General features: G+C 62.3%; 437 protein-coding genes, 3 tRNA genes, 1 other RNA gene and 1 pseudogene (2 of these 442 cut by a window edge). 267 read left to right on the top strand and 175 right to left on the bottom strand.

What is annotated here, in order from left to right; genetic code table 11:
- On the bottom strand, positions 1-470 hold the start of the coding sequence (locus tag HF955_RS03280; RefSeq protein WP_291077843.1) for an indolepyruvate ferredoxin oxidoreductase family protein. Its footprint begins 2,992 nt before the window's first position; 470 of the gene's 3,462 nt are visible here — the first part of the coding sequence; it begins with the start codon at positions 468-470; the stop codon falls past the left edge of the window.
- Between the two features lie 127 nt (positions 471-597).
- Here HF955_RS03280 and HF955_RS03275 point away from each other — a divergent pair, with 127 nt between their 5' ends.
- On the top strand, positions 598-1,098 hold the full coding sequence (locus HF955_RS03275) for an Lrp/AsnC family transcriptional regulator (RefSeq protein WP_027839504.1): 501 nt from the start codon (positions 598-600) through the stop codon (positions 1,096-1,098).
- Between the two features lie 28 nt (positions 1,099-1,126).
- Positions 1,127-2,230 carry a serine hydrolase gene (locus HF955_RS03270; RefSeq protein ID WP_291077841.1) on the top strand — a complete coding sequence of 368 codons (1,104 nt, stop codon included), beginning with the start codon at positions 1,127-1,129 and terminating at the stop codon, positions 2,228-2,230.
- Here HF955_RS03270 and HF955_RS03265 read toward each other — a convergent pair.
- The 3 genes from HF955_RS03265 to HF955_RS03255 all read right to left on the bottom strand — a co-directional run bounded on the left by HF955_RS03265 (position 2,227) and on the right by HF955_RS03255 (position 5,147).
- Positions 2,227-3,297: a DUF2332 domain-containing protein gene (locus tag HF955_RS03265; RefSeq protein WP_291077840.1), complete on the bottom strand. Its 1,071-nt coding sequence runs from the start codon at positions 3,295-3,297 to the stop codon at positions 2,227-2,229. The genes HF955_RS03270 and HF955_RS03265 overlap by 4 nt on opposite strands.
- Before the next feature lie 9 nt (positions 3,298-3,306).
- Positions 3,307-4,488, bottom strand: coding sequence for a thiolase family protein (locus tag HF955_RS03260; protein WP_291077838.1), 1,182 nt, complete (start codon positions 4,486-4,488; stop codon positions 3,307-3,309).
- Between the two features lie 89 nt (positions 4,489-4,577).
- A complete protein-coding gene (locus tag HF955_RS03255) occupies positions 4,578-5,147 on the bottom strand; it encodes a fatty acid desaturase CarF family protein (protein ID WP_291077836.1) in 570 nt (189 codons plus the stop codon).
- Positions 5,148-5,300: 153 nt separating this feature from the next.
- Between HF955_RS03255 and HF955_RS03250 the strand changes: the two genes are divergently transcribed.
- Positions 5,301-5,855 (top strand): hypothetical protein, encoded by a 555-nt coding sequence (locus HF955_RS03250; protein ID WP_291077834.1) that lies wholly within the window; start codon positions 5,301-5,303, stop codon positions 5,853-5,855.
- Here the strand turns inward: HF955_RS03250 and HF955_RS03245 are convergent.
- The 7 genes from HF955_RS03245 to HF955_RS03215 form a co-directional block, all read right to left on the bottom strand.
- Positions 5,852-6,220: a DUF1801 domain-containing protein gene (locus HF955_RS03245; RefSeq protein WP_291077832.1), complete on the bottom strand. Its 369-nt coding sequence runs from the start codon at positions 6,218-6,220 to the stop codon at positions 5,852-5,854. The two genes, HF955_RS03250 and HF955_RS03245, sit on opposite strands and share 4 nt — an antisense overlap.
- A gap of 2 nt (positions 6,221-6,222) precedes the next feature.
- A complete protein-coding gene (locus tag HF955_RS03240) occupies positions 6,223-6,465 on the bottom strand; it encodes a dodecin family protein (protein WP_291077830.1) in 243 nt (80 codons plus the stop codon).
- A gap of 89 nt (positions 6,466-6,554) precedes the next feature.
- Entirely contained in the window at positions 6,555-6,887 is a 333-nt protein-coding gene (locus HF955_RS03235; RefSeq protein WP_027839496.1) for a hypothetical protein, read from the bottom strand.
- A 151-nt stretch (positions 6,888-7,038) separates the two neighbouring features.
- Positions 7,039-9,261, bottom strand: a complete 2,223-nt coding sequence (locus HF955_RS03230) for a M13 family metallopeptidase (RefSeq protein WP_291077828.1) — start codon at positions 9,259-9,261, stop codon at positions 7,039-7,041.
- 75 nt (positions 9,262-9,336) lie between these two features.
- A complete protein-coding gene (locus HF955_RS03225; RefSeq protein ID WP_027839494.1) occupies positions 9,337-12,558 on the bottom strand; it encodes an efflux RND transporter permease subunit in 3,222 nt (1,073 codons plus the stop codon).
- A complete protein-coding gene (locus HF955_RS03220; RefSeq protein ID WP_027839493.1) occupies positions 12,555-13,826 on the bottom strand; it encodes an efflux RND transporter periplasmic adaptor subunit in 1,272 nt (423 codons plus the stop codon). Before HF955_RS03220 ends, HF955_RS03225 begins: the two co-directional genes overlap by 4 nt.
- Before the next feature lie 17 nt (positions 13,827-13,843).
- Positions 13,844-15,298, bottom strand: coding sequence for an efflux transporter outer membrane subunit (locus HF955_RS03215; protein WP_291077823.1), 1,455 nt, complete (start codon positions 15,296-15,298; stop codon positions 13,844-13,846).
- Between the two features lie 209 nt (positions 15,299-15,507).
- Here HF955_RS03215 and HF955_RS03210 point away from each other — a divergent pair, with 209 nt between their 5' ends.
- Positions 15,508-16,893, top strand: coding sequence for an ATP-binding protein (locus HF955_RS03210; protein WP_291077821.1), 1,386 nt, complete (start codon positions 15,508-15,510; stop codon positions 16,891-16,893).
- A gap of 9 nt (positions 16,894-16,902) precedes the next feature.
- Here HF955_RS03210 and HF955_RS03205 read toward each other — a convergent pair whose 3' ends face one another.
- Complete coding sequence (locus HF955_RS03205; protein ID WP_291077819.1) at positions 16,903-17,208, bottom strand: hypothetical protein; 306 nt, start codon at positions 17,206-17,208, stop codon at positions 16,903-16,905.
- Positions 17,209-17,276: 68 nt separating this feature from the next.
- On the opposite strand from HF955_RS03205, the gene murI reads away from it, so the two are divergent.
- Positions 17,277-18,203 carry a glutamate racemase gene (murI, locus tag HF955_RS03200; RefSeq protein WP_291077817.1) on the top strand — a complete coding sequence of 309 codons (927 nt, stop codon included), beginning with the start codon at positions 17,277-17,279 and terminating at the stop codon, positions 18,201-18,203.
- Here the strand turns inward: murI and HF955_RS03195 are convergent.
- A complete protein-coding gene (locus tag HF955_RS03195) occupies positions 18,149-19,342 on the bottom strand; it encodes a type III PLP-dependent enzyme (RefSeq protein WP_291077815.1) in 1,194 nt (397 codons plus the stop codon). The two genes, murI and HF955_RS03195, sit on opposite strands and share 55 nt — an antisense overlap.
- Before the next feature lie 268 nt (positions 19,343-19,610).
- On the opposite strand from HF955_RS03195, the gene HF955_RS03190 reads away from it, so the two are divergent.
- On the top strand, positions 19,611-20,711 hold the full coding sequence (locus HF955_RS03190; RefSeq protein WP_291077813.1) for a substrate-binding domain-containing protein: 1,101 nt from the start codon (positions 19,611-19,613) through the stop codon (positions 20,709-20,711).
- Here HF955_RS03190 and HF955_RS03185 read toward each other — a convergent pair whose 3' ends face one another.
- Positions 20,712-21,818 (bottom strand): glycosyltransferase family 1 protein, encoded by a 1,107-nt coding sequence (locus HF955_RS03185; protein WP_027839489.1) that lies wholly within the window; start codon positions 21,816-21,818, stop codon positions 20,712-20,714.
- A gap of 227 nt (positions 21,819-22,045) precedes the next feature.
- Here HF955_RS03185 and putA point away from each other — a divergent pair, with 227 nt between their 5' ends.
- Both putA and HF955_RS03175 read left to right on the top strand, forming a co-directional pair.
- Positions 22,046-25,180, top strand: a complete 3,135-nt coding sequence (gene putA / locus HF955_RS03180; RefSeq protein ID WP_291077810.1) for a bifunctional proline dehydrogenase/L-glutamate gamma-semialdehyde dehydrogenase PutA — start codon at positions 22,046-22,048, stop codon at positions 25,178-25,180.
- 11 nt (positions 25,181-25,191) lie between these two features.
- Entirely contained in the window at positions 25,192-26,061 is an 870-nt protein-coding gene (locus tag HF955_RS03175) for a DUF3298 and DUF4163 domain-containing protein (RefSeq protein WP_291077808.1), read from the top strand.
- Between the two features lie 10 nt (positions 26,062-26,071).
- Here HF955_RS03175 and HF955_RS03170 read toward each other — a convergent pair whose 3' ends face one another.
- The 4 genes from HF955_RS03170 to HF955_RS03155 all read right to left on the bottom strand — a co-directional run bounded on the left by HF955_RS03170 (position 26,072) and on the right by HF955_RS03155 (position 29,316).
- Positions 26,072-27,835, bottom strand: coding sequence for a hypothetical protein (locus HF955_RS03170; RefSeq protein ID WP_291077807.1), 1,764 nt, complete (start codon positions 27,833-27,835; stop codon positions 26,072-26,074).
- A gap of 80 nt (positions 27,836-27,915) precedes the next feature.
- The gene (locus HF955_RS03165; protein WP_291077805.1) at positions 27,916-28,365 is read right to left on the bottom strand and encodes a DUF6265 family protein; all 450 of its coding nucleotides are present in this window, start codon (positions 28,363-28,365) and stop codon (positions 27,916-27,918) included.
- A gap of 31 nt (positions 28,366-28,396) precedes the next feature.
- Complete coding sequence (locus HF955_RS03160) at positions 28,397-28,837, bottom strand: PaaI family thioesterase (RefSeq protein ID WP_291077803.1); 441 nt, start codon at positions 28,835-28,837, stop codon at positions 28,397-28,399.
- Positions 28,837-29,316, bottom strand: a complete 480-nt coding sequence (locus HF955_RS03155) for a PaaI family thioesterase (protein ID WP_291077801.1) — start codon at positions 29,314-29,316, stop codon at positions 28,837-28,839. Before HF955_RS03155 ends, HF955_RS03160 begins: the two co-directional genes overlap by 1 nt.
- Positions 29,317-29,407: 91 nt before the next feature.
- Here HF955_RS03155 and HF955_RS03150 point away from each other — a divergent pair, with 91 nt between their 5' ends.
- From HF955_RS03150 to HF955_RS03115, 8 genes are all read left to right on the top strand, one after another.
- Complete coding sequence (locus HF955_RS03150; RefSeq protein ID WP_291077799.1) at positions 29,408-30,739, top strand: NAD(P)-binding domain-containing protein; 1,332 nt, start codon at positions 29,408-29,410, stop codon at positions 30,737-30,739.
- A 31-nt stretch (positions 30,740-30,770) separates the two neighbouring features.
- A complete protein-coding gene (locus HF955_RS03145; RefSeq protein WP_291077797.1) occupies positions 30,771-31,460 on the top strand; it encodes a M23 family metallopeptidase in 690 nt (229 codons plus the stop codon).
- Positions 31,461-31,476: 16 nt separating this feature from the next.
- A complete protein-coding gene (locus HF955_RS03140) occupies positions 31,477-32,073 on the top strand; it encodes a hypothetical protein (RefSeq protein WP_291077795.1) in 597 nt (198 codons plus the stop codon).
- Entirely contained in the window at positions 32,070-32,753 is a 684-nt protein-coding gene (locus HF955_RS03135) for a DUF6498-containing protein (protein ID WP_291077793.1), read from the top strand. Before HF955_RS03140 ends, HF955_RS03135 begins: the two co-directional genes overlap by 4 nt.
- 60 nt (positions 32,754-32,813) lie before the next feature.
- Complete coding sequence (locus HF955_RS03130) at positions 32,814-33,443, top strand: TetR/AcrR family transcriptional regulator (RefSeq protein ID WP_027839481.1); 630 nt, start codon at positions 32,814-32,816, stop codon at positions 33,441-33,443.
- 74 nt (positions 33,444-33,517) lie between these two features.
- Positions 33,518-34,552 (top strand): alpha/beta hydrolase, encoded by a 1,035-nt coding sequence (locus HF955_RS03125; protein ID WP_291077790.1) that lies wholly within the window; start codon positions 33,518-33,520, stop codon positions 34,550-34,552.
- Entirely contained in the window at positions 34,549-35,523 is a 975-nt protein-coding gene (locus HF955_RS03120; protein ID WP_291077789.1) for an NADPH:quinone oxidoreductase family protein, read from the top strand. Before HF955_RS03125 ends, HF955_RS03120 begins: the two co-directional genes overlap by 4 nt.
- A 26-nt stretch (positions 35,524-35,549) precedes the next feature.
- A complete protein-coding gene (locus tag HF955_RS03115) occupies positions 35,550-36,686 on the top strand; it encodes a zinc-binding dehydrogenase (protein ID WP_291077787.1) in 1,137 nt (378 codons plus the stop codon).
- 5 nt (positions 36,687-36,691) lie between these two features.
- Here HF955_RS03115 and HF955_RS03110 read toward each other — a convergent pair whose 3' ends face one another.
- Positions 36,692-37,429, bottom strand: coding sequence for a hypothetical protein (locus HF955_RS03110; protein WP_291077785.1), 738 nt, complete (start codon positions 37,427-37,429; stop codon positions 36,692-36,694).
- Positions 37,430-37,505: 76 nt separating this feature from the next.
- Positions 37,506-38,408 carry an SDR family oxidoreductase gene (locus tag HF955_RS03105; RefSeq protein WP_291077783.1) on the bottom strand — a complete coding sequence of 301 codons (903 nt, stop codon included), beginning with the start codon at positions 38,406-38,408 and terminating at the stop codon, positions 37,506-37,508.
- A 61-nt stretch (positions 38,409-38,469) separates the two neighbouring features.
- Here HF955_RS03105 and HF955_RS03100 point away from each other — a divergent pair, with 61 nt between their 5' ends.
- Positions 38,470-38,907 (top strand): DUF2147 domain-containing protein, encoded by a 438-nt coding sequence (locus HF955_RS03100; RefSeq protein WP_291077781.1) that lies wholly within the window; start codon positions 38,470-38,472, stop codon positions 38,905-38,907.
- On the opposite strand, the gene HF955_RS03095 is transcribed toward HF955_RS03100, so the two are convergent.
- From HF955_RS03095 to HF955_RS03080, 4 genes are all read right to left on the bottom strand, one after another.
- Complete coding sequence (locus HF955_RS03095; protein ID WP_291077780.1) at positions 38,885-39,256, bottom strand: hypothetical protein; 372 nt, start codon at positions 39,254-39,256, stop codon at positions 38,885-38,887. The genes HF955_RS03100 and HF955_RS03095 overlap by 23 nt on opposite strands.
- Before the next feature lie 18 nt (positions 39,257-39,274).
- The gene (locus HF955_RS03090) at positions 39,275-40,111 is read right to left on the bottom strand and encodes a mechanosensitive ion channel domain-containing protein (protein ID WP_291077778.1); all 837 of its coding nucleotides are present in this window, start codon (positions 40,109-40,111) and stop codon (positions 39,275-39,277) included.
- A 29-nt stretch (positions 40,112-40,140) separates the two neighbouring features.
- Entirely contained in the window at positions 40,141-41,283 is a 1,143-nt protein-coding gene (locus tag HF955_RS03085; protein ID WP_291077777.1) for a mechanosensitive ion channel family protein, read from the bottom strand.
- 62 nt (positions 41,284-41,345) lie between these two features.
- Positions 41,346-42,113, bottom strand: coding sequence for a hypothetical protein (locus tag HF955_RS03080; protein ID WP_291077775.1), 768 nt, complete (start codon positions 42,111-42,113; stop codon positions 41,346-41,348).
- Positions 42,114-42,415: 302 nt separating this feature from the next.
- Between HF955_RS03080 and HF955_RS18420 the strand changes: the two are divergent.
- A pseudogene (locus tag HF955_RS18420) lies at positions 42,416-42,703 on the top strand (HU family DNA-binding protein); the annotation flags it as partial.
- A gap of 128 nt (positions 42,704-42,831) precedes the next feature.
- On the opposite strand, the gene HF955_RS03070 reads toward HF955_RS18420, so the two are convergent.
- Positions 42,832-44,445, bottom strand: coding sequence for a cisplatin damage response ATP-dependent DNA ligase (locus HF955_RS03070; protein ID WP_367279772.1), 1,614 nt, complete (start codon positions 44,443-44,445; stop codon positions 42,832-42,834).
- 51 nt (positions 44,446-44,496) lie between these two features.
- On the opposite strand from HF955_RS03070, the gene HF955_RS03065 reads away from it, so the two are divergent.
- Positions 44,497-45,111 (top strand): glutathione S-transferase family protein, encoded by a 615-nt coding sequence (locus tag HF955_RS03065; protein WP_291077769.1) that lies wholly within the window; start codon positions 44,497-44,499, stop codon positions 45,109-45,111.
- A 1,118-nt stretch (positions 45,112-46,229) separates the two neighbouring features.
- Here HF955_RS03065 and HF955_RS03060 read toward each other — a convergent pair.
- Entirely contained in the window at positions 46,230-47,258 is a 1,029-nt protein-coding gene (locus tag HF955_RS03060; protein WP_291077768.1) for a ligase-associated DNA damage response exonuclease, read from the bottom strand.
- 110 nt (positions 47,259-47,368) lie between these two features.
- On the opposite strand from HF955_RS03060, the gene HF955_RS03055 reads away from it, so the two are divergent.
- Positions 47,369-49,513, top strand: coding sequence for a hypothetical protein (locus HF955_RS03055; RefSeq protein WP_291077766.1), 2,145 nt, complete (start codon positions 47,369-47,371; stop codon positions 49,511-49,513).
- A 195-nt stretch (positions 49,514-49,708) separates the two neighbouring features.
- Positions 49,709-51,262, top strand: coding sequence for a serine hydrolase (locus HF955_RS03050; RefSeq protein WP_291077765.1), 1,554 nt, complete (start codon positions 49,709-49,711; stop codon positions 51,260-51,262).
- Positions 51,263-51,265: 3 nt separating this feature from the next.
- Here the strand turns inward: HF955_RS03050 and HF955_RS03045 are convergent, their stop codons facing one another.
- The gene (locus tag HF955_RS03045; protein WP_291077763.1) at positions 51,266-51,952 is read right to left on the bottom strand and encodes a hypothetical protein; all 687 of its coding nucleotides are present in this window, start codon (positions 51,950-51,952) and stop codon (positions 51,266-51,268) included.
- Between the two features lie 109 nt (positions 51,953-52,061).
- Between HF955_RS03045 and HF955_RS03040 the strand changes: the two genes are divergently transcribed.
- The 5 genes from HF955_RS03040 (at position 52,062) to HF955_RS03020 (ending at position 58,737) form a co-directional block, all read left to right on the top strand.
- Positions 52,062-54,770: a ligase-associated DNA damage response DEXH box helicase gene (locus HF955_RS03040; RefSeq protein WP_291077761.1), complete on the top strand. Its 2,709-nt coding sequence runs from the start codon at positions 52,062-52,064 to the stop codon at positions 54,768-54,770.
- A 73-nt stretch (positions 54,771-54,843) separates the two neighbouring features.
- Complete coding sequence (gene pdeM, locus HF955_RS03035; protein ID WP_291077759.1) at positions 54,844-55,566, top strand: ligase-associated DNA damage response endonuclease PdeM; 723 nt, start codon at positions 54,844-54,846, stop codon at positions 55,564-55,566.
- A gap of 220 nt (positions 55,567-55,786) precedes the next feature.
- Positions 55,787-57,217 (top strand): DEAD/DEAH box helicase, encoded by a 1,431-nt coding sequence (locus tag HF955_RS03030; protein ID WP_291077757.1) that lies wholly within the window; start codon positions 55,787-55,789, stop codon positions 57,215-57,217.
- Positions 57,218-57,295: 78 nt separating this feature from the next.
- Complete coding sequence (locus HF955_RS03025) at positions 57,296-58,285, top strand: nitronate monooxygenase family protein (protein WP_291077755.1); 990 nt, start codon at positions 57,296-57,298, stop codon at positions 58,283-58,285.
- A gap of 26 nt (positions 58,286-58,311) precedes the next feature.
- Complete coding sequence (locus HF955_RS03020; protein ID WP_291077753.1) at positions 58,312-58,737, top strand: hypothetical protein; 426 nt, start codon at positions 58,312-58,314, stop codon at positions 58,735-58,737.
- A gap of 3 nt (positions 58,738-58,740) precedes the next feature.
- Here HF955_RS03020 and HF955_RS03015 read toward each other — a convergent pair whose 3' ends face one another.
- Positions 58,741-59,181, bottom strand: coding sequence for a thioredoxin family protein (locus HF955_RS03015; protein WP_291077752.1), 441 nt, complete (start codon positions 59,179-59,181; stop codon positions 58,741-58,743).
- Positions 59,182-59,251: 70 nt separating this feature from the next.
- Complete coding sequence (gene selD / locus HF955_RS03010) at positions 59,252-60,298, bottom strand: selenide, water dikinase SelD (RefSeq protein WP_291077750.1); 1,047 nt, start codon at positions 60,296-60,298, stop codon at positions 59,252-59,254.
- 76 nt (positions 60,299-60,374) lie between these two features.
- Here selD and mnmH point away from each other — a divergent pair, with 76 nt between their 5' ends.
- A complete protein-coding gene (mnmH, locus tag HF955_RS03005; RefSeq protein ID WP_291077748.1) occupies positions 60,375-61,427 on the top strand; it encodes a tRNA 2-selenouridine(34) synthase MnmH in 1,053 nt (350 codons plus the stop codon).
- On the opposite strand, the gene rnhA is transcribed toward mnmH, so the two are convergent.
- The 7 genes from rnhA to HF955_RS02970 form a co-directional block, all read right to left on the bottom strand.
- The gene (gene rnhA / locus HF955_RS03000; RefSeq protein WP_027837125.1) at positions 61,424-61,867 is read right to left on the bottom strand and encodes a ribonuclease HI; all 444 of its coding nucleotides are present in this window, start codon (positions 61,865-61,867) and stop codon (positions 61,424-61,426) included. The two genes, mnmH and rnhA, sit on opposite strands and share 4 nt — an antisense overlap.
- A 39-nt stretch (positions 61,868-61,906) precedes the next feature.
- Positions 61,907-62,473 carry a hypothetical protein gene (locus tag HF955_RS02995; protein ID WP_291077744.1) on the bottom strand — a complete coding sequence of 189 codons (567 nt, stop codon included), beginning with the start codon at positions 62,471-62,473 and terminating at the stop codon, positions 61,907-61,909.
- Positions 62,470-62,961: a hypothetical protein gene (locus tag HF955_RS02990; protein ID WP_291077743.1), complete on the bottom strand. Its 492-nt coding sequence runs from the start codon at positions 62,959-62,961 to the stop codon at positions 62,470-62,472. Before HF955_RS02990 ends, HF955_RS02995 begins: the two co-directional genes overlap by 4 nt.
- Positions 62,958-63,938: a homoserine kinase gene (locus HF955_RS02985; protein WP_291077742.1), complete on the bottom strand. Its 981-nt coding sequence runs from the start codon at positions 63,936-63,938 to the stop codon at positions 62,958-62,960. The genes HF955_RS02990 and HF955_RS02985 overlap by 4 nt, the downstream gene beginning before the upstream one ends.
- Positions 63,939-63,947: 9 nt before the next feature.
- Entirely contained in the window at positions 63,948-65,441 is a 1,494-nt protein-coding gene (locus tag HF955_RS02980; RefSeq protein ID WP_291077741.1) for an MFS transporter, read from the bottom strand.
- 28 nt (positions 65,442-65,469) lie between these two features.
- Entirely contained in the window at positions 65,470-66,987 is a 1,518-nt protein-coding gene (locus tag HF955_RS02975; RefSeq protein ID WP_291077740.1) for an MFS transporter, read from the bottom strand.
- Positions 66,988-67,128: 141 nt separating this feature from the next.
- Entirely contained in the window at positions 67,129-67,986 is an 858-nt protein-coding gene (locus tag HF955_RS02970; protein WP_291077738.1) for a hypothetical protein, read from the bottom strand.
- A gap of 76 nt (positions 67,987-68,062) precedes the next feature.
- On the opposite strand from HF955_RS02970, the gene HF955_RS02965 reads away from it, so the two are divergent.
- Positions 68,063-68,740, top strand: a complete 678-nt coding sequence (locus HF955_RS02965) for a Fe2+-dependent dioxygenase (protein ID WP_291077736.1) — start codon at positions 68,063-68,065, stop codon at positions 68,738-68,740.
- Here the strand turns inward: HF955_RS02965 and HF955_RS02960 are convergent.
- From HF955_RS02960 to HF955_RS02950, 3 genes are read right to left on the bottom strand one after another with little or no spacing between them, the layout of a single operon-like run.
- The gene (locus tag HF955_RS02960; protein WP_291077734.1) at positions 68,737-69,225 is read right to left on the bottom strand and encodes a DUF1772 domain-containing protein; all 489 of its coding nucleotides are present in this window, start codon (positions 69,223-69,225) and stop codon (positions 68,737-68,739) included. The two genes, HF955_RS02965 and HF955_RS02960, sit on opposite strands and share 4 nt — an antisense overlap.
- Complete coding sequence (locus HF955_RS02955; RefSeq protein ID WP_291077732.1) at positions 69,222-69,626, bottom strand: DUF4345 domain-containing protein; 405 nt, start codon at positions 69,624-69,626, stop codon at positions 69,222-69,224. The genes HF955_RS02960 and HF955_RS02955 overlap by 4 nt, the downstream gene beginning before the upstream one ends.
- Positions 69,623-70,480, bottom strand: a complete 858-nt coding sequence (locus tag HF955_RS02950) for an NAD(P)H-binding protein (protein WP_291077730.1) — start codon at positions 70,478-70,480, stop codon at positions 69,623-69,625. The genes HF955_RS02955 and HF955_RS02950 overlap by 4 nt, the downstream gene beginning before the upstream one ends.
- Before the next feature lie 102 nt (positions 70,481-70,582).
- On the opposite strand from HF955_RS02950, the gene HF955_RS02945 reads away from it, so the two are divergent.
- Complete coding sequence (locus HF955_RS02945; RefSeq protein ID WP_291077728.1) at positions 70,583-71,128, top strand: TetR/AcrR family transcriptional regulator; 546 nt, start codon at positions 70,583-70,585, stop codon at positions 71,126-71,128.
- On the opposite strand, the gene radC is transcribed toward HF955_RS02945, so the two are convergent.
- Positions 71,129-71,818 (bottom strand): DNA repair protein RadC, encoded by a 690-nt coding sequence (radC, locus tag HF955_RS02940; RefSeq protein ID WP_291077726.1) that lies wholly within the window; start codon positions 71,816-71,818, stop codon positions 71,129-71,131.
- A 128-nt stretch (positions 71,819-71,946) separates the two neighbouring features.
- On the opposite strand from radC, the gene HF955_RS02935 reads away from it, so the two are divergent.
- Entirely contained in the window at positions 71,947-72,594 is a 648-nt protein-coding gene (locus HF955_RS02935; RefSeq protein WP_291077725.1) for a cupin domain-containing protein, read from the top strand.
- Here the strand turns inward: HF955_RS02935 and map are convergent.
- Positions 72,591-73,412, bottom strand: coding sequence for a type I methionyl aminopeptidase (gene map / locus HF955_RS02930; RefSeq protein WP_291077723.1), 822 nt, complete (start codon positions 73,410-73,412; stop codon positions 72,591-72,593). The two genes, HF955_RS02935 and map, sit on opposite strands and share 4 nt — an antisense overlap.
- Before the next feature lie 100 nt (positions 73,413-73,512).
- On the bottom strand, positions 73,513-73,950 hold the full coding sequence (locus HF955_RS02925; RefSeq protein WP_291077721.1) for an OsmC family protein: 438 nt from the start codon (positions 73,948-73,950) through the stop codon (positions 73,513-73,515).
- A 103-nt stretch (positions 73,951-74,053) separates the two neighbouring features.
- Between HF955_RS02925 and HF955_RS02920 the strand changes: the two genes are divergently transcribed.
- The 4 genes from HF955_RS02920 to HF955_RS02905 all read left to right on the top strand — a co-directional run bounded on the left by HF955_RS02920 (position 74,054) and on the right by HF955_RS02905 (position 77,407).
- On the top strand, positions 74,054-74,827 hold the full coding sequence (locus HF955_RS02920; protein ID WP_291077719.1) for a molybdopterin-binding protein: 774 nt from the start codon (positions 74,054-74,056) through the stop codon (positions 74,825-74,827).
- Positions 74,824-75,309: a hypothetical protein gene (locus tag HF955_RS02915; RefSeq protein WP_291077717.1), complete on the top strand. Its 486-nt coding sequence runs from the start codon at positions 74,824-74,826 to the stop codon at positions 75,307-75,309. The genes HF955_RS02920 and HF955_RS02915 overlap by 4 nt, the downstream gene beginning before the upstream one ends.
- Before the next feature lie 98 nt (positions 75,310-75,407).
- The gene (locus tag HF955_RS02910) at positions 75,408-76,190 is read left to right on the top strand and encodes an enoyl-CoA hydratase (protein WP_291077715.1); all 783 of its coding nucleotides are present in this window, start codon (positions 75,408-75,410) and stop codon (positions 76,188-76,190) included.
- Between the two features lie 5 nt (positions 76,191-76,195).
- Positions 76,196-77,407, top strand: coding sequence for an acetyl-CoA C-acetyltransferase (locus HF955_RS02905; protein WP_291077713.1), 1,212 nt, complete (start codon positions 76,196-76,198; stop codon positions 77,405-77,407).
- Here the strand turns inward: HF955_RS02905 and HF955_RS02900 are convergent.
- Positions 77,404-77,859 (bottom strand): hypothetical protein, encoded by a 456-nt coding sequence (locus tag HF955_RS02900; RefSeq protein WP_291077712.1) that lies wholly within the window; start codon positions 77,857-77,859, stop codon positions 77,404-77,406. The genes HF955_RS02905 and HF955_RS02900 overlap by 4 nt on opposite strands.
- Positions 77,860-77,941: 82 nt before the next feature.
- On the opposite strand from HF955_RS02900, the gene HF955_RS02895 reads away from it, so the two are divergent.
- Together HF955_RS02895 and HF955_RS02890 are read left to right on the top strand one after the other, a co-directional pair.
- Positions 77,942-78,028, top strand: a tRNA-Leu gene (locus HF955_RS02895).
- A 285-nt stretch (positions 78,029-78,313) separates the two neighbouring features.
- Positions 78,314-78,850, top strand: a complete 537-nt coding sequence (locus HF955_RS02890) for a phospholipid-binding protein MlaC (RefSeq protein ID WP_291077710.1) — start codon at positions 78,314-78,316, stop codon at positions 78,848-78,850.
- 6 nt (positions 78,851-78,856) lie between these two features.
- Here the strand turns inward: HF955_RS02890 and HF955_RS02885 are convergent, their stop codons facing one another.
- From HF955_RS02885 to HF955_RS02875, 3 genes are all read right to left on the bottom strand, one after another.
- Positions 78,857-80,674 carry a cation:proton antiporter gene (locus HF955_RS02885; protein WP_291077708.1) on the bottom strand — a complete coding sequence of 606 codons (1,818 nt, stop codon included), beginning with the start codon at positions 80,672-80,674 and terminating at the stop codon, positions 78,857-78,859.
- 161 nt (positions 80,675-80,835) lie between these two features.
- Entirely contained in the window at positions 80,836-81,510 is a 675-nt protein-coding gene (locus tag HF955_RS02880) for a TorF family putative porin (protein WP_027837142.1), read from the bottom strand.
- A 172-nt stretch (positions 81,511-81,682) separates the two neighbouring features.
- Complete coding sequence (locus HF955_RS02875) at positions 81,683-82,498, bottom strand: SDR family oxidoreductase (RefSeq protein ID WP_291077705.1); 816 nt, start codon at positions 82,496-82,498, stop codon at positions 81,683-81,685.
- Positions 82,499-82,637: 139 nt separating this feature from the next.
- On the opposite strand from HF955_RS02875, the gene HF955_RS02870 reads away from it, so the two are divergent.
- Both HF955_RS02870 and HF955_RS02865 read left to right on the top strand, forming a co-directional pair.
- Entirely contained in the window at positions 82,638-83,579 is a 942-nt protein-coding gene (locus tag HF955_RS02870; protein WP_291077703.1) for a hypothetical protein, read from the top strand.
- Between the two features lie 16 nt (positions 83,580-83,595).
- Complete coding sequence (locus HF955_RS02865; RefSeq protein ID WP_027837145.1) at positions 83,596-84,048, top strand: ion channel; 453 nt, start codon at positions 83,596-83,598, stop codon at positions 84,046-84,048.
- Here the strand turns inward: HF955_RS02865 and HF955_RS02860 are convergent.
- Complete coding sequence (locus HF955_RS02860; protein ID WP_291077700.1) at positions 84,045-85,022, bottom strand: hypothetical protein; 978 nt, start codon at positions 85,020-85,022, stop codon at positions 84,045-84,047. The two genes, HF955_RS02865 and HF955_RS02860, sit on opposite strands and share 4 nt — an antisense overlap.
- Positions 85,023-85,164: 142 nt before the next feature.
- On the opposite strand from HF955_RS02860, the gene HF955_RS02855 reads away from it, so the two are divergent.
- From HF955_RS02855 to HF955_RS02840, 4 genes are all read left to right on the top strand, one after another.
- Complete coding sequence (locus HF955_RS02855) at positions 85,165-87,168, top strand: acetyl/propionyl/methylcrotonyl-CoA carboxylase subunit alpha (protein ID WP_027837146.1); 2,004 nt, start codon at positions 85,165-85,167, stop codon at positions 87,166-87,168.
- 167 nt (positions 87,169-87,335) lie between these two features.
- Positions 87,336-87,776: a DUF805 domain-containing protein gene (locus HF955_RS02850; protein ID WP_291077698.1), complete on the top strand. Its 441-nt coding sequence runs from the start codon at positions 87,336-87,338 to the stop codon at positions 87,774-87,776.
- Positions 87,777-87,930: 154 nt separating this feature from the next.
- Positions 87,931-88,461 (top strand): DUF805 domain-containing protein, encoded by a 531-nt coding sequence (locus HF955_RS02845; protein WP_291077696.1) that lies wholly within the window; start codon positions 87,931-87,933, stop codon positions 88,459-88,461.
- Positions 88,462-88,484: 23 nt separating this feature from the next.
- A complete protein-coding gene (locus HF955_RS02840) occupies positions 88,485-89,288 on the top strand; it encodes a hypothetical protein (RefSeq protein ID WP_291077695.1) in 804 nt (267 codons plus the stop codon).
- Here the strand turns inward: HF955_RS02840 and lipB are convergent.
- Positions 89,273-89,971 (bottom strand): lipoyl(octanoyl) transferase LipB, encoded by a 699-nt coding sequence (gene lipB, locus HF955_RS02835; RefSeq protein ID WP_367279771.1) that lies wholly within the window; start codon positions 89,969-89,971, stop codon positions 89,273-89,275. The genes HF955_RS02840 and lipB overlap by 16 nt on opposite strands.
- 85 nt (positions 89,972-90,056) lie before the next feature.
- Here lipB and HF955_RS02830 point away from each other — a divergent pair.
- From HF955_RS02830 to HF955_RS02815, 4 genes are all read left to right on the top strand, one after another.
- Positions 90,057-90,141 (top strand) — tRNA-Leu (locus tag HF955_RS02830).
- Positions 90,142-90,698: 557 nt separating this feature from the next.
- On the top strand, positions 90,699-92,081 hold the full coding sequence (gene mgtE / locus HF955_RS02825; RefSeq protein ID WP_291077691.1) for a magnesium transporter: 1,383 nt from the start codon (positions 90,699-90,701) through the stop codon (positions 92,079-92,081).
- A 107-nt stretch (positions 92,082-92,188) separates the two neighbouring features.
- The gene (locus HF955_RS02820) at positions 92,189-93,382 is read left to right on the top strand and encodes a lysozyme (protein WP_291077689.1); all 1,194 of its coding nucleotides are present in this window, start codon (positions 92,189-92,191) and stop codon (positions 93,380-93,382) included.
- Positions 93,383-93,418: 36 nt separating this feature from the next.
- Positions 93,419-94,591, top strand: a complete 1,173-nt coding sequence (locus HF955_RS02815) for an isovaleryl-CoA dehydrogenase (RefSeq protein WP_291077687.1) — start codon at positions 93,419-93,421, stop codon at positions 94,589-94,591.
- On the opposite strand, the gene HF955_RS02810 is transcribed toward HF955_RS02815, so the two are convergent.
- A complete protein-coding gene (locus HF955_RS02810) occupies positions 94,588-96,384 on the bottom strand; it encodes a patatin-like phospholipase family protein (RefSeq protein ID WP_291077686.1) in 1,797 nt (598 codons plus the stop codon). The two genes, HF955_RS02815 and HF955_RS02810, sit on opposite strands and share 4 nt — an antisense overlap.
- A 123-nt stretch (positions 96,385-96,507) precedes the next feature.
- On the opposite strand from HF955_RS02810, the gene HF955_RS02805 reads away from it, so the two are divergent.
- From HF955_RS02805 to HF955_RS02785, 5 genes are all read left to right on the top strand, one after another.
- Entirely contained in the window at positions 96,508-98,115 is a 1,608-nt protein-coding gene (locus HF955_RS02805) for a carboxyl transferase domain-containing protein (protein ID WP_291077685.1), read from the top strand.
- A gap of 69 nt (positions 98,116-98,184) precedes the next feature.
- Positions 98,185-98,772, top strand: a complete 588-nt coding sequence (locus HF955_RS02800; protein WP_291077683.1) for an NAD(P)H-dependent oxidoreductase — start codon at positions 98,185-98,187, stop codon at positions 98,770-98,772.
- Between the two features lie 120 nt (positions 98,773-98,892).
- Positions 98,893-99,201 carry an EF-hand domain-containing protein gene (locus HF955_RS02795; RefSeq protein ID WP_291077681.1) on the top strand — a complete coding sequence of 103 codons (309 nt, stop codon included), beginning with the start codon at positions 98,893-98,895 and terminating at the stop codon, positions 99,199-99,201.
- Positions 99,202-99,285: 84 nt separating this feature from the next.
- Positions 99,286-100,332, top strand: a complete 1,047-nt coding sequence (locus tag HF955_RS02790) for an acyltransferase (RefSeq protein WP_291077679.1) — start codon at positions 99,286-99,288, stop codon at positions 100,330-100,332.
- Positions 100,333-100,336: 4 nt separating this feature from the next.
- Positions 100,337-101,137 (top strand): enoyl-CoA hydratase-related protein, encoded by an 801-nt coding sequence (locus HF955_RS02785; protein ID WP_027837157.1) that lies wholly within the window; start codon positions 100,337-100,339, stop codon positions 101,135-101,137.
- A 16-nt stretch (positions 101,138-101,153) separates the two neighbouring features.
- Here the strand turns inward: HF955_RS02785 and HF955_RS02780 are convergent, their stop codons facing one another.
- A complete protein-coding gene (locus HF955_RS02780) occupies positions 101,154-101,474 on the bottom strand; it encodes a hypothetical protein (protein ID WP_291077677.1) in 321 nt (106 codons plus the stop codon).
- Between the two features lie 218 nt (positions 101,475-101,692).
- Between HF955_RS02780 and HF955_RS02775 the strand changes: the two genes are divergently transcribed.
- Both HF955_RS02775 and HF955_RS02770 read left to right on the top strand, forming a co-directional pair.
- Entirely contained in the window at positions 101,693-102,547 is an 855-nt protein-coding gene (locus HF955_RS02775) for a DUF817 domain-containing protein (RefSeq protein ID WP_367279770.1), read from the top strand.
- The gene (locus HF955_RS02770; RefSeq protein ID WP_291077674.1) at positions 102,489-104,393 is read left to right on the top strand and encodes a biotin carboxylase N-terminal domain-containing protein; all 1,905 of its coding nucleotides are present in this window, start codon (positions 102,489-102,491) and stop codon (positions 104,391-104,393) included. The genes HF955_RS02775 and HF955_RS02770 overlap by 59 nt, the downstream gene beginning before the upstream one ends.
- A 235-nt stretch (positions 104,394-104,628) precedes the next feature.
- Here the strand turns inward: HF955_RS02770 and HF955_RS02765 are convergent, their stop codons facing one another.
- Together HF955_RS02765 and gltX are read right to left on the bottom strand one after the other, a co-directional pair.
- A complete protein-coding gene (locus HF955_RS02765) occupies positions 104,629-104,958 on the bottom strand; it encodes a hypothetical protein (RefSeq protein ID WP_027837160.1) in 330 nt (109 codons plus the stop codon).
- 353 nt (positions 104,959-105,311) lie between these two features.
- Positions 105,312-106,655 (bottom strand): glutamate--tRNA ligase, encoded by a 1,344-nt coding sequence (gene gltX / locus HF955_RS02760; RefSeq protein WP_291077671.1) that lies wholly within the window; start codon positions 106,653-106,655, stop codon positions 105,312-105,314.
- A gap of 130 nt (positions 106,656-106,785) precedes the next feature.
- Here gltX and HF955_RS02755 point away from each other — a divergent pair, with 130 nt between their 5' ends.
- Positions 106,786-107,610, top strand: a complete 825-nt coding sequence (locus HF955_RS02755; protein ID WP_291077670.1) for a hypothetical protein — start codon at positions 106,786-106,788, stop codon at positions 107,608-107,610.
- On the opposite strand, the gene HF955_RS02750 is transcribed toward HF955_RS02755, so the two are convergent.
- Positions 107,577-108,839 carry an MFS transporter gene (locus HF955_RS02750; protein ID WP_291077668.1) on the bottom strand — a complete coding sequence of 421 codons (1,263 nt, stop codon included), beginning with the start codon at positions 108,837-108,839 and terminating at the stop codon, positions 107,577-107,579. The genes HF955_RS02755 and HF955_RS02750 overlap by 34 nt on opposite strands.
- Positions 108,832-110,481 (bottom strand): NAD+ synthase, encoded by a 1,650-nt coding sequence (locus HF955_RS02745; protein WP_291077666.1) that lies wholly within the window; start codon positions 110,479-110,481, stop codon positions 108,832-108,834. Before HF955_RS02745 ends, HF955_RS02750 begins: the two co-directional genes overlap by 8 nt.
- A 224-nt stretch (positions 110,482-110,705) precedes the next feature.
- On the opposite strand from HF955_RS02745, the gene HF955_RS02740 reads away from it, so the two are divergent.
- Both HF955_RS02740 and HF955_RS02735 read left to right on the top strand, forming a co-directional pair.
- A complete protein-coding gene (locus HF955_RS02740; RefSeq protein ID WP_291077664.1) occupies positions 110,706-111,182 on the top strand; it encodes a transposase in 477 nt (158 codons plus the stop codon).
- Between the two features lie 133 nt (positions 111,183-111,315).
- On the top strand, positions 111,316-111,957 hold the full coding sequence (locus tag HF955_RS02735) for a hypothetical protein (protein ID WP_291077662.1): 642 nt from the start codon (positions 111,316-111,318) through the stop codon (positions 111,955-111,957).
- A 107-nt stretch (positions 111,958-112,064) separates the two neighbouring features.
- Here HF955_RS02735 and HF955_RS02730 read toward each other — a convergent pair whose 3' ends face one another.
- Positions 112,065-113,660, bottom strand: a complete 1,596-nt coding sequence (locus HF955_RS02730) for a diguanylate cyclase (protein ID WP_291077660.1) — start codon at positions 113,658-113,660, stop codon at positions 112,065-112,067.
- A gap of 98 nt (positions 113,661-113,758) precedes the next feature.
- On the bottom strand, positions 113,759-115,720 hold the full coding sequence (gene parE / locus HF955_RS02725) for a DNA topoisomerase IV subunit B (protein WP_291077659.1): 1,962 nt from the start codon (positions 115,718-115,720) through the stop codon (positions 113,759-113,761).
- Positions 115,721-115,809: 89 nt separating this feature from the next.
- Here parE and HF955_RS02720 point away from each other — a divergent pair, with 89 nt between their 5' ends.
- From HF955_RS02720 to HF955_RS02710, 3 genes are all read left to right on the top strand, one after another.
- Positions 115,810-117,111 carry an NADH:flavin oxidoreductase/NADH oxidase family protein gene (locus tag HF955_RS02720; RefSeq protein WP_291077657.1) on the top strand — a complete coding sequence of 434 codons (1,302 nt, stop codon included), beginning with the start codon at positions 115,810-115,812 and terminating at the stop codon, positions 117,109-117,111.
- 171 nt (positions 117,112-117,282) lie between these two features.
- Positions 117,283-119,700: an endopeptidase La gene (gene lon, locus HF955_RS02715; RefSeq protein WP_291077655.1), complete on the top strand. Its 2,418-nt coding sequence runs from the start codon at positions 117,283-117,285 to the stop codon at positions 119,698-119,700.
- Between the two features lie 89 nt (positions 119,701-119,789).
- Positions 119,790-119,865 (top strand) — tRNA-Val (locus HF955_RS02710).
- A 20-nt stretch (positions 119,866-119,885) separates the two neighbouring features.
- On the opposite strand, the gene HF955_RS02705 is transcribed toward HF955_RS02710, so the two are convergent.
- Positions 119,886-121,283 (bottom strand): amidohydrolase family protein, encoded by a 1,398-nt coding sequence (locus tag HF955_RS02705; protein ID WP_291077653.1) that lies wholly within the window; start codon positions 121,281-121,283, stop codon positions 119,886-119,888.
- A gap of 485 nt (positions 121,284-121,768) precedes the next feature.
- Here HF955_RS02705 and HF955_RS02700 point away from each other — a divergent pair, with 485 nt between their 5' ends.
- From HF955_RS02700 to HF955_RS02685, 4 genes are all read left to right on the top strand, one after another.
- Positions 121,769-124,858 carry a TonB-dependent receptor gene (locus tag HF955_RS02700; RefSeq protein ID WP_291077652.1) on the top strand — a complete coding sequence of 1,030 codons (3,090 nt, stop codon included), beginning with the start codon at positions 121,769-121,771 and terminating at the stop codon, positions 124,856-124,858.
- A 165-nt stretch (positions 124,859-125,023) separates the two neighbouring features.
- The gene (locus HF955_RS02695) at positions 125,024-125,755 is read left to right on the top strand and encodes a SapC family protein (RefSeq protein ID WP_027837174.1); all 732 of its coding nucleotides are present in this window, start codon (positions 125,024-125,026) and stop codon (positions 125,753-125,755) included.
- 18 nt (positions 125,756-125,773) lie between these two features.
- On the top strand, positions 125,774-126,811 hold the full coding sequence (locus tag HF955_RS02690; protein ID WP_291077650.1) for a cupin-like domain-containing protein: 1,038 nt from the start codon (positions 125,774-125,776) through the stop codon (positions 126,809-126,811).
- Positions 126,812-126,838: 27 nt separating this feature from the next.
- Positions 126,839-128,332, top strand: coding sequence for a tryptophan halogenase family protein (locus HF955_RS02685; protein ID WP_291077648.1), 1,494 nt, complete (start codon positions 126,839-126,841; stop codon positions 128,330-128,332).
- Here the strand turns inward: HF955_RS02685 and HF955_RS02680 are convergent.
- On the bottom strand, positions 128,329-129,648 hold the full coding sequence (locus HF955_RS02680; RefSeq protein WP_291077646.1) for an FAD-dependent oxidoreductase: 1,320 nt from the start codon (positions 129,646-129,648) through the stop codon (positions 128,329-128,331). The two genes, HF955_RS02685 and HF955_RS02680, sit on opposite strands and share 4 nt — an antisense overlap.
- A 176-nt stretch (positions 129,649-129,824) precedes the next feature.
- On the opposite strand from HF955_RS02680, the gene HF955_RS02675 reads away from it, so the two are divergent.
- Complete coding sequence (locus HF955_RS02675; protein WP_291077644.1) at positions 129,825-131,540, top strand: HAMP domain-containing sensor histidine kinase; 1,716 nt, start codon at positions 129,825-129,827, stop codon at positions 131,538-131,540.
- Between the two features lie 139 nt (positions 131,541-131,679).
- Here the strand turns inward: HF955_RS02675 and HF955_RS02670 are convergent, their stop codons facing one another.
- A complete protein-coding gene (locus HF955_RS02670) occupies positions 131,680-132,708 on the bottom strand; it encodes a glycosyltransferase (protein WP_291077642.1) in 1,029 nt (342 codons plus the stop codon).
- 106 nt (positions 132,709-132,814) lie between these two features.
- Here HF955_RS02670 and HF955_RS02665 point away from each other — a divergent pair, with 106 nt between their 5' ends.
- The 7 genes from HF955_RS02665 (at position 132,815) to HF955_RS02635 (ending at position 141,940) form a co-directional block, all read left to right on the top strand.
- On the top strand, positions 132,815-134,587 hold the full coding sequence (locus HF955_RS02665) for a hypothetical protein (protein WP_291077640.1): 1,773 nt from the start codon (positions 132,815-132,817) through the stop codon (positions 134,585-134,587).
- Positions 134,588-134,842: 255 nt separating this feature from the next.
- Positions 134,843-135,883: a rod shape-determining protein gene (locus HF955_RS02660; protein ID WP_027837180.1), complete on the top strand. Its 1,041-nt coding sequence runs from the start codon at positions 134,843-134,845 to the stop codon at positions 135,881-135,883.
- Between the two features lie 42 nt (positions 135,884-135,925).
- Complete coding sequence (mreC, locus tag HF955_RS02655; RefSeq protein WP_291077638.1) at positions 135,926-136,795, top strand: rod shape-determining protein MreC; 870 nt, start codon at positions 135,926-135,928, stop codon at positions 136,793-136,795.
- A gap of 2 nt (positions 136,796-136,797) precedes the next feature.
- Positions 136,798-137,346, top strand: coding sequence for a hypothetical protein (locus HF955_RS02650; RefSeq protein ID WP_291077636.1), 549 nt, complete (start codon positions 136,798-136,800; stop codon positions 137,344-137,346).
- Positions 137,343-139,271, top strand: a complete 1,929-nt coding sequence (gene mrdA, locus HF955_RS02645; RefSeq protein ID WP_291077635.1) for a penicillin-binding protein 2 — start codon at positions 137,343-137,345, stop codon at positions 139,269-139,271. Before HF955_RS02650 ends, mrdA begins: the two co-directional genes overlap by 4 nt.
- Positions 139,268-140,476, top strand: a complete 1,209-nt coding sequence (rodA, locus tag HF955_RS02640) for a rod shape-determining protein RodA (protein ID WP_291077633.1) — start codon at positions 139,268-139,270, stop codon at positions 140,474-140,476. Before mrdA ends, rodA begins: the two co-directional genes overlap by 4 nt.
- 78 nt (positions 140,477-140,554) lie before the next feature.
- Positions 140,555-141,940 carry a sodium-dependent transporter gene (locus HF955_RS02635; protein ID WP_291077632.1) on the top strand — a complete coding sequence of 462 codons (1,386 nt, stop codon included), beginning with the start codon at positions 140,555-140,557 and terminating at the stop codon, positions 141,938-141,940.
- A gap of 299 nt (positions 141,941-142,239) precedes the next feature.
- On the opposite strand, the gene pip is transcribed toward HF955_RS02635, so the two are convergent.
- A complete protein-coding gene (gene pip / locus HF955_RS02630) occupies positions 142,240-143,229 on the bottom strand; it encodes a prolyl aminopeptidase (RefSeq protein ID WP_291077630.1) in 990 nt (329 codons plus the stop codon).
- Between the two features lie 113 nt (positions 143,230-143,342).
- Between pip and HF955_RS02625 the strand changes: the two genes are divergently transcribed.
- The gene (locus HF955_RS02625; RefSeq protein WP_291077628.1) at positions 143,343-143,960 is read left to right on the top strand and encodes a hypothetical protein; all 618 of its coding nucleotides are present in this window, start codon (positions 143,343-143,345) and stop codon (positions 143,958-143,960) included.
- Here the strand turns inward: HF955_RS02625 and HF955_RS02620 are convergent.
- The gene (locus HF955_RS02620) at positions 143,957-144,313 is read right to left on the bottom strand and encodes a DUF423 domain-containing protein (RefSeq protein ID WP_291077627.1); all 357 of its coding nucleotides are present in this window, start codon (positions 144,311-144,313) and stop codon (positions 143,957-143,959) included. The two genes, HF955_RS02625 and HF955_RS02620, sit on opposite strands and share 4 nt — an antisense overlap.
- Positions 144,310-144,738 carry a PaaI family thioesterase gene (locus tag HF955_RS02615; RefSeq protein WP_291077625.1) on the bottom strand — a complete coding sequence of 143 codons (429 nt, stop codon included), beginning with the start codon at positions 144,736-144,738 and terminating at the stop codon, positions 144,310-144,312. Before HF955_RS02615 ends, HF955_RS02620 begins: the two co-directional genes overlap by 4 nt.
- Before the next feature lie 107 nt (positions 144,739-144,845).
- On the opposite strand from HF955_RS02615, the gene HF955_RS02610 reads away from it, so the two are divergent.
- The gene (locus HF955_RS02610) at positions 144,846-145,958 is read left to right on the top strand and encodes a hypothetical protein (RefSeq protein WP_291077623.1); all 1,113 of its coding nucleotides are present in this window, start codon (positions 144,846-144,848) and stop codon (positions 145,956-145,958) included.
- Here HF955_RS02610 and dgcA read toward each other — a convergent pair.
- Positions 145,955-146,938, bottom strand: coding sequence for an N-acetyl-D-Glu racemase DgcA (dgcA, locus tag HF955_RS02605; protein WP_291077621.1), 984 nt, complete (start codon positions 146,936-146,938; stop codon positions 145,955-145,957). The genes HF955_RS02610 and dgcA overlap by 4 nt on opposite strands.
- 89 nt (positions 146,939-147,027) lie before the next feature.
- Between dgcA and HF955_RS02600 the strand changes: the two genes are divergently transcribed.
- From HF955_RS02600 to HF955_RS02585, 4 genes are read left to right on the top strand one after another with little or no spacing between them, the layout of a single operon-like run.
- Positions 147,028-148,152, top strand: coding sequence for an MlaE family lipid ABC transporter permease subunit (locus HF955_RS02600; RefSeq protein WP_291077619.1), 1,125 nt, complete (start codon positions 147,028-147,030; stop codon positions 148,150-148,152).
- A complete protein-coding gene (locus HF955_RS02595) occupies positions 148,149-148,913 on the top strand; it encodes an ABC transporter ATP-binding protein (protein ID WP_027837191.1) in 765 nt (254 codons plus the stop codon). The genes HF955_RS02600 and HF955_RS02595 overlap by 4 nt, the downstream gene beginning before the upstream one ends.
- 18 nt (positions 148,914-148,931) lie before the next feature.
- Positions 148,932-149,891 (top strand): MlaD family protein, encoded by a 960-nt coding sequence (locus tag HF955_RS02590; RefSeq protein WP_027837192.1) that lies wholly within the window; start codon positions 148,932-148,934, stop codon positions 149,889-149,891.
- Positions 149,892-150,488: an ABC-type transport auxiliary lipoprotein family protein gene (locus HF955_RS02585; protein ID WP_291077616.1), complete on the top strand. Its 597-nt coding sequence runs from the start codon at positions 149,892-149,894 to the stop codon at positions 150,486-150,488.
- A gap of 1 nt (position 150,489) precedes the next feature.
- On the opposite strand, the gene HF955_RS02580 is transcribed toward HF955_RS02585, so the two are convergent.
- Positions 150,490-151,695 (bottom strand): acyl-CoA dehydrogenase family protein, encoded by a 1,206-nt coding sequence (locus tag HF955_RS02580; RefSeq protein WP_291077614.1) that lies wholly within the window; start codon positions 151,693-151,695, stop codon positions 150,490-150,492.
- Positions 151,696-151,708: 13 nt separating this feature from the next.
- Positions 151,709-152,824 carry an acyl-CoA dehydrogenase family protein gene (locus HF955_RS02575; protein WP_291077613.1) on the bottom strand — a complete coding sequence of 372 codons (1,116 nt, stop codon included), beginning with the start codon at positions 152,822-152,824 and terminating at the stop codon, positions 151,709-151,711.
- Between the two features lie 221 nt (positions 152,825-153,045).
- Here HF955_RS02575 and HF955_RS02570 point away from each other — a divergent pair, with 221 nt between their 5' ends.
- Positions 153,046-153,639, top strand: a complete 594-nt coding sequence (locus HF955_RS02570; RefSeq protein WP_291077611.1) for a hypothetical protein — start codon at positions 153,046-153,048, stop codon at positions 153,637-153,639.
- Here HF955_RS02570 and HF955_RS02565 read toward each other — a convergent pair.
- Positions 153,616-154,008 (bottom strand): VanZ family protein, encoded by a 393-nt coding sequence (locus HF955_RS02565; protein ID WP_291077610.1) that lies wholly within the window; start codon positions 154,006-154,008, stop codon positions 153,616-153,618. The genes HF955_RS02570 and HF955_RS02565 overlap by 24 nt on opposite strands.
- Positions 154,009-154,105: 97 nt before the next feature.
- Here HF955_RS02565 and pepN point away from each other — a divergent pair, with 97 nt between their 5' ends.
- Together pepN and HF955_RS02555 are read left to right on the top strand one after the other, a co-directional pair.
- On the top strand, positions 154,106-156,682 hold the full coding sequence (gene pepN, locus HF955_RS02560; protein WP_291077608.1) for an aminopeptidase N: 2,577 nt from the start codon (positions 154,106-154,108) through the stop codon (positions 156,680-156,682).
- Positions 156,683-156,806: 124 nt separating this feature from the next.
- Positions 156,807-159,191: a PAS domain-containing sensor histidine kinase gene (locus tag HF955_RS02555; protein WP_291077606.1), complete on the top strand. Its 2,385-nt coding sequence runs from the start codon at positions 156,807-156,809 to the stop codon at positions 159,189-159,191.
- Here HF955_RS02555 and HF955_RS02550 read toward each other — a convergent pair.
- The 5 genes from HF955_RS02550 to HF955_RS02530 form a co-directional block, all read right to left on the bottom strand.
- Positions 159,188-159,790: a histidine phosphatase family protein gene (locus tag HF955_RS02550; RefSeq protein WP_291077604.1), complete on the bottom strand. Its 603-nt coding sequence runs from the start codon at positions 159,788-159,790 to the stop codon at positions 159,188-159,190. The genes HF955_RS02555 and HF955_RS02550 overlap by 4 nt on opposite strands.
- A gap of 7 nt (positions 159,791-159,797) precedes the next feature.
- Complete coding sequence (kdsB, locus tag HF955_RS02545; protein ID WP_291077603.1) at positions 159,798-160,607, bottom strand: 3-deoxy-manno-octulosonate cytidylyltransferase; 810 nt, start codon at positions 160,605-160,607, stop codon at positions 159,798-159,800.
- Between the two features lie 10 nt (positions 160,608-160,617).
- Positions 160,618-161,064 carry a hypothetical protein gene (locus tag HF955_RS02540; RefSeq protein ID WP_291077601.1) on the bottom strand — a complete coding sequence of 149 codons (447 nt, stop codon included), beginning with the start codon at positions 161,062-161,064 and terminating at the stop codon, positions 160,618-160,620.
- Positions 161,065-161,220: 156 nt separating this feature from the next.
- Positions 161,221-163,203 (bottom strand): M56 family metallopeptidase, encoded by a 1,983-nt coding sequence (locus HF955_RS02535; RefSeq protein ID WP_291077599.1) that lies wholly within the window; start codon positions 163,201-163,203, stop codon positions 161,221-161,223.
- Positions 163,200-163,562: a BlaI/MecI/CopY family transcriptional regulator gene (locus HF955_RS02530; protein ID WP_027837202.1), complete on the bottom strand. Its 363-nt coding sequence runs from the start codon at positions 163,560-163,562 to the stop codon at positions 163,200-163,202. The genes HF955_RS02535 and HF955_RS02530 overlap by 4 nt, the downstream gene beginning before the upstream one ends.
- A gap of 181 nt (positions 163,563-163,743) precedes the next feature.
- On the opposite strand from HF955_RS02530, the gene HF955_RS02525 reads away from it, so the two are divergent.
- The 3 genes from HF955_RS02525 to HF955_RS02515 all read left to right on the top strand — a co-directional run bounded on the left by HF955_RS02525 (position 163,744) and on the right by HF955_RS02515 (position 167,355).
- Positions 163,744-164,481, top strand: coding sequence for a DUF4197 domain-containing protein (locus tag HF955_RS02525; protein WP_291077597.1), 738 nt, complete (start codon positions 163,744-163,746; stop codon positions 164,479-164,481).
- Positions 164,481-165,461, top strand: coding sequence for an alpha/beta hydrolase (locus HF955_RS02520; RefSeq protein WP_291077595.1), 981 nt, complete (start codon positions 164,481-164,483; stop codon positions 165,459-165,461). Before HF955_RS02525 ends, HF955_RS02520 begins: the two co-directional genes overlap by 1 nt.
- A gap of 88 nt (positions 165,462-165,549) precedes the next feature.
- Positions 165,550-167,355, top strand: coding sequence for an SLC13 family permease (locus HF955_RS02515; RefSeq protein ID WP_291077593.1), 1,806 nt, complete (start codon positions 165,550-165,552; stop codon positions 167,353-167,355).
- A gap of 3 nt (positions 167,356-167,358) precedes the next feature.
- Here HF955_RS02515 and HF955_RS02510 read toward each other — a convergent pair whose 3' ends face one another.
- Complete coding sequence (locus tag HF955_RS02510; protein ID WP_291077591.1) at positions 167,359-167,826, bottom strand: MarR family winged helix-turn-helix transcriptional regulator; 468 nt, start codon at positions 167,824-167,826, stop codon at positions 167,359-167,361.
- Positions 167,827-167,917: 91 nt separating this feature from the next.
- Here HF955_RS02510 and hppD point away from each other — a divergent pair, with 91 nt between their 5' ends.
- The 5 genes from hppD (at position 167,918) to HF955_RS02485 (ending at position 172,302) form a co-directional block, all read left to right on the top strand.
- On the top strand, positions 167,918-169,015 hold the full coding sequence (gene hppD, locus HF955_RS02505) for a 4-hydroxyphenylpyruvate dioxygenase (RefSeq protein WP_291077589.1): 1,098 nt from the start codon (positions 167,918-167,920) through the stop codon (positions 169,013-169,015).
- Positions 169,015-169,566 (top strand): VOC family protein, encoded by a 552-nt coding sequence (locus tag HF955_RS02500; RefSeq protein WP_291077587.1) that lies wholly within the window; start codon positions 169,015-169,017, stop codon positions 169,564-169,566. The genes hppD and HF955_RS02500 overlap by 1 nt, the downstream gene beginning before the upstream one ends.
- A gap of 342 nt (positions 169,567-169,908) precedes the next feature.
- On the top strand, positions 169,909-170,919 hold the full coding sequence (locus HF955_RS02495) for a fumarylacetoacetate hydrolase family protein (protein WP_291077585.1): 1,011 nt from the start codon (positions 169,909-169,911) through the stop codon (positions 170,917-170,919).
- A gap of 46 nt (positions 170,920-170,965) precedes the next feature.
- Entirely contained in the window at positions 170,966-171,673 is a 708-nt protein-coding gene (locus tag HF955_RS02490) for a CoA transferase subunit A (RefSeq protein ID WP_291077583.1), read from the top strand.
- Positions 171,673-172,302 carry a 3-oxoacid CoA-transferase subunit B gene (locus tag HF955_RS02485; RefSeq protein WP_291077581.1) on the top strand — a complete coding sequence of 210 codons (630 nt, stop codon included), beginning with the start codon at positions 171,673-171,675 and terminating at the stop codon, positions 172,300-172,302. The genes HF955_RS02490 and HF955_RS02485 overlap by 1 nt, the downstream gene beginning before the upstream one ends.
- Positions 172,303-172,310: 8 nt before the next feature.
- Here HF955_RS02485 and HF955_RS02480 read toward each other — a convergent pair whose 3' ends face one another.
- Complete coding sequence (locus HF955_RS02480; protein WP_291077579.1) at positions 172,311-173,141, bottom strand: DUF1206 domain-containing protein; 831 nt, start codon at positions 173,139-173,141, stop codon at positions 172,311-172,313.
- Positions 173,142-173,267: 126 nt separating this feature from the next.
- On the opposite strand from HF955_RS02480, the gene HF955_RS02475 reads away from it, so the two are divergent.
- Positions 173,268-174,461, top strand: coding sequence for an amino acid aminotransferase (locus HF955_RS02475; RefSeq protein ID WP_291077577.1), 1,194 nt, complete (start codon positions 173,268-173,270; stop codon positions 174,459-174,461).
- On the opposite strand, the gene HF955_RS02470 is transcribed toward HF955_RS02475, so the two are convergent.
- Positions 174,458-175,381, bottom strand: coding sequence for a thioesterase family protein (locus tag HF955_RS02470; RefSeq protein WP_291077575.1), 924 nt, complete (start codon positions 175,379-175,381; stop codon positions 174,458-174,460). The genes HF955_RS02475 and HF955_RS02470 overlap by 4 nt on opposite strands.
- A complete protein-coding gene (locus HF955_RS02465) occupies positions 175,378-175,857 on the bottom strand; it encodes a transcriptional repressor (protein WP_291077573.1) in 480 nt (159 codons plus the stop codon). The genes HF955_RS02470 and HF955_RS02465 overlap by 4 nt, the downstream gene beginning before the upstream one ends.
- 129 nt (positions 175,858-175,986) lie before the next feature.
- On the opposite strand from HF955_RS02465, the gene HF955_RS02460 reads away from it, so the two are divergent.
- On the top strand, positions 175,987-176,376 hold the full coding sequence (locus HF955_RS02460; RefSeq protein WP_027837217.1) for a MarR family transcriptional regulator: 390 nt from the start codon (positions 175,987-175,989) through the stop codon (positions 176,374-176,376).
- A 24-nt stretch (positions 176,377-176,400) separates the two neighbouring features.
- Positions 176,401-177,249 (top strand): NlpC/P60 family protein, encoded by an 849-nt coding sequence (locus HF955_RS02455; protein ID WP_291077570.1) that lies wholly within the window; start codon positions 176,401-176,403, stop codon positions 177,247-177,249.
- Positions 177,250-177,259: 10 nt separating this feature from the next.
- Here HF955_RS02455 and HF955_RS02450 read toward each other — a convergent pair whose 3' ends face one another.
- Entirely contained in the window at positions 177,260-178,135 is an 876-nt protein-coding gene (locus tag HF955_RS02450) for a c-type cytochrome (protein WP_291077569.1), read from the bottom strand.
- A 159-nt stretch (positions 178,136-178,294) separates the two neighbouring features.
- Between HF955_RS02450 and HF955_RS02445 the strand changes: the two genes are divergently transcribed.
- The gene (locus tag HF955_RS02445) at positions 178,295-179,131 is read left to right on the top strand and encodes a prephenate dehydratase (RefSeq protein ID WP_291077567.1); all 837 of its coding nucleotides are present in this window, start codon (positions 178,295-178,297) and stop codon (positions 179,129-179,131) included.
- Here HF955_RS02445 and HF955_RS02440 read toward each other — a convergent pair.
- A complete protein-coding gene (locus HF955_RS02440) occupies positions 179,128-180,021 on the bottom strand; it encodes a LysR family transcriptional regulator (protein WP_291077565.1) in 894 nt (297 codons plus the stop codon). The two genes, HF955_RS02445 and HF955_RS02440, sit on opposite strands and share 4 nt — an antisense overlap.
- 184 nt (positions 180,022-180,205) lie before the next feature.
- Between HF955_RS02440 and HF955_RS02435 the strand changes: the two genes are divergently transcribed.
- Together HF955_RS02435 and HF955_RS02430 are read left to right on the top strand one after the other, a co-directional pair.
- Positions 180,206-180,736, top strand: coding sequence for a hypothetical protein (locus tag HF955_RS02435; RefSeq protein ID WP_291077563.1), 531 nt, complete (start codon positions 180,206-180,208; stop codon positions 180,734-180,736).
- A gap of 45 nt (positions 180,737-180,781) precedes the next feature.
- On the top strand, positions 180,782-181,222 hold the full coding sequence (locus HF955_RS02430) for a YHS domain-containing (seleno)protein (RefSeq protein WP_367279769.1): 441 nt from the start codon (positions 180,782-180,784) through the stop codon (positions 181,220-181,222).
- Positions 181,223-181,283: 61 nt separating this feature from the next.
- Here HF955_RS02430 and HF955_RS02425 read toward each other — a convergent pair whose 3' ends face one another.
- Both HF955_RS02425 and nudC read right to left on the bottom strand, forming a co-directional pair.
- On the bottom strand, positions 181,284-181,532 hold the full coding sequence (locus HF955_RS02425; protein ID WP_291077560.1) for a hypothetical protein: 249 nt from the start codon (positions 181,530-181,532) through the stop codon (positions 181,284-181,286).
- A gap of 107 nt (positions 181,533-181,639) precedes the next feature.
- Entirely contained in the window at positions 181,640-182,554 is a 915-nt protein-coding gene (nudC, locus tag HF955_RS02420) for an NAD(+) diphosphatase (RefSeq protein WP_291077558.1), read from the bottom strand.
- 162 nt (positions 182,555-182,716) lie between these two features.
- On the opposite strand from nudC, the gene typA reads away from it, so the two are divergent.
- Together typA and HF955_RS02410 are read left to right on the top strand one after the other, a co-directional pair.
- Entirely contained in the window at positions 182,717-184,549 is a 1,833-nt protein-coding gene (gene typA / locus HF955_RS02415; protein WP_291077556.1) for a translational GTPase TypA, read from the top strand.
- 78 nt (positions 184,550-184,627) lie between these two features.
- The gene (locus HF955_RS02410) at positions 184,628-184,813 is read left to right on the top strand and encodes a hypothetical protein (protein ID WP_291077554.1); all 186 of its coding nucleotides are present in this window, start codon (positions 184,628-184,630) and stop codon (positions 184,811-184,813) included.
- 10 nt (positions 184,814-184,823) lie between these two features.
- On the opposite strand, the gene HF955_RS02405 is transcribed toward HF955_RS02410, so the two are convergent.
- Together HF955_RS02405 and HF955_RS02400 are read right to left on the bottom strand one after the other, a co-directional pair.
- Positions 184,824-185,900 (bottom strand): acyltransferase, encoded by a 1,077-nt coding sequence (locus tag HF955_RS02405; RefSeq protein WP_291077552.1) that lies wholly within the window; start codon positions 185,898-185,900, stop codon positions 184,824-184,826.
- A 170-nt stretch (positions 185,901-186,070) separates the two neighbouring features.
- Positions 186,071-188,158, bottom strand: coding sequence for a S9 family peptidase (locus HF955_RS02400; RefSeq protein ID WP_291077550.1), 2,088 nt, complete (start codon positions 188,156-188,158; stop codon positions 186,071-186,073).
- A gap of 121 nt (positions 188,159-188,279) precedes the next feature.
- Here HF955_RS02400 and ffs point away from each other — a divergent pair.
- Positions 188,280-188,372, top strand: an RNA gene (gene ffs, locus HF955_RS02395) — signal recognition particle sRNA small type.
- A gap of 15 nt (positions 188,373-188,387) precedes the next feature.
- On the opposite strand, the gene HF955_RS02390 is transcribed toward ffs, so the two are convergent.
- On the bottom strand, positions 188,388-188,903 hold the full coding sequence (locus tag HF955_RS02390; RefSeq protein ID WP_291077548.1) for a hypothetical protein: 516 nt from the start codon (positions 188,901-188,903) through the stop codon (positions 188,388-188,390).
- A gap of 405 nt (positions 188,904-189,308) precedes the next feature.
- On the opposite strand from HF955_RS02390, the gene HF955_RS02385 reads away from it, so the two are divergent.
- The 4 genes from HF955_RS02385 (at position 189,309) to HF955_RS02370 (ending at position 195,512) form a co-directional block, all read left to right on the top strand.
- Positions 189,309-191,177 (top strand): ribonucleoside-diphosphate reductase subunit alpha, encoded by a 1,869-nt coding sequence (locus HF955_RS02385; RefSeq protein WP_291077547.1) that lies wholly within the window; start codon positions 189,309-189,311, stop codon positions 191,175-191,177.
- Positions 191,178-191,516: 339 nt separating this feature from the next.
- Positions 191,517-192,380 (top strand): lipid A-modifier LpxR family protein, encoded by an 864-nt coding sequence (locus HF955_RS02380; protein WP_291077545.1) that lies wholly within the window; start codon positions 191,517-191,519, stop codon positions 192,378-192,380.
- 46 nt (positions 192,381-192,426) lie between these two features.
- Positions 192,427-193,428, top strand: a complete 1,002-nt coding sequence (locus tag HF955_RS02375) for a lipid A deacylase LpxR family protein (protein WP_291077543.1) — start codon at positions 192,427-192,429, stop codon at positions 193,426-193,428.
- Between the two features lie 92 nt (positions 193,429-193,520).
- Positions 193,521-195,512, top strand: a complete 1,992-nt coding sequence (locus HF955_RS02370) for an alkyl sulfatase dimerization domain-containing protein (RefSeq protein ID WP_291077541.1) — start codon at positions 193,521-193,523, stop codon at positions 195,510-195,512.
- A gap of 8 nt (positions 195,513-195,520) precedes the next feature.
- Here the strand turns inward: HF955_RS02370 and HF955_RS02365 are convergent, their stop codons facing one another.
- Together HF955_RS02365 and HF955_RS02360 are read right to left on the bottom strand one after the other, a co-directional pair.
- Positions 195,521-196,321 carry a hypothetical protein gene (locus HF955_RS02365; protein WP_291077540.1) on the bottom strand — a complete coding sequence of 267 codons (801 nt, stop codon included), beginning with the start codon at positions 196,319-196,321 and terminating at the stop codon, positions 195,521-195,523.
- A 104-nt stretch (positions 196,322-196,425) separates the two neighbouring features.
- Entirely contained in the window at positions 196,426-197,280 is an 855-nt protein-coding gene (locus HF955_RS02360) for an alpha/beta hydrolase (RefSeq protein ID WP_291077538.1), read from the bottom strand.
- A gap of 238 nt (positions 197,281-197,518) precedes the next feature.
- On the opposite strand from HF955_RS02360, the gene HF955_RS02355 reads away from it, so the two are divergent.
- Positions 197,519-198,547 (top strand): ribonucleotide-diphosphate reductase subunit beta, encoded by a 1,029-nt coding sequence (locus HF955_RS02355; protein ID WP_291077536.1) that lies wholly within the window; start codon positions 197,519-197,521, stop codon positions 198,545-198,547.
- Positions 198,548-198,702: 155 nt separating this feature from the next.
- On the opposite strand, the gene HF955_RS02350 is transcribed toward HF955_RS02355, so the two are convergent.
- Positions 198,703-199,053, bottom strand: a complete 351-nt coding sequence (locus tag HF955_RS02350) for a UrcA family protein (protein ID WP_027837232.1) — start codon at positions 199,051-199,053, stop codon at positions 198,703-198,705.
- A gap of 321 nt (positions 199,054-199,374) precedes the next feature.
- Here HF955_RS02350 and HF955_RS02345 point away from each other — a divergent pair, with 321 nt between their 5' ends.
- Entirely contained in the window at positions 199,375-200,826 is a 1,452-nt protein-coding gene (locus HF955_RS02345; protein ID WP_291077533.1) for an AMP nucleosidase, read from the top strand.
- Between the two features lie 80 nt (positions 200,827-200,906).
- Here HF955_RS02345 and HF955_RS02340 read toward each other — a convergent pair whose 3' ends face one another.
- The 5 genes from HF955_RS02340 to HF955_RS02320 form a co-directional block, all read right to left on the bottom strand.
- Positions 200,907-201,467, bottom strand: coding sequence for a lipid-binding SYLF domain-containing protein (locus HF955_RS02340; protein ID WP_291077531.1), 561 nt, complete (start codon positions 201,465-201,467; stop codon positions 200,907-200,909).
- A gap of 348 nt (positions 201,468-201,815) precedes the next feature.
- Positions 201,816-202,295, bottom strand: coding sequence for a hypothetical protein (locus tag HF955_RS02335; protein WP_291077529.1), 480 nt, complete (start codon positions 202,293-202,295; stop codon positions 201,816-201,818).
- Between the two features lie 812 nt (positions 202,296-203,107).
- Positions 203,108-203,557: a hypothetical protein gene (locus HF955_RS02330; protein ID WP_291077527.1), complete on the bottom strand. Its 450-nt coding sequence runs from the start codon at positions 203,555-203,557 to the stop codon at positions 203,108-203,110.
- Positions 203,558-203,623: 66 nt separating this feature from the next.
- On the bottom strand, positions 203,624-204,109 hold the full coding sequence (locus tag HF955_RS02325) for a hypothetical protein (RefSeq protein ID WP_291077525.1): 486 nt from the start codon (positions 204,107-204,109) through the stop codon (positions 203,624-203,626).
- Positions 204,110-204,163: 54 nt separating this feature from the next.
- Complete coding sequence (locus HF955_RS02320; protein ID WP_291077524.1) at positions 204,164-204,661, bottom strand: hypothetical protein; 498 nt, start codon at positions 204,659-204,661, stop codon at positions 204,164-204,166.
- Positions 204,662-205,172: 511 nt separating this feature from the next.
- On the opposite strand from HF955_RS02320, the gene HF955_RS02315 reads away from it, so the two are divergent.
- The 4 genes from HF955_RS02315 (at position 205,173) to HF955_RS02300 (ending at position 208,954) form a co-directional block, all read left to right on the top strand.
- Positions 205,173-205,997, top strand: a complete 825-nt coding sequence (locus tag HF955_RS02315) for a mechanosensitive ion channel domain-containing protein (RefSeq protein WP_291077522.1) — start codon at positions 205,173-205,175, stop codon at positions 205,995-205,997.
- Between the two features lie 82 nt (positions 205,998-206,079).
- Positions 206,080-206,859 (top strand): tyrosine-protein phosphatase, encoded by a 780-nt coding sequence (locus HF955_RS02310; RefSeq protein ID WP_291077520.1) that lies wholly within the window; start codon positions 206,080-206,082, stop codon positions 206,857-206,859.
- A 72-nt stretch (positions 206,860-206,931) separates the two neighbouring features.
- The gene (locus tag HF955_RS02305; RefSeq protein ID WP_291077518.1) at positions 206,932-208,611 is read left to right on the top strand and encodes a DNA polymerase III subunit gamma/tau; all 1,680 of its coding nucleotides are present in this window, start codon (positions 206,932-206,934) and stop codon (positions 208,609-208,611) included.
- Between the two features lie 16 nt (positions 208,612-208,627).
- Complete coding sequence (locus HF955_RS02300) at positions 208,628-208,954, top strand: YbaB/EbfC family nucleoid-associated protein (RefSeq protein ID WP_291077516.1); 327 nt, start codon at positions 208,628-208,630, stop codon at positions 208,952-208,954.
- 6 nt (positions 208,955-208,960) lie between these two features.
- Here the strand turns inward: HF955_RS02300 and HF955_RS02295 are convergent, their stop codons facing one another.
- Together HF955_RS02295 and HF955_RS02290 are read right to left on the bottom strand one after the other, a co-directional pair.
- Positions 208,961-209,890, bottom strand: a complete 930-nt coding sequence (locus HF955_RS02295; RefSeq protein WP_291077514.1) for a glycosyltransferase family 2 protein — start codon at positions 209,888-209,890, stop codon at positions 208,961-208,963.
- 63 nt (positions 209,891-209,953) lie between these two features.
- A complete protein-coding gene (locus HF955_RS02290; RefSeq protein WP_291077513.1) occupies positions 209,954-210,463 on the bottom strand; it encodes a hypothetical protein in 510 nt (169 codons plus the stop codon).
- A 235-nt stretch (positions 210,464-210,698) separates the two neighbouring features.
- On the opposite strand from HF955_RS02290, the gene HF955_RS02285 reads away from it, so the two are divergent.
- The 7 genes from HF955_RS02285 (at position 210,699) to HF955_RS02255 (ending at position 216,545) form a co-directional block, all read left to right on the top strand.
- Entirely contained in the window at positions 210,699-212,042 is a 1,344-nt protein-coding gene (locus HF955_RS02285) for a DNA recombination protein RmuC (protein ID WP_291077511.1), read from the top strand.
- Between the two features lie 45 nt (positions 212,043-212,087).
- Positions 212,088-212,615, top strand: coding sequence for a peptide deformylase (gene def / locus HF955_RS02280; RefSeq protein ID WP_027837246.1), 528 nt, complete (start codon positions 212,088-212,090; stop codon positions 212,613-212,615).
- Between the two features lie 55 nt (positions 212,616-212,670).
- The gene (gene fmt, locus HF955_RS02275; protein ID WP_291077509.1) at positions 212,671-213,636 is read left to right on the top strand and encodes a methionyl-tRNA formyltransferase; all 966 of its coding nucleotides are present in this window, start codon (positions 212,671-212,673) and stop codon (positions 213,634-213,636) included.
- Positions 213,636-214,121, top strand: a complete 486-nt coding sequence (locus HF955_RS02270; RefSeq protein WP_291077507.1) for a GNAT family N-acetyltransferase — start codon at positions 213,636-213,638, stop codon at positions 214,119-214,121. Before fmt ends, HF955_RS02270 begins: the two co-directional genes overlap by 1 nt.
- Before the next feature lie 9 nt (positions 214,122-214,130).
- Positions 214,131-214,868, top strand: a complete 738-nt coding sequence (truA, locus tag HF955_RS02265; RefSeq protein ID WP_291077505.1) for a tRNA pseudouridine(38-40) synthase TruA — start codon at positions 214,131-214,133, stop codon at positions 214,866-214,868.
- A 79-nt stretch (positions 214,869-214,947) separates the two neighbouring features.
- Positions 214,948-216,183, top strand: a complete 1,236-nt coding sequence (locus tag HF955_RS02260) for an acyl-CoA dehydrogenase family protein (RefSeq protein ID WP_291077503.1) — start codon at positions 214,948-214,950, stop codon at positions 216,181-216,183.
- Positions 216,180-216,545 carry an EthD domain-containing protein gene (locus tag HF955_RS02255; RefSeq protein WP_291077501.1) on the top strand — a complete coding sequence of 122 codons (366 nt, stop codon included), beginning with the start codon at positions 216,180-216,182 and terminating at the stop codon, positions 216,543-216,545. The genes HF955_RS02260 and HF955_RS02255 overlap by 4 nt, the downstream gene beginning before the upstream one ends.
- Here the strand turns inward: HF955_RS02255 and HF955_RS02250 are convergent.
- The gene (locus tag HF955_RS02250; RefSeq protein ID WP_291077500.1) at positions 216,538-217,734 is read right to left on the bottom strand and encodes a methionine gamma-lyase; all 1,197 of its coding nucleotides are present in this window, start codon (positions 217,732-217,734) and stop codon (positions 216,538-216,540) included. The genes HF955_RS02255 and HF955_RS02250 overlap by 8 nt on opposite strands.
- 110 nt (positions 217,735-217,844) lie before the next feature.
- On the opposite strand from HF955_RS02250, the gene HF955_RS02245 reads away from it, so the two are divergent.
- Positions 217,845-218,324, top strand: a complete 480-nt coding sequence (locus HF955_RS02245; RefSeq protein WP_027837253.1) for an Lrp/AsnC family transcriptional regulator — start codon at positions 217,845-217,847, stop codon at positions 218,322-218,324.
- A 5-nt stretch (positions 218,325-218,329) separates the two neighbouring features.
- On the opposite strand, the gene HF955_RS02240 is transcribed toward HF955_RS02245, so the two are convergent.
- A complete protein-coding gene (locus HF955_RS02240; RefSeq protein ID WP_291077497.1) occupies positions 218,330-218,632 on the bottom strand; it encodes a hypothetical protein in 303 nt (100 codons plus the stop codon).
- A 299-nt stretch (positions 218,633-218,931) separates the two neighbouring features.
- Between HF955_RS02240 and HF955_RS02235 the strand changes: the two genes are divergently transcribed.
- From HF955_RS02235 to HF955_RS02175, 13 genes are all read left to right on the top strand, one after another.
- Positions 218,932-221,784 carry a [protein-PII] uridylyltransferase gene (locus tag HF955_RS02235; RefSeq protein ID WP_291077495.1) on the top strand — a complete coding sequence of 951 codons (2,853 nt, stop codon included), beginning with the start codon at positions 218,932-218,934 and terminating at the stop codon, positions 221,782-221,784.
- A 22-nt stretch (positions 221,785-221,806) separates the two neighbouring features.
- Positions 221,807-223,363 carry a murein biosynthesis integral membrane protein MurJ gene (murJ, locus tag HF955_RS02230; RefSeq protein ID WP_291077493.1) on the top strand — a complete coding sequence of 519 codons (1,557 nt, stop codon included), beginning with the start codon at positions 221,807-221,809 and terminating at the stop codon, positions 223,361-223,363.
- Between the two features lie 24 nt (positions 223,364-223,387).
- Complete coding sequence (trpS, locus tag HF955_RS02225) at positions 223,388-224,425, top strand: tryptophan--tRNA ligase (protein ID WP_291077492.1); 1,038 nt, start codon at positions 223,388-223,390, stop codon at positions 224,423-224,425.
- 89 nt (positions 224,426-224,514) lie between these two features.
- Positions 224,515-224,970 carry a copper chaperone PCu(A)C gene (locus HF955_RS02220; protein WP_291077490.1) on the top strand — a complete coding sequence of 152 codons (456 nt, stop codon included), beginning with the start codon at positions 224,515-224,517 and terminating at the stop codon, positions 224,968-224,970.
- A 233-nt stretch (positions 224,971-225,203) separates the two neighbouring features.
- Positions 225,204-226,205, top strand: coding sequence for a hypothetical protein (locus HF955_RS02215; RefSeq protein ID WP_291077488.1), 1,002 nt, complete (start codon positions 225,204-225,206; stop codon positions 226,203-226,205).
- Between the two features lie 82 nt (positions 226,206-226,287).
- The gene (locus HF955_RS02210; RefSeq protein ID WP_027837259.1) at positions 226,288-226,866 is read left to right on the top strand and encodes a NifU family protein; all 579 of its coding nucleotides are present in this window, start codon (positions 226,288-226,290) and stop codon (positions 226,864-226,866) included.
- Positions 226,867-226,968: 102 nt separating this feature from the next.
- On the top strand, positions 226,969-227,568 hold the full coding sequence (locus HF955_RS02205; protein WP_291077486.1) for a malonic semialdehyde reductase: 600 nt from the start codon (positions 226,969-226,971) through the stop codon (positions 227,566-227,568).
- Entirely contained in the window at positions 227,553-228,218 is a 666-nt protein-coding gene (gene tsaB / locus HF955_RS02200) for a tRNA (adenosine(37)-N6)-threonylcarbamoyltransferase complex dimerization subunit type 1 TsaB (protein ID WP_291077484.1), read from the top strand. The genes HF955_RS02205 and tsaB overlap by 16 nt, the downstream gene beginning before the upstream one ends.
- Positions 228,215-228,676, top strand: coding sequence for a GNAT family N-acetyltransferase (locus tag HF955_RS02195; protein WP_291077482.1), 462 nt, complete (start codon positions 228,215-228,217; stop codon positions 228,674-228,676). Before tsaB ends, HF955_RS02195 begins: the two co-directional genes overlap by 4 nt.
- A 71-nt stretch (positions 228,677-228,747) precedes the next feature.
- A complete protein-coding gene (locus HF955_RS02190; protein WP_291077481.1) occupies positions 228,748-229,635 on the top strand; it encodes a dienelactone hydrolase family protein in 888 nt (295 codons plus the stop codon).
- 85 nt (positions 229,636-229,720) lie between these two features.
- On the top strand, positions 229,721-230,140 hold the full coding sequence (locus HF955_RS02185) for a Fur family transcriptional regulator (RefSeq protein ID WP_291077479.1): 420 nt from the start codon (positions 229,721-229,723) through the stop codon (positions 230,138-230,140).
- A 145-nt stretch (positions 230,141-230,285) separates the two neighbouring features.
- Positions 230,286-231,011, top strand: coding sequence for a hypothetical protein (locus HF955_RS02180; protein WP_291077477.1), 726 nt, complete (start codon positions 230,286-230,288; stop codon positions 231,009-231,011).
- Between the two features lie 18 nt (positions 231,012-231,029).
- Positions 231,030-231,443, top strand: a complete 414-nt coding sequence (locus tag HF955_RS02175) for a DUF1489 domain-containing protein (RefSeq protein WP_291077475.1) — start codon at positions 231,030-231,032, stop codon at positions 231,441-231,443.
- Between the two features lies 1 nt (position 231,444).
- Here HF955_RS02175 and HF955_RS02170 read toward each other — a convergent pair whose 3' ends face one another.
- On the bottom strand, positions 231,445-232,383 hold the full coding sequence (locus HF955_RS02170; protein ID WP_291077473.1) for an alpha/beta hydrolase: 939 nt from the start codon (positions 232,381-232,383) through the stop codon (positions 231,445-231,447).
- A 49-nt stretch (positions 232,384-232,432) separates the two neighbouring features.
- Between HF955_RS02170 and HF955_RS02165 the strand changes: the two genes are divergently transcribed.
- On the top strand, positions 232,433-233,659 hold the full coding sequence (locus HF955_RS02165) for an aminotransferase class V-fold PLP-dependent enzyme (protein WP_291077471.1): 1,227 nt from the start codon (positions 232,433-232,435) through the stop codon (positions 233,657-233,659).
- Complete coding sequence (locus tag HF955_RS02160; RefSeq protein WP_291077469.1) at positions 233,659-234,480, top strand: sulfite exporter TauE/SafE family protein; 822 nt, start codon at positions 233,659-233,661, stop codon at positions 234,478-234,480. Before HF955_RS02165 ends, HF955_RS02160 begins: the two co-directional genes overlap by 1 nt.
- Here HF955_RS02160 and HF955_RS02155 read toward each other — a convergent pair.
- The 6 genes from HF955_RS02155 to HF955_RS02130 all read right to left on the bottom strand — a co-directional run bounded on the left by HF955_RS02155 (position 234,477) and on the right by HF955_RS02130 (position 240,632).
- Complete coding sequence (locus HF955_RS02155) at positions 234,477-235,448, bottom strand: HupE/UreJ family protein (RefSeq protein ID WP_291077467.1); 972 nt, start codon at positions 235,446-235,448, stop codon at positions 234,477-234,479. The two genes, HF955_RS02160 and HF955_RS02155, sit on opposite strands and share 4 nt — an antisense overlap.
- Positions 235,448-236,281 (bottom strand): peptidylprolyl isomerase, encoded by an 834-nt coding sequence (locus HF955_RS02150; protein WP_291077465.1) that lies wholly within the window; start codon positions 236,279-236,281, stop codon positions 235,448-235,450. The genes HF955_RS02155 and HF955_RS02150 overlap by 1 nt, the downstream gene beginning before the upstream one ends.
- 15 nt (positions 236,282-236,296) lie before the next feature.
- A complete protein-coding gene (locus HF955_RS02145) occupies positions 236,297-238,213 on the bottom strand; it encodes a DUF3604 domain-containing protein (RefSeq protein ID WP_291077463.1) in 1,917 nt (638 codons plus the stop codon).
- A gap of 90 nt (positions 238,214-238,303) precedes the next feature.
- Complete coding sequence (locus HF955_RS02140) at positions 238,304-238,672, bottom strand: hypothetical protein (RefSeq protein WP_291077461.1); 369 nt, start codon at positions 238,670-238,672, stop codon at positions 238,304-238,306.
- 12 nt (positions 238,673-238,684) lie between these two features.
- A complete protein-coding gene (locus HF955_RS02135) occupies positions 238,685-239,515 on the bottom strand; it encodes a universal stress protein (RefSeq protein WP_291077459.1) in 831 nt (276 codons plus the stop codon).
- Positions 239,516-239,591: 76 nt separating this feature from the next.
- On the bottom strand, positions 239,592-240,632 hold the full coding sequence (locus HF955_RS02130; RefSeq protein ID WP_291077458.1) for a Glu/Leu/Phe/Val dehydrogenase: 1,041 nt from the start codon (positions 240,630-240,632) through the stop codon (positions 239,592-239,594).
- A 262-nt stretch (positions 240,633-240,894) separates the two neighbouring features.
- Between HF955_RS02130 and HF955_RS02125 the strand changes: the two genes are divergently transcribed.
- Positions 240,895-242,349, top strand: coding sequence for a TrkH family potassium uptake protein (locus tag HF955_RS02125; protein WP_291077457.1), 1,455 nt, complete (start codon positions 240,895-240,897; stop codon positions 242,347-242,349).
- Positions 242,350-242,352: 3 nt separating this feature from the next.
- Here HF955_RS02125 and HF955_RS02120 read toward each other — a convergent pair whose 3' ends face one another.
- The 3 genes from HF955_RS02120 to HF955_RS02110 all read right to left on the bottom strand — a co-directional run bounded on the left by HF955_RS02120 (position 242,353) and on the right by HF955_RS02110 (position 246,833).
- Entirely contained in the window at positions 242,353-244,200 is a 1,848-nt protein-coding gene (locus tag HF955_RS02120) for a hypothetical protein (protein ID WP_291077455.1), read from the bottom strand.
- Between the two features lie 134 nt (positions 244,201-244,334).
- Positions 244,335-245,513, bottom strand: a complete 1,179-nt coding sequence (locus HF955_RS02115; RefSeq protein ID WP_291077454.1) for a TlpA disulfide reductase family protein — start codon at positions 245,511-245,513, stop codon at positions 244,335-244,337.
- Positions 245,514-245,624: 111 nt separating this feature from the next.
- Positions 245,625-246,833: an acetyl-CoA C-acyltransferase gene (locus HF955_RS02110; protein WP_291077452.1), complete on the bottom strand. Its 1,209-nt coding sequence runs from the start codon at positions 246,831-246,833 to the stop codon at positions 245,625-245,627.
- A gap of 193 nt (positions 246,834-247,026) precedes the next feature.
- Between HF955_RS02110 and lysM the strand changes: the two genes are divergently transcribed.
- The gene (gene lysM, locus HF955_RS02105) at positions 247,027-247,527 is read left to right on the top strand and encodes a peptidoglycan-binding protein LysM (protein WP_291077450.1); all 501 of its coding nucleotides are present in this window, start codon (positions 247,027-247,029) and stop codon (positions 247,525-247,527) included.
- On the opposite strand, the gene HF955_RS02100 is transcribed toward lysM, so the two are convergent.
- Complete coding sequence (locus HF955_RS02100; protein ID WP_291077449.1) at positions 247,524-248,054, bottom strand: HAD family hydrolase; 531 nt, start codon at positions 248,052-248,054, stop codon at positions 247,524-247,526. The two genes, lysM and HF955_RS02100, sit on opposite strands and share 4 nt — an antisense overlap.
- Positions 248,055-248,197: 143 nt before the next feature.
- On the opposite strand from HF955_RS02100, the gene HF955_RS02095 reads away from it, so the two are divergent.
- Positions 248,198-248,482 carry a hypothetical protein gene (locus tag HF955_RS02095; RefSeq protein WP_027837279.1) on the top strand — a complete coding sequence of 95 codons (285 nt, stop codon included), beginning with the start codon at positions 248,198-248,200 and terminating at the stop codon, positions 248,480-248,482.
- 53 nt (positions 248,483-248,535) lie between these two features.
- Here HF955_RS02095 and HF955_RS02090 read toward each other — a convergent pair whose 3' ends face one another.
- Positions 248,536-249,789 carry a TCR/Tet family MFS transporter gene (locus tag HF955_RS02090; RefSeq protein ID WP_291077446.1) on the bottom strand — a complete coding sequence of 418 codons (1,254 nt, stop codon included), beginning with the start codon at positions 249,787-249,789 and terminating at the stop codon, positions 248,536-248,538.
- Between the two features lie 114 nt (positions 249,790-249,903).
- Here HF955_RS02090 and HF955_RS02085 point away from each other — a divergent pair, with 114 nt between their 5' ends.
- The 3 genes from HF955_RS02085 to HF955_RS02075 are packed head-to-tail and all read left to right on the top strand — an operon-like array spanning position 249,904 to position 252,863.
- Positions 249,904-250,533 carry a GNAT family N-acetyltransferase gene (locus tag HF955_RS02085; RefSeq protein ID WP_291077444.1) on the top strand — a complete coding sequence of 210 codons (630 nt, stop codon included), beginning with the start codon at positions 249,904-249,906 and terminating at the stop codon, positions 250,531-250,533.
- A gap of 54 nt (positions 250,534-250,587) precedes the next feature.
- Positions 250,588-251,151 carry a LemA family protein gene (locus tag HF955_RS02080; RefSeq protein ID WP_027837282.1) on the top strand — a complete coding sequence of 188 codons (564 nt, stop codon included), beginning with the start codon at positions 250,588-250,590 and terminating at the stop codon, positions 251,149-251,151.
- Entirely contained in the window at positions 251,148-252,863 is a 1,716-nt protein-coding gene (locus tag HF955_RS02075) for a DUF2207 domain-containing protein (protein ID WP_291077442.1), read from the top strand. The genes HF955_RS02080 and HF955_RS02075 overlap by 4 nt, the downstream gene beginning before the upstream one ends.
- 7 nt (positions 252,864-252,870) lie before the next feature.
- Here HF955_RS02075 and HF955_RS02070 read toward each other — a convergent pair whose 3' ends face one another.
- The 3 genes from HF955_RS02070 to HF955_RS02060 are packed head-to-tail and all read right to left on the bottom strand — an operon-like array spanning position 252,871 to position 255,767.
- On the bottom strand, positions 252,871-253,641 hold the full coding sequence (locus tag HF955_RS02070) for a crotonase/enoyl-CoA hydratase family protein (RefSeq protein WP_291077440.1): 771 nt from the start codon (positions 253,639-253,641) through the stop codon (positions 252,871-252,873).
- A 21-nt stretch (positions 253,642-253,662) separates the two neighbouring features.
- A complete protein-coding gene (locus tag HF955_RS02065) occupies positions 253,663-254,574 on the bottom strand; it encodes an alpha/beta hydrolase (protein ID WP_291077438.1) in 912 nt (303 codons plus the stop codon).
- A gap of 11 nt (positions 254,575-254,585) precedes the next feature.
- Positions 254,586-255,767 carry a VWA domain-containing protein gene (locus HF955_RS02060; protein ID WP_027837286.1) on the bottom strand — a complete coding sequence of 394 codons (1,182 nt, stop codon included), beginning with the start codon at positions 255,765-255,767 and terminating at the stop codon, positions 254,586-254,588.
- A gap of 143 nt (positions 255,768-255,910) precedes the next feature.
- Between HF955_RS02060 and HF955_RS02055 the strand changes: the two genes are divergently transcribed.
- From HF955_RS02055 to HF955_RS02030, 6 genes are all read left to right on the top strand, one after another.
- Positions 255,911-256,225, top strand: coding sequence for a helix-turn-helix transcriptional regulator (locus tag HF955_RS02055; protein WP_291077436.1), 315 nt, complete (start codon positions 255,911-255,913; stop codon positions 256,223-256,225).
- The gene (locus HF955_RS02050) at positions 256,218-256,640 is read left to right on the top strand and encodes an SRPBCC domain-containing protein (RefSeq protein WP_291077434.1); all 423 of its coding nucleotides are present in this window, start codon (positions 256,218-256,220) and stop codon (positions 256,638-256,640) included. The genes HF955_RS02055 and HF955_RS02050 overlap by 8 nt, the downstream gene beginning before the upstream one ends.
- 47 nt (positions 256,641-256,687) lie before the next feature.
- Positions 256,688-257,440, top strand: a complete 753-nt coding sequence (locus HF955_RS02045; RefSeq protein WP_291077432.1) for a hypothetical protein — start codon at positions 256,688-256,690, stop codon at positions 257,438-257,440.
- 35 nt (positions 257,441-257,475) lie between these two features.
- Entirely contained in the window at positions 257,476-258,381 is a 906-nt protein-coding gene (locus tag HF955_RS02040) for a mechanosensitive ion channel family protein (RefSeq protein ID WP_291077430.1), read from the top strand.
- Between the two features lie 54 nt (positions 258,382-258,435).
- The gene (locus HF955_RS02035; RefSeq protein ID WP_291077428.1) at positions 258,436-259,194 is read left to right on the top strand and encodes a DUF2270 domain-containing protein; all 759 of its coding nucleotides are present in this window, start codon (positions 258,436-258,438) and stop codon (positions 259,192-259,194) included.
- 64 nt (positions 259,195-259,258) lie between these two features.
- Complete coding sequence (locus HF955_RS02030; RefSeq protein ID WP_291077427.1) at positions 259,259-259,759, top strand: nuclear transport factor 2 family protein; 501 nt, start codon at positions 259,259-259,261, stop codon at positions 259,757-259,759.
- Positions 259,760-259,764: 5 nt separating this feature from the next.
- On the opposite strand, the gene HF955_RS02025 is transcribed toward HF955_RS02030, so the two are convergent.
- On the bottom strand, positions 259,765-260,640 hold the full coding sequence (locus HF955_RS02025; protein ID WP_027837292.1) for a MoxR family ATPase: 876 nt from the start codon (positions 260,638-260,640) through the stop codon (positions 259,765-259,767).
- A gap of 394 nt (positions 260,641-261,034) precedes the next feature.
- Between HF955_RS02025 and HF955_RS02020 the strand changes: the two genes are divergently transcribed.
- Genes HF955_RS02020 through HF955_RS02010 form a run of 3 tightly spaced genes read left to right on the top strand, consistent with a single transcriptional unit; the run spans position 261,035 to position 262,383 of the window.
- The gene (locus tag HF955_RS02020) at positions 261,035-261,421 is read left to right on the top strand and encodes a flagellar biosynthesis repressor FlbT (protein WP_291077424.1); all 387 of its coding nucleotides are present in this window, start codon (positions 261,035-261,037) and stop codon (positions 261,419-261,421) included.
- Entirely contained in the window at positions 261,421-261,726 is a 306-nt protein-coding gene (locus HF955_RS02015) for a hypothetical protein (RefSeq protein WP_291077422.1), read from the top strand. Before HF955_RS02020 ends, HF955_RS02015 begins: the two co-directional genes overlap by 1 nt.
- A 9-nt stretch (positions 261,727-261,735) precedes the next feature.
- Positions 261,736-262,383: a MarC family protein gene (locus tag HF955_RS02010; protein WP_027837295.1), complete on the top strand. Its 648-nt coding sequence runs from the start codon at positions 261,736-261,738 to the stop codon at positions 262,381-262,383.
- Between the two features lie 11 nt (positions 262,384-262,394).
- Here the strand turns inward: HF955_RS02010 and HF955_RS02005 are convergent, their stop codons facing one another.
- Complete coding sequence (locus tag HF955_RS02005) at positions 262,395-263,684, bottom strand: hypothetical protein (RefSeq protein WP_291077419.1); 1,290 nt, start codon at positions 263,682-263,684, stop codon at positions 262,395-262,397.
- A gap of 282 nt (positions 263,685-263,966) precedes the next feature.
- Here HF955_RS02005 and dksA point away from each other — a divergent pair, with 282 nt between their 5' ends.
- Positions 263,967-264,383 (top strand): RNA polymerase-binding protein DksA, encoded by a 417-nt coding sequence (dksA, locus tag HF955_RS02000; protein WP_027837297.1) that lies wholly within the window; start codon positions 263,967-263,969, stop codon positions 264,381-264,383.
- A 339-nt stretch (positions 264,384-264,722) separates the two neighbouring features.
- Positions 264,723-265,784, top strand: coding sequence for a FliM/FliN family flagellar motor switch protein (locus HF955_RS01995; RefSeq protein WP_291077416.1), 1,062 nt, complete (start codon positions 264,723-264,725; stop codon positions 265,782-265,784).
- A 20-nt stretch (positions 265,785-265,804) separates the two neighbouring features.
- Here HF955_RS01995 and HF955_RS01990 read toward each other — a convergent pair whose 3' ends face one another.
- The 3 genes from HF955_RS01990 to HF955_RS01980 form a co-directional block, all read right to left on the bottom strand.
- Positions 265,805-266,791, bottom strand: a complete 987-nt coding sequence (locus HF955_RS01990; RefSeq protein WP_291077414.1) for a tellurium resistance protein TerC — start codon at positions 266,789-266,791, stop codon at positions 265,805-265,807.
- Positions 266,792-266,852: 61 nt separating this feature from the next.
- The gene (locus HF955_RS01985; RefSeq protein ID WP_291077412.1) at positions 266,853-267,500 is read right to left on the bottom strand and encodes a YceI family protein; all 648 of its coding nucleotides are present in this window, start codon (positions 267,498-267,500) and stop codon (positions 266,853-266,855) included.
- Positions 267,501-267,502: 2 nt separating this feature from the next.
- Entirely contained in the window at positions 267,503-269,395 is a 1,893-nt protein-coding gene (locus tag HF955_RS01980; RefSeq protein ID WP_291077411.1) for a DUF885 family protein, read from the bottom strand.
- A gap of 197 nt (positions 269,396-269,592) precedes the next feature.
- Between HF955_RS01980 and HF955_RS01975 the strand changes: the two genes are divergently transcribed.
- A complete protein-coding gene (locus HF955_RS01975) occupies positions 269,593-272,181 on the top strand; it encodes a response regulator (protein ID WP_291077409.1) in 2,589 nt (862 codons plus the stop codon).
- Here the strand turns inward: HF955_RS01975 and HF955_RS01970 are convergent, their stop codons facing one another.
- A complete protein-coding gene (locus tag HF955_RS01970; protein WP_291077407.1) occupies positions 272,182-272,910 on the bottom strand; it encodes an alpha/beta hydrolase in 729 nt (242 codons plus the stop codon). It abuts the gene before it with no gap.
- Positions 272,911-272,986: 76 nt separating this feature from the next.
- Here HF955_RS01970 and HF955_RS01965 point away from each other — a divergent pair, with 76 nt between their 5' ends.
- Positions 272,987-273,604 (top strand): helix-turn-helix transcriptional regulator, encoded by a 618-nt coding sequence (locus HF955_RS01965; RefSeq protein ID WP_291077406.1) that lies wholly within the window; start codon positions 272,987-272,989, stop codon positions 273,602-273,604.
- Between the two features lie 2 nt (positions 273,605-273,606).
- On the opposite strand, the gene HF955_RS01960 is transcribed toward HF955_RS01965, so the two are convergent.
- Positions 273,607-275,406 (bottom strand): L,D-transpeptidase family protein, encoded by a 1,800-nt coding sequence (locus HF955_RS01960; protein WP_291077405.1) that lies wholly within the window; start codon positions 275,404-275,406, stop codon positions 273,607-273,609.
- Positions 275,407-275,656: 250 nt separating this feature from the next.
- Here HF955_RS01960 and HF955_RS01955 point away from each other — a divergent pair, with 250 nt between their 5' ends.
- Positions 275,657-276,592 (top strand): D-Ala-D-Ala carboxypeptidase family metallohydrolase, encoded by a 936-nt coding sequence (locus HF955_RS01955; protein WP_291077403.1) that lies wholly within the window; start codon positions 275,657-275,659, stop codon positions 276,590-276,592.
- Between the two features lie 4 nt (positions 276,593-276,596).
- On the opposite strand, the gene HF955_RS01950 is transcribed toward HF955_RS01955, so the two are convergent.
- From HF955_RS01950 to HF955_RS01940, 3 genes are all read right to left on the bottom strand, one after another.
- Positions 276,597-277,133 (bottom strand): VOC family protein, encoded by a 537-nt coding sequence (locus tag HF955_RS01950; RefSeq protein WP_027837304.1) that lies wholly within the window; start codon positions 277,131-277,133, stop codon positions 276,597-276,599.
- A 2-nt stretch (positions 277,134-277,135) separates the two neighbouring features.
- Complete coding sequence (locus tag HF955_RS01945; RefSeq protein ID WP_291077401.1) at positions 277,136-277,777, bottom strand: carboxymuconolactone decarboxylase family protein; 642 nt, start codon at positions 277,775-277,777, stop codon at positions 277,136-277,138.
- 111 nt (positions 277,778-277,888) lie between these two features.
- Positions 277,889-278,512 carry a hypothetical protein gene (locus HF955_RS01940; RefSeq protein ID WP_291077399.1) on the bottom strand — a complete coding sequence of 208 codons (624 nt, stop codon included), beginning with the start codon at positions 278,510-278,512 and terminating at the stop codon, positions 277,889-277,891.
- 141 nt (positions 278,513-278,653) lie between these two features.
- On the opposite strand from HF955_RS01940, the gene HF955_RS01935 reads away from it, so the two are divergent.
- Complete coding sequence (locus HF955_RS01935) at positions 278,654-278,872, top strand: hypothetical protein (RefSeq protein ID WP_291077397.1); 219 nt, start codon at positions 278,654-278,656, stop codon at positions 278,870-278,872.
- A gap of 76 nt (positions 278,873-278,948) precedes the next feature.
- Positions 278,949-279,857 (top strand): LysR family transcriptional regulator, encoded by a 909-nt coding sequence (locus HF955_RS01930; protein ID WP_036260794.1) that lies wholly within the window; start codon positions 278,949-278,951, stop codon positions 279,855-279,857.
- Between the two features lie 355 nt (positions 279,858-280,212).
- Here the strand turns inward: HF955_RS01930 and HF955_RS01925 are convergent, their stop codons facing one another.
- Both HF955_RS01925 and HF955_RS01920 read right to left on the bottom strand, forming a co-directional pair.
- Positions 280,213-280,677 carry a Dps family protein gene (locus HF955_RS01925; protein ID WP_027837308.1) on the bottom strand — a complete coding sequence of 155 codons (465 nt, stop codon included), beginning with the start codon at positions 280,675-280,677 and terminating at the stop codon, positions 280,213-280,215.
- A gap of 105 nt (positions 280,678-280,782) precedes the next feature.
- A complete protein-coding gene (locus HF955_RS01920) occupies positions 280,783-281,994 on the bottom strand; it encodes a pyridoxal phosphate-dependent aminotransferase (RefSeq protein ID WP_291077394.1) in 1,212 nt (403 codons plus the stop codon).
- A 245-nt stretch (positions 281,995-282,239) separates the two neighbouring features.
- Here HF955_RS01920 and HF955_RS01915 point away from each other — a divergent pair, with 245 nt between their 5' ends.
- A complete protein-coding gene (locus HF955_RS01915) occupies positions 282,240-282,551 on the top strand; it encodes a hypothetical protein (RefSeq protein ID WP_291077392.1) in 312 nt (103 codons plus the stop codon).
- Positions 282,552-282,590: 39 nt separating this feature from the next.
- The gene (gene uvrC / locus HF955_RS01910) at positions 282,591-284,465 is read left to right on the top strand and encodes an excinuclease ABC subunit UvrC (protein WP_291077390.1); all 1,875 of its coding nucleotides are present in this window, start codon (positions 282,591-282,593) and stop codon (positions 284,463-284,465) included.
- On the opposite strand, the gene HF955_RS01905 is transcribed toward uvrC, so the two are convergent.
- A complete protein-coding gene (locus HF955_RS01905; RefSeq protein ID WP_291077388.1) occupies positions 284,462-285,073 on the bottom strand; it encodes a TetR/AcrR family transcriptional regulator in 612 nt (203 codons plus the stop codon). The genes uvrC and HF955_RS01905 overlap by 4 nt on opposite strands.
- Before the next feature lie 114 nt (positions 285,074-285,187).
- Between HF955_RS01905 and HF955_RS01900 the strand changes: the two genes are divergently transcribed.
- The gene (locus HF955_RS01900) at positions 285,188-286,510 is read left to right on the top strand and encodes an oxygenase MpaB family protein (protein WP_291077386.1); all 1,323 of its coding nucleotides are present in this window, start codon (positions 285,188-285,190) and stop codon (positions 286,508-286,510) included.
- Between the two features lie 63 nt (positions 286,511-286,573).
- Here HF955_RS01900 and HF955_RS01895 read toward each other — a convergent pair whose 3' ends face one another.
- Entirely contained in the window at positions 286,574-288,067 is a 1,494-nt protein-coding gene (locus HF955_RS01895; protein WP_291077384.1) for a M20 family peptidase, read from the bottom strand.
- Positions 288,068-288,186: 119 nt separating this feature from the next.
- Here HF955_RS01895 and HF955_RS01890 point away from each other — a divergent pair, with 119 nt between their 5' ends.
- A complete protein-coding gene (locus HF955_RS01890; protein WP_291077382.1) occupies positions 288,187-289,557 on the top strand; it encodes an MFS transporter in 1,371 nt (456 codons plus the stop codon).
- Here HF955_RS01890 and HF955_RS01885 read toward each other — a convergent pair.
- Both HF955_RS01885 and ubiG read right to left on the bottom strand, forming a co-directional pair.
- Positions 289,554-290,165, bottom strand: a complete 612-nt coding sequence (locus HF955_RS01885; protein ID WP_291077380.1) for a DUF924 family protein — start codon at positions 290,163-290,165, stop codon at positions 289,554-289,556. The two genes, HF955_RS01890 and HF955_RS01885, sit on opposite strands and share 4 nt — an antisense overlap.
- Positions 290,162-290,938 carry a bifunctional 2-polyprenyl-6-hydroxyphenol methylase/3-demethylubiquinol 3-O-methyltransferase UbiG gene (gene ubiG, locus HF955_RS01880; RefSeq protein WP_291077378.1) on the bottom strand — a complete coding sequence of 259 codons (777 nt, stop codon included), beginning with the start codon at positions 290,936-290,938 and terminating at the stop codon, positions 290,162-290,164. Before ubiG ends, HF955_RS01885 begins: the two co-directional genes overlap by 4 nt.
- Positions 290,939-291,031: 93 nt before the next feature.
- Here ubiG and HF955_RS01875 point away from each other — a divergent pair, with 93 nt between their 5' ends.
- From HF955_RS01875 to ispG, 4 genes are all read left to right on the top strand, one after another.
- Positions 291,032-292,279: an aspartate kinase gene (locus HF955_RS01875; protein WP_027837318.1), complete on the top strand. Its 1,248-nt coding sequence runs from the start codon at positions 291,032-291,034 to the stop codon at positions 292,277-292,279.
- Between the two features lie 26 nt (positions 292,280-292,305).
- Positions 292,306-294,570: a phosphoenolpyruvate--protein phosphotransferase gene (ptsP, locus tag HF955_RS01870; protein WP_291077376.1), complete on the top strand. Its 2,265-nt coding sequence runs from the start codon at positions 292,306-292,308 to the stop codon at positions 294,568-294,570.
- A gap of 93 nt (positions 294,571-294,663) precedes the next feature.
- Positions 294,664-295,602 (top strand): helix-turn-helix domain-containing protein, encoded by a 939-nt coding sequence (locus HF955_RS01865; protein ID WP_291077375.1) that lies wholly within the window; start codon positions 294,664-294,666, stop codon positions 295,600-295,602.
- Positions 295,603-295,667: 65 nt separating this feature from the next.
- Positions 295,668-296,804 carry a flavodoxin-dependent (E)-4-hydroxy-3-methylbut-2-enyl-diphosphate synthase gene (gene ispG, locus HF955_RS01860; RefSeq protein WP_291077374.1) on the top strand — a complete coding sequence of 379 codons (1,137 nt, stop codon included), beginning with the start codon at positions 295,668-295,670 and terminating at the stop codon, positions 296,802-296,804.
- A 9-nt stretch (positions 296,805-296,813) separates the two neighbouring features.
- On the opposite strand, the gene HF955_RS01855 is transcribed toward ispG, so the two are convergent.
- Complete coding sequence (locus tag HF955_RS01855) at positions 296,814-297,647, bottom strand: hypothetical protein (protein ID WP_291077372.1); 834 nt, start codon at positions 297,645-297,647, stop codon at positions 296,814-296,816.
- A 173-nt stretch (positions 297,648-297,820) separates the two neighbouring features.
- Between HF955_RS01855 and HF955_RS01850 the strand changes: the two genes are divergently transcribed.
- Entirely contained in the window at positions 297,821-298,252 is a 432-nt protein-coding gene (locus tag HF955_RS01850; RefSeq protein WP_291077370.1) for a hypothetical protein, read from the top strand.
- A 30-nt stretch (positions 298,253-298,282) separates the two neighbouring features.
- Positions 298,283-298,894, top strand: a complete 612-nt coding sequence (locus HF955_RS01845; RefSeq protein ID WP_291077368.1) for a trimeric intracellular cation channel family protein — start codon at positions 298,283-298,285, stop codon at positions 298,892-298,894.
- Here the strand turns inward: HF955_RS01845 and HF955_RS01840 are convergent.
- Positions 298,863-300,071 carry an acyltransferase family protein gene (locus tag HF955_RS01840; RefSeq protein WP_291077367.1) on the bottom strand — a complete coding sequence of 403 codons (1,209 nt, stop codon included), beginning with the start codon at positions 300,069-300,071 and terminating at the stop codon, positions 298,863-298,865. The genes HF955_RS01845 and HF955_RS01840 overlap by 32 nt on opposite strands.
- Before the next feature lie 183 nt (positions 300,072-300,254).
- Between HF955_RS01840 and HF955_RS01835 the strand changes: the two genes are divergently transcribed.
- From HF955_RS01835 to HF955_RS01800, 8 genes are all read left to right on the top strand, one after another.
- Positions 300,255-301,109: a LytTR family DNA-binding domain-containing protein gene (locus tag HF955_RS01835; protein ID WP_291077365.1), complete on the top strand. Its 855-nt coding sequence runs from the start codon at positions 300,255-300,257 to the stop codon at positions 301,107-301,109.
- Between the two features lie 72 nt (positions 301,110-301,181).
- Complete coding sequence (locus HF955_RS01830) at positions 301,182-302,486, top strand: hypothetical protein (RefSeq protein WP_291077363.1); 1,305 nt, start codon at positions 301,182-301,184, stop codon at positions 302,484-302,486.
- Between the two features lie 43 nt (positions 302,487-302,529).
- Positions 302,530-302,958 carry an MAPEG family protein gene (locus HF955_RS01825; protein WP_027837328.1) on the top strand — a complete coding sequence of 143 codons (429 nt, stop codon included), beginning with the start codon at positions 302,530-302,532 and terminating at the stop codon, positions 302,956-302,958.
- Between the two features lie 60 nt (positions 302,959-303,018).
- On the top strand, positions 303,019-304,092 hold the full coding sequence (gene prfA, locus HF955_RS01820) for a peptide chain release factor 1 (RefSeq protein WP_291077361.1): 1,074 nt from the start codon (positions 303,019-303,021) through the stop codon (positions 304,090-304,092).
- A 10-nt stretch (positions 304,093-304,102) separates the two neighbouring features.
- A complete protein-coding gene (gene prmC / locus HF955_RS01815; RefSeq protein ID WP_291077359.1) occupies positions 304,103-304,954 on the top strand; it encodes a peptide chain release factor N(5)-glutamine methyltransferase in 852 nt (283 codons plus the stop codon).
- 198 nt (positions 304,955-305,152) lie between these two features.
- Positions 305,153-305,812, top strand: coding sequence for a DUF4167 domain-containing protein (locus HF955_RS01810; protein WP_291077357.1), 660 nt, complete (start codon positions 305,153-305,155; stop codon positions 305,810-305,812).
- 199 nt (positions 305,813-306,011) lie between these two features.
- A complete protein-coding gene (gene clpB, locus HF955_RS01805; protein ID WP_291077355.1) occupies positions 306,012-308,633 on the top strand; it encodes an ATP-dependent chaperone ClpB in 2,622 nt (873 codons plus the stop codon).
- A gap of 54 nt (positions 308,634-308,687) precedes the next feature.
- Positions 308,688-310,655, top strand: coding sequence for an alpha/beta fold hydrolase (locus HF955_RS01800; protein WP_291077353.1), 1,968 nt, complete (start codon positions 308,688-308,690; stop codon positions 310,653-310,655).
- A gap of 24 nt (positions 310,656-310,679) precedes the next feature.
- Here HF955_RS01800 and HF955_RS01795 read toward each other — a convergent pair whose 3' ends face one another.
- The gene (locus HF955_RS01795; protein WP_027837332.1) at positions 310,680-312,059 is read right to left on the bottom strand and encodes a M23 family metallopeptidase; all 1,380 of its coding nucleotides are present in this window, start codon (positions 312,057-312,059) and stop codon (positions 310,680-310,682) included.
- Between the two features lie 179 nt (positions 312,060-312,238).
- On the opposite strand from HF955_RS01795, the gene HF955_RS01790 reads away from it, so the two are divergent.
- The 8 genes from HF955_RS01790 (at position 312,239) to mnmA (ending at position 319,870) form a co-directional block, all read left to right on the top strand.
- The gene (locus tag HF955_RS01790; protein WP_291077350.1) at positions 312,239-315,577 is read left to right on the top strand and encodes a YdbH domain-containing protein; all 3,339 of its coding nucleotides are present in this window, start codon (positions 312,239-312,241) and stop codon (positions 315,575-315,577) included.
- 75 nt (positions 315,578-315,652) lie between these two features.
- Positions 315,653-315,844, top strand: a complete 192-nt coding sequence (locus tag HF955_RS01785; RefSeq protein WP_027837334.1) for a YnbE family lipoprotein — start codon at positions 315,653-315,655, stop codon at positions 315,842-315,844.
- 26 nt (positions 315,845-315,870) lie between these two features.
- Entirely contained in the window at positions 315,871-316,218 is a 348-nt protein-coding gene (locus HF955_RS01780; RefSeq protein ID WP_253065484.1) for a YdbL family protein, read from the top strand.
- 35 nt (positions 316,219-316,253) lie between these two features.
- Positions 316,254-316,514, top strand: coding sequence for a hypothetical protein (locus HF955_RS01775; protein WP_027837336.1), 261 nt, complete (start codon positions 316,254-316,256; stop codon positions 316,512-316,514).
- An 82-nt stretch (positions 316,515-316,596) separates the two neighbouring features.
- On the top strand, positions 316,597-317,238 hold the full coding sequence (locus tag HF955_RS01770; RefSeq protein ID WP_291077347.1) for a histidine phosphotransferase family protein: 642 nt from the start codon (positions 316,597-316,599) through the stop codon (positions 317,236-317,238).
- Between the two features lie 88 nt (positions 317,239-317,326).
- Positions 317,327-317,692: a response regulator gene (locus HF955_RS01765; protein ID WP_291077346.1), complete on the top strand. Its 366-nt coding sequence runs from the start codon at positions 317,327-317,329 to the stop codon at positions 317,690-317,692.
- 46 nt (positions 317,693-317,738) lie between these two features.
- Entirely contained in the window at positions 317,739-318,602 is an 864-nt protein-coding gene (locus HF955_RS01760; protein ID WP_291077344.1) for a protein-glutamate O-methyltransferase CheR, read from the top strand.
- Positions 318,603-318,685: 83 nt separating this feature from the next.
- Entirely contained in the window at positions 318,686-319,870 is a 1,185-nt protein-coding gene (mnmA, locus tag HF955_RS01755) for a tRNA 2-thiouridine(34) synthase MnmA (protein ID WP_291077342.1), read from the top strand.
- On the opposite strand, the gene HF955_RS01750 is transcribed toward mnmA, so the two are convergent.
- The 7 genes from HF955_RS01750 to HF955_RS01720 form a co-directional block, all read right to left on the bottom strand.
- Positions 319,867-320,709 (bottom strand): DMT family transporter, encoded by an 843-nt coding sequence (locus HF955_RS01750; RefSeq protein WP_291077340.1) that lies wholly within the window; start codon positions 320,707-320,709, stop codon positions 319,867-319,869. The genes mnmA and HF955_RS01750 overlap by 4 nt on opposite strands.
- A gap of 25 nt (positions 320,710-320,734) precedes the next feature.
- Positions 320,735-321,814 carry a mitochondrial fission ELM1 family protein gene (locus HF955_RS01745; RefSeq protein ID WP_253065356.1) on the bottom strand — a complete coding sequence of 360 codons (1,080 nt, stop codon included), beginning with the start codon at positions 321,812-321,814 and terminating at the stop codon, positions 320,735-320,737.
- Positions 321,815-322,288: a transcription elongation factor GreA gene (greA, locus tag HF955_RS01740; RefSeq protein ID WP_027837342.1), complete on the bottom strand. Its 474-nt coding sequence runs from the start codon at positions 322,286-322,288 to the stop codon at positions 321,815-321,817.
- 68 nt (positions 322,289-322,356) lie between these two features.
- Positions 322,357-325,629, bottom strand: coding sequence for a carbamoyl-phosphate synthase large subunit (gene carB / locus HF955_RS01735; protein ID WP_291077338.1), 3,273 nt, complete (start codon positions 325,627-325,629; stop codon positions 322,357-322,359).
- A 179-nt stretch (positions 325,630-325,808) separates the two neighbouring features.
- The gene (locus HF955_RS01730) at positions 325,809-326,147 is read right to left on the bottom strand and encodes a glycine zipper domain-containing protein (protein ID WP_036260803.1); all 339 of its coding nucleotides are present in this window, start codon (positions 326,145-326,147) and stop codon (positions 325,809-325,811) included.
- Between the two features lie 116 nt (positions 326,148-326,263).
- Positions 326,264-326,890 (bottom strand): YceI family protein, encoded by a 627-nt coding sequence (locus tag HF955_RS01725; protein WP_291077335.1) that lies wholly within the window; start codon positions 326,888-326,890, stop codon positions 326,264-326,266.
- A gap of 44 nt (positions 326,891-326,934) precedes the next feature.
- Entirely contained in the window at positions 326,935-327,669 is a 735-nt protein-coding gene (locus HF955_RS01720) for an MBL fold metallo-hydrolase (RefSeq protein ID WP_291077333.1), read from the bottom strand.
- 109 nt (positions 327,670-327,778) lie between these two features.
- Here HF955_RS01720 and HF955_RS01715 point away from each other — a divergent pair, with 109 nt between their 5' ends.
- A complete protein-coding gene (locus HF955_RS01715; protein ID WP_027837346.1) occupies positions 327,779-328,759 on the top strand; it encodes a M48 family metallopeptidase in 981 nt (326 codons plus the stop codon).
- Here HF955_RS01715 and HF955_RS01710 read toward each other — a convergent pair.
- Positions 328,756-329,373, bottom strand: coding sequence for an ElyC/SanA/YdcF family protein (locus HF955_RS01710; RefSeq protein ID WP_291077331.1), 618 nt, complete (start codon positions 329,371-329,373; stop codon positions 328,756-328,758). The two genes, HF955_RS01715 and HF955_RS01710, sit on opposite strands and share 4 nt — an antisense overlap.
- Positions 329,374-329,441: 68 nt before the next feature.
- Positions 329,442-329,858, bottom strand: coding sequence for an NUDIX domain-containing protein (locus HF955_RS01705; RefSeq protein ID WP_291077329.1), 417 nt, complete (start codon positions 329,856-329,858; stop codon positions 329,442-329,444).
- A 109-nt stretch (positions 329,859-329,967) separates the two neighbouring features.
- On the opposite strand from HF955_RS01705, the gene HF955_RS01700 reads away from it, so the two are divergent.
- Positions 329,968-330,366, top strand: coding sequence for a VOC family protein (locus tag HF955_RS01700; protein WP_291077328.1), 399 nt, complete (start codon positions 329,968-329,970; stop codon positions 330,364-330,366).
- 4 nt (positions 330,367-330,370) lie between these two features.
- Here HF955_RS01700 and HF955_RS01695 read toward each other — a convergent pair whose 3' ends face one another.
- The 3 genes from HF955_RS01695 to HF955_RS01685 all read right to left on the bottom strand — a co-directional run bounded on the left by HF955_RS01695 (position 330,371) and on the right by HF955_RS01685 (position 331,872).
- Positions 330,371-330,982 carry an exopolysaccharide biosynthesis protein gene (locus HF955_RS01695; RefSeq protein WP_291077327.1) on the bottom strand — a complete coding sequence of 204 codons (612 nt, stop codon included), beginning with the start codon at positions 330,980-330,982 and terminating at the stop codon, positions 330,371-330,373.
- Between the two features lie 126 nt (positions 330,983-331,108).
- Positions 331,109-331,402: a hypothetical protein gene (locus HF955_RS01690; RefSeq protein WP_027837351.1), complete on the bottom strand. Its 294-nt coding sequence runs from the start codon at positions 331,400-331,402 to the stop codon at positions 331,109-331,111.
- A 119-nt stretch (positions 331,403-331,521) separates the two neighbouring features.
- On the bottom strand, positions 331,522-331,872 hold the full coding sequence (locus tag HF955_RS01685) for a UrcA family protein (protein WP_291077324.1): 351 nt from the start codon (positions 331,870-331,872) through the stop codon (positions 331,522-331,524).
- A 207-nt stretch (positions 331,873-332,079) separates the two neighbouring features.
- Between HF955_RS01685 and HF955_RS01680 the strand changes: the two genes are divergently transcribed.
- Positions 332,080-333,420 (top strand): acyl-CoA dehydrogenase family protein, encoded by a 1,341-nt coding sequence (locus HF955_RS01680; protein ID WP_027837353.1) that lies wholly within the window; start codon positions 332,080-332,082, stop codon positions 333,418-333,420.
- A gap of 7 nt (positions 333,421-333,427) precedes the next feature.
- Here HF955_RS01680 and HF955_RS01675 read toward each other — a convergent pair whose 3' ends face one another.
- Positions 333,428-334,351 (bottom strand): HNH endonuclease, encoded by a 924-nt coding sequence (locus HF955_RS01675; protein ID WP_291077322.1) that lies wholly within the window; start codon positions 334,349-334,351, stop codon positions 333,428-333,430.
- A 170-nt stretch (positions 334,352-334,521) separates the two neighbouring features.
- Here HF955_RS01675 and HF955_RS01670 point away from each other — a divergent pair, with 170 nt between their 5' ends.
- On the top strand, positions 334,522-336,177 hold the full coding sequence (locus tag HF955_RS01670) for a DUF4332 domain-containing protein (protein ID WP_291077321.1): 1,656 nt from the start codon (positions 334,522-334,524) through the stop codon (positions 336,175-336,177).
- 38 nt (positions 336,178-336,215) lie between these two features.
- Here the strand turns inward: HF955_RS01670 and HF955_RS01665 are convergent, their stop codons facing one another.
- From HF955_RS01665 to HF955_RS01655, 3 genes are all read right to left on the bottom strand, one after another.
- The gene (locus tag HF955_RS01665; RefSeq protein WP_291077319.1) at positions 336,216-337,580 is read right to left on the bottom strand and encodes a tryptophanase; all 1,365 of its coding nucleotides are present in this window, start codon (positions 337,578-337,580) and stop codon (positions 336,216-336,218) included.
- Between the two features lie 174 nt (positions 337,581-337,754).
- Entirely contained in the window at positions 337,755-338,261 is a 507-nt protein-coding gene (locus HF955_RS01660) for an HdeD family acid-resistance protein (RefSeq protein WP_291077317.1), read from the bottom strand.
- A 59-nt stretch (positions 338,262-338,320) separates the two neighbouring features.
- On the bottom strand, positions 338,321-339,301 hold the full coding sequence (locus HF955_RS01655) for a Gfo/Idh/MocA family oxidoreductase (protein WP_291077315.1): 981 nt from the start codon (positions 339,299-339,301) through the stop codon (positions 338,321-338,323).
- Positions 339,302-339,498: 197 nt separating this feature from the next.
- On the opposite strand from HF955_RS01655, the gene HF955_RS01650 reads away from it, so the two are divergent.
- Both HF955_RS01650 and HF955_RS01645 read left to right on the top strand, forming a co-directional pair.
- The gene (locus tag HF955_RS01650; RefSeq protein WP_291077314.1) at positions 339,499-339,921 is read left to right on the top strand and encodes a hypothetical protein; all 423 of its coding nucleotides are present in this window, start codon (positions 339,499-339,501) and stop codon (positions 339,919-339,921) included.
- Between the two features lie 276 nt (positions 339,922-340,197).
- Positions 340,198-340,479: a hypothetical protein gene (locus HF955_RS01645; RefSeq protein ID WP_291077312.1), complete on the top strand. Its 282-nt coding sequence runs from the start codon at positions 340,198-340,200 to the stop codon at positions 340,477-340,479.
- A gap of 4 nt (positions 340,480-340,483) precedes the next feature.
- Here HF955_RS01645 and HF955_RS01640 read toward each other — a convergent pair whose 3' ends face one another.
- Together HF955_RS01640 and HF955_RS01635 are read right to left on the bottom strand one after the other, a co-directional pair.
- Positions 340,484-341,350 (bottom strand): mechanosensitive ion channel family protein, encoded by an 867-nt coding sequence (locus HF955_RS01640; RefSeq protein ID WP_291077310.1) that lies wholly within the window; start codon positions 341,348-341,350, stop codon positions 340,484-340,486.
- Between the two features lie 286 nt (positions 341,351-341,636).
- Positions 341,637-342,137, bottom strand: a complete 501-nt coding sequence (locus HF955_RS01635) for a hypothetical protein (RefSeq protein ID WP_291077309.1) — start codon at positions 342,135-342,137, stop codon at positions 341,637-341,639.
- Positions 342,138-342,249: 112 nt separating this feature from the next.
- Here HF955_RS01635 and HF955_RS01630 point away from each other — a divergent pair, with 112 nt between their 5' ends.
- From HF955_RS01630 to HF955_RS01620, 3 genes are all read left to right on the top strand, one after another.
- On the top strand, positions 342,250-343,872 hold the full coding sequence (locus tag HF955_RS01630) for a peptide ABC transporter substrate-binding protein (protein ID WP_291077307.1): 1,623 nt from the start codon (positions 342,250-342,252) through the stop codon (positions 343,870-343,872).
- A gap of 27 nt (positions 343,873-343,899) precedes the next feature.
- Entirely contained in the window at positions 343,900-345,018 is a 1,119-nt protein-coding gene (locus HF955_RS01625; protein WP_291077305.1) for a DUF3667 domain-containing protein, read from the top strand.
- 339 nt (positions 345,019-345,357) lie between these two features.
- A complete protein-coding gene (locus tag HF955_RS01620) occupies positions 345,358-348,420 on the top strand; it encodes a TonB-dependent receptor (RefSeq protein WP_291077303.1) in 3,063 nt (1,020 codons plus the stop codon).
- Between the two features lie 158 nt (positions 348,421-348,578).
- Here HF955_RS01620 and HF955_RS01615 read toward each other — a convergent pair whose 3' ends face one another.
- Together HF955_RS01615 and HF955_RS01610 are read right to left on the bottom strand one after the other, a co-directional pair.
- Positions 348,579-349,472, bottom strand: a complete 894-nt coding sequence (locus tag HF955_RS01615) for a class I SAM-dependent methyltransferase (protein WP_291077301.1) — start codon at positions 349,470-349,472, stop codon at positions 348,579-348,581.
- On the bottom strand, positions 349,469-350,281 hold the full coding sequence (locus HF955_RS01610; RefSeq protein WP_291077299.1) for an RNA methyltransferase: 813 nt from the start codon (positions 350,279-350,281) through the stop codon (positions 349,469-349,471). The genes HF955_RS01615 and HF955_RS01610 overlap by 4 nt, the downstream gene beginning before the upstream one ends.
- A 110-nt stretch (positions 350,282-350,391) precedes the next feature.
- Between HF955_RS01610 and HF955_RS01605 the strand changes: the two genes are divergently transcribed.
- From HF955_RS01605 to rplA, 6 genes are all read left to right on the top strand, one after another.
- Positions 350,392-351,846, top strand: coding sequence for an OmpA family protein (locus tag HF955_RS01605; protein ID WP_291077297.1), 1,455 nt, complete (start codon positions 350,392-350,394; stop codon positions 351,844-351,846).
- Positions 351,847-353,595 (top strand): hypothetical protein, encoded by a 1,749-nt coding sequence (locus HF955_RS01600; protein ID WP_291077295.1) that lies wholly within the window; start codon positions 351,847-351,849, stop codon positions 353,593-353,595.
- A gap of 125 nt (positions 353,596-353,720) precedes the next feature.
- On the top strand, positions 353,721-354,572 hold the full coding sequence (locus HF955_RS01595; protein ID WP_291077294.1) for a M48 family metallopeptidase: 852 nt from the start codon (positions 353,721-353,723) through the stop codon (positions 354,570-354,572).
- Between the two features lie 114 nt (positions 354,573-354,686).
- On the top strand, positions 354,687-355,487 hold the full coding sequence (locus HF955_RS01590) for a class I SAM-dependent methyltransferase (RefSeq protein WP_291077293.1): 801 nt from the start codon (positions 354,687-354,689) through the stop codon (positions 355,485-355,487).
- A 176-nt stretch (positions 355,488-355,663) separates the two neighbouring features.
- Positions 355,664-356,110, top strand: coding sequence for a 50S ribosomal protein L11 (gene rplK, locus HF955_RS01585; protein ID WP_027837369.1), 447 nt, complete (start codon positions 355,664-355,666; stop codon positions 356,108-356,110).
- A 5-nt stretch (positions 356,111-356,115) separates the two neighbouring features.
- Entirely contained in the window at positions 356,116-356,817 is a 702-nt protein-coding gene (rplA, locus tag HF955_RS01580; protein ID WP_291077291.1) for a 50S ribosomal protein L1, read from the top strand.
- A gap of 476 nt (positions 356,818-357,293) precedes the next feature.
- Here rplA and HF955_RS01575 read toward each other — a convergent pair whose 3' ends face one another.
- The 3 genes from HF955_RS01575 to HF955_RS01565 form a co-directional block, all read right to left on the bottom strand.
- Complete coding sequence (locus HF955_RS01575; protein ID WP_291077289.1) at positions 357,294-359,381, bottom strand: TonB-dependent receptor; 2,088 nt, start codon at positions 359,379-359,381, stop codon at positions 357,294-357,296.
- Positions 359,382-359,448: 67 nt separating this feature from the next.
- Entirely contained in the window at positions 359,449-359,871 is a 423-nt protein-coding gene (locus tag HF955_RS01570) for a hypothetical protein (protein ID WP_291077287.1), read from the bottom strand.
- 136 nt (positions 359,872-360,007) lie between these two features.
- Positions 360,008-360,712 carry a hypothetical protein gene (locus HF955_RS01565; protein ID WP_291077285.1) on the bottom strand — a complete coding sequence of 235 codons (705 nt, stop codon included), beginning with the start codon at positions 360,710-360,712 and terminating at the stop codon, positions 360,008-360,010.
- Between the two features lie 225 nt (positions 360,713-360,937).
- Between HF955_RS01565 and HF955_RS01560 the strand changes: the two genes are divergently transcribed.
- The 10 genes from HF955_RS01560 to tuf all read left to right on the top strand — a co-directional run bounded on the left by HF955_RS01560 (position 360,938) and on the right by tuf (position 376,854).
- Positions 360,938-361,927, top strand: a complete 990-nt coding sequence (locus HF955_RS01560; RefSeq protein WP_291077283.1) for a hypothetical protein — start codon at positions 360,938-360,940, stop codon at positions 361,925-361,927.
- 399 nt (positions 361,928-362,326) lie between these two features.
- The gene (gene rplJ / locus HF955_RS01555; protein WP_291077281.1) at positions 362,327-362,842 is read left to right on the top strand and encodes a 50S ribosomal protein L10; all 516 of its coding nucleotides are present in this window, start codon (positions 362,327-362,329) and stop codon (positions 362,840-362,842) included.
- Positions 362,843-362,899: 57 nt separating this feature from the next.
- Positions 362,900-363,280, top strand: a complete 381-nt coding sequence (gene rplL / locus HF955_RS01550; RefSeq protein ID WP_035551239.1) for a 50S ribosomal protein L7/L12 — start codon at positions 362,900-362,902, stop codon at positions 363,278-363,280.
- A gap of 154 nt (positions 363,281-363,434) precedes the next feature.
- The gene (gene rpoB / locus HF955_RS01545; protein ID WP_291077278.1) at positions 363,435-367,571 is read left to right on the top strand and encodes a DNA-directed RNA polymerase subunit beta; all 4,137 of its coding nucleotides are present in this window, start codon (positions 363,435-363,437) and stop codon (positions 367,569-367,571) included.
- Between the two features lie 121 nt (positions 367,572-367,692).
- The gene (gene rpoC / locus HF955_RS01540; protein WP_291077276.1) at positions 367,693-371,913 is read left to right on the top strand and encodes a DNA-directed RNA polymerase subunit beta'; all 4,221 of its coding nucleotides are present in this window, start codon (positions 367,693-367,695) and stop codon (positions 371,911-371,913) included.
- 92 nt (positions 371,914-372,005) lie between these two features.
- A complete protein-coding gene (locus tag HF955_RS01535; protein WP_291077274.1) occupies positions 372,006-372,263 on the top strand; it encodes a hypothetical protein in 258 nt (85 codons plus the stop codon).
- A 257-nt stretch (positions 372,264-372,520) separates the two neighbouring features.
- Positions 372,521-372,892, top strand: coding sequence for a 30S ribosomal protein S12 (gene rpsL / locus HF955_RS01530; protein WP_027837380.1), 372 nt, complete (start codon positions 372,521-372,523; stop codon positions 372,890-372,892).
- A 12-nt stretch (positions 372,893-372,904) separates the two neighbouring features.
- Positions 372,905-373,375, top strand: a complete 471-nt coding sequence (rpsG, locus tag HF955_RS01525; RefSeq protein WP_027837381.1) for a 30S ribosomal protein S7 — start codon at positions 372,905-372,907, stop codon at positions 373,373-373,375.
- A 90-nt stretch (positions 373,376-373,465) separates the two neighbouring features.
- Positions 373,466-375,613 (top strand): elongation factor G, encoded by a 2,148-nt coding sequence (gene fusA, locus HF955_RS01520; protein ID WP_291077272.1) that lies wholly within the window; start codon positions 373,466-373,468, stop codon positions 375,611-375,613.
- Between the two features lie 50 nt (positions 375,614-375,663).
- Positions 375,664-376,854 (top strand): elongation factor Tu, encoded by a 1,191-nt coding sequence (gene tuf, locus HF955_RS01515; RefSeq protein ID WP_291076587.1) that lies wholly within the window; start codon positions 375,664-375,666, stop codon positions 376,852-376,854.
- Positions 376,855-376,950: 96 nt separating this feature from the next.
- Here the strand turns inward: tuf and HF955_RS01510 are convergent, their stop codons facing one another.
- Positions 376,951-378,546, bottom strand: coding sequence for a hypothetical protein (locus HF955_RS01510; RefSeq protein WP_291077270.1), 1,596 nt, complete (start codon positions 378,544-378,546; stop codon positions 376,951-376,953).
- 25 nt (positions 378,547-378,571) lie between these two features.
- Positions 378,572-379,780, bottom strand: a complete 1,209-nt coding sequence (locus tag HF955_RS01505) for a glycosyltransferase family 2 protein (RefSeq protein ID WP_291077268.1) — start codon at positions 379,778-379,780, stop codon at positions 378,572-378,574.
- 274 nt (positions 379,781-380,054) lie between these two features.
- Between HF955_RS01505 and HF955_RS01500 the strand changes: the two genes are divergently transcribed.
- The 38 genes from HF955_RS01500 (at position 380,055) to HF955_RS01315 (ending at position 405,872) form a co-directional block, all read left to right on the top strand.
- Positions 380,055-380,804, top strand: a complete 750-nt coding sequence (locus HF955_RS01500) for a sulfotransferase (RefSeq protein WP_291077266.1) — start codon at positions 380,055-380,057, stop codon at positions 380,802-380,804.
- 166 nt (positions 380,805-380,970) lie between these two features.
- Positions 380,971-382,728, top strand: a complete 1,758-nt coding sequence (locus HF955_RS01495) for an alpha/beta fold hydrolase (RefSeq protein WP_291077264.1) — start codon at positions 380,971-380,973, stop codon at positions 382,726-382,728.
- Positions 382,729-382,823: 95 nt separating this feature from the next.
- Entirely contained in the window at positions 382,824-383,390 is a 567-nt protein-coding gene (locus HF955_RS01490; protein ID WP_291077262.1) for a DUF2059 domain-containing protein, read from the top strand.
- A 217-nt stretch (positions 383,391-383,607) separates the two neighbouring features.
- Entirely contained in the window at positions 383,608-383,928 is a 321-nt protein-coding gene (gene rpsJ, locus HF955_RS01485; protein WP_027836784.1) for a 30S ribosomal protein S10, read from the top strand.
- On the top strand, positions 383,928-384,707 hold the full coding sequence (gene rplC / locus HF955_RS01480) for a 50S ribosomal protein L3 (protein WP_027836783.1): 780 nt from the start codon (positions 383,928-383,930) through the stop codon (positions 384,705-384,707). The genes rpsJ and rplC overlap by 1 nt, the downstream gene beginning before the upstream one ends.
- On the top strand, positions 384,707-385,348 hold the full coding sequence (rplD, locus tag HF955_RS01475; RefSeq protein WP_027836782.1) for a 50S ribosomal protein L4: 642 nt from the start codon (positions 384,707-384,709) through the stop codon (positions 385,346-385,348). The genes rplC and rplD overlap by 1 nt, the downstream gene beginning before the upstream one ends.
- A 2-nt stretch (positions 385,349-385,350) precedes the next feature.
- Positions 385,351-385,650 (top strand): 50S ribosomal protein L23, encoded by a 300-nt coding sequence (locus HF955_RS01470; protein WP_291077259.1) that lies wholly within the window; start codon positions 385,351-385,353, stop codon positions 385,648-385,650.
- An 18-nt stretch (positions 385,651-385,668) separates the two neighbouring features.
- Positions 385,669-386,499 (top strand): 50S ribosomal protein L2, encoded by an 831-nt coding sequence (rplB, locus tag HF955_RS01465; protein ID WP_291077258.1) that lies wholly within the window; start codon positions 385,669-385,671, stop codon positions 386,497-386,499.
- 15 nt (positions 386,500-386,514) lie between these two features.
- Positions 386,515-386,793: a 30S ribosomal protein S19 gene (rpsS, locus tag HF955_RS01460; RefSeq protein WP_027836779.1), complete on the top strand. Its 279-nt coding sequence runs from the start codon at positions 386,515-386,517 to the stop codon at positions 386,791-386,793.
- A gap of 3 nt (positions 386,794-386,796) precedes the next feature.
- Entirely contained in the window at positions 386,797-387,186 is a 390-nt protein-coding gene (gene rplV / locus HF955_RS01455) for a 50S ribosomal protein L22 (RefSeq protein WP_027836778.1), read from the top strand.
- Positions 387,186-387,923: a 30S ribosomal protein S3 gene (rpsC, locus tag HF955_RS01450; RefSeq protein WP_027836777.1), complete on the top strand. Its 738-nt coding sequence runs from the start codon at positions 387,186-387,188 to the stop codon at positions 387,921-387,923. The genes rplV and rpsC overlap by 1 nt, the downstream gene beginning before the upstream one ends.
- Before the next feature lie 3 nt (positions 387,924-387,926).
- Positions 387,927-388,343 (top strand): 50S ribosomal protein L16, encoded by a 417-nt coding sequence (gene rplP, locus HF955_RS01445; protein WP_027836776.1) that lies wholly within the window; start codon positions 387,927-387,929, stop codon positions 388,341-388,343.
- Between the two features lie 2 nt (positions 388,344-388,345).
- The gene (rpmC, locus tag HF955_RS01440; protein ID WP_027836775.1) at positions 388,346-388,546 is read left to right on the top strand and encodes a 50S ribosomal protein L29; all 201 of its coding nucleotides are present in this window, start codon (positions 388,346-388,348) and stop codon (positions 388,544-388,546) included.
- Positions 388,547-388,556: 10 nt separating this feature from the next.
- Positions 388,557-388,802, top strand: coding sequence for a 30S ribosomal protein S17 (rpsQ, locus tag HF955_RS01435; protein ID WP_027836774.1), 246 nt, complete (start codon positions 388,557-388,559; stop codon positions 388,800-388,802).
- On the top strand, positions 388,799-389,167 hold the full coding sequence (rplN, locus tag HF955_RS01430; RefSeq protein WP_027836773.1) for a 50S ribosomal protein L14: 369 nt from the start codon (positions 388,799-388,801) through the stop codon (positions 389,165-389,167). Before rpsQ ends, rplN begins: the two co-directional genes overlap by 4 nt.
- Position 389,168: 1 nt before the next feature.
- Positions 389,169-389,486 carry a 50S ribosomal protein L24 gene (gene rplX, locus HF955_RS01425; RefSeq protein ID WP_027836772.1) on the top strand — a complete coding sequence of 106 codons (318 nt, stop codon included), beginning with the start codon at positions 389,169-389,171 and terminating at the stop codon, positions 389,484-389,486.
- Entirely contained in the window at positions 389,479-390,033 is a 555-nt protein-coding gene (rplE, locus tag HF955_RS01420) for a 50S ribosomal protein L5 (RefSeq protein ID WP_291077254.1), read from the top strand. Before rplX ends, rplE begins: the two co-directional genes overlap by 8 nt.
- A 19-nt stretch (positions 390,034-390,052) precedes the next feature.
- The gene (gene rpsN / locus HF955_RS01415) at positions 390,053-390,358 is read left to right on the top strand and encodes a 30S ribosomal protein S14 (protein ID WP_027836770.1); all 306 of its coding nucleotides are present in this window, start codon (positions 390,053-390,055) and stop codon (positions 390,356-390,358) included.
- Positions 390,359-390,376: 18 nt separating this feature from the next.
- A complete protein-coding gene (gene rpsH, locus HF955_RS01410) occupies positions 390,377-390,772 on the top strand; it encodes a 30S ribosomal protein S8 (protein WP_027836769.1) in 396 nt (131 codons plus the stop codon).
- A 10-nt stretch (positions 390,773-390,782) separates the two neighbouring features.
- Positions 390,783-391,394, top strand: coding sequence for a 50S ribosomal protein L6 (rplF, locus tag HF955_RS01405; protein WP_291077251.1), 612 nt, complete (start codon positions 390,783-390,785; stop codon positions 391,392-391,394).
- A gap of 4 nt (positions 391,395-391,398) precedes the next feature.
- Positions 391,399-391,761 carry a 50S ribosomal protein L18 gene (gene rplR, locus HF955_RS01400; RefSeq protein WP_027836767.1) on the top strand — a complete coding sequence of 121 codons (363 nt, stop codon included), beginning with the start codon at positions 391,399-391,401 and terminating at the stop codon, positions 391,759-391,761.
- A gap of 11 nt (positions 391,762-391,772) precedes the next feature.
- Entirely contained in the window at positions 391,773-392,354 is a 582-nt protein-coding gene (gene rpsE, locus HF955_RS01395) for a 30S ribosomal protein S5 (RefSeq protein ID WP_027836766.1), read from the top strand.
- A 14-nt stretch (positions 392,355-392,368) separates the two neighbouring features.
- Entirely contained in the window at positions 392,369-392,554 is a 186-nt protein-coding gene (rpmD, locus tag HF955_RS01390; RefSeq protein WP_027836765.1) for a 50S ribosomal protein L30, read from the top strand.
- A gap of 41 nt (positions 392,555-392,595) precedes the next feature.
- Complete coding sequence (gene rplO, locus HF955_RS01385; protein WP_291077249.1) at positions 392,596-393,075, top strand: 50S ribosomal protein L15; 480 nt, start codon at positions 392,596-392,598, stop codon at positions 393,073-393,075.
- An 89-nt stretch (positions 393,076-393,164) separates the two neighbouring features.
- A complete protein-coding gene (secY, locus tag HF955_RS01380) occupies positions 393,165-394,523 on the top strand; it encodes a preprotein translocase subunit SecY (protein ID WP_367279747.1) in 1,359 nt (452 codons plus the stop codon).
- A complete protein-coding gene (locus HF955_RS01375; protein WP_027836762.1) occupies positions 394,520-395,089 on the top strand; it encodes an adenylate kinase in 570 nt (189 codons plus the stop codon). Before secY ends, HF955_RS01375 begins: the two co-directional genes overlap by 4 nt.
- A gap of 147 nt (positions 395,090-395,236) precedes the next feature.
- Positions 395,237-395,605, top strand: coding sequence for a 30S ribosomal protein S13 (gene rpsM / locus HF955_RS01370; RefSeq protein WP_027836761.1), 369 nt, complete (start codon positions 395,237-395,239; stop codon positions 395,603-395,605).
- A gap of 11 nt (positions 395,606-395,616) precedes the next feature.
- On the top strand, positions 395,617-396,006 hold the full coding sequence (gene rpsK / locus HF955_RS01365) for a 30S ribosomal protein S11 (RefSeq protein ID WP_027836760.1): 390 nt from the start codon (positions 395,617-395,619) through the stop codon (positions 396,004-396,006).
- Between the two features lie 62 nt (positions 396,007-396,068).
- The gene (locus HF955_RS01360) at positions 396,069-397,112 is read left to right on the top strand and encodes a DNA-directed RNA polymerase subunit alpha (RefSeq protein ID WP_027836759.1); all 1,044 of its coding nucleotides are present in this window, start codon (positions 396,069-396,071) and stop codon (positions 397,110-397,112) included.
- Positions 397,113-397,159: 47 nt separating this feature from the next.
- Positions 397,160-397,582 (top strand): 50S ribosomal protein L17, encoded by a 423-nt coding sequence (rplQ, locus tag HF955_RS01355; RefSeq protein WP_027836758.1) that lies wholly within the window; start codon positions 397,160-397,162, stop codon positions 397,580-397,582.
- 178 nt (positions 397,583-397,760) lie between these two features.
- The gene (locus HF955_RS01350) at positions 397,761-399,503 is read left to right on the top strand and encodes a PQQ-dependent sugar dehydrogenase (RefSeq protein ID WP_291077242.1); all 1,743 of its coding nucleotides are present in this window, start codon (positions 397,761-397,763) and stop codon (positions 399,501-399,503) included.
- Positions 399,504-399,691: 188 nt separating this feature from the next.
- Complete coding sequence (locus HF955_RS01345) at positions 399,692-400,909, top strand: class I SAM-dependent methyltransferase (protein ID WP_291077240.1); 1,218 nt, start codon at positions 399,692-399,694, stop codon at positions 400,907-400,909.
- Positions 400,909-401,262, top strand: a complete 354-nt coding sequence (locus HF955_RS01340) for a hypothetical protein (RefSeq protein ID WP_291077238.1) — start codon at positions 400,909-400,911, stop codon at positions 401,260-401,262. Before HF955_RS01345 ends, HF955_RS01340 begins: the two co-directional genes overlap by 1 nt.
- A gap of 91 nt (positions 401,263-401,353) precedes the next feature.
- Entirely contained in the window at positions 401,354-402,367 is a 1,014-nt protein-coding gene (locus tag HF955_RS01335; RefSeq protein ID WP_291077236.1) for a zinc-binding dehydrogenase, read from the top strand.
- A 330-nt stretch (positions 402,368-402,697) separates the two neighbouring features.
- Positions 402,698-403,585, top strand: coding sequence for a VOC family protein (locus HF955_RS01330; RefSeq protein ID WP_291077234.1), 888 nt, complete (start codon positions 402,698-402,700; stop codon positions 403,583-403,585).
- The gene (locus HF955_RS01325) at positions 403,578-404,453 is read left to right on the top strand and encodes an alpha/beta hydrolase (protein ID WP_291077233.1); all 876 of its coding nucleotides are present in this window, start codon (positions 403,578-403,580) and stop codon (positions 404,451-404,453) included. The genes HF955_RS01330 and HF955_RS01325 overlap by 8 nt, the downstream gene beginning before the upstream one ends.
- Complete coding sequence (locus HF955_RS01320) at positions 404,450-405,106, top strand: hypothetical protein (RefSeq protein ID WP_291077231.1); 657 nt, start codon at positions 404,450-404,452, stop codon at positions 405,104-405,106. The genes HF955_RS01325 and HF955_RS01320 overlap by 4 nt, the downstream gene beginning before the upstream one ends.
- 37 nt (positions 405,107-405,143) lie before the next feature.
- Positions 405,144-405,872: a hypothetical protein gene (locus HF955_RS01315; protein ID WP_291077229.1), complete on the top strand. Its 729-nt coding sequence runs from the start codon at positions 405,144-405,146 to the stop codon at positions 405,870-405,872.
- A 73-nt stretch (positions 405,873-405,945) separates the two neighbouring features.
- Here HF955_RS01315 and HF955_RS01310 read toward each other — a convergent pair whose 3' ends face one another.
- Positions 405,946-407,604: an alpha/beta fold hydrolase gene (locus HF955_RS01310; RefSeq protein ID WP_291077228.1), complete on the bottom strand. Its 1,659-nt coding sequence runs from the start codon at positions 407,602-407,604 to the stop codon at positions 405,946-405,948.
- Between the two features lie 491 nt (positions 407,605-408,095).
- Between HF955_RS01310 and HF955_RS01305 the strand changes: the two genes are divergently transcribed.
- The 3 genes from HF955_RS01305 (at position 408,096) to HF955_RS01295 (ending at position 411,354) form a co-directional block, all read left to right on the top strand.
- On the top strand, positions 408,096-409,307 hold the full coding sequence (locus HF955_RS01305; protein ID WP_291077227.1) for an RtcB family protein: 1,212 nt from the start codon (positions 408,096-408,098) through the stop codon (positions 409,305-409,307).
- A gap of 256 nt (positions 409,308-409,563) precedes the next feature.
- Positions 409,564-410,643: a hypothetical protein gene (locus HF955_RS01300; RefSeq protein ID WP_291077226.1), complete on the top strand. Its 1,080-nt coding sequence runs from the start codon at positions 409,564-409,566 to the stop codon at positions 410,641-410,643.
- Between the two features lie 114 nt (positions 410,644-410,757).
- On the top strand, positions 410,758-411,354 hold the full coding sequence (locus tag HF955_RS01295) for an HD domain-containing protein (RefSeq protein WP_291077225.1): 597 nt from the start codon (positions 410,758-410,760) through the stop codon (positions 411,352-411,354).
- 9 nt (positions 411,355-411,363) lie between these two features.
- On the opposite strand, the gene HF955_RS01290 is transcribed toward HF955_RS01295, so the two are convergent.
- Together HF955_RS01290 and HF955_RS01285 are read right to left on the bottom strand one after the other, a co-directional pair.
- Positions 411,364-411,774, bottom strand: coding sequence for a Kazal-type serine protease inhibitor family protein (locus HF955_RS01290; RefSeq protein WP_291077224.1), 411 nt, complete (start codon positions 411,772-411,774; stop codon positions 411,364-411,366).
- A 61-nt stretch (positions 411,775-411,835) separates the two neighbouring features.
- Positions 411,836-412,756, bottom strand: coding sequence for an SDR family NAD(P)-dependent oxidoreductase (locus HF955_RS01285; protein ID WP_291077223.1), 921 nt, complete (start codon positions 412,754-412,756; stop codon positions 411,836-411,838).
- Positions 412,757-412,909: 153 nt separating this feature from the next.
- On the opposite strand from HF955_RS01285, the gene HF955_RS01280 reads away from it, so the two are divergent.
- Positions 412,910-413,281 (top strand): VOC family protein, encoded by a 372-nt coding sequence (locus HF955_RS01280; RefSeq protein WP_027836745.1) that lies wholly within the window; start codon positions 412,910-412,912, stop codon positions 413,279-413,281.
- Between the two features lie 93 nt (positions 413,282-413,374).
- Here HF955_RS01280 and HF955_RS01275 read toward each other — a convergent pair whose 3' ends face one another.
- Positions 413,375-413,992, bottom strand: a complete 618-nt coding sequence (locus HF955_RS01275) for a hypothetical protein (protein WP_291077222.1) — start codon at positions 413,990-413,992, stop codon at positions 413,375-413,377.
- Positions 413,993-414,039: 47 nt separating this feature from the next.
- Positions 414,040-414,525, bottom strand: coding sequence for a CinA family protein (locus HF955_RS01270; RefSeq protein ID WP_291077221.1), 486 nt, complete (start codon positions 414,523-414,525; stop codon positions 414,040-414,042).
- Positions 414,526-414,707: 182 nt separating this feature from the next.
- Here HF955_RS01270 and HF955_RS01265 point away from each other — a divergent pair, with 182 nt between their 5' ends.
- The 3 genes from HF955_RS01265 (at position 414,708) to HF955_RS01255 (ending at position 418,724) form a co-directional block, all read left to right on the top strand.
- Positions 414,708-416,003: a nucleoside transporter C-terminal domain-containing protein gene (locus HF955_RS01265; protein ID WP_291077220.1), complete on the top strand. Its 1,296-nt coding sequence runs from the start codon at positions 414,708-414,710 to the stop codon at positions 416,001-416,003.
- A gap of 67 nt (positions 416,004-416,070) precedes the next feature.
- Positions 416,071-418,098 carry a TonB-dependent receptor gene (locus tag HF955_RS01260; protein WP_291077219.1) on the top strand — a complete coding sequence of 676 codons (2,028 nt, stop codon included), beginning with the start codon at positions 416,071-416,073 and terminating at the stop codon, positions 418,096-418,098.
- A gap of 11 nt (positions 418,099-418,109) precedes the next feature.
- Complete coding sequence (locus HF955_RS01255) at positions 418,110-418,724, top strand: glutathione S-transferase family protein (protein WP_027836740.1); 615 nt, start codon at positions 418,110-418,112, stop codon at positions 418,722-418,724.
- Here HF955_RS01255 and HF955_RS01250 read toward each other — a convergent pair.
- Entirely contained in the window at positions 418,721-419,509 is a 789-nt protein-coding gene (locus HF955_RS01250) for an SDR family NAD(P)-dependent oxidoreductase (RefSeq protein WP_291077217.1), read from the bottom strand. The genes HF955_RS01255 and HF955_RS01250 overlap by 4 nt on opposite strands.
- Positions 419,506-419,934: a PaaI family thioesterase gene (locus HF955_RS01245; protein ID WP_291077215.1), complete on the bottom strand. Its 429-nt coding sequence runs from the start codon at positions 419,932-419,934 to the stop codon at positions 419,506-419,508. Before HF955_RS01245 ends, HF955_RS01250 begins: the two co-directional genes overlap by 4 nt.
- A gap of 110 nt (positions 419,935-420,044) precedes the next feature.
- On the opposite strand from HF955_RS01245, the gene HF955_RS01240 reads away from it, so the two are divergent.
- Genes HF955_RS01240 through HF955_RS01230 form a run of 3 tightly spaced genes read left to right on the top strand, consistent with a single transcriptional unit; the run spans position 420,045 to position 422,701 of the window.
- On the top strand, positions 420,045-421,205 hold the full coding sequence (locus tag HF955_RS01240; protein ID WP_291077213.1) for an acyl-CoA dehydrogenase family protein: 1,161 nt from the start codon (positions 420,045-420,047) through the stop codon (positions 421,203-421,205).
- Positions 421,206-421,208: 3 nt separating this feature from the next.
- Entirely contained in the window at positions 421,209-422,444 is a 1,236-nt protein-coding gene (locus tag HF955_RS01235) for a serine hydrolase (protein ID WP_291077211.1), read from the top strand.
- Entirely contained in the window at positions 422,441-422,701 is a 261-nt protein-coding gene (locus HF955_RS01230) for a DUF3253 domain-containing protein (RefSeq protein WP_291077209.1), read from the top strand. The genes HF955_RS01235 and HF955_RS01230 overlap by 4 nt, the downstream gene beginning before the upstream one ends.
- A gap of 4 nt (positions 422,702-422,705) precedes the next feature.
- On the opposite strand, the gene HF955_RS01225 is transcribed toward HF955_RS01230, so the two are convergent.
- The 3 genes from HF955_RS01225 to HF955_RS01215 all read right to left on the bottom strand — a co-directional run bounded on the left by HF955_RS01225 (position 422,706) and on the right by HF955_RS01215 (position 424,588).
- A complete protein-coding gene (locus HF955_RS01225; RefSeq protein WP_291077207.1) occupies positions 422,706-423,206 on the bottom strand; it encodes a phosphoglycerate mutase family protein in 501 nt (166 codons plus the stop codon).
- Positions 423,206-423,640 carry a DUF3291 domain-containing protein gene (locus HF955_RS01220; RefSeq protein WP_291077205.1) on the bottom strand — a complete coding sequence of 145 codons (435 nt, stop codon included), beginning with the start codon at positions 423,638-423,640 and terminating at the stop codon, positions 423,206-423,208. Before HF955_RS01220 ends, HF955_RS01225 begins: the two co-directional genes overlap by 1 nt.
- Before the next feature lie 150 nt (positions 423,641-423,790).
- On the bottom strand, positions 423,791-424,588 hold the full coding sequence (locus tag HF955_RS01215) for an enoyl-CoA hydratase/isomerase (protein WP_291077203.1): 798 nt from the start codon (positions 424,586-424,588) through the stop codon (positions 423,791-423,793).
- A gap of 149 nt (positions 424,589-424,737) precedes the next feature.
- Between HF955_RS01215 and HF955_RS01210 the strand changes: the two genes are divergently transcribed.
- Positions 424,738-426,174, top strand: a complete 1,437-nt coding sequence (locus HF955_RS01210) for a coniferyl aldehyde dehydrogenase (RefSeq protein WP_291077202.1) — start codon at positions 424,738-424,740, stop codon at positions 426,172-426,174.
- Between the two features lie 69 nt (positions 426,175-426,243).
- Here the strand turns inward: HF955_RS01210 and HF955_RS01205 are convergent, their stop codons facing one another.
- The 3 genes from HF955_RS01205 to HF955_RS01195 form a co-directional block, all read right to left on the bottom strand.
- Positions 426,244-427,728 (bottom strand): DEAD/DEAH box helicase, encoded by a 1,485-nt coding sequence (locus HF955_RS01205; RefSeq protein ID WP_291077201.1) that lies wholly within the window; start codon positions 427,726-427,728, stop codon positions 426,244-426,246.
- Between the two features lie 189 nt (positions 427,729-427,917).
- Positions 427,918-428,580: a zinc ribbon domain-containing protein gene (locus tag HF955_RS01200; RefSeq protein ID WP_291077200.1), complete on the bottom strand. Its 663-nt coding sequence runs from the start codon at positions 428,578-428,580 to the stop codon at positions 427,918-427,920.
- A 43-nt stretch (positions 428,581-428,623) separates the two neighbouring features.
- A complete protein-coding gene (locus tag HF955_RS01195; protein ID WP_291077199.1) occupies positions 428,624-429,232 on the bottom strand; it encodes a superoxide dismutase in 609 nt (202 codons plus the stop codon).
- 65 nt (positions 429,233-429,297) lie between these two features.
- Here HF955_RS01195 and HF955_RS01190 point away from each other — a divergent pair, with 65 nt between their 5' ends.
- On the top strand, positions 429,298-429,945 hold the full coding sequence (locus HF955_RS01190) for a squalene/phytoene synthase family protein (protein WP_291077198.1): 648 nt from the start codon (positions 429,298-429,300) through the stop codon (positions 429,943-429,945).
- A 94-nt stretch (positions 429,946-430,039) separates the two neighbouring features.
- Positions 430,040-430,777, top strand: a complete 738-nt coding sequence (locus HF955_RS01185; protein WP_291077197.1) for a glutaredoxin family protein — start codon at positions 430,040-430,042, stop codon at positions 430,775-430,777.
- 3 nt (positions 430,778-430,780) lie between these two features.
- Here the strand turns inward: HF955_RS01185 and HF955_RS01180 are convergent, their stop codons facing one another.
- Together HF955_RS01180 and trmFO are read right to left on the bottom strand one after the other, a co-directional pair.
- The gene (locus tag HF955_RS01180; RefSeq protein WP_291077196.1) at positions 430,781-431,536 is read right to left on the bottom strand and encodes a 7-carboxy-7-deazaguanine synthase QueE; all 756 of its coding nucleotides are present in this window, start codon (positions 431,534-431,536) and stop codon (positions 430,781-430,783) included.
- 2 nt (positions 431,537-431,538) lie between these two features.
- Positions 431,539-432,942: a methylenetetrahydrofolate--tRNA-(uracil(54)-C(5))-methyltransferase (FADH(2)-oxidizing) TrmFO gene (gene trmFO, locus HF955_RS01175; RefSeq protein ID WP_291077195.1), complete on the bottom strand. Its 1,404-nt coding sequence runs from the start codon at positions 432,940-432,942 to the stop codon at positions 431,539-431,541.
- Positions 432,943-433,037: 95 nt separating this feature from the next.
- Between trmFO and HF955_RS01170 the strand changes: the two genes are divergently transcribed.
- The 3 genes from HF955_RS01170 (at position 433,038) to HF955_RS01160 (ending at position 435,856) form a co-directional block, all read left to right on the top strand.
- The gene (locus HF955_RS01170; protein ID WP_291077194.1) at positions 433,038-433,841 is read left to right on the top strand and encodes a hypothetical protein; all 804 of its coding nucleotides are present in this window, start codon (positions 433,038-433,040) and stop codon (positions 433,839-433,841) included.
- Positions 433,842-433,906: 65 nt separating this feature from the next.
- Positions 433,907-434,890 carry a hypothetical protein gene (locus HF955_RS01165; RefSeq protein WP_291077193.1) on the top strand — a complete coding sequence of 328 codons (984 nt, stop codon included), beginning with the start codon at positions 433,907-433,909 and terminating at the stop codon, positions 434,888-434,890.
- Positions 434,891-434,905: 15 nt separating this feature from the next.
- Positions 434,906-435,856, top strand: a complete 951-nt coding sequence (locus HF955_RS01160; protein ID WP_291077192.1) for a hypothetical protein — start codon at positions 434,906-434,908, stop codon at positions 435,854-435,856.
- Between the two features lie 12 nt (positions 435,857-435,868).
- Here HF955_RS01160 and uvrA read toward each other — a convergent pair whose 3' ends face one another.
- A complete protein-coding gene (gene uvrA, locus HF955_RS01155) occupies positions 435,869-438,946 on the bottom strand; it encodes an excinuclease ABC subunit UvrA (protein WP_291077191.1) in 3,078 nt (1,025 codons plus the stop codon).
- 243 nt (positions 438,947-439,189) lie between these two features.
- Between uvrA and ssb the strand changes: the two genes are divergently transcribed.
- The 5 genes from ssb (at position 439,190) to queA (ending at position 445,126) form a co-directional block, all read left to right on the top strand.
- The gene (ssb, locus tag HF955_RS01150) at positions 439,190-439,669 is read left to right on the top strand and encodes a single-stranded DNA-binding protein (RefSeq protein WP_027836719.1); all 480 of its coding nucleotides are present in this window, start codon (positions 439,190-439,192) and stop codon (positions 439,667-439,669) included.
- A gap of 143 nt (positions 439,670-439,812) precedes the next feature.
- On the top strand, positions 439,813-442,605 hold the full coding sequence (gene gyrA, locus HF955_RS01145) for a DNA gyrase subunit A (RefSeq protein ID WP_291077190.1): 2,793 nt from the start codon (positions 439,813-439,815) through the stop codon (positions 442,603-442,605).
- A gap of 47 nt (positions 442,606-442,652) precedes the next feature.
- On the top strand, positions 442,653-443,150 hold the full coding sequence (gene coaD, locus HF955_RS01140) for a pantetheine-phosphate adenylyltransferase (protein ID WP_027836718.1): 498 nt from the start codon (positions 442,653-442,655) through the stop codon (positions 443,148-443,150).
- Positions 443,147-444,043 carry a peptidylprolyl isomerase gene (locus HF955_RS01135; RefSeq protein WP_291077189.1) on the top strand — a complete coding sequence of 299 codons (897 nt, stop codon included), beginning with the start codon at positions 443,147-443,149 and terminating at the stop codon, positions 444,041-444,043. Before coaD ends, HF955_RS01135 begins: the two co-directional genes overlap by 4 nt.
- Before the next feature lie 27 nt (positions 444,044-444,070).
- The gene (queA, locus tag HF955_RS01130; RefSeq protein ID WP_291077188.1) at positions 444,071-445,126 is read left to right on the top strand and encodes a tRNA preQ1(34) S-adenosylmethionine ribosyltransferase-isomerase QueA; all 1,056 of its coding nucleotides are present in this window, start codon (positions 444,071-444,073) and stop codon (positions 445,124-445,126) included.
- 140 nt (positions 445,127-445,266) lie between these two features.
- Here queA and HF955_RS01125 read toward each other — a convergent pair whose 3' ends face one another.
- From HF955_RS01125 to HF955_RS01105, 5 genes are all read right to left on the bottom strand, one after another.
- Positions 445,267-445,662: a hypothetical protein gene (locus HF955_RS01125; RefSeq protein ID WP_291077187.1), complete on the bottom strand. Its 396-nt coding sequence runs from the start codon at positions 445,660-445,662 to the stop codon at positions 445,267-445,269.
- Positions 445,663-445,733: 71 nt separating this feature from the next.
- Positions 445,734-446,213, bottom strand: a complete 480-nt coding sequence (locus HF955_RS01120) for a PaaI family thioesterase (RefSeq protein WP_291077186.1) — start codon at positions 446,211-446,213, stop codon at positions 445,734-445,736.
- A complete protein-coding gene (locus HF955_RS01115) occupies positions 446,210-446,581 on the bottom strand; it encodes a tRNA-binding protein (protein ID WP_291077185.1) in 372 nt (123 codons plus the stop codon). Before HF955_RS01115 ends, HF955_RS01120 begins: the two co-directional genes overlap by 4 nt.
- 3 nt (positions 446,582-446,584) lie before the next feature.
- Positions 446,585-447,352 (bottom strand): SDR family NAD(P)-dependent oxidoreductase, encoded by a 768-nt coding sequence (locus tag HF955_RS01110; protein ID WP_291077184.1) that lies wholly within the window; start codon positions 447,350-447,352, stop codon positions 446,585-446,587.
- Positions 447,353-447,436: 84 nt separating this feature from the next.
- Positions 447,437-449,095 (bottom strand): DUF262 domain-containing HNH endonuclease family protein, encoded by a 1,659-nt coding sequence (locus tag HF955_RS01105; RefSeq protein ID WP_291077183.1) that lies wholly within the window; start codon positions 449,093-449,095, stop codon positions 447,437-447,439.
- Positions 449,096-449,207: 112 nt separating this feature from the next.
- Here HF955_RS01105 and HF955_RS01100 point away from each other — a divergent pair, with 112 nt between their 5' ends.
- From HF955_RS01100 to HF955_RS01090, 3 genes are all read left to right on the top strand, one after another.
- Complete coding sequence (locus tag HF955_RS01100) at positions 449,208-450,044, top strand: fumarylacetoacetate hydrolase family protein (protein WP_291077182.1); 837 nt, start codon at positions 449,208-449,210, stop codon at positions 450,042-450,044.
- Between the two features lie 13 nt (positions 450,045-450,057).
- Positions 450,058-450,789: a hypothetical protein gene (locus HF955_RS01095; protein ID WP_291077181.1), complete on the top strand. Its 732-nt coding sequence runs from the start codon at positions 450,058-450,060 to the stop codon at positions 450,787-450,789.
- Positions 450,790-451,087: 298 nt separating this feature from the next.
- On the top strand, positions 451,088-452,317 hold the full coding sequence (locus HF955_RS01090) for an EAL domain-containing protein (protein ID WP_291077180.1): 1,230 nt from the start codon (positions 451,088-451,090) through the stop codon (positions 452,315-452,317).
- Positions 452,318-452,327: 10 nt separating this feature from the next.
- Here the strand turns inward: HF955_RS01090 and HF955_RS01085 are convergent, their stop codons facing one another.
- Entirely contained in the window at positions 452,328-453,728 is a 1,401-nt protein-coding gene (locus HF955_RS01085) for a hypothetical protein (RefSeq protein ID WP_291077179.1), read from the bottom strand.
- A gap of 145 nt (positions 453,729-453,873) precedes the next feature.
- Here HF955_RS01085 and HF955_RS01080 point away from each other — a divergent pair, with 145 nt between their 5' ends.
- Complete coding sequence (locus HF955_RS01080; protein WP_291077178.1) at positions 453,874-454,365, top strand: hypothetical protein; 492 nt, start codon at positions 453,874-453,876, stop codon at positions 454,363-454,365.
- Positions 454,366-454,397: 32 nt separating this feature from the next.
- Positions 454,398-454,514, top strand: partial view of a TIGR01459 family HAD-type hydrolase gene (locus HF955_RS01075; RefSeq protein ID WP_291077177.1) — the start only. It continues 735 nt past the right edge of the window; the window shows 117 of its 852 coding nt (coding positions 1-117); its start codon is at positions 454,398-454,400; the stop codon falls past the right edge of the window.

Here is a 454,514-nt window from a genome sequence, read left to right as displayed (position 1 = left end):
GAGGGCAGGGTGGAGGATTTGCAATTATGGTCATCGCCAATGATGGCGAGGACGCCGCCATGGTCGGACGTGCCGGCGGCATTGGCATGCTTGAAGACATCGCCCGTGCGGTCGACGCCGGGGGCCTTGCCGTACCAGATGCCGAACAGGCCATCGCGCCGTGCGCCGGGGAACAGGCCGAGCTGCTGGCTGCCCCAGACCGCCGTGGCGCCGAGATCCTCGTTCAGGCCTTCCCAGAACTGGATGTCATGAGCGTCGAGCCATTTCTGCGCGGCGCGCAGCTGCTGGTCATAGCCGCCCAGCGGCGAGCCGCGATAACCGGAAATGAAGCCGGCCGTGTTGAGCCCGGTGCGCAGGTCAAGGCGCTTGCGGTCAAGCGGCAGGCGGACCAGCGCCTGAATGCCCGTCATGAACGCTTTTCCCTCGACAAGCTCGTATTTGTCGTCCAGCGTAACTTCGCGGTGATGCATGGATATGCCTATTTAATGGAGTTTAGGCATATTATTGGGCATTTTTAGCGAAAATGCTTGCCTATATTGCGCGATTTTTGCTAATCGGGGGAAGAATTTACCCGATAAAGTGAAAGAGTGAGCAAAATTGGCCCAAGAACTAGATGCTGTAGATGCGCGAATTCTCGACATTATCCAGAAGGATGCCGGTTTGTCCGTCGCCGAAATTGCCGACCGGGTCGGCCTGTCATCCTCCCCCTGCTGGCGGCGGATCAAGCGGATGGAGGAAGCCGGGTTCATCACCGGCCGCGTCACCCTGCTGGACAACAACTCCCTGGGGCTGAACTTCGAGGTCATGGCGAGCGTCAAGCTGGCCCTGCCGAGCCGGGAGAATCTCGACGCGTTCGAGCAGATGGTGCAAGCTTGGCCGGAAGTGATCGAATGCATGACGGTGACCGGGGCGGTGGACTACATGATCCACATCATCACGACCGACATGCACGCCTATGACAATTTCCTGCGCGACAAGCTGCTGGGCTCGGCGCTGGTGTCGGACGTACAATCGCGCATCATCATCCGTGTGGCCAAGCGCACGACGGCCCTGCCGCTGGATCTGGTCGAGGACATCAAGAAGCCCGCTTCGGCGTGATCCCGGGCGCAGGGGTGAGGAGCGCGACATGATCCGTATTGCCATTATTGCCCTGAGTGCCTGTCTGGCGCCTGTGTCATCATGGGCTGCGCCCCTGTCTGACGCGGCGCTGGCGGAAAAGCTGGAAACGGTGCGCAAGGAAGCCGGGCTGGTGGCGCTCGGCGCCATAGTGGCGAATGCGGACGGGGACGTGCTGGGACTTGCGGTGACGGGGACGCGGCGGGCTGGAAAGCCGGACGCCGCCCGGCCCGGCGATGCCTGGCATATCGGGTCCAACACGAAGATGCTGACAGCGCTGCTCTATGGGCGCCTGGTGGAGCAGGGCCACGCCGCATGGGGCGCGACCCTGCCGGAATTGCTGCCGGACCTTGCTGGCGAGATGGACCCGGCCTGGCAGGCTGTGACCATCGAGGATTTGCTGTCACACCGCAGCGGCCTGCCGGCCAATCCGGGGCTGGTCTGGTTCCTGACCAGCCGGTCTTCGGAGGATCCTGTGGAGACCCAGCGCACACGACTGGCCCGGACATTCCTGTCCAAACCGCCGGAGACCGATCCGGGCAGTTTCACCTATTCTAATCTGGGCTACATGATCGCCGGGGCGGCCATCGACCGGATCGCGCAGGCGACGGGACAGGAAAACTATGAAGCACTGTTCCTCGATTCGCTCGGCCCGGCGGAAGAGGGGTGGGGGTTCGGTCCTCCCCCGGAAGGCATACAGGGACATGGCAAGGGTCTGTTCGGCAAGCTGAAGGCGCAGGGGACCGGGCCGGGTGCGGACAATCCGCCTGCACTGGCGCCCGCCGGGACGCTTCATGTGCCGCTGGCCGCCCATGCCGGACTCCTCAGCAGCTTCCTGTCGCCGGATCAGACCGAGGCAAAGCTGCTGTCGCCATATCCGGACGCGGCATCGGATTACGCCCTTGGATGGGGCGTCATTCCGGATGGGGCATCGGGGCCGGCATTCGGGCATAGCGGATCGAACACGATGTGGCTGTCCACGGTGCGGCTCTATCCAGAGGCCGAGATCGTCGTGATCGTCAACACGAACAGTTTCAGCGAGACGGGTGTGCAGGCCCTCGGCCGCCTTGCCGCGGACCTGGCGGCGGTTTATGGGGCGCTCCCGCAGGACTAGGCCTGCAGGACATCCACATGGGTGACGTGACCGTCCGATTCATTCAGGATACGCGCGGTCCCGTCCGGCCAGGCTTGCAGGCGGGTCTGCATGCGCGGGGAGGTGCGGTCACCGCCGAACAGCGATTCCGGCTCGAAGCACAGCCAGGCCAAAGGTGCACTGGCGGTGGCGGCTGCGCCCGCTTCCTCGATCAGGCGCATGATGCGTGCGATGTCGTCCTTGGGCGGATAGATGAGGAAGACCGAATGGTAGACAATCGTGAGGCCCTCCGAGGGCCGGGTTGCCAGCCGTTCGGCCAGCCAGTCGACAGCGTTGGCCCTTTCGATGCGGACGCCCCGCTGGCGGGCCAGTTCTGCCGCCGCATCGAGCCGGGCGAGCCGCCCGGCCTGGTCCGGCCAGGTATAGGATTTGAGGCGAAGGAAAGCTGCGTCATCGGAAACGTCGATCGGGTTCAGATCACATCCGGCGCGGGACGCGATCACCGGCGCGGCGTCCAGATGTGCCGGCTCGGGACCATTCCAGACGGTTGAGATGGTGACATCGCTTGCACCCGGCCTCTGCCACGTGCCGCCATCATAGGTGAACCGGTCCCAGTTCTGGTTCAGCCCGGCGCTGGCCCCGAGTTCCAACAAGTGAATGGGCATGCGAAATCTGGCGGCGAGGTCGAGGAAGCCCGGCAGGAGCGCAATGGATCGCCGGGTTTCATTGGTCTGCGGAGCGCTTTGAAGGAATGCACGCGCTGCATCTGGATGAGCGGCCAGAAAGGCCTTTGCCTGCCGCCAGACCATGTCCATGTCCCAGCCGGGTGAAGCCGCCGGATAGGTCTCGGCAAGCTCGGGGGCTGTACCCGTGAGGACGGCGTGATGAAGGAAGCCGGTCAGGCGCAGGCCGAGCGCATCCTTCCGCGGATTGCCGCTCCAGTCGCCGCAGATATCGGCGACCGGGCCGCCGGCCTCGAAATCCACTGCAAACTTGCGGAGCAGGGCGGCGGTAAAGGGAGACCCCAGATCCTCGCACCATCCGGCCTGTTCGGCGAAATGGTCGAGGATCCGGGTTTCATCCAGCATCGTGGAGGCCTAGTAGCGTTCCAGCGCCATGGCGATGCCTTCGCCGCCACCGATGCATAGGCTGGCCATGCCCTTCTTCAGGCCACGATCTTCCATAGCGGCCAGCAGGGTGACGATCAGGCGCGCGCCAGAGGCGCCAATCGGGTGACCCATGGCGCAGGCGCCGCCATTCACGTTCAGCTTTTCGTGCGGAATGCCCAGCTCCTTCATCGCGATCATTGGAACCACGGCGAAGGCTTCGTTCACTTCCCAGAGCTCGACTTCGTCGACACTCCAACCAGCCTTTTCGAGGGCCTTCTTCATCGCAGGCACAGGCGCCGTCGTGAAGTATTCCGGCTCATGCGCATGGCTGGACGAAGACACGATCTTGGCGAGTGGCGAGAGGCCGCGCTTCTTCGCTTCGGATTCGCGCATCAGGACGAGCGCTGCCGCACCGTCCGAGATGGCCGAGGCGTTGGCCGCTGTCACGGTGCCGTCCTTCGAGAAGGCCGGGCGCAGCGTCGGGATCTTGTCCGGACGGGCCGTGCGCGGCAGTTCGTCGGTGTCGACCACGGTCTCGCCCTTGCGGGACTTGATGGTGACCGGCGCGATTTCGCGTTTGAACTTGCCGTTGGCGGTCGCTTCCTGGGCGCGTTTCAGCGTTTCCAGCGCGTAAGCGTCCTGTTGCTCGCGGGTGAACTGGTATTCGCCGGCGATCATGTCGGCGAACTCACCCATTGGCCCGCCCTTGTAGGCGTCGGACAGGCCATCCAGCGCCATATGGTCCTGTGCGGCCATGGTGCCGTATTTGTGGCCCTTGCGGACCTGCATGAGATGCGGCGCATTGGTCATGGATTCCATGCCGCCTGCGATGACGATGTTCGCGTCGCCGGCGAGGATGGCGTTGCGGCCCATGACGGCGGCCTGCATGCCGGAGCCGCACATCTTGTTGATCGTGGTGGCTTCGAGACCCTTGTCCTGGCCCGCCTTGAACCCGGCCTGACGGGCAGGGGCCTGGCCCTGTCCCGCGGGAAGGCAGTTGCCCATGATGATTTCATTGGCTTCGCCGGGGGCCAGCTTCGCTTCGCCGACGGCTTTCTCAATCGCGATGGCGCCCAGTTCACTGGCCGTCAGGCCGGCAAGGTCGCCGAGCAAACCGCCCATGGGCGTGCGGCCCATACCGACAATGACGACGGGATCTTGATCAGACATGGAGTTTCCTTCCGGTTCGGTTTTTTGCAGTTGCGAACACAAAGCGCTTCCGGGCCGGACTCGTCAAGAGGATGCTGGGGCGCATCGCGTCACGTCCGGGTGACCTCTGGCCGATTCAGCCAGTACTGGCGCCGGATGCCGAGGGTTGCCACGATCATTTCCAGCCGCGGCCAGACCTTCAACCCTTCAAGGACCGGGTTCACATGGTCTGTCAGGAGGCAGTAATGCGTGTCCGATGCCCCGGAATGGTGATGCACATGATGGCTCTGGGACTGGAACAGGCCGAGCCGGTGCAGCGTTGTGATGACCGGGCCATTCTGTTCCGCGGGCGTATGCGACCAGCCATGGATCAGATTGGTCAACGCCCCGAACATGCAGGCAGATGCAAGCATCGGGTTCATCCATCCGGCGAGCGCCAGGCCGAGCGCGACAAGCGAGACCACGGACACGATGCCACCATGCTTCAGCAGCGGCGGCAACTGGAACAATTCCATCGGAGCGGTGTGGTGCCGGTGGCTGTTGCGGATATGGAAGGGGCCGAGGATCGGCCAGTCCGGATCGCAATAATTGTCGACCAGCCAGTGAAACAGGCCGGTGCCAAGGTCTGCGACCCACAATCCCAGAAGAATCTGGCCCGCGATCAGGAGCACATCCAGCATGGCGGCCTATCCCCCTCTATCGAAGATAGAATAGGCGAGCGCCACAGGATGCACAGGTGCCAGTTTGCCGCGTCGAGCCGCTTCGCCCATGCGGCGAAACCCATGGAGACCCGCGCCTTGCTCCCATAGAGTGGCAGCAGGGGACGTATCGACATGGCAGTTTCTATCCACAGATTTGCGCGCAAGGCCTTGCCGCCTCCGGTGTTCTATCTTGCGCGGCAGGCCTATCGCCGCGTTCGCGCATCGACGGTTGCGACCGGCTATGCCGACCGGTTTCCGAGCCGGCGCGACCTGAAAATCTATCCCGTCCAGCCGGCCGCGGAACTGCACGTGTTCTGGAAAGTGCTGCCAATCGGGCGGGGGCCGGCCTTTTCACTCTTCCTGCATCAGGACGAAGTGCTCCGGTTCGATTGCTTTGGCGCAGGAGACGGGCATTTTCATGCCACCTTCGCGCATGGGACGTCCTCCAGTCAGAGCCGGATCTATCTCGCCGAGCCGAACGCGGCCGAACAGGTCGCCCGGGTCGAGTTCGAATTGCTGAACAATCTGGACTATTACCTGCAGCGCCATCCGTGGCGACGCATTCGCAAGACCCGGATAGACAGGGTCCGACTGGCGACGGCCATGTCCGCTGCAAAAGCGGATGCGCTCGGTTTTCTGGACTCTGTTCCGGATCTGGCCGGCTTGTCGGGCCGGGCGGATACCTAACGCACACGCTGAGGATTGGTGGCGTCCAGTTCAATGGCGTCAGTGATGATCCGGTCGAGTTCCGGGTCGATGTCCGCGATGGCGCGCACTTTCACGTGGCGCAATGCCTTGCCGGTGCCTTCGATCCGGCCCGGATGGTCGGCGGCGAGCGCAGCCCCGTAAAACAGTTGCAGATTGCACCGGTCCTTTTGGGCCACAATCGAGAAGATGCGTTCCGATCCGCTCCAGCACGGAAATCCCCATGCCAGCTTGCAGCTGAGGGACGGGCCGAGCTGTTCGATCCGCGCCTTCAGGGCTTCTGCGATGGCCGATTGATGGGGATCGAGCCCTGCAAACCAGGACTCGACCGTTTTCGCCCCCGCCAAGTCTAGCTCTTCTTCGCGCGTTTTGCCTTGTCATCCGCCTTGGGCGGCATGACTTCGAATGTCATCTGCAGATTCACACGATACTTCTCGATCTTGCCGTTCTTGATCGTCGTGTACATGCTGTTCACATAGGCCGAGGCCAAGCCTTTCACGGTGGCATCGAACCGTGTCACCGCTGTCTGGATGGCGTCCTCGAAGGATTTGGTGGATTCGGCGAGAATCTCTTCCGATTTCATGATTGCCATGGCGCGTCCCTTTCCTTTTCTGGAAAGGGGAGTGAATACCCTTCTGCGCGAAATGCCAAGGGACTTTCCGTTACGGCAGGCCGGGGGCGCTAGCCGACCAGCTGGAATCCGGCTTCCGAACCCTTCTGCCAGACCACCCGGGCGCGGCCCTGAACGCCGACCCCACGGGCATTGACCGTCACATGTTCCGGCATGCCTTCATTGGTGGGAAAGCGCAGGCGGACCCCGGTATCGGTGTAATCAAGCACGATGCCACGGCGCTTGTAGCCGGAATCATACACAACATAGGCTTCACGATAGACCGAAGACCGGGCCGGGCGCGGCCGGTCCTGGGTTGGGGTAACCATCTTTTCCACGCGCGACGCAGCCGGAGCAACGGGAGCGGATTTGGACGGTTTGAAGAGGCGATCGAGAAGTTTCATTCTGGTGCGGATTCCTTTGCCTGCAGTCGTCGCAATTTTCATGCCACATCCACCCATGACCCAACGATAGCCCGCAAGGTGTTCAGAAGAAGTAAAAATGCAGCGCCCGGGGGCGCTGCATTCTGCAGTAACAATTACGATTGGTGCGAGCTTACCAGATCCGGATGCGTTCTTCCGGAGGTAGATAGAGCGCGTCTTCCGGGGACACGTCGAAGGCGTCGTACCATTCCGACAGGTTCCGCACGATGCCGTTGACGCGATAGAGCGGCGGCGAATGCGGATCGGTCAGCAGCTGCCGGCGCGTGGCTTCCTCGCGGTATTTCGCCCGCCAGACCTGGGCCCAGGACAGGAAGAAGCGCTGATCTCCCGTCAGGCCGTCCAGGACCGGGGCCTCTTCATCCGGGCTGATCGTGCCGTCGCCATTGGTATCCAGGCTCAGCTTGTAGGCCTTGTAGGCCATCGACAGCCCGCCCAGATCGCCAATGTTTTCGCCAAGTGTCAGCGCGCCATTCACGCAGGTTTCCCCGTCATCCAGCGGACACAGCGCATTGTACTGGTCCACCAGCGCGCCGGTCTTTGCCTTGAAATTGGCGTTGTCCTCATCGGTCCACCAGTTTCTCAGCGTTCCATTTCCGTCCGATTTGGCACCCTGATCATCGAAACCGTGTCCGATTTCGTGTCCGATGACGCCGCCAATGGCGCCGTAATTCACGGCCGGGTCCGCAGTGAGGTTGAAGAAGGGCGGCTGGAGAATGGCTGCCGGGAAGACGATTTCGTTGCGATTGGGGGAATAATACGCATTCACCGTCTGTGGCAGCATGAACCATTCTGTCCGGTCAATCGGCTGGCCGAGCTGGGAAATCATGTCTTTCCAGGCCCAGTCATTGACCGCGATATTGTTCGCAAAGGCATCCGGACCGACATTCAGGCCTTCATAGGTCTCGAATTTCTCCGGATAGCCGATTTTCGGCGTGAACTTGCCAAGCTTGTCGCGGGCTTCGGTCTTGGTTTCCTCGCCCATCCACTCGATTTCGTCGAGATTGCTGCTCATTGCCTTGCGCAGATTGGCCACCAGTTCGTCCATGGCGGCCTTGTTCTCGGTCGGGAAGAAGCGGTCGGCATAGACCTTGCCGACGGCCTCGCCGACGGACCCCTCAACCGTGGAGACGGCGCGCTTCCAGCGCTCACGCTGTTCCTCGGCGCCGCCGAGCGTCTTGCCGTAGAATTCGAACGTGGCGGCGTCGAGGCGCTGGGGCAGGACGTCGGCATGATCGATCAGGAAATGAGCCGTCAGATAGGCTTTCCAGTCTTCCAGCGGAGCCGTCTGCATGACCTCGAACAGGCCGGCAATGCCGCCGCCGGAGACCTTCTCGACCTGTTCCGGCGTCAGGCCGTTTTCGGCGATCTCTTCTTCCGTCGGGGTGACCTGGCGCACGACGAAGGCCTGTTCACCGTTGAGGCCGAGATCCATCAGCATCGTCGCCACGGGGAAGTCGCCGGCGAGTTGCTGCAGTTCTTCGCGGCTCATCTTGTTGTAGGTCAGATTGCGGTTGCGGCCTGCGGCGCGGTCCCAATGGGCCTGTGCCAAGCGGGTCTCGAGCGCGATCACCCGGTCTGCTGCCGCGTCGGCATCCTCTTGCCCGGCTTCGGTCAGGAGATTGACCAGCATCTGCTTGTAGGCGGCACGAATTTCGAGATTCTTCTCGCTGTCGTCCAGGTAATAGTCACGATCCCCGATGCCGAGCCCGGCCTGGGTGATGTAGAAAATGTACTGGTCGGTCTGTTTGGAATCGACATCGACCCAACCCCCGATCGGCGAGGCGAACCCCGTCGCGGCAAAGACCCTGGCAAGGTCTTCGCGGCTGGAAATGCCCTTGATCTTGCTGAGATAGGGGATTGCCGGGGTCAGGCCGGCGGCTTCGATGCCGCTGGTGTCCATATAGGCATTGTAGACAGAGGCGACCTTGCCTTCGAGCGTGGCGGGATCCGGTTCGGCCTCGGCCAGTTCCTGGATGATGTTCAGCACGCGCTGTTCGGACTTTTCCGCCAGCAGTGTGAAGGCACCATAGCGGGTGCGGTCGCTGGGAATGACGAAACTGTCGAGCCATTTGCCATTCGCATAGGCATAGAAATCATCCCCCGGAGAAACGGATTCGTCGCGCACCGTCAGGTCGATCCCCCAATCTCCCCAATAGTCGGCAGCGGTAAGCTCGAGGCCTTCGGGCGTGACGTATTTGCCGTCTTCATTCGGGGTGGTGGGGGAGGTGGATACGGTCTCTGCCGGTTCGGCAGGCTGGCCGGTATCTTCCGTTGCGGTCTGGCCGCAAGCGGCAAGAAGGGCAACAGCCGCTGCCCCGAACATGAGTTTCTGCATGCTAAGTCTCTCCAGTAGATAAGGGATGAGGCCCGTCCTCCTCACCGGACGGGCCGTCATCGAATTGAGGTCAGTCTATTCGGCGGGAGCCATGGGGCCAAGTCCGCCATCCTGGCTGGTCCCGATCAGTTCATCCTCGTCGATCGTGACTTCGCCACTATAGGTCTCCCCGATCTGGCGGAAGGGCTTGCCGCCCCATGTCCAGCGGAAGATACGGCCGATCTCGACGCCCACCGCATACAGGGCGGGGACGAACAGGAGCGAGACGAAGAGGGCAAAGGCCACCGCTGCCCCGAGCGAGATCACCATGGGTTTCAGGAACTGCGCCTGCACGGATTTCTCCGCGATCAATGGCAGGATGCCGACAATCGTCGTCACGGAGGTGAGCAGGATCGGCCGGAAGCGCGACACGCCGCCATCGATCAGTGCCTGGACCGCGCCGGCGCCCTCGTCGCGCCGTCGGTTCACATAATCGATCAGGACGAGGTTGTCGTTGATCACGACCCCTGCGGCGGCGGCGATGCCGAAGAAGGAGAACATGGCCATCGGCGTGTTGAACATCCACAGGCCGAACACTGCGCCGCAATAGGCGAAGGGCAGGGCCATCATCAGCATGATCGGCTGGGCGTAGGACCGGAACGCGACGGCCAGCAGAATGTACATCGTGCCAATGGCAATCAGGATCAGGCGTCCGACTTCGGCGAAGAATTTCTGTTCCTCTTCAAAGCCGCCGGCCTCGCCACGCTGGACGTCCGGGAAGTGGCGCTGGAAGTCGGGCCAGAAATCCTTCTCCATCGCCGCCATGATCCGGCCACGTCCGCCTTCGCCCTGCACCTCTGCATAGACAGAAACCGACCGGGTGCGGTTGCGGCGGATGATCCGGTTGATACCGGGGGCAAATTCGAAATCTGCCACCTGCGTGATCGGGATTTCACGGCCATCGGGTGTGCGCACGCGCAGCGTGTCGATGCTGTCCAGATCGCGGCGAGCGGATTCCGGCAGGCGCACCATGACGCGAACATCCTCGCCGTCCCGGGGCAGGCGCTGGACCTCTTCCCCGAAATAGGCCTGACGGATCTGTTCGGACACATCAGCCAGCGTGATGCCGAGGGTCTCTGCGCCGGGCTTGAGGGAAATCTGGATTTCCTCTGCGGCGGAGGACAAATTGTCCCCGATGTCATAGGCGTTCGAATACGTGGCGAGGTGGGCCTTCACTTCGGCTGCAGCAGCCCTCAGGCGATCCAGGTCCGGATGGTTCAGGGCAAAGCGAACGCCGCTCTGTTCATCATTGAAGGTGAAGTCAAAGCTGATTTCCTCTGCATCCTGAATGTCGCCGACATATTCCCGCATGCGTTCGGAAATTTCCTTCGACCGCACACCTTGCGGACGGTCTTCCGGCGCCAGCAGTCCGATCCAGGCCTGAACCCGCCCATCTGCGGCCACAACGGATGCATCGGTGACGAGGCCGCCTTCGATCTCGGGATATTCTGCATCCGTGACCTGTTTGGTCTTCTCGATTCCGGCCTGAAGCTGGTCCCGGATCTGGAGCAGGCGCTCATAGGGAGTGCCGTCCGGCATGTCGATTTCGACCTGGACAAGGTCTGCCTCGATCTCGGGCATGAACTTGAACGGCACGATCCCCATCCCGGTGATATTGGTCGCCAGGTAGAAGAGGCAGAAGAAGAAGGCCACCGTGGCGTAGCGAAAGCGGATCGCGAGTTCCAGTGCCGGCTTGTAGAGATTGTTGGCAAACCAGAGCAGGCTGTCTGCAATCCGGCGCTGCAGCTTCAGGAACCGGCCAGACGGGCCATCGAATTTCTGCTGCTTCATGTGCGCCAGGTGGCTGGGCAGGATCAGCATGCATTCAATGATCGAGAAGATCAGCGCGGCAACCACGACAAAGGTGATCTGCTGCGTGAACATGCGCGTGGGCCCGGTAATGAATGCCCAGGGAAGGAAGGCAATGATCGTGGTCAGAACGCCGAAGATGACCGGCTTCATGACCAGCTGCGTGCCGACAATGGCCGCATCGAGGCCTTCGCGCCGGCCGCTTTCGATTTCCCTGTGGATGTTCTCGCCGACGATGATGGCATCGTCCACGATCACCCCGATCACCAGAAGCACGGCGAAGGTCGACAGGATGTTCCAGGACACACCAAAATAGGGCAGCAGCAGGATGCCGCCCGCAAAGGCTGTCATGATGCCCACAGTGACCCAGATTGCCACGGTCGGGCGCAGGAACAGGACCAGGACGAGCATGACGAGCACCGCGCCCATCATGGCCGACTGGGTGATCAGGTCCATGCGTGCCTTGAAGGATTCGGAATCGTCCCAGAGGATGTCGATCTTGACCGCTTCCGGCAGGATGCCGTTCGACGGGTCATTGGCCCGTTCGATATAATCCTTGAACGCGTCGGTATAGTCGATGATGTGCATCGTGTCGGGGGAGGGGACCATCACGAAGGCGGTCGGCTCCCCGTTGAAACGCGCACTGAACTTGTCAGTGACGAACCCGTCATCCACGGACGCGATGTCTGCGACGCGGATCGTGCCGTCTTCGGTTGTCTGGCGAATGATGATGCTGCCGAACTGGTCCGCCGTATCGGCCAGTTGACGGGTCGTGATTGAAACGTCGCCGGTGGAGGATTCAATGCGGCCGCCGGACGAATTCAGGGATGACCGCCGGATGGCATTGGCCACATCGCTGAAGCTGAGGCCGAAGCGACGCAGGGCTTCCTCGGAGACTTCGATATTGACCTGTTCGTCGATAACCCCCTGCAGCACGGCCAGTTCGCCACCGGAAATATTGGCGATATCGTCGCGCACCTGATCGGCCAGGCGTTTCAGTGTGCGGTCATCGACATTGCCATGGACCGCCATGCCCATGAACCAGTTGCGTTGTTCCCAGCGCTGCACCTGCGGCTCGAATGCGGCCTGGGGCAGATTGTTGATCTGGTCGACGCGGATCTTCACCTCGTCGAGGAACTCCTCCATGTCGATGTCGTCGCGACCCTTGATGTTGACGACACCAAAGCCCTCATTGGCGATGGAGGTGATACGATCGAGTCCGTTGATGTCTGCAACGGCTTCCTCGATGCGGGTGACGATCTGCTCCTCGACATCCTGTGGCGACGCGCCATTCCACGCGACCGATACCGAGGCACCGGTGATGTTCACCACAGGGAACATTTCCTGTTCCATCTTGGTGTAGCCGAAGACGCCGCCGACAAAGGCAACAATCATCAACAGGTTCGCAGCCACCGCATTGCGGGCGAACCAGGCAACGATCCCGTTCATTGTGCAACTCCTTCCCCGGTATTGGAGACCAGAGCCGCCGGCTCGTCTGACGTCGATGCATCATCGGTGGGTTTCGGCTCGTGGATCTTGATCGTGCCGTCTTCCATGCGCTGCATGACCGTGATGCTCATGCCGTCAAACGGCGCCTGGATGGGGCTGGTGATGGCCAGCTCGCCGGCCTCGACCCCGGAAGAGACATAGGCGCCGTCGGGATCAGAATAGATCAGGTCAACCTGACGGATCGACAGCTTGCCTTCTTCCGGAAGGCCGACGAACAACCGGTCATCGCCGCGCAGCGCGCCGCGCGGAGCAATCAGGACATCCTCGATCGTCTCGCCCTGGATCGTGGCGTTGACGAACAGGCCGGGGGCCATGGGAGCATCGCCGTCCGCCCCGGCGCCATAGGGGTCCTGAAGTTCGGCGATTACATTGATCTGGCGAGTCTGCGAGTTGACGGCTGCGGCGGTCCGGACGACCTGACCGTGCCATTCGCGTTCAATGCCGCCCACTGTGGCGCGGAATGTGACGTCCGGCCCCGGATTGTTGGCGCTGGCACTGAAGGCAAGCGGCAGGCCGAGACGGCCCATCTCGGCATCCTTGAGCGGCATGGCGACCTCGACCACATCATTGGCGAAGATCTGGCCGAGGGACTGACCGACGGCCACAACCTGACCAATATCGACATTGCGTTCCCGCACGCGTCCGGCGAACGGAGCGTAGACGGCCGTCCGGTCCAGCGCGAGTTGGGCGTCTTTCAACTGGGCCTTGGCCGATTCGAGCGCCGCGCGGGCTTCGGCCAGCTGCGGTTCACGCCGGGCGAGGGGAGAGGCGTCCGTGATCCCGAGATCCTGGATGTCCTGACGCGCCAGTTCGGCTTCGGCCTCTTCACGGGCCAGTGCCTGTTCGGCGCTGGCGACCGAGGACTGGGCGCGCACGACGGCGAGTTCATAGTCGGCGGCCTCCACGCGCACCAGCAGCTGGCCCCGATTGATGAAGCCCCCGTCGATGAAGTCCGGCGAGACGTAGGAGATGCGACCTGAAATCTGCGGGGCCACGATGATCTCGCGGCGCGGCTTCACTTCGCCCTGGGATTCAACGACCAGTGTCAGGTCTCCGCGCCGAATGGGTTCGGCGAACACGTTCAGGCCGGCGCGGGCTTCTTCAGCCTTTTCCGGTGCAGGTTTGACGGCGGAGAGTGCAATGACGCCGCCGACACCGACGAAGGCGATAATCCCCAAGGGTACCAAAACTGAAATGACGCGTCCCATGACTTATTCTCCTGCCGCTATTCTGCGGCGTTTTCCTGCGGGGCTTGTGGTGTGGCGGAGGCGGTCTGCACGGGCAGGCCACCCCCAAGAGCGAGGTGATAGGAAACCCGGTTGGTCGCGCGTGAGGCACGGGCGGCGACCAGTTGACTTTCGGAGGTCAGGCGCCGGGTCTGGGCATCGATCAGATTGAACACGGAGATCGTGCCGCTTGTGTACTGGCGCACGGCCAGTTCTTCCGCCAGCCTGGCCTCTTCGAGGGCGCGAAGCTGTGCGTCTTCCTGCTGGGCAAGATAGGTATCGGCCGCAATGGCGTCTTCCACTTCTCCCCAGGCTGAGAGGGCTGCACCGGCATAGCTGGCTATGGCGGATTCGGCCTGGGCCACCGCGGCATCCCGCTGGGCGTCGAGACGACCGCCGGTGAAAAGCGGCTGAATGAGGCTGGCCACCAGCCGCGCAGCGATGCGTTCCGGGTCCACCATGTCGGCAAATTCCGACTCGCTGGTGGAGACCGAACCGGTCAGACGCAGGGCGGGCAACATGGCCAGGCGTGCCTGTTCGGCTCTGAGGCCTGCGGCCACGACGGAGGCTTCCGCGCTGGCAATGTCCGGCCGCCGGGCCAGCAGCAGCATCGGATTTCCCTCGACCGTCAGCGGGTCCAGGATTGGCAGGTCAGCCGTGGCCTCGATCTCGGTGGACGGATACCGCCCCAGCAGGATTTCCAGGCGGCGTGCGGCCTCGCCGGACAATTGGCGGCGTTGGGCGATGTCGGCTTCGGCGCCGGCCAGCGCGCTGCGCGCGGTCCGCACATCCAGTGCTTCGGCAAGGCCCCGCTGGAAGCGGCGCTCGGTCAGGATGCGCACCCGGTCACGGGCTTCATAGGTCAGGACGGCGACGCGTTCCTGTGCAAGCGCGGCGTTCAAATTGACCCAGGCGATGGCTGTCTGGGCCGCAACGGAGAGTTCGGCGGCGGCAAGATCGGCTTCGCTGGCGGCGAGGTCGGCTTCGGCAGCGGCGATCCCGCGACCCAGCCGGTTCCAGAGGTCGGCTTCCCAACTCGCGTCCAGGCCCAGGCCGTAAATGCCGTCGGTTGCGCGGTCGAGATCTCCGCCCGTTTCAAATGCATTGGAGGTCACGCCCGTACTGATCGTGCCGTCGACGCTGGGCAGGCGCTGGGAGCGGGCCGTGCGAATGGAGGCTTCGGCGGCGCGCACCAGCGCGGCGCGGGACTCCAGCGTCGGGCTGTTGGCGAGCGCCTCGCGCACGAGGCGTTCCATGACGGGGTCGTTGAACTGGCCGAGCCAGTCGCCGGTCGGGGCCTGTCCGGCAACGCCGGATGACGCCCAGTCAACCGGTGCTTCCGGCGCAACAGCAAAAATTTCCTCTCGGTTACCGTTCACGCCGGGAAGATTTGCCTGTGTGGACGCACAGGCCGTGAGAATTGCCGAACTGATTAGTAGAATTGATCGTGTCATGCCGTCGGCAACGCTCCCTGTTTCAGATGTCGGATACGCCCGCTCTATTCGACTGTCAATGATAAATTATCGTTTTTCAATAATTTGCTGACGTGACCTGAAAACCGCACCTTCTGGTCTTACGCGATGAGGGGCTTGGCAGATGTGTGGTGGCGTATTAGCGGCTTCAGGACCTCGAGTCTTCGGGGAGTTTCTTTACGGGAGTGTGAATGAGCGAGGGCATGTCAGCGGACGAAAAGCGGTCGACGCGCCTTGCCCTGTCCCGGCGTGCGCGCGATTTCGTGACGCTGGTCTGCTGCTTTGGCGGCATCCTCTTCCTGATGTGGCTGACCGGGGCAGTCGGGCTGATCGAGGCCCTGGCCGCATTGTTGGTGGCGGTCTCGGTTGCGACGGCGATTTTCGTCGGGACGGCCACGGTGCTGCCGATCAGTCCGCGCCTGGCGGTGGAGCCGGCCCTGTCGACCCCCAAGATTCCGGAGTCTGCAATCCTGCTGGATGCGCTGCCGCTGCCTGCCTTCGAGATAGATGACGAGCAGCGCATCGTCACCATGAATGAGGAGGCCGAGTTCATCCTTCGCCTGGATGGCCGCGTGAACCCGCGGGCCAGCACCGTTATCCGCTCCCCCGGCCTGTTGTCGGCCATCGAGAATGCGATCGAGACGGGCACGGTCGAGCCGATGACGGTGGAAGTGGAAAGCGGACCCGACGAAACCTGGCGGGCGCATGTCTCCCGGCCCGGACGGGCCCGGCGGACGCTCGTCGTGCTGGAAGACCTGACGCCTGTGCGCCGGGCGGCCCGTGCCCGGTCCGACTTCCTGGCCAATGCCAGTCACGAATTGCGCACCCCCCTGACGGCGCTGTCCGGATTTATCGAGACGATGCGCGGACCGGCCAAGGACGACAAGGATTCCTGGGACCGCTTCCTGGCCATCATGGCCGGGGAGACCGAGCGGATGTCGCGGCTGATCGCGGACCTGTTGTCGCTGTCACGGATCGAGTCGGCGGAACATGTCTCGCCGCGCGAACGCGAGGATTTCAGGGACATTGTTTCCGATGCGACCCATGCCTTCAGCGCGATCGCTGCTGAAAAGGGCGTGCGGCTGACCGTCAAGTCGGAAGAGGGGGCGATGCCGGTCATCGCGCACCGGGACGAAATGATCCAGGTGGTCGAGAATCTCGTGTCGAATGCGCTGAAATATTCCAGGGAAGGCGGGCAGGTCACCCTGCATTTTGGACTCGCTTCCGGCATGGCGGAAGCGCGCCTGAAGGCGGGTCAGGTCTGGGCCAGCAGCGAGCGGATGACCCTGCTTCCGGCCGCAAGCCGCCCCAATACGGAAGAGCGGGCCATCTGGATGCGCGTGGAGGATCAGGGCCCGGGCATCGAGCGCGAACACCTGCCGCGGCTCGGCGAACGCTTTTACCGGGCGGACCAGAGCCGGGGAGGCAAGATCACCGGTACCGGACTGGGTCTCGCCATCGTGAAACACATCATGGCGCACCATCGCGGCGGCTTTGCCGTCGAGACGCGGATCGGAGAGGGCAGCGCCTTCGGGGTCTGGCTACCGGCTGCGCGGGATGAAGGCCTGTCCGGCTAGAGGCGGGACCTAGAAGCGGGACGGGCCACGGCGCGTGGCGTCGAACCAGTCGGTGACGACATTGCCAGGCATGGCATGCATTTCATGCAGCCAGTTGGGCAGGCGCTGAAGCGCGCCGGCCGTGTCTTCCCAGCGGCGCAGATTGACGTCAGCGGCGATCTGGAAGGCATCGCGCAGCTTGTCTTCGGTCATCGGTGATGCCACGCCCATCGGGGCCAGGATCGACACGCTTTTCTGCGCAGCGATCAGCGTTTCAAGCGTTGCAGCCGTCATGGACAGGCTTGCGCGCCAGGGAGTTAGCCAAAAATCAAGCATCTTCAGTCCTCATGGTCATGGAACAGACATAGTGGTTTACGCTGCAGTGCACAACAAATCCCGTGCCATTGCTGAGACTCTGCCCCGTTTCCGCCACACAGGAATGCGACCTGCGAGAGACCATGCCGACCGAAACGCTGCCGCCGAATTACGTTCCTTCGCCTGCGCGGGGCAGGGTGCTTGTCTTCGATTCCGGCATGGGCGGACTGACCGTCGTGGAGGAAATCCGTGCGCTGGGACCTGCGCTGGGCCTGCATTATTCAGCCGATTCCGCGTTTTTCCCCTATGGCGACAAGTCTGACGAAGCGTTGCGCGCCCGCCTGCCGAAGGTGGCCATGGCCTTGTGTGATGCGGTGAAGCCGGATGTCTTTGTGATTGCCTGCAATACCGCGTCCACGCTGGCCCTGCAGGAGGTGCGGGATGTGCTGGACATTCCGGTTGTCGGCACGGTTCCGGCCATCAAGCCGGCGGCGCAACTGACCCGGACCGGGACAATCGGCCTGCTGGCCACGCCCGGTACGGTGCGCCGCGCCTATACAGCGGACCTGGTGGAGAAGTTTGCCCGCGATGTGCGGGTTGTGATGCATGGCAGCATCGATCTGGTGAAGCTGGCCGAGGCCCATGCGCGCGGCGAGGATGTTCCGATTGAACGCTTTGCCGAGGCGCAGGCGCCGCTGTTTGCGGCGCCGGGCGGCGACCGGATCGATACGGTCGTGCTGGCCTGCACGCATTTCCCGCTTGTCCGCGCCCAATTGGTGGCGAGCGCGCCGCGGCCGGTCAGCTATATCGATTCCGGCGCCGCCATCGCCCGGCAGACAATCCGTGTGCTGCCACCGGAAACCGAGGCGCGCGGGATAGGGGGGCAGGCCTGGCTGACGTCATCGCCCGAGGAGGTGCCGGATCTGGCACTGGTCCTCAGGCGATACGGGTTTCCATCCGTTCAGCGCGTGCCGGACGCGCCGATCGAGATAACCTCTGCGCCGACAGCGTTGTAGAGGCTCGGCCAGGGTGCGTCGTGGACGCGGGCCACTTCCGTTTCGCCGAAACCGTTGAAGCGGCTCGACATGGCCCGGCCATAGGCGCCGAGGTTTCCGAATTCGACATAGTCCCCTTCGGCCAGTCCGGCGGGCAGCCAGACCTTTGCTGGAAACTTGTCGGTCGAATCGCAAGTCGGTCCGTAGACGGTGTACTCGACGAGGCGGCCCAGCGGGCGCGCATCACCGGGCAGGGCCCGCATCGGGAAGGACCAGCGCTCGTGCACGGCATCATAGAGGGCGCCATACGAGCCATCATTGATGTAGATCGCGCCGTCCTTGACCTGCTCGACACGGACCAGAAGGCTTTCCGCCTCAGCCACCAGCGCGCGGCCCGGCTCGCACCAGAGCTCTGCGTTTTCGAGGACGTACATGTTCTCGAAGGCCTGCTCGACCATGGAGGCATAATCTTCCAGCGAGGGGGGCGGATTGTCGGCATAGATTGACGGGAAGCCGCCGCCAACATCCACGATGTCGACCGTGACGGAAGCCGCGATGATGATGCGGGAGACGTCCGCCATCGCCGTCCACCAGGCGGTTGGCTTCAGGGCCTGGCTGCCGACGTGGAAGGACACGCCCAGCTCGTCTGCGTAGCGGCGAGCCTCGCGCAGGATTTCTGTTGCGTCTTCCGCGCTCGCACCGAACTTGCCGGCCAGCGGCAGGGCTGCGCCATCGCAGGATACAGCAATCCGTACAATGATCGTGAGGTCCTTGGCATAGCCGGTTTCCTCAAGGATCTTGTGCAGTTCCTGCATCGTGTCGGTGACGAAGATGCGTACGCCGAACTCATGATAGGCGCGCTGGATGGCGCGGCGATTCTTCACCGGGTGCAGGAACGCCATGCGGGCGCCCGGAAACTTGCGGTGGATCAGTTCGATCTCCGGCAGGGATGCCGTGTCGAAGCTGCGTACGCCGGCTTCCCACAGGGCTTCAAGCACATGCTCGCCTGGATTGGCTTTCACCGCATAGAACGGCTCGCCCGGGAATTTCTCCCGGAACCATTTTGCCGCTGCTGTGACCCGCTCTGGGCGGAAACACCATACGGGAAGGTCCGGCTGTGCGTCGGACACAATATTATAGGGAGTAGCATAGGAGTGCATGACACCTAACCTCCAAAGGGCTTTTAACCAGCTTTGGGCGTTAGTACAGGGGGCCCCCAGTTTAAGGGTTGGCCCAGATGTCCGCCACGTCGATTTCGAGACGGGCATGTAGGGCACTCTTTTCGGTCACGCAAGCAAAAATTTCGGGCTGCCTGAAATTTTGTCATCCACCTATAATATTGAACGGGCAAGGGGGGTGGTCTAAGGGCAACTCACCCCGCTTTTCAAAGGCCGTTTCCCTTTCCCGGCCATCTGGAGATCCGCCTTCATGCCAGTCAAAACCGGTCAGTTTCTCGCCCCGTTCCTGTTGGCTTGCCTGATCGCCTGTGGCCGCACCGATTTGTCGGAACTCGAGACCGGGGACGTGATTCCGCCGCCGCCCGTGGACGCGGACGGAACGCACAAGATCCGTATTGTCGGCTCGTCCACAGTGGCCCCCTTCGCAACGACCGTGGCCGAGCGTTTCGGGGCCACCACACGTTACCCCACCCCGATCGTGGAGACGACCGGCACCGGGGGCGGGTTCAAGACATTCTGTCAAAAGATCGGACCGGACCGGCCTTCAATCTCGGATGCCTCCCGCATGATCACGCCAAGCGAACAGGCCCTGTGCGCGAACAATGGCATCACCGAGGTGACGGCCCTGTCGGTCGGATTTGACGGTATCGTTCTGGTGAATGCCCGGCAGGCGCCTCAACTCAACCTTTCGAAGGAGGAGGTGTATCTGGCGCTTGCGGCGCAATTGCCGGATGGCCGGGGCGGGTACCGTTCAAACCCCTACAAGCGCTGGTCGCAAATCGCCGACCATCTGCCCGATGAGCCGATCCTTGTGCTGGGGCCACCGCCCACATCTGGCACACGCGACGCCTTTGTCGAATTGTGCATGGAAAAGGGGGGCGAGGCCATCGAGCAACTGGCTGAACTGAAGCGGACCGATCCGGCGGCCTTCCGGCAACTGACCCACACGCTCCGGACCGACGGGGCCTGGATCGACCTTGGTGAGAATGACGCCGCGATCATCCAGTCCCTGATCAAGACGCCGACAGCGGTCGGGGTGCTGGGCTATTCCTTCCTGGAGCAGAACGCCGACCGGGTCAAAGCGGCGAGGCTGGATGGCGTGCCGGCAACGTTCGAGGCCATTGCGTCCGGCGAATACGGCCTGTCCCGCAGCATGTACATCTATGTAAAGGACCAGAACCTGCCGCTTGTGCCGGGGCTTGCCGAATTCGTGGAGGAATTCGTTTCCGACCAGGCCATGGGTGCGGACGGTTATCTGCTGGAAAAGGGGCTGATCCCCCTGCCGGACGAAATGCGCGAGGCCCAGCAGGCCATTGCGGAGGATCTGGCGGACAAGGCCGCCCGGCGCTGATTACAGCGTTGGCAGCGCTGGTTTCTTTCGCCGGCGCAGCCTGATCTTCTGCCAGAACCGTTTGCGGGCCGGGGCCGGCAGCGGCTGGAGATTTTCAATGAAGGCTTCGGCGCAGGCACGCCAGCTGTAAGTCTCCGCATAGGCGCGGCAGGTCGCGCGGTCGAGTTTCAAACAATCGACGGCACCTTTCGCAAGATCTCCCCCGATTGGCGTGATCGTGCCGGCATCCGATCCCGGGATCACGTCCCTCGGGCCGGTCGCATCATAGGCGGCAACCGGCGTTCCGGAGGCCATCGCCTCCAGCACGACGAGCCCGAACGTGTCGGTCACGCTGGGAAACACGAAGACGTCCGCGCTGGCATAGCAGGTCGCGAGATCGTCATTGAACTTCGCGCCGAGGAAAACCACGTCCTTGTAGCGTTTCTGCAGGTCCTCTCGCTGGGGGCCGTCACCCACGATGACTTTCGTGCCGGGCAGGTCCAGTTCGGCGAATGCCTCGATGTTCTTTTCAACTGCCACGCGGCCGACATTGAGAAAGATCGGGCGGGGCAGGCCGTCAAACGGGTCACCCGGCTGGCCTGCCTCGATCCGCCGGGAGGGATTGAACATGTCCGTGTCGACGCCGCGGCTCCATGCCACCAGATTGATGAAACGCTGCGCCTCCAGTTCCTTCACCATGGACGGCGTCGGCACCATGACCTTGCCGGAATATTTGTGGAACCAGCGGACAAAGGAATAACCCGCGCGTGTCGGCACCGGCAGCCGGGCGGACACATATTCCGGGAATCTCGTATGATAGGCGGTGGAGAAGGGGTGCTTGACCGTCAGACACATGGCCCGGCCGGCCATGCCGAGCGTGCCCTCTGTGGCGATGTGGACGGCATCCGGTTCGAATTCATGAAACCGGTCCTCGATCCGCCGCCGGGCGAACAGGGCGAGCTTGATTTCCGGATAGGTCGGCAGCGGCATGGTGCGGAATCCCTGGCCGGGATGCACGATCTCCCAGACGTGGCCCATCGCCTCTGTTTCCTGGATCACGCGCTTCATAGTGCGCACGACGCCATTGACCTGAGGGTCCCAGGCATCCGTAACTAGCATGATGCGCATGTGCGCTCCTTCAACAGCCTCAGCCGGTCGCACGCCAATGTGGCCATGTTGGCCGACTGCGTAAAGAGGCCAGCATGCGTTGAACTTCTCTCGCTTCGGGTCAAGTGGAAGGATATAAGTCAGGCAGGAATGATGTGGTCAGGGGCATGGATTGCCCGGATTGGCCGCTCCTGCCGAATTTTTATCCTTGGCCTTCAAGGTGAACACGAACCGGGACTGAAACGCATATGGCTGACACGCTCGCTCTGGACGCAATTGACTGGCACGCGCTGGACAGGATCAAGTTTGCCGATGAGGAAGCCTTGCTCGAGGACCTGCTGAAGCAGGCGCCGCTCAGCGATGATCTGAGACAGGCGACGATGCGCAGAGCCCTCGAACTGGTCGAAACGGCACGGGCGCGCGGTCGCAACAAGGGCGTTATGGAGAGCTTCCTGGAGGAGTTCGGCCTGTCCAATGCCGAGGGGCTCGCCCTGATGTGCCTGGCCGAGGCCCTGCTGCGGGTTCCGGATGCGGAGACACGGGACGAACTGATTGCCGAGAAGATACGTTCAGGAGACTGGAGCGCGCATCTCGGCCAGTCGGAATCCTGGCTGGTGAATGCATCGACCTGGGGGTTGATGCTGACCGGTCAGGTGATTGGCGTGCCGGCCAGCCTGAAGAAAGGCCCTGCGAGTTTCGTGCAGGGACTGATCCGCGAAAGCGGCGAGCCGGTGATCCGCGCTGCGATGATGCAGGCCATGCGGATCATGGGCGAGCAATTCGTCCTTGGGCGGACCGTGAAGGATGCCCAGAAACGCGGTCGCAGGATGGTGAAGGCAGGCGATGCGGCGCATTTCAGTTTCGACATGCTGGGAGAAGGGGCCCGCACGGCCGCGGATGCCGCACGGTACCTCAAGGCGTATCAGGATGCGATTGACGGCGTGGCCGCCGACAAGGACAAGACGGCCGCGCCGGAACATGCCAATGGCGTGTCCGTGAAGCTGTCTGCCCTTCACCCGCGCTATGAGGCGGTCAACCGGGCACAGATCATGGAGGAGATGTATCCGTCGGTGCTGGACCTGTGTGAACGGGCCGCGAAGGCGAACATCAATCTCTGCCTCGACGCGGAAGAGGCAGACCGGCTTGTGCTCAGCTTGCAGATTCTTGACCGTCTGGCCCGCGAACCGGGATTGAAGGACTGGAACGGATTGGGCCTGGCGGTTCAGGCCTATCAGAAGCGCGCCGGCGAAGTCATCGAATGCCTGAAACGATTGTCCGCGCAGACGGGGCACCGCTTCATGGTGCGTCTGGTGAAAGGCGCCTACTGGGACAGCGAGATCAAGCACGCCCATGTCGAGGGCTTTGCGAACTTTCCGGTCTTCACGACCAAGGCCGGAACCGATTTTCACTTTCTCGCCTGTGCCCGCAAGATGCTGGAGGCTGGCGATGCCATCTATCCGCAATTCGCGACGCACAATGCCCATTCGGTGGCTGCGATCGAGCAATTGTCGGAGGAAACCGGAAATTCATCGTTCGAGTTCCAGCGCCTGCACGGCATGGGAGAGGCGCTCTACGGAGCGGCAGGGCTCGGCCGGCGTGTCCGGGTCTATGCACCGGTGGGGCCGCACAAGGACCTTCTGCCATATCTGGTTCGCCGCCTGCTGGAGAATGGTGCGAACACCAGCTTTGTCCATTCCTTCCTGGATCCGGACGTGCCGCCGGAACAGGTGGTGGCTGATCCGATCGTGAAGGTGGAAGTCGGCCCTCGCCGGCATCCGCGTATCCCGACCCCGCCTCGTCTTTATGGGGCAGAGCGCCGGAATTCGACCGGGCTGGATTTGAGCCAGCGCCGGGTGCGCGACGACATGGCAGCCGCCATCAGGAGTTTCCGGGACAGTCCCGCCATAGCCGCCGGGTCCATCGTGTCCGGCAAACCGGTCACCGGGGGCGGGGATCTGGTTCGCGTCCCGTTTGACACGGAAACCGTACTGGGCAGCTGCCGCGAAGCACAGGCCGCAGACATGGATGCGGCGCTGACGGAGGCGGTCCGGTTCCAGCCGGGTTGGGATGCGTTGGGCGGCGCCGACCGGGCGAAGCATTTGCGGGCGATGGGCGACATTCTCGAGGAGAATGCCGAACGGCTGATTGCGCTGATGGCCCGGGAAGCCGGCAAGACGCTGGGAGACGGCATTGCCGAAGTGCGAGAGGCCGTCGATTTCTGCCGCTATTATGCCATGCAGGCAGAAGCCGAATTCACCACGCCCCAGAAACTGCCGGGGCCGACCGGCGAAACAAATCATCTGTCCCTTCACGGACGAGGCGTGTTCTGCTGCATCAGCCCATGGAATTTTCCGCTGGCCATCTTCACCGGCCAGATTGCGGCAGCCCTCGCAGCGGGCAACACGGTCGTTGCCAAGCCGGCCGAGCAAACTCCTCTGATCGCATTCGAGGCGGTCAAGCTGTTCCACAAGGCGGGTCTGCCGGTCGAGTCGCTGCACCTGTTGCCGGGCAGCGGTGAAACGGTCGGCGCCAAACTGGTCAGCGACCTTCGTGTGTCCGGGGTCTGCTTCACCGGCGGCACCAGCACGGCGCGCATCATCAACCGGACACTGGCCGAGCGGGACGGACCGATCATTCCCCTGATCGCGGAGACCGGCGGGCTGAACGGCATGTTCGTGGACACGACGGCCCTGCGTGAACAGGTGATCGATGATGTGATCGTCTCGGCATTCGGATCGGCGGGCCAGCGCTGCTCTGCCCTGCGCATCGTCTTCCTGCCGGACGATACGGCCGATGAACTGATCGAGGGACTGATCGGGGCGATGGACGAATTGATTGTCGGCGACCCGGGCCTGCCGCGTACGGATCTCGGGCCAGTCATTGATGCCGAATCGCGTGCCTCCTTGCAGGCCTATGTCCAGACCATGAGGGACGAGGCGACCCTGTTGCACCAGATCCCGGCCGGCAGGATCGGCGAGACGGGCTATGGCTTTGGTCCGGCGCTGATCGAGCTGAAATCGATCGACCAGATCTCCGAAGAGAAATTCGGACCGATCCTGCATGTACTGCGGTATGATCCAGATGATATCGACGAGGTCGGTGCGACGCTGAGGGCGAAAGGTTATGGATTGACGCTGGGCGTGCACTCCCGGCTTGAAAGCTTCCAGCGCGAAGTGCGCGATGCCTGCCCGGTGGGCAATACCTATGTGAATCGCTCAATGACGGGGGCCGTTGTGGGTGTGCAGCCCTTTGGCGGGGAAGGCCTTTCAGGCACCGGGCCGAAAGCAGGCGGACCCCACTACTTGCATCGGTTCGCGACAGAGCGCACCCTGACGGTGAACATCACCGCACAGGGCGGGGATGCCGAACTGCTCAGTCTCTGAAGGAGCGCCGCATGAAGAGTGTTGTCCTGGCCGCCATGACGGGGGCGCTGTTGCTGACGGCCGGATGCCAGAAGAAGGTGCGTAGCCTGTCGGATGTCGGTGAAGCTGAAGCCGAGACGGCAGGGACAGACGAGACGGCGGCCAGCCTGGACGTCGCGGCCATCGAATCCGTGGACGAGCTTCCGCGGGAGATCATCGTCGATGAAGCCTATCTCAAGGCCGAGGCAACTTTCGACGAGGCCGTGTTCAGCAAGGCGCCTGCGATCGGCATGGACCTCGTGGAAGACGCCCAGATCCGCATCGAGGCCATGTCACAGGACGCCCAGGATTACAGGGAGGCCGACCCGGACTATTTCCGGGCCTATGGGTTGCGCATCAAATGGGGTGTGGTCGCCGAGGCTGGCAACATCATGAGCCTGGAGGGGTTTTTCTACACTTTCACCGGCGGCGCCCATGGCAATTATTTCACGGATGCGCGAATCTACAACAGCGCGACCGGAGAACCGATGCGGTTGAGCGCGTTCTTCCAGCAACCGCAGGCCGCCGTGCAGGCGCACATGGACACGGTGTGGCAGGGGATTGCCCGGCAGAAGCTGCGGAAGGGCGGACGGGCCTCCGATATCGAGCAGTTTCATTCACAGGCGCGGGAGCTGGTCAGTGCCGACATGGTTCTGGCCGGAGAGGTGAATTTCGTTCCCTCCACCGTGCCGGGCAAGTTCGGCGGCTATGTCGTGCATTTCGCGCCCTATGACATCGGCTCCTATGCCGAGGGAGCCTACCATGTGACTGTTCCGCAAGCGGCGTTCCGGGACAGCCTGAAGCAACAATACCTGGCGCTGTTCGATGGCGAGCCGGTCGCAGTGGAGCGACTCGGGGACTAGGCGCGACGGTTCATTCGACCGTGTCGTGATCGATCCTGAACAGGCGGAATCGCGATTCGGGATTCTGCGGGATTTCCTGCAGGCCGGGCCAGTCTCGGCCTGAACTGAGCGCAGCAAACAATAGCGCCTGATCGGGCGCGTTGCCGGTATCCGGCAAGGTGCAGACTGCCAGCAGGTCGAACGGGGCCAGAGCGTCTCGCCGCTGCGTCGGATCGGACAGGACGAACGTTTCGAACATGCGCTTCATGCCGGGCGCAGCGCGGTGAAAGGGCAGGGCGGCGACGCTGTGACCGCTGCCCGTTTCGCTGATATGCCGGGCGAGGGTCAGCGACAACCCCATTGGGGCCATGATGCGGGAGGGAGGCAGGTCTGACAGGCTGGTCAGGTCGGCGTCGCGGCAGGCATCGCCTTCCATGTAGTCCACAAGTGACAGCGTCCGGCTTTCCGGCTTCACCAGACCGGCAAACCCGGCGAGCAATAGTGCGGGCGGCACAAGCACCGAGAGGCCGAGACGCACGCCGTTTCCTGCGCGCGCCCGTGCCAGAAAGAGCGGAAGGAAGAGCGGCAGTAGCGCTGCCGGAAACTTGAAGTTCCGCATCTGCCAGGCTGACAGGAGCGTGCCCAGAGTGGCCATCAGCAGGAGAATGAGCACCGGTGCGCGGCGCGCTGGCGCGCTCATCCAGGCTGCAAGTGTCAAGGCCAGAAGCGTCAGGAAGATGGCGACGAGGAGGTGTTCGCCGCGAGCGAACGCCCCAACCGGCCCTTTTTCCTGAATGACGTTCGAGATCCAGAACGTCCGGGCCGTCTCATTGATCATGCCGTACGGGCCGGCATGGCATTCCGGAAAAGCCAGCCAGAGCGCGGCCAATGCCAGACCCCCGCCGAAGACCAGTATTCCAAGGCGGGGGACGGGGTGCGTCAGGTTGAACAGGCTCCAGACGGGTGGCGCTCCGGCAGCAACAAGACCGCCAGCCATCAATGCCAGGGCCCATGGAGCCGACAAGGCATCGCAATGGGTCTGAAACAGGGTGGGGCCGGACAGCAAGAGGCCTGTTGGCAATGTGGCGGTGAGCAGGGTCAGGCCGCACAGAAGCAGTTTCCGGGGCATGCCTGATTGGGGGGCGAGGGCCGCATTCACGGCGACGCCGGACAGAGCGAGTGCGATATAGGGCACGCATTCAAGGCCGACCGCGATCGACAGGACACTGGCGAGGCCCAGCAGGATGCCTGCATGGCGATGGCGTGACACGATGCCGAGACAGGCCGCAAGCAGCAGGACGATCTGGACATTGTGATGGTCTATCCGGTCCGGCATGAATTCGATGACGGCGAACAGGGAGGCGAAGGCGGCGGCTGCCATGGCCGGAAGGCCGGGATGGTCGCCGAGAATGTGCCGAATGAGTTGCGCGGCCAGCCCCGCATAGGCGATCAGCCAGAGCAGGGGGACGACAAAGCGGGCTGCAGCGAAGGCAGCCTGTGGGCCCAGGACAGGTTCAAGCGCCCAAGTGATCAGGACGTATGGCAAGTCCACCAGACGGGACCAGGGCGAGGCATAGGGATCGGGCATGGAAAGAAATGGCCAGTCCGGATCATGCCAATTGCCGTCCTGCAACAGGTCCGCGATCTGCAGTCGCCGGGCAATGTCGTCAATATCATGGACCGCGCTGCCATTCAGGGCGTCTGCCCCCAGCATCACAAGGGCCACGAGCAGGAACACAAGAGCGGGCCATGCAGGGCGCAACCCCGCATTCATGATCTTGCCGCCCCGTTCCATGCCGCGCTTTCCCCCTCCACAAGGCAGGCAATCTAGGCAGAAATCATGAAGAAATGCCCAAGCGGACCGATGCCAGCAGCTCAGTTGGGGCAGGCAGAGTAGGCAAAATCGCGCCGGTTCGATCCGTCCTCCAGCGCGATGTGCGCAGTCAGCCGGTCTCCCTGGCGTTCATAGTGGATCAATTGGGGATAATCGTGAGCGCCATTGATGAAGGTGACGGATTGGTCGCCTTGCAGGCTTTCCACGAATTTTGAGGGGCCGATACCTTTGGGATAGACGTTCAGCACGTAGAGCGGGCCCGGCTGAACATGCATTTGTTCAAAGAAGCTGACGCCGCCTTCATTCAGGGTCAGCGCATAGCCGAACAGATGGCCGGCTTCTGCTTTTGACCAGACTTCCCGGGCGGTGCCGTCCTGGCTGATCCAGCACCCTGTCAACCAGCCAAGCGGGTGGTCCGGCGGAGACGTGCTGTCGATCGCTGTGCTGGCACAACCGGTACAAAAGGCCAGAGCCACAAGAGCGTATTTCATGAGTCTCTGGCCTCCTTTCTGTAGCCCTGCGTCAGTCGCCTGAAACCATGAAATGGGCCATCAGGGTCGTGACGGGTTTCGAGCGCTCATCCTGCCACGCTTCAGCGCGTACGGAGCACATGCGCCGACCCATCTTGGTGATTTCGGCGCGCGCGTAAAGGTCCTTGGCGTGTCCCTGGCGCAGATAGTCTATGGTGAGATTGATCGGGCGCGGAGGACGCAGAAGATGTTCCGTGACAAGGAAGACCTGGGCCTGGGACGTGATTTCGAGAAATGCCCCGATGGCCCCGCCATGAATGGCCTTGATCATGAAATTGCCGATCAGCTTTTCCTGATAGGGCATGACCATTGTCATCTCATCGCCCATCACCTCACAGCGCAGGCCCATTTCCTGGGCAAGCGGGGTCCGCCCGATAAAGGCGCGGACCTCGTCTGCGCGGCTTGGCTCGGTCGAAGTGGAATTGCCTGCCATCACATCGCCCTCATGGAGTCGAGTGAACGCGGCTTGTTGATCGCGAAGGCGCCCGCTGCAGTAGCGATCACCCGGTCGCGGCTCTCATGATAGGCCCAGGCCCGCGTGAAACAGATATTTCGCGTCTGGTGATAGCATTCCGCTTCGCCGATGATGTCGCGGCCTTTTTCGGCGGGGCGCATGTAATCGATCCGCAAATCCAGCGTTGCAACAAAGCGCGGCTTGGACAGGGACGCGCTCGCGGCCGTTCCGCAAAGATTGTCCAGGAAAGCCGTCAGAACGCCGCCATGGATCACGCCTGTGTCCGGGTCGCCGACCAGCCGGTCCTTCCAGGGCTGGATTCCCCAGGAACGGCCTTTTTCAATCTTCGTGAACCGGAAGCCCATGCGCCGTCCCCACGGGATGCCACCGCTCAGCATCTCGATGTTTTCCTGCATCAGTTCCCAAGGTTCGGGAGGTGACGTGGCGTCATCGCTCATATTGGCCCTCATTCGTTTGACGAGTCGTCTTGCCCGGATAACATCATCAGGAAAAGAGCGAAAACAAAAGGCTCACGCGGAGGAAGATGAAATGGCGTTCGACGGCGCGGCGAAACCTAGGACCTGTATCATCGGGGCAGGGTGTTCCGGTTTTACCATGGCAAAGCGGCTGAAGGATTACGGCCTGCCATATGACTGTTTCGAAATGTCGGACAATATTGGTGGCAACTGGTACTACAAGAACCCCAATGGGGCGTCTTCCTGCTATCAGTCGCTGCATATCGACACGTCAAAATGGCGACTGGCATTCGAGGATTATCCGGTGCCGGATGACTGGCCGGATTTTCCGCATCATGCGCAATTGCTGCAGTACTTCCATGATTATGTCGATCATTTCGGACTACGCGAAACGATCACGTTCAACACGGCTGTGACAGATGTCGAAGACCTGCCGGAGGGCCGCTGGAAAGTGACGCTGTCGACCGGGGAGTCGCGTGAGTACGATGCCGTCGTCGTGGCAAATGGTCATCACTGGGATCCGCGCATGCCGGAATATCCCGGTACGTTTGATGGTTATCAGGTCCACTCCCACAACTACACCGATCCCTTCGAGCCGTTCGATTTCCGGGGCAAGCGGGCGATGGTCGTGGGAGGCGGCAATTCCGCGATGGATATTTCGTCCGAGCTGTCCCAGCGCCCGCTGGCGGAAAAGCTGTTCATCTCGATGCGGCGCGGCGTATGGGTGATGCCGAAATACATGGACGGCCAGCCGGCGGACAAGGCCGTGCTGCCGGCCTGGCTGCCGTCGAAGATCGGACGCGCCCTGGCGCGCAAGAAGATCAAGAAGACGATCGGCATGATGGAGGATTATGGCCTGCCGAAACCGGATCATGAGCCTCTGGACGGCCATCCGTCCGTGTCGGGCGAATTCCTGACACGGGTCGGCTGCGGGGACATCATTCCCAAACCGGGCATTGACCGACTGGACGGGGACGGAGTCATCTTCACCGATGGCACACGCGAGCAGGTGGATGCGATCATCTGGGCCACGGGCTATAACGTGACCTTTCCCTTCCTTAAGCAGGATGACCTCACGCCGAAGGAGAATGTCTTCCCCCTCTACAAACGGATGGTGAAGCCGGGCCGGGAGACGATCTTCTTCCTGGGACTAGCCCAGCCCCTGCCGACCCTGGTCAATTTTGCCGAGCAGCAATCCAAGCTGGTCGCAGCCGCACTGAATGGCGATTATGCATTCCCGCAGGTGGCCGAGATGGACCGGATCACGGCCGAGGACGAGAAGCAGCATCTTGGCCATTTCTATGACAGTCCGCGTCACCGGATGCAGGTGGATTTCAATTTGTACTGCCGTGATCTGCTGAAGGAGATCGAGCGGGGGGCGAAACGCGCGCGCGTCGTTGCCTGATGTTAACCGGTCGGAGGGCATAACACCTCTCATGACCCGCAAGGCTACCCTCTTTGCCCTGTTGCTGGGCACGGCGTGCGCTTCTCCAGCGCCGGTTACCGTACACACAGTACCGCGTGCCGCCCCGGCGCCAGCCGTATCGACCCCGCCGCCCGTCACGGCGGCGGAGCAGGGACCGTTCCAGCCGAATGCCTATCTCCGGGCGTGTTATGGCATCCGGGTGTCCAACTCGCCTCTGGTGGACGAAGAGGGCTGGGTGCGGAACTACAAGCCCATCGTGATGGTGAATGGCGTTCCGCTGGCGGCTGCGCCCGCCAATGATGTTTGTCTCACATCCGGTTTCGGCCAGCGGTTTGGCCGCCGGCATGATGGTATCGACCTGCAATCGCGCCCGGCCGGGACCATCTATGCCGCTGCGCCGGGACGGGTGATCGAGGCACGGGTATCGACCGGCTATGGCAACATGGTGCTGATTGACCATGGCAAGGGGGTCTACACCCGCTACGCCCACCTCGCCTACATCCAGCCCGGCGTCCAGAAGGGCGAAAAGATCGGCTTCGGACAGCCGGTCGGGTTCATGGGATCGAGCGGCAACGCGACTGCCGTCCACATCCATTACGAGATCCTGACGGGCAATTACAACAATCCGCGCGGGTCCAAGGGCCTTTCTCCGCGTGACCCGTTCTCGTTTCCGCCCTATGAGTATGCTCAGGCCTATTGAGGACGGGGGATACAGGATGAGGGGACCATGGACTGCCGGAGCGGTGATGGCGTGCCTGCTGGGCGCGTGTGCCTCGACACAGGCGGAGATCGCGCCGGTCTCGATTGGCGCGCCCGTCATGGCGCAAAGTGCCTTCGAGTCGGATTTCGGGATGCTGGCGGATCTCGTCGGCACGAGGTGGCGTGGCGAGCCGGGCGAGGCCGACAAGCAGCACGGCCAGCCCGCAGACTATTCCGAATGGTATTGGGACCTTGGCGGGTCGGTGCTGGTGAACAAACACGTGCTGGCGGACGGGTCCTATGGCGGGGTGACCTATATCCAGAAAACCAAGGCGACCGGAGAACTGGACTATGTCTACATCACCAGTGCCGGATTCCGGACGACGGGAAGCTTCACGCTCGGCGCGGATGGCAGCTGGTCGGCCTATGAGGAAGTTACGGGCCTGAACGATATTATCGGGGTGCGGTCCACCGGCCGTATCGGCGAGGATGGCGTGCTGGTATCGGTCTCCGAATTCGAGACACGTGATGGCTGGAAGCCCGGCCACACTTTCAGGTATGAGCGCACAACCGACCCGATGCCGACACTGGTTCCGGACCTCGTAATCGAGTGAAATCCTTTCTCGACCCCGACCTGATCGCGCGGACCTATCGGGACCCGCTGGCGGTTGCGATGCTGTGTGTGGATCTCCTGCCGGTTCTGGCCGTGCTGGCATTCGGCTGGGGCGCAACACCGCTGGTCGCTCTGTACTGGCTGGAAAACCTGATCATTGGCCTGTTCACCGTGTTCCGAATGATCGCAACCGCAGTCGGCACCGTGTCAGATCGTTTCATGGTGTTCTTCATCGTCCCATTCTTTGTCGTCCATTACGGGATGTTCTGTTTCGGCCATGGCGTCTTCCTGCATGCCTTTGCCGGCGATGGTGGCGGCATGCCGGACTACCGGTCGCTCATCGCCTGGGCGCTCGGGTCGGGGCAGGGGATGATGTTTTTCGTGATGGCCATTCTGGGCATGAATGCGATCCTGTTCGTGTCCGATTTCCTGCTCAAGGGCGGCTATCGCGAGGGCAGTTTGATGGGAGAAATGTTCGCGCCATATGGCCGCATCGTGACCCTGCATGTGGCTATCATCCTTGGCGCCGCCCTCGCATTTGGGACGCGTGAGCCGCTTCTGGGGGTTCTGCTGCTGATCGTGTTGAGGGTCGTGTTCGGTGTGATCGTGTCTGCCCTGCGCCAGCGCCGGCTGGACGATGCAGGTGTGCCGGCTGCGAAAGATTCGCCTGCTGCCACGTAAAAAGTTGACGCATGATGACGCCTCGACGAATATGCAGGGCTTCCCCAAGGAAAGGCCTGCATGACCACCATTGCCAAGAAACTGACCCGTGGCCCGTCCGGCAAGCGCGCCAAGTCGAAGGCCGCCAATCGCCGGGCCATCATGGAGGCTGGCCGGCGCGTGTTCGCGCGGATCGGCTTTGAGGCGACGACTGTGCGGGACATCATCCGGGAGACCGAACTCGCCGCCGGGACATTCTACAATTACTTCAAGTCCAAGGAAGACGTGTTCGAGGCGATTGCGGAGGATTCGACCCATCGGTTCCGCTCCCGCCTCCAGGATGTGCGCGCCTGTGCGACGGATTTCGAGACCTATGTGCACGATGCCTATCGCGCCTATTTCGGCTTTATTGCCACCGAGAATGAAGAGCCCATCCGCAACGGCGCACCGCATCTGGCCCTGATTGGCGTGCGCGTGGACACGCCGGAAATGCTGGCTGTGGCAGAAGAGATCAAGGCAGACCTCGAACATGTCCTGTCCGGTGAGGGCGGGCCCAAGATCGACACGGCCTATCTGACCGCTGCCGCCATCGGGATTGCCCGGGAAATGGGAGAGCACATGTTGCTGCGCCGCCCGATCGACGTGGATGGGGCAACCAAATTCGCCACCACGCTGCTGCTGGCAGGGGTTCGGGAGATTGCCGCAAAGTAAGGCCAAACGCCTCTTGGCGTCGGCGCGCTTGCAGGTCTAAGCTTGCCGTCAACAAGACAGGACGGGAGGCGACCATGAGCCTGCAACAGATGATCACCAAATTCATATTCAAGCTTCCGGACGGATTGCTTGTGCGCCTGGCCGGGGGAAAGCCGGTCGAAGTGCGCGGCCGGGTTCTGGAGCCGCAGCTGCAGATGGTCGCGTGGAACGGCCGCAATGCGCCGCCCATGTCGTCCATGGAGCCGGAAGTGGTGCAGGCTGCCGTCAAGGATCAGCTCGCCATGCTGGCAGCGCCGCTGGAGCCCGGCGTCACCACCGAGGATTTCACCATTCCCGGGCCTGACCGGAACGAGATTCCGGTGCGCCTCTACAAGCCGGCCAGTCAGAATGCCGCCGTGCCGCTGCTGGTCTATTATCATATGGGCGGTGGGGTCGTGGGCGATCTTGAGACCTGTCATGCCTGGTGTTCGATCCTGGCTTCGGTCACGGGCGGCCCGGTCCTGTCGGTCGATTACCGTCTGGCACCGCAAAACAAATTTCCCGCCGGGATCGATGACAGCATCGCCGCCTATGAATGGGGTGTGCGCAATGCCGGCACATTCGGCGCACCGGAGGGCATGGCCGCCGTCGGCGGGGACAGTATGGGCGGCAATTTTTCCGCCATCATCTCCCAGGAGATGCAGCGTGAACACAAGCCATTGCCGGTCTACCAGCTGTTGATCTATCCGGCCGTCGACATGGTGGAGGAATTCCCTTCCCGGACGGATTTCGGTGAAACCTTCTCTCTCAGCACAGACACGATGAACTGGTTCATGGAGCAGTACCTGCCGACTGATTTCAACATGGCAGATCCGCTCCTGTCGCCCGGCCAGACTGCTGAGTTGGAGGGCCTGCCGCCCGCCATTGTCATCACGGCGGGACATGATCCGCTGTGCGATGAAGGCGATGACTATGCCAAGCGGCTGAAGAATGCGGGCGTGAAGGTCACGCACAAGCGGTATGATTCCCTGCCGCATGCCTTTACGGCCTTCACAGGATTTTCTCCGGGCTCGCGCCAGGCATGCCTTGAAATTGCAGGCATGGTGAAAGACCTCGTTTCAAAATTATGAGAGCGCTGGTCTGTGATACGCTGACGGACGATTTTTCCGGCCTTTCAGTTCAGGATGTTCCCGTTCCCGAAGCCGGGCATGGACAGGTCCTGGTGCGCGTCGCGGCTGCGAGCGTGAACTTTCCCGACCTGTTGATGAGTCAGGGAAAGTATCAGATGAAGCCGGACCTGCCCTTTGTGCAGGGTATGGAATGTGCCGGAACGGTTGAGTCCGTCGGGGAGGGCGTAACAGGTTTTGCGCCCGGGCACCGCGTGGTGGGAGGTAACAAGACCGGCGCGTTCGCCGAGTTTGCCTTGTTGCCCGCCGCTAGCCTTTCGCGCGTGCCGGCGAACATGGGGTTTGCAGAGGCGGCAGCCTATCCGGCCGCCTATCTCACCGCCTATGTCGCCCTGGTTTGCCGGGCCAATCTGCAGGCGGGCGAAACCTTGCTGGTGCATGGCGCCAGTGGTGGCGTCGGCATGGCGGCCGTGGATGTCGGCAAATTGCTCGGCGCAACCGTGATCGCGACCTCTGCCTCTGATGCCAAGCTGGATGCGGTTGTTGCGCATGGGGCGGACTACGCCATCAATGTCACGCAGGGGTTTCGCGACAAGGTCAAGACGCTGACTGGCGGACGCGGCGCGGATGTGGTCCTTGATCCGGTCGGCGGGGATGTGTTCGACGAAAGCGTCCGCTGCATCGCCTTTGACGGGCGGCTTCTGGTGGTCGGCTTCACGTCCGGCCGCATTCCCGAGATGAAGGTCAACATGCCGTTGATCAAGGGATTTTCGGTTGTGGGTGTCCGTGCAGGCGAATATGGCCGCCGCTTCCCGGAGCGCGGCCGGGAGAACATGGCCGCAATCTGGAAATGGGCGGCCGAGGGCAAGACACGGCCCCGAATTCACGCCGAACTGCCACTCGACAATTGGCGGGAAGCCTATCGCCTGCTGACCGACCGGGAGGTTGTGGGCAAGGTCGTCATTCGGCCCTGAGCATTCAAAGAGAAGGAAACTGAGAGATGTCAACACTGCCTGAAAAAGGCCTACAAATCCGCACGCTGATCAAGCCGGAAGGCGAGCTGGAACTGTCCCTGGCCGAAGTCGAGATTCCGACTCCCGGCCCGACGGATATCATCATCAAGGTTGAGGCGACCCCGATCAATCCGTCTGATCTCGGCCTGCTGGTCGGCGCGGGGGATATCAGCACAGCCGTGCAAAGTGGAACAGCGGACCGTCCGGTCATCACCGCAAAAGTGCCGGAAGCAGGCATGCGCGCCATGAAAGCCCGGATCGGCCAGTCCCTGCCGGTGGGCAATGAAGGCGCGGGCACCGTGGTCGCGGCGGGTGAGTCCGAAGCGGCTCAGGCCCTATTGGGCAAGCGCGTCACCGGGCTTGGCGGGGAGTTCTATTCCGAATACCGCATGCTGAATGTCGGTCAGGTCATGGAGCTGCCGGACGGCATCACGGCCGAGCAGGGCGCCTCATGCTATGTGAACCCGCTGACCGCGTTGTCCTTTGTCGAAACGATGCGGAATATGGGCCATGAATCGCTGGTCCATACGGCTGCCGCATCAAATCTCGGCCAGATGCTGAACAAGATCTGCCTCAAGGATGGCGTGCCGCTGGTCAACATCGTCCGAAAGGAAGAGCAGGCTGAAATCCTCCGCGGCATCGGCGCGAAGCATATCGTCAATTCGACCTCACCGACCTTCATGGAAGACCTGATCGCGGCGCTGATGGAGACGGACGCGACGCTCGGCTTTGACGCCATTGGTGGCGGGCCACTGGCCGGTCAGCTGCTGATCGCCATGGAAGCGGCTGCCAGCCGCAAGATGAAGGAATATTCCCGCTATGGCTCCGGCCAGGAAACTCAGGTCTTCATCTATGGCCGCCTCGACATGTCGCCGACGCTGGTGCCGCCGGGCGTGGGCTTTGCGTGGAATCTCAGTGGCTACCTGCTGACGCCGTTCCTGCAGAAAGCCGGCAAGGAAGTTCGTGCGCGCATGTACAAGCGCGTGATTGACGAGCTGACCACGACATTTGCCAGCCACTATACCAAGCGCATTTCTCTGGCCGAGGCCCTGAATCTCGATACGCTGAAAGCCTACGACGCCAAGGCCACCGGTGAGAAATACCTTATCACGCCGAACGCCTAGGAAAGTCAGCCGATCCTGTCATGCGTGATGCGTATGGCATGATCGGCATCTTTCAGGACAACAATATCAGCTGTGTCCTTCAGGGGGGCGATATGGTCCCGCAGATTGGGCAGGTTGATCCGATCCCAGACAGATGTTGCGAACTCCACAAGTTCGGGTTCCGACATGTGCAGGAAGTTGGCGTAGAAGGAGGCCGGGTCCTCCTTCGCCGCATGCCACAGGCGCTTGAACCGTTCGAGATACCAGGTGAGCAAGTGTTCCTCGCTGGCATCCAGGTAAATGAGGTAGTCCGGTTCACGCGCTGTTCGCGGAGGCGGGGACAGCTGTTGGAAGCCGAGTCCTTCGAGAATCAGAATGTCCGGCTGTGTGATCGACTGCGTGAGGGCCGGGTCTATGTCATAGGTGACATGACTGTAGCCGGGAAAGTCAGCCGCGCCACTGGCGAGGGCTTCGATGGCATCGCCCAGCGCAGCGACATTGTAGGTCTCCGGAAAACCCTTGCGCAGGGTCAAGCCGCGTTCCTCCAGCACGTCATTCGGAAACAGAAATCCGTCTGTCGAGACCGTCTCCACCTTGTGCGTCTCTGCCAGAAATTCCGCCACCTTGTTGGCCAGTGTCGTCTTGCCTGATGCGACAGACCCTGTCAGGGCCATGACGGCCCCGTCATGCTTGCGGCTGAGTTCGGCAAGGCGCGTGCCCAGCGCCGTGATGCCGGGCGTGTGGGGAGCAGGGGAGTCGGTCATGATCGGCAGGCTCCGGACAGATTGGTGAACTTCCGGAGCCTAGCCGCGTTGCCGTGCCTGTCCAGTCCCGAACCGGTCAGACCGTGCGCTTGGCCTTGTCTTTCGCATTGGTCGCCTCGATGGCGTCCCGGGCGGCTTGCCATTCGGCATCGCCCCAGGCGGTCAGCTGGGAGAAATTGCCGCCGGACGCATTGTACATCGCGCCGTCGATGGCGATGGTCTGGCCATTGATGTAGTCCGCGCCTGGCGCCATCAGCAGCACGGCGAGATTGACCAGTTCGTGCATCTCTCCCACGCGACCCATCGGATTGGCCGCGCCGGAATCCATGCGCTTGGCTCCTTCGGCATCCGGGGCGAGACGTTTCGACATGCCTTCTGTGGGGAAGGGGCCGGGGGCAATGGCGTTGAAGCGCAGGCCATAGCGGCCCCACTCGACCGCGAGCGACTGGGTCATCGTGTTCACGGCGGCCTTGGACATGGCGGACGGGACGACAAACGGCCCGCCATTCCAGACCCAGGTCGTCAGGATCGAGCAGACATTTCCGCGATGGCCTTCCTTGATCCAGCGTTTGCCGATGTCGTGCGTCATGTAGAATGTGCCGCGGAACACGATGTTGGAGATCGCATCGAACCCGCGGATGGACAGGTCTTCCGTCCGGCTGATGAAATTGCCGGCAGCATTGTTGACCAGCCCGGTGAGCGGGCCGTGCTTTGCCCAGATATGATCATTCATGTCGGTGATCGCTTCGGCCACGCGGATGTCGCAGGCATGCGGTACGACCTTGCCGCCATGCTTCTCCATCAATTCACTGGCGGTATCTTCGCAGACTTGTCCGCGTCGCCCGCAGATGTGGACCTCTGCGCCCAGCTTCAGGAAGCCTTCCGCCATCTCCTTGCCGAGGCCCGTACCGCCGCCGGTGACAAGCACCCGCTCGCCCGCCATCAGGCCGTCGCGATACATCAGTTTTGCCGTGTCCATGTGATTCCTCCCATTCTGTTTTTCTGATAGGAGTATAAGGCGCTGAAGGAAGGAGGCACCCATGAATCGCTGGCTTTCATCGCTTGCCGTCGCGGCATTGTGCGCCGGTGGGGCCCAGGCCGGGCCGCTGGACGTGTTCGGCACATTCGTCACCCAGAAGGAAGGCTCTCACATCCGCATATCCGATTGCGGCGACGGTTCGCCCTGCGGCGTGGTTGTGTGGATCGACCCGGCCAGTGTTTCCGAGGGTGTCACGCCGGAGACGGCGACCGATGCGAAGGGTGACAAGATCCTTGGCCTGACCATGCTGGAGGGCTTCAAGCGCAAGGCAAATGGCTGGGCCGGCGGGACGATCTACAATCCGAAAGAGGGCAAGACTTACGGATCGCGGATCAAGCGGCTGGATGATGGCATTCTGGAGGTGAAAGGCTGTATCGGGCCGATTTGCCAGACACAGCATTGGGCCCCGGTGACATCTACTTCCGGAACGGCAGACTGACCAGGCGCCACAGGACCCAGACGGGCATGACCACGGCCGCGCCGGCAAGGGCGGGCTTCCAGAAATTCCTGACGGCCCAGCCGAGCGCCGCCACCGCCGTGTTCGCGACATTTGCGATGGCGGCGCCCATGTTCACATCCGGATTGGCCGGGTTGAACTGGGACGCCAGCACGAAGAAGCCAACAAGGATGCACAGGCCCAACAGTTTGAGCGATCCCCAGACCGAGATGCCGAACAGGCGCACCAGCAGCGGTCGCGGCGGGGCCTTGGCCGGTGTCCGCGACGGGGGCGCCTCGGGGATCGGCTCGACCTTGACTTCGGGCAGTTCGGGATTGGGCGGGGTCGACATGGCGGAGTGTCTGCTTGCCTAGTCGTTGGCGGCTTGTTTCTGGATTTCGACCTGGTGCGGATACGGAATGGAGATGCCTTCCCGGTCAAAGGCTTCCTTGACGGCCTTGGTGAGGTGGAATTTCACATCCCAATAGTCCGAGGCCTGCACCCAGCTGCGCGACGCGATGTCCACGGAGCTGTCCCCGAGATTGACGACTTTCACGAACGGTTCGGGATCTCGCAGGATACGGCTGTCGGCGTCGATGACCTGACGGATGATCGCGATGGCCTTGTCCATGTCGTCATCATAATCGATGCCGAAGGTGACGTCGACGCGGCGCGTGGGGTAGCCGGAATAATTCTCGATCACGCCATCGATCGCCTGGCTGTTCGGCACGAGAACCTTCACATTGTCCGGTGTGGCGAGGACGGTCTGGAACAGATTGATGTCCTTGACCGTGCCGCCCACGCCGGCAGCCTCGATATAGTCGCCCAGCTTGTAGGGGCGGAACAGCATGATCATGACGCCCGAGGCGATGTTGCCCAGCGCGCCCTGCATGGACAGGCCGATGGCGAGCGTCAGCGCGCCGAGGACGGCGACGAAACTGGTTGCCTGAACGCCAAACACCTGCAGCACGGCAATGAGCACCGCCGCGGTAATGGCCCAGCGGACAAGCGAGGCGAAGAAATTGCCAAGCGTGTCGTCGATGCCATCGCGCTTCAGGGCCTCACGGCGGACCAGTCCGGCCAGCCAGCCGGCAATGCGCAGGCCGATGATGAGTACGAGCAGCGCGCCGATCACCTTCATTCCGAAGGAAATGATGAACGGGCTGTATTCGGCCCAGATGGCGGCGGGCGTCAGGTCTTCGGGCATGGGGAGGGGCTCCTTGTATTCGAGCGGGATCAGTGTTCGGTGTCTGTAATGCCTGTTGCGGACGGCTGTTCCGAGATTGGCTGCGATGGTGAGCGGTAGGCCATGTTGACCTGGTGCGGGAAGGGGATGGTGATGCCTTCGCGATCGAACGCCTCTTTCACGCCCTTGGTGATGTCAGCCCGTACCTGCACGAATTCCGGCGTCGCAACGAAGGCGCGCAGACGCAGGCGGACACTCCAGTCGGCCAGCGCATGTACGCCGACCCAGGTTTCATCCTTGGCCAGCACGCGCGGATGTCCGTTGGCCACGGCGAGCAGGGTTTCCAGTGCATGGTCCATATTGTCGTCATAGGAAATGTCGAAATAGAGGTCGAACCGGCGCCGGGTCTGACGAGTGTGATTGACCAGCGGATCGCCCCAGACCTTGTCATTGGTCACCGAGACGACCTTGTTGTCGATCTGCTTGAAGGTCGTGCGGAACGGCGTGATGTCGGTGATCTCGCCATCCATGCCTGCCAGCGTGACGAAATCGCCTATTCGGAACGGGCGGAAGATGGCGAGCATGACGCCGGCAGCCACCGCTTTCAGCGTGTCCTGCAGAGCGAGGCCGATGGCGAGCGCTGCGCCGCCCAGAAGCGCCGCCAGGGAAGCGGTCGGGAAGCCGAGCTGGGTCAGGGCCAGAACGATGGCGATGGCGAAGATGAGGTATTTCAGAAGCGATGCGGAGAAAGCGAACAGGGTGTCATCGGCTCCGTGGCGGATATGGGCCTGATTGCCCATCTTGCGCATCGAGCGGGCCACCCAGTTCGCAAACAGAACGGCGATCACCAGGATGGCGATGGCGGCAAATGCACCGGGACCGCGCCTGTTGATGATGGCTTCCCAGTCATACCCGGCCAGGCCGAGCGGCAGGGGCGACATGAAGATCAGCGCGAAGACCCGCGCAACGGAGCTGGCAATGTCCCAGCTGGATCCTTCGAAGGATTTGTCCTTGGCCGTCAGGCGCTTGCCGATGGCAACGACAAGCTTTTTCACCAGTCCGGAGGCGAACCAGACCAGAAGGCAGGCGAGCAGGACCATGCCCCATTTCTCGATAAAGGGCCAGGATGCGGCCAGCCAGACAGGCCAGGTCGATGTGTCGAGATCGGGCAGGGAAATCGAGGAAAAATCCATGGCTGGGCGCTCGTCTTGGTTTCAGTCATGAGAGCGTCAGTTCGCCCCCGATGTCCAGTTTCTCAGGCCGGTATGACCGATCCGTCGGCCCCGCGAAAGAGGCGCAGGCAGATCAGGATCGCCAGAACGAGTCCGGTCATGATGGCGAGCCAGTTCATGCCGCTGACATACCAGTTGTTGAGGACGATGCCGGCAAGGCCCCAGCCGAGTGCGATGAAATACCACCAGCTGCGGCTGACATAGCGGGCAAACATCCAGGCGGCGAAGCCCGCCGGAACGAGGGTCAGCCACAGCATCTGCCAGGGTGCATCCGTGGCGCCGAGCGATGTGAGGCTGCGCACGGTCAGCGGGATCGATATGGCGATGGCGACCGTAATCCAGCCGGCCAGCAGGGCGGCGACGCAATCGGCCAGTGCCTTTTTGGGGCTCCAGCCCGTTTCCCTGAGGCGATCCATGCGGAAGGCGGCCATCCAGGAGGCCAGGGCAATCGGAAACAGGAGCAGGAAATCCAGGGGCTGGACTGCAACCAGCTGCGCACTGAGCATCCAGACCACATTGAAAACACCCGCCCAGGCGAGCGGCACGGCGATTCGGTCCATCCAGGGTTCACGGGCCCGCAGACAGGCAATTGCGAACAGGATGTAGCCCAGAAAGATCACGCTCCAGATCGAGAAGAAGGCCGGAAGCGGCTGTTCCGGAAGGGTCAGATTGCGTGTGGCGTTCCCGATGGGGGCGCCAATACCCAGTACAGGTGCCAGTGCACCGGAGGCCGGTTGCAGGAGGCCAAGCAGGAGAATGAGCAGGGGCAGGCGCGATGGCATGACGTCCATATGAGGCCTTTTTCAATTGGGGCAAATCGGAGGCGTGTGAAAAAAGTGGGATGCAGCCTGCATTTTTCGCGTTATAGGGCCCGGTCTCTGCGGAGACTCACAAGAGGAATTTGCTCATGGCAAAAGCACCTGCGGCCAAGAAGGCCGCTGCAAAACCGGCCGCCAAGAAGGCGACCACCACGGCCAAGACGGCAGCAGCGAAAAAGCCTGCCGCCAAGACCGCTGCGGCGAAGAAGCCGGCTGCCCGCAAGGCAGCTGCGCCGAAAACCGCTGCGCGTTCGACGGCCGCCCGCGCGACCGCTGCAAAGACGCCGACCACGGTGACGATGCGCCAGCTGTCCGCTGAAATGGCAGAGGCCCACGGCCTGACCAAGAAGCAGTCGGAAGAAATCTTCTCCGACCTGGCTGACCGGATCACGAAGCGCCTGAAGAAAGGCGAACGTTTCCGTCTGAACGGTCTCGGCACGCTGGAAGTGCGCAAGCGCCCGGCACGCATGGGTCGCAACCCGGCAACGGGTGAATCCATCAAGATCAAGGCGTCCAAGAAAGTTGCTTTCCGCGTCGCCAAGGAACTGAAAGAGTCCGTCTAAGGACTTCCAGTTACCGCGAAATTCGAAGAGGCCGGGTGCATGTCGCCCGGCCTTTTTTTGTTTTTGCTCGAGGCTGTTCTCGGCTTTCGCCGAGGCCTCTGCGCCTGCGCCTTGCTTGTGGATGCGCACTATTCCTGCAGCATGGCCTCCAGTGTTTCCAGCCGGTCGGCTTCCCCGGCGGGCTTGTCCCAGCGGATACGATTGATGCGGGGAAAGCGCATGGCGATTCCCGATTTGTGGCGGGCGGACCGCTGCAGGCCCTCGAACGCCACTTCCAGAACGAGGGAGGGCGTCACCGATCTGACCGGTCCGAACCGCTCGATCGTGTTTTCACGGACGAATTTGTCGAGTTGTTTCAGTTCTTCGTCGGTGAAGCCGAAATAGGCCTTGCCGACCGGGGTCAACCGGTCTTCGCCGTCTTCGTCGCGCCAGACGGCGAAGGTGAAATCGGAATAGAAGCTGGACCGGCGGCCATGCCCGCGCTGGGCATAGAGCAGTACGGCGTCAACCAGATAGGGGTCACGTTTCCATTTGTACCAATGGCCTTTCACCCGCCCGGGCAGATAGGGGCTGTCCCAGCGTTTCAGCATCAAGCCCTCGATTTCAGGCGCCGGCGGCGCCATGCGCCGGGAGTCCAGCTCTTCGAGCGTGGTTACCGGAACGAGCGGGGAAAGATCGAAGCGCGGGCTTGCGGCCTCCGAAATGAAGGCTTCCAGCCGGTTGCGCCGCTCCCGAAAGCTCAGCTGGCGGACATCCTCGTCTCCGGCCTGCAGCAGGTCATAGGCGCGGATGAAGGCCGGGCGCGCATCCATCTGCTTCTTCGAGACCGTCTTGCGGTTCAGGCGCTGCTGCAGCGCATTGAACGGCGCGACGCTTTCGCCGTCTTCCGCGCGGACCAGCAATTCCCCGTCCAGCGTGCCCTCGAAATTCATGCCGGCCAGGACGTCCGGGAAAGTGTGGGAGATGTCATCCCCGGTCCGCGTATAGATGCGCCGCACCCCGTCCTCGCTGCTGGCCTGGACGCGGATCCCGTCATATTTCCATTCGGCGGCAAAAGCTTCCGGCGTGATCAGTGCCGGGTCCACCGCATCCGGATTGTCCCGGTCTGCCTTGGCGACCAGTGGATGCGCCAGCATGACCGGCCGGAAGGGCGCGCGAATGTCCGGCTCCGGCCGACCGGTCTTGCCCTCCAGCCAGGCAAACAGGCTGTCATAGGGCGGGGCGAGGCCGTGCCAGATCTCCTCGATCTCGGTCACATCCACATCGCCGAAATCGGCAAGCGCCAGCTTGGCGAGGCGCGCCGAGACACCGATCCGCATGCCGCCCGTGATCAGCTTCAGCAGGGCCCAGCGCCCGGTCGGGTCGAGCCCGTCCAGCCAGTTCGCCACCAGCCGCTGCGCCTCCGGCCGGGTTGCGCCGTCCAGCGCCTCGACAATTTCCGACAGGGGCGGGGGGCGGTTCGCGCGCCGCTTGCCCGGCCAGACGAGGCTGACGGTTTCGGCCATGTCGCCGACATAGTCATAGGACAGGCGGAACAATTCGGCATCCATCCGGTCTGTCACCAATTCGCGGATGGCGGCGGGCTTGATGCTTTTCAGGTCCAGATCCCCGGTCAGCGCGCCGAGGGCATAGCCGCGGTCAGGGTCTGGCGCGCTGCGGAAATAGGAGACAATCAGGCGTAGCTTGCCGTTACGCGAAGGCGTTAGGACAAGACGGTCAAGAAGCTCTGCGAAGGCCTGCATGCGCCCAAGATAGAGCCGCCACACGAAGAATCCATCAAGGGAGTCCCACCCATGAGCCTGAAACTGCACCATCTGAACGCCTCGCGCTCGCAGCGCATTGTCTGGCTGCTGCTGGAACTCGGCGTCAAGCACGAGATTGTCCATCACAGCCGCGATCCGGAAACGCGGCTGGCCCCGGCGGCGCTGCTGCAGATCCACCCGATGGGCAAGTCGCCCCTGCTGGAGGATGGCGACACGGTGATCGCGGAGACGGGCGCGATTGCCGAATACCTTCTGGCCAGGCATGACCCGGACCACCGCCTGCACCCGCGACCGGACTCGGCTGATTTCCCGCGCTACCTGGAATGGGTCCATGCGGCCGAGGGGGCGATCTTCCTGCCGGGCCTGTTCCGCTTCTACCTGATGAATGCGGGCCTGCTGGACACGCCGCTCGCCGCCGCGATGGAGGGCGAGCAGGCCAAGGCGATGAAGACGATCGAGGGGCATTTGTCGACCCATGCCTATTTTGCGGGCGAGGCCTTCACCGCCGCCGATTGCCTGATGGCCTTCCAGATCCAGTCCGCCGCCGCCGCAGGCGCGCTGGAGGCCATGCCCGCCACAAGGGCATGGCTCGAAAAGGTTCAGGCCCGGCCGGCCTACAAGGCCATGCTGGACGTGGGGGTTTAGGGGGCACTCCTCCCCCCGCCTGAGCTGGCGAAGGGCGATGGCCATGCCATCGCGATCCCCCTCTAACTCCCCCTTTGCAAGGGGGAGAACGGTCCCTCAAGCAAGGCGGCTGCTGTCTGCGTTCCTCCCCCTGCAAGGGGGAAGACAGGTGGGGGTCTGCGAGGTTTCCTCCTGCACACATAGCCGGACTGGCGCTCGCCATCCGGGGATCCAACAACCGGCCCCTTACGGAACCGAGGCGCGGCGGGCGCCGTGGCGCTCCGCCTGGAAATGAACAAGGCTACGGAATGGAGCGTTACCGCCCGCCGCGCCGGACAGGGGCTTCGGCGGGACACCCTCATGGGGGCCCATGGTCCCGGGTCTTCGTTACCGACGCCACGCAAACGGGTCTTCCGTGCTTTTCACACGGGAAGTCCATCCGGGGATGTCTCCCGGGCTGCCGGACGAGGCGGGTTCCCTACCGGGCTTCCCCGGCTCACCCTGGCCTGACCTGCCTAGGGCCCGGCGGGACCGTCTGTCTCCCGCAAGGCCCATCCTGTCCCTGCCCTCCCGACCAGAACGGTACCTGATCCGGCTCCCGGAAGGGCAGGTGACCATCATCGCATGAGGGGCTGTGCGTCGGATTCAGCTGTTCCGAAGATACCTGCGCAGGCAGGTATCCATCTCCCGCCATCGCCTGAAGCGCTTGAGGAGGAAGCAGGAGATGGGCCCCTGCCTTCGCAGGGGCCTGCGGGGGGAGAGTGCAAACCTCTATCCTCGCAAAACGATCGTCACCCCCGATGGCCACAGGCCATCTGGGGGCCCATCCCGGGTCGGTGCGGTTGGGGTGGGTGGGGAGTGTGCACCTCGCATCCCCCATCCGCGCACGACGCACTTGCCGCATCGTTCCGTGATGGGCCCCCAGACGCTGCGCGTCGGGGGTGACGCCAGGGGAGAGCATGATCTCCATCCACCAACACCGTGTCCCCGGCGGAGGCCGGGGTCTCTTGCGGCTCCTTGTGCGGAGCCAGCCGCAGGAGGCTCCGGCCGCCCTGCGCTTGCGCTTGGGCCTGCTCCGGGCAATCGCAGTGCGATTGCTTTTCCTCCGCAGCGCCGGGGTGAGCGGAGCGGGGGCGCCCTTACCCCATCTCTTCCTCATACCCCACCATGCGGAGCGGCTTCGCGCGGCGGCCTTCGAGTTCGGCCCAGCGGACGAGGGCGTCTTCGCGGCCATAGGTGATCCAGAGGTCCTGTGGATCGACTTCGCGCACCGTGTCGGTCAGTTCGTCCCAGTCGGCATGGTCGGAGATGACGAGCGGCAGCTCGACGCCGCGCTGCTTGGCGCGCTGTTTCACGCTCATCCAGCCGGACGCAAAGCCGATGACGGGATCGGGGAAGCGCTGGGCCCATTTGCCTTCGAACGCGCCCGGCGGGGCAATGACAATCTCTCCGCGGAAGGCTTCGCGCGCGGCCTTTGACCGGTCTTCCAGCGTGGCGGGGCGCAGCTCTCCGAGCGTGACGCCGGCCGCCTCATACACCTCGCAGAGCTTTTCCAGGCTGCCATGAATGTAGATGGGGCGGTCATGCCCGGCGAGCCGCAGATGCTTGATCACGCGCTGGGCCTTGCCCAGAGAGTAGGCGCCGATGCAATGGGTGCGGTCCGGATTGTCGGCGACTGAGCGCATCAGGCGGTCAATCTCCTGGTCCGTAGGCGGATGGCGGAAGACGGGCAGGCCAAACGTCGCCTCGGAGATGAAGACATGCGTGTTCTCCACCGGCTCGAAGCCGGGGCAGGTGGGATCGGCGCGGCGCTTGTAGTCGCCGGTAAACACCATGCGCAGACCCTTGTGCTCCACCACGATCTGTGATGAGCCGAGAATGTGCCCCGCCGGGGAGAGCCAGACCGTGACGCCATTGATCTCGATCGCTTCGCCATATTCGACGGCCTGGGTCTGTTTGGCGAAACTGTCGCCATAGCGCGCCGCCATGATGGCCAGCGTGTGCGGATGGGCCAGCACCTTGCCGTGGCCGCCCCGCGCATGATCCGAATGGCCATGGCTGATCACCGCCCGGTCCACCGCGCCACGCACGGGATCAAGATAGAAATCGGCCGGCGGGCAATAGAGGCCCTTGGGGGTGGGGTGAAGCAAAAGGTCCGGGCGCAGCATACCCTCAATGTAGGCGATGCACGCGGGCGGGGAAGGGGCAGGCTGGCGCGGGCCGCGTTTTCTGTGACAAGGCAGGCCAATCATGCTAGCCCTTTGAGATATGTGAATTTGTGGGGGACGGTTTGCAGGAATTCTTCAAGGAGCTGCAGCGGCGGAACGTGTTCCGTATCGCGTCCATTTATGCTGTGGGGGGCTGGCTGTTGATGCAGCTGGCTGTTGTGCTGGAAACCACGCTCCTGTTGCCGGGATGGTTCGATACGCTGGTCACCGTGCTGGTGATGATCGGCTTTCCTCTGGTCGTGTTCGGGGCCTGGGCCTTCGAGATGACGCCGGACGGCCTGAAACCGACGGCGAGGGTTGCGCCGGAAGAGAGCGTGACCGCGCGCACGGGCAAGCGGCTGGACATGGTTCTGGCGGGCGCGGCGGTCGTTCTGATTGCAGTGATCGTGGGCGACCGCATTCTGCCAGCCAGTTCTGCCGGCAACAGCCAGAGCCCTGTTGCGGCGGATGATTTCTCCATCGCGGTTCTGCCTTTTGCGGACATGAGCCCGGATGGCGATCAGGAATACTTCGCTGACGGCATTTCAGAGGAATTGCTGAACGTGATGGCGCAGGTGCCGGACCTGGCGGTCGCGGGGCGTACATCCTCGTTTGCATTCAAGGGCCAGAACAGGGATCTGCGCGAGATCGCCGAGATTCTCGATGTGGCGCATGTGCTGGAAGGGTCCGTTCGCAAATCCGGCAACAGGGTGCGCGTGACGGCCCAGCTGATCCGCGCGGACAATGGCTTCCATATCTGGTCTGATACATATGATGGGGATCTGACGGATATTTTCGCGGTGCAGGACGAGATTGCGAATGAAATCCTTACCGCACTGAAGCCGCAGCTGCTGGGCACGGTTGCGCCCATTGCGGCTCCGAGGACCGATATCAGCGCATATGATCTGTATCTGCTGGCCCAGCAGAAGGCCAGTCTCGGCACGATGGCAGGCTTTGAAGACGCATCGGAGGCGCTGGACCAGGCGCTGGTGATCGATCCGGAATTCGTGCCGGCGCTCGCCTGGCGCGGCTATTACGAATTGATGATGTCGGATGGAGACGGCGCGGCGGGCGACATTCCGATCGAGGAGGCCCTCGAGCATGCCGATGAATGGACACGCCGGGCGCTGGCACTTGATCCGGACTCTGCGGATGCACTGTTCGCCCGCGCCGGATGGATGTCGATGGCCTTTGACAGGGAAACGCGCGACAAGGCGGGGGCCCTGTATGAGCGCGCGCTTGTCATAAAGCCGAACTTTGCCCTCGCGCGGAATGATTATGGTTTCTGGCTGAATGAGTATGAACGCTATGACGAAGCGGTGGCGCAGCTCGAGATCGCGTTGACGCATGATCCGGCACAAACCGATGTGAACACCAATCTGGCAGCGCATTATGGGCGTATGGGGAAATTCGACAAGGTGCGCGCATTGGCCAGCCGGTGGGCGGCGATCTCCCCGGAAAATCCGGGGCCGCAAGCGTTCCTGGCCATCAGTGCCTCCCGGACAGGCAACCTCGCAGAAGGGCTGAGACTGCAGCGCAAGGTCGTCGAGATGGCGCCCGATGATCCGCGGGCCGAAAGGGGGCTGCATTTCGCAGAGCTGGAGTTGGGCGAATATGACCTCGCCCTCAAATCGGACGAAACATATGTCCGGTATCGCGCCCTTTTTTTGATGGGCCGGAAAGACGAGGCGGTCGCCCTGGCGCGGCAGGAGCTTGAAGCCCGGCCGGATTTCCCCCTGCAGCAGGCTGACACGCTGTACATCTACCACAATGCCCATGAATGGTCGGACATCGTGCGGTATTATGATGCCACATGGTCAAGCCTGGAGGCGTTTCAGGCGACCTTCCCGAGACCGCCATATCATGCGGTTCTGCCGGCCCTGACTGCGGCCGGGCATCCGGATGCGCCCGGAATGCACGCGGCTGCGCGAGATGCCATCGACATTCAACTCGCGTCCGGATTTCAGTCGGCAGAATTGCTGACGGCACAGGCGCAGCTGGCGGTTCTGGAGGGGGATCAGGAGGCGGCCGGGGAGTTTCTGGAAACCGCCTATGCCAATGGCAACCGGAGTATCACCCTGTTCATAGACCCTGTCCTGAATGCGGCGCCCTCCCCGCAATTTGAAGCGCTGCTGGCAAAGACGGCAGACGCCATCAACGCCGAGCGCGCAAAGCTCGGCCTGCCCGCCATCGAGATGCCGGAGCCCTATTTGTAGGCAAGAGGCGTTCGGCGGGGAGGAGCGCCCCATGACGGGCGCGGGAAACCGAACACCTCTCCGAAAGGCAACATGGTTTGCCACCCGAGAAGATGATTTCGAAATCCATGCAATCGCAGCGGAAAGCTGCCCCGCCACACTTGCGACATGGTCTCGTGTGCATAAAGATCGGGCCGATCCAGAGGAGAATCACGCATGCGCGCAGTCCGGAAGTGTCTCGTATCCCTGTCCGCCCTGGCCCTGACGGCCGGCGCGGCCCTGGCACAGGAAGGCGGCTCGACGCGGGCGCTGGAGGACGCGCTGGCTGCGGGCTACAAGGCAAGCTTCACCTGTTCGGCCCTGTTCAATGCCGGACAGACCCCGACCGAGATCCGCCAGAACGAACTTTCCGGCATCTATCCGGACTATCAGCGCAGCTTCGACAAGCTGCCTGACGCGGTGATCGATGCCGGGCGCAAGACGGTATCGGTGACCTATTCCGACAGCATGCCGCCGCGCATTGCGGCCTGGCGGCCCGGCTTTGGCTGTACGCAATTGCCCATCGGGGCAGACGTGGGCGCGCTCAACTTCCTGCCGCGCTTTGCCGCCTGGCCGGATTTCTCGGGCGAGGACCGGGGCAGTGCCATCGGTTCGAATGTGAAAGTGCAGCTGCGCATCGAGGAGGCCGAACGGCTGGAGGCGCCCGTCTCCTTCGCCTTTGACGAGCGCTCCTATGGCGACGGCACGCGCACCAGCGCCGTGGTCGTGGTGAAGGATGGCCAGGTCGTGGCCGAACGCTATGCCCGCGGCATCGACCATGAGACACCGCAACGGACCTGGTCGGTCGCGAAATCGATCACAGCCACCATTCTCGGCGCAGCACGGCGCAATGGGCATATCGACCTCGACTATCCGGCCGTGATTGCCGACTGGAACAATGGCGCCGATCCGCGCCGCGAGATCACATTGCGCGACCTGTTGCAGATGGCCAGCGGGCTCGACAGCGGCGACACGGGATCGCGCACCGACCGCATCTATTTCGGCGGCGGGCGCGTGATGGATCAGGCCGCGTCCAAGGTGATGGAGGCCGAGCCGGGCACGCGGTTCAAATATTCCAATAACGACACGCTGATCGCGATGCGATCCTTCCGCGAGTCTCTGGGGGCGGATGATTCCTATCATCGCTTCCCGTACGAGAAACTGCTGCACAAGATCGGCGCGGTGCACACGACGCTGGAAGTGGACTGGAACGGCGATTTCATCTCGTCCAGCCAGGTCTGGTCGACGGCGCGGGACCTCGCCCGGATCGGCCAGCTCTACCTGCAGGACGGCATGTGGGGCAATGAGCGGCTTCTGCCGGAAGGCTGGGCCGAATTCGTCTCCACCCCCGGACCGGCCCAGCCGAAAAGCGGGCCGGGCTATGGCGCGCAATTCTGGCTGATGACTGATGCCGAGGGCATTCCGGCCGGCACCTATTACATGGCGGGCAATCGCGGCCAGTATGTCGTGATCGTGCCGAGCATGAATGCCGTGATCGTTCGGCGGGGCTATGACGTGATCGGCGGCGCGCGGTTTGATATCAACGGGTTCACGCGGGATGTTCTGCTGGCCCTGCAGGCGGCCGAGGATGTGCGCGCCGGCGAGGCGGCCGAACGCGCCCGGATCGAAGCCGAGATCGAGGCGACCATCGAAGCGCGCCGGGCCCGCTCCGACCGGGCCAAGAATGCGATCCGTGCGGAAATCCTCGAAAAGTACGGGCTCGACGAATAGCGCCTATCTGGAGCCGGTTCCGGAGTTCGGGATCGGCGTCAGGTTCGAGATGCGCTGACGGTCGGACTGGCTGAAGCTTTTCATCATGGCAGACCCTGCAAGGGTCACATCCAGGCTGGCGACATGGGTGCGGCCGTCCGGGGCGCGGGTGCAGGCGACCTTCATTTCGAACTGCCTGATCTTCGCCACCGCCATCGGCTTGAAGGGCTTTTCCGCCACCATTTCGAAATTCAGGATGCCGGGCGCGGTCTTGTCCACCACGACCGTTCCGGTCAGGTGCTCGAAGATCTTGTCCATGTCATCGGGCTCCGCGCCGGGCTGTGGCTGGAAACTGTAGGTGGCGGTGGTGTCCGTTTCGCTGACCAGGTCCGCATCTGCTGCCGGAATGTGCTCGGCAAAATCCTGACACCAGATGTCACCATCCGTGTTCGCCTTCATGTTCTCGACGCGCTTGGCGAAGTCTTCAGTCCAGTCTTCCGGCTCCGGCGAGACGACGCGGAGGCGGTCGCCTTCGGGTCGGCTGGGATCAACCCGCATCACGGCGTCCAAATCTCCTGTGGAGAGGGTCAGGTCAAACGCATAGAGCGGGCCATCCGCAGGGGCGGCGAGCGCTTTCTCGAGCGGTGACTGGGCGAGGGCAGTAGCCCCAAGCGCGATCAGGCTGGCGGAAACGGCGAGGGAGCGGAACATGGCGGGCCTCATGGCGGTTGTCTGAAAAAGAGGTTTGGCCTGAGGCAAGCTGAACGCATAGTGAAAGACTGCTGGTTCATGCAATTCTTGCGAGATTTTAATTTCCCTCATGGCTGAGTCTGCCGTTTCCCCTTTCGCGTTGCCGGAACCGTTCGAAGCCTGGTTTGCGGCGCGGGGCTGGCAGGCGCGGCCGCACCAGCTGGCTCTGGCAGAGCAGTCGCTGAACGGGGAGAGCGCCTTGCTGATCGCGCCAACCGGCGGCGGCAAGACGTTGGCAGGGTTTCTGGGCAGCCTGGTGGAACTTTCCGGGTATCCTTCCCCGCTGGCGGGAGGAGAGAAACGGCCTGCCTTGCACACGCTCTACATCTCTCCGCTGAAGGCGCTGGCAGCCGATGTGCAGCGCAATCTGATGGGGCCGGTTGAAGAGATGGGCCTGAACATCAGGATCGAGAGCCGGACCGGCGACACGCCCAGCCATGTGCGCCAGCGGCAAAGGCGGACTCCGCCCGATATCCTGCTCACCACACCCGAACAATTGGCGCTGTTCATTGCCTCGGATCATGCGAAGGAATTTTTCGCCGATCTCAAATGCGTGATCGTGGATGAGATTCACGCGATGGCCGCGTCGAAGCGGGGCGATCTTCTGGCGCTCGGCCTTGCGACGCTGGCAAGCTGGGCCCCGGCGTGCCGGTTCCTTGGCCTGTCTGCGACGGTGCGCGAGCCTCAGGCATTGGCGGACTGGCTGGATGTCCGGACTGCACCTCCCCCGAACGCGGGGGAGGTGGGCGCGCAGCGGCCGGACGGGGCGGGGGCCGGGAACTCCCCCCTCCGCCCTTCGGGCACCTCCCCCGCAAGCGGGGGAGGAGAGAGTGGCAATGTTCGTATCCTTACAGCGGATGGGGGCGTGTCCGCAGATGTCGACATCCTGATTTCCCGGCAGCGGATTCCGTGGTCCGGCCATTCGGGGCGGTTCGCCGTGCCCGACGTGTACGAAGCGATCAAGCGCGCAACGATGACGCTGGTATTTGTCAATACGCGCAGCCAGGCCGAACTTATGTTTCAGGAGTTGTGGCGCGCGAATGAAGATGGCCTGCCGATCGCGCTGCATCATGGCTCTCTGGCGCGGGAACAGCGCACGAAGGTCGAGGCGGCCATGGCGGCGGGCGCGCTTAAGGCGGTTGTCTGTACGTCCACACTGGACCTCGGCATTGACTGGGGCGAGGTGGACCTCGTGATCCAGATGGGCGCACCGAAAGGGGCTGCGCGCCTGATCCAGCGCATCGGGCGCGCCAATCACCGGATGGACGAAGCGAGCCGGGCCGTCCTTGTGCCAACGAACCGGTTTGAAGTGCTCGAATGCCGCGCCGCTGAAGCGGCGGTGGAAGCCGGAGAGATTGACGGGGAGGGGATTCGCGAAGGTGCGCTCGACATATTGGCCCAGCACGTCATGGGGCGGGCCTGTGGCGACGGATTTCGGCTGCAGGAACTGTATGACGAGATTGTCCGCGCTGCGCCCTATCAGCGGCTGGATTGGGAAACCTATGAACGGATTGTCGATTTCGTGGCGAGTGGCGGATACGCGCTGAAAACATATGACCGGTTCCATCGCATCGTGCGGCGACCGGATGGCGTATGGGTGGCGCGAACGGCGCGGGATGCGCAGGCACACCGGATGAATGTCGGGGCAATTGTGGAATCCCCCATGCTGTCGGTGCGGCTGGCGCAATTCGTCGGCAAGTCTCCTCCCCCGCCTGCGGGGGAGGTGGCCGCGCAGCGGTCGGAGGGGGCGGGGGGCGGAAAGTCCCCCCTCCGCCCTTCGGGCACCTCCCCCGCAAGCGGGGGAGGATCGCGACGCGCAGTGCGTGCCGGGCTGAAGCTGGGCGAAATGGAGGAGTACTTCCTGTCTACGCTGACGCCGGGGGACACGTTCCTGTTTGCGGGCGAAGTGCTCCGGCTGGTCGGGGTGGACGGCATGGATGCGCTGGTCGTGCGGGCGGTCAGCGAGCAGCCGGCGATCCCGTCCTATAATGGCGGAAAGTTTCCGCTGACGACCTTTCTGGCGGATCGCGTGCGGCACATGATCCATGATCCTGCCCAATGGGACGGGCTGCCGGATCCGGTACGGGAATGGTTCGAAATCCAGAAGCTGAAATCCGAAATTCCGCCGCCGGATCATCTTCTGGTCGAGACGTTCCCGCGCGGCGGGCGGTTCTATCTGGTCTGTTATCCATTTGAAGGGCGCCTCGCGCATCAGACGCTGGGCATGTTGCTGACTAGGCGACTGGAGCGGATGGGCGCGAAGCCGACCGGATTTGTGGCCAGCGAATACGCCATGGCGGTGTGGGGGATGGAGGACATGTCCGGCATCGACATGGACGCGCTGTTCCATCCGGACATGATGGGCGACGATTTGGAGAGCTGGCTGGACGAGAGCGCCCTGATGAAGCGGACGTTCGGCCAGTGCGCGCAGATCTCTGGCCTGATCCACCGCAATCTTCCGGGCAAGGAAAAGAACTCCCGGCAGGTCAGCTTTTCCTCCGACCTGATCTATGACGTGCTGCGCAGCCATGAGCCGGACCATATCCTGCTGCAGGCCGCCCGTCAGGATGCGGCGACGGGCTTGCTGGATGTGCGCCGCCTGTCAGATGCCTTGGTGCGCATTCGCGGCAAGATCGATCATCAGGCGCTGAAAAAGATCAGCCCGTTCGCTGTGCCCGTCATGCTGGAAATCGGCAAGGAGCCGGTCTCGGGCGCCTCGGTCCAGGACGCGATATTGGGTGAGGCCGAGGCAGATCTGGTGCGCGATGCGATGGGGTAGGTCCTCACCTCCCGCTTGCGGGAGATGAGGGCGCCGCATTGACCAGACCGGACTTGCGGGCCAGATTCGGGTCATGACCGCCGCCGCGAAAAAGCCTTCAGAAACGCATCTGCACCTGGCCGGGGAGCTGCTGACGCCGCTGCCGGAGGGGGCGCTGTGGTGGGCGGCCGAGCGCGTGCTGGTCGTGTCGGACCTGCACTTCGAGAAAGGCAGCGCCTTTGCCGCGCGGGGCCAGATGCTGCCGCCCTATGATACGGCGGCGACGCTGAGCCAGGTCGAGCGGCTGTGCGCACTGCTGAAGCCGAAGACCGTGATTTCCCTTGGTGACAGTTTCCATGATCGCGCGGCGGAGCTGCGGCTGCCGGAGGAGTATGCGCGACGGATCCAGGCGCTGACCGCGGCGCATGACTGGGTCTGGGTAGAGGGCAATCACGATCCGGACCCGCCGGAACATCTGGGCGGGCGGGCCAGCAAGGTGCTGCGCATCGGGCCGCTGGTTTTCCGTCATGAGCCGACCGGCGAAGCGGGCGAGATTGCCGGGCATTTGCACCCGGCCGCCAAGATCATCGGGCGCGGACGGGCGGTGCGCCGGCGCTGTTTCGCCAGTGATGGTGCGCGGCTGGTGATGCCTGCCATGGGCGCCTTTACCGGCGGGCTGAATGTGCTGGACACGGCGTTCGCGCCGATCTTCCCCGACGGGGCGATGGCGTTCGCGCTGGGCCAGGAGCGTGTGTTCATGGTGGCGGCTAAAAGCCTCGTGGCCGATACGCCACGCGGCACGCGCTGGAGACTCTAGAACAGACTTATTCGTTTGTGCATCGCACCAAAGCATGCCATATGCCGCCTCAGCAGGGCGAAACGCTGCTGCTCTCGCATTGATCGTTGCCTTTCCGGTGCCGCGTCGAGTGCGCAAACAACCGGGATGCCGATTGAACGCAGGCTTCCTAGAAAATTAAAGCCTAACAGGGCGCGCGGCCTATGGAGTCCGCTCGGCGCCCGCACATGAAAGTATTGATTTGACACAGTTTTCCGAACTCGGCCTGGCCGAGCCGATCCTTCAGGCGATCACCGCCGAGGGCTATACCAAGCCGACGCCGATTCAGGCCGAGGCCATTCCCGCGCTTCTGACGGGCCGCGACCTGGTGGGCATTGCCCAGACAGGCACCGGCAAGACGGCTGCGTTCTCGCTGCCGCTGCTGAGCCGGCTGGCCGAAACGCCGCGCCCCCTGCAGAAGAACGCTGCACGCATCCTGATCCTGGCGCCGACGCGCGAGCTGGCGGCCCAGATCGCCGAGAGTGTGCGCCTGTATGGCAAGCAGATGAAACTGTCGACGACCGTGGTCGTCGGCGGGGTGAAGCCGGGCGGGCAGGTGCGCGCCCTGTCGCGCGGCGTGGACGTTCTGGTGGCCACACCGGGGCGCCTTCTGGACCATATGGACACCGGTGCGGTGACTTTGGACCGCGTTGAAGCCGTTGTGCTGGACGAGGCGGACCAGATGATGGACATGGGCTTCCTGCCCTCGATCCGGAAGATCATGCGGGCCGTGCCGAAAAGCCGGCAGACGCTGCTGTTCTCGGCCACGATGCCGAAGGAAATCCGCGCGCTGGCCAATGATTTCCTGACCGATCCGGCGGAAGTCACCGTGGCGGCCGTGTCGAAACCGGCCGAGAAGATCGATCAGGCGGTCTATATGGTCAAAGGCGACGCCAAGCCGCGCCTTCTGGCAGAAATCCTGTCGGAAGACGACATGGACCGCGCCATCGTGTTCACCCGGACCAAGCACGGCGCCGACAAGGTGGTGCGCTATCTCGCCAATGAAGGCCTCTATGCCGAGGCAATCCATGGCAACAAGAGCCAGAACCAGCGCATCCGCGCGCTGGATGCGTTCAAGAGCGGCAAGGCGCCGATCCTTGTCGCGACCGACATTGCCGCGCGCGGCATTGATGTCGACGGGGTCAGCCATGTTGTGAACATGGACATGCCGAACCTGCCGGAATCCTATGTCCACCGCATCGGCCGGACGGCCCGGGCAGGACGCAGCGGCATTGCGGTTTCCCTTGTCGGCAATGACGAGCGCGGCTATCTGCGCGACATCGAAAAGCTGATCGGCCGCAAGATCGACCGGGTCGACCTGCCGGAAGACATGGCACTGGACCTGTCCCTGCCGGAAGACCCGCCGCCGCACCTGCGTCAGGGCCGGGGTGGTCAGGGCAGGGGCCGCGGACATGGCCAGGGCGGCGGACGCCGCCAGGGTGCCTCGTCCCAGAACCGGGCCCGTTCCGGCGGCGGCAAGGGCCCCCGCAAGGGTGGCGGCAAGCCGGCAGGCGGCCGCGGCGAGGGCAACCGGCCCGCAGCGCATGCCGAGGCCGGCAGTTCCGGAGCGCGCAAGGGGGGCGGCCAGAAGCGGCGTGCCCGGTCCCGGAAGTCCTGGTCGCCCGTCGACTAGCGGGTCTTTCCCCAATGTCAGCCTTGTTTCCGGGCCTGCCTTCCGCCAAGGATAGGCCGGAAACAAGGAGGATATGCCATGAAGACTGCCATCACCGAAATGTTCGGAATTGAGCATCCGATCATCCAGGGCGGCATGCATTATGTCGGGTTTGCCGAAATGGCCGCTGCGGTGTCGAATGCCGGCGGTCTTGGCATTATCACGGCGCTGACGCAGAAGACGCCCGCCGATCTCGCGAACGAAATTGCGCGCTGCAAGGACATGACGGACAAGCCGATCGGCGTGAATGTCACCTTCCTGCCGACCGTGAACACGCCGGACTATCCAGGCTATGTCAAAGCCATCATCGAAGGCGGTGTGACCGTGGTGGAAACCGCCGGCAACAATCCGGTCCAGGTGCTGCCGGTCCTGAAGGATGCCGGTATCAAGGTGATCCACAAATGTACCGCTGTGCGGCACGCGCTGAAGGCGCAGTCGATCGGCTGTGACGCCGTCTCCGTGGACGGCTTCGAGTGCGGCGGCCATCCGGGCGAAGACGACATTCCGAACATGATCCTGCTGCCGCGCGCAGCCGACGAACTGGAAATCCCGTTCGTGTCGTCCGGCGGACAGGCGGATGGCCGCAGCCTGGTGGCATCGCTGGCCATGGGCGCGTCCGGCATGAACATGGGCACACGTTTCATCGCCACCAAGGAAGCCCCGGTGCACCAGAATGTGAAGGATGCCATCGTGGCCGCTTCCGAACTGGATACGCGCCTCGTGATGCGGCCGCTGCGCAACACCGAGCGGGTTCTGACCAATGCGGCGGTCGAGCGCCTGCTGGAGAAAGAGCGCAAGCTGGGCGCGGACCTGAAATTCGAGGACATCATCGAAGAGGTTGCCGGCGTCTATCCGCGCATCATGAAGGAAGGCGAAATGGACGCCGGTGCATGGTCGTGCGGCATGGTGGCCGGCCTGATCCACGATATTCCGACCTGTAAGGAATTGATCGACCGAATCATGAAAGAAGCCGAGGACATCATTTCCAACCGGCTGGCCGGCATGCTTTCGGGCAAGGTCCCGGCCTAGGCCAAATGTCTCGAAGAGGACTTCCCATGATCCGATCCATCCTGATCCCCGCCGCCGCCTGTGTCGCCCTGGCGGCGTGTGGCGGCTCCGACGGCAAGGCTGCGAAAGCCTGCACAACCATGCTGGCTGGCGATCCGGAGATTGTGGAAGACCTCGCCGAGGACGGCGATACGGTCGAAACCTATTGCGCCTGCTATGCGACTTTGCTGGCCGACCGGCCGGAAGATGCCCAGGCCCGGATCCTCGATGTCACCAATGTGGTGGCCGACATCCGTGCCGAGCATGAACTCGGTCTCGAAGATGCTGCGGATCGCCTGATGGAGGATTTCATCGAGGATGGCAGCAGCCCGACCTATGGCGTCACGCGCGACTCATTCCAGGCCACTGGCAGCTATATCGACGCGGTGCGCCGAGAACTCGGCAAGGATACAGGCGCCTGCGCGGCGTCCTGATCATCAGGACAGCGCAGCCTGAATGGCGGCGGTGATGTCTGCTTCCGTCATGGACTGCGACACCGTCCCGACAATGTCTCCCGAAGACCGGTCAACCAGATAGAGTTGGCCGGTCTTTATCTTTTCGGGGAAGATCTCGCGCATCGTCTGGGCAATGCCGAGGGTTTCGGCGTCGGCAAAGTAGGCCTCGCGATCCCGTGCGGAATAGTCGAGTGCGAAGAATTCCACGCCGGGAAATGCCTGCGATGCGCGCACGGCCTCCACTTTCGGATCGAGCGCCTTGCAGGCCCCGCACCAGCTGGCATAGCTGAGCACGGCGAGCAGCTGTGTGTCTTCCGCCGGCGCCGTGATCTCCTTCACATCGGCCAGACTGCCAGGAGCGGCAACAGACGGGCCGCAGGCGGCGAGGGTGGCAAGTGACAGCGCGGCGAGGAAGAAACGCATGGGCACAACTCCGGATCATGTGACCCGCTGCTTGTAGCATGGCGTGCATGCCGGTGGGGTCACACTTGCGTCAGCGGATGTGAACGCCGGCGGGACCATCCTCGACACGGCCGATAATGGCGGCGCCGGCATGACCATGTTTTGCGAACACGTCGAGCACCGCACGAGCCGCATAGGGCGCGCAGGAGACGAGCAGGCCGCCGCTGGTTTGCGGATCGCACAGAATGTCGCGGTCCATCTCGTTCAGATCGCCCTGAACCAGGGCCGAAACCGACTCCCAGTTGCGTGCGGATGCACCGGTGCGAACACCGGCGGCTGCATGGGCGCGGGCCCCGCTGAAGACGGGCACCTTGTCCTTTTCGAGGATGAGGTGAAGACCTGAGCCGCGGGCCATCTCGCTGGCATGGCCGAGCAGTCCGAAGCCTGTGACATCGGTTGCCGCATGGACGCCGGACAGCGCCGCAAGTTCCGTGCCCGGCGTATTCAGGCGTGTGGTCGAGGCGACCATTTCCTCATATTCGGCAGGGGAGAGGATTTCGCGTTTCAGGGCGGCGGAATAGATGCCGATGCCAAGCGGCTTGCCGAGGATCAGCACGTCGCCGGACTGCGCATTGGCATTCAGAAGCAGGTGGTCCGGATGGGCCGTGCCGAGCGCGACCAGGCCATAGATCGGTTCTGCCGCATCGATCGAATGGCCGCCAGCGATCGGCGCGCCGGCCGCTTCAGCGACGCTGCGCCCGCCGGCCAGAATGGCGCGGATCGTTTCCGGCGCGATCTTGCCGATGGGCATGCCGACAATGGCGAGACAGAAAATGGGTGTCGCCCCCATGGCGAAGACATCCGACAGGGCATTGGTGGCGGCGATGCGGCCGAATGTGTGCGGGTCATCCACGATGGGCGTGAAGAAATCGGTGGTTGCGACCAGCGCCGTGGTGTCATTCACCCTGTAGACGGCGGCATCATCGCTGGTCCCGGCATCCACGATCAGGTTTGCGTGGCCCAGCGACAGTGGCATCTCGCTCAGCAGGTCTGCCAGCACGTTCGGCGCAAGCTTGCAGCCGCACCCGCCGCCATGGGCGAGCGAGGTGAGGCGCGGGAAGGTCTGGCTGTCGGGCATGGCGAACTCCTTTCGGCCTGCAGGCTTACCGCGCCTGGCGCTGGCGGGGCAAACAAAACCTGCTAATCCAGAGAGGATGCCTTATCTCGAAACCGTCACGGATATCAGCCCGGAAAACCTGTCGCGCTATGACGCGATCATCGATGTGCGCTCGCCTGCGGAATTCGAGGATGACCATATGCCGGGCGCCATCAACCTGCCGGTCCTGTCAAATGCGGAGCGGGCCCGGGTCGGAACGATCTACAAGCAGGAAAGCCCGTTTCGCGCGAACCGCATTGGCGGGGCACTGGTGGCACGCAATATTGCCCATCATCTGGAGACAGCGCTGGCGGACCAGCCGAAAAGCTGGCGGCCGCTGGTCTATTGCTGGCGGGGCGGGATGCGGTCGAATGCGATGGCGACCATCCTGTCATCGGTCGGCTGGCCGAGCGGGGTGGTGAAGGGCGGGTACAAGACCTGGCGGCGGGAGGTCGTGACCGGACTGGACCATGAAGACCGCCTGCTGCCGATACGCCTGATCGACGGCCAGACCGGCACGGGCAAGACGGCGCTGTTGCAGGCGATTGCCGAGGCGGGCGGGCAGGTGATCGACCTGGAAGGACTGGCGCATCATCGCGGGTCCGCCTTTGGTGATTTTGGAGAGGAAGACCAGCCTGCCCAGCGCCTGTTCGAAAGCGGCATCTGGGACCAGTTGAGACGCTTTGACCTGACCCGGCCGGTATTCGTGGAAGCGGAATCCGCGCGGGTCGGCCGGTGCCGTGTGCCGCGTCGCCTGTGGCGCTCCATGCTGGCGGCGCCGCGCATCGAGGTGCGGGCACCCGCCGATGTCCGGGCGGATTTCCTGCTCGGCGCCTATGCCGACATTATCGAGGATCCGGCGCGTCTGGCGGAAGCGCTGGCCCGGCTGAAAGGCCTGCAGTCCGGTGAAACGCTTGCCGCGTGGCAGGAACTGGCCGCCGCCGGCAGTTATCGCACACTGGCAGCGCAGTTGATGACCCGACACTATGATCCGCTCTATGCCCGCAGCCGCAAGCGGCGAGAGGATGCGCCGGTGGAAGTGGTGGAACTGGAGAGCCTGGACGAAGTGGCCCTGGCTGCTGCGGCCCGGCGGCTGCTGTCAGGCCATTAGCGGCCGCGCGCTTCCTCGGTGCCGCGACGGGCGAGCTCGTCTGCCTTTTCATTGCCCGGATCACCGGCATGGCCCTTCACCCATTTCCAGGTGATGTCGTGGCGCTGGCAGGCCTCATCCATCGCCATCCACAGATCCTGATTCTTGACCGGTTTCTTCGCAGCGGTCTTCCAGCCATTGCGTTTCCAGCCATGAATCCATTTGGTCAGGCCGTCCTTCACATAGGTGGAATCGACGTGCAGCGTGACCTTTGACGACTTCTTGAGCGCATTGAGCGCCTCGATCACGGCAAGCATTTCCATCCGGTTGTTGGTGGTCGCCTTGTCGCCGCCCCAGAGCTCCTTGCGGTTCTCTCCGGCAACAAGCAGCGCGCCCCAGCCACCGGGGCCGGGATTGCCGCTGCAGGCACCATCGGTCCAGATTTCGATCTTGTCAGTCATGGAGTGTGAGGTGGTCGGCTTCGGGGCGGGCGTCAAGCATCAGAACACGCTGATGTCTGCCGCATGGAGCTGTTCGGCCGGACGGACGATGGCCAGAAAGAGAACCCCACAGAGCAGGCCGGCCAGTGCGCCGATGCATGCGCCGGTCAGGACTGCGCCAAGCCCTGTGAGCAGGGACGCCGTGATTCCGAACCCGCCGGTCGTGCCGCCGACAAGCAGTGCGCCCCAGATGCTGGCCCAGCGCAGATAGGGCGCGCGGCGCTTGATGCCCCGGTGCGGGAAGCGCCCGATGGACAGGCCCATGGCCAGCCACGCCGCCGGAACGGTGACGAAGAAGAGGATGAAATTGAACAGGGACATCAGGCTGGCCATCTGGATGCCAAAGACAAAGCCTGATGGCGAGGTGTTAAACCCGGAAATCAGGCCGAGGCTTTCCAGCAGGCTGAACAGCGCCACGCAAACAAGGCCGATCAGGGTGACGCCGAAGCAGGCGGCGAGCGATGACAGGAACAGGCCAAGCTTGACGCGCCGGATCCTGCCGGTGCCTTGCCCCGATATGTAGGCCGTCTGGGCGGACCCCGCTTCAGGTGTACCGGACGGGTTCATGGCGCGGGTATCCGGTCCGGGCGGCGGATCAGCCAGAAGAAGCCTGCCGACAGGAAGCCTGTGACCGGGCCGGACAGAAGGACCGGGCCGCTGAGGAAGACGGCGACGGGGTCGCGCCAGCCATTGGCGAGCATGAAATAGATCACCATCACCACTGTGCCGACCAGGGTTCCGGCCAGCGCATAGGCCCAGGCTTGCGTGTTCTGATACCGGACCAGCAGCCGGTGCAGGGGCAGACCGCCGATCAGCATGGCGGGCCAGCCGATCACGAAGCCGAACGCCAATCCCATGAAACTGAAGCCGACGAGGCTGGTTGCCATTTCCCGCAGAGTTGCCGTGCGATAGACGCCGGAGGTCACTTCCGTCCGGAAGATCAGATCAGGGAAGATGAGCAGGGCGAGAAGGGTGGCGGTGAGGGTTGCGGCAAAAATGGGGGCGACCAGCGTGGCGCTGATCAGCGTGATCCATTTCTTCCGCTCGCCTGTCATGCACCATAGCCTTCCGCATTCGTCACCTTGCGATGAAAGGCGAGACGGCCGGCATATTCGAGGGGATTCTTGGGCTTTACGAGGGCGCCTTCCGGGGTCGATGTCCAGTCCACCATCCGTGTCAGGAAGAAACGCAGGGCTGCGCCGCGCGCCAGCAGGGGCAGGGCGTCGCGCTCGGCCGGCTCCAGCGGGCGCACGCTTTCATAGCCGGCAATCAGATTCGCGCCCTTGGAATAATTGTAGTCGATGGCGCCCCGGCCCGGATTGTCGTCAAACGCCCAGGCGTTCAGGCAGATGGCCAGGTCATACGCCAACGCATCGGTGCAGGCGAAGTAGAAATCGATAATGCCGGAGAAGTCCTCACCCAGAAAAAAGGCATTGTCCGGGAACAGGTCGGCATGGATGGTGCCGCGCGGCAGGGTGAGGCTTTGCGGCTTTGCCTGTGCAATGTCCGAGAGTGCCTCATCGATCAGGTCCGGCAGGCTGGGCTGGAGCTTCGCGGCCTCTTCGGACTGGCCCTGCCAGAGACGGGGCCAGGCAGCCGGGCCGAGACTGTTGGCGCGCGTCATCGGGAAATCGGCCAGGGCCACATGCATGCGCGCGAGGCCTTCGCCCAGCCCGCGGCACTGGGCCGGGCTGGGGCGTTTCGGGCTGAGCCCTTCGAGGAAGGAGACGATCACGGCCGGGCGGCCTTCCAGCGTGCGCAACGCCGCGCCATCGCGCGCCATGACGGGTTCGGGGCAGGGGAATCCCTTGGCCGAGAGATGCTGTTTCAGGCCGATGAAATAGGGCAGGTCATCGGCGTTCACGCGCTTTTCGAACAGGGTGAGGATGAACCGGCCGGTGGTGGTTTCGAGATAATAGTTCGAATTCTCGACGCCCTCGGCAATCCCCTTGAAGGACAGGGCCTTGCCGAGATCGTATGCGTCGAGAAACGCGGTGAGCGCGTCGTCGGAAACTTGCGTATAGACTGCCATGCGGACCGATTAGGCCGTCTTGGCCACCATGTCACGCTGCAGCGTCTTGCCAGCCAGAAGATAGTGGATGGCTGCCCAGGCATAGATCGTCGCGAAGATGATGATCGACCATTGCAGGCCACGTGCATCGGCGCTGGTGCAGGCGGCGACCTGGTCAGCGCTGAGGCTTGCGGTGTCCTTGCAGAGGTCCAGCGTCAGGCCGAGATCCGCACCGGACAGCATCATCGTTTTCAGCACGGTCGACAACAGGCCAATCAGGGTCGGCCCGAGGCCGAGGCCGATCAGGTTGACGACAAACAGCGTGATCGCCACGGCGGTTGCCCGCGTGCGTGCATCCACGACACCGGCGGAGACGGCATACATCGGCCCGAGATAGAAATAGTGCAGCATGGCGGCCGCCATCAGCGGCGGCAGCATCAGCGCGACCGACGGGCTGAGATAGCCCATCCAGTAGAGCGGCACGGACAGGCCCATGCCGAGCGCGGGCATCCATGACAGGGCGGTCGGATAGCGCTTGGCCAGGCGGTCCGCCAGGAAGCCCGACAGGAAGACACCGATGGCCGCCATCAGGCCGAGCACGAGGGAGAAGATCAGCGCGGCTTCTGTCAGTGACAATTCGTGCGTACGCAGCAGGAAGGAGGTGGAGAAGGCCGCGATGCCGTATCCCGCAAAGGAGGCCAGCGCCGCGCCGAAGACGACATGGACATAGGTCGGCTTCTTGCTGAGTTTCTTCAGGGCCGCGCTGAAGGTTTCGCGTTCCGGCTTTGACGCGTTCGGCGGGTCCGTATAGCCGCGCGGCGGTTCCTTGACGGTCAGCCCGATGATCAGGGCAAACAGCAGGCCGGGCAGGCCGACCGCAATGAAGGCAATGCGCCAGCCTTCGAGACTTTTCCAGTCCAGCAGGCCGGTTGCCCAGGACCAGCCCCAGCCTTCCAGCAGGGCGTGGACATTCTCGCCGGTGACATAATCATTGATCGGACCGGCGGCGAGGCCGGCGCACATGCCGCCGAGCGGCACGCCCAGCGCATAGATCGAGGCGGCAGTGGCGCGGCTGCCCGGCTTGAAATAGTCGGCGATGACGGACTGGGCAGGCGGGGTGCACCCAGCTTCGCCGACTCCGACGAGCAGACGGCAGACAAACATGCTGGCGAAGCCGACGGCCAGACCGCACATCACGGTCATCAGGCTCCAGACCGCGAGGGATATCACGATGATCATCATCCGGCTGGTCTTCTCCGAAACGCGCGCAATCGGAATGCCCAGCGTCGTGTAGAAGGTCGCAAAGGCGAGCCCGCCGAGCAGGCCCATCTGCCAGTCTTCCAGTTGGAGCGAGTTGCGGATCGGATCGGTCAGGATGCCGAAGATCGACCGGTCGATGAAATTGAAGATATAGACCACAAGGAGAGAGCCGAGAACGTAGGCGCGATAGCCCTTCGTCTTGTATCCGGTCTCGTATCCGGGCAGTTCGCCGGAGGCAGCAGGGGCGGCGGTCGTGTCTGTCATTCTACGTGTGTCTTTCCGTCGCTGGGGTTCAGGTGCCCATGCCCGCGGTGGGGGCATCGGGATTGTACTTGTCTTTCATGAAGGAGCGGGCCGCCATGAAGTAGCAGGCGGCGGCGGCGATGAAGAACAGCACCGTGGCGGCCATCGAATGGCGCAGGCCATTGGCATAGGCACGGCAGAGTTCCGGGCCTTCCGCACCCAGCGCCGCAGGGTCTGTGCCGCACAGGCGCGGATTGAAGACGTCCGCGAAGGCTGACAGCCCGGCCCTGGAGATTTCCTGGCTCATGAAGAAGTCGCTCATCGCGCCGACGAAGAGCGGGCCGATGCCATTGCCGATCAGGCTGACAACCAGCAGCAGGACGGCGATCGTGGTGGCGCGGGATTGCGGGCTGACAATGGCGGTGCCGACCATGTACTGGCTGGACAGGTAGGCATAGTGCATCGTGCCGGCGATGATCCACAGTCCGAAGGCAATCTCGATGGAGGGGGCGAAGAAGGCGCCGACATAGGCCGGTACGGCGATCAGCAGGCCGACGCCGGGCAGCCAGGCCGAAATCGTGCTGAACCGGCCTTCCAGTTTCTCCGAGATGAAACCGCCGAGAAAGGTGCCAAAGGCGGCCACGGCGGCCAGCGGTGCGCCATAGAGCACGGCAGCGTCACGCACATTGATGCCATGCACACGTTGCAGGAATGGCGCCTGGAAGCTGATCAGGCCATAGCCGACAAAGGCGACCAGCGCGGCGCCGAGCGACAGCCACCAGAAGGTCGGCTTGGGCGAGAATTCCTTGAAGGCATCGAAGAATGAGGTCTTGCCGGAACTCCGTGCCGAAGGCGGATCGGAATAGCCGCGCGGCGGTTCCTTGATGGTGAACATGACGATCAGGGCAATCAGCACGCCAGGCGCGCCGACGAGCACAAAGGCGATGCGCCAGCCCTCAACCGTGGCCCAGTCGAGGCCGGAAAACAGGCCGCCAAGCCCGATCGAGCTGATCCAGGCGCCGAAATCGGCTCCCTTGATGCCGGCAATCGTGCCGCCAAACAGCTGGGCCAGCACGCCGCCGAGCGTCACGCCCATCGAATAGATGCCCAGGGCACCGGCGCGGCTCTTGGGGGGATAATAGTCGGTGATGAGCGAATTGGCGGGCGGTGTGCAGCCGGCCTCGCCAACTGCCACGCCAACCCGGAAGACGAGCAGCCAGATGAAGCCCGATGCCACGCCGCACAGGGCCGTCATGACCGACCAGACAATGATGCAGAGCCCGATGATGAACACGCGATTGGCGCGGTCGGCCCACATCGCGATCGGAATGCCCATGGCGGCGTAGAACAGGGCAAAGGGCGGTCCCGACAGAAGGCCCCATTGCGTATCGTTGAGCTGGAAGGAGTTGATGATCGGCTGGGCGACGACCGAAATGAGCGTGCGGTCGATGAAATTCAGCGTGTAGACCAGCATGAGGGCGATCAGCACATAGGTGCGATAGCCTTTCGAACCGAAGCCGGTGATGTGTCCACCGGTGGCCGTCTGGCCAGCTGTCGTATCGGTCATCCGCCGAACTCCTCCCGAAAATACCGGGCGCGTCTTGGCGGCGCCTCTACAAGTCGCCCTACGGTAATGTGATGCGCGGGGCGCGCAAGGCCTTCCTTTACGACAGTATCAGTGGAAGGCCTTGCGAAAGTCAGATTGGTGCTACTGGCTCAGCTCGAGCTGAATCTCGGATGCTGCCACGGCGAGCGCCGAGGCGTCGGAGTCCAGCGTTTCCGGGCGCAGGGCCGACGGGTAGGCGTCCGCAAGCAGGGTGAGGGCCGCGCGAATCGCGTCTGCGGCTGCCGCATTCTCTGCTTCGATTGCGGGTTCGTTATTGCTGAACGTCAGCTCGGCTGCCTTGTAGAAGCCATACCCGTCCAGATAGGTCTCGTAGAAATCCGAATCCAGCGACAGCAGATACATGTCGGCGGCGCGGTCGATCTGGTCAGAGGCAACGCTGGCAATGACCATGGCGTCGGACAGGTCAGTTTCCGGGGCGCTTTCGGCAGCCTTGTTCAGCGCTGCGAGGATCTCGTCGGTCCGTTCGTTGATCTCGTCCTGGCTTTCGCCGGCGAAAACGGCTGCCGACGTATCGGAGAACAGGTTGGTGAAGTCCGCCACGCCCTGGGCCGCGAACACCGGTTCCATGTCGAACAGCACTTCAGAGACCGGGTGGGCATACATTTCAGCGGCGGCCTCGTTCTTGCCCTCGGCATAGGCGTCGCGTGCGGCCAGCACGTGCGCGGCCGCGATGGCCAGCGCCGATTTGTAGACGACGGGATCGGTATAGGCGGCCTCGATGGTCACGCCGCCCTCACCTTCGCCGCCCTCGGTGGCAAGGCCGGCGGCATCGGGTGCCGTTTCGGCGGCCGGGTCTGCGTCGGCGTGCGAATCCGAGACCTCGGCGGCGGGCGGATCGGCTGGCGTGGCCGGTTCGCTGCATCCGGCAAGGGCGCCCGTCATCAGGACGGTGCCGAGCCCGAGGCTGGTCCACTGCTTCAGTTTGGTGTCAAAGGCCATGATAGAGTTCCTCTTTGCGTCGATCTGCTATAGCGGTGAATGACGCAAATGCAAATTATTCGCAAGTAGGTGTCCCATGCTTTTGACCCTTTCCGGCGTGTTGTCGCCGACCGACCTGGAAGAGGCCCGCAGCCTGATCGGCACGCTTGGCTGGCGCGACGGGACAGAGACCGCCGGCGGCACAGCCCGGGCCGTGAAACGCAACCAGCAGGCGGACCTGACCTCGCGCACCGGCGCGCAGTTGCGGCAATTGCTGAAACCGAAACTGGAGCGGCATCCGGTCATCCGGGCGGCGGCCCAGCCGCGTCAGTTCTCAAAGCTGATCATCAGCCGTACCGGGGAGGGGGGCGGCTATGGCCACCATGTCGACAATCCCTTCATGGGGGCAGGAGAGTCGCGCCTGCGGACGGATTTCTCGTTCACCCTCTTCCTGTCCGACCCGGACACTTATGACGGCGGTGAACTGGAGATCGAACTGGCCGGCATGACGCAATCGGTGAAACTGCCGGCGGGGGACCTGGTTCTGTACCCGTCGACCACCTTGCACCGGGTCGCCCCTGTAAGTGACGGCATGCGGCTGGCCTGTGTCGGCTGGATCGAGAGCAGCGTGCCGGATGCGGCCGTGCGCGAGATCCTGTTCGATCTTGAGAACCTGCGGTCCAGCCTGGCGGGGCGGTTGGACCTGCAGTCTCCAGAGATGCTTGTCCTGTCGAAAAGCATCTCCAATCTGACGCGCCGTTTCGGGCAGAGCTAGGCGGCGGCCAGGGCGGCAAGCAGGAAGCAGATGGCGGCTGCGACCGAACCCAGCGTGCGGACATGGTTCCACCGTGTCCAGACAATGCCATAGGTGTGCCAGTAGGCTTGGGCGTCGGAACCGTCCCGCGGCAGGCGATCCAGACGTTCGTTCATCGGTACATTTCCGAACAGGGTAACGCCCAGCACGGTCACAACGTAGATCGCCGTGCCGGTCAGGACCAGCGGCCGGGCGGCGGCGTCTGCCAATTGCCAGGCGGCGACGGAGGCCGCCAGCATGACGGGCACCAGCGCCAGCAGCATGGCCAGAAAGACGGACCGGAACACGGTGCGGTTGATCTGCTGCATGGAGTCCATGCCGCCGGACGGTGCTGCGCGGACGAGGCCGGCCATCACGAAATCGGAAAAGGCCTGGAAAACGCCGCCCACCAGCGCGCTGGACAGGCCGATGGCGAGACAGGCATAGGCAAACAGGTCGAGGGTCATGTCAGGTCTCCTTCAGGAAATTGAAAGCGGATCAGGGCGAACAGGCTGAGGGCCGCCACGACGAGTTCGATGAGGGCTGCCAGAAGCAGGCTGTTCGAGGGCATGCCGTCCAGGGCCAGGCTGACCAGCCGGGACAGGCCATAGCTGCCGTAGACGGACGCCGACAGGATCAGGCCGGTGCGGGCGAGGCTTCGCTTCACAGCGCCGGCAAGGGCAAGCAGCGAGGCAAGGATCAGCAAGCCGCCCGGGGCCCGCATCTCCGACAGCAGGCTGGGATCGGTCCCCAGCGCGATACCGCTGGTTGCGTGGAAGGCATGCGGCAGGAACAGGATCCCCGTTCCGATGGCCAAGCCCATGCTGCCCGACACGGCGAGCAGTGTGCGGGTGAAGGGATGGGTCATGCGGCGTCCCTCCAAAGCGGCGTCCCGGCGGTTTCGCGGGCAAACTCCGAAAAGTCCTTCGGCGGACGGCCAAGGGCCCGCTGGACGCCGTCAGTCAAATATTCGTTCCGGCCGTCCAGTACGTTTGTGAACAGATAATCCAGCAGCCAGATCTGGTCATCCGGTGCGCCGGCCTGGCGCAAACCCTGAAAGAAGTCGTCTGACGGGATGCGGGTGAACTGCACGGCACGGCCTGTTGCGGCCGCCAGGTCTGAGGCGACATCTGCGAAGGTCATGAGGCGCGGGCCGGTCACTTCATAAACTTCATCGGCATGGCCTGTTTCTGTCAGGGCCGCGACGGCGACATCCGCAATATCATCGGCATCAATGAAGGGTTCCCGGACATTGCCGACCGGCAGCGTGATATTGCCAGACAGGACAAGCGGCAGGAATTCACCTTCCGAGAAATTCTGGTTGAACCAGCTGGCCCGGACGATGGTCCAGTCCATGCCGCTCTCCTGGACGATGCGTTCGCTGGCCTGGGCGTCCGGCTCCCCCCGGCCTGACAGCAACACCAGATGCTTCACGCCGTGCGCGTTTGCGCGCTGCACGAGGGCCCGGATGGCGTCTTTCGCGGCAGGCACCGCAAGGTCTGGCGTGTAGCTGATATAGACCGCGCGCATGCCGGACAGCGCTGCGTCCCATCCGGCCGGGTCGTGCCAGTCAAAGGCGGGCCGGGCGGCGCGCGATCCGATGCGTGTGTCGATCCCCTTGCCTTTCAGGCGGCTGACAATCCGTCGGCCGGTCTTTCCGGTTCCGCCCAGTACGAGCACCGGCCCGGCATGTTCAATGGGTGTGCGAGGTGTATTTGGCATCGTTCATCTCCTTTGCTTGACACCGTGTAAAGTTGACATGGTGTCAAATGCAGATAACTTGACACTATGTCAAGTGAGAATCCGGAAACCCGGGAAAAAATCATGCGGGCCACCTGGGACCTGCTGGAGAAATCCAGCGGGGCAGGGGTCCGCATGAGCGATATCGCCAAGGCCGCAGGCATCAGCCGGCAGGCCGTTTACCTGCACTTCCCGACGCGGGCAGAGCTGCTGACCTGTACCGCCCGCTACATGGATGATGTCCACAAGGTGGATGAGGCCTTGAAGGCCAGCCGCGCAGCGACCGGCGTCGAGCGGCTGGATCTCTGGATCGAGGCGTGGGGCGGCTACATTCCGCAGATCCATGGCGTCGGCCGCGCGCTGATCGCCATGCGGGACACCGACGAAGCCGCCGCGGCGGCCTGGACCGACCGCATGCAGGCGGTCCGTCATGGCTGCGAGGCAGCCATACGGGCCGTGGAGGAAGCCGGACGCCTGAAGCCCGGCCTGACTCCCGCCCGGGCGACAGACCTGTTGTGGGCGCTGGTCTCGGTGGAGATGTGGGAAAAGCTGCGCTTCGAATGCGGCTGGAGCCAGGCCGACTACATCACCACGCTGCAGGCAATGGCGCGGGACAGTCTGACGAGCTGATCAGATCAGCCCGGCCGATTTCAGGCTGGTGACGCCGCCGGTCCCGGCAATCAGATGATCGTGCACGAGGATGTCGAACGGATCGAGCGCGTCGATGAGTTCGCGGGTGATGTCGATGTCCGCGCGGGAGGGCGTCGGGTCACCGGAGGGGTGATTGTGCACAAGGATCAGCGCCGAGGCGTGCAGTTCGAGCGCCCGCCGGGCCACTTCACGCGTATAGACCGGGGCATGATCCACAGTGCCGTGTGCCATGATCTCGTCGGCGATCAGCTGGTTCTTCCGGTCGAGGAACAGGATTCGGAACTGTTCCCGCTTCTCGTGCTGCAACTCTGTCCGGACATAGTCCATCAGGGCCGACCATGACGATATGGCCGGCTTTTTCCGGATCGTTTCGCGCGTGGCCCGGGCCTGCAGTTCGGCAATGGCCTTGAGATAGGCGGCGACCGTTTCGCCAACCCCGTCGATCCGTACAAGATCCTCGCCCGGCGCTGCCAGTATGGCCGACAGGCTTCCGAGCCGGGCGTGCAACGCCTTGGCGACGGGTTTCACATCGCGGCGGGGAATAAAGGCCATCAGCAGCACTTCCAAGACTTCATAATCATCCAGCGACGCCGCTCCACGGGTCAGCAGCTTGCGCCGCAGGCGTTCGCGGTGACCTTTCCAGTGCGGTTCTTCATTTTCGGTGCCCATCAGGGTTGAAAAACCATGAAATCCCGAATTGATAAAGGGCGGATGTTCACGCTTTGTGGCGAGGGACTTTCGCCGGGGGCATTGCTTGGGTAGTCTGCGGGCGGGACAATCCGTGGGAGGACATCACAATGCAACTGAAACCGGTTCTGATGGGCGCTGCGATCCTGGCACTTCCGGCCTGCATGACCGGATCACACGATCATGGCCACGGGCATCCGCACATGCATGGGCCGGATGGCGCCATGCTGCACGCGCACCAGGACAAGATCGTTGTCGATGGCGCGGGCGACGAGGTGGACAATCCGTTCCATCCAATCCGCCTTCTGCTGTCATCGGAAGAAACGGCTGGCGACGTCACCGTGTACGAGTTCGTGCTGCCGCCGCGCAGTCCCGGATCGCCGCCGCACACGCACACGCGGGAGGACGAGTATTTCTATGTCGTTTCAGGCGTGCTGACGATCATGTCCGGTGAACAGATCCAGTCGCTGTATCCCGGCGATTTCGCGGCTTTGAACCGGGGCAATACGCACATGTTCTGGAATGCGAGTGACGACACCACGAAGCTGATCATGACCACGACGGGGGGCTCGTTCGAAGGCTTCATGAACAGTGTCGCGCCGCGTCTGGCGGAGGCGAAGCCGGATTCCGCTGAAGCCGCCGGCGCGGTGATCGGCCAGCTGGCGTCGGAATACGGCATCACGATTGCGATGGAGAAGATGCCGCCGGAAGCTGCGCCCTTTTACGGACCACCTCCGACCGCGGACCAGGCGCGCTAGACGTCGACCTTGTGGGGCTGGTGCCAGCCCTTCGGAGACGAGGTGAAGATTTCCACGCCGTCTTCGGTAACGCCCACGGAGTGTTCGTATTGCGCCGACAATTGGCGGTCACGGGTCACGGCGGTCCAGCCATCGGGCAGGATCGCGGCGTCCTTGCGGCCGAGATTGAGCATCGGCTCCACGGTGAAGAACATGCCGGGCCTCAGTTCGGGCCCGGTATTGTAGGCGGCAGAGTGGATGACATTGGGCTCGTCATGGAACAGGCGCCCAAGGCCATGGCCGCAGAAATCCTCGACAACGGACATGCGGTTCAGGCGGGCGACCTCGGATATGGCGCCCCCGATATCGCCGAACCGCTTGCCGGGGCGGATCTGGGCGAGGCCTGCCATCAGGGCTTCATAGGTCACGTCCATCAGGCGCTCGGCCTTCCGCTTGACGGCGCCGACGCCATACATGCGGGAATGGTCGCCATGCCATCCATCGAGGATCAGGGTGACATCGATGTTTGCAATGTCGCCTTCCTTCAGGGGCTTGGGCCCCGGAATGCCGTGACAGATGACGTGGTTCAGTGAAATGCAGCTGGCATGGCGATAGCCGCGATAGCCGATCGTGGCGGAGGTTGCCCCATGATCCATGACGAATTCGCGGACCAGATTGTCGAGATGCTCGGTCGTGACGCCGGGCTTCACTTCCGGCACGAGCATGTCGAGACACTCCGCGACCAGCCGTCCGGCCTTGCGCATGCCTTCGAACCCTTCGGTATCGTGAATGCGGATTTCGCCCGTGCGCATCGGCAGCAGGAGGGAAGTGTCGGTCATCAATCGGGGCCTTTCCAGGCTGAAACGGTCGGGTGTTTCAGCCTAGATAGCAATTTCCCCCCCAGACTTCCAGCTTGCCGCCTGCGACGGGGGCGCCCCGCTATTGGAGCTGCGTGCCGAGGGTGATCTCGATGGCGCCCAGAGCCACGGACATCGGACAGCCGGTCTTCGCCTTTTCGGCCAGCGCCTCGAACGCGTCGGCGTCGATACCGTCAATCGCTGCGGTCAGCGTCAGGGCGCTGCGGGTGATACGGAACCCGCCACCATCTTTCGGCTCCACGGTGACAATGCATTTTGTGTCAAGATCGGTGGCAGGCGTGCCATTCTGTGCCAGCAGATGCGACAGCTGCATGGTGAAACAGCCAGCATGGGCCGCTGCCAGCAATTCCTCGGGATTGGTGCCGGACTTGCCGTCTTCATCCTCAAAGCGGGCCTTGAACGAATATCCGTGATCACTGAGCGCCCCACTTTGTGTGGTGAGCGAGCCTTTTCCGTCAGTCAGGTCTCCGGACCAATGGGCGGTGGCGTGGCGTTTCATGAGGGATCCCTTTTGATCAATTGCGTCTCATCCTGTTGCAATGCGTACCCCTGCAAAGCGTTCCGACTTGGCGGGGTGAGCGTATGGTGCCATTTATTCGGTCATGACCCATGCCTCACCCACTGCCGCCGTATTGCTGATCGGCGACGAACTCCTGTCCGGCCGGACGCGCGACATCAATCTTCAGCAGATCGCGGCCTATCTTGCGCCGCTGGGCATCCCGGTCCGGGAAACGCGCATCGTGCCGGATGTGCAGGAAGAGATTGTGGCGGCGGTGAATGCGCTGCGGGAAAAATATACCTATGTCTTCACGACAGGCGGCATCGGCCCGACCCATGATGACATCACCGCCGATGCGATTGCGAAGGCCTTCGGGGTGGAGATTTCCGAACATCCGGAGGTCAGCGCCATGCTGGCGGAGCGCTACCGGCTGATGGGAACGGATTACACGCCGGCCCGCCGCCGGATGGCGCGCATTCCCCACGGCGCCAAAATCGTGGCCAATCCCGTATCCGGCGCGCCCGGCTTCCAGACCGGGAACGTCTTCACGCTGGCGGGAGTGCCTTCGGTGGCGCGCGCGATGCTGGAAGATATCGGGCCCCGGCTGGAGACCGGCGCGGTGATCCACAAGGTGACCATTCGGGGCAGGGGCCTGCGCGAAGGGGATATTGCCGAACCGCTGGCCGCACTGGCGCAGGACATGCCGGAGGCCGCATTCGGTTCCTATCCCTGGTTTCGGGGCATCGGGGACAATGGCGTCCACCTCGTGGCCAGCACAACCCGGGACACGCTGATCCCCTTGATCACGGACCGGCTTGAGGCGATTATCTCCGCAACCGGCGTCCAGCCGGAACGCGTGGAGGACGCCAACGCATGAAATTCCTGGCCCGCACCCCGGTGATCTGGATCAGCTTCGTCGCGATGCTGGTGATCGGCGCCGGGTTCGGCCTGTGCCGTCCGGTCGTGGGCGGGGCCTTCCTGGACATGACGTCCGATCCGGATACGGCCCGCACCATCATTGCCGCGATGACTGGCGCACAGCGCACCGCCCATGCCTGGGTGACGGTGCTGCTCGATACCGCCTATCCGCTCGCCTATGGCGGGTTTCTGGGCGGGCTGGCCCTGCGCTTCTTCGGGCGGTTCGGCCCCTATGCGGCGTTGCCCGCGCTGGGCGTGGTGATTGTGGACCTCACTGAAAACCTCGTTCAGGTGCTGGCATTGGCCGACTGGGCCGATGCGCTGGATGCCAAGGCCTGGCTGACGCCGCTGAAATTCGGCCTGTTCTTTCTGGCGGCCGGAATCGCTATCCTTGCGCTGGGGATCGGCCTGGTGAACCTGATCCGGAAACGCGCCGCCTGAACGTGATCTGCTGTTGCGGCCTGATCGCCGCAACGTCAGGCATGGTCCTGTTGCCTGCGTCCCGCTAAGAGGGGCGCAGAGGAAAACAGGAGGATCCCATGGCGGAAGACATTGTGAAGGTCGAACTGGACGGTCCGGTCGCGCTGGTCACGCTGAATCGGCCCGATGCCCTGAACGCGCTGAACCGGGCCCTGCGTGCCGAGATTGTCAGCGTGTTCAACGAGCTGAAGCAGAATGAAGAGGTTCGCGCCGTCGTGTTGACGGGGGCGGGGCGTGCCTTCACCGCCGGGATCGACCTGAAGGAAGCCGGCCAGACCGGCTTCGCCCTCGGCGCCGATGAAGACTCCAGATCCATCGACATGGCCCGCGCGCTGGCCGACTATCCGTGGCCGATCATTGGCGCGATCAATGGCTTTGCCATTACCGGCGGTTTCGAGCTGGCCCTGATGTGTGATGTGTTGCTGGCCTCGGAGCACGCCAAGTTCGCAGACACGCATGCCCGCGTGGGCATCGTGCCGGGCTGGGGCCTGTCGCAGAAACTGTCGCGCCTGATCGGCATCAGCCGCGCGAAGGAATTGTCCTTCACCGGCAATTTCCTGGATGCCCACACAGCCGAGCGCTGGGGCCTGGTCAATCGGGTGTACGAAGCCGATGAACTGGTGCCGGCCGCGATGAAGCTAGCGCACGATATGTGCAGCTCGCAGCCGGATCTCCTGAAACAGTACAAGGCGCTGATCGATGACGGCTACGGGATGAATTTCGCCGCCGCCCTCAAGGAAGAGGTCAAGCGGTCCATTGCGCATTCGGAATCGGTCACGGCAGACGCCGTGGAAGAGGCCCGCAAACAGGTCACCGCGCGTGGCCGCGACCAGCAGGGGTAAGCATGATGAGAGACGTTGTAATCTGTGAACCCGTCCGCACGGCGGTTGGCGGCTTTGGCGGAGCCTTCAAGACGGTGCATGCGCACGAGCTGGCTGCGCATGTTGTCCGTGAGCTGATGGCGCGTACGGAACTGCCGGCCGAGGCCGTGGAGGACTGCATCTTTGCGCAATGCTATCCGACCATGGAGGCCCCGGCCTTCGGCCGCATGATTGCGCTGGATGCCGGGCTGACCACGTCCACCGGCGGTTACCAGATCGACCGGCGCTGCGGCTCGGGCCTGCAGGCGGTGATCAATGCGGTGATGCAGGTCGCCACCGGTGCAAATGATGTGATCATTGCGGGCGGGGCGGAGAGCATGTCGAACGCGCCATTCTTCTCCATCGACATGCGGTGGAACATCAAGGGCGACGGGCTGATGCTGCATGACGGCCTGTCGCGCGGGCGCTACACGGCGGGCGGCAAGCACCATCCGGTGCCGGGCGGCATGATCGAGACAGCGGAAAACCTCCGCCGCGACCACCAGATCACGCGCGAGGCGCAGGACCAGTTCGCCTATGATTCTCACATGAAGGCAGCGGCTGCACAGAAGGATGGAAAGTTTGCGGAGGAAATCATTCCGTACACCGTAAAAGGCCGCAAGGCGGATACAGTCGTGGACGCAGACGAGCATATCCGGGCGGACTCCTCGCTGGAGAAACTGTCCACGCTGCGCGCCATTCGTGGCAAGGTGGATGATCAGGCGACCGTGACGGCCGGCAATGCCTCCGGCCAGAATGACGGCGCGGCGGCCTGCATCGTCTGCACGCGCGAAGCGGCCGAAACATACGGGCTGAAACCGCTCGGGCGCCTCGTGTCCTGGTCAGTGGCGGGGGTCGGCCCGGAAGTCATGGGCATCGGCCCGGTGCCATCCACGCAAAAGGCGCTGAAGACGGCGGGTCTGGAATTGAAGGATATCGACGTCATCGAACTGAACGAGGCCTTCGCCGCGCAGGTGCTGGCCTGCACCAAGGCGCTCGACTTTTCCGATGACGACATGGCGCGCCTGAACGTCAATGGATCCGGCATTTCGCTCGGGCATCCCGTCGGCGCGACCGGCGTGCGGATCCTGACGACGATGCTGCGCGAAATGGACCGCCGCGAGGCGCGTTATGGTCTGGAGACGATGTGCATCGGCGGCGGGCAGGGGCTCGCCGCTGTGTTCGAACGCGTCAGCTAGAAGGCATCTTCCGCCGGTGGCCGTGTGCTCAGGGCAACGGCCACCGCGATGATGAAGAAGACGAGGCCGAGCAGGTAGGTCAGGCTCGACGCCATGTGAACCCAGCCCATCGTCTGCGATATGTTGCTGACATCATGCGTGCCGATGATGATCTGTTGTCGAAGGATTTGCGCGATGGTTTGCGTGACTTTCTCCAGCAGCGCTGCACCAAGATGCAGGAATCCGAACACGCTGGCGATTGTTGACGGGCGGGCCCGCAGAATGAGCATGTGGACAAGTCCGTAGGCGACAGCCGCCAGGCCTGATAGAATCCCCTGCGGGAGGGTTGTGGCCAGCACGGCTGTTCTGGCGAAGTCATCCATGCTTGGCGCGATGAATAGCGGAATGGCTATGGTGGCAAGAACCATCAGGCCTGCCGATACGAACCAGAATGTGGGGAGGCTGTTTTTCACTTTATTGTTCCATCTTTCCGCAAGTTTCAGAGATGAAATGTAGCGTCCCCTGCAAAATGCCGGTATGTCCAGCTTCGGCGCCGCGGGCGTGGCGAAATTGGTATACGCAAGGGACTTAAAATCCCTCGGCCGCAAGGCCTTGCCGGTTCGAGCCCGGCCGCCCGCACCAGACCGGTTCCTGTAGCTACGACAGCACGACCCGAAAATCCCGCCATTGGTACATGATTTGCATGTTTCTCGCCTAAAGGGAGAAATGTCATGTATCCAGCCATCCTGTCCTGCCGCCGTCCCGAAGTGCAACTTGTCCGCCTGTCCGGCGCGGCCCTGCCAACACCGAAACAGCCCGTTTCATGTCAAACCGGCATGAAACCTATCCGGACTTTCGGGGAACAAAAAGCGGGTTTCGTTCATAGCTAGAGGGCAACACACGACACCTCCAGAAGGACACGCCCTCATGTTTCGCGCTCTTATCGCCTCCACCGCACTTGCCCTGACTGCCCTGCCGGCACTGGCAGGACCGGAAGCGGAAGCCGTCATTGAAGGCGCCGCCAAACACATTGCCGACCCGGCAAAGGGGCGCGAAACCCTGCGCCAATCCATGGATCTCGACACGGTCGCCAATTTCACGCTGGGCAAGTATGCCCGCCGCGTCTCAGACACTGACCGGGCCCGCTTTGCCGAGGCATTCGAGACCTATTTGCTGGAAAGCTTCGAGGAACAGCGTGACAAGTTCCGCGATGCCGAAATCACCGTTTTGGGATCGAAGGATCGCAAGCCGGGCGACTCAATCGTGGAAACCCGCGTTCAGCGCCCTGGCGAAGCCCCGCAAACCGTGCGCTGGCGCGTGATCGAAAAGAATGGCGAATGGCGCGTCGTGGATGTCGAAGTGCTGGGCCTGTGGCTGGCCATCGAACAGCGCGCCCAGATCGCCGCCATCATGGACCGTCCGCGCGCGACGATTGACGACGCCATCGCTGCGCTCGATTCCTGATTTCGGTCAGGCGGCTTCCTCGACAATCTCTTCTTCGTCCAGGTCTTCTGCCCGGTCTTGACGGTCGGAGGCATCCCCGATCGTGAACAGATCGGCTTCGCGGCTGAGCCAGCCAGCGAGGTCCTCATCCGGTATGCCCAGAATGCGGAGCATGTCGGCCACCATCTCGATGCCCTTTGGCTCGCTGGCGACGAGATGGGCCCGCATGTTCAGTTCCAGATGCCGGTCGAGATCGTGCAGGCTTTCCACGGCGACCAGCCGGATCAGGTCCGGGAAGCGACGCGTGATCGAGGGCGTGACTTCCTTCGACACCGCATACCGGGCCTTGCCGAGTACCACGGCGCGCGCATTGCTGCCGCCAACCGCATCGATCAGCTTCATGTTCGAGGCATCCCCGAACGAAACATTGTAGCCATCCGCCACGGCGGCCAGGAAACGGTCCGGGTCACTGTCGGTGGCGATGTAGGGAATGTTGAAATCCACCAGCGCGTCCACCGCCAGCCGGCCCGCCGGGGACATGCCGATGACAAGCACCGGGCGTTCGCCGGCCGGTTCGCTGGAGGTTTCCATCGTGACCTGTTTGCGGCGGGCCAGTTCCCGCGACAGCTTACCGCCGAGAATGGCCCAGCTGGGGGCAAGCGCCAGGGACAGGGCGATGGCCGCGATCAGACTGCTCATCAGGGCAGGGGGGAAGTTCGACGTGACGGCTCCCAGCGACAGGATCACCAGGGTGAATTCCGAGCCCTGCGCCAGCAGCGTGCCGAGCTGCATGGCCCCGGGAATGCTCCAGCCATTGAGGCGGGCGGCGACATAGCCCAGCACGGATTTGACGATCAGGATGCCGAAGGCCGCGATCACCACCAGCGGCAGGTTGCGCAGCAGGGCAGGCAGGTCGATGGCCAGGCCGACACTGATGAAGAAGAAGGACAGGAGCAGGCCGCGGAACGGGCCCATCTCGGTCTGGACCTGGTGGCGGAACGGCGTGCCCGAGACGGCGAGACCCGCCAGGAATGCCCCAAGGGTCAGGGACAGGCCGATCATGGCGGTGGCACAGGCCGCAGCCAGCACCAGCAGAAGCGTGAATGCCGTGAAGGCCTCATCATTGCGGGTTGCGGCCAGTGTGCGGAAGACGGGATTCAGCAGATAGCGCGAGAACAGCATGGCTGCGCCGAACGCGATGAGGGCCTGGACCAGGGCGAGCCCGAGCGAGGCAGCCAGCGGCACCGCGCCGCCATTGAGCAGCGTGTCGGAGACCAGCCCTGCGAGACCGGCCGCGCCGGTTTCGCCTTCGCCGAGCGATGTGGCGAAGATCATCAGGAAGATGGCGACAATGTCCTGGAAGATCAGGACATGGGTGGCCGTGCGGCCGATGGGACAGGAATTCTGCCCCCGTTCGGTCAGGATGCGGGCCACAACGGCGGTGGAGGACAGGCCGAGGCTGAGGCCGACCGCAATGGCGAAGGGCCAGGACACGCCCAGCATGTAGAGCGCGCCAGCACTGAGCAGTCCGGTCAGGACAAGATGCATGGGCGCAAGGCCCAGCAAATCGCCCCGGCTTTCCTTCAGCTCGCGCAGCGAGACATGCATGCCGATATCGAACAGGAGAAAGACCACGCCGAGTTCGGCCAGGAGATGGGTGCCGCCGCTCTCATGAATCAGGTCCAGCATGCCCGGGCCGATCAGAATGCCGGCCAGCAGATAGCCGACAATGGGGCTGAGATTGAACGCCCGGGACGCCAGTGCAGCGGCCGCGCCGAAGCCCAGCAGGGTGATGGCGGGGACCAGGGCACCAACGGCGTCGGCGGGGCTCATTTCAGCGGCCATGCAATGGATCTTTCGTCGGGATTCCTGTCGCCTCCAAGGTAAGCGCGATCTGCCAAAAATAAAGGCCGCCGGTTCGACAGGGAACCAGCGGCCTTCACCAGACCACGCACGAAGGAGGGCAATGTCTCGCGCGCGATTTGAGAAGAAGTGCGGTGCGAGCCCTAGAGGCTCTTCGCGATGGTCAGGACAACGCGCTCGTCGGCAATGCCCGTATCGTCGATGTCGGTATCCCAGTAACGCAGGTCCAGATCGATGCCGACCGGCGTGGTGTAGGTGCCGCCCAGCGACCAGTTTGTGTAGTCGCCGCCGCCATCAAAGGAATAGTTGCCGACCGAGACATCCGCAGCGAACACGTCCGTGAAGGCATACCCCGCAGAGCCTTCAATGTAGATGTTCTCATTGTCCGGGTCCCAATAGACCGCGCCGCCGACTTCCACGCCGCCTTCGAAGGCATAGCCCAGAGCGGCCTGCAGTTCGACGAAGTCGAGGTCTTCATCGTCCGAGTCCGGATAGGAGTAGTAGATGACCCCGAGATCCCAGGAAACGCCATTGGCGAACTCGCTGGCCACACCGGCATAGAAGTCAAGTTCGACATTGGTGTCCGAGCCGTCTTCGAAGTCGACGTTCGACGCCCAGGTGCCGGCATAGAAGATGCCGTTGGCGTAGTCGAAGCCGCCGGAGATGGCCATGTCCTCATTGGACTGGGACACACCGCGCCACACATAATCCGTGCTGAGAGCGACGTTGCCCGACCATTCTCCCTCGGCAGCCGCCGTGCCGGCCACTGCCAGCATTGCTGCGACTGCTACCCCTGCGCGTAAAAGCTGTTGTTTCATGATTTTATTCCCCGTTGTTGAATCGCGCTGTTGCCAGCGCCGTAACCACGATGACGCGGCTTGAACGGGGATCGGAAACAAAATTATGGAGGTCGCGGGACCTCTGGCGGATCGCCAGCGTTTTGTGCACGCAGTGGCGACTATGCCTGAGCTTTGTGCGAGCCGCTTCCGCCTAGCGAGCGGTCAGCGGCGCATAGCCCAGATGCGTCCCGGCATCGACCAGCAGCGTCTCTCCGGTGACATGGCGCGAGGCATCCGTCAGGAAGAAAAGGGCCGCATCTGCAATGTCGTCGGGGCCGCTGGCGGCGTTCAACGGTGTTGCAGCGGCAACAGACGCCTCCATCCGGCGGTACTGGTCCTCATCCATCTTGTCCTTGAACCAGCGCGTGCCGATGAAGCCAGGACAAATGGCGTTAACCCTGATGGCCGGGGCCAGGGCCCGGGCAAGGGACAGGGTCATCGTGTTGAGCGCGCCCTTGGTGGCGGCATAGGCAACGGACGAGCCGATTCCGGTCACGCCGGCGATGGAGGAGGTGTTGAGCACGGCGGCTGACCGCCCGGTCTGGCGGTGGCTTTCCACCAGAAGCGGCTTGCAGGCCTGCATCATCAGGAACGGGCCGGCGACATTCACTGCATAGAGATTCAGGAAGTCCTCGCGGGTCAGCGCGTCAAGATCGGCATGGTCGCGGGCATGCTTGGTCGTGCCCGCATTGTTGACCAGAATGTCCAGCCGACCGGCCTGTGCGGCGGCGTCCGCCAGTGTCCGGCAGCCTTCTTCGGTCGACACGTCCGCCTGAACAAGACGGGATTGTGAGCCCAGCGCCTGGCAGTCTGCGGCAGTCGCTTCGCCATCCTCAACGGACCGGGCGCAGTTGATGATCACATCCGCGCCCCGCTCGGCCAGTTTCAGCGCGATCGAGCGTCCCAGACCGGTGGCCGATCCGGTGACGATGGCGGTGCGGCCGGCAAGGTCTTTCGGTTGTGTCATCTCTGTCTCTCCCTGTCGTTTCTGATTGGCGCGACTGTAGGGGGCGATCAATAATGGTGGCAACAGGTTTCACGCTTCTCGGCAAGAAAGCCGAAACCCATGATTGCTAGGGCTTGTCGTGAAACGGAGATTGTCTGCCATGGCGCCTGCGGCGAGCCGAATTTTCCAGAAACTCCAGTCCACGGCGCACCGCTCGCGGGAAGATGCCCGGCAGGTCGCCATGGAAATGTGTTCCCGGGAACCGAAGAATGATGCCGAAGCCGCCGCGCTGCTGGATTTCAATGCGCGCCTGAAGAGCGATGATCCGGAGTGGGATCACCGGTTCACGAATGTCATGGCAGACTATGTGCTGGCCCGGGATGGCGCGCTGGGGACGCTGACCCAGGCCAATCTGGACTGGCTGCAGGCGCGGGCCATGCTGTCCGGCGGCCCGCCCAATCGCAATCTGATGCGCCTGATGGCGCGGCTTCTCAAGAAGGCCGAACAGGTGCCGGCGGGCTATGGGCGTCAGGTGCTGGGCTGCCTGTGCGACCAGATGGTGCGCGATGGCGGCGCACGTGCTGACATGGTGGCCCTGATCGACAAGGTGCTGGCGCGGGGCGGCACGGCCGACGCGCCCTGGATCAGCCAGTGGGAGGCGGCGCTTCTTCTGCGGGCGCAGGACCGGCTGTCCGCCTGCGAGAATGATCCGGCCTGGACCAGGCTGTTTGCACGGGCACTGGGCAATCACTTGCTGATGCGGGCCCATCCCAATCCGGACAGCGAGCGTCATGCGCTGAGCCGCCGGTGCTGGCTGGATCCGCTGGATGACCATCCCGGCCGCTATGTGGGCTGTCTCGCCGTGGGGCTCGACCGGGGCCCCTGGTTCGAGCGACTTGGTGACGGTGATGCGGCGGGCGAAGCGCGGCAGGTGGCCAGTCTTGCGGCGATCCGGGCCTCGGCGGGCAAGCCGGAGCGCGGGCATTGGTGGAGCAAGAATCCGGCCCCGCCTGCGCCCGACAGTCCAGGGCAGGCGCTTATTGACTTCCTGAACCGCGAAGCGCCAGGTTTGCTGGACGGCCTGATCGTCGCCGCGCGCTGACAGGGAGACCATCGCCATGCTCATGCAGAACCTGCTCGTGGGGGGCGTGCTGGTGGCGCTTGCCTTTGCCATTCACTTTGCAGGACTGGTCGGCCTGTCGGCCCTGATCCGACGTCGCAGCGCGGCGCATGTGAATTTCTCGACCGTAGCGGGGCAGGGACTCGGGATATTCTTCATCCTGATGAGCCTGTTCGCGCTGCATTCCCTCGAAATCTGGCTGTTCACCGTGGCCTATCTGTTGCTCGGCGTGTTCTCCGATGTCGAGACCGCGGTCTATTATTCCACCACCACCTTCACGACAGTCGGCTTCGGCGATGTGGTGGTCGACAAGGACTGGCGCATGCTGGGCGCGGCGGAATCGGTCATCGGCTTTCTCCTGCTCGGCTGGTCGACCGCCTTCCTCGTCTCCATCTCGGCCCGTGTGCGGGCCTTCGAGGCGCGGATCGAGCAGCTGGACGATCCCGACTAGGCCGCGTCTGCGGCGGGCTTCGCCAGGAAGCGCGCTCCGGCCACCGCCAGCCCGACCAGGATCAGGCCGCCCAGGACGAGGGTTTCGGGCCTTGCGCCCAGATATTCGAAATACTGGGTGTAGCCATGGATCGTCAGGAACACGATGGACGTGATCGACAGGAAGCTGTTGCGCCGAGATGTGGCAATCACGGCCGTGAGGGCGCCGATCCAGCCCAGCGTGAACACATGATCCGGGATCGTCATGGCCGCATCCCGCCAGTCGGAACGGTCTGACCAGCGCTGCGGCGCGAACCAGTGCTCGCCGATCCGGTCGCCCCAGAGCGAGCCGACCCAGAACGCAAAATTTACCATGAGCATGGCCGTGCGCGCAGCGACCGTGACCAGATTCTGCCATGCCGCGCCAAGCTTGCCACGGGCATGATAGAGGCCGCCTGCCAAGAGGCCGAAGATCAGAAGGGTGAGGGTCGGCTCCTCCACGAACAAGGCGTAGCTGGCGTGCCAGTAGCCCGTGCCGGATCCGAGTATCGCGCCCAGCGACAGGACAGCAAAGGCGCCCAGCAGGGCAGAGCGGAACCAGACGGCCGAGGCCGTCATGATGAGGGCGATCAGCAGTGTCGGCAGCGTGCCGTCCTCGACATGCTGGAATTCCCATCCCACCCAGCCGGCCAGGCCCAGCGTGCCCATCAGCGTCAGGGCCATGCCGAGTGCTTTCAGGGAATTGCCGCGCGCGCTGCGCCGCAGGCCTTCCGCTCCGCCGAGCGCGAAAAGGGCCAGGACGAGGCCGGTCAGCGCATTCGGAACCAGCGCAATCGTGCCGCCCGCCACCGAAATGGCGCCGAAGATCAATAGCAGGTTCACCAGAAGGCCATTCTTCTGCTCAGGCAGGGCAAGGGCTCGCAGGCGGGTGGCTTCGGCGGCGTCCAGCCGGCCATTCGTGACCAGGGCATCAAGGTCCAGCACAATCCGGGACATGGGTTCGATCTCCTAAATAGTGAGCGCTTACTAACATGCGTGCGTCACCCTGACAACCCACTTCACCTATGGGAATTGTGGACATCTGTTTTCCGTCGGCTTAGTGCAGTCGCTGAAAGAGTTTACAGTGGATCGAGGCAGCATGTTCAAAAAGATTCTGATCGCCAACCGGGGGGAAATCGCCGTTCGGGTCATCAACACCTGTCGACGGCTGGGCGTGAAGACTGTGGTCGTCTATTCGGATGCTGATGCGAATTCGATGGCCGTCGAGATGGCGGACGAGGCCGTGCATATCGGCCCGTCCCCGGCAGCGGAATCCTATCTGGTTGCCGACAAGATCATCGACGCCGTGCGCCAGACCGGCGCCGAGGCGATCCATCCCGGCTTCGGCTTCCTGTCCGAGAACCCGGCCTTCGCCAAGCGTCTTGAGGAAGAGGGCATCGGCTGGATCGGGCCGAATGCCTATGCCATTGACGCTATGGGTGACAAGATCAGCTCCAAGAAGCTTGCCGCCGAGGCTGGCGTCTCCACCGTGCCGGGCCATATGGGCCTGATCGAGGACACGGCCGAAGCGGTGAAGATTTCCCGCGAAATCGGCTATCCGGTCATGATCAAGGCGTCTGCAGGGGGCGGGGGCAAGGGCATCCGCGTGGCCGCAAATGACAAGGAGGTCGAAGAAGGCTTCCCGGCGGTGCGCGCTGAAGCGAAATCGTCCTTTGGCGATGACCGCGTCTTCATCGAGAAATTCATCCTTGAGCCACGCCATATCGAGATCCAGGTGCTGGGCGACAAGCACGGCAATTGCATCTTCCTGAATGAGCGCGAATGCTCGATTCAGCGCCGCAACCAGAAAGTCATCGAGGAAGCGCCCTCGCCGCTGCTCGACCCCGAAACGCGCAAGAAAATGGGCGAACAGGCCGTCGCGCTGGCCAAGGCCGTGAACTATGACAGCGCCGGCACGGTGGAATTCGTGGCGTCCGGCGCAGACAAGGGCTTCTACTTCCTCGAAATGAACACCCGTCTGCAGGTGGAGCACCCGGTGACGGAAATGATCACCGGCGTCGACCTGGTAGAGCAGATGCTGCGCGTTGCCTATGGCGAGAAGCTGAAGCTCAAGCAGTCCGACATCAAGATCAATGGCTGGGCCGTCGAAAGCCGCGTCTATGCCGAAGACCCGTATCGCAACTTCCTGCCATCAATCGGCCGTCTGAAGCGCTTCCACGCGCCGGAGCAGGGGCCGCTGGCGGGCGGAGAGGTGCGGATGGATTCCGGCGTCCGCGAGGGCGACGAGATTTCCATGTTCTACGATCCGATGATCGCCAAGCTGATCACCTGGGGCAAGGACCGCGATGCCGCGCTGGACGTGCATGGCGAGGCGCTCGACCGTTTCCACATCGAAGGCATTCAGGACAACATGCCCTTCATCGCGGCTGTGGTTGACGAAAAGCGTTTCCGCTCGGGCAAGATCACGACCGCCTATATCAAGGACGAGTTCCCCGACGGCTTTGACGGCGTGCCGCCGACCGCCGAACAGGAAACCCAGCTGATCTGCGCCGCGGCCTATGTGCACGGCTTCTTCTCGCGCCGCGCCGCCGACACCAGCGGCCGGATCGCGCCGACACCCGAAGCCCGCAAGGATTGGGTCGTCATCCTGGGCGACACGCACCATCCGGTGACGCTGGAACTGGGCGAGGCCGGAGAAGCCGAGATCACGATCAATGGCGGCAAGCCCCACACGCTGGTAACGCCCTGGCATCCGGGCCAGCACCTCGTCGAGGGCCTGCTGGACGGCGAGCCCTTTGCCGTGAAATTTGCCGACCGGACCGAAGGCTATCTGTTCCGTCACCGCGGCGTCGCCGTGCGCGCGCTGGTGTGCACACCGAATGTGGCCGACCTGCATGCCCGCCTGCCGGAAAAGGAAAAGCCGGACACGTCCAAACTGATCATCTCGCCGATGCCCGGCCTTGTCGTCTCCATCGATGTGGAAGTCGGTCAGGAAGTGCAGGAAGGCGAAGCGGTCTGCGTGGTCGAGGCCATGAAGATGCAGAACATCATCCGCGCCGAGGCCGATGGCACCGTGAAGGCCATCAATGTCGCGGCCGGCGACAGTGTGGCCGCCGACGAGATCATGGTCGAATTCAGCTAGGCGAACCCCGCCACCGGCGGCGTTCATTAACCCTGCCCTAACCAATTTGGCGGCGAATCCGCCGGTATGGGGCAGGGGGCAGCTTAACGAGTCTTCCCTTGACCTTCACATCCCCGCGCCGAAAATGCGCGGACTTTCATGGTGAAAGCAATTCAAGGGGGCCGAGCATGGTCAGTTTTCCAGACGCAGTAAAAATGTTCTTCACGCGCTATGTGGATTTCCAGGGCCGGTCACGGCGCTCGGAATACTGGTGGGTGGTTCTGTTCAACCTGATCGTCTCACTCGTTCTGGTGGGACTTGCATTTGCCCTTGGCGGCAATTTTGAAAGCGGCGAGCTGAGCCCGATCGCAATGATCCTGTTTGCGGTGTTCGGCTTGTACATGCTCGCGATCATCCTTCCCAGCATCGCGCTCTTCGTGCGTCGCCTGCACGATATTAACCAGACCGGCTGGATCTATCTCGGCCTCGTTGTGGCCAGCCTGATTCCGTTCATCGGCTTCATCGCTTCGATTGCGATGATTGTGATCGCCTGCATTCCGGGCACAGTCGGACCGAACAAGTACGGTCCTGACCCGAAAGGCGGCGTTGCGGCGGATACCTTCGCCTAAATCCCTGTCCCGAACGGGTTTTCAGAAGAGCCGGACGCAGGCGTCCGGCTCTTTTTTGTTGCATGGTTTTATCGTTTATTGATAAGAACTCGAAACACGCCGCCCCGTCGCATGCCGGGCTGAACATCTGATCGGGAGACTGAACCCCATGGACATGAAACATGTCCTTCTGTCGTCAAAAGGCCGGATCGGCCCGCGCGTTTTCCTGCGCGGCCTGATTGTGCTGACGGCGGTCTTCATCCTCGTTCAGATGGCGGGGAATTTCGTCTCGCCGCTGTTCGGCCTGCTCGCCTATCCGATGGTCTATGCCTATGCCTGCCTGTTTTCCAAACGGCTGCACGATGCCGGGCATTCCGGCTGGCTGTTTCTCCTGTTCCTGCTTGGCTATTTCGTCGCCAACATGATCATCACCGGCCTGTTCCTGCCGATCCTGTCCCCGGTGGCGTTCGAGGCCTATTCGGTGTTCGGGCAGGACCTGGCCGGCCTGATGGAAGCCATGCGCACGCAATCGGAAGAGTTCGAGCATCTGACCGCTCTGCCCACCCAGTCCAGCCTGCTGCTCACCACGCTGACCAGCTTCCTGCTGACTTCGGCGTTGCTGGGCTTCATCGCCTCCAGGCTGTCGTCCGATCCGGGACCGAACCGATACGGCCCGCCGCCCGCATCTTCCGCTTCCCAATCCTGATTCCCCCGAAGGACCGCCCCGGCATGACCCATCACACCACCACCGCCATCGACCCGCACCGTCCCTGGATCCGCGACGAGCGTGATGACCCGTCCCGGATGGACTGGGCGCAGACGCTGTTCAATCCGCTGGGCATGACCGGCAAGCTGCATTTCAGCCGGGCCTGGACCTTCATGTTCATGGGTCGCCTCATTCTTTTCATCGTGCCGGTTTTCGTTGCCTTCATCGCGGGACTGGCTGGCGCGGACATGTCCGGTGCGTGGCAGCCGATCAAGGCCATCGGCCTGCCCTTGCCGGCGCTGCTTGTGCCGTTCTTCTTCTTTACCCTGGTGACAGAACTGACTTCCTGGGTGGCGCATGTGCGCCGTTTCGCGGAGGCCAACCGGTCAACCCTGAAGGCTGCCATTGTGCTGATCCCGCTATTCCTGGGTCTTGCCGGATTTGCGCTCGGCGTGGTTGCCGGCTCGGCGCAATTCGATGCGCAACAGGCAAAGCAGGCCGCGGCGGTTGAATCCGCTGCCACCGGCGACACCGCCGGAGACGCTGCTGCGACATCTCCTGAAGCAGCCGGTGAAGAGGCCAATGAAGAGGCCCGGCCGGAAGCCCGTGGCCCGCGCCGCAACGGGCCGCCGCCGACCCAGATGGAGATGGCCCTGGGCGCCGGAATGGGCTTCGCCTTCCCGCTCTGGGCGGTCTCATCCTTCTTTGTGATGCTGTGGACGCTGTTGCATGTCGCGCGGATGCCGAATGGCGGCGTCGGCCAGTTTCGCACCGGCAGCGACCTGACACGCGAAGAGCAGCGGCTGAAATCCTACGAAACGGCCTGAAGCGGGGCAGGGGCGCGGACCAGCCGGCTTTCGAAGACGGTCTCGAACGCGTCCTTCAGCGCCATGTCCACATCGTCCATGCTGGCAGGAATGCCCAGATCGACGAGGCTGGTGATGCCATAGCGCGGATCGGAAATGCCGCATGGCGTGATGCCGGTAAAATGCTCCAGATCCGGCTCCACGTTCAGCGAGATGCCGTGGAAGCTGACCCATTTCTTCAGGCGCACACCGATGGCGGCGATCTTGTCCTCGCGCAGCGGGCCGCCGGATTGCGTGCGGTCAACCCAGACGCCGACACGGCCATCGCGCGGGCCGGCCTCGACATTGAAGGCGGCCAGCGCGGCGATGATCCAGGCTTCCAGATTGTGCACGAAGGCGCGGACGTCCCGGCCACGGCGGGCCACGTCCAGCATCATGTAGGCCACCCGCTGTCCGGGGCCGTGATAGGTATATTCGCCGCCCCGCCCGGCATCGAAAACGGGAAAGCGGGCCGGGTCGCGCAAATCGCTGGCCTTGGCTGATGTGCCCGATGTGTAGAGCGGCGGATGCTCCAGAAACCAGACCAGTTCCGGCGCGCCGTCCTCGCGGATCGCGCGGGCTCTGGCCTCCATGAATTGCACCGCTGCCTCATAGGGAATCAGGCCATCGGACACGGCCCATTCGGTGTCGGGATATTTCTGCATCATCGGGCGCATATAGGCGACATTCAGGGCTTCACAAAGACCCGGTGTCGCCTTATACGGCCCGTCTGCCTCGAATGAGATACGTGCGGTCGTGGCGGAATTGGTAGACGCGCAGCGTTGAGGTCGCTGTGGGGCAACCCGTGGAGGTTCGAGTCCTCTCGACCGCACCATTCGATTGCGGTGGCGCCCGGCGCCAAAAATCGATCGAGGATCGATTTTAGCAATCGAATGAATTGAAAGACTCATCCCCGCTTCATTTCATTCCGCGATGGACGCCGCTCATGGCTGCTGCGGTGGCGCCCGGCGCCAAAAATCGATCGAGGATCGATTTTAGCAATCGAATGAATTGAAAGACTCATCCCCGCTTCATTTCATTCCGCGATGGACGCCGCTCATGGCTGCTGCGGTGGCGCCCGGCGCCAAAAATCGATCGAGGATCGATTTTAGCAATCGAATGAATTGAAAGACTCATCCCCGCTTCATTTCATTTCGCGATGGACGCCGCTCATGGCTGCTGCGGTGGCGCCCGGCGCCAAAAATCGATCGAGGATCGATTTTAGCAATCGAATGAATTGAAAGACTCATCCCCGATTTCCTGATGCGCCGACGCTGCAGTCATCGCCTCGCACGTGCCCCTGTGGGCCGCCTGTGACTTTCCCGCGAATCCCTGTCAGCTTCGCATATTCGGTTCTTGCCGACGCCGCGTAACCCCGGCATGAGAGGCGCTATGACAGACACGTCCCCTCAGCCCACTCCATCTGCCGAGACGCCGAATGTTGACCCGGATCTGCTGGACGACATCATCGACGCCATCGACGAGAAGGACACGCGCTGGCTGGCCCGCATGCTGCAGCGGATGCACCCGGCGGATGCTGCGGATGCGCTGGAGGCGCTGTCCTTCGACACCTTCTCCGATGCGGTGGAACTCCTGGGCGGGGAGCTGCCCGCCGACATCCTGATCGAACTGCGCGATTCCTATCGGGAAGAGGCGGTCGAAGTGCTGCCGGACGCGGTGGTGGCCAGCGCGCTGGACGAACTGGATTCCGATGACGCCACCACCATCCTTGAAGACCTGGAAGACGACCGGCGCGAGCGCATCCTGGAAGACCTTGCGCCGATTGACCGGGCCCAGCTGGAGCGCGGCCTCTCCTATGAGGAGGACACGGCCGGCCGTCTCATGCAGACGGAATTCGTCGCCGCGCCGGAATACTGGAGCGTCGGCCACGCCATCGATCATGCGCGGGAACTGGGCGAGGAATTGCCCGAAGTGTTCTACGAACTCTATGTCATCGATCCGGGCCACCGGCTGATCGGCATCGTGCAGCTGGCCACGTTGTTGCGTACGCCGCGCGATGTGCCCCTGTCGGACATCATGCAGGATCCGCTCTCGTCGCTGAAGCCCGACATGGACCAGGAGGAGGTGGCCTTCCAGTTCCGCAAATACTCGCTGGCATCGGCGCCGGTGACCGATGAAGGCGGCCGGCTGGTCGGCATGATCACCGTCGACGACATGGTGGATGTCATGCAGGAAGAGAACGCCGAAGACCTGCTCTCCCTGCTGAACGTGACATCGGCCGACGGGGCCGATTCCGTCTGGGATACCGTGAAGGCGCGGGCCCCCTGGCTGGGCGTGAACCTGTTCACGGCGTTCATCGCCTCGGCCATCATCTCGCTGTTCGAGGGCGCGATTGCGCAGGTCGTGGCGCTGGCAGTGCTGATGCCGGTCGTGGCGGCGCTGGGCGGCAATGCCGGCAGCCAGGGACTTGCCGTGGCCGTGCGCGCCATTGCAGAGCGCCAGCTGGATGGCGACGCCGCGCGCCGGGCCATTTTGCGGGAAGTGCTCAGCGGGTGCGTGAACGGTGCGATCTTCGCGCTTGGTGTGGGCCTGATCTCGCTGCTCTGGTTCCGCGACGTCCATCTGGCGCTCGTCATTGGCGCGGCCATGCTGGCGACCTTCATCTGGGCGGGCCTGTCCGGCATTCTCGTGCCGCTTGGCCTGAAGCGGCTGGGCGCGGACCCGGCCGTGGCCTCTTCCGTCTTCGTGCTGACGCTGACCGATGTGATGGCGTTTTTCAGCTTTCTTGGCCTGGCGTCTCTCGTCCTCCTGTGATCTGGGCAGACTCCGGCCAAATCTCGCCTCTCGGGTGAAAAGGCGCGAGTTTTGCAGCGCCTGACCGTAGAAAAAAACCAGACTGTCCCAAAATGGGAGCCATCTTCATGGCCCGGACAATGCGCACATCCGACAAGGGGGTCGAACTCATCAAGAGTTTCGAGGGCTTCCGTGCGCGTGCCAGCCAGCTGCCGGATGGCAAATGGCTGATCGGGTATGGCCATACCGAAACCGCCCGCGCCGGGCTCAGCGTCACGCCTTTCGATGCCGAACTCATCCTGCGCTATCACGACCTCAAACGGCTCGAGGACCAGCTGGCACGGCAGGTCTTCACGCCGCTGGCCCAGAATGAATTCGATGCACTGGCCTCATTCGTCTTCAATATCGGCCTGAAGGCGTTCGAGGGCTCGGACGTGCTCGCCCATCTCAATTCCGGGGATCGCATTCTGGCTGCCGAAGCCATGAATGGCTGGCGCCGGGGCAGGGTGGATGGCCAGATCCGCGTGATTGACGGTCTCGCGCGCCGCCGCGCCGTGGAAGTTGCCATGTTCCTGGATACGCCCTCGCAGCGCGTCGCCATCCCCAGCGCACTGGTCCGGCCGGAGCGGGACGGCCTGTCCGGGCTGACGGGCAATCGGGGCGGCGCCATCGTTCTGGAAACCGGGTCTGCGCCCGAACGGCCCCAGGCCGCGCCCGGCCGCGAAAGCGCCCCGCAGGCCGCAGCCCGCGCCGTGGCCCAGAGACTGACCCGCATTCTGGGCGAAAACGGCTCCCTGGCCAGCGGTGAGACCGAGCCGCCTGCCGGGGAAGATGCCACGGTGGACGAGATCACCCGGGCGGTGTCGGCCCTCGCCGGGGAGAACGGCCACGCCACTGAGGATGACGCGCCGCCGCCGTCCATGTCGGACCGGCGCCGCGCCTACCAGCCGCCGGACCTGACCGATCCGCGCGGGCAGGGCATGACGCTCGACAATCTCAGCCTGCCGCCATCGGACCGGAAAGTGATTGACGATCTGGCGCCGGTCGAGATCGACACGTCCCGCCTGATGACGCCCGCCGAGGAGGACCTTGCCGGATTTGCGCCGCCGCACGGACTGCGCTGGCTGCCCTTTGCCCTGCTCGCCGGTCTCGGCACGATTGGCCTGTATGACGGGCTGCGCCGCATCCTGACACGTCCCGCGACGCAGATGGGACAGGCTGCGGCGGAAAGCTACACCGGGCCGCTCATGACGCTTGGTGGCGGCTTCCTTCTGTTTGTGTCAGTCTATTATCTCTACCGCATGATGGCGCATGAAGATTAGGCTGACAGGCGGGGAAAGAATTGCTAGGTCACCGCCATGATCCCGAACACATATCCCACATTGAACTTTGATCTCGGCGAAACCGCCGACATGATCCGTGAAACCGTGGCAAGTTTTGCCCAGAACGAATTGGCGCCCCGTGCCGCCGAGATCGACCGGACGGACATATTCCCGCGCGATCTTCTGCCCAAGATGGGCGAGCTTGGCCTGCTCGGCATCACGGTCGAGGAAGACTGGGGCGGCACCGGCCTCGGCTATCTCGAACATGTTGTGGCGATGGAAGAGATTTCCCGCGCCTCGGCTTCGGTTGGCCTGTCCTATGGCGCGCACTCGAATCTCTGCGTGAACCAGCTGCGGCGCTGGGGCAATGACGACCAGAAATCCCGCTATCTGCCCAAGCTCATCTCCGGTGAGCATCTCGGCGCGCTTGCAATGAGCGAAAGCGGCGCGGGCTCTGACGTCGTGTCGATGAAACTACGCGCCGAGAAAAAGGGCGATCGCTATGTGCTGAACGGCACCAAGATGTGGATCACCAACGCGCCGGATGCCGACACGCTGGTCGTCTACGCCAAGACCGAGCCCGAGGCCGGCTCGCGCGGCATCACCGCCTTCCTGATCGAGCGCGGCTTCCAGGGTTTCTCCGTCGCGCAGAAGCTGGACAAGCTCGGCATGCGCGGGTCGGAAACCGGTGAACTGGTCTTCGACAATTGCGAAGTGCCGGAAGAGAATGTCATGGGCCCGCTGAATGGCGGTGTCGGCGTTCTGATGAGCGGACTGGACTATGAGCGCGCGGTGCTCTCTGCCGGTCCGACCGGCATCATGCAGGCCTGCATGGATGTCGTGATCCCCTATATCCATGACCGGAAACAGTTCGGCCAGTCGATCGGCGAGTTTCAGCTGATCCAGGGCAAGGTTGCGGACATGTACGTCCAGATGAATGCGGCGAAAGCGTATGTCTATGCCGTAGCCAAGGCCTGTGACCGGGGTGAGACGACCCGCAAGGATGCCGCAGGCGCCATTCTGTATGCGGCCGAAACGGCGACGAAGCTGGCGCTGGATGCGATCCAGATTCTCGGCGGCAACGGTTATATCAACGAATATTCGACCGGGCGCCTGCTGCGCGATGCCAAGCTCTACGAGATCGGGGCAGGGACCTCGGAAATCCGCCGCTGGCTGATCGGCCGGGAACTGTTTGGCGAGACGGCCTAGGCCGGGCAGCACTTTTCCTTTATGGCGGCGGCCTTGCCCTCGAAGGCCAGCTTGGCGGCGACATAGCCGGCCTCGACCGTTTCGTCATAAGCGTGCCAGTCGCGCAATTGCACATCGGCCAACTGGGGCAGGACGAGAACATCGGCCATGTCATGCCCGAATTTCGTGTCTGCACGGATCGTGGCGGTGCGCATCAGAAGGCCGGCAATGGGTGGCGGGCTGGAAAAGCCATTGTTGAACACCCAGCGGAAGAAGCCCGGCGGCTCGCGGAATTCGGCGAGATCCATATTCTCCGGCTGGCGCGTCACATCCGACCCGACCACGAAGCCGCGATGCAGGTCGCGCATGATGTCTGCCGGGAAATTATTCAGCACGGCGCCATCGACCAGAAGGTCATTGCCATCCACGACGGGCGGCAGGATGCCCGGCAGCGAGATGGTCGCGCGCAGGGCTTCGCGCAGAAGGCCATTGCGGTGGATGCGGGTCGCGCCGGAGGTCAGATTGGTTGAGGTGCAGAAGAACGGAATGTCCAGTTCGCCGATTTCGGCCTCCCCGAAATGCTCCCTCAGCCGGGCGTTCACCCGGGCCCCCTTGACCATTCCCACCACGGGCAGGTGATAGTCTCCCAGCGGATTGCTGTCGACAAAGGCCTGGCGAATGCGCCGGTCGATCTCGTCATCATCCCATCCCATGGCGACACACGCCGCCACGACGGACCCCATGGAGGCCCCGCCGACAAAATCGATGGGCAGGCCCAGCTCGCGCATCGCCTTGATCACGCCAATATGGGAATAGGCCCGCGCGCCGCCGCCCGACAGGATCAGCCCGATGGAGACGCCGGCCATGATGCGGGCCAGCCGGTCGCAATCCTGGCCGTCCACACGGCTCCAGTGGAACAGGCGGGTGGCGCCGGCGGCCTCCATCCATTGGGCGGGCTTTGCACCCTGGCGTTCATCACTGTGATGCAGCAACAGGACATCGACGAGCTTCAGCGTGCGGGCAGGGGACTGGTCGTCCGGCATCAGCGGGTTCGAGGGGCGGGCATCGGCGCGCCCGACCACCCAGATCCGGTCTGCCTGGCGCATCGACAGACGGTACCAGGCATTGTCGCCGATCGCCGAGACGAGGATCACGACATCATGCGTGCGCTCCAGTTCGTCGAAATAGGCTGCCGGACGTTCATCGCCCATCTGCTCGTCGACGATGATCGCCTTCCGGCCGAGGCGTTCGAGCGACCGCTTGATAGCGCGGCTGCGCAGCTTCAGGTCAATCGTCGGCGAGGTGGCGACCAGGGTGAAGACTTTCGGTGCGGCGCTCGGCGAGCGGTCATCGGCGCGGCCCAGCCGGGTCAGGATGATGCGAATCATCGCTTCCAGCAATTCCGGCTCGGCCCGCACCATCCGCTCCCAGCCCTTGCGGGAAATGCCGATCACTTCGGTATCGCGCAACGCATAGACAGAGCTGGTGTGCGGGGCGTCATTCGGCTGGCCGTCGCCGGTCAGGTCCACCCCGCCCAGGAACAGGGACATTTCCCCCGCCGGTTCACCGGACCGGATATGGCCGACGAATTCGGTCTTGCCGTGCGGGCCCTCGCGGAAGATGCCCAGCGTGCCCGACAGCACGAAATACAGCATGTCGGCAGGCTCCCCGGCCATGTAGAGTGGCTTGCCGGCTGAGATGGAGAACCAGATGGCTTCCTTGCCCGCGGCCCGCATGGCGCGGCGCGGCACATCCTTCAGGAATTCGATCGCACGCAGGCGCGGGGTGATGTCGATGCCCATGCTGGAGAACATGCCCATTTCGATTCCCTTTTCAAAGCCTTTCGCTCATGCCTTCTGTTCCAAATTCGCATGACGCCCGCGTGACACATGCGCCGGGCGCGGCTAAGCAGGCACAAAATTCCATTGGGAGGCGTTATGCCGGTTCTGAAATCCAGCCTTGATGTGTCCGGCAGCAAATTTGCCGCCAACAAAGCGGCCATGGAGACGCTTCTTGCCGAATTGCGCGGGAAAACCGCCGAAGCGGCCCTTGGCGGGCCGGAAGCCTCGCGCCAGCGCCATGTCGACCGGGGCAAGTTGCTGCCGCGCGAACGGGTCGAGCGCCTGCTCGATCCCGGGTCTGCCTTTCTGGAGATCGGCGCCCTGGCGGCCAATGGCATGTATGACAATGAGGCCCCCGGCGCGGGCCTGATCACCGGGGTCGGCCGGGTCGAAGGCCGTGAATGCCTGATCGTCTGCAATGACGCCACGGTGAAGGGCGGCGCCTATTTTCCGATGACGGTGAAGAAGCATCTGCGCGCCCAGGAAGTGGCGCTGGAAAATCACCTGCCCTGCATCTATCTTGTGGATTCTGGTGGTGCGAACCTGCCGCATCAGTCCGAAGTGTTCCCGGATCGCGAGCATTTCGGCCGCATCTTCTACAATCAGGCCCAGATGAGCGCGAAGGGCATCCCCCAGATCGCCTCGGTCATGGGCAGCTGCACGGCAGGCGGCGCCTATGTGCCGGCCATGTCGGATGAGACCATCATCGTGCGCAAGCAGGGCACCATCTTTCTTGGCGGTCCGCCGCTGGTGAAGGCCGCGACGGGGGAGGTGATCTCCGCCGAAGACCTTGGCGGGGCTGATGTACATGCCCGCCAGTCCGGCGTGGCCGACCATTATGCCGCCCATGATGCGCATGCGCTCGCCATTGTCCGGTCCATCGTCCGCACACTGGCTAAGCCGAAACCCCAGCCCTTTGATCTGACCGATCCGGCCGAACCGCTGTATGATCCGGCCGAACTGCATGGCCTGGTGCCGCAGGATGTGCGCGAGCCCTATGATGCCCGCGAAGTGATCGCCCGCCTCGTCGATGGCTCCGAATTCCATGAGTTCAAGAAACTCTACGGGGAAACACTGGTCTGCGGCTTTGCACGGCTTTACGGCATGCCGGTGGCGATCCTGGCCAATAATGGCATCCTGTTCTCCGAAAGCGCGCAAAAGGCCGCGCATTTCATTGAACTGGCCGATCAGCGCCGCATCCCGCTGGTCTTCCTGCAAAACATTACCGGTTTCATGGTCGGCTCGAAATACGAGGCCGGCGGCATCGCAAAGGACGGCGCCAAGATGGTGACCGCCGTCGCCACCGCCTCCGTGCCGAAATTCACCGTGGTGACCGGCGGCAGCTTCGGCGCCGGCAATTACGGCATGTGCGGCCGGGCCTACAGTCCGCGCTTCCTGTTCATGTGGCCGAATTCCCGCATCTCCGTCATGGGCGGCGAGCAGGCCGCCAGCGTGCTCGCCACGGTCAAGCGCGATGGCATTGAACGCAAGGGCGGGGAATGGTCCGCAGACGAGGAAGAAAGCTTCAAGCAGCCGATCCGCGATCTCTACGAGGCCGAAGGCAGCCCGTACTTCTCCACCGCGCGGCTCTGGGATGATGGCATCATCGATCCCGCCGACACCCGCCGCGTCCTCGGCCTTGCCTTGTCGGCCAGCCTGAATGCTCCGTTCCCGGATCGCGGGTTTGGCGTGTTCCGGATGTAGTATTCCTACGTATAAAACTGCCGCCATGCCCGTGTTACACAGCCCCTGTCCCAGACAGGAGGCTGTCCCATGCCCAGGAAGATCTGCATCATTGACGGCCATCCGGACCCGGACCCGAACCATCTGATCCACGCCTTGAGTGACGCCTATGAGGCCGGGGCGCGGGAAGAGGGGCATGCCGTTTCCCGTATCAATGTCGGCGAGATGGATCTGCAATTCCTCACATCGCAGGCGGAATTCGATGCGCCGCCGCCGGAACCCGTGCTGAGCGAGCGGGAGAAAATCGCCGACGCCGATCATGTCTTCATCGCCTTTCCACTCTGGCTCGGCGGCATGCCTGCCAGGCTGAAGGCCTTTTTCGAACAATCCGCCCGGGCAGGCTTTTTCCTGAAGCCGGGCGAGTCCGATCATCCCTGGCCGGAAAAGATGATGAAGGGCAAGTCCGCCCGCATCGTCGTCACCATGGGCATGCCGGATCTGATCTACCGGTTCGGCATGGACGCCGGGGCGCTGAAGGCGCTGGAGCGCGGCGTGCTGGGCCTGTCCGGGTTCGGGCCGATGCACCACACCATCATCGGCAGTGTGGGGGCCCTGACCTCATCCAAGATCGAGTCCTGGTTGACTTTCATGAAGGAGATTGGCGGGGAGGCCGCCTGAGTACGGCCTTCATTACATCTTCGTCGTGAACGTCTTTTCACGCATCATTACCGGGCCTTTCCTGTAGGGTCCTGACTGTCGCGGTCCCCTGCGACACCTGAAGTGAGAAGGAGTTCGAACATGATCAGACGCAGCAGCTTTCTCGTGACAGCCGCCATGATGACGGCCCTGATGGGTCATGCGGGTGAAATGCCCGACTTCTCGCAGCTGGATCTGGATGATGATGGCCTGATCAGCGAGGACGAATTCGTGAGCTACACTGCCAACGCGGGCATGGCCAGCGAGGCAGAGGCGAAAGCCAGGTTCACGAAATTCGACCTCAATTCGAACGGCACCGTGTCCGAGGAAGAACTGGCAGATGCCCTTGCTGCCTGGCGGGGACGGGCCGATTACAGCGCCACGACGCAGGCCAGCCAGCCGGCACGCTAGGCCGGCCAGCGTCTGACGCGCTGAAGGGGTCCGCCGGTCCAGCGGGCCCCTTTCCATTTGGAGCCGATACGCTACACAGCCTGCATGGCTCCAGCGCACCCGTCAGCGGCGAACCGGTTCGATTTCATCCGCCTGGTGCTGGCCATGGCGGTGTTTGCCTATCATGCGGTTGTGCTGTCGGCGCTCGCGCCGATGAGCGGTCTCGAGCGTATCTGGGGACAATTTGCCGAACTTGCCATTCAGGGCTTCTTCATCGTCTCCGGCGCGCTGGTGGCCGGCTCGCTCGCACGGTCGCAAAGCCTCGCCGATTATGCCGGCAAGCGCGTGCGGCGGCTCTACCCGGCCTATGCGGCCGTGATCCTGGTGCCGGCACTGATCAGCCTGCTGATGGGCGGGCAGGGGCGCGGCGTCGCCGAATATGTGACCGCCAATCTGGTCTTCCTGAATTTCCTGTCGCCAGACTTGCCCGGCCTGTTCGAGGGCAACCGGTTCACCGAGGTCAATGGCGCGCTGTGGACGCTGAAGATCGAGGTCATGTTCTATCTCTGCCTGCCGGTGATCGGCTGGGCGCTCCGCATGGCCGGGCGGGCGCGCTGGGCGCTTCTGCTCGGCCTGTATGCGGCAGGGGAGGCGTGGCGCCTCGGCTTGCCGGTCCTGCTGGACCATCCAATGGCCCCGCTGCTGGCGCGGCAGCTGCCCGGCCAGATGGCCTTCTTCGCCAGCGGTATCGCGCTCTGGCAGGTCTGGGAACTCGCCCGGTCCAGGCCGCTCCTGTTTGGCGCAGGGGGCCTGTTGCTGGCCGCGGTGTCATTCGTGCATCCCTGGCTTGAGCCCTTGCGCGCTGCGGGACTGGCCGGGCTCATCATCTGCATCGCCTTCCTGCCGGGCCCGGCGCTGAACGCCGCCCGCTGGGGCGATATCAGCTATGGCGTCTACATCACCCATTTCCCGATCCTGCAGGCGCTGGCCTGGCTCGGCGTGTTTGCAATGGCTGGCCATGCGGCCGGATTTGCGCTCTCGGCGCTGCTGGTGATCGCCGCCAGCTTTGCGCTGTGGCATCTTGTCGAGCGGCCCGCCTTGCGCCCGTCCAGCCACTACCGCAAGGTGGCGGACAAGACTGAACAGGACTGATCCCATGCGCGATTCCGAATACGATCTCATCACGCTCGAAGCGACGCAGGAGGGCCTTGCGGTCGTCACCCTCAACCGGCCCGATGTGCACAATGCCTTCAATGCCGAGCTGATCGCCGAGCTGACCGATGCCTTCCATGCCATCGCCGACCAACCCACCATCCGGATGATGATCCTGCGCGGGGCGGGCAAGAGCTTTTCCGCCGGCGCCGACCTCAACTGGATGAAACTGGCCGCCACGCATACCCGTGATGACAATGAGCGGGACGCGATGAACCTCGCTGAAATGCTGCGAACCCTTTATGAAATGCCCCAGATGACGCTGGCGCTGGTTCAGGGCGCGGCCATGGGCGGCGGGGCCGGCCTTGTCGCGGCCTGTGATGTCGCGGTCGCCATGGCCGGCACGAAGTTCCGTTTTTCCGAAGTCCGCCTCGGCCTGACCCCCGCCACGATCAGCCCCTTCGTGATCGAGGCAATCGGCCCGCGCTGGGCAAAGGCCCTGTTCACCACGGCCGAAACCTTCGATGCCGCCTATGCCGAGAAGATCGGTCTGGTCCAGTATGTCGTCGAGACCGATGCGGAGATGACGCAGATGGAGGAACACCTGGCCAATCTGGTCTTCGCCGCCGCGCCCGGCGCCGTGGCGGACTGCAAGGCGCTGGTGCGGGACGTGTCTGGCGTCTTCATCGACCGGGAGCTGAGCCAGGATACCTCGAAGCGCATCGCCGCCCGCCGCGTTTCGGACGAGGGCAAGGAAGGCATTGCCGCCTTTCTGGAAAAGCGCCCGCCCAGTTGGGGGAAATAGGGCGCGTGCCGCTGCGCTAGACCGGCAGGCCCCAGTCTCGCAGCAGGCCCAGAACCGCCGTGACAGGGTTGATGCCGGTCATCGCCTCGATCTGGTTCTGGAACACGAAGGCAACGATCCCGAACAGGATGATGTAGATGACGAACTGCATCAGCGATTTGAGGATGAAGGCGCCTGCGCTGCCGGCCACGAAGCCGATGGCTCCGAGAATCAGCGCGCCCGCCACCGGGCTCAGATTGCTGACATCCGCAGCCTGTGTGTAGCCGATATAGCCGCCAACACCGGCCCCGATAACACCGGCAACACTGCTGATCCGGATCCCTGAAGCATAGGCCATAAGACACTCCCGTGGTTTCTGCCCGTTAACCCTTACGATACGAGAATGGGCTGTCAAAGCCGGAATTTTGGCTCGCAATCGCCGCGTACCGGCCGGGCTCGCGCCCCCTTTGTGCCGTCTTCGCTGCAGATAGAGGAGGGATGGAGATGCCCGAACCCGTCCAGACCCGCCTGCAGCAGCGCCTGCATGAGGCCCGCGCGGCGCTGCATGCGCGCCATGTGAAGGGGCCGGTCAGTCAGGCCGCGTTCGAATTCGTTGCCTTCGGCATCAAACAGGGCTGGGCCTGTCTTTTCGGCGGCCTGATGCTGGGCCTGCTGCTGGCGACCTTCCTCTGGTATCCGGACGGCGCCTGGCTGACCCGGTATGACTTCCTTGTCCTGGGCGCGATTGCCATTCAGGTCATGATGCTGTGGACCGGCCTGGAAACCTGGGAAGAGGCGCGGGTCATCCTGGTGTTTCATGTCGTCGGCACCATCATGGAATTGTTCAAGACCTATCATGGCAGCTGGATCTATCCGGAAGACAGCCTGTTGCGCATTGCTGGTGTGCCGCTTTTCACCGGCTTCATGTACGCCGCTGTCGGGTCGTATCTGGCGCGGGTCTGGCGCATCTTCGATTTCCGGTTTGACCGCTTCCCGCCGCTCTGGATGCAGGGCGTGCTGGCCACGGCGATCTATGTGAATTTCTTCGCGCATCACTGGCTGCCGGATATCCGGATCGCCCTGTTTGCGGCCACGGCCATGGTTTACGGGCCGTGCGTGGTCTGGTTCCGCGCCGACACCGCCCACCGGCCGATGCCGCTGGTGATCGGCTTCGGTCTGGTGGCAATCTTTATCTGGTTTGCAGAAAACCTTGGAACGTTTGCCCGCGCCTGGGCCTATCCCGGGCAAGAGCATGGCTGGCAGATGGTCTCTTTATCGAAACTCGGATCATGGTATCTGCTGATGATAATCAGTTTTGTCCTGGTGGCGGCCATGCATGGCCGGGCGCGCCAGGCACCGGGAGGGCCACGCCTTGAAGATTCAGAAGCTGCTCGTCGCGAACCGGGGCGAGATCGCCTGCCGCATCTTTGAGACCTGCCGCGGGCTCGGCATCGCCACGGTCGCCGTCTATTCAGATGCCGATGCGCGCGCGAAACATGTCCGCGACGCAGATGAGGCCGTGCACATCGGCGCCTCGCCGGCGCCGGAAAGCTATCTCAACATCGCGGCGATCCTTGCCGCCGCGAAAGAGAGCGGGGCGGACGCGATCCATCCCGGCTATGGCTTCCTGTCAGAGAATGCCGATTTCGCCGAAGCGGTCGAGACAGCGGGCCTGATCTGGGTCGGCCCCTCGGCCGCTGCAATCCGCTCCATGGGCCCGAAGGATGAGGCCAAGCGCATTGCCGAGGAGGCCGGCGTGCCCGTCCTGCCCGGCTATCGCGGGGAAGGGCAGGAGCTGGAAACGCTTGCCAAGGCGGCCAGGGAGATCGGTTTCCCGCTGCTGATCAAGGCCGTGGCCGGGGGCGGCGGACGCGGCATCCGCCTGGTCAACAAGGCTGGCGAATTGAAAGGCGAACTGGAAAGCGCGGTACGTGAGGCTGAAAGCGCTTTCGGCGACGGCCGCGTCATGCTGGAAAAACTGGTCCAGCAGCCGCGTCACATCGAAGTGCAGGTCTTCGGCGACGCGCATGGCAATGTGGTTCACCTGTATGAGCGCGATTGTTCGCTGCAGCGCCGCCGCCAGAAAGTAATCGAGGAAGCGCCCGCGCCCGGCATGCCGGAAGATGTGCGTGCCGCGATGACAGATGCGGCCGTGAAACTGGCGCAGGCGGTCGGCTATCAGGGCGCCGGCACCGTCGAATTCATCGTGGACGGATCGAAGCCTCTGGCGATCGACACATTCTGGTTCCTTGAGATGAATACGCGCCTGCAGGTGGAGCATCCCGTCACGGAGATGATCACGGGGCAGGACCTGGTCGCGTGGCAATTGTTGGTCGCCGCCGGCGATGCCCTGCCGCTGAAACAGGACGAGATCCCGCTGATCGGCCATGCGATCGAGGCGCGGATCTGCGCCGAGGACCCGGCCGACGGGTTCCGTCCGGGGGCTGGCCTGATCCTGGAATTCGGACTGTTGCAGCCGGTCGACGGGGATACCATCCGCTGGGATGCCGGGTTCGAGACGGGCGACCGGGTGCCGTCAAATTATGATTCCATGATCGCCAAACTGATCGTGTCTGCGCCGGAGCGGGACGCAGCGGTCGACCTTCTGGTCGACACGCTGGCGCATACGCAATTGTCCGGTGTGCCTGCCAATACCGGCTTTCTGCGCCGCTGTGCCCAGTCGGATGCCTTCCGGGATGGCACGCATCATGTGAACTGGATTGCCGATCAGGGCGACGCGCTGACCCATCCGCCTTCGGAGCATCAGCACGCCTCCGTCCTGGCGGTCTGCGATGTCCGGCTGAATGATGAGGGCGCACGCATGCCGTGGGATATCCGGGACGGGTTCCGGTCCAATGCGATGCCTGTGCGCAAGGTTGCCGTTGCCGTCGGCAGCGATGCTGACTGGTTCGACCCGGCAGACCATGATGTGGACGCCGACACACCCCTGCCGTTCGTGACCGACCTGTCGCCGCGACGCTTTGCGGTGACCACGGGGGGCGACACGGTGCTGGTCGAGGTGCCGGACTATGATGCCGATGTCGAAGCGGTGCTGGGCGGGGACTCGGTCAGCGCGCCGATGCCGGGCAAGCTGCTGTCCCTTCATGTGAAGGCCGGCGATACCGTTGCCAAGGGCGACCCGGTCGCCGTGATGGAGGCGATGAAGATGGAGCACACGCTGCCCGCGCCGCGCGACGGCTTGGTTGCCTCGGTCGAGGCCGCCCCCGGGGACCAGGTTTCCGAAGGGGACATTCTGGTTCATCTGGAGGCAGAATAAATCCGGCCAGGGCCGAACCGGTGCGGAGCGATGGAGCCGGGGCAATTCGCGCGAGCCCCGAAAGTTCGCGACAGGCTCGCTCCGGCCGGAAAAAAGAAACCTCCACCCTTCACAGGCTGGTGTGACTCCTCAGGGTTCCGGAGGGTGAAACCGGAACATGTCCCGCACACCCGGAGAGTGTGTGGAGGCGCGCGGGATGACAGGAAACGTGTAAAGGGTGGAGGCCGCTGCGTGACTAGGCCGCGACAGCGTAACCGGGATGAATGCGCACGGGCGCCTGTGCCTCGGCGCGATAGCGGCGGTGCACGATGGGCGGGGCGCTGATTTCGCCGAGCGGGTTGGCCGCATGGGCGGTCGGCTCGGTCTTCAGGATCAGTTCGTCATACTCATTGCGGGCGAGGGAGACCGGCACGGCTGAACCATCCCGGTCTGCGGCGCGGAACTCGACGCCGGTCGAGACCAGGGCGATGGCCTGCGCCAGATCCATCCGGAAGCCGTCACCATAGACCACGTCCCGCGACTCCACCGGATCATACTCACATCCCTTGATCACCAAACCCGACATGCCGAAACCCCTCATGAAACTGTGTGCTGAACCTGTTCTCCGCCTGACCGGCGATGTGAGAACATAAGCAGAATATTCATCATTTGGAAAGGAAAAAGTTCCGATTTTGTTCTGATTTTATGAAACCGGAACAGAATCAGGGTTTTGCGGATGGAAGTCGCATTCCCGGCACCCTTCGACTTCGCTCAGGATGAGACCGCACTTTCAGTGCGCGGCTGGGGTCCCGGATAAATCCTGGCGGATTTTCCGGGATGACAAAAAGGGGAGGGGAGACCGTAGGGTGGGTTGAGCGGAGCGATACCCACCACACTATGCATGACCCCTATGGTGGGTATCGCTCCGCTCAACCCACTCTACTTCTGCCCCAGCCGCTTCAGCACCCGGTCCCGCCCGATCAGCGGCAGAAGCGCGCCCATGTCGGGGCCGTGTTCCTGTCCGGTCAGCGCCTTGCGCAGCGTCATGAACAGGCCGCGGCCCTTGCGGCCGGTCTCGGCCTTCACGGCATTCGTCCAAGCGCTCCAGCTTTCACCGGTCAGATCGCCTTCCGGCAACAGCGTTGCGGCCGTCGCCACGAAGTCGGTGTCTTCAGCGTCGACCAGCGGCGTGATGTCCCCGAACACGGTCTCGACCCAACCGGCGACCTCCGGCAGCAGGGAGCAATTCTCGCGTACCACGCTCCAGAAGGCTTCGTCCGCCGCGCGCGGGTCCACGTCGGCGAGCCGGTCCTTCACCGCGTCGAAGGGCAGGCCGTGCAGGATGGCCGCATTCAGCGACAACAGCTCTGCCTCGTCAAAGCGCGCCGGGGCGCGGCCGATCTTGCCGAAATCGAACTCAGCGGCCAGCTGGTCGAGGCTGTCGCGCGCCTCGACATTGTCCGACGTGCCGATCTTGGCCAGCAGTGAGCAGACCGACATCGGCTCATAGCCCTGTGCGCGCAGCTCGCCCATGGACAGCGAGCCGAGCCGTTTCGACAGGCCCTGGCCATCCGCGCCGATCAGAAGCGGCGTGTGCGCCATGTCCGGCGCGGTGCCGCCCAGCGCCTTGAAGATCTCGATCTGCGCGCCGGAATTGGTGACATGGTCTTCGCCGCGCACGACATGGGTGATGCCGGCGGCGATATCGTCCACCACGGAGGGCAGGGTGTAGAGATAGGAGCCATCCTCGCGGATCAGGATCGGGTCGGACAGGCTGGACGTGTCGATGCTCTGCTCGCCGCGCACCAGATCGGTCCACTCGACGCGCCCGCCGGACAGCTTGAAGCGCCAGTGCGGCGTGCGGCCCTCGGCCTCCAGCTTCGCCCGGTCTGCCTCGCTCAGCTCCAGCGCCGCGCGGTCATACACCGGCGGGCGCCCGCGCGACAGGGCGATCTTGCGCTTGCGCTCCAGCTCGTCGGCTGTCTCGTAGCAGGGATAAAGGAGTCCCATGCCACGCAGCGTCTCGGCGGCGGCGTCATACTCGGCAAACCGGTCGGACTGGCTGAAACTGTCATCCCAGGTCAGGCCCAGCCAGGTCAGGTCTGTGCGGATCCCGTCTTCATACGCCTTGGTCGAGCGCTCTGTATCGGTGTCGTCGATGCGCAGGATGAACTTGCCCTGCTGGCCTCTGGCGAACAGCCAGTTGATCAGCGCCGTGCGCACGTTTCCCACGTGCAGGCGGCCGGTAGGCGAGGGAGCAAAGCGAACAATCGGTGCAGTCATGGAAAAAACCTGTTTTGAAGCGTGCTTTCGACATCAAATTGCGTAAAAAGCCAAGGGAGTGATGCCACATTCTTGCGATTGTTCGTGCTAATGTGCGCCGGGCAAGTGAGTCGCCATCAGGGAGAGGTAGATGAGACTGTGCGGGATTCTGGTTGCGGCGGGCCTTCTGGCGGCCTGCGGACAGGAGCGCGCGGACGAGCCGGTGGAGGCGCCGGCCCCGCTCGAGGAGGAAGCCGTCTCGGGCCTGGGCAGCACGCTGGAGGAAGAGCCCGTGCCGCTGCCGGCCGATGATGTCGATTACCAGGTGCTGTCGGGCTATGATGACAGCTGGTATGTCAGTGCGGGCTGGCCCGGCGAGTATCCGGCCGGATTTGCCGTACTGGATGCCGGGGTCACCGTGCCGGCCTGGACCGTGCCGAACAGCGCACAGGCGGCCGACACCAGCTGCGCCCTGCCGCAATATGCCAATTACCAGCTCTGGAATTCGGACCGCGTGGCCGCAGACGGCCTGCGCTTCTTCGTGGCCACCAAGACCTTCCCGGTGACGCTGAACCAGGATGCGTCGATCGAATACATTTCCGACGGCGACATCCGCCAGCTGGACCTGAAAGCCGGCGACCAGCTGACCTATCTGCGCTATCTCGGCGAAGGCTTCACGGTCGTCTCCTTCGAGGGCACCGAATACGGGATCAACGAGGCCGAGCTGCGCGACATCAGCGATATCGGCGCCATGCCGACGGTGGAGGATCAATGGGTCCGCGTCAGCTGTACGGGCGGCGACCAGGCCTGGCTGCTCTATGCCGCCGTGATCGACCAGGCAGGCATCGTGCCGTCGCCGATGATCGGCTATGGCGAAGCCTGGGACATCGCCCCGGAAGATGCCGACCAGGTCCGCGCCGATGCCGAGGCCAACCGCCTCGCCTATGAAGGGCTGGAGCCCGGCTCGCTGGAATAGGTGTCGGTCGCGATGGCATCGAGCCGTCCCCGCAAGGCCAGCAACACGCCGCTCGCGCAGACCGACAGTCCGGCCATGCCGGCCAATTGCGCGGGGAAGGCGATACCGGCATCGATCAGATAGCCGGTGACCAACGGCGACACGGCCGAGGCCAGCACGATGGCCGCAAAGTTCAGCGCGCGCACTTCGCCCAGATAGGTCAGGCCGAACAGTTCCGGCATCAGCGTTCCGGACAGGGCCGAATCCGTGCCGGCCGTCAGCCCGATCAGCACCATCGCCACCGGAACGGCCCAGACCGCGTCCACCGGCCAGAGCAGTACAAGCCCCGCCGCCATCGGCAGCTGGTAGACCGCCATCATGGCCCGCGCGCTGAACCGGTCGATCAGTCCGCCTGCAAACAGGCTGGCCACGATCCGGGCCAGCGCGAAGGCGGCAAAGGTCGCGGCAAACAGGCCGGCGCCCCAATCCTTCACCTCGGTCAGGTGCAATTGATGGAAGAACAGCGCCGTCATCATCGCGGCCGGGTTCACTGCGCACAGGATCAGCGCCCAGAAGACCGGCTCGCGCAACACTTCGCGCCGCCGCCAGCTGCGCTTGGTCGGGGCAGGGGGTGGCTCCGCCCGGCCGGCCGGGCCGGTGGCCCTGCCATCCGGCACGCGGTCCTTCGCCAGCAGGATCCAGAGCAGGGGCGCCAGACCCAGCGCCAGAATGGCGGCGGACAGCGTCCAGGCCATCCGGTTCCCCGTCAGGGCGATCAGGGCCACGGCCGCCGCCGGAACGATAGCAATGGCCGCCGCATGGCCGAGAGACACGATGCTGGCCGCCATGCCGCGCCGCGCCTCGAACCAGCGGCCGGTGGCCGTCATCGCCACATGGCCCATCATGCCCTGGCCAAACAGGCGCAGCAGCAGATAGGCCGCAAACAGCATGACCGGGCCCTGTACCCCCGCCATGACAAGGCAGGCCACCGACAGGCCCGCAACGGTGATCATGGCCGCCATGCGCGCCCGCACCCGGTCCACGATCTTGCCGAACTCCAGCAGGATCAGCGCGCTCGATGTCGTCGCCAGCGCATAGACAAGGCCCAGCGATCCGTGGCTGAGCCCGAACCGCTCGATCAGCGCGGAATTGGAGAGCGACACGAAATAGGTTTGCCCGAAGGCAGACCCCATCGTCATCAGGAACCCGGCCAGCAGCCAGCGCAGATTCCCGACGAGGAATCTAGTCATCCCGGAACCGGTTCGTGATCGGATAGCGCCGGTCGCGGCCGAAATTCTTGCCGCCCACCTTCACGCCCGGCGGGGCCTGGCGGCGCTTGTATTCGGCAATATAGAGCAGATGCTCGATCCGCTTCACCACGGCCCTGTCATGCCCGCGCGCCAGGATGGCCTCGATCGGTTCTTCCGCATCCACCAGACCGCGCAATATGTCGTCCAGCACGTCATAGGGGGGCAGGGAGTCCTCATCCTTCTGGTCCTCGCGCAGTTCGGCGCTTGGCGGCTTGGTGATGATCCGCTCCGGGATCACTTCACCGCCGGGGCCCAGCGCGCCGCGCGGCACCATTGTGTTGCGCCATTTGGCCAGTTCGAACACTTCGGTCTTGTAGAAATCCTTCAGCGCGTTGTAGCCGCCGCACATGTCACCATAAAGCGTGGCATAGCCGACGGCCATTTCAGACTTGTTGCCGGTCGTCACCACCATATGGCCGAACTTGTTGGACAGCGCCATCAGCGTCACCGCGCGCAGGCGGGACTGGATGTTCTCCTCCGTCGTGTCCGGCTGGGTGCCGGCAAACTGGTCTGCCAGCATCTCGCCCAGCGCGCCGACGCCGGGGGCAATGTTGATGCTGTCATATGTCACGCCCAGCGCTTCTGCACACGCCTTGGCATCTTCCAGACTGTCCGAGGACGTATATTTTGACGGCATCATCACACACCAGACCCGTTCCGGCCCCAGCGCGTCCACCGCAATCGCCGCCGTCAGGGCCGAGTCGATCCCGCCCGACATGCCCAGCACGACGCCGGGAAAGCGGTTCTTGTTGACATAATCGCCCAGCGCCATCACCGCCGCGCGGTATTCGGCATGCCACCCCTCGGTCAGCTCCGCCTTCGCCTCGCTCGCAAATCGGTGCGTGGCCGGATCATACTCCACCAGCGCCGTGCCGGTCACGAAATCGCCCAGCAGCTGGTGCTCCGTCCCGTCATGGTCCACTGCATAGGAGCTGCCGTCAAAGACCAGCTCGTCCTGCCCGCCCACCTGGTTGACGAACAGGTATGGCACGCCCGTCTTGCGCCAGGCCGAAAACGTCGTGTGCCGTTCCACCTGCACGGTCCGCCGCCAGGGCGAGCCATTCGGCACGATCAGCATTTCCGCGCCCGCATCATGCAACAGGCTGGGCACGCGCGGATACCAGATGTCCTCACAGATCGCGACGCCGATCTTCACGCCGTGAAAGTCGAACACGGGCAGGTTTTCGTCGCCGGCATCGAAGATGCGCTTTTCGTCAAACACGCCATAATTGGGCAGTTCGCGCTTGTCATAGCGGCCCTTGATCGCCCCGCCAGACAGCCAGACGGCGGAATTGTAGCGCTTGCCATCTTCCGCCCAGGGCGACCCGATGATGATGTCCGGCGCGCCGGCGGTCTCAGCGGCCAGATCGCGCACCGCCTGCATGGAATCCTCCACCGCGGCCGGCTTCAGCACCAGATCCTCGGCCGGATAGCCCAGGATGAACAATTCCGACAGCACGACCAGATCGGCGCCCGCCGCTTTCCCCTCGGCCAGCGCGCCCCGCGCCAGCTCCAGATTGCCCCCAATATCCCCCACCACCGGGTTCAACTGCGCGACCAAGATTCTCAGCTTTTTGCTCATATGGAGCATTTAGAGGGCTGCGAAGGGATTAGCAATCGCTCCAGTGGAGCGATTGCCCCGCAGCAGGCCCAAGCGCAAGCGCAGGGCAGGAGGGCAGGCGCAATCACAAAGCCCCGTATCGCCGTAGGGTGGGTTGAGCGAAGCGATACCCACCACCCAATCGTGACGACCGCCTAGAGGCGAACTTTCTTGCACCCAAAGAGAGATCGTTCAATCCTCTCTCCATGGCTGACTATCGCCGCGTCTTCGTCCCCGGGGCGACCTATTTCTTCACGCTGAACCTGGCAGACAGGCGCAGTGATCTGCTCATCCGTCATATCGGCGCGCTACGTGAGAGCTGGAGGGACATGAGCCGTGCCTGGCCGCTCGAAACGCTGGCGGCAGTTGTGTTGCCAGACCATATGCATCTTGTGGTCGCCTTGCCTGAAGGGGATTCGAACTACCCGGCGCGATTGCGTCTGTTCAAAAGCGGCTTCACACGTCGCCTGCCGGAGACAGAAAAGTCAACCGGCCGGAAAGGTGAGCGCCGCGTATGGCAGCGCCGGTATTGGGAGCACATGATACGTGATGAGACCGATCTCGCAGCGCATATAGACTATGTGCATTTCAATCCCGTGAAACACGGACATGTAACGTCTCCGGATCAATGGCCCTTCTCGACCTGGCGCCGTCAGGGAGGCAAGGGCGCCACCGCTGGCTAGCCCGGCATGGTGGGTATCGCTTCGCTCAACCCACCCTACAGAAATCCGGTCTTCGTAGGGTGGGTTGAGCGAAGCGATACCCACCACCCTCTCCGAATCCGTCTGATAACTCCCTCCTGCATAATCCGTCTCCATGAACGCAAAGACGGACATTCTGAAACGCGGGCTCGAGCAGGCGGCTTTGGCGGTGCTCGGCGCGTCGGCGCTGGGCGATCTGCATCTGGAGCCTGCGCGCATCGGGCGGGGGCTCGCGCAGCGGATTTCCGGTCGCCTGCGCCAAGTCGAGGTGATTGTCCGCCGCATCCTGTTCCTGATGGCCCTGCGCCTGGCCTATGTGCCGGCTCCGAAGCGACAGGCCGCGCCCGTGCCAGTCTCCGCGTCCGCTCCCGCGCCCGCCTTGCCGGACGGGGTGGAGCTGGCCGCGTTTCCGCGCGTCGCCGCGCCGCGTCTGGCGCTGTTGCCTCGCAAGCAGGCCTTTGGCGGGGAGGGGGGATTTCCGGATCCGCAGCCATCCCGGCTGCGCCCCGGCGGGCCGGTCAGCCCGGCGCGGCTGATCGCCCGGATCGCGGCGCTGCGGCGTGTGTTCAAGGATCCGGCCGACCATGCCACCCGCCTCGCGCGGCAGCTGCACCGGCTGAAAGCGGTGGGCGAGCCCCGGCCCCTGGTCGGCCCGGCGGATAGCGTCTATCGCCTCTCGCCGGAGCTTGGCGCGCTGGCAACCCTGTTGCCGTCGCAGATCCATGCGGCACTGGAATCGTGGGACACCTCGCCCTGAAATCCCCGCCTTGCGGGAACGGGATTTGACCGGCGCGCCCTCGGGCGTGGCCGGGCCTTTGTGCTGGCGAAATCGGGATCTGCCCCGTCAGGGCAGGGGGCAGGCGGTCAGGACGCCTTGGCGTCCTGCGGGGCCGGGGCAATGTCCTCGACGAAGCGGAACTGGTTGCGGCCATTGTTCTTGGCATCATACAGCGCCGTATCGGCCAGGTGCAGCAGCTTGTCGAGATCGGTGGAATCATAGGGCGCCGCCGCAATGCCGATCGAGGCGCTGACGCGCACACGATGGCCGGTCGACAGGCCATAGGGCTCGGCCAGCTTGCGGTTCAGCCGCAGGGCCAGGCCTTCCACGGCAAGGCGCGAGGGGGCGGTATGACAGACCACGAAGAATTCATCGCCGCCGATGCGGGCGCACCAGTCGGACTCGCGCAGCGTCGCCTTCATCCGGGACGCGACGGATTTCAGCACTTCGTCCCCGGCGCCATGGCCATAGGTGTCGTTGACGGATTTGAAGCCGTCCAGGTCCAGCGCCAGCACATAGACCGGCTGGCGGCTGTCGGCCGTGTCGACCATGTTGCCCAGCGTCGCGCGGAACTTGCGCACATTGGCCAGGCCCGTCAGCGGGTCGGTCGAGGCCATCAGCTCGGTCTGTTCCTGCTGGGTCATCCGTGCCGTGACATCCGTGGCCGTCCCGAGATAGCCGATGATGTGGCCGTCCTCATGATAGTGCGGCATGCCGGACAGGGACAATTTGTAGGACTGGCCGTCCGTATCGGTGAATGTGCCGACCACGTCCTTGTAGGACCCCAGCGAGCGAATGGCGCTGGTCAGTTCGGCAAGGTTCTTTTCGGTCAGCTGGATCAGGTCGCGATAGTCACAGCCGACAATGTTTTCCCGCCCGCCCTTCAGGCGTTCCAGGAAAGACCCTTCGGCATAGATGATGCGGCCGGTGACATCGGTCTCCCAGAAGAAGTCCGAGGCCAGCGTGGCGAAATGCGACAGCCGGTCCAGCGTCTCGCGATTGCGGTCGCGCTCGGTCTGCAGGCGCGTGAAGGCGCTGGAAATGGCCTGGTGCGACGGCCAGAAGATCAGCAGGATTTCCGCAAACAACATCAGCACGGCGGCCAGAAGCGACAGGTCCTGAATGCGCGTCAATTGGGTGGAGCGGCGTTCGGCCAGCATCTCGAAGGCGGTGACGGCCGCATTCAGCCGCTCGGCCAGGTCGCCGTCGGCCATCGCGTCAATGCGTCCGGCCATCTCGCTGGCCTGTTGCGGGTTCGCCAGCAAATCCTCGACATGTGCCAGCAGGGTGTAGACTTCCTCATCCAGCGGCAGGTCCCCGCCGGTATAGAGCGTGCGCAGGCTCGGCTCGGCCTCGGCCCGCGCCAGAAGATGGGCATGGGCCGCGCGGAACTCTGCGGCGCCGGCTTCCAGCTTGTCGCGGTCAGCCGGGTCGCCATCCTCTGCAAAATCATGTGCCGCGTGCGCCATGCGCTGAAGCAGCATGCGCTGGCGTCCGCTTGTGTTGATCGTGGAGGCGTCATGCGCGCCGTGATGCAGGGCCAGGCGCGAGAAGACATGGCTGGTCATCAGCAGGCCGAAGATCAGGGCCAGCGCGACAATGTATCGGCGCCACAGGGCCGCAAGGTCCTGGGGAGTGCTCCGGTCGCTCAGCTGGCGAAGGGTGCGGAAGCCGAAAAACATGGTCCCGCTTGTCGCATGGTAAGGTTAATTTCAGGCCCAACGGAAACGGGAAAACCCCGTCTGTGGCCTTACCTTTTGTTTACCCGCCGGCGGCGCGATCAGATGTCCAGCTCTTCAACGAAGGCGGCGTTCTCCTGGATGAAGCGGAACCGCAGCTCGGCCTTCTTGCCCATCAGCGTGTTGATCAGTTCCTCTGCCGGAACCTCCACATCATCGATCGCTTCCAGCGTGACCCGGGCCAGCGTCCGTGACGTAGGGTTCATCGTGGTTTCCTTCAACTGGCCGGGATTCATCTCGCCCAGACCCTTGAAGCGCGTCATGTCGACCTTCTGGTTCGGCTTGAAGTGTTCCTTCATCTTCTGGGCCCGGTCGGCATCGTCCATGGCATAGACAATCGTGCCCTTGTTGGACAGCTTGTAGAGCGGCGGCATCGCCAGGAACAGCCGGCCGCTCTCGATCAGGCCCGGCGTCATCCGATAGAAGAACGTGATCAGCAGGCTGGCAATGTGCGCGCCATCCACATCGGCATCGGTCATGATGATGATCCGGTCATACCGAAGATCATCCATGTCGAATTTCTTGCCCAGTTGCGTGCCCAGCGCCAGCGAGAGATCATTGATCTCCTGATTGTTCATCATCTTGTCGAGCGAGGCGCTTTCGACATTCAGGATCTTCCCGCGCAGCGGCAGGATGGCCTGGGTCTTCCGGTCGCGCGCCTGCTTGGCAGAGCCGCCAGCTGAATCCCCCTCGACCAGGAAGAGCTCGGTGCCTTCCGGTCCCTTGTCGGAACAGTCTGCCAGCTTGCCCGGAAGGCGCAGCTTCTTGGTGGCGGACTTGCGGGAGATTTCCTTCTGCTTGCGGCGGCGCTGGCGTTCCTCGGCGCGTTCGACCGCCCAGCTCAGCAGCTTGTCGGCCTCTTTCGGGCTGCCGGCCAGCCAGTGGTCGAACCGGTCGCGCACGGAGTTTTCCACCAGGCGGAACGCCGCTGTCGTCGACAGCTTGTCCTTGGTCTGGCCCACAAATTCCGGCCCCTTGATGAACACCGACAGCAGCAGGCCCGAATGGCCCATAATGTCTTCCGCCGTGATCTCGGCCGCTTTCTTGTTGCCGGTCAGCTCACCGAAATTGCGCAGGCCCTTGGTGATCGCCGAACGGAAGCCCGCTTCGTGCGTGCCGCCATCCGGGGTCGGGATCGTATTACAGTAGGAGCGGGAAAAGCCGTCGGACTCGCCAAATCCGGCGCGCGTCCAGGCAATCGCCCATTCGACCTTGCCTTCGCCGCCCTGGTCGACCAGGCCGGTAAAGGCGGCATCGGTGATCGTCGCCTTGTCCTTGAAGACTTCGTCCAGCTGGTCGGCCAGCCCGTTCGGATAGGAGAGGGTGGCTTCGGCCGGCACCTTGGAGTCTTCCGGCAGCAGCGCCGGATCACAGCTCCAGCGCACTTCGACGCCGCGATAGAGATAGGCTTTCGACCGCGCCATCTGGAACAGGCGGGCCGGACGGAAGCGCATCTTCTCGCCGAAAATCTGGAAGTCCGGCTTGAACTTCACCGATGTGCCGCGGCGGTTCGGCGCCGTGCCCACCTTCTTCAGCTTGTCCTGCGGAATGCCGCGCGAGAAGGTCTGCCGGTACAGCAGCTTGTCGCGGGCAACTTCCACCTCGACCAGTTCCGACAGCGCATTGACGACGGAAATACCGACGCCATGCAGGCCGCCAGCCGTCTCATAGGCCTTGTCGGAGAATTTGCCGCCCGCATGCAGCGTCGTCATGATGACTTCCAGCGCGGACTTCTTCGGGAACTTCGGATGCGGGTCCACCGGAATGCCGCGCCCATTGTCGGTCACCGTGATGAAGCCCTCGGCGTCCAGCTTGATCTCGATCCGGCTGGCATGCCCGGCGACAGCCTCGTCCATGGAATTGTCCAGGACTTCGGCAAACAGGTGATGATAGGCGCGCTCGTCCGTGCCGCCGATATACATGCCCGGGCGCTTGCGGACAGGTTCGAGGCCCTCAAGGACTTCAATATCCTTGGCGGAATAGCCGGTACTTTCTGTACTCATTTGGTCAAACAGCTTTGCTTGCTTGGCGGCTGCCATATGATGTCTCCGTTAAGGGCGGGCGACTCAATGTCGATATGGGAGAACATAAGATGACGGCCTCGATTAATACGGCGTTAACCCTGAAGAGCGGGCTTACATTCCCCAACCGGCTTGTGAAAGCGGCCATGACAGAGGGACTCGCAGATCCCCGCAACCGGGTAACTGAGGCCCATCTGACATTGTACCGCCGCTGGGCGGAAGGCGGAATCGGCGGCATGATCACGGGAAACGTGCAGATTGACCGCAATCATCTCGAACGTGCCGGGAATGTGGTCATCGACGGCACGCCGTCAAATGAAGAGATGGACATGTTCTCCCGCTGGGCCGAGGCGGGAAAGTCCGGCGGGGCGGCCATGATCATGCAGGTCAGTCATGCCGGCCGCCAGACCCCGAAACTGGTCAATCCGCGCCCCGCGGCTCCCAGTCCGGTCCCGCTCGGCCTGCCGGGCGGTCAGTTCGGTGCGCCGCGCGCGATGACCGGGCCGGAAGTGCGCGCCGTGGTCGAGGGGTTCGGAAATGCCGCCAGCGTTGCGAAACAGGCCGGTTTTGACGGCATTCAGGTTCATGCCGCCCATGGCTATCTGCTGTCGTCCTTCCTGTCCCCGCGCGCCAATCAGCGCGACGATGCATATGGCGGTTCTCTCGAAAACCGCGCGCGCCTGCTGGTCGAATGTGTCGAGGAAGCCCGCATCGCGGCGGGGCCGGGGTTTTCCGTCTCGGTGAAGCTGAATTCTGCAGACTTCCAGAAGGGCGGATTCAGCTTCGAGGACTGTCTTGCCGTCATCGACATGCTCAATGGCATGGGCGTCGACTTCATCGAGATTTCCGGCGGCAATTATGAGCAACCCCGCATGATGGACACTGACGGGCTGGAACCGGTGTTCGAGCCTGGCGTGCGGGAGTCGACGCGAAAGCGCGAAGCCTATTTCCTGAAATATGCCCGGGCGGTGCAGGATCGCACGCAATTACCCCTGATGGTGACCGGCGGTTTTCGGACTGTTGAAGCGATGAATGCCGCGCTGGCAGACGGGGAGGCGGACCTGATTGGCCTCGGGCGTCCGCTCTGCGTGGACACGGACACGCCGCGCAAGCTGTTGTCCGGCGAGCGTGCGGCCGCCGATCAGTGGGAAAGCCGCCTGCGCATCGGGCCGGGCCTTTTCGGGCCGAATTCTCCCATCAAGCTGGTCAAGGCGCTGAACGGGTTCGGCGTGATCGGCTGGTATTACGAGCAGCTTCGGCGCCTGGGTGCGGGCGAGGCGCCCGATGTGAAGCTGGGTGTTCTGTCCGCGTTTCTGGCAAACCAGAAGAATGAAAAGCGCACCGAAGCCGCCCGCAAGGCCGCAATGCCTTGATTGCAGGAGGTTTCCACAATTTGGGGCGTTTTCCTGCGCATGGGGCGGCTTGAACCGGCCTGCTGCGGTCGCCACATTCGGTTCAAGGCCCGACTCCTGCCATGATCGGCAGGCAGGGTATCCAGAGCTGCCGCCAAGCCGGGGCTCAATTCAACGAAGGAGGCATTGTATATGCCAAGCATAAAGAACCTTCCGGTGTTGCCGTTGCGGGACATCGTTGTGTTTCCAGACATGGTGGCGCCCCTGTTCGTGGGGCGGGACAAGTCTGTGCGCGCCCTCGAAATGATCGAGGAAGCGGAAAACGAAATCATGCTGGTGGCCCAGCGCGACGCCGCGATCGACGATCCCGGCGCCGAGGACGTGCATTCGGTCGGTACCATCGCGACCATCCTGCAATTGCTGAAACTGCCGGACGGGACCGTGAAGGTCCTGGTCGAGGGCAAGTCGCGCGCGCGGCTCAGCCAGTTGCATGATCGGGGCGAGTATTTCGAGGCCGAAGTGGAAACGCTCGACGAGCCGGCCGGCGCCGATGGCGACGTGCAGGCATTGATGCGCGCCGTGCAGGAGCAGTTCGAGAATTACGTCAAACTGAACCGCAAGATTCCGCCGGAATCCGTCACCACGATTGCCGCGCTCACAGAGCCCGGCCGCTTGGCTGATGCGGTTGCGTCGAACCTGTCGGTGAAACTCTCCGAAAAGCAGGAGCTGCTTGAGCTGCCGGATGCCAAGGACCGTCTTGAAAAGGTCTTCGCCCTCATGGAAGGCGAAATGGGCATGTTGCAGATGGAGCGGAAGATCAAGAACCGCGTGAAGCGGCAGATGGAGAAGACCCAGCGCGAATATTATCTGAATGAGCAGATGAAGGCGATCCAGCGCGAGCTTGGCGAGCAGGGCGGCGATGGTGCCGAACGCGATGAACTGGCCGAACTGGAACAGAAGATCGCGGATGCCCCGCTGTCGGAAGAGGCCCGCGCCAAGGCAGAAGCCGAAATCAAGAAACTGCGCCAGATGTCGCCGATGTCTGCCGAATCCACCGTCGTGCGGAACTATCTCGACTGGCTGCTGGCCCTGCCCTGGGGCACGCGCAAGGACATCCAGACCAATCTCGGCAAGGCCGAGCAACAGCTGGACGATGACCATTATGGTCTCGACAAGGTGAAGGAGCGGATCCTGGAATATCTCGCCGTGCAGAAACGCACCGGCAAGATGAAGGGGCCGATTCTCTGTCTCGTCGGACCTCCGGGCGTCGGCAAGACCTCGCTTGGCCGTTCCATTGCCGAAGCCACGGGCCGCGACTTTGTGCGCGTGTCGCTGGGCGGCGTGCGCGACGAAAGCGAGATCCGTGGTCACCGCCGGACCTATATCGGCTCGATGCCGGGACGGATCATCCAGTCCCTGAAGAAGACAAAGACGGGCAATCCGCTCTTCCTGCTGGACGAAATCGACAAGATGGGCATGGACCATCGCGGCGATCCGGCGTCCGCCCTGCTGGAAGTGCTGGACCCTGAGCAGAACTCGACGTTCAACGATCACTATCTGGAAGTCGATTATGACCTCTCGGATGTGATGTTCGTGACGACGGCGAACTCGCTCAACATGCCCCAGCCGCTTCTGGACCGGATGGAGATCATCCGCATCGCCGGCTACACCGAAGACGAAAAGGTGGAGATCACCAAGCGTCACCTCATCCCGCAGGTCCGTGAAGATCATGGCCTGAAGGAAGGGGAGTGGGTGGTTGAGGAGGCTGCAATCCGCGACCTCGTCCGATACTATACGCGCGAAGCCGGTGTGCGCAGTCTGAAGCGCGAAATTGCGCGACTGGCGCGCAAGGCCGTTCGGATCCTGGCGGACAAGGAAGGTGACGTGCTGACGGTTACGCCGGACAATCTGGCCGAGTTCGCCGGTGTCCGGAAATTCCGCTATGGCCTCGCCGATGAAACCGACCAGCTGGGCGCCGTGACCGGTCTGGCATGGACTGAAACGGGCGGAGACTTGCTGACCATCGAGGCGGTCAAGATGCCGGGACGCGGCAACATGAAAGTGACGGGCAATCTCCGTGACGTCATGAAGGAGTCGATCCAGGCTGCCAGCTCGCTGGTGCGCTCGCGTTCGGTCATGCTTGGCATCAAGCCGACCGTGTTCAACACAACGGACATCCACGTGCACGTGCCGGATGGCGCAACCCCGAAGGATGGCCCGTCGGCCGGTATCGCCATGACCACGGCCATCGTGTCCCTGCTCACCGGCAATCCGGTGGACCGGGAAGTGGCCATGACGGGCGAGGTGTCCCTGCGCGGACGTGTCCTGCCGATCGGCGGCCTGAAGGAGAAGCTTCTTGCGGCCCTGCGCGGCGGTATCAAGACGGTGCTGATCCCGGCCGAGAACGAGAAGGATCTCGAGGACATTCCGGAGAATGTGAAGACGGGCCTGCGCATCGTGCCGGTTTCCGACATCAATGAGGTGCTGGAAATTGCCCTGACGCGGCCGTTGTCGCCGATCGAATGGTCTGAAGCCGACGAGGCGGCGCTGCAGGCGTCCCTGGCAGGCCAGTCCGGCAACACGACCACGGATCCGGCCCGGCCGCACTAGCCTCCGGCATCCCGATCTGCAGACGGCCGCTCATACGCTGAGCGGCCGTCTTGCTTTTTCCGTCAAGCCCGTGCATTTGAGCGGGACTGGGGCGGTTAGCTCAGTTGGTAGAGCATCTCGTTTACACCGAGAGGGTCAGCGGTTCGAGCCCGTTACCGCCCACCAGTTTCCTCGACAGTGCGGCATCACAGGACCGGCCATTCGGACGGGATGGCGCGGCCCTCCCGGGCCATCAGCGCCATGCCGGCGGCCTGGACGTCGGCCAGCAGCCGGTGTTCGTCGATCAGGGTGGAGCGATACGTGTCCACCACGCGGCGGCCATCGACCCAGACGCTGTGCACGCCCCGTCCGTCTGCAGAATAGACCAGCTGGTTGACGGGGTTGAACAGCGGCACCCATTCCGGTCGGTTGCGGTCGTGCAGGACGAAATCGGCCTTCTTGCCGGGTTCGAGCGAGCCGATCTGGTCTTCCATCTGCGCGCCCTTGGCGCCCTTGATCGTTGCGGCCTCGAGAACCTTGTAGGCCGAAAACAGGTTTGCGTCCTGGCGGGCATCCTTGAACAGGCCCGCCATGGCGAACATGGCGCGCATCAGGTCTCCCGAATTGCCGTTATTGTTGCCATCGGTGCCCAGCTGAATGTTGACGCCGGCTGCGGCCATTTCCGGAAACAGGCCGGCAGAACTCGCGCCATACCCGCCCTTCATCGCGGTCATGGGGCAGTGGGTCACATGGGTGCCGGTTGAAGCCAGCAGGTCCACTTCCGCCTGATCCAAATGCACTGCATGGGTCAGCGACAGGTGCGGGCCGAGCGCGTCAATCTCCGCCAGATGGGCGATGGCCCGCTTGCCGGCGGTCTGCAGATAGAAGTCCGGATCCGCGCGGTCGGCGCTCATATGCGCGCTGACGCCCAGCCCACGCGCGCGCGCAAGATCGGTCGCTGCCCGCCACAGATCATCCGTCGCCGTATTGTGACCGACAAGCAGGGGCCAGGCGGCGATCAGCGCGTCATCGGCCTGAGGATAGGCGTCGGCCTGCGCGACCATGCGGTCAATGGCGGACCGGGTCAGAACGGCCTGGTCATCGTCCGGCGCAAACGCCCGGTCCTGCAGCCACTGACCGATGCGGCCGCGTATGCCGGTGGCGGCGAGCCCGTCGGCCACAGCGCCCAGATCCAGGATCGTCCCGGCCTCGATGAAACAGGTCGTGCCCGTGCGCAGCATTTCCAGCGCCGCAAACTGCGCAGACAATCGCTCGTCTTCCGGGGTCTGCGTCATGTACAGGGGGATCAGCCAGCCGAACACATTCTCGGCCCAGTCGGTATTGTCCGGCACGACACCGCGGGTCAGCGGCTCACCCGTAATGTGGACATGGCAATTCACGAAGCCCGGCGTGATCACGAAACCGGATCCGTCCAGCGTCTCGCGCGGCGCGAGGCCGGGGCTGATCTCCTCATCCGGGCCGACGCTGTGGATCCGGTTGCCCTGAATCGCAAGAGCCCCGTCGCGCAGGATCCGGCGTCCGGAATCCATCGTCACGATCCAGGCGTTTCGGATGAGCAGGTCGACAGGGGAGGGAGAGGTCATGTGAAACTTTTTCCCGGCTGTATTGGATATATCCACGCGGCGCAGGGAATCAGCCGAATTCGCTGCAACCTCCTCAGTCTTGCGGAGGCTGGACCGCGAGTCTTGATCCAGCCCGCACTAGGTTTTTTCGGTGCGGAATCGGTTCCACGTGATCATGGAGTGTGGCCAAAATGCCAACCTTGTCATTTTTCTCGAAAAACCTTTCTCTGAAAATTTTGCTGCTGCACCTGCTCACACGCGTCGAAATCCTGCCAAGTCCCGATTATTACATACGAAATTCTGTAAACCCCGCCATGAAAACGGTTTCATCCTGCGCATTCCGGCAATCGGGAAACAGGATTTTTCGATCTCTGACACTTGATAGCGCAAACATTTGATGGTGGATTGCTCTCCGGGTAGGTCGGAGTGCAGGGGCAGTCCACCTGGCCGAGACAAGCATTGAAGACCGGCACCGTTGTGAGTGGCCTGTCTCAGGGAGGATTGTAATGACTGTTTCCACGGACAAGATCCGTGCGACTTCTGCACGGAAAACAAAATGGGGAACGCTGCTGTGCAGCGCGTCCGCGGCGTCTCTGCTGTCAGCCCTGCCATTGGCAGCGCAGGCACAGGATGCGGGTGAAGAGACCCTGACCCAGGATGTCGTGGTCGTGCAGGGGATCCGCGGATCGCTCGAGCGTGCCATGGACATCAAGCGTGACTCAAATGGTGTCGTCGATGCCATCTCCGCCGAAGACATCGGCAAGTTCCCGGACACGAACCTGGCTGAATCGCTTCAGCGGATCACCGGCGTGTCCATCAACCGCGTCAATGGTGAGGGGTCCGAGATCACCGTGCGCGGCTTCGGCCCAGGCTTCAACCTGGTCACGCTCAACGGCCGTACCATGCCGACAGCCAAGGTTCGCGCGATTGGTACGCGCGGAAACTACGGTGCCGGCGGTGACCGGGCGTTCGACTTCGCCAACCTCGCCTCCGAAGGCGTGAACGGGCTCGAAGTCTACAAGACCGGCCAGGCTGTCCTGCCTTCCGGCGGCATCGGCGCCACAGTGAACATCAAGACGCGTACGCCGTTTGATGATCCCGGCACGAATTTCTCGATTTCCGCCAAGGCGATGAACGATACCAGCGTCGAAGCCGGCGATGACTTCACGCCGGAACTGTCCGGTCTTGCCAGCTGGACCGACGATTCCGACCGGTTCGGCATCGGTCTCTTCGGATCCTATTCCAAGCGGGATTCCGGCGCGCCGACCCAGCAGGTCAATGACTGGATTGTTCGTGAGTCTGCTGATGGTTCGATCGATGGCAGCTATACGCGCGGCGATGGATCCACCCAGATCACCAACCCGCCCGCTGCTGGCCAGCTCTATGCCATTGCGCAGGACAGCCGGTACGATTTCTCCGACCTGTCGCGCGAGCGCCTGAACGGCCAGCTGGTTCTCCAGTTCCGCCCGATGGACAATCTCACGCTGACCGGTGACTATACCTACGCGAAGAACGAATATGACGAGCTGCGCTATGAGCAGACCAACTGGTTTGCCACGCCGCTTGACCAGATCATCTTCGACAATGATGGCCCGGTCGCGACCGCGGTCTTCATGCAGGAGAACAATAACGGCTCCAAGGATATCGGTTTCGAGCAAACCAACCGCGCTACGAAGGATGAGTTGAACTCGCTTGGCTTCAATGCCGAATGGGAAGTCAACGACCGGGCGACCGTGATCTTCGACGCGCACAGCTCCAAGTCGGAATCCGGCGGCAACAACCCGCTTGGCCACACGGCAACCTTCGTGACCTTCGGGGCACCTGTCATCCTTCAGCACTCTGTTGATTATCGCAGCGGTTACCCGATCCAGTCCTATACGATCGATGACAGCGTTCGCGGCAACGGCAATGGCGTGCTGGACGTCGGTGACCTCGGCACCCAGGTGCAACGCTCGAACTCTTCCCGCATGGAGCACCAGGTTGACGAAATCGACCTGCGCGTGGTCTGGGATTTCGACAATAGCAGCCTGACGGTCGGCGGTAATTATCGCGATACCGAAATGGACCGCTGGACGCGCACCACTCAGCAGGATCTGGGGTCCTGGGGTATTTCCAATCCGGGCGACGTTGAACAGTTCGCGCCGGGTCTGGTCGATACCTACTGCCTGTCCTGCCTGTTCGACGATGTGAATGTTGGACAGGCCGATGTCGCTTTCCGCGCAGATGCGGCCAAATTGTTCCCGCTGCTCCAGGCAGCGTATCCGGGCAATTCGGTGAACGTGTCCGAGACGGCTGACACCGTTCAGGAGGAAATCACTTCCCTGTTCGCAGCCTTCCAGATGGAAAGCGAATTCCTGGATCGTCCGGCCCGCGTCAATCTCGGTCTGCGCTACGAAGAAACCGAAGTCACATCGATCACGGAACAATCCGTGCCGTCTGACATCCTGTGGACGGCTGATAACGACTTCCTCGTCGTGCAATCCGGTGACAAGCAGGACGTTTCCGGAAGTGGCTCTTACGACCACCTTCTTCCGAATGTCGACTTCCAGGTGGACGTGACGGACAACATCGTTGCTCGTGCATCTTACAGCAAGACGATCGGTCGCGTTGGGTACAGCAGCCTGTTCGCGTCGACGACAGCAAACCAGCCTAACCGCCCGACCGCTTTTGGTGGTTCACTGACGGGGGCCTCGCAGAATCCCGGTCTCCTGCCGCTTGAGTCAGACAATTTCGACATCTCTGTCGAATGGTACTATGGCGACACGAGCTATGTATCGGCTGGATACTTCGACAAGCGTGTGAAGAACTTCATCGGTAATGGTGTGGTCGAGCGCAATCTGTTCGGTCTGCGTGATCCGGCTTCCGGTGCAGCGGGCTCCCGTTCAGGCGACGCGCTGGATATCATCAATGATTTGGGTGTTGACCAGTCCGAAGCAAACCTCTTCACGCTGACGGCCCTGATCGAAGCCAATGGTGGTGATCTGGCCGCAGCTCAGGCAGAGTTCCAATCGCAACTCGTCGGCGGTGCCCTGCCGCAGAGCTATGTTGACCAGATCCTTGGTCAATACGATGTCTCTTCGGACGCCAATGACCCGCTGGCCATCTTCAGTGTCAACCAGCCGATCAACAACCGCGAAGGCAATATCGATGGTATGGAGTTCGCCTGGCAGCACTTCTTCGGCGATACGGGCTTCGGCTTCCAGGCCAATTATACCCTCGTGAACGGGGATGTTGAACTGGATCCGGCGGCGAGCATTGATGAGAACCAGTTCGCTCTGGTGGGTCTGTCTGACACGGCAAACCTGACGGCGATCTACGAGAAGTATGGCTTCTCCGCCCGTCTGGCCTACAACTGGCGTGATACCTTCCTCCTCGCCACGAACCAGGGCGGTGACCGGTCTGGTACCTATGTCGAGGATTACGGTCAGTACGACCTGAACGTCAGCTACGACATCAACGAGCAACTGGCCGTGTCGTTCGAGGGCATCAATCTGACCGGCGAAGACCAGCGGATCTATCACCGCGTGCCGGAGCAGGTCTTCTATGTCTACGAGCTGTCCCCGCGTTACCTGCTGGGCCTGCGCTACAAGTTCTGATCGGACACGATTTGAACCAGACTTGAAACTTCAGGAAAGGCCGCTGCTTGCAGCGGCCTTTTTTGCCTCGCTTGTCCGGGGCAGGGGATTGTTCCATCATGATAAAAACGGGAAGGCGCAGGGCAGGTGGGCCCGCCATACGCGCCAGCCATCAAAGGGCGGATCATGGCCAATACGGCACTACTCAATAATATAGACCACGCAGACCTGAAGGTGATTGCGCGCCGGGGCGCCGAGTTCGGCGACAGCGTGAATCAGGTTGCGGTCTATCCCACCGAATTTTCCGAGCTGCAGCGCGACTATCCGGTCTTCTTCCGGAAGAATGAGGCCGGAGACTATTTCTGCGTCGTCCTGCTGGGGCTCGACAAGGCAGAGAATCTGTATCTCGACGGAGATCGCTGGATCGCACGCTACATCCCGGCAATGCTGCAGCGCGGCCCGTTCCTGATCGGGTTCCAGGACCAGTCCGTGGACGGGGAGACGCGCCGGGAGCCGGTCATTCACGTCAATCTGGACGATCCGCGCATCAGCAAGACAGAAGGCGAACCGCTTTTCCTGCCACAGGGCGGAAACGCGCCCTATCTGCAGCATGTCAGCCAGGCCTTGCGCGTCATCACGGTAGGCGCAGACATGATGAAGCCGATGTTCGATGCGTTTGATGCGGCGGGCCTGATTGAGCCGGTCTCTCTGGACATCAAGCTGGATGACCATACCGAATACAAGGTGCCTGACCTGTTCACCCTCAGCGAGGAGCGTCTCGCGGCCCTGCAGGGCCCGGCGCTGGAACAGCTGCATCGTGGCGGTTTCCTGCGCGCGGCCTATCTTGTGCTGGCATCGCTCGCCAATGTGAACCGCCTGATCATGATGAAGAACGCAAAGCGCGCGGGCGGCAACTAGGGATTCAGGGAGGACGCCGTGTCCGGACTGGACATTACGCGCAGGACAGTCGAACTCGAAGGCGTCGCGCCAGACGCCATCCCCTATGACCGTCTGATGCAGGAACAGACGCCCGTGATCCTGAAAGGTGTCGCGCGGGACTGGCCCCTTGTGCGCAAGGGGCAGGAATCGCCCGATGCCGCCATGCAGCACATTGAGTCCTTCTACAATGGACGCCCCATCGTCGAGTACAGGTGCGGGCCCGAAGCGGGCGGGCGATACTTCTATACCGATGCAGTCGACGGCTTCAATTTCGAACGTGGCCGGGTGCCGCTGCAGGAATTCTTCGCCCGCATCCGCGAAATGATGGCGCATCCGGACGGATCCTCCGCCTATGTCGGCTCAACGGATCTGGACGGCTTCTTTCCCGGACTGCGCGGAGCGAATGACCTGGCCCTGAACCATCCCATGTTCGAGGCGCACAGACCGCTCGTCAGCCTGTGGATGGGCAATCACACGATTGCGTCGGCGCATTACGACATGTCTCACAATCTAGCCTGCTGTATGGTGGGCAAGCGCACCTTCACCCTGTTTCCGCCGGAACAGGTGGCCAATCTCTATCCGGGCCCGCTGGAGCCGACGCCGGGCGGACAGGTGGTCAGCATGGTCGATTTCCGGGCTCCGGACCTCGATCGCTATCCGCGCTTTGCCGAGGCCATGGCGGCCGGACAGGTGGCCGAGCTGGAGCCGGGCGATGTGCTCTTTTACCCGGCCCTGTGGTGGCACAATGTCGAAGGGGTCGGGGCGTTCACGGCGATGATCAATTACTGGTGGAATACCTCCCCGGCCTTCATGGACACGCCCCAGAACACGCTGCTGCATGCCATGCTCAGCCTGCGGGACCGCCCCGCACCGGAGAAGCAGGCCTGGAAGGCGCTGTTCGATTATTACATCTTCGGCCCAGCGGACGCGCCGGCGGCCCATTTGCCGGAAGGGGCGCAGGGCAATCTGGCCCCGCTGGATGCGGCCAGCGCCCGACGGTTGCGGGCGATGCTGCTCAACCGACTCAATCGCTGATACGGACAACACAGACCGGGGGTTCACTTGGAAACGCAGAAGATCAGGAAAGTTGTCATCGCCGGCGGCGGCACGGCCGGCTGGATCACCGCGGCCGCCCTGTCCCGGCTCCTCGGGCCACTGCTGGAGGTCACGCTGGTCGAATCCGATGATATCGGCACGGTTGGCGTGGGGGAGGCGACGATCCCGACACATCGTACCTTCCACCATCTGATGGGGATCGACGAGCGGGACTTCATGCGGGCCACCAAGGCGACGTTCAAGCTGGGCATTGCCTTCGAGAACTGGGGCGGCGTCGGTGATCGCTACATCCACTCCTTCGGACAGGTCGGCAAGCCGAGCTGGATGGGGGAATTCTACCATATCTGGATGCGGGCGCGTGAACGCGGCATCGGAGAGCATCTGGACGCCTATTGCCTCGAGCTTCAGGCGGCAGAGGCAGAACGTTTCTACACGTCCGAAAAGTCCGGTCTCAACTTCGCCTATCATCTCGATGCCAGCCTGTATGCGCGCTTCCTTCGCAGCTTCAGCGAGAAGAAGGGTGTCAAGCGCGTGGAAGGTCTCATCGAACAGGTGGAGCAGGATGGCGAGACCGGATTCCTGACAGCCCTGAAGCTGAAATCAGGCGAGCGGATTGAGGGGGATTTCTTCATCGACTGCACGGGCTTTCGCGGCCTGCTCATCGAGCAGACCCTGAAAACGGGATATGAAGACTGGACAAACTGGCTGCCGACGGACAGCGCTCTGGCGGTCCAGACTAAGTCCGTGGGCCCGGCCATTCCCTATACACGGGCCATCGCCCATCATGCCGGCTGGCAATGGCGCATTCCGCTTCAGCACCGGGTCGGCAACGGCCTGGTCTTCTGCAGTGAGAACATGACACCGGACGAGGCACACGCCTATCTGATGAGTCATGTGGAAGGTGAGGCCCTGACCGAGCCGCGCCTGATCCGCTACAAGACGGGTCGCCGGAAGAAGGTGTGGAACAGGAATTGTGTGGCGCTTGGCCTGTCCAGCGGTTTTGTCGAGCCACTCGAATCCACCAGCATCCATCTCATACAGGTCGGGGCGACGCGGCTCGTCCAGCAATTCCCCTTCGCTGGCGTGACAGAAGCTCAGGCCAATCACTACAATGCACAGGCCGACCGCGAACTGGAAAAGATCCGCGATTTCATCGTGCTCCACTACAAATTGACCGAGCGCGATGATTCCGATTTCTGGCGCGCGCGGCGTGACATGGAGATTCCGGAATCCCTGGCCCAGAGGATCGCGCTGTTCCGCGATGGCGGCCTGGTCTATCAGGCATCGGACGACCTGTTCCGGGTGGATTCCTGGCTGCAGGTCATGATGGGACAGCGCCTGGCGCCGGCCCGCTATCACCATATGGGCCATCTGATGACGGATGAACAATTGAAAACCGCGCTCGGGGGATTGCAGGCGGGCATCGCCCGGGCCGTCTCGCAAATGCCGTCCCATCAGGAGTTCATAGACCGGTACTGCGCCGCGCCGGAAACGGTCTAGGCGGTTTCAGCCGTCCGGACTGGGTGGGTGCTCGTGGCCTGTGCAGGCTGCAGAGACAGTTCGTGCAGCATGTGGCTCACCATGCCCTGCGACTGCTCCACGATGCTGCAGACCAGTTCATGCGAAAAGCTCGATCCGCTGAACCAGGTGCGCTTTTGGCCCTGAACCCGGCGCAGGGCCCCGAACAGGCCATTGCGCACGGCGTCGGCAGTGTATTGCGGAAAATACTGCCAGACTTTCTGCTGGATGACGCTTTCGATCGTGAAGCCGTGCTTTTCGGCGTCCGCCATCAGGATCTCGCGCAATTCTGCCGGGGTCAGCCCGGTCGAGAACTGGCCGGTCACGTAGAGCCGTCCCCCCAGTTCCTCGCTTTCGCCTTCGCGGCGCCCGCCGAGAATGGCGCCCTTGCGGCTGCTGTCCATGCTGGCCTCGGAATAGCCGATGATCATGTGGCCGTCGAACCAGTCGGGTGAGGTCAGCAGTGTGGTCGTGTAGTTCTGCCATTCGATACCATTGCGAATGAACATCTCGTCGCGCGTGGCTGCGCAGAACTGCACGAAATTCTGCATCGGCACGGTGGACACGACCGCATCGAATGCCTCGCTCTTGCCTGCGGCGGTCACGACCGGCTTCGGGCCGGACCGGTCCAGGTGCGTCACCGGGCTGTCCAGGCGCACATCCTTGTCCTGCGCGAACCGGCTCCAGAATTCGCTCCATCCCTGATCCGGCATGTGCATGTCGTTCAGCACGCCGGACAAGAGGTAGTTCAGGTCGCACCACTGGACGGTCTGGCCGATGGTGGCCTCATCGGTAAACCCATAGCCTTGCGTGGTCTGAATGCGGTGCGAGGCGAGGTCGATTTTCGGCAGGTTCAGGCGTTTCACCCATTCCGCCGTGGTCATGGCGGCTTCCTCGCACACGGCGGGGTCGTCCGGCCGGTTGCGAATGTCCCGGCGCAGGCGTCCGGCGGCGCGAATGAATTTCAGGGCCTGCCAGGCCAGGGGAGGGCCATCGCCCTGTTTCACATAATCGACCACCTTCACGCCGTCATAGCGCGCTTCCCCCAGTCGGGTCAGCGTGATGCCGCGTTCCTTCATCCAGCGTTTCACCAGCTTGTGGGAGCGTGTCGTGTAGCAGGTGCCCATTTCATTCATGGCATCGCCGCGCACGACCGAGAAGGATTTGCCGCCCAAGCGGCTGTCAGCCTCGAACACGGTGGCCTTGTGGCCAGCCTGCTGGATGAAGTGTGCGGTGCTCAGTCCACCTGGACCGGCACCGATGACGGCTATCCTGAAGGGCGCAGCGGAATGTGGCACGGGCGCGATCGTCTCCTCTACCGGAACGCAAGCTACAGAACCGGAGACCGGAAAGGCAACCGCCCCCTAACATCTATTTTTGGTTAACACACGCGTTAACGACAGGTTTCCACAGTCTCTCAATCCGGTCACGACCGTAGAGCGGAATATTCACTTGCCCTGTGTATAGCGGTGTCATGGCAAAGCAGGAAAAATCATTTCTGTCCTATGTGACCGGGAACGCGCTTCCCCGGGAGACGGCGGTCGACCGCCTGATCCTGTTGCAGCAGCATATGGATTTTTCCCGCCACAAGCTGGTCATGGCCCTTATCATGCTGGTCAACACGATCGGCGCCAGCTTCCTGGTGCACCGCTGGGTGCCCAACACAAATATCGAAGTCTGGATCACCATCAATCTCGGCCTGGCCCTGCTGCTCGTGATCGACTACCTGCTGAAGCGCGGCCGTCCGGCCCCCAAACAGGTCAGCGGAAAATATCTCCGCCGGTCCGAATTCCTTGCCATCGCATTCGGCCTCGCCTGGGGATCCTTGCCATTCTTCGTCGGTCCAGACGAGAATGCCGCCATGATCATGGGTGGCCTCATGATCACGCCTATGTCTGCCGGCATGGCCAGCATGCTGACCCGTGTGCCGCGCATCGTCCTGCGCTACGCCATCGCCGCCTTCGTCGCAGGCGCCGCCTACAGCGCCTTCTACCAGTCGGTTACGGGTGCGACGATCTGCGCGATGATGATCTTCTTCAAGTTTGCGCTCTATCTCGGCGCCCGGTCCAGTTACCTGGTCTACCGGTCCGATATCGACGCCACGATCAAGGCGGAGGAATCCAGGGACCTGCTGATCGGGGCGCTTGAAGCCAGCCATCAGGCTTTTGCCATCTTCAGCGAAGCCGGTGATGTCATCGTCGAGAACCAGCTCCACCAGAAAGTGTTCTCGTCGCGCGAAGACTCGCTGGAGCCGGTCGACAAGCCGATCCGGCGCGATGGCGTCTACTGGCAGAAATCGGTGGAGCATATCACCGGCGTCGGTACGGTGGTCGTCTATACGGATGTGACACGTATGGAAGAAGTGCGTTTCGAGATCGAGAATGCGCGGAATGAAGCAGAAGCGGCCAATGAGGCCAAGACGCGCTTCCTGGCCTCGATGAGCGCCGAGCTCAAGGTGCCGCTTGACGTCATCTCGGCCTGCGCCGGCGTGATTGGCTCATCGTCCAATATTCCGTGCAACGAGGAAGAAGTCAGCACCTATGCGGACAAGATCGGGGAGCAGGCCATGATCCTCTCCTCCACGCTTGACGGGATCATCAACTTCACCCGCATGGAACGTGACGATTATCTGGCGCAGTCCTCGGAAGTCTCGGTGTCGGAAGTCATCAACAATGTTGTCCGGAAGTTCACAGAGGGCGAGTATGCCCGTTTCGCAGATCGTCTGAAGGTCAGCGTCCCGCAGAATCTTTCGGCGGACATGGACGAGAACAGTTTCGAAATCATCGTCCGCAACATCATCAAGAATGCGCTCGAGGCCGGATCTTCTGCGCCGATCGTGGTCAAGGCCGGCATGGTGTCCGGTGTCGGACTGGTCGTGATGGTGCGGGACCGCGGACGCGGCATGACCCAGGATGTGCTCGAACGGGCCTTTGAACCCTTCTTCCATTCGCGTCCGGCGCACCAGAAATACGATCACTCCACCGGGGTCGGGCTTGGCCTCAGCGTGGCGCGCCGCCTGGCGGATGCCCAGGGGCTGCGCATCAAGCTACGCTCTGAACCCGGGCGGGGGACGACCGCTTTCATCACCGTGCCGGAAACGCTGGTTCGCCGGGCCGTGCCGCAGGACAAGACGGACGCAGTCGATGTGGCCGTGAATGATCTGCCGGAACTCCAGAAGAAGACTGGCTAGATCCTGTCGGCCCAAGCCGTCACTTGTGGGTGGCCGCGAGCACTATTCCGTAAAAAGACAAGTATACGGTGTGCCACAATCCGTTGGGTGACGCATGGTGAATGGAATGTTGCCGATCTGCCCCGGGAAGGTGACAGGCTCAGCCGCCCGTTTTTCGCATGGTGGGTGCCAGTAGCGGGTCAGTCTCGCTGCGGTCTGCCGCCGTGCCTGCCGTGTTGAAGTATTTCTCCCCACGGGCCGGGGCGATTGACAGATAGTGGATCCGCTTCTGCTCGATACGCGCGCGCGACAGCGAGTCCAGAATGATGCCGGCAGTGAACGTCATCATCGCGCCCAGCAGCAGCGTCATGGACAGCATCCATGTCGGCATGCGGGTCACGAGACCGGTTTCAAAATACTCAAACAGTACCGGGGCACTGGAAAGGGCGGCCAGTCCGAACAGGCCGGCAGAGACCGCGCTGAAGAACACGAACGGCTTGGTCTCCTTCATCAGCATGCCCATCATGCGAAGGATGCGAAACCCGTCACGAAACGTGGACAGCTTGCTTTCGGATCCCTCCACGCGGCGACCGTAGTCGAATTCGATCTCGGACACCGGCAGGCGCAGCGTCGAGGCGTGAACAGACATTTCCGTTTCGATCTCGAATCCCGGGGAAGATGCCGGGAAGCTTTTCGCAAACCGGCGGGTGAACGCGCGATAGCCGGAGAAGATGTCCGTGAAATCGCTGCCGAACAGGGTGCGATAGATGATGTTGAACAGGCGATTGCCGAAGGCATGGCCATTGCGTCCGGCATCTTCCGTCACATTGCGGCGGGTTCCCACCACCATGTCGGCCCGGTCTGCCAGCAGCGTATCGATCATGCGCGGGGCCGCGGTCGGGTCATAGGTGCCATCGCCGTCGGCCATGACGTAGATGTCGGCCTCGATGTCGGCGAACATCTGGCGCACGACATTGCCCTTTCCCTGGCGGCGCGAGGGCACAACCGTCGCACCGGCGAACGCGGCCTGCGCCGACGTGTCATCGCTCGAATTGTTGTCATAGACGTAGATGCGGGCCGAAGGCAGGGCCTTTCGGAACCCGATGACCACCGAGGCGATGGATTTGCCCTCATTGTAACAGGGCAGGAGGACGGCGATGTTCAGGCGCGGAAAATCTGCGTGCGTCATGGTTACCGAATGCCTCCCGTTTTAGGGTTTCCTATACCGGCACTGGTTAAGGTTGCCTTTCGGGATCGCCGCTTGCGCGGACAGACTGGCGGGAGAGGGGTTCTTGATGCGACAGATGGATATCCGGACGGTCCTGCTTTTCCTGGCTGTACCGGTCTGGCTCGTGATCAGCAGTGCGGTGCAAGGCGATCTGGGCAAGATCGGACCGGATGGCGATGATGTGATGCGTCTGGTGCAGATCAAGGATCTGCTGGCCGGTCAGGCCTGGTTCGACATGCATCAATACCGCATGGGTCCCGATGGCGGAACGCCGATGCACTGGTCCCGCCTTGCCGATCTGCCGGTACTCGCTCTGTACGCCCTGTTCAGCCTGTTCATGTCTGCCGATTCCGCACTGGTCTGGGCCTATTCGGCCTGGCCGCCCCTCAGCGTGCTGGTCGTGGTGGCAGGCCTGTATGTCGGCGCGCGTCATCTTGACGGGAAGGGCGGCGGGCTCGCCTGTCTCGTGCTCAGCGTGTTCGTATTCTCCACACACTATCGTTTCGCACCGGGCGCGCTGGATCATCATGGCCTGCAGCTGGGCCTCCTGGCCCTTGCCATCGGACTCGCGCTGGATCCGCAAAGACGCGCCGCCCGGCTTGCAGGTTCGGGCCTTGCTCTGGCGGCATCAGTGGCCATTGGCGGTGAAGTCTATGTGTTTGTTGCCGCGATGTGCGGATTCGTGGCGCTGGACTGGCTCATTGCCGGCACTGCAGCCCGGCGCGGGGCAATCGGGTTCGGGGCGGGCCTGGCGGCCGGACTGGAACTGGCCTTCTTCGCCACCATTCCACCCGGCCAGTATGAAATGGTGGCGTGCGATGCCCTGTCGTCGGTCAGCTTGCTGGCCGGGCTTGCCGGAGGGCTCGGGCTGGTTGCGGCGGCTCTCGCCGCATCGCGCCGACCCTGGCCGCTGCGGCTCGGTGCGCTTGTAGGTGTGGGCGCGATATGTGTTGCGACCCTCCTTCTTGCGGGCCCGCAATGCCTGTCCAATCCGCTGGACGACTTGTCCCCGGAAGTGAAGACGCTCTGGCTCGACCGTGTGGACGAGGCGCGGTCCGTCTTCAGCGGCCGGGATGATCTGATTGCACGGCTCGGCTTCTGTCTCGGTATCACCTTGCTCGCGCTCGGGGTCAGCCTCTGGAGCCTCCACCGCCGGCGCCAGGTGCGGGCGCACCTGCTTTTCATCCTGCTTCTGGTCGCCGCTCTGGGCATGAGTGTGTACCAGGTGCGGTTCTACGTGTTCGGGCATCTGTTCGCGGTCATTCCGCTCGGCCTCTGGATTGCGGACGTCTACCGCTCCGGAAAGGCCCGCAATCCATCCAGTGTCACCTATATCGGGGCACTGGCGCTCAGCCTGCCATTCCTGTGGGCGCTCCCGGGTGTTTTCATCGCGCCGGAAGTTCAGACCAATCGCGCGGGCGACAAGGCCGATTGCCTGCAGGATGATTCGTTCACCACGTTGAACGCCTTGCCACCGGGCCGCGTTCTGGCGTCTGCCGATTTCGGCCCGATCCTGTTGAACAAGACCCGGCACAGCGTCTTGCAGGGCAATTATCACCGGAACCATGAAGGTATTTCACACGCAATCGATCTGCTCCTCTCCGGGGAAGGGAAGAGCCGGGAATTGCTGGCGGTGAACGGAATTGACTATGTGGTGACATGCCCTGCGGACGCGGAAACCGTGCTTTTGTCCGCGCATGATCCGGGAGGACTGGCAGCGCGCCTGAGGCAGGATGAGGTGCCGGACTATCTCGTTCCGGTGCCGATGCGGGGTGACATGGACCTCCCGTCGCGCATCTTTCGCGTCGTGCCGAAAGACTCGCCGGAAGGTGATTTTTAACATCCGGTGCCCATAGGTTAAGAATAACCGTACGGAGCGTTCCGGAAAAGGTTAAGCCGGCGGGGCGGGATTCCGGAAAAAACTATTGAAATCAGTGGGTATGCTTGTTGTGAACGAGGCGTACCGTATATCTGCGGCATGTGCCTTGCATTAAAGCCGCGTTAACGGCACATGGTGTATGGGGCTGTGTAAAGAATTGCACATGCGCGCCGGGCAGACCCTGTCCGGCCGCTCAAGAAAGAGCTCGGGTACGACATGATTGGTAGCCTCCTCGGCATGCTGTCCACGGACATGGCCATTGACCTCGGCACAGCGAACACGCTGGTCTATGTGAAGGGGCAGGGCGTCAAGCTCGATGAACCTTCCGTCGTCGCCTACATGACCCAGGGTGGCCGCAAGATCGTCTATGCGGTCGGCGAGCAGGCCAAGAACATGCTCGGCAAGACGCCGGTGAACATGGAAGCCATCCGCCCCATGCGCGATGGCGTGATCGCCGATTTCGAAGTCGCCGAGGAAATGATCAAGCATTTCATCCGGAAGGTTCATAACCGCCGGGCGTTCGTGTCTCCTCTCATCATCATCTGCGTGCCCAGTTCCGCAACCAGCGTTGAGCGCCGCGCCATCCACCAGTCGGCCCTGGCCGCCGGTGCCCGCGAAGTGCAGTTGATCGAGGAACCCATGGCCGCCGCCATCGGCGCCGGCCTGCCGATTGACGACCCGGCCGGGTCCATGGTGGTCGACATCGGCGGCGGCACGTCCGAAGTGGCTGTCCTGTCGCTGGGCGGCATTGTCTATTCGCGGTCCGTCCGCGTCGGCGGTGACAAGATGGACCAGGCCATCGTCAACTATCTGCGCCGCGAACAGAAAATCCTCATCGGCGAAATGTCGGCTGAACGGATCAAGAAGGAAATCGGCACCGCCCAGCCGCCGGAAAACGGCACCGGCATGGCACTGACCGTTCGGGGCCGCGGTACGCTGGATGGTGTGCCGAAAGAGACCGAAATCACCGAAGCGATGATCGCCGAAGCGCTGCGCGAGCCCGTGACGGACATCATCGACGCTGTTAAGATCGCTCTGGAAGCGATGCCCCCGGAACTCGCTGCGGACATCGTGGACCGCGGGATTGTGCTGACCGGCGGGGGCGCCTTGTTGCGCAATCTGGACACTGTCATCCGCGAACAGGCGCAGCTGCCCGTGATGATTGCAGACGATCCGCTCAAATGTGTCGTGAACGGGTGCGGCCATGTGCTTGAGAACTTCTCGAAGATGCGGACCGTGCTTTCACCCGAAGTCTGATGAGATGAACTGACAGGGGATCAACGCAAGGGAACCAGGCCAATGGCACGCCTCGGCCGATCAGGATCGAAAACTCGCAAACGCTCCCCCAAGCGTCTCGTCCTCAGTGTGTTCATTTTTGCGGCCCTCGCGCTCGTCCTCGCACAGTCTGCGCCACAAGTCCGCGCCTTCTTCAATCCCGTCCGCACCACGGTGGGTGACCGGCTGGGCGGCAATGAAGGCTTCAATGCCTGGGCCTGGGTGACCGGCCAGGCCAAGCGCGAACGTCGCATTCGTGAGCTTGAGGCGGAGGTACGCAACCTGTCGCGCTACAAGGCCGCGGCCATATCCATGGCAGAGCGGCTGGAGGCCTACGAAGAAATTCTGAATCTGATGGGCGAGCCGCCGGCACGGGGTGTCACGGCGCGGGTCACGGCCGAGAATGACGGCCCCTTTGCACAGACCATCCTGGCCAATGCCGGGCGGGCCCAGGGGGTCGAACCGGGCGCCGTGGCGCTGAATGAGGGCGGCCTCGTCGGCCGCGTCATCCAGCTCGGGGAATATTCCTCACGCATTCTGCTGATTACCGATTTCAACAGCCGCGTGCCGGTCATGGGAGAAGTCAGCGGCGTGCGCGCCATTCTCTATGGGGGGCGCGACGGCCTGGGTGGACTGACAGACCTGCCGGAGCGTGACGAGTTCGTCGAAGGCGAGCGTATCCTGACCTCGGCCGAGGGCGGGGCATTCCCGCGCGGCCTGGTGGTCGGAGAGGCGCGCAAGGTCGGCGGGGACTGGCGCGTGAAGTTCTCGATGGCAGACCGCGATGGCGGGTATGTGCAGATGATCCCGCCGCCCGAGATTCAAAAGCCGGTCGCCCTGGAACCTGAGTCAACAGCCCTGGATGCCAGCCCGGCGCAGGGGGCGCGTCAATAGCCATGTCCCGCTCGCCTGCCCGCAAGACGAAAAGCCTGTGGTCGCAGACCGGCCCGACGCCCCGCCTCCTGTTCGGGGCGTTCGCCATTGCGGCGATCGGTCTGCTCGGCCTGACCCCACGGGAGTTTTTCGGCCTGTCGGTCGCCTGGCCTTATGCGGCCCTGTGGGGTGCCGTCGGGTGGGGCAGGGTCGGACTGTCCCTGCGCCCGATGGCCTTTCTCATCGTCTTCGGACTGGTGCAGGATGTGACCTTCCACGCGCCGCTGGGCTGTTTCGTCATCCTGAACCTGCTCGCCTATGGGGCCAGCGCAGCGATTGCTGATATGTTCGATGTCATGAACGAGCCGCTGATTGCCATCCTTGCACCCATCCTCCTGTTTTCTGGAGCCTTCCTGCTGTTGTGGCTGATGGCCTCGACGCTAGAAGACCATGCGGTGCGGGCCATGCCATTGTTTGCCTCCCTGCTGACCACCGGCGCCGTCTATGCGGTGCTGCACCGCATGTTCGACCTTGGCCGCCGGCCCGGAGAAATGGCGGGGCAGGCCGGATGAGCAAGAAGAGCGCAGATCTCGAACACGCTTTCACCCGCCGGGCGGCGATTGCCGGGGCAGCGGGCGGACTCGTCTGGGCCGGACTGGTGGCCCGGCTGTTCCAGTTGCAGATCCTCGACAAGGAGCGCTACCAGGCGCAGGCCGAAGCCAACCATATCAAGCTCGAACTCGCGCCGCCGCAGCGCGGCCGCATCCTCGACCGCTTCGGCCGGCCGCTGGCCTCCCACCGCCGCGCAGGCCGTGTGTCGATCATTCCGGAACAGGCCGACAATCCGCAGAAGACCCTGGCGCAGATTGCTGCGCTGATCGAACTGCCGGAAGAGCGGCTGGAGCGGATCGCCCGGGAGATCGCCCTCAGCCGTCGCCGCAATGCCGGGTTTGTGCCGGTCACCGTGGCGCACGAACTGACTTATGAAGACTTCGCCCGCATGAATGTGCATGAGGCGGAAATGCCGGGCGTGAACGTGGAAATGGCGCTGACCCGCTCCTATCCGCGCGGTCGCGACTTTGCGCATGTTCTCGGTTATGTCGCCCGGGCCAGCCAGGACGATCTGGTTCGCCTGACCGATGGCATGACGGACAAGGAAACCGAAACGCTGCAGACCATGTTCCGGCATCCGGACATGCGCACCGGGCGGCAGGGCATGGAACGCTTCGCCGAGGAATGGCTGCGCGGAAAGCCCGGCTATCGCAAACTGGTGACCAATGCGCATGGCCGCGTGATCGAGGAAATCCCGGACGAGCGCCTCGCGCCGACACCCGGCCGCGACCTGTTCGTCACCATCGATTCCGACCTGCAGCGCGTTGCCATTGAGCGCTTCGAGGGCGAAAGCGGAGCAGCCGTGGTGCTGGACGTGGAAACCGGCGATGTGCTGGCCATGGTGTCGACCCCGGCGTTCGACCCGAATGATTTCGTCAACGGCATCTCGACGGCAGATTATGCCGAACTGCGCGATGACACCCGTTCGCCGCTCTATCCGCGCGCCCATGGCGGCGTGTACCCGCCGGGCTCCACCTTCAAGATGGTGGTGGCCACCGCCGCGCTGGAGGCAGGCGTCGTCAAGCCGACTGACCGGGTGCATTGCAATGGCTACTACCATTTCGGCAACCGGACCTGGCATTGCTGGAAGAAGGGCGGGCATGGCTCGGTGAATCTGCACACCGGCATCAAGGGATCCTGCGACGTCTATTTCTACGAGATTGCCCGCCGGACCGGCGTCGACAAGATCGCCGAAGTGGCCCGCAAGTTCGGCTTTGGCGAGGATTGGGTGCTCGGCATGACCGGTGGCCGGGGCGGTCTCGTTCCGGACCGTGAATGGAAGCAGCGCGTTCGCAAGGAAAACTGGTATGAGGGCGAAACCCTCAATTTCGGCATTGGCCAGGGCCAGCTCGGCACCACGCCCCTGCAGCTGGCGCTGATGACCGCGCGCATCGCCACGGAAGGCAAGCCGTTCAAGCCGCGCATGATCGGGATCGGGCCTCAATCGGAAGACGACCACGCGCTGGATGCGCCGCTGGACCCGGAAATCATGCAATTGATGAAGGCGGGCATGTATGGCGTGACGTCCGAGGGCGGCGGGACGGCCTACCGGTCCGGCGATCTTGGCCTGGGTGGTCCACGCCTTGCTGGCAAGACCGGCACCGCGCAGGTGCGCCGGATCACCCGGGAAGAGCGCCTGAAAGGCGTTCGCGGCGGCGAGGACATCGCCCGCGAACTGCGCGACCATGCGCTGTTTGTCGCCTATGCGCCGGCGGACAATCCGAAATACGCCATCTCGGTTGTCGTCGAACACGGGGAAGGGGGCTCGCGCACGGCGGCGCCGGTGGCGCGCGACATTCTCCACTTCGCAATGAAGACCGATAGCCGCCGCAAGCCGGCCTTCTCTCAGAGTGCCGCACTCGATGAGGACGGGACCCCGACATGAGCCGCGAGGGCTTTACCGGATTCTCGCGCGGCGAGGCGCGTACCCGCACGGCGACGTCGCTGAATTTCGACACGCAGGGGCCGCTGGACAAGCTGATGCGCCTGCCCTGGGGATTCATCCTGCTGATCGTGGCCATGGCCCTGACCGGGCTCGCCATGCTGTATTCTTCCGCCTACACAAATCCTTCCGAGGCCCATCTCTGGAAGCTCCAGCTGGTCCGGTTCATCGTGTGTTTCTTCATGATGATCGGTCTGGCCCTGTTGCCTCTGTCCTGGTGGATGCGACTGGCATTCCCGGCCTATGCGGGCACGATCGTGCTTCTGGTTCTGGTCGAATTGATGGGCGTCACCGGCGGCGGCGCGCAACGCTGGTTGCAGATCGGGCCAGTGGCCGTCCAGCCGTCCGAATTTGCCAAGCTGGCGGTGACCATGGCACTGGCTCGCTATTACCAGATGGTCCTGCAACCCCAGACCGGGCGCATCCTGGTGCATCTCGGCGCTCTGGCGATCACCCTGTTGCCCGCAGCGCTGATCTTCAAGCAGCCGGATTTCGGCACGACGCTGGCCCTGGTCGCGTCCGGCGGCGTGGTCATCTTCCTGGCCGGCCTGTCCGTGCGCGTGATCGCGACGGCCATCATTGGCGGCGTGGCATCGGTCTGGCCAGTGTACCAATTCGTGCTCGCTCCGTACCAGAGAGAGCGGGTCGATACCTTCCTGGCCCAGCTGTTCGGCGGGTCCACAAACGCGCTGGGCGAGAGCTACCAGATCGAACAGGGCAAGATCGCCATCGGCGCCGGCGGCTTCAACGGGCGCGGCTGGCTGCAGGGCATCCAGTCCCAGCAGGATTATGTGCCCGAACAACATACCGACTTCATCCTCACCGTGATCGCCGAGGAGTTCGGCTTCCTCGGCTCGACGGCGCTGCTTGTCTGCTTTGCCGTCATTCTCGGCTGGTCGCTCTACAGCGCGGCGCGTTCGGTCAGCTGGTTCGGCCGGCTCGCCTCTGCCGGGGCAGTGGCGACGGTCGCCTTCTACATTGTGTTCAATGTGGGCATGGTGCTCGGCCTGTTGCCGGTTGTCGGAATGCCCTTGCCATTGATCTCTTATGGCGGCACAGCCATGCTGACGACGATGGCGTGTTTCGGCCTGATCATTGCGGCGCACATGCACCGTGATGAGAAACTGACCGCCCGAGGGCTGTTTTAGCCCCAAACCATAACAATTGTTGATTTTTGTTTTGCCGTCGATAGGTTCGCGCAAAACTTTTACCCGGGGAGAGGGCATATGGCAGGAGAAATTGGCCGAAAGACGGACCATTGGGGGTCGCGCTTCGGTTTTATCATGGCGGCCGTTGGCTCGTCCGTCGGACTCGGCAATTTCTGGCGTTTCCCGTTCACGGCCGGAGAGAATGGCGGCGGCGCCTTCATCCTGATCTATCTTGTCTGTGTCCTGTTCCTCGGTCTCACCGTTCTGATGGCAGAATACGCCGTCGGGCGGAAGTCGGGCATGTCGGCCATCGAGGGGATCCACTCGCTGGCCCGGGCCGAGAGCAAGAGCGAGAACTGGCAGGTCGTAGGCTGGATCGGAACGCTCGGCTCCTTCTTCATCCTGACCTTCTACATCGTGATTTCCGCCTGGGTCCTGGCATTTATTCCGCAGGCCTTTGACGGAACCTTTGCCGGCTTCGCGGACGAGGCTGCGCGCCTGTCTGTTGAAACCGGCGAGACCGTTACCCTCGCAGACGTGTCTTCCGGCAACTTTGTCGAAACGATCAGCAACAAATACATGATCGGCACATTGCTTGCGGCCTTTATCGCGCTGAACACATTCATTGTGGCGCGAGGTGTGAAGGGCGGCATCGAAAAGGCGGCAACCTTCCTGATGCCGGCCTTCTTCATCCTGCTCATCGGCATTGTCGGCTTCGCCCTTGTGGAAGGGGATGCCGGCGCGGCTGCCAGCTTCCTGCTGACCCCGGACTTCAGCAAGGTCACCATGGCGACCTTCCTGGAAGCCGTCGGGCAAGCCTTCTTCTCTCTGTCTGTCGGCTCCTGCCTGATGGTGACCTATGGCGCCTATCTCAGCCGCGACACGAACATTCCGCGCTCATCTGCCATCGTGGCCAGCGCCGATACTATGGTGGCGCTGATTGCGGGCTTTGCCATCTTCCCGATCGTGTTTGCATTCGGCGCCGATCCGGCCGGTGGTCCCGGCCTGTTCTTCGTTTCAATGCCGATTGCGTTCAGCCAGATGGGCGCCCTCGGCATCTGGGTTGGCGGAGCCTTCTTCCTTCTGGCCCTGTTCGCAGCCTTCACCTCCTCGATCTCCCTGATGGAGGTTGGTGTGGCCTGGCTGGAAGAGCGTGAAGGCGTGACGCGTCCCGGCGCCGCCATGGGAATCGGGTTCGTCCTGTTCATGATCGGTATGGGCTATGTCTATTCCACCGATTTCATCGATTTCGCAGACATCATCACCGGCAACATCATGCTGCCGCTCTGCGCCCTGCTGCTCGCTGTGTTCGCAGGCTGGATTCTCAGTCGCGAAATGCTGACCACGGAACTGGGCGAGGGGACAATCATGAACCTCTGGCGGTTCATGTGCCGCTGGGTGGTGCCGCCGGCCCTGGCCTTCATCCTGGTGCTCGGCACCTTGACCAAGCTTGGCGTCATCTAGCACGGCAGGCCGCGACACCGGGAAGAGGGGGCGGCTGTCCGCCCCCTTTTTCATGCCCGCTCGGCACCGCCAGACTGCGCAATCCGGCGCATGCCTTCCCATGGCATGATCTGCCAGTCCCCGGAACGGATGCTCAACGCGCCGGGGGGAATGGCGGACGGCTCAGCCGTCATTCCGGCGGCGGAAGGTTCAGGGTCGCAACCTGACTTTTCCCAACACACATCCCAGCGCGGCCATGCATCTTCCGCCCGCTACATCTGCCAGATACCCGGAAGGCGCTGCCTGTCCGGCCCTTGGTGCTAGCTGGAGATCAGGTCGGAATAGATGGTGGCAAAATCATCTGTTGCCTGAATGAGTTTGTCGACAATGCCCGGCTCCATCGAGGAATGACCCGCATCCGGAATGATGTGCAGGTCCGCCCGTGGCCACGCCTTGGATAGCGCCCAGGCGGTCGAAAGCGGGGTGACCACATCATATCGCCCGTGCACGATCACGCCACGCACATTGGTCAGCTTGGTGGCGGCCTCTTCCAGCAACCATGCATCATGCGCAAAGAAGCCGCGATTGACGAAATAGTGGCACTCGATGCGCGCAAAGGCATCCACGAAATCGTCTTCGTTGAAGCGGGCAGGGGTCGTCGTGGGCCCCTTGATCGACAGTGTCTCGCCTTCCCAGCGAGACCAGGCGCGGGCGGCCTCGACGCGGGCTTGCTTGTCATCACCGGTCAGTCGGCGATGGAAGGCCATCAGCAGGTCGTCGCGCTCGTCCTCCGGAATCGGCTTGATGTAACGGTCATAGGCATCCGGGAACAGGCGGCTGGCGCCGGCCTGGTAGAACCACTGGATTTCGGCCTTCGAGACGAGAAAGATGCCGCGCAGGACCAGGCCCAGCGTACGTTCCGGATGGGTCACGCCATAGGCCAGGGACAGGGTAGACCCCCAGGAGCCGCCAAAGACAAGCCATCGGTCAATCCCCAGCATGTCCCGGATCGCTTCCATGTCGTCGATCAGGTCCCAGGTCGTGTTTTCGCGCAATTCCGAATGCGGCGTCGAGCGTCCGCATCCCCGCTGGTCAAACAGGATGATGCGATATTTGCCCGGGTCGAAGAAACGCCTCATTTCCGGGCTGGAGCCGCCTCCCGGGCCTCCATGGACGGCAATGACCGGGATTCCGGCCGGATTCCCCGATTCTTCCCAGTAAATCTCGTGAATATCGGTGACTCGCAGGCGTCCAGAGCGCCTGGATTCCAGTCTCGGGTACAAAATGCGGCGGTTTGGGCGTCTGTTCATGCAGTCTTCACTTATTTTCAGTCAAATTCACAGCCATCGCTGGACTTGGTCCAATTGCGTCCGTAAACATTATTGCAGGTGTGGTCCCAATCAGGTGTGCAGGTGGCTGTCAAATGCGTAGTATAGTTCTGGGTGCATCCCTATGCCTTCTGGCGGGATGCGCAACCGTTTCGATGGTTCCCGGTCAGGCGTCCGTGGAGACGAGCCTGACACAATCCCAGTCTGCCCTGCGCAAGGTTTCCGCTGAATACTGTACCCGCGCCGTCCAGAATGGCTGGGTCGAGGCCTCCGGTGGTCTTGCCGGCTTTGCCTCCACGCTGATCAATGGAAAATCCGACAGCAACGATGCCCGCGACTATGCTTCCCGCATTGGCGCGAAATCGGATGCCCCCTCGCTGGTACTTGCCCGCATCGTGTCGGATGCCCAGGCGGCACGCGATGGTCTGGCCGATGTCAGCCGGGAGGCGGAAGACGTGTTGCAGACCGGCGGCGACGGCACGACCAGCCGCGCCGACGTGATGAGCTATGAGCGCGCACTGGTGCGGGCACAGATGGCCTATCGCAACTTCCAGGGTGCCCTGGGCGAGGTCACGACGCGCAATGACATGGATATGGACATTGCGCCGGTTGACCGCGAATTGAGATCCTTCGCCGACACGATCGACCAGGCACGCGAAACGGCAGACGGTCTTGCCGACAAATACGCCTCGCTGAACAGCTCGATCTCCTAGGTCCGTCGCGCGCCCACTGCGCACAGGGCCCACCCAACCAGAAGTGAAACGCCGCCAATCGGCGTGATCGCCCCGAACCAGCGCGGCGCGCCCAGCGCCATCGCATAAAGCGTTCCGGCAAAGATGATCGTTCCAATCGCGAACGCCCAGCCCGCCTTGCGGAGCAGGCCGGTATTACCGTGCAGGGCAATGGCCAGCGCGGCGACAGAATGCGGCAAGGCATAGAGCGTTGCCGTGTGCCACCATTCAGTGCCTTCTGCCGTCAGCACACCTTCCAGGCCATGCGCCCCAAAGGCGCCCAGCGCCACAGCGGCAAAGCCCAGAAGGCCGGCGATCAGTCCCAATGCATTCATGCCATTCCACTCGGTTCTCTCGGGATCGCATAGGTCACCACCGCATGACTTGACGGCTTGTCCGCGCCTTCGATCCGTACATCCACTTCCATGACGGCCAGAGCCTGACCGATCTTCAATATACGCGCATCCGCGACGACCACATCCCCGATACAAGGTCGCAGGAAGTTGATGCTGAGATTGCTGGTCACTGTCATGGGCTCATGCCCTGTCTTCGTCATCACGGCCATATAGGCCGCGGAGTCGACCAGCGACATCTGCGTCGGTCCCGAAATGTATCCGCCCGGGCGCAAATTCGTTTCATCGGCGACCAGGCGCATGACCGCGCGGCCATCTTCCATCAGCGTGACTTCCGTTCGATTGTCTCTCGTCGCAAATGCGCCGCGCAGGAATGTATTGGCTTCCTCAGCCGTCATCTTGGTCATGAAATCGTGGGCTCCCTTTGCGTCACGGCTTGAACCGTCTGTTCGTGTCGTACACCCTAGCCGCAGGACGTTGCCCGCCAAGTGGTGACGCGAAGGAAGGAAATGCCATGCTCACCGCCGGAGACGAATACCCGATCCACCAGACACCGGAACCGATTGCCTTTTCGGGCTCGGACCGGAATTTCTACGACCGCTATTTCTTCAATGGCTATTCTCCCGATGGGGAGACCTTCTTCGCCGCGGCGATGGGGATCTATCCGCACCTGAACATCATCGATGCGGCCGTATCGGTGCTGAGAGGCGGGAAACAGCATTCGGTCTTCTTCTCCCGCCCGTTGAACATGGAGCGGATGAACACCTATGTCGGCGGCTTCTCGGTGGAGGTGCTGGAACCGCTGAAGCGCATCCGCCTGAAGGTCGAGGAAACCGAGGGCATCGCTCTCGACCTGGAATTCGAAGGCCGCGCCTTCCCGATCGAGGAGCCGCGCTTCACCCGCCGGCAGGGGCCCCGCATGCTGATGGATGTGACGCGGATGACGCAGAATGGCCGCTGGGCGGGCAAGCTGCGCATTGATGGCACCGAGATTGATGTTTCGCCGGAAACCTGGACCGGCACGCGGGACCGCAGCTGGGGCGTGCGCCCGATCGGGGCGCAGGATACCCAGCCCCTGATCCCGCCATTGCCGCCGCAATTCTACTGGATCTGGACGCCCACCAATTTCCCGAACCTGTCCATGTTCTATCATGTGAACCATGATGAGGCAGGTGAGGCGTGGAACACGCGCGCCGTGCTGGCGATGGATGGCGCGGGGCAGGGCGATTTGATCCATCTCGACAAGCCGCACATGGATATCCAGTACACGTCCGGAACACGTCGCATGAAATCCGCCAGGCTGCATGTTGAAGACGGTCAGGGAAATCCGCATACGGTGAGCTTCGAGCCGTTTGCCACCTTCCTGATGAAGGGTATCGGCTACGGCCATCCGGAGCGCAAGCATGGCTCCTATCATGGTGATCAGTTGTCCGTGCTGCGCGAAGACTACGAGCCGGAAAAGCTGCCATGGCAACAACCGGAAAATCTGCACATCCAGGCCATTGCCCGCGCACGGCATGAAGGCCCGGACGGCCTGTCATCGGAGGGCATCGGCGCATTCGAGCAATTGTTCATGGGCCCGCACGCCCCCAGCGGTTTCCGGGACATTCTGGACGGCGCGGCCTAGCCCCAGAGTTCCGGAGAGGGCGGGCGGATCATGCCGTCCGCATAGGTCAGGCCATGCGCCACATCCTCGGCGAGCCAGAGCGGGCCGTCGAGATCGGTCGCATCGGCCAGGCCTGCCAGAAGCACGGCCGGTGCCATCGAGATAGAGCCGGCCACCATGCACCCCACCAGAACGCCCATGCCGCTGGCGCGGGCGGCCTGGACCATTCGGATCGCTTCGGTCAGACCGCCGGTCTTGTCGAGCTTCACATTCACCGCATCATACCGGCGGGCAAGGTCCTGGATCTCGGCGCTGGTATGCGCGCTTTCGTCGGCGCACACCGAGACCGCGCCGGGACGCCGCAGTAATGCCTCGTCCCTGCCGGCCGGGAAGGGCTGCTCGATCAGCACGACGCCCAGGCTGGACGCGCGGCGGACGATGGCCGGGAACTGGTCCGGCAGGAGGCCTTCATTGCCGTCCACGATCAGGCGCGCGTCCGGGCGGGCTGCATGGACCGCCTCGATCCGGTCGAGGTCTTCCGGCCCGCCCAGTTTCAGTTTCAGTAGTCGGCTGGGGGTCGCCTTTGCCGCCTCTGCCATGGCCGCTGCCGTGTCGAGGCTCACCGTGACGGCGGTCTCCACCGGCTTCGGCTCCGGCAATCCGGCCAGTTGCCAGACCGGCCTGCCGGTCAGCTTCGCCTCCAGATCCCACAGGGCACAGTCGAGCGCGCAGCGCGCTGCACCGGCGGGCATCTCGGCCTGCAGCGCCTCCCGGTCCAGTCCCGCCTCGATCTGCGGAGCCATCGCCTCGATGGCCGCCCGCACGCCGGGCAGGGTTTCCCCGTATCGTGGATAGGGCACGCATTCGCCCCGGCCGACGGCCTCGCCCTGGCGAAGGCTGACCCGGATCGTGTCCGCGCACGTCTTGGCCCCGCGCGAAATGGTAAACGCGGCTTTCAGGGGCGAGGAAACATCAGTGATTTCAAGGGTGCGCTCGGCCATAAGGGATCCTGAAAGATAAAATTTGATCGATCTCGCTTTTCAGGTCTTAAGCATGTTTGAGTAGGGTGGTCAGGTAGAAAAGCAGTCGCATGGCCAATCCTAGCACCCCCGAATTCGCACTGGAAACCAGTGGCGAAGACTCCCGGCTCCGTGTGTCCGGGGACTGGACCGTCCGCACCGTCCAGGCGGTCGACGAGGCATTGCGGGACCTGACGGCCACCGGCAGCGTCGTGCTGGACGTGGCCGGGCTTGGCCGGCTCGACACGGCCGGGGCCTTCGTGATCGACCGGACCCTGCGCCAATTGTCGGACGGGACCGCCCGCATCGAAGGCGAGCATCCCAGCGCCGAGAACCTGATCGGACAGGTGCATGCCGTCACCGAGGTGGAGGAGCCGAAGCGCCCTCCGCATGGCGGGCTGGTCGACCTGCTGGAACGCACCGGCCGCGGCTTCATGAACCTCGTTTCGGAATCGCGCGCCATGCTGGCCTTTCTGGGCGAGACACTTGTGACGACGTTCCGGCTTGTGCTGACGCCCTGGAAGCTGCGGTGGACATCCATCGTTTCGGTGATGGAGGAGGCGGGCCTTGATGCCATGCCGATCATCGCCTTCCTCTCTTTCTTCGTTGGCATGGTCGTGGCCTTCATCGGCGCGTCGACACTTCAGGACCTCGGCTCGGAAATCTTCGTGGTCGAACTGATCGGCTTTGCCATGCTGCGGGAGCTGGGTGTGATGATGACCGGCATTGTGCTGGCCGGCCGCACCAATTCCTCCTTCACGGCGCAGATCGGCACGATGAAGATGCGTCAGGAAATCGACGCCATGCAGACCCTCGGCCTGAAGCCGATGGATGTGCTTGTGGCACCGCGCATCCTTGCCATGGTCGTGACGACGCCGGTCCTGGGCTTTGTCGCGACAATTGCCGGAATTGCCGGCGGCGTGATTGTCGGCTGGCTGTCGCTGGACATCAATCCGGCCCTGTTCCTGGATCGCCTGCAGACCAATGTGCCGCTGGACCAGTTCTGGGTCGGCATGTCCAAGGCGCCGGTCTTCGGGTTCGTCGTGGCGCTGATTGCCTGCCGCCAGGGCCTGAATGTTGGCGGCAGCGTGCAGTCGCTCGGCGACAAGACGACGACCTCCGTGGTGCAGGCGATCTTCTCGATCATCGTGATCGATGCCCTGTTTGCTGTCTTCTACATGGAGATGGGCATATGACCGACGACATCCTGATCCGTATTCGTGACCTCAAGACCGCCTATGGCAGCCATGTGGTGCACGAACATCTGGACCTGGACATCCGCCGCGGCGAGATCATCGGCATCATCGGGCCGTCTGGCTGCGGCAAATCCGTGCTGCTGCGCGCGATCACCGGCCTGAAGCAGCCGGCCGCCGGCAGCATCGAAGTGTTCGGCAAACGGCTGGAAAATCTCGATCCGGACGAGCGCGCCGCAATCGAGCGCAGCTGGGGCGTGATGTTTCAGGACGGGGCGTTGTTCTCCAACCTCACGGTTCGCGAGAATGTCATGGTGCCCATGAAGGAGCACACGGACCTGTCGCCCCAGCTTTGCCGCGAACTGGCGGACATGAAGATCCTGATGGCCGGCCTGCACCTCGATGCCGGGCCGAAATACCCGTCCGACCTGTCGGGCGGCATGCGGAAGCGGGCCGCGCTGGCCCGGGCGCTGGCGCTGGATCCGGAACTCCTGTTCCTGGACGAGCCGACCGCCGGGCTCGATCCGATCACGGCGGCCGGTTTCGACGCGCTGATCCGGCAATTGCAGCGGGCGCTGGGCCTGACGGTCTTTCTTGTCACGCATGATGTGGATACGCTGCATGCGACGTGTGACCGAATTGCCGTGCTGGGCGAGAAACGCGTGCTGGCGGTCGGAACAATTGAGGAATTGCGGGCCTTTGATCATCCCTGGGTCCAGGAATATTTCGGAGGTCCGCGAGGGCGGGCCGCAGCGGGACACTAGAACAGGAGCCCGGAAACGATGGAAACACGCGCAAACTATGCCCTGATCGGCGCATTCGTCATCATTGCCACAATGGCGGTGGCCGCCTTCACCCTTTGGCTGGGTCAGTCCCAGTTCCGGCAGGATTTCGAGGCCTATGACATTGTCTTCGAAGGACCGGTCTCGCTGGAGCAGGGGGCGTCGGTCCGCTATATCGGCATCAAGGTGGGCGAAGTGTCCTGGGTGCGCATCGACCGGGGGGATCCGTCAAAGGTCCGGGCCCGGATCCGCGTCGATGCTGAAACGCCGGTGAAGACGGATTCGACCGCGTCCATCCAGCTTGCCGGAATCACCGGGATCACATTCGTGCAGATTTCCGCCGGCACCCCGAATGCCGCCCCGTTGCGGGCCCGGCCGGGCCAGCCCGTGCCCGTCATCCGGGCTGAGCGCACGCAGCTGGACGAGATCTTTGCCGGCGGGGCGGAAGTGCTTGGCAAAGCCAGCCGCACCATGGAACGTGTCAGCCTCGTGCTGACGGATGAGAACATCGAATCCCTCTCGGCCACCCTGCGCAATATCGAAACCATGAGCACGCGTCTGGCCGCCTCGGACGGCACCATGGCGCGCGCCACGCAGACCCTGCAGGACGTGTCCGACGCGGCCGAACGGTTCGAGCAGGCGTCTGCGTCGCTGCAATCTTTCGGCAGCAATGCCGACCAGCAGATCACCCAGTTCGGGTCCGAGACGCAGGCGCTGATTGCTGAACTGCGCGAAGTGACGGCGAATGCGAACCGCACGGTGGAACAAAGCAACCGGGCCGTATCGGCCGCCGCCGATGCGATTGAAGGCCCGGCAACCGGCGCACTGGAAGATGCCCGCCTGGCCAGTCGCGACCTGCGCGTGCTGATCGCGCGGCTCGACCGGGTGGCACGCGAACTGGAACAGAACCCCCAGGGCTTCGTGATCGGTGATCCGGCCCCGTATGAGGAGAGCCGATAGATGATCCGTATTCTTGCCACCGGGCTTGCTGCCTGCAGCCTGGCCGCCTGTGTCTCCGTCCTGCCGGAACCGAAAGTGCCGCAGGGGCTCTACCGGTTTGCGCCGGTGGAAACCGTATATGATCTTGATGCATCGGTCATCATTCGCGAGCCTGAGGCCTCCCGCCTTGTCGCAGGCCGGGCAATTGCGGCAGAAGATTCTGCCGGGGCATTGCGGCTCGTGCCGAACGTCGAATGGACAGATTCGTCCACGCGGCTGATGCAGATGGCGATGCTGGATGCCCTCGAGGGGCAGGGCGCAGGTCGGGCAGTCTCTCCCGAGACCGGCGCGCCGGCAGAGTACGAATTGTCGTGGCAGATGATCGATTTCACCCTGTCGGGCACGACAGGCCGGTGCCGGGTGCGCGCCACCCTGCTGGATGGCGCCTCACGGGAAGTTCTGGATCAGGTCATCGTGTCGGCCTCATCCCCGGCCCAGGGCAGCAGCAATGCCGACCGCGCCCGGGCGCTGGGGGAAGCCGGCCGGGCGTGCGTGAACGATGCGGCGGCCTTCGTCAGCCAGTACATCAACGCTCACGCGGCCGGGCCGGAAGCCTGATCTAGCCGCTCTTCATCTGATCGAACGGCAGGTCCTTGTCGACGCGCACATCCTGGGGCAGGCCCAGAACACGTTCGGCAATGATGTTCTTCAGGATTTCGTCCGTGCCGCCCGCAATGCGCAGGCCAGGGGCCCACATGAAGCTCTGCTGGAAGATGGCATCGGCCGGCATGCGGTCTGAATCCGTCAGGATGCCGTAATGGTCCTGCATCTCGATGGCCGAGTTGCAGATATCCTGAAGATGGTTGGCGGTGATGATCTTGCCGATCGAGTTTTCCGGTCCCGGTGTCTGGCCGCGCGACAGGGCCGTCTGGGTGCGGAACTTGGTAAGCTTATAGCCCTGCGCGGCCACATACCAGTCCGCCAGTTTCTCGCGGAAAGCCTGATCCGACATGGTGCCGGCCTGTTTGGCATAGGCCATGATCTCCGCCCAGTCCGGGCCCGGCGATCCGCCCACGGCGAGGCGCTCATTCATCAGCGTGACGATGGCCACTTTCCAGCCCTGTCCGACATCGCCAAGGCGGTCGGAATCCTTGATGCGGACATCCGTGAAGTAGACTTCGTTGAACTCGCGACCACCAGATGCCTGGTGGATCGGGCGCACTTCGACCCCGGCCTGTTTCATGTCCACGATGAACATGGTCAGGCCCTTGTGTTTCGGAACGCTCGGATCGGTCCGCGTCAGCAGGATGCCATAGTCGGAATAGTGCGCGCCGGAGGTCCACACCTTCTGACCGTTGATGACCCATTCGTCACCAACTTTCACGGCGCGGGTTTTCAAGCCTGCAACGTCAGACCCGGCAGACGGCTCCGAGAAGAGCTGGCACCAGATTTCCTCGCCCTTCAGCGCCTTGCCGACATAGCGTTTCTTGTGCTCGTCAGACCCGAAGGCAATGACGGTCGGGATGCACATGCCGAGGCCGATGGTGAACGGGCCGGTCGGCGCATCGAACTTGCCTTCTTCCTGGTTCCAGATGACCTGCTGCATCGGCGTGCCGCCACGGCCGCCGATTTCCTTTGGCCAGGTGATCTGCGCATAGCCGTTCTCGGCCTTGGTTTTCTGCCATTCCTTGGCGCGGCGCATGAATTCGGATCCATCCACGCGCTGGCGCAGCGGCTTGTCTCCCTTGGGGTCAAGGTGCTTGCCGAGGAAGGCGCGTGCTTCGGCGCGGAACTCGGCTTCTTCTTTGGTATCGTTGAAGTCCATGTCTGTTTCCTCCTTAGGCAGCGTTCTTGTTTTCGAGGGTGCGGACGAGCTTCTCTTTCCACACTTTCGGGGCACCGGCCTGAACGGCCAGCAGCTTGGCGCGGCGATAGAAGAGGTGGCAGTCCACCTCCCATGTGAAGCCCATGCCTCCATGGGTCTGGATGTTTTCCTTGGAGGCGAACCAGAAGGCTTCGCAGGCGGCAATGCGCGCTGCGGCGGCCGCTTCCGGCAGTTCCGCTGCACCCGTCGAGACCGCCCATGCGCCGTAGAAGCAATTGGAGCGGGCCACTTCATTCTTCACATACATTTCGGCCAGCTTGTGCTTGATGGCCTGGTTGCCGCCGATCGGGCGGCCGAAGGCATAGCGTTCTTTCGCATAGTCCGTCGCCATTTCCAGCGCGCGGGAGGCGCCGCCCAGCTGTTCGAAGGCGAGCAGGACAGCGGCATGGCCGAGAATCTGGTCGTTGAGCATTTCGCCGTCACCGGCCTTGCCGAGGCGCGTGGCCGGGGCATTGTCGAAGACGATCTCGGCATGGCTGCGGGTCGGGTCCAGCGTTTGAAGCGTCGTGCGGGTGACACCTTCACCGGTCAGGTCCACGAGGACGAGGCTGGCGCCCGAGCCTTCCTTGGCCAGCACAACGGCGTGTGTGGCCACGTCGCCATCGGTGACCGGCACTTTCATGCCGGACAGGGTGGAGCCGTCGAATGTGGTTTTCAGATTGGCAGCCGCCGGATTGCCGGGGCCTTCGCTGGCCGCATAGCAGCCGACCACATCGCCGCTGACAATGCGGGGCAGGATGTCGGCCTGCTGCTCGGATGACCCTGCAATCTTCAGCGCCTCTGTGAAGAAGTAGACGGTCGATGCCCACGGGACCGGCGCCAGGACGCGGCCCATTTCCTCCGCCAGCACACAGACCTCCAGAAGGCCGAGGCCGAGGCCGCCATGTTCTTCCGGAATGGCGGTGCCCAGCCAGCCCATTTCCACCACTTTCTTCCACACATCGGCATTGTGGCTGACGTCATCATCATTCAGCACGAGACGGACGGCCGTCATCGGGCATTCGGACTCGAGAAACTTTCTCGCCTCATTGCCGAGAAATTTCTGGTCTTCGGAAAAGTCGAAGTTCATGTCGCTTGCGCTCCCCTAAATGGCCGGTCGGGCCGTTCTTTTGTCTCCAGTGCGGGTGAAAATAGCGCGCTTTACGTGCGCGGAAACCCGTCACCCAACGGAAACGCGCAAATCCACTTTTGATTGAGGATTCCGCGAACTGCATGAAATTTCATCGTTCGGTTTCATGGGGCTGAAAGGCGATGGTGTCACTTTTCGCCAAGAGGAGCAGGAGCAGTTGGATGGCGAAAGCGGCATTCCATAAATCGCAGCGCGTGTTCGTGAAGCCTGTGGGAACCTGGGCGCTGGTCGAGCAGGTCATCCCGCATTGGGTGAAGGACGTGGATGAACCGTTGCGCATCACCTATGAATGCGGCCTGGGGCGTACTTTTCAGGCGCATGAACTGGCGCCGGAAGAGAGTTTCTCTTCGGAATCCCACCTGCACCGTCCGGATGAGGACGAGTCCCTTCTGGAGCATTGGTACATTGTGCGTCGCAAGGCGAAGTGGCGGGCCCGTATCGGCGGCCCCGAACTGAGCGAAGTCGGCACCTATCCCGTGGTCGTCACAGACGAAGATGACCAGGGCGGCTGGCGTGTCGCGGGCGGCGAATATGATCGTGATCCGCTGCGGGTCGAACATCAGGCGCGCATGATTGCCTGCACGCCGGACCTGCTGCAGACCGCTCGCCAGATTGCCGATCTGCACGACGACAGTCCCGACCAGTTCTCAGGCGAGTTGAAACTGGTCGCCCAGCGCTGCGCGTCCATTCTGAGATTTGTCTACCAACTCGACGAGTCCGAGGCCGATCCGTCAGAAATTGTCGCCGCGGAATAGCGGCCGGTCACCTCTGAGGATCGCCACGAGGACCAAGCCGGCCATCGCGCCCGACAGATTGGCGGCGATGTCCAGCAGGGACCCCTCACGCCCGGCATTGCCCACCATCTGCGCAACTTCCAGTCCGGCACCATAGAGTCCGGTCAGGACCAGCGCCGCGCCCAGCCGGTTCAGCCCGGGGCCCAGCGCCACGGCCAGGGGCGCGGTCAGCGCCGCATAGGCGATGAAATGCTTCAGCTTGTCCGACCATTGGGGGGCAGGGGTCTCCGCCGCCGGAATCACCGAAAGCCAGACAATCAGCGCCGCTATTGCCAGCGCGCCGAGCGCACCAAGTATCCTGACGGCTGAATGGCGCAACAGGGCTTTCATTTCGCTCCGCTTCCTTCAAGCTGCTGGGCACAAGCCCTCGACGTTGCCAGTCCGACTCCCTAACTGGAAGACTGGAAGTCTGTCTGCCGGAGAAAACATGCGCACTGAAGCCCCCATCGCCGTTCAATTGTCTGACTACACGCCATATCCGTTCGAGATCGAGCAGGTGGATCTCCGCTTCGACCTGCATCCGGACGCGACCCTGGTGCGGGCAGACCTGAAAATCCGGCGCACGGGCGCGGCCGATGCGGCGCTGGAACTGGATGGCGAGGCACTGGAACTGAAATCCATCGCCATCGACGGCGAGCCTGTCCCGGCGGCGGCATATGAACTCACTCCGGCGGGCCTGACGCTGAAACAGGTGCCGGATGCGTTCACACTGGTCACGGAGGTCGAGATCGCCCCGTCCCGGAACACGGCCCTGTCCGGTCTCTACATGTCCGGCGGACGTTTCTGCACCCAGTGCGAGGCCATCGGGTTCCGCCGCATCACCTTCTATCCGGACCGCCCGGACGTGATGAGCCGGTTCACCGTGCGCATGACGGCGGACAAGGCGCAGTACCCGATCCTCCTGTCAAACGGCACACCCGGCGAATCCGGAGATGTCGATGGCGGGCGCCACTTCGCGGTCTGGGATGATCCGCACAAGAAGCCGGCCTATCTGTTTGCACTGTGCGCGGGAGATTATGATGTCTATCGCGACACATTCACGACGATGAGCGGCAAGCAGATCGATCTGGCGATCCATGTCGACAAGGGCGATGCCGACCGCGCCGCCTGGGCGATGGACAGTCTCAAACGATCCATGAAATGGGACGAGGAGACGTATGGCCGCGAATATGATCTTGGCGTGTTCAATATTGTGGCCGTACGCGATTTCAATTTCGGCGCCATGGAGAACAAGGGGCTGAACATCTTCAACTCGGCCTATGTTCTGGCCGACGAGGAGACGGCCACGGACGCGGATTTCGAGGCCATCGAGAGCATTGTCGCCCACGAATACTTCCATAACTGGACCGGCAACCGCATCACCTGCCGGGACTGGTTCCAGCTCTGCCTGAAGGAAGGCCTGACAGTCTTCCGTGACCAGAACTTCTCTGCCGACATGCGGTCCCGCCCGGTGCAGCGGATCAAGGATGTCATCCGGCTGCGGGCCCGCCAGTTTGCCGAGGATGCCGGTCCGCTGGCACACCCTGTGCGTCCGGAAACATATGGTGCCATCGACAATCTGTATACGGCAACCGTGTATGAAAAGGGCGCCGAAGTGATCGGCATGCTGCGCCGCATGCTGGGCGAGGAGACCTATCGCAAGGGCATGGATCTGTATTTCGACCGGCATGACGGCGAGGCTGTCACGATCGAGGATTTCTATGCCTGTTTCGAGGAGGTCAGCGGAGAGGATTTCACCCAGTTCCGCCTCTGGTATTCCCAGGCCGGCACGCCGGAGATCACGCTGGACGAACGCTGGAACCCCGAGACGCGCGAAATCGACATCACGTTGAAACAGTCCGTTCCGGCCACGCCTGGCCAGTCCGGCAAGAAACCCATGCTGATCCCGCTTCAGATGGCGCTGCTCGATGCGGAGGGCAATCTGGCCGAATGGACGACGCATCTGGAAGACGAAGACGTCACGCTGACCTTCGACCTGCCGGAGGGCACGCCCCGGCCGCTCGTGTCGATCAACCGGGATTTTACCGCGCCCGTCCGTATCCGCCGCACACTCAGCCGCGACGATCATCTCGCCTTGATCCGTCTCGAAACAGACCCGTTCAATCAGTGGGATGCGGTACAGGATCTGGCGAAAGCTGAAATTCTTGCCCTGTCCGAAGGCACCCAGGCGGAGCCGGACGCGGCCCTTGTGGACGCCATTGCGGCTGCGGTTCAGGCGTCGGCAGAAGACCCGGCCTATGCGGCCCTGCTGACCCGGCTTCCGGATGTCGGCGAATTGTTCCTCGAGCGCCAGCCGGCGGATGCCGTCGCGCTGCAGGCCGGTCGCAAGAAGCTTCAGGCTGCCTTGTTCGGGAAACTCGCGGACTTTGCGGATACCATCCTGTCGGCGCCCGCGCCGGAGCCCTACAATCCCGGCGCGGAACAGGCGGGGATCCGGGCATTGCGGACGGCGCTTCTGGCGCTTCTGGCGGCATCGGGCCGCGAAGACGCCGCGCCACGCCTGCTCGCCATCTACCAGTCGGCCACCAACATGACGGAGAAACTGGCGGCCCTGCGCGGTCTGGCAAGTCTTGATGGCGCTGCGCGCGACACGGCGCTGGCCGATTTCGAACAGGCCTGGAAAGACAATGCGCTGGTCATGGACAAATGGTTCGCGGCGCAGGCATCGACCGGCAAGGCCGACACGATTGCGCGCCTGGCGGCGCATCCCGACTTCGACCTGCGCAATCCGAACCGTGTCCGCTCCGTCGCCGCGGCGTTCGCGATGCAGAACCTGCCGGCCTTCCACGCGCCGGACGGGTCAGGCTATCGGGTGGTCGAGGATATCATCCTCAAGGCAGACACAGTAAACCCGGCGCTTGGCGCCCGTCTGCTGACCGCGTTCGAACAGTGGCGCGTGCTGGAGCCGAAAGCGCGCGCCGAGGCTGAGGCCAGCCTCCGCCGGCTGCAAGCGGCTGATTTGTCGAAGAATTCCGCGGATATCGTGTCGCGCGCCCTCGGCTAGGGCGCCCGGCACCCGCTGCGATGGTTAACGGTTTCTGTATCCCTGTTAAGGATTGGGCAAGGATTACGGCGGAAAACCAGACTGAGCCCTTGTTTTTCTAAGGAATCGGCGAACAGGAACCACCTTGTCCAAGTCGGCCATCCCACCACAGGCGGATGCCGTTGCATCCGGAGTCGCCGGTCGCGACCGACAGCGCCTGACCTGGACCATTGCGGCAATCATTCTCCTGCTGGCCGGCGCGCTCGGCCTGAAGGCCTGGGAAGAACGCCAGACCGCCGATTCCGGCATGCTGGCAGCCCTTGAAGCCAATTCGCGCGCGGCGGCGGCCCGCCTGTCCGGCCACGCTGCGACCGCTGACATGGCCCTGCGCCTGGTTGCCGGTTCCGGCGCCTCTCGCACCGCCATCGCGTCTGGCACGCCGGGCGTCGATATCGTCGTGTCGCTCGACGAAGCGCGCAGCGCCCCCGCAGACAGCCGCATCGGCGCCGCTGTGCCGGTTGCGGACGCGATGGAGGGTTCGGATCGCCGGTTGGGCCTGACCTCGGAAGGCGACATTGTCGTGCGCACACAGGGGCCGGACGGGCAGGCCATTCTGGCACTCGCCCCGGCAGGGACGTGGCTGCCCGCCATGCCGTCCGGGACGGGTATTTACCTGGCTGACGGCCAGTTGACCGCCGGCAAGTTCTTGCCGGGCCAATCCTCCGTCCGCCCCCGCACGGGCTTCCAGTCGCTGAGCCTTCTGGACCGCGCGGCGACCGGCTGCGCACCCGTTGAGAACAGCGGCCTGAGAGTCTGTTCCAGCCGGTCGACGCCGCTCTTCACGATTGATGACCTGGTCAGGATCCTGATCTTCGGCTTGCTGCTGGCTGCCCCCATCCTGGTCATTCTCGGCCTGATGAACCGTCTGGCCAGCGAACAGGACCTGTCACTGGTGGAACGGGCCAGGGAAGTGGAAGCCGACCGTTTCATGAGTCCGGTCATGCTGGGTGTGCGGGCCGGATATTGGGAATGGTCGGACGATTCCAGCGCGGTCTATCTCAGCGACGCGGCCTCCGAGCTGCTCGGCATGATGGGCGATGGCGAAATGACGATTGCGGAATTGCTGCCGCAGGTGCACCCGGAACACCAGCACCGGATCGAGGAGGCCTTTCGCAAGGGCTACAAGGATGGCTGGGTTCAGACGAATTTCGTGACCAGCTTCCAGCCGGCCCGGTGGATGGAACTGCGCGGCAGCGTGACGACCAATCCCAAGACCGGCGCCAATCTCTATGGCGGTGTGATCCTGGACATTACCGAGCGCAAACAGGTCGAAGACAGGATCAAGGCGGCTGAACGGCGCCTGCGCACGGCCATTGAAGGATTCACGGGTCCCTTTGCGCTGTGGGACAATCGCAAACGGCTGCTCTACTGGAACCGGGCCTTTGCGGCAGACTTCCAGCTGGAGGAGACACTGCGTCCCGGCATGGCCCATCATACGGTCGCCATCGCCCGCGCGGGCGCATTGCGGTCCGAGCACCCCTCCCTGGAAGATCCTCAGACCACGGTTCTCGAACTAAATTCCGAACGCTGGATCAAGCTGGTCGAACGGCCGACGCTGGATGGCGGCCTGATTTCCGTCGGCGTGGACGTGACGGAGAATGTCCGCAATGAGGAAGAGCTGAAGAAGCAGAAAGCAAAGATGCACCGTACCGCGCGTGAACTCGAACGGTCCGAGGGGCGCGAACGCGAACTGTCCCGCAAATATTCCGAGGAAAAGGCCAAGGCGGAACATGCGGCCCACACCAAGTCGGCCTTCCTCGCAAATATGAGCCACGAACTGCGCACGCCACTCAATGCCATCAACGGATTTTCGGAAATCCTGTCCAATGAATTGTACGGCCCGCTTGGCGATGAACGCTACAAGGGGTACGCGCAGGATATCCTCACCTCGGGCCAGCACCTGCTGGACATGATCAACGACATTCTCGACATGGCGAAGATCGAAGCCGGCAAGATGACCATCGATCCGCAGCCGATCGACCCGGTCGATCCGGTCGATGCCGCTGTCCGCATGATCCGGCGCAAGGCCGAAGACAAGGATATCGAGATGTCCCTGGAGACGCAGCCAAACCTGCCGGAAATCGACGCAGATCATCGCGCCATTCGGCAGATGGTGCTGAATCTCGTATCCAATGCCATCAAGTTCACGGATGCCGGCGGAAAGATCACCGTGGCCGTCGAACAGCGCGGCCCGGATATCTATGTCGGCGTGACCGATACGGGCATCGGGATTCCGGCAGACGACCTGCCGCGCCTGGCGACGCCGTTCGAACAGGTGTCCGGCACGCGGGACCGGAATTATGAAGGCACCGGTCTCGGCCTCGCCCTGACCAAGTCCTTCGCTGAAATGCATGGGGGACGGATGATCCTGTCGTCCATCGAGGGGGAGGGCACCACGGTTGCATTCACCCTGCCGATCACCGGGGCCCGCGAACTCGTCGAGGAAAGCAAGGCGCGCGACGTCGCCTAGGGGCGGACATTCCACGCGCTGATATGTGCGCTGCCATCGTGAAGCTCCACGACGCCCCAGGCGCCGGTCTTCAGTTTCCGGTCCAGCCCGTCCGGTGCGCTGTCCGCGACATCCGGCAGGAATCGCGCAATGCCGTTCGAGGTGACGATCAGGACGGTCTCATCGGGGCCAAGCTCTGACGCGCGGGCGATCAGGTTCCGCCATCCCAGCCTCAACGCGGCCGGGTCCACTTGCCAGCCATCGGGCGGTATGGCGTCCTGCTCCCAGGCGGCGAGGGCGGCATCGCCAATGCGCGCCACCACCTGTTCCTCTGGCTGGTTCTCGTCCGGGCCGTAATCGACTTCCGTCAGAAACGGCAGAACGATCAGCGCGGGGCTGCCCGTCCGCATGCCGATCATGGTGCGGGCGGTTTCCCGTGTGCGCCGCAGCGGTGAACAGAAGGCGGCCACGAAATGCGTGTCCGCAAAGGCGCGTGCCAATGCCGCGGCCTGTGCCTGGCCGGAGTGGGAAAGCGGCAGGTCGGTGCGTCCGCCCACCCGCGTGACCGTGTCGCCCTTGTCGAATGTATTGCCATGCCGGACGATGATGAGACGCGCCATGCCGGGATCAGTCCTTCAGAGGATCGCCATGTTCGGCGATCAGGCGTTCGGCCAGCGCGACGTCTTCGGGCGTATCGATGCCGGGAATGGCAATCGTGTCCGGCGCGACCTCGACGCACTGGATGCTCATGCCATTCTCCAGAAACCGCAATTGCTCCAGTCCTTCCAATTGCTCGTAATGCCCTTCCGGCAGGCCAACATAGCGGCGCAGCGCGTCGAGCCGGTACGCATAGAGGCCGATATGCCGGCACACGGGTGACATGTCTCCGGCTTCGCGCAGGGCAGACTCCTTGCGGATCGCCGGGATCAGCGTCTTCGAAAACCAGAGGGCCCGGCCCTTTCTGTCATGGGTCAGGGTTGTGCCGGAAAAGGGCGTGGCCTGCTTGTGGGCGCGCAGATCGTCCAGCGCAGACCAGGTCAGGCGGACATAGGGTGTCGCCGCATCCGCGCCCGAACCGGCTGCGGCTTTCGCAACGGCCACGACATGGTCGGGCGGCGTGAACGGCGAATCTCCCTGCAAATTGACCACAACGTCTGGATGGGCGCCGAGCGCATCGACTGCGGCCAGCGCGCGATCCGTGCCGGAGGGCACATCAGGATCGGTCATGACGACAGAAATGCCCAATGTGCGGCAATGGTCGGCAATACGCGCATCATCGGTGGCCACCACGCTTTCCGCATCGTCCAGCGCGTCTGCGGCGCGGGCCGCCATGGCGGCCACACGGCTGACCATGGTGCGTCCGGCAATCTCGATCAGCGGCTTTCCGGGAAATCGTGTGGAGCCATAGCGGGCGGGAACGACGATCAGCGTTTTCATGGCGGCCGTCTTACAGGGTTCGCGGGGGATTGCCTACATTGTCCTCGCGCATTTGCTGCATCAGCCCGATGATCGGGGCGACCCATTCCAAGGCGGCCTCGTCCACGCCTTCATCGCGCAGAAAACCGATCAGGGCAGGGGCGAACTGATCGCTCTGGTGGCATTCCGCCAGGGCCAGTTCGAGATCCGGGATGACCTGGTTCTGGAAACTGTCCGCGAAGGCCTGAAGATCGTCCGCCCGTGACATCAGCCGCATGGTGGTGAACGTGTTCAGATCGCCCTCATCATTGGTCAGGCGGCGCAGATCATTGATCAGGCCGCGATTGTCCGATGCGAACTGGCCGAGAATCTGGTCGGATTTGTATTCCACCCAGGCCTGCGTGCACGGTTCGGGTGCCGTGACACAGGCAGCCAGCGGGCAGGTGGCCAGGGCGATCATGGCAAGCAGGCGATTCATCTTGTCCCTCCGGGAGTCCAGTCCTTGCAGGTCACCCTAGAGCGCACGGCCCGCCTCGCAAGGCGCGGGACACAGCAGGCAGGAAAAAGCCCCGGCGCATAGGGACCTGCGCCGGGGAGCTTCCACTGGGCGTTCCGTGCAAAGCCCGGGCGGAACCTATTTTTCGTCCGATGTCTCGGTGTCGATCGTGATCGTGTGCGTGGACGTGCCCTTCAGCTGCTTCTTGAAGGATGTCTTTTCCTTCGCATCCAGCTTGTCGCTCGACAGCACGGCCTTGATGGTGGTCTTGGCCTTCAGCGTGTCCTTGTCGCCTTTGACGCAGACAATCTTCACGTCCTTCTTGCGGGACTCGCCAACCTGCTGTTCCAGCACGCGGGTTTCCCCTTCAGCCATGTCTGCGGTGCGGCACTGTTCGACAAGTTCGGTCAGGGCCAGATGAGTGGTCTCGATCTCGTCCTCGAACTCGTCGCCATAGGCCAACTCGATCTTGCGCTCCAGCGCATCGGCGTGGGCCTCGATCCGCGCTTCAATGGCTTCCAGTTTCGGCTCGAAGCGGGCTTCCCAGGCCTCGACGCGGGCTTCGGCCTGATCCGCGATGCGTTCGGCGTGGATTTCCCAGCGTTCGGCCTCTGCTTCGACCTTGTGGGCCCAGGCTTCCCATTCGGCCTCGGTCTTCGGCATCGTCTCTTCCGTGAAGCTGAAGGCAAGCTCCATCTTGCGGTTCAGCTCCTCGTCAAAGCCGTCAAAGGCCATGTCGATCTCCGGCATGTTTTCCAGCATCGCATTCAGGTGGGCCGTTTCGTTCTCGATCTTCAGGGTGAGGATCTCGATCTCGCGCTCCAGCTGGGGCGTCATCGGGTCTACCCGGAATGGCTCGCCGACCAGCACGACCTGGCGGTCCTTCACTTCGTCGCCATTGATGAACAGTGTGCCATCACTGAAGCGCAGGCTGTGCGTTTCCTTGACGATCCTGCTGTCGTCTTCGCCGCCCGCCAGCTCCGCCATGTCGACCTGCTTGTCGACTTCTGCTGATGCGCAGGCGGACGTGACAAATCCGGAGGCAAACAGCGCGGTGCTGCCCAGGAGACCGGAGAGGCCGGCGCCGACGAGGCGGCGGGAACGGGACGGGCTGGGCGTGGTCATGCGGATCATTCTTTCTTTCAGGGCATGGGTCAGCGGCAGGCTGGCCGCGGCGGTGAGGCGTTCCGGCAGGGCAAGCTGCACCGCCTTCAACAGGGTCTGGCCATAGGCGTGCGGGGTCGAGGCGCCGGACTTCAGCACATCGCTGTCACAGGCGGCTTCCTGGTCCGTGCGGAAGGCCCGGCGTGCCAGATAGGCCAGCGGGTTGAACCAGAGCAGGGACACGAAAATTTCCGACACCTGCAGGGCCCAGAGGTCGCCACGCTTGATATGGGTCAGCTCATGCGCCAGGGCAGCGCGTTGTTGCGGGACGGAATAGTCATCCTCGAACCAGGCTGGCAGCAGCACGGTCGGGCGCAGCAGGCCGGAGACCAGCGGGCCGGACGAAATGAAACTGATTGAAACGCGCGGAACACGCTTCAGCCCGACCTGGCGCGCCACTTCCACCGCCAGGGTTGCGAGGTGTGGAGACGGCGCCATTTCCTCCCGGCGCAGGGTCTGCATGAAGCTTTGATGCGCCCAGCTGCTGCGGATCAGCATGTACAGTGCCCCGCCCGCCCAGATGGTGAGAAGGGACCAGAACAGCATCCCGTCGAACATGCCTGCGGACAGTTCGGGGAATGCCAAGGGTCCTTGAGCTGTATCGAGCAGGGGACTCGACGGCTCGGAGCCTGGGACGGGCGGCGCACTGATGACGGGATGGGCGGTCCCGGCGGGCTCTGCCGTGCGTATCACAGCCGGGGCCGCCTCCGCTGTATTGGTGGCTGCGGGCAACCAGCTCTGAATGCCGGCAAGAATGTCCGCCATCGGGGTGGGCATGGACAGCGGGGGCAGGGCAAGCCGGATGACCGGAAGAGCCCAGAGCGCATAGGCCACGCCGGCACCGAACTGGCGGGCCACATGGCCGCGGACGACAAGGATCAGCGCCATCAGCACCGAGACGGCAATCACGGTCTGCACGCCATACCCGAAATTGAGGCTGTTCAGATCGAAAATCATTTCTTCAACTCCCCCAGAAGCTTTTCGAGTTCGGCGATGTCATCTGCCGTCAGGCCGCGCGTATCTGCCAGATGGGCAACGAGGGGGGCGGCCCGGCCGGAAAACACCTGGTCGACAAATTGCCGTGCGGCGCCGGCCTTGTAGGTGCCTTCCTCGATCAGCGGGAAGTACAGATAACGCCGTCCGTCTTCCTCGGTACGGAGGGCGCCTTTTTCGACAAGGCGGGCCAGCAGTGTCTTCACGGTACGGCTGGTCCAGTCCTTTTCCGTGCCAAGCGCGTCATGCACGTCCGAAGCGGCAAGGCCCGGCCGTGCCCAGAGCACGCTCATCACTTCCAGTTCTGCGTCGGAAATTTTCATTCTGTAGAACCCCTCTCTGGACTACAAGCGTAGTCGTAAGCGATGACTACAGTCGTGGTCAACACCTTTTCCATGACACGTTGGTAAGGTCGCTGCGGCCTGCACGAATAGCTGTGGGGCAGTCTTCTATTCCCCCGCGCCGTCGAGTACGCTTGCCGGATCAGATAGAGGAGGAGCGGCGATGAGACGGGCGGTGATACTGGCAGGGCTGGCGGCCATGGGGCTGACAGGATGTGCAACAACCGGCAGTTCGGGCGATTTCGGGCGGGTTCTGGGTGAAGTGATCGGCCAGCCCGCGACGCAGGGCGCGCTGTCCCAGGCGGAAATCGATGCCGGCCTGAGGGAAGCGCTGACGGTCGGCACGAATCTGGTCGCGGCGCAACTCGGGCAGACGAATGGCTATTTCGGCGACAGCCAGATTCGCATCCCGCTGCCCAAGACCTATCGCGATATCCAGTCGGGCTTGTCCCGCGTTGGAGCCAGCGGCCCGCTGGACGATCTGGAATTGCGGATGAACCGGGCCGCCGAGGCTGCCGTGCCGGAGGCCAGGACGCTTGTCCTGGGTGCCGTTCGCCAGATTACCATCGAGGACGCCGTGCAGATTCTGAATGGCGGAGACACGGCCGCAACCGACTATCTGCGCGCAAAGACGGAGACACAGCTGCGCGCGGCATTCACGCCCTATGTCAAAACGTCTCTTGCAGAGGCGGGCGCCTTTACCTCTCTTGAACAGGTCGCCAATAGCTATGGCGTGGGCGGGGTCACGTCGTCGCTGCAGAATGACCTGACCAACCACGCAGTCACACTCGGCCTGGATGGCATGTTCCATTATGTGGCCCTTGAGGAGAAGAAAATTCGTGAGAACCCAGTGGCTCGCACAACTGACCTGCTGCGGCGGGTCTTCGGATCGAGGGGCTGATGCGTCGCTTTACGTATGAGGCCAAGGCCGGCGGTGACATGGCCGGCATTGAATTCGGAGATCCGATCAAGCCATTCTCGGCGCTGTGGCTGCATGCGACCGGCTTTAACGCCATGACCTACCAGTCCCTGCTGGCGCCGCTCGGCCTGCGCCAGCGCGTGGCGGCGCTCGATCTGCGCGGCCATGGCCGTTCGACGCTGCCGGCCAAACCTTCCCGGATGAAATCCTGGAAGCGCCATCGGGACGATGTGATCGAGTGGCTGGAGAAGGAGGCCCCGCACGGCGTGATCCTGGGGGGGCACTCCATGGGCGGATGTGTGGCACTGATGGTGGCCGGCAAGCGCCCGGACCTGGTAAAGGGCCTGGTTCTGGTTGATCCGGTGATCATGTCGAAATCGATCTATTTCTGGCAGCACATGTTGACGCCAATATCCTTTCTGCTGCCGAAAAATGCCATGGCACGCCGGGCGAAGAAGCGCCGGGCGGAGTTCGGATCCTTCCGGGAGGCGCTGGAATCCTATACCGGGCGGGGCGCCTTCCAGACCTGGCGCGAGCCGTTCCTGGCCGACTATCTGCTGGACGGGCTGGAGCGGACCGACCACAATTCTGCCGACAGCGAGGACCAGACCTGGAGCCTGCTGTGCGAACCTAAATGGGAATCCGCAACGTTTGCGGCCCAGCGCAACCGGCCCTGGAGTGCGCTGCGCAAGGTGAAGAAGCACAAGATTCCCATGACGATCCTGCGACCGACACGGGATTCGGTGATCACCGACAAGGTGCGCGCGCGGCTGATCCTGTCCTATCCGGCCATGATGATGAAGGCTGTCCGGGGCACGACGCATTTCCTGCCCATGGAAGCCCCGTACGAAGTGCGTGACCAGTTGTCGGCCTTCCTGGCGCGACTGGTGGAGCGGTTCACGCTCGAGGAAGACGCCTTTGTCGAGCGGTCCCTGAAAGTGCGCCGCCGCCGCACAGGGTAGGGGAACCCGGCACGTCGGTTTAGAAAAGCTCAGTAGCGGAACATTCGCGTGTCGTATAATGATACGCGGTTGCCATTGGAGCTGCCCCATGCCCGCCGACATCCTGGCCTTGCCGGGCGTAGAGATCGCCATCGTTCTGCTGCTGGTGGCCATCGTGTTCTTTGGCTTCATTCGCGAGGTGCTGCCATCGGATGTGGTTGCCCTGCTGGCCATGGGCGCCTTGTTGCTGACCGGGATCCTGTCGGTGCCAGAGACGCTGGCCGTCTTCTCGAATTCTGCGCCGATCACGATCGCCGCCATGTTCGTCCTGTCAGCGGCCCTGGAACGCACAGGCGTCATCGGCGCTGCCGGGCGATGGGTGTCCCGGCTGGCCGGCGGGGCGTCGCCCGTCCTGGCCATGGTCGGAGGGGTGATGCTGCTGTCGGCCTTCATGAACAACACTCCGATTGTCGTGATCCTCATTCCGATCGTGATCCAGTTGTCCCGACGACTTGGAATCTCCCCGTCAAAACTGCTGATTCCGCTCTCTTTCGCCGCCATTTTTGGCGGCACGACAACACTGATCGGAACGTCCACGAACCTGCTGGTTGATGGGGTGTCGCAAAGCGCGGGGCTGGAGCCGTTTGGCGTGTTCGAGATCACCGGCGCCGGTGTCCTGCTGGCGCTGGTCGGGGCGGTGTATCTGGCCATTACGGCGCCCGTTCTCCTGCCATCGCGGGACTCACTGATCGATCTGTTGCCGGATACCCGCAATCGCCGCTTCCTGGCCCAGATCCTGATCCCCATCGGATCGCCCCTGATTGGCAAGACCGTATCGGAGACGGGGTTCAGCCCGGAAAAAGGCTTCAAGGTGATTGATGTCTTCCGGGAGGGCCTGTCGCTGCGCGCCAGTTTGCGTCAATTGGTTCTGCAGGCCGGGGACCGGGTCGTGCTGCGTTCGCCCGTGTCGGAAATGCTCACCCTGAAGGAAGCCGGCAGTATCGCCATTGGCGCCACCGCTGCAGACGCCCGGCCGGCCTTTGAGCCCATCCAGACGAGCGAAACCGTGATCATGGAAGGCGTGATCGGGCCGCAATCCCGCCTGATCGGTCGTTCCCTGACAGGGCTGGGCCTGGCGCGTCTTTATGGCGTCTATGTTCTGGCCATTCACCGGCGCGGCGAGAATGTTACCGAGACCGACGACATCCGGTTCGATGTCGGTGATACCGTGCTTCTGGAAGGTCCGGCGCGCGGCATGCGGCAATTGTTCGAAGACGGTGTTCTGAATAATCTGACAGAGTCGACCGACCGGGCCATTCGACGCGACAAGGCGCCGATTGCGATCATTGCGCTGTTGGCCGTAATGGCGCTTGCCGCCATGGGCGTGCTGCCCATTGCTGCGCTGGCCCTGATCGCCGCAACGGCGGTCGTGGCGCTGGGGTGCCTTGATCACCAGGAGGCGTACCGGGCGATTCGCTGGGATATCCTGATGCTGATCTTCGGCATGCTGGCACTGGGGCTTGCCATGGAGAAGTCCGGCGCGGCCGCTCTCCTCGTCGGTCATCTGGCCGGGCTGACGTCCGGCATGGGGCCGTTGGCCGTTCTGGCGGTGCTCTATCTGGTGACGTCGTTCCTGACGGAGATCATGAGCAACAATGCCGCGGCCATCCTGCTGACGCCAATTGCCATCGGGCTCGGCACGCAATTGGGCATCGATCCCCGGCCCTTTGTGGTGGCGGTCATGTTTGCCGCCAGTGCGAGCTTTGCGACCCCGATCGGGTACCAGACAAACACGTTGGTCTACAGCGCGGGCGGGTATCGGTTCTCTGACTTTCTGAAGATCGGCGTGCCGCTGAACCTCGTCATGTTCGTGGCATCGATGGTCGTGATCCCGATGTTCTGGCCGCTGGCCTGAGCCTTACCAGAGCGGACGGTCTGGGGAGGCGGCCTCGGCGAGCTTGGCCATCAATCGATCAAGCTCGCGGCGCTCTTCCTCTGTCAGGCTGCCGGACAACTCCTGCTCTTCGCCCAATGCCATGGGGACGATCATTTCGTAGACCTCGCGGCCGGCCGGGGTCAGGAAGAGCTGCGAGCGGCGGCCATCGGTCTCCGAAGTCTTGCGCTCCAGATAGCCCATCTCGATCATCGCTGCGATGGCGCGGCTGACGGCGACCTTGTCCATGGCCGTCAGCTGTCCGATTTCCGTCGCGCTGATGCCCGGCCGGTCGCCAATGACCGCCATGACACGCCATTGCCAGATCGACAGGCCGAATTCGCGATCATACAGGGCGGCGATCCGGGTCGAGATCGTGTTCGACAGGACGGACAAGCGATAGGGCAGGAATTCGCGAAGGCGCAGCAGGGAGGTGTTTTCGGTATCAGGCATGAATCATTGATTCAGCCTTGAACTCCGCGTGTCAATTAGTTACATATGAAACTAATAGTTTTGACCCCGATATCACGACTGGAGCGCACCCATGGCAGACCTGTTCGAAAACCCCGCCGGCCTTGACGGGTTCGAGTTCATTGAATTCTCGGCGCCCGAGAAAGGCATCCTGGAGCCCGAATTCGAGCTGATCGGCTTCACCAAGGTGGCGCGCCATCGCAGCAAGGATGTCGAGTTGTGGCGCCAGGGCGGGATCAATCTGATCACCAATTACGAACCGAAATCCGCCGCATGGTACTTCGCGCGCGAGCATGGCGCGTCTGCCTGTGGCATGGGCTTTCGTGTGCGCGACGCGCGCAAGGCCTACAAACATTTGCTGGCTCAGGGCGCTGAGCCTGTGAATGTGAATACCGGACCCAGCGAACTGCACATTCCGGGCATTCGCGGCATCGGTAATTCGATCATCTATCTGGTCGACCGCTATGGCGATGATCTCGATATCTATGACATCGACTTCGAATACCTGCCGGGCGTGGACAAGCACCCCGAAGGCGCAGGCTTCAAGCTGATCGATCACCTGACGCACAATGTCTATGGTGGGCGGATGAAGTATTGGGCGGACTTCTACGAGAAGCTCTTCAACTTCCAGGAAATCCGCTATTTCGACATCAAGGGCGAATATACCGGCCTGACCTCAAAGGCGCTCACGGCGCCGGACGGAAAGATCCGCATTCCGCTGAACGAGGAAGGCGAGGGCGGCAAGGGCCAGATCGAGGAATTCCTGCGCGAATACAATGGCGAGGGCATCCAGCACATCGCGCTGATCTGTGATGACCTCTATGCCTGCTATGACCGGTTGAAGGCGCGCGGTGTGCCGTTCATGACTGCGCCGCCGGCGACGTATTACGAAATGCTGGATGAGCGCCTGCCCGGCCATGGCGAAGACGTTGAGGGCCTGAAGGCCCGCGGCCTGTTGCTGGACGGCACGACCGAGGGGGGTGAGCCGCGCCTGTTGATGCAGATCTTTGCGCAGGCCCAGATCGGCCCGGTCTTCTTCGAATTCATCCAGCGCAAGGGCGATTACAAGGACGGCTTCGGCGAAGGCAATTTCAAGGCCTTGTTCGAAAGCATGGAACGTGACCAAATCCAGCGAGGTGCGTTGAAGATCGACGAAAAGGAGGACGCGTAATGACCGTTCCCGCCCCGCTGAAAGGCGTTCACCATGTCGCCTATCGCTGCAAGGATGCGAAGGAAACGGTGGAGTTCTACCGCGATGCACTCGGCATGGATTTCCAGCTGGCGATTGCAGAAGATCATGTCCCTTCGACCGGAGCGTATGATCCGTATATGCACATTTTCCTCGATGCGGGGAATGGCAATGTGCTGGCCTTCTTCGAACTCCCCCAGCAGCCCGACATGGGCCGCGACGAGAACACGCCGGTATGGGTGCAGCATATCGCGTTCCGCGTCGGCTCTCTGGACGAGTTGATGGAAACCAAGGCGCACCTTGAAGGCATGGGGCTCGACGTGCTCGGCCCGACGCATCACGGCATCTTCAAATCGATCTATTTCTTTGATCCGAATGGCCACCGCATCGAACTGGCCGCTGACATCGGCACGCCGGAGCAGATGGCGCAGCTGAAAGAGGTGGCCCAGCCGATGATCGACGAATGGAGCGCAACGAAGAAAGCGCCGAGGCATGCGGCCTGGCTACATCAGAAGATCGCGGAGGAAAGCTAGGTGGTTCGCCGAAATGGCCTGTTCACAGCTATCTTGCTGTTTTGTGGACCACTTATCGTCTTGTCTTCCTTTCTCGTATGGATGTCCCCACTGGGATTGGGATTTAGTGCTGAAGCCGGCGCGCGATTGAAATCGCCTCTTGTCATGACCGCCTACTGGGCAACTTTCCTCTCCGGACCCATCGCCGTGTTTGGCATGCTTCCTCTGTCTGCGAGTATGTCCATATACGAGCGAACACGAAGGCTTGGCTTTCAGATTTTGATTGTCACGACGGTCTTACTTATTACGGCGCAATTGTTTTTTCTACTCTGGCTTTCGAGCTAACTCGACAGGACCAATACTATGAAACTCGCCACACTGAAGAACGGCGCCCGTGACGGCCGCCTCGTTGTCGTTTCGAAGGATCTGACGCGCTACACGGATGCGGCGGCGATTGCGCCGACGCTGCAGGCGGCGCTCGACAAATGGGACGTCTACGCGCCGAAACTGCAGCAACTGGCCGAACAGGTTGAGCTTGGCAGCGTGCCGACCGCGCGCTTCCACGAGCATGATTGCGAAAGCCCGCTGCCGCGCGCCTATCAGTGGGCGGACGGGTCGGCCTATATCAATCATGTCGAACTGGTGCGCAAGGCGCGCGGCGCGGAAGTGCCGGAAAGCTTCTACGATGATCCGCTGATGTATCAGGGCGGCTCGGATGCTTTCCTCGGCCCGCGCGACGCCATCCCGCTGGGTGATACGGCCTGGGGATGTGACATGGAAGGAGAGATTGCGGTCATCACCGACGATGTGCCGATGGGCGTCACCGAAGCCGATGCCGCCAGTCACATCAAGCTGGTCATGCTGTGCAATGACGTGTCCCTGCGCGGCCTGATTCCCGACGAACTGGCCAAGGGGTTCGGCTTCTTCCAGTCGAAGCCGCCGAGCGCGTTCTCGCCGGTCGCGGTGACGCCGGACGAACTGGGCGATGCGTGGAAAGACAGCCTCGTCCATTTGCCGCTGCGCGTGGATTATAATGGCGCGCCGTTCGGCCGCGCCGAGGCAGCAGAAGACGCCACATTCAGTCTCGCGCGGCTCGTCTCGCACGCGGCGAAGACGCGGCCCCTGTCAGCCGGCACGGTGATCGGTTCCGGCACGGTGTCCAACAAGGGCGCCGATGGCGGCCCCGGAAAACCTGTCAGCGAGGGCGGACTCGGTTATTCCTGCATTGCCGAAATCCGCATGATCGAGAAGATCGCTACCGGCGACTTCAAGACACCCTTCATGTCCCCCGGCGATACGGTCCGGATCGAGATGTTCGACAAATCGGGCCATTCGATCTTCGGAGCGATTGAACAAACCGTCGAGCAGGTCTAGAACGTCTGCTGCACCGCAGCATGACCTAAGGGGAGGCCCGCACTTCATGGCGAGCAAGATATACAAGACGGCCGCAGATGCGCTGGAAGGCGTATTGTTTGACGGCATGACGATTGCCGCTGGCGGTTTCGGCCTGTGCGGCATTCCGGAACTGTCCATTGCGGCCATCCGGGAAGCTGGAACGAAGGACCTGACCGTCTATTCCAACAATGCCGGCGTGGACGATTTCGGCCTTGGCCTTCTGTTGCAGACAAAGCAGATCAGGAAGATGTGCTCATCCTATGTCGGCGAGAATGATTTGTTCATGCAGCAATATCTTTCCGGCGAACTGGAGCTGGAATTCAACCCGCAAGGCACGCTGGCCGAGCGCATGCGCGCCGGCGGTGCAGGCATTCCGGGCTTCTACACAAAGACCGGCGTCGGCACGCTGGTGGCCGAAGGCAAGGAAGAGAAGGTCTTCAATGGCGAGACCTATATCCTGGAAGAGGGGATCTTTGCAGACCTCGCCATCGTGAAAGCCTGGAAGGCCGACACGACCGGCAATGCAATCTTCCGCAAGACGGCCCGCAACTTCAACCTGCCCGCCGCGACGTGTGGCAAGATCTGCGTCATGGAGGTCGAAGAGATCGTCGAGCCCGGCGAGTTGGACCCGGACGCGATTCACCTGCCGGGCATCTATGTGCACCGTCTTGTGCAAGGCGAGTTCGAGAAGCGGATTGAACAGCGGACTGTCCGCAAGAAGGAGAGTGCCTGATGCCTTGGGATCGCAATCAGATGGCGGCGCGGGCCGCGCAGGAACTTGAAGACGGCATGTATGTGAACCTCGGCATCGGCATTCCGACGCTGGTGGCGAACCACATTCCGGAGGGTGTGAACGTCACGCTGCAATCCGAGAATGGCATGCTGGGCATGGGGCCATTCCCGTTCGAGGGCGATGAAGATGCCGATTTGATCAATGCCGGCAAGCAGACGATTACGGAGCTTCCGCAGTCTGTCTATTTCGACAGCGCGACCAGCTTCGGCATGATCCGGGGTGGCAAGATCGCGATGGCGATCCTCGGCGCGATGGAGGTGGCCGAAAATGGCGATCTGGCGAACTGGATGATCCCCGGAAAGCTGGTCAAGGGCATGGGCGGCGCGATGGATCTCGTGGCCGGTGTGGGCCGGGTTGTCGTCGTCACCGACCACGCCAACAAGCGCGGTGAGTCCAAGGTATTGAAAGAATGCACGCTTCCGCTGACAGGGCTGGGCGTGATCGACCGGATCATTACCGACCTCTGCGTCATGGATGTGGTCGAAGGCGGCCTGAAAATTGTTGAACTTGCACCCGGCGTGACCATGGACGAAGTGAAATCCAAGACCGAGGCGACGCTCGTTGACTAGGGCTGTGCCTAGCTGGCAGGCGAGGCGAGCGTCTTGAGCGTGTCGTCTGTCAGTCGCGGCACGATTCGATAGCGCGCCATCACGAAGCAATAGACGGCGAAGCCGGCCAGTCCCGCTCCGGCAAGGGCCAGCAGGACGCGCCCGAAAGTCTGGGTCTCAAGGATACGCAGGGCCTCGCCGAGCCCGGCTGCGCGCTCCGGATTGGCCGTGATACCGGCCCACAGGATCAGCCCTCCGACAATCAGCAACACAAATCCGTGCGCCGCGAGTCCGAAGCGGACCATGGGTTCCAGCGTCTCGGCCATGCCCTTGCGCACAATGTCCTTGCGGTGCGCGGCCTTCCAGGATTTGACGAAAAGGTAGATGGCGACGCTGAGCGTGGTGATACCGGCTGCGATCACGACCAGACGTCCAACAGGATGCTGCATCAGCATGGCACTCCAGTTCTCGGCGGAAGAGTCGTCGCCGCTGGTGCGCAATCCCTTCATCAGGATCACGATGGCCGAGACGCCCAGCGCGGCATGCGTCAGGCCGGACATGATCTGACCAGCCCGATTGGCATAGCCTTCTGCATCATCCCCTTCGTCTTCCAGATCCAGGATACCGTCAACCAGACGCCAGAGCGTGTAGGCGAACAGGCCGACTGCGGTGATTGCAAGAAGGACAGATCCGAACGGTTGCCTCACCAGAAACACCAGCGCACCAGATGTGCCTTCGGCTTCACCGCCATTCAGCGCGGCAAAGAATGCCAGTCCGCCCACAATCAGATAGACCACGCCCCGCGCGCCATAACCGGCACGCATCAGCCATTCGATCGCTGTGTTGGCATGGTCCGTCATTGAGGTCCTTTCCGCGTGTGACAATAAAAGCCGCTGCGCGACAATCGGTTCCCTTCGTGGCGGTTGCCGACACGTCGGCAAGTGCCTAGGGTCCGCCGCGACTTCCCAGAAAAACGGATCTCCGACATGTCTCAATTCTCGACCCTGACCCCGATGCCCGCAGACGCGCTGCTGGGCCTGATGGCTGCCTATCGCGAAGACGATCGCGCGGAGAAATTCGATCTGGGCGTGGGTGTCTACAAGAATGATGCGGGCGAAACGCCGGTCATGTCAGCCGTCGCCAAGGCCGAGGCGATTCTCCTCGAATCCCAGACCACGAAAGTGTATGAAGGCCCGCGCGGCAATACAGACTATTGCGCCGCGATCGAAGCGTTTGTGTTCGGGGAGGGGGCTGCCGCCGTCACGGAAGGTCGCACGCTGTCCTTTACCGCACCGGGCGGATGTGGCGCACTGTTCCTCGGAACGGGCCTGATGAGCCGAATGGGCGTCAAGACAGTGTGGGTTTCGAACCCGACCTGGCCGAACCACCCCAATGTCGTGCGCTTCATGGGTCTGGACGTGGCCGAGTATCCCTATGCCGATCCGGAAACGGGCGAGCTGGACCTTGCCGCCATGCTGGCCGGGATCGACAAGGCCGAGCGCGGTGACGGCATCATCATTCAGGGGCCTTGCCACAATCCGACCGGTATCGACCTGACGGTTGAGGACTGGAAATCTGTTGGCGAACTGGTGAAGAAGAAGGGCCTGATTGCGATGCTGGACGTCGCCTATCATGGCTTTGCCAAAGGTCTGGACGAGGATGTGAAAGGCGTTCGCGCCTTTATCGATGCGGCGGGCGAGGCACTGATCTCCTATTCCTGCTCAAAGAATTTCGGACTCTACCGGGAACGTGCCGGGTGTTTCCTGGCAGTCGGTGAGACGGCCGAAGGCATCGCAGCGGCGTCGACCCATGTAGCGGCACTGGCGCGGGCGAGCTATTCCATGCCGCCCGCCCATGGCGCAGCCATCGTGGCGACCATCCTGAACAATGCGGAGCTGCGCGCTGAATGGGAGGCCGAGCTGACCCGGATGCGCGAGCGGATGATTTCCTTGCGCAAGGCGCTGGCGGATGCGCTGGTCGAGAAAACCGGGTCCAACCGGCTTGGCGCCGTTGCGAACCAGAATGGCATGTTCAGCCAGTTGCCCTTGTCCAAGGACGGAATCACGGCGATGCGCGAAAAGAGCGGCCTCTACATGCCGAATTCCGGGCGGATCAATATTGCTGGGCTGAACCTGAAAGATATTCCCGCAGTGGCCGGCATCATCGCCAGCGAAGCCTAGATCTCCAGCCCAGGCGCGGCCATCTCGCTCAGCTCCCGGATCATTTCCGGCGGGGCAGGGATGGCCTTGCGGGCGTCAAGATCCAGCGTAATCGCTGTGGCCTGCATGGTGGCCCAAGGCGTGCCATCTGCCGGGTTCATCATCCAGTGGATCAGATTGTGCGTCTTGCCCTGCGCGCCGCCAAAGGACGTGTACAGTTCATAGACATCCCCTGCGACCGGCATGGCATGGTAGCGCAACCTGTATTCGAGTACGGCTGCGCCCATCCGCAGGTCGCCGGCAGACTCCGCCACTTTCTTGCGCCAGTTGTAGAGGATGTTCGGCACGGAGTCCGACGTCCTGCCCAACATCCAGTAGGGATACATGCGTCCATGCACATCGAGGTGCTGGCGCGGGACAGCGCCACGGCCTGCCAGCGGTGCGCCGACGGCTTTCACGCGGTCCATCGTGATGTCCTCAATTGCAAGCCCCGCCACAGACATGTCGATCGAGCGCGGCGCAGATTCTTCCGGCGCAGTATCTATGAATTTCGGGAAGGCCGCCCGGGTGCGGGAACTCCAGGGGAAAGGCTTGCGCATGGTCGTGTCGACATGCAGCACACGCGTTCGCATGCAGGCGGCGAGCGTGCCATCACCATGCCGCAGTTCCTGATAGATCAGCGCGCTGTCCTCGTCGGCCTCCAGCACGCAGCCATTCATTGTCAGTGGTCGACCAGGCAGCACTTCCCGCACGAAGCGGATATGCTGATCGACGGGAATGATGGTTGAGGGGGATGAGTCCCGGAACGCATGCGGCATGCCCAGTTCAGGCGCAAAGGCGGCAAGTCCCTCCACCTGCTTCTCGACATAGACGCGCACATTCATGTGCCCCATCTCGTCGCAATCCCATTGATTGCAGCTCCCCCTCCACAATGTGATCATGCGGCGCAATCCCGACAGATGCCGCGCACTTCGATCACGGCGCGCTCCATCTTGAACCCGGCAGCCTCGGTTTCGGACCGCAGGGCGGAGCTGGTGGCCGTGGCGTGGAGTTCTTCTGCCCCATGGCAGGTGTCGCAGATCAGGAAAACGGCGGAGTGATTGTGGCTGGCATGTCCACAGGCGACATAGGCGTTGAGGCTCTCGATCTTGTGGGCCAGGCCGGTTTCCTGCAGGAAGTCGAGTGCCCGGTAGATTGTGGGCGGCTTGGCAGAGCCTTCGCCGTCCAGATTGGCCAGAAGATCATAGGCCTTTGCCGGAGCGGAGCTCTCCAGCAAGAGCCGCAGCACCTTGCGGCGGATACGTGTCATGCGCTGTCCGCGCCGCGCGACGAGCGTTTCTGCTTCCTTCAGGAAGGCATCCACATCCTGCGGGCTGCAGGGTGTATTGGCGTGAATATGACGGTGCGACTTGGCCATGTGGCCAATGTCGTGCGTTTCGGATCAATTGTGAAGGCCCCTGTCTCCAGCTTTACAGGACAAGGCCCCTAGACGGGTGTTGCAAATCACCCGAGATTCTCCGGACAGGCGAACAGTAGAGGTTTCAGGATGCAATTGTCCGAGCGCGAAGGTCTTGAATTGTGGAGACGCGCCGTCACGGCCTCTGTCCGCTCCGATGCGCCTGACCTGACAGCGCGGCAGCAGGCCATCCTGATGACAATTGCGCTGACTCCGGGGCCGCATACGGTTCGCGGACTGGCGGAACACCTCCATATCGCCAAACCAGCCGTCACGCGGGCACTGGATGCATTGGCGCGGCTCGATTTCATTCGTCGCATCAAGGATGATACCGATCTGCGGAATATCTTCATCGAGCGCACGCCCGAGGGCATGAAGTATTTGAGGTCCTTTTCCGGCCTTGTTCTTGCCGCAGCTTCCGGCAAGGATGATGCAGAACTGGCGCCCAAGCGCAGCGGCAAGGCGACCGCCGCCGCCTGACGCGCCCGACACGGGACTTCAGGCATGCCGACCTTTGATGACAAGCGACTGACACGCCCTGACGGGCAGCCGATGCCGTACCAGGTGACAGCCGGAATGGTGGCGGTGCGGGAAACGCCTATGCCGGACGGGCGGCTGGCAACACAGGCCCTGCACGGCGAGATCGTTGACGTGTTCCGTGAAGAGGGCGAGTTCGGCCTCGTCCAGTGCCGCCGCGACAGGTATTGCGGCTGGGTCCTGATGGAGGCGTTGTCAGCGCCAGTGTTGCCCGTGACGCACAAGGTGTCGTCGCTGAAGACCCATTGCTATGTCGATCCGGACCTGAAATCTGCGCCACGCTTCCTGTTAAGCCTTGGCGCGAGACTCAGTATCAGCGGCCGGGAAGGGGACTGGCTGCATGCTGATCGGGCCGGCTGGGTTCATGCCCGTCACGTCGCGCCGGTCGAAGCGCTTGAGGATGACCCGGCCAGCGTCGCCGAGCGGTTTCTCCAGACGCCGTATCTGTGGGGCGGGCGTGAAAGCCTCGGTCTCGACTGTACCGGACTGACGCAGCAGGCATTTGAGGCGGCCGGCGTGATGCTGCCACGTGACAGCGACATGCAGTTCGCATGGTGCGGGACCGATATACCCGATTGGCGCGCGCCAAATGCGCTTCGCCGGGGCGATCTTGTCTTCTGGAAAGGCCATGTAGGCATCATGACGGACAGTGAACGTCTGCTGCATGCCAATGCCTGGCACATGGCGGTCGCGGTCGAGCCACTGGAATCGGCAATCACCCGCATCGCAAACTATTACGCCGAGCCCATCGGGGCCCGGCGTATTGATGTTTCTTCGGAAAGGCAGTGCCGACCGGACTGGCTGTCCGGCCACTAGCGCGGAGTCGCTATTCGTTTTCTTCCTCGGTTTCCGTCGGAGCCAGTTCTTCGAAGGCATCCTCGGCCGCCTCGGTGGCGGAGTCTGCTGATTCCTCAACAGCCTCGGCGATGTCTGCCGGAATGGTGACGGTTTCGCCGACATCGCCATCATTCGGGCCCGTGCCATCGACGGAGTCGACGGTTTCCACTTCGCCCGTGGCCAGGGTCGGGTTCTCCATGTCGTCGACACCTTCTGCCGGGATCGTGGCCTCGACGGCATCGCCTTCCACGGCTTCTTCACCCGCTGCCGGCAGCGGATCCGGGAAAGCCGGAGGATTGTCGGTGTAGGACGCCAGATAAGCGATCACGTTGATGCGATCATCGTCGCGGCGCAGACCGGCAAAGGACATGGTCGTGCCGCGGGCATAGGCCGACGGATTGTACAGCCAGTCATTGAGCGCCTCATAGGTCCACGTACCGTCCATGCCGGACAGGGCCGCAGAATAGGCAAAGCCGTCATGATGTGCCTTTTCGGCGCCGACCGTATTGTAAAGGTTCGGTCCGGTGCCGTTCGGGCCGCCCTGCTCGATCGAATGGCAGGTGGTGCATTTGCCCTTGAAGGTACGCTCGCCGCGCGCAACATCGGCGCTGGCCAGCAGCAGGCCCAGGTCGAAGACTTCCTCTTCTTCGCCGCCGGTGCCGCCAGCATCAGCGACTTCAACGCAATATGCGAATTTCTCGCACATTTTTTCCGTCATGGAAGCCGGTTCAGCATGCTCTTCGCCATGGTGGGCGCCGTCGCCTTCACCACTGAAAACAATGCTGGAAAGTGTCTGCAGGGCGAAGACTCCGAGGGCTGTCGCAAGCAGCGCACCGAAAATCTTGTTGAGACCGAGTTCTCCCATGGAGGTATTCCTTCGAATCTGTCTGGTCATACGTCTTGGCGCGCGCCTTTTGGCACGCTAACGGGAAGCACACAATATAAAGGCTGTGCGTCACAGGGCTTCCCCCTTTCGTCGCGGCGATCCGACGCACATGTTTTGACCAAAAGAGGCAGAAATCCCATGACCGGCAAAATTGCGTACCAGGGCGAACCTGGTGCGAATTCACACATCGCCTGCAACGAGGCCTATCCGAATCTCGAACCGATGCCGTGCCGGACCTTCGAAGACTGTTTTGCTGCGGTAGAGCGCGGCGAGGCGGAATTGGCCATGATCCCGGTGGAGAACACGATTGCCGGTCGGGTGGGCGACATCCATTACCTGCTCCCCAATACCGAGCTGCAGATCGTGGGCGAATACTATCTGCCCATCCGGTTTCAGCTGATGGCACTGCCCGGCACCCGGCTGGAAGAGGTCAAGAAGGCGCGCTCGCATATCATGGGCCTCGGCCAGTGCCGGAATTTCCTGCGGGAGCATGGCATTGATTCGGTCACCGCGGCCGATACAGCAGGCGCAGCCCGGGAAGTGGCCGAACTGGGCAATCGCTCCATCGCTGCAATCGCGCCGCGGCTCGCGGCAGATGTGTACGGGCTGGAAATCCTGGCAGAGGATATCGAGGATGCTGCCCACAACACGACCCGGTTCGTCCTGATGTCGCGGGACCATTCGGATGTGGAAGCCCAGGACGGTCCGGCCAAGACCGCCTTCATGTTCGAGGTGCGCAACATTCCGGCCGCGCTTTACAAGGTGATGGGCGGTTTCGCGACCAATGGCATCAACATGACAAAGCTCGAGAGCTACATGGTCGGGGGCTCGTTCACGGCCACGCAATTCTATGCCGAGATCGAGGGCCATCCGGACGAGCGGCATGTGCAGCTCGCCCTGGAGGAACTGGGCTTTTTCTCGCAATCCCTGAAAATTCTGGGCGTTTTCCCAAGCGCCGGGCACACGGCGGACTAGTCGCAGGTCATCGCGGCCTTCAGCGCCTCGGTGACATGATCGGCGAACAGTTTCGTTTTTCCGCGCAGGCGTCCGGCCGTCCAGACGCAATTGACCGGCAGGCTTTCCATCTCCCAATCGGGCAGGATACGCACCAGCTGGCCTTCATTGACGCATCCGGACACCAGCCAGTTCGGCGCCATCAGTATGCCGAGCCCGGCTTGCGCTGCCTGGACCAGATTGTCTCCGCCCGAGGCGGCAAACGGGCCATCCACGCGCACGTTTACCTCTTCCTCACCGCGAGAGAGAGTCCAGTCGGAATACAGGCCTTTCCGGAACAGGACGGCGTCATGATCCGCCAGGTCCGCTGGCGCGGTTGGTGTGCCGCGGCGGGCCAGATAATCCGGGGATGCCCAGAGCGCCCGAGGCGTATCGGCCAGTTTCCGCATCATCAGGCGGGAGTCGCGCAACTGGCCGAAGCGGAAGGCCAGATCAATGGCTTCCTCCACAAGGTCGGTCAGCGCGTCATCGGAAATCACGTCAAAGCGGATTTTCGGGTATTTCTCCAGAAATGGCGGGATGGACGGGATGATCACACGGCGGGCAAACGAGTTCGAGCAGGAAATGCGCAGCAGGCCCACGGGTTCATGCTGCAGGCCGCGCGCTTCGGCTTCTGCCGATTCATAGTCTGCAATCAGGTCCACCGCACGCCGATAAAACCGCTCACCAGCCTCCGTCAGGCTGAGCGCCCGCGTGGTGCGCTGGAACAGGATGACATCCAGTTGGGCTTCGAGGTCCTGAATGCGACGGGACACCGTCGGCTGGCCCACGCCCAACGCCACCGCCGCTTTCGAAAAGCTGCCCGCCTCGGCGACCCGCACGAACAGTTTCATCGCATCGATCCGGTCCATCACGATCCCTCCTGCCAGACCGTTACCATTTAGGAACGCTCGGACGGTTTCGCGAGGCCTGATGTTTCAATTCACAAAATCGGTCCGCGTGGCTCACGCAAAAGTGGGCCGGGCTCACAGTGCATTGTTTTGAGGCGCCCCACGATCCGTGAGATACGGAGCACCGAAAGGGAGGACGCAAGTCATGCTGAACAAGATCAAGTCATATGCTCCGGTCGCGTACGCGGTGATCGCCGGCGCTGTGTTTCTGGACAGTCTGCGATTCAAATTCACCAATGCCCCGGAAACGCAGGTCATCTTCGGGAAACTTGACGCCTGGGCGGCCGGTTTCGGGGCAGGGGGGCTGTTCGACCAGACAGGCCTGTTCAGCCAATATGTCATCGGATCTGCGGAACTTGTTGCGTCCGCCTTGTTGTTAGTGGGCATCTTTCCCGCCTTGCGGCGTCTGCAGACACTCGGTGCCCTGATTGCAGTGGCCGTGATGACCGGGGCGGTCAGCTTCCACATGTTCACGCCTCTGGGAATTGATCCGAACAATGACGGTGGGGGCCTGTTCGCCATGGCGGTAACGGTCTGGCTGGCGTCGATTGCCTATCTAGTCTTCCACCGGGAAACGCTTGTGTCGATCCTGAAAGGCGTCGGGACAGCGATCCTTTCACGGCATCCCTCGCAATTGCCGGCCCAGTCGTCCCGTCCGCCGCTGGCGGCGGTCTGAAACCTCCAAATCCGGGAGTCCCATTCCATGAAAATCCGTTCCATGATGCTTGCTTTGGCCGTGTCCGGCCTGCCCCTGATCGCGGCCGCCCCTGCCGCCCGGGCTGAACCGCCGATCTATACGGGTGTGTTTTCCAACACCGCCCTTCAGGGGCATGATCCGGTTGCCTATTTCACCGAGGGCAAACCGGTGAAAGGCGATGAGGCCTTCACGACCGAATACATGGGCGTGGAGTTCAGGTTTGCGAGCGCGGCCAATCGCGATGCATTTCTGGCGGACCCTCAGGCCTATGCGCCGCAATATGGCGGATATTGCGCCTGGGCCATGGCGGACGGCAAGCATGCAAAGGGAGACGCGCGCCATTGGAGAATTGTCGATGGCAAGCTGTATCTGAACTACAACAAAAGCATCCAGAAGAAGTGGGACGCAGACATTCCCGGCTTCATTGAACGTGCCGATACCGAATGGTCCGACATCAACAAATAGACTGGATCAATAAAAAAACGGGCGGGATACCCGCCCGTTCCTGGTGCTGAAGGCCGCAACCCTATTTCTTCTTTGCGGGAGCCTTCTTCGCTGCCGGTTTGGTTGCTTTGGCAGCGGGCTTCCTGGCCGTAGCTGCAGCTTTGGGTGCGGCGGCTTTCCTGGCGGCCGGCTTTGCAGCGGCCTTTTTCGCGGCGGGCTTCGCTGCCGTCTTTGCAGCTGGCTTGGCCACGGTCTTGGCGGCGGGTTTCTTCACCGTTGCCTTCTTTGACTCGGCTTTCTTTGCCGGTTTCTTCAGAGTTGCTGTTGCCATGTCGGGTCTCCTGTAAATGGCAACCGTCAGACTAGATTGATTCGACGAAAATCAACTCCAAATTCGTGTCAGTCCGCAAGGGGATAGTCTGCGGTCAGATCAGCGCTTCAGGACCGCTCGGCCCACGTCTTCAGCAAGTGATGCGCGATGGCCATAGGAGGCGGACAGAACAGACGCGGATGTGTGCCGGCCAGCATCTGTCTGACGTCGTCGCGGCTGATCCATTCGGCCGATTCCAGTTCGGCAGGATCAATGGTGATATCCTCATTCTGGGCCTCAAGGATGAGGCCAACCATCAGTGAGGACGGGAATGGCCAGGGCTGGCAAGCCACGTATTCGGCGCTCGCAGGATCGCACACGATCCCGGCCTCCTCTTCCAGTTCGCGGGCAGCGGCCTGTTCAATCGTTTCTCCGGGCTCGCAGAAACCGGCAAGGCTGGAGACGAATCCGGCAGGCCAGTTGGCCTGGCGCCCGACCAGGCATCGGTCTCCTTTCACGGCCAGCATGATAGCGACCGGATCCGTACGCGGGAAATGCTCCGTGCCGCAGGACGGGCATTCGCGTTTCCAGCCCGCCTCGACCAGAGCCGTGCCCGATCCGCACTTTGCGCAGAAGCCGTGAGACCCGTGCCACATGAAGATGCTGCGAGCGGTCGAGGCGCAATTCGCTTCAAGCGGGCTCATGCGTCCGGCGGCGGCACGAAATTCGATGAAGTCGCCCGCGCCCGCCACCAGCGAGGTCTCGACATCGAATTTTGACGGAAGGTTCACGGCAAAAACGGGGGCTCCGTTCCTGTCCTTGCCAAGAAAAATCCGGGGGGATCCTGGAGATACCTGTTCGATTTCCGGTCCCATCCAGACGATTCCGCCTTCCCTGGACACAAATGGATCGCCGTTGCGCAGCATCAGGATCAGAACATCATCCTGCTTGAACGCAGAATCGAGCCAGGCGTCGTCCTTGCGATGATGGGCAGCCCGGTCGATGGGGTTTGCGGCAAGTGGCATGTCGTTCGAATTGGTCATGGAGCGGTCCTCTTCCTGCCGGGCTGACTAGCCGCCGGAAGCCCCATTTGTAAATGCGGTCCGCCACGGCAGGCGGCGGCCTGACAACAAGGCATAGCCAATCGGGGCGGGCCCGTGTATGTGCGCGGCAAAACAGCCTCCCTCCCGAAAGCATACCTTCCCATGTCCACGCCCATCGAGAAAATGCGCAACATCGCGATTATTGCCCACGTTGACCACGGCAAGACCACGCTCGTCGATGAATTGCTGAAACAGTCCGGCACGTTCCGCGAGAACGAGAAGACCGCCGAACGCATGATGGACTCCAATGATCTGGAGAAAGAGCGGGGGATCACGATCCTCGCCAAAACCACATCGGTCGAGTGGAATGGCTATCGCATCAACATCGTCGATACACCGGGCCACGCCGATTTCGGCGGTGAGGTCGAGCGTATCCTGGACATGGTGGATGGCGCCATCGTGCTGGTCGATGCGGCTGAGGGGCCGATGCCGCAAACGAAGTTCGTTGTGTCGAAGGCGCTCAAGGTCGGATTGCGCCCGATCGTGGCCGTCAACAAGATCGACAAGCCCGAGCGTCGTCCGGACGAGGTGGTGAATGAGGTGTTCGACCTGTTTGCCAATCTTGATGCGACGGACGAGCAGCTGGACTTCCCGATCCTCTACGGTTCGGCCAAGCAGGGCTGGATGGGGCTCGACTATGACAATCCGACCGAAAACATGGACGCCCTGTTCCAATTGGTCGTGGATCATGTGCCGGTCCCGAAAGTGGAAGAGGGGCCGTTCCGCTTCCTGGCCACGACGATCTCATCCGACCCGTTCCTTGGCCGGATCCTGACCGGGCGGGTCGCGTCGGGTACGGTGAAGCCGAACCAGTCGATCAAGGTTCTCAATCGCGAAGGCGAACTGGTCGAGCAGTGCCGGGTTTCGAAAGTGCTGGCATTCCGAGGGCTCGAGCGGGTGCCGGTGGATGAGGCCAATGCCGGGGACATCGTCTCGCTGGCTGGAACGACCAAGGCCAATGTGGCTGACACGTTCTGCGATACGTCTGTTACCGAACCGATGGCGGCCCAGCCGATTGATCCGCCAACCATCTCCATGACGTTCCGCGTCAACGATTCCCCGCTGGCCGGCACGGAAGGGTCCAAGGTCACCAGCCGGATGATCTGGGATCGCCTGCTCAAGGAAGCGGAAGGCAATGTTGCGCTGAAGGTGGAGCGCGCTGCCGACGCCGAGGCCTTCACAGTGTCCGGCCGGGGTGAGCTGCAGCTGGCCGTTCTGATCGAGACGATGCGCCGTGAAGGCTTCGAGCTTGGCGTCTCGCGCCCCCAGGTCGTGATGCAGGAAGGCCCGAATGGCGAGCGTCTGGAGCCGATCGAGGAAGTGGTCATCGATGTCGATGACGAGCATTCAGGCGTCGTTGTCCAGAAGCTGTCGGAACGCAAGGCCGACATGCTGGACATGCGTCCGTCCGGTGTGGGCCGCACGCGCATGATCTTCCACGCGCCGACACGCGGCCTGATCGGGTATCAGGGCGAGTTGCTGTCCGATACGCGCGGCACAGCCATCATGAACCGGGTGTTCCATGACTATCAGCCGCACAAGGGCAAGATCCAGGGCCGTCATACCGGCGTTCTGATCGCCATGGATCAGGGGGAGGCTGTCGCCTTTGCGCTCTGGAATCTGGAAGATCGCGGCCCGATGATGATCCATCCCGGCGACAAGGTGTATGGCGGCATGATCATCGGCGAGCACAATCGCGACAATGACCTGGAAGTGAACGTTCTGAAGGGCAAGAAGCTGTCCAACGTGCGTGCATCCGGCACCGATGAAGCGGTGCGCCTGACGCCGCCACTGCAGATGACGCTGGAAAAGTCGCTGGCCTATATTGCCGATGATGAACTCGTCGAGGTGACACCCGAGAACATCCGCCTGCGCAAGGTCCATCTGGACCCGCACGAGCGCAAGCGTGCGGCCAAGGCGAACGCTGACGCGTAATTGCCGCCTGCCCGGCGGGAACCGGGCGGGGCGGTCAACGTTGTGTCTCCAGGTCTGCCACCAGCACTGGAGCACACAATGTCATCTTTCGGACTTTACCTGATCGGCTTTATTATCCTGATCGCAGGGCTGGCCTATGCCGCCTATCTTGTTGGCGCGCCGCCCGTCTGGATCGGCGTCGGGGCCATCATCCTGATCGGGTTCGGCATCATCAGCGGTGTGGCCCGTACCCGTCGGCGCGACGAGACCGCCACAAGCGAGTGATCCCGCCCGATCAGGCCGCTGCCTGTCCCGGTGGCGGCTGAGTATTGCGCACGGATTTTGGCGGCAGGTTGGACAGGTGCAGTGACTTCCTGAGCCAGCTGTTCGTCGGTGTTTCGAAATAGCGGAAGCTGAGATAGGCCAGCGCCGTTGTGACAGGCAGGATCACCAGGAACATCAGCGACGTGGCGACCCAGTCATTGCCGGTTATCTTGAAGGCAACCACACCCACGACCGGGATCAGCAGTGGATGGATCAGGAAGACGCCATAGCTGATCTTGCCGCCGATCGACACGACCTGACTTGTCAGCGGCTTGCGGAACAAATCCTGCCCGGCGCAGGCGAAGACAACGAGAGCGCTCGGGGGAGCGTAGGTTGCGATCTTGCCCCAGCCCGTCCAGTTCAGTTTCATGGCGAGGGCAAAGCCTGCCATGCCCAGCAGGATGAAGGGCCACATTGGCGTGCGCCGGACAAAGTCCTGCACTTCGGACTGGCGCAGCAGCAGGCCGATGATGCAGCCCATCGCAAATTCCAGCAGGATCGGATCGCCATAAAAGGCCCGGTATGCACCGGCCGGCAACAGGCTGGCCCCGGCGATTACGCCCAGCGTCATCACAATGGCTCCGGGGACCTGGAACCGTTCCGGAATGAGCAGGGACAGCGAGAACAGCAGATAGAACAGCATGATATAGCCGAGCGTCCAGCCAACAAACAGGATCGGCTGGATGTCGCTGCCCAGATCATAGTGGGGCAGGAACAGGTAGCTGCTGATGATGGAAGACAGACCCGTGTCCGCATCATGGAACAGCCAGGGCCGTGTCAGGGCCAGGATCAGCGCCAGGGTCGTGGTCGCCCAATACAGCGGGACAATGCGGACGGTCCGCTTCATCATGAAGTTCAGGGGCGTGTCGTCCGGGCGTGTGATGTAGACAAGAATGAACCCGCTGATTGCCAGAAACAGGTGAAATCCTGGTGAGGCTGAAAACGACAGATGGACCGTGTCGGAATGCGCGTTGACGAATTCACGGATGTGAAAAATCAGGATTGCAAAACAGGACAGCGTCCTGAGCAGGTTGATGCTGTTAAGCATGACCGCTCCCCTCACCGATAATGTTCGCACGGATCATGCAAGACAGGTGCCGGAGAAGGCGGGCGTTCAGGAATCCCTGAATCTGCAAGGATTTATGCAGGAGGAGAGGGGAGCCTCTGGAAAGAAAGACAGCGCCCGATCTTCGGGCGCTGTCTGGATGCGGGCGTGACCTATTCGTCTGTGCCGGATTTGGACTCTGACTTCGCCGGATCGAATTTCGCGAACCAGCCCATGATATTGTCCGTCTTGGCGATCAGGCGGCTCGGCCGGCCTGCAATATAGTGGGATGCGCCGGGCACCCGGATCAATGCCGTCTCGACGTCATTCATCTTCAGGGCCGTGTAGAATTGCTCCGCCTCCCAGGCAGGTGTGCGCCAGTCTTCCTCGCCCACCATGACCAGGGTCGGGGTGACAATCTGATCGACATAGGAAATCGGGGACAGGGACAGGAAGGCTTCCGGATTGGTCCACGGATCTTCCCGGATCCAGTGCCTGCGCACATATTGCGAAATGTCGCTCGCCATGGCCATGGTCATCCAGTTGATGACCGGCTTGACCGACGCGGCGGCCGCAAACCGGTCCGTCCGGGTGACGATCCAGGCCGTCAGGATGCCGCCACCGGATCCGCCGGTGACAAACAATCTGTCCGGATCGACATAGTTGCGTGCGACGAGGTCATCGACCACGCTCATCAGGTCGTCATAGTCATGCCCCGGATAGGCGCGATCAATGGCCTGGGCAAACTCTTCTCCGTACCCGGTTGATCCTCGCGGATTGACATAGACCGTGACATAGCCTTCAGCAGCGTATCTCTGGATTTCGCTGGCAAAGAAGGGGCCGTACATCGAGAACGGACCGCCATGGATTTCGAGGATCAGCGGGAAGGATCCATTTGCCTCGAAATCCGGGGGCAGGGCGACCCATGCCTCGATCTCGCGGCCATCATGGCTTGAAGCCACTTTCAGTTCCTCCAGCGGGGCCATGTCGAGATAGGGGAGGACATCGGAATTGAGGTCTGTCAGCACACGGCCCTCGCGGCCGTCCGAACGGATCGCGGCGATCTCGGACGGGCGGTCGGAGAAACCGGCAGTGTAGGCGATCTGTTCCCGGCGGCCATCCCGGGCGACGGAGAAACTGCCCCCGGCATAGGGGCGGCCAATGCTTGTGCCGCCGATACCGGTTGCCACCTGGGTCATCCGGCCCTGAAGGTCGGTTTCGTTCAGTGTCAGGACCCCATGATCCTCAAACAGGACATACAGGCTCTTGCCATCCGGTGCCCATTCGATCTGGCTCGGCGAACCGGGAAAGTCGGGCGCGAGTTCGCGGACATTCGAGCCGTCGGCCGCCATCAGATAGAGATTGTTCTGCTGATAGGATTTCTCTTCGTCATCATACCCACGAAAGGCAATCATTTGCCCATCCGGGGAGGGGACGGGCGAGTGATCCGGGCCATTGCGAGAGGTAAGCGGCCGGATCGACAGGTCCGACAGCTCGACCGCATAGATTTCGCTCTCGACCGGGTCCATGTCGCGGTCTTCGGCCTGATTGCCGGAGACGAGCAGCGTGTCATTGTCCAGCCAGGCGGGACCGGAGAGATCCGCGTCCCCCTGCGTGACCTGACGCGGTGTTCCGCCTTCGGCCGGCAGCACGAACACATGGGTCGCGCCATCCTCGAGATATCCCTGACCGTCAAAGCGGAAGGTCAGATCGTCAATCACCTTGACCGGATCCGACCATTCGGCCCCTTCGGGCGCCTTGGGCGGCGTTGCGAAGCCCGGCTTTTCGCCGGGTACGAACATGGAGAAGGCGATGTGGCGACCATCCGGTGACCAGGTTGCGCCGGAGGGCGACTTCGGCAACTGGGCCAGGGCATGGGAAAGACCGGTGTCCATGTAGACCACTTTCAGTTCGGGCTTGCCCTTGGCCGTGCTGGTGTAGAGCACGCGCGAGCCATCCGGCGACCAGCGCGGCGCGCCAGCGCTGCCTTCCGCGCCCAGCAAGGGGCGCTGTGTGCCTGTTTCGGTATTGATGACCCAGAGATGACCGGTGTCGCGGTCCTTCATCTTGTCCATGCTGTGGCGCACATACAGGATGGATTTGGCATCGGGCGAGATCTGCGGGTCCGTCGCGTACTCGATGTCGAACACGCGTTCGGCTGTGAACCGCTTGCTGTCGGCTGTCGTCTCGTCGGCGTGAGCGGATGGGAACGCCAGGGCGATCGCCAGCGCGGCCGCCGTGCTTGATAGGTATCGTTTCATGAATGTGTCCTCCAAAAACCCTGTCGCGGGACGCTAACACGGGATTTGCGGAGGGGGTAAGTGAAACAGGGTGTGGCCAGGCCTTGCGCTGTGGCGCCGCCGGAAGCATATAGGCCACAGGAGGCAGGCGGCGGACGGGTCGCTCGCCAACCGGGTCAGGTCGGGAACGAAGCAGCCCCAACGAGTTTTCGCCCGGGTCGCTCGCCTGTCTCCGCCTTCACGTGCCGTATCAGCCGAGGCTCTTCAGGTCGACGCCGCTTTCGAGGCTCAGCCTCAGGCGGGCGAGCGTGCGGAACACCGAGAAACTCAGCTTGGCGCGTTCAAGCACATACTGGTCACGGTTCAGCCGGGGGGCGAGCAGGCTGGTCTCCTGCAGGTGCAGCAAGTGACGGCCATCCTTCTGGGGAATGATGGTGAACTCGCTGGCCGATTCGAGCACCGCCAGTTCCTCGCTCCAGGCGCGGGGAGTGGTGCGATAGCAATACCGCTTGTTTGGGCGCGACTCGGTCACCTCGAACACCAGCGGCGTATCGGGCAGGTCCGGTGCCGACGCTTCGAAGATATCATAGGCCGGATTGCCGTCACCGAAGGCGAAGCCGCGTTCGCGAAGGGCGTTGCGCGGCGAGGCAAGATCCAGCTTGTCGAAGATCGCCGCCGCGCTGGCGTCGATGATGGTCTCCCCATCATTCACGATCGGCGCGTTGGCCCAGTCCTGGAATGTGTGATTCTTGAGCCAGTTGAGCATGACAGCCTCGAGGGTCTGAATTGTGGATATCCCCACAATGCACGGGGCTGGTTAGCGATTACCCCAATGCGGACGGGCAATCGGTTGCGATCCGGTTAGATTGCGTTAACGGAATCGCGGTCGCTTGGGACCTGGCCGGACACAAACCGGTCGGTTCGGACCTGTGTCCCTGACACAGAATTGTGCAGTTGCAAAAAGGCCAATGGTGGCGGGCAATCGATGGGTGTGTTAACCACTCGTTAACCAGAATTCCACGGCAAATTTGACGAATTTGAGACTTGTCCCGTTGACCCGATATTAACCTTCAGACACTATATGTTGTGTCAGGAACGGGGTTGAGAGCAATATCTGGCTTTCAGGGGCTTCCGGACCTATATTTATCTATTGATTCTGGAGGGCTGCTCTATGTCTGCAACCGAGGCCAAAACTGTGTCTGAAGCCGCCACGCGCAAGGGAAAGCCCAAGGCGGGTGCGGAAGGCATGCTGCGCCTTGTTGAGGGCACGCCAATCCAGATTGATCCGTCGCGCGATTCCCTGCTGACCGAGTTCGGCAAGAAGACGCTGCAGGATCGTTATCTTCTGCCCGGTGAATCCTATCAGGACATGTTCGCGCGCGTCTCGATGGCCTTTGCCGACGACACCGAGCATGCGCAGCGCCTGTATGACTACATGTCCCAGCTGTGGTTCATGCCGGCCACTCCGGTCCTGTCGAATGGCGGCGCAGCGCGCGGCCTGCCGATTTCCTGCTTCCTGAACCAGGTTGGTGACTCGCTTGACGACATTGTCGAAACCTGGACCGAGAATGTCTGGCTGGCGTCCAATGGCGGCGGCATCGGCACTTATTGGGGCAATGTCCGGTCGATCGGTGAAAAGGTCGGCCAGAACGGTCAGACGTCCGGCATCATCCCGTTCATTCGCGTCATGGACTCCCTCACGCTGGCAATCAGCCAGGGGTCACTCCGCCGTGGTTCGGCTGCTTGCTACATCGATGTGCACCATCCGGAAATCGAGGAATTCCTGGAAATCCGGAAGGCGTCGGGCGACTTCAACCGCAAATCCCTGAACCTGCATCACGGCATCAACATCACGGACGATTTCATGGAAGCCGTGAAGAATGATGAGGAATACGGCCTGATCAGCCCGAAATCCGGCGAGGTGATCCGCACGATCAATGCACGCAAGCTGTGGCAGAAGATTCTCGAGCTGCGCATGCAGACGGGTGAGCCCTATCTCCTGTTCACCGACACGGTGAACAATGCGATGCCGGCCCACCAGCGCAAGCTGGGCCTGAAGGTGACGCAGTCCAATCTCTGCTCCGAGATCACGCTGCCCACGGGGATCGACCATGCCGGGCAGGACCGGACGGCCGTCTGCTGCCTGTCTTCGGTCAATGCCGAGAAATTCATGGAATGGTCCAAGGACGAGAACTTCCTGGAAGACATCTTCCGCTTCCTCGACAATGTCCTGGAAGACTTCATCGAGCGTGCGCCGCCGGAAATGTCCCGCGCCGTCTACTCCGCCAAGCGCGAGCGCTCGGTCGGCCTCGGCCTCATGGGCTTCCATTCCTTCCTGCAGACGATGAATGTGCCGCTGGAAAGCGCCATGTCGAAAGTCTGGAACGAAAAGATGTTCAAGCACATCCGTCAGGGCGCCGACGCAGCATCGGTCAAGCTCGCCAAGGAGCGTGGCCCCTGTGAAGATGCACGCGATGTGGGCATGATGGCCCGCTTCAGTCACAAGATGGCTGTCGCGCCAACGGCGTCGATCTCGATCATCTGTGGCGGCACGTCTGCCGGCATCGAACCGATCCCGGCGAACGTCTACACGCACAAGACGCTGTCCGGCTCCTTCACGGTGAAGAACCAGCAGCTGCAGCGCCTGCTGGCCAGCAAGGACATGGACACCGACGAAGTCTGGACCTCTATTCTCGAACATGAAGGCTCGGTGCAGCATCTCGACTGCCTCGACGATCACGAGAAGTCCGTGTTCAAGACGGCCTTCGAGATCGATCAGCGCTGGATCATCGAACTCGCTGCCGACCGTACGCCCTATATCTGCCAGTCGCAGTCGCTGAACCTGTTCCTGCCGGGTGATATCGCCAAGTGGGACCTTCACATGCTGCACTGGACGGCGTGGGAGAAGGGACTGAAGTCGCTCTATTACTGCCGTTCCAAATCGGTGCAGCGGGCCGCATTTGCCGGATCGGAAAAGTCGTCCGCACAGAAGATGGACACGCCAAACACCGACTATGACGAGTGCCTGGCCTGCCAGTAGACGTTCAACGCTGGATAGCGCTTGAGAATCAGCCGGCGTCCCCCTCGGGGCGCCGGTTTTTTGTGCACGGCGTGGATGTGCCAAGCGCCTGACCGCGAAGCCCGACTGATTTTCCCGATATTTTACAGCGCGTTAACGCGATTTCGATCTGAAATAAGGCGACATGCCTCCCAAAAACCGCAATTTTTCCGGGTTCTGGAACAAAAACTACAGAGCGGAGTTGAGAGCGTGGAAATTAATGTTTTTCGACCGAATGGCGTTTGGGGCTGGCGAGCTCTTTATGATAAGTTAAGCGTCAAACGGTCTAATTCTTGAGAGAGACGGCTCAGGGATTAAGACATGCGAGGTTTGAGGCAGATGGTGTTTGCAATTTCAACCGCAGTCGTCACGATGGCGTGCCAGGGATGTGTTTCCACCTCCCCGCACGATCAGGTGCGGTCCGAACCGGTTGCCCCGCCTACGCTGGGCATGCAGATGGCGGCACCCGCCAATTACGGAACCAGCGCGACTGTACCTGCAGCGCCTTCTGTTCATGTGTACAGCTCCGAGCCGACCCGTTTCAGCGGCGTGCCCCTCGGCACGACAAATTCCATCGCCAGCCAGATCCTGTCCGAAGAGCCGGTTGATTTCAGCGCGTCCACGGCTGCAAGCCTGAGCGTACCGAACAATACGCGCATCGACTGGGGCAGCAATGACACGCTGGTCGCTGTCGCCGCCGAACGCAGTCGGGCTGCACTGTCGCGGCCCGGCCAGATTGAGAAAGATATCGCAGCCGAAATCGCCATTTCCGCACCGAAGGAAGTCACCGGCCTGAATTTCGACGTCGGCGTTGCGCCGCGCATCGCGGTCCGGGAAGAGGGGGACATCCTGACACGCCGCGTCGGCGGTGAAGTGCGGATTGGTCAGGATTTCGACATTCTTGACCGCAACGGACAGCCGCAGGGTTGGTATATCTTTGCCGGAGCAGACGGTGAGGCGCTTGTCTGGGACGCTGATGCCAGCGGGTTCCGGCCGAGCCTGGGGGACATGTCCCTCACCGACCAGGTCACTGTGGGTGATATGCAGGCAGGCGTGTCTGTCCAGCGCGGCGGTGGCGAGCTTTCGCTGAGCTATATCCGCCGCGAAGTGAAATATTCTGACCGCAATGTGAGCATCAGTGAAACGGAAGATTTCGCAGGTGTCAGTTTCACGATGCGTCGTTAACTGGTAATCGGAGCCGATGCAGGCTCGATTCCCAACCCTCCGAACCATGACATTCCTGGCGGTGTGCCTGAGTGTGCCCGTGGCGCATGCTCAGGATAACCAGCCGACCGTCCCCCGGAAACCGGCGGTCGTGTCCTTTTCCACCGAGAACGACTTCTTTGGTGGCGGAACAGACCGCAATTATTCCAATGGCTTGCGCATCGAGCGCGTGTCCGGCGCAGACAATGTCCATCCGGGCCTGGAATGGGTGGCCCACAGGCTGCCCTGGATCGATCTGGACAGGACAGAGCTGCGGCAGGGGTTCGCACTCTCCCACGCCATTTTCACGCCGGAAGACACGCAAGCCTTTGTTCCTGACCCGACCGACCGGCCCTATGCCGCCTGGCTCGCCCTGTCATCAACTGTGGCCGCCAGCAGTGCGCATACGCAGGATACGCTTCAGGTCAATCTGGGGATTGTCGGCCCTTCCGCTGCAGGAGAGTTTGTACAGAACACCTGGCACGAGATCATTGGCGCGCCCACCGCGAAGGGCTGGGACTATCAATTGAAGGACGAGCCGGGCGTGGAGATCATCGCGCAGCGCCTCCAGCTGTTCGACGGACCGGATTTGCCCCTCGGGCTCAAGACAGACTTTGGCGCGCACGTCGCCGTCGCACTCGGCAATGTGCGGACCTATGGGGCAACCGGACTGACGGCCCGGATCGGCTGGGATCTCGATTCCAGTTTCGGCCCGCCACGCATTCGACCGGCCCTGTCAGGGGCAGGGGAGTTTGTGCCGGGTACGGCGGATGATCCGGTCGGCGGATATTTCTTTGTCGGTGTGGACGGACGGGCGATCGCGCGGGACATGTTCCTTGATGGAAACCTCTGGCGAGACGGGCCCAGGGTCGAAGACCGCCGCACAGTGGTGGGCGACCTGCAAGCCGGCGTCGCGATCCATTACCGGAGTGTCCAGCTGGCCTTCACATTTGTGAACCGGACCGAAGAGTTCGTGCGCCAGGACGGTCCCCAGCGCTTTGGCGCGCTCTCCATCAGCATTTCCCGCTAGGCCTTCGTTTCCCTCGCGACCGGCTTGCATGCATGGTGACCGCATCGCACAGTGCCGCGAAGCGGTACGCAGAGACCGGCATGGAGGAAAACATGAAGCGACTTACCGGCTTGGCCGCCGCCATTCTGCTGGCGGCCTGCTCTCAGCAATCATCCGAAGAGTCTCGCCACATCGACATCAAGGCGCCACCGGTCGGCATTGCGACCGAGGCGACGCGCAGTGCGAATGCCGCCCTGGCGGAGCGCCTGCCGCTGGATCAGACATCTGATTTCGTGGATGCAACCCGTGGCCTGCTGGCGCAGCTGAAACAGGACACGATCACCGATGCTGACGGGAACGTCGTCTGGCAGGTCAGCCGCCGCGAGTTTATCGATGGCAACAGCCCGGACACGGTGAATCCCTCGCTTTGGCGGCAGGAGATCCTGAATTCCCAGCACGGCCTGTTCGAAGTCATGGATGGGCTCTATCAGGTTCGCGGCTACGACCTGGCGGTCATGTCGGTGATCCGTGGCGAAACGGGATGGATTATCGTCGATCCGCTGCTCAGTCAGGAAACGGCCGCGGCATCGCTGGAACTGGTGAATGACACGCTGGGCGAGCGGCCGGTGACCGGAGTGATCTATACGCATTCGCACGGTGACCATTTCGGCGGCGTGCGCGGCGTCATCGACGAGTCCGAGATTGAAGCGCGAGGCGTTCCTGTGCTTGCACCGGTCGGATTCACCGAGGCGGCGGTGGCCGAGAATCTGCTGGCCGGCAACTATATGAGTCGCCGGGCCGTACTGATGTTCGGCAACACGCTGCCCAGTGGACCAACGGGGCAGGTGGGTGTCGGGCTGGGGCCGGCCCTGTCGCAGGGTACGATTGGCCTGATCGAGCCAACCGAGGAAATTGCGGGGCGCGGCACCGTGCGCGTGATTGATGGTGTAACCTTCGAATTCGTGGATGCAGCCGGAACAGAGGCCCCGGCGGAATTCATGTTCTACCTGCCGGACTTCAAGGCGCTCTGCACCGCTGAAGTTGCCACGGCGACATTTCACAACGCCCTGACATTGCGAGGAGCCAAAGTGCGGGACCTCCTGGAGTGGAGCCGCGTGATCGATCATGTCCTGACGGAGTATGGTGACCGTTCCGACGTGGTGTTCGCCTCACACCATTGGCCAACGTTCGGACAGGACAATGTTGCATCCTATTTGCGCGGCCAGCGAGACATCTACCGCTACACACATGACCAGACAGTGCGCCGGGCCAATCGCGGAGAAACCCAGTTCGAAATTGCGGAAGCTTTGGCGGAGCCTGACCTTCAGGTGGAACATTTTGACACGCGTGGGTACTACGGGACACTGAATCACAACGCGAAAGCTGTGTTCCAGGCCTACTTCGGCTGGTGGGATGGCGTGCCGGCCACGTTCAATGCGCATCCGCTGGATGCCAAGGCCGGGCGGTTCGTCAAGGCGGTTGGAGGGCCCGACTCTGCCTTGGCGATTGGCCGGGACGCGTTCGAGCAGGGTGACTACCGATGGGCGGCTGAAGTGTTGAATTATCTGGTGTTTTCCGACCCGTCCAACCAGTCGGCCAAGGACTGGCTGGCAGCGAGTTATGAGCAGCTTGGCTTTCAGGCCGAGAGCGGTGCCTGGCGCGATTACTATCTCACCGGCGCTCAGGAATTGAGGCAGGGTGTGGCCGGGGCTGACCAGGGGGCTGTGCGGACCCGCAGCCGGGAATTCATCGAAGGCGTGCCATCGATCGAATTGTTCAACGCCATGGCAGTTCGCTACGCCCCGGAGAAGCTTTCGCGGGATCCGTTCGAGCTCAATATCGCGTTCACCGACACCGGTGAGGAGTTCGTGATTGATATCGGCAAGGCAACGGCATTCCCGCGGGTCGGCGTCCAGTCGGACTCGGCCGCCGCATCTGTGACGCTGACGCGGTCAGCTTTCAACGATCTCATCCTGCAGACCCGCAGTTTCCGGGAAATCATGACTTCGGGGGACGCGAGCATGGAAGGAGACCCGACCGCGTTGATGGCGTGGTTTGCCGCACTGGACTCCCCGGAGTTCTGGTTCCGGGTCGTAGAGCCCTGAGTCAGAAATTATTTTGCGGTCTCGACAGAAGCCGCGGTGAAGGCGCACGCGTCGAGCCGTGCCATCATGTCTTCCAGCAAGGGGGTGATGTGCGGTGAGAATTGCACGTCATTGCCCGCATTGAGCGATTTCGCATTGTAGGGCCAGCGATCACCGAATTTCAGTTCGTCGCGATCCAGATGATGCATGACTGCATCAAACAGGTCACGGTTTTCCACCAGGTGCCGATACCGGACCAGCGCCAGGTCCGCCCGTTCCATCAGATTCTGCCGGAAATAGTGTGCATTGCGTGTGTACCAGAGCAGGCCCCAGCCATCCTGGCCGGTAATTCCCTGGTCAACGGCCGCCTGAACGGTCTCGCGAAGCGTTCCGTCGATATTGTCGGCTCGCCAATTGTTCGGGTCGCCTGACAGGATTTCTGCAGCTTCCTCCAATCCGCGTTCGACGGTCCATTTTCGTACCATGGAGGCCACGACATCCTTGTAGTGGCGGTACATCCACAAGCCTTTCGCGTTCGGAAAGTAGTCGAGGATCTCGGCAGCGCTCTGGCATTCGACCAGGGGCTTGATGACGATGTTCTTGTGGCGTCGCCACTTTACCGTCCGGGCGACCTCCGCAAGCGGGTTCAGGCGAATGGTCTGTTTCGGCAGTTCGGTCGTATCCAAGTTGGTGACAGGAGAATTCACTTCGGGGAAGTAAATCGTGCCAGGCAACGTACCGAGCGTATCGAGCGTGGCATTTGTGCCCGATCTCTGACACCCGAAAATGAACAGCAGCTTCTTGGCGTGCAATCGTCCGAAATAAAGCAATCATCTGCCTCCGATAGTCTGAGCAGAGGAGGCTCCACGCCGCCCCGCCGGATTTTTCGCAAGATTCATGCCGATATGGCGATGGGAGGCTTTGCCGGAGCTGACTAGTCCATCTGCTGCCTGAAGAAGTCGACGATCATCGGTCCGACCTTGTCGCCTTTCTCTCCGATACGGTCATTCAGGCTCTTGTGGTCGCGGTTCTTCACGCGTCGTGCCTCTGCCTCATGGCCGGCACTGCGCAGCGCTTCGGCCAGTTCCTTGGCGCGGCTGGGCGAAACGGCCCGGTTCACATACAGCAGAAGGAAGGGCGGGATGGGGGTTGTCTCTTCAACGAGCAGGGTCGGCGATGCGGCCGCCCAGACATCTGGGTCGTCGGCGGTGAACGTCGCGTGGTAGAATTCCGGAATGTCCCCATCGCTGCCGGTCCGTGAGAGATTGTAGGCCGCGCTGTCCAGCGCAGCGACACCTTTGATGACATCAGGCGTGAGGCCGACATCGTCCAGATAGTCCGGATCGATCGCGACCAGGGCGGCCATATGCGCCCCCGCCGAATGACCCATCAGGAAAATCTTGTCAGGGTCGGCACCATAGGTTTCGGCGTGCTTGTGGAAATAGGCAATCGCTGCGGCGACGTCTTCCTGCTGGGCAGGGAAGGGATGCGCTGGTGCCAGGCGGTAATTGATGGCGACAAATACGAATCCCTGATCTGTGAAATAGTTCGCCTGAAACATGCCAAGGGCGTTCTGCTTGTTCCCGAAAGTCCAGGCGCCGCCATGCATCATGATGATCATCGGTGCATCGTCGGCTTCGGCAGGCATGTAGATGTCGGCGCGGACATCACCGGGATCAAGACCGGGGGCCTCAGCATAGATCACGTCGCGAACCACCTTTGCGGCGGCAGGAGAGGCGAGCGTCACTGCGGCAAGCAGGGTCACGATTAGGGAAGTCAGGTAGCGCATGAAGTCTTGTCTCGTCAGGGCAGGATATGAACGCGTGAAGGCAGCATTGGTGCCGATCCTTGCGGCAGTCGTGCCAGCCGCGCCACCCCTAAGCGGCAATTATGCCAAAACTGTGAGCAAGGCTGTGAACAAGTACGCATTGTCACAGTCAAACATCTTGCGGCATTAACGCGTTTGAAGCACTATATGTGGTGTAGATTGTTCCCGATACAGCATCAAAAAGACGTAGGAGGCCGTAATGGCTGACGGAAATTCCAAAGTGCCTGGACTGCTGACGCCGAGCCGGGCTTACAAGCCGTTCCGCTATGCATGGGCATATGATTTCTGGAAGGTCCAGCAGCAGGTCCACTGGATGCCGGAAGAGGTGCCGCTTGGCGAGGACTGCAAGGACTGGGCGGTGAAGCTCAATGATTCCGAGCGCAACCTGCTGACCCAGATCTTCCGTTTCTTTACCCAGTCAGACGTTGAAGTCGGCGCGAACTACATGGAGCATTACATGCCCCTGTTCAAACCGACCGAAGTGTCCATGATGCTGGCAGCCTTCTCGAACATGGAAACCATCCATATCGCAGCCTATGCGCTGCTGCTCGAGACGATCGGCATGCCGGATTCCGAATTCTCGGCCTTCATGGAATATGAGGAGATGGCCGCCAAGCATGACTATCTCGGTCAGTTTGGAACGGACACGAATGAGGACATCGCCGTATCCATGGCCGTCTTCGGCGCCTTCACGGAAGGGCTGCAGCTGTTTGCCAGCTTCGCGATGCTGATGAATTTTCCGCGTTTCAACAAGATGAAAGGCATGGGACAGATCGTGTCCTGGTCGGTGCGCGACGAGTCACTGCACTGCGAAGGCATGATCAAGCTGTTCCACACCTTCTGCGCCGAGACCGGGGTTATGACCGACGCACTGCGCGAACGTATTCGCGAGTGTTGCCGCACCGTCGTGTCCCTGGAGGACAAATTTATCGAACTCGCCTTCGAAATGGGGGCTGTCGAAGGCATGACGGCTGACGACATCAAGCAATACATCCGTTACATCGCGGACTGGCGTCTGGGACAGCTGAAGCTGGAGCCGATCTATGGCATCACCAAGCATCCGATCCCGTGGCTGACGGAAATCCTCAATGGTGTGGAGCACGCAAACTTCTTCGAACAGCGCGCGACCGAATACTCCAAAGGGGCCACCAGCGGCGACTGGCATGGTGATGACGGGGTCTGGTCGAAATTCGATCAGCGCAAACTCGTGGATGCCACGGCCAGCTAGCCCGTCCAAACGATTTGGAGACAAGAGCGCGCCATTCGACAGGATGGCGCGCTTTTTTCATGCGGGATTCTGCGCCGTGTCACATTCGTAAACGAATAAGGGGCTGCCCGTGGCCCTGGGCAGCCCCTCCAACGCTATTCCGGGAGGAAATTGGCCTAGCGTTGTCCCGCGTCAGCGACGAGGGTTACATTCTGGCGCGCAAAGGTCGGCGCAACGACGACACCGGAAACTTCCTGTTCAGCCAGGATTTTCTTGATCGCGGCTTTCTTGATGTTCTTCACGCATGTGCGGTCGACATAGGGCTGCTGCGTGACCGGGGAACGTGCGGAACAGGCATCGCGAGCCTGGCCTTCGATGGACTTGAGCACGACTGCCGCGCCGGTATCGGAGGCGAGCAGGGCCTTGTCGTATGCAATTTCTACAGTGATGGGAGTGCCGTCTGCATAAGCTGCAGCAGGGGCGAGGATCGCGGCAGACAGCAGGGCCGGGATGATGAGCTTTTTCATGATGAAATTACCTTCAGAGTTAGAGACGGCATCGCTGCCGACAGGAACTCCTCCCGCCACACACCACGTCAGTTCTGTGTTCTCCCCGCAGTGACGCCGAAGCGTCATGGCCTTTCCGCGCGGGATTGACGCGTCATGTTGCGCTGCAACAAAAACGCATGTTTGCGCATAACTCAAGCGAAAGATGCGCGGCAAAAACTCATAGCTGCCTTGCGTCTCCGGCGATCTTTCACACCGGCCTGATTTCGCTCGGGAAACCGGCGGCTGCGCGCGTATGGGCCGCCAGATTGACAGATGGCCGCAATGCCGCCATTTGGTGCCATGTCAAATTTCACCACACCCGAACAGGTCGTCGATGCGCTTGAGGCGCTGTATTCCGATTCTGTTTCTGCCCTGTCATCTGCGCTGAACATCTTCCTGCACAAGGGCACGCCGCCCTCGCCAGATGTGCGCGCGTCCGGAGCATTCTGCTATCCGCAGATACGGATTGTCTACAATCCCGACGGTCCACCCCCGCCCATCTCAAGAGCTTTCGGAAAGATGTCGGAAGCCGGCACATATGTGTCGACCATCACGCGTCCAGACTTTTTCCGTGCCTATTTGATGGAACAACTGGCCCTGCTGATGCGGGATTACGATATCGAGATCCATGTCGAGGCATCGGATTCCGAAATTCCGTATGCCTATGTCTGGGAGCAGGGGCAGGCCAGCGGCCTTGAGGAGATTTCGCCGGCCGAACTGGCGCGGCACTTTCCAAGCCCGAACCTTGCCGACATTGGTGATGAGGTGGCTGATGGAGAACTGTACGACCCCTATGAGACCCATCCGCTGGCCCTGTTCGATGCGCAGCGCGTTGATTTCTCACTGAAGCGTCTGCAGCACTATTGCGGGACCCCGGTTGAGCACTTCCAGCATTATGTGTTGTTCACGAACTATCATCGGTATGTGGATGCATTCTGTGACTGGGCGCTCCAGAAGCTGACCGAGGACAATCACTACACATCCTTGTCTGTTCCGGGAGGGCTGGAAGTGTCCGAGCCCACCGAGACGACCCGGGCAGAAATCGATGCCTCTCCCTGGCGGCGCTACCAGATGCCCGCCTATCACTTGCGCGCACCGAACGGGGCGGGGATCACGCTGGTCAATATCGGCGTCGGGCCGTCGAATGCAAAGACCATTACGGACCATCTTGCCGTCCTCCGCCCGGAAGTCTGGCTGATGGTGGGCCATTGCGGCGGCCTGCGCCACAGTCAGTCCATCGGAGACTATGTGTTGGCCCACGCCTATCTGCGGGAGGATCATGTATTGGATTCAGTCCTGCCGCCCGAAATCCCGGTGCCGCCTATTGCCGAAGTCCAGGTGGCACTGCAGCAGGCTGCCGCGTCCGTGACCGGCGAAGATGAAAAACAGCTCAAGCGGCGCCTGAGAACCGGTACGGTGGTCACAACCGATGACCGGAACTGGGAATTGCGCTTCTCCGCCACCGCGCGCCGGTTCAACAAGTCTCGCGCGATCGCGATTGACATGGAAAGCGCCACGATCGCTGCCAACGGGTTTCGCCTGCGTGTGCCCTATGGTGTGCTGCTATGCGTGTCGGACAAGCCCCTGCATGGCGAGATCAAGCTGCCGGGCGCGGCCAATCGCTTCTATGAGCGCGCAATTGGGGAGCACATTCGCATCGGAATTGAAACACTCGAGCGATTGTCGGCGGACAAGGGAGCCAAGTTGCACTCCCGGAAACTACGCGCCTTCGATGAGCCGCCCTTCAGATAGGGTGGGGGCGCTGCGATGAACAAAAGAGGCGCGGGACCGGCCAGGTCCAGCGCCTCTTCCGAGTGTCGTTCAGGCCGCGCCTAGTGCAGCTTGGTGATCTTCGTGCCTTCGATGCTGATGCCGGCCATCAGGCCTTTCTGGTCGAAGACAAAGGCATAGGCGTCTTCTTTCAGGGTGGAGGTCGACAGGTTCTCGGCAACACCGGCATTCACCAGCACGACAGTCGGGCCGACACCGATTTCCCAGCCATCCGACTCTTCCAGATACTCGACAGCCTCGTCATTCATCAGGAACACCGCATAGCCGTAGGATTGCGCGCCCGCCTGCAGGCCCCAGGAGCCCGTGAAAGAGCTGTAATAGTCCACAGTCGCGCCATTGCGAATGAGTTCACCTTCACCGTAGGCGCCGCCGACTCCCAGACCGGCCTTTACCATGGACGGGAATACCAGAACGGCGCGCGCCTGATTGTTGATCGCGCGTGCGGCGGAATTCTCGCTGACCAACTTGTTCAGTGCTGCGCGGCTGCCCGCATCAATCTGGGCGCGGTCGACTTCATCCGGCAGGGAAGAACAGGCACTGAGGCCCAGCGAAGCGGTGGCCGCGAAACAACCGGCGAGCAGGGCGGAACGAAACTTGATCATGGAATGGCTCCCTTGTGTGATCGGATTGCTGAAACGCTGAAGAGGGCAGGAGGTTCCGCAGACCGCAGCGTTTCACACGCGGCCAGGACCGTAAGAGGCCAAGCCGACGTAATGAGAAATTCAATGCAGGGTATTGATCGGGGTCAACGAGAATCTTCAAGATGAGCGTTGAACTGAGGCCAGCCGTGAAGCCTGTCCCACTCTGAGTGTCTTGGTATGGGATGTGAGCCAACACGCGCACCGATCCGTGGAAAAACTGCAGCGGTCGTGCTTCCGGCCGACGTCTCCCCGATGCTGACGCGGATTCAACTGAGGTAGGCCCTCCCGCCAGATTGCTGGCTGGAATGTCTATCGGAAACGGTTCTCTTGGGCCGTGTAGCTGTGCCAGTCCGTCTTCAATTCCTGCTCGGTATACGTAATCGTGTAGTGTTCATGACATCCGTTCGGAGAGACATGCGCGGTGTTCGGCCAAGACACTTTTTCGAATTCCCTTCCACCTGATTTGAGCTGATAGTAAACTTTGTGGTATTTGCTCGCGAAGTAGGGATCCTTTTCGCCAACATCCGATCCGTCATACCGCACATGTAGCACCGGAATCGTGGTCAGCCATTTATAGTCATATGAATTCGAATGGCCCGCACCGATCGTGTGATGGGTGCAGACTTCATTGACGCCCGCGCTTATCTTGAAACAACCCAAAGCCGTCCAGAGCACTTCCACCGTACTGTCCGTTTTGTTGTTGAAGTGAACCGTGTAGCAGTCCCCGGCTGCCGGGGCCGTCGCAAAACCCGCAACAAGTAGTGTCACCGGGACAAGGAGCGTTTTCATGGGGGAGCCTTTCAAGTCTCGCGTTTCCGTTGGCAGGTTGCGGGCTGGGTCAATCGCCCGACGACGATGTCAGATCCCGGTCCTTGCGCGCACGCGCCCAATCAGTTTCCAGATCGTCTTGCGTGTAGGAAAATGTGTAATGCTTGTCGCAATGTGGAGCAGACTCTCCCTTGCCGTGTAGACCATCATCTTTTTCGACTTTTCCATCGCGGATGACGTAATAGGTGACGCTTTTTAGATCCTGGAGCGACGGATCTTCCTCACCGATGTCTTTGCCACTAAACGAAATGAGGACATTGGGCTGTGTTGTCAGTCACTGATAGTCGAATTTTCGTGAACTTCCCGGAGATATGCTGTGTTCAGAGCATATGTGTTTCAGGTGCCGGTGTTTGAACTTCAGGCACCCATAAGCAGTCCACTGCACATAAATCGGGGCGCTGGATTCATTTTCGACCTTGATTGAGTAGCAATTGATTGCGGACGCAGGCTGGACGCAAATCAAGATAGAGGCGAGAGCTGACGATAAGGCGAAGACATTCATGTGTGTGCCCGTCCTTTATTGTGTCCTTGAGGGCGCGTTGCGGTGCTATAGTTCACTTGTTGAGGGTGCGGGATTGAGGTTTCTGTGCGCATGTGATGGGCGTCTTGGGCGTCTCTGAGGGAGCTTTTATCTTCCTGAACTTATCGCTTTTCAGGTGTCGGCCTCCTGACAAAGATGTGTGCCGGCAGTACACGGGAGGGATTGGCGCGGGTTGAAGGGGAAACTGGCTTGCGGATCACCTGTCGGCTGCAGCGGCGGCCTTGGCCATATCCTACGTGCGATCATCCTCAGTATAGCGAATTTCATAGTGTTTGTGGCAGTTGAACGGGGTTTCCAACAACTCGTTCTCCGAAGTCATCCTGACAAAACTCTTGTGCTTTCCGGCCTTGTAAAAATAGGTCGCAGCCCAATGGTCCTTCAAATAGGCATTTGTATTGCTGTCTGAATCTGAAAGTCCCACATAGACTAGCGGTGCGGTTGCTCCGAATTGGAATGGAACCGTGTAGGATTCGCCTGGGAACAGTGCTTTCTCCTGGCAAGTCGGCTTCTTGCGACGCTTTTTTACCTTTTTGTTGTCGGGCAAGCAGTCACCGATCTGATGCCAGCTGATGCTGATGGGCTGGTCGGTCTTGTTTTGAATATCCACATTGAAACAGTCGGACGCTGCTGGGAGGGATAGCGTCGCGGCTGCCACGATTGTCATGATAGCAGGCAATTTCATCTGTCATATCTCCCGGGTGCGTGTCCGTTGAGCGTTCAGAAGCTGTTGGGGCAAGGGACCAGCAGGCTAGGGTGAGTAACCTTCGGCTGCGGCTTCCTTGGCGGCAGCCGACTTGAGGCCCGCCCAATCCGACCGCAATTCTTTGGATGTGTAGGTGATGGTGTAATGCTTTCCGCAAGTTGATGGCGACGCAGGAATCAAGTCCTCCACGCTCTCTTTCTTGAACTTGTCTCCATGCAAATTGTAGATCAGCATCATTCGATTATTGTAGTAATGCTTGGTGTACGCATCTGTGTCGGATCCCGCGAAGTTGATGTACACGGTCGGCGCCACCATGCCCCAGCCGAACTTCATCGTGAAGTCGTCCGAATGCAGTATTTCCTCGTGGTCGCAGATGCCGTCTTCGCTGCGCCATTTCTTGCCGCATTCGAGTGCGCCCCAGGCAACGTCCAGCGTGCGGTCGGTCTCATTCTTTACTTTGATCGAGTAGCAAGCATGCGCTGGCATGGCTGCGCTGGCGCTCACTAGAAAGGCAAGGAGGAGTGTTCGCATGTCGGTGCCTTGGGGTTTGAGGGGGGAGCGTTTGCTTCGAATACACAGAAGCTGCTAGTTGCCGGCGGCTGCTTTGGCCGCGGCGAGGTCCTCGGCCAGGTCGTCTTGTGTGTAGGCGATATGGAATTTCGGGCCGCAAAGTGCAGGTGTTCCGGTAGCAGCGCTGCGGGGGTCCACTTTGTAGAATTTGCTTGGCTTTTTGGACCCGTGCATCTTGTCTTTGTACGTGTAAGCCGCCAGCCAGTTCTTCTCGAAGTACGTGTTGAGCGTTTCATCGGAAGGCGAGTACGCCACGAACAATTTTGGGATCGTTGCCCCCCATTTGAAGTCGACTGTGTGAGATTCACCCGGGAACAGCGCCGTCAATGCGCACGTATAGTCCTTGCGTCTCTTCTTCAACTTGTTTCCGCAGGGACTATCATGATTGTCCATGTAGGCGTACCAGGTCAGAGAAATCGGCTTGTTGGACTCGTTCTTGAAATTCACCGAGTAGCACGCTGAGGCAGGCATGCAGGCGATAGAAAGAATGGTGAAGAGAAGAAGTGATCGCATAATGGGTTCCCCCAAAGTCTCGTGAATAGTCGGCACATGGTGTGCCATTGCGTCGATTCGGAATGCCTTGCGGCTGTGTCGGGGGCCGCCAGCATTGAGTGGATTTAGTCAGTGATGATGTTACCCGATTGTTAAGGCAATCTGTCGCGTTAGGTCAGTCGACGGATTAAGGCGTAGCCGGCTGAGACGGGGGTGACACGAGGGTGGCTGGCGCGCGCAAGGCACCGGATCGATCTGAGTGCGCCCGGGTCCGGCGCCGCCCCGTTTGGCGATTGAATCAAAGCCCATGTGCGCCATCAGTGGGCTTTTCGATGTTTGGATACATCAGGGCCGGCCTGGGAAGCGGCCAGCGGCTGCGACAGTGGAGACACATGTAGAGGCATTGTTTTTCGAGCTTTCGTCAGCCCGCGCGACAGCGAGGATGAACGCAGTCTGAATGTCCCCTCCGGATTTTGTTCAGCTGGAGTCAGGATTCAAGAGTTTTTGTGGCTGAATTGAGGGGGAGAACGCCATGCAAGACTGGCTCAACCAGATCGACATCAACCAATACCTGCCCGGAGCGCTTGCCTGGGCGACCAACATCCTGCTGGCCATCCTGATCCTGATTGTCGGATTCTGGTTTGCAGGTCGCGTCGGCAGGGCGATCCGCAATGTCGGCGAACGGAACGAGCGTCTGGATGACACGCTGTTCCGCTTCCTGGGGAGTGTGGCGAAATATGTGATCCTGGCTTTTGTCGCGATCGCGGTCCTGAACCGGTTCGGAGTGGAGACGACATCCATCGTGGCGCTGCTGGGTGCAGCCGGCCTGGCCGTCGGGCTGGCCCTGCAAGGCGCCATGTCGAACCTGGCCGCCGGGGTCATGTTGATGGTGTTCCGGCCCTACAAGGTTGGTGACTTCATCGATGCGGCCGGAAAATTCGGCAAAGTCGACGAGATCACGCTGTTCACAACAGTTTTGCAGACCTTCGACAATCAGCAGATCATCATTCCGAATGGCCAGATCTGGGGCGACCAGATCATCAATCATAGCCATCATCCGGTGCGCGGCGTCGACATGCATTTCGGTGTGGCTTATGGCGAGGACATCGACAGGGCCCGCGCCGTCATCGACAAGGTGCTGGCAGATCATCCGCACATCCGGAAGGATCCGGCACCCTTTGTGGAAGTCGAAACCCTGAATGACAGTTCGGTCGACTTCCTGGTCCGCCCATTCTGCGATGGCGCCCATTATTTCGATGTGCGCTATTCACTGCCTGAGCAGGTGAAGAAGGCGCTGGATGCGTCCGGCATCGAAATCCCGTTCCCGCATCGCAAGGTCATTGTCGTGAATGAATAGAGCACGGCGATTGGGGGAGGGTCACAAAACCTTCCCCGACGCTCATCTGGACGCGGGGGCGCAGGCGGGCTAGGTCGCAAGGATGACGGACAGAATCTACTCGCTTCAGGGCGTTCGCAATTTCCGGGATTTCGGCGGCTACAAATCCCGTCACGGGGGACAGGTCAAACGCGGACGCTTGTTCCGCTCTGGCCATTATGCCGAGGCGACCGAAGACGATTTGAACGTGCTGGACGCTCTGGGCATTCATTTGCAGGCCGATCTGCGCCGCCCGGACGAGCGGGAACGCAACGTCGCCCGTTGGTCCGCGCCGAACACACTGACCCATGATGGCGGGCGTGAGCATGAAGCGCCGCATGCGCAATTCCTGAAAAAGGTCGAGGCAGATGCCCAGCAGGCCGATGACTGGATGAATGATTATTACGCGCTGGCGCCGTTCAAGGCTCATCATGCCGAATTGTTCTCAGGCTGGTTCGAGCATCTGGCAGGGCTGGAAGGGGAGGCAGCCGGTCTTGTGAACTGCGCAGCCGGCAAGGACCGAACCGGCATTCTTTGCGCGTTGACGCATCACGTGCTGGGGGTCGAAGAGGCGGATTTGCGCGCCGATTACGAACTCACCAACACCGCCGTCAATGTGGACGAATTCCTGCCCCAGGCCGCCGCTTTCTTCAATGAGCAGGTCGGGAAAGTATATGAACCGGAAGTGTTCCGTCCCTTCCTGGGGGTCCGTCTGCGTTACCTCGATACGGCCTTCAACGTGATCCATGACAAGCATGGCACGGTCGACGCCTATCTGGCCGACGTGCTGGGGGTGGACGAGACAGCGCAGGAAAACCTGCGGGCGCAATTGCTCGAGGCATGAGCAGATGCGGGCGGCTGATTCGTCACTCGCCCCATTGCCGCCGCACCCAGAGACTCGCTAAAGTCTCGCCCGATGAGCGATTCCGAACTCCCCGAAGAGCGCGACGACCAGACCTTCTCCATGTTCGGGGAGGATGAGGCTCCGAAATCGGAGGCTTATCAGGTCCTTGCGCGCAAATACCGTCCGCGCCGGTTCGAGGATCTGATCGGACAGGAGGCGATGGTCCGGACGCTCTCCAATGCGTTCGAGACGGGCCGCGTGGCCCACGCCTTCATGCTGACCGGCGTGCGCGGGGTTGGGAAGACCACAACAGCCCGCCTTCTGGCCCGTGCGCTCAACTATCAATCCGGCGATCATGATGGCCCGTCCATCCGGCTCGACCCGAAGGGCGAGCATTGCGACGCCATCATGGCCAGCCGGCATCCTGACGTGCTGGAGCTGGACGCCGCCAGCCGCACCGGTGTCGCCGACATGCGGGACCTGCTGGATGGGGCGCGCTACGCGCCGGTTTCGGCCCGCCACAAGGTCTATATCATCGACGAGGTTCACATGTTGTCGACCGCAGCGTTCAACGCGCTGCTGAAAACGCTGGAGGAGCCACCTCCGCATGTGAAGTTCATTTTCGCAACGACCGAAATCCGGAAAGTGCCGATCACTGTCCTGTCGCGCTGTCAGAGGTTCGATCTGAAACGGCTGGATGCTGTGAACCTGGCTGCCCATCTCGGACGGGTTGCCGCGAATGAGGGCGCCAAGGTTTCAGAAGAGGGGCTGGCCCTGATTGCGCGCGCCGCTGAAGGGTCTGTGCGCGATGGTCTCTCAATACTGGATCAGGCCATCGTGCAGACGATGGATGGCGAGGAAGTGACTGGCGCCGCCGTGCGCGACATGCTGGGACTTGGAGACCGTGCGCGGCTGCTTGATGCGTTTGAAAAGGCGATCTCCGGGAATGCGTCCGAAGCCCTGGCAGAAGTGAAGGACCAGGTTCATGCCGGGGCGGACCCGGCGGTCATTCTGAAAGACCTGATGGATGTCTGCGCAGATGTTTCGGTGGCACAGGCAACCGGCGGTGACTTCCAGTCCGCCGGGCCGGCGGAATGGACAGAGCGCACCCTGGCCATGGCACAGAAGCTTACGGCAGCCCAGGCGGCGCGCTACTGGCAGATCCTGCTCTCCGGCTTCAACGACCTTCAGACTGCACCGGACACGGCCACGGCGCTCAACATGATCGTCCTTCGTCTTGCGGCGGCTGCCAACCTTCCGTCACCGGAAGAGGCCGCGCGCATGATCGCCGAGAGGGGCGGTGCGCCGGGAAAGCCTGAACCACACGGCATGGCCCCGTCTCCCGCCGGCGGGCTGGAGAGCTTTGCCCAGATTGTCGCCTATCTGGGCGAGCATCGCGAAATCAATCTGCAGGTGGAACTGGAACGCTATGTCCGCCCGGGCCCCGTTCGTTACGGCTATTTCTCCTGCGAACTGGAAGAAGCTGCCCCGAACGATCTGCTTGCCCGGCTGAAAACCTTTCTGGAGCGGGATACCGGCGATGACTGGCAGGTCGAGCAGATACGAACAAATGCCGAAACCATGCGGCAAACTGAGATCCGCACGCGAGAGGAATTGTTCGCCTCTGCAGCCGCGCATCCGGCTGTCGCGGATGCCTTGAAGAGTATTCCCGGTATCACCATTGTCGATGTGACGGAGCCCGCCGCAGGCGGCGGCAATGTCATTGACCTGAATTCCAGACGTTCGGCCTGAAGGAGGCACGCTTCCCATGAAAGACCTTGGCAAGATCATGCAGCAGGCCCAGCAGATGCAGGCCAAGATGCAGGAAGCGCAGGAGAAGATCGAGGCGACCGAGGCCGAGGGCGTGGCCGGGGCCGGTCTTGTATCGGTTCGTCTGAAGGGCAAGGGTGACATGGTCAGTGTCAGGATCGACCCGTCCCTGATGGGAGATGACGCCGAAATCGTCGAGGATCTGGTGAAGGCCGCGCATGCAGACGCGCGCAAGCGGCTGGACGAGGCCATGGAGAAGGCGATGAAAGAGGCGACTCAAGGCCTGGGCGGCGGCATGCTGCCCGGCTTCAAGCTGCCATTCTGACCGAAATCAGTATAATTCCGGCTCTTGCGTGCTGAAGGCGGAGGCCAGCCAGCCGCGATGGAATACAGCGCGCATGTGCCAGTAGTTTCGACGGCGCGCCGACCAGAAGAAGGCCAGGGCCATTGCGTAGCAGAATGTGATCTTGGCCAGCGAAGCCAGGACCGTGATTCCCAGCGTGACCCGGTTACGCGTTGTAAGGGAATGGTATCCGAAACTCATCCCGGAACGGAATTTGCGCTGACGGATCCATTTCGCATTCATGCGTTTCGGATCAACGGCCTCGTGCACAATTGCAGCTTCACTGATGCCGAACTTCGCGCCCTTGAACCAGAGACGGAAGAAGAATTCGGTGTCTTCACCGCCGGTCTTGCCCTTCTCCAGAAGGAAGCGCTGCCCCTTCACAAGCGGAGACGTGGCTCGCATCAATGCGTTGCAGGTATGTCCGGTCTGGACCACGCCGCCGCGGCGCACCGGAATGTTTGAATGATAGTCCTGCTGGCTCATCCAGTCGGGGGCCGTATCGGGATAGACGGCGATGGCCGGGCCGAATACGGCGTCCAGATCATTGATGCGGGCCATCTGCAGCAGGGAAGCAAGCCAATCCGGATCGGCAATTTCGTCGTCATCAATGAAAGCGATCCATTCAGCCGTGGCGGCATCGAGTCCGGCATTCCGGGCAATCGAGATATTGTTGGCCGGCGCGTGGATATAGGTCAGCGGCAAGGTGAGCGTCTTCGCAATCGCTTCCACCCGCTCCCGTGCAGACGGCGTGTCGTCATTGTCGATCACGATCACCCGCGCCACGACCCCTTGCGGCAAGGCCTGACGATCAAGCGACTGGAGCGTGTCCTCGATCGAAGGCCTGCGATAGGTGCAGACGCAGATGTCGACTTTCAATTCGGCAACCTCGTGCGGGGCGTGTGGAGCAGCAAGCATAACAGAATGCGGGTCAGCAATTCCCATGCCATGGATGCGCGATTCCTCAAGGGGAAAACAGTGTCAGGAACCTGTTTCCCCTTCGATTGCCTCCAGTAATTGCTCGATCAGGCGGCGCGCTGCCTTCGGTTCGCGCGGATCCGGAGCCTTTGCTTCATGCCACCATACGGCCTCACCGGATTCTATGTCGAACAGCACCAGATGGGCCCTGCGGATCATCCCGTCGGGGCCTGGCACGCCCCCGAACACCAATCCGAGCCCGCCCTGGACCACTCGGCTGGCAGAACTTTCGACATCGTACTCCACCAGGATCACGGCCTCGACAGGCTTGGTCGCATCCCTCTGGTTCTTGGAACTGCCTGGGTCCCCTTCAACCAAATCCCGTATGCGACCGGCATGGGCGATGCTGGCAGATCTGGCCGCGGCAGACAGGTTGCGCCGATCCTCCTGTACCGTCAGGCGCAGGGCATCCGTGAGGTTAATGGACGCCTGATCGGACCAGTCCGTGCGATGCTCGCGCAGTCCGGCGGCTGTCACCAGGGTCATTTCCGCCACGGGCGGCAGATAGATCACGGGCCTGTTCGGTGGGGGAGGTGCTAATGGGGCTTCAGAAGGTGCGGAGGCACAGGCTGCCAGCATCACCGACAAGACCACCCAAGCAAACCGGACCATGCAGTCGCCCTCCTCATGAGGGTGGAAAGAAGTTCACCCTTGGCGGTAAGTCAAGCTTGGAGAGTGAAAAGCATCCTGATGGACAAGGATGTGTGTTCCTTATATGTTCTGAGGAGAATCGTGCGAAGGTAAATGCATGCAACCCATCATCATCATTGGCGGCGCGCCGTTCGACGCCGTGCACCTCGGATTGTTCTGTATCGCGCTCGCCTTGGGCGGGGCAGCGTGGTGGATCGCGAACAAATCCAGCGTAAAATCCGAACGCCTGACGCTCGACCTTGAGCGGGCAACCGACGAGCTCGATATGGCTCGCCAGCGCGTCCGGACGCTGGAAGAGGTGTCCGAAGATGCAAAGTTGAAGCTGGCCGCTGCGGAGGCTCGCAGCGCCGAGGATGAACGCAAGTTCGGAGAGATGGCGCAGGGGGTCCTTCAGCGGGCCAACGCGCAGTTCCTGCAATTGGCGAATGAGACGTTTGAAAAGCACAAGGAAGGGGCGCAGGGCCATCTGAAAGAGCTGATGAAGCCCATCGGTGAGAATTTCGATGCCTTCAAGAAGCGGGTCGACGAAATCGAAAAGGTCCGCACGCAGGACAAGACCGCCATTCAGGAACAGGTCAAGGCGATCCATGAAAGCCTGAAGACCAATACGCAGGAAACGGGCAAGCTGGTCAGCGCCCTGACCGCGCCGAAGGGCGGCGGGCGTTGGGGCGAGATGACCCTTCGAAACGTGATGGAACAGGCCGGCCTTTCGGCCCATTGCGACTTTTCCGAGCAGGTGAACGATCAGACCGAAGCCGGCCGCCAACGCCCTGATGCGGTGATCCATTTGCCCGGTGGGCGCCAGATCGTGGTCGACTCGAAAGTGTCGCTTGCGTCATACATGTCGGCCGTCAATGCGGAGGATCCGGCTGAACGGGCGGCCCATTTGAAGGCGCATGCCTCCAGCGTCCAGCGGCACGTCAACACGCTGGCTTCAAAGGATTACCAGTCCAATCTCGGTGGACGTTTCGACTATATCGCCATGTTCATTCCAGGCGAAAACTTCTTTGCCGCCGCACTGGAACACTCGCCGGACCTGATTGAAAAGGCCATGAGCCGGCAGGTCATCGTTACCACGCCCACGACCCTGATCGCGCTTGCCCGTACCGTGGCCCATCTCTGGCGTCAGCACGAAATGAATGAAAATGCGATGGAAGCCGCCGAGCTTGGTGCGGAACTCTATACGCGCATGGGCGCCATGCTTGGCCATATCGAAAAACTGGGCAAATCCCTGAACGGCTCGGTGGATCACTTCAATTCCATGATGGGGTCGTTCGACAAGCGCGTCTTGCCCACCCTGCGCAAGTTTGAGGATATGAAGATCGCGCCACCTGCCAAGGCGCCAGCGGAGCCCAAGCGCATCGAATCTCGTGCAAATGTGCCTGAAAACACTGGGGAACTGGATTTTGGCGACCCGCAAAAGTCCATCGCCGCCGAATGAGGGGCAAGTGTTGACCCGGGGCCTGCCCGTGCATATCTCCATTTCATGGCTATCAGAGAAATCCTCACCGTCCCGGATCCGCGTCTGAAGGAAGTGTCGAAACCCGTCGAAGGTGGTGTCACCGACGAGATTCGCGCGCTGATGGATGACATGCTGGAAACCATGTATGACGCGCCAGGTATCGGCCTAGCAGCCATACAGATTGGCGTGCCGCTGCGCGTGATCGTCATGGATCTGGCGAAGGATGGAGAAGAGGCCCAGCCGCGCTATTTCGTGAATCCCGAAATCCTGCCGCTGACCGAAGACAAGGCGCCCTATGAAGAGGGGTGCCTGTCGGTGCCGGATATCTTCGAGGAGGTCGAGCGTCCCACCGAATGCCGGGTGCGCTATCTCGACTATGACGGCAATCAGGTCGAGGAAGTTGCCACCGGCATGTATGCGGTGTGCATCCAGCACGAGATGGATCATCTCGAAGGCACCTTGTTCATCGACTACCTGTCGCGTCTGAAGCGCCAGCGCGCCGTCGACAAGGTGAAGAAGATCAAGCGCCTGCAAGCCCGCGAAACGGCCTGAGCCGCGTGGAGCCGGCGCGGGTCCAGGCAGTTCCTGCAGAGATGGGATTCCGGTCATGCCTGATGAGGTAACCCATCCCCTCCGTCTTGCCTTCATGGGCAGCCCCGATATCGCGGTCAGTGTGCTTGAGGCCCTGATTGCGGCCGGTCACGACATTGCCTGTGTCTACTCACAGCCGCCACGCCCGGCGGGACGCGGAAAGAAACTCACTCCGACGCCGGTGCATGCCTATGCAGAAGCTCGCGGCATCGAGGTGCGCACACCGAAATCCCTGAAGAAGCCGCCGGAGCAGGAGGCGTTTGCCGCGCTCGATCTCGATGTGGCGGTGGTCGTGGCTTATGGCCTCATCCTGCCTCAGGCCATCCTCGACGCGCCGCGTCTTGGCTGTCTCAACATGCATGCGTCGATCCTGCCGCGCTGGCGGGGGGCGGCCCCCATTCAGCGCGCCATCATGGCCGGTGACAGTGAAACTGGCGTGGATGCGATGATGATGGAAGCCGGTCTCGACACAGGCCCGGTGCTCGCCTCGGCCCGCACTCCGATTACCGGAGAGGATACTGCCGGCAGTGTGCATGACCGACTTGCGGCCCTCGCGGCGGAACTCGCGCCCCGTGCGCTTGCCGGACTCGCCGATGGCAGCCTCTCTCCGGTTCCCCAGACCGAGGTCGGCATGACCTATGCCGCCAAGCTCGGCCCCGATGATCAGCGCGTGGACTGGGCACGTCCGGCGCGCGATGTTGACTGTCACATCCGTGGCCTGTCGCCCTTTCCGGGAGCCTGGTGCCTGTGGACACCCCCTGGCAAGGACGAGCCGGTTCGCCTGAAACTCCTCATGAGCCGGCGATCGGGGCGCGAGACATCAGCGCCCGCCGGCATGGTGCTGGATGACAATCTCCTCGTTGCTTGCGGCGATGGCAGCGCCGTGCGTATCCTGCGCCTGCAGAAACCGGGAGGGAAACCCATGGATGCCGATCAGTTCCTGAAGGGGCAGGCGATTGCTCCGGATACGGTGCTTGCCTGATGAGTTTCTGGATCCGCCCGGCCCGGGAAGACGACCTGGAAGAGATCGTCGCGCTGAATGATCTGGCGTTCGGCGGCAAGGAAGAGGGGCGCATCGTCCGCCAGCTGGCCGAGAGCGACGACAATGTGCTGTCGCTTGTCGCCAGCGACGACAACATTATTGCGGGGCACATCCAGTTTTTCCGGATGAAAGTCGATGGCCAGCCCACCGCCGTCGGTCTGGGGCCGATGTCGGTTCATCCCGACTTCCAGAAAACCGGCATCGGCAGCGGCCTGATCCAGATGGGATTGATGGCGCTGGAGGGGGCAGGAGAGCAGATCGTGTTTGTTCTGGGTCATCCAGACTACTATCCGCGGTTTGGATTTTCTGCCGAACTGGCAAAGCCTTTCGAGTGTCAATGGTCGGGGGATGCCTTCATGGCCTTGCGCCTCTCGGATGGGGCACCGGCAGACGGGCGGTTGACCTATCCGGCGGCGTTTGGCTAGGGCAGCGCGATGCCCCGTTATCGTCTCCTGATCGAATATCATGGCGGCCCGTTCCAGGGCTGGCAGAAACTGCCCGGCAAGCCGACTGTGCAAGGTATGCTGGAGGAGGCGGCCGCGCAGCTTGACGGTCGGCCCGTCAACATATTCGGGGCAGGGCGGACAGACAGTGGTGTGCATGCCACTGGCCAGGTCGCCCATATGGACCTTGAGACAGATCGTGGGAGCAAGGTCGCGGACGCCATGAACTTCCATTTGCGCCCGCACCCAATCGCTGTGCTGAAGGCCGAGCGCGTGACCGATGCGTTTCATGCCCGCTTCGATGCCACTCAGCGACACTATCGCTACATAGTCATCAATCGCCGCGCGGATCTGACGGTCGACCGCGGGCTCGCCTGGCGAGTGCCCTCGAAACTGGATGCCGAGCAGATGCACGATGCGGCGCAGGCGCTGGTCGGTACGCATGATTTCACCACGTTCCGGGATACCGATTGCCAGGCACGCACGCCAGTGAAGACGCTGAATGAATTCACCGTCTCCCGCTATGGTGAGCGGATCGAATTCACCTGCCGCGCCCAAAGCTTCATCCACCGACAGGTCCGGTCCATGGTCGGCAGCCTGATCGAAGTCGGCCGCGGCAAGCGGAACCCGGACTGGCTCGCCGATATTCTGGCCGCCGTCGATCGAACGCAATGCGGTCCCATCGCGCCGGCAGACGGCCTCTATCTCGAGAAAGTCGATTATGACTGAGCCAGGCTGACGCGAAGTCAGTCTGTGCGTCCATCTGCTTTGGCCTTAGCCTTCCCGGAAAACACAAGGGAGCGAGACGATGGCCATTGATTTCACGATACCGGAAGACGCCAGGGAAGTGCGCGAGCGCGTGCGCCGCTGGGTGCAGGATGAGTGCTTGCCGGCGGAACGGGAAATGACTGCTGGTCGCCCGTTCAAGGAGGTGCTGGCAGAGCTGCGCACGAAAGCGCGTGCGCAAGGCCTGTGGTGCCCGTTCATTCCCGAGGAGCATGGCGGCATGGGGCTTGGCCCGCTGGCGAATGCGCTCGTGCAGATGGAGCTTGGCCAGAGCCACCTCGGAGCATTGTCGATGAATTCGCAGGGGCCGGATGATGCAACCATGCTGACTCTGCTGGCGCATGGCACGGACTTCCAGAAAGAGAAGTATCTCAAGCCGCTCCTGAACGGTGAGAAGCGGATCTGCTATTCCATGACCGAAAAAGCAGCGGGTGCCGATGCGACCGGCATGCAGACGCGGGCGGAAAAGGATGGCAAGGGCAATTACATCCTGAACGGAGAAAAATGGTTCTCCAGCGCGGCATCTGCCGCCGACATTGCTGTGATCATGGCCAAGACCAATCCGGATGCGCCGCGCCATCAGCAGTTCTCGACATTCATCGTCGAGCTACCCAATCCGGGATACCGGATCGTCCGGGACATTCCCACCATGGCGGTACACGGGCCGCACTATGTCGAAATGGGCGGCGGTCATGCCGAGGTGAAGATTGAGAATCTCATCGTGCCGGAAGAAAACCTGCTCGGCGGGGAAGGGGGTGGCTTCTCCATGGGGCAGCACCGGCTGGCATACGGGCGCCTGCGCCACGGCATGCACAATGTGGCAATGGCCCAGCGCGCGCTTGATCTGGCAACGGAGCATGTGACCAATCGCGAAACGTTCGGACAGCCCCTCGAGGATCGTCAGGGCGTCCAGTTCATGCTCGCCGAATGCGCCAGCCAGCTCTACATCGCCCGCCTCATGCTGATGCACATTGCCTACAAGGCCGAGAATGGCATGGATTTGCGTCAGGAAAACGGGATTGCGAAGGTCTACCTCGCCAATATGGTTCACAAGGTGGTCGACACCGCAATCCAGCTTCATGGTGCGCTCGGCTATTCGCTCGATACGCCACTCGCCGCCTGGTACACGCACATCCGGTCACAGCGTCTCGTCGACGGGCCGGATGAAGTGCACAAATGGATCACCGGAAAGAATGTCATCCGTGCCTTCAAGAAGGACGGCACGACTGCGGCGGCCGCCGGAGGAGACCTGTTGTGATCAAGCTGACCTTCTGCCTGCGACGCCTGCCGCATCTAACCCGCGAGGAGTTTCAGCGTTACTGGCGCGAGCAGCATGCCCCGCTTGTCGCGCGGCATGCCGGGACTCTGGGCATCCTCCGTTATGTCCAGACCCATACTGGCCATGATGCGCTGAACTCTGCCATGCAGGGCAGCCGCGGCGGGCCGGACGCCTATGACGGCGTCGCCGAGCTCTGGTTCGAAAGCGAAGAGGCAATGGCCGCCAACACCGGCGAAGCGGCGGCAAAAGCCAGCGCCGAACTGCTGGTAGACGAGAGGAAATTCATCGACCTTGCAAACTCACCGCTCTGGTTCGGCGACCAGTTCGACGTGGTCAGCTGACGGAAAGCGCCGTGTCCAGGTCCGAGATGATATCCTCGACATCCTCGAGGCCGACAGACAAGCGAACCAGTCCATCGGAAATTCCGTGCTCCAGGCGTTCTTCCCGGGAATAGGTCGAGTGGGTCATGCTGGCCGGGTGCTGGATCAGGGATTCCGCATCGCCGAGGCTGACGGCGCGCTGGATCAGCGTCAGTCGGTCCATCATGGCCGTGCCGGCATCGAAGCCGCCGTTCAGCTCGAAGGCGATCATGCCGCCGAACCCGCTCATCTGGCGACGCGCCAGGTCGTGCTGGGGATGACTCGGCAGGCCCGGATAGTGGACGGCCGCAATAGCGGGATGACTTTCCAGCCATTCGGCGATCTTCAGGCCGCTTTCGCTGTGACGGGCCACACGAAGCTGGAGCGTTTTCAGGCCGCGCATGACCAGCATGGCGGTGAGCGGCGCCATCACCGCGCCCGTCATGTCCTTGACGCCGATCATCCGGATGTCGTGGATCGGTTCGGCCCGGCCGCACACAATGCCTGCGACCAGGTCACCATGACCGCCCAGATACTTGGTGGCGGAATGCAGCACAAAATCGGCCCCCAGTTCGATCGGTCGGGTCAGCAGAGGCGTCGCATATGTGTTGTCCACAATGGTCAATGCGCCGGCATCCCGGGCGATGGCGGCAATGGCTGCAATATCCACAAGACGCATGTTGGGATTGGCCGGTGTCTCGAAATACACGATCCGGGTCTGGTCGCTGATGGCGGATTTCAGGTTTTCGGGCTCGCGCAAATCGACATGGGTGATCCGGACGCCGAAACGGGAAAGCCCGTCGCGCATGAAAGCAAATGTGCACCCGTACAGCGTCTTGTCGGTGATGATTTCATCTCCGGGCTTCACCAATGTCCACAAGGTTGCCGAAATGGCACCCATACCACTCGCGGTTGCGAGACCCGCCTCCGCGCCTTCGAGATTTGCCATGCGGCATTCCAGCAGGCTGACCGTCGGATTGGAGATACGCGAGTAGACATGGCCCTCGGTTTCGCCTGCAAAAAGTGCTGAACCTGTTGCAGTATCAGGGAAAACGAAGGTAGAGGACATGTGCACGGGTGGCGTTAGGGCAAGCATGTTGTCGGCCGGAACGTATCCGTGGTGAATAGCTCGCGTGGCGGGACCGTGAGAACGGGGGGACTCGTCAACCATTAGTTTGCCTCATGAATTGAGCGCAATATAGCAGCACTCAGGGGACATGTGCTGTCAAATGATGCTAATATGCTCCCGCATTTTGGCATTTAATGTCTCTTAGGTGTGTTATGGACGAAATAGATGCCAAAATCGTGCGGGCTCTTCAGGAAGATGGCCGGCTGACCAATCAGGACCTGGCCGAAAAGGTGGGGCTATCGCCGTCGCCATGTCTTAGGCGAGTCCGAAACCTGGAGCGGGCCGGGATCATAAAAGGCTATTGTGCCACGATTGATCAGAAGGCCTGCGGATATCCAATTACCTGCTTCGTCAGGATTCGCCTGTCGATCCACACGGTCGATACGGTCCACAATTTCGAGCGGATCGTGAACGACACCCCGGAAATCCTGGATTGCTACCTCATGGCGGGTGGATCGGATTACCAGCTTCGCGTGGTGACAGGCAGTCTCGATGAATATGAAGAGCTGGTTCGCAACACATTCCAGAAGCTTCCTGGCATTTCGTCCGTGGAAACCAGTTTCGCCTATGGTGTGGTGAAGAAGTCCAGGGTGTTGCCCGTAAAGTCCGTGAGGCGGGGGCGCACGGTCTGACCGGCCTACAGTTCGAAATGCGATGAACCGTACCGTTGCGAGCAAGCAGTAAGGTTCATGGCGAAATCGGTCTGATCGCCCGATTGGACCGAGGCTCGCTTGGCGCTGATATCGGCCTCAACCGTGTCAGTTGATTTCCCCGTCTCGTCGGCCATTTCTTCAATGGCGATGCTGGAATTGTCCGACATGAGCCGGGCTTCCTGCACGATCACCGGGTCCGCTGTGCTGTCTCCGTCGGCGCCGGTGAGCATCAATTGCGCAATGGAAAAACAGGTGATCGCCGTATCGTAGGGGTCTAGCTGGATCATGGTGTCCGTTTGGGCATCCGCAGGGGAAGGAGCCGCGGTCACCTCATCATTGCCGCCGCAAGATGCCGCCCCAAGTATGAGGGCGCAGGCACAGACGGTTCGGATGAAAACGGGCATCGGCAATGTCCTCGATATCGGATCAGCTGGGATTAGTCCGGAAATCCCTGAGGGAGGCAAGGCCCGTGGTCAAGGCAGCGGCTTGGGAAATGCCCGAAAAGCGGAAGTTTGCGACCAATCCGCAGGATTCAGCAGTGATCCCGCCATAGGCGCGCGAACCGGACCTGCTATATAGACTGGCAATGAGCAAAGAATCGACTGTTCCGCCGAGCAAGGCGCCCACCCTCGTGGAAACCCGCAGCCAGCCCGGTCGGCGGCCCGGGAAATGGCGCATTTCCAACATCATCGATGGCCGTGCCTTGCGCGTGAAACTGACCGCTGCGGCGCTGGACAATCTCGGCGATGCGCAGGCGACGCGAAAGGCCGCATTGGACCATCTCCACGGGGCCATGTTTCGCGGCCGCATGATCGCGCAGGAAAGGTTGCAGCAGGGAGCCGACGGCCTTGATACGGCTCGGCTTCTGGCGGCAGTTCAGGATGAGGTCGTGCATGCTTTGTATGACTTCACGACCACCCACATTCATCGCGCGCGCAACCCCACCGAAGCCGAACGTCTCGCGGTTCTGGCCACGGGTGGCTATGGGCGCGGCGTCATGGCACCGTCCTCCGACACCGATCTTCTGTTCCTGCGCGCCTACAAGGCTTCTCCGCATACTGAGAGCGTCATCGAATACATGCTCTATGCGCTCTGGGACATGGGCCTGAAAGTCGGCAATGCCTTCCGGACGCCCGCCGAATGCGTCAAGCTCGCCGCCGAGGATGTGACCATCAAGACGTCGCTTCTGGATTCCCGCTTCATCTGCGGTGACCAGGCCCTGTCAGACGAGATGCTGGCAAAGTTCAAGAAGGACGCAATCGACGGCAAGGATGCGGATTTCATCGCTGACAAGCTGGCCGAACGTGACGCCCGCCACGCACGACAGGGGGATGCGCGCTATGTCGTCGAGCCGAATATCAAGGAGGGCAAGGGCGGCCTCCGGGATTTGCAGACGCTCTACTGGATCGTGAAACACATCTATGGCGGCAAAACGCTGGAAGACGTGATGAAAGGGGGGCCATTCACGCGCAGTGAGTATGGCACATTCATCCGCTCCGCCCGTTTCCTGTGGACGGTGCGCTGCCACCTGCATTTTGTCACCGGCCGCGCTGAGGAACGCCTCAGCTTCGACCTTCAGCCGGAGATCGCGGCCCGCATGGGCTATCGTGATCGGGAAGGTCAGTTGGGCGTTGAGCGTTTCATGAAACGCTACTTCCTCGTCGCCAAGGATGTCGGGGCGTTGACCCGCATCATTGCCGCCAAGCTTGAGGCGGAACAGAAAAAGCGGCCGGAAGGCTTTCGCCGCCTGCTTCCGCAGAAAACGCCACAACCCTTGGCAGATCCGGGGTTCGTGATTGATGCCGGACGCGTCAGCATCACGTCCGAGGCCGTGATGCAGGATGATCCGCTCAACATGTTGCGCCTGTTCCTGATCGCCCGGCGGGAAGGCAAGGATATCCATCCGGATGCCCTGTCGGCGATCACGCGCAATCTGCGGACGCTGAACGAGGATCTTCGAAACACGCAAGAAGCGCGCGCGCTGACCCTCGATATACTGCTCGACAGCGAGGATCCCGGCCTGATCCTGCGCCGCATGAACGAGGCCGGTGTGCTCGGAAAGGCCATTCCGGAATTCGGCGGCATCGTCGCGCAGACCCAGTTCAACATGTATCATCACTATACGGTTGATGAGCACACGATCCGTGCGGTCGAGGCAATTGCCGAGATGGAGCAGGACAATGCGGAACGCGTGCCGCTCGCCAGTGAAATATTCCCGCTGATCGAAAACCGCCGCGCGCTGTACCTTGCCATGCTGCTCCACGACACCGGCAAGGGCAGGGGCGACCAGCAGGTCGAGGGCATGAAGACCGCCACGCGCGCCTGCCAGCGGCTTGGTCTGCCCGAAGACGAAACCGAACTGGTGGCCTGGCTGGTCGGAAACCATCTGGAACTCAGTGAAACTGCTCAGAAGCGGGATATCTCCGATCCGCGCACGGTCACCCAGTTTGCAAACCTGGTGGGATCCCTCGAACGGCTGCGGCTGCTTTACATCCTGACCGCAGCAGACATTCGCGCCGTCGGTCCGGGCGTCTGGAATGCGTGGAAGGGCCAGTTGATGGCCGATCTCTATCACAATACCGCGGCCGCCCTGCGCGGGGGGCGGGCAGACGAATCCGGCGTTCAGGCCCATCTCGAGGCGCGTGCCGAATCCCGCCGTGAAGCGCTGGTCGATGAACTGGGCGATATTCCGCCAACGCTGCTGGAGATGGAAACCGCCTACTGGACGGGATTCGATGTGCCGGACCTCGCCTGGCACGCCACCGCGTTGAAGGATGGCGGCGATGTCGTGTGCTATCGTTTCCCGCCGGAGGGAGGCGCCCTGACCCTGATGGTGTGCGGCAAGGACCGTCCGGGTCTGTTCGCAGACCTGGCCGGCACGCTCGCAAATCTAGGCGCGAACGTCGTGTCCGCTCAGGTCTTCACCAATCGCAGCGGCCGGATTCTCGATCTGTTCATCTTGCAGGACAGCGCCAAGCTGCCGTTTGGCCAGAAAGATGCCTCGCGCCTGCAAAGGCTGGAAACGGCGCTCAGGGACACGCTGGCCGGAACGGGCGTCAAGGAACCCGGGGCGTCGCGTATGGGGCGGCGCGAAGCGGCCTTCCTGGTCCAGCCCTCGGCGCAGATCCGCAATGACGTATCCACCGAATACACCGTGGTAGACATCGCCGGCCGTGACAGGCCGGGCCTGCTATATGATGTCGCCAGCGTGCTTGCCGACAGCGGACTGTCGATCCACTCCGCTCATGTCGGATCCTATGGTGAGCGCATGTTCGACGCCTTCTATGTGCAGACGGCCACTGGCGGCAAGCTGACCGATTCTGCCCGGATAGAGACACTCAAGGACCGTCTTCTGGACGCATTGGGCCAGCATGAACCGGATGCGCCGGAAACGCCGGCCCGGAAATTGAAGCGGTCACGCGCCGTGGACAGTTTCTGAGAATTCCAGCAGGGGAATCCGCATGAGCGTCGCCCGCAACACACTCGTGCAATCCTCGCTGACATTGGGCAGCCGCATCCTCGGCATGGTCCGCGACATCCTTCTGATCGCCAAGATCGGGGCGGGTCCGATCGGGGATGCCTGGGCGACGGCGCAACAATTTCCGAACCTGTTCCGCAGGATTTTCGCGGAAGGGGCGTTCGCCTCTGCTTTCGTGCCGACCTATGCCCGGACGCTGGAGGCGGACGGCGCCGAAGCAGCCCGCGCAGTCGCGCAGGAGGCCTTGCGCGTGCTGTTTGCGGCGACGGCGGTGCTCACCATTCTGGCCCAGATCTTCATGCCCTGGGTTCTTCTGCTGATCCATGGTGGGCAGGCGGACGATCCGGAAAGCTACAGCCTTGCTGTCCTGCTGACCCGGATTACCATGCCGTATCTCACCTTCATGGCGATCGCGGCCCTTTTGTCCGGGGTCCTCAACTCGGCCGAGCGATTCATCCTGTCGGCTGGCGCACCGACCCTGCTGAACCTGTCGCTGATATCGGCTGCCTTTGTCGCGCCGGATGCCAAGGGGACCGCCCTGGCTGCGGCGATGGCGTATTTCGTGGCCGGGCTGCTGCAGGCGGGGGTGCTCTGGTGGGGGGTCAATCGACAGAAGGTCCGCCTCAGCCTGATTGGATGGCCCCGCCTGACACCTGCGGTGAAGAAGGTGCTGAAACTCGCAATTCCCGGAACGATTGCCGCCTCCGGCACACAGATCAACATCATCGTCAGCCAGTCGCTCGCCAGTTTCGAGGTCGGGGCGAAGTCATGGCTGTACGCGGCAGACCGTCTTTATCAGTTGCCACTCGGACTGGTCGGCGTGGCGGTCGGCGTGGCCATCCTGCCGCGGCTCAGCCGGGCGGCGCGGGCCAGCGATGACGGCTCCAGTCGCCGCACGATGGATGAAGGCATCGGCCTGGCCATGGCGCTGACCCTGCCGGCGGCGGCCGCGCTTATGATCGCGCCGGTCTTCCTGATCGACGCCTTCTTCACGCGCGGAGAATTCCTGCCATCGGATGCGGCCATGTCCGGCAGTGCGCTGTTTCATTTCGCCTGGGGCGTGCCGGCTTTTGTGCTGATCAAGGTTCTCGCGCCGGCCTTCTTCGCGCGCGAGGACACGAAGACTCCGATGCGCTATGCGCTCGTGTCCGTCGTGATCAACACGGCGCTTGGCGCGGGCCTGTTCTTCTGGATGAAGTCGAATGGCCAGGCCGGCTTTATCGGACTGGCCATCGCCACTTCGGTGGCTGCCTGGGTGAATACGGCGCTTCTGGCGTTCACGCTTCTGGTGCGCGGCTGGTACAGGCCGGGTCCTCGGCTCGTCTCCGGCATTGTTCGTGCTGCACTGGCCACGGCCATCATGTCCGGTGCGGTCTGGTACATGTTGCAGAAGCTGGCGCTGATCCGGGCGGAACTCTGGGATTCCCGGATCGCCTCGGCGGCGGTGATCGTGCTTGCCGGCGGCGTGATATACGGGTTCGCAGCTCTTTTGACGGGTGCAATCCGCATTTCTGACATTCGACAGGCTTTGCGGCGCTAGGCAAACGCGCTAAAGCGCCTGCCCATGACTGATACACCTGCCTCCTATAGCGGCCCGCAGCGCATTTTCTCGGGCATCCAGACGACCGGCAATCTCCATCTGGGCAACTATCTGGGCGCCCTTAAGAAATTCGTGGACCTGCAGGAAGAGGGCTGGGATGCGGTCTATGCGGTGGTTGACCTGCATGCGATCACCATGCCGGTGGAGAAGGGCGCCCTGATCAGCCAGACCCGCCAGATTGCGGCGGCTTTCCTGGCCTGCGGCGTCGATCCAAAGAAATCCATCATCTATGCGCAATCCTCAGTGAAGGCGCATGTGGAACTGGCCTGGATCTTCAATTGTGTCGCGCGCATGGGTTGGGTCGAGCGCATGACCCAGTTCAAGGACAAGGCGGGCAAGGATGCCGAGCGTGCTTCGGTCGGCCTGTTTACCTATCCGGTCCTGCAGGCGGCAGACATTCTCGCCTACAAGGCCACGCATGTACCGGTGGGCGAGGACCAGAAACAGCATCTGGAACTCAGCCGCGACATCGCTGACCGGTTCAACCGCGAATATGATGCGCCGGGCTTCTTCCCGCTGCCCGAGCCACTGATCAAGGGGCCGGGCGCGCGCGTGATGAGCCTGAAGGATGGCAGCAAGAAGATGTCGAAATCCGACCCGTCCGAACTCTCGCGTATCGCATTGGTGGACGATGCCGATACGATTGCAAAGAAAATCAAGAAGGCAAAGACTGACCTGCTCGGCGACATGCCGAGTGAGGTGGAAGGGCTGGAAGGCCGTCCGGAAGTTGAAAACCTGGTCGGCATCTATGCCGCCTTGTCCGGAGAGTCCGTGGAAGCCGTTCTGAAACAATATGGCGGGCAGGGCTTTGGCGTGTTCAAGCCGGCGCTGGCCGAAGTGACCGTGAACCATCTCGCACCGATCACGCAGCGCTATCGCGAAATCCTGGACAATCCATCGGATATTGATGCCGTGCTCCGGGACGGGGCCGAGCGGGCAGACGCCATCTCGGCGCCGATCATCCGGGACGTACGCGAACGTGTCGGGTTCTGGGGCGCCTGAACGAGACAGGCTGCGGCGCTGTGATCGATTGACCGCGGCGCCGGTCTGGCTAAATGTCTCGCACCATTCAGACGGTTGGAGACCTTCTCATGCGTGTTGCTTCCCTGATTGCCGCCTTCGGCTTCGCCACTCTCGCGGCCTGTTCGCCCGCAGCCACGTCTGAAGGTGACACGGTCACCGTGACGGATGCTTATATCGTCAAACCGACTCCTGGCCGTGATGTGGCGGGCGGAGGCCTGACCCTCACCGTTAAGGGCGCACCGGCCTACCTGGTCGGAGCCGACACCGACATTGCCGATACGGTCGAGCTCCATACGATGGAGATGACGGATGGTGTGATGAAGATGCGCAAGGTCGATCAACTCGAGGCCACCGAAGCGGCACCGCTGGTGCTTGAAAGCGGCGGTGCGCACCTGATGCTGTTCGGCGTCAGCCAGGACATCGAAATTGGCGAGACGGCAGACCTGGTCCTGACACTGAAGACCGCCGATGGCGAAGAATCGACCCTGACCACGGTTGCCGAGATTCGCGGTCTGGGCGACTGATTCTGCCGGCCTCGCCCGGCCAGACCCTGATCATTGCTCTGGCAACCCGTCCAAACGGCGGGCAGGCATGTTGCTTGCATATATTTAACAGTAAATAGACTGTTAAAATATGGGCAATCCCTGCATAGTGTCTTTACCGCAACACGTCGCGCGCCGTCAGGGTTTGAAACAGGGTAGAGTGAATGGCATTTGATAGTCGCCTCCCCGCGGCATACCAGGAGGAAGGTCCTGTCGTGACCGTGCTGGGTTCTGATCATCTCGTGACCTTCGACTATGCCGAGCCCAGCCCCATCATGTTGTTTGCCCAGAGATGGTGGCGCCGAACGGTAACCCTGCTGAAAGTGGGCGTGGTCGTCGGGGCCGTTGCAGCCTACCCGATCATGACCGTTGCCTCGAACCGGATCGACGACAGCGCCATCGAAATCACGGGGCAGAACTGGACCCTGCCGGAAGTCGGCGTATCCATCGTGAAGATTGCGCGGGAACTGGAAGGCGCCGGCTGGGCCGGTGATCGGGCGAATTGGCATCCGCAGGCGCGGCTCACCGCCATGCCTGCCTGGCAGAGTGCCACCGCTGAGGCCCTGTCCCGGCATACCGGCATGCTGGCAGACCTGACGGCACAAGGCGAAGAAGTCGATTCCGACCTGAAGGCAGCTGCCCGCCTGCTGAGCGGGGTGGAAGGCGAAGACATGCGCCCGCGCCTAACGGCAGCGGCCGAAGCGCTGAACCGGTATGATTCCCGTGCAGGTCGCGGACTGGCAGCCACGCCAGACAAACTTGCGAAACTGCAGGCGCAGGCTGTCCTGTTCGCCGATTGGGCCGAGGCTGACCGGATCGACCTGTCCGTCCAGATCAATCAGGACATTGTCGAATGGCCGGCCAGCCGCACGGATATCGAAACCTTTTACGGGGCCAAGGCACGGGCCCATGTGGCGCAGCAGATGCTGGTCGCTGCCCGTCTGTCGGAACCGCGCCTGGCACGTTTGCCGGCTGTGAGTGCCGCCTTTGACCGGGCGGAACTGGCTTGGGGCCGGGCTGCACAGATGAAGCCGCTGGTTGTGTCCAATCAGAGCGGTGACGGTCCCTTCATGGCCAACCATCTGGCAAGTATCGGGTTCCATCTGGGAGAGGCGCAGGACGCATCCCGGAATCTGGCAGACTTGCTTGGTGACGTGCCCGAAAGTGCGCTTGAGAACATCGCAGGTCTTGAAACCCGTCTGGCAGCTGCGCCGTAATCTCACGCATTCCCTTGAACCTTCAGGCTGGGCAGGCCATCTGGAACGGTGAAACCGCAATCCAGAAAGGGCCCGATCGGCCATGTTCATCCAGACCGAACCGACTCCGAACCCGGATACCGTAAAGTTCCTGCCCGGCCATCCGGTGGCCGGTGAGGCTGGTCCGTTCGATTTTCCGGATGCGGCCAGTGCCCGTATCAGCCTGCTCGCGCGCGCGCTGTTCCAGGTGGACGGTGTTGAGCGCGTCTTTCTCGGCAGCGATTTCGTGTCGATCAACAAGGCACCCGACAAGGACTGGAAACATGTAAAGCCGATGGTCCTGGCGGCCATCATGGACCACTACATGGCAGGCCTGCCCGTGGTTGAGGAGGGGGCTGCCCCCGCGGCCGATGCCGAGGCCGACATCAGCTATGAGGGCGAAGCAGCTGAAATCGTCGAGGAAATTCGCGAGCTGATCGAAACCCGCGTCCGTCCGGCTGTGGCTCAGGATGGCGGCGACATCATTTTCCACAAGTTCGAGCCAGACACCGGCATCGTGCATCTGTCGATGCGCGGCGCGTGTGCCGGTTGTCCATCGTCGACGATGACCCTCAAGCAGGGGATCGAGAATATGCTGAAAACCTATGTCCCGGAGGTCACTGCCGTCGAAGCGGTGCTCTAGAACGAGGCATTCTGTCGGCCAGCCCCGCCACCGCATTGATTGTGCGGGCGTTTCCCGGCAGGCTTTTCTGAACATAATTCCATTTGCAGAAGGAAACAGGACATGGCTCATCCGGTGAACGACCATGCGCTCGACGTCATTTTCAGGGACGGTCGCAGCTTCAACGGGTTCGAGGACAAGGACGTTCCGGAAGTGCTTGTGCGCGCGGTGTATGACCTTGCCAAGATGGGCCCCACCAGCGCCAATTGCTCGCCGGCTCGTTTTGTCTTCGTGGCGTCGCCGGAAGGGAAGGAGCGCCTCTTGCCGCTCGTGTCGCAAGGCAATCAGCAGAAGGTGAAGGAGGCCAGGTGGTCGGTCATCATCGCGTATGACATGGAATTTCAGGAGAAAATTCCGAAACTCTTCCCGCACAATCCGAGCGCGAAAACCTGGTTCGACAACAGCCGCGAAGAAACGGCCTTCCGGAATGGCACGCTGCAAAGCGCCTATTTCCTGATGGCGGCCCGGTCCCTGGGGCTTGATACGGGCCCGATGTCCGGATTCGACATGGACGGAGTGAACCGGGAATTCTTCGAGAATCAGAAAGGCGAGGAAAAGCACTGGCGCGCCAACTGGATCTGCAATCTCGGATATGGAGACCGATCCACCATCTTTGCCCGAAGCCCGCGCCTGCATTTTGACGAGGCGTGCCGGATCGTCTGAACTTCATGCTCGTCCTTGGACTGAATACTGCCTTTACTGCCATGGAAGCTGCGCTCGTGCGCGATGGCGAGATCCTCGCCGATGCACGCGAAACCATGGCGCGTGGGCAGGACAAGGCGCTTCCCGGTTTCGTGGACCGGTTGCTGTTGCAGGCTGGTGTCACGCTTGCCCAACTGGACCGGATCGCGGTCGTGACCGGTCCGGGCAGTTTCACCGGCATTCGTATCGGTGTCGCCTATGCGCGTGGGCTGTCGCTTGTCACCGGGGTGCCCTGTATCGGCGTGACCAGTCTCGAGGCGGCGATTCCCCCCGGTATGGCCGGCACCGTCATGGCAGCACTGGCCGCTCAGAAACGCCCGCCTGACCAAACCTGGTGGGTACAGGGCATCTCGGCAGATGAAGGTATTGCCGAGACCGTCGAACTGGGCCTTGAGGCCTTGCAGTCGATGCTGGCAGGCTTTCATGCACCGGTGTTCATGCAGAATCCTGACGCGCTCGGCGAGCAGGCTGCGACGCTCGATCTTCGCCCCTTGGTGCCATCGGCTGTCACGGCGGCCCTCAAGGCTCCCCTGTTTGATGCCGAGCGGCATCCGCCGGCCCCGGTCTATGCGCGGGACCCCGATGCGACCCTGCCAGAGCCCCGAAAATGAGTCCCGGCTTGCTGGTGCTGACACCTGATGACGCTGCAAGTCTCGCCGGTCTTCATGCCCGGTGTTTTGATGATTGCTGGAGTGCCGAAGCGATGCGCGGCCTGTTGAAGGATCCCAATGTGCTTGCGCTCGGGGTTCAGTCGGCTGGCAGGATCTGCGCATTCATCATGGGACAGACCGTGGCGGGCGAGACCGACATTCTCACGCTGGCGACAGATCCCGATCAGCGCCGTCGCGGGCTTGCCGGCCAAATGATCGAATCTCTCGTGCGGCGGCTGGGCGAACGCGGCGTCAGCCGGATCACGCTCGACGTCGCCGAAGACAATCTTGCTGCCCGAGAGCTTTATCGCGCCCACGGATTTATCGAGGATGGCCGCCGGCCGAGATACTACAAGGCGAAGCGCGACATCCCGGTCGATGCCATCCTGATGTCGCGCACGCTCGGTCTCGGATTCTGAAGGTCGGTTTGCGCTGTGCGCCGCGGGAAAACGGGTTATGTTCTCTTGCACTGCCACTGGAGGAATTGACGATGGACCGATCTGGCGACGCTGCACCCATCCCGCAGGAAGTGTTCGACCTGTATGATGCGTATTGCCATGGAGACCTCTCCCGACGCGGATTCTTCGAGCGGCTCGGAAAGTATGCGGTCGGCGGCCTGTCCGTCTCCGCGCTCGCCGCGTGTGTCATGCCGGATTATGCCCGCCAGCAGACCGAATCCGGGGCGGACGGCCTGTATGAAGAGATGCTGGTCTATGATTCCCCACGAGGTGCCGGCGAGATGGAGGGGTATTTCGTGCGCCCGGCCGATGCGGACGGCAAGCTGCCTGGAATTGTTGTGATCCACGAGAATCGCGGCCTCAATCCGCACATCCGCGATGTCGCCCGCCGCGCGGCGCAGGCGGGCTATGTCGCCTTCGCGCCGGACGCGCTCTATCCGCTCGGGGGCTATCCCGGCAATGATGATGACGGCCGCGCCATGCAGGCGACCCGGGACCGCGAGTCGATGGTTCAGGACTTCATGGCAGCCGCCGACTTCCTGAAAGGGCATGTCGCCACGACGGGAAAGGTAGGCTGCGTCGGCTTCTGCTTTGGCGGGGCCGTGTCAAACCTGATGGCCGTCCGCCAGCCTTGGCTGTCAGCTGCCGTGCCCTATTATGGCGGATGGCCGGACGCGGCGGATGCCGCCGGGCTGAAAGTGCCGTTGCAGATCCATCTGGCAGGTCTGGATGACCGGGTGAATGCCGGTTGGCCCGCCTACAAGGCGGCGCTGGACGCGCATGATGCCAATTACGAAGCCTATATCTATCCCGGCGTGAATCACGGGTTTCACAACGACACGACGCCCCGTTTCGACGCGACGGCCGCCGCGCTGGCCTGGTCGCGCACCGTGGAATTCTTCGATCTGCACTTGCGGTAACAGGATGCAGGCCGTGCTGCCAGGCAGTGCGGCCGGGGGCGGAAGCCGACTGGACTTCCGCCAAATGTGAGGGCAAAACAACATCATGGATCGACTCGAAAAACTCTGTGCCGAAAAAGGCCTGCGGATGACCGAGCCCCGGCGCATCATTGCCCGGGTCCTGTCCTCGTCCGATGATCACCCGGATGCCGAGGAACTGCATCGCCGCGCCAACTCCATGGATGCGTCAATCTCGCTGGCCACGGTCTACCGCACCGTGAAACTGTTCGAAGATGCCGGCATTATCCAGGCGCACGATTTCCGCGACGGCCGTGCCCGCTACGAGGAAGTGCCGGACGAGCATCATGATCACCTGATCAATGTGAAGAATGGCGAAGTGGTCGAATTCCATTCCGAGGAGATCGAGCGACTTCAGGTCGAGATCGCCCGCAAGCTCGGATTCGAACTGGTCGATCACCGGCTCGAACTCTATGGCATTCCCCTGAAGAAGGACGACAAGGCCTGAAGCCCAGTCGCGTTCAAGTCCCGTAAAGCATTATTGCCCGACACTGGCCCAGCAGCGGCTCTGGCGTGGCGGCAAGCTCCGGCTCGGCCTCGCCAAAGATCAGCCGCATTTCGGACCTATTGGGATTACGGGACGGTAATACGACATGCTTCTGGCACTCTTCGCGAGTTTCTTCATGATGACGGGCGCGCCGCCACTTGATGCGGCGCTGACGGCGACGGAAGCGCCCCGCACCCTCCGCGCCGCCTTTACCGTAGAACTCAGCAGCCAGTCGGCCAGCCGCGTGTATGCCTATGATCCGCGCCTCGAGCAGGGGGCCCGCTGGCAGGTTGTCTCCTGGCAGGGGGAGGATGACGAGCTTGAGGAAGTTGCGGCCAACTGGGCAAGCGAACCTGCGCCCGATGGGCGGCTGTTTCCGGATGATTTGCGGGCCAGCATGGGGCGCGAAGTACGGGTGGAGGATATGGGCCACGCCTGGCGCATCGGCTTCCGTCACCACCCTTCGACCAATGATGGCGAGTTTGATGTCTGGGCCGCCCAGCGTCTTCAGGCATCGGCCTGGCTCGATCCCGTCGGCGAGCGGTTCCTGCGCATCGATTACCATCTGCCCCGGCCCGTGGCCGGTCCCGAGGGCGGCAAGCTGACTCGGTACGAGCAGAGCTATTTCATCCGGACCGAACCGCGTTGGGGCATGAGCTATGTGTCTGGCTTCTCGATCGACCTCGAAGCCCGCGCCGCCTTCCGGACGATCTCGCGCCGTTATTCGGCGAACATCGTGAAGACGGAATTCTTCTTTTCCAGTCCGGAAGCTGAAGCGGATTTCGAAACGGGCGACGCCGCGCCGCAGCTGATGTCTGGATTGCCGCGTTAAGGCCGCTACATTGATGCCATGACGATTCACATGGTGAAACTCTGTGTCGGTGCGGATGATGTCGATGATCTGGTGAACTGGCAGAAACGCCTTATGGAACAGGGGCGTGAACCCTTTCATCAGACCCGGATGATGCCGAAGCAGAAGGAGCAGCTACTGAATGGCGGCTCCATTTACTGGGTGATCAAGGGCGCGATTCGGGTCCGTCAGCGCATTCTGGATATTCGGGAAGTTGCCGGCGACGGGCACTCCATGTGTGAATTGGTCTTCAGCCCGGATCTTGTGCGCACCTATGCCAAGCAGAAACGGCCGTTTCAGGGCTGGCGGTATCTCAAACCCGGTGACGCCCCGCGAGACCTGAACAGCAAGGAGGCGGCCGTCGATATCCCGCCCTCCCTGGACGCCGCCCTCAAGCAGGCGGGCGTCTGGTAACCTAGTCGGACAAGGCATCGGCGAGGATCGCCGCCTGCAGCGCGAATGCGTCTGTGCCCGGCGCGATCAGTTCCACATGCCCGGTTTCGGGGACCTGTTCGAACGCTGCCTGACTGCCGGCCCCCAGGGCTTCCTGCGTATATGCCTGTCCCAGGCGCGGCGGGGCGATCCGGTCCTGCTCGCCATTCACGCTCACTTGCCGTGCTGCAAACGGAAGCAGCCGATCCGGGGATGTGTCGGAGAAAACGTCCGGCCGATCGCCAGAAGGGATACCGGTCAACGTGTCCAGGATCGCCGCGAGGCATCCTTCCTGCGTCACGGGCGCAGACATTTCGAGATCGGCCAGACCGCCGCTGTTCACGACAACGTCCAGATGCAGGGGATCAGGCTTCCACAGGGGGCTGGATTTGGGCAGCTTCGGGCGGGCCGCCAGCCACAGGGCCAGATGACCGCCGGCCGAATGGCCGAACGCTCCGATCCTGTCGAGTTTCAGGTTGAATGTGTCTGCATGATCGCGCAGCGCGTCGGCAGCGCGTGCGACGTCTTCATATGTTCCGGGATAGCCGCCCCCTGTCTCATCCACGCCGCGATACTCGATGTTCCAGACGGCCAGACCTTGCTGGCGCAGGGCATCTGCCGCGAAATCCATCAGCGTCCGGTCGGCGATCGATTTCTGCCAGCATCCGCCATGTACCATGATGACGACCGGATGGGGCCCGTCGCCATCGGGCAGCCAGACATCCACGACATCCGTCTCACCCGGCCCGATACGCACCTGATGCTGCGTGGTGGGCCGTGGCCGCGACAGCAGGTCTGGCCATGTCATAAGGTCCAGGTCATTTGTTTGCTGTGCCGGCTCGGCCGCAGGCGTCGTATCCGGCGGGGCATGGCACGCGGTCAGGGTCAGGCAGGCGAGGGCAGCAAGGGAAGGCAGGCGCATACGGGAATTGCTACTAGCGTCAGCGCGCTGTGTCATGCACAAACAGGCGATGACCTTGATATCCCTTCCGGAATCCCGCGCGGAAGCCGAGGCGCTCGATGCCTGTGATCCGCTTGCGCCATGCCGTGACGCATTCGCGCTGCCGGAGGGTGTGACCTATCTGGTCGGGCATTCCCTCGGGCCTGCCACCAAGGGGGCCTTGTCGGCCCTGCGCCGGGCATCGGAAGGTGCCTGGATGGCAGACCGTGTCGGTGCGTGGAATTCGGCGGACTGGATCCATCTCCCGGATCGGGTCGGGGCCCGCTTGTCGGCCATTCTCGGGGCGCAACCGGATGAGGTCAGCCTGTGCGACAGCGTTTCGGTCAACCTGTTCAAACTGGCCGCGGCCGCCCTGCCGCTTGCACGGTCGCGGCGTCTGGTCGTGGAAGAGGACGAGTTTCCAACCGATCAGTACATTCTCGAAGGTCTCGCCGGGCTGAACGGAGCCGAATGCGTTCGCGTCCCGCCGGGGCAGGGGGCAGCCCGTCTGGAGGGCGGTGTCCTCGTCAAGAGTCTGGTCAATTTCCGTTCTGCCGAACTGGCAGACATGGCGGCGCATGAAGCCAGTGCGCGCGCCTGTGGCGGGCTTGTCGTCTGGGACCTCAGCCATGCCAGCGGTGTGCTGGACATCGAGCTGGCCAAACAGGGCGCGTTACTGGCAGCAGGCTGCACCTATAAATACCTCAATGGCGGGCCGGGCGCGCCCGCCTTCATCTATGCTCACAGGGAATTGGCTCCTGAGCTGACATCGCCTCTTCCGGGCTGGATGGGACATGCACACCCCTTTGAGTTTTCGTCCGCATACACGCCAAAGCCCGGCGCGGCACGCTTTGCCGCAGGCACGCCCCCGATCCTGTCCCTCGCAGCTCTGGATGGAGCGCTGGACGTGTTTGACGGCGTGTCCATGCAGCATGTTCAGGCGAAGGCCCGGGCGCTGGGCCAGATGTGCCTGATGATGGCCGAAGGCATGGGGCTCGACATCGCCTCGCCACAGGATCCGGAGCGACGTGGCGGGCATGTCAGCCTGTGTCATCCCGATGGTTATCCGCTGGTACGGGCCCTGTCGGATTGGGGCATCGAAGCAGACTTCCGGACGCCGCACACAATCCGGTTCGGTCTGTCGCCGCTGTTTCTCGGCTATGCCGAAATCTGGGATGCGATGACGGAACTCGCAGAAATTGTCGAAACCCGCAGTTGGGATACAGAGGCCTACCGCGAAAGGGCCATAGTCACCTGATGGAAATGCTTGCTCAGTATGGGCCCATGCTGCTCGCTCTGGCAGCAGCAGGGATTGCGGCCGGTCTCGCGGCAGGACTGTTCGGTATCGGGGGCGGGGCGATTATCGTTCCAGTGCTCTATTTCCTGTTTGAAGGCATGGGATATGGCGAAACCGCCATGCACGTCGCCGTGTCGACCTCGCTCGCCACGATCATTCTCACCTCCATCCGCAGCGTCCTGGCGCATGACAGGCACGGCGCCGTGGACTGGCAGATCCTGAAAGACTGGGCACCCTGGATCGTGGTCGGCGCGCTCATCGGCATGGGGATCAGCAGCTATCTCTCGAACCGGGGGCTGCTCGCCATATTCGGCTCACTGGCCTTTCTGCTCGCGGCGCAGCTCTATTTCGGCCGACCGACCTGGCGGCTTGCCGATGACATGCCCGGCGGCCCCGTCCGCGCAGCGCTCGGGACATCCGTCGGCACACTGTCTGCCTTGATGGGCATCGGGGGCGGCACGTTCGGGGTCAGCCTGATGACTCTGTGTGGACGGCCCATTCACAAGGCGGTCGCCACGGCGGCCGGCTGGGGCGTTGCCATTGGTTTGCCGGGGGCACTGGCTGCCATTCTGGTGGGGTGGGGAACTGAAGGCCGTCCGCCGTTTTCTCTGGGCAATGTCAATCTCGCCGCCTTCGCGCTGATCTCCGTTTTCACGGTCACCATGGTTCCGGTTGGCGCCGCCCTGGCGCATCGTCTGGGCGAGGCCAATCTCAAACGCTGGTTTGCCGTTCTGCTGGCCCTGGTTGCTGCCCGCATGCTCTGGAAGGCGATCGGTCTCTAGAAGAAGAATGTGGCAGCGATCCGCTCAATCGCCCAATAGCTGCCGGTGATGCCGATGGCATAGGCCGCTGCAGTCCGGACCGCCGGTCCGCCCGGCCGGTACAGGTGTCGGCCCATCCATGCGAGTGCCAGAAGGACGAGAACGAATGCCACCTGGCCTGCCTCAACACCCAGATTGAACAGCAGAAGCGCCATCACTTCCGCGCCGGGCGGCAGCCCGATTTCCGAAAGCGCCCCGGCAAATCCAAACCCGTGTACCAATCCGAAGCCGAACGCGATCAGCCAGGGCCTGGTCTGAGCCAGCGTTTCCCGGTCCCGCATGCGGTAAATCGCTTCTGCGCCCAGCAGCGCGATGCTCATGGCGATGGTGATCTCGACCGGCGGGCCCGGCAGGCTCACGCTGCCGAGCGCCGATGCGGCCAGCGTAATCGAATGAGCCACCGTGAAAGCGGTGACGGTTGCCAGCAATTGACGCGGTCGCACCAGCAGCACCAGCCCCAGCACGAACAGCAAATGGTCATACCCGAAAATAATGTGCTCCACGCCGATCCGGAAATAGGACAGCGTCGCCGCACCCTGCGGTCCGCCCAGATCAATGGAACTGGCCCCGGGCCTCAGCAGGGCGGAAAAATCCTCGGTCTCCATCCGGTCAATGCGCAGGAAGACATCGGTCAGGGTGCGGTCCAGCCCGTCGACCGCAAGCGTGCCTGTGCTCAGGTCGCAGGCCATGGTCCAGCGCGTCACCAGGGTTGAGCCGGGGCGGGTCAATCGTTCATTCTGCCGTTCGCACCCATCCGGAAAAACAGGATCCAGTTTCAGCCGGCGACCGTCCAGCACGGGCTGCTTCCAGACAACTTCATACTCATCCGGCTGGGTTTCTGTCAGTTCGAGATAGGCAGGGCGCACTTCATGCGCGGCTGCACCGGCGCAGATCAGGATGGCCGTCAACAGGGCCAGTAGGCCCCGCATCACTCCACGCCCTCAAGCTCGACCCGGTATTTCGAGACAATGTCGCGGATCGCCTGCTCGTTTGCCGCGCGCCGGGTTTCCTCTATCCAGTCCTTTCGAACCTGCGCTTCAATATCCTCGAAGGGCGGCTGTGTTTCGGGCGTCGCCCGGGTCACCTTGACCAGGTGGAGACCGTAGGCTGACTCGACCGGCCCTTGCCAGGTGTCGGAGACGGGCAGGGCGAACACGGCCTCGGCAAACATGCCGCCGAACTGCCGGGCCAGTTCCCGCATCGGAATGTCTCCATACTGACGCTGCATCATGAACGGATCGCCCATGCGTGCCGGGTCGATGGCCGGGTCCGCGATCAATTGGTCCAGCGCGACTTGAGCGTTCTGCTGCGTATCGGCCCCGTGCACATCCGGGCTGAAATAGACATGGCTGAAGGTGACTGTGGCCGGCACGGAGAACCTGTCAGGATGAGTGGTCATCCAGTCCCGCAGGACGGCCTCGTCCGGCTCCGGGGCATCATCTAGGTCTGATACGACAAAGCTCATCTTCTGTGCCAGCCGGCGCGTTATGATCGTGTCGTCCTCATCCAGACCAAGGCGGCGGGCCTCGCGGGCCAGGGCTTCATCCCGAACATGGTCGGACACCATGGCTGCCATATCCGTCTCGGTCGGCAGCGCGCCAGCCTCGGACGTGTAGAGCGCCGCCATGCGCTCCAATTCCTCGGCCGAGATGAAGATGGTCGACCGGGCGGCGTCTGAACGATTCTGCCAGATCTGGTACAGGCCGAAGATCAGGGCAGCCGCCACGACGAAGTGCACGAGCGGGTCTCGCAGGAGTTTCACGAAGCAGCGTGTCCCTTAATTGGCCGGCATGTACCAGATCGGCGAGGTGTAGGCGCGCTCCTGTATGGTCTGGGGCACGTCCGGGCGAGGGGGCACGTTACCCCGCATGGCCTCCCAGGTCGACCAGCGGCAGCTCGGGTTTTCGAGCACGCGCACATAATAGGTTGCTCGCCGGGCCGGATCGAAATCCGGGTCCTGCCAGACCGTTTTCAGTTCGCTCGCGCCGTCTCCGGTCGGTGTGCAGGTTTCCATGTCCACAGCCGCGCCATTGTCCGGGCATCTGTGCGTCGTCGGGTCCGGCGTGCCAGTATGGCAGGCCACGTCAAAGACCGCTTCACCGTCTGAAGTGACCTTGATGATCTGGACCCGTTGCAGCGCGCCCATGTTCGGGTCCCGCTGCGCCCAGGCCAGGAAGGTCGGGGTGTTGCCGGTGCCGATCAGGTCGCCGCCCATCGGCACACCGCCATCATAGGCGAGCCGCGTCAGGTCCGGTGCGTCCAGCATGTCCTCGGAATATTCGTACCCCGCGAAGAAACGTACCTTCATGCGGGGGCCGGTGGTGGCGAAGGTCTCCTTGCGCCGGAACGCGTCGAAAATCGACTCGCGCGTGTTTTCCTCCGCCCATACACCCGTCAGGCCGGACGCGCCCCAGCGCGAGAACCATTCTCTGGCATTGGTGACGATCGGATTGTCGGGCTGGGCGTCCCAGGATTTCGTGCCCATGAAGGGGACCGACCCGCGTGCCATCGGTGTGCCGTCCACGATGCCCACTTTCGACCAATAGTCGTTCTCGGCATAGGCCCCGCCGACGACATGGCTGTCTGAGGCTGCCACAAGGCCGAAGCGGAACGGGTCAAATCCTTCTTTCTCCTGAAGCTTCAGCCCGTTGCGATAGGCTTCGCGGACATAGCTGCCTTCCGTCGCCGACACTTCATAGGATGCGAGCAGCCGGTCATAGATCTCGAAATCGGCCCACTCGTCATTCGGGGAAAGGGCAGGGTGGGTCTCGCTTGTGCCCTTGACCTGCGTGACCTCGACCAGGGGCTCATTGCGCATCCGCTGTTCGGCATAGGCCGCGTCCAGCGGATCGCCATTATATGTTTCCAGACGGAACATCTGGCCGTCGGACACATTCGGATTGTGCGGAATGGCAATCGACTCGAAGCCTTCAGCCCGCTTCTGGTCCATCCAGTCCCATAGATCTTCCGGATTGGGCGAGTCCAATGTGGAAAAGGCCCGCAGCGGCGCTGCGCCCTTGAAGAAGACATTCCGGTGCAGATTGCCGCCTGCAAAGGAATTCTCCTCCTCGTTCACCGTCACGGATGTGTATTCATAGGCAGCAAAGGTCGTGAACTCGCCCGGAACATAGTGACGATCGGCCGCCTCGATATTCTGCAGCCAGACGGAGTTGATGATGGATTCATCATACATTTCGTCAATCGGTTCGCCGGACCGGACAGAGGCGCCGACGGTCTGGAAGGCCGTCGTGATCTGCTGCGGGTCATTGGAGAACATTGCCTTGGCTCGTGGCAGCTCCGACAGTTCCGTGCCGGGTGTATCCATCACGGGCAGAATGCCAAGATACTCGGCATGGTCGGTGACGGTGTAGAAATCGAGCGGTCCGCCGGCAATCGTCATGTCGAAGCCGGAGGGGTGGGTCACCGTATCGCCCCGCGCAAACCGGTAGGCATCATCGGCGGTGCGCCGGACATTGAAGATATAGGCATCGAAGCTGGACCGGGTATGGATGTGGAGGTCGCCGAAATAGGCATTCCGGTCCTCATTGTATCCCGCGGTGCGCGTCTCCCCCGCAGCACTGCTTTCCGTGTCGGCCACACCCGTCTTTGCCTCCTGCGCCGGTGTGTCCGGTTCCGGTCCGCCACAGGCAGCCAGCGCTATCGCCGAAACGGCGACGCCCAGAAATCTCTTCATGTCTTCCTCCCATGGGCCTGTTTGCCGGCCCTTTATGGGAGAAAGTGTGCGCCGTTACGGCGAATCTGTCCAGCTTGACGCTCGGGAAGGTCAGACCGGGCTGATATCGGTGATCTTGTACGTCATCGGCGTTTCGCCATGGCTGGCGATGGTGACGTATTCGCCCTCCTTGAAGACATGGTCACCCAGCTTGTAGCCGGCCTCATCATCGCCCTCGTCATCCTCGTCATAGTGGAAGAACCAGCGGCTGCCGCGATGGGTCAACAGGCCCGTGGCGTGTTCGTCCGGATCCGGGCTGAACCGCACCACACGGCACTCGGCCCTGTGGGCGCGCCAGGCGTCCAGGTCGATCTGCCCTTCTGAGGTCAGCGGAGCAACCAGCGTATATCCCTGGCTCGCATCCCCGGCAGGCAGGCCCGGATTGCGGGCAAGTTGCAATACGATCTTTGACAGGCTCATCTCGGTATCTCCTCAGTGGGCCAGCGCCAGGGCTGGCGCGCTGTCGGCTTTCAGCAGGCGGCGGGTCGTGCCGCCGAACAGGCGTTCGGTCAGCCGCGAATGTCCGTAAGCCCCGGCAACGATCAGTCCGGCGCCAGAGCCTTTTGCCATGGCAAGCAGTCCGGCGGCCACTTCTCCCTCGATCTCCATCACGCGGGATGAAATGCCTTGCAGGACCAGCCAGTCAGACAGGGCTTCCGGTGCAGAGATTTCGCGTTGCGGATCCTTCTCCAGATCGTCAGTATTCTGTGCAATGATCACGTCGCCCAGTGCTTTCAGGATGGGCAGGTGAAAGCGAACTGCCCGCGCCGCGCCATTGCTGCCATCCCAGGCAATGATGGCCGGGCCGGCAACATCTGCAGCCGTTCCTGCCAGGACCAGCGGCAAATGCGCGTCCATCAGGATGTGTTCGAAGGCCGGGTTCAGGGGTTGGGAGCCGTCTGCGGCGATGCGGGGGAACACGACTGCTTCCGACAGCGCGGCCGCATTCGCGGCGGCACGCTCGACCGTATTGACTTCATGCTTGAACTCGCAGGTCACACTCTCCGCGCCTTCGGTCGCTGTGCGGAAGGCCTCGCGAGCATTGGACAGGACTTCTTCCTGCATGTCGAACACGGATTGTGTGGTTGCGCTGGTCAGTCCGGCGGCTTCCGGCGTGGCGATCACCATCAGGGCCGAATTGGGGTCGGGCAGGGCGCACAATCCGCGCAGCGGCACATTCATGCGCCGGGCAAGGGACAGCGCGGTCCGCATTGTGGAGAGATCGGTCTCGACCGTTCCCTGAAGCATGGCGACTACAGACATGGGCTCAATCCTCGTGTCATCGGGTTCGATAAGTGTGTGTAACACTGATCGCCCCGATGGAACTAGGTGAGACTACCTAATCGCCCCGGCCGATCCGCTCCCGGGCGATCCGGTCTGCCACCAGATTGGTGGGGTCTCCGGATGACAGGGCCGTGTCCAGCACTTCGCCCAGCGTGGTCATCAGGGCATGCACCTTTCCGTCCACCCAATCGCGCGAATAGGTGCCGGAGATCTCTGCGCAGACATTGATGATGCCGCCCCCATTGATCACATAGTCCGGCGCATAAAGGATGCCGCGTCGGCGCAGCAATTCGCCCATTTCCGGTACGATCAACTGGTTGTTTGCTCCCCCGGCAATCGCTTTCACGCGAAACCGGTCCAGCGTTTTCTCATTGATGATCGCGCCCAGCGCGTTGGGAGAGAAGATGTCGGCCTCGACATCGTAGATCTCGTCTGGCGACACGATCTGCGCGCCGGTGCGTTGCGAAATGTCGGACAGGGCAGCCTGGTCGATGTCGGTGATGATCAGGCGAGCGCCCGCCTTCGCCAAATGCTCGCAGACATGCCCGCCGACCGATCCGACGCCCTGAACCGCAATGGTGCGGCCGTTCAGGTCATCGGTGGCGAACACACGCTGCGCCGTCTCGCGAATGCCGAGATAGATGCCCATCGCGGTGATCGGGGAGGGGTCCCCGCTGGCTGCTGCACCCTGGTCGAGGCCGGCCACATGAGCGGTCTCCTCGCGCACGATCTGCATGTCGGCGACGCTGATTCCGACATCTTCAGCCGTGATGTAGCGGCCCTGCAGGCTCTCGACCGCCCGGCCGAACGCACGGAACAGTGCTGGCGACTTGTCCGTCTTGGCGTCGCCCCAGATGACCGCCTTTCCGCCGCCCAGCGGAATGTCCGCCATGGCGTTCTTGTAGCTCATGCCCTGACTCAGGCGCAGCGCGTCGCGCAGCATCGCCTCGCCGGTGTCATAATTCCACATCCGGCACCCGCCAGCGGCCGGTCCCAGCGCCGTGGAATGAATTGCGACAATGGCCTTCAGGCCGCTGTCGGCATCATGAAACAGATGGACACCTTCATGAGCGTCGAAGGAAGAATGGTCGAACATGCGGGGTTGTCCGTTACAAATGAAACGAAGGGGGCGTTTAGGCCCATGCCAAGCGCCGCGTCAACTGGCGCAAGGCCTTTGATCTGGCTCGAAAATGGCATATCTGCCCTGCTGCCGGCCACCACCACCTTCACATTATCGTCAGGAGCGTCCGGACCTTTCCTGCAACCTGCCTTGAACACGTCCTTTCGTGCTGCCTGCTTAACCACGCAATGCGTTGACACCTCAGCAGGATTTGCGGCGTATCTTCCCCGCCAACGTCATGCAACTTCGCCCCATCTTCCTTGCCATCGGCATCATGACCGTCCTTCTGGGCATGGCGATGATCCCGTGCGCGCTGATCGATCTGGCCGATGGGCGTCAGGAAACCGTCGTGTTCGAGGTCTCGGCCTTCGGCTCCATCCTGATCGGCACCTGCATGTGGGTGCTCTCGCGCGGGGCGGTCGAACGGACAGGCCAGCGGGAAGGGTTCCTGTTGACCGTGCTGGTCTGGGTGTTCCTGCCGATGATTGCGGCGATCCCGTTCCTCGCATTCGGCATGAACATCACCGACTCCCTGTTTGAATCGATTTCCGGCCTCACCACAACCGGGGCCACCGTCATGACCGGGCTGGATGATGCGCCGCGTGGCATCCTGCTGTGGCGGGCCATCCTGCAATGGATCGGGGGCATCGGCATCATTGTCACCGCCATCGCGATCCTGCCCCAGCTGCGGGTCGGCGGGATGCAGCTGTTCGAACTCGAAAGCTCGGACATGTCCGGCAAATTCCTGCCGCGTATCACCGATATCGCGGCCTATCTCGGCCTGACCTATCTGCTCATCTCCATGCTGTGTGCCTTGCTGTACTATCTGACCGGCATGAGCTGGTTTGACGCCATCACACACGCCATGACCACCATGTCGGCAGGGGGCTATTCCACGCATGACGCCTCGTTCGGCTACTTCAATGATACCAACGCGCCCTATGTGGCGACCGTGTTCATGTTCATCGCGGGTCTGCCGTTCAGCCTGCTGGCCATGCTGATGCTGCAGGGACGTATCCGCCCGATGCTGACCGATCCCCAGCCCCGGCTCTATCTCGCCCTGGCGCTGGTCTTTTCCACGATCATTGTGGTCTATCACGAGGCTGTGGTTGACCCGCCGATCTTTGATCACGTCTTCCACGGCTTCAAGGAAGCGCTGTTCAACATCATCTCGATCATGACCGGCACCGGCTATGCCTCGGCGCCCTATGACACCTGGGGCCAACCCGTCATGGTCGTATTCCTTGGGGCCACCTTTGTCGGGGGCTGTGCAGGCTCGGCCGCGTGCGGCCTGAAAATGTTTCGCCTGGAAATCGCCGCCAAGACGATCCTTGCCTATTCCCAGCGCATGATCCAGCCACACCGCCGCACGCCCATCCGCTATGCCGGCAAGACGGTGGACGAGGAAGTTTTGCAATCCGTCATGGTGTTTGTCAGCCTCTACCTGCTGACCTTCCTGGTTGCCGCCGCCCTGATCAGCCTGACGGGTGTGGATGCGCTCACCGCAATTTCCGGGGCTGCCACCAGCGTCTCCAATGTCGGTCCGGGGCTTGGTCCGATGATCGGGCCGTCCGGCACGTTCCAGCTCCTGCCGGATTTCGCAAAATGGGTCTGCGCCACGGCCATGCTGCTCGGACGTCTGGAATTTGTCGCCGTGTTCGTGGTCCTCACCCGCCGGTTCTGGCGCGGCTAGGCATCAGTTCCAGGGATTGAACCGTTTCACAGGCCGGACCGGTGCTTCCTCTGCGGAGGCATCCCCGGTCTCCGGTTCGGCATCTGCAGCAATGCTCGCTTCCGGCACGTCCGGCGTGAAATCCGGTTCAGGCTCGGGCACCGGCTCTGGCGCCACCTCCACAACATCGTCGGCTGCAGGGGCTTCGAACACCATGCCCGTTTCCGGTGCGTCGTCCATCACCGGGGCAGGATCGGATCCGGGCCAGGTCGGCAGGTCATTGGTGCCATCGATCATGACCTGTGCCTCAGCCTCCGGCTCGGTGGGTGCGCTGGCCTCCAGCGGCGCAGGGGCAGGCTCAGGGTCGTGCCGTGCGCCAATACCGGACAAGCTGAACGAGCGCGGCGGCTCGGTCAGCTCGGCGGGGTCGGGCTGGCTCTCGACGGCCGGGTCGGCGGACGCCAGGTCCGAGACCGCCTCGCCGAATTCGGAAGTCTCCGCCGGTGCGATCTCTTGTGCTTCTCCTGTATCCGGTTCGCTCGCGGGCTCAGGGGCCGGCTCACTGCGATAGGCGCCGAGGCCACCGCCGAACCCGCCACCAAAGAAACTGCTCGTGAAATTGCTCTGCGGGGCGGGCTCCGGCTGGTCCGTGGTCTCGGCTGTGTCGGGCTCGGTTTCTGCCGCCGGCTCCTCGGTACCAAACTCCATCGCTGCTTCCGGCGATGGCGCCTCATATGTCTCGGCGTCCACGGGGGCGGGCAAGTCCGCATCTGCTTCGGGGGCAGCGGGCCAGGGGGCACCAGCGGATTCGGTCATATCGTCTGCGGCGTGTTCCACCCCTGATTCCACCGGGGCCGGGGCATCAGTGTCTGCAGCCGTAAACATGGGTGGCAGGTCCGCCGCGTCGCTCTCGGTCGGCGACATCTCCGTTTCGGCCGGTTCTTGAGGCGCGGAGTCTTCATCCGGGGCATCGACGAACCCGGTCGGCGTGTAACCGCCCTCGGGTTCGTTCAGCGGGGTCGGATCCTCGGCCGGTTCAAGCGGAGCAGGGGCCTCGGCAGACGAAACGCCAAAGCCGGTGATGGGGTCGTCGGCGGGGGGCGTATCCGCCATTGTTTCCAGCTCGGCTGCTGGCTCCGTTTTGGAAAAATCGTCGGTTGCGGCTTCTTCAGGCTTCTCCGCCTCGATGTCGGTCTCCTGCAGGGCCTCCATGGTCGAGACGGCAGTATTTTCATCGGTCAGCACATCGTCTTCGGTCGGGACGGTATCCTCCGCCGCTTCATCATCGGCAGCTGCAGCGATGTGGGCCGACTCGCCATTCACCTGATCGGCCAGGGAGGCGACAGCAAATGTGATGTCGGACTGGCTGTCCATTTCCTGATAGGCGTCGGGCTCCAGCGGAGAACTGTCATCCACCGGGTCCTCGATGGTGGCGTCTTCCTCCAGGGCGTCCTCTGCGCCAAGCGTGGCGTCCGGAACATCAACCGTCTCTGCGTCCGGAGTGTCGTCCGCCACATCCTCGCCGGACGGGACGGTTTCCGCAGCCACCAGCCCGGCCAGCACCGCATTGATGGCTTCTTCTGCTCCGCGTGCATGACGTTTGGCTTCCCGGTACAGCTCTTCGACGAACATTGTGTAGGGACGGCCATCCTTGTCGATGTCGTCGGCAAATTCGGCGGGGGTGCAGGTCTCGATCTCCCGGCCCTGGGAATCGGTCAGCAGGACGGCATGCGGTTCGGGGGTCAGCGTCACCCGATAGCCCTCTGTGTCATGCGTGATGCTGCCGTCATCGGCTTCCTGCCAGGCAACCTTTTGACGACGAGTCATGTCGCCGAGCTTGTCGATCAGCCGTTTGGTCGATGGGTGCAGCATCAGGACCCGCCTTTCTGTTTATCCACCATGCCTTTTTCTATCAGTTACAAGCTGGCAGGCGAATGATCAAACGCCCTGTCAGCCCAAAACCGTCGAAATGATGGTAAAACCGGCAGCTTGTGGTTGCCGCAGGGTTAATCTGCCGGTTCGGCCTCTGGCGGATAGTAGGCCATGCCGGTCAGCGTGGCGTCCGTCGCATCCTCGTCCGGGGTAAACAGACGCTGAAACCGGGCCCCGTCATGCGTCTCGGTGCAGACCAGAAGGTCGCTGGCCTCGTCCGCGCCCGGCATGCACAAGGTACGGGCCGCCGCGTCCAGCTGGCTCAGCCTGAATGCGCCAACCTGTTCGCCATCCGGGCCGGCAATCGCAGGATTGTCGGTCGATACGCGATAGACCTGGCCGCGTGACCAGTCCGGCTCGATCACGAAGGCCGCGGCCTCGTCGGCTGCGCGGACAGCGTGAAAGACCGGATAGGTCTCGCCTTCCGCCGTCATTTGGCCCGGCACGATTTCATATCCGGGAAAGGCCGCCCGGATGGCATTCGTGTTGAATGGGGTTGCACCGGACAAGCGCCCTGCACCGTCGGGGCCGATTCCGGAGGCCCCGACAGGGGCGGCGGGCTCGGCTGCAGCGGCCTGCGCCTTCACGGCGGCCACATCCTTCAGGAAATCCTTCACCGGTTCGCCCTGCGCGACCGACAGGTCTGTCCGGAACCCGCGCACCACGCCCTGTGGGTCGACCAGAATATAGGACGGCGTCCAGCTGATCTGCAGGGCTGCTCGCAGACTGGCATCCTCGTCCAGAAGCGTGGGGTAGTCATAGCCCTTCGCCGCGAAATACGCCGCGACCGATCCGTACTTGCCGTACATGTCTTCAGGCGTTGCGCGATTGGGATTGGCTGGCGTGTGGATCGACAGGAAACCGAGGTCCGGGTCCTGTTCGATCGCCGTGACGAGCGCGGCGACATAGGGAGCGTCTGCCATGCAGTCTCCACACCAGATTCCCCAGACATCGATCACCGTCCAGCGGCCAGCCAGCACGGCCGGGTCGAACATGCTGCCATCCGCCATCTGACCCGACAGGGCCGGCAGGGGCTGACCCAGCAGCGCGTAGGAATAGGGGCGGCCATCGGCATCGCGCGGCACGCTCTCGCCGTCGCGGAACGTGGCGGTCTCCGGTGGCACCAAATGAGACGTAATGAAACCCGTTGCACCATCGGGATCCGTGCTGACACCGTGTTCGGCAATGTCTGATGCCGGTGTGCACGCGGCCAGGACAGCCAGGCAGGCGGCGGACAGAAGGGGGCGAATCATGACGGCTCCAGTTCGACTTGGCGTGACCCCGTCAACATAAGGCCTTGTCTGCAAAAGCAAAACGCCCCGAACCGAAGTTCGGGGCGTTCGCTGCGTTCAGTCTGAAGGGGATCAGCTGAAGATTTCGAATAGGCCGGCAGCGCCCATGCCACCGCCGATGCACATGGTCACCACGCCCCATTTCGCACCCCGGCGCTGACCTTCCATCAGAAGCGATCCCGTGCAACGTGCACCGGTCATTCCGAACGGGTGGCCAATCGAGATCGAGCCGCCATTGACGTTGTATTTCTCCGGGTCGATGCCCAGACGGTCACGGCTGTACAGGCACTGGGAGGCGAAGGCTTCGTTCAGCTCCCACAGGTCGATGTCGTCGACTTTCAGCCCATGGCGCTCCAGCAGGCGCGGAACAGCGAAGACCGGGCCGATACCCATTTCGTCCGGGTCACAGCCAGCAACGTTGAAACCCACGAAACGACCGAGCGGCTTCAGGCCGCGCTTTTCGGCTTCCTTGGCTTCCATGACCACCACAGCTGCGGCGCCATCGGACAGTTGGGAAGCGTTACCGGCGGTAACGTATTTGCCTTCCTTGACGACCATGCCGCCGGAGAAGACCGGTTTCAGGCCGGCAAGGCTCTCATAGGTCGTGCCGGGGCGGTTGCATTCGTCACGGTCACAGACCACTTCCTGGAAGGTCTCTTCGCCGGTTTCGCGGTTGACCAGTTTCATCGTTGTTTTCAGCGGAACGATTTCCTCGGCCATGTAGCCTTTTTCCTGGAAGGCGGCGGTGCGCTTCTGGGATTCGACGGAATATTCGTCCTGATACTCGCGGCTGACGCCATACCGGTCCGCAACGATTTCGGCGGTTTCGATCATGGTCATCCAGATCGCCGGCCATTTCTTCATCAACTCGTCTTCGGTGTAGCGGTGCAAATTCATGTGGCCGCTGCGGGAAACGAGGGACAGGGATTCGACTCCGCCGCCAATGGCTACCGGAGCGCCTTCATTGATCACAGTGTGCGCCGCATTCGCGATGGCCTGCAGCCCGGAAGAACAGAAACGGTTGATCGTCGCGCCGGACGTGGTGGACGGGCAGCCAGCCCACAGCGCGGCGTTACGGGCAACGTTGTGGCCGGTTGCGCCTTCCGGCTGTGCAGAGCCGAGGAACACGTCTTCCACGGACGCGGCTTCAATGCCGGCGCGGTCGATGGCGCCCTTGATGGCATGGCCGGCCATCGTGATGCCGTGCGTGTTGTTCAGGGATCCGCGGCTGGCTTTCGCCATGCCGGTCCGGGCGTAGGATACAATAACGGCTTCGCGCATGAGCTTTCCTCCAAAGTAAGCGTCGTTGTTGCGGCGCACACTAGTGACAGCTTCATCTGAACGCTAGGGGTTACGGTGCGGCAGTACGCAGGTCTCTCTGCCGCGTTTGACGGGAACTGTTGTTCGGTCTTTCCCCTGGGGCAAAACCCGGTACGCTCTTCAGAACATTCCAGAAGAGGGGACGACGAAGGATATGTTCAAATTTCTCAAAAGTGCCGGCCAGAAATACATCGACATGCAGAAGCGCAATTTCGATGCGATCAAGGACGTGTTTGATGGCGATGACGAGCAGGCCAACGAGCAGGCACTCAAAGCTGAAGTGATTGCGAAGGAAGCCCGCGATATGGGCCTTGGCGGAGACTATCGGGCCGTAGTGGAAGGTGAGACTGTCAAGCTTGAGGGTAAGGTGCCAGATCAGGAGACGCTGGAGAAGATCGTCCTGACCTCCGGCAATGTTGAGGGTGTTGCGGAAGTGGATGTGAGCGGCGTTGAAGTCGAGAAGGCCGGTGAAGCCTCAGTTTTCCATACGGTGCAGAAAGGTGATACCTTGTCTGCCATTGCACGAACCTATCTGGGCAATGCAATGAAATATCCCGACATCTTCGAGGCAAACAAGCCGATGCTGAAAGACCCGGACCTGATCTATCCCGGACAGGTACTGCGAATTCCTGGCGGCAAGGCGCCGACTGCCTAACCGCGATTGCCATCTTCAAAGCTGGCAAGAGTCCATTCGGCGAATTCCGCGAGATTCCCGCCACGGAAAAGGAATCCGGCGATACCGGCCGCTTGGGCGGCTGAGATGTCGGTTTCCTTGTCGCCGATCAGAAAGCTCTGCTCACGCTTTACCGGAAAGTCCGACATTGCCTGCAAAAGCATTCCAGGGCTCGGCTTCCGGTCAAAGCTTGCCTTTCGATAAGCGGGGTTTTCTCCCTCATCATGGAAGGGGCAATGGTAAATTCGATCTATGTGTGCGCCGCGAGTCTTCAGTTCGGATTGCATCCACTCATGCAAAGTGTGCATATCGGCTTCGCTGTAGTAGTTGCGGGCGATGCCGGACTGATTGGTGACGATGAAGACATACCACCCGCGTGAATTGAAGGCTGCGATGGTCTCTGCGGCGCCGTCGATCCACTCGAAATCCTCAACACGGCTGACATAGCCTTTGTCGACGTTGATCACACCGTCTCGATCCAGGAACAGGGCAGGGCGCAAGTCAGTCATTCCGGCGCTGTTTGCCCGTCGTTCCGGTCGAGCGCAACACCTTCCCCGATGGTAAATGTTCTGGACCTGCCCGCCGAAACCGGATTGTCTCGGTTATGGAGGGGCCGAAAGAGCCCCCCGAAACGCCTAAGGGAGGGCAAAATATGGAAAGTATTCTTCCGCTCATTCTGAGCGCGATCGGAGGACTCGTGATCGGTCCGCTGGTGTCACGGCTTGGCGGCGGTGGCGGGACAGGCGGCCTGCTCGGAGGGATCGTCGGCGGCATCGGGGCCCATTTCGGACTGGATGCAGCGAGCATTCAGGTTCTGGGCGATCCTGCCGCCAGCGCCACATCCTTGATGAACATTGTCAATTCGCTGCTTGAAGGCGGTGTCGGGGGTGGCATTGTCGGCGTACTGGCCGGCCTGCTGATGAAGCCGAAAGGCTAGACTGCCCGAGGCAGACCTGGATTGAAGCTGGTTCGGGACCGCCCGGGCCGGCTTCATTCTGCGGCCGGCAGTGCCGCCTTGTTGGCCTGCACGCCCCGCAGGAAGGGCACGATGGCCAGTGCCGTCAGCACGGCGGCGAGCAGGAAGGCCGCGCCCGGGAAGTGGACCGGAGAGGCTTGCTCCGTGAAGTAATACAGTGCGCCAGACATCAGAAGCGGGCCGAAAATCATCGCGAAGGAATTGAGGCTGGCCGAGGCGCCCTGCAACTCGCCTTGCGCATTGCGCGGGGTGACCGACGACATCAGCGAGTTCATGGCAGGGCTGGCCACGCCGCCAAGAGCGCCGAACGGGATGATCAAGAACACCATCCACCCGGCATCCGCGAAAGCATACAGGAACAGCGCGATGGCATTGATGATGATGCCATAGGCCGCCGTGCGCAGCGTGCCGAACCGGTCCAGGGCCATCCCCATCAACCCGGCCTGCACCACGGCGGCGCCGACGCCGACAAGGCCCAGCGAAAGGCCGATATCCTTCGGCGTCCAGTCATACCGGATCTCGCCATGTACCGACCAGGTCGCCGGGAACACGGTATGTGCCAGGAAGAAGATGCCTGCCGCAGCCAGGAACCAGGACACTTGCGGCAATTTGGAGAAGTGCTTTGCCGCGCCGAAAGGATTGGCCCTGCGCAGGTCGAACGGGCGACGATCCTCCGGGGCCAGCGATTCCGGCAGCACAAAGATGCCATAGACGAAGTTGAGCAGTGCCAGCACGGCCGCCGCGAAGAAGGGGGCGCGCGCGTCGAAATCTCCCAGGAACCCGCCCAGCACGGGGCCCAAGACAAAACCGAAACCGAAGGCCGCGCCGACCATGCCAAAGGCCTTGCCGCGTGTTTCCGGCTCGGTCACATCGGCGATGTAGGCGTTGGCGGTCGAATAGGTCGCGCCGGAAATGCCCGACAGGGCCCGCCCGAGGAACAACAGCCAGATCGATCCGGCAAACCCCATGATGAGGAAGTCCAGCCCCAGCGTCGCGATCGATGCAAGCAGGACAGGACGCCGTCCGAACCGGTCCGACAGCGATCCAAGTACCGGGCCGAATAGGAAGTTCATCACTGCATATGTTGCGCCCAGTCCGCCAATGTACAGCGTGGCCTGTTCCGGTGTGATGTGCCCCAACTCCTGCACAAGCGTCGGAATGACCGGAATGATCAGACCGAAGGCAAGCATGTCGATCGCGACCGTGATGATCACGAACATGAAGGCATTGCTGCCGTGCCGGGGCATATCGGGGGCGGTTTCCGTCATGCGCGCATCTGGCCTCAGCCGCCGTCCCGGTCAATGCGCGTATTGCCGCCACCCGGACATGTGCCGCCGGGTGACAGCTTGCGGGCAGCGCCTGCCTGTGTCCCAATCACCTTTATGGCTGATGGCATTCCCCTCACGCGGCAGGACGTTCCACCGGACCGGGCAGAGCGCATACGTGGCCATGTGCGACGGGCCGAGCGGCTCGGCGCGGACGATGATGCATCGCGCCTCGCCCGGCCGGACGACGCCAGCGGCCTGTTCGCGCTATTGTCGGACCCGGCCGTTCACGCGCCGATCTATACCCTTCCGCGGCCTTTGACATTGGCCAGCGTCGAAGCCTTCATCGACCAGCACCTGGCGGAACGCCGCGCGGGCACGGGTCTCCTCTTTGTGCGCGAGGATCAGGATGGCCGGATCATGGGCTACAGTGATGTACAGGTCTGGCCGCAATGGGCCGCCGGCGAGCTGGGAGGGGCGTTGCATCCGTCGCAGCACGCGAAAGGACAGGGAACCCGCGGCGCCGTGGCCAGTTTCGACTGGATGTTCGAGGCGCTGGACCTGGATCTGCTGTGTGAGACCGCCAGCCTGTCGAATGTGCCGACACAGCGCATGCTTGACGGCATGGGCTTTGCGCGCAGGGGCGAGATCGAAAGTGTCCGTCCGGACGGCACACACCGCCGGTCGCTCGTCTGGGAAATGACACGCGATGACTGGCGGGCACGCTGGGGCAGGTTACAGCCTTAACAGGGCCCGGAAGGGCGGATAAGGATAGGAGGTCTACCGGGAGGGACCTCGACTGTGCTGACCTATTTCCTGATTGGCCTCGTGGCCATCCTGATCGTTTTTGGCGTGCTGATCTACAACCGGCTCGTCAGCCGGTCCCAGATGGCGAACAATGGCTGGTCCGACATAGACGTCCAGCTCAAGCGCCGGGCAGATCTGATCCCACAACTGGTGAACACGGTGAAGGCCTATGCCGCCCATGAACGCGAATTGTTCGAGGATGTGACCGAGAAACGGGCCAGGGCGCTGGCGGCCGGGGACGACCTTGCCAGCCGGAGCGCAGCCGAGAGCGCACTGTCGCGGCCGGTGGCGCGTCTGATGGCGGTGGCAGAAGACTATCCCGACATGAAGGCGAGCGGCAACTTCCTGGAACTGCAGAAGGAACTCTCCGAAACCGAAGGCAAGATCGAAATGGCGCGCCGCTTCTACAATGGCGCGGTGAGGGAGCTGAACACGAGCGTGCAGAGCTTTCCCGCCAATCTGCTGGCCGGGGCATTCGGATTTCGCGAGCGGGCCTATTTCGAAGTCGACATGGCGAGCCGAGCCTTGCCGGAAGTCGACCTTGGGGGCGCATCGTGATCTTCCGTATCCTGACCCTTTTGCTGGTTGCGGGCCTGATCGCTGCGGGCGGCCGTGCCGAAGAGAAGATCGACAGCTTCGACGTGGCGATCAAGGTCGAGCGGGATGGCGATATCCGTGTGTCGGAAACAATCCAGGTCACCTCCGAAGGTGTCAGGATTCGCCGGGGAATTTTCCGCGACCTGCCGCGCTATTATGCCGATGATAACGGCCGCGACGGCGACAAGCTGCCCTATCAGTACCAGGTGAAACGCGTGACCCGTGACGGACGGCGCGAGCCCTATGCGGTTGAGCAGGACGGCAATGCCTTCCGCATCCGCATCGGGGATGCGGACGTTTTCCTGCCTCATGGCGCGCACACATACGAGATCGAATATGAGGTGAAGAACCAGATCCGGTATTTCGACACGCATGACGAGCTCTACTGGAACGTTACCGGCAATTACTGGCTCTTTCCCATCGACCAGGCAGCTGCGCGCATCACCCTGCCGGACGATGCGCGCATTGTGTCATACGATGCCTATACCGGCGGGTTCGGAGACACGGGGCACGACTATGCCTATCGCCAGAGCGGGGGAGCGCATGTGTTCGAAGCAACCCGGCCCTTCAAATCCCGCGAGGGCATGACCGTATCGGTCAGTCTGGAAAAGGGCGTGATCGAGCCTCCATCCCTGTCGGACAAGAGCACACTCTGGTGGTTCCGCTATGGATCGCTTGGCGTGTTGATCGCCTCCTTTCTGGGTGTTCTCACCTATCTGGTGCGCAGCTTCCGGAAGGTGGGCGAAGACCCGCCCAAGGGGCCGGTCTTCGCCCGGTACGAACCCCCAAAAGGTCTGTCGCCGGCGGCTGTGCACCATATTTTCTTCCGGGGGTTGCGCGGCCATGGCGCACTGATTTCCACCCTGATCAGCATGGGCACGAAAGGGGCGCTGGACATTGATGCGTCCGAGAAGAAGTCAACAATCCTGACCCGAAAGACGGGCGCTGCGGCAAGCCTGACAGCTGACGAGAAACTGCTGGACGGCGATCTGTTCAAGTACAAGGACACAAAGACACTCGGCGGAAAGTACGATGCCACTTTCACCACCGCCTACCAATTGTTCCGCAAGGCGCTGTATCGGAAATACGGCAAGCCCTATTTCCGCTGGAATCTGGGCTATACGCTTGTGGCTGTGGTTCTTACCATCGCTGGTATTGCCCTAGCCATTTCCCAGACGATCAACTGGTCCTGGTGGCATATCGGCATCATTCTGGCTCTGGCCGGGCTCAACGGCCTGTTCATGTACCTGATGCCTGCACCCACCCCCAAAGGGCAGGAAGTGCGTACTGAAATAGAAGGGTTCAGACTGTATCTCGAGACAGCCGAAAAGCTCCAATTGAACGCGGTCGAGGTGGGCAGCGAGGCTCCACCTCCCATGAGCCTTGAGCGGTACGAGAAGTTCCTGCCCTACGCCATTGCGCTGGATGTGGAAAAGCCGTGGACGAAGTATTTTGAAAAGGCCTTGCCGTCAGAAGCGGCAGGCTACTCGCCGGCCTGGGGCCATTTCGGCAGCCGGTCCTTCGGGAATGTGGGCGGCATGAACGATGCGATCATGTCCAGCATGAATACCGGTGTCAGCAGTTCCCTGCCGCAGAGCTCCAGTTCTTCCGGCGGAGGCGGTGGGGGATTCTCAGGTGGCGGTGGCGGTGGCGGCGGCGGCGGCGGCTGGTAGGCCGCGGTCAGTCAAATTTTCCGCCGCGCCCCTCTCCAGACGCAAACCGGGTCGCGCCGTCCACCGCACTGCCGGCGCGCAGAACATCCAGACCGCCCAGCGTTTCGATCCTGAGGGCTTCAGGCAAATCCAGGGTCCACTGGCGCAGCGCTGACATGCGGTCTGTGCGCATGCAGAGTTGCGGGAAATCCGCAATGTGCTCCGCCACACTCACGGCCTTGGCGAGCGCGGTTTCTTCATCCGTCGCGTAATTGGCCAGGCCGATCGCCAGTGCCTCCCTGGCGCCGACTTCGCGGCCGGTCAGGATCATGTCCATGGCTCGGGATGCGCCGATCAGGCGGGGCAGGCGGATGGTGCCGCCATCAATCAGGGGCACGCCGAACCGGCGACAGAAAACACCAAAACGGGCAGAGGGCGAAACCACGCGCAGATCGCACCATGCCGCGAGCTCTATCCCTCCGGCTACAGCATATCCATCCACGGCAGCGATCACCGGTTTGGTGAGTTCCAGACGGGTCGGCCCCATCGGTCCGAAATCTCCGTCGGCTTCGACCCGGTTTCCATTCCCGCTTGCAACGGCCTTGAGATCCGCGCCTGCACAGAAGTTTCCGTCTGCGCCGGTCAGTACGGCTACATGAGCGCTGTCATCGGCGTCAAATGCCTTGAAGGCATCATACAACGCTTGCGCCGTCGGCGCGTCAACAGCGTTGCGGGCCTTCGGCCGGTCAATCGTTATAATCTGTACAGCGCCGTTCTGGTTGACATGCACGCTGCTCATTTCTGGGCCTCCTGACATTTGTCACGCCGGGCCGGACGGTGCTGCCCGGCCAAGGAAGGGCACGATCCGGTTCAGAAGCACCGGAACCATCGCGTTCGGCATGTCGTGGCCCCACTTCTCGATCAGCTGGAACTCTGCATGCGGAATGCGGCGGGCAATGTCTTCGCCCGCGGCAGGCTTGATCAACGTATCGACGTCTCCGTGGAGCACCAGCGTCGGATGGGTCACATCGGCCAGGCGCTCATGCCAGCGAGGCTGCGCCAGGATGGCGGCGTACTGGCGGGCAACGCCCATCGGCCGGTCGGACCGGGCAAGGGCGGCCTTCGACAAGGCCCGGATATCATCATCGGAATTGCGGATGTCGGGATGAGAACCGTAAGCGGCAGCGGATTTTACCGCCTGTTCGGCGATGGCTTCGGGCGTACGTTCCGGGGGCACATTGGTCAGCGCCTCGATGGCGACCGGGTCTGACGGGGGCAGGGCGGGGTCACCGGATGTGGTCATCACCGGGATCAGGGCGCGCACCCGTTCCGGGTGGTTCAGAGCGAGCAGCTGAACGATCATGCCGCCCATGGATACGCCGAGCACATCTGCTGTGTCTGCTCCCAGCGCCTCAATCAGCGCTGCTGCATCGGCGGCCATGTCATCCAGCAGGTATGGAACCCGTTCATGTACAGGCTCGCCGGAAGCGATGCCCTTGACGATGTCCTGCGGAGACGGCGGGACGCTGTCTGTCAGTTCCGTGCTGAGGCCGATGTCGCGATTGTCGAATACGACGACGCGGCGGCCTGCATCGGCCAGCCCATGCACGAACGCGTCCGGCCAGCGGGTCATCTGTCCGGAAAAGCCTGAGACAAGCAGCATCAGGGGATCCGTGGGTGATCCGGTTTCCGCGTATTCGATCTCGATTCCGTTCGCGGAAATTCTCGGCATCGGAAACTCCCTTAGCGGCTGAGTTCTTTCATGGCTTCATCCAGGCCCTGCAGCGTCATCTCGAACATGCGGTGCCCACCGATCAGCTCCCGGATCAGCTTGATGGAGCCGGTATACTCCCACGCACCTTCCTTGACCGGGTTCAGCCACACGAGGTTCGGATAGCGTTCCACGAAGCGCTGGATCCAGATGCCGCCAGCTTCCTCGTTCCAGTGTTCAACCGATCCGCCGGCATAGGTGATCTCATACGGACTCATCGTCGCGTCGCCGACAATGATGACCTTGTAGTCGGACGGGAATTTGTTCAACACATCCCAGGTGGGAATGCGATTGTTCATCCGGCGGCGGTTGTCCTTCCACAGGCCTTCATAGGGACAATTGTGGAAATAGTAGTATTCGAGATTCTTGATCTCGGACCGGGCGGCGGAGAACAATTCTTCCATCACGCGGACATAGGGGTCCATTGACCCGCCGACATCCAGCAGCAGCAGCACCGAAACCGTGTTGCGCTTTTCCGGGCGCATCTCGATGTCGAGATACCCCTTGCGCGCCGTGTTGCGGATGGTCTGATCCAGGTCCAGTTCGTCATCGGCGCCGGTACGCGCCCATTTGCGCAGACGCTTCATCGCCACCTTGATGTTGCGTGTGCCCAGTTCGACCGAGTCGTCGTAATTCTTGAACTCACGCTTGTCCCATACCTTTACGGCGCGGCGGTGACGGGACTTCTCCTGGCCGATCCGGACGCCTTCGGGATTGTAGCCATTGGCCCCGAAGGGCGAGGTGCCACCCGTGCCGATCCACTTGTTGCCGCCTTCATGGCGTTTCTTCTGTTCCTCAAGCCGCTCTTTCAGCGTCTCCATGAGCTTCTCGAACCCGCCCATGGCCTCGATCTCGTCCATCTCTTCCTTGGTCAGGAATTTCTCGGACATCTTGCGCAGCCACTCCTCGGGCAGGTCCTGCACGTCGACCGCATCCGCCAAACTGTCCAGACCCTTGAAGACATGCCCGAACACCTTGTCGAACTTGTCGATGTTGCGCTCATCCTTCACCAGCGCGGCGCGGGCCAGGTAATAGAAGTCCTCGACCTCCATATCGATGACCTGCTTGTCCATGGCTTCCATCAACAGAAGGTATTCCTTCAGCGTCACGGGGACCTTGGCTTCGCGCAGCTCATTGAAGAAGTTCAGGAACATGGAGTGTCTCTCTTCTGGCGTTTCACGGGAAGATAGCGTCGCGAAGGGCACGTGTCCAAGATGACGCTGGGAAAAGCGAAGCGAGGGTTGACAGGATACCTTTTGGTTTCCTATTAAATGGAAACCAGAAGGTTTCATTTCAGATGACTGAGACGGATGTCTTTCGCGCCATTGCAGATCCTACCCGCCGGCAGATCATGACCATGCTGGTGCAGGGTGATCTGCGCGTGTCCGAAATCGCCAGCCAGTTCGAGATGACTCGCCCGGCTGTCTCGAAGCACCTTGCGCTGCTGGAATCGGCAAATCTCATTCAGGTCGAACGGCAGGGGCGTGAAACCATCAACCGACTCAATCCGGATGGTCTGGAACCTGTTGCGCACTGGCTGACCATCTTTGACATGTTCTGGGACGACAAGCTCACCAGACTGAAACGCGCCGTGGAGGGATCTGATGATTGATGCGACACTTACCAAGACTATTTTCATCAACGCCGCGCCGGAACGCGTGTGGACCTATCTGGTCGAACCGGACAAACTTGCCCGTTGGTTTCATGAGGCAGATCAGCCCCTCTCTGCAGACACCGAGTATGCCTTGCTGAGGGAGAATCCCGACAAACCGGACCCGAAACTGATTTGGGGCAGGGTGCTCTTGTCCGAACCACCCCACAGGCTGCGCTACACATTTACCCATGCGTTTCTCGATGGTCACGAAACCATTGTCGACTGGACGCTGGAACCTGTGTTCGGGGGTACACGTCTGACGCTGGTGCATTCAGGTTTCGAGGACTTCACAGGCGATGTGCTCGACATGCTGACCAGTCATGACAAGGGATGGGACCAGCACTTCTCGCGACTGCGGGTGGTGGCTTCCTGACCAGCGCACTCATGCCCGGTTCAGGTCGGCTTGATTAGAAGCGCCCCATGAAGGGTATTGGGATCAGCATTTTCCTGGGCTTGGCCGGACTGGTGTCCGGTCCGGTGGATGCGCGGGCTCCACTGACTTGCGGCACCAGCAATTCCGGCGATTGCGTGCTCGAGGCAATCTGGAATGCGGCCTCGATCCTGCCGACCGAAAAGCGGGACCGTTTGGTGGAGCCGTTTCTGGAAACCGTCGCCCTGAGTGGGGACGCAGACCTTGTTTACACGTGGCGCCAGCGCCTCAAGGCTGCGCCGCCCGCGCCGCTTGAGGAGACACCCTATGCCCGCCAGAAAGCGCGGCTGGCCATAGCATCCGGGGATTGGGACCGCTTCCTTTCCGACGCCCGCTCCGGACGTCCGCCCTTCAATATCGGCCGCCCGGAAATCATGGCTGAAGGGGCCCGCCTCGCGCGCGACACAGGGACCCGCCAACGGGTCATCGATGCAATGTTCGATCTGGCCGGGCCGCCGCAGACGGCCACAGGGCTCGACCGGTCCTTCGAACAGGCGGATTTCGGTCATGTGCTGGCCGAGCTGGCCATGGAAGCCTGCGACCTTGCCGGGTTTGATCGCGCTGTTGCGCTGACCGCAGAACCAGACTCGCTGCGCCACGCCCTCTGGCGCAGCCGGATCACAGGGGATGCCGAACCGCTTGCCGCACGCATACTCGCCGAGGCAGATGCCGAAGATACGCGCCATGTCCGGTCGGCTCTGGATGGTTACGCCCCCATCCTTGAACGGGGCTATTGTCCCTGATCGGAACCCTCGGACTGGTTTCGCGTTGAATTGCCATGGAATTCACACCCATAGCGGATCTCGAATCCGAAATCGAAAGCATGGCGACGGCCTTTTTCAAAAGTCTGCCGAACCTGTCCATCGCACTGGTCGTCGTGATTGGTGCGCTGATCGCGGGCCGGGTCGTTCGAGCCATCGTCTCGGCAGCGATGCATCGTGCCCATGTCCGCGATGCGCTGGTCACACTTGCACGAAACCTGATTTCGATAGCCGCGTGGATTGTCGGCATTGCGATCGCGATGACCGTCATTTTCCCGTCCGTGTCTCCCTCCGACATCATTGCAGGTCTGGGCCTTACATCCGTTGCCATCGGTTTTGCATTCAAGGATGTGTTCGAGAACTTCCTGGCCGGCGTCATCATTCTTGGCCGGGAAAAACTGCGCATCGGCGACGTGATCGAATGTGAGGACGTTTATGGCCGCGTCGAAAACATCCTCATCCGGGAAACCCATGTGCGCGAGACCGATGGGGAACTGGTGATCGTGCCAAACTCCTACCTGTTCAAGAATCCGGTGAACATCGAAACGGATCGCGGACTGAAACGGCAGGAGCTGGTCGTGGGGGTCGATTATGACACCGACATGCGCCAGGCGAAATCTGTTCTCCAGGAAGCGCTGAATTCCTGCAACACGGTGAAACAATCTGAAACGAAGGATGTCCAGTGCGTATCCTTTGGGGGATCATCCATAGACTTCAAACTGCTCTGGTGGTCCGGCAGCCGGCCAGCGGACCAGCGCGAGACGTATGATGAGGTGGCGTTTGCGGTCAAGGATGCGCTTGATGCCGCCGGGATCACCATTCCCTTTCCCCAATCGACGCTGTCCTTCCGGGACGAGGCCGTGCCCATTCCGCTGCAGACCCGTGGCACCGATAGCCGGGAACCGGCGAATGATGCCGGGTAGGGGCCCGCGCATTGCCCCTTGGCGCGGGAGAGACTCGCGCTCTACAATGTCTGCATGAGCGATATTGAATTCAGTGAAGACCCGGACGGCGATCCGCCGGAAGCCATTGTCGGCAGCAAGGAAGTCGGCGCGCTGGCGCACTTGTATCGCGCGGAAGTCTATCGCTCGACCATCTGGCGCCAGCGTCTGGACCAGACGACAAACTGGGCCGTGATTTCGACAGGGATCGGCCTGTCAGTATCCTTTGCCAGCGATCGCGCATCTCCCTTTCCCATCGTGCTGGTAGGTGCGCTGTGCATCATGTTTCTGATGCTGGAAGCCCGGCGGTATCGATTCTTCTATGTCTGGCGCTTCCGGGCGCGCGTGCTGGAGATCGCCTTCTACGTGCCCATGCTGCGCGGGAAGGGCGCCCGCATCCCGCTGGATCGCGGCACGGCCTTGTCGGATGACTATGAAAAGCCCCAGTATCGAATTTCCATGGCGCGGGCGATCGGCCGGCGCCTGCGGCGCAATTATGGCTGGATTTTCGCCATCCAGGGGGCAGCCTATTTTGCGAAGATCGCGATCCACCCCACGGACGTCCTGACGCTGGGCGAGTTTGTCCGGCGCGCGCATATCGGCCCGATCCCGGGTCTGGTTTCAATTGTCTGCGGACTCATGTTCCACGCCGCCTGGATGACGCTGGCCTGGAAAACATGGTTCGACGAACGCCAGGACAAGACCAAGATGGCCGACTTCCTGAAAAGCCGCGAAGACGTGAACAAGCGGCCCAAGGCGCAGCCGCTGGGCGAGATCGATGTGCAGGCGGATTAGGACATTCGGCCACACCTCGCCAGCGCGGTGGAATACGCCTTAGATAGCAGGGAGGAGAAAAGACATGTATCGGAAAGCCGGAAGTATTGGCGGCGTGATGGCTATAGCGCTCACGGTCGTGGCCGCATGCGGGCAAAGCGAGCCTTATGATCCTGCGATCGATACTGCCGCAGAGACTGAGCAGATCGATCAGTTGCGGGAAGATTTCGTCGTCGCCATTGCCGCGCAGGATTTTGGTGCACTCGCGGCGCTCAGTAATCCGGAGTTCGAACAGACGCTCCCGGGCGGACCGGAACACCTGAAAATGTACGAGTTTGCGGCCGGACCGCTTCCGCCCGGCTACAGTCTCGATATTACCCCGAAGGAGATTGTCGTGATCGATGAAGAGTGGGCATACGAATATGGCACGACAATTGTTTCATACCAGCCAGACGGTGCGGACTCACCGCAACGCATTCCGAATACCTATCTCATGATCCTGAAGAAGCACGAAGGTCGCTGGACGCCTTACCGTGAAGTGGCGAGCGCATCGGCTCCGCCGGGTGGTTGGCCCTCCAGCGAGTAATCAGATCAGCCCGCCGGGCCTCTGCGGCCGCCGCCATTGCCGTCGCCGCGGCGGGCGAGGAAGGCGAGGCGTTCGAACAGGGCGACGTCCTGCTCGTTTTTCAGGAGTGCACCGTGCAGGGGCGGGGTCAGGCGGTCCGGATCCTGTTCCTTGAGGGTCTCGAGGTCGATGTCCTCATTCATCAGGAGCTTCAGCCAGTCGAGTAGCTCAGACGTGGATGGCTTCTTCTTCACACCGGGCAGTTCGCGCATGGCGTAGAAGGTGGTCAGCGCGTCCTTCACCAGCTTCTTCTTGATGTCCGGGAAGTGCACATCCACGATTTCCTGCATCGTCTCTTCGTCGGGGAATTTGATGAAGTGGAAGAAGCAGCGGCGCAGGAAGGCGTCCGGCAACTCCTTTTCATTGTTCGACGTGATGATCACGATCGGGCGCTGTTTGGCTTTCACGGTCTCATCGGTCTCGTAGACATAGAATTCCATGCGGTCGAGTTCCTGAAGAAGGTCGTTCGGGAATTCGATGTCGGCCTTGTCGATCTCGTCGATCAGCAGGATGGGGCGCTTCTCGGCGGTGAACGCTTCCCACAGCTTGCCCTTCTTGATGTAGTTCGCCACGTCCTTGGCGCGCTCTTCGCCCATCTGTCCATCGCGCAGGCGGGATACCGCGTCATATTCATACAGGCCCTGGCTTGCCTTCGTGGTGGACTTGATATGCCATTCGATGAGTTCCGCGCCGAGTGCCTTGGCCACTTCGATGGCGAGGACGGTCTTTCCGGTTCCGGGTTCGCCCTTGATCAGCAGGGGGCGCTCCAGTGCGATAGCGGCGTTCACGGCCACTTTCAAATCCTCGGTCGCGACGTAATCCTTGGTGCCTTCGAAACGCATGAACTCTTCCTCATCTGGGTCTGACGCAACAATAGTGTCGCGAAAGTCAGGGGCAAGCGCTGACGTGGGGAAAGGGGCACCGCACTGCAGCATCGATTCTGTTTCTGCTGCGTCGGCCCTTGTGGTAAAAGGAAGCCAGCCATGCGTACCGCCGCAGTGCCTCAAGCTTCAGATGAGCGCCGCGCTGGATTTGGTTAGGTCGTTCCCCTGAGGACCGTGACGGACCGAACCCATCGCAGGCCTGTTGATCCTACGCATTCGGGAACCGGGCGCATGGCACATTTATCCTCTTGCAATAGATTGAATCCAATCACGCCCTCTTACGGAATCGCAATCAAGCGTTAACGCCTTTCTGCAAATTTTGTTGAAATCTGCAGGAGTGGAACCAAACGCCATGCCATTGAAGCTGTCCCTTAAACCGGGCGAAACATTCGTGGTGAACGGCGCGGTCGTCCGGAACGGCGATCGGCGCGGCGTACTCCTGCTCGAAACCCGTGCGCGCGTGCTTCGGGAAAAGGACATTCTCCGTCCGACAGACGCCACCACCCATGCGGGGCGAGCCTATTTTGCGATCATGCAGATGTATCTGCTGGGCGAGGTCGATGGCCCCGCCTATGCACAAACGGCTGAAGCCCTCGCCGCATGCCTTGCAGCTTGTGACACCCAGGAAGACCGCGACGCCGTTCTCGAAATTTCCGCCGACGTCGCGGGAGCCAATCTCTACCGGGCACTCAGCCGGTGCCGGAAACTCATGGCGGCCAGTCCGCAGGAGCCCGGCTGATGGCGAACGTCATGCGCGCAGATACCGTATCCCACACCAAGCCCGTGTCCCTGGACGACGCCATCGCGCTGCTGGAGGCGGGGAAGGGCGAGGGCCTTGTGGTCGATCTCGGCAATGGTCGCACGGCCATGGCTGACGGGCATCGGGGCGATGAAGGCTTGCTGCAAAGGCTGCGCGGTCACCGCATGATGTTGTCGCTGGCCTCGGGCGGGGCAGACCTGTCCCGTTTCGCCGCAATGAGCGACACCGTGATCGTGGCACCGCTGGTGCAGGAAATCCTCGACGCCGCGGCGCAAAAGGACTAGGGCGCGCCCATGAGCGCTGACCTGATCTCCCTTTTCACAGCCACCTTTGTCACCTTCTTCGTCTTGATCGACGCATTGGGTGTGGCGCCCGTATTCGCGACGCTGACGGCCAATGGTGATGCAGCCTATCGCCGGCGCATGGCGATCAAGTCCATCTTCGTGGCCACGATCATCATCTATGGTTTCGCATTTGGCGGGTCCTGGCTGTTGGGCGCCATGCACATCTCGATTGACGCTTTCCGGGCCGCCGGCGGCATTCTCCTGTTCATGATTGCCCTGGACATGGTGTTCGAGAAGCGCACCGAGCGGCGTGAAAACCGCGCTGAGGAGCATCTCGGCACACACGCTGCCGACCCCGAGCCGGACGACATTTCCGTGTTTCCGCTTGGCATTCCGATGGTGGCCGGACCCGGATCCATTGCCACCGCCATGTTCTACATGTCGGACAAATCAGACTGGATCGAAAAGGGGATCGTCCTGTCGGCCATCGGCCTGAACCTGATCCTCACCCTGGTGATCTTTCTCATTGCCGGTCCGCTGGTGCGCATGATGGGCGCAAGCGTGGCCGGTGCCCTGACGCGGATCCTCGGCGTGATCCTGGCGGCACTGTCGGTTCAGTTGCTGATCGACGGCATTCGCGGCGCCTTCAACCTGTAGCGCCGCGGCGATTAGATGCCTGAAGGTTCAACCTTCTTTGGCAATCGGACATTCCGGCGGAAGGTGGCAATCATCACATAGAGAAGGGCCAGGCCGGATGCGGTCAGCCCCATGACCTGAAGCATCAATTGCTGTGTCCACTTGATGCCGGTGTCGGCAATGCGCAGTGCGCCCGCTCCGTCCTGCTTCACCAGGGCCACAGCCCGGTCGCCGCCAGCCTCGGCCAGAAGCCGGGCGCGCCGCAGGTCCGAACTGTCCTTCACATGCTCTATCAGGGTAATCGCGGCCGGTGTGCTGGTCAGCAGGCCGATCCGGTCGATTTGTGCGAGATCCCGCTCCAGTTCGGTAAGTCCTTCGGCATTGATCGAGCCAAGATAGGCCGCCCGTACCCGGTCAACCCGCACGCTTGTGGTCGCCAGTTCCCCAAGGGCCTCTTCGAGGGCCGGCTTCAGAACATCATCGGGCAGGGCGCCATTCAAGCGCTCTCTCAGATAGGTGGTGAACTCTGGTGTCATCCGGCGTGCCCGCCGGGCGGATTTGAGAATGGAGGCCGCCCGTACATTGCCGTCCGCCAGTTTTGTGCCGGCCTCGGTGCCGATCAGGCCGATGGCAGTCATTTTGAGTGTGATAGGGTCCATGCGGTCACCGTCCACCCAACGTTCGGAATTGTTGGCGAGATCTGCGAATGTCCCAAGCAGGACGAAGCGGCGGTCCGAAGAGCGCGTGTTGCCGGCGACCGTGACTTCGGTCGCGGAAGGGACCGCGTCGGAAGACGCCGCCGGATCCGCAGGAGACTCATCCTCAGAGGCGGTCTCAACCGGGTCCGCGCCGGGCGGTGTGAGATTGGCGAGGCTGCTGGCGCCGGCTGAAGCCTGCGCCTGTTCATACTTCAGGCCGATGTCGAGCGGCAGCTTTCGCAAGGCTGCGGCGGCCAGCCGGTCATCGGCGCGATCAAGTTTGACGCCATTGGAATCAGCTTCCAGTTCCCGAACGGATTCGCGATCAAGCATTTGCGGCGCCGCAAGCAGGAAGCCCCGCGCGGCGGACACATCCATATCTGTCAGTTCACGTTCAACTATGTCGTGCCAGAACTTGTACTTGTCGCCACCGCTTCTTGGTGCAATCGCGGCGAAGGTCTCGTCCATGTTGCGGCGGGTCTGGTCGATTGCCTCGATCGTCGGAGAATCGGAGAATCCCTCGCCGGAGAAGGCCATGGCCAGGCTTTGCGCCGCGATCACAGGCATCAGGATCAGCAGTGAGTTGAACACCACTGCCTGCATCCAACCGGATGATTTATCCATAGTTTTCCGGCGTCGGGCCATCTACGCTGAAACCAGTGCATCTGTTGCGTTTTGGACAGGGAACCATACAGCGCATCGTGGCGCGAAAGATCAAGGGCTGGCCTGTAAATTGCACCGGTTTCGTCGTTTTCGGGTCCCCCGATTGGGTAACAATCTCATGAGGAATACATGATTTTGCCTCAATTGTCTGAAAACATTGACGAAAATTACACAGCCTCGGGAATTGCAGAGAATCACTAGGCGGTCTATATCCGCCCCCAAACAGAGTAAGGTGAAGAAGCGATGAGTGTTGACCTTTCGGACGACTATCGCCCCTCGGACGACGAGGAGTTCATGAACGAGCGTCAGCTCGCCTACTTCCGTCGGCTTCTGGAAAACTGGAAAGCCGACATTCTGGACGGCGCCAAGCAGACCATCAACAACCTCCAGGGCGAGTCCGGCTCTTTGCCCGACATTGTTGACCGCGCGTCCGCGGAGAGTGACAAGGCCCTCGAGCTGCGGACCCGCGACCGCCAGCGCAAACTGATTTCCAAGATCGATTCCGCCCTGCGCCGCATTGATGATGGGTCCTACGGATATTGCGAAGTGACGGGTGAGCCGATTGGCCTGCGCCGGCTTGAAGCCCGTCCGACGGCAACGCTGAGCCTTGAGGCGCAGGAGCGACACGAGCGCAAGGAACGCACCTTGCGCGACGACTAGGTCGACCTGTCCATAGAGCAAAAAGAACGGCGGTAATCCTTTCCCGGATTACCGCCGTTTTCATTCGCCCATCTACCCAACGCTTCGGCGGTTATGCTTGGAGCCTCATGCGTTGAAGACATGATGGCACCGAGGTCCAAACGATGTCTTACAGCATGGTAATCAAGGCCTTAACGCGAAGACGTGATATTTAACACGAACCGCGCCGATCTTAACGCTGGCGGAGTTCAGGGATTGAGCATGGCTGATAACGAGGTGACCGAAGCGCAAATTCCTAACCAGTCGTTAACCGTATCTGACGCAAAACAACGGGGAACACGCGAACCGGCCGACCGATCCATGAAGACCAATTTGCCTCTTGCTGCCGATGACGGATGGGACATGTCGCCCCGGCGTGAAGCTGACATCATGCTCGACATGCCGACCACATTCGAGCCGATCACGCCCGAGCGGCCAATTCCGACGGCAAGAGGGGTGCTCAGTGCCGCTGAGATCGAGGCGCTTTTGCGACCGGATCTCGATGACATGCCGGAACCTGATCCGGAGCCCGAACAGATCACGGCCATGCCAGTGGCTGAACTGCCAGCCAAGCCTGCCGCGACACCGACCGAGCTTTCCGAAGATGCGAGGAGAATCGCCTCCCGACTGAGTCTGGCGCTGCGAGACGGGTGCGGGCTGAAAGCCGCCGCCATTGCCCGGGCCAGCGCGCGCGGCGATTTTGACCAGGGACTCGCCACGGATTGCGCCGGTCGCGGCGCCGCCATTGCCTGCTTTTCCGCGCCAGGCGGCGAGATTGCCGCCATGCTGGTGCTGAGCGGACCGCTGGCCAACGCCCTGATCGAGACAGCATGTGGCGGCAAGCCCGGTGAGGCTTCCAGCCGGCCGCTGACCCCCATGGATTCCGCGTTGCTGGAGGGGCTGGTCCGGCCGTTGGGAAGTGCGATTGCCCCTGCGCTCAAATTCTCGCGCATCGAGACTGACGCCGAGTTCGCGGCCGCTCTGGCCGGGCCCGGCATGGCCTCGATCCTGGATCTCGATGTGCGCGTGGATGAAGCGAGACTGCCTGCGCGACTGATCCTCGCGGAAGATGATTTGTTCGACGTGTCGAGCGACCCGGCGCCGGTGCGCAAGCCTGCGCGCCCGGTTGCTGCCGAACCGGCTGCCGGAGCAGGGGCGATGACAGCCGTTCTGACTGCGCGGGTCGCCTCACTCAGCGTACCCTTGTCGCGCCTGGCGGATCTGAAACCCGGATCGACGCTGTTGCTCGGCTTGCCGGCCGATCAGCCGGTGGAGCTGCTGACCGGGGGCCGCGACGGGGCTGTGGTGGCGGAAGGCGAGATCGGCCGCAAGGGCACACGCATGGCCTTGCGTATCAATCGGCGCACGGCCCTGCTGCGCTAGGCAGCAGGCCGCCTCCGGACTTAGTGCATCTGGGATTCTGCGCCCGCGATCGAGGCTTCCTCGGTCCCGCCACCCCGGATCTCCGCTTCCTTCTGGGCCCAGAGACGGCGCTGGTAGCGCACGGAAATGATGTCGGTCACCACCAGCACGAAGATGACGAGATAGAAGGAGGATTTCGACATCGCCTCGATCGTGTAGCTGAACAGTTTCATATGGGCGAGATGCGCGCCCTCGGTGACCAGCAGGACACCAACCAGAAACAGGATGAACAGGCCGAGGACTTCGTACATCCGGTTCTTCTTGAGGAATTCCGCAACCGTATTGGCCATCAGGGCCATCACAATGCCGGACACGATAATGGCGATGGCCATCAGCCAGACCTGATAGTCCTTGCCGGGCCGGCAGGCGACGGCATCTGCCATGGGCTGGGCGATCAGCGCTTCCTTGCAGTCCGTGATGGTGCCCTTGAACGTGCCAATTGTCTCACCTGCCGCGTTCACAATCTGGGCGACCTCGACATTCGCAATGGCCATGGCTGACAGAATGGAGTCGAAGGAAAAGACGAGGTTCATCGAGACAATCAGGGTGATGGCCTGCATGACCGATTTCTTTTTTCCGCCTTCGCTGTGTTCGATGTGCTCAACCGTCAGCATGTGGGAGATTTCCTTGATCGCCGTGTAGATGATGAAGGCTCCACCCGCCAGCGTGATCAGACTCTGGAAGGTGAACTCGCCCTCAAAGAAGCCGTTGAAGTTGAATCCGAAGAGCGGCTCTGCCAGTGCGTCGAACAGGGCAACGATGATGAAGAGGAGGACAATCCGGAACAGGACGGCCAGGCCGATCCCCCATTGACGAACCATCGGCGCCTTGGCCTCGCCAACCCGTTTGGATTCGATTGAAATATAGAGAAGATTGTCGAAACCCAGAACTGCCTGAAGCATCAACAGCATCAACAGCGTAAACAGGCCCGATACGGAGAACACCTCCGCCAACATTTCACCCAGCATCCCCAAATCTCCTGATGACAAATTGGTCCAGTCCCCTGATAGGGACGGTCAAACGTTCAGATCAAGTTACGCCGGGTGTCTTTATCAGTTCCGCCTCGATTTCGATCTCCACGTCATCCGTCAGTAGGCCGCTGAACCGGTCGATCCCGAAATCCGTGCGATCCAGACGGGCGGTAGCGGAAAAGCCGGCCACATCGGCATTCCGCAAACGGTCGTGACCAGAACCGTTGAACCGTACCGCCAGCACAATCGGCGCTGTCCGGCCTCGCAGGGTAAGAAGGCCTTCGACATCGGCTGTGACCGGCCCGGTCAGCAATATTCGGGTCGACTGGAAGCGGGCTTCCGGAAACGGGTCCGCATTGAACCAGTCCGGTCCCATCAGGGTTTCGGCAAACGCGTCATTCGCAATGTCGAGAGAGGTCATGTCGACCCGCCCTTCAACCCGGGCGGTTTCCGGAGAGTCCGGCTGCCCGCTCAGGCGGACGTCGAAGCGCTCGAAACGGCCGATGAAAGTCGAATAGCCGAGATGATCGATCTTGAAAGTGATCGCAGCATGCGCCGGATCGAGCTGCCAGTCGCCCCCCTCCATGCCGGAGACGTCCGTGCTGACGTCCGGTTTCAGGATGGGGGCAATGACGGACGTACACGCCGCCGCGCTTGCCAGCGCTACAGATGCGAGGCCGGCGAGGGCGAGGCGGCGGACACGCATGGTCAGGCTGCCTGCTTTTCGGCGACCCAGGCTTTCACATTCTCTTCCAGAATGCTCAGCGGAACCGGTCCATCCTTCAGCACAACGTCATGGAATTCGGCGATATCGAACGCATCGCCCAGCTCGGTCTTCGCCATCTCCCGCAGTTCCAGGATCTTGAGCATGCCGATCTTGTAGGCGGTGGCCTGACCCGGCATCACGATGTAACGCTCAATGGCCTTCTTCGCATCGCCCTCCGGGTTGGGCGTATTGTCCAGCAAGTACTGGATGGCTTCTTCCCGCGTCCATTTCTTGTCATGGATGCCTGTATCGACGACCAGACGGGCTGCGCGCCAGATCTCCATGGCGAGCCGGCCGAAATCGTCATACGGGTCGGAATAATACCCCATCTCCTTGGGCAGGAATTCCGAATACAGGCCCCAGCCTTCGGAGAAGGCGGTGTAGCCACCATATTTGCGGAAGCTCGGAATGCCCTCCAGTTCCTGCGCGATGGCGATCTGCATGTGGTGACCGGGAATGCCTTCATGGAAGGCCAGGGCCTGCAACTGATAGGTCGGCATGTCCTGCATCCGGTACAGGTTGGCGTAATACGTGCCCGGACGGCTGCCATCGGGGGCAGGGCGCGAGTAGAAGGCCTTGCCGGCGGATTTCTCGCGAAACGGCTCGACCGCCTTCACGATCATGTCGGCTTTCGGGAATGTGTTGAAGACGCTGGGCAGATCAGCTTTCATCAGCTCGATCTGGCGCCGGGCCTCGGAGAGGTATTCCTCGCGTCCCTCGGCGGTGTTCGGCAGATAGAATTGCGGATCGGTCCGCATGAATTCGAAGAATTCCTTCAGGGTGCCTTCGAAGCCGACTTTGGTCATGATGTCGCGCATTTCGCCATGAATGCGGGCCACTTCGTCCAGTCCGAGTTGATGGATTTCCGCGGCGCTTCTGTCCGTCGTGGTCATGCGCTTCAGGCGCATCGCATAATAGGCCTCCGCGTCCGGCAATTTCCATGCGCCGTCATCTGTGGTGGCCGTTTCAGCTTGCGCTGTCATCACGGCGATCAGGTTTTCATAGGCCGGCCCAACCCATCCGGTCAGGGCATCGGCGGCAGCCGCCAGCAATTCATCCGATTTGGCGGAATCAATTTCACCGGACTCGACCAGGCCGGCCACCTTGCCGCGGAAATCCTTCATCAGCGGGCTGTCCTCGGTGCCGTCGCTGACATCCGAGGTGAAGGGATAGCCGGTGATGACGCTCTGGGAGTCGTTGAGGATGTAGGGATAAGCGAAAGCCGGAGGCTGGATTCCGAGGCTGGCGGCATATTCCGCATTCTCGATGTTGCCGGCCAAGTACCCCTTGATGCCTTCCAGACGGGCAATATAGGCCTCGGCGTCGGACAGGCTGGTCACGCCGTGCTGGTTGACCAGGAAGGCCGGGATGCCTGACTGCACGCCGCCCATCTGGTCGAAGACGTAGTCGTGATGGCGAAAGGGAAAGGCAGCTTCGGCTTCTGCCAGTTCGTATTCTGCCAAGCGCCAGGACAGCTTGGCCTGATCATCCAGCAGATCATAGTCGAAGGCGGCCTGCATCTCCGCGACATTGGCGCGTTGGATTTCCATCTCCTCGATGGCGGCCTCATCGGAAACGTCGTTCCATTTATCGTAATCGGTCTTCACACCCAGATACGTCTGGTACATCGGGTTACGGGCCAGCATTTCTTGAAACTTGACTTCAAACCAGGCGTTGAGGCGCGCAGATTCCTCGGCGACGAGTTCGGCGCGGTCGATCTGTGCAGGGGCCGGCGGCGGGACGGCAGCGACCGGCGGAGGCAGCGCATCATCGGGCTGGCTCTGGCAGGCGCCGAGCAGCAGAAGGGCTGCGATTGCTGTTGAAGTCCGTCTCATGAAAACCTCCGATTCCACTGTGATTTCTGCAATTTTCAACGTTTGTCTTAACGTCTTTTTCGCTTTCATTAACCTTTGTCGTGCCACATTTGGTAGACTAGGATTCCGTATGACTGAGTCGCCAGCGTTGCTGGACGGAAAAGGCGTAGAGTGCTGGCGCAACCTTGGCGGCTGGCAACAGGAGTGTAAAGCGACCAATGGATTCTCAAGTGCAGGCGAAGGCCGCTCCCGCTGACGATCAGGACGCCGCCAACGAAATGGGCGCCTTTCCTGAACGCGGCCGCGTGGATTTCATGCAGCTTTCATTCTGGGTCTGCCTTCTCGTGTCCATCGCTGCAGCCAGTGTTGCGCTTGCCTGGCCCAATGCGTCCGGTGCGCCGGGACCGATCCTGCTGATTGCCATGGCGTCAGGCGGGCTGGTTTTCCTGTTGTGGAGTGTTCGCGGGGCCGGCCGCATGCTGGGCCTGTTCCCGGAACGCGGATCGATTGCCCGGGCGGCACAGGCAGCCACACCCAGATTCGGCTGGATCGAGGCGCTGGATGAGTCGGTTCTGATCGCTGATCGGGGCGGTGCGCCCATGGCGGCGAACACCGCGTATCGCGAACTGACCGGTCTCGCGCTGATCGGCTCGCAGGCCGAAGGTGCCCCCGTGACGGTGGATCGTCTGTTCGGCGCCAATCCCGGACTCGCGGCGCCGGTCTATCGCCTGTCAAAGGACGCCAAGGTCGGCCATGCGCGTCGCGAAATCCTGCCGCCGATCACCATCGGGCCCGAGCGCGTTCCTGCCCAGTTCGAGATTTCCGTTTCGCCATTGCCGCGGGACAAGGTGCTCTGGCGCATCCGGCCGATTGCAGGCGACGGGGAAGCGACTGGCGCTGCGGATCTGAAATCGCTTTATGTCGAAGACGCCCCGATGGGGTTCTTTGCAGCCCGTCCGGATGGCACGATTACCTACGCCAATAGCTGGCTTCGCGACATGCTCGGCCTGCCGGAGACAGCGAAGAGCATCCGGATTGACGACATCATGCGTCCGGAATTCGTGAAAATGCTGTCGCGGGACCGCAAGTCCGGCGTACCGGGCCGCGTCGATATCCAGCTGCGAGGCCGCGACGGTGTCGAGCGGCCGGTTCAGGCCATCACGACCTGGTCCGGCAAGGGCGCGGATGCGACCGGCCGCACGATCATCCTGGCCAGCCAGCAGGTGATGAACACAGGCGAGGAAGGCTTTCGCATTTCCACCGCCTCGCGTCCGCCGCGCCCGGACGGCGATCCCATGTTCGACGATGCGCCCTTCGGTGCGGTGCGCCTTGAAGGTGGCAGCGTAGACAGCGCAATCATCATGGATGCCAATCGTTCGCTGATGGACATGACCGAAGGCAAGGCGGCGCCGGGCGGCAAATTCTCCGACCTGTTCGTGGCCGACGAAGGCGATGATGCGCTGAGCAGTTTGCTGGTCGATGCGATCGACAAGCCGGTTAATCTGAAGCTGGCCGGTCCGGAACCCAAGCACGTCAATGTCTTTGTTGCGCTGGACGGGGCCGGGCGGCCATCCGTGGCCTATGTCATGGACATCACCGAACAGCGCCAGTTGGAAATGCGCCTGGCGCATGGCGAGAAGATGCAGGCCATCGGCCAGCTTGCTGGCGGCGTCGCGCACGACTTCAACAATGTGCTGCAGGGCATCATCCTGAACAATGAGCAGCTGATGGTCCACCATCCGCTGGGCGACCCGTCCTACCCCAATCTGAAGTCGATCCACGAATTCTCCATCCGCGCCAAGGATTTGGTGAAGATGCTGCTGGCCTATGCGCGCCAGCAGACCTTCAAGCGGGAAGTGTTCGCAGTGACGGATTTCATGTCCGAATTCTCGATCCTGCTCCGCCAGCTTCTCGACGAGCGGATCGAACTGGACGTCAAGCATGGCCGCGACGTGCCATATGTCAAAGCGGACAAGAACCAGCTCGAAAACGCATTGTTCAATTTGGCAACCAATGCCCGCGATGCCATGCTCAGCCACAAGAATGGTGGCAAGCTGACGATCCGCACCGCGCGTTCAACTGGCGCTGAAGCACATGAGAAGGGCTTCAACTTCGTCAGCGATGGCGACTATATGCTGATCGAGGTGGAAGACACCGGCCATGGCATGTCGAAAGATGTGATGGACAAGATCTTCCAGCCCTTCTTCACCACGAAGGAAGCCGGTGTCGGTACCGGGCTCGGCCTCGCGACCGTGTATGGCATCATCAAGCAGTCGGGCGGATATATCTGCACAACGTCCTCTGTCGGGAAGGGGACGACCTTCCATATTTACCTGCCTGCCCTGAAGGCAGAAGATATTCCGGAATCCGCCGACAGCCTGCCATCCGAAAAAGCAGCCAGTCAGCCCGTCGACATTTCCGGCCGCGGCCGGATCCTGCTGATCGAGGACGAAGATGGCGTCCGCGGTATCGCCGCATCGCTTCTGCGGTCGAGCGGCTACGAGGTCGAGGAAGCGTGTGATGGCGAGGAAGCCATGGAGATTCTCGAAGACAATCCCGAGAGTTTCGATCTGGTCATCTCCGATGTGGTCATGCCGGGCAAGGACGGGCCGACGCTGATCCGCGAGGCGAAGGAATTGCTGGGTCATGCCCGCGTTATCTTCATTTCCGGCTATGCAGAGCGCGACATTGCCAAGCAGCTGGATGATGACCGTGCGGTTTCCTTCCTGCCGAAACCCTTCACGGTTCGCCAACTGGCGGAGCGCGTGAAACAGGAACTTGGCAACCCGAAGAAAGAAGCGGCCTGATCAGGCCCAATGGGCTTTCAGTACTGCTGCGAACTCGGCGGCGCGCGTGTAGCAGGCCCAGTGGCCTTCGCCCATTTCGATGTGAAGCGGGACATTGCGACGCTCGGAGAAGCGTTGGGCAAATGTGTAGGGCACGAAGGGGTCGGTCTCTCCCCAGAACAGTTGTCCGCGCTCCGGCAACTGGTCCAGGTCCGCGACCCAGTCGCCGGAAAACCTGAGCCCGTCAGCCGAGCGGTAGAGACTGAGAATGCATTGACGCATCGTCTTGTCGATCAGGCCAATTTCCTTTTCCCCCAGGCCGGGCGGCATGCCGGCTTCGATCAGGCCACGGAGAAAACGTGGCTTGTTGCGCATGCCCATCATGACCAGTTCGCCCTTGATCGGTGTGGCCCAGCGACGGGCCATCGTGTGGCCACGATAGTCCGGGTCGATGACGGCATTGGCTGCGCACCAGGTGCGGACGAGATCCGGCCTTAGGGATGCCGCGCGGAGGACCAGCAGTCCGCCCCAGTCATGCCCGACAAGATCGACATTTCCTCCGGCGGCTTCCATCTGGCCGATCAGCCAGTCGGTGTATGCGTCTTTTGTTGCGCTGAACCCGGCAGGTCGCGGGCACCCGAAACCGGGCAGGGCGGGGGCGAGATAATCACCCTCGGCCAGATCGAGCGCGTCGATCAGCGGGTCCCAGACCAGCGGCGTGTCCGGCACGCCATGAACGAACAGTTTCATCGAATTCGACCCCCGTCTTGACAATAGGTGAATATTCCTATTTAGCGGCGGGAGCAATAGGTGGGAAAATAATCCCATGAATCATCGGGATATCTGGCGCGGGATTGATGCCCTTGCCGCACATCATGGTTTGACCCCGTCTGGCCTGGCGCGCCGCGCGGGGTTGGACCCGACGGCCTTCAACCCGTCCAAGCGCGCCGGGGCAGACGGGCGCCCACGCTGGCCGTCGACGGAAAGTCTTGCGCGGGTCCTGGATGCGGTGGGAAGCCGGTTCGAGGATTTCGCCGCGCTGATTGATGGCCGTCGCGGAGCGATCGCGCCGCTGATCGGATTTGCGCAGGCCGGTCAGGACGGGTTCTTTGATGATGCCGGCTTTCCGGTCGGTACCGGCTGGGAGGAGGTCCGGTTTCCGGGCCTCGAGACCGAGTCCGTCTATGCGCTGGAAATCAGCGGCGATTCCATGGAGCCGGCCTATCGGGCCGGTGACCGGATCATTGTTTCGCCGGGGGCTACGGTGAAAGCCGGCGACCGGGTCGTTGCGAAGACGGTCGAGGGCGAAGTCATGGCCAAGGTGCTGGCGCGGCGGAACACCCGAACGGTCGAACTGGCGTCTCTCAACCCGGCCTATCCGACCCGCAGCTTCAAGCCCTCCGACCTGGCCTGGATTGCCCGTATCCTGTGGGCGAGCCAGTAGGCCTACCCCTTGCGGGGCGCTGGCTCTGCCTGGGCAAGCTCTTCATCGGAGGCAGGCTGGTAGAGCGGTGCATACTTGTCCACCATCATGATGCCGTCTTCCTCATGATACACGTCGCGCCAGAAATGGGCCTCGCCGTCTTCACTTACCGTCACGGTCATGTAGGTGATGTGGATCCGGGTTTCGGACTTGAAATCGATCCGTTCCGGGGTGGCCCCTTCCAGGGCTTCAGACACGTCGCGCGCGGAGACTTCCGGGTCGTGCGCCGCAAGCCATCTGGCCATGTCTTCCGGACGTTCCAGACGCACACAGCCGGAGCTGAAAGTGCGCTGGGCGCGTTCGAACAGGCGCTTGCCCGGTGTGCCGTGCAGGTAGACCGAATACTGATTGGGGAAGATGATCTTCAGGTCGCCCAACGCGTTGCTTGCGCCCGGCCGCTGAATGAGTTGGTACTCGGTCGCGGCTGCCAGATCGGTCCAGTCGACCGAGGAGGCCGGGACCGATTGCCCGGTGGCGCGGTCAATCACGGTAAAATTCTTGCGGGATGCGTAGGTCGGATCGTTGGCGAGCTTTGGCAGCTTGTCCTTTCTCACGATGCTGACCGGCGCATACCAGCGCGGGTTTGCAACAGCGTATTCCACCTCGTCGGAGAAGACTGGCGTCTCCCGACTGGGCATGCCGACAATTGTCTTCATCGCGATCTCGCGCCGACCGTTGCGCCAGCCTTCCGCCATGAAGGATGGGATGTTCGCCCAGATATACTGGCTGCCAAGGTCATCATATTGACGCCAACGGGTCATTGTGTCGGCGATCCGGTCGATCTTTGACTCGACGCTCTCATTGAGGGCCTCCAGCGTGCGTCCCCCCACAATCCCGTCCGCTTCGAGACCATGCCTGCGCTGAAAGGTTTCCACCGCTTCTGCGAGGTCGTCAGTGTAACGGATTTCGGACTTGTCCGCATCGGACTCTTCATTCACGGCGAGGCTGATCGTCGAGAGCAGGTCTCCAGCCCAGGTTTCTGCTGCGAGATAATTCTCTGCAATGAGCCGGTCCCGAAGCGCCGGAATGCGTGGGTCTTCGTCACCGGGCTCGATGGCGTCCCCTTCAGGAATGGCAAGCCATCCGCCGTCGGCGCGGATTTCGCGGTAGTGTTTGAGTTGCCGTTTCAGCCGGTCATATTGCGGATGGTCCGGTTCCAGGTCTGCCAGGATGTCGTCGGCATCTCCCTTGGCAGCCTGAATCAGGCTGGCCTGAACCATGGACATGACCGGCGCGTCAGTTTCAGGATCCACGGCCTCGCCATTGTCCGACAGGCCACCGCTGACGGCAGAGGCCATGCGAAGCCAGGCGGCGGTCAGTTGCAGGTCGGCAGTTGCCCGAATTGCATCGGTTTGGCCCGAGAGACGCTGGTCAGCGATCGTATCGAGATTGGCCTTCGACACGTCTGATGCGGCGAGGCCGTAGGAGAACAGATCATTCCGTGCGCGCTTCAGGGACTGAATGCCCTTTTGGGTCCAGATCGGCTTGAAGACGTTCTGCGCGTAAGCGGCGCGGACCGTGGTCAGGACGCCGGTTTCGACCTCGCGGCCAAGTTCATCTTCCAGCCATTCATCGAGGATCAGATCCTGAATGGCCGACGCCTTGTCGGCTTCAAGGTCGCCGCCCATCGCATCCTTCACCGACAGGTCCGCGAGCTGGACACCGGAGGATGGGGCGGCATGCTGGGCGGAGACCGAAAGGGGAGAGACCAGACCGGCCGTGGCGAGGAGGGTCGATGCAAGAAGGCGGCGATGCAGGCGCATGAGAAGTCTCCATGATTGGTTCGGGTCCGCAAGGGCAGGACGGGCGGGACGGCGGCGCCGTCCGGGAGCCCTTGCAGCAGCTTGCCCATTAAACCGGCTGAAATGTCGGAGGTTCCGAAACATGTCCCTGAAAAACATCAGAAAAAGTTTGGCACCATTTGGCGTTTCGGACGTTTCACGGGCGAACGGATTGGTTAAGATGACCAGACTGTCGCAATGCTCATGCAAAGGATCTGTCGCTATTTTCTCCGTGCTTCTGAAATTCCTGTTCTTCCCCTGGATCGCCGCAACCGCGGAGCCGCATGTTCCGCCTGCGTCCAGTCCGGCCGGGATTGCACAGGCCGGAAGCGGAGTGGCCATCACGGTAAATGGCGTGCAGTCCGACCTCGCTGTCCTGTCTGTTCCGGCGATGCCGGGCGAGACCGTCCTGATCCAGTTGCCGAAGGGCGCGCAGGCCGACATTTCTGCCGGGAAGCTGGGCCGACAGGGCGACAAGACCGTCTGGACGGCGCCGAGGCAGGCCGGGCTGGCCAACATGATGATTACCAGGGGCGATGCGCAGACGCAGCTGAACCTGATGGTGATGACACCCTTCCGGAATGGGGTGGACGAGTCGCTCAATGGCTACCGGATCGGCCAGTATGCGCGGCCATTGCGCAATCTGCCGGCCTATGCCGTGCCGCGCGGATTCATCGATCTCTCGGCCATGTCCGAGGATTTGCAGGTGTCCCCGAATTTCAAACTGGGCCAGTTCCGCTGCAAACAGCAGCCGGGACATGACCCGACCTATCTCCTGATGCAACCGGCCATGCTGGTAAAGCTGGAGGCCATTCTGGAAGCCGCCAATGCAAAGGGATGGGAAGCGGACACCTTTTTCGTGATGAGCGGGTACAGGACTCCTTTCTACAATGCGGCCATCGGGAACACGACGACCTCTTCGCGCCACCTGTATGGCGATGCGGCGGACATCTATATCGACCAGGACCGGGACGGGCAGATGGACGATCTGGACGGGAATGGCCGGATCGACAAGGATGATGCCAGGGCGCTGGTCCGCCTGATCGATGAACTTGCCGCCGACGCGCCGGCCGGCTGGGTGGTTGGCGGGGCATCCGCTTACGGATCGAATGCCGCGCATGGCCCGTTCGTGCACATCGACACGCGGGGCTATTCGGCCCGTTGGTAGCCGGTCAGGTGCCGACTTTTTCCGCACTCCACATCTGCATGAAGGCCGGCGCCGGGGAGGGGTTGAACTCCGTTTCCGACAAGGCATCCAGCGCGCGCTGGCGATCGGCTTCGGTGAAGGCGCCCGTGGTCAGGCAGAATTCGACTGCATTGCCGTTCGGGTCCTTCGTGTAAATTGAATGGCACCAATTATGGTCGATCTCGAACACGTCGAGGCCGGCCGCCAGCCATGTCTGTTTCCAGTTTTCCAGCGCTTCCTTCGTGTCTACCGAAAAGGAATAATGGTTTGTGCCCGGCGGCAGTTTGGCGGCGGCGTTGATGTCATAGACATAGGCGTCGCTGCCTTCGGTGTCGTGCAACTCCCAGAAAGCGATGAAGCGGCTGTCATCGCCATCCATGCGATAGAAGAAGTGCTTGCCCCAGCCGCCGCCCATGATGGGGGCGACTTCCACTTTCACCAGTTCGAAGCCCATGATGCCTTCATAGAAGGCGTGCGTGGCTTTCATGTCTTTCGCGGCGAGGGCGAGATGATGATAGGCCATGTTCAGTTTCCTCCCTTGTCGACCATGGACATCACGTCTGTGTCTGACCCGTCCGGCGCGGCGATCTCGACCACGCGCTCTGCCACATCATCATATTCCAGGCGCAGCGCGCGGCTCATGATGGCGTGCATCATATAGGTGCAGGTGATGTAGGTGAGTTCGAGGATTTCTTCATCCGACAGCTCGGCCTTCAGCGCCTCGAACACGCCATCGGGAACCCGGCCACGCTGCAGGACGAGCCCGTCTGTATAGGCCAGCACGGCGCGTTCCAGCGGGCTGAAACAATTTGCCACCGGCCAATGGGGAATGGCGGCTATCTGGTCTTCGGTCAGGCCGACATCGCGGCTCGCCTTGCAATGCTGCGAGAACACGAATTGCGAGCCGACGGCAAATCCGGCACGCGTCTGGCCAAGCTCCCGCAGTTTCGGATCCAGCTTGCGATCCTTCGACCGGTAGAACTGGAACCCCTCTGTCGTATGCCGGAATGCGTCCGGGACAATGTTGAAGACGGTCCACCAGTTTCCCGGCGTGCCGGTTGCCGTGCCGGGCTCGGCAATCGGATCCCGGTCGCCGAACAGGATATCGAAAATCCTGTCGGCAAACGGATTGCCCGCCTCGCGGCCCGCCTGTTTCAGTCGTGGCATGCGCGTTTCCTCCCGTTTCAAACTGTACCACCGCATTTCCGGAATGACAGGCATGAGTCGGGACCGTCACGCGGGGGAACGTGGCGGCCAGGGCGCAAATTTCAGCAAAAATCAGCCTGAGCGTTCCCAGGTGTCGAAGGCCGCATTGATATGCGTGGGCAGGAGCGTGGCGATGGCGCCGAGTTCCGGTGACAGGCGATAGGTGCTCTCGGCCGGAGCGATCACGGGGCGGGGTTCGCCGGATTTCCGCATTCGCCGCAGCGACCGCGCGAGACGCAGGGCATGGGCATCGGGATCGGAAATCACCGTGTGAAGCGCGGCAATCCGGGCCATCAATTTGAGTGGGGACACGGGGCCCGCGGGCCGCAGGCCCGGCGCGGGAAACTCCGGGGCCGCCTCGAACCGCCGGCGCGCGGGCAGCAGTTTCAGCCGCCGGCGCGACAGGTGCGGAAACTCTGCGACGGTGATGTCATCCGGCGCTGCCGCCGTATCCGGATGGGTCACCGGCCCTGCCGGGCGCGGGGAGGCTGGCTGCAGCCGGACCTGCAGGGCGAGGACAAGGATCAGCCGTCGGACGATTGTCTCGATCTGGCGCAGGCGGCCGGAGATTCGCCGGGCCGCGCTGCGCGTGATCTGCCTTGGCCCGAGATGCAGGTCTGCGATGGCGGAGGCGCCGAGCACCGCCTGCCATGCCGCGTCCAGCCCCCGCCTGAGAATGTCCGTCTGCGTATCCATGCCACAGAGTATGGGGGCGGGGCTTATCAGTCGGATTGGATCGCGTTACCTTGCATCGGGCAATCAAGCGGCAGAGGCAGGAAACGGATGACGCATCGTGCGCCGATACTGAGCGGCGGAAAGGGGCCTCTCCGGTTCGACATGTTTGAACCGATACGCGGTGAATGCAGCCTGCAGTGCCGGGTCATCATTCGCGATGCGGCGTGTGTTGTGTCCGACATGATGATCCATGGTGAAGACCGGGCAAACGCCATTCACTGTGCCATCATAAGCCTGGACGGTTTCTTTGAGGATTTGCAGCTTCCCCCCAAGGACGTAGCCCATGCGATGGATGCGCTGGCCTGCCAGGCTCCGGAGTAATTCCCACACATTGCGCCGATCCGTTCCGGCAATCTCTGCTTGCCGTGGGGTCATTTAGGCGTCACAAACGCTCCCCATGGATTGGGGTAAGCTGAAATCGTTTCATGCGGCAGCCGAAGCCGGCAGCCTGACCTCGGCCGGGGAGCGGCTGGGCATTTCCCAGTCGGCGGTCTCGCGCCAGATTGCGGCGCTGGAGGAACAGCTGGGCGTGTCCCTGTTCCAGCGGCATGCCCGTGGACTGGTGCTGACCGATAGCGGCCACACCCTGTTCCGCTCGACCATGGAAATGGCGACGGCGGCGCAATCGGCGAATACGCTGCTCAAGGACCAGCAGGAGACCCCGCAGGGCGAACTGATCGTGGCCGCGCCGGTGGCGTTCGGGTCCACCTGGCTGGTGCCGCGCCTTGGCGGGTTTGCGCGCAAGCATCCGGACATGAATCTCGACCTGCGTCTGGATGACAGCCGAGAATACGACCTCCTGAAGCTGGAAGCCGAATGCGCCATTCGCCTCTGGGCCGCCGACAAGGCCGACCTTATCCAGCGCAAGCTGGGCACGGTGGCGACAAACCTCTATGCCTCGCCGGAATATCTGAAGGCCTATGGCATGCCGCGCACGCCGCAGGATCTCGATAATCACCGGATCATCGCCTATGGCGACGAGACCTCGATGCTGGATGTGATGAGCTTCGCCTGCCGGGTGGGGCGCGATGACAGCCCGCCGCGCCAGGCCGCGCTGAAGGTGAACAATGTCTTCGCCATGCTGCGGGCGGTCGATGCCGGGCTGGGGATTGCCGATGTGCCGGACTATATGGCCGGAACCATGCCGCGGCTGGTGAAAGTGCTGCCGGAGACGGTGGGGCCGATCTTTGATTTGTATTTCATCTATCCCAGCGATCTGCGCCGGTCCAAGCGCGTGTCGGCCTTCCGCGATTTCATCACGGCGGAGACCGAAGTCCTGCGCCGGCCTGCTATGCGTCACACTTAGTCGAAAATGTGACATTCATGCATATATGCATGAAAGCTTTGCTGTCTCGTTGCTTGTAATCGGGCTGGGAGAGGCTATCTACCACGCATGCCAAGGGCCTCGGGCATTAAACCCAATCCTTCCTCCGATTGGGCGTTTCCTCCCCCCTACGGGGCCCGCTACTTACAAGCCCGGCGCGTTAATTCGCTGCCGGGCCTTTTTTTTGGCTTTCGGCGCGGGCGTTTGCCAGCCCGTTTTCTTACCGAAAAGAAAGATTGCCGCGCCACCCCGCAGCCGTCAAGCGGGGGTGACACGGCAAGTGTTGTGCAGTGCAATATACAGAAACGGCCAGACCGGCCGTTTCCGGTGAGCGGCCCTAGAGATTGGCGCGCAGCATCCAGGCGGTTTTCTCTGCAATGGCGGCGCGCTGGGTCATCAGGTCAGCGGTGACCGCATCGCCATTGTCCTCGGCAATCTTCAGCCCGGCCTTGGCGGCGCGGCTGACAGCCTCGTGACCCTTGACCAGATTCTCCACCATCGTGTCGGCATCCGGGATGCCATTGTCCGGCTTGATCGTGGCGCGATCGACCATTTCTCCGGCAGAGGAGGGGGCAAAATGGCCCAGCGCGCGGATGCGTTCGGCGATCTCGTCGAGGGCCAGCCACAATTCATTGTACTGGGTCTCGAACATGGTGTGCAGGGCGTTGAAGCGCGGCCCGGTCACGTTCCAGTGGTAGCCGTGCGTCTTGGAATACAGCGCATAGGTCTCCGCCAGCAGGACGCGCAGGGCGTCTGCAGACGTGTTGCGGGCGTCGTCGTTCAGACCGATATCAACAGGCATGAGGGATCTCCATTTTTCTCTCTTGTGCAGCACGTAAGAACGGGAAAAGTTCCATTCAAATCAATACGTGGAACACCCGATATAGAAATTCCCTATGTCACGCGCCTATGTCAGATTTGCGCAGAAGCGCTGGATCCGGGTGAGGGCTTCCTGCAGCGCCTCGGTGGAGGTGGCATAGGACACGCGGAAGGCCGGTGACAGGCCGAACGCCTCACCGAAGACGATGGCGACCTTTTCCTGTTCGAGCAATTCTGCGGCGAAATCCTTGTCGCTGTCGATGCGTTTGCCGGACGGGCTGGTCTTGCCGATCACGCCCGCGCAGGACGGGTAGACATAGAAGGCGCCTTCCGGCGTCGCACAGGTCAGGCCTTCGGCAGCATTGAGACCGGCGACCACCATGTCGCGCCGCTTCTGATAGACGGCGCGGCGTTCGGGCAGGAAATCCTGCGGGCCGTTCAGCGCCTCGACGGCGGCCCACTGGCTGATCGAACAGGGATTGGAGGTGGTCTGGCTGATCACCTTGCGCATGGCAGTGATCAGTTTTTCCGGGCCACCGGCATAGCCGATGCGCCAGCCGGTCATGGCATAGGCCTTGGACACGCCATTCACGGTGAGGGTGCGGTCGTAAAGTTTCGGCTCGACCTGGGCGATGGTGAAGTAATCGAAATCGTCATAGACGAGATGCTCATACATGTCGTCGGTCAGGGTCCAGACATGTGGGTGGCGCAGCAGGACATCGGCCAGGCCGCGCAGTTCTTCCCTTGTATAGGCTGCGCCGGTCGGGTTGGACGGCGAGTTCAGCAGCAGCCATTTGGTGTTCGGCGTGATCGCCGCTTCCAGCGCTTCGGGCGTCAGCTTGTAATTGGCGTTCGGCCCGCAGGCGACCGGCACGGGCGTGCCGCCCGCCATCAGCGCCATGTCGGGATAGGACACCCAGTAGGGGGCCGGGATGATGACTTCATCGCCGGGATTCAGCGTTGCGACGAAGGCATTGTAGATGACCGGCTTGCCGCCCGGCGCGATATGGATCTGGCCGGGTGTGTAGGTCAGCTCGTTTTCACGCAGGAACTTGGCGCAGATCGCTTCCTTCAGTTCCGGAATGCCGTCGGCCGGCGTGTATTTGGTCTTGCCGTCGCGGATCGCCTGGATCGCGGCTTCCTTGATATTGTCCGGCGTGTCGAAATCCGGCTCGCCCGCGCCGAGGCCGATCACGTCATGGCCGGCCCGTTTCAATTCATTGGCCTTGGTGGTGACGGCGATGGTGGCGGACGGCTTGACCCGGTCCAGGGCATCGGAGAGGCGAAGGGTGTCAGACATGAGGAATTCCCGTGAAGTGGCCTGCGCGCGCGGCGCTGGCGTTCCGATTAGTCCCGCCGCCGCGACCCGGCAAGACCGGGCCGGCGGAAAAGCGCGCCGGGCATGGGAAAACCTTTCCAGCGCATTAATCATGACCGGCAAACTCAAAGACGGACGGGGGCCAAGGTTTTAGGAGTTTGTGAGACACTCAGGCCATCAAGAAACCTGATTGGAAGCTTTCCCAGGACGGGAAGAGCGTGGGAGCCATGAATATTTCAACCGATACGGGCCTGCTCAATGCGGTGCTTGAAAAGCTGACGGAAGTGGCCAATGACGCCTGGAGAGACTTCTCCATCTGGGTGCAACGCCTGGATGATACCGAGAAGCTGTTCTTCATGGTTGTGTTCATCCTGTTGCTGCTGATGCTCATTCTGATGCGGGCGCGGCGGCGCGCGAGCGATCCGACTCCGGGCCGGTCCTTTGTCTCGTCGATCCTGCTGGTCATGGTGTTCAGCTTCGGCGCCGGCTGGATGCTCGACTCGCGCTATGACATGCAGCATGTGCTGAACTTCTTCTGAGGCTCGCATCCGGCGCCAAGCCGGACTATCTGTTGAGGCATGACCCCGACTGATTCCGGCGCAGCTCCCCTGAGGGGCATCGACGTCATCAAGGACAATCTCAAACGCCTGCCGGCGAAGCCGGGCGTGTATCGCATGTTCGGCGAACATGACGATGTGCTGTATGTGGGCAAGGCGCGGGACCTCAAGGCGCGGGTGTCGAATTATGCGCGGCTGGGCGGGCATACCCAGCGGATCGCCCGCATGATCTCCATGACGCGGCGGATGGAGTTCGTCGTCACGGAGACCGAGACCGAGGCGCTGTTGCTGGAAGCGAGCCTGATCAAGAGCCTGAAGCCGCGCTTCAACGTGCTGCTGCGCGATGACAAATCCTTTCCCTACATTCTCATCCGCCGTGACCATGAGGCGCCGCAGATCAAGAAGTATCGCGGCTCGAAGATGGATCAGGGGGATTATTTCGGCCCGTTTGCCAGCGCCGGCTCCGTGATGCGGACGCTCGACACGCTGCAGAAGGCCTTCCTGCTGCGTACCTGCGAGGACAGTGTCTACAGCGTGCGGACCCGGCCGTGCATGCTGCACCAGATCAAGCGCTGTGCGGCGCCCTGTGTCGGCCTGATCCCGACCGAGGACTATCAGGCGCTGGCCGATCAGGCGGCGGACTTCCTGCGCGGGAAGGGGGCCGACCTGCAAAAGCGGCTGGCGGCCGAGATGGAAGCGGCTGCCGAGGACATGGAGTTTGAACGGGCGGCCCGGTTGCGCGACCGGATCCGGGCGCTGGCGCATGTCCGTGCCAGCCAGGATGTGAACCCGGACGATATCGAGGAAGCGGACGTGTTCGCCATCGAAATGGATGGCGGCGTCTCCTGTGTGCAGGTCTTCTTCATCCGGGCCGGACAGAATTGGGGCGCGACGGCCCATTATCCGCGGCATGAACGCGAGCAGACGCCGGAGGAGGTGCTGGCGGCCTTCCTGGTGCAGTTCTACGACAAGCGGCCGCCGCCGAAACTGATCCTGGTGAACCGCATGCCGGACCAGGCGGAGCTGATTTCGGACGCGCTGGAACTGAAGGCGGGACGCAAGGTGGAAGTGCGCCGGCCCGAGCGCGGCGGCAAGAAGGATCTGGTGGCCCAGGCGGCGCGCAATGCCAGCGAGGCCCTGTCGCGCAAGCTGGCCGAGACGGCGAGCCAGGCGCGCCTGCTGGCGGAAGTGGCGAAAGTGTTCGAACTGGACGCGCCGCCGGAGCGGATCGAGATCTACGACAATTCCCACATCCAGGGCACGAATGCTGTGGGCGGCATGGTGGTGGCCGGGCCGGAAGGCTTCATGAAGAACGCCTATCGCAAGTTCAACATCAAGGACACGGCCATCGAGCCGGGCGATGATTACGGCATGATGCGCGAAGTGATGCGCCGCCGGTTTGCCCGCGCCCTGAAGGAACGCGAAGAGGGCAATGGCGCGAACTGGCCGGACCTTGTCCTGATCGATGGCGGGCTGGGCCAGTTGAACGCCGTGATCGATGCGCTGGGGGAAATTGGTGTGACCCCGGACGATGTCAATCTGGTCTCCATCGCCAAGGGCGTGGACCGCAATGCCGGGCGCGAGCAATTCTTCCGTCCGGGCCGGGCGCCGTTCAAGTTGCCGGAAACGGCGCCGGTGCTGTATTACCTGCAGCGGTTGCGCGACGAGGCCCACCGCTGGGCCATCGGGGCGCACCGGGCCAAGCGGTCCGCCGCGATCAAATCCTCCCCGCTGGACGAGATCGAGGGCGTCGGCCCCGCGCGCAAGAAGGCGCTGCTGCACCATTTCGGATCGGCCAAGGGCGTCTCGCGGGCCAAGGTGGCCGACCTGATGGATGTCGACGGCGTCAACGAGGCGCTGGCCGAGCGCATCTGGGGTCATTTCAACAGCGGCTAGGCGGCCGGCTCGCCGACGCGCCGAGTGAGATTCTCGATATAGCTTTCCAGGAGATGGACCAGTTCGTCTTCCAGCACGGCGGGGTCCAGTTCCAGTTCCGGTTCGGCAGCCGCCGCGCGGAGCAATTGCACCACGGCATGCGTCAGGATGAAGGCGGCCTCGCGCCCATGCGGGAAGTCGAAACTCAGGCGTCCACTGATCGATTCGAGGAAGGCAAAATGCTGGCGGCTCATCACGTCGCTGCCACCGGAGCGGAACAGGACGTCCGACAGGATGAGGCGCGTCTGGTGGGAGCCGGTGGGGCCGTTCATCAAGGCGCGAATGATTGCCCGCACGCCGGATGTCTCGGGATTCTCGAGCACGAGTTCCGTGATTTTCTTTCGGACGCTGTCACTCTGGCGCTGGCTCAGCGCGAGGAGGATGGCGTCGCGGTCCGAGAAATACTGGTACAGGGTTCCGATGCTGACCCCGGCCCGCTCGGCGATGTGATTGGTGGTCAGGTTTGTGAGGCCGTCCGCCTCCAAAAGCTGAAACGTCGCCTCCAGAATGGCCTCCACAGTGGCCTGCGCACGCGCCTGGCGGGGTTTTCTTCTTTTCTTATCAGTCACTTGCGGAGTCCATCTTGAGGCAAAACCGGATCTTCCACGGATGCGAGTGGAATATCTGAGGATTGCTTACATTATGGAGCGGAAACTGCAAGTACCACGACAGGAGACGTCTTGATGGCCCCATCGATCGCGCAGGTCCATGAGCGCATCGCGCTTCAGAAATCGGCCCTCCCGGTCATGTATGGGGATGTGGATTTTTCTGCAACACCCGAACGCTATACCGAACGCGTGGAGGAGAGTTCGCTGCCGAAATCGCTGCGGCACCTGCCGCCTCCGCCAGCCGACATGGTCGAGCGGGTAAAAGCCTACACGATGCTGGGCGACATCACGGCGGATGCCTATGCAGCCCTGATGGGGGAGTATGGCTTCAAGCGTCTGGTCGACATGCTGACGACGGCATGTGACCACGGCATCGAGGCCGTGCCGGATGCGCCGAAGGAACTGGTCGCGCTGATCAGGGAAATGGAGACCAAGCCGGACTGGCTGGACATGGATCTGGTGCGTGAAGGCGCCCGCCTGAACCGTTTGCCGATGGCCGTGACATCGCCCTGGATGATCCGGGGCGCATTCCTGGCCACCTTCCTGAACAAGTATACGGCCCTGCCCATGGCGATGACCGGCACGCTGGGCCATTCGACCGCCTCGCGCCGGGTCAACGAGACGGCCACCTTCTTCACCGTCACCACTCTGCCCGGCGCGCTGGAACCGCGCGGGGAGGGATTCAAGGCGGCGGCCATGGTGCGCCTGATGCATTCCATGGTCCGGTTCAACATCCTGCGCCGCATGAAAAGCTGGGACAAGTCTGTCTACGGTATTCCAGTGCCGCAGGTGGACCAGATGCCGGCGGGCCTGATCGACGTGTTCCTGCTGGCCTATCAGATGCTGGATGAAGGACGGACGGAGTTCACCGAGGAGGAACGGGCCCGGGTCGAGTTCAGCCGCTATCGCTGCTACCTGCTGGGTCTGCCCGAGGATTTGCTGATGGACACGCCGCAAGGCATTGTCGACATCATGAATGCACGCGGCGCGTCCATTCGCGAAGGGTTTGACGACGAGACCTGCGGCACGCTGGTCCGGGCAACGCTTGAGGCCTATTTGCCGCCGGACCGGAAGCCGGGGCATCGCATCTTCAATGCACTGGAAAAGCGGCTGGCCCGGCTGGTCCTGGTGAAGCACTTCCTGAATGGCGATGCGGAGCGCGCGCGGCGGATTGGTGTGCCTGTGGGGCCGACCGAGTATGCCGTTGCGGCGGTGCTGTTTCCCTATATTGCGGCAAAGATGGCGCTGTACCGGTTTGCGCTGTCCGTACCCGGATTGTGCAAGGTTGCGGACCGTCGCCTGACGGCGCGCATCCGGCGGCTGCTGAAGCGCTACGGGCACGCAGAATTTACATCAGATGCTGAAGCTTACCGTCCGGCAGTACCCGTGGCTGCGTGACGGTAGGGAGGGGAGTTTGATGCCTCCTGCGGGACAGCCTGGGGCAGGAGGCATCAAACGTTTTCAGTCCCCGTCATCCATTGCGAGAATGATCTGCGCATAGCCTTCGGACAGACGCTTCATGTTTTCGACAGCGAGCCGCTCATTCGTGCCGTGAAAGCCGGTCAGGTCGGTGGGGCTGAGTACGGACGGGGCGAAGCGGTAGACGCTGTCGGTGATTGCGCTGGCATAGCGGGCATCGGTTGCGCCGAGGACGAGGCCCGGAGCGACCGGGGCGCCGCCACCGGCGGCCTCTGCAACGCTGGCCAGCACGGCATAGGCCTTGTTGTCGGTAGGCGAGACCGGCGAGGCTTCGCTTCCGCTGATGCCGCCTTCGGCCACGGTGACCTCAATGCCCTTGATGCCGGACGTCACCGCCTTCACATGATTGACCACGTCTTCGACCGTATTGTTCGGGTGGACCCGGAAGTTCACGGTCGCCATTGCGCGCTGGGCCAGCACATTTTCCTTTGCCGATCCGACCAGCATGGTCGGCGCGGTCGTGGTACGGACCATGGCATTGCCCGCCGGGATGTCTGCCATGGCGGAATCGACCTGGCCCTTGAACAGCCAGAGATTTGCGAAGGCCATTTTCTGGATGAAGGGCAGGTCCGGTGCGGAAACGCGGAACAGGTCCGAGACCGGAGGTTTCGAGAAATCCGCCGGCATCTGGTTCTCATCCAGGGCAACGATGGCGCGCGACAGGCGCACCGCCGCAGAGTCACGCGGCGGTGTGGAAGAGTGCCCGCCTTCGGCCAATGCTGTCAGGGTGAGGGTGACATAGCCCTTTTCCGACACGCCGATATAGGCCATGGGCTTGCCGGTCAGCGGGGACGGATCGATGATCGCAAAGCCCTCGTCCAGCGCCATGACGGGGGAGATGTTACGGGATTTCAGCAAGGCGATTCCGGCCTCTGCGCCGGAGCCGGAAATCTCTTCATCATGACCGAACATGAAATAGACGGTGCGCTTCGGCTGGAAGCCGCTGGCGGCGAGTGCGTCTGCCGCTTCCATCAGGGCGACCAGGCTGCCCTTGTCATCAAGGGCGCCGCGTCCATAGACATAGCCGTCCACGATGTCCCCGGCAAAGGGTGCGCCGGTCCAGTCATCTTCCGTGCCGATGTTCACGGGCACGACATCCTGGTGCGCCATCAGCAAGAGCGGATCGAGGGACGCGTCGGAGCCCTGCCATGTGTAGAGCAGGGTCAGCGTGCCGGGCACGAGTTCCCGGTTCATCGCGCTGTGGGCGGCGGGGTAGGTGGTTTCCAGCCAGTTGTGCAGGTCCAGCCACGGGCCTTCCTGTCCGGGGCGGGGGTCGCCCGTGGCGACCGTAATCGTGCGAAAGCGAATGGCCTCTGCCAGATGATTGGCCGCCCTGTCGGCGGAAACCTCCGGTGCGGCAGGCAGCTCCACCCGTTCGCCGGTGGCTGTACCGCCATAGGTGAATGTGCGGAACAGGATGACCGCCAGCAGAATCACGACCAGCGCGACGAGCCCCAACAGGATTTTCTTCAGCATCGTATCCGTTCCCTCCAAACGTGTTTCCTTCCGTGTCAGCCCCGGCCGCCGCGACGTCAAGCGTTCGGCGAACAAAAAAATGACTTGGCCGTCACGTTTTTCGCGGGCAGGCTGAGCCCATGACTGACGCACGTGGCCCGCGCCTGTCCTTACCGAGAGTGCTTGCTTTCTCCTCGCTCAGCATACCACTGGCAGGGGTAGGGCTGCCCTTGGCTGTCTATCTGGCTCCCCTTTATGCGAATGAGGTCGGCCTTGGGCTGGAGCTGACGGGCTTCCTGTTCATGGTGCTGCGTTTCTGGGACATCATGACCGATCCGGTCATGGGGTTTGTGGTGGACCGGTATCGCAGCCCGTGGGGACGTGTGCGCCACTGGATCGTGCTCAGCGTGCCGATCCTGGGGCTGGCCACCTATTTCATCTACATGCCGGAACGGGGGGCAGGACCGGGTTATTTCGTCGTCTGGATGATCCTGTTCTATGTCGGCTTCACGCTCCTGCAGACGGCCCGGTCCGCCTGGGTGCCCGCGATTGCAACCGATTATGATGACCGGTCCCGGTTCTTCACCTGGGCGGAAGTGATCAGCATCGTTTCGATGCTGGCGCTGCTGGCCGTGCCGGCGATTCTCGCAGTGTCGGGGTTCGAGGTCGACCGGTTCGGTCAGGTCGCGGTGATGGGCTGGGCCCTGCTGATTTCGCTTCCGATCGTTGCCTTCCTGTCCTGCACCTTCGTGCCTGACAATCCGATGCGCGGGGACCGGGGCGAGGCGATGAAGTTCGACCTGACGGCAATGATTGCGGCCCTGCGCAACAAGTTCCTGGGCGTTGTCCTGGCGATGGAATTGCTGGTCGGGACCGCCGTGGCAATCACCGCGTCGAACTATCTGTTCGTGGCGGAATACGTGTTCGGCCTGTCGGATTCCATGGCCAGCGTGATTCTGATGATCTTCTTCTCAACGGCGGTTGCGGCGCTGCCGCTCTGGCTGAAATTCTCGGCCCGCACGGAAAAGCATACGGCATTCCTGTGCGCGGTGATCATGGGGATGTCGAGTTATGTCATCTACTACATCGCCGGCCGGGCAGGGGGCGGGTTCTGGGCCTTGCTGATTGGTGCACTCGTCAATGGGGCCGCGTTCAGCGCGCCGGTCGTGATCGCGCGCTCGATGGCGGCCGATGTGGTCGAATACCAGGCCGCACGGTCCGGGGAGAACCGGGCCGGCATCTATTATTCCCTGTTGACCAGTGCCTACAAGATCGGCAGCAGTCTGGCCTTCGGGATCGGGTATTTCGTGCTGGGCCGGGTGGCCGGGTTCCGGCCGGGCGTGGAGAATTCGCCGGGGGCGCTGCACGGCCTGCTTCTGGTTTTCTGCGTGTTGCCGGTGATCCTGTATGGCCTCGCCGCGCTGGTTGCCTCACGTTACACGCTGACCCGGTCCATGCAGCAGGATATCAGCAAGAGCCTGGATCCGCGCGGCCCGGAAATGCTGGACTAGAAGCCGCCGCCTTCGGCCAGCCATTCGGCTTCGTCCGGCGTTGTCTGGCGTCCCAGCGCTGCGTTGCGATGCGGAAACCGGCCGAACTGTTCGATCACGTTCTGATGCTGGAGCGCATAATCATATGTATTGTCGGCAAAGTCGCGGAATTCCGGGCGGGCCGTCTCGGCCAGCTGCTTGAACAGGGCCACGCTGCGGGCCTGGTCGTCCGGGGATTCGGAATGTTCAAGCGGCAGGTAGAAGAACACTTTCTCGGTCTCGCCGAGGCCCTCGTCTTCCTTCAGGGCCAGCCCGTCCTTGCACAGACGGAGGGCGAGGGAGTCCTGGTGAAAGGCGCGGGCCTCTCCCCGGAACAGATTGCGGCTGAACTGGTCCAGCACGATGATCGCTGCGAGACGGCCGTGGGGGCCGATATTGGTCCAGTCATCCGCATTCGGCACATGGGAGAGGTGTTCGAGCAGGCCCAGGAACCGGTCGCGGATCTCGGCATCGGTCTGGTCGGACTTGCCGAACCAGAGCTTGTGTTTCTCCTGCAAGCCATCGGCTGTGGCGGCGGTGTCGCCGATCCAGTAGGCCAGCACGTCCTCATGTGTGGGCAGATGGGTCATGCGGCGGGCCTCCGGGCAATGATCATGTAGTTCACCTTGGTATCGCCGGAGAGTTTCCAGCTGTCGGCCAGCGGATTGTAGGAGACCCCGATGGCGGGCTCTGTCACCAGGCCGGCAGCAACCAGACCGGCATCCGCCTCATCCGGCGTGACGAATTTCGACCAGTCATGCGTGCCGCGGGGCAGCCAGCCGAGTACGTATTCCGCGCCGATGACCGCCGTCGCCAGCGCCTTGGCCGTGCGGTTCAGCGTGGCGACAATCATCAGGCCACCGGGCTTCACGAGGCCTCCTGTATCCTTCAGGAACTGGTGCGGGTCTGCGACATGTTCCATGACTTCGAGATTGAGCACGATGTCGAATGGCGGCTCGCCTACCTCGATCAGGCCTTCGGCGGTGCCGGCGCGGTAATCGATGTCCAGCCCCTGTTCCTGTGCATGGGTCAGGGCCGTCTTGATGTTCGCCTCGGACGCGTCGACGCCGGTCACCGTGGCGCCGAGGCGTGTCATCGGCTCGCAAACCAAGCCGCCGCCGCACCCGATGTCGAGCAGGCGCAGGCCCTCCAGCGGGCGCTTTGCGTTTGGGGCAATGCCGAAATGCTGTTCGGCCGTGTCGCGGATGAAGCGCAGGCGGACCGGGTTGAATTTGTGGAGCGGGCGGAACTTGCCGCGCGGGTTCCACCAGTCAGCGGCCATGGCGGAGAACTTGGCGACTTCCTCCGGATCGATGCTGGGCGTGGCAGGGGCCGGGCTCGCCCCGTCTTTTGCTACTGTCATAGTTCAAGAAACCTGTTTGATCCGGCGGGGAACACCCCCTATGAGGGCGAATATAGGGGAATATCCCGGGATGACGACAGGATATGGGGCGAAATGGCGCGCACGGTTCTGAAATTTGGTGGCACATCGGTCGCGGACCTCGATCGCATCGCGAATGTGGCGGACATTGTTGCCGCCCGCGCCGCGAAGGGCGAGCACATGGCCGTGGTCGTGTCTGCCATGTCCGGCGAAACCAACAAGCTTGTGGCCTATGCCGAGGGCGCCGCGGGTGATGGCCTGCCGCGCGAACAGTTCGACGACGAGTATGACGTGGTCGTGGCCTCCGGCGAGCAGGTGACGGCCGGCCTTCTGGCGCTGGCCCTGCGCCGGCGTGGCCTGAAGGCGCGCAGCTGGCTGGGCTGGCAATTGCGGCTGAAGACGAACAAGAGCCATGGCCGCGCCCGCATCATGGGGTTCGAGGATACCAAGCTGCCGGATGCGGTGGATGCCGGGGAGATCGCCGTGATTGCCGGCTTTCAGGGCGTGACCGATGATGAACGCGTCGCGACGCTCGGCCGGGGCGGCTCGGACACGTCGGCGGTCGCCGTTGCAGCTGCGCTCAGCGCGCAGGTCTGTGATATCTATACCGATGTCGACGGCGTCTACACGACCGATCCGCGGATCGTGCCGAAGGCGCAGCGGATCGAGAAGATCTCGTTCGAGGAGATGCTGGAACTGGCCTCCCTCGGTGCCAAGGTGCTGCAGACCCGGTCTGTGGAAATGGCGATGAATCACAATGTCCCGGTCCGGGTCCTGTCCAGCTTCGTGAAGCCGGGCGAGCCGAACCCGGGAACCATTGTCTGCTCAGAGGAAGAAATCGTGGAAAAACAGGTTGTCAGCGGTGTTGCCTATTCACGGGACGAAGCCAAGGTCACGCTTTACGGCGTCCCGGACAAGCCGGGCATCTCGGCCAAGATCTTCTCGGCGCTGGCCCGGGCAGGGGTCAATGTGGACATGATCGTCCAGGCACAGGCCCGCGGTCCGGAACGGGCCAACATGGTGTTCACCTGTACCGACCGGGACAGCCCGATCGCGAAGGACACGCTGGAGCAGATGAGCGACGAAATCGGCTATGAGCGCCTCGAAGTTGTGCGCGACGTGTCGAAAATCTCGATTGTCGGCGTCGGCATGCGCAGTCATACCGGCGTTGCCGAGACAATGTTCAAGGCCCTTTACGAGAAAGGGATCAACATTGACGTCATCTCTACTTCGGAGATCAAGATTTCCGTGCTGATCGCAGATGCCTATACTGAACTGGCAGTTCGCGCCCTCCACACGGCATTCGGTCTTGACGCTGCCTGACACGGGCTGCGACATACAGGCTGACCATGCCTTATAATCTGCCCGCGACGCGACTGCTGATGAACCGGCTCCGCCAGGTCATGGCGGAGGAAGGCGAAACACGCTCGCGGCTCGACAAGGTGGTGAGGCTGATTGCCTCGACCATGGTGGCGGATGTCTGTTCGATCTATCTGAGATTGCAGGATGGCGCGCTGTTGCTGATCGCGACGGAGGGCCTGAAGGCAGATGCTGTCGCCGCCACGCGACTGAGCGCGAATGAAGGCCTGGTCGGCCTGGTCGCGCGCCGGGCCGAACCGATGGCGATCCAGGATGCGCCGAGACACGCCTCCTTCTCCTACCGGCCGGAAACCGGCGAAGACCCGTTCCACGCCTTTCTCGGCGTGCCGATCCTGAGGGGTGGCCGGGTCATCGGCGTCCTGACCGTGCAGAACCGGACCGAGCGGGCCTATGATGACGAGGAAGTCGACAATCTCCAGACCATCGCCATGGTGCTGGCCGAGATTGTCGATCGCATCAATCCGGATGCGCTGAACAATGGCGGCGATGAAAAGCGCGAGCGCAACACCGTTTCGCTGGAAGGCCGTGTCTTCTGCGACGGGCTGGGCTATGGCCGCGCCGTGCTGCACGATCCCGTGGTTCCGGCGGCCAAGTTCTTCGCGGCAGACCAGCGCACCGAAAGCGAGCGCCTGTCCGAAGGGATGAAGGAGCTGAAGGCCTCCATCGACCGGATGATGGCGCTGGATGGGGCGGCGCTGGGCGAGGATCCGCGCGATGTGATGGAAACCTACCGCCTGCTGGCACACGACCCGTCCTGGGCCGAGAAGCTGCAGGAAGGGGTCAAATCCGGCCTGTCGGCGGAGGCCTCGGTCGACCGGGCCCGCCGCGAACACCGGGCCCGGCTGCAAAGCGCGCGGGACCCCTACCTTCGCGAACGCCTGCATGACCTTGAAGACCTCGACAACCGGCTTTTGCGCATTCTGGGCGGCGAAGAAGGCAAGCCGCAGATCAGCGAGGAGCGCAGCGTGCTGGTGGCCCGCCGGCTCGGTCCGGCGGAATTGCTGGAATATTCAAATACCGGCCTGCGCGCGATCCTGATGGAGGAAGCGGCGGCGTCCTCGCACGCCGCCATCGTGGCGCGCGCGCTGGGCATTCCCACGCTGGGCGGCATCGCCGGACTGACCACGCGGATCGATCAGGGCGACTGGGTGATCGTGGATGCAGAGGAGGGGACCCTGCACATCCGGCCGGATGACTCCCTGTACGATGCGTACAAGGGCCGCGTCTCGCTGCGGTCGGAACGCCAGGCGGCCTATGAGGCGCTGAAGGATCTGCCGGCGCGCACGCGCGACGGGACCGATGTCTCCCTGATGCTGAATGCCGGGCTCGATCTCGACATGGACATGATGAAACAGGCGGGGGCCGACGGGGTCGGCCTGTTCCGGACCGAGTTCCAGTTCCTTGTGTCTGAATCCCTGCCGCGGGTGAACGACCAGATCGACCTCTACAAGCGGGTGCTGGACAAGGCCGGTGGCAAGCCGGTCGTTTTCCGGACCGTCGACCTGGGCGGAGACAAGGTGCTGCCCGCGCTGAACCTGCAACGCGAGGAGAACCCGGCTCTGGGCTGGCGGTCCATCCGGTTTGCGCTGGACCACAAGGGCCTGTTCCGGCGCCAGCTACGCGCCCTGATCCGGGCCGCCGGGGAACGACCGCTGACCGTCATGTTCCCGATGGTGACGGTTCCGTCTGAATTCGACGAAGCCCGGGCCCTTCTGGAGAAGGAGCTGGAATGGTCTGACCGGCGCACCGGTCGCAGACCGTCCCGGGTGGAAGTGGGCGTGATGCTGGAGACCCCGGCCCTGGCCTATGGACTGCCGGAACTGGCGGGCAAGGCCGAGTTCCTGTCGGTCGGAACCAATGATCTGATGCAGTTCTTCTTTGCGGCCGACCGCATGACGCCGCATGTGTCGGATCGTTACGACCTGGTGTCACCGAGTGCCTTGCGGTTCCTGAAAAGTGTCTCTGAATCCTGCGAGCAGCACGGAATCCGGATGTCGGCCTGCGGTGAGGCGACCGGATCGACCCTGTCGGCGCTGTGTTTCGTGGCGCTGGGCTTTACCACATTGTCGATGTCGGCAGGCTCTATCGGGCCCGTCAAGCAGATGATAAGATCGCTGGACCTGACGGCATTCAGGCCGGACTTCCTGTCTGCGCTTGAGACACCGGAGCAGGATTTCCGTAACCAAGTGTTAGCCTTGGCGGCCGATCATGGCGTCGAGCTTTCTGATGGTTAATGCGGACTGGCCCATATAATAACCACATTCATGGACCAGAAATTGCGCGGCAGTGGGGAAAGCCCTCTCACTGTATCAATGAGCTGGAAGAATATGGCACACGACGACCTGACACCTGAGCAAGACCGCGACGACATCCAGGACATGTCTGCGCCGGACGCCGGTGTGCAATCGCCAGATGCCGAACTGACGCCGCGCGAACGGGCCATGGAGATTTTCCGGACCCGCGCCTATGAGGGCGAAAGCCTGCGCATGGGCCAGGTCCTGCGCCGCGTGCGCGAGACGCTGGGGCTGGAGATCGCCGACGTGTCCCGTGACACGCTGATGCGCAAGGACTACCTCATGTGGATCGAGCGCATGGAAGTCGGCGAGTTGCCGCGTGGCGGCTATCTGTCCGCCATCCTGAACACATATGCCAAATATCTGAAGCTTCCCGAGAAGGATGTGATCCGCGTCTATAGTCAGGAGTGCGGCGCTGTCGAAGAAGTGCACAGTGATGCGCCGGTGCCGAAAATCGGCGACATCGCGCCGGAGCGTTCGCGCTGGCCGCTGGCGCTGGCCGCGGCCACTGTTCTGATCGCCCTGGGCGCTGGCGCTGTCGGCGTTTCGCAGATGGTGCGGCCAAGTGTTGAACTGGCGCCGCAGACCGGCGTTGTGGCCGTGAATGGCGCGCGCGACAGCCTGTTTGCGGAAGCCGACGCGGCCAGCCGTCCGGTACCGAAGAATTTGCCGCTGGAACTGGTGGCCGTGAAACAGGGCTGGCTGGAAGTACGCGGCGCCGATGGCACGATTTTCCGCAGCCGCGTCATGGCCGCTGGCGAGAGCTATTTTCCTCGGCTGCAGGCTGGCTGGACCGTTTCGGCGCGGGATGGCGGGGCGTTCGAATGGCGTGTTGGCGACATTACGGTAGGCCCGCTCGGCCCCGAAGGCGCGCCGGTCTTTTCTGCCAGCATTGATGACCAGATTGGCCGTGCGGCCGATGCGGCGACGCCGGCAATGGCTGCCAATGGCGGCAACAAGGCGACGCGATAGGCTTGTCATGACCGGCCACACCGGCCATGTGAGGCTGGACACCCACCGGACAGGACCCCGCGCCCATGTCGCATAATCCAATCCGTCCCTGGCGCAGCATCGAGCGCCGCAAATCGCGCCAGATCCGCGTCGGCAACGTGCTTGTGGGCGGAGACGCACCCATCGCCGTGCAGACCATGACGAACACGCCGACCGAGGATGCGGCCGCCACGATCGCGCAGATCGAACGTGCGGCAGAAGCGGGGGCTGATATTGTGCGTGTGTCCTGCCCGACCGAAGAGGCAACCGCCGCGATGCCGGAAATCTGCCGGGCCAGCCCGGTGCCGATCGTGGCCGATATCCATTTCCACTACAAACGGGGCATTGAGGCCGCTGATGCCGGCGCCGCCTGCCTGCGCATCAATCCCGGCAATATCGGGTCTGAAGCCCGGGTGAGGGAAGTGGTCGCGGCTGCGCGAGCGAATGGCTGTTCCATCCGGATCGGGGTGAATGGGGGGTCTCTGGAGCGCCACCTGCTGGAAAAATATGGCGAGCCGTGCCCGGATGCCATGGTCGAGAGCGCGCTGGACCATGCCCGCATTCTCGATGATCTCGGCTTTCACGAATACAAGATTTCGGTCAAGGCATCCGACATGTTCCTGACCGTTGCGGCCTATCAGCAACTGGCCGAGGCCACGGATGCGCCGCTGCATCTGGGCATCACCGAAGCGGGCGGCCTGCGCACCGGGACGGTGAAATCCTCTATCGGCATGGGCGCACTGCTCTGGGCCGGCATCGGAGACACGATCCGCGTGTCGCTGTCGGCCGATCCGGTCGAGGAGGTAAAGGTCGGTTTCGAAATGCTGAAATCGCTGGGTCTGCGTACGCGCGGGGTGAACATCATCGCCTGTCCCAGCTGCGCCCGCCAGGGATTTGACGTGATCAAGACGGTGGAACTGCTTGAACAGCGTCTGGCGCATATTTCCGAACCGATCAGCCTGTCGATCATCGGCTGTGTCGTGAACGGCCCGGGCGAAGCCGCGCTGACCGATCTGGGCTTTACCGGGGGCGGCAAGGAGAGCGGCAAGATGTTCGTGTCCGGCCGGCCGGACCACAATGTCTCCAATGCCGACATGGTCGAGCATATTGTCGGGCTGGTGGAGCAGAAGGCGGAGGCCATGCGCCGTGCGCGCGAGGCTGGTGAGACCGTCGCCGCTGAATAGGCCCCGGCTTCAGTCGTAGAAGCACTTTTCCGTCCCGTCGCCCTGATCATAACATCGTGGCTCGTTTGACGTTGGCGGGGTATAGGTCGGCTTCGGCACGGTGCCCTCATAGCCCGCATTGTAGCCGCGGTCCTGATCTGAATAGGTCCCATTGAAGGTCTGGGTGGTGCCGCCCGTATAGGGATTGCGCCCTGAATTCAGATAGGTCCATTCAGCGACCAGACCGCACTCATAGCTCGAAGATCCGAATTTGCGGCAAAGCTCGAATGCATCTGCGGTTCGCCGCATTTCAAAATTTTTGCGCCACCACTGGTAAAATTGATCGCCGCCTGCCTGACGTGCGGCGTCATAGCCAACCCATTTCGGGTCTGGCGCCGCTTGCTGAGGCGCGGCGGGTGCAGGTTCGGATGTGGTGCAGCCCAGAACCCCTTCAGCCCAGTCAAGCATGCCGTCATCAGGGAATGGCGCACTCATCGGAACACGCGGCTCAGAACTGGTCTTGCCTTTTCGGAAGGCATAGACGGCGTCCTGATAGTCCACCAATTGCTGAAAGCGCGTTCCGGACAGGTCATCCGGAAGACCGCAATTTCCTTTCGGATAGCTGCAACCATCGAGGACCCCGAGAAGGTTCACGTCCTCGTAGACCTGATAGGTCGCGCGCTTCCAGTATATGATTGCATAGGCCTTGGTCTTGTTGGGATCGCCCGGGATGGCGTTGATCGAATTGACCAGCGTGTTCACAAGCTCGCGGCCTTTCGGGCACGTCCCTTGCGCGTGCACCGGAAGCGACAGCGCCAGAAATACACCGATGCTGGCGAGCACGAATTTGGTGAGTGATTTCATGAGCCTATCCCCCTCTCGTCAAACAATAGGCCAGCCAAGCAACCATTCACAAGACGATCTCGCAAAATGATCAAAAGCTCTGACCCGGCCTGGTTCGTTGACTTGTATTCATCTTCGTTTCTCTAGTCATGAAGATACGCAGCCGATGGGGACGACAGGACATGCGCGGGATAATGAAGATAAGCGTACTGGCAGCCATGCTCGGTGCTGCGGGCTGTACGACGGCAGAGCTGGAAGCCATTTCGCAAGGGCTCGCCCAGGCAAGCCATGACTTGTCATATGCCCCCTATGGAACGGCGGGATATGGCAACGCCTCTCCGTATACGTCGGGGGTCACTCATTATGGCAGCTCGCAATGGGTCGGCTATAATGAATGCGTGAACACAGGCACCTTCTATCAGTGCGACTCAAACGGGGATGGCTATGTCGACATGTTCGGCAACACCGAGACGGGCGAGATGACGTCGTCTTCCCTGAAGGTGAATGGCCGGGGTGAGGGGTTCACCTGGAACACCGATTGCGGCTGCTGGGAACGTAACCGCGCTTATGACACAGCGCGCGCCGGCGATCACGATCACCACCGTCACCGGCATCACAGGGATTGATTTGATCCTGCCGGCGGTCTTAATCCGCGCATGAGTCCAGACCTGCTTTTCCTGTTCACCGACCGGATCGGTGTATTCGTGTTTGCCATTTCCGGCGGCATCGTGGCCGTTCGCAAGGAGATGGATTTGTTCGGCGTGATCGTGATGGCTTTCCTGCCGGCAATTGGCGGCGGCACGCTGCGCGACCTGATCCTGTCGCAACCGGTCTTCTGGCTGGAGGATACACAGACTTTGGGGTTTGCCATTGCCGGTGGGTTGGCGGCCTTTTTCTTTCATCGCTGGCTCGAGAATTTCCGGCCATTGCGCTGGGCAGACGCGATCGGCATGGCGCTGTTTGCCGTGACGGGCGCCGCCAAGGCGGCCGCGCTGGGGCATGGCTGGCCGGTTGTGCTGATCATGGGCACGATGACGGCCAGCGCCGGCGGCCTGCTTCGCGATGTGGTGGCGAACGAGAAGCCGCTCTTGCTGTTGAAATCCGAGATCTACGCCACAGCCGCATTGCTCGGATCGCTGGTCTATTTCCTGACCAGCCTGTGGACGGGAGATGAGTTCCTCGCCTTCGTGCTGGGTCTGGGCTCTGCTTTCGTGCTGCGGGCGCTGGGCATCGTGTTCAAACTGTCCCTGCCGCGTTCACCTTTCTAGGCAGCCGGGATGCGCCTGCGGGCTTCAGGCCGAACAGGGGCCTGAGACAGGCAACGCGGCGGATGACCAGTTCGTGGAGCAGGGCGCAGCCTGCGAACGTCCCGCCAATCACGAGCACTGCTTCACCCCCCGCCGGCAGGTTCTGGCGCGTCAGCCAGAAGCCGAGCATGATGGTGAGGGTCTGGTGCAGGATGTACCAGGGGAAGATGGCCTCGGTCAGATAGGTCAGCGCGCGGCTGGGTCGGTTGAGGAATCGCTGCGCCAGGGCCAGCAGGGTGACAATGGCAACCCAAGCATAGGTGAGGCGTGCAATCCGGGCAGGCCAGATGATCCCGTTCCAGTCGCCGGACACGCTGAGGGCTTCCCAATGTGCCCAGAGGATCGACAGACCGGTGCCGAGGAGGATCGCCGAAAGGATGGCTGCAGGCAGGGCCCGGCGGATGGCGGCCCAGAAATGCGGATCCTTTGCCAGCACAAACCCCAGCAACAGCATCGTCAGGCTGTGGGCATGATTGGCCCAGTCATGCGTCAGGTCGTGCGTTGTGGGGAAGTGCGGGTCCAGCGTCAGACGGAACAGCATGTGTGGAAGAACAGGCAGGACCAGAATGGCTGCGACGCCCCACCTGCCACTGAAAAGCATGCGGGTGGCCCGCGCGCCTGCGCCCTGCATGAAGCGGGCAATCCGTCCGGCAAAAGGCGCGATCAGCAGCGTGTAGACCAGCAGGTACACCACGTACCAGAGATGGTTCCAGGTGGGGGTCGTGATGGAAAAATCGGACCCGAAATCAATGTATTGGGGCCAGAAAGCCCAGAAACTGCCTGAGAATTCGCCGGACTCCACGAGTTGAAGCCAGCTTTGCGGCGCAACGATCACTGCCATGCCGAACAGGATGGGCAGGCCGAGGCGTACTGTGCGTTCCCGGGCAAGACGCCCTCCGCCCAGCTTGTCGGCGGCAAAGCGCAAGGCGACTCCGGAAATGAAGAAGAGCAGCGACAGGCGCCACGGGTTCAGCAACAGCATCATCCCTTCGGCGTCCGGACCGGCATGGACACTTTTCACATGCCAGTCCCACGTCACGTAGAACATGCCGGAATGATAGAGGATCAGCAGGCCGAAGGCGATGATCCGCAACCAGTCCAGATCGTAACGGCGCGGGAAGGCGGGGGCAGCGGGCATGGGGAACTCCTGTGGGTGTGATCACAGGCATGCCGGATTGGGGCGGCAAGGTCAGCGCGGCCGGGATGACGGGTGGTTGGCGGGGACACGTGGCGCCTGTGCGGGACGGATGGCGGCCATCAGGGATGAAATTCTGGAGATTTCTGTTCCGGCTTCTGCCCGGCCTGTGGCAGGAAACGCGGCATGGAGACTCGTTCTGCCCATCCCGAACTCGAAGCCGACCGCCGGGCCGACCGGAAGACCTGGCTCTATTTCGCCTGCTTCCTGTTTGCCTCGTTCGTTGTCGAATCCCTGTCTGATCAGCACTTGCTGACCCGGACCGGAGACCCGTATCCGAACCTGCCCTGGCTGAGCCAGGCCACATCGCACGGAATTATCCTGGCGCTGACGCCCTTCATCACTATCATGCTGAGCCGGTTTCCGCTGTCCGCCGGCCAATGGCGGGTCAATCTGCTGATCCATGCTGCCGCGACGGTGGCGTTCTCCGGGGTGCATATCCTGGCCATGGTGGCGCTGAGGAAGTTGCTGTCTCCGCTGATCTTCGGCTTTCCGTATGAATTCGGCCTCGCCGATGTGTCGGTCTGGCTCTACGAATACCGCAAGGACGTGCTGACCTATACGCTGATCGCAGCCCTGTTCTGGCTCAACCGGATGGTGGAGCAGCGGGACCTGGAAGCGCAGGGGGCGCGGCGGGATGCCCGGGACCTGCACCGGCTGACACTGAAATCGGGCGGGCGCAGCTATTTTGTCGATGCGGCGGACGTGATCTGGGCGCGGGCCGCAGGAAACTATGTGGAAGTCGTCACGCAGGGGCGCACCTATCTCGCCCGGATGACGCTCACCGAACTGGTGCGCTTGCTGGAAGCGGCGGGTGATCATCACCGGCGGGTCCATCGGTCCCATGTGGTGAACTTCCAGCATGTGCGCGAGATCGCTCCGACCGGCGAAGGCGATGTGGTCCTGCGGCTGGACACCGGAGACGAGGTGCCGGGGTCGCGCCGCTATCGGGACAGGTTCGACCCCGGGATCGCAGCGTGACCACTTTTCCGTGAGGCTCTGGCAGAGCGTGAAAATGGCGCTAGGGTGCGCCCGTCAGACAGGGAGGCCGTCATGGTCCAAACCGCGCGCGCCATTTTCTGGTTCCTGGCCCGCCTGCCATTGCTGATCGGCATTTTCGTCATGGCGCTGGTGATGAGCAGCTGCACGATGCTGGGTCTGAACTATGCGAGCCTCGAGACGCAGAACAAGCCCGCGCCGGAGCCCGAAATCGACGTCGCCGCCATGGCGGAAGATGATGGCCATCGCGCCGGCCTGATGCAGACATTCGAGCAGGTGCTCTACGGCCCGTGGCCGGATGGCCTGCCGGTCCGATGGGGCGAGGCGCGGCTGGTCGAGGCGGACCTGTTTGGCGGCAAGGGGCGCCTGGAAGAGATTCCGGTGACGATTGGTACCGGCGAGGGGGCCAGCCTGTTCCATCTGGTTGTGGCCACGCCCTCCGGCGCCGGCCCATTTCCCGTGATCATCAGTCAGACCTTCGCCAGCAATTGTGCCGCCTTTCCCGGTTTCCCGGTCACGTCGACCGACGATACGCCGTGCGAGGGCAGCGAGATGGAAGGCACGGTCGGCTTTGTCGCCACGCAGATTTTCGGCACCTATATTGCCCGGGTCCCGCTCGAACGGTTTCTCGATTCCGGCATCGCCTATGCCAGTTTCTACGGGTCCGATTTCGTGCCGGACCGGAGGGCGCAGGCTTCCGCCGTGATGGAAAACCTCGGAGGTCCGGTGGCGCCGACGAGCACGCTGATGGCATGGGCCTATGCCTATTCCGCTGCAATGCAGGCGCTGGAGGCCCGCCCGCAGGTGAATCCCGATGCCATGGTGTTGCTGGGCCATTCCCGGTTCGGAAAGGCCGCCTTACTGGCCGGCGTGTGGGATCGCAGGGTGGATGGCGTGATTGCGCATCAGGCGGGGTTCGCCGGGGCATCCCTGTCCCGCTCGCAGACCGGGGAAGGCCTGAAGCGGATGGGGACCTCCTATCCCCACTGGTTGGCCCCTGAAGCTCAAGACTGGTTTGACCGGCTTGATGCGCTTCCGGTCGACCAGCACCAATTGCTGGGCCTGCTGGCGCCGACACCCGTGTTGCTGGGAAATGGCCGCCGGGATGTGTGGTCTGATCCGAACTCGTCCTACCGGGCCGCCCTTGAAGCCTCGCGCGTTTATGTCGCCGCAGGCGCATCGGGCCTGCCGCCAGGCGGCATGGGGCAGGATTTTGATCCACAGGCCGGAATTGCCTGGTGGCTGCGTCCCGGCGGGCACAGCGTCGTGTCGGAGGATATCGACACCTTCATCGCCTTTGTCACGGCCCAGTTTGACACGCCCTTGCCAAAGCAAAGTGCTGTTCACGCAGCAGAATAGGGCATAAGGTCCGCCGAAAACAAAAAGCTGTGGGAGGCCAAACATGCCAATCAATGTGGAATTTCTCTATCCCGTCCTGGCGCTTGTCGTCTGGACGCTGATCCTCTGGCTGTGGATGTATGCGACGCGCATTCCCGCAATGCAGCGGGCGCAGATCAATCCGGATGATGCCCGGCATCCCGGCACCTATGGAGACAAGTTGCCCGCCAATGTCCGGTCGGTGGCGGACAATTACAATCACCTGCATGAACAACCGACGGTCTTCTATGCGTTGATGTTCTTCGCGGCACTGACAGGCGGCGGAGACCATTTCGCGACGCTGCTGGCCTGGATCTATGTCGGCCTGCGCGTTGTGCATTCCTTCGTCCAGATCCTGTCGCCGAAAGTGGTTTTCCGCTTCTCCGTCTTCGCGCTGGCATCGATCACCCTGATCATTCTGGCCGGCAAGGAAGTGCTGCGCGTCCTGACCTGAGGCGTTCCGGACAGCGGAGAGGGACTTATCAGGCGCGCAAAACCGCTCTAAAGGGCGGGCATGGCTACTCTTTCCCTTTCCCGGCTCCAGCAGGTTGTTGAACGTTTCGAGGAGGTCGAGGCCCGGATGGGCGCGACGACCGAGACCGACGAGATCATCGCCCTGTCCAAGGAGCATTCCGAACTGAAACCCGTCGTCGACAAGGCGCGGGAAGTGATGGCGGCGCGCAAGGGGCTGGAAGAGGCGCAGGCGCTGCTGTCATCCGGCGATTCCGAAATGGCCGAACTGGCCGAGATGGAAATCGAGGAGATCAAGGAACGGCTGCCGGACCTGGAGCAGGAAATGCAGGTGCTGCTGCTGCCCAAGGATGTAGATGATGCCGCCGATATCGTCCTGGAGGTGCGCGCTGGTACCGGCGGGGACGAGGCGGCCCTGTTCGCCGGGGATTTGTTCCGCATGTATTCGCGTTACGCGCAGACCATGGGCTGGAAGGTCGAGATCGTTGATGCCTCCATGGGAGACGCCGGCGGCTACAAGGAAATCGTGGCGAACGTGTCCGGCGACGGCGTGTTCGGCCACATGAAGTGGGAAAGCGGCGTGCACCGCGTGCAGCGTGTGCCGGCAACGGAAACGCAGGGCCGTATTCATACATCAGCCGCGACGGTGGCCGTGCTGCCGGCACCGGAGAATGTTGAAATCGATGTCAAGCCGGAAGACATCCGTATCGATACGATGCGGTCGTCCGGCGCAGGCGGGCAGCACGTCAATACGACAGACTCGGCCGTGCGGATCACGCATTTGGCCACTGGCATCGTCGTGACAAGTTCGGAAAAATCCCAGCATGTGAACCGCGAAAATGCGATGGAACAGCTGAAAATCCGCCTGTACGAGAAAGAACGCTCTGAACGCGATGCCGAGCGGGCCGAGGCCCGTGCCAGCCAGATCGGGTCTGGTGACCGAAGCCAGAAGGTCCGCACCTACAACTATCCGGAGAACCGCGTGACGGATCACAGGATCGGCCTGACGCTGTATTCGCTGGACAAGATCATCACCGGCGACAAGCTGAACGATGTGATCGAAGCGCTGATCACGGAAGACCGCGCGCGCAAGCTGGCCGCGATGGAGGCAAACTGATCTGCCGGACATGACGTTTGACCAGTTGATGGCTGAAGGGGCCGCGGCCCTCGAGGAGGCCGGCATCGTGAATGCCCGGCTTGAAAGCCGCTGGCTGCTGGCGCATGTGACAGGACATCAGTCCTCGGAGCTTATCAGTCGCGGTCAGGACAATGTGCCGGAAGAGGCCGTGGGGGCGTTCCGCAACCGGGTTTCCCGCCGGGCAGGCAGGGAGCCGATTCAGCACATTCTCGGCACGACTGAATTCTACGGACTCGAGTTCCTGACCGATGCGCGGGCCCTGATACCGCGTCCGGACAGCGAGATCGTTGTCGAGGCTGCCCTGGGGCAGCTGGCGCCCAACGAACCTGCGCGGATCGCGGATCTCGGCGCAGGCAGTGGGTGCCTGCTGGCTGCCATTCTTGCCAATCGTCCGCTGGCGTCGGGAACTGGCGTTGAAGCGAGCGCGGAGGCCGCAAGCCTGGCGCGGGAAAACCTGCTCCGTCTGGGTCTGTCCGCACGGGCGGACGTGCATGAAGGCCGGTGGTCTGACTGGCAGGGCTGGTCGGATGTGGACCTGATCATTTCCAATCCCCCCTATATTCCAAGCGGCGATCTGGCGGGCCTGATGCCGGAAGTCCGGGATCATGATCCCGCTGCGGCGCTGGATGGCGGCCCGGATGGCCTGGTGGCCTATCGGGAGATTGTCCGCATCGGGGCAGCGGCCATGAAACCGGGCGCGTGGCTGGTCTTCGAAATCGGTCATGATCAGGCCGAGGCCGTCATTGCCCTGTTGGACGCGGCGGGATTTCAGTCGGTATCGCTGTTCCGGGATCTGGGCGGAAATGATCGCGCCATCATCGCAAAACGCCCGGTTGTGTAATACTTACATTTCTTCTTGGCGGAATCACAAAGTCACGCTAGAAGATTCCTGTGAGACGGCGACAACACTTGGTGTCATTGCATGTCCCCCTCACGAGAACTCGCGCAAATCAAGGGCTGGGGCCACTTTAATCCAGAAGGCCAATTGCGCTGGGAACTGCCTGCAAACTGCGCAGGCGCATGATACGGGATGAACTTCATGAAACGCTCACGCGGGCGCAATCGTCGCTCAGGCGGTAACAATCAGAACAGCCACAACAATCCGAACCGTCACTATGAAAGCGTCGGTCCGGATGTGAAAATCCGTGGCTCTGCCCAACAGGTGCTGGACAAGTACCTGCAGTATGCCCGCGATGCGCAGACCAGTGGCGATCGCATCCTGTCGGAAGCCTATTACCAGTTCGCAGAACACTATCAGCGCATTGTTGCAAAACAGCAGGAAGCGAAAGAGCGCGCCCAGCAGCAGCGCCAGCAGAATCGCGACAATCGGCGCGATGATCGCGACGACAGCGACTCACAGGACAAGGAGTCCGGCACCCGTCAGGAAGCGGAAGTCGAATCCCGCTCCGGCAGCCGGAACAATAACGAGTCGCCGGAAGACACGGGCTCGAAGGACACCAAATCCGACAGCGATGACGGTCGTAGCGAGACGTCAGCCTCCGATGAAGATGCCGAGAAGGCCGACAAGCCGAAATCCCGCAGCCGCCGGAAGCCCTATGCCAAGCGCGAAAAAGCGGATGATTCCGACACCGAGACCGATGGAGTTCTGAAAACGGTGTCACGCGGACGCCGCAAATCATCGCCGAAGGATGATGACGGCGCCCAGTCCGAAGAGGCTCCTGCGGAAGCCACGGACTGACCCTTACCGGATACCGGACCTGAAACGCCCGTCTGCTTCCCGTGCAGGCGGGCTTTTTCATGGGCGGCGCGGGGCGCAATTCCAGCGCTTGCATGAGGAGGGGGGACTACCCACATCAGGGAAGAACCGGATACCGGCTGCCGCTGAGCGGGGCCATCATCCACCGACTTCAATGATCTGCCTTTCAAAGGGGATATAGATGAATATTGAGCAATATACTGAACGCGCCCGGGCCATTATCCAGGGTGCACAGACAGCCGCTCTGGCCAATGGGCATCAGGTTCTGACGCCAGCACACATTCTGAAAACCATGCTGGAAGATCGCGACCAGCTGGCCGTGAACCTGATCCGCGCAAGCGGAGGCCGGCCGGAACTTGTCGCACAGGGCGTCGATGCCGTATTGGCCAAGCAGCCCAAGGTCCAGGGCTCGAATGCCGGATTGCGGCTCGAGCAGGCCGGGGCCCAATTGTTCCAATCCGCCGAAGCCGAGGCCAAGCAGGCCGGGGACAGTTTCGTGACAGTGGAGCGGTTGCTGCTTGCCCTGTCTCGCCTGAAGAATGATCCGGCCTCTGAAGTGCTGTCGAATGCCGGGGTAACGCCGTCGGCGCTTGACGGGGCGATTGCGCAATTGCGCCAGGGCCGCACGGCGGACAGCGAGAACGCGGAAGAAGGGTATGAAGCCCTCAAGAAATATGCGCGGGACCTGACGAAGGATGCGCGCGAAGGCAAGCTGGACCCGGTGATCGGGCGTGACGAGGAAATTCGCCGCGCGATACAGGTTCTGTCCCGTCGGTCCAAGAACAATCCCGTGCTTATTGGTGAGCCCGGCGTCGGCAAGACGGCGATCGCGGAAGGCCTTGCGCTGCGCATCGTGAATGGAGACGTGCCGGAGAGCCTGAAGGGCAAGCGCCTGCTGGCGCTCGATATGGGCGCGCTGATTGCCGGTGCGAAGTTTCGCGGTGAATTCGAGGAACGCCTGAAAGCCGTGCTGAATGAAGTTCAGCAGGCGGAGGGCGGTGTCGTGCTGTTCATTGACGAGATGCACACGCTGGTCGGAGCCGGCAAGTCCGATGGTGCGATGGATGCTTCCAACCTGTTGAAGCCCGCCCTGGCGCGCGGCGAGCTGCACTGTATCGGTGCCACCACGCTGGATGAATACCGCAAATATGTCGAAGGCGACGCCGCCCTCGCGCGCCGGTTCATGGCGGTCTATGTCAATGAGCCGACCGTTGAAGATACGATCTCCATCCTCCGGGGACTGAAGGGCCGCTACGAGGCCCATCACGGCGTTCGCGTGTCGGATGCGGCCATCGTTTCGGCAGCCAGCCTGTCGAACCGCTACATCACCGACCGTTTCCTGCCGGACAAGGCCATCGACCTGATGGACGAGGCTGCCTCGCGCCTGCGCATGCAGGTGGACTCGAAGCCGGAGGAGCTGGACGAGATCGACCGGCGCCTGTTGCAGCTGAAGATCGAGGCCGAAGCGCTCAAGAAGGAAAAGGATGCCGCGTCAAAAGACCGTCTCCAGACGCTGGAGGGCGAGATCGCGGACCTGCAGACGAAATCCGATGAACTGACCACGGCCTGGTCTGCCGAGAAGAATAAGCTGAAAGGCGCAGCCTCTGCCAAGGAGCAGCTCGACCGGGCCTACGCCGACATGGCCGAAGCGCAGCGCCAGGGTGACCTTGGCCGGGCATCGGAGCTGAAATTCTCGACCATTCCCCAGCTTGAAAAGCAGATTGCGGAAGTTGAAGGCAGCGAAGAGGATCAGGGCGAAGGTGGCCTTGTTTCAGAAGTCGTCCGTCCCGAGCATATCGCGGCGGTTGTCTCCAAATGGACCGGAATCCCGGTCGACAAGATGATGGAAGGCGAGCGCGAGAAGCTGCTGAAGATGGAAGAGGAGCTGCGCAAACGGGTCGTCGGCCAGGATGCGGCGCTGGAGGCGGTGTCCAACGCCGTCCGCCGTGCACGCGCCGGCTTGCAGGATCCGAACCGTCCGATCGGGTCCTTCCTGTTCGTCGGCCCCACCGGCGTCGGCAAGACCGAACTGACCAAGGCGCTGGCCGAGTTCATGTTTGATGACGACACGGCGATCCTGCGGCTCGACATGTCCGAATTCTCCGAAAAGCATTCGGTGGCCCGCCTGATCGGTGCGCCTCCGGGCTATGTCGGCTATGATGAAGGCGGTGTGCTGACGGAATCCGTACGTCGCCGCCCCTATCAGGTCATCCTGTTCGATGAGGTCGAGAAGGCCCACCCGGACCTGTTCAACACCTTGTTGCAGGTTCTGGATGATGGTCGGCTGACTGACGGGCAGGGCCGGACGGTCGATTTCAAGAACACGATCATCATCATGACGTCGAACCTCGGCGCGGACGCGCTGGCGAGCGGCGAGGAAGGCGATGTGTCGGAGGCGGCCAAGGAAGCCGTGATGGGCGCCATCCGGATGCATTTCCGCCCGGAATTCATCAACCGGATCGACGAGATTGTCTTCTTCAAGCGGTTGGGCCGCGGCGAGATCGACCATATTGTGGACATCCAGATGGAGCGCCTTGAGGGCCTGCTGAAGGATCGCAAGATGACGCTGCAATTGAGCCTCGATGCCCGCAACTGGCTGGCCGCGCGCGGCTATGACCCCGTCTATGGGGCACGTCCCCTGAAACGGGTGATCCAGAAGGAACTTCAGGACCCGCTGGCCCGTCTCCTGCTGGAAGGGCGCATCCATGATGGCGAGACCATCGAGATCGGCGTCGAGGATGACCAATTGTCGATCAATGGCGTACCGAACGGGTTTGCCAAAGGGGCCGCAGCCCTGAACTAGGGGTTGATCGCTCCGGCAATTCATGGTGGCCTCGCTGGTAACAGGGAGGCCATCTTGCATTTCATTTTCCGGACCTTGGCTGCAATCGCGGTCACACTTTCGGCTTGGCTGAATTCAGCGTCGGCAGACCCCAACGCCATCGCGGAACTCTATGGCCGCGCAGACGGGATTGCCTCGCCTCAGCTGTCGCCCACCGGCACGCGTCTGGCCATCGAATGCGCCCCGAATGGTTTGCCGTCCCTCTGCGTGTTTGATCTGACCGGCGCCACCGAGTCCGCCTTGCTCGGGCTGGATTCCACCTATCGTCTGAAGGATTTTTTCTGGACGAGTGATGAACGGCTGATCTTCCGCTTCGGGGTGTTCGAGCGTCTGCAGACGCAAAGCGGCATGCGGGAATTCGAAGTCTGGCGCGCGGTCTCCTATGATGTGAAGTCCGGCAAGTCGACCATGCTGATGAATGACATGCGCGGCATGGTGGATACATCGGACGTGGTTTCGCTTCTGACGCAGGATCCCGAAAAGGTACTGACCCTTGGCTGGGTCTATGATGGCGGCGCGACGTCCGGCACCATCATGCCGACCCAGGCTACCGGAGGCTGGCTGCCGCGTACCTTCGCGGTCAATTTGAAAACCGGCAAGTCCCGCAAGGTCGAGACGTTTCCCAAACATACAGCTCAAGTTGTTTTCGATCAGGCGGGACGGGAAGTCGCGCGGCACCGGCGCGATACCAATCTGGGCACCTCCACGGTCTATCGGGGGCGTACGGAAATTCATTCCGAAAGCGATGTCGACGTCCGGAATCTCAGCCTGATCGCGCTGGAAGAAAGTGTCGGAGACCTGATCGTCTGGATCGAACGCGGCGAGAATCGCGGCCTCAACTACATGTCCCTCCGGGATGGTGCCATTTCACCGGTGATGATTGGGGACAAGCGCGCAGGGGCTGCGGCCACCATCATCGATCCCTATACGGGCACGCTGGTCGGTGTGGAGTATGGCGGGGAATGGGACGAGCAGGTTTTCCTCATTCCCGAACTCGGACAGGCGAAGGAAGCGATTGAAGCTGCCATGCCGGGCAAGCATCTGACCATTTCATCCTGGACCGCAGACCGGAACAAGATTGCCATCGCCCTGGCGGAACCGGGGCGGCCCGCAGATTACTTTGTCTATGATGCCGCTGCCGGCACGATGGGCAGCATTGGCAGCGCCGGGTCCCATCTCGTCAATCGACCGGTCGGCAATGTCATTTCAATTTCGTATGAAGCGCGCGACGGGCTGACCATTCCTGGCTTTGTGACGCTGCCGCCCGGCAAGACGCTGGATGATGGCCCGTTCCCTCTGATCGTTTTGCCGCATGGTGGCCCCGCCGCGCATGATACGGCGGCGTTTGACTGGTGGTCTGGGGCCTATGCTGAAGCCGGTTACGCCGTGCTGCGGCCCAATTTCCGTGGCTCGACGGGATCGACGTCGGCGCATCATTTTGCCGGCTATGGCGAGTATGGCGGCAAGATGGTCGATGACGTGATCGACGGAGCCGCCTGGGCCGTCGCGCAGGGCATTGCCAGGCCGGACGGCTATTGCATTGCCGGGGGCAGCTATGGCGGATATTCCGCGCTGATGGTGGCGGCCCGCGATGCGGCGCAAGTGAAATGTGCGATCTCTGTCAATGGTGTAACTGATCCGATCCTGCGCCTTGCAGAATTCACACCAGACAGCGATACGTATAATGACTATGAGGCGCTGCTGGGGGCAGGCCGGTTCTCGGACGAGGCCAGCCGTGTGGCCATCATGCCGGTCCGCCAGGTTGCGGCAATGACTGCGCCGGTCCTGTTGATGCATGGCCGGGAAGATACACGCGTGCCATTCCAGCAATTCACGCGAATGCGTGAGGCCGCAGGAAATCGCCCGAACTTCACCTTTGTCGAACTGGATGGCGAAGACCATTTCCTGCAGTCGACCTATGCGCGGTCAGACGTGCTCAAACAGACGCTGGCCTTCCTCAAGGCGCACCACCCGGCGGACTGATGCCCGTTCAGAGGCGTCCTGATGTTATGGTGATGGCGGGTTCGAGAGTGGCGTAGCGGCGACCAGCTGCGCACCCTGCTGGGTACGGATGGCGTCGATCTCGGCCTTGCGGATCTCGAATTCGGCCAGCATGTCGGGGGTCTCGGCCAGCTTGCGCCCCGTGGGCAGTTTCAGCGTCATCGCATTCACCGGCTTGCCCTTGATATAGACCTCATAATGGAGGTGGGGTCCGGTCGAGGCGCCCGTCGAGCCGACATAGCCGATCACATCGCCTTGGCGGACGCGCTTGCCGGCGCGCACGCCCGGGCCGTAGCGGGACATGTGGGCATAGGCCGTCTTGTAGTCATTGGCATGCTTGATGCGGACATAGTGGCCATAGCCGCCATAGCGGCTGGCGCGCTCGATCGTACCGTTGCCTGCCGCATAGATCGGCGTGCCGGTGGGCGCTGCGAAATCGGTGCCCTTGTGCAGGCGCGTATAGCCCGAAATGGGATGGCGGCGGTTCCCGAAAGACGAGGAAAGCCGGGCCCCATTGATTGGCGTCTTCATCAGGAATTTTGTGGCGCTTTCGCCTTTTTCGTCAAAATAGTCGGCAACGCCGTCATCGCTGGGCGTGAACCGGTAAAAGCCGCGGGTCAGGGCCTTTCCGTTCAGTTTGGCGAAGACAAGTTCGCCATTCTTCACGGGCGTGCCGCGCTCGTCGACCATGGTCTCATAGACCATTTCGAAGGAATCCCCGGGGTGGATTTCGCGTTGGAAATCGACGTCATAGGCAAAGGCGCTGGCAAAGTCGACGACCTGCTGATCGCCGGCGCCCAGCTTGCGGGCGGCATCATAGATCGACGTCTCGATCGGCGCGGCGACGCGATGATAGGTCGGGCTGAGCCGGGCCTTCAATTCGCTGGCGGTCCAGCCACCTTCGGCGGAGCGCGTGATGAACAGGTTGCGCTCTGCATCGGCGCTGATGTTCAGGGCGGTCAGCTGGCCTTCAGTAATGAAGGCCTCTGCCTTGACGCCCGGACGCAGCCGACGCGGGTCCAGATATTCCTTTTCGTATATCGTGTGCAGTGCGGCCGCGGCGTCGGCAGGCTCTGCGCCAAGTCGTGTGACGAGTTCCGTGAGGGTTTCCCGGCGTTTCAGCGTGTCGCTGATCCGTTCAGGCGCGGCCAGGCCGGGTTCAAATTCGGTCGCCGAGACCAGCGTTGCGGCCAGCGGCGGCGGGGCCGGGGAGGCATGCGCTGCGCCCATGCCGCCGGACTCGCTTGACGGGCCGACAGTTACGAGACCCAGAATTGCGGAAGCAGATCCGAGCAGGCCCAGAACGACCAGACTCTTCACTCCATGCGACACCGATCGGTGAGATTCGGCGGCGCCCGTTTCGACTGTCTTCACGTCATGACTCATGCCGTGTTCTCCCTCACTCCCAGTGCCACCCAGCACCTTTGTCTCTCAGGACTGTGAATGTCAGAAGGACCTTTTATGCCGTTTAGACGTTAAGAAACGACATTTTGCTCATTTTGGCCTTCTTGCTTCTCTACAAATCCTAGTAGCCATCCAAAGCAAGAAGCAAGCCGGAAGCATCAGTGAATACGCCACATTACAAAGATTTAGAGGTCGAAGGCTCGAAACCGGGCAAACGCCGCCTGAATTGGGGGCGATGGCTGGTGTTAGCCCTGCTGGTCCTGTTGCTTCTGTTTGCGGCGTTGGGCTGGCTGGGCCGGAAATACATTGCCCGCCAGGCGTTGGCACAGTGGTGCCATGACAACGCCCTCGTCTGTGAGGCGAATTTCGAGCGGCTGGGCCCCGGCGGCGCAGTGATTTCCGGGGTGCGCGTCATGGCCGGCGAGGCAACGCCGTTTTCCGCAGACGAGGTGGTGGCCGATCTGGCATGGAAAGGCTGGACGCCATCGCTGTCAGGCGTGACGGTTACCGGACCGGAATTGCGGGGCACGCTGGACGAGCGCGGCATTCGCTTTCACGGCCTTGAATCCGTTGGCGGGTCCGGCGAAGGCGGTGGCGGGGCGCTGCCGCCAGTGAAGATTGCGGACGGACGCGTGATCCTTGTCACAAGCGCGGGGGAGATTGGCGCGTCCATCGACCTTGAGGGAGAGTTTCCCCGGTCCGGCGAGCTGCAGCTGGTGCTCGACCCGGTTTCGCTGTCCGGACCGGAAGGCACACTGATCTGGTCCGAAGGACGAGTGGAACTCGTCAGCCGTGACGGGCAGTTGGAGGGGGAGGCCTTTCTTGATCTGTCGGAAGCGGATGTGCGCGGCGCTCGCGCACGGGATGTTCAGCTGACCCTGTTGCTGGAGGCACCGCTTTCAGGGGAGGGCGACACCCAGATCGTTTGGGATGCCGACCTGTCTGAAGGGGCGTGGGGCGGCTATGCGCTGTCGCAGGCCAGCGGAGCCGGGCGTGCCGTTCTGGACCGGTTGCCGTCCGCCGACGCAAATGCCGTCCTGGATGCCATTCGTCAGGCGTCGGCCGAAGCACGCGTATCCAAATTGTCGGGCAGTTCGATTGCCGCGCGGGACGTGGATTTCGAAGTGCACCTGGACGGAGCGTCCGGAGACGTGGTCGGGCCGGTGCTGCTGTCGGCTGCAGAAGTGCAGATCGCACAGGGGCGCGCCAGCACGGTCGATTTGTCGGCCACCCTGTCAAGGACACCTGCTGCCGGCCTGAAGGTGGAGGGCCGACTGCGAGCCGCCGAAGCAGGGCTCGGCGCCGCCACGCTGGATGATCTGGTGGCGCGACTCAGCCTGCCGGACCTGTTCGCAGCTCATGAGGCCAGCCTCGCCGCTGCGTTGCGCCGCGCGCTGGTCAAATTCAACGCGGAGCTGCCGCTGACGGTTACGCAGGAGGCGGGCCAATGGTCGATCCTGTCGGCCGGTCCGGTGGAGCTGAATGCCGCGTCGGCCCTGGTGGTCGATATTGCACCGCCACCATCCGGGCACTGGCTGGTCTGGGCGGAGGCGGAGCGGTCCATTCGGGGCGCTGTGTCGGCGCGCGGCGGCGGTCTGCCGGCCATGGCAGCCACGCTCGATCTGTCCATGGGGCAGGCTGGCCTGTCGCATCTGAAGGCCAATGACATCTCTCTCGCGCCCTGGGCTGCGGGGGGACGGGTGTTTTCGGCAAACCTGGAGACGCTCGACTATGCGCGGACCGAGGATGGCGGGATCGACCTGACCGCGTCGGGACGTCTCGGCGTTGCGGGCAATATTGCCGGTCTGGACCTGTCGGACTCGACCGTGTCAGGCGATCTCATCCTGGCATCCGCGAAGGATGGCCTTCAGGTGTCCACACCGGGGCAGTCCTGCCTCATCCTGGACAGTGAAGGGGTCGGTTTCGGCGGTGTGTCCTTCGGGGCCTTCCGTGCCCCGATCTGTCCGGAGACCCGGCATTTCCTGACTCCCGGGAAGGCAGGTCTGTCCGGCAGTGCGCGCCTTGGCGACCTCACCATGCCTGTGGCGTTTTCCTCCAGCACCGGGAGCATTGCATTCCGCAATGCTGTTATGGACTGGGCCGGAGGTGATACGGTCAGCCTGTCCGCAGTGGCGGATGCAATCACCTTGTCGCTCGAGCTGGAAGACAGCACGCTGGGCATTGAAGGCGCACAGCTGCGGCTTGGGATGGCGACCCGCCGGAATGCGTCCCCGATCATTTCAGCCCGGCTGGGAGACACCCGCTTCAGCGGTTCCCTGATCCCCGCCCGGGTCAGCTCCAGTGACTTCCGCTTCGACGCCACGCTGCCGAAAAGCGGGATCGATGGCAGCCTCAGCGCCGACGGGGTGGTGATCCGGGACTTGCGGGAGGATCCCCTTTACCAGCCCATGACCGCAGACCTGACAGCGACCCTTCAGGGAAGCCAGCTGGAAATGGTGGGCCCGTTGCGGCTTGTCTCCAACGGAATCACCGTGGCGGATACGCTGCTGAAACTGGATGTGAGCAATCTGAACGGGATGGCGGCGATCGAGAGCCGTGACCTGGAATTCCAGCCGGGGGGGCTGCAGCCCTGGCGTCTGTCTGACAGGTTGCGCGGCGTGTTCACCGATGCGCGCGGCCATTTGCTGGCATCGGCCCGGTTCGACATCGCCTCAGGAAGCCTGGATGGGACCGGCGAGGTTTCGGTGTCGGAGTTCGGCTTCCAGACCACACGGCTTGGCCGGGTTCAGGGCGTCAACGGCACGGTGACCTTCAGCGACCTGATGTCCCTGACCACTGCGCCGGGCCAGGTCATATCCGTGGCCAGCCTCAATCCGGGCGTACCGCTGGAAAACGGACAGGTGGTATTCCATCTGGTCGACGGATCCGAGTTCCGGGTCGACAGTGCATCCTTCCCGTTCGCCGGTGGCGAACTGGCCTTGCCAGCCTTCACATGGACGCTTGGTGCTGAGACCCAGCGGGTGGAGGTTACCGCCGAGGGCATCGAACTCGCGCGGCTGGTGGAAATCCTCAAACTGCCGAATACACAGGCCACCGGCACGGTGTCCGGCCGGTTTCCCATCGATGTCGACGGCACGCAGGTCATGGTGCGCGACGCTCGCCTGAAGGCAGATGCGCAGGGCGGGCATCTATCCTATGCGGGATCAACAGGCGACTCTGCGGCCGCGGCGGATGACAATGTGCGCATGGCGTTCGAGGCCCTGAAGGATTTCGACTTCACCGTGCTGGAACTGGGACTGGATGGGAATGTACGAGACCGCATGACCATCTCGCTTATCCTGGAGGGCAAGAGCCGCCGGGGCATCTCCTATGGCAAGGGCGACCAATTGGTGACCGGCCAGCCCTTCCTGTTCGATATCACCGTCAATTCGGCGTTGGCGGAACTGCTGCGCAACACACAGTATTATACCAGTCAGAAGGGGCTGACCGACGCCGTGGTGGAGCAGGTGAAAGCCAAGCGGCTGGAGGAAACTGAATAGGGGACAACGGCCAACTTCATTGACGTTAAGGTGGTCTGTGTCATGGTCCCCCCGAACCCTGAGGAGCGAATCCTGATGAATTATGCAAAAGTCCTGCTGGCCGGCGCAGGCGTTGCGGCGCTCGTCGCCTGCACGCCGACGGTCCGCATCGAACCGTCCGACAAGCCGATCAAGATCGACCTGAACGTCAACATCACCCAGGAAGTCCGCGTGATCCTCGACAAGGAAGTCGAGGACCTGATCGCCGACAACCCCGATCTGTTCTAGACATGGCGAATACCGGAGACGAAACGATGAAATCCCTTCGCACCCTTTTCGCAGCCATCGCACTGGCATTCGGTCTGGCAACGCTGGCACCGGCAGCCTGGGCCGGCGACCCGGTCATTGATGCAGCCATTGAAGCCGGCCAGGTCGGCGAGCGCATCGACGGACGCCTCGGCGTGGTTGGATCAGCTGACCCCGCTCTGATTCGACGGGTTCAGGAAATCAACAACAAGCGCGCGGCAAAATATGCCGAAGTCGCGGCCGAGACCGGCACGACTGTCGCTGAAGTGGCGCGCATCACCGGTGAGAAACAGATCGCCAAGCTCCGCCCCGGCCAGTACTACATGGATGCCAGCGGCTCCTGGAAACAGAAATAGCTTGTTTCCGGGCCCACTCGGCGTAGGTCATGCCCATGTCGCGTAAACTGATCCTGTGGATTGTTGCCAGCTTTGTTGTTCTGGGCGCCATGCTGTGGGGCATTTCCCGTCTCTGGGAGAGCAATGCAGATGGACTGTCAGGGCATGGCTGGATGGCCTATGTGCTCGGCGGAGTGCTGACGCTCGGCCTGTCGATCGGCCTGTTCCTGCTGACATTCCATAGCGCCCGCCATGGCTATGACGACATTGAACGCCCGGAAGACACGACCGAGCGGAATGTGGAATATCGCCAATAGTTCATACAGCATTGATTGACACGCCGGGCGGCTCACACAATCCTGCGCGAAATCCGAATTCCAGCACGGGGCTGACCTATTCATGATCGATCCAGCACGCCTGTCCGCGTATATCGCTTCGCGCATCTGCCATGATCTGGTCTCGCCGGTGTCATCGGTTACCAATGCGCTGGACCTGATGAATGATCCCGGCGACGTGGAGATGAAGGCCCAGGCCGAGGCGCTGCTGCATGACGGCGCGGAAAAGGCCGGCGCGCGGATCCAGTTCCTGCGCTATGCCTTCGGCTCCATCGGCCTGAATGCCGGGGCAGCAGACATCCATGAAGCGCGCAAGATCACCGAGAATTTTGTCGCCAGTCACCGCCCCAGCATAGAATTCGATATCCAGACCGATCATCTGAGCTTCTCGCATGTGCGGATGATGATGAATCTGGTGATGATGGGCATTGATTGCCTACCACGCGGCGGTGTGATCCATGTGCGCATCCGGAACGAGCCGGTCGGGCTGACGATTGCGCTGACCTGCAAGGGCAATCGCGCCCGGTTGCGGCCGGATATCGGCAATGGCATCAAGGGTATCGAGCCCGAGGATGGCTGGCGGCCAGAGAATATCCAGCCCCTGTTCGCCAAGATCATCTGCGACGGGCTGGGTGGGGAACTGACCGCCAGTGAAGGCGATGAGAGCGTCATCATCATGGCCGCCGGCATTCGCGCCGAAGGCTGACCACCGGCCGGATATTTACACTTTGGCAGGACTTTCTTAACCGGGGTCCGCCAGATTCCGATCTGATTTGCTGCGCACGGGACACGTGATGAAAACCTGTCTGATCGTTGACGATTCCAGAGTGGTCCGCAAGGTTGCGGCCCGGATCGTGCGCGACCTGAAATTCGAGGTTCTGGAAGCCGGGGACGGCGCTGATGCGATGCGCCAGTGCCGCCAGCAAATGCCGGATGCGATCCTGCTGGACTGGAACATGCCCATCATGAATGGCCTGGATTTCCTGCGCGCCCTGCGGAGGGAGGAGAATGGCAAACATCCGCTGGTCGTGTTCTGCTCCATTGAAAATGACGCCGAACACATCAATGAAGCATTGAGCTCAGGCGCGGACGAATTCATCATGAAGCCGTTCGATGCCGATATTCTGGAAAGCAAATTTGCAGAAGTCGGGCTGGTCTGAAGCATTTCTTAATAAAAGGTGCCCTAACCGTAAACTTGTGGGCAGAATGTCCGAACCGGAGCGTCAGATGCAGGAAGAGGTGTTCAACGAATTGGCTGAGCTGGCGCTGAAAGGCTCCGGGCAGGCAATTCCGAAATCCAAATCCTATCTCATCGAGGCGCGCCTAGCGGCGATTGCCCGCCGTGAGGGATTCGGCACAATGGCCGATCTGGTTCACTGCCTGAAATCCCGCGCAAACCCGGTTTTTGCTGCGGAAGTGGCGGCCGCGCTCGTTTCCAAGGATACCTGGTTCTTCCGCGAGCGCGATGCGCTTCAGCGCATAGTCGAGGAAATTCTCCCGAAGCGTCTCAAAGCGTCCAATACCGGCCGGCTGAAAGTCTGGTGCGCAGGAGGCGGCACCGGTCAGGAAGCCTACTCCCTTGCCATCCTGCTGGAAGACGAACTGCCTGCCAGCCTGCGCGGCGCAAAGATCGATATCCTGTCGACCGACATCTGCAAGGTGGCGACCGAGAAGGCCCGGACCGCCCGCTATGGCCACTACGAAGTCCAGAAGGGCCTGTCGATCCATCGTCTCGTGAAACACTTCACGCGCCTCGAGACGGGGCAGTGGGAGGCCTCTGAAGCCTTGCGCTCCCGGGTCAGCTTTCGTCAGCACAATCTGCTCGAGCGCGCTGACGGGCTCGGCAATTTCGATGTCATCCTGTGTCGCAATGTCCTGTCGGGCATGGACCGGTCCGTTCGGGCCAAGGTGATCGACAGTGTCGCCGGACAGATGATGCCCGGCGGAATGATCCTGCTGGGTACGGGCGAAAGCGTGATCGGATTGACCGACAAGCTGGAGCCGGCGCGGCATTTCCGGGGTGGCTGGGTCGCGGCCGGAACCGCCAATGCGGAAGCCTCTGCAGCCTGATCCCTCGCATTTCGGCGCTTTCCACGCTATATGCCCCCCTTCCTGAAGACTGCTCCGGGCCTTGAACCCGGTTGGAGTGAGATATGACCTATGAATTGCCGCCGGCCTGGGATGGCCGTGTGAACTCTCTCGGATTTGCCAAACCGCCCGCAGACACCCGGGTCGTCGCTGCCATGTCTGGCGGGGTCGACAGTTCGGTTGTCGCCGCCATGCTGAAGGCGCAGGGTTATGATGTTATCGGCATCACCCTGCAACTCTACGATCATGGCGCGGCCATCGAGAAGAAAGGTGCGTGTTGTGCCGGGCAGGACATCCATGACGCCCGCAATGTGTCCGACCAGATCGGCATTCCGCACTATGTGCTCGACTATGAATCGAAGTTCCGCGAACAGGTGATGGAAGACTTCGCCGACACCTATCTGGCAGGCTCTACGCCGATCCCCTGCATTCGGTGCAATCAGACAGTGAAGTTCTCCGACCTGCTGAAGACGGCCCGTGATCTGGGGGCGGACTGCCTGGCAACAGGGCACTATATCCGCCGCACGGAGGGGGCGCACGGACCGGAACTTCACCGGGCCGCTGACGCCAGCCGGGACCAGTCCTACTTCCTGTTCGCCACAACGGCCGAACAGCTCGACTATCTGCGCTTTCCGCTCGGCGATCTGCCGAAATCCGAGGTGCGGGAGCTGGCGGAGCATTTCAACCTGCCGGTCGCGTCGAAGCCGGACAGTCAGGACATCTGCTTCGTACCCGAAGGGTCGTATGCGAATGTTGTCGAGAAACTGCGCCCGGGCGCCGGGCGCGGCGGAGACATCGTGCATCTCGATGGCCGGATTCTGGGGGAGCACAATGGTGTTATCCACTACACGATCGGTCAACGCCGGGGACTGGGCGTGGCGACGGGTGAGCCGCTCTTCGTGGTGAAGATCGACGCGCCGAACCGCCGGGTCATTGTCGGCCCGCGTGAAGCGCTGATGACCTCCGGTCTTCTGCTGGAAGAACTGAACTGGCTGGGCGAAGGGTCGCTGGAGGCCGCCGCCGATGCCGGGACTCCGGTTCTGGTGCGCGTGCGGTCCACGCGTCCTCCGGTGCCGGCCCGGCTTGGCTGGAGCGAAGGTGTGCCCGTGATCCGGTTCGATGAGCCGGAGGAAGGCGTCGCCCGGGGCCAGGCTGCCGTACTCTATGATGCGGACGGGAGCACGCGCATTCTGGGCGGTGGCTTCATCCTGAAACCAATCCCGGCGGATGCACGCGTGGTTGCGGCCTAGGCGCGCATGCGGGGGGCGACCACTGAAAGTCCGATCCCGCCCAGCACGATGATGGCCGCAATGATGAAGCGGGCGGTCAAGGCTTCGCCGAGCAGGACGATCCCCCCAATGGCGGCCAGGATCGGCACGCTGAGCTGGGCAATCGCTGCGGTGGATGCTGCCAGCCGGGGCAGGATGGCGTACCAGAGCGCATAGCCGAGGCCGGACATGAGGATGCCCGACAGAGCGGCGAGTGCCCCTCCCTGCAGGGTGACGTGCGGCGTGACGGCCAGCAGGGCCAGCAGGCTGACCGGCGCGGCAAGCGCGAAGTTCGCAGCGGTCTCGGCCGTGGCGTTCCGGGCGTCGCGGCCCAGCAGCGAATAGATGCCCCATCCAAGCGCGGCGACGCCCATCAGCGATGCGCCGACAGGATCAATGCCGGTGCCGGGGGCGGGCCACAGGAACCAGGCAAGACCGCCCGCCGCAATAAGCGCGCCCAGCCATTTTGCGGCGGGCACACGCTCGCGCATGGCAAGAGCCCCCGCGAACATGGTGATCTGTACCCCGCCGAACAGGACAAGGGCGCCGACACCGGTATCGAGCGACACATAGGCGAAAGAGAAGCCGAGCATGTAGGCCAGCAGGGCTGCCATGCCGGCAGCGCGGCGGGAAGTGAGCAGGGCGGGTTTCGTGCCCGACCGTGTCAGGACGATCAGGGCGAGCACGGCGGCTCCGCTGAAAAGACGGATGACGGCGAAACTGGCGGGATCGATCAGTTCGCCTGCGAGGGCGACGCGGTTCAGGACCGAATTGGCCGCAAAGGCAATCATGGTCAGCAGGGTGAGGCCGAACAGTCTCATCCTTGAGGGGAAGGAAACTGCCGGTTCATTCCATCCAGTCCGGAGGGGCCACCCGGGTTTCGTCCCCGCCCATGTCCGGTTGGGGGTGGCGTTCGAGCAGGCGCGCGACGATGGCGTCTGCAACGCGGTCAGCCTCGCGCAGGGCAGGATAGCTCCAGGTTTCCAGAACGCCGCCGAACCAGCGCGCGGCGCCATGGTCGATCAGGCTCTGGTGGAGCTTGTCGAACTTGTCGGACCGGCCTTCGAGACGGGCAATATGGATGGGCAGATTGTGCCAGGCCGCGTCAGACAGCATGTTGGCGCTGTCTTCGGTCACGATGGCGCAATCGGAAAAGACAAGCCAGGCAAGATACGGGTTTTCGCCATCCTCCGGCCCGGCCCAGAAGCGTGCACCGATTTCATCCGCCATCGCACGGAACTTGGCGACGACAGGCACTGGCGTGCGCCGGGATGTGGTGATGCGAAGGCGCCAGCCCTGACCGGCCAGAATGCGCAGCTGTGCGATCAGGCGGTCAGCCGCTGCCTCGGTGAAGGTGTGCGCCTTTGATGTGCCACCCAGAATAATGATGGCGCTCTTGCTGCGCTCATCGGCAAGGTCGGCAAAGGACTGGCCGGCCTGCTCAATCAGGTCCGGTGCGAAATAGGAGGGGGACCCGACGGTGCGGATGACGTTCGGGCCGCTGACTTCGTCATGCTCGGGCGTGACAAGAAGGTCGAAATTCTCCGGCGCGATTTTCGGGTCGAGGATCTGGACTGTCAGCGTCTTGCCGCCGGACAGGTCGCGAATGGCGCGGGTGAGCGGTGCAGAGCGTCGGCCCGCCGCGATCCAGACGGTCGGCCAGGGCTCCGTCAGAAGGGCTCTCTGGTCCCTGGGAAGGGATGCCAGGGGCGAGGGCCATTTGTCCGCAGGGAGAAGGGTCCAGGGCAACCGCGGCGTGAGTTCCAGCGGCTGGGACCTGTGCGCAGCGCCATTGATGTGGGCAATCTGGATCCAGCGCCGGGTGTCCCCGAGCGCCTGCAGAACTGCGCGCACCTGGGCGGCATTGCCTGCGCGGCCGTCCGAGACCGCCCAGACGGATGGTCCGAGCGACCCCGTCTCAGCCATTTAGCGGTACTCGACCTTGGATATTTCGTACGCCCGGGCGCCGGAGGGGGCAGCCACTTCGGCCTCGTCACCTTCTTCCTTGCCGATCAGGGCACGGGCAATCGGCGACGTGATGGAGATCTTGCCATCCTTCACATTCGCTTCATCCTCGCCAACGATCTTGTATGTACTTTCTTCTTCCGTATCGACATCAATCAGCGTGACAGTGGCGCCGAAGCGGATCTTTCCGCCCGACAGCTTCGTCACGTCGATCACGTCAGCGCGGGCCAGCTTGTCATCAATCTCGGCAATCCGGCCTTCGATGAAGCTCTGCTTCTCCTTGGCGGCATGGTATTCGGCGTTTTCGGACAGGTCGCCATGCGCCCGGGCCTCCGCAATCGCCGCGATGATGTTCGGGCGCTCCACGGATTTCAGCGTCTTGAGCTCTGACTGAAGCGCAGCATGGCCTTCTGCGGTCATGGGGATGCGTTCCATCTGTGTCACCTCTACTTGTTGGCGGCAAAATCGTTGTCTTAATTGGTAATGGCGTCAAGTGGGGCCGATCAGGCCGATTGCAAGGCGCGCACCGAGATTTCCCGGTCTTTCATGCTTTCGATGGCCTGAACCGAGGCGATCGAGGAGGCAAGAGTTGTGAAATACGGAATCTTCCGGTTCACGGCTGTCCGGCGGATGGACGCCGAATCGGCCAGTGAGGCGGCGCCTTCGGTCGTGTTGAACACGAGTTGAACGTGACCATTGATCATTGCATCCAGAATGTGCGGCTGACCCTCGAGCACCTTGTTGATGCGTGTGACGGCCAGGCCCTGGTCTTCCAGGAAGGCTGCGGTGCCGCTGGTGGCCACGATCGAGAATCCGAGGTTGGTCAGTTTCCGAATGGCCGGGACGATGCCCTGCTTGTCCGTATCGCGCAGGGAAACGAAGACCGTGCCTGAGTCCGGAAGGTGAACTCCGGCGCCCAGCTGACTTTTCAGGAACGCCATGCCGAAATCATCATCCCAGCCCATGACTTCTCCGGTCGACCGCATTTCCGGGCCGAGTTGGGGGTCGACACCGGGGAAACGGGCAAACGGGAACACGGCTTCCTTGACGGCGACACGGCGCGGATTGGCGTGCGTGAGATCGAACTCGGTCAGGCTGGAGCCTGCCATCACCTTCGCGGCGATGCCGGCAATTGGTGCGCCCACGGCCTTGGCCACGAAAGGCACCGTACGGCTGGCCCGCGGATTGGCTTCCAGCACATAGATTTCGTCATCCTTGACCGCAAACTGGATGTTGATCAGGCCACGCACTTTCAAGGCCTTGGCGAGCGCGATGGTCTGCTCAGCCAGGCGGCCCTGAAGGGCCGGCGACAGCGTGTAGGGCGGCAACGCACAGGCGGAGTCGCCGGAATGCACGCCGGCTTCCTCGATATGTTCCATGATCCCGGCAACATGGACATTCTCGCCATCGCACAGGGCGTCGACGTCCACCTCGATGGCATCCGACAGGTAGCGGTCGATGAACAGGGATGCGTCGCCTGAATCCTTGGCGACATTCAGCGCCTCGGTTGCGAACTTGCGCAGGTCTTCGTCATTGCGGGCGATCTCCATGGCGCGACCACCCAGCACGAAGGATGGGCGCAGCATGACCGGATAGCCGATCTCGTTCGCCTTGATCTCAGCCTCTTCCACAGACCGTGCCGTGCGGGACGGCGCCTGCTGAATGCCGAGCTTGTCCAGAAGGGCTGCAAATTGCTCACGGTCTTCGGCCAGGTCGATCGAGGCTGGGCTTGTTCCGAGGATCGGCACGGTCTCCTGGTCCAGCGTGTTGGCCAGTTTCAGGGGCGTCTGCCCGCCAAACTGAACGATCACGCCATTCAGCGTGCCGGCGGACTGTTCCTTGTGAATGATCTCAAGAACATGCTCGTCTGTCAGCGGCTCGAAATAGAGACGGTCGGACGTGTCATAGTCCGTGGACACTGTTTCGGGATTGCAGTTCACCATGATGGATTCGATGCCGATGTCTTCCATCGCAAAGGCGGCGTGACAGCAGCAATAGTCGAACTCGATGCCCTGGCCGATGCGGTTCGGGCCACCTCCGAGAATGATGGCCTTGTTGCGCCCGGACGGCATCGCTTCGCACTCTGCCTCGTCGGCGCCGAAGGCCGGTAGTTCATAGGTGGAATAGAGATAGGGCGTCTTCGCGGCGAACTCCGCCGCACACGTATCGATGCGCTTGTATACCGGGCGAACTTCGAGCGCGTGGCGATGGGCACGTACTTCGGCTTCTTCCTTGCCGGTCAGCTTGCCGAGACGCTTATCGGAAAAGCCGAGCATTTTCAGATGCAGCATGCCGTCATGATCGGTTGGCAGGCCAGACTCCAGAATGCCGGCCTCGACCTGCATCAGCTCCGCGATCTGGCGCAGGAACCATTTGTCGATGGCGGTGACCTGATGGACTTCGTCGACGCTGAGCCCCTGACGCAGCGCCTGTGCCACGACGCGCAGACGATCCGGAGACGGCACGCCGAGTGCGTTGCGCAGATCGGCCTCGGTTTCGAAATGGATATCGTCGAGGCCCGAAAGGCCGGTCTCGAGCGAGCAGAGCGCCTTCTGGAGGCTTTCCTGGAAGGAACGTCCGATCGCCATGGCTTCGCCGACGGACTTCATTGCCGTGGTCAGGACAGGATCAGCGCCCTTGTATTTCTCGAACGCGAAGCGCGGGATCTTGGTGACGACATAATCGATGGTCGGCTCGAACGAGGCGGGTGTGACCCCCGTGATGTCATTGTCGAGTTCGTCGAGCGTGTAGCCCACGGCCAGCTTGGCCGCGATCTTGGCAATGGGGAACCCTGTGGCCTTCGACGCCAGCGCCGAGGAGCGCGACACGCGCGGATTCATCTCGATGACAACCAGCCGGCCGTCTGCGGGGTTCACGGCAAACTGGACATTCGAGCCGCCCGTCTCCACGCCGATTTCCCGCAGGACCGCCAGCGAGGCGTTGCGCATGACCTGGTATTCCTTATCGGTCAGCGTCAGGGCCGGAGCGACCGTGATGGAATCCCCGGTATGGACGCCCATCGGATCAATGTTCTCGATGGAGCAGATGATGATGGCATTGTCCGCGTTGTCGCGGACAACTTCCATCTCATACTCTTTCCAGCCAAGCAGGCTTTCATCGACCAGGATCTGCGCCATCGGGGAGGCGGCAATGCCGGACCGGCAGATTTCTTCATATTCCTCGACATTGTAGGCGACCCCGCCGCCGGTTCCACCCAGCGTGAAAGCGGGCCGGATGATGGCCGGCAGACCCACCTCGTCGAGCGCGGCCATGGCGCGCTTCAGACCCTCGATCCGGTCATACTTGCCGTCTTCCTTCTTCGGAGATGACACAATGGCGGCCCGGGGGTTTTCAAGACCGATCCGGTCCATGGCCTCGCGGAAGAGTTTCCGGTCTTCGGCCATCTCGATGGCCTCGGCCTTGGCACCGATCAGTTCGACACCGTGCTTTTCCAGAATGCCGGCATAGTGCAGGTCCAGCGCGCAATTCAGCGCGGTCTGACCGCCCATGGTCGGGAGCAGGGCGTCGGGCTTTTCCGCCTCGATGATCTTTTCGACGACTTCGGGAAGGATCGGTTCAATATAGGTTGCATCCGCCAGTTCCGGGTCCGTCATGATGGTGGCGGGATTGGAATTGACCAGGATGACCCGGTAGCCTTCGCTTTTCAGCGCCTTGACGGCCTGCACGCCGGAATAGTCGAATTCGCATGCCTGTCCGATGATGATCGGACCAGCACCGATAACCAGGATGGAGCTGATATCAGTGCGCTTGGGCATGTTCTTATTCTCCTACCGGCCAAACGGCTGCTCCATAGCGGGGAGTCGGGGGGCGGGGCAAGGCCAAAGGGACCGGTTTCCCGCATTTGCTGCAATTGTTTTCTGCCTGGCAGCCAGACATGGAACAGCCCCGCATCCAAAGATGCGGGGCTCACCATCAATTCCAGGGCCTCGGGGGCTTACCAGCGGCTGCTGTCGTACGGGTAGCGGTCATAGATGTCCGCCTGGCCGTCGCCATCGCTGTCCTTCTCGTCGGGCTGGTCCTTCACGCCCGGCATGTCGCAATCATCGGATTCCGTGCACCCCTTGGCCGCGCCGCCTGCGCCACCCAGAACTGCGCCAATGGCAGCGCCGCGTTGTGCGTCTCCGTCGCCGACATTGTTGCCGATGACTGCACCGGCCACGGCGCCTGCGGCGGCGCCATAGGCAGCGTTACGTTCGGTGGTGCCGGTCTGCGTACAGGCGGCCAGGGCGATGGCGCTGATGCCGGCTGCGGCGAGTTTCAGATATGCGGTCATGGGATATTCCTTTCCGTAGTGTACGGCAGAGAAACGTCGCCTTGCTGCGCTGGTTCCGGGGAAAATCAGACACTTACCGTATCGTAATTTCGCACCACGCCCGAAGGAGGGGGCGGCTATTGTTCGAAAACGAAGGATACGGACACCGGGACGGCCGGGCTGATGGACGGCAGAGCTGCGACCTCACGCAATGCTTCCAGTCCGGTATCGAGGTCGAAATCGGCAGCATGTACCAGAACCGGACTGGCCGATTCCACCAGCACTTTGTCGGGGCCGGTCCGGGTGACGAAGAGGTCTGCGAAGTATACCTCTTCCATGCCGTGTAAATTGACGGTGATATCGGTTTCGATCCGTTTCCGGTCGCCTTCCTGCATCTCGCTGAACGCATCGAGTGCCATTCGGGACGACATGGTCAGCGTCGGATGAGTTTCGGTTTCGAACAGCATTGCCCGCATCCGTTCGTCCCTCAGCTCGATGGCGGTGTCCACGCTGTCCAGCGACACCTCAATCGTCGCTCCACCGTCTGCGGTTACGGTGCCCGTCATTGTGTTGAACGTATGCACTTCCGCCACGTCGCCCGCTTTGATGGATACGAAGGTCAGGCGCGATTCTTCGTTCACCAGATGCCATGGGGCGTTCGCGTCGATTGAGGCAGCCGGAGCAGTCGTCTCCAAGCTGGGCGCACCGCAGGCGGCGAGCATGACAGCGCACGCGCCGGCCAGAAAACACTTGTGAACATTCATGGGCGGGCTCCGGAAGGATCAGTGCGTGAGGCTGGCCGCGGGGGTCAGCTCCAGCGTTTGGCAAGTTTCTGGCTGGTGGCATCGGCATCCTGAGTGGCCGCGCCCTGATAGCCTGTAATTGAATCTGCGACGAAGGGATTGTCCTGGCGCTCCTGCCCGAAGGTGGACAGGGGGCCGTGTCCGGGTACGAAGCGCATCTCGTTGCCCAGCGGCCAGAGTTTGCCAGTGATCGAGTCGATCAGCTGCTGGTGATTGCCGCGTGGAAAGTCCGTCCGTCCGATGGAACCGCGGAACAGGACATCGCCCACAAAGGCGAGCGCGCCTTCCTTGTGATAGATTACGACATGGCCCGGCGTATGGCCGGGGCAGTGGGCGACGCCAAATCTGTTGCCGGCCAGTTCCAGTTCGTCGCCATCGTGCAAATAGCGGTCCGGTTTCACGTTGCGGCCATCCGTGATGCCGTATTTGGCGCCCTGGGCTTCCAGTTCGTCCAGAAGCCACTGGTCATCCTCGTGCGGGCCGATGATCGGGCAGCCGGTGCGTTCAGACACTTCGGTGGCTGCGCCGGCATGGTCGAGATGGCCATGGGTCAGCCAGACGCCGACAATCTTCACGCCGAACTGTTCGGCGGCGCCCATCAGCTTGTCGACCTCACCGCCGGGATCGATGAAGACACCTTCCATCGTCTCGGTGGACCAGATCATCGACGTGTTCTGTTGCAGCGGCGTCACCGGAATGATCCGGATTTCCAGTTTGGGCGGTGTGGCGTGTTCGGTCATGTCCAAGAAATAGCGCCGGGCAGGGGCTTCGTGAAGGTGCAAGCATGCTTTCCCTCGCGGCGGCACTTGGTTTAGACAGGTTAACGAGCAGAGAAGACGGAGACCGCCCATGCGCCTGCCGCGCCACGCCTATGGCCACAAGACTCGCAGCAGCGGGCTAGGTGGCCTTTTGCGCAGCCGCTTCAGCCTGATCCTGGTCGGCCTGTTCCTCGTATTCATGTACTGGCAGGCCAATCAGACAGAAGTTCCCTTCTCCGGCCGCAAGCAGCTGAACACCGTGTCGATCGAGAAGGAAGTGGAACTGGGCAAGCAATCCTATGTCCAGATCCTCAGCCAGGAACAGCAACAGGGAAATGACGTCCTGTGTGCGTCCGGCACGGTCTGCGCAGGGGAGGCGGCTGAATATACGCGTGCTGTGCGAGAGATCGGCCTGCGGTTGCAGGCTGCCGCCGTGGAGCTGGAGCAGGAATTGCTGCAGCAGGGCGCGTCCTTCACGCCGGTCGCGGATCAGTTCGAATGGACCTATTACGTCGTCGATTCCGACACGCCGAACGCGTTCTGCCTGCCCGGTGGCTATGTTGCGGTCTATACGGGCATTCTGGACATTACCGGAGATTATGACGGCTCGGTCGACACGGCGGACCTGAATGATCTCGACAAGCTGGCCGTTGTGATGGGGCATGAGATCGGTCATGCGCTGGCGCATCACGGCGCTGAACGGGTCAGCCAGCAACGTGTGGTCCAGTTCGGACAGATCGCGGTGGGAGTCGGACTGGGCGACATGGATGCGTCCCAGCAGCGCGCGATCATGCAGGCGTTCGGCATTGCGGCGCAGGGCGGCATGCTGGCCTATTCGCGCAAGCATGAGACCGAAGCCGACAAGATCGGTCTCGATCTGCTGGTGCGGGCTTGCTACGACCCGCGCGAGGCGCCGGAACTGTGGGAACGCATGGGGCAGATCGGTGGCGGCCAGCGTCCGCCGGAATGGATGTCGACCCACCCCGCTTCTGAAACCCGTGCCGAAAACTTCCGGGAATGGATGCCCGAGGCGATTGCGGAGTATGAGCGCCGTTGCGGCCCGCTGGGCTAGGCGCCTTCGTCGCCCCGCAGCCTGTCGATGATCGCATCGCGCCAGCTCTCCGGCATCACGAACAGGGTCCACGCGCCGGCCTCGTAATGTGCGCGTCGCCAGATGTCGAGTGGATTGAATCCGCCATTGGGGCATGCGCCAAGCGCCTTGGCCTGATTTCCGGGATGGCTGGCGTAGATCGCTTTCGCGCGAAGAATGTGCATGCAGTTGGAGATGAACACGATCCGGCCGCTGTCGGATGAACTCGTCGTGTTGGCGAGATTCTCGAGCCCCGAAATCGTGTCGCGGCTTTCGACATCGGCGCTGACTTTCGCGGCCTGGCCTGAGCGCTTCGCCGTCAGGAGCGCCATTTCCTGACTGCCCAGCCGGCCTTCCTGCGGCCGATGCCCGCCGACAACCAGAATACGGTCGATCCTGCCAGCCTTCAGGAGTTCCACGCCCTTGTCGATGCGGGCCGAAGCGTCGGCGGCGTTGTCCGTATAGAAGATGATCCCGCGTCCGCCCGACAGTTTGCCGGTCTGGTCCGACAGGCGGGTGACGCCCCAGAACAGGAGCGTCGCAGCAAGGTCTGCTGCCACCAGCCACACGAGCAGGGATCGTATGCGTCGAATCACCCGGCTATAATCACCAACTGGCCGGGCCCCGCTAGAGCGAAGCCGCAACAATCACTGCATATTTGCAGTTAGCGGGACGGCTCCAGGGATGACAGATAGTCCCGCACGGGAGTCGTCAGGTCTGCCGGCAGGTCATCCAGTTCGAACCATCCCCAGCCGCCATGTTTTTCCGGTTCCATCACGCGCGGCTCTCCCGACACGATGCGCGCGGAATAGACCGGCGCGACCCAATGCTTCCCGTCGCCCCTGTCGATTGTTTCGGCGATGCAGGCGAGACCGGTCAACTCGATCCGGACGCCGAGTTCTTCCTCGATCTCGCGACGCGCGGTGTCTTCGGCCCGTTCGCCGAAGTCGATCTTGCCGCCGGGCAGTCCCCAGGCGCCCGCCTCGGGTTCCTTGAGTCGCTGGATCAGGAGGAGCCGTCCGGCCTGGTCTCGAATGGCCGCGCCGCAACCGGCGCCGGGCAGGGAATCAGAATGAGTCATGTCAGTTATCTTGTCGGGAGCATGTCTGCGCCCGCACCGCGAACCTGTTTTGGATATGTATTGGAACAGGGTATCGTGTGGGCGGGAAAAATCGAGAGGGGAAGAACCAATGGCAAAAGTGATCGGGCTCGGAGGACTGTTCTTCCTTTGCAAGGACGTGGACGCAACCCGCGCATGGTACACGCGCGTCCTGGGGATCGAGATTGATGATTATGGCGGGTCCAGCTTTTCGCAGGCAGACGCGGCGAAGACTTTCCCGCAAGGTGCCCGCACGATCTGGGCGCCGTTCAAGGCAGACAGCGACTATTTCAAACCATCCGACAGCGATTTCATGATGAATCTGATGGTGGATGATCTGGACGGGATGATCGAGCGGATCCGGTCGGAAGGTGTGTCGCTCGAAGGTGAGCCCATGTCCGAGAGCTATGGGAAGTTCGCCTGGCTCATGGATCCGGATGGCCGCAAGATCGAACTGTGGCAGCCCATCGAATCCGAGCCCGCCGTCTGACGGATCAGAACCAGGCGGCCACCTTGTCCCAGGGCACAAACAGCAGCGTGATCGCCAAGGCGGCCGTCGTGGCGGCGAAGCCGGCAAGCATGACCGCACCATCCCGGGCAACGAGGCCGAGGCCGAACAGCGTGATGGCGATGCCGGGCACCGACACGGCGAAGGGAACGAGCTCCAGCGGGATCATGAGGAGTGCCAGGAGGGAGACCGCAATGGCGGCGAGATAGGTCGCCGTTTTTCCGGTGGCCCATGCGAGCCGCTCGGTGATCATCCGGTCCGCACGTTTCAGCCAGGGCTTCACCCGGTCTTCTGCCTGTTCCAGCTTTTCGGTTTCGATGGACTGGTTCTGGATGAAGGATGGCATCCAGATATGGCTCGCCCCAAACAGGATCTGCAGGCTGAAGAGAAGAATGATCAGGCCGACAACGGCCGGCAGGCCGGGAATGCCGCCGAGCGGGGGCACGACAACCAGAAGACCCAGAAGGGTTATGATCGGCCCGAAAGAGCGTTGCCCGAACATGTCGAGCAGGTCACCGATGGATACGTCGCCATCACCGCCCTCTTCTATGGCGGTTTCGAGCACGTTTTCGAGCGGGTCGCTGGGGGATGCCGTCATGTCTTCCTCGTGTCTGACCGCCTAACGCGGGAAGGGGCTTGAGGGTTCATAAGGCGGCACAAAAAAAGGCCGCCCGGCGAAACACCAGAGCGGCCCGAGGAGAGGACTGCTAGTCAGTCTGACAGTTTAGCGTGCGGATTTCTTGCACGACTCGATGTCGTCAGCTTCCAGTTCGGAGTCGCCATTGCCGTAGGAGACGATCACGCCGGCTTTCTTTGCGATCTTCTTGCAATCGCGGACGGAAGCCTTCTTGCGGTCGAGGTCGCCCTTGCAGACGGTGCCCTCGCACAGCCAGACCGTGCCGATGGCGACGACCTGGCCATCCTCGACCGGCTCGGCGGTCTCGAAGGTGAACGTGGTGGCGAAGGCCGGGGCGCTGAGGACTGCGAAAGCGGCGGCGGTGAGTGCGGAACGGATCATGGGAGGATACCTTTCGGTGCGTGGACTGGTAAAACGGTGCCGGACCCTGGGTGCCCGTGCTGCCTCAATACCGATTGCTGACGAAAACGTCAATCGTTCAGCCTTCCAAAAGCGCAGGCCTACCGATTGTCGGCAACCAGACGCGGGGCGGAATTGGACCGGGCGATGTAGGCGGCCGTCAGTTCCGGATGGTCGATCTTGGTGACAGCCTGGGCGATGACCTGACCGACGCAGGCCTCATCCGTACGGGGGGCGGTGGAGATGGGGGCATCATAACGGCACACATCCAAGGCCTGATTCTCGACCGATTCCAGCACGGAATCGGCGCCCGAATGCGTGTTCAGGGCATTGTTATCATACTGGATTTCGGCAGAAACCGTGTTGGCAGGATCTGCCATGGCGGGGGCGGCGAGGGCGACACCGGCAAGACCGGCTGCCACGAGGAGGCAGGAAAGACGGGAAGATGGCATGGGAGGAAACCTTCTGTGTGGGGCGCGGCCGATACTGACCGCACACCCAAACTATAAACACTGAACAAAAAGTCAATCATTCAGTTATCATTTTTTTCTTCCAATCCTGCCGTGGCGGCACAAATTGCCGCGTCGGGCCGACACGCTATTCTGGATCATGGAAACGAGATCGCCAGACGCGACCGCCGAGGAGAGGACACCGGACCCATGGATTTCAACATCCCGCAGGACATTGCAGACTATCTGACCGTGCTGGACCAGTTCATCGAGGACGAGATCAGACCTCTGGAACAGCAGGACGACAATATCCGCTTTTTCGATCATCGGCGCGAATGGGCGCGGACCGATTTCGATAATGGCGGTCTGCCGCGCCCGGAATGGGAAGCGCTGCTCAAGGAAGCCAAGCGCCGCGCGGACAAGGCGGGCCATCTGCGGTATGCGCTGCCGAAGGAATTTGGCGGGCAGGATGGAACCAATCTCGGCATGGCCATCATCCGGGAGCATTTCGCGAAACAGGGGCTTGGTCTGCACAATGATCTGCAGAACGAGCATTCCATTGTCGGCAATTTTCCGCAGATCCTGATGCTGCGGGATTTTGCCCGCGACGACCAGAAACACCTCGCGACCGCCGCGCTGGAGGGCAAGTTCCTCGCCTGTTTCGGCCTGACGGAGCCGGATCATGGCTCTGACGCGACGCATATGGAAACCCGCGCCGTGCGCCAGAAGCGCGACGGCCAGGATGGCTGGCTGATCAATGGCGAGAAGATGTGGATCACCGGCATGCATGTCGCCACGCACATCATGATGTTCTGCCGCACCAGCGGGGAGGATGGAGACGCCAAGGGCATCACCTGTCTTCTGGTACCTGCAGACGATCCCGGCGTGATCATCGAGGAATACATGTGGACCTTCAACATGCCGACCGACCATCCGCGCCTGACCATCAAGGATGTCTGGGTGCCGGAAGATGCTGTCTTCGGCCCGCCGGAGGGGGGCCTTGCGCTGGCGCAGCATTTTGTCCACGAGAACCGAATCCGTCAGGCGGCCAGCTCTGTCGGCGCGGCGATGTATTGCATCAATGAGAGCGTGCAATATGCCCGCGAGCGCAAGCCGTTCGGCAAGGCCCTGGCGACCAACCAGGCGATCCAGTTCCCGCTGGTTGAACTGGCGACCGAGGCCGAGATGCTGCGCTTGCTGATCTTCAAGACGGCCTGGGAAATGGACCAGATGTCGAAGCCGGAAGTAGCGATCCATCTCTCCGACAAGGTATCCATGTGCAACTACCGGGCAAACCGGCTGTGCTGCAATGCGGCTGACCGGGCGATGCAGGTGCATGGCGGCATGGGCTATTCCCGTCACAAGCCGTTCGAGCACATCTATCGCCACCACCGCCGCTACCGCATTACGGAGGGGTCCGAGGAAATCCAGATGCGGAAAGTGGGTGGCCATCTGTTCGGCTTCATGGGGCCCGGCAAGCACGGCCAGGCCAGGGGTGAAAAGGACGCGAAAGGCAAGAGCGCCGAGCCGACGGATTTCGCGGTGCGGTGATGGCGGGCTAGTGCTTCAGGCAGTTCTCCCGGTGCCAGCTCAGGAATCGGGGATGCGGCCGGAGCCGGGGATCGTCCGGCACCTTGGCTTTTCGTGACGGTGTCATCAGACGCCAGATGTCGTCGGGATTGTTCACCTGCCGGGAGACGATGATGTCGTAATTGTCGTCGAGGCTTATCAGCCCGCGATCAAACATCCAGTGCACGGTGCCCGAAAGGGCGATGCCATTGTCGACACGATCGGGGCCGTCTGCGTGAACGGGGCGGATGTGCGCCGCTTCAACCTCTGGCCGCCCCCCACCATTGACGAGGCTCAGGCCCGTGAATGCGCACGTCTTGTCATACGCCCTGATCACACGGTCCCTGAAGACGCGGCTGCGCACCGGTCTGGACACCAGTGTTTCAAACCGGTGTCGTTTCGTTTCAAATTCGTCGTCTTCATGGTCAAAAGCGACCGGGGAGTCGTGCAAGCCATGGTCTCCATGTGTCGTCCCGTCCCGGTCAAATCGCGGGAGTTCGGCCTGTTCCAGCAGATTGCCCCGGTGGCAGATTCGGAAGAAATCCAGATCAGGGATCACGCGAACCGATACCCGGGCGAGTTGGGAGGGCCTGTTCGTACCGGTCGCGAGACGCGACTCCATGAAGTCGGTGCCGGTCCGGTAGGGCACAAAATTCTCGAACTCGAAATAGGAGCCTTTCTCGAACAGGGCCAAATACATGTTCTTCACCTCGGGATCCGGCACGATGTCGCGAACGCGCGCGATGCGCTGATAGCCGCCAGTGCCTTTGCCATTCAGCAATTCATTGTACACGATCCAGTCTCCGACGAATTGCTTCGCCGTGTTCAGGTACATTTTTGGGAACTGGTATCGTGTGTCGAGCTGGTCGTCATACTTCGAGCCCTCGCGGTACAACAATACACCCTTGGCCATGGCGGAGCGCCCTCGATTGCGACTTTTCCCTGGTATCCGATCACCTGGAAATCGCAATAGCGTCGCCCTGACAAAACTCCCCTCCTGCGCGAATGGTTAATGATCGCGTAACCATCATTAGGCATTTGTCGTCTGATCCAGTTTGAATCAGGCGGGAAAGGGAGACGGGCATGTCTCTGCTCGAACGGGTAATTCGCGGCCATCGGTGCCGCTCGACGCACCACTATATCGCAATGGACGCCTTGTCCCTGATCGCTTCGGATGAGGCGGACAAGTGGAAAGACCTGTTCCTGGTACATCACGAGCATCTGCTGGAAGGCGCCAAGGCGCCGGATTCGAAGTTCAAGGACTTCAGGAATCACGTGCTGCACATTTCCGAAGGGGAGTGGGGCGGCGCGCCGGGCAAGGCGATGGAATGGTATGCCACTGCGGTGGATCATCTACGCCGCAAGCAGTGGAGCAAGGCAGCCTATGCGCTGGGGGTCCTGAGCCATTATTATGCCGACCCGATCCAGCCCTTCCATACGGGGCAGACGGAGGAAGAAGGCACCATGCACCGCGCCGTCGAGTGGAGCATTGCCAAATCCCGCGACAAGATCGACGCGCGCATCGAGACACTCGGCTATCCCGACGTGCCTGTGCCGGAAGGCGCCGGCTTCGTTGCCGACATGGTGCGCAATGGCGCGCGGCTCTCGCATCCGCACTACCAGACCTTCATTGATCATTATGATTTGGACGTGGGCGTGAAGGATCCGCCGGCCGGGCTCGACGAGACCATGTTCGATGCGATCGTGGACCTCGTCGCCTATGCGACGGCGGGGTTCGGCGCGATCATGTCCCGCGCCATCGAGGAAGCGGCCGTCAGCCCGCCAAAGACCAATCTGACGCTTCAGGGCTATATCGAGACCCTGGACATCCCCATCCGCTGGGTGACGGCGAAACTGTCCGATGCCGCCGACAAGCGCACGGTCACGCGCATGTACAAGGAATACCAGAAGACCGGAAAGGTCATCCGCACGCTGCCGGAGGATGACAAGGCGATCCGCAAGATGCACGCGAAGCAGGTGCTGCGCGTGCCTCTGAAACAGCTCGACAAGCAGGAGCTGGGTCCGATTGGCTCGAAGAACAAGGCGGTCGAGGAGCGCCTGTTGAATGCGCTGATCGAGCCGGAGGCCGAAGAGGCCGCCCCTATGGAAGAGATCGCGACCGAGGCGCCGGAACCCGTCGAGGCGAAGGCTGAGCCAGCCGTGGCGGACGCACCGAAGCCGGAAGACATCCCGGCCCCGAAAAAAGCGGCGCCGCCAAAGGCCGAAGAAGTCCTGTTCGAGCCGGAGCCCGAGGCCGAGATTGCACCCGAAACAAGAGCTGCCGAGCCCGAAGATGACGGGGAATCCGGAGACATTGCGCGCCGCAGCCGCATCACGCGCGAGTCCCCCGTTGTCGAGGCGCCCAGCATCGGCAAGAAGACCGCCAAACGCCTCTCACGCGCCGGCATCACCACGGTTGGCGACCTGCTCGATTGCGACACGGAGGAAACCGTCTTCCTCGTCGATGTCGCCTATATCGATGTCGACACGCTGAATGACTGGAAAGACCAGACCATCCTGATGATGGAAGTGCCGGGCCTGCGCGTGCATGACGCCCAGATCCTTGTCGGCGCGGGAATCCGCAACCGCAAGGAACTGGCCGAGGCCCCGGCGCGCACCTTGTTCATGCTGGCCAGCGAGTTCCTGCAGACCCCGCAGGGCGACCGCGTGATCCGCGACGACGACTATCTTGCCGAAGAGGAAGTCGAGGAGTGGATCGAAATGGCGAAAGCGGGCTAGGCACGATATCCGAAGGCTGTGCCTGAGCGCTTGCTTTGCTAGAGCGTTGCAAACTCCGCCGTGAAGTGGCGCATCATGGGTGGTTCCTTCACGATCCTGAGGCCGCGGATGTCGTCCTTGCGTTTGGCGAGTTCCTCGAACACTTCGACGATATAGTCCGCATGCGACTGGGTGTAGACCCGGCGCGGCATGGCGAGGCGGACAAGGTCCATCCGGGCCGGTTCCTCGCTGCCATCCGGCTTGCGGCCAAACATGACCGTGCCGATCTCGCAGCCCCGGATGCCGCCTTCCTCATACAACGCGCAGGCCAGCGCGTGCCCCGGATATTCCAGTGGCGGAATGTGCCGCAGCCATTCGCGGGCATCGACGAACACGGCATGCCCGCCGGCGGGTTTCATGACCGGCACGCCCAGCGCATCCAGCCGTTCGGCGATATAGGCATTGGTCCGCACGCGGTAGCGTAGATAATCCTCGTCCACGATTTCAGTCAGGCCCTGTGCGATGGCGTCCAGATCGCGTCCGGCAAGGCCGCCATAGGTGGGGAAGCCCTCGGTCTGGATCAGGCGGGTGCGGGCCTGCTCGGCCAGAGCGTCATCATTCAGGGCCAGCCAGCCGCCAATATTGGCGAAGGCATCCTTCTTGGCGCTCATCGTCATGCCGTCGGCAACAGCGAATGTATCGCGCACGATCTGCTTGATGGAGCGATCCTTCTGATCGTCCTCGCGCAGCTTGATGAACCAGGCATTTTCCGCAAAACGGCAGCCATCGATGAAAAAGGGTTTGCCATGTTGGTGAGCAATGTCTGCTGCGCCGCGAATATTGGCCAGGCTGACAGGTTGTCCGCCGCCGGCATTGTTCGTGATCGTCATCATCACGCAGGGCACGGCGTCGCCGCGTTCTTCCATCAGGCGGGTGAGGGCGTCGAGGTCCATGTTCCCCTTGAAGGGATGGTCGAGCGACGGGATTTTGCCTTCGGCGATCGGCAGGTCCAGCGCCTCTGCGCCAGCGGCTTCGATATTGCCGCGCGTTGTGTCGAAATGGGTGTTGGACGGGATGACGTGTCCGGGGCTGGCGATCAGGGAGAAGAGCAGGTGTTCTGCGGCGCGGCCCTGATGGGCAGGAATGATGTGCTTGAAATCCATCAGATCCTTCACGGCCGATTCAAACCGGTAGAAGCTGGGCGCGCCAGCATAGCTTTCATCGCCGGTCATCACCGCGCCCCATTGCGCCGCGCTCATGGCCGAGGTGCCGCTGTCGGTCAGCAGGTCGATCAGCACGTCGTCTGAATGCAATTTGAACAGATTGTAGCCGGCCGCGCGCAGCAGGCGTTCGCGTTCCTCGCGCGTGGTCATGCGGATCGGTTCAACCGATTTGATGCGGAAGGGTTCGATGATGGTCTTCATGGGGCACTCCTGGCTCTGACGTCCTGGAGAGGGCCGGTCTCGGCGCACACACAGGACTTATCCTGCGCCGCGGTTGCCTCGTCTTCGTGACGCGACCGCGCTCAGCGCCTGTTGTGAGGGCTGCGGAATATCATGGTCGGACGGCGCAGGGCAAGTCGCGGCGCGGGTTCCGGTTTAGTCGTCGAACGGTCCGGACAGGGCCTTGTCGACGACCAGAAGCGCAACCCCGAAGAACAACATGTTCAGACCGGCCAGGGTGCCGATGGCCCAACTGGCGGAGCTTGGCAATTCGAGCAGGATCAGCGCGCCGGCAAGGATGCCTGCCAGACCGGAGAGGACCAGCATCGTTTTGCTGTTGCCGACAAGACGCGGGCTGTTTGCGGCCATGGCCAGCTGGACGCCGCCCTGGATCAGGAAGGAGGCCCCCAGGATGATGGTGAAGGAGATCAGGCCGATCCAGGGGAAGATGACGAGGCCGAGCCCCGCTGCCAGGAAGAGGAGGCCGAGCAAGAGGTGATGCGTGCGCCCGTCGAGACTGGGGCGCCATGCCCACCAGAGATGCACGGCGCCAGCAAACAGAATGAGATAGGCGAGGATGTAATTGTAGGACAGGCCGGCGATATGGGGGAACAGGATCGCCAACGCGCCCAGTACAAGAAAGATGATGCCTGCCGTTTTCATGACCGCCTCCCGAACATGTCTGTCGGCCCGTGCATATCATGTTCCAGCTGCAGCGGGAACTACAGTCCGCGTGGGGACAGGCCTGCCGCGCGATAGATCGCGTCGATTGTGGCCATGTTGCCGATCGCGTCCGCACCGCCCGTCAGCGGAGCGGCCCGCCCGGCCAGAACGTCCATCACGTGATCGAGCTGGTGTTCGTAGGTGATCCTGCCATCGACGGTCTCTGTCGTCGTCTCGCCGCCCCGGCTGAGACTGATCTGGTGACCGCGATGCGGGTGTACCGGGTTCAGCAGGACGAGACTGCCATCGCTGCCGTCGATTTCGAGCCGGATGTCCCGTTCGATGCCTTCGGCCATGCTGCATGTCACGCTGGCGGAGACCCCATCGGGGAAGCCGAGCATGGCTTCGGTGCTGAGATCCACGCCGGGATGCTGGCAGTCTGCGCGGGCTGACAGGATTTCAGGCTCTGCCCCGGCCAGTGTGCGCACCATGTGGACGGAATAGCAGCCGAGGTCCATCAGCGCGCCGCCGCCAAGAGACAGGGTGTGGCGCAGCTCCCCTTCGCGATATGGAATGGTGACATTGAACACCGCCTTCATCGTGCGCAGCCGGCCCAATTTCCCGTCCCGGACCAGGTGCAGCACGCGCTCGAAGGCCGGATGGAACCGGTAGTGGAAGGCTTCGATCAGCGGACGCCCGGTGCGCACCGCCGCCGCGTTCATGCGTGCGGCCTCGCCCGAATTCATCGCGAAGGGCTTTTCGCACAGCACGGCCTTGCCTGCCTCCAGCGCGGCAATTGTCAGGTCTGCATGACGGTGCGGGGGCAGGGCATTGTAGATCAGGTCGAGATCGTTGCGGCGGACGAGGGCCTCATAGTCGGTTTCCACGTGGGCAATGCCGTGCTCCGCGGCATAGGCGCGGGCCTTGTCTCCATCCCGCGCCGCGACGGCGACAATGTCGCAATCCTTGCGGTTGGCAGCCGGGTGAATAATGGCTTTCGGGCCGATCTTGGCCGCGCCGAGAATGCCGATACGGATCATGGAAGCTCCTTGGGAGCAGGTGTGGGAGGAATGGCAAAGGTAAACGAAACGCGCGGGTTTGTTTACCCGGCGCTAACGGCCCTTAACCGTATTTGCTGCGAATGCGACAGAGGGGAATGAAGCCGGTAACGAAGCAGTAAGCACAAACAGCGTTAATGGACTCTCCAAAGCCGTTAACCTCAGGAGTGCGCTCGCACATGTTGAACGATCTCACTGCACACCTCGCCCGTCACAACGGCCTCTCCGAGGAGACTGCGCGCAAGGCGCTTGGCCTGGTGCTGAATGCGGCCGAGCGTCAGGCGTCGCCTTTCGCGACAGCCGTCTTCCGCACCATTCCCGGCGCCCGGGCCCTGTCCGCGCGCACCGGCAGCGACATTGGCGCGCCGATCGGTGAAGTTGCCCGGATGATCGAACAGACCCCCGGGGGCAAGCTGGCCGTCGCACAATCGATGATTTCCGAACTTCACAAGATCGGCCTGGACCACAAGGCGATCGGCCAGTTGCTGCCGAGCATCTCCGTATACATGGACGAGCAGCATGGCCTGGTCGGCTTTGGCCATCTGGGAGATCTGATCGGGTCCGATCTCGATGCGATTGCGGCCGCCGCTGCTGCTGCCTGACCCCCATCGCCAACCTGTCTGAACGAGCCGCCCGAGGGCGGCTTTTTCATGCACGGATTTTTTTTGGCGGCGGGAGTGAACCAAATGGCGAGCGGTGCGTAGAGACAGTATCTTGATGACGTACCCCTCCTGATGACCCGTCAGTTGTCTTCAAGATGCTCTCATTGCCGGGCCAGGTCGGTCTTCCCTCTCTTCCCCCTCCCATCCGACCTGGCCCTTTTCTTTTTTCCCGGTCCTGTCTATCTGCATCGTCCAGCAAGGGATGGAGGCAGAGACATGCGGGAAGGCAGCGCCATGAAACCGGACGAACAACTGGCCCTGGACCTGATGGCCGCCATTCGCGCGGACGCCGAGACGGCCTGTGCCCCGAACAGTGTGGAAATGGTGTCGGTGACGTTTGACGTGTCGTCGGCAGCTGCGTCCGGAGCCGACGTGACGCTCGAGCCCAGGATCGACCGGCGCACGCGCACCGTGCTGTTTACCGGTGGCATGGCCCGGCAGAATGGCGCCCCCGTGATGAAGGCCACTGCGGTGTATCGCATCCTGCCGGCTGGCTGAGGGGTCAGCTGCCCCGAGGGGCAAACCCGTTGAAATCTTCCGGCACACTCATGGCCGTGTCTGCCCGCAGGCGTGGCAGCGCTTCGGGGTGTTCTGCCTGCAGCCATTCGATCATCTGCTCGCGGATCAGGCAGCGCAGGTCCCATGCCTCGGGCGAGGTGCTGGCCGAGGCCAGCGCCCGGACCGTGACCGCAGTGCCGGACGCCTCCGTGACCTGCAAGTTCACGACGTCACCATTCCAGAGATCGGTCGACTTGCAGATGTCTTCGAGTTTCTGGCGCATGGCCCCGATCGGGGCGTGATAATCCACCGTCCAGAGCACGGTGCCGATGATCGAGGCGCTCTTGCGGGTCCAGTTCTGGAAGGGCTGTTCGATGAAATAGGACAGAGGCACGACCAGGCGTCGCCAGTCCCAGATCTTGATGACCACATAGAACAGGCCGATTTCCTCGATCCAGCCCCATTCCCCCTCCACCACGACAGCGTCATCGAGACGGATCGGCTGGGTGAAGGCAATCTGAAGTCCGGCGATGAGATTGCTGAGCACCGGCCGGGCGGCAAGGCCGATCGCAATGCCGGCAATGCCCGCCGAGGCGAACAGGCTGACCCCGATCTGCTTGACGCCGGGGATGACGGTCAGGGCGGCGGCCAGTGTGACCAGGCCGGCTATCACGATCCAGACGCGGCGGACCACGTCGAGGCGGGTAGCGGATTTCCTCGCTTCGAGATTGTCGGCCACGTCGAGGTGCAGGCGAGCCAGGCGTCGCTTGATCAGCGCATCGACAATCGTGCCGACGAGCCAGCCGATGGCGATCACGAACAGCACTCCGGAGGTGACCCCGCCGATGCGCTCTGCCTGATCTGCGGACATGACGGAGGGCGGGATGTACCGGTCCAGCCAGGGCAGGGACAGGACCAGGGCGGCGCCTGTCAGGGCGAACAGAAGGGGTGGCCGGAACCGCTTCAGCCAGCGTGTGTTCCTGCGGGCGTCGATCTTCGTCCGGATAAGCGTCCCCTTTCAGTGGCCTGCCGCCTCTACGCACAAGCTTGCCGAAGGTTTCCGGCCCGCTGCAAGCGCCGGGTCGGGAAAGGGGATGGGGATCGCGCCGGGTGCGACTTGATTGGGCAGGTCTGTGCGGACCGGGCGGCGACCGGACCTATTTCACCCGTTCGACGCGGAAGGCGAGCCCGCCATCGAGCTTCATCTTGTAGCTGCCAAGAGCTGCTTCGTAGATCTGCGCTTCGGACTGGCCATTGTTGCGCAACTGTTTGGAATCGATCTGGCGCCAGATCTGGCCGTTCTCGAGATAGATGACGAGACCGCCGCGTTTGCCCCGGATGGATTTCACCGGCTGGACGACTTCCTTCAGATTTGCGTCCCCGTCCGATTTGCCGAGCATGAGCGAGGGCAGGGACGGGATGGAAAAGCCGAAGGAATCCTTCTGGACCTGTTCGACTTCCTTGCGGGTGACCGTCGTCACTTCGCCGGCCGCCTCGGCGGCCTGGAGGCGTCCGACTGCGCCATCATAGCAGGCGAGGCGTTCGGCATCGTCCTCAATCGCGGTGCAGGCATAAACGGCATCGGTGGAGATGTCCTCCGCGAGGGCGGGAGCGCCCAGCGCAAGAATCATTCCTGTGATGCACCAAATCCGGGTCATTCCTCTCACCTCCTGCTGCAGAGACGGCACGAAGGCTTTGCAAATCCCTCGCGGTCTGGCAGCACTGTGGCAAATCGTGCGAAAGCCGAAAAGAGTTTGGAGACAGAAAAACATGAAGCTGAATACGCTGATCAGCACGGGTCTGGCCGCTGCGCTGGCCCTGACCTTGGCTGCCTGTGGTGGGGGCGGCAAGTCCGGTGGGGAAGATGTTCCGACGCTGCGCCGGGGCATTTCTGCCAAGGTGGACACGCTGGACCCGCACAAATCCTCGGCCCAGTGGGAAAACATCGTTATCGGCGACATGTTCATCGGCCTGACCACGGACGGTCCGGACGCCCGTCCCCAGCCGGGCATGGCCACGCATTGGGAGACCAGTGCGGATGGCCGGGTCTGGACGTTCCACATTGGCGATTATGTCTGGTCTGACGGCAATCCGGTGACAGCCCACGATTTCGTCTATGCGCTGCGCCGCATCCAGTCGCCGGAAGTGGCCTCGCAATACGCGTCCCTGCTATATCTCATCAAGAACGCGGCCGAGGTGAATGCGACCGAGCTGCCCCCGGAAGAACTGGGCGTGCGGGCCATTGATGACAAGACGCTGGAAATCACGCTGGAATACCCGGCGCCCTACCTGCCGGGCCTGTTGTCCCACTACACGACCTATCCGGTGCCCAGCCATGCCATCGAGACGTATGGGGATTCCTGGATCCAGCCCGACAACATCGTGGTGAACGGGCCTTACAAGCTGGTCTACTGGCGGACGGGCGACCAGCTGGTGGCGGACAGGAACCCGACCGGTTTCGGCGCGGCGGACGCCTGTTTTGGGCGGGTGGTCTATTTCGAGCTGGAAGACCTGACGGCTGTCGAGAACAAGATTCAGGCGGGCGAACTGGACATCAACAACGCGTTTGACGGGGCCCGGTCGACCGAGATCGAGGCCAAGCTTCCGGGCTGGCCGCGCACGACGCCTGCGCTGATCACCACATACTGGTCGTTCAATACGCAAGTTGCCCCGTTCGACGATGTGCGCGTGCGTCAGGCCCTGTCCATGGCGCTGGACCGCGAATTCATGGTGAAGAACGTGCTGACACCGGGCTATGTGCCGGCCTATTCGATGGTGCCGCCCGGAATCGACAATTATGCCGTGACGCGTCCGGAAATCGACTGGAAGGACCTGCCACGCGCCGAGCGACTGGCGGAAGCCAAACGCCTTCTGGAGGAGGCCGGGTACGGACCTGACAACCCGCTGAGCTTCGAGTTCATTCACCGCTCGACCGATGACAATCCGAAAGTGGCGCCGGTGGCACAGGCCAATTGGGCGGACATCGCGCCATGGGTGGATCCGGTCATCGTGAAGCAGGACACCAAAGTGCTGTATGCGCGTCTGCGCCAGTCAGACTTCGAAGTGTCGGACGCGGCCTGGGTTGCCGATTTCGACGATCCGATCAATTTCCTCTATCTGCTTGATTCCAATACCGGCCAGCAGAATTATGGCGACTATTCCAATCCGGAGTATGACGCCCTGCTGCAGCGCTCGAACCAGGAACTCGACCTGGCCAAGCGGGCGGAGATCTTTGCCGAGGCCGAACAGCTGATGCTGGAGGACTATCCGATCACGCCGATGTGGTTCCAGGTAACCAAGAACCTCGTGGACCCCACACTGACCGGCTACGAAGACAATGCAAAGGACCAGCACCGGTCGAGATTCCTGTGCCGGGAGGCTGCTGCCGAATAGGCCCATTCTGACCCTGGGGGAGGGGATATGGAACACGATATCGAAGTCGCCGGGCTCGCTTCTGCGGGCGGCCTGTCGACCGGGGATCATCACCCGGTCCAGTCCGGCGTGCCGTGCGCCAATTGCGGCACGGTTGTCGAGGACCGGTTCTGCACGACGTGTGGCCAGCTCGCTTCCGACTTTCACCGCCCGGTCTGGGATCTGGTGATGAGCAGCCTGGCCGATACGTTCGCCCTGGACGGTCGGCTGTGGCGGTCGCTGCCGCTGCTGCTGTTCCGGCCCGGGCGCATGACCCGGAACTATCTGGACGGCAAGCGGGCCCGTTATGTGCCGCCATTCCGGATGTTCCTGCTCACTTCGGTGATCTTCTTCCTGTCGCTGTTTACACTGGGGGACCAGCTGGGCTGGTACAATTCCTTCAAGATCAATGACATGGTGCAGGAAGGGCTCGATCTCGGCCTCGATGAAACCGGCGAGCCGATCCGCGTCGTGCGGGAAGAACGGCTGGAAGAGCTGCGTCAGGAGCTGGAAGACACGGACATTGACGAGGCCGAACGTCTGGAACTCCAGCAGGAACTGAATGATATGCAGCACGGCATCACCGTGCAGCGCCTGCTGCAGGATGATGGCCGGATCAACCGCGATGCGTTGTATGACGAGGTGAATGCCCGGCTCGACCCCGATGCCACGCCCGAGGAGCGGGAACAGGCCTGGCGGGCGGCTGACCATGCGGCCAGCGTGTATGAGAACCAGGACCGGTATGGTGCGCGCATTCGCGAGTGGGCGCCCCGCTTCAGCCTGATGTTCATGCCGATCCTGGCGTTCATGCTGACGCTGATCTATGCGTGGCACCGGCGCCGGTACATCTATGATCATGTGATCACGGCGCTGCACATCCAGACCTATATTTATCTCATAGCGACGCTGATGCTGTTCATTGGCGCGATCAATCCGTCGAGCGTCGGCTGGCTGGTGCTGACGGGCCTCATTTTGCTGGTTGTGTACATATACCGGCAGTTGCGGGTGACCTATGATACCGGGCGGTTCATGGCGGCCCTTCGCACCTTCATCCTGCTCATTTCGAGCTTCCTGGTGCTGATCACGCTTCTGGCCTTCCTGATCATTGTGAGTTTTGCCCTGACCTGAGACGGGATCGCGCCGTCGCTGGCCGGATTGTCCGCTGAATCGCGGACGGACTCCCCGAAAGTGCCTAAAATCAATGCAGGCGAAGTCAGCGTGTTCAGGGCGTGCGCGGGCATATTTTCGGATTTCAGCACGCTAACAGGGAGATTCATGCCCAAATCGACCCGTTCAAGTGATGCGATTCTGTCACACTAGCTTCATTTTGCCTGAAACTGCCGCTGCCTCCGATTGACTATGATAGGCGCGCATTTCTTACTGCGCCGTAAGACTTGGTCTAGGGGGCCAGGTTCGTCCGTGACGTGCGGGCAACTTTTTTAGAGATAATCCCATTCGGAGGTTCAAGTGAGCGAATTTAACTTGAAGACGCGTCTTTTGGCGTCGTCAGTGTTTGCAGGGGCGGCGCTGGCCGCTGTCGCAGCACTGCCGGCTTACGCCCAAGACGCAGATGAAGTCATCGCAGTCGAGACGGCTGGCGAAGACGAAGAAGCGGTTCAACAGACGATCGTCGTTACCGGCTCGCTGATTCCGCAAAGCGGCAACCTGGTTGAAACCAGCCCGGTGACCTCGCTCGGCTCTGCAGACTTCGACGTCCGCGGTGTTGTGCGTGCTGAAGACATGATCAACTCCCTGCCGCAGGCATTCGGTGCTCAGGGCTCCAACCTGGCCAACGGCTCGACCGGTACGTCCTCGGTCAACCTTCGCGGTCTCGGTGCCTCCCGCACGCTGACCCTGCTGAACGGCCGCCGCCTGCCTTACGGCTCGCTGAACACGGCTGCTCCGGACATCAACTTCATCCCGGCTTCGATGGTCAAGAAAGTTGACATCCTGACCGGCGGTGCATCCGCGACCTACGGTTCCGATGCTGTTGCCGGTGTTGTGAACTTCGTGCTCGACACCGATTTCGAAGGCGTCCGTCTGGAAGGCAACTACTCCTTCTACCAGCACGACAATTCCAACAGCTACATCCAGGACATCCTGTCCGGCTTCGCAGCTGACAACCCGTCCCAGTTCACGGTTCCGGATGGCTCAACCTCCGACGGTGAGTCGATCGACATCACCGCTGCCTTCGGTGGCAAGCTGGACAATGGCCGCGGCCACGTCATGGGCTTCGCCAGCTTCCAGAACACGAAGGAAGTGCTTCAGGCCAACCGCGACTACTCGCAGTGTGCCCTGTCCACGACCAATGGTGGTAACGACTTCACCTGTGCCGGTTCTTCCACGAACCAGTTCACCAACATCCTGGACCTCGGCTCCAACCTGCCGACGGGCCTGTGGGCACGTGTTGACCCGACAACCAACGAGTTCGTCGAGCGGAACTTCGTTTCCGACACGTTCAACTACAACCCGTACAACCACTTCCAGCGTCCGAACGAGCGCTACTCCTTCGGTACGTTCGCGAACTATGACATCAACCCATATGTGAACGCATATGCGGAATTCATGTTCATGGACAACCAGACCAATTCCCAGATCGCACCGTCCGGTGTGTTCGGGTACGGTGTCGCTGGTGGAGCTGGCGGTATCAACTGTGACAACCCGTTCCTCAGCGCACAGCAGGTTGACTTCATCTGTACGTCGCGTGGCGCTTCGGGTGACGACATTGCCGGGCTGAATGACGTCCTGTTCCTTCGCCGGAACGTTGAGGGCGGCAACCGGAACAACGACATCCGTCACACGACCTATCGTGGTGTTGTCGGCCTGAAAGGTACCCTGGGCGACACGCCGTGGGGCTATGACATCAGCGCCATCTACGCGAACGTTCACCGTTCCGAGGTCTACAACAACGACCTGTCGATCTCCAAAATGTCGAAAGCGCTCTACGCTGTTGACGATGGAGAGGGCAACATTGTCTGTGCCGTGAACGCGGATGATGATCCGAACAATGACGACGCAGCATGTGCGCCGTACGACATTTTCTCGGGCGCGGGCCCAAGCGATGCAGCTCTGTCTTACATCGTGAACCCGCTGTTTCGTGACGGTGACGTGACTCAGACGGTCGTGACGGCAAAGACCTATGCCGATCTCGGCGAGTACGGCCTGCAGTCGCCGATGTCTGAAGAAGGCATCAAGGTGGCCTTCGGTGTTGAATACCGCCGTGACAGCCTCGACTCCAACCCGGATTCGAACTTCCAGTCCGGCGACGGCGCTGGTCAGGGCGGCCCGACGAACCCGATTTCCGGTTCGCAGGAAGTCTATGACTACTTCGCCGAGGTCAACGCACCGCTGATCCAGGGGTATGAAGGTGTCGAGTCTCTCGGTATCGACCTGGCTTATCGTCGTTCGAACTATGACGCTGTGTCCTCCGATGCCTACAAGATCGGCCTCGAGTACGCTCCGGTCGAAGACATCCGCTTCCGCGGTTCGTTCCAGCGCGCTGTCCGTGCTGCGAACATCTTCGAACTGTTCTCGACCCAGTCGATCGGTCTGTTTGACCTGACGCAGGGTGCCAACGGCATCTATGATCCTTGCGCCGGCACCAACCCGACCGCAACGGCTGCACAGTGTGCGAACACCGGCGTTACGGCTGCTCAGTATGGCAACATCGCTGACAACCCGGCTGGCCAGTTCAACACGCTGACCGGTGGTAACCCTGATCTTGAGCCGGAGAAGTCCGACACCTACACGCTCGGTTTCGTGGCAACGCCGTCCGCCATTCCGGGCCTGACCGTGTCGCTCGACTACTTCGACATCGTTGTTGAAGACCTGGTCGGTACGGTTCCGCAGGAACTGGCACTCGACACCTGCCTTGAAACCGGCGACGCGTTCTTCTGCTCGCTCGTCAATCGCGGCAATGGCGGCACCCTGTGGGCGGGTCAGACCGGCTACATCATTGCAACCAACATCAACACCGGTTCGCTGTCGACGTCTGGTTTCGACCTCCTGGCCAGCTATGCGCTGGACCTGGATGCCAAGGGCGGTATCGACTTTGACTATGTCGGTACGCTGCTCGAGTCGCTTGAGACCAAGCCGCTTCCGAACTCCACCGGCGCCGACATCTTTGACTGTGTTGGCTACTATGGTGGTAAATGTGCCTCCGGTGGTGGAACCGAAGTCGCAAACGGTGCGTCTCCGGAATACCGTCACAAGGCTTCCATGACCTGGTCTGATGCCGAAGGTAAGTACAGCGTCACCGGTACGTGGCGTTACTACTCTGAAGTCGAAATCGAAGGCGGTGACGATGGCACCATCAACGGTGTGCTCGACGCTCAGAACTACTTCGACCTGTCCGGTTCCTGGGCTGCCACGGACTACATGTCCTTCCGCCTCGGTGTGAACAACGTGCTGGACGAAGATCCGCCGCTGTCCTCCGTCGTTGGTACGGCACCGGGTAACGGCAACACCTACCCGCAGGTGTACGACGCTCTGGGTCGTTACATCTTCATGGGTGCGACGTTCGACTTCTAAGTCTTACGGACATTCGAAAACAGGAACGGCGGCCTTTCGGGGCCGCCGTTTTTGTTTTTGATCGGGTTTTTGGCGGGTTCCGTATCGTGCCCTTGATGGGCACTCACATGAACCAGGCTCAGGGCTGATTGATTTCGGGGAGCGGCAGGAGCTGTCGATCAGTTCCCGGAATGCCAGCGGGCATAGATCGCGGTCGGCAACAGGCGGTCGGCGCCTTGCTGGGGCAGGGCCATCTCGCCGGTCTCCATGATGCCGCCAAGCGGAGAGAGCCGGTCGGCCAGGGCTTGTGACAGGGCGAGATAGGACAGGCGGACGGCATAGGCCGTCAGGATCACGAACAGGGGCCGGTCGCTGAGCAGGGTCTTCACCGTATCGAGCAGTTCCGGCAGGTTCTCCTCGAACCGCCAGGTCTCGTTCTTCGGGCCGCGGCCGAATTTCGGCGGGTCGAGAATGATTGCGTCATACTGATTGCCCCGGCGGATCTCGCGCGCGGTGAACTTCATGGCGTCATCGGCGATCCAGCGAATGGTGCGATCATTCAGGCCGCTCATGGCCTGATTGTCCTTGCCATAGCCATTCGATTTGGGGCTGGCGTCCAGATGCACCACTTCGGCGCCGGCCGCCGCGCAGGCGAGCGACATCATGCCGGTATAGCCGAACAGGTTCAGCGCCTTGATGGGGCGTCCGGCGGCACGGATTTTCTCCTGCGCGAACCGCCAGTGCACCGAATGCTCCTGGAACACGCCCATGTGACGGAAGGCGGTGCGGCGGGCCTCGAAGGTGAGGCCGTTCCATTGCATCGGCCAGCTGTCGCGGGCCTTGGGGGAGAGGACCTCCCAGTTCCCGGCGCCATCATCGTCCTGGGATTTGGTGGAGAAGCGGGCGTCGGCGCGCCAGCTCTCGACCGGGCGGGCCGGTTCCCAGAAGGCTTGCGGGTCCGGCCGGATCACGGTCTGGCTGCCGAAGCGTTCGAGCTTCTGCAGATGCCCGCTGTCGAGCAGGGCATAGTCTTCCCAGTCATCGGCGATCAGGAGGCGGGTCTCGGTCTTCATTTGAAATCCCTCTGGCGCCAGGCTTCATAGGTCATGATGGCGGTGGCCTGGGCAAGGTTCAGGCTGTCGGCGCCGCCGCGCATCGGGATCAGGCAGAGCTGGTCACAGGCCGCTTCGGCCTCTGCGGGCAGGCCGGACTGCTCATTGCCCATGAGGATGACCGATCCGGTGGTGAAATCCGTCCGGTCATGCCGCGCCGTGCCGTTGACCGAGGCGGCGCTCATGGAAAGGCCAAGGCCCTTCCGCCAGGCATTGAACCGGTCGAAGGAGGCGCTGGCAAAAGGCATGTCGAAGATTGACCCCATCGAGGCGCGCACGGCTTCGAAACTGTAGGGGTCGCAACAGGTCCCGACCAGGATGACGCCGGAGATCCCGGCGCAGTCGGCGGTCCGCAATATGGTACCGAGATTGCCGGGGTCGCGCACTTCATAGAGCGCCAGATAGAGGCCGCCGGACTGTTGCGGCAGGGCGTCCAGGGACAGGTGGCGCTGGCGAAAGGCGGCGACCACGCTTTGCGCATTGTCCTTGTGGGTGATGCGGGACATCAGCTTGTCGGCCGCCAGCACGACCCGGGCCCCGGCGCTGCGGGCATCCTTGATCAGGCCGGCCAGATGGGGGCGGTCGGCCATGCTTGCAGCGACCAGAAGGGCGTCCGCCTGCCAGCCATTGGCGAGGCCCTGGCCGATCAGACGTGCACCTTCGGCCAGGAACAGGCCGGTCTCGGAGCGGCCCTTCTTTCTTTCCAGACTTTTCAAGGTCTTGACGAGAGGGTTTGAGGCGCTGCTGATGATCTCTTCGGGCTGGGTCATGAGGCTTGTGAACGGGGTCTGGCTCTGCGGGGCAACTCTTGCGGGGACATGCTGAATAGGGCATCCCTGTGGGTCAGGGGATAATCAATGGAGGAGGTCGCGGGGCCTCTATGAGACTGCTCGACTACCTTATTGGATGCTTGGCGCTGATTGGCCTGATCTTCACGGGTTGGTGGGCCGTCTATCAGTCTGCAAGCACGCCTGTAAACCTCCAAGCGCGGCTGGAGACCAATGCCAATGCGGCGCTGTCCGAGGCCGGGTTCGGCTGGGCCCGGGTGCGCATGCATGGCCAGCGGGCCGAACTGTCCGGCAAGGCACCCTCGGCGGATGCGGTTCAGGCGGCGGCCGAGACCGTGCTGACCTCCAGCGGGCCAGGCGGCCTGCTGATGGGCGGCGTCACGCTGGTCGAGAGCGGTGTGGGCACCGCGCCGCCGGTGTCGCCCTATGCCTGGCGGGCCATCAAGACGCCGGAAGGGCAGTTCGTGCTGGTGGGCCATGTGCCCTCGCGCACGATCCGGGCTGGCCTGCTCGAGACGGCCGGCCGCCATGCCGGAGATCAACCGATCGAGGACCGGATGACCGTGGCCAATGGCGCCCCGGCTGGGAACTGGCAGGGCATGGCGCGGTTGGTTCTGGACAGCCTGTCGGAGCTCGACTCCGGAGAGGCGCGCCTGACGGACACGTCCGTGCGCCTGCGCGGCATCTCCATGGACAGTGCAACGCGGGCGAAAGTGTCTGCCGACATTGCCAATATCACGGCGCCTTTCCGGGGCGAGCCGTTCCTGCGCGGGCCATCTCTGTGGAGCGCGACCCATGGGGCGGGGGAACTGATCCTGTCCGGCAAGGTGGCCAGCGAGGCCGAGCGGGCAGAAATCCTGGCGATCGCCCGGCAGTATTATGCCCAGACCGTTCGTGACGAGATGCAGGTGGCGGGCAGCGCCCATCCCGGATGGATTGACGGTGTGCGGGTGGGCCTGCCGCATTTCGCCAATTTCCGCAGCGGGGAAATGGCGTTCGAACCCGAGGAAACCGGCTTCAGTTTCGAGGGTGAGGCGTCCGGCTCCACTTTGGCTTACTTGCAGCAGGATCTCGCCAAGCTGAACAGCCCTTATCCTGTCACAGTTTTCACCGATACGGTGCAGGTCGATGTGGCGGAGATTCGCGAGATCGATTTCGAGGCGGACCCGGCCGGGGCCTGCCAGGCGGCGTTTGACCGGGTGATGGAGACCAGCAAGGTGTATTTCGAAACCGGCAGTGCGACGATCACACGCGAAAGCGGCCAGACGCTGGACAAGCTGATGGCGGTGTCGGCGCGGTGTGCGCCGGGACTGGTCTTCGAAGTTGGCGGACATACCGATGCCAGCGGTGACCGGGCCACCAATTTGGCCCTCAGCGAAGCGCGGGCATTGGCGGTGCGCGACTATATGGCGTCGGCAGGATTTCCCCCTTCGCGACTGACTGTAATCGGCTATGGTCCCGACGAGGCCGTGCAGAGTAATGACACGGAAGAGGGCCGGGCGAAGAATCGCCGGATAGGATTCAAGGTTCGAGAACGGAGCGAATAGATGGCGTGGCTTTTGGCACATATGTGGGCGGCGCTGATCGGAGTGGCCGTTTTCGGACTGCTTCTCGGCTGGGCGATCCGGGGCATGCTGCTGGTCGGCAAGATGCGCCGGGCCATGGTCGAGCGGGATGTGACCCAGACCGAGCTGGAGCAGGCCAAGGAAGAGATTGAAAGCCTGTATGCCGCCCAGAGGGGCCAGCCGGTGGGCAATCCGAACGCCCGCGAGGCGCAGGCCGAGCAGACCGTGAAAATCCAGCGCCTGACCGATGATCTTGCACGGGCCAAGAGCGAACTCGAAGCATTGAAGGCGAAAGCGAGCGAAGCGGTCGCCGCGGGCGCCGGGGCGGCAGGGGCCGCTGCGACCGGCACGCTGGCCGCCGTTGGTGGCGCCACCGACCCGAACCCGGCGCTGGTCTGGCGCAATCGCCATCTTGAAAGCCGTGTGCGCCATCTGGAATCGCTGGTCAGTGACGGCGCAAGCGCGGCGCCAGCCGAGCAGGTTGCCCAGGTCGAGACGGCGATCCCTGCTGAGGCGGCGAGCGATGCCGACACGGCCAAGGCCGACTGGCAGCAAAACTTCCTGAAGCAGCGCGTCGAGGCGCTTGAGGCGGAGCTTGCCCGGATGAAGGTGCCGGCGGCCGCCCCGGCGGCGCGTCAGGGCCATGGCGAAGCGGATGAGGAATTGGCGCGCCTGCGCTGGCGCAACCGGTTCCTGGAAGGCCGTCTGGCCTATTTCGAAGGCGATTCCGATGCGGAGGCCGAAGCCGAAGCCGAAGCCGAAGCAGGCGCTGACGACGCTGACGCGGCGCCACTGATCGGCACGTCCGAGCCGGAAATTGAGGAACCGGTCGAGACCGCTCCCGAGCCGATTGCCGAACGTGCCACCGAGGTCGAGCCGGAGCCGATGGCTGACCCGACCGAGATCGGCCTGCCTGTAGAGGCTGCCGAGGAAGAGGTGCCTGCCAAGGTCGACGCGGCCCCGCCGGAGCCTGAGACGGATCTGGACCTGCCGGACGCTGAGGCGGCAGAAGAGGCGGACGAGGAAGTCAGCTTGGAGCAGGCCTTTGCTGGCGTGCCGCCTGTGGACGACGCTGATGACAGTCAGGAAGCCCCGGTCGAGATGGCCGCAGACCCGGACGCGGAAGTCGATGTGCCGGCCTTCGAGATTGTTGACCGGTTCGCGGACGATGCCCCGTCCGAGCCTGTGGAGGCTGACGAGGCCGATGCCGTCGAACTGTCCGGTGCGGCCGTGGAAGAGGATGATTCCGACGAGGCCGTGGAAGAAGATCAGTCCGAAGAGGCCGGGGACCCCCCGGTGGCCAGCGCGGAAGAGGCGAGCCGGGCCATACTGGCGGCGCTGGAACTGAATGATGACGAGTCGCCGGATGTGGAGGCTGAAGCTGACGAAGATGACGCCGATATGGCGGACGATGCCTTTGACGAGGCGGAGGAAGAATCCGATGCCGAAGACTTGCCCCCGCAAGCGGTTGGCGTGCGTCCGTTGGCGCTCGACAAGCCGGTGGAGAATTCGCCGGACGATCTGACCGAGATTGGCGGCATCGGTCCGAAGATCCAGGAATTGCTGAACGAGATGGGCATCTGGCACTATGACCAGATCGCGGCCTGGTCGCCGGAAAATGTTGCCTGGGTGGACCAGGAGCTGCACTTCTCCGGACGCATCGCCCGCGAAGGCTGGGTGCAGCAGGCAGCGGTGCTGGCCGGGGACACAGTGGAAGGCGACGCGGTCTAGATAACGGCGCGTTCAGGGCCAATTCAGGCAGAATCTTCCAATCTTGGAACCAATCGCGCAGGGGTGCGATTGCTTTTTGAGGGGGGAGGGCTAACCTCCCGTCCGAGGCGATAGGGAGATTTGAGATGGCCGAACTAGTCGAATTTGATAGCGAAGTGCTGGCTGGCGCGCCGAATGTCCGCCTGTCGCGCCGCGCGCTGATCACCGGCATCGCCGCGGGCACCGTTTTCCCCTTCATTTCCAGCTGCACGACCAATCCGGCAACGGGGTCCAGCCAGCTGATCCTGTTCAGAGAAGATCAGGTCGCCAGCATGGCGGCGACGGCCTGGACCGACATGAAATCGCAGACGCCGGTCGTCTCGAACACCCGGCTCAAGAACCAGGTGCTGAGCGTCTGGGAGCGGACCTCTGCCGGCGCCGTGAAGGCCGGGCACATTGATCCGAACGCAAACTGGGACGTGGCCGTCTTCGATACCGATGACGTCAATGCCTTCGTCATGCCAGGCAACCGGGTCGGCATCTATCGCGGCATCACCGAACTGACCGAGAATGACGATCAGCTTTCCTCCGTGCTGGGGCACGAGACGGGGCATGTTGTCGGACGCCACGCCGCAGAGCGCCTGTCGGTCTCGACCGCCGCGCAAGTGGGCCTGATGGCGGGGCAGATTGCCGTGGCGCAGTCGGAAGAGCTGAGCAAGTATGGCGCGGCGGTTGGCGCACTGGGCGGCGCGGCGATGCAATTCGGCGTGATCCTGCCCTATAGCCGCCGGCACGAGCTGGAGGCTGACAAGCTGGGCGTCGATTACATGCACAATGCCGGCTATGACACGCGCCAGTCCGTGCGCCTGTGGGAGCTGATGGCGGCCCAGTCGGAAGGCCAGCGCCCGCCGGAATTCATGTCCACCCACCCGGACCCGCTGCGCCGGGCCGAGGAGCTGAAGCGCTACATCAACGCCCGTGGCTATGCGCTGATGTAGCCTGCTGGGCGATTGTTTCCGAGCTTGGCTGCCGGGTGCCGCCGGGCCTTCCCCTGACTTTGCGACCGGGGGAGCTGCGGGCGCACAAGCACATGGTGCAGGACGGGGGAACAGATGACCGAAAGCAGGACAGCTGGGGCCAATGGCCGATTGTGGGGCATGCGGGCGCGGGACTGGGCGGATTTGCAGGAAGGCGGATTCCGCGCCGGATATGTTGCCGCGCTTGAGCATGCAGGTGTCGGGGCAGGAACGCGCTACCTCGATGCAGGATGCGGATCCGGCATGGCTGCGGCGTTGGCGGCGGATCGCGGCGCTCAGATAACGGGGATCGATGCATCGGACCCGCTGCTCCGGATTGCCCGGGAGCGTGTCCCGCACGGCGTTTTCCAGACAGGCGATCTGGAAGACCTGCCCTTCGAGGATGACAGCTTCGATGTGGTCGCCGGATTCAACTCATTCCAGTATGCCGGCAATCCCGCAGCGGCGCTGGCCGAAGCCCGGCGCGTGACGGCACCTTCGGGCACAGTGGTCATCATGACCTGGGGCGAGCCGGAAGGCATGGAAGCGGCCGCGATTGTCGGCGCCCTGAAACCGCTCCTGCCGCCCCCGCCACCGGGCGCGCCCGGACCGTTTGCGCTGTCGGACGAGGCCCGGCTGCGCGCATTCGCGGCCGAGGCGGGGCTGACGCCGCTGGAGGTGGTGGATGTGTCGAGCCCCTGGGAATATGAAAGCGCGGCGCTGGCCGTGCGCGGGATCGGCTCTTCCGGCGTGGCGGCGAAGGCCATGGACGCCTCCGGTGAAGACGCCGTGAACGCAGCCCATGCAGCGGCGATTGCGCCATTCGTGAAGGTTGATGGCCGTGTGCGCATTGGCGCGACCTGCCGACTGTTGTTTGCCACGCCCGCGAGACCATGATCTGAGACCTGCCGGTGATCTGGCAGCCTTTCAGCTGGGGAGTTGCAATTCCCCCGTTTTTCAGCCATACGCCCCGCTTCCGTGGGAGGCCGTTAGCCCGGCCAGACCACGGGCCTCCAAAGTAACCGGGCGGATCGAAAGACCACCGCCCCATCTGAAACGTTCGAGAGGACAATATGGCTAAGAAACTGCTGGGGCACCTCAAGCTCCAGATTCCTGCCGGCCAAGCCAACCCGTCGCCGCCTGTCGGCCCGGCGCTCGGTCAGCGCGGAATCAACATCATGGAATTCTGCAAGGCGTTCAACGCCAAGACCCAGAACATGGAACAGGGCCTGCCCGTTCCGGTCGTGATCGACTATTATCAGGACAAATCCTTCACCTTCGTCGTGAAGTCTCCGCCGGCCACTGTGCTGCTGAAGAAGGCTGCCAAGCTGAAGCTTGGCAAGAAGCCGGCTTCCGGCGCCAACAAGCCGGGCTATGAGACGGTCGGCAAGGTCACCATGGCCCAGGTTCGCGAGATCGCGGAAATGAAAATGGAAGACCTGAACGCCAACGACCTCGACGCAGCCTCGAAAATCATTGCCGGGTCCGCCCGCGCAATGGGCATCGAAGTGACGGAGTAAGCATCATGGCGAAACCAGGAAAACGTACCCGCGCCATCGCGGAAACCGTGGACGCCAACAAGGCCTACACGATCACCGAAGCCGTCGCGCTGGTGAAATCGAACGCCAAGGCGAAGTTCGACGAGACCGTCGAAATCGCCGTGAACCTCGGCGTTGACCCGAAATATGCCGACCAGATGGTCCGCGGTGTGGTCAACCTGCCGTCGGGCACCGGCAAGGACGTGCGCGTCGCCGTGTTCGCAAAGGACGCCAAGGCAGATGAAGCCAAGGAAGCCGGAGCCGATTTCGTCGGCGCCGAGGACCTGATGGAGAAAATCCAGGGCGGCTTCATGGACTTTGACCGCGTGATCGCGTCTCCGGACATGATGTCCGTGGTCGGACGCCTCGGCAAGGTGCTGGGCCCGCGCGGCCTGATGCCGAACCCGAAAGTTGGCACCGTCACGCCAAACGTGGCGCAGGCCGTCAAGGACGCGAAGTCCGGCTCGGTCGAGTTCCGCGTCGAGAAGGCCGGTATCATTCATGCCGGCATCGGCAAGGCCAGCTTCTCCGAGGGTGACATCGAGACCAACGTCAAGGCGTTCCTCGATGCCCTGTCCAAGGCCCGCCCGTCGGGCGCGAAAGGCCAGTTCATCCGCAAGATCGCCCTGTCGTCCACGATGGGCGCAGGCGTGGTGATCGACACGGCGGAAGTCAGCCAGACTGCCTAGATCCGACATCGGATTTCGAGAGAGAACAGAGTGAAGCCCGGCGCAGAAATGCGCCGGGCTTTCTTGTGTTTGGCTCTTAATCCTTCGACCCCGGCCAGTTCATCCTTCGACTTCGCTCAGGATGAGTCCGTACATGATGAGCGCTCATGCTGAGCGGGGCGGGTTGGCGGAGCGCACCCCGCCATTTTGCTTCCCGCCCAAACCAATTTGTCATCCCGGAAAATCCGAAGGATTTATCCGGGACCCAGCAGCATGGGTGCCTTGCCGCGAGATGGGTCCCGGATATTTGCTGGCGCAAATTCCGGGATGACAGGGTGAGAGTGATTTCTCCTGTTTGCCGTATCTCCGGCGAATGCCGGAGTCCATTGCGGTTGGCTTCACGGCGTTTCTGCGGGAGACCCCGGCGTGCGCCGGGGAGGCGGCTGTGAGTGGAGCAGGCCACCTCCCCTGCGGGGCAGGGGAGGTGATAGTGATAATCAGCCCACGAAGGACAGGCGGAGGAAGGCGCCGCGGCCGGCGCCGGGGAGGCGGGTGCCCACGGCCACGTCGCTCCAGGCGTTGCGGTTGTAGCCGGACAGATGGTCGCGGGTGACCTGATCGAGCAGGTTTTCCACGCCCGCCGACAGGCGAACGCCCTCTGTCACCTGCCAGTCGCCATACAGGCTGAGCGTCACATAGCCCGGCGTTTCCGCTTCGAGGTTCGTGACCGATACCTTGTCCTGTTCGGCGACGGCGCGGGTTTCCAGCGTGGTGGACCAGGTCGCGCCTTCCCAGGTCAGACCAGCGGTCAGACTGGGCGGAGCGATGCGATAGAGCTCGTCATCGATGTCCCGGCGCTCCCCGCGCACATAGGAGACCACCGCATCGGCGCGCAGCGGGCCGGGCAGGTCGATGCCGGCGTCCAGATCAAAGCCGATCAGCCGCGCTTCGACATTGGTGAAACGCAGGAGGGCTGCAGAGCTGCCATGCATGCTGGCCATCATCTCTTCCATCGAGTCTGCCACGCCCGGCGTGTCATCAAAGGGCGTGCCCTGAATGAAATCGTCGATCTGGCGGATATAGACGGTCGGGCGGATATAGGCCGTTTCGGTCACATAGTCGAAGCCGGTCTCCGCGATCAGGGCCACTTCCGGATCGAGGGACTGGTCGCCCAGATAGACATTGCCATCGGCAAGGCCCGCGCTGGAGCCGGAGGGAAGCCACTGGAACCATTCCAGGTAAAACGGTGCGCGGGATTTCTGCGCCAGCGTCACGCGCCAGGTCAGGTCATCCGTGATCGGACGCCAGAGCCGGGCGGCAACGTCAACTGTGGTCGCGTCCGTGCTGCGGCCTGAGGCATTGTAGCTGGCGGCCAGCATCTTCTGGCCCATCGAGGCATCGGCCCCGAAGGTGGCCGTGCCGCCGGTGCCGTCATAGTCATCGACGCGCAGGCCAAGCTCGGCATTGAACGCGCCGAGCGCGCCGGTCCATTCGGCAAAGGCGCCCGTGCGGTCGATCACGATGTCTGGCAGGGAATAGACGAAGTTGTCGAGATTGCCCGGATCGACCACATGAATGTTGTGGTCTTCCTCGGCCGTGTCCGCGCCGATTTGCAGGCTGCCGCCAAGGGCCGGGAAGGTGGCGGCGATGTCTGCTTTCCGCGTGATGGCATAGGCGAAGGCTTCGCGTTGCATCATGGCCGGGCGCAGGTCGAACGTATTCATTCCGTGTGCGGCATCGGTATAGCTGGCAGACGCCTCGACCAGCACGTCTCCGAAGGTGTTCTCATAGCCGGCCTTCAGCACGTCTGTATCGACGAAGCGAATGTCCATGCCGAAGGGCGGATTGCCGGAGAAGCCGGTATTGTGGCGACGCCAGTCGAGGCTGAACTCGCCGAGATCGGTGCGCAGGCCGGTGGCGAGACCATAGATGCTGCGCTGGAATTCGGAGCCGCCAATCGTGCCATCCTTGTATTCGGTGTCGTCGCCTTCTTCATAGGCGCCAAGCAGGTTTGCCCGCCAGGTATCGGTGGACGCGCCGAGGATGCCGCCGGTGGAGACGCTGTCATTTACGGTGCGGCCGCCAATCGTCAGATCATAGCCGAGGCTGGCATCCGACGAATTGGAATAGTCGGTCTTCTTGAAAACGGCATCCACACCGCCGCCAATGCCCGGTCCTTCGGAGACCGGGCTGATGCCGCGATCAATGTGGACCGCAGCGACGAGGGGTGTGGGGGCGTAGTGCAGGGCCGGATCCATCAGGTTCGGGCCGCCGGAGGCGAAGCTGTGGCCATCAATCCGAAGATTGAGCCGGGGGCCGAACAGTCCGCGATACTGCATCTGGCCGGACATTTCACCATTGCCGATGCGGGCCGCGCCGGGCGTGCGGGCGGTGAGGCGGGTGATGTCCACGCCGTCCAGCGGGGCGGCCTCGGGGATGAGGGCAGAGTCTGTGGCGGTGGTGGTGCGGTGGCCGGTGACGATGATGACGTCCTGAAGGGCCGGGTCCGGCGTTTCGGCGGCGGCGAGCAGGGGGCAGGTGGCCAGGGCGATCAGGCCCGTGCCAGCGGTGAGCAGGTGTTTCATGTACAAGTCCTCTTCGCCTGCATTGGGTCAGCAGGCGGTGTCTGATTGAATTTTCGGGAAAGTCAGATCAGGCGGAGAGGGGCGGCCCGCGCGCAGGCAGACGGGTGTCGATAGGCCGCTGGGACAGCGGCACGACATAGAGGCTGGCGCCGAGCCGGGGCAGGCCGAATTCGGCCGGCGCAGGCAGGGCGGGCGTCCGGGGCAGGTCGAACATGGCGGTCAGCGCGAACGGGCAGGTGGCCGTGTCGGGCAGGTCGCTGTCATGGGAGGGCGCGTCCGGATCGAAATCATCCGGCAGCCTTTCCAGCGTGCCGGCCTCCGGATCGAGCCGCATGAGGGCGCCGACCCCGTCGCCACAGATGCGGATGATGACGCCGCCATCTTCCGCCGTGTCGACCATGTAGCCGGCCGGAACCGTGCCGCGCACGCCCATACCGGCCACAAGGACCAGCAGCGCAAGCATGCGGAGATGTCTGAACAGGGCAGGCATGGGCCGGGGCTATAGCCGGGCCGGGAAAGTTTGCGAACGCGACACTTGCACACATGGGGCGTGTCCCGGGCAGCACGCGCGCCGCCGCCGGCATGGCCGGGGCGGGCGAAAGGGGGCCGGACAGACGCAGGATGTGTCAGCTCGTGTCGGGGCCGACCATGTGTTCGGCGATCAGGTGAATGTCGACCAGGACCGGCCAGGCCGGATCGGTCCGGGCACGGTCCAGGTCTTCCGGTTCCGGGGGCAGCGCCAACGGGCTTTGCCGGTCGGACTCCTTCGCCTTCCGGCGGGCGATCCAGCGGGCGAGCCGCGCGGCTTCATCGTTCAGATTGGCGAAGGCCCCTGCCAGAGCCTGCGCCCGGAACAGGTAGCGGGTTTCAAGATCCGGGCGGACCCCGGGAAGGGCGGCGGGGGCGGGCTCCTGCATCCAGGGCCGTGCATGGGCGTCCATCACCGTGATGCGCGGACAGTCTGCCGGGTCGAGCAGGGGCCGCGGATCACGGGCGGGCCCGGCTTCACGCGGCAGTGGCTCGACCAGCTGGAAACGGGGCAGGCCGGGCATGCGTGCGGCGCCGGGCGTGGCGGCCGGTGGGCGCGTCCCGGGCGATGGGCGTGTCGCCACCGGGACGGGAAGGTCGATCCGCAGCGCCGCGAGATAGATCAGCCGACGTAGCATCAATTCTGCGAGGACCAGCATGTCGAAGGCTTGCCGGGCACGGTCCCTTCCCTGACCGGCCAGCTGCAGGAGCGCCCGCACCAGATGGCCCAGCAGGTCATGGGCAAAGGCTTCCAGCCGGTCCGGCTCGGCCGGCGTGGGGAGAGGGGCGTGGGCAAGGTTCATGGACCGCAGTATCGCCCGGCCCCGGCGGAGGGGGACAGGATTTGCGAACTATTTCGCAAGCGCTTGATTTGATTGGAGGTGCGGCTGGCCAATCCGCCGGATAGGGCGGCGACGCGGCAGTGTGAGCCCCGTCACGGACCCGCCCGGCCGGGTGTGGGAGGGTGGATTGCCCGGCATGGGGCCGGGACGGACGCAATGTCCGCTACAGCCATGGGGATGGGGAAGATGAAACGATTTATGATGGGGGTTGCGGCCCTTGCCGTGGTTTCGGGGTGTGCGAGCACGTCGATCAGCAGACCCGCAGACGTCAGTTTCAACAAATTGCAAACGGACAGCAGGTTTGCGGCCAACTATCGGCGAATTGCAGCCCTGCATCAGGATTTCGGAAAAACGGCGGACAAACTGTCGAAGGAAAGCCGGATACTCAATACGCTCACAGTGGCAGGTGCAACCGCCACGCTGGCGTTTACCGGCTTTGACGCGCATGCCGACAATATCATCGCATCGACTCTGGTGACCAGCGTTGCCGGGGCGTCGGCGACGCAGTTGAAGCCTGGCAACCGCGCGGCCTTCAGGGTGAAGGGGATGCTGGCCCTGAGATGCATTGCCGCGAAGGCGGATAGCTTGATCGACCTGGATGAGCAGAACAAGCAACAACTCGATGAGGCCTTCCAGGTTGCCAGTTCGATTGGTGTCTCATTCGCGGTCAGTGAGTCCGGCTTCTACAACATGCTGAACAGTAGTTCCAACGCGTATGAGGCTCTGAACACGCAACTGTCTCTCGCCACAAGTATTGCTCGCAGGTTCGACTCACCCAGCCCAGGACTGGTCGCAGCCATGTCACGGGCAGAAGCGGCACGCGCGAAGCTGGCGCTGGGCATAAAGGCAGAGCGAGAAGCATTTTCGACCATGTCGACTGCCATCGATCAAGTTGAAGCGGCCATCTATGGCGAAGCGCCGCCATCAATGAAGGGGTTGCTGGAAGCGATTGCGAAAGTCGAATTTCCATCGACAACGGCCCCGCAAGGGACGGCCGATCCAGCCGGAGGCTCTGAATCACTCGATGACACAGAAAAAGCGGAGCTTGCCAGAGCCGATGGAGAGTTGATCGCTGTCCTTGAATATCTCTCGGATCAAGCTGAACTCCTGTCGCCCGAGCAGTCAGTTTCACTGGTAAAAGGGATGACCGCCTGCACCGCGTCCGTGGCACAATAAGGCGGGCGTTCGCGCCGGATGCATGCAGGTTTGAGCTGGCTTCGCGCGCCGGTTCCGGCCCTGTCTTCACCGCCCTTGACTTTTTCTGACTCTGGGGGGTTGCGGGGTTGGGGATAAAGCGTTAACAAGCGCCTCTTGACGGGAGTTCTCTGATATGCATCGGGGGCCTCCCGTTTTCCTGTCCTAGACCATAGGCCCCTTCATTCGGAGGGATAAAGACAGTCCTCTGTCACCTATGCAGACGGGGTGAGGCGTAAAAACGGTTCGGAAACAGGGGGATGCCTCCTCTTGTTGAAAAGCCGGGCAGGCCAATCCCTGGGCAGGCGCTGGATGGCTTCGGCCGGAAGGCGATTACCAGGGCGGCCGGATGGTCCGGGCGCCTCAAACTGGAGACCCGCTATGGATAAAGCTGGAAAAACAGTGGCTCTCGAAACCCTCAAAGGGGTTTTCGGCGAGTCCGGTGCCGTCGTCGTGACGCACTATACCGGTCTTACCGTTGCGGAAATGACCAAGCTGCGCGGCATGCTCCGTAAGGATGGCGCACAGCTTAAGGTGGTCAAGAACCGTCTGGCGAAAATCGCCCTTGACGGTCAAGGCGGTGATGCGGCCCAGGCGCTCTTCTCGGGTCCTGTGGCAATTGCCTACTCTCCCGACCCGGTGTCGGCGGCGAAAGCCACCGACGAGTTTGCCAAGGAAAATGACAAGCTCGTGATCATCGGTGCGGTGATGGGCGATCAGGTTCTCGATGCCAAGGGCGTCGAAAGCCTCGCGAAACTGCCCTCTCTCGACCAGCTTCGTGGCAAGCTTATCGGCCTCCTGCAGGCACCGGCAACCAAGGTTGCTGGCGTCGTTCAGGCTCCGGCTGGCCAGCTCGCTCGCGTGGTGGCGGCCTACGGCTCCAAGGATGCCGCATAAGTCACCCGTTTTCGCACTTTAAAGACTACAAACACCGAACCTACAGGAATTTGAAAAATGGCAGATCTCGAAAAGATTGTCGAAGACCTCTCCGCCCTCACCGTTCTCGAAGCGGCTGAGCTGGCAAAACTGCTCGAAGACAAGTGGGGCGTTTCCGCTGCTGCTCCGGTTGCTGTTGCAGCCGTCGCAGGTGGTGACGCTGGCGGCGCTGCTGCCGCTGAGAAAGACGAGTTCGACGTTATCCTGACCGGCGCTGGCGACAAGAAGATCAACGTGATCAAGCTCGTCCGCGAAGTTCAGCCGTCCCTCGGCCTGAAAGAAGCAAAAGAGCTCGTCGAAGGCGCTCCGAAGCCGCTGAAAGAAGGCGCGACCAAGGAAGAAGCCGAAGAGCTGAAGAAGAAGTTCGAAGAAGCCGGCGCAACCATCGAGCTCAAGTAAGCTCCGGCGACTTCAAAACCGGGCGGCGTTCGCGCGAGGCGCTGCTCTTTCAAAGTCTTGCGCGGCGGTCTCATTCCGGGGCCGCCGCGAACTCGCGTTCTGGCGATAAAGTTGTCAGCCCGGTGGCTGTCGACGCAAAAAATGGGATCCTGGGATGGCACTCTCCTTCACGGAAAAGAAACGTATCCGCAAATCCTTCGGGCGCATTCCCGAAGCCATCGAAATGCCAAACCTGATCGAGGTTCAACGCGAAAGCTACGAACATTTCCTCCAGATGCACACGCCCGCCGACAAGCGGACGGATGATGGCCTGGGCGGCGTGTTCAAGTCCGTGTTCCCGATCACCGACTTTTCCGAGCGTGCGACGCTGGAATATGTCTCCTACGAATTCGAGACCCCGAAATTCGACGTGGAAGAGTGCGTCCAGCGCGACCTGACCTATCAGGCGCCGCTGAAGGTTCGCCTCCAGCTCGTCGTGTTCGATGTCGACGAGGACACCGGCGCCCGCTCCGTCAAGGAAGTGAAGGAGCAGGAATGCTATCTCGGCGACATTCCGCTGATGACCGACAAGGGCACGTTCGTCGTGAACGGCACCGAGCGGGTGATCGTGTCGCAGATGCACCGTTCGCCGGGTGTGTTCTTCGATCACGACAAGGGCAAGACCCACGCCTCCGGCAAGCTGCTGTTCGCCGCCCGCATCATCCCGTATCGCGGATCCTGGCTGGACTTCGAGTTCGATGCCAAGGACGTGCTGAACATCCGCATCGACCGCAAGCGCAAGCTGCCGGCGACGACGATGCTGTATGCGCTGGGCTATGATACCGAGCAGATCCTCGACCTGTTCTACACCAATTCCATCTACCGCCTGGACAAGAAGGGCTGGATCACCGGCTTCCGCGCCGACGCCTGGAAGGGCGTGAAGCCGGAATATGACCTGGTCGACGCCAAGAGCGGCAAGACCGTTGCCGAAGCCGGCAAGAAGATCACCGCGCTGAAGGCGAAACGGATCGCCGAAGCCAATACCGACGAGATCCTGGTCCCGTCGGACGCGCTGATCGGCAAGTTCCTGGCCCGCGACGTGGTCAATCTGGAAACCGGCGAGATCTTCGGCGAAGCCGGCGACATGCTGGAAGAGGAAATGATCGCCGAGATGCGCGACTATGGCATCGACACGATCGAAGTCCTCGACATCGACGCGTCGGGCCGTGGCCCGTGGCTGCGCAACACGCTGAAGGCAGACAAGAACGAGACCCGTTTCGAAGCGCTGTCCGACATCTATCGCGTCATGCGCCCGGGCGAGCCGCCGACCCAGGAGGCCGCCGACGCCCTGTTCGGCCAGCTCTTCTTCGACCCGGAGCGTTACGACCTGTCGGCCGTGGGCCGCGTGAAGATGAACATGCGCCTGAATGTCGGTGTGCCGGGCTATGAAGCCGCAGCCGACGACATGCGCGTGCTGCGTCATGAAGACATCATTGGCGTCATGAAGGTCATCCTCGACCTGAAGGACGGCAAGGGCGAAGTCGATGACATCGACAATCTCGGCAACCGCCGCGTCCGTTCTGTCGGCGAGCTGATGGAGAATAATTACCGCATCGGCCTGGTGCGCATGGAGCGTGCGATCAAGGAGCGTATGGGCTCGGTCGATATCGACACGGTGATGCCGCATGACCTGATCAATGCGAAGCCGGTCGTGGCCTCTGTCCGCGAATTCTTCGGCTCCTCGCAGCTGTCCCAGTTCATGGACCAGACCAACCCGCTGTCCGAGATCACGCACAAGCGTCGTCTCTCCGCGCTTGGGCCGGGCGGCCTGACGCGGGAACGCGCCGGCTTCGAAGTCCGCGACGTGCACCCGACGCATTATGGCCGCATCTGTCCGATCGAGACGCCGGAAGGCCCGAACATCGGCCTGATCAACTCTCTGGCCACGCATGCCCGCGTCAACAAGTACGGCTTCATCGAAAGCCCGTACCGGAAGGTTGTGAACGGCAAGCAGACCGATGAAGTGGTCTATCTGTCGGCCATGGAAGAAAGCATCTATTCGATCGCCCAGGCCAATGCCACGGTGGACGAGAAGGGCATGCTGGCGAACGAGTTTGTCAACGCCCGCGTCGCCGGGGAAGCGACCATGGTGGCCCGCGAGGACATCCAGTACATGGACGTCTCGCCTAAGCAGGTTGTCTCGGTGGCCGCCTCGCTCATTCCGTATCTGGAAAATGACGACGCCAACCGCGCCCTGATGGGATCGAACATGCAACGCCAGGCCGTGCCGCTGGTCCAGTCCGAGGCGCCGTTCGTCGGCACCGGAATGGAAGCCGTCGTGGCACGTGACAGCCGCGCGGCCATCACGGCCCGCCGGTCGGGCGTGGTGGAGCAGGTGGACGCGCTGCGCATTGTTGTCCGCGCGACGGAAGACCTCGAAGGGTCGAAGTCGGGCGTCGACATCTACCGCCTCGCCAAGTTCCGCCGGTCGAACCAGAATTCCTGCATCAACCAGCGCCCGATCGTGCGCGTGGGCGATGTCGTGTCCAAGAATGACATCATTGCCGACGGTCCGTCCACGGACCTTGGTGACCTGGCCCTCGGCCGCAACGTGCTGGTCGCGTTCATGCCGTGGAATGGCTACAATTTCGAGGACTCCATCCTGATCTCCGAACGGATCGTGAAGGATGACGTCTTCACCTCAATCCATATCGAGGAATTCGAGGTTGCGGCCCGCGACACCAAGCTGGGCCCGGAAGAAATCACCCGCGACATCCCGAATGTCGGCGAGGAAGCGCTGCGCAACCTCGACGAAGCCGGCATCGTGGCCGTGGGCGCCGAAGTGAAGGCCGGGGACATCCTGGTCGGCAAGGTGACGCCGAAGGGCGAAAGCCCGATGACGCCGGAAGAGAAACTCCTCCGCGCCATCTTCGGCGAGAAGGCCTCCGATGTGCGTGACACCTCCCTGCGTGTCCCGCCGGGCGACGCCGGTACGGTTGTGGATGTCCGCATCTTCAACCGCCACGGCATCGACAAGGACCAGCGTGCCCTGCAGATCGAGCGTGAGCAGATCGAGAAGCTGCAGGAGGACAAGGAAGACGAACAGGCCATCCTTGAGCGGAACACTTACAACCGTCTGCGCGACCTGCTGACGGGCAAGGAAGCCGCTGCCGGGCCGAAAGGCTTCACGCCGGGCAAGATCACCGCCGGAGCCCTCGACGAGCTGAGCGAGAGCCAGATGTGGGACATCGCGCTGAAGTCCGAGAAGGCACAGGCCGAACTCGACGCCCTGCGCGACCAGTTCGACACCTCGATCCGCGAACTGGAAGCCCGGTTCAACGACAAGGTCGAGAAGGTCCAGCGTGGCGACGACCTGCCGCCGGGCGTGATGAAGGTCGTCAAGGTCTTCCTGGCCGTGAAGCGCAAGCTGCAGCCGGGCGACAAGATGGCCGGCCGTCACGGCAACAAGGGGGTGATCTCGAAGATCAACCCGCAGGAAGACATGCCGTTCCTGGAAGATGGTACGCCGGTCGACATCGTGCTGAACCCGCTGGGCGTTCCGTCACGGATGAACGTCGGTCAGATCCTCGAGACGCATACGGGCTGGGCCTGCCGCGGTCTCGGCCGGATCATCGACAATGCCCTCGACGAGTTCCATCAGAAGAATGATGTCGACGGCCTGCGCAAGGCCCTGAAAACCGCCTATGGCGAGGAACAGGAACTGCCGTCCGAGGACGGGGACATCATCGAACTGGCCGGAAACCTGCGCAATGGCGTGCCGATTGCGACGCCGGTATTCGACGGTGCCCGCGAGAGCGACATCAATGCCATGCTGGAGCGGGCAGGGCTCGACTCCTCTGGCCAGGTGAAGCTGTTCGACGGCCGGACCGGTGTGAAATTCTCGCGCCCGGTCACCGTGGGCTACAAGTATCTTCTCAAGCTGCACCACCTGGTCGACGAGAAGATCCACGCCCGCTCGACCGGTCCGTACTCGCTCGTCACGCAGCAGCCTCTGGGCGGCAAGGCCCAGTTCGGCGGCCAGCGTTTCGGGGAGATGGAGGTCTGGGCCCTGGAAGCCTATGGCGCCGCCTACACGCTGCAGGAAATGCTGACCGTGAAGTCCGACGACACGGCCGGCCGTGCGAAGGTCTACGAGGCCATCGTGCGCGGCGACGACACGTTCGAAGCCGGTATTCCGGAGAGCTTCAACGTGCTCGTGAAGGAAATGCGGTCGCTCGGCCTGAACGTCGAATTGATTGAAGAAGGCTCTGACAGTGATGACGACGAGGAAGCCCCCGTCGCCGCCGAATAGAGCCGATACCTAACCGGATTGCCCCGCCCGTCATGGCGGGGCAGGCCGGACGGAACAGAGATTTCATAGGGCAGGGGCCCGCCAGCCCCGTAAACCAAGCCCACCCAAGGAGCAGACACCCATGCGCCAGGACGTCGCCAGCATTTTCAACCCGAACACTCCGTCGCCGACCTTTGAGGCGATCCGGATCTCGATTGCCAGCCCGGAAAAGATCCGGTCCTGGTCCTCGGGCGAGATCAAGAAGCCCGAAACCATCAACTACCGGACCTTCAAGCCGGAACGGGACGGCCTGTTCTGTGCCCGTATCTTCGGCCCGACGAAGGACTATGAGTGCCTGTGCGGCAAGTACAAGCGCATCAAGTATCGCGGCATCACCTGCGAGAAGTGCGGCGTTGAAGTGACCCTGGCGCGCGTGCGCCGCGAGCGCATGGGCCACATCGACCTGGCTGCCCCGGTCGCGCACATCTGGTTCCTGAAATCGCTGCCGTCCCGGATTTCCGCGCTGCTGGACATGGCGCTGAAGGATGTCGAGCGCGTCCTGTACTTCGAGAGCTATATCGTCGTCGAGCCGGGCCTGACCGAGCTTGAGCCGCTGCAGCTGCTCACCGAAGAAGAATACATGGACAAGCAGGACGAGCTTGGCGAGGACGCGTTCACCGCCATGATCGGTGCCGAGGCCATCCGTGAACTGCTGCAGGGCCTGGACCTGCCGGTTCTGGCCGAGACGCTGCGCGAGGAACTCGCCGAGTCGACGTCCGAACTGAAGACGAAGAAACTGTCCAAGCGACTGAAAGTGGTCGACGCCTTCCTGACGTCGCGCGCCAAGCCGGAATGGATGATCATGCAGGTCATCCCGGTCATCCCGCCGGATCTGCGCCCGCTGGTGCCGCTGGACGGTGGCCGCTTTGCGACCTCCGACCTGAACGATCTCTATCGCCGGGTGATCAACCGGAACAACCGCCTGAAGCGCCTCATGGAACTGCGCGCGCCGGACATCATCATCCGCAACGAGAAGCGGATGCTGCAGGAATCCGTCGACGCCCTGTTCGACAATGGCCGTCGCGGCCGCACCATCACGGGCACCAACAAGCGCCCGCTGAAATCGCTGTCCGACATGCTGAAGGGCAAGCAGGGCCGCTTCCGCCAGAACCTTCTGGGCAAGCGCGTCGATTATTCCGGCCGTTCGGTCATCGTGGTTGGCCCGAGCCTGAAGCTGCACGAATGCGGCCTGCCGAAGAAGATGGCGCTGGAACTGTTCAAGCCGTTCATCTATGCGCGCCTCGACGCGAAGGGCCTGGCCGGTACGGTCAAGGCGGCGAAGAAGCTGGTCGAGAAGGAAAAGCCGGAAGTCTGGGATATCCTGGACGAGGTGATCCGCGAGCACCCGGTTCTGCTGAACCGCGCGCCGACGCTGCACCGCCTGGGCATCCAGGCCTTCGAACCGAAACTGATCGAGGGCAAGGCCATCCAGCTGCACCCGCTGGTCTGCGCCGCGTTCAACGCCGACTTTGACGGTGACCAGATGGCCGTGCACGTGCCGCTGAGCCTTGAGGCCCAGCTGGAAGCGCGCGTCCTGATGATGTCCACCAACAACATCCTGTCGCCAGCCAACGGCAAGCCGATCATCGTGCCGTCGCAGGACATCGTTCTGGGCCTGTACTACCTGTCGCTGGACCGCGACGGCGAGCCGGGCGAGGGCATGATGTTCTCCGACGTGGCCGAGATCGAGCAGGCCATCGACAATGGCCTCGTCAGCCTGCACTCCAAGGTGAAGGCGATGTATGAGGGCGTCGATGATGAGGGCAATCCGTGGCGCCGCGTGATCGAAACCACGCCGGGCCGCTTCATGATCGCCAACATCCTGCCGCGCATGAAGGGCATCCAGCCGGACCTGGTCAACACGACCATGACCAAGAAGACGATCTCCAAGATCATCGACGAGGTCTATCGTCTGTGCGGCCAGAAGGCGACGGTGATCTTCTGTGACAAGATGATGGAACTGGGCTTCCGCGAAGCTGCCAAGGCGGGCATCTCGTTCGGCAAGGACGACATGGTCATCCCGGCGGCCAAGCAGAAGCTGGTCGACGCCACCAAGGAGCAGGTCTCCGAGTACGAGCGTCAGTATGCTGATGGTCTGATCACGCGCGGCGAGAAGTACAACAAGGTGGTCGATGCCTGGTCGACCTGTACCGACAAGGTGGCCGACGCCATGATGGACGCCGCCGCCGAGGCACAGGCGGCCAAGGGTGACCGGAAGGCCCAGGTCAACTCGATCTACATGATGGCCGATTCCGGTGCGCGGGGGTCGAAGAACCAGATGAAGCAGCTGGCCGGCATGCGCGGCCTGATGGCCAAGCCGTCCGGCGAGATCATCGAGACGCCGATCATCTCGAACTTCAAGGAAGGCCTGACCGTTCTCGAATACTTCAACTCGACGCACGGCGCCCGCAAGGGTCTTGCGGATACGGCTCTGAAAACGGCCAACTCCGGTTACCTGACCCGCCGCCTTGTCGACGTGGCCCAGGACTGCATCATCAATGAGGATGATTGCGGCACCGAGAAGGGCATCGACATTTCCGCCGTGCTGGAAGGCGCCGATGTGGTCGTCTCCCTGGCCGAGCGCATCCTGGGCCGTGTCACGGCGACGGATGTGAAGAATGTCGAGGGCGAACTGATCGTTCCGGCCAACACCTATATCGACGAGGAACTGGCCGACACGATCGAGAAGGCTGGCGTCGACGTCGTCAAGGCGCGCTCCCCGCTGACCTGTGAAGCCAAGAACGGCATCTGTGTTCAGTGCTATGGCCGTGACCTGGCCCGCGGCACGGTCGTCAACCGCGGCGAAGCGGTTGGCGTCATCGCGGCCCAGTCGATCGGTGAGCCGGGCACGCAGCTGACCATGCGGACCTTCCACATCGGTGGTGCGGCCCAGGTGGCCGACCAGTCGTCCGTCGAGGCGAGCTTCGAAGGCACGATCCGGTTCAAGGATGCCGAGACCGTCACCCGCAAGGACAAGACGCTGGTTGTCGTCGGACGCCGCATGCAGGTGGAAGTGCTGGATTCGGACGGCCGTACGCGCCAGTCCTTCCGTCCGGCCTATGGTACGCGCCTGATGGCCAAGGATGGTGACAAGGTTCCGGCCGGCACGCTGCTGGCGGACTGGGATCCGTTTGCCCAGCCGATCGTTTCCGAAGTGGCTGGCCAGATCAAGCTGGTTGACGTCATTGACGGCGTGTCCGTCCGTGAGGAGACCGATGAGGCGACGGGCATCTCCTCGCGCGTCATCATCGACTGGCGCTCGGCGTCCAAGTCGGCAGACATCAAGCCGTCGGTTCAGATCGTCGGCAAGGATGGCGAGCCGGTGAAGCTGCCGAACGGATCGGATGCGGTCTATCTCCTGTCTGTCGGGGCCATCCTGTCGGTGGCCGATGGCGACAAGATCGAAGCCGGTGACACGATTGCCCGTGTCACGACCGGCGGTGCCAAGACCAAGGACATCACCGGCGGTCTGCCGCGTGTGGCCGAACTGTTCGAGGCGCGTCGTCCGAAGGACCACGCCATCATCGCGGAAGTCGACGGCAAGGTCGTCTATGGCCGCGACTACAAGAACAAGCGCCGCGTCTCCATCGTTCCGCTGGAGGAAGACAAGGAGCAGATCGATTACCTGGTGCCGAAAGGCAAGCACCTTGCCGTGCAGGACGGGGACTTCATCAAGCGTGGTGAATACCTGATGGACGGCAACCCGGCCCCGCAGGACATCCTGCTGACGCTGGGCGTCGAGGCGCTGGCCAATTACCTGATCGACGAAGTGCAGAAGGTCTATCGCCTGCAGGGCGTGCCGATCAACGACAAGCACATCGAGGTCATCGTGCGCCAGATGCTGCAGAAGGTCGAGATCACCGATCCGGGCTCCACGGGCCTGATCACCGGCGAGCATGTCGATGTGATCGAGTTCGAGCAGGCCAATGAAGCGGTGCGCAAGTCCCGCAAGAAGGACCAGGAAGAGGCCAAGGCCATTCCGCTCCTGCTGGGCATCACGAAGGCGTCCCTGCAGACCCGCAGCTTCCTGTCGGCTGCCTCGTTCCAGGAAACGACCCGCGTCCTCACCGAGGCGGCGATCCAGGGCAAGGTCGACACGCTGGAAGGTCTCAAGGAGAACATCATCGTGGGCAGCCTGATCCCGGCCGGTACGGGCGGTGGCATCCGCCAGTACCGCCGCGTCGCCGCCGATCGCGACCAGAAGCTGCGCGCCAAGCGGGCCGCTGCCGCCGCGAAGGACCAGGAAGCGCTGGAAACCACGGCCGCCCTGCCGGCACCGGAACCGGAAACCCCGGCCGAATAGGCCCGGTCTTCCGCTTGTACGAATTGGGAAAGCCTGCCAGTTTCGGCAGGCTTTCCTGCATCTGGGGAGAGCCTGCCTGACCGGAGCATCGCATGCGAGACAGCCAGTTCGACCGAGCGGACATGATCGGCGCAGCCTGCGCGGCGCTGGCGATCGGCCTGGTCGCCTTCCTGTCACTGGACAGCTGGGCGCGGGCGGACTGCCGGACGCTGTTGCGGACCGGCGATTTTGCCTCTGCCGAGGGGGCGCCGGACGACCCGGATCTGGCCGCGCTGGCCGCCCGGCTGCGGGCGGGGGAGGGGTCTGCGGCGGAGGCGGCCTGCGTACGCCGGATCGGTTTGCCCTTCTGAGGCGACCGTCACGGAGCCGAAACAGCTGTAGCCCGACAGCACCATGCCCTTGACGCCAGCGCCTGAGGGGCTTACACGCCACCAATCGTCAGAGAGGCGGGGAGCCTGAAAAGGCTGTCAGCCGTACCGGAACAGGCGGTTCCGGCCAATCTGGCCCCCAAGTTTTCGTCCGTCCCGGAGGCCAATCGCGGCATTCGGGGCACAATCCGTTACCGGCCCATCGGGCCATTTGAGACCAGAAGAGACAGAAGGCCCGAATGCCAACGATTCAACAGCTCATTCGCAAGCCGCGCCAGCCAAAGCCGACGCGGACAAAGACCCCGGCCCTGAAGGCCTGCCCACAGCGTCGCGGCGTTTGCACGCGCGTGTACACGACGACGCCGAAGAAGCCGAACTCGGCGCTTCGTAAAGTGGCCAAGGTGCGCCTGACGTCCGGCTTCGAATCGCTGTGCTACATCCCGGGTGAAGGCCACAACCTGCAGGAGCACTCCGTGGTCCTGATCCGCGGCGGCCGTGTGAAAGACCTTCCGGGTGTGCGCTACCACATCGTGCGTGGTGCCCTCGATACCCAGCCCGTCAAAGACCGTAAGCAACGCCGTTCGCACTACGGTGCGAAGAAGCCGAAATAAGGAAGCCGAAGCATGTCTCGTCGTCACTCTGCTGAGAAGCGCCAGGTCCTGCCGGATCCGAAATTCAAGGACGTGGTTGTCTCCAAATTCATGAACCAGATCATGCGCGACGGTAAAAAGTCCGTTGCCGAGCGGATCGTCTATGGCGCGTTCGACCTGGTCGAAGGCCGCGCCAAGAAGAACCCGGTCGAAGTGTTCCATGAAGCCCTCGAAGCCGTCGCTCCGGCGGTTGAAGTCCGCTCCCGCCGTGTCGGTGGTGCGACCTATCAGGTTCCGGTCGAAGTCCGCACCGAGCGCCGTCAGGCCCTGGCCATCCGCTGGCTGGCCGCTGCAGCCGCCGGCCGCAACGAGAACACCATGCGTGAGCGCCTCGCTGGCGAACTGATGGATGCCTCGCAAGGCCGCGGCAACGCCGTGAAGAAGCGGGAAGACACCCACCGCATGGCCGACGCCAACAAGGCGTTTTCTCACTACCGCTGGTAATCAGCACTGGAAACCCGGAGCGATTGCAGGTAACGCGCCCGTCAATCGCTCCGAACTTCCTCCCGGAAACCAGACACGAAGGTTTATCTCATGGCCCGCGAATACACGCTGGATCGCTATCGTAACTTCGGCATCATGGCCCACATCGATGCCGGTAAAACGACCACGACCGAACGCATCCTCTACTATACCGGCAAGTCCCACAAGATCGGTGAAGTCCACGACGGCGCCGCCACGATGGACTGGATGGAGCAGGAGCAGGAGCGTGGCATCACGATCACGTCCGCTGCGACCACGACGTTCTGGTTCCGCACCGAAGACGGCAAGACGCCGACCGGCATCTATGGCGACACGCCGGACGAGGCCAAGTTCCGCTTCAACATCATTGATACGCCCGGACACGTGGACTTCACCATCGAAGTCGAGCGCTCCCTGGCTGTTCTGGACGGCGCGGTCTGCGTGCTGGACGCGAACGCCGGTGTCGAGCCGCAGACGGAAACGGTCTGGCGCCAGGCTGACCGCTACAAGGTTCCGCGCATCGTGTTCGTCAACAAGATGGACAAGATCGGCGCCGACTTCTTCAACTGCGTCGCGATGATCAAGGACCGCACCGGTGCGATCCCGGCCCCGATCCAGATGCCGATCGGTGCCGAGAACGAGCTGGAAGGCCATGTCGACCTGATCACCATGAAGGAATGGGTCTGGGCCGGTGAAGACCTGGGCGCCAGCTGGGAAATCCGCGACATCCGTCCTGAACTGAAGGACAAGGCCGAAGAGATGCGCGCCGAGCTCATCGAAATCGCCGTCGAAATGGACGACGCCGCGATGGAAGCCTATCTGGAAGGCAACGAGCCGGACGAAGCCACCCTTCGCACGCTGATCCGCAAGGGCACGCTGAGCCTGTCCTTCGTGCCGGTCCTGTGTGGTTCCGCGTTCAAGAACAAGGGTGTCCAGCCGATGCTGAACGCCGTGATCGACTTCCTGCCGGGCCCGCTCGACGTGCCGCCTTACATGGGCTTTGCCCCGGGCGACGAAGACGAAGTCCGCAACATCGAGCGCAAGGCTGATGACAGCCAGCCCTTCTCGGGCCTCGCCTTCAAGATCATGAACGACCCCTATATGGGCACGCTGACCTTCACGCGTATCTATTCCGGTACGCTGTCGAAGGGCGACAGCTTCATGAACTCGACCAAGGGCAAGAAAGAGCGCGTCGGCCGCATGGTGATGATGCACTCCAACAAGCAGGACGAGATCACGGAAGCCTTCGCAGGCGACATCGTGGCCATTGCCGGCCTGAAGGAAACGACCACGGGTGACACGGTCTGTGATCCGAACAAGCCGGTCGTTCTGGAAACGATGACCTTCCCCGATCCGGTGATCGAGATTGCCGTCGAGCCGAAATCCAAGGCTGACCAGGAGAAGATGTCGGTTGGCCTGCAGCGCCTTGCTGCGGAAGACCCGTCCTTCCAGGTCGAGACCAATCACGAATCCGGCCAGACGATCATGAAGGGCATGGGCGAGCTTCACCTCGACATCCTGATCGATCGCCTGAAGCGCGAATTCAAGGTTGAGGCCAATATCGGCCAGCCGCAGGTTGCGTATCGCGAGAAGATCGGCCGCGCTGCCGAGATCGACTACACGCACAAGAAACAGTCCGGCGGTACGGGCCAGTTCGCCCGCGTCAAGCTGGAATTCGAACCCCTGGAATCCGGTTCGGGCTTCGTGTTCGAAAGCAAGATCGTCGGCGGTGCCGTTCCGAAGGAATACATTCCGGGTGTCGAAAAAGGCCTGGAAAGCGCCAAGGAAAACGGTCTGCTGGCCGGCTATCCGGTTACGGACTTCAAGGCCACGCTGGTCGACGGTGCATTCCACGATGTGGACTCCTCCGTCCTCGCCTTCGAAATCGCGTCGCGCGCTGCGTTCCGCGAACTGAAGGGCCAGGGAGATCCGCGCCTGATGGAACCGGTCATGGCCGTGGAAGTCGTGACGCCGGAAGACTATATGGGCGACGTGATCGGCGACCTGAACTCCCGTCGGGGTCAGATCCAGGGCTCCGAGCCGCGCGGCAATGCCGTGGCGATCAAGGCTTTCGTCCCGCTGGTCAACATGTTCGGCTATGTCTCCGACCTTCGGGGCATGTCGCAGGGCCGCGCCCAGTTCACGATGCTCTTCGATCACTATGATGAAGTGCCGCGTGCCGAAGCGCAGAAGATCATTTCGGACGTCGCTGGTTCGTAATCAATTGTGGCCGGTTTCCGGCCCGGAATTCAGAGTAAAGGAGAGGCCCGATGGCCAAGGCAAAGTTTGAACGCAACAAGCCGCACGTCAACATCGGCACGATTGGCCACGTTGACCACGGCAAGACGACGCTGACCGCAGCGATCACGATGACGCTGGCCGAGCAGGGCGGTGGCGAGAAGCGGTCCTATGAGGACATCGACTCGGCGCCGGAAGAGAAGGCCCGCGGGATCACGATCAACACGGCGCACGTGGAATACGAGACGGAGAACCGTCACTATGCGCACGTGGACTGCCCGGGACACGCTGACTATGTGAAGAACATGATCACGGGTGCTGCCCAGATGGACGGCGCAATCCTGGTTGTGAACGCGGCTGACGGCCCGATGCCGCAGACGCGCGAGCACATCCTGCTGGCCCGTCAGGTTGGCGTTCCGGCGCTGGTCGTGTTCCTGAACAAGGTTGACCAGGTTGACGATGAAGAGCTTCTGGAGCTGGTTGAAATGGAAGTTCGCGAACTTCTGTCTTCCTACGACTTCCCGGGCGACGACATTCCGATCATTGCCGGGTCTGCGCTGGCTGCCGTTGAGGGCCGCGACGACAATATCGGCAAGGAGAAGGTGCTTGAGCTGATGGCGGCTGTGGATGAGTACATCCCGACGCCGGAGCGTCCGCTGGACAAGCCGTTCCTGATGCCGGTCGAGGACGTGTTCTCGATCTCCGGCCGCGGTACGGTTGTGACCGGTCGTGTCGAGCAGGGCATCATCCATGTCGGCGACGAGATCGAGATCGTGGGTATCCGCGACACGCAGAAGACGACCTGTACGGGCGTCGAGATGTTCCGCAAGCTGCTCGACCAGGGCCAGGCTGGCGACAATATCGGTGCGCTGCTGCGCGGCATCGACCGTGAAGGCGTCGAGCGTGGTCAGGTCCTGTGCAAGCCGGGCTCCATCACGCCGCACACCACGTTCGAGGCTGAAGCCTACATCCTGACGAAGGAAGAAGGCGGCCGCCACACGCCGTTCTTCACCAACTATCGTCCGCAATTCTACTTCCGCACCACGGACGTGACGGGTGTTGTGACCCTGCCGGCCGACAAGGAAATGGTCCTGCCGGGCGACAACGTCAAAATGGACGTCGAGCTGATCCAGCCGATCGCCATGGACCAGGGCCTGCGCTTCGCCATCCGCGAAGGCGGCCGGACCGTCGGCGCCGGTGTGGTCTCCGCGATCAAGAAGTAAGACCCGGTCCGCGCGTACGCGCAGGACTGACACAGACAGAAGGCCGCCCCTTGGGGGCGGCCTTTTTTCATGGCCGGGATGTTGGCTTGTAGATGATCAGGCGAATCGCCGGTAGCGGGCCTGCAGCCGGTCGGCGAGGACCCGGACCGGATCCTGCAGCACGATCAGGCATAGCGGCACCAGCCAGACCAGTCGGGCCTGATACCGTGCATGCACGCCAGACGTCGCACCACAGATGAAGGCATTGGCCAGCAGGATGAGCAGCAGCGTCCAGGCCAGGCAGAGATACCGGTCCTGGCTGGCCATGCTGGCGCCGGACGGCGTGATCCGGAACAGCGTCCAGACGCCGAGCAGGCAGAGTAGAAGGATCAGGCTGGCCAGGGCGGCGGCCGTGACCAGGCTGTTCCAGGCCCGGTTGTAGGCATTTTCCTCGGTGCAGCTGTCGGGTTCGGCCAGGCAGTGCGCAAAGCCCGGCGTATGGGCGAGCGCCTGCGGATCATCTGCCGTGTATTGCTGGAGGATCAAGACCGCGCCGTAATTGATCTCGTCGATCGAGACGAGAAAGAATTGCCGGATCGTGTTGCCGGTTGTCGCGAGGAGTTGTGTGAGCGGGTAGGCCGTCACGGATTTCAGGACGAAGTGGCCCTGTTCATCAAGCATGGCCTGCCTCAGGTCCGGCGGACTGGAGATGAAGCTGGGCGTGTTGGCGGACAGGTTGCTGCCCCAGATCAGGTCATTGTGCGTGGCGTATTCGAAGCCGGTAAAGGCGCACAGCGCATAGGCGTCCGGATCGGCGCGGCAGGCCTGTTCCAGATGGCGCTGACCGGGGCCGTCATCATAGATCCGCGCCATCAGATAGGGCGGGGAGCGCAGCGGATCTCCGGTCAGCTTTTCTGCAGCGAATCCGTAGACGGCCTGTGCCGCCATCGACAGGGCCAGGGCACCGAGCAGCCAGAACGGGGCCAGGCGGGCGAAGTATGGCCGGCTCCATTGCCAGAACCGGGCGAGCACCATCAGGGCGAGCGCGGCGAGGGCGAGCACCAGCATGGATTTGTGCAGGAAGGCCGAGGCGCTGACGAGGGCGGCCAGAAAGAGGGTTTCCGGCAGGGACAGGCGCGGCGCGAAGGCCAGGAGGAGGATGGCGATGACCATGTAGCCGGCAAACACATCCGGCATCAGAAGATTGACGTGAAAGCCCAGCGGGGAGAGGGCGGCGAGCCCGGCGAGACTGGCGAGGACCGGTCCGGGGCGGCGCAATCCGCCGAGAAGATCCAGCGCCCGCACGATGAGCCAGGATGCAAGCAGGGCCTGAACCAGGCAGATCAGCCACATGGAGAGGCCCGATGCCAGCACATAGCCGAAGACGGAATAGAGGGGGGAACGGCCGGCGCCGATGAGCGAGAAATAGCCGTCGCCGCCGGCATTGCCCGGTGCGGGGGATTGGCCCGGGGCCGGGGCATCCGCCGGGACGGCAGGAGGACCATCCGGGGCGGCGGGACCGCCGAGGAGTTTCTCCAGGATGGCTTCGCCGATCAGATAATACTGGTTGAAGTCCACGAAATGAAACGGCCGACCATGGATCAGCGCAGGAATCATCAGGATGATCGCGCCGGCCAGAACGAGCGCGAGCGTCTGGAGCCAGGCCGGGCCGGGCACCGGCCGGGGCAGTGTATCCGGAGCGGAGGAGGTCATCAGCCTGGCCCTGCCGGTCTGCGCGTCAGGCGGCGGGCGCGCTGCGCAGCCGGACGAAGGAGGCAACGAAGGCGGAGGCTGCGATCTGTGCCCCGATGGTAAGCGCGGTCAGGGACAGCATGAACCAGCGCAGACGGCTGCTTTCGGTGATGTCGGCAAATCCGCCGGACGCCCAGCTGACAAAGCTGGCCACCGCGCCGATCAGGCCCGCGACCGCCAGCAAGGCGGCCAGCTGGAGCAGGCGTTCGAGCGTGAAGGTGGACATCACGCCTTCCAGCTTGCGCGTGCGCGGCAGGATGCCGACCTCGGACGCATAGCTGCGGGTGAGAAGCGAGAACATCAGCATCTGGGTGCCGAGTATCATGGCGAAACAGGACGCGACCAGGGTCAGCACGTCCAGCCGGATGGTGCGCGTCAGATCCACCGGTCCGCCCATCAGGAGCGCCGTTCCGAGAAGGCCGAGCACGAGCACCACCAGACCCGGATAGGCAAACAGCCATTTGGGGCTGTGCAGCAGGAGGAATCGGAGATGCCGCCAGCCATCGCGCCAGGTCTTCAGATGCGGCGCGCGGGACCGGCCATCCGGCGAAAGGGTGGTCGGCACTTCCCGGATTTCGAGCCCGTTGATGCAGGATTTGACCACCATTTCGCTGGCGAATTCCATGCCGGGGCTGGACAGGTCCAGGGCCTGGATGGCGTCACGATGGAAGCCGCGCAGGCCGCAATGGAAATCCCCGACCGGAATGCGGAAGAACAGCCGGCCGAGCCAGGACAGGACCGGATTGCCGAGGATCCGGTGCAGGAAGGGCATCGCCCCCTTGCGGATACCGCCCTGAAACCGGTTGCCCATGACAAGTTGGCCGCCGTCGCGCAGTTCTTCGACAAAGGCATCGAGGCGCGAGAAGTCATAACTGTCATCGGCATCGCCCATGATGATATAGGTGCCACGTGCGGCGCGGATGCCGCCGATCAGGGCCGCGCCATAGCCGCGCTCGGTGACCGGGACGATGCGGGCGCCCTCCTCGGCCGCGATGGCGCGGGAGCCATCCGTGCTGCCATTGTCGGCAATCAGCACCTCCCCCTGGATGCCGGCGCCGTCGAGATAGGCGTGGGCCTTCCGGATACAGGTGGCGAGCGTCTCCGCCTCGTTCAGGCAGGGCATGAGAATGGTGAGTTCGACCTGGCCTTCCGGGCCGGGTGATGGAAAATCCGTGACGGTGCTGGCCTGGCCCATGATGTGTGTCCCCAATCTACGTATCGACCGGCAAGGGCCGCCCCGTCCCCCGGGCCCGGATCCCTGCCATGCTTACCCCGAGGTTAAGCCTCAGCTTTCAATTGCATGCACCTGAAAAGATTCAACTTTGTGACGAAGTGGCCGATTGGGGGCGATTCCGTCCATAAATCCGGCGATGTGCCCGGAATCGGGGCAGGCCGGTCTTGCAACATCTTGCGACAAAACCGGCCGGACATGGCAAATTCGAGCCAAGGGCCGCTGCTAGACGGGCCTCATGACCCGACGCATCGACTTCATCATTGCCGGCGTGCAAAAGGCCGGCACCACGTCGCTGGACGCCTATCTGCGCCAGCATCCCGACATCTGCATGGCCCGGAAAAAGGAGCCGCACTTCTTTGACAAGCGCCCGCCGACGGGCCTGCGGCCCTTGGATTACTGGTTGTATCATCGCCAGTTCGACTGGAAGGCCTGGCGTGATGGCTGCCTGCTGGGGGAGGCGACGCCGATCATCAGCTGGTGGAACGGGGCGCTTGAACGGGTGTGGCTGTACAATCCGGAGATCCGGATCGTCGTGATCCTGCGCGATCCGGTGGAGCGGGCCTGGAGCCATTACCGCATGGATTGCCGGTTGGGCCGGGAAACGCTGCCCTATCCGGTAGCGATCCGGCAGGAGCGGGTGCGGGCCCGTCGGGCGTTACCTGCGCAGGATCGCGAACGCTCCTATCTGGCGCGCAGCTATTATGCGCCTCAGGTTAGGGAGCTGCGGCGGCTGTTTTCCGATGACCAACTCCTGTTCCTGCGCAGCGAGCAACTGGCCGCGCATCCGCAGGACGAGCTGGACAAGGTGTGCGGGTTCCTGGGCCTGCCGGCCCACCGGTTTGATGTGACGGCCCGGCTGAACGCGGCGCCGGAGGGTGAGCGGATGAGCGCGGACGACCGGGACTATCTGTGCCGGGTGTTCGAGCATGACGCGGCAGAAACGCGGGCCTTGCTGGGATGGGAGCAGGGCAGCTGGAGCGTATGAGGGGCGGGCCGTCGGCGACCCGCCCCCATTAGCCGGGCGGCGAACTGGCCTGCAACCGGCAGGCCGGTCCGGTCCCCCCACCCAGCTTCGCGGAGTTTTCCCTCAATAGACGTGACCATTTCGGCAGTGCATGCCCCCGCGGGGGCATGCGCAGGGTTATCAATGGATGAACGGGACGCTTGCCGTGATCGGCAAGCTCTCTAGTATGGTTGCCACCACCCAAGCTGTGCGCAGCCGGAGCCACATGTCCCACACCCATCGCTATTTCGAAATGCTGGGCGCCGCCTATGACGTACCGGCCGAATCCGACCGTTTCGATGTGTTTCTCGATGCGGCGATGGCCTATTTCTTCGAAGACCATACAGCCGGGCAGCTGGCCGAGGATGTGCCGCGCCATTTTGGTGAGGACTCCCTTCTGGAAGCACATGCCGAGCGGATCCGGCTGCTGATCGAGGAAGCCTCGCGCCTGGAGTCGGCCGGGGCGGACCGGTTCCATGCCGTGCTGGACGTGTCGGCGCGGACCGGGCAGGTGACCGGCAATGCGCCGGCTGCGCAGCTGACGGGTCAGAGCTTTCCCTGCCGGCTCGACGACTTGCCGCTGAATGTGGAAGCGCTTGCCGAGATCCGCCGGACAGCCCGCATGGTGCATGTGCAGGATCGCGTCATCCTGGCCAAGGTGGAGACCGACCAGGTGCGGGCCTGCCTGGCGCTGATCCAGCGCCCGAAGGATGCGCCCGATCTGGTGCAGGTCTCGCTGTCCCATGTCGACTGGTCGCCGGAACTGATGGCACGGCTGCGGGAAGCGTTCGGCCTGACCCAGAGCGAGACGCAGGTGCTGGAAGGCTATCTCGGCCAGCTCAGCCAGAAGGAAATCGCGCAGCAACGGGCCCGGTCGCTGGAGACGATCAAGGGGCAATCCAAGAGCATATTGAGGAAGACCGGCTGCGCCCGCATGTCGGACGTGGTGCAGCTGTGTGCCAGCATCGCCTTCCTGATGCGCCAGCTGCCCGATGGCGCGCCGGCCACGAGCGGGGAGACCTGGGCGACGCCGGTGCGCGGCATGTACGAACTGGCCCGGCCGGGAGGGCGGCGCCTGGCTTGGTATCAGGCCGGCAGTGGCCAGCGGCCGGTCCTGTTCATCCACGGATACATGCAGGGGCCGTTCTTCACCCCCGGTTTCCTGAGCCGGTTGACCCGGTCGGACCTGTATTTCGTGGCGCCGTCGCGTCCGGGGTTCGGGCATTCGAGCCCGAGCCGGGGACGGGGCGACTATGTCCGGACGGTGGTGGAGGATGCGCTGGCACTGGTCGACGAGCTGGGACTGGAGATGGTGAGCCTGTGTGTTCACCATGGTGGCGCGCCGCACGGATTCCGGATCGCCCGCGCGCTGGGCGACCGGCTGGCAGGTATGCTGGTCGTGGGCGGGACGATCCCGTTTGATGATGTTGCCCACCCCGCCCACATGAATCCGCAGACCCGGTTCGCGGCCATGGCCACCCGGCATGCGCCCTCGGTGATGCGGATGGCCCTGTCGGTGGGCCTGCCGGTCTATCGCCGCCGGGGGACGAAGGCCTTCCTGACCACACAATTCCAGCGCTCGCCGCTGGACATGGAGACGCTGGAGGACCCGGTCCTGCTGAAAGTGCAGTCGGAAGGGCTCTACCATGCCGTGGAGCAGGGGACAGAGACCTGGGTGCGCGACGGCCGCAGCGTGATGGCGGACTGGACGGACGATCTGGACGGGGTGTCGGCGCCCTATACCTGGCTGAAGGCCGGGGATGACACGGTGGTGTCGACCGAACATGTGGAGGCCTTGCTGGCGGACCGGCCCAACGCGACGCTGAAGGTCTTGCCCGGACACGCGTTGAACCTGCTGCACACGGCCGCAAGGGATGTGTGCGCCGCACTCGAAGAAAGTGTGTGACCTGACGCCATTTCCGGCTTTATTTTGGGGCTTGCGCGGGTAAGTAGAAGGGTGTGGTCGCTTAAATGCGAACGTTCAGTGGGGGGATCCGGCACATGAGACATCTTCTTTCAACCATCGTGCTTGTGTGTCTTGCGGGATTTCCCGGTCATGCAGACCCGATGGACGATGCCCTCTATGTCGTTGACCAGACTGTGACGCGGGACCAGTTCGAGACTGCCTTCGCCAGCATGTCCGAATTGATGGTGGGCAGTTTCCAGAATGAGTTTTCCAAAGAGGGCAAGACGGTTTCCACTGATGCGGCACGTGTGCTGTCGCAATTGCTGTCCTCGAATATGGTGGACGGCCTGATCTCGGAGATGCGCGAGCCGCTTGCGGCGGCCTATGTCGAAAACATGTCCGCGCAAGCCTTGGCTGATTTGCGTGCCTTTCTCGAGACCGACTCAGGTCAGGAATTCGCGGTAAGCACCAATGCGATCATGCGGGAATCCGTAAAGATCGGCGAGGAATTGGCGGTAACGGTCGTCGGTCCTGCCGTTGAGGCGATGCAGAATGATATTCGCAATGAGCGTTGGCCCGAAGGCACACTCAAATCCACCCAGGCTGAACTGCGCGAATTGTACGGTTTGCCTCCGGTCTCCGACATGCCGCCGGAACGCTAGGCGAGGGCACTTCCGGGGCTGTGACTCTTTCTGCATAAAAGCGTCACGACTCAGTTGACGCCGCCTCGCCTATCCCATAAACCCCCGACTTCGCCGGGATGGCAGCGCTTTAGATAGCGAACGCTCCCTCGAAACAGACAATTAATCCCACGTAACGCCCTGGGGCCAATGTCGGCCCTGTTGGGGCCAACGTGTTTTGTGCGGACGGACCGAGACGATGGAACGACAGAATATCCGGATCAGGCTGAAGGCCTTTGATCACCGCGCCCTCGACATGTCGGCGAAAGAGATTGTGAGCACGGCCAAGCGCACCGGCGCTGAGGTCAAAGGTCCGATCCCGCTGCCGACCCGTATCGAGCGCTTCACCGTGAACCGCTCTCCTCATATCGACAAGAAGTCGCGCGAGCAGTTTGAAATCCGCACCCACAAGCGGATCCTCGATATCGTAGACCCAACCCCGCAGACCGTGGACGCGCTGATGAAGCTCGACCTGTCGTCCGGCGTTGGCATTGAAATCAAGCTTGAGGGAGGCCGCTAATGGCTCTGCCAGCACCCCGTTCCGGCGTGCTTGCCCGCAAGGTTGGCATGACACGCGTATTTGACGAGAATGGCCGCCACGTGCCGGTCACCGTCCTGTCGCTCGATGGCTGCCAGGTTGTTGGCGTGCGCACCGAAGACGAGCGCGCCGTCAAGACCAAGAAGGGCGGCGACGTCACCCGCACCGACGGCTACAAGGCTGTCATCCTCGGCATTGGCGAAAAGAAGGCAAAGCGCACCTCCAAGGCGATGCGCGGCCAGTTCGCGAAAGCCGGTGTTGCGCCCAAGCGCAAGCTGAAGGAATTCCGCGTCTCTGGCGACCTGCCGGAAGTCGGCTCCGAAGTCCTGGCTGACCATTTCGTTCCGGGTCAGAAAGTCGACATCGCCGGCATCACGATCGGTAAGGGCTTTGCCGGTGCGATGAAGCGCTGGAACTTCGGTGGTCTGCGCGCATCCCACGGTGTGTCCATCTCTCACCGTTCGCACGGTTCGACGGGTATGAACCAGGACCCGGGCCGCGTGTTCAAGAACAAGAAAATGGCCGGTCATTACGGCGTCGAGCGTGTCACCACCCAGAACCTGGAAGTGGTCCGCACCGACGTTGATCGCGGCCTGATCCTGGTCAAGGGCTCCGTGCCCGGCCATGACGGCAGCTATGTCGAAGTCCGCGATGCCGTGAAGAAGGCCCTTCCGGCCGAGGCCCCGGCCGCTGGCTCGTTCAAGGCTCCCGGCGCTGCAGAAGCCCCGGCGGCTGAAGCAACTGAAGAGGGTGCTGAATAATGGAACTCGCAGTCAAAACCCTCGCCGGCAAGTCGGCTGGAAAGATCACCGTCGATGACGCGATCTTCGGCATCGACGAGATCCGCGGCGACATCCTGCAGCGCACGGTCCGCTGGCAGCTGGCCAAGCGCCAGGCTGGCACGCACAAGACCCAGACCCGCGGCGAAGTCTCCGTTACGACGAAGAAGTATATCCGCCAGAAAGGCTCCGGCGGCGCCCGTCACGGCTCGAAGAATGCTCCGATCTTTGTCGGTGGTTCCGTGGCCCACGGCCCGAAAGTCCGCAGCCATGCGCACGACCTGCCGAAAAAGGTCCGCAAGATGGCGCTGGCCCACGCCCTGTCTTCCAAGGTCAAGGATGACGCGATCATCGTGCTCGACGAAGCCGTGCTGACGGCACCGAAGACGAAGGAGCTGGCTGGCCAGTTCGTCGGTCTCGGCATCGAGAATGCGCTGATCATCTCCGGTTCGACCGTGGATGCGAATTTCGCCAAGGCGGCCCGCAATATCCCGAACATCGACGTGCTGCCGGTGGCCGGCCTGAATGTCTACGACATCCTGCGCCGCAAGAAGCTCGTCATCACGAAGGAAGCGGCCGAAGGCATCAAGGCCCGTTTCGACGGCGCGAAGGAGGCTAAGTAATCATGGCCGACGTAAAAGCACATCACTACGACGTCATTCGCCGTCCGCTGATCACCGAGAAATCCACTCTGGTGGCTGAAGACAACAAGATTGTCTTCGAAGTGGCGATCGACGCCGACAAGAAAGCGATCAAGGAGGCCGTCGAGGCGCTCTTCAAGGTCGAGGTTACCAAGGTCAACACCCTGCTCCAGAAGGGCAAGACGAAGCGTTTCCGTGGTTATGAAGGTCGTCGCAACGACATGAAGAAAGCCATCGTGACGCTCGCCGAGGGCCAGTCCGTCGACATCACGACGGGCCTCTAGGGGAGAAGGACGAGAAACATGGCACTGAAGACTTTCAATCCGACATCCCCGGGCCGCCGCCAGCTGGTGCTGGTGGACAAGTCCGACCTTCACAAGGGCAAGCCCGTCAAGGCGCTGACCGAGGGTCTGACCAAGTCCGGTGGACGCAACAACAAGGGCCGCATCACGGCTCGCCGCATCGGTGGTGGCGCGAAGAAGCTGTACCGCAAGGTCGACTTCAAGCGGAACCGCTGGGACATGCCGGCGACGGTCGAGCGCCTGGAATACGATCCGAACCGCACGGCCTTCATCGCACTGATCAAGTATGAAGACGGCCAGCTGTCCTACATCATCGCGCCGCAGCGCCTTGAAGTGGGTGACACGGTCGTCACGTCCAAGACGGCTGACATCAAGCCGGGCAACACGCTGCCGCTGAAGAGCATTCCGGTCGGTACGATCATCCACAACATCGAGCTGAAGCCTCAGAAGGGCGCGCAGATGGTCCGCTCCGCCGGCACCTATGCCCAGCTGGTTGGCCGCGATGGCGGATACGCCCAGATCAAGCTGGCCTCCGGCGAGCTTCGCATGGTGATGGACAGCTGCCTGGCAACCGTCGGCGCCGTGTCGAACCCGGACAACATGAACCAGGTGCTCTCCAAGGCCGGCCGCAAGCGCCATCTCGGCAAGCGCCCGTCCGTCCGCGGTGTCGTCATGAACCCGGTCGACCACCCGCATGGTGGTGGTGAAGGCAAGTCGTCCGGTGGACGTCACCCGGTGACGCCATGGGGCAAGAAAACCCGCGGGCCGAAAACCCGCAAGAACAAGGCTACGGATCGCCTGATTATCCGTCGCCGCAACGCGAAACGCTAAGAGGAGCCGCAAGACATGCCACGTTCTGTCTGGAAAGGCCCGTTCGTAGACGGCTATCTGCTCAAGAAAGCAGAAGAAGCGCGCGCCTCTGAAAAGCGCGTCGTGATCAAGACCTGGTCGCGCCGTTCGACGATCCTGCCTAACTTTGTCGGCCTGAACTTCCAGGTCCACAATGGCAACAAGTTCATCCCGGTTTCCGTTTCCGAGGAAATGGTCGGTCACAAGTTCGGCGAGTTCGCGCCGACCCGGACCTACTATGGCCACGGTGCGGACAAGAAAGCGAAGAGGAAGTAAGCCATGGGTAAGGCCAAGAATCCTCCGAAGCAGGCATCGAACGAGTCCCGCGCCGTGCTGCGCATGTACCGTTCCAGCCCGCAGAAACTGAACCTGCTGGCTCAGCAGATCCGCGGCATGCCGGTCGAGCGCGCACTGGCCCAGCTGCAGTTCTCGCCGAAGCGTCCGGCCCAGGATGTCCGCAAGCTGCTGCAAAGCGCCATTGCCAATGCCGAGAACAATCATGGTCTCGACATCGACAGCCTGGTGGTTGCGGAAGCGCATGTCGGCAAGAACCTCGTGATGAAGCGCATCCGGGCCCGCGCCCGTGGCCGCGCTGCACGCATTCAGAAGCCCTTTGCGCAGATGACCATCATCCTGCGTGACACCTCAGTTGAAGCGGAGGCCGCATAATGGGTCAGAAAGTAAATCCGATCGGCCTGCGTCTCGGCATCAACCGGACGTCTGACAGCCGCTGGTATGCCGACACGGCCGATTATGGCCGCCTGCTGCATGAAGACATTGCGATCCGCAAGGAAATCCGCAGCCGTCTGAAGCAGGCCGGCATCTCGAAAATCATCATCGAGCGCCCGCACAAGAAGTGCCTGATCACGATCCATACCGCCCGTCCGGGCCTGGTGATCGGCAAGAAGGGCGGCGACATCGAAGCCCTGCGCAAGGTGCTGTCGAAGATGACGGACGACGAAGTCCGCGTGAACCTGGTCGAGATCCGCAAGCCGGAAATCGATGCCACGCTGATCGCCGACGACATTGCCCGCCAGCTTGAGCGCCGCGCCTCGTTCCGCCGCACCATGAAGCGCGCGATCCAGTCCGCGATGCGTCTGGGCGCCGAGGGTGTGAAGATCATGGTGTCCGGCCGTCTGGGCGGCGCCGAGATTGCTCGTACCGAGAAGTATGCAGAGGGCTCCGTGCCGCTGCACACGCTGCGCGCCGACATCGATTACGGTACTGCAGAAGCCGAAACCACCTATGGCATCATCGGGATCAAGGTCTGGGTCTACAAAGGCGAGATCATGGAGCACGACCCGATGGCTCAGGACAAGCGTCTGGAATCTTCCGGCCAGTCCCGTGCCCGTGCCAATGCAAACCAGCGCGGACCGGCCACCGGTGCGCAAGCCGCCGGAGCGTAAGTCATGCGTCAACCGAAGCGAACCAAATTCCGCAAGGCCTTCAAGGGCCAGATCCGCGGCAACTCCAAGGGCGGCACGTCGCTGGCCTTTGGCGAATTCGGCCTGAAGGCTCTCGAGCCGGAGCGGGTGACCGCGCGCCAGATCGAGGCAACCCGCCGGGCTGTGACGCGTCACATGAAGCGTCAGGGCAAGGTGTGGATCCGGGTGTTCCCGGACCTGCCGGTGTCGGCCAAGCCGATTGAAGTCCGGATGGGTAAGGGTAAGGGCTCTGTCGACCGCTGGGTCGCCCGCGTCGCCCCTGGCCGCATCCTGTTCGAAATCGACGGCGTGTCGGAAGAGATTGCCCGCGAGGCCCTGCGCCTCGGCGCTGCGAAGCTTCCGATTAAGACGAAAGTCGTCAAGCGGATCGAGGGTATCTGATCATGAAAGCCCAGGATGTAAGAGCGAAAAGCGTGGACCAGCTCAAGGATGAGCTCGTCAAGCTGAAGAAAGAGCAGTTCAACCTGCGTTTCCAGACGGCCACCGGCCAGCTGGAGAAAACGGCCCGAGTGAAGGAAGTCCGCCGCGACATCGCGCGCGTAAAGACGATCCTCCGCGAGAAAGCCGAAGCAGGCCAGGCGTAGGAGAGAGATCATGCCAAAGCGTATTATGGAAGGCGTCGTGGTCTCGGCCAAGCAGGACAAGACCGCCGTGGTTCGCGTCGAACGGACCTTCACCCACCCGGTGATGAAGAAGATCGTTCGCCGCTCCAAGAAGTATCACGCCCACGATGAAGCCAATGTGGCTGTCGAGGGTCAAACCGTAACGATCCAGGAGTGTGTTCCGCACTCCAAACTGAAACGCTGGGAACTTGTGACCGGCGGGGAAGGTGACGCATGATCCAGATGCAATCAAACCTTCGCGTCGCCGACAATTCCGGCGCGCGCCGTGTCCAGTGCATCAAGGTGCTGGGCGGTGCGGGACGCCGGTATGCGTCTGTCGGTGACGTGATCGTCGTGTCCGTGAAGGAAGCCATTCCGACCGGCCGCGTGAAGAAGGGCGATGTCCGCAAGGCTGTCGTTGTTCGCGTGGCGAAGGACATCAATCGCCCGGATGGCACGACCATCCGTTTCGACACCAATGCTGCCGTCCTCATCAACAATAATGGTGAGCCGATCGGCACCCGCGTGTTTGGCCCGGTTCCGCGTGAATTGCGCGGCAAGAACCAGGTCAAGATCGCGAACATGGCCCCGGAGGTCCTGTAAGATGGCTGCCAAGATCAAGAAGGGCGACACGGTTGTCGTGATCGCCGGCCGCGACAAGGGCACGAAAGGTGAAGTGCTGAAAGTGCTGGTCGACGAGAACCGCGTTGTTGTGCGCGGCGTCAACGTCGTCAAGAAGCACCAGAAGCCGAACCAGATGGACCCGGGCGGCCTGAAGACGTTCGAAGCACCGATCCACGTGTCCAACGTGGCTCATGCCGATCCGCGTGACGGAAAAGCCGTACGTGTTGGTTTCAAAATTGACGAGCATGGCCGCAAGACGCGGTTTGCCAAACGTTCAGGGGAGTCCATCGATGTCTGATGCATACGAACCCCGTCTCAAGAAGAAGTACCGCGAGGAAATCCGCGGGAAGCTTCAGGAGCAGTTCAAGTATTCGAACCCGATGAAGGTTCCGAAACTGGACAAGGTCGTGATCAACATGGGTGTCGGGGAAGCTGTCTCCGACTCCAAGAAGATCAAGTCGGCCCTGGCCGAGCTGGAGCTGATCGCGGGCCAGAAGCCTGTCGCGACCAAGGCCCGCAAGTCGATCGCCGGCTTCAAGCTGCGCGAAGGCATGCTGGTCGGTGCGAAAGTTACGCTGCGCCGTGAGCGCATGTACGAATTCCTTGATCGCCTCACCAATATTGCGCTGCCACGCGTGAAAGACTTCCGTGGACTGAACGGAAAAAGCTTTGACGGCATGGGCAACTACGCAATGGGCCTCAAAGAACACATCGTTTTCCCGGAGATCAATTACGATCAGGTGGAAGATGTTCGCGGTATGGACATCATTGTCTGCACCACGGCTGAAACCAACGAAGAAGCCAAGGCACTCCTCGCCGAGTGTGGCTTCCCGTTCCGGAACTAGCGCCAGGAGATCTGCTGACATGGCAAAGAAGAGCGCAATCGAGAAGAACAAGAAGCGTCAGAAGCTTGTTGAGAAGTACGCTGCGAAGCGTGCGGAACTGAAGGCTGTCGCCATGAACGAGGATCTTCCGCTGGAAGAACGGTTCAAGGCCCGCCTCAAGCTGGCTGAACTTCCGCGTAACTCGGCCGCAAACCGTGTGCGCAATCGCTGTGAGGTGACCGGCCGTCCGCGTGGTTACTATCGCAAACTTAAGATGTCGCGGATCGCGCTGCGCGAGCTTGGCTCGAACGGTCAGATCCCCGGCCTTGTGAAGTCCAGCTGGTAGAGAGGGAGGATATCAAAGATGAACATTTCTGATCCCCTCGGTGATATGCTGACCCGCATCCGGAACGCCCAGATGCGCGGCATGTCAAAAGTCGTCACCCCGTCGTCCAAGCTTCGCATGCGCGTGCTGGAAGTCCTCATGGAAGAGGGTTTCATCCGCGGCTATGCCGAAGTTGAAAAGGACGGCCACAAGAATATTGAAATCGAGCTGAAGTACTATGAAGGCCAGCCGGTGATCTCGGAGATCAAGCGGGTCTCCAAGCCGGGCCGCCGGGTGTACTCTTCTGTCTCCGACATTCCGCTGGTGCGCAATGGTCTGGGCATTTCGATCCTTTCGACCTCGAAAGGCGTGATGTCTGACAATGCAGCCCGCAGCGAAAATGTGGGCGGCGAAGTGCTCTGCCGCGTATTCTAGGAGAGCTATCATGTCACGTATTGGTAAACTCCCGATCGAAGTGCCGAACGGCACGACCGTCACCGTCGACGGCCAGACCATCACGGTCAAGGGCTCGAAGGGTGAAATGTCGCTCGTCCTGTCCGAGCTGATCACGCCGAAGTTCGAGAACAACGAACTGTCCGTGATGCCGCGTGAGGACCTGGTCCAGGCTGCAAACGAGCGGATCGAGACCGAGAAGGCCCGCGGCCGCCGCCTGCCGACCTTTGCCGAGGCGCTGGACGCCCGCGCCCGTACGCAGTGGGGTACCGCCCGTGCCCGCGCCGCGAACATCGTCGAAGGCGTGTCCAACGGCTATTCGAAAACGCTGGAACTGGTTGGCGTCGGATATCGTGCACAGATGCAGGGCAATGACCTGAAACTGGCGCTCGGCTTCTCGCACGACGTGATCTTCAAGGCGCCGGACGGCATCAAGCTGGAAGCGCCGAAGCCGACCGAAGTGATCGTCTCGGGTGCTGACAAGCAGGCTGTTGGCCAAACGGCCGCGAAGATCCGCGAATTCCGTCCGCCTGAGCCTTACAAGGGCAAGGGCATCCGTTATCAGGGCGAATATGTCCGCCGCAAGGAAGGCAAGAAGAAGTAAGCCCATGAAAAGTTCACGCGATAAGATGCTGCGCCGCGCCCAGCGCGTTCGTACCAAGCTCCGGAAGGTCGCCGAAGGCCGTCCGCGCCTGTCGGTTGCGCGCAGCCACAAGAATATCTCCGCCCAGATCATCGATGACGAGAAGGGCATCACGCTCGCTTCCGCCTCGACGCTGGAGAAGGACGTGCTCGGTTCGGCCAAGACCGGTGGTGACACCGCAGCGGCTGCACTGGTCGGCAAGACTCTCGCGGAACGCGCGAAGAAGGCCGGCGTCGAGGACGTGATCTTCGACCGCGGCGGTTACATGTTCCACGGCCGGGTGAAAGCCCTGGCAGACGCCGCCCGTGAGGGCGGTCTCAAATTCTAAGGAGAGGCCCTATGGCTGAAGAAAGAGGAAGAGGCCGCCGGAATCGCGATCGCGACGAGGAGCAGTCCGACATCGTCGACAAGCTGGTTGGCATCAACCGCGTCGCAAAGACGGTCAAAGGCGGCAAGAATTTCGGTTTTGCTGCCCTGGTCGTCGTCGGTGACCAGAAGGGCCGCGCAGGCTTCGGCAAGGGCAAGGCCCGCGAAGTGCCTGAGGCGATCCGCAAGGCAACCGAAGAAGCCAAGCGCAACATGGTTCGCGTGCCGCTTCGCGAAGGCCGCACCCTGCACCATGACGGCAAGGGCCGTCACGGCGCCGGCAAGGTGGTCCTGCGTGCCGCCCCTCCGGGTACCGGCGTGATCGCGGGTGGTCCGATGCGTGCTGTCATGGAAGTTCTGGGTGTCCAGGACGTGGTCGGCAAGTCGATCGGCTCGTCCAACCCGTACAACATGGTGCGTGCAACCTTTGACGCGCTGAAAGAGCAGAACAGCCCGCGGACCGTTGCGTCCAAGCGTGGCCTGAAGGTTCAGGATGTCGTCGGCCGCCGCAATGATGGCGCGTCCGAAGCCGGCATGGCTGACGCGACGAACTAGGAGAGGGCACGGGAATGGCCAAGAGCAAACTCACTGTCCGCCAGACCGGCAGCCCGATCGGCCGCAAGCCTGAGCAGCGCCAGACGCTGGTCGGCCTCGGCCTCAACAAGGTCGGCCGGACCAAGGAACTTGAAGATACGCCTGCCGTGCGGGGCATGATCCGCAAGGTGGCTCACCTGGTTGAGGTGGTCGGCGAGTAATCGCCACCACTTTCAGCCGCACGATATCGAAAGATAGACCGATGAAACTGAACGAATTGTCTCCCGCTGAGGGCTCAACAAAGAACCGCATGCGCGTTGGCCGCGGCGTCGGCTCTGGCAAGGGCAAGACGGCGGGTCGCGGTGTGAAAGGCCAGAAGTCCCGTTCCGGTGTTGCCGTCAACGGCTTCGAGGGCGGCCAGATGCCGATCTATATGCGCCTGCCGAAGCGTGGCTTCACCGCCCGCAATTCCAAGACGCATGCCTGGGTGAACCTCGGCCGTCTCGGCAAGGCGATTGCTGCCGGCAAGCTGGATGCCAAGGACGTGACCGAAGAGTCGCTGGTGGCTGCCGGCCTGGTGCGCAACGTTCGCGACGGCGTCCGCCTGCTCGCGAAAGGTGACGCGCCGAAGAATCTGAATATCACTGTGACAGGCGCCTCCAAGGCCGCTATTGAAGCGGTCGAGAAGGCTGGCGGCAAAGTGACCGTCACGGGCCCGGCGAAAGACGCTGCTGACGAATAATCGGCGGTTTTTTCCGGTAACCCCTTCACAAATACTGTTTCGCCGCCGATTTAGGCGGCGAACGCTTTTTCAGGGAGGTCAAGCGGCCCATGGCGAATGCTGCTGAACAAATGGCTCGGAACATGAATTTCCGGAGCTTTGCCAAAGCCAAGGACCTGCAGAATCGGATCCTTTTCACTCTCGGGATCCTTTTCCTCTACCGGCTCGGGACCTTCATCCCGCTGCCGGGCCTCGACCCGCAGCAATACGCCCAGTTCTTCGAAAGCCAGTCCGGTGGCCTGCTCGGCAACATGAACATGTTTGCCGGGGGTGCCGTGGAGCGGATGGGCATTTTCGCCCTGAACGTGATGCCCTACATCACGGCCTCGATCATCATTCAGATGCTGACCGCCACGTCCCCGACGCTGGAGAAGCTGAAGAAGGAAGGTGAGTCGGGCCGCAAGCAGATCAACCAGTACACCCGTTACCTGACGCTGGGCTTTGCCCTGGTCCAGTCCTTCGCGATCGCGGCGGGCCTGGCCGGCGTGCGCATTGACGGCATCTCGTCCTGGTTCTTCATCCTGACCGGCGTTGTGACGCTGACCGGCGGCACCATGCTGCTGATGTGGATGGGCGAGCAGATCACGGCGCGCGGCATCGGCAATGGCATCTCGCTGATCATCTTCGCCGGCATCATTGCCGAAATGCCGAAGGCCATCTTCAACCTGATCTCGCAGGCGCGGACCACATCGGTCAACGTCGCCTTTGTCGTGGCCATTGCGGCCATGGTGATCGCGCTGGTCGTGTTCATCGTGTTCATGGAGCGCTCGCAGCGACGCCTGCTGATCCAGTATCCGAAACGGCAACAGGCGCATGGCGTGGCGCAGGGGCAGAAGAGCTTCCTGCCGCTGAAGCTGAACACGTCGGGTGTTATCCCGCCGATCTTTGCCTCGGCGCTGCTGATGCTGCCGCTGACGGCGGTTGGCTTCCTGGGTGGCAATCCCGCCGACGCCGAAGCCTCCGGCGCCGTGAGCGGCGTCCTGGGCTGGCTGGCGACGAATTTCGCGCCGGGATCCTGGACCTACATCATCACCTATGCCGTGCTGGTGATGTTCTTTGCCTTCTTCTACACCTCCATCATGTTCAACCCGGAAGAGACGGCGGACAATCTGCGCAAGTATGGCGGATTCATCCCCGGCATCCGTCCCGGGTCAAACACGGCGGCCTATATTGACTATGTTTTGACCCGGCTGACGACCATCGGATCCCTGTACCTGATGTTCGTCTGTATCCTTCCGGAACTGCTGCGGCGATATTTCCCAGAGATACCTTTCTATATCGGCGGTACTTCTCTTCTGATCGTTGTGTCTGTTACGATGGATACAGTTACGCAAATTCAGTCGCATTTGATCGCCCACCAGTATGAGGGCATGATCAAGAAGTCGAAACTTGGGGGTCGCAAGAGATGAACCTTATTCTGTTCGGGCCGCCGGCGGCCGGGAAAGGCACGCAGGCGAAGCGCCTGGTCGAGGAGCGGGGCTTCGTCCAGCTCTCCACGGGCGACATGCTTCGCGCCGCACGTGCCTCCGGATCGGAACTCGGGCAGAAGGTGGCCCAGATCATGGATGAAGGCGGTCTTGTCTCCGACGAGATCGTGATCGCCCTGATCGACGAACAGCTGGAAGTCCAGGCCGGTGCGCCGGGCTTCATCTTTGACGGCTTCCCGCGCACGGTCGGCCAGGCCGAAGCGCTGGACCGTCTGCTTGAATCCCGCGGCCAGTCGGTCAACCGGGTGATCCGGATCCTGGTGGATGACGACAAGCTTCTGGCGCGCGTCACCAAGCGGTTCGAGGAGCAGGGCCGCAAGGATGACAATCCCGAGACGTTCTCGAAACGACTCGAAAAATACTATGAGGATACCGCCCCGCTGGTACCGATTTATGCCGAACGGGGTATCCTTGTGGAAGTCGACGGAATGGGCACGATCGAGGCGGTTGCAGCCGACATCGACACGGCCCTGAAAGAGACGGCTTAAAGCTGGGATTCCGCGGTTGACGCGTTAATTTCCATCGCTATAAGCCTCGTTTCTTAGCTTTAGGCTTAATCGCCGGCGCGCAAGGCGGACCCATTCCGGCTTGGCGCGCTCTTTATGTTTGAACAGTCCGCTTGAGGAGAACCGGCCTTGGCCCGTATTGCAGGCGTTAACATCCCGACCAACAAGCGCGTGGAAATCGCGCTGCGGTACATTCATGGCATCGGCCCGGCCATGGCTCGTGAGATCATCGAAAAGGTCGGCGTTGAGTCGACCCGTCGCGTGAACGAGCTGACGGATGCCGAAGTCATCAAGATCCGCGAAACCATCGATGCCGACTACCTGGTCGAAGGCGACCTGCGCCGCGACACGTCGATGAACATCAAGCGCCTGATGGATCTCGGTTCCTACCGTGGTCTCCGTCACCGCCGCAAGCTGCCGGTTCGCGGCCAGCGGACTCACACCAACGCCCGCACCCGCAAGGGTCCGGCCAAGCCGATCGCCGGCAAGAAGAAATAGGATAGTCTTCAATGGCTCGTGAAACGACCCGCGTCCGCCGTAGAGAGCGCAAGAACATCACCTCCGGTGTGGTTCATGTGAACTCCAGCTTCAACAACACCATGGTCACGATCACCGATGCCCAGGGCAACACGATCTCGTGGTCGTCCTCCGGCATGATGGGCTTCAAGGGTTCGCGCAAGTCGACCCCGTACGCCGCCCAGATGGCCGCGGAAGACGCTGCGAAGAAGGCCATGGACCACGGCCTGCAGACGGTTGAAGTCAGCGTGCGCGGTCCGGGATCCGGTCGCGAGAGCGCCCTGCGTGCCCTCCAGGCTGCCGGCCTGACCGTCACCGCCATTACCGACACGACGCCCATTCCGCACAATGGCTGCCGCCCGCCGAAGCGCCGCCGCGTCTAGTTCGTTTTTCTCCGGCGAGGCAATTTCGTCTCGCCAGACCCATCTCTGAGGATCCGTCGCCCATGGCAGACATCGAAGCCACCAACGTCAATGACCGTAACTGGAAAGTGCTGATCCGTCCGAACCGTCCTGTCGTCCAGGCCGGATATGATGCCAAGCGCAAGGCGAAGCTCGTCATCGAGCCGCTGGAGCGCGGCTATGGTACGACGCTCGGCAACGCGCTGCGCCGCGTGCTGCTGTCCTCTCTCCAGGGTGCGGCCATCATCGGCGTCCAGATCGACAATGTCGTGCACGAATTCTCCGCCATCCAGGGTGTGCGTGAGGATGTCACGACCATCGTGCTGAACCTGAAGCAGGTCGCCATCTTCATGGAAAGCGACACGCCGAAGCGCATGGTGCTGAAGGCAAAAGGTCCGGGCGAAGTGAAGGCCGGCCAGATCGAGACCTCCGGTGACACCCAGATCCTGAACCCCGACCACGTCATCTGTACGCTGGATGAGGGCGCCGAAGTGCGCATGGAGTTCACGATTGCGACCGGCAAGGGCTATGTCCCGGCCGAGGCGCACCGTCCGGAAGATGCCCCGATCGGCTACATTCCGATCGACGCGATCTACAGCCCGGTCCGCCGCGTGGGCTATCAGGTCGAGGACACCCGTGAAGGGACCGTTCTGGACTATGACAAGCTGACGCTGGACATCGAGACCGATGGGTCCGTGACGCCGGAAGACGCCGTGGCCTATGCCGCGCGGATCCTGCAGGACCAGCTGCAATTGTTCATCAACTTCGAAGAGCCAACCGTTGATACGGGCACGCAGACCGAAGAAACCGATCTCGGCTTCAACCCGGTCCTGCTCAAGAAGGTCGATGAGCTTGAACTGTCCGTTCGCTCGGCAAACTGCCTGAAGAACGACAACATTGTTTACATCGGTGACCTGATCCAGAAATCCGAAGCAGAGATGCTGCGCACGCCGAATTTCGGCCGCAAGTCCCTGAACGAGATCAAGGAAGTCCTCGCCGGTCTTGGCCTGCACCTCGGCATGGAAGTGCCGGACTGGCCGCCGGAAGACATCGAAGGCCTCGCCAAGAAATACGACGACCACCTCTAGCCCACTGAGCAATCGGGGGCCTGACCACCTCCTTAAGGAACACGACAATGCGCCATCGCCTTGGATACCGCAAACTGAACAAGACGACATCGCACCGCAAGGCGATGTTCGCGAACATGGCTGCCAGCCTCATCGAGCATGAGCAGATCGTGACCACCCTTCCGAAGGCGAAGGAAATGGCTCCGCTCATGGACAAGCTGGTGACCCTCGCCAAGAAGGGCGACCTGACGGCTCGCCGCCAGGCGCTCGCAAAAGTCCGCAACGAGGACGCTGTCCGCAAGCTGTTCGACGTCATGGGCGAGCGCTACAAGGACCGCAATGGTGGCTATACCCGCGTGCTGAAAGCCGGCTTCCGCCATGGTGACAATGCGCCGGTTGCCGTGCTTGAACTGGTTGACCGCGATGAGAGCGCCAAGGGCGCTGCGGATCGTGCCCGCCACGAGGCCGAACTGGAAGCCATGGAAGACTAGCGCTTCCCGGCTTTGCCAGAAATTTCAAAATGCCCCGGATGGACACATCCGGGGTTTTTTGTGCCCGAAATCCGCGGGTGTTCCGGAAACTACTCTAGCGTGAAGGGGGAAAGCGCTGGACGCCGCCGACGCCTCCGCGCTACGCCCATGGGGAACAGACGCGGGGGAGTGGGGCGAGGTGAAGGACATTCTGCAACGGATTGCCGGATTGAGACGACACTGGATTCTGCTGGCCGGACTTGCCTGCGTGTTTGTGGCGGGGGTCGGCAGCGGGGTGGTGCTGCTGGAGTCCGGCCTGGCAGGCAAGGTCAAGGCTCGGCTCATCGCGCCGCCAGCCCCGGTTGAGCCGGCCCTGGGGTGGGTTTCGCAGGAGACCAGCCTGCAGACCATCGAAACCCTGGAAATCCCGCTGGGCAATGTGGACGGAGTTGTCGATGGGGGCGGGCTGGACGCGGTCGGCGAGACCGTATTGTTCGTCACCGGCCTCGGCCGGATCGGGTATCTCGACCTCGCTTCCGGCGCGATCGGATATCTCGAGTCGGGCGTGCCGATGAATTTCGATGCGCTGCGCGAGCATCGCGCCTGGGACGAGATCGAGTTCAACAGGAAGGTCTTCCGCGCCCATGACATCCTGCTGCAACATCGCGGCGGAGACCTGCACGCTCTCTATGTGACGCATCATCACTTCCAGGATAGTGGCCAGATCTGCACCCGCCTGTCGCGCGCCGACGTGACGATCACCGACGGCATTCCCGTGGCGGTGTCGGATTTCGACACGGTTTACGAGATTGATCCCTGCATCGATCTGGCGGATGTCGATTACGGATTTGACGGCCATATGAGTGGTGGGCGCCTGCACGAATCCGATGATGGACGCCTCTACCTGACCGTGGGGGATTTCGGTTTTGGCGGGAAGAAGAACCGCAATGAGCGGGTCGAGGCCGGCGCGCCGGGAGACCTGGCCAGCCTGTTGCTGGTCGATCCGGACACGGGGATGGTGGAAGTGATTGCGGAAGGTCTGCGCAATGCGCAAGGGCTGGAAGTGGACGATCAGGGCCGGATCTGGACGACCGAGCACGGGCCGCAGGGCGGGGACGAAGTCAACCTGATCAAGAAAGGAGGCAACTATGGCTGGCCTTATGTGTCGCTGGGCTTCAGCTATGGGGAGGCGGGATATCCGCGAATCCCGTTGCGCTGGTCCGTCGCGCAGGGGCGCCATGACGGATATGAGAAGCCGGTCTATGCCTTTGTTCCGTCCGTGGCCACGTCGCAGATACTTGCCATGCCGCAGGCCAGCGAAGCGTTTGGCATCTGGCGCGGTGACCTTCTGGTGTCATCGCTGATGCGCCAATCCCTGTTTCGTATCCGGCTGGATGGCGACACGGCGATCTATGCCGAGCCGATTCCGATGGGGGGACGCATTCGAGACATGATCTTCCTGGACGACGGACGCCTTGCCCTGATGCGGGATGACAAGACTCTGGTGATCGTGCGGGATCCGGAAACCCATGAGGACGATGCAGCGGACGCAGTTCCATTCGAGTTGTCCGGGTTTGACGAGGTCGAGGCGCTCGAAGCGACCCTTGGAAACATGGTGTCGGAAAATTGGGGGCAGGACCTGTTTCGCTGGAAATGCGCTTCCTGCCATGCCCTGAATGGCGAAGCGGCGGTCGGGCCGCCACTGGCCGGCATTGTCGGCAGCCGGATCGGCGCGACGGAAGGATACCCGTATTCGCCGGCGCTGTCGCAGGCTGACGGGCGCTGGAAGCTGTCGCGGCTGCGTACCTATGTGATTGATCCTGCCGGGGCTGGTCTTGGTGGCTCTTCCATGCCGCCGGTCTCGCAGCTCAACCGGAACCAGTTGAACGCGATTTTCCGGTTCCTCGAGGAAGATGCCCCGCAGCGGACTGTCGAAGACTAGACGCTTGCTTGCGGACGGCTGCGTTCGGTTCATATACGTATTGACGAGACAGGACGGTCAATCCGGCGGCAGAATTGACTGTTTGCAGGGCGGATTCCCGACCATGCGGCAGTTGGGCGCTCCCCACTTGCCAGCGCCGGTCAGTCCTGACACAATTGGTATATCATTTTAGCAGGAGGAATCCGGTCGTGACAGATTCGAGCAAGCCTACCGAAGTCGCCTATGATGGTCCTCCGGATTACCGCGTGGTGGGGCGCCACGGAATCTTTCCGGAAACCAGCCATGATGAAGTCGAGCGGATCAATTATCTCGCCCAGATGAACCGGCACCTTTCGACCCGGATCATGCCGGGGGTGAAGACCTCGTTCGAACAGAATGTGGAGCCGGAATTCCGCAAGAAGACGGGACGGGACATGGCGAACCGCCACGAGGCGCGCAAGGCCATGCTGGGCGATTATGCTTACAAATTCTGGTCAGCGCTGCGCCGGGCCACGATGGAGCAACGCCAGCAGGCCGGTCGCTGGACCGCTCTGCGCCAGAGCGAGCGCCTGGCCGAGATTGCCGACAAGCTGACGCGCGATGATGACCGGCTGCAGCTCAATCCAGCCATCAAGGTGCCGCGCTATGTATCGGGCGTGGACCATCACTGCATGCCGGGCAGCTATCACACGGAATACTTCCCCGGCGATGTCACCAACGGGGCCAATTACGATCATGCCGGTTTCGTGACCACGGCCGGTATGCTTGGCAAATATACCGATGGTGGCGGACACGCGGTCGTGAACTGGGTGAAGACCAATCTGCCGGACTTCAAGCCGAAGAAGATCCTGGAGATCGGCGGCACGGTCGGACATAGCAGCCTGCCGATTGCCCAGGCCTATCCCGACGCGGAAATGACGATTGTCGATCTGGGCGCACCGGTATTGCGCTACGGCCTGGCGCGGGCCAAATCGCTCGGAGTCGACAACGTCCGGTTCGTGCAGGCCAGCGGAGAGGACCTCTCCATGTTCGAGGATGAAAGCTTCGACTGGATCCAGACGACCATGTTCCTGCATGAATTGTCGTCGAGTGCCTTGCGCAACATTTTTAACGAAACCCGCCGGCTGGTGAAGCCGGGCGGCATTGTCCTTCATGTCGAGCAGCCCCAGTACACGGACGAAATGTCCCTGTACGAACAGGCAATGCGCGACTGGGATGCCTTCTACAACAATGAACCCTTCTGGAGCCGCATGCACGAGCTGGATCTCGACACGCAGATGGAGCAGGCAGGTTTTGACCGTGCGTCCCTGATCCATGGGGGCGTGACTGCCGTGGTGGACAAGGATCTGTTCCCGGATGCCGCCGATGATGACAGTGAAGACTATGGCCGCAAGGCGGCGTGGCACGTGATTGGAGCGCGCGTCTGATGAGTATTGAACAAGCCCTCGCCGGCGCCGGCGCAAAGGCCGCAGGCAAACGTCCCTGGTTTCTCGACGAGGAAATCGAGACTGTGATGAACATCACGCTGGCGGTTTCCCAGGAACTGGTGGTGGCCCGCCAGCGGGTCGACACGCTGGAGCGCCTGCTCGAGGCCAAGGGCGTGCTGAGCCGGGAAGAGATCGAGGCCTACACGCCGGACAAGAAGGCGGCGGAAGAACGTGGGCTGTGGACCCAGGAATACCTGGCGCGCGTGATGCGCATCCTGCAACAGCGAAACGAAGCTGCCGATGCGCCCGAGGATGTCGCATCCGAGAAACTCGGCGACGAGCTCGTACGCTAATAATCCGCAAACGAACGTATACGGTGCGCTCCGACCGGGACCGTGCCGTGTGCGCGCTGGCCCGATATCCCGCTGAAACCAAAGGTGACATGTGACCCTGACCTACAAGGCCATCGAACTGCATGAATTTGCCGATACGTTCCGCGCCGGCAGCCGGACGGTCGATCTGGACCGGCGGCCCCCCTGTCCCGGAGAGGTGCAGGTGCGCAACCTGTATTGCGGCATCAATGGCATTTTCGACACGCAGATTGCCCGCAATGCGGTGGACTATGTCTCCATCGGCCTGCCGACCCTGACCGGGGTCGAAGCGATGGGGATCGTTGAGGCGTGCGGCGAAGGTGTCACGGAATTTGCCGAGGGCGACGCGGTTGTGACCACACGCTTCCCGTCAGGCTATCGGGAATGGAACATCGCGCCTGCGGCTGGCTTCATCAAGGTGCCCGACACGCGGCCGGAATGGCTTGTTCTGGCGTCGACGGGTGTGTCGGCCTATCTGGCGCTGACCCATATCGCACAGCTCAAGCCGGGGGACACGGTCGCCATCTCTGCCGCTGCTGGCGGATTGGGGCATTTGTTGGTCCAGATCGCCAAGCATCATGGATGCCATGTCGTGGCCGTGTGCGGCGGTTCGAAAAAGACCGCCTTCGTGACGTCGCTGGGTGCGGACCGGGCCATCGATTACAAGTCGGAATCCGTGGCCGACGTGCTGGCGCAGGAATACAAGGACCGGCTGGACGTGGCCATCGACACGGTCAGCGGCTCCATATTCGATGCCTTTCTAGACAATGTCGCGCCGCACGGACGGGTCGTGGTGAGCGGGGCTGCGCAGGATCTGGAAGGGCGTCCGGAAATAGTGACCGGTCCGCGTGTCGGCAACAAGCTTTACTACAAGGGCGCGTCGGTGCGCGGTTTCATGAATGGCCTGCTGACAGACCATTGGCCGGCGGCGCGGGCCTGGATGTTTGATCGCTTTGCGGCCGGTGACCTGAAAGTCGTGTTCGATGAGCAGGTGTTTACAGGGCTCGAAGGCGTACAGGATGCGATCGAGCATCTCCTGTCGGGTCAATCCATGGGAAAGGTGATTGCCCGCTTGCGTCCTGACTGACCCCTTCCGTTCCTCAAGTGTGTTTTGACACCCGAACGTGGACTGACGGCACAGGTTTCCTCCCCCCGTTGCCTCCCGCCGTCAGATTGCAAGGACCCGGACCTCCCGCATTCCCGGCCTTGCCCGCGGCGCCCGGCACAGTTTTCTGTGCCGGGCGTTTTCCTTCCCGGCCCATGCGGGGCAAACTGTCCCAATTGCGGATAAATGATCGAAACGGGTGGCTCTGGACGTGGCGAGCCCTTGCCAAACAATTCCTTTCCCGCCACAAAAGATATACCAAATGTGATCCGGGCGTTGCGTGCGCCCGCAACCTGACAGGGCGACTGCCGAATGACCTTGCTGAAATGTGCAACTCTCATGGTCCGGGACGTGGCTGAGAGCGCAGAGCGATACGCCAGATGGCTGGATTATGCCGTGGTGGAGCAGGGCGAGGTGCCCGGCGAACTGGCGGCCAGCTGGAATGCCCCGGCCAGTGCCGGCAGGCCCTATGTGGTGATGCAGCCCGCTTCCGGCGCCGAGGTTTTCCTCCGCTTCATCGAAGCAGATGTCGTGGAAGCGTACGAGCCGGTCCGCACCTATGGCTGGGCCGCCACGGAAATCTGCGTGCAGGATGTCGAAGCGGTGAATGCCCGCATGGAGCAATCCGAGTTCGAAATCATCGGGCCGCCCAAGCCACTTGATGGATTTCCGACCGTCAAGCCGATGCAGGTGCGCGGGCCGGACAAGGAGATCGTCTATCTGACCGAGATCCGTGTGGACGACCCGGCGAGCGGCCTGCCCAGTCCTCAATCGCTGATCGACCGACCATTCATCATGGTGCTTGCCTGCGCAGACCTGCCTGCAAACATCGCCTGGGTCCGGGATGTCTTCGGATTCGAGATGATCGATCCCGTGGCCATTGCCTATACGATGATCTCGAAAGCCTTCGGCCTGCCAGAGGACAGCAAGCATGAACTGGTGACGGCCAAATGGAAGGGCGAAGTGTTCATCGAGCTGGACCAGTATCCGGCGGGTGCGACACCCCGCCCGGCGCATGAGGGCGCCTTGCCCCCCGGCGTCAGCATCACGACCATTACCTATCCGGATTTCGACCGGCTCGAGGCGCGCTGGACATCGCCGCCCGTCGTGCGCGGGGGGCCAATGTATGGCGGCAGGCGGGTTGGTGTTCTGACATCTCCGGACGGGGCCCTGTTTGAAGTGGTTGAACTGGATGGATAGGCCCCAACCGGTCTCGCAAACGCGCCGACGGTTTGCAGACCTCCGGCACGGCCAGATGCACTACCGGGAAGCTGGGCAGGGCCGCACCATCCTGTTGATACATGCATCGCCCGGCAGCGCCCGGCAGCTGGGTGGGTTGATATCGGGCCTGGCCGAAACCTGTCATGTGGTCGCGCCGGACACGCCCGGAAATGGCGACAGTGACGCGCTGGATCTGTCACACCCCGAAGTGACGGACCTGGCCGCCGCCATGCTGGAATTCATGGATGCGGCCGATCTGGGCGAGGTGTTCGTTTACGGATCACATACAGGGGCCTGCGTTGCCGCGGAACTGGCCATACTGGCTCCGGACCGGGTCATCGGCATTGTCGCGGATGGCGTGTTGAACCTGTCGGACGAAATGCTGCAGGAATATCTTGAGCAGTACGCGCACCCATTCCCGGCAGACCTCGACGGAACGTATCTGCAGAAGGCTTTCCTGTTTTGCCGCGACCAGTATGTGTTTTTTCCCTGGTACAAGCGTTCGGCCGAGGCCCGGCGTCCCGGCGGTCTCGGCAGCGCGAAGGATCTGAAGGATTGGGTGGTGGACGTCCTGAAAGCCGGTGAGACTTATCATTTGAACTACCGCGCCGCATTTCGCTGGAGGGCCGCAGAGCGCCTCCGGCGCGTAAAGGTGCCGCTCCTGCTGGTTGCCAGCGAAAGCGATCCGCTGCTGACATCGACGCGGGAGATCGCCGACATGGTTGAAGCTGCCGGTTTTGCCGACCTGCCACCCTATGAACAGCCGGACTTTGCCGCACGGCGGCTGGCGACCCTCAGGAACTTTCTTGACGCCTGTCCGGCGTCCTCCACGGAGTTGACTTCATGACGCTCGCCCTCATTACCTTGCTGCATGTCCTGATCCCGATCTACTGGCTTGGCGGGGATCTCGGGGCCTTCTACAGCTCGGGCTTCCTGACCGATTCAAAGCGGTCCGTACCCGAACGCATGCTGGCCTTGAAGATCCTGAACGATATCGACATGGCCCCGCGAACCGCACTGATCATGGCCTTCCCGACCGGGTTCACCCTGGCGGTCGCGAAGGGCTGGATTGCCGTGTCCCCCTTGCTTGTCGGCCTCGTCTGGCTCGCCAGCCTGGTCTGGCTGGGGCTCGCCTGGATGGTGCATCTCAATCATGGTGCGCCCAATCCATGGTACAAATCCGTCGATATGGGAATCCGATACCTCGCCCTCGCCGGCCTATTGGGCGCAGGGCTTTCGGTCGCGTTCGGACTGCTCGACTATCCGCTGTTCGTCGGCCTCAAAATGATCATCCTGGGCCTGGCCATCGTCATGGGCTTGATCGTGCGGGTGCTGCTGAAACCGCTGATCCCGGCCATTGTGACCCTGTCGACCACCGGGCCGACGCCGGACTCCGACAAGACGATCGCCGACGTGCTGACACGGACCCGGCCGGCAGTGCTGTGCCTGTGGGCCCTGATCCTTCTCGCCAGCTATCTCGGCATTGCCACGCCGCTCTAGCTTCCATCAGACATATAATCCCGACAAGGAGACACGTGTGAAACACACCACAATCGACGGAAAGATCCTCTACACGTCCAACAAGCCCGGACGGGAAGGTGAAGAGCGTGGCCGCGAGCACTTCACGTTCACCCGGCATACGGATGGCAAGCGCACATTGCGCGCCCTGTGCGAGATCGAGGAACCGGATCCGACAGTTCTGCGCGACATTACCTATAGTCTCGATGAAAATGACATGCCGATGGATTGCTTCGTTCGCCTGACGGTGGGCGACGCCTTCATGGGGGCAGGTTTCTTCCGCCTGACCGATGAATTCATCGAATGCGAAAGCTATGGACCGTCGATTGGCCGCCTGTCGCAGCGCGTGCCGATTGCGGGCACGTTTGACGGCTTCGGAACGCACCCGATTGCGGGGGATGCATACATCACCAAGAAGATGGACCTCTCGAAAGGACCCCACAAGCGCAATCTGCGCACATTCCTACCGTCTCCGGATCATCGGGGTGCTACGCCGCCCATGGTGGCCGAATCGGTGATCCAGCTGGAATATGTCGGTGAGGAAACCGTGACCGTGAAGGCCGGGACCTTCGAGGCGCGTCATTTCAGGTTTTCCGATGATGATGGCGGCATGGTCGGCCTCAGCGGTGAGGCGCATCCGGTCTATGATGTCTGGGTGACGGCGGACGAGGATTCAATCTTCCTGAAAGGGGGCGTCGGCGGATACATGCAGACCTGGTACGAATTGGTCGAGCTGACGCGTCGCTAGGGCCTGGCTCCCGAAATTCAGTTTTTGCGAAAGGGCCGCTCTGTGCGGCCCTTTTTCGTGACCTGCTGGCGTGTCAGACCTTCAGGAAGTCCACGATGTCCGGCACGGCGTCTTCCATCTGCGCGGGGCGACCGGTGAAGACAGCAGCTGACAGGCCAGCGGCTGCCTGCTCCGTGCCGAGATAGGCTGGATCCCGGTCATGGGTGAAGACGAGACAGGGATGGGGCAGTTCGGCAGACGGCGCGGCGTGGGCACCTTCCACAGCAGCGCGGACCGAGTCGCCATAATGTGCGGGTTGCTTGAGCATACCGAGGAAAGCATCGTAGAGGGCGTCGGCGCCCAGCAGGGGCTCCAGCTGACGCTGAGCCGCGATGCCGGTTTCGTACCATGGCCAACTCGCTTCGCTGTCCCGCAACATGTGCCAGGCCTGCATCAGATGGCTTCCCGCAGAGCAGAACGGCAAATCCGGAACGAGCCGGTCAAGGTCTGACAGGGGGGGCATCGATCCGGCGGCCAGCCCGCCATCAAGAACCAGTCGGCCGATTTTGTCGGGATGCGCCTGAACGAGGGCAAGCGCCAGGGGCGTTGCCAGATCGCGCGCAAGCAGGTCGACCCTTCCTCCACCGAGCGTATCGATGACCGCGGTGAGGGTTTGGACGAACCCGGCCAGGCTGGGGGTGTCCAGGGCGTCGGACTCGCCAAAGCCCGGCAGTTCCGGGACGAGCACAGGAAGCGTGTTGGGCAACACATCTGCGAGATGCAGGGCCTGCTTGGGGGTCGGGGCACCGAGCAGGAGGAGCGGTGTGCGTCCGGGTTTTCCCCTGCGGTGCACCAGCACCTGCCCGGCAGGCCCGTCCACATAGACCCTCCGGCCCGGGTCGGACACCGGCGGCACAAAGGCTATCGTTGCGGCTTCGGCCCCTTCGGCAAAGCGGGTCCGGAGCCAGTCAAACCAGGCATCCGGTTCGGCTGGCAGGGGATCAATGGCGAGCGCGGCATTCCGGTCCGCGGGAACACGCGCGAGGCTGGAATAAAGCACATCGTCTTCGCGGGCGCCGACAATGGTCGGAACTGTAATCGCCTCCAGCGCCGGCAGCGGTGGGTAGCGCATCGCAGCGGCGTAGGCGCCGGAATAGTGCGGCCCGGCAGACAGGAAATCGATCGTGTAGTCCTGCATCCATTCCGCCGGATATTCGGAAGGAATTCGTGTCGCGGTGCTGGCCTCGAACCAGGGGAACCAGCGGGTCATGTCGCGAATGTGGGTCCACTTCTTGGCGATGAATGCTCCCGCAGGATCCTTTTCGAAGGGCTGCATATAGGTCTGGATGAAGTCTTCGGGCGTTGGTTCGGTCGGGATCGACAGGCCATCGAGGATCAGGCGTGCGGGATGGCCGTAGCGCGCCGCATAGTCCAGCGCGATCTTGGCGCCGGTATGAGGTGCGTACAGCGGCGCGCGTTCGATGCCCAAAGTGCACAGAACAGTGTTAAGCGAGTCGGCGAAATTCTCGATGCGGGGATCGGGAATGTCGAGCGGCGAGGAGTTGCCATAGCCCGGCGTATCCAGCGCCACCAGGGTGAACCTGTCAGCGAGCCGCTGCATGGTGGGAAGGTGAAGCCGGGAGGAGCGTGGGGAATCGTGCAGCATCACGATCACGGGGCCCTGGCCCTGAACCCGGTAATGAACCGTCTGGGTCCCGATCTGGAGAAAGTGGCGTTTTGCTGGAAGGGTCATGCGGGCAGGTCCGGTGGTGTCGAGAAAGGATAAAAAGATATATCATTAATGGGTGGGAGGGAATACCAAGCCATAGCACCCGTGTATCCGGAACGGGTGCCTTCCGGTGCCGGGCCGCGGGGCTCGTGATGGTCCGGTCTGCAGGTCGTCCTTGGTCAGAAGGTGCCGAAGAGCGATCAGATATTTTTTCCTCGAACGGTTGACCTGTCGTGCTGTCTCCATCATAAGGCGCGCTCATTCCAATCCGGGAGCGGACCGTTGAGACGTCTACAACCATATGCGTGTTTTGCAGAACGCAGCCTGATCAAGGCGTGCGATAGCTGCTGTATGGAGGTGATTGGATAGGGCTGACTGTCAGCCTGGGGACCTTTTCAGGTCTTATGCCGCCCTCCGCGCAATATCGCCCGGAGGGTTTTTTCATGTCTTTCGAACCCGAAGGAACCGCGCGGAGGGCTTGTCAGGAGGAGCTTTTTGAAACGAAGCTGAGAACGATGAGCGATTTTGAAGTGATTGAAACCAGCGCAGGCGGGCGCATCAAGGCCTGGGTCAAAGGTGTGCCCGTGGAACCGCAAGCGCGTGAACAGCTGGAGAATGTTGCGGGCCTGCCCTTCATTCACAGTCATCTGGCTGTGATGCCGGACGTGCATTTCGGGCGTGGCGCCACGGTCGGGTCCGTGATCCCGACCAGGGGCGCCATTATCCCGGCGGCTGTGGGCGTGGACCTTGGCTGCGGGATGATGGCGATCCGGACCAGCCTGACGGCGAATGACCTGCCGGACAGCCTCTCGGCCATCCGCAGCGAAATCGAGCGGAAGGTGCCGGTTGGCAATGGCCGGGGCGGCAGCCACAAGGAAACCCCGGCGCGGGCAGCAACTGCGCTCAGGGCTTCCGGCATGGCTGACCGGTTGGATGTCATCCTGAAGAAGCACAAGCGTATCCAGCGCACGGCATTTGCAAAGCAGCTGGGGACATTGGGCGGCGGCAACCACTTCATCGAGCTCTGCCTTGATGAAGCTGATCGAGTCTGGGTCATGCTTCACTCGGGATCGCGGGGGACGGGGAATATTCTCGGCTCCTACTTCATCCGGGAGGCGCGTGAAGCGCTTGAGAAACGCGTGCTCGGCTATCATGTGCCGGACAAGGACCTGGCCTTCTTTGTGGAAGGTGAGGAATTGTTCGACGATTACACGTTGGCCGTCAGTTGGGCACAGGACTATGCCCGTCTGAACCGAGAGGTGATGATGGACCGCGTGCTGTTTGCCTTGCGGGAGTTCTTTCCCAGCTTCACGCTGGAGAAGGACGCCGTGAACTGTCACCACAATTATGTGGAGCGAGAACGGCATTTCGGCGCAGATATCTGGGTGACCCGCAAGGGCGCCGTCCGGGCTGGCAAGGACGAACTCGGCATCATTCCGGGCTCGATGGGGGCGAAATCCTTCATTGTTCGCGGGAAAGGAAATGCAGACTCGTTCTGTTCCTGCTCCCACGGGGCCGGGCGCGCCATGAGCCGGTCGGAAGCCAAGCGTCGGTTCTCTCTGGAGGATCACGTTCAGGCTACGGATGGCGTGGAGTGCCGCAAGGATGCCGGCGTGATTGACGAAACGCCGATGGCCTATAAGGACATTGACGCCGTCATGGCCGCGCAGACGGATCTTGTGGAAGTGGTTCACACACTGAAGCAAATTGTTTGCGTCAAAGGTTGACAACATGTCGCGGGGGCGTCTATACGCCCAACTCCAGTCAGGCCATCGGTTCGTGAGCGGATGGCCTGACTTTCCAACCGGAAGATACGAGATGAAGCTGAATTGCACTTGCATAACCAGCTCCTCGCAGTTGCGGGGAGCGCTGTCAGCGGCGCCCGCGCATTGGCCGGTCGCTTCCTGACATCGATATTATCTGAACTTCGATGATCCAGGGCTGAAGAGATCAGCTGTCGGATCGTATGAAAGGAGGTGGATCATGGGCGCGCCCATGACCCGTGCTGGCGTCTTGCTGTTTGGCAAGCCGTCGGCAGCGACGCCCTTGCTCGGCCATGTGGCCGGTTTGCACGCTGAACGGATCGCCCGTTTCTGGCCGGCTCCGCATGCGGGGTTCCTGACCCTGCCGGCGGCGCGGCGCCATGCGGCGGCGATCCTGCTGGAGCGCCGCTGGAACAGTTCCGCCGATGATGGCGTGGATATTGTTCACGCCGTGGAGCGCGCCCGCGATGCGGACCTCGCCCGCATTCTCATGCAGGGTGAGGCTCCTGGCGGTCTCATGAAGGCCCTGGGCCGGATGGGGGAAATCCTTTGGGAGGCACAGGCTTATGCCGATCTCCTGAAGCTTTTCACGGACGCTGATGCGGTGAAGGTCTTGCGGCACATGCCGCAGATCGAAGCTGACCGGTTGGGGCTGATTGCGGCAGTTCCGTCTGCCTTGCGGGTTCCGGGCATCCTGGTGAATCTGCCGGATCGCGTGGAGGCCGTGGAGGATCTGTCCGAGGCCTATGGGCTGGCGTTGCGTATTCATGGTGCCGGTGAGGCGGGACGCATCGTGCAGAGATGGGGGCGGGCGACCAGTTCGGTGGCTCTGTTCGACATGGCGGCGGACGCCTTGCAGCCGGCCGAGTTCGGTCGGGTCATGGCACCGCCTGCCTTGCCGGACTGGTTCGCACCCGTGCGGACCCGCAAGGCCTTGAACGAGATCGCGCTGGAGTTCCGTAACTGCCTGCGGGACTTCGCGTCCGATCTCGCCATGGGCCGGATGGCGGTCTACGCCGTGCGGAAGTCCTCCAGCCCGCCTGTTGCCATGGCCTTGCGCCAGGATGCAGCAGGCTGGCGGTTGGCCGAAGCGCTGCTGAAGAACAATGACGATCTGAGCGATGCCCATTTGCGGAGCCTGGTTGAAGTTCTGGCGGGGTGCGGGGTCCGGACCGGCGAGTCGGCCTGGACGCTGGCGCAAAGGCTGCACAATCATGTCTGTCCGGATTGCGGGCCGGCACATGTGCCGCCGCGCAATACCTGGCGGGAACGGCTCGCGCTCGGTTCGCTCTGGGACTAGCCGGATGACCGCGTCGCACCGAGCGCCCCCGGACCGCAAGGTCCGGGGGCGTTTCCATTTGTGACGCGCGCGTCATCCGTGTATCCTGCCGTCAAAACAACGGGAGAGAACGACATGGCCGACGGGCACGAAATGGGCGAGCGCGCGAAATTCCGGGAAATGCTGGAAGGCACGAAGGAAGACTGGGACATCATCGTCGAGCATTCAAAGAGTTTCAACAAGGGGCTGGCCAAGCGGGTCATCGATCATCTGCGCCTGCTGGATGGCGACTTTGGCGGCTTTCCGGTCGACCGGCTGGAGCACTCGCTTCAGACCGCGACCCGCGCGCACCGGGACGGGCGGGACGAGGAATATGTCGTCTGCGCGCTGCTGCACGATATCGGCGACACGCTGGGCAGCTACAATCATCCGGATGTTGCCGCCGCGATTCTGAAGCCGTTCGTGTCAGAGGCCAATCACTGGATGGTGGCCAATCATGGCGCGTTTCAGGGCTATTACTTCTTCCATCATATCGGCCTGGACCGGAATCTGCGCGAGCACTTCAAGGACAGCCCGCACTATGAACACTGCGCGCAATTCTGCCATCTCTATGACCAGGCTGCGTTCGACCCGGACTATGAAAGCGAGCCGCTGGAATTCTTTGTCCCGATGGTTGAGCGCGTCTTCTCACGACCGGTAAATTCCATGTATCTCAAGGCGATGCAGGAATAAGCTGAGGCTTTACTCCCCAGAGGTTTCCTGCAGGCAGGGCCCTTCGCTGGCGATGCTGGTCATCGCGGCATGGGCCTCGCAGGCATTGCCATAGGTCTTGCCGTCACAGCCGCAGACCGGGCGGTATTCGCGCGTGCACATGGGGCGGACTTCGGCGCAGGTGCCGGCCGCGTCGGCAATGTTGCGGCAGGCGCCGTCTTCCATCTTGCAGAACAGGCCGTCTTCGCAGGCGATGGCGGCGATGCCCCCGCAGGTCTCGCCAAGTCCGGCGGTCATCGGCAGGGCGGGCGCGTCATCTGGTGTTTCGGGAGCAGGCGGCGGCGCCTCTGCCTCAACCGGCGGCAGGTCTTCCGGGGGCTTCTCCAGCCAGGCGCAACCGGCAAGAAGGGTGAGGGACAGGACAAGGGCGATGAGGCGCATGGAAGTCTCCTTTCACGGGAGAACCCTGCGCCCCGATCGCGTCATTGGCAAGGCGAAAGCTCTAGCCTTTCATGCCGGCGGCAACCGCCGCGAAGATGTTCTGGCCATGCTCGCCGCCGGACTGGAAGGCCGGCTTGGTGGTGGAGACATCGGTGATCTGGTCCCACTTCGCAGCGACCGCTTCGGCCGAGAGGCCTTCGCCCTGGCCGACAAAGACGCCTTCGGTCTCGACGATGCGGGCCATCGAGAAGGCACCGGCGCCGGCCGACAGGATCATGCCGGTCGGGGCGTCATCCTTGACGAGGTTCATCACGCCCGGCGTGACATATTCCGGCTTCAGCTGGGCGAGGACTTCGTCCGGCATCAGGCCCTGCGTCATGCGGGTTGCCGCAATCGGGCAGACTGCGTTGATCTTGATGTTGTTTTTTGCGCCTTCGATCTTCAGCGTGTTCATCATGCCGACCACGCCGAGCTTGGCCGCGCCGTAATTGGCCTGACCGAAATTACCATACAGGCCGGTGGAGGACGTCGTCACGACCACGCGGCCGAAATTCTGTTCCTTCATGATGTTCCAGGCGGCGTGGACCGGCATGAACGTGCCGCGCAGGTGAACGTCCAGCACCAGGTCGATGTCAGCCTGGGTCATCTTGGAGAAGGATTTGTCGCGCAGGATGCCGGCATTGGCGATGATGATGTCGATGCGGCCCCATTTGGCCATCGTGTCATCAATCATCTTCTTGACGCCGGCCTCGTCGGAGACAGAGGATCCGTTGGCAATGGCTTCGCCGCCCATGGCCTCGATTTCCTTGACGACCGCCTCGGCGGCTTCGGAATTGCCGCCCGTGCCGTCCATCGAGCCACCGAGATCATTGATCACCACTTTGGCGCCCCGACGGGCGAGTTCGAGGGCGTGGCACCGGCCGAGGCCGCCACCGGCCCCGGTCACAATGGCGACGCGATCGTCGAAACGGATATCTGACATGGGAGGACTCCTCATTCCTTTGACTGTTTGCCCCCGTGTCTGACCAAACGCTGACGTAAACGTCAAGCATGCCCGTGGGGTCACCTCTTGCGCGGATTGCCGCGCCATGATTGCGTTCCCGCCGCCACGAAGAAGCATTCAGGGAGAATCGACATGCTGGCCTATGTGACACTGGGATCGAACAACAAGGAAAAGGCGCTGGAATTCTACGACGCCGTGATCGGCGAACTGGGCGGCCAGCGCGTGTTTGCCAATGACCGGCTGCAATTCTACGGCGTCGGGCCGGGCCAGCCCATGATCGGCATTGGCGGCCCCTATGACGGTGAAGCGGCTTCCGTAGGCAATGGCGTGATGCCGGCCCTGGCCTGCAAGGACCGGGAAACGGTCGACCGCGCCTACAAGAAGGCGCTGGAACTGGGCGGCACCTGCGAAGGCGAGCCCGGCGAGCGCATGCCGACATTCTATGGTGCCTATTTCCGGGACCCGGACGGCAACAAGCTCTGCGTGTGCAAGGTAGGCGCGTAGCAATGGATTTCCTCCCCCGACAGCGGGGGAGGATGCGGGTGTGTCCGGAAACGCTGCAGCGTTTCCGGCAAGGGGGTCCGATTTCAGGTGACCTCATCCTGAACTTTCCCAGCTTTCCAGCGCCGTATTGATCAGGCCGGGCAGGGCGGTGGACACGGCCCCGAGTTCCGGGCCGAGGCGGAAGGCCTGGGACGCGGCGCCGACCAGCGGGCGGGGTTCCTGCCGCGCTTTCAGGCGATCGATGATCCGGGCCAGACGCAGAGCGGCGGCATCGGGCGCGCGCAGAATCCTGCGAACGGCCAGAATCCGGCTGATCAGGCGGCGGGTGCTGGCGTCCCGGCTGATGGGAAGCAGGCGTCCTGCCCGCTCCGGAATCATGTCCGCCATCAGGAAAGGCGTGCGCGCCGGCATCAAGGCAAACCGGCAGGACGGCCCTGACGGGAAGGTTGCCAGGTCAGTGCCCTCCGGCGGGTCCGCTGTCTGAGCCGAAGGGCGCGGCGCCGGCGGTGGCAGTTTCAGCGCCAGCGCCATGAGCAGGATCAAACGGCGCAAAATCGTTTCAATCTGTTTCAGCCGGCCATTGGCTTTTCGCTGCCGCGCGCGCGGCAGGGTTTTCGGATTGAGATGCAACTGGTCGCGCGCAATCACATCCTGCACGGCGCGATCCGCTTGCGTCAGTCCCAATCGGATGAAGTCGCTGGTTCCGGTCATGCGCCAGAGTATGACGCGCAGGGCTGTCAGACGAATTCGGTGGCCGGTCAGCCGAGCGTTGCCAGAAAGACTTCCAGCGCGTCCCGGGCGAACAGACGCATGTTTTCGGCGCGGTCGGTGAGGCCGGTTTCGAGCGTGGTGGACATTTCAAACCGGCCCGGGCCGACGACTGCGATACAGGTGTGGCCAGCCGCATCGCCATAGGCATTGCCGGTCGGGCCGGACGCGCCGGTTTCGCAAATGCCCCAGTCGGCAGCCAGTTTTCCGCGGATCGTATTGGCGAGCAGGCGGGCATAGGGCTCAGTCGAGGAGCGCATGTCGCCAAGGTCTTCCCGGGTCAGGCCGAGCAGATGCTTGAAGGCCTTTGGCGTATAGATGACGCCGCCCCCGCGATAATAGGCCGAGGCGCCGGGAACGGCGAGCAAGGCGGCGGAGATCAGGCCGCCCGCCGAGGATTCGGAGATGGCGACGGTTTCGCCCCGTGCGACGAGTTTGCCGGCGATCTGTTCGGCGATGGGAATGAGCGTGTCCATGGGCGGCACTTGAGCAGGCAGGCCAGGGCGACGCAAGCCGGACGTCGCGAGAGGGTCAAACCGTCTGCCTGCGTTTCTGTCGGTTTCATCCGGTTTCAGCCGGTTCCGCAGATGAGCGCTTCCCCTTCGGCGATGGCGCGGCTAAGCCTGATAGTCATTGTTTAGGGGAAAGGGAGCGGGGAATGCTTTCAATCGGCGGATATGAATGGGGCTGGGACAATGCCCGGGCCCTGATCGGCATCGTCCTGATCTATGGATTGTGCTGGCTTCTGTCGGAGAAGCGCAAACTGTTCCCCTGGCGGGTCGTGGTCGGCGCAACGGCGATGCAATTCGTTTTCGCGCTGATCCTGTTCGGCATTCCCTTCATCAAGGAAACGCTGCTGAAGGCAAATGCCATTGTGGATGGCCTGCAGAATGCGACACGGGCGGGCACGAGTTTCGTGTTTGGCTATGTCGGGGACAATCTGGCCGCCGACCAGTTGATGGGAGGCTCCCCGCCGCCGCTGTTCTTCTTCCAGATCCTGCCCATCGTGATTGTTGTGGCCGCGCTGTCGGCCATTCTGTGGCACTGGCGCATCCTGCAATGGATCACGAATGGGTTTGCCTATGTGTTCCGGCGCGGCATGGGGCTTGGCGGCGCGACGTCGCTGGCCGTGTCGGCCAATGTGTTCATGGGCATGACCGAAGCGCCCGTCCTGATCCGGCCCTATATCAAGGGCATGACCCGGTCGGAGCTGCTGATCATGATGACGGCCGGTTTCGCCACCATCGCGGGCTCTGTGCTCGTCGTCTATGGTTCGTTCCTCGAAGGCAAGATGGACAATCCGCTGCCGCAATTGCTGGCCGCCTCCATCATTGCCGCCCCGGCCGCCGTGGGCGTGGCGCTGGCCATGATTCCGGAGACGACGCCCTCGACCGAGCGGATGAAACAGCCGGACTTCAACTATGCCTCCACGATGGATGCCTTTTCGCGCGGCGCCTCGGACGGGCTTCAGATCGTGTTCAACATTGCGACCATGCTGATCGCGGCGCTGGCCCTGCTGTGGTTGGTCAATGCCGGCCTGGGCGCCCTGCCGCATGTCGGCGGCGAGGCGCTGTCCATCGAGCGGATTCTCGGCTGGGTGTTTGCGCCGGTGATGTACATGATCGGCGTGCCCATGGACGAGGCGGCGCAGTCCGGCTCGCTGATGGGGGTGAAGACGGTGCTGACCGAGTTCGTCGCCTTCCTGCAGCTGTCGGAATTGCCGCAGGATGCGATGGACCCGCGCACCCGGATCATCACGGCGCACGCAATCTGCGGCTTCGCCAATTTCGGCTCCATGGGCATCCTGATCGGCGGCCTGACCATTGTCGAGCCGGCACGCCGGGACGATTTCCTGGCGCTGGCCTGGCGGACCCTGCTGGCGGGCACGCTGGCGACCTGCCTGTCGGGCGCTGTGGTCGGCGCATTGCCCTATCAGCTGTTTGTGGGCGGCTGATCTTTTCTCTCGCCTGTCGCATGGTCAGGCCTAGACTTCAGGGCTGGGACTGGCACGAGTGCGAGGCATGACTATGAGAGAATTCCGGACACGCCTTCTGGTGGCGACAGGTGTTGCAATTGTTGCGGCGGGACTGCCGGCCATGGCGCAGGAGCGTCTGGCTCCGGTCGATGTCTGGGGGGACCGGGCGGAGAGCGATCCCGGCAGTCTGGCGGTGCTGGACAAGACAGAGATCGCCGACACGCTGGCAGACCACCCGGCCGAAATCCTGAACAGACTGCCCGGGGTCAACATCCAGATGAATTCCGGGCAGGAGCATCTGATTGCGATCCGCAGCCCCGTCCTGACCGGCGGGGCCGGGCAGGGCAGCTTCCTGATCATGGAAAATGGCGTGCCGGTGCGTTCGCCCGCCTTCGGCAATGTCAATTCCCTGTTCGAGCCGCATCATGAAGTGGCGAGCGCGATTGAAGTCGTGCGCGGGCCGGGCAGTGCGAAATACGGCTCCAATGCCGTGCACGGACTGGTCAATGTCATCCTGCCGGACGTCGGCAGCGGCAGCGAGGCGGTGGCGAGCTATGGCACGCTGGGCCGTTGGCGCACCGATGTGACGCTGGACGAGGGGGCACACTGGCTGGCGGCCGTGTCGGTCCAGAAGGATACGGGCTGGCGCGACAATACCGGTGTGGACCAGCAGAAACTGACCCTTGTCGGGGACTGGACGCTGGGCGGCTGGGACACAACCGGCTGGCTGACCGCGTCGAACCTCAATCAGGAGACGGCAGGCTTCATCCAGGGGGCGGAGGCCTACAAGGATGAGGATGTCGCCAAATCCAATCCGAACCCGGAAGCCTATCGCGATGCGTGGTCGGCGCGGGCGGGGGCGCGGCTTGCCCGCGAAGTGGGCGGCGGCACGCTGACCCTGATGCCCTATGCGCACACGCAGGCGATGATCTTTGCCCAGCACTTCCTGCCGAATGGCGGGGTCGAAAAGAATGGCTCGACCGGCGGCGGCGTGATGGCGCGCTTTGAACGGGAGGTTTCGGCGGCGCTGATTTGGCGAGCCGGCGTGGATGTGGATGTGGCGAGCGGGTGGCTGAAAGAAATCCAGCCCGAGCCGTTCGGGTTCTTTCCGGGTGATGCGCGGTTTCCGCAAGGCGTTCACTACGACTATACTGTCGACACGTTGATGGGGGCGCTCTGGGGCGAGCTGGATTATGCGCTGACGGATGATGTGCGCGTGCTGGCCGGGCTGCGTGCGGAGACGCATGACTATGACTATACGACCGATGTGGCCCCCGGCATCAATGGCCGCTTCAATGTTCCGGCAGACCGGACGGACAGTTTCGACCTGCTGACCCCCAAGCTGGGCCTGATCTGGTCTGTTACGGAAAACACCGATCTTTATGCGAACTATGCCCGCGGCGAGCGCGCGCCCCAGGCGTCTGACCTGTATCGCCTGCAGAGCCTGCAAGTGGCCGGCGAGGTCGAGGAAGAGACGCTGGACAGTGTCGAGATCGGGGCGCGGGGCACGGCGCTTGACGGGCGGCTGGTCTATGATGTGGCGGCCTACTGGATGGAGAAGGAGAATTTCTTCTTCCGCGACAGTGACGGGCTGAATGTGCCGGACGGGTCAACCGAGCATACGGGCATTGAAGCCTCGGCGGCTTTCGAGCTGATGGCGGGACTGAGCGTGTCGGGCACGGCCAGCTGGTCGGACCAGACCTATACGTTCGACCGGATCACCAGTTCGGGCACGGAGACGATCCGCGACGGCAATGCGATCGACACAGCGCCGGAATGGCTGGCCAATGTCTCGCTGCACTGGCAGGCGACGGACGCGGTCAGCCTGTCCCTGACGGTCGATCATGTGGGCGAGTATTTCACCGATCCGGCGAACACGACGGTGTATCCGGGCCACACCGTGCTGGGGGCGCGCGGCGCCTGGGCCTTTGCCGGGGACGCGGAAGTGTTCCTGATTGTGCGGAATTTGACTGATGAGCGCTATGCCGACCGGGCGGACCTCGCCTTTGGCAATGACAGATACTTTCCCGGCGAGCCGATCAATGCGACGCTGGGCATGAGAAAAACATTCTAGGGAGGACTGCCATGAAACTCTATCATACACCGAATGCTCCGAACCCGGACCGGGTGACCTTTTTCCTGCGCGCCAAGGGCAAGCTGGATGCGGTGGAGCTGGAGGAAGTCTCCATCATGAAGCAGGAGCACAAGACGAAGGCATATCGCGACGTGTCGCCCTTCGCGCAGGTGCCGGCGCTGGTGCTGGATGATGGCACGAAGATCACCGAGAGCCGGGCGATCTGTACCTATTTCGAGAACATTTTCCCGGAGCCGAACCTGATGGGATCGGATGCGAAGGAAAAGGCGCTGATCGAGATGTGGGACCGGCGGGTGGAGATGATGTTCTTCGTCCAGTTCGCGACCTGGTTCCGCAATGCGCACGAGATGATGGCGCCGCTGGAAGTGCCGCAGAGCGCCGAGGCAGCTGCCAAGGGCGAGAAGGCGGCGCGCAAGATGGCGCAGCGGATCGACAAGCACCTTGCCCAGCACGAATTCCTGGCGGCGGACCGGTTCTCGATTGCCGACATCACCCTGTTCATCACCTGCGGTTTCTGCCGCGTGATGAAATGGGCGCCGCACAAGGAGCACGAGAATCTCGGCCGCTGGTACGACGCCATGAAGGCACGGGGCTTTGCCGGCTAGGCGTTCTTGATCGTCAGGCCGCCATCGACCGGGATGTGAACGCCGGTCAGGAAGCTGGCGGCCGGCAGGACGAGTGACAGGGTCATGTTGGCCACTTCTTCCGGGATGCCGTAGCGGCGCAGCGGCACGCGGCGCTTGGCGTAGATCTCCTTGTGCTCGTCCGGGATGCCGGCGGTGATGCCGGTGCGGATCGGGCCGGGGCAGATGCAATTGACCGTGATGCCCTCGCGGCCAAGGTCCACGGCGAGGCCGCGGGTCAGGCCGATGACGCCATGCTTGGCGGCGACATAGGGGGAGTTGCCGGGCGTCGCGCCGAGCCCTTCGGTCGAGGCGATGTTCACGATGCGGCCGAAGCCGGCCTTGCGCATGTGCGGCAAGGCGGCGCGGATGGCGCGCTGGTGGGAGGTGAGCATGACATTGATGCTGGGGCCCCAGCTGTCCTCATAGCTTTCCTCGGCAATGTCGGCCGGAAGGGCAAATCCGGCATTGTTGACGAGGATTTCCAGGCTGCCGAAATGTGCGGCGGCCTCATCGACGACCCGCTTGATCGCCTCGCCATCGCCGACATCCAGCGCCCAGCCATGGACATCGGAATAGCCGGCATCGCGGATTTCCTGCACGACCACATCGACGTTTTCCTGTTTCAGGTCGGTGACGGCGACCCTGGCGCCCTGACGGGCGAACAGGTGCGCGGTGGCGCGACCCATGCCGCTGGCGGCGCCGGTGATCAGCGCAGTGCGGCCCTCGATGGAGCGGGACAGGTCTTCATAGGGCGGGTGGCTCATGTCTTCTTCTTTCGCTTCTTGATCGTGCCGGAAAAGTTCAGGACCGGGCGGTCATTCGCCGTGACGATGCCGCGCACAAAGGTGAGGGAGCGGCCCTGGCGGAGCACCTCGCCGCGCGCCTGGATGTATTCGCCTTCCAGCGCGCCATCGAGAAATTCGGAGGTGAAGGCGACGGTGACGCCATATTCGCCTTCCATCCCGTCATGCGCGATGGCGAACAGGGAGAAATCCGCAAAGGACATCAGGCAGCCGCCATGCATGACGCCGCCGGCATTCATGTGCTTGCGCTGGGCCCGAAAGGCCGCGACGGGGCCCTGTTCGTCGATCCTGAAATAGAACGGACCGGCCGCATCATGTTCGAAGGGCTCGTCGGGCCAGGTCTGCCAGCCGGCAAACTCCCCGGATTGGATTGTGTGTGCGGTCATTCCGCCTCCCTGCTGTTTTTATGGGGCACGATACCGCACAGTCACCCTTCGACAAGCGTGCCGTTGGGGCATAGATTGGGCTCACAAGACCATTCACCGGAGGAAATCGTATGGCATTCGATGCCGAAATCCGCGCGGCGCTGATCGAGCAGGTCCGCCGCTTCGTGACCGAGAAATGCGTGCCCATCGAGGCTCAGGTAGGCGAGGAAGACGAAGTTCCGCAGGACGTGGTGGACGAGATGAAGAATCTCGGCCTGTTCGGCATTGCGGTACCGGAGGAATATGGCGGCCTGGCGCTGGACATGGAGACCGAGGCGCTGGTTGCGATGGAGCTGGGCGAGACGTCCCCGGCCTTCCGCAGCGTTGCCGGCACGAATATCGGCATTGGCAGCCAGGCGCTGGTTCTGTTCGGCACCGATGCGCAGAAGGAAAAGTGGCTTCCGGGCATTGCCTCGGGCGACCTGATCGCCAGTTTCGCGCTGACCGAGCCGGAGGCCGGATCGGATGCCGGCAGCCTGACGACCAAGGCCATCCGTGATGGCGACCACTACGTTCTGAATGGCACCAAGCGCTACATCACCAATGCCAACAAGGCCGACCTGTTCACCGTGATGGCGCGCACGGATCCGGATACGCCCGGGCCGAAAGGCGTCTCGGCCTTCATCGTGGAGCGCGATACGCCGGGGGTTTCCGTGGGCGTGCCGGAAAAGAAGATGGGCCAGCAGGGCGCGCATATCTGTGATGTGATCTTCGAGGATGCGCGCGTGCCGGTCGAGAATATGGTTGGCAAGGAAGGTGAAGGCTTCAAGGTGGCGATGAGCGTGCTGGACAAGGGCCGCCTGCACATCTCCGCCGTGGCGACCGGCGTCTCCAAGCGCCTGATTCGCGAAATGGTGAATTATGCGCTGGAGCGGAAACAGTTCGGCACGGCGATCATGAATCACCAGATGATCCAGGCCATGATTGCCGACAGCCAGGCCGAGACCTATGCGGCTGAATGCATGATCATGGATGCTGCGCGCCGCCGCGATGCGGGCGAGGATGTCACCCTGCTCGCCTCATCGACGAAACTGTTCGCCACGGAGGCGTGTGGCCGCGTGGCGGATCGCGCCGTGCAGGTATTTGGCGGGGCGGGCTATGTGTCTGACTATGGCATCGAGCGCTTCTATCGCGATGTCCGTATCTTCCGCCTGTACGAAGGCACCAGCCAGATCCAGCAGATCATCATCGCGCGGGAACTGGCCAAGGCGGCGAAGGCAGGGAGACTGTAGCCCATGTTCGAACACGATCTGACAGACCCGCATGAGGTCGGCCTGAACGCCGAGCGGCTGGAGGCCATCCCGGCCTATTTCCAGCGCAACTATCTCGATACCGGGAAGCTGCCCTGTATGGCGACATTGGTTTCGCGCGGCGGCGAAGTGGCGCTGGAGGATTATTCCGGCACCACGCATATCGGCGAAGGCGAGCCTATTGGTCCGCACACGATTTTCCGCATCTATTCCATGACCAAGCCGGTCACGTCCCTGGCGGCGATGATGCTGTTCGAGGAAGGCAAGCTGCGGCTGGATCATGAGGTGGCGCGCTACATTCCGGAATTTGCGGATGTGCAGGTGTTCGAAAGCGGCAATCGCGAAGACTACACGACGCGCGCACCGGACCGGGCGATGACCTTGCTGGACCTGTTCACGCACACATCCGGCATCACCTATGGCTTCCTGATGCAGGACGAGCCGGACGCGATCTATCGCAAGGAAAAGATCGGCGCGCCGACCGAGACCCTTCTGGAGATGAGCAAACGCATCGCCGGATTGCCGCTCGCCTTCTCGCCCGGCACGCGTTGGGGCTATGGCCATTCCATCGATGTGCTGGGGGCGATTGTCGAGATCGTCTCCGGTCAGCCGCTCGACGACTTCTTCCGGGAGCGGATTTTTGGGCCGCTCGGCATGAATGATACCGACTTCTGGGTGCCGGAAGACAAGATTGACCGGTTGATGGCCTGTTACAACAAGCATCCGATCACCGGAGAGATCACCCTGTCGGATGCGGCCGGCAAGGAGTCGAAGCTCTACAGCCAGCGCCCGAAACTGCTCAATGCCGGCGGCGGCCTGGCCTCGACCGTGCGGGACTATCACCGATTCTGCCTGATGCTGATGCGCGGCGGTACGCTGGATGGCGAACGCATCATCAGCCCCAAGACCTGGGAGTTCATGCGCCAGAACCATCTGCCCGATGGCCAGACCATCAAGGCGATGGGCGACAAGACGTTTTCCGAAGCACGGATGGAGGGCAACGGGTTCGGTCTGGGCGGATCGGTCCTGGTCGACCCGGTGGCGAGCATGCAGCCCTCCAGCCAGGGCAATTTCAGCTGGGGTGGCCTGGCATCCACCTTTTTCTGGATCGATCCGGTGGAGGAAATGATCGCCATTCAGGCCACGCAGATGATCCCGTCGGGCACTTATCCGATCCGGCCGCAGCTTCAACAGCTTGTCTATGCGGCGGTGGACTGGTGAGTGACGAGCATTCCAACCCGGTCCGTGAAGCGATTCTGGACGTGACAGCGGCCTGTGGCGCCGGCAAGACGGTTGCGCCGGAGATTGCGGCGAAGGCCGTCAGCGAAAAGAACTTCCAGCGTGTGCTGAAGGATGTCCGCGCTGAAGCCGTGCGCCTGCACAAGGCGGGCATTGTTCTGATCTATCGCAAGGGCAAGCCGGTCGACGATCCGGACACGTTCAAGGGGGTCTACCGGCTGGGCCTGCCGGCGGCCTGACCGGTCAATTGCCGTAGCGGCGCAGCTCCGTGCGGTAACGGCGGCCATTGGCGGTCAGCACGTAGAGCCGGTCATATTCGGTCGCTTCAACGATCGGCGTGCCGGGCTTGCCGCCAAGCGCTTTCACAAGCGCGGGGGTCGTGTTCGAGTGGCCGACCACGAGGATGTTGCCGGGCGTGGCGCGCAACATGTTGGCGAAGGTTTCAAGATTGTTGCCGTCATAGGGCAGCACGGTCAGGCCGGTGGCCCGCGCCGTTGGGGCGGCGGTTTCCATCGTGCGGCGCGTATTCGTGGAATAGATGGCCGCAAGGTCTGCATCGGCGAGTTCGGCGGCCAGGATTTCCGCGCGGGCGCGGCCGACCAGCGTGAGTTGGGGGTCGTCTCCGGACGCCTTTTCGGCATGGCGGACGAGGTAGATGGTCTGGGCGTCTGGCGCTGGCGACGAGGCGCAGGCGGCCAGCAGGCTGGCGGCGAGTGCGCCCAGAAGAACGCGGCGGGTCTGCATCAGGCAGCCACCGGCTTTGCGATCAGATTGTCGAGCGAGAAGGCATGGTCGGTCGGGCCGTTCTGCCGCAGCGATTGAAGGCGGTCCCAGCCATCCTGCAGGGTGAACCGTTCGCCCCGCTTGGCCCACCAGAGAACAAAGCCCGCTCCTGCACTGCGGTCGAGCTGGCTCGACAGGCGCCGCATGCCGGGCGGGTGGGTGCGGCCATTATAGGTGAAGTCGCGCAACGCCTCGACCGATTTCCAGCCGGCCATGGTGCAGACATCCGGGGCGGATATGTCGGCCGGATACGGGAAGGCAGCTTCCATTCCGTACCAGGCGCCGCATGGGCGGCGGACGCCATGGGTATGCCAATGAAGGCCTTCATAGGAGTCGGCGTCGCTGAAAATGCGGGGCAGAATGGCCATGAATACACGAACGAATTCATTTTCCATGTTGAATGCACCCGTCGGACGGGCACAATTGAAATGAATCAATCGGTATTCCTGCGTCATTGAATTGTCCCCATCCGTTAGGACAGAGATATGACAAAGCCGTTTCTCAATTGTTAAGAGAATGAAAAACGCCCTCTGGTGGGAATTTTTCTATTTCCCCTTGAAGTCCGCCTTGCGCTTTTGCAGGAAGGCACTGACGCCTTCCTTGAAATCATCCGTACGCCCCGCAGTGCGCTGGGCGATGCGCTCGTCATAGATCGCTTCATCGAAATCGGATTCGCAGGCTTTCCACATGAGATCGCGGGCCAGGGACAGGGCCACAGTCGGCCCGGTGGCCAGCGTTTCCGCCATTTCCATCGCGGTGGACATCAGCGCATCATCTTCCACCACGCGGTTGACCATGCCCCATTCCAGCGCCTTTTCGGCGGGCACTTTCTCGCCGAACAGTGCCATCTCCATGGCGCGCGGACGGCCGATGGTGCGGGCGAGCAACCAGGTTGAGCCACCATCGGGAACGAGGCCGATGCGGCGGAATGCCTGAAGGAAATATGCACTCTTTGCACAAACAATAATGTCGCCAACAAGGGCAAGCGAACATCCGACGCCGGCAGCCGGGCCGTTGACGGCGGTGATCACGGGATGCGGATGTTCCCGGATCGCCTGCATGAGCGGATTGTAGTGTGTGGTGAGGGCGCGGCCGGCATCCGGCTTGGAGCCTTCATGGCTGAGTTTCACATTCAATTGGCCCGGGCCGAGATTCGCCCCGGAACAAAACCCCCGGCCCTCACCGGTCAGGATGGTGCAACGGGCCTCGTCCGCGGCAACTTCAAACGCGTGCAGAAGCTCCTGTGCGGTATCGACCCCGCAGGCATTCAGCGTGGACGGGTCATTGAAGGCGATGATCGCGATATCGCCCTTCAACTCGTAGGATATCTTTGTGTAGGCCATGCATTCCGCTCCCGAGATATGTTTTGTCGCACCTTATGGCCTTGCTCGACCGGCGTGAACGCCTGACCCAACGGAAATGTTTTTTATTTTGTTCAGCGCTCATTGCGCGTTACATTCGGCATGAGGAAACGACCCGGAGGAACAGTCACATGGCCCTAGATAGTGTTGCCGGAACCGGCATGAGTTCGATTTTGAGCCGCCAGAAAGCCGCGCACATTCGGGACGGGATCCCGTCAGCCGCCAAACGGATCGAGTGGATCGACAAGTCGATCGATCTCTTGGTCACGCATGGCGATGCGCTGGCCGAGGCAATGCGGGAGGATTTCGGGCATCGTTCGGTCGATCAGTCGAACCTGACCGACATTGCCGGGTCCATCGGCGCGCTGAAGTTTTCCAAGAAGCATGTCGCCAAATGGATGCGCCCGGAGAAGCGCAAGGTTGAGTTCCCGCTCGGCTTGCTGGGGTCGCGGGCGCAGATCCAGTACCAGCCCAAGGGCGTGGTGGGCGTGATCAGCCCGTGGAACTTTCCGGTCAACCTGACCTTCGCGCCCCTTGCCGGCGTGTTTGCTGCCGGCAATCGCGCCATGATCAAGCCATCGGAGTTTACCGAGGCAACCTCGGAACTGATGAAGTCGCTGCTCGCTCAGTACTATGATGAAGAGGAAGTGGCTGTGGTGACCGGCGGGCCGGATGTGGGGGCGGAGTTCTCCAAACTGGCCTTCGATCACATGATCTTCACCGGCGCGACGTCGATTGCGCATCATGTGATGCGCGCGGCAGCGGACAATCTCGTGCCGCTGACACTGGAACTCGGCGGAAAGAGCCCAGTCGTGCTCGGCCGGTCAGCCGACATGCAGAAGGCTGCCAGCCGGATCATGGCGGGCAAGACGCTGAATGCCGGGCAGATCTGCCTGGCGCCGGACTATGCCTTCGTGCCTCAGGAGAAGACTCAGGAATTTGTCGGGGCGGCGACCAAGGCCGTGGAGACGATGTTCCCGACCGGCATGAAGGACAATGACGACTACACGTCTGTCGTGAACCAGCGCCATTATGACCGGATCATGTCCTATATCGAGGAAGCCCGGGACAAGGGTGCGGAAGTCGTGGAGATCAATCCGGCTGGGGAGAATTTCTCGCAACAGCCGCACCGCAAGATCCCGCCGCACATCATCGTCAATCCGGACGACGATCTGAAAGTGATGCAGGACGAGATTTTCGGCCCGATCCTGCCGATCAAGTCCTATGGCGAGACACGCGATGCGGTGAATTATATCAACGCGCATGACCGTCCGCTGGGGCTCTACTATTTCGGCGAGGATGCTTCGGAGAAGGAATTCGTGCTGAACAATACCACATCGGGCGGGGTGACGGTGAATGACGTGATCTTCCATGTGGCGCAGGAAGACCTGCCCTTTGGCGGGGTCGGCCCGTCGGGCATGGGCAGCTATCATGGCCGGGACGGCTTCATGGAGTTCAGCCACAAGAAGGCCGTATACACACAGACCGGCAGCGAGATGCTGGCCATGATGCGGCCCCCCTATGGGGACAAGTTCCGCGGTCAGGTGAAAGGGCGCATCAAGCGCTAGGTGCCCGTCCCGGAAACAGAAAAGCCCGCCAGCAATGCCGGCGGGCTTTTTCTTTTGCAGCGATCCCGATCAGCGTTTCAGGAAGGCTGGAATGTCATCGCCGAAGCCTTTGACCTTTTCCGGGGCCGGATCGAGCACGAGGTCGTCATCCTTGCGTTTGCGTTCGCGCTTCGGCTTGGCGGCGCGCTCCCGCTTCGGCTTGTCTTCCGAACGGTCTTCGGACTTGCGGTCCGGTTTCGGGTCCGCCTTGGCGGTCTCTTCAGCGGGAGCCGGAGCCGCCTCGTCTGCGCGGTCGGTGTTCTCGTCCCGGCGTCGGCTGCGCGAGCGGCCGCCACGGGGCTTGTCGTCCCGGCTGCCCCGGCGTCCGCGGCCACGACCGCGGCTTTCTTCCGGCGGCAGGCTCTCGATCTCCTCGAGCAGGCCGTCAGGCATGAATTCCTCGACATCCTGCTGGATCATCTTGAGGACAAAGCCCCAGGACTTTTCGTCGTCCGGAGAGACCAGGGTGTAGGCCTCGCCCTTGCGACCGGCGCGCCCTGTGCGGCCGATGCGGTGGACATAGTCCTCGTCCTTTGGCGGCGGGGCATAGTTGAAGACGTGGGACACGTCCGGAATGTCCAGCCCGCGGGCTGCGACGTCCGAGCCGACGAGGAGTTTCAGGTCGCCGTCACGGAATTTCTGCAGGACTTCGCTGCGCACCGCCTGCGGCAGGTCACCATGGATCGCGGCGGCGTCATGCCCGTGTTTCGACAGGGAGGCCGCGACAATGTCCACTTCGACCTTCCGGTTGCAGAAGACGATGCCATTGTTGACGTCACAGGATTCGATGACGCGGCGCAGGGCGGTCCGCTTGGCCTTGGCTCCGTCATTGGGAAGTTTGACCACGAACTGCTTGATCGTTTCGGCGGTCTGCGCGGGGCGCGACACTTCGATCTTCTTCGGAGCCTTCTGGAACTTCTTGGCCAGATTGGCAATTTCCGGCGGCATGGTGGCCGAGAACAGCAGGGTCTGGCGGCGCGGCGGCAGCAGGCCGCAGATCTTCTCGATGTCAGGGATGAAGCCCATGTCCAGCATGCGGTCGGCTTCGTCGATGATGAGATAGTCGACGCCCATCAGAAGCAGCTTGCCGCGTTCAAACTGGTCGATCAGGCGGCCCGGCGTGGCGATCAGCACGTCGACGCCGCGCTGCAGCAGGGCTTCCTGTTCCTTGAAGCTGACGCCACCGATCAGCAGCGCCATGGTGAGCTTGAGATACTGTCCGTATTTCTCGAACTGCTCGGCGACCTGGGCGGCCAGTTCGCGCGTCGGGCACAGGATCAGGCAGCGCGGCATGCGTGCGCGGGCCCGGCCCCGGGCCAGGCGATGGATCATGGGTAGCACGAAGGCAGCCGTCTTGCCGGTGCCGGTTTGCGCCACACCTGTCACATCACCGCCTGCGATGACATGCGGAATGGCTTCAGCCTGGATCGGGGTGGGGTGAGTGTAGCCGGCTTCGGTGACGGCCTTGAGAATGTTCGGGCCGAGGCCCAGATCGGCAAAGGTAACTTCGGTCAATGTAGTCGTTCCCGGAATGGTTTCTGATCTAACCCGGCAGCCATGATGGCTGCATTTCCTGCGTCCGGCGCCTCAGTGCGCGTTCGGCAGGCCGGGCGAATCCATTGCCCGGAGCGTCGTGTTGCGCTGCACATAAGCGAAATTGTGGATAAATGGAAGGGGGCGTGCCCAGCCCGTCCCGTGGCCGGGTCAATCGCGATAGCGTTTCACATCCTCGATCAGGTCCTGCAACACGCGTTTCGACCGGCCCCAGTCGAAGGATTGCCCCGGAACGGTGATCGTCGCCTTCATCATCGTGCCTTCAGGGCGGCGCTCCAGCGTGATGATCATGTTGCCTTCCCAGGACCATATCGAAGATGCCATCCGGGAATTCAGGATGCATCCGTCCCCGGCTTCGGAGATATCGACGAGGGGCTGGCTGCGGCTGGCGAGAGAACAGAGTACGGCGGCCAGCGTCTCGCCGAACGTGTTGCGAAAGCCCTGCGACAGTTCGCGGTCCATCTTCAGGCCCAGCCTGGAATAGAGCGGCAGGGCGATATCCTTGATGGCGGCCAGCGGAATGCCGCCGGCCCCGGCCGCGGCCATGAGGGGCTCGGCATATTTGAAGAATTGTTCGGCGGTCATCCCTTGCGGCGTGGCGCCGGTCACCCGGACAATCCGGGCGCGCACATCGGGGTGATTGAGGATTTCCCCCACATTCATCGAATTGCGCCAGTCGACGGCGGGATCAATGGTCTGAGGCGGAATGGATGGCGGCGTGTCGCCGACGGGCATTTGTGGTGCGGCGGTGCCGCAATGGGCGCAGAAACGGTGTCCGTCTCCCAGCGCCTGGCCGCAATTGGTGCAATACATGGGCGGTCCCCTCGTCCATATGGCGAGGGGACCATAGCCCGAATCAGGCGCCCGCGTCAGCGAGATTCTGGTTCACGAAATCCCAATTGATGAGGTTTTCGATGAAAGCGTCCATATAGTTCGGACGGCTGTTCTGATAGTCGAGATAGTAGGCGTGTTCCCAGACGTCCATGGTCAGGACCGGGGTGGCGCCCATATCGGTCACCGGGGTTTCAGCGTTCGGCGTCTTGGTGATGGACAGTTTGCCATCCTTGTAGACCAGCCAGGCCCAGCCGGAGCCGAACTGGCCGCCGCCAGCTGCCTTGAAATCCTTCACGAACTGGTCGTAGCCGCCGAGGTCTCGGTCGATCAGCTCAGCCACCTTGCCATGCGGCTTGCCGCCGCCGCCCGGCTTCATGCAGTGCCAGTAGAAGGTGTGGTTCCAGACCTGGGCGGCATTGTTGAAGAGGCCGGCCTTGCCGCTGTCGGCAGCGGCGGTCTTGATGATGGATTCCAGCGACTCGTTCTCGAGGTCTGTGCCTTCGATGAGGCCGTTGAGGTTGTTGACATAGGCGGCGTGGTGCTTGCCGTGGTGAAAGTTCAAGGTCTCCTCGGAGATGTGCGGCGCCAGGGCGTCGCGTCCATAAGGGAGATCAGGGAGGGAAAATGCCATTTTGGGCGTCCTTTCTTGCAGCAAAGTATCTGGCCTAATTACGCGTCTTCCCACATATGGGTTTCATGTCAAACCAGACCAGCCCTCTTTCCAAATCTCAATGGGCCGCGATCGACAAGCGGATCCTGCGGGCGGACGAGGATCGCTGGATTTCCAGCCGCTATGCCAGCCCGGCGGAGCGGCAGGCCCTGACCGCCCTGTATGCGCTGGCCTATGAACTGGCGCGGGTGCGTCTGGTCGTCAGCGAGGAAGGCCTCGGCCTGATCCGGTTCCAGTGGTGGCGGGATGCCGTTTCCGAGATCGAGGCGGGCAAGGTACGCGAGCATGACGTCGCCCGGGCGCTGAAGGACGTAGTCGGGGCAGGTCGGCTCAAGACCGGCGCACTACACAAGCTGATCGATGGCTATCAGGCCGCGTTCGAAGCCCAGGACCGGTCTCTGGAGCCGGAGGGGTGGCTCGCTCTGACGGCGGCGCATGTGCTGGCCCCGATCCATGACTGGGCCGAGGAAATCCGCGAGGTCGCGCCCTATTTCGCGGCGGCCCGCCGATCGGACTCGAAAGCCTATGGCCCGATCCTGCCGCCGGCGCCGAAGCCGATCCGGCCCGCCATCGCCCATTTTCGCCTTCGCAAGCTGTATATCGAGGGCAAGACACCGAATGCCGTCCAGAAACGGCTGAGCGTGCTGCAGGCGATAAGAAGCGGGAAAGTGTGACGGGCATGAAACGCCGGGCGGGTTGACCCGTTACCCTCTTCATACAGGATTGGAATGTGAGTCTCATCCGATCCGTCCTGAGAGGAGACCGGCCATGTCATCGAAACCTGTTGCCACGCTGTATCGCATGAAAACAGATACCCATGTCTGTCCGTTTGGTCTGAAGAGCCGCGCCTTGCTGAACCGCAAGGGGTATGATGTCGAGGATCATTTGCTGACCAGCCGGGAAGAGACGGACGCGTTCAAGCAGGCGCATGACGTCAAGACGACGCCCCAGACCTTCATCGATGGCAAAAGGATCGGCGGATATGATGATCTGAAGGCGTTTGTCGGTCAGGCGGCCAAGGATCCGGACGCCAAGACCTACACGCCCGTAATCGCCATTTTCGCGTCTGCCGCCCTGATGGCGCTGGCAACGAGCTGGGCGGCATCTGGAACACTGATTACTGTGCGAGCGCTGGAATGGTTCATCGCGATCAGCATGTGTGTTCTGGCGATCCAGAAAATGCGGGACCTTGAGAGCTTTTCGAATTCGTTTCTCGGATATGACCTGCTTGCCCGCAAATGGGTGCGATACGCCTATATCTATCCGTTTGCAGAACTGTTTGCAGGCGTTCTGATGATTGCCGGTGCCCTCACGCTGATTGCGGCACCGGTGGCGCTGTTCATCGGGGTGGTCGGCGCTGTATCTGTGTTCCGGGCCGTTTACATTGAGAAGCGGGATCTGAAATGCGCCTGTGTCGGCGGAAACAGCAACGTGCCGCTGGGCTTTGTGTCACTGACGGAAAACCTGATGATGATCGCCATGGCCATCTGGATGCTGGCGAAATAGCGCCTAGGTCCCGCGGGTGTCTCCATACAGGTGAATGTGAAGCCGGTCGGTGAAATTGTAGCCGGCCTTCAGGCAGGCCTCGGCGAGCCAGGGTTCGCGCGCGTGCAGTTCCTGCGGGCTGCGGCCTTCCGGCATGAGCCAGACGCGTGAGGCCGGCATCCCGCAATCGGACACGAGTGCCTCGACTTCGGCGAGATCGGCAGGGTCGGCGACGACAATCTTGAGATTGGCGCGCGGATCGGCAGCATAGAAGCGGAGCGCATCGGGCTTCAGCCGCAGCGCTGTGGCATTGCCGGAATGGGCGAGTTTCGGTGAAACGTTGAACTGGTCGATCAGATCCGCTGCCAGGCCGAGCGGTTTGATCGTGCCATTGGTCTCGATCTCGATGTGAAAGCCCGGGTCAGCAAATTTCAGGCGCTGGACGAGGTCGCCCAACTCCCTTTGCTGCAGCAGAGGTTCGCCGCCAGTGAAGATGATGCGGCGGCAGGGCTGGCTGACCAGACGGTCTGCAAGGGCCTCAACGGTCAGGTCGATGGTTTCCAGTGCGCGGTCGAACTTGCGGGGGGCGTCCGGTGCGTCATCGCGATGCGGAAACTCCGTTCCCTGAAAATTCCAGGTATAGGCCGTGTCGCACCAGATGCAGTGGAGGTTGCACTGGGACAGCCGGACAAACACGCTGGGCTTGCCGCACGATACGCCCTCGCCCTGCAGCGAATGAAAGATTTCGGGCACGCCGGGTTCGGTGACGGCGAGGCGCATGACTATTCCGCCGGAACCGGGTGTGTGGCGGCGAGCCAGGCATCGAAATCGTTCAAAGCACGAGCGGCCTGGGCGCGTTTCTTCGCGCGGCCCTTGTCCTTGCCGCGCAGGCGTTTGCCATCCGGTCCGTGTTTCGGGAAGTCGGTGATGTCCGGGAACAGGCCGAAATTGACATTCATCGGCTGGAAGGTTGCCTTGCCTTCAAGATGCCCGCCGGTGATGTGGCGGATCAGGGAGCCGAGCGCGGTCGTCTCGGGCGGAGGCGTCAATGGCCGGCCAAGACGCTCGGCGGCCGCGAACCGCCCGGCCAGCAAACCCATGCCGGCACTTTCGACATAGCCTTCCACGCCAGTGACCTGACCGGCGAAGCGCAGGCGCGGAAGCGACTTCATGCGAAGCTGCTCATCCAGCAGCTTCGGCGAATTCAGGAATGTATTGCGGTGGATGCCACCCAGACGCGCGAACTCTGCCTTTTGCAGGCCCGGGATCATTCGGAAGATGTCGGTCTGTGCGCCGTATTTCAGCTTGGTCTGGAAGCCGACCATGTTCCACAGCGTGCCGTGTGCATTGTCCTGGCGCAGCTGGACGATGGCGTGAGCCTTGATGTCCGGCTGGTGCGGATTGGTCAGGCCGACCGGCTTCATCGGACCGAACCGCAATGTCTCGCGCCCCCGCTCGGCCATGACCTCAATGGGCAGACAGCCCTCGAAAAAGGGTGTGTTCTTTTCCCATTCCCGGAATTCGGTCTTTTCGCCGGAGATCAGCGCATCGATGAAGGCGTTGTACTGGTCTTCGTCCAACGGGCAGTTGATATAGGCGGCGGTATCGCCCCCCGGTCCGGGCTTGTCATACCGGCTCTGGCGCCAGGCTTTGGTCATGTCGATCGAGTCGAAATAGACGATCGGGGCAATCGCGTCGAAAAAGGCAAGATCGTCTTCGCCGGTATGGGCGTGGATGGCTTCAGCCAGTTTCAGCGAGGTGAGCGGTCCGGTGGCGACAATGACACTGTCCCAGTCTTCGGGCGGGATGCCGTCGATCTCTTCGCGTACGATGGTGACGTTCGGATGGGCTTCCAGTTTCGCCGTGACGGCTTCGGCAAAGCCTTCCCGGTCCACGGCCAGGGCACTGCCCGCGGGGACCTGATGGTCATGCGCGGTGTGGATGATCAGGCCGTTCGCGCGGCGCATTTCCTCATGCAGCACGCCCACCGCATTGGATTCATGGTCATCCGACCGGAAGGAATTCGAACAGACGAGTTCGGCCAGCTTGTCGGTCTGGTGGGCGTCGGTGCCCTTCACGCCCCGCATTTCATGCAGAATGACGGGCACGCCGGCATTTGCGGCTTGCCAGGCGGCTTCGGATCCGGCCATGCCGCCGCCGATAATATGAATGGGTTTGATGCTCATGGGCGGGATGTGCGGGGCCAGGGCGGCGCCGTCAAGATGGCGGTTGCCGTCATTCCCCGTGGCGAGGGCGCGACGGGACGTGTAAGGAGTCGGGCATGACTCGCGAACTTTCCATTCCCGGCCTTGTTGCCGAGGCCTGGTCACTGGCCGCAAGGGCTGCGCGGCCGAGCCTCGTCCTGATGCTGGCCCTGATCACGGCCGGCGGGATCTACACCTTCGCCATCGGGCCCGGTTCTGCAATCGGGGATGCAGCGCCGGCCATTGCGGCGCTGGTGGTCTTCGTGGTGGGGATCGAATTCTCCCTCGTCTGCTATCGGGCGATGCTGGAGACCCGAAAGGGAGACCGGCTTCGCCTCGCCCATGCGAATCTGGCGATCTATGTCGCCTTCCTGTTTGTCGGCGTGTTTGTCGGCTTCTTCCTTCTGATCCTGCCCGGTATCCTGCTGAAAGCATCCGGGCGGGCCGATCTCGACGCCGAAACCCCGCCGGAACAGGTTCAGGCGGCGCTGATCGACATGTTGCCGACGGCCTATGGCGCGGTGCTGATCCTGGCCTGTCTGGCCGGTGCGGCTGTGCTGGTCTTCATGGCCTTGCGCCTGTTGCTGGCGGGTGCGGCGACCGTCGCGACCGGTGAAACCATGGTTTTTCGCACTTGGCCCTGGACCAAGGGGCACGCCCTGAAGCTTGGCGTGGCGGGCCTGGCCACGCATCTGGCGCCATTCACGCTGGCTGTTCTGGTCAATTGGGGACTCAGGGATGTATGGGGCACCAGCGCTGTGGGGGCCTTCCTGTCCGGCGCGGTGGGCATGGCCCTGCTGGTGCCGTTCCTGCTGTCCGGGCATGGGCTGGCCGTGGCGGCGCTGTCCCGCCTGCAGCCGGCGACCGAAACCAGCGAATGATTGCGCCTGTCACAAAAATCGCCCTATCCTGAAAACCGGGTAATGTTTCAGGAGGGGTTCGCCGCATGCCAAGCCGGTTTTCATTCGACGGTGCCTTGATGTTCGCGTTCCGCGCAACCCATGTGCGGAGCTTTCCATGGATCTTTTCAGCGGCCTTTGCGGGCGCCTTCACCGCGTTCTTCCTGATTCTCATGTTCCTGGCCCGCGGGGATCTGGCGGAAGTGATGACCCTGTTCGAGGCGCTTGAGCGATCCGGCCTCGACGAGGACGATCTGGGGGCCGTGTTCGGGGCCATGCTCGGGACGCTGGAGCCCCTGATCGGCTGGGCCATGATCGCCATTGTCGGAAGCTGGATCTTGTGGGCCATGTTCGAAGCGGCCTCGCAGCGCCGCTATGTGCGGGATGAGCCGTTTTACCTCGGATTCGGCGGCGACGAGTTGCGCATGATGGGGGTGGGCCTGTGCTGGGCCGCGTTGCAGGCCCTGTTCTATGCTTTGCCCGGGCTCATCATGTTTGGTGCGGTGTCCGACATGATCGGCATGATCGAATCGGGCGCATCGGAAGATGACATTGCGCGGAGCTTGATCGGGCCGATCTTCGGCGGGTTGGGACTGGGTCTGCTCTTTTTCCTGGTCTATGTCTTCTTCGCGACGCGTCTGGCGCCGAGTTTCGCGCTGACGATCAAGGACCGGCAATTCCGCTTTCTGGATGCCTGGAATGTGTCGCGCGGCCGGTTCTGGCCGATCCTTGGCGCCTATGTGATCATCTTCATCGTGAGCAGCATCGTGATCAGCATTGTCGAACAGGTTCTCGACATTGGCCTGACGGCCGTGATGGCCTCCGGCATGGGCAACGCGGATTCAGCAGAGGAGCTTCTCGATGTGCTCTTCAGCGGCGGGGTCATTGTGGCGCTGGCCATCTATTTCCTGATCCGGTTTTTCCTGTCCGGCATGATGATGCATGTGGCGGGTGGTCCGGCGGCCTTTGCGGCCCGGCACGATCCCCGTGGCGGCGTCGATGACGCGCTGCAGGCCGACATATTCAGTTAGCGGGAGGACAAGCTGATGAACGCACTGGAATTTTCATTCGGGAATGCGGTGGGGCATTTCCAGAAGACCGGAGGGCCAAAGGGCTTCCTCTGGAAATTCGCGCTGACCTATGCGCTGTTTGCCATCATCGTCCAGGGGCTGAGCCTGTACCTGATGGCTCCCATTTATGCTGCGGCGTTTAATCCCATCGTGATGGAAGATCCCGACATGATGGACCAGATCATGCTGGAGAATATGGGGCGGGTACTTCTTGGATACCTCGTCTCGTTCGTGTTCGGCATCCTGATGTGGATCCTGTTCGAGGCGGCCAGCCAGCGGCGCTACATGCGCGCCGACGGGTTCAGCCTGAAGCTTGGCGGCGATGAGGGGCGGCTGTTGGTGGTAGGCCTGTTCTGGCTCGGCCTCGTGATTGCGCTCTACATCGCCTTTGCCGTGATCATGCTGGTACTGGTCGCTCTGGTCGGGGCCATGTCCGCTATAGGGGGCGGAGACGGGATGATGATTATTGCATCCCTGCTCACCTTCGTTCTGGTCGTCGCGCTCAGCCTTGTCGCCATTTGGGTCTGTGTGCGGTTCTCGCCGGCTGCGGCATTGACCATCCGCGATCGCAAGATCCGGTTTGGCAGCGCCTGGCGCGTCACGAAGGGGCGGGTCTGGACGCTGATCGGCAGCTGGCTCGTGCTGGGCCTGATCATGATGGCGATCCTGATTGCGCTCTACATCGTGTTTGCCGTCCTGGCCGTCTTGTCCCTGATGCCGGCCATCCAGAGCGGAGCGGACGACCCGGCAGAGATCATGGCCGCTTTCGCATCGCCGACTTTCCTCATTCCGGCGATCCTGTTCGGCCTGGTCTACATGATGCTGGCCGGCGGGATGATGCATGTCTTTGGTGGCCCGGCTGCGCTGGCAGCCAGAACCGATCCGGGCTGGGCGGATGAAAGCGCCATGAACGAAACGTTCGGCTAGGGGCGCAGCGCTCTATTTTGCAGGGCTCGGCGTGCGGGATTTCCGCGTCGCCGGGCCCTTTGCCTTTGCAGTTCCGGCTTTTGCCTTCGGCTTGGCGGCCGTCTTTGCCTTTGGTTTGGCCGGGGTGGCGGCCTTTGGCTTTGCGGCAGCTTTCTTCGGCCTGGCCTTTGCGGCCGGCTTGGCCTTGGCGGTGTCAGCGGCGCGCAGGCGCTTGTTGCGGGCGGCGCGTCGCTCATCCTGCCGGCGGAAGGTTTCAGCGAGGTGCTTGCCGGTCCAGCTGCGCTCGCTGGCCGCAATGTCTTCCGGCGTGCCGGAGGCCACCAGTTCACCGCCGCCATCGCCGCCTTCCGGGCCGAGATCCAGAACCCAGTCGGCAGTCTTCACGACATCCAGATTATGCTCGATGACCACAACCGTATTGCCGGTATCGACGAGCGAGTGGAGCACTTCGAGCAGCTTGCGGACGTCCTCGAAATGGAGGCCGGTCGTCGGCTCATCCAGAATGTAGAGCGTCTTGCCGGTCGCCCGCTTGGAAAGTTCCTTGGCGAGTTTCACGCGCTGGGCCTCACCGCCCGACAGGGTGGTTGCCTGCTGGCCGACCTTCACATAGCCAAGCCCGACCTGGTTCAGCGTATCCAGCTTGGAGGCGATGGCGGGCACGGCCGAAAAGAATTTCGCGGCGTCCTCGACCGTCATGTCCAGCACGTCGGCGATGGACTTGCCCTTGAACAGGACTTCCAGCGTTTCGCGATTGTAGCGTTTGCCCTTGCAGGTTTCGCACGTGACATACACGTCCGGCAGGAAGTGCATCTCGATCTTGATGACACCATCCCCCTGGCAAGCCTCACAGCGGCCGCCCTTCACGTTGAAGCTGAACCGACCGGGGGCATAGCCGCGCGCCTTGGCTTCCGGCAGACCGGCAAACCAGTCGCGGATCGGACCGAAGGCGCCCGTATAGGTGGCCGGGTTCGAACGCGGTGTGCGGCCGATCGGGCTCTGGTCAATGTCGATGACCTTGTCGAGGTGCTGCAGCCCTTCCAGGCTCTCATAAGGCTGCGGCGGACTGGACGCGCCATTCAGCTTTCGGGCCAGCGCCTTGTAGAGCGTTTCGATGATGAGCGTCGACTTGCCGCCGCCGGAGACGCCGGTGATACAGGTGAAGCTGCCGAGCGGGATGGTGGCGGTGACATTCTTCAGATTGTTCCCGGTCGCGCCCTTCAGCGTCACCTTGCGCTTGGCTTTCTCGACCGGACGGCGCTTCGGGATCGGGATCTCCTTTGTGCCATTCAGGTAGTCAGCCGTCAGACTCTTCTCGTCGGCCATGACCTCTTCGGGCGTGCCCTGGGCGATGATCTGGCCGCCATGCACACCGGCTGCCGGGCCCATGTCGATCACATGGTCCGCGGTCAGGATGGCGTCCTCGTCATGCTCGACGACGATCACGGAGTTTCCGAGATCTCGCAGCCGCTTGAGCGTTTCAAGGAGCCGGTCATTGTCGCGCTGGTGCAGGCCGATACTCGGCTCATCAAGCACGTAGAGCACGCCGGTCAGGCCGGAGCCAATCTGGCTGGCCAGGCGGATGCGTTGGCTTTCGCCGCCGGACAATGTGCCGGAGGCGCGGCTGAGCGTGAGATATTCAAGGCCGACATCGTTGAGGAAGTCGAGCCGGTCATTGATTTCCTTCAGGATGCGGCCGGCAATCTCGTTCTGCTGTTTCGTCAGGCTCTTGTGCACACCCGCGAACCAGTCATGCGCCTGCTTGATCGAGAAGACGGATGCGTCGGAAATGTCTAGGCTGTTGATCTTCACGGCCAGGGCTTCCGGCTTCAGGCGCTTGCCGCCACAGGACGGGCAGGGCGCGGCAGCCTGGAATTTGGCGATCTCGTCGCGCACCCATTGGCTGTCGGTCTCGCGATAGCGGCGCTCCAGGTTCGGGATGACGCCTTCGAACGTCTTCTTCACCTCATAGCGGCGCATGCCGTCATCATAGACGAAGTTGACTTCTTCCTCGCCCGTTCCGAACAGGATGATCTGGTGAATGTCTTCAGGCAGCTTGTTCCAGGGCTTCTTGAGATCGAACCGGTAATGAGCTGACAGGGCCTGCAGTGTCTGGGTCTGGTAGGGAGAGGTGGATTTGGCCCAGGGCGCGATGGCGCCGTTCAGCAGGTCAAGATCCTTGTCCGGAACAACCAGACCGACATCGACCTTCAGCTGTTCGCCAAGACCGTCACAGGTCGGGCAGGCCCCGAAGGGATTGTTGAAGGAGAACAGGCGCGGCTCGATTTCTGGAATGGTGAAGCCGGAAACCGGACAGGCAAAATTGGCGCTGTAGGTAATGCGCTTCGGTTCGCTCTCGCCCTCTTCCAGATCGGCATATTCGGCGATTGCAATTCCATTGGCGAGGCCGAGCGCCGTTTCGAAACTTTCGGCCAGGCGCTGTTCCATGCCGTCGCGCACGACGATCCGGTCCACCACGACGTCAATGTCGTGCTTGAACTTCTTGTCGAGCTTGGGCGGGTTTTCCAGCTCGTGGAAGTCGCCATCCACTTTCACGCGCTGATAGCCATTCTTCAGGAGTTCGGCGAATTCCTTGCGATACTCCCCTTTCCGGCCACGGACGATGGGCGCGAGCAGGTAAAGCCGTGTGCCTTCCGGCAAATCCATTGTGCGGTCGACCATCTGGCTGACGGTCTGGCTTTCAATCGGCAGGCCGGTGGCGGGAGAATAGGGAATGCCGACGCGCGCCCAGAGCAGGCGCATATAGTCGTAGATTTCGGTGACGGTGCCGACGGTGGAACGCGGATTGCGGCTGGTCGTCTTCTGTTCAATGGAAATGGCGGGCGAAAGGCCTTCAATGCTTTCCACATCCGGCTTCTGCATCAGTTCGAGGAACTGGCGGGCATAGGCCGACAGGCTTTCGACATAGCGGCGCTGGCCTTCGGCATAGATCGTGTCGAACGCCAGCGAGGACTTGCCCGAGCCGGACAGGCCGGTCATCACGACCAGCTCGCCGCGGGGGATGTCCACGTCGACATTCTTCAGATTGTGTTCCTTGGCGCCGCGCACGCGGATGAAGGGGGACTCGGCCATTTCAGGAGCTCTCAGGCTGGGACTGTGTCTGTTTCGAACGCGAAACAGGCTCAATTGTTGCTAGGTCCTATGTGTGCCCTGAGTCCAGCTTGACGACAAGAACAAAATGTGAACATACAGCTGGCGCTGCTTTTTCATGCCGAAGGCGGGGGAATTCTCATCGCGACGGGCGACACGCCGCCTCGGGAAGAGTAAAAGCAGATTCGAATCGAAAGCGAAACAGATCGGAGCGGAGTTGGAACCATGGCAGGATCAGTGAACAAGGTCATTCTTGTCGGCAATGTCGGACAGGACCCGGAGGTCCGCCAGTTCCAGAATGGTGGCCAGGTCGCCAGTTTCTCGCTGGCCACATCGGAGACCTGGAAGGACCGCAATACCGGCGAGCGCAAGGAAAAGACCGAATGGCACCGCATCTCGGTGTTCAGCGAGGGGCTGGTCCGCGTGGTGCAGAGCTACGTCAAGAAGGGCTCCAAACTCTATATCGAAGGCCAGCTTGAAACCCGGAAGTGGCAGGACAAGGACGGCCAGGACCGGTACACGACCGAAGTCGTATTGCGGGGCTTCAATTCCACCCTGACCATGCTGGACAGCCGCAATGAGGGCGGTGGCCGCTCGATGGGCAATGATTTTGGCGGATACCAGGGCCAGAGCGGCGGCGCGCGCCAGATGAGCGGCCCGCAGGAGAGCTTCAGCCAGGACCTGGATGACGAGATCCCGTTCTAGGATGCGGAACCGGCGTTTTCGCCCGTAATTACTGCTATTTCGGCCCTGTCGCATTTGTTTCAAAGGCGACAGGGTGCTAGACATGTTCCTGTATCGGAACAGGTGATTCCCGCCGGTTTCACCCTAGCCAGGACGAATTCTCCATGAGCGACGAAACGACTCCGCCGGACGAGCCGGAAACGCCGGAAAATGGCAGTGGGGGCGCCGCGCCCCTGCCGGATGGCATCGAGCCGATTTCCATCGAATCCGAGCTGAAAAGCTCGTATCTCGACTATGCGATGAGCGTCATCGTCAGCCGTGCGCTGCCGGATGTGCGCGACGGCCTGAAACCGGTGCATCGCCGCATTCTCTACGCCATGGATGTGGGCGGCAACACGCCGAGCAAGCCGTACAAGAAATCCGCCAACATCGTTGGTGCCGTGATGGGTAATTATCACCCGCATGGCGACTCCGCGATCTATGATGCGCTGGTGCGCATGGCGCAGCCCTTCTCGATGGGTGTGACGCTGGTCGACGGCCAGGGCAATTTCGGCTCGATCGACAACGATCCTCCGGCCGCCATGCGTTACACCGAAAGCCGCATGACGAAGGAGGCGACCTATCTGCTCGCCGACATCGACAAGGATACGGTCGACTTTCAGGACAATTATGACGGGTCCCAGCAGGAACCCGTCGTGCTGCCGGCGCAATTCCCGAACCTTCTGGTCAATGGCGCTGGCGGTATCGCCGTCGGCATGGCGACCAATATCCCGCCGCACAATCTGGGCGAGGTGATCGACGCGACCCTGGCCGTGATCGACGATCCGACGCTGGACGAGGATGCGCTTCTGGAAATCGTGCCGGGGCCGGATTTCCCGACCGGCGGCCTGATCATGGGCATGTCCGGTAGCCGCAAGGCCCTGACCACCGGACGCGGCAGCGTCATCATGCGCGCCAAGACAGATATCGAGGAAGCCAAGAATGGCCGCCAGGCCATTATCGTCACCGAGATCCCGTATCAGGTGAACAAGGCGGCCATGATCACGAAGATCGCGGAACTGGTGCGTGAGAAGCGGATCGAGGGCATTGCCGATCTGCGTGACGAATCCGACCGGAACGGCATTCGTGTCGTGATCGAGCTGAAGAAGGACGCCAGCGCCGAAGTCGTGCTAAACCAGCTTTACCGCTTCAGCCAGATGCAGACCAGCTTTGGCGTGAACATGCTGGCGCTGAATGGGGGCCGGCCCGAGCTGATGAACCTCCGCAAGGTGCTCGATTGCTTCGTCACCTTCCGCCAGGAAGTCGTGGTCCGCCGCACCAAGCATGAACTGAACAAGGCCCGCGACCGGGCGCACGTCCTTGTCGGCCTGGCCATGGCCGTGGCGAACATCGACGAAGTGATCCGTATCATCCGCTATTCGCCGGACCCGAATTCCGCTCGCGAGGCCCTGCTGGAGAAAGCCTGGCCGATCATGGACATGGGACCCTTGCTGGACCTGATCGCCGACCGCCGGACCCGCAAGGGCGATGGCGACACGATCTATCTGTCCGATGAACAGGCCCGCGCGATCCTGGCATTGCAGCTCTCGCGCCTGACCGGCCTTGGCCGCGATGAAATCGGCAATGAGGCCAAGGGCCTGTCGGAAAAGATCGAGGATTTCCTGGACATCCTGCGCTCGCGCCAGCGCGTGCTGGACATCATCAAGGGCGAACTGTCCGAGGTGAAGGAAAAGTTCGCCGTGCCGCGCCGCTCCGAATTCGCCTTTGGCGGCGTCGACATGGAAGACGAGGACCTGATCGAGGTCGAGGACATGGTCGTTACCGTGACGCATGGCGGCTACGTCAAGCGCACGCCGCTTTCGACCTATCGGACCCAGCATCGCGGCGGCAAGGGCCGTTCGGGCATGAGTATGAAGGACGAGGATTTCGTCGTGAAAGTGTTCTCTGCCACGACGCATACCGAAGTCCTGTTCTTCTCGTCGGCCGGCATGGTCTACAAGGAGAAGGTGTGGCGCCTGCCAATGGGCGGACCGAATTCGCGCGGCAAGGCGCTGGTCAACATCTTCCCGCTGGCTGCCGACGAGCGGATCGAAAGCGTCATGCCGCTGCCTGAGGACGACGAGTCCCGCAATGAGCTGGACGTGATGTTTGCGACGCGGTCCGGTACGGTTCGCCGCAACAAGCTGTCGGATTTCATTCGCGTGAACCGCAATGGCAAGATTGCGATGAAGCTGGACGAAGGCGACGGCATCATTTCCGTGAAGATCTGCTCCGAGAAGGACGACATCCTGCTGACCACGGCGCTTGGCCAGTGCATCCGCTTTGCCGTGCCGGATGTGCGGGTATTTGCGGGCCGGAACTCCACCGGCGTGCGGGGCATCCGCCTGGCCGACGGAGACGAAGTCATTTCCATGGGCATCCTGCGCCACATGGATGTGACGTCCGAAGAGGCCCGCGCCTATCTGAAGCACGCCGCTGCCATGCGCCGTGCAGCGACGGGTGAGGAAGAGGAAATCTCCGAGGATGAGGGCGAGGAAACGGTCGCCGAAGCCGCTCTCAGCGCCGAACGCATTGCCGAGCTGGGCGCTGCGGAAGAGTTCATCCTGACAATCGCCGACGATGGCATGGGCAAGCGCTCGTCCGCCTATGACTACCGGGTCACCGGGCGCGGCGGCAAAGGCCTTGTCGCCCAGAACATCTGGGGCCGTGACAAGAAGCAGGGGCCGGTCAAGAAAGTGGCCCAGTCCTTCACCGTCGATGATGGCGATCAGGTCATGCTGGTGACCGATGCCGGCCAGCTGATCCGCACGCCGGTCGACCAGATCCGGATTGCCGGCCGGTCCACCGGCGGCGTCTGGGTGCTTCGCACGGCCGATGATGAGCGCGTCGTTTCTGTTGCACGGCTTGTGGAAGACGCTGAAACCGCTATGGATGGTGCCGAAGACGCGGGCGAGTAGATCCCGCGCCCCAGTATCGGACCTCAAAAGGCGGGGAGGACAGGCTTTTGCATCGTGTTGGACTATATCCGGGAACTTTCGACCCGCCGACAAACGGCCATCTGGACATTATCGGCCGGGCCCGGAAACTGGTCGATACGCTCATTATCGGCGTGGCGGTCAATGAAGCGAAAAAGCCGCTCTTTGCCCTGCAGGACCGGGTCGACATGGTGCGCTCCGAATGCGCCAAGCTGAACGGGCCGGGCCTTGCCGAGATCAAGGTCATGCCGATGCATGGGCTGCTCATGAAATTCGCCGAGGCCTGTGAGGCGCACATCATCGTGCGCGGCCTGCGCGCCGTGCAGGATTTCGAGTACGAGTTCCAGATGACGGCGATGAATGAACAACTGAATCCCGACATTGAAACCGTATTCCTGATGGCTGATGTTAGGCATCAGGCGGTGGCCTCCCGGCTCGTGAAGGAGATTGCGAGCCTGGGCGGCGACATCACGCCGTTTGTAACGCCTGAGGTCAAACGGGCCCTTCTGGAGAAGTACCAAAAATGAAGTTCGCCGCTTTCGCGCTCGCCGCTTCCGCCCTCGCCCTGACAGCAACGGCAGATACCACAGACAGCGCAGCGCCAGCGGACGAGACAGCCGTGACGCACACGGTCGAGCAGGCCAAGGCAGACCCTGCGCAGTGGCGTGCGGTCGATCCGGAGCAGCTGTTCATCTTCGAGACCAGCAAGGGCCGCATCCTGATCGAGGCCTTTCCGGAAATCGCGCCGAAACATGTGGCGCAATTCTCCGAAATCATCCGGTCCGGCAAGTATGACGGGACAAAGTTTCACCGCGTCATCAAAGGCTTCATGGCTCAGGGCGGGGACATTTTCGCCATGAATGGCGAAGGGTCCGGACTGCCGAACATCGAAGCGGAATTCACCTACCGCCGGAACCCGGACGAGATGCCGCTCGATTACGCCATTGGCGACCGGGATCTGGCCGAAGGCGGCTTCATCAAGGGATTCCCGATGGCCACGCGCCCGCTCTGGCTGGCCCAGGACCTTGGCAATGAGACAATCGAAAGCTGGATCCCGCACTGCCCTGGCGTCGTGTCGACGGCGCGCCTTGGCGATGATGTGAATTCGGCGAACTCGCAATTCTTCCTCATGCGCGGCTATGCCGAGCACCTCGACAAGCAATACACGGCCTGGGGCCGCGTGATTGAGGGGCAGGATGTTGTCATGTCGATCAAGAAGGGACCGGACGGCACTGATGGTGTGGTGCGCGATCCCGATACGCTGGTTTCTGCGAAAGTGGCTGCTGACCTGCCTGCGGCCGAACGTCCGGCTGCCTGGGTCATGCGTACGGATACCGACGCGTTCGCTGCCACCATCGAGGATGACGGCATTCCGCATGTCTGCAGCCTGCCGCCCGTACCTGCGGTTGTGGAGAACTGAGCCCGCATCCGAAGGGGCCCCGTTCCGATGGACCTTTCCGTTTTCCAGTTTGACCTGCCGGAGCAATTGATTGCGCTGCGCCCGGCCGAGCCGCAGGATTCTGCGCGCCTTCTGGTGGTCCATGGTGATGGGCGGCTGGAGGATGCCGGCGTCCGTGACTTGCCGCGCTATCTGTCGGCTGGCGATGTCATGGTGTTCAACGACACGCGGGTTCTGCCGGCGGCCCTGAAGGGCGTGCGCCCGGCCCGCGATGCCGTGGGGCAGGATGTTGCCTGTGACGTGAACCTGACCGAGCGCGTCGACGCGCATACCTGGCGGGCGCTCGCCAGGCCGGGGCGTCGCCTGAAGGTGGGTGACACGATCCTCTTTGCCGAAGGCTTTTCAGCGGACATTACCGGTCGTCCCAAGGGGGGGGAAATCGAATTGCGCTTTTCGCGTGGCGGTGCAGACTTGACGGCAGCGCTGGACGCGCACGGGGCAATGCCCCTGCCGCCCTATATCGCCCGCCGGCGGCCTGCGGATGCAAAAGACCGCGACACCTATCAGACCGGATTTGCCGGAGAGGATGCCGCCTCTGTTGCCGCGCCAACTGCCGGGCTGCACTTCACGCCGCGCCTGCTGGCCGAGGTCGACGCGGCTGGAATCCGGCAAGAGCGAGTGCGTCTGCATGTCGGCCTTGGCACCTTCAAGCCGCTGGAAGCCGAGCAGCTGGCGGCCAACCGCCTTCATGAGGAATGGCGCCGGCTGACGCCCGAAGTGGCGGCTCGGCTGAATGCCGCGCGCTCAGACGGGCACCGGGTCGTGCCGGTCGGCACCACGGCCATGCGAACGCTGGAAAGCTGTGTGGACACGGAGGGGGTGCTTCAGCCAGCCACCGGGCCGACAGATATCTTCCTGAAGCCGGGCGATGCCGTACGGGCCACGGACGCATTGGTGACGAATTTTCACTTGCCCGGTTCCAGCCTGTTCATGCTGGTCTGTGCACTGATGGGAACAGATGTGATGCAGGCCGCCTATGCGCATGCCATTGCAAACGAATACCGGTTCTATTCCTATGGGGATGCGTGCCTGTTGCTGCCTTGACCGGTCGTTTCTTCGAGCGAAGCTGGTTTTCCGGCATTCTGCCCGGCTGTCGGCGGTTTGTGCCGGTGAGTGGAACGAGGTGAGGTCGCAAAAGAACCCCGCCTTTTGACGGGGTCCTTCTTCAATGATCCTGAATGTGGTTAGCGGATTTTCACGGTTGCCCGTGCGCCGCGCGGTTCGAAGCGTCTGCCGTTCTCGCGATAGCAGAAGGTCGTGTCATGGCGCACGCGCTCCCCGTCTTCCCACGTATACTGGAAGGACTCGTAACAATCATACCCTTGATAGCGGGCGTTCCAGCGTTGGGTACGGCGCACTTCATGGCGCGTATGCCAATGGCCGGACTCGTAGCCATCATAAACATAGGTCGTGTGCGTGTGGCGGGGCGCCGGGTCTGACGTACGCACGCCGACCCCGACATCCACATCGGTTTCCACACCGACTCCCACGCCGAGCTGGGCGTGCGCAGGGATGGCTGCGAGTGCTGTTGCCAGACCGAGGGCTCCGGTTGCCGCAGCAAGTTTCAATGACGTCATCATGGTCAGCTCCTTTATGGCTTGCCGAGTGAACGGGCTGCCCGGAGGGAGGTTCCTGACGTCTTGATATTGCCCTATTTCGGCAAGGCGGCTTGCCCGAGTTCGTCGCGTGTGCGGATGGCCTTTGCCGCCGTGATGCGGGCCAGAAGGCGGCCCTTCTCGTCTTTCCAGTCCGCTTCAACGAGTCCTGTGGTGCGGCCACGGCTGACAAGGCGCCCCTCGATGGTGATGAGGCCGTGCGTGACCGGACGCAAGATGCGGGTCTGCAACTCCATGGTCGTGAACCATTCCCCATCCTTCAGCGCGCTGGCCATCGTGATGGAGACAATGTGGTCAGAGAAGCCCGCAACCCAGCCGCCAAAGGCGCGGTTGTCGCTGATGTCGCGATCCCCCGTATTTGGCCATTCATACCGGGTATAGCCATAGTCGAATTCCTTCAGCCACAGATCGGGCCGGATGCCCAGGTTCTGCAGCCCGACCGGTGGCTGCCAGGTGCCGTCGCGCAGATTTGTGAGAAAGGTCTGCGCCTGTTTTGACAAGGTGGGTTCGGTCATGCGAGGCGGGCTCCATTGGGGACAGGCTGGTCCGGCGAGAACAGCACGATCCTGTTATCCTGATCCGGGAAGCCGAGCGTCAGGACTTCAGACATGAATTTGCCGATCTGGCGGGGCGGGAAGTTGACGACCCCCGCGACTTGCTTCCCGACAAGATCTTCCGGTGTGTAGTGGTCCGTAATCTGTGCAGATGACTTCCGGATGCCGACGCCGGGACCGAAATCGATCAGCAGGCGAATGGAAGGTTTTCGCGCACCTTCGAGTGGCGCCGCTTCCACAATTGTGCCGACACGGATGTCCACCTGCCGGAATGTCTCAAAGCTGGTTTCGTCGGCAGGCGCCGAGTCGGGGGAGTCTGTGAGATGCATGGATCAGGTGACCGTCGTGCCGCCATCCACAACGACCATCTGCCCGGCCATGTAGGCGCCCGCCTTTGAAGCCAGGAATACGGCGGCCCCGGCAATGTCTTCCGGATCGCCGATCCGGCGCATCGGAGTGCCCTTTTCGATCCGCTCTGCCAGTTTCGGGTTCTCCCACAGCGCACGGGCAAAGTCGGTCTTGATGAGGCCGGGGGCGACGCAGTTCACACGAATGTTGTACGGTCCGAGTTCGATGGCGTAATTGCGGGCAAGCTGGAAGTCGGCGGCTTTCGAAATGTTGTAGGCGCCGATCGTGTCCGAGCCTTTCAGGCCACCGATCGAAGAAATGATCACGATGGCTCCGTCCTTGCGGTCCTTCATTTCCGGTGCGACGAGCTGGATCATCCAGTGATTGGAAATGATGTTGTTGGACAGGATTTTCTCGAAGGACTCGTCGTCGATCTCCTCGATCTTGCCGTAATAGGGATTGGAGGCCGCGTTGCAGACCAGAATGTCGATCTGTCCGAAGGAGTCGCGGGTCTTTTCGACGAGGGTCTTGAGGTCGTCCTTGGAGGAGATGTTGGCAGGAATCGCAATGGCGGTGCCGTCGCCATGCTTGGCATTGATCTGGTCTGCAACCTCCTGGCACGGGCCGGGCTTGCGGGACGAGATGACCACACGGGCACCCTGTTCGGCCATCTGTTCAGCGATCGCCTTGCCGATGCCGCGCGAGGATCCAGTGATGACGGCAGTCTTTCCGGTAAGGTCGAACAGGCTCATGATGGGCTCCCTTGATTATGTCTTTCAGGGAGTCGTTACCACAGAAGCCTGCGGCGAACAGGGGTTACGCCGGGACAGGCCGGGTCAGCCGAGTTGCCATTCCATCATCAGGATCTCTGCCAGCCGCTCGGTGCGCTTGCGAACCACTTCGGAGGTCCAGGCTTCCTGATCGACAAGGTCGCGGGTCAGCGCGAAATCCATGCCGCCACCGCCATTGAAATAGACCTCTTTCTTGGCCCGGTAGTCGAGCCGGTCCGCCTTCTGGTTCACCTTGTTGGTCAACAGCACGAAATTGCCGAGTGTGTCGCATTGTTCGCGTCGTTTTGCCGGGTCAGGCCAGGTGATCATCCAGTGGCTGTCATCGCTGATATTGCGCGGCAGGACGTGCTCCACCGTGGCATCGGACTGCGGCGGAATGGTGAAGCCGCCATCCAGCGCCGCGTTCAGGCGCAATGCCATGGAACGGCGCTGGCCGAAGGTCGCGAAGCGGCCGAGCATCCGGTCGAAGGCCCGGCGGCCCTCATCCTTGGTGATGTTGAACGGGCTGCCCCGGCCATACAGGCCCCGATCGTTCCCGATATTCTCATTGATCTTGTGGAAGCGTTTTGACCGTTGGTCGCGGTCCGTCAGCACAAGCATGACGATATAGGACAGCCGCTCCAGCTTGGTGAAGAATTCCGGAGCCGTGTCATGATCGACGCCCTGTTCAACGAGAAATTTGAGGGCCGGTGCGCGCCAGCTGGTCTGGTCCAGTGCCCGCATCTGGTTCAGCTTGTCACTGATCAGCTTGGCGTGCCGTCCCTCATCCACACTGGCTGTCGTGATCAGCTTGTAGGCGTCCACATAGCGCGGGAGAATCTCGTCCAGGAAACCACGCGCCGTGATCTTGGGAATGACATTCTTGAGGAAGCCGGTGATCAGTTCGCCCTTGGAGGATTTGTCGTAGATGGAGCGAATCTGACGCAGCAGGTCATCAAAGGCGCTGCCGCCCAATGCGGCTTCATGTTCGGCCCACCGCTCGGAATAATGGGCGGCTTCCTTGGCGGTGAATTTCGACCGCTGGAACAGTTCCGTCTTGATGATGTCGTGCGCTCCCGGTTCCTTGCCCCGGGTGTTGAGTACACGGAACACCTTGAAGCCCTGGTCCTTGTCGTTGACGACGACGCGTACAAGTGCACAGCGGTTCATGGCGACCTCGGCCAATTCATGATGGTCTTCGGCCGACAGGGCCCGGACGCGCTTCAGCAGGGTGCGCGCATTCTGCACCATGCGTTGCTGGCTGTCGCTCTCGCCGGTCTCGCCTTCAAGGCGCAGCGTGGCCCCGGGCGTCTGGATCATGTGCCGGAAGAAGGGACCGTCCATATGGTTCAGTTCCAGCCGCCAGCTGGCGGCCTCGCCCAGCATCGGACGGGCTTCATTGGCAATCAGAGCGTGAATGTCGGCGCTGCGCTTCGGATCGGTCTCGGTGTCCCGCAGCACGGCCAGCAGGATGGTGAGCGTTGTCAGGCGCTGCTGCCCGTCCACGATTTCGAGGACGCCTTCCTCATTACCCTTGTTCAGCACCACCGCGCCAATGAAGTGCGGCGTGCCGGTTTCGGCGGCGTCGAGGAGGTCTGTCAGCAACTCGCCTGCTTCGCGCTCGCCCCAGGAATAGCTTCTCTGGTAAGGCGGCATGCACAACCGCTCGCTGGGACCGAAAACACTCTTGAGTGAACTCTCCTGAGCACGTACGCCGAGATCCATAGGGGCTTCCTCTATACAAGCCTTCTGCCTAGCCCTTGCCAAGTGTCACCACAACGGCACATGAACGGCTGGTAAGGCGTTTCAGGGAATAGTGTGACAGGAGGGTAACGCAGTGAGACTGGTTCGGTTCGCGACGACAGATGGTGCGCGCTACGGAATTTTGACCGGCGAACACGTGACGCCGACTGAAGCCCGTACGCTTGAAGACGCCATGGCGCTTACAGGTTCCGACGCGCCGCCGGTGCCTCTGGCCTCGCTGGACCTGCTGGCCCCGGTGGAGCGCCCGCGCAAGATACTGGGCATTGGCGTGAACTATGCCGCCCATGCGGCCGAGAGTGTCAGCTTTGTGGATACCAAGGCCCCGCAGGTGCAGAAATGGTTCAACAAGCAGGCGACCGCAGCCAATGCTCCATTTGGCAAGGTGCATCTACCCAGGGTTTCGGATCAACTCGATTATGAAGTCGAGCTTGTGGTGGTGATCGGAAAGCATGGCCGCCACGTTCCGCGCGAGCGTGCGATGGACATCATTGCCGGTTTCTGTGTGGGCTGCGACTACTCTGTTCGGGACTGGCAGAAGGCGAGCCAGACAATGATCATGGGCAAGGGGTTCGACACGCATGCCCCCTTCGGCCCGGCGCTGGTCAGCCCGGATGAGGTGGCAGACCTGTCAGCGCTGCAATTGCGCAGCTTCGTGAACGGGGAACTTCGCCAGACCGGCCATGTCCGCGACATGATCCACGACATCCCCGCGCAGATCGCCCATCTGACCGCTGCGTTCACGCTGGAGCCCGGCGACCTGATCTTTACTGGAACACCTGCAGGCGTCGGCGCGGCCCACACGCCCCCGAAATGGCTCAAGGCCGGAGATCGCGTCCGTCTGGAGATCGACGAGATCGGCATGATCGAAAACGAGATCGTTCCTGAACCCGAGGGCATGAGAATCGGATAGGGCTGTCGGCGATATGACCTGGAAGACGTTCCTGTCCGGCGCCCTGATGGCCGTGTTGACGGCGTGCGGGGCGGCCGATGCGCCGACACCCGTAATGGATGGTCCGGTTGCGCCGCCCGTGGTGACGCCGACCGATTTCGCCTTCCTGCCGTGTGGCCCCCGCAAATTGCCCGCGCCGTGCACGATCCTGATGGCGGGAGGCAAGCGTGTGGTCATCGGCGCGCCCGCGGGGGTCACGCTCGACCTGTCGCCCGACCAGTTGCGAAATCTCGACGCGGTGCTGCTGTTGTCGCTGCGCGGCGAAGACGTCGAAGGACTTGATGAGTTGCGCAATGCCGCATGGCGTGCCGGTCATGAGGGGCCCTTGCCGGTGGCCGGGCCCGCAGGCACGGAGAACTTCATCGGCATCCTGAACCGGGCCTACGAGATTTCCGATGCGCTGATCTATGTGGAGGCCAAACCGTCCGGCGGGTTCGATTCTGCCTTGCTCGCGCTGTTGCCGGGCAATGGTAAACAGGTGGCCACCGTTTTCGACACCGGCGATCTGCGCATTCACAAGGTGGAAACCGGCACGGACCGGGCAGCCTATCTGATGGATTATGCGGGCCAACGGGCTGTTGTGTCCGGATGTGGCGCCGCGCTGGCAGAGGCATTTAGCAAGGATGCGGACCATGAACTGGCCTGCGAATCGGATTGGCCTCTGAACGAACCGGTTTTCGTGTCGAACACCCACGCACAGCCCTGAAACACCTGAATTCGCTGTTTTTCCACAGATGATTGCGAATGGGTCTCCGTGCAGGCCTGGCGGCCCTGATTCCGGGTTTCAGCAGTGTCGCAGAGGGGCCGAACCCGGGCGCCCGCGCACGCAGCACCTTGTCCAAGTGCGCGACCCCTGCCATGCTTGGTCAGCTGGGATTGTGGCTTGTTTGCAACGGCGCTGTGACGGAAAGACCGCAGTCGACAATTTCCTTCAATTCCTCGCAATTCGTTAACCAATTGGGCCTAGCTGTTAACATTCATGGGTTGTATCGGGTGCTGACGTAATGACTTTCGTTCTGTTTCTCCTCTACGCAGCGATCGGCGGCGGTGTCGGCTATGGCGTGTTCACGCTGACTGATGTCGGCATGCCGATGTCGATTGCCGCTGGCGCGATCGCGACCGGCCTGCTGGGTCAGGTCCACATCCTGATGAAGGCCGGCCGGTCCAGCCGCCGTCTGGATGAGCGCATGGACCAGGTCGAGCGGACCGTCCGGGATTCGTCTGAACGGGTTGAGGTCATGGAAGCCCGCACCGATGCGGTGGAGGCCACCGTCAAGCACGAGCTGACCGAGCGCCGGGATGCGCTGGTGACCGAAATGAAGCAGCTGGAAAGCCTGATCGACCGGCTGTCCAAGAGTTTCGAGAACAAGCTGGCCGAGACCAGCAATGGCGCGGTCATGGCGCCCGAGGAAGACGCAATCCTGCGTGATGTGCGCGATGCGCTGAAGGATGGCCGGGTGGATCTGCACCTGCAGCCGATCGTGTCGCTGCCGCAGCGCCGTGTGTCCTTCTATGAAGGCTTTACGCGCCTTCGCCGTCCGGACGGCTCGCTGGTGCTGCCGGCGGAATTCCTGGATGCTGCGCGCCGCGCCAAGCTGATGGGCATCATCGACAATTTCACACTGTTCCGCTGCGTCCAGATCGTGCGCCGCCTGGCCGAACGGGATCGCCGGGTCGGCGTGTTCTGTAACATCTCAGCATCCTCGCTCGAAGACACGACCTTCTTCCCGATGTTCCTGGACTTCATGACCGAGAATCGCGACCTGTCAGGCGCGGTGATATTCGAGATCACGGCCGACCGGTTCGAGACGCGCTCGCGCGCCATGCGGGACAATATGGACAAGCTGACAGCGCTCGGGTTCCGCTTCTCGATCGACCATGCCGACAGTTTGGAACTGGACCTGCCGCGGCTTCAGTCGGCCGGCATCCGCTTTGTGAAGATGAACGGCACGCTGCTTATGGAACAGCTGCGGGACCCGACCGGCCCGCGCCCGGTGTCTTCAATCAATCGCCGCGTTGATGGCGAGGAGGTCAGCGCCGTCTTCTCCCGCTATGGCGTGACCGTGGTGGCGGAAAAGATCGAGGACGAGGCCAGCGTGGTCGAGATTCTCGAATACGACATTCCCTACGGCCAGGGCCATGTGTTCGGCGCGCCACGTCCGATCAAATCCTCCCTGATGGAAGAAACCGCACCGCCGCAGGAACTGGTCCAGCGGCTATCGAATTTCGGCTAGGCAATATACGTCATTCGGCTTCGCTGGAGACAGCTGACGTGCCACCGCCCGGAGCGGAAGCCGTTACTGTCCGCTTCGCTTGGCAGGCGGCAAGCTGCGCCTCTGTCTGGGCATCCAGATTGGCTGTGCGAACACTCTCGATCATGCGGAGATGGCCGTTGTCTTTCGTCGACAGCACAAAGGTCAGCCAGTTCTCCTCGGCGTCCGTGGCGGTATAGCTGACGGATGATGGCGCCTCATCGTCGGTCGGGTCTGCCTCGGTCAGCGAGCAGATTTCGCCAAGCCTGAACCATTGACTGTCCCGCTGGCCGTCCGTCTCGAGCCAGCCGCCGAAGAAGCGGTCTGTCAGCATCGAGCCGCCCTTGGCAATCGAATAGGTGCCGTAGGAGTAGAACATCAAGATGGTCTCTTCCGGCAGTAGGTACTGCTCGCCCAACAGCCAGTGTCTTTGCGACTTGGTTACGGCATCGCCGGGCACAACACGGTCCTGAATACCATTGTTCGCCGCGACCCGGCTCCAGTCGATTGCACGGTTTTCCCGGCACGCATCGGCGACCTCCTGATCCTGATGGCGGCTGTTCAGGCGATTGAAACGTTCCAGAAAGCGCGCGGGCGCATTCTGCGAAACCGGCAGGAAAACCTCGGCGGAGGGATCCGTTTCGCCGGCTTCATAGAACACGTAATAGGCCGGGGTGAGCCAGTCTCCCTCAGTGCGTTGTTCCACCCGGCATACCTCACCGAGGGCGACCCAGGAGGATACGAGTTCCCCGTCATCGTCGACATGCCAGCCGCCCACGTACTTGTCTGTCAGCAAATTGCCGTCTTCGCGGATTGAGGCGATGGCATCCGAGTAGAAATAGATGGGGAGTTCAGACCGGAAGAGAAATTTCTGTTCGATCATCCAGTCGAGATGCGCAGGCGGAATGTCGGACCCGGCCACCATTTCGACGTCGATGTCGGAATTTTGATGCCAAACCATCAGGACGACGAGCCCAAGACACACGGGGGCCATCAGCCCGGCCACGGCCCAACGCAGGACGCCGTTCCCCCGTACCGGGAGGCCTTGAGGCTTCTGCGCGCGCCAATAGGCAAATGCATGCCAGGTTCCGAAGGTGAGCGCACCGGCGTGGAGTGCGGTGATGACGACCGTGCCCACAGCCCATCCACCCACAAACGGCCCCGAACCCATCAACAGCAAGAGCAGGATGAACGCGCTGCGGGACGCATTGTAGGCCCCGATGGCACACACGGTCATGATCGCGCCAACCACGACCAGGCCAAGGTACAATTCCTGGTTCGCCTCTGTGCCGGCAAACAGCGCAGCCGTCCCACTGAGCAAGGAAAACGCCCCAAGGCACAAATAGATGATGGCGATGATGCGAAATCGCCTGAAATGCTCTGTGCTGCCCATTACCCGTCCATCATTCACAACCCAACATGGAACATGGCAGAAATTTCCCGGAGATAAAACCGTCTGGTCAGGCCATTCCGCGCAAGCCCGGTCTTTGTCCCGCCGCAATTGAATGGTGACATGACGGGACGTGGGAGGACGATCAATGCGTTTTGCAATCACACTTTTCCTCGCGGCCGCCATTGGCGGACTGTCCCATGCCGATCAGATTGCGATCATACGTGCAGACCTGCCGGGACCCATTCCCCATGAGGCGCCAATCGCGCTTCAGGGCTTGCGCGAAGGGATCGTGCTGCTGGACCTGCGGATCGCGCCGGAGCTGGAGCCGAGCGTGGTGCTGTCGGATGGCCGCTATGGCAGCCTGGAGGGATGCGAGTTCGGCCCGGTCGACGCCAAGACGGTCGTGGTTGGAACCGGATCCAATCACATGATCCTGGAAGTAAGGATGGGAAATTCAGACCTGCATGCGGCGAACCTTGTGTCCTGCAACTATGATCCAGCACTGATCACCGAGTCGGGAGCCGGACACATGACCCGGGTGAAGGGATGCTTTCTCGCGCATGCCGTATCGATCCCGACGGCGGTTCACTGGCGGCTCAATCCATTGCCAGCGGAGGCCTGCGGTTTTGGTGATTGACCGCCCAAGCCGCGCACCCTAGGTCGAAACATATGACTGAATTGAAATTTCCGGGCGGCCTGTCCGAGATTGCGGACCGGTATGATGCCGTCCTGTGTGATGTCTGGGGCGTCATCCACAATGGACGTGCAGCCTTTGACGCAGCGTGT

This window comes from Hyphomonas sp. (genome assembly GCF_017792385.1).
GTDB lineage: Bacteria > Pseudomonadota > Alphaproteobacteria > Caulobacterales > Hyphomonadaceae > Hyphomonas.
Note: the sequence above shows the minus strand (reverse complement) of the source record. Positions and strands in the feature narration are given on the sequence as shown.

Bases quoted from the DNA above. Each gene is read 5' to 3' on its own strand.
- HF955_RS03270 (WP_291077841.1), top strand. From the start codon at position 1,127: ATGATCCGTATTGCCATTATTGCCCTGAGTGCCTGTCTGGCGCCTGTG.
- HF955_RS03265 (WP_291077840.1), bottom strand. From the start codon at position 3,297: ATGCTGGATGAAACCCGGATCCTCGACCATTTCGCCGAACAGGCCGGA.
- HF955_RS03260 (WP_291077838.1), bottom strand. From the start codon at position 4,488: ATGTCTGATCAAGATCCCGTCGTCATTGTCGGTATGGGCCGCACGCCC.
- HF955_RS03255 (WP_291077836.1), bottom strand. From the start codon at position 5,147: ATGCTGGATGTGCTCCTGATCGCGGGCCAGATTCTTCTGGGATTGTGG.
- HF955_RS03250 (WP_291077834.1), top strand. From the start codon at position 5,301: ATGGCAGTTTCTATCCACAGATTTGCGCGCAAGGCCTTGCCGCCTCCG.
- HF955_RS03240 (WP_291077830.1), bottom strand. From the start codon at position 6,465: ATGGCAATCATGAAATCGGAAGAGATTCTCGCCGAATCCACCAAATCC.
- HF955_RS03235 (WP_027839496.1), bottom strand. From the start codon at position 6,887: ATGAAACTTCTCGATCGCCTCTTCAAACCGTCCAAATCCGCTCCCGTT.
- HF955_RS03230 (WP_291077828.1), bottom strand. From the start codon at position 9,261: ATGCAGAAACTCATGTTCGGGGCAGCGGCTGTTGCCCTTCTTGCCGCT.
- HF955_RS03225 (WP_027839494.1), bottom strand. From the start codon at position 12,558: ATGAACGGGATCGTTGCCTGGTTCGCCCGCAATGCGGTGGCTGCGAAC.
- HF955_RS03220 (WP_027839493.1), bottom strand. From the start codon at position 13,826: ATGGGACGCGTCATTTCAGTTTTGGTACCCTTGGGGATTATCGCCTTC.
- HF955_RS03215 (WP_291077823.1), bottom strand. From the start codon at position 15,298: ATGACACGATCAATTCTACTAATCAGTTCGGCAATTCTCACGGCCTGT.
- HF955_RS03210 (WP_291077821.1), top strand. From the start codon at position 15,508: ATGAGCGAGGGCATGTCAGCGGACGAAAAGCGGTCGACGCGCCTTGCC.
- HF955_RS03205 (WP_291077819.1), bottom strand. From the start codon at position 17,208: ATGCTTGATTTTTGGCTAACTCCCTGGCGCGCAAGCCTGTCCATGACG.
- HF955_RS03195 (WP_291077815.1), bottom strand. From the start codon at position 19,342: ATGCACTCCTATGCTACTCCCTATAATATTGTGTCCGACGCACAGCCG.
- HF955_RS03190 (WP_291077813.1), top strand. From the start codon at position 19,611: ATGCCAGTCAAAACCGGTCAGTTTCTCGCCCCGTTCCTGTTGGCTTGC.
- HF955_RS03185 (WP_027839489.1), bottom strand. From the start codon at position 21,818: ATGCGCATCATGCTAGTTACGGATGCCTGGGACCCTCAGGTCAATGGC.
- putA (WP_291077810.1), top strand. From the start codon at position 22,046: ATGGCTGACACGCTCGCTCTGGACGCAATTGACTGGCACGCGCTGGAC.
- HF955_RS03175 (WP_291077808.1), top strand. From the start codon at position 25,192: ATGAAGAGTGTTGTCCTGGCCGCCATGACGGGGGCGCTGTTGCTGACG.
- HF955_RS03170 (WP_291077807.1), bottom strand. From the start codon at position 27,835: ATGGAACGGGGCGGCAAGATCATGAATGCGGGGTTGCGCCCTGCATGG.
- HF955_RS03165 (WP_291077805.1), bottom strand. From the start codon at position 28,365: ATGAAATACGCTCTTGTGGCTCTGGCCTTTTGTACCGGTTGTGCCAGC.
- HF955_RS03160 (WP_291077803.1), bottom strand. From the start codon at position 28,837: ATGGCAGGCAATTCCACTTCGACCGAGCCAAGCCGCGCAGACGAGGTC.
- HF955_RS03155 (WP_291077801.1), bottom strand. From the start codon at position 29,316: ATGAGCGATGACGCCACGTCACCTCCCGAACCTTGGGAACTGATGCAG.
- HF955_RS03150 (WP_291077799.1), top strand. From the start codon at position 29,408: ATGGCGTTCGACGGCGCGGCGAAACCTAGGACCTGTATCATCGGGGCA.
- HF955_RS03145 (WP_291077797.1), top strand. From the start codon at position 30,771: ATGACCCGCAAGGCTACCCTCTTTGCCCTGTTGCTGGGCACGGCGTGC.
- HF955_RS03140 (WP_291077795.1), top strand. From the start codon at position 31,477: ATGAGGGGACCATGGACTGCCGGAGCGGTGATGGCGTGCCTGCTGGGC.
- HF955_RS03130 (WP_027839481.1), top strand. From the start codon at position 32,814: ATGACCACCATTGCCAAGAAACTGACCCGTGGCCCGTCCGGCAAGCGC.
- HF955_RS03125 (WP_291077790.1), top strand. From the start codon at position 33,518: ATGAGCCTGCAACAGATGATCACCAAATTCATATTCAAGCTTCCGGAC.
- HF955_RS03120 (WP_291077789.1), top strand. From the start codon at position 34,549: ATGAGAGCGCTGGTCTGTGATACGCTGACGGACGATTTTTCCGGCCTT.
- HF955_RS03115 (WP_291077787.1), top strand. From the start codon at position 35,550: ATGTCAACACTGCCTGAAAAAGGCCTACAAATCCGCACGCTGATCAAG.
- HF955_RS03110 (WP_291077785.1), bottom strand. From the start codon at position 37,429: ATGACCGACTCCCCTGCTCCCCACACGCCCGGCATCACGGCGCTGGGC.
- HF955_RS03105 (WP_291077783.1), bottom strand. From the start codon at position 38,408: ATGGACACGGCAAAACTGATGTATCGCGACGGCCTGATGGCGGGCGAG.
- HF955_RS03100 (WP_291077781.1), top strand. From the start codon at position 38,470: ATGAATCGCTGGCTTTCATCGCTTGCCGTCGCGGCATTGTGCGCCGGT.
- HF955_RS03095 (WP_291077780.1), bottom strand. From the start codon at position 39,256: ATGTCGACCCCGCCCAATCCCGAACTGCCCGAAGTCAAGGTCGAGCCG.
- HF955_RS03090 (WP_291077778.1), bottom strand. From the start codon at position 40,111: ATGCCCGAAGACCTGACGCCCGCCGCCATCTGGGCCGAATACAGCCCG.
- HF955_RS03085 (WP_291077777.1), bottom strand. From the start codon at position 41,283: ATGGATTTTTCCTCGATTTCCCTGCCCGATCTCGACACATCGACCTGG.
- HF955_RS03080 (WP_291077775.1), bottom strand. From the start codon at position 42,113: ATGGACGTCATGCCATCGCGCCTGCCCCTGCTCATTCTCCTGCTTGGC.
- HF955_RS03070 (WP_367279772.1), bottom strand. From the start codon at position 44,445: ATGCAGGCCTTCGCAGAGCTTCTTGACCGTCTTGTCCTAACGCCTTCG.
- HF955_RS03065 (WP_291077769.1), top strand. From the start codon at position 44,497: ATGAGCCTGAAACTGCACCATCTGAACGCCTCGCGCTCGCAGCGCATT.
- HF955_RS03060 (WP_291077768.1), bottom strand. From the start codon at position 47,258: ATGCTGCGCCCGGACCTTTTGCTTCACCCCACCCCCAAGGGCCTCTAT.
- HF955_RS03050 (WP_291077765.1), top strand. From the start codon at position 49,709: ATGCGCGCAGTCCGGAAGTGTCTCGTATCCCTGTCCGCCCTGGCCCTG.
- HF955_RS03045 (WP_291077763.1), bottom strand. From the start codon at position 51,952: ATGTTCCGCTCCCTCGCCGTTTCCGCCAGCCTGATCGCGCTTGGGGCT.
- HF955_RS03040 (WP_291077761.1), top strand. From the start codon at position 52,062: ATGGCTGAGTCTGCCGTTTCCCCTTTCGCGTTGCCGGAACCGTTCGAA.
- pdeM (WP_291077759.1), top strand. From the start codon at position 54,844: ATGACCGCCGCCGCGAAAAAGCCTTCAGAAACGCATCTGCACCTGGCC.
- HF955_RS03025 (WP_291077755.1), top strand. From the start codon at position 57,296: ATGAAGACTGCCATCACCGAAATGTTCGGAATTGAGCATCCGATCATC.
- HF955_RS03020 (WP_291077753.1), top strand. From the start codon at position 58,312: ATGATCCGATCCATCCTGATCCCCGCCGCCGCCTGTGTCGCCCTGGCG.
- HF955_RS03015 (WP_291077752.1), bottom strand. From the start codon at position 59,181: ATGCGTTTCTTCCTCGCCGCGCTGTCACTTGCCACCCTCGCCGCCTGC.
- selD (WP_291077750.1), bottom strand. From the start codon at position 60,298: ATGCCCGACAGCCAGACCTTCCCGCGCCTCACCTCGCTCGCCCATGGC.
- mnmH (WP_291077748.1), top strand. From the start codon at position 60,375: ATGCCTTATCTCGAAACCGTCACGGATATCAGCCCGGAAAACCTGTCG.
- rnhA (WP_027837125.1), bottom strand. From the start codon at position 61,867: ATGACTGACAAGATCGAAATCTGGACCGATGGTGCCTGCAGCGGCAAT.
- HF955_RS02995 (WP_291077744.1), bottom strand. From the start codon at position 62,473: ATGAACCCGTCCGGTACACCTGAAGCGGGGTCCGCCCAGACGGCCTAC.
- HF955_RS02990 (WP_291077743.1), bottom strand. From the start codon at position 62,961: ATGACAGGCGAGCGGAAGAAATGGATCACGCTGATCAGCGCCACGCTG.
- HF955_RS02985 (WP_291077742.1), bottom strand. From the start codon at position 63,938: ATGGCAGTCTATACGCAAGTTTCCGACGACGCGCTCACCGCGTTTCTC.
- HF955_RS02980 (WP_291077741.1), bottom strand. From the start codon at position 65,441: ATGACAGACACGACCGCCGCCCCTGCTGCCTCCGGCGAACTGCCCGGA.
- HF955_RS02975 (WP_291077740.1), bottom strand. From the start codon at position 66,987: ATGACCGATACGACAGCTGGCCAGACGGCCACCGGTGGACACATCACC.
- HF955_RS02970 (WP_291077738.1), bottom strand. From the start codon at position 67,986: ATGGCCTTTGACACCAAACTGAAGCAGTGGACCAGCCTCGGGCTCGGC.
- HF955_RS02965 (WP_291077736.1), top strand. From the start codon at position 68,063: ATGCTTTTGACCCTTTCCGGCGTGTTGTCGCCGACCGACCTGGAAGAG.
- HF955_RS02960 (WP_291077734.1), bottom strand. From the start codon at position 69,225: ATGACCCTCGACCTGTTTGCCTATGCCTGTCTCGCCATCGGCCTGTCC.
- HF955_RS02955 (WP_291077732.1), bottom strand. From the start codon at position 69,626: ATGACCCATCCCTTCACCCGCACACTGCTCGCCGTGTCGGGCAGCATG.
- HF955_RS02950 (WP_291077730.1), bottom strand. From the start codon at position 70,480: ATGCCAAATACACCTCGCACACCCATTGAACATGCCGGGCCGGTGCTC.
- HF955_RS02945 (WP_291077728.1), top strand. From the start codon at position 70,583: ATGCGGGCCACCTGGGACCTGCTGGAGAAATCCAGCGGGGCAGGGGTC.
- radC (WP_291077726.1), bottom strand. From the start codon at position 71,818: ATGGGCACCGAAAATGAAGAACCGCACTGGAAAGGTCACCGCGAACGC.
- HF955_RS02935 (WP_291077725.1), top strand. From the start codon at position 71,947: ATGCAACTGAAACCGGTTCTGATGGGCGCTGCGATCCTGGCACTTCCG.
- map (WP_291077723.1), bottom strand. From the start codon at position 73,412: ATGACCGACACTTCCCTCCTGCTGCCGATGCGCACGGGCGAAATCCGC.
- HF955_RS02925 (WP_291077721.1), bottom strand. From the start codon at position 73,950: ATGAAACGCCACGCCACCGCCCATTGGTCCGGAGACCTGACTGACGGA.
- HF955_RS02920 (WP_291077719.1), top strand. From the start codon at position 74,054: ATGACCCATGCCTCACCCACTGCCGCCGTATTGCTGATCGGCGACGAA.
- HF955_RS02915 (WP_291077717.1), top strand. From the start codon at position 74,824: ATGAAATTCCTGGCCCGCACCCCGGTGATCTGGATCAGCTTCGTCGCG.
- HF955_RS02910 (WP_291077715.1), top strand. From the start codon at position 75,408: ATGGCGGAAGACATTGTGAAGGTCGAACTGGACGGTCCGGTCGCGCTG.
- HF955_RS02905 (WP_291077713.1), top strand. From the start codon at position 76,196: ATGAGAGACGTTGTAATCTGTGAACCCGTCCGCACGGCGGTTGGCGGC.
- HF955_RS02890 (WP_291077710.1), top strand. From the start codon at position 78,314: ATGTTTCGCGCTCTTATCGCCTCCACCGCACTTGCCCTGACTGCCCTG.
- HF955_RS02885 (WP_291077708.1), bottom strand. From the start codon at position 80,674: ATGGCCGCTGAAATGAGCCCCGCCGACGCCGTTGGTGCCCTGGTCCCC.
- HF955_RS02880 (WP_027837142.1), bottom strand. From the start codon at position 81,510: ATGAAACAACAGCTTTTACGCGCAGGGGTAGCAGTCGCAGCAATGCTG.
- HF955_RS02875 (WP_291077705.1), bottom strand. From the start codon at position 82,498: ATGACACAACCGAAAGACCTTGCCGGCCGCACCGCCATCGTCACCGGA.
- HF955_RS02870 (WP_291077703.1), top strand. From the start codon at position 82,638: ATGGCGCCTGCGGCGAGCCGAATTTTCCAGAAACTCCAGTCCACGGCG.
- HF955_RS02865 (WP_027837145.1), top strand. From the start codon at position 83,596: ATGCTCATGCAGAACCTGCTCGTGGGGGGCGTGCTGGTGGCGCTTGCC.
- HF955_RS02860 (WP_291077700.1), bottom strand. From the start codon at position 85,022: ATGTCCCGGATTGTGCTGGACCTTGATGCCCTGGTCACGAATGGCCGG.
- HF955_RS02855 (WP_027837146.1), top strand. From the start codon at position 85,165: ATGTTCAAAAAGATTCTGATCGCCAACCGGGGGGAAATCGCCGTTCGG.
- HF955_RS02850 (WP_291077698.1), top strand. From the start codon at position 87,336: ATGGTCAGTTTTCCAGACGCAGTAAAAATGTTCTTCACGCGCTATGTG.
- HF955_RS02845 (WP_291077696.1), top strand. From the start codon at position 87,931: ATGAAACATGTCCTTCTGTCGTCAAAAGGCCGGATCGGCCCGCGCGTT.
- HF955_RS02840 (WP_291077695.1), top strand. From the start codon at position 88,485: ATGACCCATCACACCACCACCGCCATCGACCCGCACCGTCCCTGGATC.
- lipB (WP_367279771.1), bottom strand. From the start codon at position 89,971: ATGCAGAAATATCCCGACACCGAATGGGCCGTGTCCGATGGCCTGATT.
- mgtE (WP_291077691.1), top strand. From the start codon at position 90,699: ATGACAGACACGTCCCCTCAGCCCACTCCATCTGCCGAGACGCCGAAT.
- HF955_RS02820 (WP_291077689.1), top strand. From the start codon at position 92,189: ATGGCCCGGACAATGCGCACATCCGACAAGGGGGTCGAACTCATCAAG.
- HF955_RS02815 (WP_291077687.1), top strand. From the start codon at position 93,419: ATGATCCCGAACACATATCCCACATTGAACTTTGATCTCGGCGAAACC.
- HF955_RS02810 (WP_291077686.1), bottom strand. From the start codon at position 96,384: ATGTTCTCCAGCATGGGCATCGACATCACCCCGCGCCTGCGTGCGATC.
- HF955_RS02805 (WP_291077685.1), top strand. From the start codon at position 96,508: ATGCCGGTTCTGAAATCCAGCCTTGATGTGTCCGGCAGCAAATTTGCC.
- HF955_RS02800 (WP_291077683.1), top strand. From the start codon at position 98,185: ATGCCCAGGAAGATCTGCATCATTGACGGCCATCCGGACCCGGACCCG.
- HF955_RS02795 (WP_291077681.1), top strand. From the start codon at position 98,893: ATGATCAGACGCAGCAGCTTTCTCGTGACAGCCGCCATGATGACGGCC.
- HF955_RS02790 (WP_291077679.1), top strand. From the start codon at position 99,286: ATGGCTCCAGCGCACCCGTCAGCGGCGAACCGGTTCGATTTCATCCGC.
- HF955_RS02785 (WP_027837157.1), top strand. From the start codon at position 100,337: ATGCGCGATTCCGAATACGATCTCATCACGCTCGAAGCGACGCAGGAG.
- HF955_RS02780 (WP_291077677.1), bottom strand. From the start codon at position 101,474: ATGGCCTATGCTTCAGGGATCCGGATCAGCAGTGTTGCCGGTGTTATC.
- HF955_RS02765 (WP_027837160.1), bottom strand. From the start codon at position 104,958: ATGTCGGGTTTGGTGATCAAGGGATGTGAGTATGATCCGGTGGAGTCG.
- gltX (WP_291077671.1), bottom strand. From the start codon at position 106,655: ATGACTGCACCGATTGTTCGCTTTGCTCCCTCGCCTACCGGCCGCCTG.
- HF955_RS02755 (WP_291077670.1), top strand. From the start codon at position 106,786: ATGAGACTGTGCGGGATTCTGGTTGCGGCGGGCCTTCTGGCGGCCTGC.
- HF955_RS02750 (WP_291077668.1), bottom strand. From the start codon at position 108,839: ATGACTAGATTCCTCGTCGGGAATCTGCGCTGGCTGCTGGCCGGGTTC.
- HF955_RS02745 (WP_291077666.1), bottom strand. From the start codon at position 110,481: ATGAGCAAAAAGCTGAGAATCTTGGTCGCGCAGTTGAACCCGGTGGTG.
- HF955_RS02740 (WP_291077664.1), top strand. From the start codon at position 110,706: ATGGCTGACTATCGCCGCGTCTTCGTCCCCGGGGCGACCTATTTCTTC.
- HF955_RS02735 (WP_291077662.1), top strand. From the start codon at position 111,316: ATGAACGCAAAGACGGACATTCTGAAACGCGGGCTCGAGCAGGCGGCT.
- HF955_RS02730 (WP_291077660.1), bottom strand. From the start codon at position 113,660: ATGTTTTTCGGCTTCCGCACCCTTCGCCAGCTGAGCGACCGGAGCACT.
- parE (WP_291077659.1), bottom strand. From the start codon at position 115,720: ATGAGTACAGAAAGTACCGGCTATTCCGCCAAGGATATTGAAGTCCTT.
- HF955_RS02720 (WP_291077657.1), top strand. From the start codon at position 115,810: ATGACGGCCTCGATTAATACGGCGTTAACCCTGAAGAGCGGGCTTACA.
- lon (WP_291077655.1), top strand. From the start codon at position 117,283: ATGCCAAGCATAAAGAACCTTCCGGTGTTGCCGTTGCGGGACATCGTT.
- HF955_RS02705 (WP_291077653.1), bottom strand. From the start codon at position 121,283: ATGACCTCTCCCTCCCCTGTCGACCTGCTCATCCGAAACGCCTGGATC.
- HF955_RS02700 (WP_291077652.1), top strand. From the start codon at position 121,769: ATGACTGTTTCCACGGACAAGATCCGTGCGACTTCTGCACGGAAAACA.
- HF955_RS02695 (WP_027837174.1), top strand. From the start codon at position 125,024: ATGGCCAATACGGCACTACTCAATAATATAGACCACGCAGACCTGAAG.
- HF955_RS02675 (WP_291077644.1), top strand. From the start codon at position 129,825: ATGGCAAAGCAGGAAAAATCATTTCTGTCCTATGTGACCGGGAACGCG.
- HF955_RS02670 (WP_291077642.1), bottom strand. From the start codon at position 132,708: ATGACGCACGCAGATTTTCCGCGCCTGAACATCGCCGTCCTCCTGCCC.
- HF955_RS02665 (WP_291077640.1), top strand. From the start codon at position 132,815: ATGCGACAGATGGATATCCGGACGGTCCTGCTTTTCCTGGCTGTACCG.
- HF955_RS02660 (WP_027837180.1), top strand. From the start codon at position 134,843: ATGATTGGTAGCCTCCTCGGCATGCTGTCCACGGACATGGCCATTGAC.
- mreC (WP_291077638.1), top strand. From the start codon at position 135,926: ATGGCACGCCTCGGCCGATCAGGATCGAAAACTCGCAAACGCTCCCCC.
- HF955_RS02650 (WP_291077636.1), top strand. From the start codon at position 136,798: ATGTCCCGCTCGCCTGCCCGCAAGACGAAAAGCCTGTGGTCGCAGACC.
- mrdA (WP_291077635.1), top strand. From the start codon at position 137,343: ATGAGCAAGAAGAGCGCAGATCTCGAACACGCTTTCACCCGCCGGGCG.
- rodA (WP_291077633.1), top strand. From the start codon at position 139,268: ATGAGCCGCGAGGGCTTTACCGGATTCTCGCGCGGCGAGGCGCGTACC.
- HF955_RS02635 (WP_291077632.1), top strand. From the start codon at position 140,555: ATGGCAGGAGAAATTGGCCGAAAGACGGACCATTGGGGGTCGCGCTTC.
- pip (WP_291077630.1), bottom strand. From the start codon at position 143,229: ATGAACAGACGCCCAAACCGCCGCATTTTGTACCCGAGACTGGAATCC.
- HF955_RS02625 (WP_291077628.1), top strand. From the start codon at position 143,343: ATGCGTAGTATAGTTCTGGGTGCATCCCTATGCCTTCTGGCGGGATGC.
- HF955_RS02620 (WP_291077627.1), bottom strand. From the start codon at position 144,313: ATGAATGCATTGGGACTGATCGCCGGCCTTCTGGGCTTTGCCGCTGTG.
- HF955_RS02615 (WP_291077625.1), bottom strand. From the start codon at position 144,738: ATGACCAAGATGACGGCTGAGGAAGCCAATACATTCCTGCGCGGCGCA.
- HF955_RS02610 (WP_291077623.1), top strand. From the start codon at position 144,846: ATGCTCACCGCCGGAGACGAATACCCGATCCACCAGACACCGGAACCG.
- dgcA (WP_291077621.1), bottom strand. From the start codon at position 146,938: ATGGCCGAGCGCACCCTTGAAATCACTGATGTTTCCTCGCCCCTGAAA.
- HF955_RS02600 (WP_291077619.1), top strand. From the start codon at position 147,028: ATGGCCAATCCTAGCACCCCCGAATTCGCACTGGAAACCAGTGGCGAA.
- HF955_RS02595 (WP_027837191.1), top strand. From the start codon at position 148,149: ATGACCGACGACATCCTGATCCGTATTCGTGACCTCAAGACCGCCTAT.
- HF955_RS02590 (WP_027837192.1), top strand. From the start codon at position 148,932: ATGGAAACACGCGCAAACTATGCCCTGATCGGCGCATTCGTCATCATT.
- HF955_RS02585 (WP_291077616.1), top strand. From the start codon at position 149,892: ATGATCCGTATTCTTGCCACCGGGCTTGCTGCCTGCAGCCTGGCCGCC.
- HF955_RS02580 (WP_291077614.1), bottom strand. From the start codon at position 151,695: ATGGACTTCAACGATACCAAAGAAGAAGCCGAGTTCCGCGCCGAAGCA.
- HF955_RS02575 (WP_291077613.1), bottom strand. From the start codon at position 152,824: ATGAACTTCGACTTTTCCGAAGACCAGAAATTTCTCGGCAATGAGGCG.
- HF955_RS02570 (WP_291077611.1), top strand. From the start codon at position 153,046: ATGGCGAAAGCGGCATTCCATAAATCGCAGCGCGTGTTCGTGAAGCCT.
- HF955_RS02565 (WP_291077610.1), bottom strand. From the start codon at position 154,008: ATGAAAGCCCTGTTGCGCCATTCAGCCGTCAGGATACTTGGTGCGCTC.
- pepN (WP_291077608.1), top strand. From the start codon at position 154,106: ATGCGCACTGAAGCCCCCATCGCCGTTCAATTGTCTGACTACACGCCA.
- HF955_RS02550 (WP_291077604.1), bottom strand. From the start codon at position 159,790: ATGGCGCGTCTCATCATCGTCCGGCATGGCAATACATTCGACAAGGGC.
- kdsB (WP_291077603.1), bottom strand. From the start codon at position 160,607: ATGAAAACGCTGATCGTCGTTCCCGCCCGCTATGGCTCCACACGATTT.
- HF955_RS02540 (WP_291077601.1), bottom strand. From the start codon at position 161,064: ATGAATCGCCTGCTTGCCATGATCGCCCTGGCCACCTGCCCGCTGGCT.
- HF955_RS02535 (WP_291077599.1), bottom strand. From the start codon at position 163,203: ATGATTTTCGATCTGAACAGCCTCAATTTCGGGTATGGCGTGCAGACC.
- HF955_RS02530 (WP_027837202.1), bottom strand. From the start codon at position 163,562: ATGAAAATTTCCGACGCAGAACTGGAAGTGATGAGCGTGCTCTGGGCA.
- HF955_RS02525 (WP_291077597.1), top strand. From the start codon at position 163,744: ATGAGACGGGCGGTGATACTGGCAGGGCTGGCGGCCATGGGGCTGACA.
- HF955_RS02520 (WP_291077595.1), top strand. From the start codon at position 164,481: ATGCGTCGCTTTACGTATGAGGCCAAGGCCGGCGGTGACATGGCCGGC.
- HF955_RS02515 (WP_291077593.1), top strand. From the start codon at position 165,550: ATGCCCGCCGACATCCTGGCCTTGCCGGGCGTAGAGATCGCCATCGTT.
- HF955_RS02510 (WP_291077591.1), bottom strand. From the start codon at position 167,826: ATGCCTGATACCGAAAACACCTCCCTGCTGCGCCTTCGCGAATTCCTG.
- hppD (WP_291077589.1), top strand. From the start codon at position 167,918: ATGGCAGACCTGTTCGAAAACCCCGCCGGCCTTGACGGGTTCGAGTTC.
- HF955_RS02500 (WP_291077587.1), top strand. From the start codon at position 169,015: ATGACCGTTCCCGCCCCGCTGAAAGGCGTTCACCATGTCGCCTATCGC.
- HF955_RS02495 (WP_291077585.1), top strand. From the start codon at position 169,909: ATGAAACTCGCCACACTGAAGAACGGCGCCCGTGACGGCCGCCTCGTT.
- HF955_RS02490 (WP_291077583.1), top strand. From the start codon at position 170,966: ATGGCGAGCAAGATATACAAGACGGCCGCAGATGCGCTGGAAGGCGTA.
- HF955_RS02485 (WP_291077581.1), top strand. From the start codon at position 171,673: ATGCCTTGGGATCGCAATCAGATGGCGGCGCGGGCCGCGCAGGAACTT.
- HF955_RS02480 (WP_291077579.1), bottom strand. From the start codon at position 173,141: ATGACGGACCATGCCAACACAGCGATCGAATGGCTGATGCGTGCCGGT.
- HF955_RS02475 (WP_291077577.1), top strand. From the start codon at position 173,268: ATGTCTCAATTCTCGACCCTGACCCCGATGCCCGCAGACGCGCTGCTG.
- HF955_RS02470 (WP_291077575.1), bottom strand. From the start codon at position 175,381: ATGATCACATTGTGGAGGGGGAGCTGCAATCAATGGGATTGCGACGAG.
- HF955_RS02465 (WP_291077573.1), bottom strand. From the start codon at position 175,857: ATGGCCAAGTCGCACCGTCATATTCACGCCAATACACCCTGCAGCCCG.
- HF955_RS02460 (WP_027837217.1), top strand. From the start codon at position 175,987: ATGCAATTGTCCGAGCGCGAAGGTCTTGAATTGTGGAGACGCGCCGTC.
- HF955_RS02455 (WP_291077570.1), top strand. From the start codon at position 176,401: ATGCCGACCTTTGATGACAAGCGACTGACACGCCCTGACGGGCAGCCG.
- HF955_RS02450 (WP_291077569.1), bottom strand. From the start codon at position 178,135: ATGGGAGAACTCGGTCTCAACAAGATTTTCGGTGCGCTGCTTGCGACA.
- HF955_RS02445 (WP_291077567.1), top strand. From the start codon at position 178,295: ATGACCGGCAAAATTGCGTACCAGGGCGAACCTGGTGCGAATTCACAC.
- HF955_RS02440 (WP_291077565.1), bottom strand. From the start codon at position 180,021: ATGGACCGGATCGATGCGATGAAACTGTTCGTGCGGGTCGCCGAGGCG.
- HF955_RS02435 (WP_291077563.1), top strand. From the start codon at position 180,206: ATGCTGAACAAGATCAAGTCATATGCTCCGGTCGCGTACGCGGTGATC.
- HF955_RS02430 (WP_367279769.1), top strand. From the start codon at position 180,782: ATGCTTGCTTTGGCCGTGTCCGGCCTGCCCCTGATCGCGGCCGCCCCT.
- HF955_RS02425 (WP_291077560.1), bottom strand. From the start codon at position 181,532: ATGGCAACAGCAACTCTGAAGAAACCGGCAAAGAAAGCCGAGTCAAAG.
- nudC (WP_291077558.1), bottom strand. From the start codon at position 182,554: ATGACCAATTCGAACGACATGCCACTTGCCGCAAACCCCATCGACCGG.
- typA (WP_291077556.1), top strand. From the start codon at position 182,717: ATGTCCACGCCCATCGAGAAAATGCGCAACATCGCGATTATTGCCCAC.
- HF955_RS02410 (WP_291077554.1), top strand. From the start codon at position 184,628: ATGTCATCTTTCGGACTTTACCTGATCGGCTTTATTATCCTGATCGCA.
- HF955_RS02405 (WP_291077552.1), bottom strand. From the start codon at position 185,900: ATGCTTAACAGCATCAACCTGCTCAGGACGCTGTCCTGTTTTGCAATC.
- HF955_RS02400 (WP_291077550.1), bottom strand. From the start codon at position 188,158: ATGAAACGATACCTATCAAGCACGGCGGCCGCGCTGGCGATCGCCCTG.
- HF955_RS02390 (WP_291077548.1), bottom strand. From the start codon at position 188,903: ATGCTCAACTGGCTCAAGAATCACACATTCCAGGACTGGGCCAACGCG.
- HF955_RS02385 (WP_291077547.1), top strand. From the start codon at position 189,309: ATGTCTGCAACCGAGGCCAAAACTGTGTCTGAAGCCGCCACGCGCAAG.
- HF955_RS02380 (WP_291077545.1), top strand. From the start codon at position 191,517: ATGCGAGGTTTGAGGCAGATGGTGTTTGCAATTTCAACCGCAGTCGTC.
- HF955_RS02375 (WP_291077543.1), top strand. From the start codon at position 192,427: ATGACATTCCTGGCGGTGTGCCTGAGTGTGCCCGTGGCGCATGCTCAG.
- HF955_RS02370 (WP_291077541.1), top strand. From the start codon at position 193,521: ATGAAGCGACTTACCGGCTTGGCCGCCGCCATTCTGCTGGCGGCCTGC.
- HF955_RS02360 (WP_291077538.1), bottom strand. From the start codon at position 197,280: ATGCGCTACCTGACTTCCCTAATCGTGACCCTGCTTGCCGCAGTGACG.
- HF955_RS02355 (WP_291077536.1), top strand. From the start codon at position 197,519: ATGGCTGACGGAAATTCCAAAGTGCCTGGACTGCTGACGCCGAGCCGG.
- HF955_RS02350 (WP_027837232.1), bottom strand. From the start codon at position 199,053: ATGAAAAAGCTCATCATCCCGGCCCTGCTGTCTGCCGCGATCCTCGCC.
- HF955_RS02345 (WP_291077533.1), top strand. From the start codon at position 199,375: ATGTCAAATTTCACCACACCCGAACAGGTCGTCGATGCGCTTGAGGCG.
- HF955_RS02340 (WP_291077531.1), bottom strand. From the start codon at position 201,467: ATGATCAAGTTTCGTTCCGCCCTGCTCGCCGGTTGTTTCGCGGCCACC.
- HF955_RS02335 (WP_291077529.1), bottom strand. From the start codon at position 202,295: ATGAAAACGCTCCTTGTCCCGGTGACACTACTTGTTGCGGGTTTTGCG.
- HF955_RS02330 (WP_291077527.1), bottom strand. From the start codon at position 203,557: ATGAAATTGCCTGCTATCATGACAATCGTGGCAGCCGCGACGCTATCC.
- HF955_RS02325 (WP_291077525.1), bottom strand. From the start codon at position 204,109: ATGCGAACACTCCTCCTTGCCTTTCTAGTGAGCGCCAGCGCAGCCATG.
- HF955_RS02320 (WP_291077524.1), bottom strand. From the start codon at position 204,661: ATGCGATCACTTCTTCTCTTCACCATTCTTTCTATCGCCTGCATGCCT.
- HF955_RS02315 (WP_291077522.1), top strand. From the start codon at position 205,173: ATGCAAGACTGGCTCAACCAGATCGACATCAACCAATACCTGCCCGGA.
- HF955_RS02310 (WP_291077520.1), top strand. From the start codon at position 206,080: ATGACGGACAGAATCTACTCGCTTCAGGGCGTTCGCAATTTCCGGGAT.
- HF955_RS02305 (WP_291077518.1), top strand. From the start codon at position 206,932: ATGAGCGATTCCGAACTCCCCGAAGAGCGCGACGACCAGACCTTCTCC.
- HF955_RS02300 (WP_291077516.1), top strand. From the start codon at position 208,628: ATGAAAGACCTTGGCAAGATCATGCAGCAGGCCCAGCAGATGCAGGCC.
- HF955_RS02295 (WP_291077514.1), bottom strand. From the start codon at position 209,890: ATGCTTGCTGCTCCACACGCCCCGCACGAGGTTGCCGAATTGAAAGTC.
- HF955_RS02285 (WP_291077511.1), top strand. From the start codon at position 210,699: ATGCAACCCATCATCATCATTGGCGGCGCGCCGTTCGACGCCGTGCAC.
- def (WP_027837246.1), top strand. From the start codon at position 212,088: ATGGCTATCAGAGAAATCCTCACCGTCCCGGATCCGCGTCTGAAGGAA.
- fmt (WP_291077509.1), top strand. From the start codon at position 212,671: ATGCCTGATGAGGTAACCCATCCCCTCCGTCTTGCCTTCATGGGCAGC.
- HF955_RS02270 (WP_291077507.1), top strand. From the start codon at position 213,636: ATGAGTTTCTGGATCCGCCCGGCCCGGGAAGACGACCTGGAAGAGATC.
- truA (WP_291077505.1), top strand. From the start codon at position 214,131: ATGCCCCGTTATCGTCTCCTGATCGAATATCATGGCGGCCCGTTCCAG.
- HF955_RS02260 (WP_291077503.1), top strand. From the start codon at position 214,948: ATGGCCATTGATTTCACGATACCGGAAGACGCCAGGGAAGTGCGCGAG.
- HF955_RS02250 (WP_291077500.1), bottom strand. From the start codon at position 217,734: ATGGTTGACGAGTCCCCCCGTTCTCACGGTCCCGCCACGCGAGCTATT.
- HF955_RS02245 (WP_027837253.1), top strand. From the start codon at position 217,845: ATGGACGAAATAGATGCCAAAATCGTGCGGGCTCTTCAGGAAGATGGC.
- HF955_RS02240 (WP_291077497.1), bottom strand. From the start codon at position 218,632: ATGATCCAGCTAGACCCCTACGATACGGCGATCACCTGTTTTTCCATT.
- HF955_RS02235 (WP_291077495.1), top strand. From the start codon at position 218,932: ATGAGCAAAGAATCGACTGTTCCGCCGAGCAAGGCGCCCACCCTCGTG.
- murJ (WP_291077493.1), top strand. From the start codon at position 221,807: ATGAGCGTCGCCCGCAACACACTCGTGCAATCCTCGCTGACATTGGGC.
- trpS (WP_291077492.1), top strand. From the start codon at position 223,388: ATGACTGATACACCTGCCTCCTATAGCGGCCCGCAGCGCATTTTCTCG.
- HF955_RS02220 (WP_291077490.1), top strand. From the start codon at position 224,515: ATGCGTGTTGCTTCCCTGATTGCCGCCTTCGGCTTCGCCACTCTCGCG.
- HF955_RS02210 (WP_027837259.1), top strand. From the start codon at position 226,288: ATGTTCATCCAGACCGAACCGACTCCGAACCCGGATACCGTAAAGTTC.
- HF955_RS02205 (WP_291077486.1), top strand. From the start codon at position 226,969: ATGGCTCATCCGGTGAACGACCATGCGCTCGACGTCATTTTCAGGGAC.
- HF955_RS02195 (WP_291077482.1), top strand. From the start codon at position 228,215: ATGAGTCCCGGCTTGCTGGTGCTGACACCTGATGACGCTGCAAGTCTC.
- HF955_RS02190 (WP_291077481.1), top strand. From the start codon at position 228,748: ATGGACCGATCTGGCGACGCTGCACCCATCCCGCAGGAAGTGTTCGAC.
- HF955_RS02185 (WP_291077479.1), top strand. From the start codon at position 229,721: ATGGATCGACTCGAAAAACTCTGTGCCGAAAAAGGCCTGCGGATGACC.
- HF955_RS02180 (WP_291077477.1), top strand. From the start codon at position 230,286: ATGCTTCTGGCACTCTTCGCGAGTTTCTTCATGATGACGGGCGCGCCG.
- HF955_RS02175 (WP_291077475.1), top strand. From the start codon at position 231,030: ATGACGATTCACATGGTGAAACTCTGTGTCGGTGCGGATGATGTCGAT.
- HF955_RS02170 (WP_291077473.1), bottom strand. From the start codon at position 232,383: ATGCGCCTGCCTTCCCTTGCTGCCCTCGCCTGCCTGACCCTGACCGCG.
- HF955_RS02165 (WP_291077471.1), top strand. From the start codon at position 232,433: ATGACCTTGATATCCCTTCCGGAATCCCGCGCGGAAGCCGAGGCGCTC.
- HF955_RS02160 (WP_291077469.1), top strand. From the start codon at position 233,659: ATGGAAATGCTTGCTCAGTATGGGCCCATGCTGCTCGCTCTGGCAGCA.
- HF955_RS02155 (WP_291077467.1), bottom strand. From the start codon at position 235,448: ATGCGGGGCCTACTGGCCCTGTTGACGGCCATCCTGATCTGCGCCGGT.
- HF955_RS02145 (WP_291077463.1), bottom strand. From the start codon at position 238,213: ATGAAGAGATTTCTGGGCGTCGCCGTTTCGGCGATAGCGCTGGCTGCC.
- HF955_RS02140 (WP_291077461.1), bottom strand. From the start codon at position 238,672: ATGAGCCTGTCAAAGATCGTATTGCAACTTGCCCGCAATCCGGGCCTG.
- HF955_RS02135 (WP_291077459.1), bottom strand. From the start codon at position 239,515: ATGTCTGTAGTCGCCATGCTTCAGGGAACGGTCGAGACCGATCTCTCC.
- HF955_RS02130 (WP_291077458.1), bottom strand. From the start codon at position 240,632: ATGTTCGACCATTCTTCCTTCGACGCTCATGAAGGTGTCCATCTGTTT.
- HF955_RS02125 (WP_291077457.1), top strand. From the start codon at position 240,895: ATGCAACTTCGCCCCATCTTCCTTGCCATCGGCATCATGACCGTCCTT.
- HF955_RS02120 (WP_291077455.1), bottom strand. From the start codon at position 244,200: ATGCTGCACCCATCGACCAAACGGCTGATCGACAAGCTCGGCGACATG.
- HF955_RS02115 (WP_291077454.1), bottom strand. From the start codon at position 245,513: ATGATTCGCCCCCTTCTGTCCGCCGCCTGCCTGGCTGTCCTGGCCGCG.
- HF955_RS02110 (WP_291077452.1), bottom strand. From the start codon at position 246,833: ATGCGCGAAGCCGTTATTGTATCCTACGCCCGGACCGGCATGGCGAAA.
- lysM (WP_291077450.1), top strand. From the start codon at position 247,027: ATGTTCAAATTTCTCAAAAGTGCCGGCCAGAAATACATCGACATGCAG.
- HF955_RS02100 (WP_291077449.1), bottom strand. From the start codon at position 248,054: ATGACTGACTTGCGCCCTGCCCTGTTCCTGGATCGAGACGGTGTGATC.
- HF955_RS02095 (WP_027837279.1), top strand. From the start codon at position 248,198: ATGGAAAGTATTCTTCCGCTCATTCTGAGCGCGATCGGAGGACTCGTG.
- HF955_RS02090 (WP_291077446.1), bottom strand. From the start codon at position 249,789: ATGACGGAAACCGCCCCCGATATGCCCCGGCACGGCAGCAATGCCTTC.
- HF955_RS02085 (WP_291077444.1), top strand. From the start codon at position 249,904: ATGGCTGATGGCATTCCCCTCACGCGGCAGGACGTTCCACCGGACCGG.
- HF955_RS02070 (WP_291077440.1), bottom strand. From the start codon at position 253,641: ATGAGCAGCGTGCATGTCAACCAGAACGGCGCTGTACAGATTATAACG.
- HF955_RS02065 (WP_291077438.1), bottom strand. From the start codon at position 254,574: ATGCCGAGAATTTCCGCGAACGGAATCGAGATCGAATACGCGGAAACC.
- HF955_RS02060 (WP_027837286.1), bottom strand. From the start codon at position 255,767: ATGTTCCTGAACTTCTTCAATGAGCTGCGCGAAGCCAAGGTCCCCGTG.
- HF955_RS02055 (WP_291077436.1), top strand. From the start codon at position 255,911: ATGACTGAGACGGATGTCTTTCGCGCCATTGCAGATCCTACCCGCCGG.
- HF955_RS02050 (WP_291077434.1), top strand. From the start codon at position 256,218: ATGATTGATGCGACACTTACCAAGACTATTTTCATCAACGCCGCGCCG.
- HF955_RS02045 (WP_291077432.1), top strand. From the start codon at position 256,688: ATGAAGGGTATTGGGATCAGCATTTTCCTGGGCTTGGCCGGACTGGTG.
- HF955_RS02040 (WP_291077430.1), top strand. From the start codon at position 257,476: ATGGAATTCACACCCATAGCGGATCTCGAATCCGAAATCGAAAGCATG.
- HF955_RS02035 (WP_291077428.1), top strand. From the start codon at position 258,436: ATGAGCGATATTGAATTCAGTGAAGACCCGGACGGCGATCCGCCGGAA.
- HF955_RS02030 (WP_291077427.1), top strand. From the start codon at position 259,259: ATGTATCGGAAAGCCGGAAGTATTGGCGGCGTGATGGCTATAGCGCTC.
- HF955_RS02025 (WP_027837292.1), bottom strand. From the start codon at position 260,640: ATGCGTTTCGAAGGCACCAAGGATTACGTCGCGACCGAGGATTTGAAA.
- HF955_RS02020 (WP_291077424.1), top strand. From the start codon at position 261,035: ATGCCATTGAAGCTGTCCCTTAAACCGGGCGAAACATTCGTGGTGAAC.
- HF955_RS02015 (WP_291077422.1), top strand. From the start codon at position 261,421: ATGGCGAACGTCATGCGCGCAGATACCGTATCCCACACCAAGCCCGTG.
- HF955_RS02010 (WP_027837295.1), top strand. From the start codon at position 261,736: ATGAGCGCTGACCTGATCTCCCTTTTCACAGCCACCTTTGTCACCTTC.
- HF955_RS02005 (WP_291077419.1), bottom strand. From the start codon at position 263,684: ATGGATAAATCATCCGGTTGGATGCAGGCAGTGGTGTTCAACTCACTG.
- dksA (WP_027837297.1), top strand. From the start codon at position 263,967: ATGAGTGTTGACCTTTCGGACGACTATCGCCCCTCGGACGACGAGGAG.
- HF955_RS01995 (WP_291077416.1), top strand. From the start codon at position 264,723: ATGAAGACCAATTTGCCTCTTGCTGCCGATGACGGATGGGACATGTCG.
- HF955_RS01990 (WP_291077414.1), bottom strand. From the start codon at position 266,791: ATGCTGGGTGAAATGTTGGCGGAGGTGTTCTCCGTATCGGGCCTGTTT.
- HF955_RS01985 (WP_291077412.1), bottom strand. From the start codon at position 267,500: ATGCGTGTCCGCCGCCTCGCCCTCGCCGGCCTCGCATCTGTAGCGCTG.
- HF955_RS01980 (WP_291077411.1), bottom strand. From the start codon at position 269,395: ATGAGACGGACTTCAACAGCAATCGCAGCCCTTCTGCTGCTCGGCGCC.
- HF955_RS01975 (WP_291077409.1), top strand. From the start codon at position 269,593: ATGGATTCTCAAGTGCAGGCGAAGGCCGCTCCCGCTGACGATCAGGAC.
- HF955_RS01970 (WP_291077407.1), bottom strand. From the start codon at position 272,910: ATGAAACTGTTCGTTCATGGCGTGCCGGACACGCCGCTGGTCTGGGAC.
- HF955_RS01965 (WP_291077406.1), top strand. From the start codon at position 272,987: ATGAATCATCGGGATATCTGGCGCGGGATTGATGCCCTTGCCGCACAT.
- HF955_RS01960 (WP_291077405.1), bottom strand. From the start codon at position 275,406: ATGCGCCTGCATCGCCGCCTTCTTGCATCGACCCTCCTCGCCACGGCC.
- HF955_RS01950 (WP_027837304.1), bottom strand. From the start codon at position 277,133: ATGGCCTATCATCATCTCGCCCTCGCCGCGAAAGACATGAAAGCCACG.
- HF955_RS01945 (WP_291077401.1), bottom strand. From the start codon at position 277,777: ATGCCACGACTGAAACAGGCGGGCCGCGAGGCGGGCAATCCGTTTGCC.
- HF955_RS01940 (WP_291077399.1), bottom strand. From the start codon at position 278,512: ATGGATACGCAGACGGACATTCTCAGGCGGGGGCTGGACGCGGCATGG.
- HF955_RS01935 (WP_291077397.1), top strand. From the start codon at position 278,654: ATGTTTGAACCGATACGCGGTGAATGCAGCCTGCAGTGCCGGGTCATC.
- HF955_RS01930 (WP_036260794.1), top strand. From the start codon at position 278,949: ATGGATTGGGGTAAGCTGAAATCGTTTCATGCGGCAGCCGAAGCCGGC.
- HF955_RS01925 (WP_027837308.1), bottom strand. From the start codon at position 280,677: ATGCCTGTTGATATCGGTCTGAACGACGACGCCCGCAACACGTCTGCA.
- HF955_RS01920 (WP_291077394.1), bottom strand. From the start codon at position 281,994: ATGTCTGACACCCTTCGCCTCTCCGATGCCCTGGACCGGGTCAAGCCG.
- HF955_RS01915 (WP_291077392.1), top strand. From the start codon at position 282,240: ATGAATATTTCAACCGATACGGGCCTGCTCAATGCGGTGCTTGAAAAG.
- uvrC (WP_291077390.1), top strand. From the start codon at position 282,591: ATGACCCCGACTGATTCCGGCGCAGCTCCCCTGAGGGGCATCGACGTC.
- HF955_RS01900 (WP_291077386.1), top strand. From the start codon at position 285,188: ATGGCCCCATCGATCGCGCAGGTCCATGAGCGCATCGCGCTTCAGAAA.
- HF955_RS01895 (WP_291077384.1), bottom strand. From the start codon at position 288,067: ATGCTGAAGAAAATCCTGTTGGGGCTCGTCGCGCTGGTCGTGATTCTG.
- HF955_RS01890 (WP_291077382.1), top strand. From the start codon at position 288,187: ATGACTGACGCACGTGGCCCGCGCCTGTCCTTACCGAGAGTGCTTGCT.
- HF955_RS01885 (WP_291077380.1), bottom strand. From the start codon at position 290,165: ATGACCCATCTGCCCACACATGAGGACGTGCTGGCCTACTGGATCGGC.
- ubiG (WP_291077378.1), bottom strand. From the start codon at position 290,938: ATGACAGTAGCAAAAGACGGGGCGAGCCCGGCCCCTGCCACGCCCAGC.
- HF955_RS01875 (WP_027837318.1), top strand. From the start codon at position 291,032: ATGGCGCGCACGGTTCTGAAATTTGGTGGCACATCGGTCGCGGACCTC.
- ptsP (WP_291077376.1), top strand. From the start codon at position 292,306: ATGCCTTATAATCTGCCCGCGACGCGACTGCTGATGAACCGGCTCCGC.
- HF955_RS01865 (WP_291077375.1), top strand. From the start codon at position 294,664: ATGGCACACGACGACCTGACACCTGAGCAAGACCGCGACGACATCCAG.
- ispG (WP_291077374.1), top strand. From the start codon at position 295,668: ATGTCGCATAATCCAATCCGTCCCTGGCGCAGCATCGAGCGCCGCAAA.
- HF955_RS01855 (WP_291077372.1), bottom strand. From the start codon at position 297,647: ATGAAATCACTCACCAAATTCGTGCTCGCCAGCATCGGTGTATTTCTG.
- HF955_RS01850 (WP_291077370.1), top strand. From the start codon at position 297,821: ATGAAGATAAGCGTACTGGCAGCCATGCTCGGTGCTGCGGGCTGTACG.
- HF955_RS01845 (WP_291077368.1), top strand. From the start codon at position 298,283: ATGAGTCCAGACCTGCTTTTCCTGTTCACCGACCGGATCGGTGTATTC.
- HF955_RS01840 (WP_291077367.1), bottom strand. From the start codon at position 300,071: ATGCCCGCTGCCCCCGCCTTCCCGCGCCGTTACGATCTGGACTGGTTG.
- HF955_RS01835 (WP_291077365.1), top strand. From the start codon at position 300,255: ATGGAGACTCGTTCTGCCCATCCCGAACTCGAAGCCGACCGCCGGGCC.
- HF955_RS01830 (WP_291077363.1), top strand. From the start codon at position 301,182: ATGGTCCAAACCGCGCGCGCCATTTTCTGGTTCCTGGCCCGCCTGCCA.
- HF955_RS01825 (WP_027837328.1), top strand. From the start codon at position 302,530: ATGCCAATCAATGTGGAATTTCTCTATCCCGTCCTGGCGCTTGTCGTC.
- prfA (WP_291077361.1), top strand. From the start codon at position 303,019: ATGGCTACTCTTTCCCTTTCCCGGCTCCAGCAGGTTGTTGAACGTTTC.
- prmC (WP_291077359.1), top strand. From the start codon at position 304,103: ATGACGTTTGACCAGTTGATGGCTGAAGGGGCCGCGGCCCTCGAGGAG.
- HF955_RS01810 (WP_291077357.1), top strand. From the start codon at position 305,153: ATGAAACGCTCACGCGGGCGCAATCGTCGCTCAGGCGGTAACAATCAG.
- clpB (WP_291077355.1), top strand. From the start codon at position 306,012: ATGAATATTGAGCAATATACTGAACGCGCCCGGGCCATTATCCAGGGT.
- HF955_RS01795 (WP_027837332.1), bottom strand. From the start codon at position 312,059: ATGAGTCATGACGTGAAGACAGTCGAAACGGGCGCCGCCGAATCTCAC.
- HF955_RS01785 (WP_027837334.1), top strand. From the start codon at position 315,653: ATGAATTATGCAAAAGTCCTGCTGGCCGGCGCAGGCGTTGCGGCGCTC.
- HF955_RS01780 (WP_253065484.1), top strand. From the start codon at position 315,871: ATGAAATCCCTTCGCACCCTTTTCGCAGCCATCGCACTGGCATTCGGT.
- HF955_RS01775 (WP_027837336.1), top strand. From the start codon at position 316,254: ATGTCGCGTAAACTGATCCTGTGGATTGTTGCCAGCTTTGTTGTTCTG.
- HF955_RS01770 (WP_291077347.1), top strand. From the start codon at position 316,597: ATGATCGATCCAGCACGCCTGTCCGCGTATATCGCTTCGCGCATCTGC.
- HF955_RS01765 (WP_291077346.1), top strand. From the start codon at position 317,327: ATGAAAACCTGTCTGATCGTTGACGATTCCAGAGTGGTCCGCAAGGTT.
- HF955_RS01760 (WP_291077344.1), top strand. From the start codon at position 317,739: ATGTCCGAACCGGAGCGTCAGATGCAGGAAGAGGTGTTCAACGAATTG.
- mnmA (WP_291077342.1), top strand. From the start codon at position 318,686: ATGACCTATGAATTGCCGCCGGCCTGGGATGGCCGTGTGAACTCTCTC.
- HF955_RS01750 (WP_291077340.1), bottom strand. From the start codon at position 320,709: ATGAGACTGTTCGGCCTCACCCTGCTGACCATGATTGCCTTTGCGGCC.
- HF955_RS01745 (WP_253065356.1), bottom strand. From the start codon at position 321,814: ATGGCTGAGACGGGGTCGCTCGGACCATCCGTCTGGGCGGTCTCGGAC.
- greA (WP_027837342.1), bottom strand. From the start codon at position 322,288: ATGGAACGCATCCCCATGACCGCAGAAGGCCATGCTGCGCTTCAGTCA.
- carB (WP_291077338.1), bottom strand. From the start codon at position 325,629: ATGCCCAAGCGCACTGATATCAGCTCCATCCTGGTTATCGGTGCTGGT.
- HF955_RS01730 (WP_036260803.1), bottom strand. From the start codon at position 326,147: ATGACCGCATATCTGAAACTCGCCGCAGCCGGCATCAGCGCCATCGCC.
- HF955_RS01725 (WP_291077335.1), bottom strand. From the start codon at position 326,890: ATGAATGTTCACAAGTGTTTTCTGGCCGGCGCGTGCGCTGTCATGCTC.
- HF955_RS01720 (WP_291077333.1), bottom strand. From the start codon at position 327,669: ATGACCGAACACGCCACACCGCCCAAACTGGAAATCCGGATCATTCCG.
- HF955_RS01715 (WP_027837346.1), top strand. From the start codon at position 327,779: ATGCGCCTGCCGCGCCACGCCTATGGCCACAAGACTCGCAGCAGCGGG.
- HF955_RS01705 (WP_291077329.1), bottom strand. From the start codon at position 329,858: ATGACTCATTCTGATTCCCTGCCCGGCGCCGGTTGCGGCGCGGCCATT.
- HF955_RS01700 (WP_291077328.1), top strand. From the start codon at position 329,968: ATGGCAAAAGTGATCGGGCTCGGAGGACTGTTCTTCCTTTGCAAGGAC.
- HF955_RS01695 (WP_291077327.1), bottom strand. From the start codon at position 330,982: ATGACGGCATCCCCCAGCGACCCGCTCGAAAACGTGCTCGAAACCGCC.
- HF955_RS01690 (WP_027837351.1), bottom strand. From the start codon at position 331,402: ATGATCCGTTCCGCACTCACCGCCGCCGCTTTCGCAGTCCTCAGCGCC.
- HF955_RS01685 (WP_291077324.1), bottom strand. From the start codon at position 331,872: ATGCCATCTTCCCGTCTTTCCTGCCTCCTCGTGGCAGCCGGTCTTGCC.
- HF955_RS01680 (WP_027837353.1), top strand. From the start codon at position 332,080: ATGGATTTCAACATCCCGCAGGACATTGCAGACTATCTGACCGTGCTG.
- HF955_RS01675 (WP_291077322.1), bottom strand. From the start codon at position 334,351: ATGGCCAAGGGTGTATTGTTGTACCGCGAGGGCTCGAAGTATGACGAC.
- HF955_RS01670 (WP_291077321.1), top strand. From the start codon at position 334,522: ATGTCTCTGCTCGAACGGGTAATTCGCGGCCATCGGTGCCGCTCGACG.
- HF955_RS01665 (WP_291077319.1), bottom strand. From the start codon at position 337,580: ATGAAGACCATCATCGAACCCTTCCGCATCAAATCGGTTGAACCGATC.
- HF955_RS01660 (WP_291077317.1), bottom strand. From the start codon at position 338,261: ATGAAAACGGCAGGCATCATCTTTCTTGTACTGGGCGCGTTGGCGATC.
- HF955_RS01655 (WP_291077315.1), bottom strand. From the start codon at position 339,301: ATGATCCGTATCGGCATTCTCGGCGCGGCCAAGATCGGCCCGAAAGCC.
- HF955_RS01650 (WP_291077314.1), top strand. From the start codon at position 339,499: ATGTTGAACGATCTCACTGCACACCTCGCCCGTCACAACGGCCTCTCC.
- HF955_RS01645 (WP_291077312.1), top strand. From the start codon at position 340,198: ATGCGGGAAGGCAGCGCCATGAAACCGGACGAACAACTGGCCCTGGAC.
- HF955_RS01640 (WP_291077310.1), bottom strand. From the start codon at position 341,350: ATGTCCGCAGATCAGGCAGAGCGCATCGGCGGGGTCACCTCCGGAGTG.
- HF955_RS01635 (WP_291077309.1), bottom strand. From the start codon at position 342,137: ATGACCCGGATTTGGTGCATCACAGGAATGATTCTTGCGCTGGGCGCT.
- HF955_RS01630 (WP_291077307.1), top strand. From the start codon at position 342,250: ATGAAGCTGAATACGCTGATCAGCACGGGTCTGGCCGCTGCGCTGGCC.
- HF955_RS01625 (WP_291077305.1), top strand. From the start codon at position 343,900: ATGGAACACGATATCGAAGTCGCCGGGCTCGCTTCTGCGGGCGGCCTG.
- HF955_RS01615 (WP_291077301.1), bottom strand. From the start codon at position 349,472: ATGAAGACCGAGACCCGCCTCCTGATCGCCGATGACTGGGAAGACTAT.
- HF955_RS01610 (WP_291077299.1), bottom strand. From the start codon at position 350,281: ATGACCCAGCCCGAAGAGATCATCAGCAGCGCCTCAAACCCTCTCGTC.
- HF955_RS01605 (WP_291077297.1), top strand. From the start codon at position 350,392: ATGAGACTGCTCGACTACCTTATTGGATGCTTGGCGCTGATTGGCCTG.
- HF955_RS01600 (WP_291077295.1), top strand. From the start codon at position 351,847: ATGGCGTGGCTTTTGGCACATATGTGGGCGGCGCTGATCGGAGTGGCC.
- HF955_RS01595 (WP_291077294.1), top strand. From the start codon at position 353,721: ATGGCCGAACTAGTCGAATTTGATAGCGAAGTGCTGGCTGGCGCGCCG.
- HF955_RS01590 (WP_291077293.1), top strand. From the start codon at position 354,687: ATGACCGAAAGCAGGACAGCTGGGGCCAATGGCCGATTGTGGGGCATG.
- rplK (WP_027837369.1), top strand. From the start codon at position 355,664: ATGGCTAAGAAACTGCTGGGGCACCTCAAGCTCCAGATTCCTGCCGGC.
- rplA (WP_291077291.1), top strand. From the start codon at position 356,116: ATGGCGAAACCAGGAAAACGTACCCGCGCCATCGCGGAAACCGTGGAC.
- HF955_RS01575 (WP_291077289.1), bottom strand. From the start codon at position 359,381: ATGAAACACCTGCTCACCGCTGGCACGGGCCTGATCGCCCTGGCCACC.
- HF955_RS01570 (WP_291077287.1), bottom strand. From the start codon at position 359,871: ATGCCTGCCCTGTTCAGACATCTCCGCATGCTTGCGCTGCTGGTCCTT.
- HF955_RS01565 (WP_291077285.1), bottom strand. From the start codon at position 360,712: ATGAACCTTGCCCACGCCCCTCTCCCCACGCCGGCCGAGCCGGACCGG.
- HF955_RS01560 (WP_291077283.1), top strand. From the start codon at position 360,938: ATGAAACGATTTATGATGGGGGTTGCGGCCCTTGCCGTGGTTTCGGGG.
- rplJ (WP_291077281.1), top strand. From the start codon at position 362,327: ATGGATAAAGCTGGAAAAACAGTGGCTCTCGAAACCCTCAAAGGGGTT.
- rplL (WP_035551239.1), top strand. From the start codon at position 362,900: ATGGCAGATCTCGAAAAGATTGTCGAAGACCTCTCCGCCCTCACCGTT.
- rpoB (WP_291077278.1), top strand. From the start codon at position 363,435: ATGGCACTCTCCTTCACGGAAAAGAAACGTATCCGCAAATCCTTCGGG.
- rpoC (WP_291077276.1), top strand. From the start codon at position 367,693: ATGCGCCAGGACGTCGCCAGCATTTTCAACCCGAACACTCCGTCGCCG.
- HF955_RS01535 (WP_291077274.1), top strand. From the start codon at position 372,006: ATGCGAGACAGCCAGTTCGACCGAGCGGACATGATCGGCGCAGCCTGC.
- rpsL (WP_027837380.1), top strand. From the start codon at position 372,521: ATGCCAACGATTCAACAGCTCATTCGCAAGCCGCGCCAGCCAAAGCCG.
- rpsG (WP_027837381.1), top strand. From the start codon at position 372,905: ATGTCTCGTCGTCACTCTGCTGAGAAGCGCCAGGTCCTGCCGGATCCG.
- fusA (WP_291077272.1), top strand. From the start codon at position 373,466: ATGGCCCGCGAATACACGCTGGATCGCTATCGTAACTTCGGCATCATG.
- tuf (WP_291076587.1), top strand. From the start codon at position 375,664: ATGGCCAAGGCAAAGTTTGAACGCAACAAGCCGCACGTCAACATCGGC.
- HF955_RS01510 (WP_291077270.1), bottom strand. From the start codon at position 378,546: ATGACCTCCTCCGCTCCGGATACACTGCCCCGGCCGGTGCCCGGCCCG.
- HF955_RS01505 (WP_291077268.1), bottom strand. From the start codon at position 379,780: ATGGGCCAGGCCAGCACCGTCACGGATTTTCCATCACCCGGCCCGGAA.
- HF955_RS01500 (WP_291077266.1), top strand. From the start codon at position 380,055: ATGACCCGACGCATCGACTTCATCATTGCCGGCGTGCAAAAGGCCGGC.
- HF955_RS01495 (WP_291077264.1), top strand. From the start codon at position 380,971: ATGAACGGGACGCTTGCCGTGATCGGCAAGCTCTCTAGTATGGTTGCC.
- HF955_RS01490 (WP_291077262.1), top strand. From the start codon at position 382,824: ATGAGACATCTTCTTTCAACCATCGTGCTTGTGTGTCTTGCGGGATTT.
- rpsJ (WP_027836784.1), top strand. From the start codon at position 383,608: ATGGAACGACAGAATATCCGGATCAGGCTGAAGGCCTTTGATCACCGC.
- rplC (WP_027836783.1), top strand. From the start codon at position 383,928: ATGGCTCTGCCAGCACCCCGTTCCGGCGTGCTTGCCCGCAAGGTTGGC.
- rplD (WP_027836782.1), top strand. From the start codon at position 384,707: ATGGAACTCGCAGTCAAAACCCTCGCCGGCAAGTCGGCTGGAAAGATC.
- HF955_RS01470 (WP_291077259.1), top strand. From the start codon at position 385,351: ATGGCCGACGTAAAAGCACATCACTACGACGTCATTCGCCGTCCGCTG.
- rplB (WP_291077258.1), top strand. From the start codon at position 385,669: ATGGCACTGAAGACTTTCAATCCGACATCCCCGGGCCGCCGCCAGCTG.
- rpsS (WP_027836779.1), top strand. From the start codon at position 386,515: ATGCCACGTTCTGTCTGGAAAGGCCCGTTCGTAGACGGCTATCTGCTC.
- rplV (WP_027836778.1), top strand. From the start codon at position 386,797: ATGGGTAAGGCCAAGAATCCTCCGAAGCAGGCATCGAACGAGTCCCGC.
- rpsC (WP_027836777.1), top strand. From the start codon at position 387,186: ATGGGTCAGAAAGTAAATCCGATCGGCCTGCGTCTCGGCATCAACCGG.
- rplP (WP_027836776.1), top strand. From the start codon at position 387,927: ATGCGTCAACCGAAGCGAACCAAATTCCGCAAGGCCTTCAAGGGCCAG.
- rpmC (WP_027836775.1), top strand. From the start codon at position 388,346: ATGAAAGCCCAGGATGTAAGAGCGAAAAGCGTGGACCAGCTCAAGGAT.
- rpsQ (WP_027836774.1), top strand. From the start codon at position 388,557: ATGCCAAAGCGTATTATGGAAGGCGTCGTGGTCTCGGCCAAGCAGGAC.
- rplN (WP_027836773.1), top strand. From the start codon at position 388,799: ATGATCCAGATGCAATCAAACCTTCGCGTCGCCGACAATTCCGGCGCG.
- rplX (WP_027836772.1), top strand. From the start codon at position 389,169: ATGGCTGCCAAGATCAAGAAGGGCGACACGGTTGTCGTGATCGCCGGC.
- rplE (WP_291077254.1), top strand. From the start codon at position 389,479: ATGTCTGATGCATACGAACCCCGTCTCAAGAAGAAGTACCGCGAGGAA.
- rpsN (WP_027836770.1), top strand. From the start codon at position 390,053: ATGGCAAAGAAGAGCGCAATCGAGAAGAACAAGAAGCGTCAGAAGCTT.
- rpsH (WP_027836769.1), top strand. From the start codon at position 390,377: ATGAACATTTCTGATCCCCTCGGTGATATGCTGACCCGCATCCGGAAC.
- rplF (WP_291077251.1), top strand. From the start codon at position 390,783: ATGTCACGTATTGGTAAACTCCCGATCGAAGTGCCGAACGGCACGACC.
- rplR (WP_027836767.1), top strand. From the start codon at position 391,399: ATGAAAAGTTCACGCGATAAGATGCTGCGCCGCGCCCAGCGCGTTCGT.
- rpsE (WP_027836766.1), top strand. From the start codon at position 391,773: ATGGCTGAAGAAAGAGGAAGAGGCCGCCGGAATCGCGATCGCGACGAG.
- rpmD (WP_027836765.1), top strand. From the start codon at position 392,369: ATGGCCAAGAGCAAACTCACTGTCCGCCAGACCGGCAGCCCGATCGGC.
- rplO (WP_291077249.1), top strand. From the start codon at position 392,596: ATGAAACTGAACGAATTGTCTCCCGCTGAGGGCTCAACAAAGAACCGC.
- secY (WP_367279747.1), top strand. From the start codon at position 393,165: ATGGCGAATGCTGCTGAACAAATGGCTCGGAACATGAATTTCCGGAGC.
- HF955_RS01375 (WP_027836762.1), top strand. From the start codon at position 394,520: ATGAACCTTATTCTGTTCGGGCCGCCGGCGGCCGGGAAAGGCACGCAG.
- rpsK (WP_027836760.1), top strand. From the start codon at position 395,617: ATGGCTCGTGAAACGACCCGCGTCCGCCGTAGAGAGCGCAAGAACATC.
- HF955_RS01360 (WP_027836759.1), top strand. From the start codon at position 396,069: ATGGCAGACATCGAAGCCACCAACGTCAATGACCGTAACTGGAAAGTG.
- rplQ (WP_027836758.1), top strand. From the start codon at position 397,160: ATGCGCCATCGCCTTGGATACCGCAAACTGAACAAGACGACATCGCAC.
- HF955_RS01340 (WP_291077238.1), top strand. From the start codon at position 400,909: ATGAGTATTGAACAAGCCCTCGCCGGCGCCGGCGCAAAGGCCGCAGGC.
- HF955_RS01330 (WP_291077234.1), top strand. From the start codon at position 402,698: ATGACCTTGCTGAAATGTGCAACTCTCATGGTCCGGGACGTGGCTGAG.
- HF955_RS01325 (WP_291077233.1), top strand. From the start codon at position 403,578: ATGGATAGGCCCCAACCGGTCTCGCAAACGCGCCGACGGTTTGCAGAC.
- HF955_RS01320 (WP_291077231.1), top strand. From the start codon at position 404,450: ATGACGCTCGCCCTCATTACCTTGCTGCATGTCCTGATCCCGATCTAC.
- HF955_RS01310 (WP_291077228.1), bottom strand. From the start codon at position 407,604: ATGACCCTTCCAGCAAAACGCCACTTTCTCCAGATCGGGACCCAGACG.
- HF955_RS01305 (WP_291077227.1), top strand. From the start codon at position 408,096: ATGAGCGATTTTGAAGTGATTGAAACCAGCGCAGGCGGGCGCATCAAG.
- HF955_RS01300 (WP_291077226.1), top strand. From the start codon at position 409,564: ATGGGCGCGCCCATGACCCGTGCTGGCGTCTTGCTGTTTGGCAAGCCG.
- HF955_RS01295 (WP_291077225.1), top strand. From the start codon at position 410,758: ATGGCCGACGGGCACGAAATGGGCGAGCGCGCGAAATTCCGGGAAATG.
- HF955_RS01290 (WP_291077224.1), bottom strand. From the start codon at position 411,774: ATGCGCCTCATCGCCCTTGTCCTGTCCCTCACCCTTCTTGCCGGTTGC.
- HF955_RS01285 (WP_291077223.1), bottom strand. From the start codon at position 412,756: ATGTCAGATATCCGTTTCGACGATCGCGTCGCCATTGTGACCGGGGCC.
- HF955_RS01280 (WP_027836745.1), top strand. From the start codon at position 412,910: ATGCTGGCCTATGTGACACTGGGATCGAACAACAAGGAAAAGGCGCTG.
- HF955_RS01275 (WP_291077222.1), bottom strand. From the start codon at position 413,992: ATGACCGGAACCAGCGACTTCATCCGATTGGGACTGACGCAAGCGGAT.
- HF955_RS01270 (WP_291077221.1), bottom strand. From the start codon at position 414,525: ATGGACACGCTCATTCCCATCGCCGAACAGATCGCCGGCAAACTCGTC.
- HF955_RS01265 (WP_291077220.1), top strand. From the start codon at position 414,708: ATGCTTTCAATCGGCGGATATGAATGGGGCTGGGACAATGCCCGGGCC.
- HF955_RS01260 (WP_291077219.1), top strand. From the start codon at position 416,071: ATGACTATGAGAGAATTCCGGACACGCCTTCTGGTGGCGACAGGTGTT.
- HF955_RS01255 (WP_027836740.1), top strand. From the start codon at position 418,110: ATGAAACTCTATCATACACCGAATGCTCCGAACCCGGACCGGGTGACC.
- HF955_RS01250 (WP_291077217.1), bottom strand. From the start codon at position 419,509: ATGAGCCACCCGCCCTATGAAGACCTGTCCCGCTCCATCGAGGGCCGC.
- HF955_RS01245 (WP_291077215.1), bottom strand. From the start codon at position 419,934: ATGACCGCACACACAATCCAATCCGGGGAGTTTGCCGGCTGGCAGACC.
- HF955_RS01240 (WP_291077213.1), top strand. From the start codon at position 420,045: ATGGCATTCGATGCCGAAATCCGCGCGGCGCTGATCGAGCAGGTCCGC.
- HF955_RS01235 (WP_291077211.1), top strand. From the start codon at position 421,209: ATGTTCGAACACGATCTGACAGACCCGCATGAGGTCGGCCTGAACGCC.
- HF955_RS01225 (WP_291077207.1), bottom strand. From the start codon at position 423,206: ATGCAGACCCGCCGCGTTCTTCTGGGCGCACTCGCCGCCAGCCTGCTG.
- HF955_RS01220 (WP_291077205.1), bottom strand. From the start codon at position 423,640: ATGGAAAATGAATTCGTTCGTGTATTCATGGCCATTCTGCCCCGCATT.
- HF955_RS01215 (WP_291077203.1), bottom strand. From the start codon at position 424,588: ATGGCCTACACAAAGATATCCTACGAGTTGAAGGGCGATATCGCGATC.
- HF955_RS01210 (WP_291077202.1), top strand. From the start codon at position 424,738: ATGGCCCTAGATAGTGTTGCCGGAACCGGCATGAGTTCGATTTTGAGC.
- HF955_RS01200 (WP_291077200.1), bottom strand. From the start codon at position 428,580: ATGTATTGCACCAATTGCGGCCAGGCGCTGGGAGACGGACACCGTTTC.
- HF955_RS01195 (WP_291077199.1), bottom strand. From the start codon at position 429,232: ATGGCATTTTCCCTCCCTGATCTCCCTTATGGACGCGACGCCCTGGCG.
- HF955_RS01190 (WP_291077198.1), top strand. From the start codon at position 429,298: ATGTCAAACCAGACCAGCCCTCTTTCCAAATCTCAATGGGCCGCGATC.
- HF955_RS01185 (WP_291077197.1), top strand. From the start codon at position 430,040: ATGTCATCGAAACCTGTTGCCACGCTGTATCGCATGAAAACAGATACC.
- HF955_RS01180 (WP_291077196.1), bottom strand. From the start codon at position 431,536: ATGCGCCTCGCCGTCACCGAACCCGGCGTGCCCGAAATCTTTCATTCG.
- trmFO (WP_291077195.1), bottom strand. From the start codon at position 432,942: ATGAGCATCAAACCCATTCATATTATCGGCGGCGGCATGGCCGGATCC.
- HF955_RS01170 (WP_291077194.1), top strand. From the start codon at position 433,038: ATGACTCGCGAACTTTCCATTCCCGGCCTTGTTGCCGAGGCCTGGTCA.
- HF955_RS01165 (WP_291077193.1), top strand. From the start codon at position 433,907: ATGCCAAGCCGGTTTTCATTCGACGGTGCCTTGATGTTCGCGTTCCGC.
- HF955_RS01160 (WP_291077192.1), top strand. From the start codon at position 434,906: ATGAACGCACTGGAATTTTCATTCGGGAATGCGGTGGGGCATTTCCAG.
- uvrA (WP_291077191.1), bottom strand. From the start codon at position 438,946: ATGGCCGAGTCCCCCTTCATCCGCGTGCGCGGCGCCAAGGAACACAAT.
- ssb (WP_027836719.1), top strand. From the start codon at position 439,190: ATGGCAGGATCAGTGAACAAGGTCATTCTTGTCGGCAATGTCGGACAG.
- gyrA (WP_291077190.1), top strand. From the start codon at position 439,813: ATGAGCGACGAAACGACTCCGCCGGACGAGCCGGAAACGCCGGAAAAT.
- HF955_RS01135 (WP_291077189.1), top strand. From the start codon at position 443,147: ATGAAGTTCGCCGCTTTCGCGCTCGCCGCTTCCGCCCTCGCCCTGACA.
- queA (WP_291077188.1), top strand. From the start codon at position 444,071: ATGGACCTTTCCGTTTTCCAGTTTGACCTGCCGGAGCAATTGATTGCG.
- HF955_RS01125 (WP_291077187.1), bottom strand. From the start codon at position 445,662: ATGATGACGTCATTGAAACTTGCTGCGGCAACCGGAGCCCTCGGTCTG.
- HF955_RS01120 (WP_291077186.1), bottom strand. From the start codon at position 446,213: ATGACCGAACCCACCTTGTCAAAACAGGCGCAGACCTTTCTCACAAAT.
- HF955_RS01115 (WP_291077185.1), bottom strand. From the start codon at position 446,581: ATGCATCTCACAGACTCCCCCGACTCGGCGCCTGCCGACGAAACCAGC.
- HF955_RS01110 (WP_291077184.1), bottom strand. From the start codon at position 447,352: ATGAGCCTGTTCGACCTTACCGGAAAGACTGCCGTCATCACTGGATCC.
- HF955_RS01105 (WP_291077183.1), bottom strand. From the start codon at position 449,095: ATGGATCTCGGCGTACGTGCTCAGGAGAGTTCACTCAAGAGTGTTTTC.
- HF955_RS01095 (WP_291077181.1), top strand. From the start codon at position 450,058: ATGACCTGGAAGACGTTCCTGTCCGGCGCCCTGATGGCCGTGTTGACG.
- HF955_RS01090 (WP_291077180.1), top strand. From the start codon at position 451,088: ATGACTTTCGTTCTGTTTCTCCTCTACGCAGCGATCGGCGGCGGTGTC.
- HF955_RS01085 (WP_291077179.1), bottom strand. From the start codon at position 453,728: ATGGGCAGCACAGAGCATTTCAGGCGATTTCGCATCATCGCCATCATC.
- HF955_RS01080 (WP_291077178.1), top strand. From the start codon at position 453,874: ATGCGTTTTGCAATCACACTTTTCCTCGCGGCCGCCATTGGCGGACTG.